This window comes from Chryseobacterium defluvii (assembly GCF_014204415.1).
In the GTDB taxonomy this organism is placed as follows: Bacteria; Bacteroidota; Bacteroidia; order Flavobacteriales; family Weeksellaceae; genus Chryseobacterium; species Chryseobacterium defluvii_A.
In genome coordinates, this window is the sequence record NZ_JACHLE010000001.1 from 461,370 (window position 1) to 922,742 (window position 461,373).

416 protein-coding genes, 4 tRNA genes and 3 pseudogenes (2 of these 423 running past the window's edge) are annotated in these 461,373 nt (G+C 38.0%); 231 read left to right on the forward strand and 192 right to left on the reverse strand.

Annotated elements, in window-relative coordinates; translation table 11 throughout:
- The 3 genes in view from gcvT to idi are tightly spaced (at most 9 nt apart) and all read right to left on the reverse strand, a layout consistent with a single transcriptional unit that may run on beyond the window.
- Positions 1-341, reverse strand: the start of a protein-coding gene (gcvT, locus tag HNP38_RS02030) for a glycine cleavage system aminomethyltransferase GcvT (protein WP_184183659.1). 736 nt of this gene lie to the left of the window's left edge; only the first 341 of its 1,077 coding nucleotides appear in the window; the start codon lies at positions 339-341; its stop codon lies off the left edge, out of view.
- A 9-nt stretch (positions 342-350) separates the two neighbouring features.
- Complete coding sequence (locus tag HNP38_RS02035; RefSeq protein ID WP_184183661.1) at positions 351-830, reverse strand: hypothetical protein; 480 nt, start codon at positions 828-830, stop codon at positions 351-353.
- A 5-nt stretch (positions 831-835) separates the two neighbouring features.
- On the reverse strand, positions 836-1,345 hold the full coding sequence (idi, locus tag HNP38_RS02040) for an isopentenyl-diphosphate Delta-isomerase (RefSeq protein WP_184183664.1): 510 nt from the start codon (positions 1,343-1,345) through the stop codon (positions 836-838).
- A gap of 535 nt (positions 1,346-1,880) precedes the next feature.
- Between idi and HNP38_RS02045 the strand changes: the two genes are divergently transcribed.
- Positions 1,881-2,282, forward strand: a complete 402-nt coding sequence (locus HNP38_RS02045; protein WP_184187512.1) for a phosphoheptose isomerase — start codon at positions 1,881-1,883, stop codon at positions 2,280-2,282.
- 48 nt (positions 2,283-2,330) lie between these two features.
- Entirely contained in the window at positions 2,331-3,290 is a 960-nt protein-coding gene (locus HNP38_RS02050) for a D-2-hydroxyacid dehydrogenase (RefSeq protein WP_184183666.1), read from the forward strand.
- An 80-nt stretch (positions 3,291-3,370) separates the two neighbouring features.
- Here the strand turns inward: HNP38_RS02050 and mscL are convergent, their stop codons facing one another.
- Positions 3,371-3,748 carry a large conductance mechanosensitive channel protein MscL gene (gene mscL, locus HNP38_RS02055; RefSeq protein ID WP_184183669.1) on the reverse strand — a complete coding sequence of 126 codons (378 nt, stop codon included), beginning with the start codon at positions 3,746-3,748 and terminating at the stop codon, positions 3,371-3,373.
- A 136-nt stretch (positions 3,749-3,884) separates the two neighbouring features.
- Here mscL and HNP38_RS02060 point away from each other — a divergent pair, with 136 nt between their 5' ends.
- Complete coding sequence (locus HNP38_RS02060) at positions 3,885-5,402, forward strand: NAD(P)H-hydrate dehydratase (protein WP_184183672.1); 1,518 nt, start codon at positions 3,885-3,887, stop codon at positions 5,400-5,402.
- Positions 5,403-5,471: 69 nt separating this feature from the next.
- Here the strand turns inward: HNP38_RS02060 and lgt are convergent, their stop codons facing one another.
- Complete coding sequence (gene lgt, locus HNP38_RS02065; protein WP_228460989.1) at positions 5,472-6,338, reverse strand: prolipoprotein diacylglyceryl transferase; 867 nt, start codon at positions 6,336-6,338, stop codon at positions 5,472-5,474.
- Positions 6,339-6,746: 408 nt separating this feature from the next.
- Positions 6,747-7,013: a membrane protein insertion efficiency factor YidD gene (gene yidD, locus HNP38_RS02070; protein WP_228460907.1), complete on the reverse strand. Its 267-nt coding sequence runs from the start codon at positions 7,011-7,013 to the stop codon at positions 6,747-6,749.
- A gap of 100 nt (positions 7,014-7,113) precedes the next feature.
- Here yidD and HNP38_RS02075 point away from each other — a divergent pair, with 100 nt between their 5' ends.
- Positions 7,114-8,391 carry a replication-associated recombination protein A gene (locus HNP38_RS02075; protein WP_184183681.1) on the forward strand — a complete coding sequence of 426 codons (1,278 nt, stop codon included), beginning with the start codon at positions 7,114-7,116 and terminating at the stop codon, positions 8,389-8,391.
- 49 nt (positions 8,392-8,440) lie between these two features.
- Here the strand turns inward: HNP38_RS02075 and HNP38_RS02080 are convergent, their stop codons facing one another.
- From HNP38_RS02080 to HNP38_RS02095, 4 genes are all read right to left on the reverse strand, one after another.
- Positions 8,441-8,884, reverse strand: coding sequence for a hypothetical protein (locus HNP38_RS02080; protein ID WP_184183684.1), 444 nt, complete (start codon positions 8,882-8,884; stop codon positions 8,441-8,443).
- Between the two features lie 244 nt (positions 8,885-9,128).
- Positions 9,129-9,845, reverse strand: coding sequence for a hypothetical protein (locus HNP38_RS02085; protein ID WP_184183687.1), 717 nt, complete (start codon positions 9,843-9,845; stop codon positions 9,129-9,131).
- 250 nt (positions 9,846-10,095) lie between these two features.
- On the reverse strand, positions 10,096-10,944 hold the full coding sequence (gene pheA, locus HNP38_RS02090; RefSeq protein WP_184183690.1) for a prephenate dehydratase: 849 nt from the start codon (positions 10,942-10,944) through the stop codon (positions 10,096-10,098).
- Between the two features lie 12 nt (positions 10,945-10,956).
- Positions 10,957-11,370, reverse strand: coding sequence for an acyl-CoA thioesterase (locus HNP38_RS02095; RefSeq protein ID WP_184183694.1), 414 nt, complete (start codon positions 11,368-11,370; stop codon positions 10,957-10,959).
- Positions 11,371-11,507: 137 nt separating this feature from the next.
- Between HNP38_RS02095 and dnaA the strand changes: the two genes are divergently transcribed.
- The 3 genes from dnaA (at position 11,508) to HNP38_RS02110 (ending at position 14,230) form a co-directional block, all read left to right on the forward strand.
- Positions 11,508-12,962, forward strand: coding sequence for a chromosomal replication initiator protein DnaA (gene dnaA / locus HNP38_RS02100; protein WP_184183697.1), 1,455 nt, complete (start codon positions 11,508-11,510; stop codon positions 12,960-12,962).
- Between the two features lie 82 nt (positions 12,963-13,044).
- A complete protein-coding gene (locus tag HNP38_RS02105) occupies positions 13,045-13,509 on the forward strand; it encodes a low molecular weight protein-tyrosine-phosphatase (protein WP_184183700.1) in 465 nt (154 codons plus the stop codon).
- Between the two features lie 22 nt (positions 13,510-13,531).
- Positions 13,532-14,230 (forward strand): SAM-dependent methyltransferase, encoded by a 699-nt coding sequence (locus HNP38_RS02110; protein WP_184183703.1) that lies wholly within the window; start codon positions 13,532-13,534, stop codon positions 14,228-14,230.
- 123 nt (positions 14,231-14,353) lie between these two features.
- Here HNP38_RS02110 and HNP38_RS02115 read toward each other — a convergent pair whose 3' ends face one another.
- On the reverse strand, positions 14,354-14,731 hold the full coding sequence (locus tag HNP38_RS02115; protein ID WP_184183706.1) for a GxxExxY protein: 378 nt from the start codon (positions 14,729-14,731) through the stop codon (positions 14,354-14,356).
- Positions 14,732-14,799: 68 nt separating this feature from the next.
- Entirely contained in the window at positions 14,800-15,687 is an 888-nt protein-coding gene (locus tag HNP38_RS02120; protein ID WP_184183709.1) for a DUF4349 domain-containing protein, read from the reverse strand.
- A 104-nt stretch (positions 15,688-15,791) separates the two neighbouring features.
- Between HNP38_RS02120 and HNP38_RS02125 the strand changes: the two genes are divergently transcribed.
- Positions 15,792-16,859, forward strand: coding sequence for a DUF2891 domain-containing protein (locus tag HNP38_RS02125; RefSeq protein ID WP_184183712.1), 1,068 nt, complete (start codon positions 15,792-15,794; stop codon positions 16,857-16,859).
- On the opposite strand, the gene HNP38_RS02130 is transcribed toward HNP38_RS02125, so the two are convergent.
- Positions 16,856-17,329 carry a DUF962 domain-containing protein gene (locus HNP38_RS02130; RefSeq protein WP_184183716.1) on the reverse strand — a complete coding sequence of 158 codons (474 nt, stop codon included), beginning with the start codon at positions 17,327-17,329 and terminating at the stop codon, positions 16,856-16,858. The two genes, HNP38_RS02125 and HNP38_RS02130, sit on opposite strands and share 4 nt — an antisense overlap.
- Positions 17,330-17,397: 68 nt before the next feature.
- Between HNP38_RS02130 and HNP38_RS02135 the strand changes: the two genes are divergently transcribed.
- The 5 genes from HNP38_RS02135 (at position 17,398) to HNP38_RS02155 (ending at position 23,274) form a co-directional block, all read left to right on the forward strand.
- Positions 17,398-18,243 carry a helix-turn-helix domain-containing protein gene (locus tag HNP38_RS02135; protein ID WP_184183719.1) on the forward strand — a complete coding sequence of 282 codons (846 nt, stop codon included), beginning with the start codon at positions 17,398-17,400 and terminating at the stop codon, positions 18,241-18,243.
- A gap of 89 nt (positions 18,244-18,332) precedes the next feature.
- Positions 18,333-19,643: a TolC family protein gene (locus HNP38_RS02140; protein WP_184183722.1), complete on the forward strand. Its 1,311-nt coding sequence runs from the start codon at positions 18,333-18,335 to the stop codon at positions 19,641-19,643.
- 27 nt (positions 19,644-19,670) lie between these two features.
- Entirely contained in the window at positions 19,671-20,777 is a 1,107-nt protein-coding gene (locus HNP38_RS02145) for an HlyD family secretion protein (protein WP_184183724.1), read from the forward strand.
- Positions 20,778-20,865: 88 nt separating this feature from the next.
- Positions 20,866-22,458 (forward strand): MFS transporter, encoded by a 1,593-nt coding sequence (locus HNP38_RS02150; protein WP_184183727.1) that lies wholly within the window; start codon positions 20,866-20,868, stop codon positions 22,456-22,458.
- A gap of 111 nt (positions 22,459-22,569) precedes the next feature.
- Complete coding sequence (locus tag HNP38_RS02155) at positions 22,570-23,274, forward strand: class I SAM-dependent methyltransferase (protein WP_184183730.1); 705 nt, start codon at positions 22,570-22,572, stop codon at positions 23,272-23,274.
- 151 nt (positions 23,275-23,425) lie between these two features.
- Here HNP38_RS02155 and metG read toward each other — a convergent pair whose 3' ends face one another.
- The gene (gene metG, locus HNP38_RS02160; RefSeq protein WP_184183733.1) at positions 23,426-25,462 is read right to left on the reverse strand and encodes a methionine--tRNA ligase; all 2,037 of its coding nucleotides are present in this window, start codon (positions 25,460-25,462) and stop codon (positions 23,426-23,428) included.
- Between the two features lie 331 nt (positions 25,463-25,793).
- Between metG and HNP38_RS02165 the strand changes: the two genes are divergently transcribed.
- The 15 genes from HNP38_RS02165 (at position 25,794) to HNP38_RS02235 (ending at position 46,618) form a co-directional block, all read left to right on the forward strand.
- Positions 25,794-28,673 carry a SusC/RagA family TonB-linked outer membrane protein gene (locus HNP38_RS02165; protein WP_184183736.1) on the forward strand — a complete coding sequence of 960 codons (2,880 nt, stop codon included), beginning with the start codon at positions 25,794-25,796 and terminating at the stop codon, positions 28,671-28,673.
- A gap of 11 nt (positions 28,674-28,684) precedes the next feature.
- Complete coding sequence (locus HNP38_RS02170) at positions 28,685-30,238, forward strand: RagB/SusD family nutrient uptake outer membrane protein (RefSeq protein WP_184183739.1); 1,554 nt, start codon at positions 28,685-28,687, stop codon at positions 30,236-30,238.
- An 18-nt stretch (positions 30,239-30,256) separates the two neighbouring features.
- Entirely contained in the window at positions 30,257-31,369 is a 1,113-nt protein-coding gene (locus HNP38_RS02175; protein WP_184183742.1) for a SusE domain-containing protein, read from the forward strand.
- Between the two features lie 79 nt (positions 31,370-31,448).
- A complete protein-coding gene (locus HNP38_RS02180; protein ID WP_184183746.1) occupies positions 31,449-33,605 on the forward strand; it encodes a glycoside hydrolase family 97 protein in 2,157 nt (718 codons plus the stop codon).
- A gap of 72 nt (positions 33,606-33,677) precedes the next feature.
- Positions 33,678-35,525: a glycoside hydrolase family 13 protein gene (locus tag HNP38_RS02185; protein ID WP_184183749.1), complete on the forward strand. Its 1,848-nt coding sequence runs from the start codon at positions 33,678-33,680 to the stop codon at positions 35,523-35,525.
- A 20-nt stretch (positions 35,526-35,545) separates the two neighbouring features.
- On the forward strand, positions 35,546-36,073 hold the full coding sequence (locus tag HNP38_RS02190) for a nuclear transport factor 2 family protein (protein WP_184183752.1): 528 nt from the start codon (positions 35,546-35,548) through the stop codon (positions 36,071-36,073).
- Positions 36,070-37,473 (forward strand): MFS transporter, encoded by a 1,404-nt coding sequence (locus tag HNP38_RS02195; protein WP_184183755.1) that lies wholly within the window; start codon positions 36,070-36,072, stop codon positions 37,471-37,473. The genes HNP38_RS02190 and HNP38_RS02195 overlap by 4 nt, the downstream gene beginning before the upstream one ends.
- Positions 37,474-37,855: 382 nt before the next feature.
- Positions 37,856-38,584: a pirin family protein gene (locus HNP38_RS02200; protein ID WP_184183758.1), complete on the forward strand. Its 729-nt coding sequence runs from the start codon at positions 37,856-37,858 to the stop codon at positions 38,582-38,584.
- A 130-nt stretch (positions 38,585-38,714) separates the two neighbouring features.
- The gene (locus HNP38_RS02205; RefSeq protein WP_184183761.1) at positions 38,715-39,266 is read left to right on the forward strand and encodes an NADPH-dependent FMN reductase; all 552 of its coding nucleotides are present in this window, start codon (positions 38,715-38,717) and stop codon (positions 39,264-39,266) included.
- A 210-nt stretch (positions 39,267-39,476) separates the two neighbouring features.
- Entirely contained in the window at positions 39,477-40,469 is a 993-nt protein-coding gene (purM, locus tag HNP38_RS02210) for a phosphoribosylformylglycinamidine cyclo-ligase (protein ID WP_184183764.1), read from the forward strand.
- A 76-nt stretch (positions 40,470-40,545) separates the two neighbouring features.
- Entirely contained in the window at positions 40,546-41,112 is a 567-nt protein-coding gene (purN, locus tag HNP38_RS02215) for a phosphoribosylglycinamide formyltransferase (protein WP_184183766.1), read from the forward strand.
- 303 nt (positions 41,113-41,415) lie between these two features.
- Positions 41,416-42,930 carry a bifunctional phosphoribosylaminoimidazolecarboxamide formyltransferase/IMP cyclohydrolase gene (gene purH, locus HNP38_RS02220; protein ID WP_184183769.1) on the forward strand — a complete coding sequence of 505 codons (1,515 nt, stop codon included), beginning with the start codon at positions 41,416-41,418 and terminating at the stop codon, positions 42,928-42,930.
- Between the two features lie 87 nt (positions 42,931-43,017).
- Entirely contained in the window at positions 43,018-44,256 is a 1,239-nt protein-coding gene (gene purD / locus HNP38_RS02225) for a phosphoribosylamine--glycine ligase (protein ID WP_184183772.1), read from the forward strand.
- Positions 44,257-44,539: 283 nt separating this feature from the next.
- Positions 44,540-46,069 carry a glutamine-hydrolyzing GMP synthase gene (gene guaA / locus HNP38_RS02230; protein WP_184183775.1) on the forward strand — a complete coding sequence of 510 codons (1,530 nt, stop codon included), beginning with the start codon at positions 44,540-44,542 and terminating at the stop codon, positions 46,067-46,069.
- A 336-nt stretch (positions 46,070-46,405) separates the two neighbouring features.
- The gene (locus HNP38_RS02235) at positions 46,406-46,618 is read left to right on the forward strand and encodes a hypothetical protein (protein ID WP_184183778.1); all 213 of its coding nucleotides are present in this window, start codon (positions 46,406-46,408) and stop codon (positions 46,616-46,618) included.
- A 159-nt stretch (positions 46,619-46,777) separates the two neighbouring features.
- Here the strand turns inward: HNP38_RS02235 and HNP38_RS02240 are convergent, their stop codons facing one another.
- On the reverse strand, positions 46,778-50,557 hold the full coding sequence (locus HNP38_RS02240) for a fibronectin type III domain-containing protein (protein WP_184183781.1): 3,780 nt from the start codon (positions 50,555-50,557) through the stop codon (positions 46,778-46,780).
- Positions 50,558-50,812: 255 nt separating this feature from the next.
- Here HNP38_RS02240 and HNP38_RS02245 point away from each other — a divergent pair, with 255 nt between their 5' ends.
- From HNP38_RS02245 to HNP38_RS02255, 3 genes are all read left to right on the forward strand, one after another.
- Positions 50,813-52,456 carry an ABC1 kinase family protein gene (locus HNP38_RS02245; RefSeq protein WP_184183784.1) on the forward strand — a complete coding sequence of 548 codons (1,644 nt, stop codon included), beginning with the start codon at positions 50,813-50,815 and terminating at the stop codon, positions 52,454-52,456.
- Positions 52,457-52,463: 7 nt separating this feature from the next.
- On the forward strand, positions 52,464-52,973 hold the full coding sequence (locus HNP38_RS02250; RefSeq protein ID WP_184183787.1) for a hypothetical protein: 510 nt from the start codon (positions 52,464-52,466) through the stop codon (positions 52,971-52,973).
- 118 nt (positions 52,974-53,091) lie between these two features.
- The gene (locus tag HNP38_RS02255; RefSeq protein ID WP_184183790.1) at positions 53,092-54,444 is read left to right on the forward strand and encodes a DEAD/DEAH box helicase; all 1,353 of its coding nucleotides are present in this window, start codon (positions 53,092-53,094) and stop codon (positions 54,442-54,444) included.
- 48 nt (positions 54,445-54,492) lie between these two features.
- Here HNP38_RS02255 and HNP38_RS02260 read toward each other — a convergent pair whose 3' ends face one another.
- The 6 genes from HNP38_RS02260 to HNP38_RS02285 form a co-directional block, all read right to left on the reverse strand.
- On the reverse strand, positions 54,493-55,149 hold the full coding sequence (locus HNP38_RS02260) for a GDSL-type esterase/lipase family protein (RefSeq protein WP_184183793.1): 657 nt from the start codon (positions 55,147-55,149) through the stop codon (positions 54,493-54,495).
- Between the two features lie 67 nt (positions 55,150-55,216).
- Positions 55,217-55,678 carry a lipocalin family protein gene (locus tag HNP38_RS02265; protein ID WP_184183797.1) on the reverse strand — a complete coding sequence of 154 codons (462 nt, stop codon included), beginning with the start codon at positions 55,676-55,678 and terminating at the stop codon, positions 55,217-55,219.
- Positions 55,679-55,883: 205 nt separating this feature from the next.
- The gene (locus HNP38_RS02270; protein WP_184183800.1) at positions 55,884-57,047 is read right to left on the reverse strand and encodes an iron-containing alcohol dehydrogenase; all 1,164 of its coding nucleotides are present in this window, start codon (positions 57,045-57,047) and stop codon (positions 55,884-55,886) included.
- Between the two features lie 288 nt (positions 57,048-57,335).
- Positions 57,336-57,953, reverse strand: a complete 618-nt coding sequence (locus HNP38_RS02275) for a hypothetical protein (RefSeq protein WP_184183803.1) — start codon at positions 57,951-57,953, stop codon at positions 57,336-57,338.
- Positions 57,954-58,001: 48 nt separating this feature from the next.
- Complete coding sequence (locus HNP38_RS02280; protein ID WP_184183806.1) at positions 58,002-59,315, reverse strand: hypothetical protein; 1,314 nt, start codon at positions 59,313-59,315, stop codon at positions 58,002-58,004.
- A 67-nt stretch (positions 59,316-59,382) separates the two neighbouring features.
- Positions 59,383-59,700 (reverse strand): hypothetical protein, encoded by a 318-nt coding sequence (locus HNP38_RS02285; RefSeq protein WP_184183809.1) that lies wholly within the window; start codon positions 59,698-59,700, stop codon positions 59,383-59,385.
- A gap of 95 nt (positions 59,701-59,795) precedes the next feature.
- On the opposite strand from HNP38_RS02285, the gene HNP38_RS02290 reads away from it, so the two are divergent.
- Positions 59,796-62,330: a phosphoenolpyruvate carboxylase gene (locus HNP38_RS02290; RefSeq protein WP_184183812.1), complete on the forward strand. Its 2,535-nt coding sequence runs from the start codon at positions 59,796-59,798 to the stop codon at positions 62,328-62,330.
- 46 nt (positions 62,331-62,376) lie between these two features.
- Here the strand turns inward: HNP38_RS02290 and HNP38_RS02295 are convergent, their stop codons facing one another.
- Complete coding sequence (locus HNP38_RS02295; RefSeq protein ID WP_184183815.1) at positions 62,377-63,978, reverse strand: S8 family serine peptidase; 1,602 nt, start codon at positions 63,976-63,978, stop codon at positions 62,377-62,379.
- Positions 63,979-64,064: 86 nt separating this feature from the next.
- Here HNP38_RS02295 and HNP38_RS02300 point away from each other — a divergent pair, with 86 nt between their 5' ends.
- From HNP38_RS02300 to HNP38_RS02320, 5 genes are read left to right on the forward strand one after another with little or no spacing between them, the layout of a single operon-like run.
- On the forward strand, positions 64,065-65,189 hold the full coding sequence (locus tag HNP38_RS02300) for a DegT/DnrJ/EryC1/StrS family aminotransferase (protein ID WP_184183818.1): 1,125 nt from the start codon (positions 64,065-64,067) through the stop codon (positions 65,187-65,189).
- 4 nt (positions 65,190-65,193) lie between these two features.
- Positions 65,194-65,613 (forward strand): hypothetical protein, encoded by a 420-nt coding sequence (locus HNP38_RS02305; protein ID WP_184183821.1) that lies wholly within the window; start codon positions 65,194-65,196, stop codon positions 65,611-65,613.
- A gap of 18 nt (positions 65,614-65,631) precedes the next feature.
- Positions 65,632-66,654, forward strand: coding sequence for a UDP-glucose 4-epimerase GalE (gene galE, locus HNP38_RS02310; RefSeq protein WP_184183823.1), 1,023 nt, complete (start codon positions 65,632-65,634; stop codon positions 66,652-66,654).
- 22 nt (positions 66,655-66,676) lie between these two features.
- Positions 66,677-67,456, forward strand: coding sequence for a methyltransferase domain-containing protein (locus tag HNP38_RS02315; protein WP_184183826.1), 780 nt, complete (start codon positions 66,677-66,679; stop codon positions 67,454-67,456).
- Entirely contained in the window at positions 67,453-67,902 is a 450-nt protein-coding gene (locus HNP38_RS02320; RefSeq protein ID WP_184183830.1) for an adenylyltransferase/cytidyltransferase family protein, read from the forward strand. The genes HNP38_RS02315 and HNP38_RS02320 overlap by 4 nt, the downstream gene beginning before the upstream one ends.
- Positions 67,903-67,937: 35 nt before the next feature.
- Here HNP38_RS02320 and HNP38_RS02325 read toward each other — a convergent pair whose 3' ends face one another.
- The 5 genes from HNP38_RS02325 to pnuC form a co-directional block, all read right to left on the reverse strand.
- Positions 67,938-70,532 (reverse strand): TonB-dependent receptor, encoded by a 2,595-nt coding sequence (locus HNP38_RS02325; RefSeq protein WP_184183833.1) that lies wholly within the window; start codon positions 70,530-70,532, stop codon positions 67,938-67,940.
- A 170-nt stretch (positions 70,533-70,702) separates the two neighbouring features.
- Positions 70,703-71,728, reverse strand: coding sequence for an endolytic transglycosylase MltG (gene mltG / locus HNP38_RS02330; protein ID WP_184183836.1), 1,026 nt, complete (start codon positions 71,726-71,728; stop codon positions 70,703-70,705).
- A 30-nt stretch (positions 71,729-71,758) separates the two neighbouring features.
- Positions 71,759-72,526: a diaminopimelate epimerase gene (gene dapF / locus HNP38_RS02335; protein WP_184183839.1), complete on the reverse strand. Its 768-nt coding sequence runs from the start codon at positions 72,524-72,526 to the stop codon at positions 71,759-71,761.
- 92 nt (positions 72,527-72,618) lie between these two features.
- On the reverse strand, positions 72,619-73,257 hold the full coding sequence (locus HNP38_RS02340) for a hypothetical protein (protein WP_184183843.1): 639 nt from the start codon (positions 73,255-73,257) through the stop codon (positions 72,619-72,621).
- Between the two features lie 5 nt (positions 73,258-73,262).
- On the reverse strand, positions 73,263-73,934 hold the full coding sequence (gene pnuC, locus HNP38_RS02345; protein ID WP_184183846.1) for a nicotinamide riboside transporter PnuC: 672 nt from the start codon (positions 73,932-73,934) through the stop codon (positions 73,263-73,265).
- 164 nt (positions 73,935-74,098) lie between these two features.
- Between pnuC and HNP38_RS02350 the strand changes: the two genes are divergently transcribed.
- From HNP38_RS02350 to HNP38_RS02365, 4 genes are all read left to right on the forward strand, one after another.
- On the forward strand, positions 74,099-75,628 hold the full coding sequence (locus HNP38_RS02350; protein WP_184183849.1) for an APC family permease: 1,530 nt from the start codon (positions 74,099-74,101) through the stop codon (positions 75,626-75,628).
- 57 nt (positions 75,629-75,685) lie between these two features.
- A complete protein-coding gene (locus tag HNP38_RS02355; protein WP_184183851.1) occupies positions 75,686-76,702 on the forward strand; it encodes a WD40/YVTN/BNR-like repeat-containing protein in 1,017 nt (338 codons plus the stop codon).
- A 90-nt stretch (positions 76,703-76,792) separates the two neighbouring features.
- Positions 76,793-77,083 (forward strand): hypothetical protein, encoded by a 291-nt coding sequence (locus HNP38_RS02360; protein WP_184183854.1) that lies wholly within the window; start codon positions 76,793-76,795, stop codon positions 77,081-77,083.
- Positions 77,084-77,086: 3 nt separating this feature from the next.
- On the forward strand, positions 77,087-79,600 hold the full coding sequence (locus HNP38_RS02365; RefSeq protein WP_184183857.1) for an Hsp70 family protein: 2,514 nt from the start codon (positions 77,087-77,089) through the stop codon (positions 79,598-79,600).
- A 138-nt stretch (positions 79,601-79,738) separates the two neighbouring features.
- Here the strand turns inward: HNP38_RS02365 and HNP38_RS02370 are convergent, their stop codons facing one another.
- Entirely contained in the window at positions 79,739-80,929 is a 1,191-nt protein-coding gene (locus HNP38_RS02370) for a hypothetical protein (protein WP_184183859.1), read from the reverse strand.
- A 5-nt stretch (positions 80,930-80,934) separates the two neighbouring features.
- Positions 80,935-82,113: a hypothetical protein gene (locus tag HNP38_RS02375; protein ID WP_184183861.1), complete on the reverse strand. Its 1,179-nt coding sequence runs from the start codon at positions 82,111-82,113 to the stop codon at positions 80,935-80,937.
- Positions 82,114-82,430: 317 nt separating this feature from the next.
- On the opposite strand from HNP38_RS02375, the gene hemN reads away from it, so the two are divergent.
- Positions 82,431-83,789, forward strand: a complete 1,359-nt coding sequence (gene hemN / locus HNP38_RS02380; protein WP_184183863.1) for an oxygen-independent coproporphyrinogen III oxidase — start codon at positions 82,431-82,433, stop codon at positions 83,787-83,789.
- A gap of 223 nt (positions 83,790-84,012) precedes the next feature.
- Here the strand turns inward: hemN and HNP38_RS02385 are convergent, their stop codons facing one another.
- On the reverse strand, positions 84,013-85,380 hold the full coding sequence (locus tag HNP38_RS02385; RefSeq protein ID WP_184183865.1) for a PQQ-dependent sugar dehydrogenase: 1,368 nt from the start codon (positions 85,378-85,380) through the stop codon (positions 84,013-84,015).
- A gap of 215 nt (positions 85,381-85,595) precedes the next feature.
- Here HNP38_RS02385 and secD point away from each other — a divergent pair, with 215 nt between their 5' ends.
- Both secD and HNP38_RS02395 read left to right on the forward strand, forming a co-directional pair.
- Positions 85,596-88,505, forward strand: coding sequence for a protein translocase subunit SecD (gene secD / locus HNP38_RS02390; protein WP_184183868.1), 2,910 nt, complete (start codon positions 85,596-85,598; stop codon positions 88,503-88,505).
- A gap of 120 nt (positions 88,506-88,625) precedes the next feature.
- Positions 88,626-89,849, forward strand: a complete 1,224-nt coding sequence (locus HNP38_RS02395; protein ID WP_184183870.1) for a TCR/Tet family MFS transporter — start codon at positions 88,626-88,628, stop codon at positions 89,847-89,849.
- Between the two features lie 82 nt (positions 89,850-89,931).
- On the opposite strand, the gene HNP38_RS02400 is transcribed toward HNP38_RS02395, so the two are convergent.
- A complete protein-coding gene (locus HNP38_RS02400) occupies positions 89,932-91,335 on the reverse strand; it encodes a T9SS type A sorting domain-containing protein (RefSeq protein ID WP_184183872.1) in 1,404 nt (467 codons plus the stop codon).
- Between the two features lie 367 nt (positions 91,336-91,702).
- Here HNP38_RS02400 and HNP38_RS02405 point away from each other — a divergent pair, with 367 nt between their 5' ends.
- The 6 genes from HNP38_RS02405 to HNP38_RS02430 all read left to right on the forward strand — a co-directional run bounded on the left by HNP38_RS02405 (position 91,703) and on the right by HNP38_RS02430 (position 95,428).
- Positions 91,703-92,470 (forward strand): YHYH protein, encoded by a 768-nt coding sequence (locus tag HNP38_RS02405; RefSeq protein ID WP_184183876.1) that lies wholly within the window; start codon positions 91,703-91,705, stop codon positions 92,468-92,470.
- The gene (locus HNP38_RS02410; RefSeq protein ID WP_184183880.1) at positions 92,433-93,008 is read left to right on the forward strand and encodes a toxin-antitoxin system YwqK family antitoxin; all 576 of its coding nucleotides are present in this window, start codon (positions 92,433-92,435) and stop codon (positions 93,006-93,008) included. Before HNP38_RS02405 ends, HNP38_RS02410 begins: the two co-directional genes overlap by 38 nt.
- Positions 92,980-93,633 carry an SCO family protein gene (locus HNP38_RS02415; protein ID WP_184183883.1) on the forward strand — a complete coding sequence of 218 codons (654 nt, stop codon included), beginning with the start codon at positions 92,980-92,982 and terminating at the stop codon, positions 93,631-93,633. Before HNP38_RS02410 ends, HNP38_RS02415 begins: the two co-directional genes overlap by 29 nt.
- Positions 93,634-93,707: 74 nt before the next feature.
- Complete coding sequence (locus tag HNP38_RS02420) at positions 93,708-94,043, forward strand: twin-arginine translocase TatA/TatE family subunit (RefSeq protein ID WP_184183886.1); 336 nt, start codon at positions 93,708-93,710, stop codon at positions 94,041-94,043.
- 3 nt (positions 94,044-94,046) lie between these two features.
- Positions 94,047-94,613, forward strand: coding sequence for a phosphatase PAP2 family protein (locus HNP38_RS02425; protein WP_184183889.1), 567 nt, complete (start codon positions 94,047-94,049; stop codon positions 94,611-94,613).
- Positions 94,610-95,428, forward strand: a complete 819-nt coding sequence (locus HNP38_RS02430) for a tetratricopeptide repeat protein (RefSeq protein ID WP_184183892.1) — start codon at positions 94,610-94,612, stop codon at positions 95,426-95,428. The genes HNP38_RS02425 and HNP38_RS02430 overlap by 4 nt, the downstream gene beginning before the upstream one ends.
- A gap of 68 nt (positions 95,429-95,496) precedes the next feature.
- Here HNP38_RS02430 and HNP38_RS02435 read toward each other — a convergent pair whose 3' ends face one another.
- The gene (locus HNP38_RS02435) at positions 95,497-95,970 is read right to left on the reverse strand and encodes a 23S rRNA (pseudouridine(1915)-N(3))-methyltransferase RlmH (RefSeq protein WP_184183895.1); all 474 of its coding nucleotides are present in this window, start codon (positions 95,968-95,970) and stop codon (positions 95,497-95,499) included.
- 86 nt (positions 95,971-96,056) lie between these two features.
- Here HNP38_RS02435 and HNP38_RS02440 point away from each other — a divergent pair, with 86 nt between their 5' ends.
- Both HNP38_RS02440 and HNP38_RS02445 read left to right on the forward strand, forming a co-directional pair.
- Positions 96,057-97,070 carry a YihY/virulence factor BrkB family protein gene (locus tag HNP38_RS02440; RefSeq protein WP_184183898.1) on the forward strand — a complete coding sequence of 338 codons (1,014 nt, stop codon included), beginning with the start codon at positions 96,057-96,059 and terminating at the stop codon, positions 97,068-97,070.
- The gene (locus HNP38_RS02445; protein ID WP_184183902.1) at positions 97,067-97,450 is read left to right on the forward strand and encodes a hypothetical protein; all 384 of its coding nucleotides are present in this window, start codon (positions 97,067-97,069) and stop codon (positions 97,448-97,450) included. Before HNP38_RS02440 ends, HNP38_RS02445 begins: the two co-directional genes overlap by 4 nt.
- Before the next feature lie 8 nt (positions 97,451-97,458).
- On the opposite strand, the gene nhaA is transcribed toward HNP38_RS02445, so the two are convergent.
- The 13 genes from nhaA to HNP38_RS02510 form a co-directional block, all read right to left on the reverse strand.
- Positions 97,459-98,640 (reverse strand): Na+/H+ antiporter NhaA, encoded by a 1,182-nt coding sequence (gene nhaA, locus HNP38_RS02450; protein ID WP_184183905.1) that lies wholly within the window; start codon positions 98,638-98,640, stop codon positions 97,459-97,461.
- 8 nt (positions 98,641-98,648) lie between these two features.
- Entirely contained in the window at positions 98,649-100,853 is a 2,205-nt protein-coding gene (locus tag HNP38_RS02455; protein ID WP_184183908.1) for a RelA/SpoT family protein, read from the reverse strand.
- A 112-nt stretch (positions 100,854-100,965) separates the two neighbouring features.
- Positions 100,966-101,331: a hypothetical protein gene (locus tag HNP38_RS02460; protein ID WP_184183911.1), complete on the reverse strand. Its 366-nt coding sequence runs from the start codon at positions 101,329-101,331 to the stop codon at positions 100,966-100,968.
- Between the two features lie 405 nt (positions 101,332-101,736).
- The gene (acs, locus tag HNP38_RS02465) at positions 101,737-103,647 is read right to left on the reverse strand and encodes an acetate--CoA ligase (protein ID WP_194299322.1); all 1,911 of its coding nucleotides are present in this window, start codon (positions 103,645-103,647) and stop codon (positions 101,737-101,739) included.
- 50 nt (positions 103,648-103,697) lie between these two features.
- A complete protein-coding gene (locus HNP38_RS02470) occupies positions 103,698-105,584 on the reverse strand; it encodes an acetate--CoA ligase (RefSeq protein ID WP_184183914.1) in 1,887 nt (628 codons plus the stop codon).
- A gap of 219 nt (positions 105,585-105,803) precedes the next feature.
- The gene (locus HNP38_RS02475) at positions 105,804-106,166 is read right to left on the reverse strand and encodes a response regulator transcription factor (protein ID WP_184183917.1); all 363 of its coding nucleotides are present in this window, start codon (positions 106,164-106,166) and stop codon (positions 105,804-105,806) included.
- A gap of 11 nt (positions 106,167-106,177) precedes the next feature.
- Positions 106,178-108,874 carry an ATP-binding protein gene (locus HNP38_RS02480; protein ID WP_184187518.1) on the reverse strand — a complete coding sequence of 899 codons (2,697 nt, stop codon included), beginning with the start codon at positions 108,872-108,874 and terminating at the stop codon, positions 106,178-106,180.
- Complete coding sequence (locus tag HNP38_RS02485; RefSeq protein WP_184183920.1) at positions 108,867-109,061, reverse strand: hypothetical protein; 195 nt, start codon at positions 109,059-109,061, stop codon at positions 108,867-108,869. The genes HNP38_RS02480 and HNP38_RS02485 overlap by 8 nt, the downstream gene beginning before the upstream one ends.
- 83 nt (positions 109,062-109,144) lie before the next feature.
- Positions 109,145-109,372, reverse strand: a complete 228-nt coding sequence (locus HNP38_RS02490) for a DUF6814 family protein (protein ID WP_184183923.1) — start codon at positions 109,370-109,372, stop codon at positions 109,145-109,147.
- Positions 109,373-109,416: 44 nt separating this feature from the next.
- Complete coding sequence (locus HNP38_RS02495) at positions 109,417-110,997, reverse strand: MFS transporter (protein WP_184183925.1); 1,581 nt, start codon at positions 110,995-110,997, stop codon at positions 109,417-109,419.
- Between the two features lie 55 nt (positions 110,998-111,052).
- The gene (locus HNP38_RS02500) at positions 111,053-112,432 is read right to left on the reverse strand and encodes a porin (protein WP_184183928.1); all 1,380 of its coding nucleotides are present in this window, start codon (positions 112,430-112,432) and stop codon (positions 111,053-111,055) included.
- A 215-nt stretch (positions 112,433-112,647) separates the two neighbouring features.
- Entirely contained in the window at positions 112,648-113,064 is a 417-nt protein-coding gene (locus HNP38_RS02505) for a helix-turn-helix domain-containing protein (RefSeq protein WP_184183931.1), read from the reverse strand.
- A gap of 167 nt (positions 113,065-113,231) precedes the next feature.
- Positions 113,232-113,693 carry an Lrp/AsnC family transcriptional regulator gene (locus HNP38_RS02510; protein WP_184183934.1) on the reverse strand — a complete coding sequence of 154 codons (462 nt, stop codon included), beginning with the start codon at positions 113,691-113,693 and terminating at the stop codon, positions 113,232-113,234.
- A gap of 242 nt (positions 113,694-113,935) precedes the next feature.
- Between HNP38_RS02510 and HNP38_RS02515 the strand changes: the two genes are divergently transcribed.
- From HNP38_RS02515 to HNP38_RS02595, 17 genes are all read left to right on the forward strand, one after another.
- Entirely contained in the window at positions 113,936-114,826 is an 891-nt protein-coding gene (locus HNP38_RS02515) for an aspartate carbamoyltransferase catalytic subunit (protein WP_184183937.1), read from the forward strand.
- Between the two features lie 94 nt (positions 114,827-114,920).
- Positions 114,921-115,994, forward strand: coding sequence for a carbamoyl phosphate synthase small subunit (locus HNP38_RS02520; protein ID WP_184183940.1), 1,074 nt, complete (start codon positions 114,921-114,923; stop codon positions 115,992-115,994).
- Positions 115,995-116,035: 41 nt separating this feature from the next.
- The gene (locus HNP38_RS02525; RefSeq protein WP_184183943.1) at positions 116,036-116,416 is read left to right on the forward strand and encodes a four helix bundle protein; all 381 of its coding nucleotides are present in this window, start codon (positions 116,036-116,038) and stop codon (positions 116,414-116,416) included.
- Between the two features lie 26 nt (positions 116,417-116,442).
- A complete protein-coding gene (locus HNP38_RS02530) occupies positions 116,443-116,913 on the forward strand; it encodes a DinB family protein (protein WP_184183946.1) in 471 nt (156 codons plus the stop codon).
- Positions 116,914-116,968: 55 nt separating this feature from the next.
- Positions 116,969-120,151, forward strand: a complete 3,183-nt coding sequence (carB, locus tag HNP38_RS02535) for a carbamoyl-phosphate synthase large subunit (protein WP_184183949.1) — start codon at positions 116,969-116,971, stop codon at positions 120,149-120,151.
- Between the two features lie 214 nt (positions 120,152-120,365).
- Positions 120,366-120,866 carry a hypothetical protein gene (locus tag HNP38_RS02540; protein WP_184183952.1) on the forward strand — a complete coding sequence of 167 codons (501 nt, stop codon included), beginning with the start codon at positions 120,366-120,368 and terminating at the stop codon, positions 120,864-120,866.
- A gap of 134 nt (positions 120,867-121,000) precedes the next feature.
- On the forward strand, positions 121,001-121,459 hold the full coding sequence (locus tag HNP38_RS02545; RefSeq protein WP_184183955.1) for a DUF1801 domain-containing protein: 459 nt from the start codon (positions 121,001-121,003) through the stop codon (positions 121,457-121,459).
- 93 nt (positions 121,460-121,552) lie between these two features.
- Positions 121,553-122,056 (forward strand): hypothetical protein, encoded by a 504-nt coding sequence (locus tag HNP38_RS02550; RefSeq protein WP_184183958.1) that lies wholly within the window; start codon positions 121,553-121,555, stop codon positions 122,054-122,056.
- Between the two features lie 99 nt (positions 122,057-122,155).
- Complete coding sequence (locus tag HNP38_RS02555) at positions 122,156-122,545, forward strand: DUF6000 family protein (protein WP_184183961.1); 390 nt, start codon at positions 122,156-122,158, stop codon at positions 122,543-122,545.
- 23 nt (positions 122,546-122,568) lie between these two features.
- Positions 122,569-122,979 (forward strand): VOC family protein, encoded by a 411-nt coding sequence (locus tag HNP38_RS02560; RefSeq protein ID WP_184183964.1) that lies wholly within the window; start codon positions 122,569-122,571, stop codon positions 122,977-122,979.
- A gap of 95 nt (positions 122,980-123,074) precedes the next feature.
- A complete protein-coding gene (locus tag HNP38_RS02565; RefSeq protein ID WP_184183967.1) occupies positions 123,075-123,608 on the forward strand; it encodes a Crp/Fnr family transcriptional regulator in 534 nt (177 codons plus the stop codon).
- Between the two features lie 52 nt (positions 123,609-123,660).
- Positions 123,661-124,209, forward strand: a complete 549-nt coding sequence (locus HNP38_RS02570) for a DinB family protein (protein WP_184183970.1) — start codon at positions 123,661-123,663, stop codon at positions 124,207-124,209.
- A 43-nt stretch (positions 124,210-124,252) separates the two neighbouring features.
- Positions 124,253-124,765: a methylated-DNA--[protein]-cysteine S-methyltransferase gene (locus tag HNP38_RS02575; protein ID WP_184183973.1), complete on the forward strand. Its 513-nt coding sequence runs from the start codon at positions 124,253-124,255 to the stop codon at positions 124,763-124,765.
- A gap of 28 nt (positions 124,766-124,793) precedes the next feature.
- Positions 124,794-125,399, forward strand: coding sequence for a DUF2911 domain-containing protein (locus tag HNP38_RS02580; RefSeq protein WP_184183976.1), 606 nt, complete (start codon positions 124,794-124,796; stop codon positions 125,397-125,399).
- Positions 125,400-125,500: 101 nt separating this feature from the next.
- On the forward strand, positions 125,501-126,373 hold the full coding sequence (locus HNP38_RS02585; protein ID WP_184183979.1) for a hypothetical protein: 873 nt from the start codon (positions 125,501-125,503) through the stop codon (positions 126,371-126,373).
- A 65-nt stretch (positions 126,374-126,438) separates the two neighbouring features.
- Positions 126,439-126,972, forward strand: a complete 534-nt coding sequence (locus HNP38_RS02590) for a GNAT family N-acetyltransferase (protein ID WP_184183982.1) — start codon at positions 126,439-126,441, stop codon at positions 126,970-126,972.
- Positions 126,969-127,337 (forward strand): cupin domain-containing protein, encoded by a 369-nt coding sequence (locus HNP38_RS02595; RefSeq protein WP_184183985.1) that lies wholly within the window; start codon positions 126,969-126,971, stop codon positions 127,335-127,337. The genes HNP38_RS02590 and HNP38_RS02595 overlap by 4 nt, the downstream gene beginning before the upstream one ends.
- A gap of 145 nt (positions 127,338-127,482) precedes the next feature.
- On the opposite strand, the gene HNP38_RS02600 is transcribed toward HNP38_RS02595, so the two are convergent.
- From HNP38_RS02600 to HNP38_RS02610, 3 genes are all read right to left on the reverse strand, one after another.
- Positions 127,483-128,220, reverse strand: a complete 738-nt coding sequence (locus HNP38_RS02600; protein ID WP_184183988.1) for a dienelactone hydrolase family protein — start codon at positions 128,218-128,220, stop codon at positions 127,483-127,485.
- A 152-nt stretch (positions 128,221-128,372) separates the two neighbouring features.
- Complete coding sequence (locus HNP38_RS02605; RefSeq protein WP_184184005.1) at positions 128,373-128,987, reverse strand: HAD family hydrolase; 615 nt, start codon at positions 128,985-128,987, stop codon at positions 128,373-128,375.
- A gap of 314 nt (positions 128,988-129,301) precedes the next feature.
- Complete coding sequence (locus HNP38_RS02610) at positions 129,302-129,733, reverse strand: type I restriction enzyme HsdR N-terminal domain-containing protein (protein ID WP_184184008.1); 432 nt, start codon at positions 129,731-129,733, stop codon at positions 129,302-129,304.
- A 7-nt stretch (positions 129,734-129,740) separates the two neighbouring features.
- Between HNP38_RS02610 and holA the strand changes: the two genes are divergently transcribed.
- The 5 genes from holA to crcB all read left to right on the forward strand — a co-directional run bounded on the left by holA (position 129,741) and on the right by crcB (position 133,781).
- Entirely contained in the window at positions 129,741-130,778 is a 1,038-nt protein-coding gene (gene holA, locus HNP38_RS02615) for a DNA polymerase III subunit delta (protein WP_184184011.1), read from the forward strand.
- Positions 130,779-130,792: 14 nt separating this feature from the next.
- Positions 130,793-131,353 carry a Crp/Fnr family transcriptional regulator gene (locus HNP38_RS02620; protein WP_184184014.1) on the forward strand — a complete coding sequence of 187 codons (561 nt, stop codon included), beginning with the start codon at positions 130,793-130,795 and terminating at the stop codon, positions 131,351-131,353.
- Positions 131,354-131,426: 73 nt separating this feature from the next.
- Complete coding sequence (locus HNP38_RS02625) at positions 131,427-132,278, forward strand: N-acyl homoserine lactonase family protein (RefSeq protein ID WP_184184017.1); 852 nt, start codon at positions 131,427-131,429, stop codon at positions 132,276-132,278.
- Between the two features lie 139 nt (positions 132,279-132,417).
- Positions 132,418-133,359 carry a thioredoxin-disulfide reductase gene (gene trxB, locus HNP38_RS02630; protein ID WP_184184020.1) on the forward strand — a complete coding sequence of 314 codons (942 nt, stop codon included), beginning with the start codon at positions 132,418-132,420 and terminating at the stop codon, positions 133,357-133,359.
- 50 nt (positions 133,360-133,409) lie between these two features.
- Positions 133,410-133,781, forward strand: coding sequence for a fluoride efflux transporter CrcB (crcB, locus tag HNP38_RS02635; RefSeq protein WP_184184023.1), 372 nt, complete (start codon positions 133,410-133,412; stop codon positions 133,779-133,781).
- Between the two features lie 74 nt (positions 133,782-133,855).
- On the opposite strand, the gene HNP38_RS02640 is transcribed toward crcB, so the two are convergent.
- Positions 133,856-134,089: a hypothetical protein gene (locus tag HNP38_RS02640; RefSeq protein ID WP_184184026.1), complete on the reverse strand. Its 234-nt coding sequence runs from the start codon at positions 134,087-134,089 to the stop codon at positions 133,856-133,858.
- A gap of 197 nt (positions 134,090-134,286) precedes the next feature.
- On the opposite strand from HNP38_RS02640, the gene HNP38_RS02645 reads away from it, so the two are divergent.
- Positions 134,287-134,371: transfer RNA gene (locus HNP38_RS02645), tRNA-Ser, on the forward strand.
- A 136-nt stretch (positions 134,372-134,507) separates the two neighbouring features.
- Here the strand turns inward: HNP38_RS02645 and HNP38_RS02650 are convergent.
- Positions 134,508-135,344: a hypothetical protein gene (locus HNP38_RS02650; protein ID WP_184184029.1), complete on the reverse strand. Its 837-nt coding sequence runs from the start codon at positions 135,342-135,344 to the stop codon at positions 134,508-134,510.
- Between the two features lie 709 nt (positions 135,345-136,053).
- Between HNP38_RS02650 and HNP38_RS02655 the strand changes: the two genes are divergently transcribed.
- Entirely contained in the window at positions 136,054-137,472 is a 1,419-nt protein-coding gene (locus HNP38_RS02655) for a DUF2971 domain-containing protein (RefSeq protein WP_184184031.1), read from the forward strand.
- A gap of 73 nt (positions 137,473-137,545) precedes the next feature.
- Here HNP38_RS02655 and HNP38_RS02660 read toward each other — a convergent pair whose 3' ends face one another.
- Positions 137,546-137,941, reverse strand: coding sequence for a VOC family protein (locus tag HNP38_RS02660; RefSeq protein WP_184184034.1), 396 nt, complete (start codon positions 137,939-137,941; stop codon positions 137,546-137,548).
- Positions 137,942-138,250: 309 nt separating this feature from the next.
- Between HNP38_RS02660 and HNP38_RS02665 the strand changes: the two genes are divergently transcribed.
- The 12 genes from HNP38_RS02665 (at position 138,251) to HNP38_RS02720 (ending at position 150,953) form a co-directional block, all read left to right on the forward strand.
- On the forward strand, positions 138,251-139,993 hold the full coding sequence (locus HNP38_RS02665; RefSeq protein ID WP_184184037.1) for a sensor histidine kinase: 1,743 nt from the start codon (positions 138,251-138,253) through the stop codon (positions 139,991-139,993).
- The gene (locus tag HNP38_RS02670) at positions 139,977-140,630 is read left to right on the forward strand and encodes a response regulator transcription factor (RefSeq protein WP_184184040.1); all 654 of its coding nucleotides are present in this window, start codon (positions 139,977-139,979) and stop codon (positions 140,628-140,630) included. The genes HNP38_RS02665 and HNP38_RS02670 overlap by 17 nt, the downstream gene beginning before the upstream one ends.
- Before the next feature lie 1,913 nt (positions 140,631-142,543).
- Positions 142,544-143,989, forward strand: coding sequence for a lamin tail domain-containing protein (locus tag HNP38_RS02675; protein ID WP_184184043.1), 1,446 nt, complete (start codon positions 142,544-142,546; stop codon positions 143,987-143,989).
- A gap of 11 nt (positions 143,990-144,000) precedes the next feature.
- Positions 144,001-144,522: a UTP--glucose-1-phosphate uridylyltransferase gene (locus HNP38_RS02680; RefSeq protein ID WP_228460909.1), complete on the forward strand. Its 522-nt coding sequence runs from the start codon at positions 144,001-144,003 to the stop codon at positions 144,520-144,522.
- 400 nt (positions 144,523-144,922) lie between these two features.
- Positions 144,923-145,246 (forward strand): helix-turn-helix domain-containing protein, encoded by a 324-nt coding sequence (locus HNP38_RS02685; protein WP_184184046.1) that lies wholly within the window; start codon positions 144,923-144,925, stop codon positions 145,244-145,246.
- 176 nt (positions 145,247-145,422) lie between these two features.
- On the forward strand, positions 145,423-146,178 hold the full coding sequence (locus HNP38_RS02690) for an SDR family oxidoreductase (protein WP_184184049.1): 756 nt from the start codon (positions 145,423-145,425) through the stop codon (positions 146,176-146,178).
- 91 nt (positions 146,179-146,269) lie between these two features.
- Positions 146,270-146,620: a DoxX family protein gene (locus HNP38_RS02695; protein WP_184184052.1), complete on the forward strand. Its 351-nt coding sequence runs from the start codon at positions 146,270-146,272 to the stop codon at positions 146,618-146,620.
- 2 nt (positions 146,621-146,622) lie between these two features.
- Entirely contained in the window at positions 146,623-147,048 is a 426-nt protein-coding gene (locus HNP38_RS02700) for a hypothetical protein (RefSeq protein ID WP_228460911.1), read from the forward strand.
- An 18-nt stretch (positions 147,049-147,066) separates the two neighbouring features.
- Positions 147,067-148,440 (forward strand): aldehyde dehydrogenase family protein, encoded by a 1,374-nt coding sequence (locus HNP38_RS02705; protein WP_184184055.1) that lies wholly within the window; start codon positions 147,067-147,069, stop codon positions 148,438-148,440.
- 39 nt (positions 148,441-148,479) lie between these two features.
- The gene (locus HNP38_RS02710) at positions 148,480-149,136 is read left to right on the forward strand and encodes a potassium channel family protein (RefSeq protein WP_184184058.1); all 657 of its coding nucleotides are present in this window, start codon (positions 148,480-148,482) and stop codon (positions 149,134-149,136) included.
- An 8-nt stretch (positions 149,137-149,144) separates the two neighbouring features.
- A complete protein-coding gene (locus tag HNP38_RS02715) occupies positions 149,145-150,161 on the forward strand; it encodes a bestrophin family protein (protein WP_184184061.1) in 1,017 nt (338 codons plus the stop codon).
- Positions 150,162-150,206: 45 nt separating this feature from the next.
- On the forward strand, positions 150,207-150,953 hold the full coding sequence (locus HNP38_RS02720) for a hypothetical protein (RefSeq protein ID WP_184184064.1): 747 nt from the start codon (positions 150,207-150,209) through the stop codon (positions 150,951-150,953).
- A 72-nt stretch (positions 150,954-151,025) separates the two neighbouring features.
- On the opposite strand, the gene HNP38_RS02725 is transcribed toward HNP38_RS02720, so the two are convergent.
- Positions 151,026-152,327 carry a T9SS type A sorting domain-containing protein gene (locus HNP38_RS02725; protein ID WP_184184069.1) on the reverse strand — a complete coding sequence of 434 codons (1,302 nt, stop codon included), beginning with the start codon at positions 152,325-152,327 and terminating at the stop codon, positions 151,026-151,028.
- A 90-nt stretch (positions 152,328-152,417) separates the two neighbouring features.
- Positions 152,418-154,016: a helix-turn-helix transcriptional regulator gene (locus HNP38_RS02730; protein WP_184184072.1), complete on the reverse strand. Its 1,599-nt coding sequence runs from the start codon at positions 154,014-154,016 to the stop codon at positions 152,418-152,420.
- A 921-nt stretch (positions 154,017-154,937) separates the two neighbouring features.
- Here HNP38_RS02730 and HNP38_RS02735 point away from each other — a divergent pair.
- From HNP38_RS02735 to HNP38_RS02790, 12 genes are all read left to right on the forward strand, one after another.
- Positions 154,938-155,360, forward strand: coding sequence for a transposase (locus tag HNP38_RS02735; RefSeq protein WP_228460914.1), 423 nt, complete (start codon positions 154,938-154,940; stop codon positions 155,358-155,360).
- A gap of 271 nt (positions 155,361-155,631) precedes the next feature.
- On the forward strand, positions 155,632-156,741 hold the full coding sequence (locus tag HNP38_RS02740) for an epoxide hydrolase family protein (protein ID WP_184184078.1): 1,110 nt from the start codon (positions 155,632-155,634) through the stop codon (positions 156,739-156,741).
- Positions 156,742-157,024: 283 nt separating this feature from the next.
- Positions 157,025-157,109 (forward strand) — tRNA-Ser (locus HNP38_RS02745).
- 155 nt (positions 157,110-157,264) lie between these two features.
- Positions 157,265-157,543 (forward strand): hypothetical protein, encoded by a 279-nt coding sequence (locus HNP38_RS02750; RefSeq protein ID WP_184184081.1) that lies wholly within the window; start codon positions 157,265-157,267, stop codon positions 157,541-157,543.
- A 356-nt stretch (positions 157,544-157,899) separates the two neighbouring features.
- Positions 157,900-158,289, forward strand: a complete 390-nt coding sequence (locus HNP38_RS02755; RefSeq protein ID WP_184184084.1) for a helix-turn-helix domain-containing protein — start codon at positions 157,900-157,902, stop codon at positions 158,287-158,289.
- Between the two features lie 281 nt (positions 158,290-158,570).
- On the forward strand, positions 158,571-159,827 hold the full coding sequence (locus HNP38_RS02760; protein ID WP_184184087.1) for an aminotransferase class I/II-fold pyridoxal phosphate-dependent enzyme: 1,257 nt from the start codon (positions 158,571-158,573) through the stop codon (positions 159,825-159,827).
- 2 nt (positions 159,828-159,829) lie between these two features.
- A complete protein-coding gene (locus tag HNP38_RS02765; protein WP_184184090.1) occupies positions 159,830-160,468 on the forward strand; it encodes a TetR/AcrR family transcriptional regulator in 639 nt (212 codons plus the stop codon).
- A gap of 88 nt (positions 160,469-160,556) precedes the next feature.
- Positions 160,557-161,642 carry a DNA polymerase III subunit gamma/tau gene (gene dnaX, locus HNP38_RS02770; protein WP_184184093.1) on the forward strand — a complete coding sequence of 362 codons (1,086 nt, stop codon included), beginning with the start codon at positions 160,557-160,559 and terminating at the stop codon, positions 161,640-161,642.
- 224 nt (positions 161,643-161,866) lie between these two features.
- The gene (locus tag HNP38_RS02775) at positions 161,867-162,256 is read left to right on the forward strand and encodes a hypothetical protein (protein ID WP_317166693.1); all 390 of its coding nucleotides are present in this window, start codon (positions 161,867-161,869) and stop codon (positions 162,254-162,256) included.
- A gap of 393 nt (positions 162,257-162,649) precedes the next feature.
- Positions 162,650-163,732 carry a chorismate mutase gene (locus HNP38_RS02780; RefSeq protein WP_184184096.1) on the forward strand — a complete coding sequence of 361 codons (1,083 nt, stop codon included), beginning with the start codon at positions 162,650-162,652 and terminating at the stop codon, positions 163,730-163,732.
- A gap of 107 nt (positions 163,733-163,839) precedes the next feature.
- Positions 163,840-164,766, forward strand: a complete 927-nt coding sequence (gene rsgA, locus HNP38_RS02785) for a ribosome small subunit-dependent GTPase A (protein WP_184184099.1) — start codon at positions 163,840-163,842, stop codon at positions 164,764-164,766.
- A 444-nt stretch (positions 164,767-165,210) separates the two neighbouring features.
- Entirely contained in the window at positions 165,211-165,627 is a 417-nt protein-coding gene (locus tag HNP38_RS02790; protein WP_184184102.1) for a nucleoside-diphosphate kinase, read from the forward strand.
- 54 nt (positions 165,628-165,681) lie between these two features.
- Here the strand turns inward: HNP38_RS02790 and HNP38_RS02795 are convergent, their stop codons facing one another.
- Positions 165,682-167,523 (reverse strand): alpha-L-fucosidase, encoded by a 1,842-nt coding sequence (locus HNP38_RS02795; RefSeq protein ID WP_184184105.1) that lies wholly within the window; start codon positions 167,521-167,523, stop codon positions 165,682-165,684.
- Between the two features lie 126 nt (positions 167,524-167,649).
- Here HNP38_RS02795 and HNP38_RS02800 point away from each other — a divergent pair, with 126 nt between their 5' ends.
- A complete protein-coding gene (locus HNP38_RS02800) occupies positions 167,650-168,138 on the forward strand; it encodes a DUF1772 domain-containing protein (RefSeq protein ID WP_184184107.1) in 489 nt (162 codons plus the stop codon).
- A gap of 226 nt (positions 168,139-168,364) precedes the next feature.
- On the opposite strand, the gene rpe is transcribed toward HNP38_RS02800, so the two are convergent.
- Both rpe and HNP38_RS02810 read right to left on the reverse strand, forming a co-directional pair.
- Positions 168,365-169,015 carry a ribulose-phosphate 3-epimerase gene (gene rpe, locus HNP38_RS02805; protein WP_184184110.1) on the reverse strand — a complete coding sequence of 217 codons (651 nt, stop codon included), beginning with the start codon at positions 169,013-169,015 and terminating at the stop codon, positions 168,365-168,367.
- Between the two features lie 106 nt (positions 169,016-169,121).
- Positions 169,122-170,195: a M28 family peptidase gene (locus HNP38_RS02810; RefSeq protein WP_184184113.1), complete on the reverse strand. Its 1,074-nt coding sequence runs from the start codon at positions 170,193-170,195 to the stop codon at positions 169,122-169,124.
- A 51-nt stretch (positions 170,196-170,246) separates the two neighbouring features.
- Here HNP38_RS02810 and HNP38_RS02815 point away from each other — a divergent pair, with 51 nt between their 5' ends.
- Positions 170,247-170,954: a DUF4294 domain-containing protein gene (locus HNP38_RS02815; protein ID WP_184184116.1), complete on the forward strand. Its 708-nt coding sequence runs from the start codon at positions 170,247-170,249 to the stop codon at positions 170,952-170,954.
- Between the two features lie 26 nt (positions 170,955-170,980).
- On the opposite strand, the gene HNP38_RS02820 is transcribed toward HNP38_RS02815, so the two are convergent.
- Positions 170,981-171,397 (reverse strand): NUDIX domain-containing protein, encoded by a 417-nt coding sequence (locus tag HNP38_RS02820; RefSeq protein ID WP_184184119.1) that lies wholly within the window; start codon positions 171,395-171,397, stop codon positions 170,981-170,983.
- A 189-nt stretch (positions 171,398-171,586) separates the two neighbouring features.
- Positions 171,587-172,261: a tRNA (5-methylaminomethyl-2-thiouridine)(34)-methyltransferase MnmD gene (mnmD, locus tag HNP38_RS02825; protein WP_184184122.1), complete on the reverse strand. Its 675-nt coding sequence runs from the start codon at positions 172,259-172,261 to the stop codon at positions 171,587-171,589.
- A gap of 83 nt (positions 172,262-172,344) precedes the next feature.
- Here mnmD and HNP38_RS02830 point away from each other — a divergent pair, with 83 nt between their 5' ends.
- The 5 genes from HNP38_RS02830 (at position 172,345) to HNP38_RS02850 (ending at position 176,780) form a co-directional block, all read left to right on the forward strand.
- Positions 172,345-173,418, forward strand: coding sequence for a branched-chain amino acid aminotransferase (locus HNP38_RS02830; protein ID WP_184184125.1), 1,074 nt, complete (start codon positions 172,345-172,347; stop codon positions 173,416-173,418).
- A 94-nt stretch (positions 173,419-173,512) separates the two neighbouring features.
- Entirely contained in the window at positions 173,513-174,022 is a 510-nt protein-coding gene (locus HNP38_RS02835; RefSeq protein ID WP_184184128.1) for an FKBP-type peptidyl-prolyl cis-trans isomerase, read from the forward strand.
- A gap of 78 nt (positions 174,023-174,100) precedes the next feature.
- Positions 174,101-175,138: a peptidylprolyl isomerase gene (locus HNP38_RS02840; RefSeq protein WP_228460993.1), complete on the forward strand. Its 1,038-nt coding sequence runs from the start codon at positions 174,101-174,103 to the stop codon at positions 175,136-175,138.
- A 133-nt stretch (positions 175,139-175,271) separates the two neighbouring features.
- Positions 175,272-176,435 carry a retropepsin-like aspartic protease gene (locus HNP38_RS02845; protein ID WP_184184131.1) on the forward strand — a complete coding sequence of 388 codons (1,164 nt, stop codon included), beginning with the start codon at positions 175,272-175,274 and terminating at the stop codon, positions 176,433-176,435.
- Between the two features lie 21 nt (positions 176,436-176,456).
- Positions 176,457-176,780 carry a hypothetical protein gene (locus tag HNP38_RS02850; RefSeq protein WP_184184134.1) on the forward strand — a complete coding sequence of 108 codons (324 nt, stop codon included), beginning with the start codon at positions 176,457-176,459 and terminating at the stop codon, positions 176,778-176,780.
- A 103-nt stretch (positions 176,781-176,883) separates the two neighbouring features.
- Here HNP38_RS02850 and HNP38_RS02855 read toward each other — a convergent pair whose 3' ends face one another.
- The 6 genes from HNP38_RS02855 to HNP38_RS02880 all read right to left on the reverse strand — a co-directional run bounded on the left by HNP38_RS02855 (position 176,884) and on the right by HNP38_RS02880 (position 183,554).
- The gene (locus HNP38_RS02855; protein ID WP_184184137.1) at positions 176,884-178,242 is read right to left on the reverse strand and encodes a M28 family peptidase; all 1,359 of its coding nucleotides are present in this window, start codon (positions 178,240-178,242) and stop codon (positions 176,884-176,886) included.
- 3 nt (positions 178,243-178,245) lie between these two features.
- Positions 178,246-179,649 carry a M28 family peptidase gene (locus tag HNP38_RS02860; RefSeq protein WP_184184139.1) on the reverse strand — a complete coding sequence of 468 codons (1,404 nt, stop codon included), beginning with the start codon at positions 179,647-179,649 and terminating at the stop codon, positions 178,246-178,248.
- 55 nt (positions 179,650-179,704) lie between these two features.
- Positions 179,705-180,949 (reverse strand): DUF1015 domain-containing protein, encoded by a 1,245-nt coding sequence (locus HNP38_RS02865; RefSeq protein WP_184184142.1) that lies wholly within the window; start codon positions 180,947-180,949, stop codon positions 179,705-179,707.
- 2 nt (positions 180,950-180,951) lie between these two features.
- Complete coding sequence (locus tag HNP38_RS02870; protein ID WP_184184145.1) at positions 180,952-181,917, reverse strand: D-2-hydroxyacid dehydrogenase; 966 nt, start codon at positions 181,915-181,917, stop codon at positions 180,952-180,954.
- A 112-nt stretch (positions 181,918-182,029) separates the two neighbouring features.
- Positions 182,030-183,094, reverse strand: a complete 1,065-nt coding sequence (serC, locus tag HNP38_RS02875) for a 3-phosphoserine/phosphohydroxythreonine transaminase (RefSeq protein ID WP_184184148.1) — start codon at positions 183,092-183,094, stop codon at positions 182,030-182,032.
- Between the two features lie 109 nt (positions 183,095-183,203).
- The gene (locus HNP38_RS02880; protein ID WP_184184151.1) at positions 183,204-183,554 is read right to left on the reverse strand and encodes a 4Fe-4S binding protein; all 351 of its coding nucleotides are present in this window, start codon (positions 183,552-183,554) and stop codon (positions 183,204-183,206) included.
- A 59-nt stretch (positions 183,555-183,613) separates the two neighbouring features.
- Between HNP38_RS02880 and HNP38_RS02885 the strand changes: the two genes are divergently transcribed.
- From HNP38_RS02885 to HNP38_RS02895, 3 genes are read left to right on the forward strand one after another with little or no spacing between them, the layout of a single operon-like run.
- Positions 183,614-184,648, forward strand: coding sequence for an acyl-CoA reductase (locus HNP38_RS02885; RefSeq protein WP_184184154.1), 1,035 nt, complete (start codon positions 183,614-183,616; stop codon positions 184,646-184,648).
- 45 nt (positions 184,649-184,693) lie between these two features.
- The gene (locus HNP38_RS02890; protein WP_184184157.1) at positions 184,694-185,146 is read left to right on the forward strand and encodes a peptidylprolyl isomerase; all 453 of its coding nucleotides are present in this window, start codon (positions 184,694-184,696) and stop codon (positions 185,144-185,146) included.
- A 17-nt stretch (positions 185,147-185,163) separates the two neighbouring features.
- Positions 185,164-185,850, forward strand: coding sequence for a Bax inhibitor-1 family protein (locus HNP38_RS02895; RefSeq protein ID WP_184184160.1), 687 nt, complete (start codon positions 185,164-185,166; stop codon positions 185,848-185,850).
- A gap of 113 nt (positions 185,851-185,963) precedes the next feature.
- Here HNP38_RS02895 and HNP38_RS02900 read toward each other — a convergent pair.
- The 5 genes and pseudogenes from HNP38_RS02900 to HNP38_RS02920 form a co-directional block, all read right to left on the reverse strand.
- Positions 185,964-186,214, reverse strand: a pseudogene (locus tag HNP38_RS02900) (DUF6952 family protein).
- The gene (locus HNP38_RS02905) at positions 186,214-186,522 is read right to left on the reverse strand and encodes a thioredoxin family protein (protein WP_184184163.1); all 309 of its coding nucleotides are present in this window, start codon (positions 186,520-186,522) and stop codon (positions 186,214-186,216) included. Before HNP38_RS02905 ends, HNP38_RS02900 begins: the two are co-directional and overlap by 1 nt.
- A 119-nt stretch (positions 186,523-186,641) precedes the next feature.
- Positions 186,642-187,274 carry a peroxiredoxin gene (locus HNP38_RS02910; RefSeq protein ID WP_184184166.1) on the reverse strand — a complete coding sequence of 211 codons (633 nt, stop codon included), beginning with the start codon at positions 187,272-187,274 and terminating at the stop codon, positions 186,642-186,644.
- A 151-nt stretch (positions 187,275-187,425) separates the two neighbouring features.
- Entirely contained in the window at positions 187,426-190,365 is a 2,940-nt protein-coding gene (locus tag HNP38_RS02915; protein WP_184184169.1) for a M16 family metallopeptidase, read from the reverse strand.
- A gap of 16 nt (positions 190,366-190,381) precedes the next feature.
- Entirely contained in the window at positions 190,382-191,575 is a 1,194-nt protein-coding gene (locus tag HNP38_RS02920; protein WP_184184172.1) for a pyridoxal phosphate-dependent aminotransferase, read from the reverse strand.
- Positions 191,576-191,666: 91 nt separating this feature from the next.
- Between HNP38_RS02920 and rsmG the strand changes: the two genes are divergently transcribed.
- Entirely contained in the window at positions 191,667-192,302 is a 636-nt protein-coding gene (gene rsmG / locus HNP38_RS02925; RefSeq protein WP_184184175.1) for a 16S rRNA (guanine(527)-N(7))-methyltransferase RsmG, read from the forward strand.
- 173 nt (positions 192,303-192,475) lie between these two features.
- On the opposite strand, the gene HNP38_RS02930 is transcribed toward rsmG, so the two are convergent.
- The 4 genes from HNP38_RS02930 to HNP38_RS02945 are packed head-to-tail and all read right to left on the reverse strand — an operon-like array spanning position 192,476 to position 196,952.
- The gene (locus tag HNP38_RS02930; RefSeq protein WP_184184178.1) at positions 192,476-193,390 is read right to left on the reverse strand and encodes a hypothetical protein; all 915 of its coding nucleotides are present in this window, start codon (positions 193,388-193,390) and stop codon (positions 192,476-192,478) included.
- Positions 193,391-193,401: 11 nt separating this feature from the next.
- Complete coding sequence (locus HNP38_RS02935) at positions 193,402-194,253, reverse strand: hypothetical protein (RefSeq protein WP_184184181.1); 852 nt, start codon at positions 194,251-194,253, stop codon at positions 193,402-193,404.
- Positions 194,254-194,263: 10 nt separating this feature from the next.
- On the reverse strand, positions 194,264-195,178 hold the full coding sequence (locus tag HNP38_RS02940) for a hypothetical protein (RefSeq protein WP_184184184.1): 915 nt from the start codon (positions 195,176-195,178) through the stop codon (positions 194,264-194,266).
- Between the two features lie 16 nt (positions 195,179-195,194).
- Positions 195,195-196,952 (reverse strand): hypothetical protein, encoded by a 1,758-nt coding sequence (locus tag HNP38_RS02945; RefSeq protein ID WP_184184187.1) that lies wholly within the window; start codon positions 196,950-196,952, stop codon positions 195,195-195,197.
- Positions 196,953-197,787: 835 nt separating this feature from the next.
- Here HNP38_RS02945 and HNP38_RS02950 point away from each other — a divergent pair.
- The 3 genes from HNP38_RS02950 to HNP38_RS02960 are packed head-to-tail and all read left to right on the forward strand — an operon-like array spanning position 197,788 to position 201,428.
- A complete protein-coding gene (locus tag HNP38_RS02950) occupies positions 197,788-198,195 on the forward strand; it encodes a hypothetical protein (RefSeq protein WP_184184190.1) in 408 nt (135 codons plus the stop codon).
- A complete protein-coding gene (locus HNP38_RS02955) occupies positions 198,196-198,732 on the forward strand; it encodes a DUF922 domain-containing protein (protein WP_184184193.1) in 537 nt (178 codons plus the stop codon).
- Positions 198,729-201,428 (forward strand): PD-(D/E)XK nuclease family protein, encoded by a 2,700-nt coding sequence (locus tag HNP38_RS02960; RefSeq protein WP_184184196.1) that lies wholly within the window; start codon positions 198,729-198,731, stop codon positions 201,426-201,428. Before HNP38_RS02955 ends, HNP38_RS02960 begins: the two co-directional genes overlap by 4 nt.
- Positions 201,429-201,492: 64 nt before the next feature.
- Here HNP38_RS02960 and HNP38_RS02965 read toward each other — a convergent pair whose 3' ends face one another.
- From HNP38_RS02965 to HNP38_RS02980, 4 genes are all read right to left on the reverse strand, one after another.
- On the reverse strand, positions 201,493-203,436 hold the full coding sequence (locus tag HNP38_RS02965; protein WP_184184199.1) for a T9SS type A sorting domain-containing protein: 1,944 nt from the start codon (positions 203,434-203,436) through the stop codon (positions 201,493-201,495).
- 159 nt (positions 203,437-203,595) lie between these two features.
- Complete coding sequence (locus tag HNP38_RS02970) at positions 203,596-204,774, reverse strand: acyl-CoA dehydrogenase family protein (RefSeq protein ID WP_184184202.1); 1,179 nt, start codon at positions 204,772-204,774, stop codon at positions 203,596-203,598.
- 82 nt (positions 204,775-204,856) lie between these two features.
- Positions 204,857-205,645 (reverse strand): NUDIX hydrolase, encoded by a 789-nt coding sequence (locus HNP38_RS02975; RefSeq protein WP_184184205.1) that lies wholly within the window; start codon positions 205,643-205,645, stop codon positions 204,857-204,859.
- Positions 205,646-205,668: 23 nt separating this feature from the next.
- Positions 205,669-206,856 carry an MFS transporter gene (locus HNP38_RS02980; protein WP_184184208.1) on the reverse strand — a complete coding sequence of 396 codons (1,188 nt, stop codon included), beginning with the start codon at positions 206,854-206,856 and terminating at the stop codon, positions 205,669-205,671.
- A gap of 176 nt (positions 206,857-207,032) precedes the next feature.
- Here HNP38_RS02980 and HNP38_RS02985 point away from each other — a divergent pair, with 176 nt between their 5' ends.
- The 6 genes from HNP38_RS02985 (at position 207,033) to HNP38_RS03010 (ending at position 217,439) form a co-directional block, all read left to right on the forward strand.
- Positions 207,033-209,804, forward strand: coding sequence for a SusC/RagA family TonB-linked outer membrane protein (locus HNP38_RS02985; protein WP_184184212.1), 2,772 nt, complete (start codon positions 207,033-207,035; stop codon positions 209,802-209,804).
- Between the two features lie 11 nt (positions 209,805-209,815).
- A complete protein-coding gene (locus HNP38_RS02990; RefSeq protein WP_184184215.1) occupies positions 209,816-211,264 on the forward strand; it encodes a RagB/SusD family nutrient uptake outer membrane protein in 1,449 nt (482 codons plus the stop codon).
- Between the two features lie 5 nt (positions 211,265-211,269).
- Positions 211,270-212,697 (forward strand): glycoside hydrolase family 30 protein, encoded by a 1,428-nt coding sequence (locus HNP38_RS02995; RefSeq protein ID WP_184184219.1) that lies wholly within the window; start codon positions 211,270-211,272, stop codon positions 212,695-212,697.
- Positions 212,698-212,706: 9 nt separating this feature from the next.
- Positions 212,707-214,929, forward strand: a complete 2,223-nt coding sequence (gene bglX / locus HNP38_RS03000) for a beta-glucosidase BglX (RefSeq protein ID WP_184184222.1) — start codon at positions 212,707-212,709, stop codon at positions 214,927-214,929.
- An 83-nt stretch (positions 214,930-215,012) separates the two neighbouring features.
- Positions 215,013-215,837, forward strand: coding sequence for a family 16 glycosylhydrolase (locus HNP38_RS03005; protein ID WP_184184225.1), 825 nt, complete (start codon positions 215,013-215,015; stop codon positions 215,835-215,837).
- A gap of 123 nt (positions 215,838-215,960) precedes the next feature.
- Positions 215,961-217,439: a glycoside hydrolase family 30 protein gene (locus HNP38_RS03010; protein ID WP_184184228.1), complete on the forward strand. Its 1,479-nt coding sequence runs from the start codon at positions 215,961-215,963 to the stop codon at positions 217,437-217,439.
- Positions 217,440-217,521: 82 nt separating this feature from the next.
- Here the strand turns inward: HNP38_RS03010 and HNP38_RS03015 are convergent, their stop codons facing one another.
- Both HNP38_RS03015 and HNP38_RS03020 read right to left on the reverse strand, forming a co-directional pair.
- Positions 217,522-218,334, reverse strand: coding sequence for an enoyl-ACP reductase (locus HNP38_RS03015; protein WP_184184231.1), 813 nt, complete (start codon positions 218,332-218,334; stop codon positions 217,522-217,524).
- Positions 218,335-218,453: 119 nt separating this feature from the next.
- A complete protein-coding gene (locus tag HNP38_RS03020) occupies positions 218,454-218,753 on the reverse strand; it encodes a hypothetical protein (protein ID WP_184184233.1) in 300 nt (99 codons plus the stop codon).
- A gap of 132 nt (positions 218,754-218,885) precedes the next feature.
- Here HNP38_RS03020 and HNP38_RS03025 point away from each other — a divergent pair, with 132 nt between their 5' ends.
- Together HNP38_RS03025 and HNP38_RS03030 are read left to right on the forward strand one after the other, a co-directional pair.
- The gene (locus HNP38_RS03025) at positions 218,886-219,443 is read left to right on the forward strand and encodes a DNA-3-methyladenine glycosylase I (protein ID WP_184184236.1); all 558 of its coding nucleotides are present in this window, start codon (positions 218,886-218,888) and stop codon (positions 219,441-219,443) included.
- Between the two features lie 223 nt (positions 219,444-219,666).
- The gene (locus HNP38_RS03030; RefSeq protein WP_184184239.1) at positions 219,667-220,869 is read left to right on the forward strand and encodes a hypothetical protein; all 1,203 of its coding nucleotides are present in this window, start codon (positions 219,667-219,669) and stop codon (positions 220,867-220,869) included.
- Between the two features lie 67 nt (positions 220,870-220,936).
- Here HNP38_RS03030 and HNP38_RS03035 read toward each other — a convergent pair whose 3' ends face one another.
- Positions 220,937-221,791 (reverse strand): nucleoside phosphorylase, encoded by an 855-nt coding sequence (locus HNP38_RS03035; RefSeq protein WP_184184242.1) that lies wholly within the window; start codon positions 221,789-221,791, stop codon positions 220,937-220,939.
- An 11-nt stretch (positions 221,792-221,802) separates the two neighbouring features.
- A complete protein-coding gene (locus HNP38_RS03040; RefSeq protein ID WP_184184246.1) occupies positions 221,803-222,255 on the reverse strand; it encodes a hypothetical protein in 453 nt (150 codons plus the stop codon).
- Positions 222,256-222,444: 189 nt separating this feature from the next.
- Here HNP38_RS03040 and HNP38_RS03045 point away from each other — a divergent pair, with 189 nt between their 5' ends.
- The 3 genes from HNP38_RS03045 (at position 222,445) to HNP38_RS03055 (ending at position 227,075) form a co-directional block, all read left to right on the forward strand.
- Entirely contained in the window at positions 222,445-224,277 is a 1,833-nt protein-coding gene (locus HNP38_RS03045; RefSeq protein ID WP_184184249.1) for a cytochrome-c peroxidase, read from the forward strand.
- A gap of 193 nt (positions 224,278-224,470) precedes the next feature.
- Positions 224,471-226,117, forward strand: a complete 1,647-nt coding sequence (locus HNP38_RS03050; protein WP_228460916.1) for an alkaline phosphatase PhoX — start codon at positions 224,471-224,473, stop codon at positions 226,115-226,117.
- A 58-nt stretch (positions 226,118-226,175) separates the two neighbouring features.
- Entirely contained in the window at positions 226,176-227,075 is a 900-nt protein-coding gene (locus HNP38_RS03055; protein ID WP_184184252.1) for a leucine-rich repeat domain-containing protein, read from the forward strand.
- Here HNP38_RS03055 and HNP38_RS03060 read toward each other — a convergent pair whose 3' ends face one another.
- The gene (locus HNP38_RS03060) at positions 227,076-227,399 is read right to left on the reverse strand and encodes a translation initiation factor (RefSeq protein ID WP_184184255.1); all 324 of its coding nucleotides are present in this window, start codon (positions 227,397-227,399) and stop codon (positions 227,076-227,078) included. It abuts the gene before it with no gap.
- A 100-nt stretch (positions 227,400-227,499) separates the two neighbouring features.
- Here HNP38_RS03060 and HNP38_RS03065 point away from each other — a divergent pair, with 100 nt between their 5' ends.
- From HNP38_RS03065 to HNP38_RS03095, 7 genes are all read left to right on the forward strand, one after another.
- Positions 227,500-228,738 carry a DUF2268 domain-containing putative Zn-dependent protease gene (locus HNP38_RS03065; RefSeq protein WP_184184258.1) on the forward strand — a complete coding sequence of 413 codons (1,239 nt, stop codon included), beginning with the start codon at positions 227,500-227,502 and terminating at the stop codon, positions 228,736-228,738.
- Positions 228,739-228,862: 124 nt separating this feature from the next.
- Positions 228,863-230,404, forward strand: coding sequence for a 2,3-bisphosphoglycerate-independent phosphoglycerate mutase (gene gpmI, locus HNP38_RS03070; protein WP_184184262.1), 1,542 nt, complete (start codon positions 228,863-228,865; stop codon positions 230,402-230,404).
- A 139-nt stretch (positions 230,405-230,543) separates the two neighbouring features.
- Positions 230,544-231,524 (forward strand): acyl-ACP desaturase, encoded by a 981-nt coding sequence (locus HNP38_RS03075; protein WP_184184265.1) that lies wholly within the window; start codon positions 230,544-230,546, stop codon positions 231,522-231,524.
- A 148-nt stretch (positions 231,525-231,672) separates the two neighbouring features.
- Positions 231,673-232,500, forward strand: coding sequence for a GLPGLI family protein (locus tag HNP38_RS03080; protein ID WP_184184268.1), 828 nt, complete (start codon positions 231,673-231,675; stop codon positions 232,498-232,500).
- Positions 232,501-232,617: 117 nt separating this feature from the next.
- Positions 232,618-233,049, forward strand: a complete 432-nt coding sequence (locus tag HNP38_RS03085) for a BT0820 family HAD-type phosphatase (protein WP_184184270.1) — start codon at positions 232,618-232,620, stop codon at positions 233,047-233,049.
- An 85-nt stretch (positions 233,050-233,134) separates the two neighbouring features.
- Positions 233,135-233,944: a type I methionyl aminopeptidase gene (map, locus tag HNP38_RS03090; RefSeq protein WP_184184273.1), complete on the forward strand. Its 810-nt coding sequence runs from the start codon at positions 233,135-233,137 to the stop codon at positions 233,942-233,944.
- The gene (locus tag HNP38_RS03095; RefSeq protein WP_184184276.1) at positions 233,944-234,711 is read left to right on the forward strand and encodes a class I SAM-dependent methyltransferase; all 768 of its coding nucleotides are present in this window, start codon (positions 233,944-233,946) and stop codon (positions 234,709-234,711) included. Before map ends, HNP38_RS03095 begins: the two co-directional genes overlap by 1 nt.
- A gap of 38 nt (positions 234,712-234,749) precedes the next feature.
- On the opposite strand, the gene HNP38_RS03100 is transcribed toward HNP38_RS03095, so the two are convergent.
- Both HNP38_RS03100 and HNP38_RS03105 read right to left on the reverse strand, forming a co-directional pair.
- The gene (locus tag HNP38_RS03100; RefSeq protein ID WP_184184279.1) at positions 234,750-235,439 is read right to left on the reverse strand and encodes a T9SS type A sorting domain-containing protein; all 690 of its coding nucleotides are present in this window, start codon (positions 235,437-235,439) and stop codon (positions 234,750-234,752) included.
- 42 nt (positions 235,440-235,481) lie between these two features.
- Positions 235,482-235,808 (reverse strand): DMT family transporter, encoded by a 327-nt coding sequence (locus HNP38_RS03105; RefSeq protein WP_184184282.1) that lies wholly within the window; start codon positions 235,806-235,808, stop codon positions 235,482-235,484.
- A 234-nt stretch (positions 235,809-236,042) separates the two neighbouring features.
- On the opposite strand from HNP38_RS03105, the gene era reads away from it, so the two are divergent.
- The 4 genes from era to HNP38_RS03125 all read left to right on the forward strand — a co-directional run bounded on the left by era (position 236,043) and on the right by HNP38_RS03125 (position 240,763).
- Positions 236,043-236,918, forward strand: a complete 876-nt coding sequence (gene era, locus HNP38_RS03110) for a GTPase Era (protein WP_184184285.1) — start codon at positions 236,043-236,045, stop codon at positions 236,916-236,918.
- A 67-nt stretch (positions 236,919-236,985) separates the two neighbouring features.
- Entirely contained in the window at positions 236,986-237,414 is a 429-nt protein-coding gene (locus HNP38_RS03115) for a DoxX family protein (protein ID WP_184184288.1), read from the forward strand.
- 152 nt (positions 237,415-237,566) lie between these two features.
- The gene (locus HNP38_RS03120; protein WP_184184291.1) at positions 237,567-239,969 is read left to right on the forward strand and encodes an alpha/beta hydrolase family protein; all 2,403 of its coding nucleotides are present in this window, start codon (positions 237,567-237,569) and stop codon (positions 239,967-239,969) included.
- 74 nt (positions 239,970-240,043) lie between these two features.
- Positions 240,044-240,763, forward strand: a complete 720-nt coding sequence (locus HNP38_RS03125) for a hypothetical protein (RefSeq protein ID WP_184184294.1) — start codon at positions 240,044-240,046, stop codon at positions 240,761-240,763.
- Positions 240,764-240,925: 162 nt separating this feature from the next.
- Here the strand turns inward: HNP38_RS03125 and HNP38_RS03130 are convergent, their stop codons facing one another.
- From HNP38_RS03130 to HNP38_RS03165, 8 genes are all read right to left on the reverse strand, one after another.
- On the reverse strand, positions 240,926-242,287 hold the full coding sequence (locus tag HNP38_RS03130) for an MATE family efflux transporter (RefSeq protein WP_184184297.1): 1,362 nt from the start codon (positions 242,285-242,287) through the stop codon (positions 240,926-240,928).
- A gap of 70 nt (positions 242,288-242,357) precedes the next feature.
- Positions 242,358-243,542, reverse strand: a complete 1,185-nt coding sequence (locus HNP38_RS03135) for a sigma-54-dependent transcriptional regulator (protein ID WP_184184300.1) — start codon at positions 243,540-243,542, stop codon at positions 242,358-242,360.
- 62 nt (positions 243,543-243,604) lie between these two features.
- Positions 243,605-244,258, reverse strand: coding sequence for a YggS family pyridoxal phosphate-dependent enzyme (locus HNP38_RS03140; RefSeq protein WP_184184303.1), 654 nt, complete (start codon positions 244,256-244,258; stop codon positions 243,605-243,607).
- A 214-nt stretch (positions 244,259-244,472) separates the two neighbouring features.
- A complete protein-coding gene (locus tag HNP38_RS03145; RefSeq protein WP_184184306.1) occupies positions 244,473-245,339 on the reverse strand; it encodes a polysaccharide deacetylase family protein in 867 nt (288 codons plus the stop codon).
- A 464-nt stretch (positions 245,340-245,803) separates the two neighbouring features.
- Positions 245,804-248,635: a heavy metal translocating P-type ATPase gene (locus HNP38_RS03150; protein WP_184184309.1), complete on the reverse strand. Its 2,832-nt coding sequence runs from the start codon at positions 248,633-248,635 to the stop codon at positions 245,804-245,806.
- 210 nt (positions 248,636-248,845) lie between these two features.
- Positions 248,846-249,406 carry a helix-turn-helix domain-containing protein gene (locus tag HNP38_RS03155; RefSeq protein ID WP_184184312.1) on the reverse strand — a complete coding sequence of 187 codons (561 nt, stop codon included), beginning with the start codon at positions 249,404-249,406 and terminating at the stop codon, positions 248,846-248,848.
- Complete coding sequence (locus tag HNP38_RS03160; protein WP_184184315.1) at positions 249,403-249,798, reverse strand: acyl-CoA thioesterase; 396 nt, start codon at positions 249,796-249,798, stop codon at positions 249,403-249,405. The genes HNP38_RS03155 and HNP38_RS03160 overlap by 4 nt, the downstream gene beginning before the upstream one ends.
- Positions 249,799-249,904: 106 nt before the next feature.
- The gene (locus tag HNP38_RS03165; RefSeq protein ID WP_184184318.1) at positions 249,905-250,624 is read right to left on the reverse strand and encodes a phosphodiester glycosidase family protein; all 720 of its coding nucleotides are present in this window, start codon (positions 250,622-250,624) and stop codon (positions 249,905-249,907) included.
- Between the two features lie 357 nt (positions 250,625-250,981).
- On the opposite strand from HNP38_RS03165, the gene HNP38_RS03170 reads away from it, so the two are divergent.
- Entirely contained in the window at positions 250,982-251,329 is a 348-nt protein-coding gene (locus HNP38_RS03170; RefSeq protein WP_184184321.1) for an RNA recognition motif domain-containing protein, read from the forward strand.
- Between the two features lie 38 nt (positions 251,330-251,367).
- Here the strand turns inward: HNP38_RS03170 and HNP38_RS03175 are convergent, their stop codons facing one another.
- Genes HNP38_RS03175 through HNP38_RS03185 form a run of 3 tightly spaced genes read right to left on the reverse strand, consistent with a single transcriptional unit; the run spans position 251,368 to position 254,175 of the window.
- The gene (locus HNP38_RS03175) at positions 251,368-253,149 is read right to left on the reverse strand and encodes a DUF4153 domain-containing protein (RefSeq protein WP_184184324.1); all 1,782 of its coding nucleotides are present in this window, start codon (positions 253,147-253,149) and stop codon (positions 251,368-251,370) included.
- A 22-nt stretch (positions 253,150-253,171) separates the two neighbouring features.
- Positions 253,172-253,651 carry a BlaI/MecI/CopY family transcriptional regulator gene (locus HNP38_RS03180; RefSeq protein ID WP_184184326.1) on the reverse strand — a complete coding sequence of 160 codons (480 nt, stop codon included), beginning with the start codon at positions 253,649-253,651 and terminating at the stop codon, positions 253,172-253,174.
- A gap of 17 nt (positions 253,652-253,668) precedes the next feature.
- Entirely contained in the window at positions 253,669-254,175 is a 507-nt protein-coding gene (locus HNP38_RS03185) for an ABC transporter permease (RefSeq protein WP_228460918.1), read from the reverse strand.
- Positions 254,176-254,396: 221 nt separating this feature from the next.
- On the opposite strand from HNP38_RS03185, the gene pdhA reads away from it, so the two are divergent.
- On the forward strand, positions 254,397-255,398 hold the full coding sequence (gene pdhA, locus HNP38_RS03190; RefSeq protein WP_184184332.1) for a pyruvate dehydrogenase (acetyl-transferring) E1 component subunit alpha: 1,002 nt from the start codon (positions 254,397-254,399) through the stop codon (positions 255,396-255,398).
- Between the two features lie 109 nt (positions 255,399-255,507).
- On the forward strand, positions 255,508-257,124 hold the full coding sequence (locus HNP38_RS03195; RefSeq protein WP_184184336.1) for a pyruvate dehydrogenase complex dihydrolipoamide acetyltransferase: 1,617 nt from the start codon (positions 255,508-255,510) through the stop codon (positions 257,122-257,124).
- A 72-nt stretch (positions 257,125-257,196) separates the two neighbouring features.
- On the opposite strand, the gene HNP38_RS03200 is transcribed toward HNP38_RS03195, so the two are convergent.
- Positions 257,197-257,850, reverse strand: a complete 654-nt coding sequence (locus HNP38_RS03200; RefSeq protein WP_184184339.1) for a DUF6261 family protein — start codon at positions 257,848-257,850, stop codon at positions 257,197-257,199.
- A 254-nt stretch (positions 257,851-258,104) separates the two neighbouring features.
- The gene (locus HNP38_RS03205; protein ID WP_184184342.1) at positions 258,105-258,482 is read right to left on the reverse strand and encodes a helix-turn-helix domain-containing protein; all 378 of its coding nucleotides are present in this window, start codon (positions 258,480-258,482) and stop codon (positions 258,105-258,107) included.
- A gap of 256 nt (positions 258,483-258,738) precedes the next feature.
- Here HNP38_RS03205 and HNP38_RS03210 point away from each other — a divergent pair, with 256 nt between their 5' ends.
- From HNP38_RS03210 to HNP38_RS03255, 10 genes are all read left to right on the forward strand, one after another.
- Positions 258,739-260,331 (forward strand): hypothetical protein, encoded by a 1,593-nt coding sequence (locus HNP38_RS03210; protein WP_184184345.1) that lies wholly within the window; start codon positions 258,739-258,741, stop codon positions 260,329-260,331.
- Positions 260,332-260,342: 11 nt separating this feature from the next.
- Positions 260,343-260,912 carry a DUF6705 family protein gene (locus HNP38_RS03215; protein WP_184184348.1) on the forward strand — a complete coding sequence of 190 codons (570 nt, stop codon included), beginning with the start codon at positions 260,343-260,345 and terminating at the stop codon, positions 260,910-260,912.
- A complete protein-coding gene (locus tag HNP38_RS03220) occupies positions 260,913-261,476 on the forward strand; it encodes a DUF6705 family protein (protein WP_184184351.1) in 564 nt (187 codons plus the stop codon).
- 84 nt (positions 261,477-261,560) lie between these two features.
- Positions 261,561-262,040, forward strand: a complete 480-nt coding sequence (locus HNP38_RS03225) for a DUF6705 family protein (RefSeq protein ID WP_317166715.1) — start codon at positions 261,561-261,563, stop codon at positions 262,038-262,040.
- Between the two features lie 147 nt (positions 262,041-262,187).
- Positions 262,188-262,484, forward strand: coding sequence for a hypothetical protein (locus tag HNP38_RS03230; protein WP_184184357.1), 297 nt, complete (start codon positions 262,188-262,190; stop codon positions 262,482-262,484).
- A gap of 412 nt (positions 262,485-262,896) precedes the next feature.
- A complete protein-coding gene (locus HNP38_RS03235) occupies positions 262,897-263,127 on the forward strand; it encodes a hypothetical protein (protein WP_228460920.1) in 231 nt (76 codons plus the stop codon).
- 353 nt (positions 263,128-263,480) lie between these two features.
- Positions 263,481-264,149 carry an ABC transporter ATP-binding protein gene (locus HNP38_RS03240; RefSeq protein ID WP_184184362.1) on the forward strand — a complete coding sequence of 223 codons (669 nt, stop codon included), beginning with the start codon at positions 263,481-263,483 and terminating at the stop codon, positions 264,147-264,149.
- A gap of 13 nt (positions 264,150-264,162) precedes the next feature.
- A complete protein-coding gene (locus tag HNP38_RS03245; protein WP_184184365.1) occupies positions 264,163-264,738 on the forward strand; it encodes a murein L,D-transpeptidase catalytic domain-containing protein in 576 nt (191 codons plus the stop codon).
- A gap of 26 nt (positions 264,739-264,764) precedes the next feature.
- The gene (gene radC, locus HNP38_RS03250) at positions 264,765-265,442 is read left to right on the forward strand and encodes a RadC family protein (RefSeq protein WP_184184368.1); all 678 of its coding nucleotides are present in this window, start codon (positions 264,765-264,767) and stop codon (positions 265,440-265,442) included.
- Positions 265,439-266,332, forward strand: coding sequence for a hypothetical protein (locus HNP38_RS03255; protein WP_184184371.1), 894 nt, complete (start codon positions 265,439-265,441; stop codon positions 266,330-266,332). Before radC ends, HNP38_RS03255 begins: the two co-directional genes overlap by 4 nt.
- Before the next feature lie 4 nt (positions 266,333-266,336).
- Here the strand turns inward: HNP38_RS03255 and HNP38_RS03260 are convergent, their stop codons facing one another.
- Positions 266,337-267,119, reverse strand: a complete 783-nt coding sequence (locus HNP38_RS03260; protein WP_184184374.1) for an FkbM family methyltransferase — start codon at positions 267,117-267,119, stop codon at positions 266,337-266,339.
- 172 nt (positions 267,120-267,291) lie between these two features.
- Between HNP38_RS03260 and HNP38_RS03265 the strand changes: the two genes are divergently transcribed.
- The 3 genes from HNP38_RS03265 to HNP38_RS03275 all read left to right on the forward strand — a co-directional run bounded on the left by HNP38_RS03265 (position 267,292) and on the right by HNP38_RS03275 (position 271,337).
- On the forward strand, positions 267,292-267,804 hold the full coding sequence (locus tag HNP38_RS03265; protein WP_184184377.1) for a hypothetical protein: 513 nt from the start codon (positions 267,292-267,294) through the stop codon (positions 267,802-267,804).
- Positions 267,805-267,827: 23 nt separating this feature from the next.
- On the forward strand, positions 267,828-268,439 hold the full coding sequence (locus HNP38_RS03270) for an inorganic pyrophosphatase (protein WP_184184380.1): 612 nt from the start codon (positions 267,828-267,830) through the stop codon (positions 268,437-268,439).
- Between the two features lie 168 nt (positions 268,440-268,607).
- Positions 268,608-271,337, forward strand: a complete 2,730-nt coding sequence (locus HNP38_RS03275; protein WP_184184384.1) for a sodium-translocating pyrophosphatase — start codon at positions 268,608-268,610, stop codon at positions 271,335-271,337.
- A 436-nt stretch (positions 271,338-271,773) separates the two neighbouring features.
- On the opposite strand, the gene HNP38_RS03280 is transcribed toward HNP38_RS03275, so the two are convergent.
- Positions 271,774-272,913 carry an aminotransferase class I/II-fold pyridoxal phosphate-dependent enzyme gene (locus HNP38_RS03280; protein WP_184184387.1) on the reverse strand — a complete coding sequence of 380 codons (1,140 nt, stop codon included), beginning with the start codon at positions 272,911-272,913 and terminating at the stop codon, positions 271,774-271,776.
- A gap of 89 nt (positions 272,914-273,002) precedes the next feature.
- On the opposite strand from HNP38_RS03280, the gene HNP38_RS03285 reads away from it, so the two are divergent.
- The 11 genes from HNP38_RS03285 (at position 273,003) to HNP38_RS03335 (ending at position 283,362) form a co-directional block, all read left to right on the forward strand.
- Positions 273,003-274,055 (forward strand): M28 family metallopeptidase, encoded by a 1,053-nt coding sequence (locus tag HNP38_RS03285; protein WP_184184392.1) that lies wholly within the window; start codon positions 273,003-273,005, stop codon positions 274,053-274,055.
- Positions 274,056-274,124: 69 nt separating this feature from the next.
- Positions 274,125-274,682, forward strand: a complete 558-nt coding sequence (locus HNP38_RS03290; protein ID WP_317166694.1) for a TetR/AcrR family transcriptional regulator — start codon at positions 274,125-274,127, stop codon at positions 274,680-274,682.
- Positions 274,683-274,750: 68 nt separating this feature from the next.
- A complete protein-coding gene (locus tag HNP38_RS03295; protein WP_184184397.1) occupies positions 274,751-275,560 on the forward strand; it encodes an SDR family oxidoreductase in 810 nt (269 codons plus the stop codon).
- 89 nt (positions 275,561-275,649) lie between these two features.
- Positions 275,650-276,093, forward strand: coding sequence for a GNAT family N-acetyltransferase (locus HNP38_RS03300; RefSeq protein WP_184184400.1), 444 nt, complete (start codon positions 275,650-275,652; stop codon positions 276,091-276,093).
- Positions 276,090-276,452 carry a glyoxalase gene (locus HNP38_RS03305; protein WP_184184403.1) on the forward strand — a complete coding sequence of 121 codons (363 nt, stop codon included), beginning with the start codon at positions 276,090-276,092 and terminating at the stop codon, positions 276,450-276,452. The genes HNP38_RS03300 and HNP38_RS03305 overlap by 4 nt, the downstream gene beginning before the upstream one ends.
- 80 nt (positions 276,453-276,532) lie before the next feature.
- Positions 276,533-277,684: an ankyrin repeat domain-containing protein gene (locus HNP38_RS03310; protein WP_184184406.1), complete on the forward strand. Its 1,152-nt coding sequence runs from the start codon at positions 276,533-276,535 to the stop codon at positions 277,682-277,684.
- The gene (locus HNP38_RS03315; RefSeq protein ID WP_184184409.1) at positions 277,684-279,048 is read left to right on the forward strand and encodes an ankyrin repeat domain-containing protein; all 1,365 of its coding nucleotides are present in this window, start codon (positions 277,684-277,686) and stop codon (positions 279,046-279,048) included. Before HNP38_RS03310 ends, HNP38_RS03315 begins: the two co-directional genes overlap by 1 nt.
- Before the next feature lie 60 nt (positions 279,049-279,108).
- Positions 279,109-279,609, forward strand: a complete 501-nt coding sequence (locus HNP38_RS03320; RefSeq protein ID WP_184184412.1) for an endonuclease V — start codon at positions 279,109-279,111, stop codon at positions 279,607-279,609.
- Positions 279,610-279,710: 101 nt separating this feature from the next.
- Positions 279,711-281,006 carry a GEVED domain-containing protein gene (locus tag HNP38_RS03325; RefSeq protein ID WP_184184415.1) on the forward strand — a complete coding sequence of 432 codons (1,296 nt, stop codon included), beginning with the start codon at positions 279,711-279,713 and terminating at the stop codon, positions 281,004-281,006.
- A 164-nt stretch (positions 281,007-281,170) separates the two neighbouring features.
- On the forward strand, positions 281,171-282,199 hold the full coding sequence (locus HNP38_RS03330) for a bestrophin family protein (protein WP_184184418.1): 1,029 nt from the start codon (positions 281,171-281,173) through the stop codon (positions 282,197-282,199).
- Between the two features lie 32 nt (positions 282,200-282,231).
- Complete coding sequence (locus HNP38_RS03335; protein WP_194299324.1) at positions 282,232-283,362, forward strand: MBL fold metallo-hydrolase; 1,131 nt, start codon at positions 282,232-282,234, stop codon at positions 283,360-283,362.
- Between the two features lie 77 nt (positions 283,363-283,439).
- Here the strand turns inward: HNP38_RS03335 and HNP38_RS03340 are convergent, their stop codons facing one another.
- The 15 genes from HNP38_RS03340 to uvrA form a co-directional block, all read right to left on the reverse strand.
- Complete coding sequence (locus HNP38_RS03340) at positions 283,440-283,706, reverse strand: hypothetical protein (protein WP_228460923.1); 267 nt, start codon at positions 283,704-283,706, stop codon at positions 283,440-283,442.
- 396 nt (positions 283,707-284,102) lie between these two features.
- A complete protein-coding gene (locus HNP38_RS03345) occupies positions 284,103-284,864 on the reverse strand; it encodes a phosphatase PAP2 family protein (RefSeq protein WP_228460925.1) in 762 nt (253 codons plus the stop codon).
- Between the two features lie 31 nt (positions 284,865-284,895).
- Positions 284,896-285,480, reverse strand: a complete 585-nt coding sequence (locus HNP38_RS03350; RefSeq protein ID WP_184184427.1) for an HD domain-containing protein — start codon at positions 285,478-285,480, stop codon at positions 284,896-284,898.
- Between the two features lie 27 nt (positions 285,481-285,507).
- Positions 285,508-287,922 carry a TonB-dependent receptor domain-containing protein gene (locus tag HNP38_RS03355; protein WP_184184430.1) on the reverse strand — a complete coding sequence of 805 codons (2,415 nt, stop codon included), beginning with the start codon at positions 287,920-287,922 and terminating at the stop codon, positions 285,508-285,510.
- A 124-nt stretch (positions 287,923-288,046) separates the two neighbouring features.
- Positions 288,047-290,023, reverse strand: coding sequence for an LTA synthase family protein (locus HNP38_RS03360; RefSeq protein ID WP_184184433.1), 1,977 nt, complete (start codon positions 290,021-290,023; stop codon positions 288,047-288,049).
- Between the two features lie 112 nt (positions 290,024-290,135).
- A complete protein-coding gene (locus tag HNP38_RS03365) occupies positions 290,136-291,422 on the reverse strand; it encodes a sensor histidine kinase (protein WP_184184436.1) in 1,287 nt (428 codons plus the stop codon).
- Positions 291,423-291,433: 11 nt separating this feature from the next.
- Positions 291,434-292,111 (reverse strand): response regulator transcription factor, encoded by a 678-nt coding sequence (locus HNP38_RS03370; RefSeq protein WP_184184439.1) that lies wholly within the window; start codon positions 292,109-292,111, stop codon positions 291,434-291,436.
- Between the two features lie 50 nt (positions 292,112-292,161).
- Positions 292,162-292,812 (reverse strand): ankyrin repeat domain-containing protein, encoded by a 651-nt coding sequence (locus tag HNP38_RS03375; RefSeq protein WP_184184442.1) that lies wholly within the window; start codon positions 292,810-292,812, stop codon positions 292,162-292,164.
- 16 nt (positions 292,813-292,828) lie between these two features.
- Positions 292,829-293,224: a VOC family protein gene (locus HNP38_RS03380; protein ID WP_184184445.1), complete on the reverse strand. Its 396-nt coding sequence runs from the start codon at positions 293,222-293,224 to the stop codon at positions 292,829-292,831.
- 31 nt (positions 293,225-293,255) lie between these two features.
- Positions 293,256-293,753, reverse strand: a complete 498-nt coding sequence (locus HNP38_RS03385) for a hypothetical protein (protein ID WP_184184449.1) — start codon at positions 293,751-293,753, stop codon at positions 293,256-293,258.
- 155 nt (positions 293,754-293,908) lie between these two features.
- On the reverse strand, positions 293,909-294,307 hold the full coding sequence (locus HNP38_RS03390; protein ID WP_184184452.1) for a GNAT family N-acetyltransferase: 399 nt from the start codon (positions 294,305-294,307) through the stop codon (positions 293,909-293,911).
- 219 nt (positions 294,308-294,526) lie between these two features.
- Complete coding sequence (locus tag HNP38_RS03395; RefSeq protein ID WP_184184455.1) at positions 294,527-295,315, reverse strand: DUF3667 domain-containing protein; 789 nt, start codon at positions 295,313-295,315, stop codon at positions 294,527-294,529.
- Between the two features lie 333 nt (positions 295,316-295,648).
- A tRNA-Arg gene (locus tag HNP38_RS03400) sits at positions 295,649-295,720 on the reverse strand.
- A gap of 378 nt (positions 295,721-296,098) precedes the next feature.
- A complete protein-coding gene (locus tag HNP38_RS03405) occupies positions 296,099-297,094 on the reverse strand; it encodes a YheT family hydrolase (protein WP_184184458.1) in 996 nt (331 codons plus the stop codon).
- A gap of 2 nt (positions 297,095-297,096) precedes the next feature.
- Entirely contained in the window at positions 297,097-299,886 is a 2,790-nt protein-coding gene (gene uvrA / locus HNP38_RS03410) for an excinuclease ABC subunit UvrA (RefSeq protein ID WP_184187535.1), read from the reverse strand.
- A 456-nt stretch (positions 299,887-300,342) separates the two neighbouring features.
- Between uvrA and HNP38_RS03415 the strand changes: the two genes are divergently transcribed.
- Together HNP38_RS03415 and HNP38_RS03420 are read left to right on the forward strand one after the other, a co-directional pair.
- Positions 300,343-302,154 (forward strand): TonB-dependent receptor plug domain-containing protein, encoded by a 1,812-nt coding sequence (locus HNP38_RS03415; protein ID WP_184184461.1) that lies wholly within the window; start codon positions 300,343-300,345, stop codon positions 302,152-302,154.
- A 49-nt stretch (positions 302,155-302,203) separates the two neighbouring features.
- Complete coding sequence (locus HNP38_RS03420; protein ID WP_184184464.1) at positions 302,204-302,920, forward strand: DUF2490 domain-containing protein; 717 nt, start codon at positions 302,204-302,206, stop codon at positions 302,918-302,920.
- Here HNP38_RS03420 and HNP38_RS03425 read toward each other — a convergent pair.
- The 14 genes from HNP38_RS03425 to HNP38_RS03490 all read right to left on the reverse strand — a co-directional run bounded on the left by HNP38_RS03425 (position 302,917) and on the right by HNP38_RS03490 (position 316,360).
- On the reverse strand, positions 302,917-304,965 hold the full coding sequence (locus HNP38_RS03425; protein WP_184184467.1) for a M48 family metallopeptidase: 2,049 nt from the start codon (positions 304,963-304,965) through the stop codon (positions 302,917-302,919). The two genes, HNP38_RS03420 and HNP38_RS03425, sit on opposite strands and share 4 nt — an antisense overlap.
- A gap of 8 nt (positions 304,966-304,973) precedes the next feature.
- On the reverse strand, positions 304,974-305,420 hold the full coding sequence (locus HNP38_RS03430) for a phosphohydrolase (protein ID WP_184184470.1): 447 nt from the start codon (positions 305,418-305,420) through the stop codon (positions 304,974-304,976).
- A 78-nt stretch (positions 305,421-305,498) separates the two neighbouring features.
- Positions 305,499-305,834: a YegP family protein gene (locus HNP38_RS03435; protein WP_184184473.1), complete on the reverse strand. Its 336-nt coding sequence runs from the start codon at positions 305,832-305,834 to the stop codon at positions 305,499-305,501.
- A gap of 45 nt (positions 305,835-305,879) precedes the next feature.
- Entirely contained in the window at positions 305,880-306,182 is a 303-nt protein-coding gene (locus tag HNP38_RS03440; RefSeq protein WP_184184476.1) for a hypothetical protein, read from the reverse strand.
- 94 nt (positions 306,183-306,276) lie between these two features.
- Positions 306,277-308,067: an acyl-CoA dehydrogenase family protein gene (locus HNP38_RS03445; protein WP_184184479.1), complete on the reverse strand. Its 1,791-nt coding sequence runs from the start codon at positions 308,065-308,067 to the stop codon at positions 306,277-306,279.
- A gap of 48 nt (positions 308,068-308,115) precedes the next feature.
- Positions 308,116-308,550: a four helix bundle protein gene (locus HNP38_RS03450; RefSeq protein WP_317166695.1), complete on the reverse strand. Its 435-nt coding sequence runs from the start codon at positions 308,548-308,550 to the stop codon at positions 308,116-308,118.
- Positions 308,504-309,682, reverse strand: coding sequence for an acetyl-CoA C-acyltransferase (locus HNP38_RS03455; protein WP_184184483.1), 1,179 nt, complete (start codon positions 309,680-309,682; stop codon positions 308,504-308,506). Before HNP38_RS03455 ends, HNP38_RS03450 begins: the two co-directional genes overlap by 47 nt.
- Positions 309,683-309,731: 49 nt before the next feature.
- Complete coding sequence (locus tag HNP38_RS03460) at positions 309,732-310,094, reverse strand: four helix bundle protein (protein ID WP_184184486.1); 363 nt, start codon at positions 310,092-310,094, stop codon at positions 309,732-309,734.
- Positions 310,095-310,143: 49 nt separating this feature from the next.
- On the reverse strand, positions 310,144-312,549 hold the full coding sequence (locus HNP38_RS03465; protein ID WP_184184490.1) for a 3-hydroxyacyl-CoA dehydrogenase/enoyl-CoA hydratase family protein: 2,406 nt from the start codon (positions 312,547-312,549) through the stop codon (positions 310,144-310,146).
- 56 nt (positions 312,550-312,605) lie between these two features.
- Positions 312,606-313,055, reverse strand: coding sequence for a MarR family winged helix-turn-helix transcriptional regulator (locus HNP38_RS03470; protein WP_184184493.1), 450 nt, complete (start codon positions 313,053-313,055; stop codon positions 312,606-312,608).
- Between the two features lie 162 nt (positions 313,056-313,217).
- The gene (locus tag HNP38_RS03475; protein WP_184184496.1) at positions 313,218-314,141 is read right to left on the reverse strand and encodes an ABC transporter ATP-binding protein; all 924 of its coding nucleotides are present in this window, start codon (positions 314,139-314,141) and stop codon (positions 313,218-313,220) included.
- A gap of 113 nt (positions 314,142-314,254) precedes the next feature.
- Positions 314,255-314,632 carry a GxxExxY protein gene (locus HNP38_RS03480; RefSeq protein ID WP_184184499.1) on the reverse strand — a complete coding sequence of 126 codons (378 nt, stop codon included), beginning with the start codon at positions 314,630-314,632 and terminating at the stop codon, positions 314,255-314,257.
- A gap of 186 nt (positions 314,633-314,818) precedes the next feature.
- Positions 314,819-315,787 (reverse strand): FecCD family ABC transporter permease, encoded by a 969-nt coding sequence (locus HNP38_RS03485; protein WP_184184502.1) that lies wholly within the window; start codon positions 315,785-315,787, stop codon positions 314,819-314,821.
- A gap of 18 nt (positions 315,788-315,805) precedes the next feature.
- Positions 315,806-316,360 (reverse strand): TlpA family protein disulfide reductase, encoded by a 555-nt coding sequence (locus HNP38_RS03490; RefSeq protein WP_184184505.1) that lies wholly within the window; start codon positions 316,358-316,360, stop codon positions 315,806-315,808.
- Positions 316,361-316,392: 32 nt separating this feature from the next.
- Between HNP38_RS03490 and HNP38_RS03495 the strand changes: the two genes are divergently transcribed.
- Positions 316,393-317,517: a ferredoxin--NADP reductase gene (locus tag HNP38_RS03495; RefSeq protein WP_184184509.1), complete on the forward strand. Its 1,125-nt coding sequence runs from the start codon at positions 316,393-316,395 to the stop codon at positions 317,515-317,517.
- Positions 317,514-318,131, forward strand: a complete 618-nt coding sequence (locus HNP38_RS03500) for an ElyC/SanA/YdcF family protein (RefSeq protein ID WP_184184512.1) — start codon at positions 317,514-317,516, stop codon at positions 318,129-318,131. Before HNP38_RS03495 ends, HNP38_RS03500 begins: the two co-directional genes overlap by 4 nt.
- On the opposite strand, the gene HNP38_RS03505 is transcribed toward HNP38_RS03500, so the two are convergent.
- The gene (locus HNP38_RS03505) at positions 318,128-320,728 is read right to left on the reverse strand and encodes a BamA/TamA family outer membrane protein (protein ID WP_184184515.1); all 2,601 of its coding nucleotides are present in this window, start codon (positions 320,726-320,728) and stop codon (positions 318,128-318,130) included. The genes HNP38_RS03500 and HNP38_RS03505 overlap by 4 nt on opposite strands.
- Here HNP38_RS03505 and HNP38_RS03510 point away from each other — a divergent pair.
- Positions 320,714-321,439: a TrmH family RNA methyltransferase gene (locus HNP38_RS03510; protein ID WP_184184518.1), complete on the forward strand. Its 726-nt coding sequence runs from the start codon at positions 320,714-320,716 to the stop codon at positions 321,437-321,439. The genes HNP38_RS03505 and HNP38_RS03510 overlap by 15 nt on opposite strands.
- Before the next feature lie 77 nt (positions 321,440-321,516).
- On the opposite strand, the gene HNP38_RS03515 is transcribed toward HNP38_RS03510, so the two are convergent.
- The 5 genes from HNP38_RS03515 to porQ form a co-directional block, all read right to left on the reverse strand.
- Positions 321,517-322,014: a phosphoribosyl-ATP pyrophosphatase gene (locus HNP38_RS03515; RefSeq protein WP_184184520.1), complete on the reverse strand. Its 498-nt coding sequence runs from the start codon at positions 322,012-322,014 to the stop codon at positions 321,517-321,519.
- Between the two features lie 3 nt (positions 322,015-322,017).
- Complete coding sequence (locus HNP38_RS03520) at positions 322,018-322,326, reverse strand: phage holin family protein (RefSeq protein WP_184184523.1); 309 nt, start codon at positions 322,324-322,326, stop codon at positions 322,018-322,020.
- 77 nt (positions 322,327-322,403) lie between these two features.
- Positions 322,404-322,754, reverse strand: a complete 351-nt coding sequence (locus tag HNP38_RS03525) for a YtxH domain-containing protein (RefSeq protein WP_184184526.1) — start codon at positions 322,752-322,754, stop codon at positions 322,404-322,406.
- A gap of 94 nt (positions 322,755-322,848) precedes the next feature.
- Entirely contained in the window at positions 322,849-323,523 is a 675-nt protein-coding gene (gene cmk / locus HNP38_RS03530) for a (d)CMP kinase (protein WP_184184529.1), read from the reverse strand.
- A gap of 300 nt (positions 323,524-323,823) precedes the next feature.
- Positions 323,824-324,816, reverse strand: coding sequence for a type IX secretion system protein PorQ (gene porQ / locus HNP38_RS03535; protein ID WP_184184532.1), 993 nt, complete (start codon positions 324,814-324,816; stop codon positions 323,824-323,826).
- 167 nt (positions 324,817-324,983) lie between these two features.
- On the opposite strand from porQ, the gene pyrH reads away from it, so the two are divergent.
- Together pyrH and frr are read left to right on the forward strand one after the other, a co-directional pair.
- On the forward strand, positions 324,984-325,691 hold the full coding sequence (gene pyrH, locus HNP38_RS03540; RefSeq protein ID WP_184184535.1) for a UMP kinase: 708 nt from the start codon (positions 324,984-324,986) through the stop codon (positions 325,689-325,691).
- A 107-nt stretch (positions 325,692-325,798) separates the two neighbouring features.
- Complete coding sequence (gene frr / locus HNP38_RS03545) at positions 325,799-326,353, forward strand: ribosome recycling factor (protein ID WP_184184538.1); 555 nt, start codon at positions 325,799-325,801, stop codon at positions 326,351-326,353.
- Positions 326,354-326,585: 232 nt separating this feature from the next.
- Here the strand turns inward: frr and HNP38_RS03550 are convergent, their stop codons facing one another.
- The 3 genes from HNP38_RS03550 to HNP38_RS03560 all read right to left on the reverse strand — a co-directional run bounded on the left by HNP38_RS03550 (position 326,586) and on the right by HNP38_RS03560 (position 331,404).
- Positions 326,586-328,037, reverse strand: a complete 1,452-nt coding sequence (locus HNP38_RS03550; RefSeq protein ID WP_184184541.1) for an LptF/LptG family permease — start codon at positions 328,035-328,037, stop codon at positions 326,586-326,588.
- A 117-nt stretch (positions 328,038-328,154) separates the two neighbouring features.
- A complete protein-coding gene (locus HNP38_RS03555; protein WP_184184544.1) occupies positions 328,155-328,802 on the reverse strand; it encodes a LolA family protein in 648 nt (215 codons plus the stop codon).
- A 79-nt stretch (positions 328,803-328,881) separates the two neighbouring features.
- Complete coding sequence (locus tag HNP38_RS03560; RefSeq protein ID WP_184184547.1) at positions 328,882-331,404, reverse strand: FtsK/SpoIIIE family DNA translocase; 2,523 nt, start codon at positions 331,402-331,404, stop codon at positions 328,882-328,884.
- A gap of 228 nt (positions 331,405-331,632) precedes the next feature.
- Here HNP38_RS03560 and ccsA point away from each other — a divergent pair, with 228 nt between their 5' ends.
- The 3 genes from ccsA to HNP38_RS03575 all read left to right on the forward strand — a co-directional run bounded on the left by ccsA (position 331,633) and on the right by HNP38_RS03575 (position 336,320).
- A complete protein-coding gene (gene ccsA, locus HNP38_RS03565) occupies positions 331,633-334,911 on the forward strand; it encodes a cytochrome c biogenesis protein CcsA (protein ID WP_184184562.1) in 3,279 nt (1,092 codons plus the stop codon).
- Between the two features lie 279 nt (positions 334,912-335,190).
- On the forward strand, positions 335,191-336,057 hold the full coding sequence (locus HNP38_RS03570) for an SPFH domain-containing protein (protein ID WP_184184565.1): 867 nt from the start codon (positions 335,191-335,193) through the stop codon (positions 336,055-336,057).
- Positions 336,058-336,125: 68 nt separating this feature from the next.
- Positions 336,126-336,320, forward strand: a complete 195-nt coding sequence (locus HNP38_RS03575; RefSeq protein ID WP_184184569.1) for an Arc family DNA binding domain-containing protein — start codon at positions 336,126-336,128, stop codon at positions 336,318-336,320.
- Between the two features lie 216 nt (positions 336,321-336,536).
- Here HNP38_RS03575 and HNP38_RS03580 read toward each other — a convergent pair whose 3' ends face one another.
- Entirely contained in the window at positions 336,537-336,686 is a 150-nt protein-coding gene (locus HNP38_RS03580; RefSeq protein ID WP_184184572.1) for a hypothetical protein, read from the reverse strand.
- Positions 336,687-336,818: 132 nt separating this feature from the next.
- On the opposite strand from HNP38_RS03580, the gene HNP38_RS03585 reads away from it, so the two are divergent.
- The 10 genes from HNP38_RS03585 to HNP38_RS03630 all read left to right on the forward strand — a co-directional run bounded on the left by HNP38_RS03585 (position 336,819) and on the right by HNP38_RS03630 (position 347,896).
- Positions 336,819-338,369: an aldehyde dehydrogenase family protein gene (locus HNP38_RS03585; protein WP_184184576.1), complete on the forward strand. Its 1,551-nt coding sequence runs from the start codon at positions 336,819-336,821 to the stop codon at positions 338,367-338,369.
- An 89-nt stretch (positions 338,370-338,458) separates the two neighbouring features.
- Positions 338,459-339,784 (forward strand): L-lysine 6-transaminase, encoded by a 1,326-nt coding sequence (gene lat / locus HNP38_RS03590; RefSeq protein WP_184184578.1) that lies wholly within the window; start codon positions 338,459-338,461, stop codon positions 339,782-339,784.
- Between the two features lie 62 nt (positions 339,785-339,846).
- Complete coding sequence (locus tag HNP38_RS03595; RefSeq protein ID WP_184184581.1) at positions 339,847-340,077, forward strand: DUF2007 domain-containing protein; 231 nt, start codon at positions 339,847-339,849, stop codon at positions 340,075-340,077.
- 176 nt (positions 340,078-340,253) lie between these two features.
- Positions 340,254-340,769, forward strand: a complete 516-nt coding sequence (locus HNP38_RS03600) for a GNAT family N-acetyltransferase (protein WP_184184585.1) — start codon at positions 340,254-340,256, stop codon at positions 340,767-340,769.
- Positions 340,770-340,893: 124 nt separating this feature from the next.
- Positions 340,894-341,349, forward strand: a complete 456-nt coding sequence (locus HNP38_RS03605; RefSeq protein WP_184184588.1) for a transcriptional regulator — start codon at positions 340,894-340,896, stop codon at positions 341,347-341,349.
- Position 341,350: 1 nt separating this feature from the next.
- Complete coding sequence (locus HNP38_RS03610) at positions 341,351-342,535, forward strand: efflux RND transporter periplasmic adaptor subunit (RefSeq protein WP_184184591.1); 1,185 nt, start codon at positions 341,351-341,353, stop codon at positions 342,533-342,535.
- Positions 342,535-345,681, forward strand: a complete 3,147-nt coding sequence (locus tag HNP38_RS03615) for an efflux RND transporter permease subunit (RefSeq protein ID WP_184184594.1) — start codon at positions 342,535-342,537, stop codon at positions 345,679-345,681. The genes HNP38_RS03610 and HNP38_RS03615 overlap by 1 nt, the downstream gene beginning before the upstream one ends.
- Before the next feature lie 89 nt (positions 345,682-345,770).
- On the forward strand, positions 345,771-347,186 hold the full coding sequence (locus HNP38_RS03620) for a TolC family protein (RefSeq protein WP_184184597.1): 1,416 nt from the start codon (positions 345,771-345,773) through the stop codon (positions 347,184-347,186).
- A 236-nt stretch (positions 347,187-347,422) separates the two neighbouring features.
- A tRNA-Ala gene (locus HNP38_RS03625) sits at positions 347,423-347,496 on the forward strand.
- Positions 347,497-347,524: 28 nt separating this feature from the next.
- Positions 347,525-347,896 carry a hypothetical protein gene (locus tag HNP38_RS03630; RefSeq protein ID WP_184184600.1) on the forward strand — a complete coding sequence of 124 codons (372 nt, stop codon included), beginning with the start codon at positions 347,525-347,527 and terminating at the stop codon, positions 347,894-347,896.
- Between the two features lie 53 nt (positions 347,897-347,949).
- On the opposite strand, the gene HNP38_RS03635 is transcribed toward HNP38_RS03630, so the two are convergent.
- On the reverse strand, positions 347,950-348,600 hold the full coding sequence (locus HNP38_RS03635; RefSeq protein ID WP_184184603.1) for a hypothetical protein: 651 nt from the start codon (positions 348,598-348,600) through the stop codon (positions 347,950-347,952).
- A 152-nt stretch (positions 348,601-348,752) separates the two neighbouring features.
- Between HNP38_RS03635 and HNP38_RS03640 the strand changes: the two genes are divergently transcribed.
- The 6 genes from HNP38_RS03640 (at position 348,753) to HNP38_RS03665 (ending at position 354,283) form a co-directional block, all read left to right on the forward strand.
- Positions 348,753-349,328: a C40 family peptidase gene (locus tag HNP38_RS03640; RefSeq protein ID WP_184184606.1), complete on the forward strand. Its 576-nt coding sequence runs from the start codon at positions 348,753-348,755 to the stop codon at positions 349,326-349,328.
- Between the two features lie 129 nt (positions 349,329-349,457).
- Entirely contained in the window at positions 349,458-350,270 is an 813-nt protein-coding gene (locus HNP38_RS03645) for a 2,3,4,5-tetrahydropyridine-2,6-dicarboxylate N-succinyltransferase (RefSeq protein WP_184184609.1), read from the forward strand.
- A 29-nt stretch (positions 350,271-350,299) separates the two neighbouring features.
- Entirely contained in the window at positions 350,300-351,469 is a 1,170-nt protein-coding gene (locus HNP38_RS03650; protein ID WP_184184612.1) for a glycosyltransferase family 87 protein, read from the forward strand.
- A 3-nt stretch (positions 351,470-351,472) separates the two neighbouring features.
- Positions 351,473-352,402, forward strand: coding sequence for a glycosyltransferase family 2 protein (locus tag HNP38_RS03655; RefSeq protein WP_184184615.1), 930 nt, complete (start codon positions 351,473-351,475; stop codon positions 352,400-352,402).
- A gap of 1 nt (position 352,403) precedes the next feature.
- Complete coding sequence (locus HNP38_RS03660) at positions 352,404-353,180, forward strand: polysaccharide deacetylase family protein (RefSeq protein WP_184184619.1); 777 nt, start codon at positions 352,404-352,406, stop codon at positions 353,178-353,180.
- Complete coding sequence (locus tag HNP38_RS03665; RefSeq protein WP_184184622.1) at positions 353,177-354,283, forward strand: glycosyltransferase family 4 protein; 1,107 nt, start codon at positions 353,177-353,179, stop codon at positions 354,281-354,283. The genes HNP38_RS03660 and HNP38_RS03665 overlap by 4 nt, the downstream gene beginning before the upstream one ends.
- Positions 354,284-354,531: 248 nt before the next feature.
- Here the strand turns inward: HNP38_RS03665 and HNP38_RS03670 are convergent, their stop codons facing one another.
- Together HNP38_RS03670 and HNP38_RS03675 are read right to left on the reverse strand one after the other, a co-directional pair.
- Positions 354,532-355,716 carry a M28 family peptidase gene (locus HNP38_RS03670; protein WP_184184625.1) on the reverse strand — a complete coding sequence of 395 codons (1,185 nt, stop codon included), beginning with the start codon at positions 355,714-355,716 and terminating at the stop codon, positions 354,532-354,534.
- A gap of 110 nt (positions 355,717-355,826) precedes the next feature.
- Entirely contained in the window at positions 355,827-356,996 is a 1,170-nt protein-coding gene (locus tag HNP38_RS03675; protein WP_184187541.1) for a M28 family peptidase, read from the reverse strand.
- Between the two features lie 236 nt (positions 356,997-357,232).
- Here HNP38_RS03675 and HNP38_RS03680 point away from each other — a divergent pair, with 236 nt between their 5' ends.
- A complete protein-coding gene (locus HNP38_RS03680; RefSeq protein WP_184184628.1) occupies positions 357,233-358,039 on the forward strand; it encodes a hypothetical protein in 807 nt (268 codons plus the stop codon).
- A 124-nt stretch (positions 358,040-358,163) separates the two neighbouring features.
- On the opposite strand, the gene rplT is transcribed toward HNP38_RS03680, so the two are convergent.
- From rplT to thrS, 5 genes are all read right to left on the reverse strand, one after another.
- A complete protein-coding gene (gene rplT, locus HNP38_RS03685) occupies positions 358,164-358,508 on the reverse strand; it encodes a 50S ribosomal protein L20 (protein WP_122547227.1) in 345 nt (114 codons plus the stop codon).
- A 124-nt stretch (positions 358,509-358,632) separates the two neighbouring features.
- On the reverse strand, positions 358,633-358,830 hold the full coding sequence (rpmI, locus tag HNP38_RS03690) for a 50S ribosomal protein L35 (protein ID WP_184184631.1): 198 nt from the start codon (positions 358,828-358,830) through the stop codon (positions 358,633-358,635).
- A gap of 143 nt (positions 358,831-358,973) precedes the next feature.
- The gene (locus HNP38_RS03695; protein ID WP_184184634.1) at positions 358,974-359,795 is read right to left on the reverse strand and encodes an alpha/beta fold hydrolase; all 822 of its coding nucleotides are present in this window, start codon (positions 359,793-359,795) and stop codon (positions 358,974-358,976) included.
- Between the two features lie 327 nt (positions 359,796-360,122).
- Entirely contained in the window at positions 360,123-360,623 is a 501-nt protein-coding gene (gene infC, locus HNP38_RS03700; protein WP_184184637.1) for a translation initiation factor IF-3, read from the reverse strand.
- A gap of 163 nt (positions 360,624-360,786) precedes the next feature.
- Positions 360,787-362,706 carry a threonine--tRNA ligase gene (gene thrS, locus HNP38_RS03705; RefSeq protein ID WP_184184640.1) on the reverse strand — a complete coding sequence of 640 codons (1,920 nt, stop codon included), beginning with the start codon at positions 362,704-362,706 and terminating at the stop codon, positions 360,787-360,789.
- 116 nt (positions 362,707-362,822) lie between these two features.
- On the opposite strand from thrS, the gene HNP38_RS03710 reads away from it, so the two are divergent.
- Together HNP38_RS03710 and HNP38_RS03715 are read left to right on the forward strand one after the other, a co-directional pair.
- Positions 362,823-363,797, forward strand: coding sequence for a dipeptidase (locus tag HNP38_RS03710; protein WP_184184643.1), 975 nt, complete (start codon positions 362,823-362,825; stop codon positions 363,795-363,797).
- A 233-nt stretch (positions 363,798-364,030) separates the two neighbouring features.
- On the forward strand, positions 364,031-364,474 hold the full coding sequence (locus HNP38_RS03715) for a GNAT family N-acetyltransferase (protein ID WP_184184646.1): 444 nt from the start codon (positions 364,031-364,033) through the stop codon (positions 364,472-364,474).
- Positions 364,475-364,489: 15 nt separating this feature from the next.
- Here HNP38_RS03715 and HNP38_RS03720 read toward each other — a convergent pair whose 3' ends face one another.
- The 7 genes from HNP38_RS03720 to HNP38_RS03750 form a co-directional block, all read right to left on the reverse strand.
- Positions 364,490-364,672, reverse strand: a complete 183-nt coding sequence (locus HNP38_RS03720) for a hypothetical protein (protein ID WP_184184649.1) — start codon at positions 364,670-364,672, stop codon at positions 364,490-364,492.
- Positions 364,673-364,684: 12 nt separating this feature from the next.
- Positions 364,685-365,290 (reverse strand): DUF4230 domain-containing protein, encoded by a 606-nt coding sequence (locus tag HNP38_RS03725; protein ID WP_184184652.1) that lies wholly within the window; start codon positions 365,288-365,290, stop codon positions 364,685-364,687.
- Positions 365,291-365,292: 2 nt separating this feature from the next.
- Positions 365,293-365,856, reverse strand: coding sequence for a TlpA family protein disulfide reductase (locus HNP38_RS03730; protein ID WP_184184655.1), 564 nt, complete (start codon positions 365,854-365,856; stop codon positions 365,293-365,295).
- Position 365,857: 1 nt separating this feature from the next.
- Positions 365,858-366,325, reverse strand: coding sequence for a nucleoside triphosphate pyrophosphohydrolase family protein (locus tag HNP38_RS03735; RefSeq protein WP_184184658.1), 468 nt, complete (start codon positions 366,323-366,325; stop codon positions 365,858-365,860).
- A 160-nt stretch (positions 366,326-366,485) separates the two neighbouring features.
- Positions 366,486-369,416, reverse strand: coding sequence for a reprolysin-like metallopeptidase (locus tag HNP38_RS03740; protein WP_184184661.1), 2,931 nt, complete (start codon positions 369,414-369,416; stop codon positions 366,486-366,488).
- Between the two features lie 199 nt (positions 369,417-369,615).
- On the reverse strand, positions 369,616-370,113 hold the full coding sequence (locus tag HNP38_RS03745) for a DinB family protein (protein WP_184184664.1): 498 nt from the start codon (positions 370,111-370,113) through the stop codon (positions 369,616-369,618).
- Positions 370,114-370,137: 24 nt separating this feature from the next.
- Positions 370,138-371,277, reverse strand: coding sequence for an acyl-CoA dehydrogenase family protein (locus tag HNP38_RS03750; RefSeq protein ID WP_184184668.1), 1,140 nt, complete (start codon positions 371,275-371,277; stop codon positions 370,138-370,140).
- Between the two features lie 190 nt (positions 371,278-371,467).
- Here HNP38_RS03750 and HNP38_RS03755 point away from each other — a divergent pair, with 190 nt between their 5' ends.
- From HNP38_RS03755 to purF, 6 genes are all read left to right on the forward strand, one after another.
- The gene (locus tag HNP38_RS03755; protein WP_184184670.1) at positions 371,468-373,363 is read left to right on the forward strand and encodes an endonuclease; all 1,896 of its coding nucleotides are present in this window, start codon (positions 371,468-371,470) and stop codon (positions 373,361-373,363) included.
- A 132-nt stretch (positions 373,364-373,495) separates the two neighbouring features.
- The gene (locus tag HNP38_RS03760) at positions 373,496-374,101 is read left to right on the forward strand and encodes a SatD family protein (protein ID WP_184184672.1); all 606 of its coding nucleotides are present in this window, start codon (positions 373,496-373,498) and stop codon (positions 374,099-374,101) included.
- Positions 374,102-374,103: 2 nt separating this feature from the next.
- Positions 374,104-374,799, forward strand: coding sequence for a DUF3307 domain-containing protein (locus HNP38_RS03765; RefSeq protein WP_184184674.1), 696 nt, complete (start codon positions 374,104-374,106; stop codon positions 374,797-374,799).
- A 28-nt stretch (positions 374,800-374,827) separates the two neighbouring features.
- Complete coding sequence (purC, locus tag HNP38_RS03770; protein ID WP_184184676.1) at positions 374,828-375,547, forward strand: phosphoribosylaminoimidazolesuccinocarboxamide synthase; 720 nt, start codon at positions 374,828-374,830, stop codon at positions 375,545-375,547.
- Positions 375,548-375,584: 37 nt separating this feature from the next.
- Entirely contained in the window at positions 375,585-375,944 is a 360-nt protein-coding gene (locus HNP38_RS03775; protein ID WP_184184678.1) for a four helix bundle protein, read from the forward strand.
- Between the two features lie 70 nt (positions 375,945-376,014).
- Positions 376,015-377,514 carry an amidophosphoribosyltransferase gene (purF, locus tag HNP38_RS03780; RefSeq protein ID WP_184184680.1) on the forward strand — a complete coding sequence of 500 codons (1,500 nt, stop codon included), beginning with the start codon at positions 376,015-376,017 and terminating at the stop codon, positions 377,512-377,514.
- Between the two features lie 84 nt (positions 377,515-377,598).
- Here the strand turns inward: purF and HNP38_RS03785 are convergent, their stop codons facing one another.
- The 3 genes from HNP38_RS03785 to aroB form a co-directional block, all read right to left on the reverse strand.
- Positions 377,599-378,156, reverse strand: coding sequence for a porin family protein (locus tag HNP38_RS03785; protein WP_184184683.1), 558 nt, complete (start codon positions 378,154-378,156; stop codon positions 377,599-377,601).
- Positions 378,157-378,315: 159 nt separating this feature from the next.
- Positions 378,316-378,948 (reverse strand): porin family protein, encoded by a 633-nt coding sequence (locus HNP38_RS03790; RefSeq protein ID WP_184184686.1) that lies wholly within the window; start codon positions 378,946-378,948, stop codon positions 378,316-378,318.
- A 272-nt stretch (positions 378,949-379,220) separates the two neighbouring features.
- Positions 379,221-380,267: a 3-dehydroquinate synthase gene (aroB, locus tag HNP38_RS03795; RefSeq protein ID WP_184184689.1), complete on the reverse strand. Its 1,047-nt coding sequence runs from the start codon at positions 380,265-380,267 to the stop codon at positions 379,221-379,223.
- A 102-nt stretch (positions 380,268-380,369) separates the two neighbouring features.
- Here aroB and HNP38_RS03800 point away from each other — a divergent pair, with 102 nt between their 5' ends.
- Positions 380,370-381,533, forward strand: a complete 1,164-nt coding sequence (locus HNP38_RS03800) for a pseudouridine synthase (protein ID WP_228460927.1) — start codon at positions 380,370-380,372, stop codon at positions 381,531-381,533.
- A 170-nt stretch (positions 381,534-381,703) separates the two neighbouring features.
- On the opposite strand, the gene pncA is transcribed toward HNP38_RS03800, so the two are convergent.
- On the reverse strand, positions 381,704-382,309 hold the full coding sequence (pncA, locus tag HNP38_RS03805) for a bifunctional nicotinamidase/pyrazinamidase (protein WP_184184692.1): 606 nt from the start codon (positions 382,307-382,309) through the stop codon (positions 381,704-381,706).
- Positions 382,310-382,417: 108 nt separating this feature from the next.
- Here pncA and HNP38_RS03810 point away from each other — a divergent pair, with 108 nt between their 5' ends.
- From HNP38_RS03810 to HNP38_RS03835, 6 genes are all read left to right on the forward strand, one after another.
- Positions 382,418-382,954 carry a YfiT family bacillithiol transferase gene (locus HNP38_RS03810; RefSeq protein ID WP_184184695.1) on the forward strand — a complete coding sequence of 179 codons (537 nt, stop codon included), beginning with the start codon at positions 382,418-382,420 and terminating at the stop codon, positions 382,952-382,954.
- Positions 382,948-383,409: a DUF1569 domain-containing protein gene (locus tag HNP38_RS03815; RefSeq protein WP_194299325.1), complete on the forward strand. Its 462-nt coding sequence runs from the start codon at positions 382,948-382,950 to the stop codon at positions 383,407-383,409. The genes HNP38_RS03810 and HNP38_RS03815 overlap by 7 nt, the downstream gene beginning before the upstream one ends.
- A complete protein-coding gene (gene ytxJ / locus HNP38_RS03820) occupies positions 383,406-383,783 on the forward strand; it encodes a bacillithiol system redox-active protein YtxJ (RefSeq protein ID WP_184184698.1) in 378 nt (125 codons plus the stop codon). Before HNP38_RS03815 ends, ytxJ begins: the two co-directional genes overlap by 4 nt.
- The gene (locus HNP38_RS03825; RefSeq protein ID WP_184184701.1) at positions 383,783-384,376 is read left to right on the forward strand and encodes a Crp/Fnr family transcriptional regulator; all 594 of its coding nucleotides are present in this window, start codon (positions 383,783-383,785) and stop codon (positions 384,374-384,376) included. Before ytxJ ends, HNP38_RS03825 begins: the two co-directional genes overlap by 1 nt.
- A 469-nt stretch (positions 384,377-384,845) precedes the next feature.
- On the forward strand, positions 384,846-385,442 hold the full coding sequence (locus HNP38_RS03830; RefSeq protein WP_184184704.1) for a Crp/Fnr family transcriptional regulator: 597 nt from the start codon (positions 384,846-384,848) through the stop codon (positions 385,440-385,442).
- Between the two features lie 70 nt (positions 385,443-385,512).
- Positions 385,513-385,899, forward strand: a complete 387-nt coding sequence (locus tag HNP38_RS03835) for a hypothetical protein (RefSeq protein ID WP_184184707.1) — start codon at positions 385,513-385,515, stop codon at positions 385,897-385,899.
- Between the two features lie 18 nt (positions 385,900-385,917).
- Here the strand turns inward: HNP38_RS03835 and HNP38_RS03840 are convergent, their stop codons facing one another.
- A complete protein-coding gene (locus HNP38_RS03840; protein WP_184184710.1) occupies positions 385,918-387,405 on the reverse strand; it encodes a PLP-dependent aminotransferase family protein in 1,488 nt (495 codons plus the stop codon).
- 66 nt (positions 387,406-387,471) lie between these two features.
- On the opposite strand from HNP38_RS03840, the gene HNP38_RS03845 reads away from it, so the two are divergent.
- From HNP38_RS03845 to bioA, 5 genes and pseudogenes are all read left to right on the forward strand, one after another.
- Entirely contained in the window at positions 387,472-388,077 is a 606-nt protein-coding gene (locus tag HNP38_RS03845; protein ID WP_184184713.1) for a hypothetical protein, read from the forward strand.
- Positions 388,078-388,083: 6 nt separating this feature from the next.
- Positions 388,084-389,190: an aminotransferase class I/II-fold pyridoxal phosphate-dependent enzyme gene (locus HNP38_RS03850; protein ID WP_184184716.1), complete on the forward strand. Its 1,107-nt coding sequence runs from the start codon at positions 388,084-388,086 to the stop codon at positions 389,188-389,190.
- Positions 389,191-389,193: 3 nt separating this feature from the next.
- Complete coding sequence (gene bioD, locus HNP38_RS03855; protein ID WP_194299326.1) at positions 389,194-389,844, forward strand: dethiobiotin synthase; 651 nt, start codon at positions 389,194-389,196, stop codon at positions 389,842-389,844.
- A 160-nt stretch (positions 389,845-390,004) separates the two neighbouring features.
- The gene (bioB, locus tag HNP38_RS03860) at positions 390,005-391,003 is read left to right on the forward strand and encodes a biotin synthase BioB (RefSeq protein ID WP_184184719.1); all 999 of its coding nucleotides are present in this window, start codon (positions 390,005-390,007) and stop codon (positions 391,001-391,003) included.
- Positions 390,988-392,235, forward strand: a pseudogene (bioA, locus tag HNP38_RS03865) (adenosylmethionine--8-amino-7-oxononanoate transaminase); the annotation flags it as partial. The gene bioB and the pseudogene bioA, both read left to right, overlap by 16 nt.
- Here bioA and HNP38_RS18165 read toward each other — a convergent pair.
- A pseudogene (locus HNP38_RS18165) lies at positions 392,188-392,307 on the reverse strand (hypothetical protein); the annotation flags it as partial. The pseudogenes bioA and HNP38_RS18165 overlap by 48 nt on opposite strands.
- Before the next feature lie 48 nt (positions 392,308-392,355).
- Positions 392,356-393,087 carry an MBL fold metallo-hydrolase gene (locus HNP38_RS03870; protein ID WP_184184725.1) on the reverse strand — a complete coding sequence of 244 codons (732 nt, stop codon included), beginning with the start codon at positions 393,085-393,087 and terminating at the stop codon, positions 392,356-392,358.
- A 207-nt stretch (positions 393,088-393,294) separates the two neighbouring features.
- Here HNP38_RS03870 and HNP38_RS03875 point away from each other — a divergent pair, with 207 nt between their 5' ends.
- Positions 393,295-393,993: a DsbA family protein gene (locus tag HNP38_RS03875; RefSeq protein WP_184184728.1), complete on the forward strand. Its 699-nt coding sequence runs from the start codon at positions 393,295-393,297 to the stop codon at positions 393,991-393,993.
- A 12-nt stretch (positions 393,994-394,005) separates the two neighbouring features.
- Positions 394,006-394,587, forward strand: coding sequence for a nucleosidase (locus HNP38_RS03880; RefSeq protein WP_184184731.1), 582 nt, complete (start codon positions 394,006-394,008; stop codon positions 394,585-394,587).
- Positions 394,588-394,763: 176 nt separating this feature from the next.
- Here the strand turns inward: HNP38_RS03880 and HNP38_RS03885 are convergent, their stop codons facing one another.
- From HNP38_RS03885 to HNP38_RS03905, 5 genes are all read right to left on the reverse strand, one after another.
- Entirely contained in the window at positions 394,764-396,110 is a 1,347-nt protein-coding gene (locus HNP38_RS03885; protein WP_184184734.1) for an MATE family efflux transporter, read from the reverse strand.
- Positions 396,086-397,399, reverse strand: a complete 1,314-nt coding sequence (locus HNP38_RS03890; RefSeq protein WP_184184737.1) for a lysine N(6)-hydroxylase/L-ornithine N(5)-oxygenase family protein — start codon at positions 397,397-397,399, stop codon at positions 396,086-396,088. The genes HNP38_RS03885 and HNP38_RS03890 overlap by 25 nt, the downstream gene beginning before the upstream one ends.
- Before the next feature lie 192 nt (positions 397,400-397,591).
- Positions 397,592-400,009 (reverse strand): GNAT family N-acetyltransferase, encoded by a 2,418-nt coding sequence (locus HNP38_RS03895; protein ID WP_184184740.1) that lies wholly within the window; start codon positions 400,007-400,009, stop codon positions 397,592-397,594.
- Positions 399,987-401,504: a pyridoxal phosphate-dependent decarboxylase family protein gene (locus HNP38_RS03900; protein WP_184184743.1), complete on the reverse strand. Its 1,518-nt coding sequence runs from the start codon at positions 401,502-401,504 to the stop codon at positions 399,987-399,989. Before HNP38_RS03900 ends, HNP38_RS03895 begins: the two co-directional genes overlap by 23 nt.
- A gap of 104 nt (positions 401,505-401,608) precedes the next feature.
- A complete protein-coding gene (locus HNP38_RS03905; RefSeq protein WP_184184746.1) occupies positions 401,609-403,837 on the reverse strand; it encodes a TonB-dependent receptor in 2,229 nt (742 codons plus the stop codon).
- A gap of 1,019 nt (positions 403,838-404,856) precedes the next feature.
- Here HNP38_RS03905 and HNP38_RS03910 point away from each other — a divergent pair.
- The 11 genes from HNP38_RS03910 to HNP38_RS03960 all read left to right on the forward strand — a co-directional run bounded on the left by HNP38_RS03910 (position 404,857) and on the right by HNP38_RS03960 (position 417,568).
- The gene (locus HNP38_RS03910; protein ID WP_184184749.1) at positions 404,857-405,078 is read left to right on the forward strand and encodes a hypothetical protein; all 222 of its coding nucleotides are present in this window, start codon (positions 404,857-404,859) and stop codon (positions 405,076-405,078) included.
- A 76-nt stretch (positions 405,079-405,154) separates the two neighbouring features.
- On the forward strand, positions 405,155-406,594 hold the full coding sequence (locus HNP38_RS03915) for a transcriptional regulator (protein ID WP_184184752.1): 1,440 nt from the start codon (positions 405,155-405,157) through the stop codon (positions 406,592-406,594).
- 105 nt (positions 406,595-406,699) lie between these two features.
- Positions 406,700-407,422, forward strand: a complete 723-nt coding sequence (locus HNP38_RS03920; protein ID WP_184184755.1) for a hypothetical protein — start codon at positions 406,700-406,702, stop codon at positions 407,420-407,422.
- A gap of 105 nt (positions 407,423-407,527) precedes the next feature.
- Positions 407,528-408,250 (forward strand): hypothetical protein, encoded by a 723-nt coding sequence (locus HNP38_RS03925; protein WP_184184758.1) that lies wholly within the window; start codon positions 407,528-407,530, stop codon positions 408,248-408,250.
- Positions 408,251-408,461: 211 nt separating this feature from the next.
- Positions 408,462-409,472: a phosphotransferase gene (locus HNP38_RS03930; protein ID WP_184184761.1), complete on the forward strand. Its 1,011-nt coding sequence runs from the start codon at positions 408,462-408,464 to the stop codon at positions 409,470-409,472.
- A 173-nt stretch (positions 409,473-409,645) separates the two neighbouring features.
- Positions 409,646-409,969, forward strand: coding sequence for an ArsR/SmtB family transcription factor (locus tag HNP38_RS03935; RefSeq protein WP_184184764.1), 324 nt, complete (start codon positions 409,646-409,648; stop codon positions 409,967-409,969).
- 5 nt (positions 409,970-409,974) lie between these two features.
- Positions 409,975-410,442 (forward strand): SRPBCC domain-containing protein, encoded by a 468-nt coding sequence (locus tag HNP38_RS03940; RefSeq protein WP_184184767.1) that lies wholly within the window; start codon positions 409,975-409,977, stop codon positions 410,440-410,442.
- A 5-nt stretch (positions 410,443-410,447) separates the two neighbouring features.
- A complete protein-coding gene (locus tag HNP38_RS03945; protein ID WP_184184770.1) occupies positions 410,448-411,026 on the forward strand; it encodes a YdeI/OmpD-associated family protein in 579 nt (192 codons plus the stop codon).
- A gap of 100 nt (positions 411,027-411,126) precedes the next feature.
- Complete coding sequence (locus HNP38_RS03950; protein ID WP_184184772.1) at positions 411,127-411,684, forward strand: DUF4256 domain-containing protein; 558 nt, start codon at positions 411,127-411,129, stop codon at positions 411,682-411,684.
- Positions 411,685-411,910: 226 nt separating this feature from the next.
- Complete coding sequence (locus HNP38_RS03955) at positions 411,911-412,411, forward strand: hypothetical protein (RefSeq protein ID WP_184184775.1); 501 nt, start codon at positions 411,911-411,913, stop codon at positions 412,409-412,411.
- A gap of 264 nt (positions 412,412-412,675) precedes the next feature.
- The gene (locus HNP38_RS03960) at positions 412,676-417,568 is read left to right on the forward strand and encodes a PKD domain-containing protein (RefSeq protein ID WP_184184778.1); all 4,893 of its coding nucleotides are present in this window, start codon (positions 412,676-412,678) and stop codon (positions 417,566-417,568) included.
- A gap of 91 nt (positions 417,569-417,659) precedes the next feature.
- Here the strand turns inward: HNP38_RS03960 and HNP38_RS03965 are convergent, their stop codons facing one another.
- Positions 417,660-418,691: a threonine aldolase family protein gene (locus HNP38_RS03965; protein ID WP_184184781.1), complete on the reverse strand. Its 1,032-nt coding sequence runs from the start codon at positions 418,689-418,691 to the stop codon at positions 417,660-417,662.
- 85 nt (positions 418,692-418,776) lie between these two features.
- Here HNP38_RS03965 and HNP38_RS03970 point away from each other — a divergent pair, with 85 nt between their 5' ends.
- The 5 genes from HNP38_RS03970 (at position 418,777) to HNP38_RS03990 (ending at position 423,465) form a co-directional block, all read left to right on the forward strand.
- Positions 418,777-419,430, forward strand: coding sequence for a metal-dependent transcriptional regulator (locus HNP38_RS03970; protein ID WP_184184784.1), 654 nt, complete (start codon positions 418,777-418,779; stop codon positions 419,428-419,430).
- Positions 419,431-419,715: 285 nt separating this feature from the next.
- Entirely contained in the window at positions 419,716-420,507 is a 792-nt protein-coding gene (locus HNP38_RS03975) for a S1/P1 nuclease (RefSeq protein ID WP_184184787.1), read from the forward strand.
- A 190-nt stretch (positions 420,508-420,697) separates the two neighbouring features.
- The gene (locus HNP38_RS03980) at positions 420,698-421,564 is read left to right on the forward strand and encodes an RNA polymerase sigma factor RpoD/SigA (protein ID WP_002979276.1); all 867 of its coding nucleotides are present in this window, start codon (positions 420,698-420,700) and stop codon (positions 421,562-421,564) included.
- Positions 421,565-421,766: 202 nt separating this feature from the next.
- On the forward strand, positions 421,767-422,345 hold the full coding sequence (locus tag HNP38_RS03985) for a hypothetical protein (protein ID WP_184184790.1): 579 nt from the start codon (positions 421,767-421,769) through the stop codon (positions 422,343-422,345).
- Between the two features lies 1 nt (position 422,346).
- Positions 422,347-423,465 (forward strand): FAD-dependent monooxygenase, encoded by a 1,119-nt coding sequence (locus HNP38_RS03990; RefSeq protein ID WP_184184793.1) that lies wholly within the window; start codon positions 422,347-422,349, stop codon positions 423,463-423,465.
- A 182-nt stretch (positions 423,466-423,647) separates the two neighbouring features.
- Here the strand turns inward: HNP38_RS03990 and HNP38_RS03995 are convergent, their stop codons facing one another.
- The 9 genes from HNP38_RS03995 to HNP38_RS04035 form a co-directional block, all read right to left on the reverse strand.
- Positions 423,648-426,425, reverse strand: coding sequence for a multicopper oxidase domain-containing protein (locus HNP38_RS03995; protein ID WP_184187564.1), 2,778 nt, complete (start codon positions 426,423-426,425; stop codon positions 423,648-423,650).
- Positions 426,426-426,540: 115 nt separating this feature from the next.
- Positions 426,541-427,014 (reverse strand): DUF3347 domain-containing protein, encoded by a 474-nt coding sequence (locus HNP38_RS04000; RefSeq protein ID WP_184184796.1) that lies wholly within the window; start codon positions 427,012-427,014, stop codon positions 426,541-426,543.
- Positions 427,015-427,095: 81 nt separating this feature from the next.
- Positions 427,096-427,473, reverse strand: coding sequence for an HYC_CC_PP family protein (locus HNP38_RS04005; RefSeq protein WP_184184799.1), 378 nt, complete (start codon positions 427,471-427,473; stop codon positions 427,096-427,098).
- A gap of 140 nt (positions 427,474-427,613) precedes the next feature.
- Entirely contained in the window at positions 427,614-428,078 is a 465-nt protein-coding gene (locus HNP38_RS04010) for a hypothetical protein (RefSeq protein ID WP_184184802.1), read from the reverse strand.
- A gap of 52 nt (positions 428,079-428,130) precedes the next feature.
- Positions 428,131-430,335, reverse strand: coding sequence for a TonB-dependent receptor plug domain-containing protein (locus HNP38_RS04015; RefSeq protein ID WP_184184804.1), 2,205 nt, complete (start codon positions 430,333-430,335; stop codon positions 428,131-428,133).
- A gap of 44 nt (positions 430,336-430,379) precedes the next feature.
- The gene (kdsA, locus tag HNP38_RS04020; RefSeq protein ID WP_184184807.1) at positions 430,380-431,189 is read right to left on the reverse strand and encodes a 3-deoxy-8-phosphooctulonate synthase; all 810 of its coding nucleotides are present in this window, start codon (positions 431,187-431,189) and stop codon (positions 430,380-430,382) included.
- A gap of 222 nt (positions 431,190-431,411) precedes the next feature.
- Positions 431,412-431,939, reverse strand: coding sequence for a DUF1697 domain-containing protein (locus HNP38_RS04025; protein WP_184184810.1), 528 nt, complete (start codon positions 431,937-431,939; stop codon positions 431,412-431,414).
- A 12-nt stretch (positions 431,940-431,951) separates the two neighbouring features.
- Positions 431,952-433,301 (reverse strand): hypothetical protein, encoded by a 1,350-nt coding sequence (locus HNP38_RS04030; RefSeq protein WP_184184813.1) that lies wholly within the window; start codon positions 433,299-433,301, stop codon positions 431,952-431,954.
- A gap of 19 nt (positions 433,302-433,320) precedes the next feature.
- On the reverse strand, positions 433,321-436,806 hold the full coding sequence (locus HNP38_RS04035) for a DUF2723 domain-containing protein (RefSeq protein WP_184184816.1): 3,486 nt from the start codon (positions 436,804-436,806) through the stop codon (positions 433,321-433,323).
- 222 nt (positions 436,807-437,028) lie between these two features.
- Here HNP38_RS04035 and HNP38_RS04040 point away from each other — a divergent pair, with 222 nt between their 5' ends.
- Both HNP38_RS04040 and HNP38_RS04045 read left to right on the forward strand, forming a co-directional pair.
- Positions 437,029-438,066, forward strand: a complete 1,038-nt coding sequence (locus HNP38_RS04040; RefSeq protein ID WP_184184820.1) for a PLP-dependent cysteine synthase family protein — start codon at positions 437,029-437,031, stop codon at positions 438,064-438,066.
- 78 nt (positions 438,067-438,144) lie between these two features.
- The gene (locus HNP38_RS04045; protein ID WP_184187567.1) at positions 438,145-439,416 is read left to right on the forward strand and encodes an aminotransferase class I/II-fold pyridoxal phosphate-dependent enzyme; all 1,272 of its coding nucleotides are present in this window, start codon (positions 438,145-438,147) and stop codon (positions 439,414-439,416) included.
- 38 nt (positions 439,417-439,454) lie between these two features.
- On the opposite strand, the gene HNP38_RS04050 is transcribed toward HNP38_RS04045, so the two are convergent.
- The 10 genes from HNP38_RS04050 to HNP38_RS04095 all read right to left on the reverse strand — a co-directional run bounded on the left by HNP38_RS04050 (position 439,455) and on the right by HNP38_RS04095 (position 451,659).
- Positions 439,455-439,766 (reverse strand): helix-turn-helix domain-containing protein, encoded by a 312-nt coding sequence (locus HNP38_RS04050; protein ID WP_184184822.1) that lies wholly within the window; start codon positions 439,764-439,766, stop codon positions 439,455-439,457.
- A gap of 12 nt (positions 439,767-439,778) precedes the next feature.
- Positions 439,779-440,198, reverse strand: a complete 420-nt coding sequence (locus HNP38_RS04055; RefSeq protein ID WP_184184825.1) for a transposase — start codon at positions 440,196-440,198, stop codon at positions 439,779-439,781.
- 198 nt (positions 440,199-440,396) lie between these two features.
- A complete protein-coding gene (locus HNP38_RS04060; protein WP_184184827.1) occupies positions 440,397-441,368 on the reverse strand; it encodes a hypothetical protein in 972 nt (323 codons plus the stop codon).
- A 49-nt stretch (positions 441,369-441,417) separates the two neighbouring features.
- Positions 441,418-441,936 (reverse strand): hypothetical protein, encoded by a 519-nt coding sequence (locus HNP38_RS04065; RefSeq protein WP_184184830.1) that lies wholly within the window; start codon positions 441,934-441,936, stop codon positions 441,418-441,420.
- A 28-nt stretch (positions 441,937-441,964) separates the two neighbouring features.
- On the reverse strand, positions 441,965-445,288 hold the full coding sequence (locus HNP38_RS04070) for a hypothetical protein (protein WP_184184833.1): 3,324 nt from the start codon (positions 445,286-445,288) through the stop codon (positions 441,965-441,967).
- Between the two features lie 131 nt (positions 445,289-445,419).
- Positions 445,420-446,907 (reverse strand): hypothetical protein, encoded by a 1,488-nt coding sequence (locus HNP38_RS04075; protein ID WP_184184836.1) that lies wholly within the window; start codon positions 446,905-446,907, stop codon positions 445,420-445,422.
- Positions 446,908-446,947: 40 nt separating this feature from the next.
- Positions 446,948-447,526: a hypothetical protein gene (locus HNP38_RS04080; RefSeq protein ID WP_184184839.1), complete on the reverse strand. Its 579-nt coding sequence runs from the start codon at positions 447,524-447,526 to the stop codon at positions 446,948-446,950.
- A 355-nt stretch (positions 447,527-447,881) separates the two neighbouring features.
- Positions 447,882-448,337: a helix-turn-helix transcriptional regulator gene (locus HNP38_RS04085; RefSeq protein WP_184184842.1), complete on the reverse strand. Its 456-nt coding sequence runs from the start codon at positions 448,335-448,337 to the stop codon at positions 447,882-447,884.
- Between the two features lie 267 nt (positions 448,338-448,604).
- A complete protein-coding gene (locus HNP38_RS04090) occupies positions 448,605-450,119 on the reverse strand; it encodes a tetratricopeptide repeat protein (RefSeq protein WP_184184845.1) in 1,515 nt (504 codons plus the stop codon).
- A gap of 46 nt (positions 450,120-450,165) precedes the next feature.
- Positions 450,166-451,659: a tetratricopeptide repeat protein gene (locus tag HNP38_RS04095; RefSeq protein ID WP_184184848.1), complete on the reverse strand. Its 1,494-nt coding sequence runs from the start codon at positions 451,657-451,659 to the stop codon at positions 450,166-450,168.
- Positions 451,660-451,800: 141 nt separating this feature from the next.
- Here HNP38_RS04095 and HNP38_RS04100 point away from each other — a divergent pair, with 141 nt between their 5' ends.
- The gene (locus tag HNP38_RS04100; RefSeq protein ID WP_184184851.1) at positions 451,801-453,993 is read left to right on the forward strand and encodes a B12-binding domain-containing radical SAM protein; all 2,193 of its coding nucleotides are present in this window, start codon (positions 451,801-451,803) and stop codon (positions 453,991-453,993) included.
- Between the two features lie 379 nt (positions 453,994-454,372).
- On the opposite strand, the gene HNP38_RS04105 is transcribed toward HNP38_RS04100, so the two are convergent.
- From HNP38_RS04105 to atpD, 7 genes are all read right to left on the reverse strand, one after another.
- Positions 454,373-454,657, reverse strand: a complete 285-nt coding sequence (locus tag HNP38_RS04105) for a helix-turn-helix domain-containing protein (protein ID WP_184184854.1) — start codon at positions 454,655-454,657, stop codon at positions 454,373-454,375.
- The gene (locus HNP38_RS04110; protein WP_184184857.1) at positions 454,626-455,096 is read right to left on the reverse strand and encodes a helix-turn-helix domain-containing protein; all 471 of its coding nucleotides are present in this window, start codon (positions 455,094-455,096) and stop codon (positions 454,626-454,628) included. The genes HNP38_RS04105 and HNP38_RS04110 overlap by 32 nt, the downstream gene beginning before the upstream one ends.
- Before the next feature lie 54 nt (positions 455,097-455,150).
- Positions 455,151-456,695, reverse strand: a complete 1,545-nt coding sequence (locus HNP38_RS04115; protein WP_184184860.1) for a beta strand repeat-containing protein — start codon at positions 456,693-456,695, stop codon at positions 455,151-455,153.
- Between the two features lie 530 nt (positions 456,696-457,225).
- A complete protein-coding gene (locus HNP38_RS04120; RefSeq protein WP_184184862.1) occupies positions 457,226-458,668 on the reverse strand; it encodes a hypothetical protein in 1,443 nt (480 codons plus the stop codon).
- Between the two features lie 74 nt (positions 458,669-458,742).
- The gene (locus HNP38_RS04125) at positions 458,743-459,516 is read right to left on the reverse strand and encodes a hypothetical protein (RefSeq protein ID WP_184184865.1); all 774 of its coding nucleotides are present in this window, start codon (positions 459,514-459,516) and stop codon (positions 458,743-458,745) included.
- Between the two features lie 82 nt (positions 459,517-459,598).
- Positions 459,599-459,880, reverse strand: coding sequence for a FoF1 ATP synthase subunit delta/epsilon (locus tag HNP38_RS04130; RefSeq protein ID WP_184184869.1), 282 nt, complete (start codon positions 459,878-459,880; stop codon positions 459,599-459,601).
- An 85-nt stretch (positions 459,881-459,965) separates the two neighbouring features.
- Positions 459,966-461,373 carry the 3' portion of a F0F1 ATP synthase subunit beta gene (atpD, locus tag HNP38_RS04135; RefSeq protein WP_184184872.1) on the reverse strand. The gene runs 101 nt beyond the window's last position, so only the last 1,408 of its 1,509 coding nucleotides appear in the window; its start codon lies beyond the right edge, outside the window — the gene reads right to left on this strand; the stop codon is at positions 459,966-459,968.

The window sequence follows — 461,373 nt, forward strand, 5'->3', positions numbered from 1 at the left end:
GAAGCATTTACAACCACAAAATATTTGTCATCTTCCATTTTATAAACGATAAGATCATCCACAATTCCTCCGTTTTCGTTGGGAAGGCAGGAGTATTGAGCTTTACCGTTCTCCAGAGCATCTACATTATTGGTGGTTACCAGTTGCAAAAGATCTTTTGAGCCGGAACCTTCAATAAAAAATTGTCCCATATGGGAAACATCGAATAATCCCGCTTTTTCCCTTACTGCAAAATGTTCTTCCGTAACCCCGGAATATTGTACAGGCATTTCATAACCTGCAAAAGGTACTATTTTCGCTCCCAAAGAAACGTGTTTGTCGTACAAGGCTGTTTTCTTCATGTTTATTTTTTATTTCTTTATTTTAAAACTGTCAAAGGTTTCATTGAAAAGTTTCATATAATTTCCGTTCCAGTATTTTTGCCCGCAATTGATGGTGATCAGATACAGGTCTTTTTCTTTCTGGAAAACTTTAGTGATCCAGAAAAGCTTTTCCTTCTCATCAAAATATTCATAATTATATTCGGTATATCCTTTTTTACTGCTTTTGCTCTTTATTTTGTTCTCTTCGTCGGAAGATTTATACAAAGCAAGGATAAATTTTTTAGTTTCCGTTTTGGGAAGTTCCAGGTCGTGATACTCTGAGATTGTAATAGCGCCTACCTGACTGTCGGGGAATATGTTGACAATATTCTCATTGTCCATTACTTTCCATACATCAGGTAATGTAATGGAGTAATTAGGGCTGTCATGTACTTTAGTGGTTGTTTTTTGGGCAAAAGAAAAATAACCTGACAGAAAAATAAATAACAGGGCTGTTTTTTTCATCATAATTGTTAAAAATGGTGTTTGTATTCTTCAAGGATTATTTTGAACCACTCCGTAAAATGTTCCGGATTTTCAGACATTTCTTTATCCAGATCTTTCATAGAAATATATCTTACGGCGTCCACTTCATCTTTATTCAGATTGAAACCTTCTTCATACATTCCGGTAAATACATGATCAAGTTCATGTTCCCAAAGGCCATCACCTACATCAGCCTTATAAATAAAACTGAATTTTTCAGAAAGGCCGGTTTCTATTCCCAATTCTTCTTTCAAACGTCTTTGTGCTCCTTCCAGGTATGTTTCCCCGTTTCTGGGGTGTGAGCATACCGCATTCGTCCATTGGCCGGGAGAATGGTATTTCGTGGCGGCTCTTTTCTGTAAAAGCATTTCGCCTTTCCCGTTAAATAAAAAAATGGAAAAAGCCCGGTGCAACAGACCATTCACGTGAGCCTGCTGCTTTTCCATCAAACCTAAAACTTCATCTTCAGGGTTTACTAAAACTACATATTCTTCCATTCCTACAAATGTAAGTGTAATAAATGTATTTTGGAAATTTTTGATGAAACATCATATCGGGGGATTGGTAAAAAGGCAAAATCGTAGAGTCGTAAAATGTTTAATATTAATTTCAATTTATCAGATTTCAAAAAGCCTTCATCAGCATCTGTGGAATAAATATCCACAATCATCTGCATGATCTGCTCAATCAGCGGGAGAAAACTATCCCGGAAATTTTTAATAAAGCATTATATTTTGAGATGAGTGAAAAGGCAAAATTGCAAAAAGCATAATGTTAATTTCAATTTGTCAGATTTCAAAGAAATATTCACAATCATCTGCATGATCTGCTCAATCTACTAGAGAAAAACCATCTTACAATCGATAACAAGAAGCAATGAAAAAGAAAAATTTTAATCAAAAATATAATAAGTATAGAATAAAATTAATTTTATTAATCAAAAATGTATTTTTAAAGTAAAATTTCAACAGAAGTAAGTTTAACGGTTCTTTTTGGTATAAAAACCGTAACTTTGCCATTCAAAAATTAATGATGGAATTAGAATACATAGAACATATAAGCCCGATTCTTAAAGATGGGGTAAAAAATTACTTAATTGATATTGACGGAACCATTACGGATGATGTTCCCAATGAAGAGCCGGAAAGAATGAAAACCTGTGTTCCGTATCTTGATGCCTTGGAAACTATTAACAAATGGTATGATGAAGGCCATCAGATTTGCTTTTTTACTTCCAGAACAGAAGATTTAAAGCAGATTACAATAGAATGGCTGGATAAATACGGCTTTAAATACCATAGTGTATTATGCGGAAAACCGAGAGGAGGAAACTATCACTGGATAGATAACCATTTGGTGAAAGCAACAAGATATAAGGGGAAATTTACTGATATGGTAGAAAAGCAGGTTACCATTGAAGTCTTTAAAGATTAAAGAAATAATTTTTTCGATCTTTCAATTTTAAACGCTTACAAATTATATATGAAAGTTTTAGCAAATGACGGTCTGGATCAATCGGGGATTGATGCATTAACGGAGAAAGGGTTTGAGGTGATTACTACAAAAGTTCCTCAGGAATTTTTGGTAGATTATATTAATGAGCACAAGGTTCGCAGTCTGTTGGTGCGAAGTGCAACACAGGTAAGAAAAGATATTATTGATAACTGTCCGTCACTTGAAATTATTGGAAGAGGAGGAGTAGGAATGGATAATATTGATGTAGACTATGCAAGGGAAAAAGGCATCCATGTGATCAATACACCTTCCGCATCCTCAGAATCCGTTGCCGAACTTGTTTTTGCCCACTTATTTTCCGGGGCGAGATTCTTACAGGATTCAAACCGAAAAATGCCTCTGGTAGGCGATACAGAATTTGCAGGTCTTAAAAAAGCATACACTGCCGGAATTGAGCTCAGAGGAAAAACGATCGGGATCGTTGGAATGGGAAGGATAGGGCAGGAAGTGGCCAGGATCGCTTTAGGTCTTGGAATGAGGGTGATTGCGGCTGATAATAATGTAGGAAAAGCAAGCATTAAAGTAAAATTCTATAACAACCAGTTCATTAATGTGGATATTGAGACTGAGCCTTTGCAGGATGTCCTGAAACACTCGGATTTTATTACCCTTCATGTACCGGCGCAAAAAGAAGGCTATATGATCGGAAAGAATGAATTTGAAATCATGAAGGACGGTGTTGCTGTTATTAACTGTTCAAGAGGAGGAGTAATAGATGAAGAGGCATTAATAGAAGCTCTGGATTCAGGGAAAGTGAAATTTGCCGGATTGGATGTTTTCATTAATGAACCTACACCTTCTAAGGCCATCCTAAATCATCCTAAGATCTCTTTAACGCCTCATACAGGGGCTTCCACTTTAGAGGCTCAGGACAGGATAGGGCTTTCTTTGGCAGAACAGATCTCAAGTATTTTGCAGATTCATTAACCTGGATATATAAAATAAAAATACCCCCAATAAAGTGTCTAACTTTTTGGGGGCAGTGCAAAACTGAGGTGTTTTTTTATTTATGCATTTTTGCTTTTTAGCAGGTCTCTTATCTCAGTAAGTAATTTCTGGTCTTCCGTAGGCCCTGCAGCGGCAGGTTCATCTTTTTTATTGATCTTATTGATTCCTTTGATCATAAGAAAAAGTACTAAAGCGATACAGAAGAAGTTGATTATTGCAGATAGAAAATTACCGTAAGTAACTCCGTTCCATGCCAGCTCCTTAATATTGTCCGCACCGGCAGCCTTCATGGCCGGGGTAAGAAGCAAAGGCGTGATCACGTCCTCCACGAATGAAGAAACAATTTTTCCAAAAGCACCACCAATGATAACACCGATTGCCAGGTCAATTACATTCCCTTTAACAGCAAACTCTTTAAATTCTTTTACAAATCCCATAATTTATATTTTTTAATGTTTTTTCAAGACAAAAATAGGTTTTAAAAATCTAAACATCAATATTTCCTTTAATTTTTAAGCTTAAATTCTGTTTGTATTGATATTATTATGGTTAAATTTAATAAAATTACCTGATATGAAAATATTTACAGCAGAACAGATCCGGGAATGTGACCGGTATACTATTCATAATGAGCCTGTATCGTCCATTCAGCTGATGGAGAAAGCAGCTCAGGCCTGTTCCGATTGGATATCAGAGAACTGTAAGAATCATAGAAAAGTAATTGTTTTCTGTGGGAGTGGAAATAACGGAGGAGACGGACTGGCCATTGGCCGTATACTTTACCTGAAAGGATTTAATGTTGATGTATTTGTAAATGCTTTGAATCAGAAGTTTTCTGATGATGCTTCCGTGAATTTTAAAAGGCTGAAAGATTTTTCCGGAATAGATGTGAAAACTTTTCAGGAAATAGACCAATATCATTTCGATCATAAGACCATTATTATTGATGCCCTTTTCGGAACAGGATTGTCAAGGAACCTGGAAGGAGAATATAAAATGCTGATTGATAAGCTGAATGAAAAAGAAAATACCAAAATCTCTATAGATATCCCGTCAGGATTGTTTGCAGATGTAATCACCGGGACTGATTCAACGGTTTTTAAAGCTGATTATACCTTAAGTTTCCAGTTCTGGAAAAAAAGCTTTCTGCATCCGGAAACAGGAAAGCATACCGGAAAAGTCATCATTCTGGATATCGATCTGAGTAAAGAATATATTTCCGATACAAAAACCTCTGATTTTGTTATTGATGATACACTTGTTGAGAATATCTTTAAGCCCAAGCAGGAGTTTTCCCATAAAGGAACATATGGCAGGGTGACAATAGTTGGAGGAAGCTATGGAAAAATAGGAGCAGAAGTACTTGCTACAAAATCTGCTTTAAGAACGGGTGCGGGCTTAACTTTCACTCTGGCTCCGAAATGCGGATATGAGATCCTTCAGACCTCATGTCCTGAAGCGATGTTTAAAGAAGGAGGAACCGAATATATAGAGAAGTTTGATATAGAGGAGAATTCGGTATGTGGTATTGGGTCCGGTTTGGGCACTCATACTGATACAGCAGAGGCTTTTCTTCGGTTTTTAAAACAATATTCAAAACCTATGGTTCTGGATGCTGATGCCTTAAATATTATTTCCCGGGACAACAAAAATATAAAACTAGTTCCGGAAAAGTCGATTATAACTCCTCATCCTAAAGAATTTGAAAGACTGTTTGGAAGTACTGCGGATTCTTTTGAAAGAGTAGAATTAGCCCGTAGAAAAGCCGTAGAATATAAGATTTATATTGTTTTAAAAGACCATCATACTCAGATCATTACCCCCGAAGGAAAGGTGTATTATAACATTACCGGGAATGCAGGTCTGGCAAAAGGAGGGAGTGGGGATATCCTTACCGGAGTCTTGGCTTCACTTCTGGCGCAGGGATATACAGAAGAAGAAACAGCAGTTTTTGGAGTCTGGTTTCATGGAAGAGCTGCGGATTTTGCTGCTGCAAATTACTCCAAAGAGGCGATGTTGCCCACAGATGTTATCAATGAATTTGGAAATATTTTTGAAGAGATCAACAAAAAAGCCACAAATAAATTGTGACTTTAAGTTTTATTTTCTGTTTTAAAACGTTTCGACTTCGCTCAGTATATGATAGAGATTTCAGATAAATTATTCCGGTTTTTCGTTTTCCGCCTGTGTAATTCTGAATTTTTTAGAAATTATCATGATCACAACACCCGCGATCATAAACGGAATAGAAAGGATCTGTCCCGTATTAAGGCCTCCAAATTCGATAAATTCATCACCCTGCGGCTCTTTCAGGAATTCAACAAAGAATCTGATCGCCCAAAGAATGATAAAGAATAGCCCGAACAGCCACCCCTGCTGGTATTTCTTGTTGGTGGTCCTGTATAGGATCCATAATAGGATAAATAAGCAAACATACCCGAATGCCTCAAATAATTGAGTAGGGTAGCGGGGAACCGTAACGCCGTATTCACTGCTTTGCTGTGGGAAAAGCAGGGCAAAAGGCGAAGAAGGATCAACCGGTTTTCCGATGATCTCCGAATTGAAAAAATTCCCCATTCTTACAAAGGCACCCCCCAAAGCAACTACAATTCCTAATCGGTCATAGACCCAGAAAGGGTTTTTCTTGATGATCTTAAATGAATAATATAGAGTAGTCAGTATTAATGCAATGGTAGCCCCGTGGCTGGCTAAACCTGAAAAGCCCGTAAATTTTAAACCGTTTTTGGTGCTTATCGGTAAAAAGACGCTCCAAAAATCCTCCTTAAACAATTCAGGCTGATAGAAAATAACATGACCCAGTCTTGCTCCTAAAATGGTCCCGACCAAGGTCCAGGTGAAAAGAGGTTCAAGGTATTTCTGGTTAATGTTGTCAATTTTAAAGATCCGGGTCATCAGGACATAACCGAACCCAAACGCAAAAATGAACATTAAGCTATAGAAATGCAACGTAATAGGCCCTAAATGGATTCCGGTAGAAGGATCCCAGATCTTGAACGGAGTTTCCAGCTGAACACTATCAGCAGCCGAGATCGGTTTTTCTGATTTTACAGCATACTTAAAAGTTGTAATATTATCGGGAGTAGCTCCTGTATCAATTAATTTGAAGTTTTTATCAAAAAACTGGTATTTTGCATTTTTGTACTTGCTCAGAGTAAGGGTGCTGAAATTATAATCGGAAGGTTCAAAATTTGATTTATTCAAGATGACCAGTACGTTTTCAGGAGTTTTTCTGTCCACAAAATCATTCAGGTCACCGAGTTCCGTTGTAGAATAGATCTTTACGGGGATCCCGGCAGAATTTACTTTTAAAGTACCGTCAGATAAACCATCCGGATAGCTCTGTGCAAAAAGACATTGGGCAATGAATGCAAGTAACAGGAAGTAAACTCTGAAAAAAATATTACTCATTTCTATTTATTTAATAGTTTGTTTATGAATAGTGTTTTTGGGTGGAACAGGATCATACCCGCTTCCTCCCCAAGGATGGCATCTTGAAATTCTTTTTAATCCCAGCCAGAACCCCTTGAATATACCATGAACCTGCAGTGCTTTTACCATATAATGGGAACAGGTAGGTTCATAACGGCAGTTTTTAGGGAGTAAAGGCGAAATAAACCATTGGTAAATTCTGATTAAAATTACCAAAGGAAAAGTAATGATTTTATTGAATGTAAGTTTCAAAACAATGCAAAAATAGGGTAAAAAAATGAAAATTAGTTTAAATTTGTTAGAACATTCAGAGGCATAACATCTGAATGTTATCATAAAAAAATAAAATATCTTGAGCCAAAATACTCCATTAGCAGAAAAATTAAGACCTAAAATCCTAGATGAAGTTCTTGGGCAGGAACATCTTACCGGGGAAAAAGGTACGATCAGAAAAATGATCGAGAACGATGCCCTGAATTCATTGATATTTTGGGGGCCGCCGGGAACAGGGAAGACCACATTGGCGGAGATCATTTCTGAGAAATCCGGCAGGAAATTTTTTAAGCTCTCGGCAGTTTCTTCCGGCGTGAAAGATGTCCGGGATGTTATTGATGAAGCTAAAAAGCAAAACCTGTTTTCAGGAAAATCACCTATTCTGTTTATTGATGAGATCCACCGTTTTAATAAATCCCAGCAGGATTCGCTTCTTCATGCTGTAGAGAAAGGCTGGATCGTACTCATAGGTGCTACAACTGAAAATCCGAGCTTTGAAGTGGTTTCGGCTTTACTTTCCAGAAGCCAGGTCTATGTTCTGAAAGCACTTAGTTATGAAAAGCTGGAAGAGCTTATCGAAATTGCTTCCGGAAGATATAATAAGGATGAGAAAACTGATTTTAAAATAGAGGAAAAAGAAGCTTTTATCCAATATTCAGGCGGAGATGCACGAAAGCTGATCAATTCTGTGGAGCTTGTCCTGAACCAGTATAAGAATTCCGGGAAAATGGAGATCTCAAATGAAGATGTACTTTCCGTTCTGCAGGAAACCATGGCACTGTATGATAAAAATGGAGAGCAGCATTATGATATCATTTCTGCCTTCATCAAATCTATGAGGGGCAGTGATCCTAACGGAGCGGTGTATTGGCTGGCCAGGATGATCGCAGGAGGAGAGGATATTAAATTCATTGCCAGAAGGATGCTTATTCTGGCGGCTGAAGATATCGGGCTGGCTAATCCGAATGCCCTTGTTATAGCCAATAACTGTTTTCAGGCGGTAAATGTGATCGGGAATCCGGAAGCAAGGATTATTTTAAGTGAAACAGCAGTATATCTGGCGGTTTCTCCCAAAAGCAATTCCACTTATATGGCGATTAATGAAGCTTTGGTATTGGTGAAAAAAACAGGGAACCTTCCCGTGCCGCTTCATCTCAGAAATGCCCCTACAAAACTTATGAAGGATATGGATTATGGGAAAGATTATAAATATGCCCATTCTTATGAAGGCAGTTTTGTAGATATGGATTTTTTGCCTGAAGAGATCAGAGATGTAAAATTGTATGATCCCGGAAATAATGCCACCGAAAAGAAGATCTATGAAGAACTGAAAAAAAAGTGGAATGATAAGTATTAAATAAAAAAGACACTCAAATGAGAGTGTCCTTTTTATTCTATCTGAACAATTATTTTTGTATAGATTTAACCTGTGTAGAAATAAACAGGGATTTTTTACCGTTATAGTCTTTAACTTCTATATGATTCAGCATATCTCCATATACTTTGGTTTCAGTATCGGTAAATTCATAACCGTCTATGAAAACCGGAGTATTTTTAGCCAGACTTTGCTGTTCATTTAGCTGGGCCAGAGATATTCTGTCCAGAACTTCCCCTTTTTTGATTTTAAATTCTGTAATTCCGTTTTCAGCCAGATAACTGAACTTTTTAAGGTTTTGGGGTAAGTTGGCCGCCTTATACAAGCTCATACTTTGTATAATATCCTTTTTGCCTTTAAACATATCCACAGTCCCAACTACATTATCGGCGACTGCAAACTTGGTAGCAGGGTTCTTCTGTGCAAATAAACTTGCAGAAGCAAATATTAAAAAAGAGTAGAGTAATTTTTTCATAATCTATAAGAATAAGTAACTATTAAAAACGTGATAAATATAGTTATTTTTTACAAAATGTGAACAAAATTTCGTAATAATTTGAAAAATATCCAGAAATAAATATTTTTATTAGAATTCTTAATCCTTATTTACGATAAACCTGTTCTGAAATGTTTTCCGGCTTGTAATACACTGTGCATAAAAAACAAACCATCGCATATTCCATGCGATGGTTTTGTTTGTGTAGAGTAATTAAATTTTTTTAATTAGAGACCTTATAAATGTAAAAAGAAGCATTACTTGAACTCAATACTGTGCCTCCTAAAACGCCGGTATTGGTAAGTCCGAAATAAAGCTTGTCACCAGCCTGTAAATTATAAAGAGAATTGATGCTGGCTTCAGAAATGGTAAGTGCCCCAAGCCCCAGGTTAAGACCGCTGAATTCCCTTATATCCAGCGGAGTGAAGGTTCCACTGGTATTCTTAATGATTCCGATTCCGGGGCCGCCCGTCAGTAAAGAAGCCTGAAGACCGGAGCCATACCGGAAATAAAAGCCTATTGCATACACACCGGTGGAGGGTACAGTATAGGAATAGTCTGTATTTGAAAATAAAGACGCAGAACCAGTAGTTCTGTCAGTTGTAAGAAAATTAATTTGTTTCCATGTTGAGAATAATGTAACACTCAACAGGCTGATGCCTCCTGTTTTCTGGGCAGAGTAAACGGTAGTATTGGTGTTGGCGGCATTAGCTGCAGCATCTATAATTATTTGTGGGTCTACCTTGGCTACCTGGAAGCTTCCCAAGTTAACCGCCATAATCTGATAACCGGGCAGTGCTGTAACTATTGGGGTTTCCCTTACTTTCAATGTGCCATTTATATCCAAAGTGGCTGTTGGAGTAGGAGTATTGATCCCTACCTGAGAAAAAATAAAGGCAGAGAATAATACTAAAATTAAATTATAAATCTTAGTTTTCATGAGTGGATTGTTTAATTAGTTTTCTATTTAAATACAGCAAAAATTATGCCTTATGAGTAATAATTTTACAACATAAATAATGTATGAATTAAAATATTTTAATTTAATTTTAAATATGTGTTTATATTGGTTGTGTTGGTTTAATATTGTTGCTTATTTGTGAAATTTAAAATCGTTTTTTGATTAATTTTATAAAATAGCAATGCTGTCAGGTCTCTGACAGCATTGCTATTTTGGAGAATGACAAAATTTAACTTTGCAATAAGAATTCCTTATAACTTCCCAGAAAATCAATTCCAGCATTAATTGATTTTAGCTCTTCAATAGCATTTTCATGAAGGACACTGTCCCATTTCCCAACCACATTAATGAAGAAAAAGTAATTCCCAAGACCGGTCTTTAGAGTTCTTGACTCTATTTTGCTCAGATTCATCTTTCTCCATGCAAAGACCGATAAAACCTGATGCAGCCCTCCGGCATGATCCTCAGGAAGTGTGATAAGCAGTCCAGATTTCTCACCTAATACCTCCAGTTTATTATTGTTATAAGGGTTTTGTATCTTGGAAATGACTATAAACCTCGTATGATTCTGCTCAAAGTCCTGAATATTATGATTGATGATCTTTAACCCATACAAATGGGCGGCAAACTGATTGGCTACTGCAGCCAGCGTTCTGTCCAGATTTTCCGAAATATATTTGGCAGCGGCAGCCGTAGAAGAAAAATCCTGCTTTTGAATGGATTTATAATGACTATCCAGAAAATGAAAACTCTGGGCCAATGCCTGCGGGTGTGAATATATTTTTTCAATGTTTTCAGAAAAATTGTCAGGATGGATCATTAAATGATGGGCTATAGGCATGACAGCTTCGGCTTCAATCTTTATAGAAGGGGTCTTATATAAATAATCAAGTGTCATAGAAACAGTTCCTTCAATTGAATTTTCAAGCGGGACAACCGCTTTTTCCACTTCTCCGTTTTCCACTGCCGTAAAACAATCTAATATATTAGCTTGTGGTATAAGTTCCTCATTAGGGAAGAGTTGTGTGGCAGCCAATTGGGTAAAACTGGCTTGTGGGCCCAGGAATGCAATCTTCATATATTTATGTATTTATTCAGTTTTCCAGTTTACTTCGATAAGTTTCATCAGAGCGTCCGGACATTTAATGATTTTATTGGTTTTGGCTTCTAAAAAAAACAGGGTAGTGGAAGCTTCGGTGATCTTCATTTTCTGCTCATTGAAAATCTCATATTCGAACTCAATCCTTACTCCCGGAATTTTTTTAACATAAGTATGAATTTCTAATACCTGATCATACAAAGCTGGTTTTAAATACTTAATTTTATACTCTGAAACAGGAAGCCAAATCCCTTGGTTTTCAATTTCATCATATGACATTCCTATGCTTCGGAAAAGTTCAACTCTGCCAATCTCAAAATATTCTGCATAGTTGCCGTAGTATACGTATTTCATAGGGTCTGTTTCTCCGTAACGTACTCGTATTGAGTGGATTGTATGTATCATTTTAAGTGAATAATTATACATACAAATATATTTTTAAATAATCAATACCTGCAAAATTTTTTTTTGAAAATAAAAAATTAGACCTTTGTCTTCCTTCTAAAAAAAGTACTAACTCTAAGAATCAATCGGGGCATAAAATGGATGAAAATTTAGTGATGATATGGCAGAAGTGCCTTCAGTTCATGCGGGATAACCTAAATGCTGCTGAAGATAATTCTGATTTGAAAAAACTCGAAAAATCTTTCGATTTGTTGTTCGATAAAGTTCAGCCAGTTTCATTGGTTGACAATAATCTTACGCTAATGGTTCCTAGTGATTTTTATAAGGAATATATTGAGGACAACTATTTATCATTACTTTCTGCTGCCCTGAAGAAAAATATAGGTAAAGGAGTGAAACTTTGGTATTCTGTGATGGAAAATAAGCCTAATGGTGTAGAAAAACCCGTTACGCTGAATATGAAAGGGAAAAGTATCCCTACCCCCAAGGTTCAGGAGACCATGCCTCAGGGATTCTCATCCAATATCGTCAATCCTTTTGTAGTACCGGGAATCAAAAAAGTAAATATAGACTCCAATCTAAAGTCTGATTTCTCTTTTGATAATTATGTGGAAGGGGAAAGCAATAAATTTGCTGCCACGGTAGCGAAATCTATTGCAAAAAGACCTGGCGCAACTGCTTTCAACCCATTATTCCTATATGGAGGATACGGAGTTGGAAAAACGCATTTAGGACAAGCGGTAGGTCTGGAAGTAAAAAATCAGTTTCCGGATAAGGTAGTACTGTATTTATCATCTGAAAAATTTATACAGCAGTTTATTTCCGCTGCAAAAGCTCATAAACAGACCGAATTTGCCAATTTCTATCAGATGGTGGATGTACTGATTATCGATGATATCCAGTTCCTTTCAGGAAAATCGGCAACACAGGACAGTTTCTTCCATATTTTTGATTATCTGCATCAGAATGGTAAGCAGATTATCCTGACCTCAGATAAGGCTCCGGCAGATATTATGGATATTCAGGATAGGATTGTTTCCCGTTTCAAATGGGGGCTTTCTGCAGAGATCAAATCTCCTGACTATGATACCCGCAGGAAAATCATCATTGACAAATTAAGCCGTGACGGAATTGTCCTTACGGATGATATGCTTGATTTCCTTGCATCAGAAGCAAAAACCAATGTAAGAGAACTTATTGGGGTGATCAATTCCGTTATTGCTTATTCCACTATCTATAAATCGGATTTAAGCCTTGAATTATTGAAAGAGACCATCAATAAGATCGCGGCCAATCAGAAAAAAATCATCAATATTCCCTATATTCAGGAAATTGTGTGTGAGTATTTCGGGATTAAAAGAGAACAGCTCTTATCTAAAACCAGAAAAAGAGAAATTGCACTTCCGAGACAGCTGGCTATGTATTTTGCCAAAGAATTTACCAATGCCACCTTTACCAAGATCGGGGAAGAAATGGGTGGAAAAGATCATTCAACCGTAATGTATGCCTGCGAGACTATAAAAGACATCTCAAAAATTGATAAAGAGGTGAAAAAATATGTAAAGGAACTAACGGAAAGAATCAAGCATTAATATACACAACATAAAAAAATAAAAATGGAGAATAATTTATTCTTCATTTTTTATTTAGTTTTGTTTAAATACATTTGATACTATGAAATTACTGATGGTCTGCCTGGGGAACATTTGCAGAAGCCCTTTGGCAGAAGGAATAATGAAAACGAAACTTCCGGGACATTTTTTTGTAGATTCAGCCGGAACCATTTTCCTGCATGAAGGGGAACATCCTGATAAAAGAGCCATTAAAACGGCTGCCAATCATGGTATAGATATCTCAAAGCAGGTTTCGAGACCGGTTATCAATGCTGATTTTGATCATTTTGACAAGATCTACTGTATGGATATCGATGTCTATGAAGATGTAATTTCAAAGGCCAGAAATGAGGAACAGCGCCGGAAAATTTCCTTATTTCTTGCATCGGCAGGAAATCACGAGAATGCTGAAGTCCCTGATCCATATTGGGGAGATACGAAAGATTTTGAGAATGTATTTCAGCTTTTAGATAAAGCTTGTGATCAGATTGCCATTCAGCTGAGATCAATAGCTCATAATTCATAACTTATAACTCATAACTTCCGCAATGTTATTCTTACTTCCAGCCTATTTATCTGAAAATACCCCTGTTAGCCATTTTTCCCCTGTTTTGAAAGACTACATCATGCAGACGGACCACTTTTTTGTGGAAAATGAAAAAACAGCCAGAAAAGTTATTAAGTTTTTTGCTCCTGAAAAGAAACAGGCAGATCTGAAATTGTTTCTATTAGACAAATACACCGAGAATACAGACATCAGAGAAGCTCAGGAACTGATGCTGAAAGGGCAGGACTTTGGATTGCTTTCGGAAGCCGGCCTTCCCTGTATTGCCGATCCGGGGAATATTATTGTGAAATGGTGTCATGAGAAAAATATCAGGGTTATTCCTGTTTCGGGACCTTCTTCTATTATCCTGGCATTAATTTCTAGTGGATTTAATGGTCAGGAATTCTCTTTTCATGGATATTTGCCGATCGATAAGGGTGAAAAGAAAAAGCAGATCCTGCATTTGGAAGATCTGGTGCAGAAGACAGGTTATTCCCAGATTTTTATGGAAACTCCTTACAGGAATAATCAGCTTTTTGAAGATCTGTGTAAATTCTTATCTCCCAATACGAAGCTGTGTATTGCGGCTGATATCAACGATCCAGAACATGAATTTATTCAGACCAAAACCATTAACAATTGGAAAAAAGCAAACCCCGCACTCCATAAGATTCCAGCGGTATTTGTTTTGGGGAAATAATTTTTCTCCCGCAGATTTGGCAGATTATGCAGATGATCACGCTTAAAATATTAATGGTTAAATAAATACATCAGAAAAAAGATCTGCCAAATCTGCGGGCGTTTTCTAAACATTTTGCCAAACCTACAAATTATTAACTACTCTCTTCACTCCGTCCAGAATGTTAGTAGTATTAAAATTCACCAGTAATCCCAGCTTTTTATCAGATAGTTTTAAATAAGTTTTCAGCTGTTTGTAATGAATATCTTCCAGGCTTCTTACAGATTTGAGTTCCAGGATTACTTTGTCTTCAACAAGCAGATCAATCCTAAAGTTGGTATCAAATTTTTTATTGTCATAAGTAACGGGAAGCCATAATTCCGATTGTACATCAAGACCGTTTTCCTCCAATTCATATAACAAAATTTTCTGGTATACGGATTCCAATAAGCCGGGGCCCAGCTCATTATATACATTAAAGATACATTTTCTTGCGAGGTAAGAAATTTCATTTTCATTCATTTGGTTTTTATTGCAATTTACTGATTTAACAGATTGCTAAATGGTACTTTTGTAGGTAATTAGGTTTTTTAAGACTTATTTTTTCTTCGTAATCTCCATTTTTTCCAAAAGAAAATGATAATCGGTATGATCAGTAAGAATGGCCAGAGAGAAACCAACCCAAGAAGAAAGCTTACGAAACTATTCCAGCCTTCGGTAAGAGAATCTGCAAAACGGTTTCCAAAACCTATCTTTGAAGTGGCAGAACTTCTTGCTTTTTCCTTGTATAAGCTTAAATTTAAGGTACTGTAATTCACTCGGTCATCAATGAAGCGCAATTTACCTTCTGCAACATCAATCTCATCTTCCAAACCTCGTATCTTTTCCTGAATGTCAAGCATATCTTTTGTTGAACCTGCCTTTTTAAGCAGATCACGGTATTTTTCAAGATATATCTTCTTATTGGACAGCTTTATAGAAACATCCGTATATTCTTCTGTTACATCATCGGAAGAGATGCTTTTAGATTGTACGGAGCCTATACCGTCAGAAAAAGAATTGATCAGAGCATCGAAATTTTTATGAGGAACACGGATGATAAGGCCCAGGTTTTCATCGGTATCCGTATTCTGGAAATTTTCGTTCTGAGTATAAGCATTGTATTTTTTTATCGTTTCATTAATCTGAATATGGGCTTTTTTCAAGTCTCCAACCTGGATAGTCATGTTACCGTTCTTAATGATCTTCTTGGAAATCGTATCAGTTTTTTTCGAAGAGGTTTGCTCATTAGGAGAGGATGGAGGCGGAGGAGGCATTTCTATATTTGTCGTGGCAACCACTTTGTCTTCAGATATTAATTTTTCAGACATTTCATTGGGTGGTTGTATTTGTAAAGCAGAAGCTTCACCAGCTATACTTTCGGATTTATTACAATGAATAAGAATAAGGCAAAATAGAGGTAAGATTAAATTTTTCATGAAAAGGTTTTGATAATTATATCAAAAAGCATGCTTAAAACTGAAAACATATAATTATTAATAAGCCAGATATTAAAATTCAAATTATTTCCTATTTTTAATGAATGAAAAACAGTCTTTTAGCATTCATATTCTCTCCATTTCTGATCTGTGCACAGGAAATTCCGAAGCTTACTGATGAGATGGCCGTAAAATTATCTGAGAAACCACTGCATTGTATCAATCAGGAGTATCCGAATAAAACAGCACATATCATTAATAACGGAAAAGAGGTTGCATTATCTCCAAAAGACCTGCATCCCAGCTTTTATGGCTGTTTTGACTGGCATAGCTCTGTGCACGGGCACTGGATGCTCGTAAGACTGCTGAAGACAAAACCCGGCCTGTCCCATGCAAAAGACATTGAAAATATTCTAAGCAATTCATTTCAGAAAGAAAACCTGCAATCAGAGGCGGATTACTTTACCAAATATCAATTGACCACTACATTTGAGAGAACTTATGGTTGGGCCTGGCTGCTGAAAATGGATGAAGAACTGGCAACCTGGGACGATCCGAGGGCAAAAGCCTGGCACCAAAACCTGAAACCACTAACGGATCAGATCTTACAGTCCTGGAAGGTCTACCTGCCTAAACAGACCTATCCTAACAGAACCGGAGTACACCCTAATACAGCCTTTGCTATGGCTTTTGCGATCGATTGGGCAAGAGCAAATAAAGACAGGGGTTTTGAGAATCAGCTTATAGAAAAAGCTAAATATTTCTACCTGAATGACCAGAAAACACCCGCTTACCTGGAACCTGATGGCTCGGATTTCTTCTCTCCGAGTTTAGAAATTGCAGACCTGATGAGAAGGGTTCTTCCACAGAAAGAATATGTAAAATGGCTAAATAATTTCTATGAAAAACGAAGTCTTGAGAATATTGAAAAGATCCCGGTGGTAAGCGATTTGAGTGATTATCAGACCGTTCATCTGGTGGGACTGTCTTTTTCAAAAGCATGGTGCATGAAGGGAATTGCTCAATCGCTTCCTGAAAACCATCCGCTGAAAAAAGATTTCAGGAAAACGGCGGATAAATTCCTGGCCAATGGTTTACCATTGCTGTTTCAGGGAAATTATGGAGGAGATCACTGGCTGGCAAGTTTTGCAGTATATGCTTTGGAAGATTAATATTTAATACCCAGTTTTGTTAAGATAAAGCTTAAAAGCCAGATCGGGCCTATCAGCAGGAATTGAAGATCTTTTAAGAAAGAAGGCTTTTTACCTTCAATTTTATGTCCTACAAACTGCAAGATCCATGTGATCACGAAAACCCCAAGATAAACGATCCATGCTCTTTTTCCGAAATGTATGTTTACGGTGTAAGCAAAATGCTCCATCAGCAGAATGATGCAGATCATGATGAAGCCGATCACAAATGAAAGTCTCATATAAAATATGGTGACCAGAATAATTACCACAATGCTCACAAGGCTGATGCATCCGAAATAAGACGCACAAAGATGCGGTGAAGGAATAAAGGAGATAAACCCTACGATCGTCCAGAAGATCAGAGGAACACAGATCCAATGAATGAGCTTATTGGTTGCATTCCTGTGGCTTTCACCATATTCCGCTAAAAGTAGATCGATCTTTCTCATGCTCTAATTGTAAGTCACTAAATTAATAAAATTTTGTGACAGCCTGATATATTGGTTACATTTGTAATATGTCTGTTTTAGAAAAATTTGGGGTTGAGATCTTCACACAACATAATATTTTCGATAGAATTTCTGTTGATAAACCTTTCCGTCCGGAAAATCCTGCCTTTGTTTTTGTGAAAACAGGGAACATAAAACTGCGTCAGCATTTCAATGATCTTGAGCTTTCTGCCAATATGTTCATGGTGACCGACCCGCAGACAGTATATGAAATGATCTCCGTAAGTGACGATTTCCAGTCAAGGATGGTTTCTTATAAAAGGGAATTTATCTCTGCACTGTCACTAAAATTCAACAGGCTGATCGCTTACCGTTATTTCAGGCAGCAGATGAACAGAGGTGTGCCCTTTCAGGAAGACGAGATGGAAGTGGTTTGGAAAAGTGTGAATTTCCTTAAATATATTCTGGATTCCGAAACAGAAATGATGTACAAAAAAGAAATGACAGAACATTTGTTCTCTGTGTTTTGTTATCAGATGGCCGGAATTATTTCAAAAGAAGATAATAGTTCACTAAGCAGGATGTCCAGACAGGAAGAAATCGTTTTTAATTTTTTAAGAGACCTTTCCACCTATTATCATACGGAAAGAACGGTAGAATTTTATGCAGAACGTCAGTCCATTACAACCAGACATCTCTCAGCTGTTGTTAAGTCCATTACAGGGAAGTCTGCGAGCCAGATCATTGCTTTGATTGTGCTTAATGAAGCAAAAGTACTGCTGAACTCATCAGAAAAACCGGTATCAGAAGTTTCTTCATTGCTGGGTTTTAGTGACCAATACTCATTTTCCCATTTTTTTAAAAAACATCTCGAACTTAGCCCAACCCAATACCGGAATCAATTCAAAAAGTAAAATCTTACATTTGAACATCTTTTTCCAGAAATCAAACATTTGTTTGGATTTATAGCTGCCATAACTTTGCATCTATAAAACAAGGTAAAATGATAAAGAATGTAAAAACAGCACTATCGCTTGTGATGGCCGTTATTCCTACGCTCTTTTTTTCACAGGAAATAAAGCAGATGACTGCGGGAGAGGTTGCCGAACTTGCAGTGCAAAATCATCGGCAATTAAAGCTTTCGGCACAGAATATAGACATTGCTAAACAACAAACTGATATTGCCAGACTTCAGAAGCTTCCAAGCCTAACGACTTCTACAAGCCAGTTCTACTTAGGAGATGCCGTGGCGATAGACAAAGATTTTTCCAATTCTACACATATTCCAATGCCTCATTACGGAAGTTCTTACGCTGTACAGGCTACCCAGTTGATATTTAAAGGAGGTCTTGTGAATAAATCCATTGAACTGGCCGGGCTTCGTGAACAGTTATCACAATTGGATCTGGAAAAGAACATACAGGATGTTAAATTATTGGTGATCTCCAATTATCTGGATATCTATAAGATACTGAATCAGGAAGAAGTTTTTCAAAACAATAAAAAACTGGCTCAGGAACGTCTGAAAAATGTTCAGAAGTTCTACCAACAGGGGATGGTCACAAGAAATGAAGTGATCCGCGGAGAATTGGCTATTAAGAATCTGGACCAGGGAATGCTTACCTTATCCAACAACAGAAAGATCCTGAACTATAACCTGAATATGGCCCTGGGGCTGTCTTCCGATACAGAGATACTTCCCGTTGAAGACTTAACAGGTAAAGAATCCGGGATGGGTTTGGAGTATTATATGGGGCTGGCTCACAACAATAATCCGCAATTAAGATCTGCACAAACCAATATTGATATGGCGGATAAAAATATAGAGATCATTAAAACGGATAAAATGCCGACAGTGGCAGGGTTTGGGGGCTATACCCTGCAACGTCCGGTTACTAACAGAAATCCTGTTCTGGATATGTATTCCGGGGGGTGGCAGGCAGGGATTTCTTTAAGCTATAATATTGATAACCTTTATAAGACAAAGAAAAGAACCCAGTTGGGAGAATTACAAAAAATACAGGCCGCAGACGCAATGATTTTGGTGCAGCAGAATATGGACATAGCCGTGAATGCTGCTTATGTAAAGTATCAGGAAGCCGTTCAGCAGGCTGATATCCTGAATGATGCCAAAAGATTAGCCGAAGAGAACTACAAGATCACTGAGTCCAAATATCTGAACCAACTTGCGGTTCAGGCAGAAATGATTGATGCTCAGAACCAGAAACTGCAGTCGGAACTTGATTATGCCAATGCAGAGATCAATGTACTGTATCAATATTACAACCTTTTGAAATCTACGGGAACCCTTTAATTTTTTTTAACAGCAAATCAAAAAACAATGGAAAACAGTGAACAAACTCAAAATACAACCGCTCCGGTAGCATCAGGCGGAGAAGTTAAGAAAAAGGAAACCAAAAAAAATAAGATCAGGGCCATTATTTCGAATATTGTCTTTTTCCTGATAATCGGTTTCGGATTATTCTGGCTGGTCCGCGAATATTTCCACATCGGGGATAAAAGCTATACGGAAGCAGCCCAGGTGGAAGAATTTATCAATCCGGTCAATACAAGGGTTTCGGCTTACATCAAAGAGATCAGATTCATTGAGCATCAGCATGTGAAAAAAGGAGATACTCTTGTGGTTTTGGATAACCGTGAAATCCTGACCCAGTTAGGCCAGGCGGAAGCAGCATATCAGAATGCTTTGGCGCAGCGTTCGGCAACAAGCTCGTCTGTAAATACGGTTTCCAATAATATCAATGTAATGCAGTCTAATATTTCAGGCGCAAAAGCCAGGCTTTGGAATGCCGAACAGAATTTAAACCGGTATAAAAATCTTTTGGAAGCAGAAGCAGTAACTAGACAGCAATATGATCAGGTGAAAACCGAGTATGATGCGCAAAAAGCTGCTTATGAAACTTTAATTAATCAAAAACAGTCTGCTAATCTTTCTACGACAGAAGTGAAAAGCAGGCTGGGAATTAATGATGCTGAGATCAAAAGAACTAAAGCGGCTTTGGATATGGCGAAGATCAATCTTTCTTATACAGTGATCACAGCACCGTATGACGGCGTGATGGGAAGGAGGACTCTTTCTGAAGGACAGCTGATACAGCCGGGACAGCAAGTCGCTACCATTGTCCTAAACGGACAAAAATGGGTAACTGCCAATTTCCTTGAAAGTCAAATGCCCGGCATTAAGATCGGGGAAAAGATGATGATGTCCGCAGATGCTTTGGGAGGGCAGAAGTTTGAAGGGATCGTTACCGCAATTTCCGCTGCTACAGGTTCCAGATACTCCAATGTTCCTACAGACAATTCTACGGGCAATTTTATCAAAGTGCAACAGAGAATTCCGGTAAGAATTGAATTTACGGCGTCCAATAAAAAAGAAGATATCGACAAACTGCGTGCAGGAATGAATTTGAATGTAAATATTCATTAAAAAGATTAAAAAATTAGATGTGGATTATGCAATTTTCAAGGTCTGATTTCTGGATTCTGATGTCTAACTTCTAATAACAAATTACTCAATGTACAATAAAGGACTTTTCCATGACTGGGTACCAAAGCCCATCCAGCTTCTGCTGATCGTGTTGCTGCTGATCGTTGTGATGCCGCTTGGCGGAGTGTATACAGGGAATATCAGCTTTATGGCAGGCGGCACGGGTGCACTTTCTGAAGATTTTATACTAGCCAATTATGCCACAACGATTGGAATGGGGGCTGCGATGCCTCTGGTGCTCAGGATAAAATTAAGATTTAAGGTTCGGGACAAACTCACTGTGCTATTTATCCTTTTGGGATTTCTGAGCTTTGTGAATGCAACGACTTTACAGCCTGCAGTCATCGTAGCCACCTCATTATTCATAGGCTTTTTCAAAATGATAGTTGCTATTGAGCTTTTCCTGCCATTGATGATGATCATGGGGAACAGGGGAGTATTTTACGGGGTTTTCTATACATTCGTTCTGACTTTAAACCAGGTTTCAAACTATTATGCGGTAGAAGTTTCCATTCTTTATAACTGGCATCAGTTTTTTATTATAATTTCACTGATATGTTTCGCCATGGCAATGGTATGCCGTGCCTTTATGCATGATAAATATTTTGCCCTCAAGGTTCCGCTGTACTATATAGATTGGCTGAGCATTATACTTTTTGTTTCAACATTCATATTTTCAGCATATGTATTTTCATTTGGAAAACAGCAGGACTGGTTGAACTCCGGCAAGATCATCAATGCAGGTATAGGTGCATTTATAAACTTTGCTTTACTATCAGTCCGTCAAATGACATTAAAGAGGCCCTATCTGTCATTCAAAATATTTAAAAAAAGTAATGTACTGCACGGTTTGTTTATGCTGTTCTGGCTGGGAATGTTCTTAGGGACGACCTCTATTCAGAATACTTTTGCCATTGGTGTATTGGGGTATGACCAGCTGACGAATGCAAAACTGAATGTTTTAATGCTTCCCGGGATCATATTGGCCGGAATTGTGGCTGTGTTTTGGTTTAAAAAAGAGCAGCCTTTGAAAATGTATATTTTTTCAGGATTCTCCGCAATGGTGGGATATGCAGTGGTGATGTATTTTTCAATGGTATTGGAGTTCAGTTATGAAGGATGGTATCTGCCCATGTTTTTAAAAGGCTATGGGATGTGTTCCTTATTTATTTCTGTGTGGTTCTATACGCTGGATAAGCTGGAAATAGATGATATGCTTGCTGCCATCGGGCTTGTGCTGGTTTGGCGTACTTTTCTTGCGGTAGGCATTTTCTCAGCATTATATTCCTGGTTCCTGTATCATTTTCAGGTAGCCGGAGTAGGAGATTTAGCAGCATATATGGATGGAATGACGATTACTCCGCAAAATGTTGCTGTCTATATGAAGACTATTCAGCTGAATGCCATGATCATAGCGGGTAAAAAATTATTCGGATATGTTATTCTGGCAGGTTTTGGGGTGCTGATCTATATTTTAACCCATCATTTTGGAAGGGAACGCTTCCGATATTTAAGATTGATCAGAATGTTGGGCGGAAAAGCCATCATTGCCGGAAGAAGGCAGAGGGAACATAAAAAATTAATGGAAGAGATAAAAGACGCAGCAGGGCCTGCGATATAAAGATACCTTGTTTTTCATTTGTTTGTAAAGCTCTGTTTTAATTTTGAATGGAGCTTTACTTTTATAAAAGTTTTTTCAAAAACCTTTATCTTTGAGGCCTTAAAAATAGGTATGAAAGATTTAATGGGAAAAGCGATCCGGGATTATTATTACAATGAAAACCCTGAAGATCTGCAGACCGAAACTTCAATTTCCGAACTGGACGAGCTTCCTGTAGCGTATCTTTTCAGGGATTTTGAAGAAATGAACAATATTGAACAAGAGGCACTTCACTTAGCTACCGGCAAAATACTGGATATCGGGGCGGGTGCAGGTTCGCACAGTTTATACCTTCAGAATGATAAAGGTCTTGATGTTTTGGCTTTGGACATATCTCCTAAATCTATTGAAGTTTGTCAATTGCGGGGTGTAAGAAATGCTGTATCACAGGATATACTGGATTTTTCCGGGGAAACTTTCGATACCATTTTGTTACTGATGAATGGCACTGGTATTTTTGAAAATCTTGACAAAATTGATACTTATCTCCAGAAACTATATTCTTTATTAAATGATAATGGACAAATTCTGATTGACAGTACGGATATCCTTTATATGTTTGATAGGGATGAGGATGGCGGGGTTTATATTCCGGCCGATGGATATTATGGCGAACTGGACTATATTGTTCATTATAAAGGGGAATCAGAAGAACCTATCCAATGGCTGTATCTGGATTTTGAAACCCTAAAAAATGCTGCGGAAAATAACGGCTTTAGAGTGGAAAAAGTACTGCAAAGTGAAGATTCTTATCTGGCAAAGCTTATTAAAAAATAATATGCATAATATTCTCCCGCAGATTTAGCAGATTACACAGATGATTGCGCTTAAAGAATGAATCATTAAAAAATCTGTGTAATCTGCTAAATCTGCGGGAGAAAAAAAGACCGCAAAACTGCAGTCTCTTTTTTATTTATCTGGTTGGAAATTATCCAATTTCAATACCGTTTTCTACATCGTCATCTGGTGTTACAAAAGATAATTTGCCATCAGGTTTTGTAGTTAAAAGCAACATTCCCTGAGATTCAATTCCCCTGATCTTCCTCGGAGCAAGGTTGAGAAGGATCATCACCTGCTTACCAATCACTTCCTCAGGAGTGAAGCTTTCTGCAATCCCGGAAACTACCGTTCTTACATCCACACCGGTATCAACGGTCAATTTCAGAAGTTTGTCGGCTTTTTCCACTTTTTCAGCTTCTGTAATGGTAGCCGTTCTCAGATCGATTTTAGTGAAATCATCAAAAACGATTTGTTCTTTCATAGAGTTTGCATTAGGGTTGGTTTTCTTGTTATTCTGTTTGGTTTGTTCCAATTTCTGGATCTGAGCTTCAATTACTTCATCTTCAATCTTTGAATAGATTAAAGGTGCCTTTTCGACAATTTTATGACCTGCTTTAATTAAAACTTTTGATCTTTCAACGGTATTCCAGTCCAGTTGTTCAACATTAAAGATATCGTAAATTTTTTGAGCTGTAAAAGGAAGGAATGGTTCTGATAAATTTCCTAATGCAACTGCGATCTGAGCTCCAATAAATAACGTGTTTTTAGTTTTTTCCAGATCATTTTCAAATGTTTTCCAAGGTTCTTCATTTTGAAGATATCCGTTTCCAAATCTTGCCAAATTCATGAAAGCTGTTAAAGCATTTCTGAATTCGTAATTGTCCAGATAGTTCTTTATTTCAATAGCGCTTTTTTTAATTTGATCAAGTTCAGGAGCATTAATATCGCCCTCAGGAACAATCCCATCAAAGAATTTATTTGTAAGAACTGCAACTCTATTGATGAAATTTCCAAAGATATTTACCAATTCAGAATTATTCTTCGTCTGGAAATCTTTCCAAGTAAAGTTATTATCCTTTGTTTCAGGAGCTGAAGAAAGCAAAGCATACCTTAAAACATCCTGCTGTCCCGGGAAGTCCTCCACATATTCATGAGCCCAGACCGCCCAGTTTCTTGAAGTTGAGATCTTATCATTCTCAAGGTTCAGGAATTCGAATGCCGGAACATTTTTCGGCATAATATAATCTCCGTGAGCTTTCATCATCGAAGGGAAAATAATACAGTGGAAAACAATATTATCTTTTCCGATGAAATGAACCAGATCACTTTCTTCATTTTGCCAGTAATCTTTCCAGTCCTTGCCGTTTTTCTCTGCCCATTCTTTTGTGAACGAGATATACCCGATCGGGGCATCAAACCAAACATAGAGTACTTTTCCATTTGCATCAGGAAGCGGAACCGGAACTCCCCAGTTCAGGTCCCTGGTCATTGCACGCGGTTTTAATCCGTCATTCAGCCATGATTTTACCTGACCGTATACATTAGGCTTCCAGTCATCCTTATGGCCTTCAATGATCCATTCGTTCAGGAAGCTTTCATATTCATTCAGGGGAAGGTACCAATTTTTGGTTGCTTTTAGAACAGGGACATTTCCGCTTAACATGGATTTTGGATTGATAAGCTCGGAAGGAGAGAGCGTAGTACCGCATTTTTCACACTGGTCTCCATAAGCATTCTCATTTCCACAGTTGGGGCACGTTCCCACAATATACCGGTCTGCAAGGAATTCTCCTGCCTGTTCATCAAAATACTGTTCGGAAACTTCTTCTGTGAATTTACCTTTTTCATACAGGGTTTTGAAGAAATCCTGGCTGGTCTCATAATGTTTTTTGGAAGTCGTTCTTGAATATTCATCAAACGAGATCCCCAGATCCGAAAAAGATTTTTTAATGATCTCATGATATTTATCTACAATATCCTGAGGCATAACTCCTTCTTTTTTAGCTCTGATGGTAATGGGAATCCCATGCTCGTCCGAACCACAGATGAAAGCTACATCTTTTCCCAGTCTTCTTTGAAATCTTGTGTAAACATCCGCAGGAATATATACACCCGCCAAATGTCCTATATGAACCGGTCCGTTTGCATAAGGCAAAGCTGCCGTAATCATCTTTCTGTTTGACATTTTATAGTAAAGTTTTAGCTGCAAAGGTAAGAATTATCTGAGGAAATATTGTGCCTGTTTTTTTAACGGATTTTTAACAACTAGAGAAGCGCAATATTACATTTAGCTAAACAAATGTTTAACTTTTTGTTAAAACATTTGTGTTGTTATGTTTTGCATAATTTGATGTAAATTGATGAAAAACAATTAATTAATTAAAATATGAACAGATAATATACATAAATTTATCAAAATTTTTAATAAATTTAAGATAATTATATTTTTTTTATAAATTGCGAGACTGGCTTTTTGCAAACTATTATTAAAACGAAACTATATAAAAAACGATATTGTGAAAAATTTTACAACAGTATTAAAAATTGCGCCTGCATTCTTATTGGCAAGTACCATGATTCATGCGCAGACACAAGATACTATAACTAAGGAAAAAAAAATTGAAGAGATTGTTCTCGTAGGGTATGGGGCTAAGAAGAAGTCTGATCTTACGGGTTCTGTTACCTCTGTGACTGAAAAGGACTTTAACAAAGGAGCAATTGTTTCTGCAGATCAGTTGATCCAAGGGAAGGCTCCGGGAGTTAGAATAACCAATGGAGGAGGATCGCCGGACTCTGCCCCTAACATCAGGATTCGTGGAGGATCTTCTATTAGTGCATCCAACAACCCGTTAATTGTTATTGATGGAATTCCTTTGGATTCTACCAATCCGGCCGGGATTCAGAACCCGCTGGCTTTGGTCAATCCAAATGATATTGAGTCATTCTCTATCTTGAAAGATGCTTCAGCTACAGCAATCTATGGAGCCAGAGCATCCAATGGAGTTATCCTGATTAAAACAAAATCCGGAGGAGGAAGATTGAAAATGAACTTTAGTACGAATGTCTCTTTAGGGGAGGTTACTAAATATATTGATGTCATGAATTCCAGTCAGTACATTGATTTTGTTCAAACGTATTTCCCGAATGATGTATGGAAACTGGGAACGGGGGGAAGCCCTGCAAATCCTAAGGTAATGGGGACAATTTACGATACCAATTGGCAGGATGTAGTATACAGAACATCAGTCTCTACAGACAATAATTTCAGTGCTTCGGGAAATCTGTTTAAAACCCTTCCTGTAAGACTATCCTTAGGTTATAATAAGACTGAGGGAGTAGTGAGAAATGATGATTTGGAAAGATTTTCTGCTGCTTTACGTGTAACTCCCACTTTTTTTGACAAACATTTGAAAATTGATATTAATGCAAAAGGGTACAGGGTTGATAAAAATACAGTTGATGCAGGAGGCGCAATTGGTTCGGCTCTGACAAGAAACCCTACATTACCTGTTTACAGCAGTGATGTTTTTGGATTGAATCAGGGGCAGAATTATTTTGGAGGATATTATCAGAACTTCTATCAGGCTAATGGCGTATATAATTTGACATATGATTCGAACCCATTAGGACTATTGATGCAAAGACACCGTCCGGAAAACACGTATAGATTCTTAGGAAACGTTGAAGTAGATTATAAATTCCACTTCCTTCCCGATTTAAGAGCTGTAGTGAATATGGGGATTGAATCATCAAGAACCAAAATTCGTGAGACTTATGATGAGAATGCAAGAAACTCTATTATCAACATCACTGCTAACTCTCTACAGGATCTGATATACAATCCGGGGTTGGCGTATGCTGAAAATCAGTTTACCAACAACAGGAATTTAGATGCCTATTTGGTTTATAACAGAAAGATCAATGATTTTATTACCAACTTTTTGATCCAGGGAGGTTATACTTATCAGGATTTCAGATATGACGGAAATAAAGAACAATTCTATTCGGATCCGTCAGGAAGCGGTGTCCGTCTTCCACAGCCAAACCGGGCTAATCCTACTTTCGGGTATTTCAATCATTTAAATCTTCAGTCTTTCTTTGCCAGAACAAATATTGATATTAAAAATAAATATCTATTCACGGCTTCTTTCAGAGCTGATGCTTCATCGTTATTTAATGGGTTTGACAATCAGTGGGGATATTTCCCATCTGCAGCATTTGCGTGGAAAATACAAGAGGAATCCTTCCTTAAGAATTCTTCAGTGGTAAAAGAATTGAAGCTGAGAATTGGCTGGGGACAGACAGGACAGCAGGATATCACTCAGATCGCAGGAGGTTTTTATCCTTCAAGGCCTTTATTTGCATTAGGAGTGGAAAATGCGCAATATCTTCCGGGATATAATATTTATTCAGCATTAGGGTTTAACCAAAATCTGAAATGGGAGACAACAACGAGCTGGAACGTAGGTTTTGATTTTAGCTTGTTTAAAGGAAACCTGTTATCAGGAAGCATTGATTTCTATGACAGAAAATCTACAGACCTTTTACTAAAAGCACCAGTTCCTCCAGGACAGGGATTAACCAATGAATTCTCGGATAACGTAGGGTCTTTGAGAAACAGAGGGGTAGAAATGAATTTAAATATCAACCCGGTTAAAACAGAAAATCTAAACTGGAATATATTTGGTAACATGTCCTATAATAAAGGAGAGATCTTAGAACTGAAATATTATGACAGAATTTCAGCAGGAGGTGATCTTCCGGTAGGAACAGGGGTAAAGATCGCCTACCATGTAGTAGGCCTTCAGCCTTATTCTGCATGGATGTTCCAGCAAGTTTATGATGCTAGTGGAAATCCTATTGCCGATACTTTTGTAGATAGAAACGGAGATGGCCAAATTACGAATGATGACCGTTATGATGCTCAAATAATTCCGAACTTTACGTATGGCTTTGGAACAAGTTTAAACTATAAAAATTGGGATTTCACAGCTAACTTCAGAGGACAGATCGGAGGAAAAATATATGACGGAAGACATGTTGCCCAAGGGTTTGTTAATCAGGCAAAAACTGCGAACTCAGAACACCTAAGCAATGTGCTTGACTTCTATAACGGAAGATCATCATTCAATTTAATTCAGCCGACGGATAATATGTATTTTTCGGATTATTTCTTACATGATGCATCTTTCTTAAGACTTGACAATGTTACATTAGGATATAACATTGAAAAAATTTTTGGAAATAAGCTTGATCTAAGAGTATATGGATCCGTTAATAATGCATTTATCCTGACAAAATATAAAGGACAGGATCCTGAAAACTTTGGCGGTGTTGATAATAACTTCTATCCGAGACCAAGAATTTATACTATCGGTTTCAACTTTAATTTTTAATCCGAACAATAATGAAACGAACAAAAATATATAGTTTATTAGCAATTGCAGGTTTGTTTTTTGCTTCTTGTACTAACGATCTGGAAACAGAACCGAAATATGAGCTTACGCTTGAAGAACTTTTAATCAGAGACCCTAATGCAATGGAGGGGCTTCTTTCAAGAATGTATTCTACATTTGCACTTTCGAGTGTTAGCGGTCCCGGTGATTCTGATATTGCCGGAGCCAATGCCGGAGAATCTCCATTCATCAGAGGGTTAGTAAACCTTAATGATTTTACTGCTGATGGAATGAAGAACAGATGGGGAGATAATGGACTGGATCAATTGACAACTACTTCCGGCTGGAACTCAAACAATAAATTCTTTAAATATGTTTATGACAGGATTTATTATACCATTCCTCAGACGACTAACCTGATCCTGATTCTGGAAGACAGAGTAGATGTTCCTAATGAAGATCAATATGTAAGTGAGCTAAGGTTTTTACGGGCACTGTCTTACTATTATCTGATTGATTTCTTTGGAAAAGGCCCATTGGTAAACGATGATACATATGGTTCAGCTACACCGCTTCCTGAAGCAACAAGAGCTGAATTATTTGCTTTTGTTGAGAGTGAGCTGAAAGATATTGAGTCAAAAATAGCTCCATCAAATACTTACGGAAGAGCCAATCAAGCTGTTGTACAGATGCTGCTGGCTAAGTTATATCTGAACGCTGAAGTATACACTGGAACTGCAAGATATAACGATGCCGGAACATATGCTTCCAAGGTTATTGCAAGCGGAAACTATCAGCTGGAAACTAATTTTGCCAAAAATTTCAGAGCAGATAATAATACTTCAAAAGAAGTGATTTTTCCACTAATTGCAGACGCTACTTCTTCCCAGAGTTATGGGAATACAACGTATATTGTTAACGGAAGTCTAAACTCTACCACAATGAATTTAGCTACATATGGAGCTGCTGAAGGATGGGGAGGACATCGTGCAACAAAAGCCTGGTATGGTCTTTTCGGAGCTAATGCTGCTGATCTGGCTGCAAGTACAGATACAAGATCTAAACTATTCTGGCTTACAGGACATACATTTGAAATGACTGACTATAAAGAATGGACGAACGGATATCCTTCCGTTAAGTTTAGTAATAGAAATACAGATGGAACAGGCAGCGTAACAGCATTCTCTTCTACTGATTTCCCATTATTCAGACTGGCAGATACTTATCTTATTTATGCAGAATGTGCACTTAGAGGAGCATCTACAGCTACTGTACCACAGGCACTTACTTATGTGAACCTGATTCGGACAAGAGCCAATGCTGCTTCGCTAGGAAGTATTACATTGCAGACTGTTTTAGATGAAAGAGGTAGAGAGCTAGGTTTAGAAGGAGTTAGAAGACAGGATTTGATCCGTTATGGAAGATTTTCAGGCGGAACATACTTATGGCCATGGAAAGGAGGAGTTGCCAATGGTACTTCTATTTCCAGCAACTATAATGTATTTCCAATTCCTGAGTCTGCGTTGCAGGCTAACCCTAATTTGACTCAAAATACAGGTTATTAAAAACTTAAATGATTAAGAATGAAAAACATATTTAAAATATTTCTAATAGGAGTAATAGGTTCTCTTATTGTTTCATGCGAAGGAGATGATGAAAAACTGGTTCTTAGCAATACATCAAAAGGGAGCTTATCTTCAGATAAGGCTTCAGTAGTTTTAAATGAAACTATTGCAGACCAGGCTGCGGTAACATTCACTTATACAAATCCTACCTTTAGCCCGAATGTGGCCTTTACCAATTCTGTTGAATTAGCGGTTGCAGGCTCAGATTTTAAGCCAAGTGTTATTCAGGATGTTCCAATGGATCAGAATACATTTTCACTGACACACCTTCAGCTGAATAATATTCTGGCTTCTTTAAATGTAGCTCCTAATACTGCAAAACCTATTGAAGTGAGATTGAAATCAAGCCTAAATAGTGCCACATTTTATTACTCTAATGTAATTACAGTTAATATCACAGGATATACTCCGAATCCGGATCTCATCTATCCTAAAATAAATGTTCCGGGAGGATATGCGGGAGCAGCAGGATACGCAGACTGGGACCCTGGAAATTCGCCAAACTTATTCTCTCCGGGTAAGAATGATAAATACAGAGGATTTATTTATGTGACCAGTCCTAATAGTGAATATAAATTCACAATTAATCAGGATTGGGCAGGAGATAAAGGTGATGACGGAACCTTTACCGGGAAATTAGTAGAAAGCGGAGAGCAAAATATCAAAGCTGTAACAGGCGGAACATATTACATCAATGTGGATTGGGCTGCCAATACCTACTCTTCAATTATAGCCAACTTCGGGATTATAGGAGATGCCACGCCTACAGGTTGGGCATCAGATACTGATTTCGTTTATAATCCTGCTACAAAAACTTTTGTGATCAATTCAATTGCGTTAAGTTCTTCAGGGATATTCAAGTTCAGGGCCAACGATGACTGGGGCATGAAATTCCAGCCGGCCAGTGCTGATGAGACACTTGTTTCAGGAACGGCAATTCAGACCTACTTAAGCAGTGAAGGAACCGTATCAGGCGATCCAAACTATAAAGTTGGTGTTCCAGGTAATTATAAGATCGAATTGGATTTGCATAATTCAGCTTATTACAAGTTAACCCTTACAAAATTGTAAAACAGACCTAAATTTATATGAATAAAGTGTTGCTTTTTAGCAGCACTTTATTTATTTTTAAAGTTTATAAATAGTCAATATGAAGAAAACTACAATGGGGGCTTTATTGTTCTCAATGATGTTCGCGGGTGCGAATGCACAATCTTTAAAATCACCGGACGGCAAATTTGAAATGAATTTTCAGTTGAAGCAGGGAGTACCTTATTATAACCTGAAATATAATGGGGCTTTAGTCGTAGAAGATTCTAAATTAGGATTGAGATTATTTAAAGACACTTCCATAAAATTCGCTTCTGAAATTGCAAAACCGGAAGATTCGAAATTCGACCTTAATAATGGCTTTACCAAAACAGATGAAAAGAGGGACTCCAAAAATGAAACCTGGCAGCCTGTACTTGGCGAAAAGAAAAACTATCTCAATCATTACAACGAATTGGCGGTTACCCTTAACCAGGCCTCTACAAACAGAAGTATTGTAGTAAAGTTCAGGTTATTTAATGACGGACTTGGATTCAGGTATGAGTTTCCGCAGCAAAAAAATCTTAACTACTTTGTGATCCGGGAAGAAGATACTGAAATAGATTTTCCAACGGACATGAAAGCTTGGTGGATTGTTGCAGATTATGACTCTCAGGAATACCAATACCAGACTACAAAAATTTCAGAAATTCCGGGTAGATGGGATAAGGCTTTTGACTCCAATGCCTCCCAGACTCTGATCAAAAATGCCGTTCAGTCTCCGCTAATGCTGAAAAAAGAAGGAAAAGATCCTCTTTATATGAATGTTGCCGAAGCTGCAGTTTTGGATTATCCGGCTTCACACCTGGAAGTGGATGCTCAGAATTTTAAATTCAAAACACATCTTACGGCTGACAGGCAGGGTGCAAAAGGCTATATCCAAACGCCTTCCTCTACACCCTGGAGAACCATTATAGTCTCTCCTAAAGCAGAAGAGGTGATGGACTCCAAAATGCTCTTCAATCTTAACGAACCGACAAAATATACCGATACTTCCTATATTAAGCCAACAAAATATATGGGCGTATGGTGGGAAATGATCATCGGAAAATCTCAATGGGCCTATTCTACGGCAGAAAATGTTCATTTAGGTGAAACGGACTTTACCAAGCTCACACCTAACGGAAAACATGCAGCCAATAACGATAAAGTAAAAGAATACATCGATTTTGCAGCAGAAAACGGTTTCGGTGGATTATTGATCGAAGGTTGGAACACAGGTTGGGAAGACTGGTTTGGCCATTCAAAAGAATTCGTTTTTGATTTCATTACCCCATACCCGGATTTTGATATCAAAATGCTGAATGATTATGCCCATTCCAAAGGAATTAATCTGATCATGCACCATGAAACCTCAGGATCTGCTACCAATTACGAAAGATGGGCTGACAAAGCATTCCAACTAATGAATAAATACGGATATACCTCGGTAAAATCAGGATACGTAGGAGATATTATCCCAAGAGGAGAGCACCATTATTCCCAATGGACGATCAACCATTATTACAGGATCGCCGAAAAGGCCAATGAATATAAGATCATGGTAAATTCCCACGAATCCGTAAGGCCTACGGGAGAAAGCCGTACCTACCCGAATTATATCTCTGCAGAAGCTGCCCGTGGAACGGAATTCGAAGCTTTTGGCGGGAATAATCCTGATCATCAGACCATTTTACCGTTTACACGATGGATGGGAGGGCCTATGGACTATACACCGGGGATCTTCCAAACAAAATTAGACTATTACTTTCCGGGAGATCAGCGTTTTGTAAAAACCACTTTAGTGAAGCAATTGGCGCTGTATGTAGTAATGTATATGCCTCTTCAGATGGCTGCGGACCTGCCGGAGAACTATAAAAAACATATGGATGCCTTCCAGTTTATCAAAGATGTGGCAGCAGATTGGGATGATACTAAAATCTTATCTGCAGAACCGGGTGATTACATCATTACTGCCAGAAAAGCAAAAGGCACGGAAAACTGGTTTGTAGGAGGAATTACTGATGAGAATAAGCGGGATTACACCCTGGATTTCTCTTTCCTGGATAAAGATAAAAAATATGAGGCAACCATTTATGAAGATGGAAAAGATGCTGATTATATGAACAATCCTCAGAGCTATAATATCTACAAAAAACAGATCACAAGTAAATCTAAAATCAATTTCAAAATGGTAAGAAGCGGAGGTTTTGCCATCTCCATCAAGCCTGTAAATTAAATTTAAGATTGAAATGAATAATCAAAACCTTATGGGTGAAGAACCTGTAAGGTTTTTTAATCAAAATTCAATATGAGAAAATTATATATCATTGTTGCTCTTTCAGCAGCTTCTTTAGCATTTTCCCAAAAAGCTCTGGAAAAAGTGGAACCTGCTTTCTGGTGGAAAGGAATGAACAATCCGGAACTGCAAATACTGGTTTACGGTAAAGATATTGTAAAGAATGAGATAGAGCTTTCAGACGGAATTCAGGTAAAAAAAATTCAGAAAGTTGAAAACCCGAACTATGTTTTCATCACAATAAATACTAGTGAAATCAATGTTCCGAAGTTCAGGATTCACGTTAAGAACGGTAAAAAAAATATTGATTCTTATACTTATGAACTAAAACAGCGGGAACCCAATTCCATCAATCGGAATTCTTTCACATCAGCAGATGTCATGTACCTGATCATGCCGGACCGTTTTGCCAATGGAAACCCGTCCAACGACAATACCAAAGATACCGCTGAAAAATCAGACCGTAAAAATCATGGAGGCCGCCACGGAGGTGATATTGAAGGAATTATCAAAAACCTTGATTATCTGAAAGAACTGGGAGTTACTACAATCTGGAATACCCCATTACTGGAAGATAACGAACCTTCATACTCTTACCACGGATATGCGCAGAGTGATTATTATAAAATAGATCCGCGCTACGGAACTAATGAAGATTATAGAAGAATGGCTGATGAGCTCCATAAACGGGATATGAAGCTTATTATGGACTATGTGACCAATCACTGGGGATCACAAAGCTGGATCATTAAAGATCTTCCTGCAAAAGACTGGATCCATTATTGGAAGGAGGGGGAAAAAGGTTTCAAACGCAGCAATTACAGGATGACTACCCAATTTGATACTAATGCTGCAAAAATTGATACAGAAAATTGTATGGACGGTTGGTTTGATACCACTATGCCCGATATGAATCAAAGCAATCCGTTAGTCGTCAATTATATGGTTCAGAACGCCATCTGGTGGATAGAATATGCAGGCCTTGACGGGTTGCGTGTAGATACCTATTCCTATAACGATAAAAAAGGAATCGCAGAATGGACAAAGAGAATAACGGATGAATATCCTAATCTTAATATTGTCGGGGAAGTATGGATGCATGATCAGGCACAGATATCTTACTGGCAGAAAGACAGCAAAATTTCAGCAATAGAGAACTATAATTCCTACCTGCCTTCCGTTATGGATTTTACTCTTCATGATGCAATAGGACAGGTTTTCAGAGAAGACTCCGGCTGGGATTCCGGGATGCAGAGAGTGTATGACAATTTTGCCAATGACTTCCTTTACCCGGATGTTGATAATCTCTTAGTATTTGCTGAAAATCACGATACCCAGCGTTTTAATCAGTCTTATCCGAAAATTGAAGACTATAAACTGGCCATGTCCCTGATCCTGACCGTTCGGGGAATTCCTCAGCTATACTACGGCTCAGAGATCGGAATGTCAGGAGATAAAGGAAAAGGTGACGGGGATATCCGCCGTGATTTTCCCGGAGGCTGGAAAGAAGATTCCAATAATGCATTCACTCAATCAGGAAGAACCGATTCTCAGAACCAGTATTTTGACTTTACTAAAAAACTCCTGAACTGGCGCAAATCCAAAGAAGTGATCCATACGGGAAAAACCCTGCATTACGTTCCTGAAAATAATGTATATGTCTATTTCAGGTATAATGATAAAGAAAGGGTAATGGTGGTTATCAACAATAACACCAATGCACAGACCTTGAATCTGAAAAGATTCTCCGAAGGCCTTGAAAACTTTACCAGAGGAAAAGATATCATTTCAGGAAAAGAATTTTCTTTACAGAACAGCCTGAATGTGCCTGCCAAAACTTCCCTTATCATTGAACTGTAAAATCAATCCAATTAAAGCGAATGAAAAAACTAACAATTTTATACATATTGATCCTTCTCTTATCGAATGTCTCGGAATTGTCCGCTCAGTCAAAAGAAAGTAAATATGAGAAAGAAAAGAGGGATATCAGTACAATGCTTGAAGCCTTTAATGCCGATGCTGCAAGATCTGATTTCAAAGCCTATTTTGACCACTTTGCCGAAGAATCTACATTTATAGGAACCGATGCTACCGAAGTCTGGAACAAAAAAGAATTTATGGTTTGGGCAAAACCTTACTTTGATAAAAAAAGAACTTGGAATTTCACTTCACTTCAAAGAAATATCTATTTCAGTAAAGATGGAAAATTAGCATGGTTTGATGAATTGCTGGATACCCAGATGAAGATCTGCCGGGGTTCAGGAGTCGTTGAGAAGATCAATGGACAATGGAAGGTGAAACAGTATGTACTTTCGGTAACAGTACCTAATGACGTGGTGGATAAAGTAGTTTCTGAAAAAGCATCCATTGAAGACCTATTAATAAAACAACTAAAAACCCAAAAATGAAAACAGCAAACAGTACATCATCAAAAAAGATAAAACCAAACCTGTCCATGGCTCAGATTATCAATATGAGCATGGGATTCCTCGGAATCCAGATGGCTTTCGGTTTACAGAACGGGAATGCAAGCAGGATTTTGGCCAACTTAGGAGCCGATGTTCATGAATTATCGTGGTTTTGGCTGGTGGCTCCCATCACCGGATTGATCGTTCAGCCGATTATCGGGCATATGGGCGATAATACCTGGAGTCCGTTGGGAAGAAGAAAACCCTATTTTTTAATTGGGGCTGTTTTATGTGCCATTGGTCTGGTAATGCTTCCGAATGCAGCATCCGCTACTCAGATGATTGCAGCCAATGTACTTCTGTTGGCAGTGATTTTCCTCGCGATGATGGATGCCTCCATTAATGTTGCTATGGAGCCTTTCCGGGCATTGGTAGGAGATATGCTTCCGAAGCATCAGGGAACATTAGGATTCTCAGTTCAGACCATTTTGATAGGGATAGGAGCGGTAATAGGGTCTTATCTTCCCGATTGGCTGACCCGTCTGGGGATTTCCAATGACGCACCCGCCGGATTTGTGGCAGATAACGTAATTTTCTCTTTTTATGTAGGAGCCGGATTACTTTTGTTAACAATACTTTATACCATTTTCACTACCAAAGAATATTCCCCTCAGGAATTTGCAGAATTTGCCGATGGAAAAGAGATTGTTGAAGAACATTCCAAATTCTCAGATATTTTCAAGGATTTTGCCAATATTCCTGTTCAGATGAAAAAATTAGGAATCGTGCAGTTCTTTTCCTGGTTTGCCCTATTCACCATGTGGGTATTCACTACAAGCGCCCTGGCAACCCATCATTTTGGATTATCTCCGGATGATACCCATTCGAAAGCATTTAATAATGCAGGAGATCTAACGGGAAAATTATTTGGAATGTACAACTTCTGGGCAATTCCGTTTGCTTTTCTATTAACTCCTATTGCAAAAGCTATTGGCAAAAAACAGACCCATGCTTTAGCATTATTGTGTGGCGGATTGGGGCTTATATCCATGTATTTCATTAAAGATATCAACCTCCTTTGGATTTCTATGGTAGGATTAGGTTTTGCCTGGGCAAGTATTCTGGCAATGCCTTATGCCATGTTGATCGATGTCATTCCACAAAGGAAAATGGGGGTTTATATGGGGATATTCAATTTCTTTATTGTCATTCCACAGATCATTAACGGGCTTTTCGGAGGCCCGATCGTAAGCAATATATTTGGAAATTATGCTATTGATTATGTAGTGGTAGGAGGTGCATGTATGCTGATAGGGTCAATAGTTACCATGATCTTTATTAAATCCGAAGATGAAACTCCAAAGGAAATAGAAGAGGAAATTAAACAGGTACATTTTTAATAAAAGAATAAAGAATAAAGAATAAAGAATAAAGAATAAAGAATAAAGAATAAAGAATAAAGAATAAAGAATAAAGAATAAAGAATAAAGAATAAAGAGATCCTATAATTTTCAATACAATATTAAGATCAATAGTAGCGGGCTTAAGTCCGCTTTTTTATGAACTCTGTAAAGGCTTTAGCCAAACATACTACTTAATGTTCTTAACAACTTTACCCTCTTTAATGGTTTGAAATAGAAAGCAGTCCCCCAAGAAGAAATTTCGCCTTTTCACGGTTTTGCGATTTAGCGATTTTACTGTTTCTCCATCTTCCTTTCTTATCCTACGTCAACAATTCCGAAAGCACATCCGATGTACATTTGTACCCTAAATAATTCAGATATGAAAACAGTATATCATAAAGCAGATTCAAGAGGCCATGCAGATCATGGCTGGTTAAACAGCTACCATACATTCAGCTTTGCCGGTTATCAGAATTCTGAAAGAAACCATTTCGGAGTTTTAAGAGTTTTAAATGACGATACCGTTTCTCAGGGAATGGGTTTCGGGACACATCCACACAGGGATATGGAAATAATTTCCATTCCGTTGGAGGGAGACCTGGAGCATAAGGATTCTATGGGAACCGAAGCAGTGATCAGAAAAGGGGAGATCCAGGTAATGAGTGCAGGAACAGGCATCATGCACAGCGAATACAACAAAAACAAAGATGTACCGGTAAAATTCCTGCAGATATGGGTATTCCCGCGGGAATTGAATGTTACTCCAAGATACGACCAGAAAAACATTAAAGAAAATGAAAAAATAAATGATTTCCAACAGATCTTATCACCCGATAAGAATGATGAAGGTGTTTGGATCCACCAGGATGCATGGTTCAACTTGGCCAGTTTTACAAAAGGCAATGAGAAAAACTATATACTGAATAAAAAAGACAACGGAGTATATGCCTTTGTATTGAAAGGAAGCGCAAAAATAGGAGACAGAGTATTGAATGAAAGAGATGGTTTAGGAATTTGGGATACACAAAACTTCCACATAGAAGCCGTTGAAGATACCGAGATCCTATTGATGGAAGTTCCCATGGAATTACCTTCATACCTGAAATAATAAGTATTTAATAAGATAAAAATTCCCCTCCTTTGGAGGGGTGTCAAAAATTCTTTGAATTTTTGACGGGGTGGTTAAAAATCTTCACAAAAAACGCCCCAAACGTAAAAACAATATACATATAAAAACAATGAAAATTTTAGCCATAGCAGGAAGCAATTCCGAAGTTTCAATGAATAAGCAATTAGTAGCCTATGCTTCCACAATATTCGAAAATGCAGAAGTAGAAGTAATAGACTTAAACCCATATGAAATGCCCATCTACAAACATGAAAGAGAGCTTAAAAATGGTATTCCGCAGGAAGCAAAAGATTTTGCAGCCAAAATAGATGCAGCAGACCTGTTATTGATTTCCTTACCGGAGCATAACGGGACCTATTCCACCGCTTTTAAGAATGTCTTCGATTGGGTTTCCAGAATTAAGGATAGAACAGTATGGAACGAAATACCCATGCTTCTGATGTCCGCAGCACCGGGAGTAAGAGGCGGAACAGGAGTTTTGGAAGCCGCTGTAAAGCGCTTTCCCTTCCACGGCGGTAATATTGTAGAAACCTTTTCGCTGCCATTTTTTAACGATAATTTCGATAGAACAGTTCAGAAAATATCCAATGAAGAGAAAGACAACGAATTAAAAGAGAAAATCAAAAAGATTTCTGCCATCGAGACCATCCTTGAAAAATAGAATTTGAATATTCATTTAAAATTATTATTTTTGCAAAAAGAAAAAAATGAAAATTCAGACCACTTTTAAAGAATGTTTTCCAAAAAAAGGAAAAATTGTGGGCTCTGAAATTCTGAGATAAAATAACGGCCGATAATCTACCAAGATTGTCGGCTTTTTTATTGGATGATATTGATAAAAAGTTTGAAATAAAATTTCTGAAAAGTAAAAATGAGCAACACTTACAAATCTGCAGGAGTAGACAAAGAAGAAGGATATAAAACCGTAGATAAGATCAAGAAAGCGGTAGGTGAGACCCATAATTCCAATGTTCTGAATCATTTGGGAAGTTTTGGGGCGTTCTATGAAATAGGCGGATATAAAAATCCCGTATTGGTTTCCGGAACCGACGGAGTGGGAACCAAGCTAAAGGTCGCTTTGGACACTAAAAAATATGACTCCATTGGTGTCGACTGTTTTGCGATGTGTGCCAACGATATCCTTTGTCACGGGGCAAAACCCTTATTCTTTTTAGATTATCTGGCTTGTGGAAAGCTGGACTCCGATATCGCTGCCGAAATTGTCCTGGGGATGGTAGAAGCCTGCAAGGATAACAACTGTGCATTAATAGGTGGGGAAACTGCTGAAATGCCGGGAATGTACCAGCCGGGAGATTATGATGTGGCAGGATTTTGTGTAGGTATAGTAGAAAAAGACCAGATCATTGACGGTTCCAAGATCAAGCCGGGAAATAAGATCATTGCATTGCCAAGCTCGGGTTTCCATTCCAATGGATTCTCATTAGTACGAAAAGTATTTCCCGATTTTGAAGAAGAATTTGAAGGGAAGCCATTATACGAGACCCTTTTGGTCCCTACAAGATTATATTATAAAGATATTCATAAGCTTCTTGAAGAAGTAAAAGTGTGCGGAATTGCCCATATTACGGGCGGAGGTTTATATGAAAACGTTCCGAGGATCATCCCTGAAGGGCTGTGTGCTTCCATTGATGCATCAAAGATCAGGATCCCAAATATTATGCTGGAGCTGGAAAAAAGAGGCGGTGTAAGCCGTGAAGAAATGTTCGGAACATTTAATATGGGGGTTGGAATGATTGTAGTGATCGATGAAGAGCATGCGGAAAAAGTTTTACACCTCTTGGATGACGCTTACGAGATCGGAGAAATTACCGAAGGAAACGAAAAGATTAATTTATCAATATAACAATTGATCAATGTACCAGTGTGCGAATTAAAACCATTGTTATATTGCTAAACTGATGCATTGCTACATTCATAATATGAAAAACATCGTTGTACTCGTTTCAGGTTCCGGAACCAATCTTCAGAGGATCATAGATACCACTGAAAACGGAGAGATCCCGAATGCAAAAGTAACCTTGGTGGTTGCTGACCGTGAATGTTTCGGGCTTGAAAGAGCTAGAAACCATCATATCGACAATATACTCATTCCAAGAGGAAAGAATTTCAGTGCAGAATTGAGCAATATAATTCCTGAAAATACCGATCTGATCGTATTGGCAGGGTTCCTGTCGATCCTGAAACCGGAATTCTGTCAAAACTGGAACGGTAAAATAATCAATATCCATCCTGCATTGCTTCCAAAATTCGGAGGAAAAGGAATGTGGGGAATGAATGTCCATAATGCGGTTATTGAAGCCAAAGAAAAAATAAGCGGGGCATCCGTACATTTTGTGACCTCGGGAATCGATGAAGGAGAGATCATTCTGCAGCAGTCATTTGAAATTGATGAAAATGATACTCCGGATTCTCTGGCACAAAAAGTTCACCGGGTCGAATATGAGATCTTCCCGAAAGCGATCAACAAAGTGCTGGGGAGCAGATAAAAAAATTCCCCTCCTTTGGAGGGGTGTCAAAAATCCTTTGAATTTTTGACGGGGTGGTTTAAAAAAGCAGTCTCGACCCCACAAAAGCTAAAATACCAGGTTTGTCATTCCGTAGGAATCTAAACAGCAATAGAAAACTAAAGAATGAAACGAGATGAATGTTAAAACAGAAAACACACATTTAGATTTTGATCAGAATTATTTCGGAAAAATTGAAAAATCTAAGTAAAATAAAGTAAAACCGGAGGTGAAAGGCCGGAATACAGTTTGAAATAGCTGTAAAAAGTAAAAAATGAAAATCTTATGAGCAAAAGAGTTTTGATCAGCGTCTCTGACAAGAGCGGATTAATAGAATTCGCACGGTTTTTGGAAGCCCGGGATTATGAATTGATTTCTACGGGAGGAACTTTCAAACATTTGAAAGATGCTGGTTTAAATCCGATTCAGATTGATGAGGTTACCAGCTTTCCTGAAATGCTGGATGGAAGAGTGAAAACGTTACACCCGAAAGTCCATGGCGGGCTTTTAGCCGTACGTGCCAATGAAGAACATATGAAAACCGTTCAGGAACATGGAATTGGTTTGATAGACATGGTGATCGTAAACCTTTACCCTTTCTTTGAGAATGTGAACAAAGACATTTCTTTGCATGAAAAGGTAGAGTTTATTGACATTGGAGGCCCTTCAATGCTTCGTTCGGCGGCTAAGAACTTCGATTCCGTTACTGTAATTACCGATGTGGAAGATTATGCTTCGGTAAAGATCGAAATGGAGCAGAACGGCGATACCTATATCGAAACCCGTAAGAAACTTGCTGGGAAAGTATTTAACCTTACCTCTGCTTATGACGCTGCTATTTCAAGAATGCTTTTGGATGAAGAATATCCTGCCTACCTGAATGCATCCTACAAAAAAGTTTCAGACCTGAGATACGGGGAAAACCCTCACCAGACAGCAGCTTATTACGTTTCTACATTTGAGAAAGGAGCCATGAAAGATTTTGAGCAGCTTGGCGGTAAAGAGCTATCTTTCAATAACCTGCGTGATATGGACCTTTGCTGGAAAGTGGTGAATGAATTTAAAGAAGAAATGGCCTGTTGTGCCGTAAAACACTCTACACCATGTGGCGTTGCGATAGGAACTACGGCTTTGGAGACCTATCAGAAAACTTTCGAATGTGATCCGGTTTCCATTTTTGGCGGAATTGTAGCCATGAACTACAAGATCGATGCAGCTACAGCCGAAGAATTGAATAAAACCTTTCTTGAGATCGTAATGGCACCTGATTTTGATGAAGAGGCTCTGGAGATTTTAAGAAAGAAAAAGAATTTAAGAATTATAAAAATCGCAAACCCGGTTTCCGATAAGCAGACCTGGGTGAAAATTGACGGTGGAATGCTGGTTCAGGATAATGATACCCATTTCTCTGATGATATTAAAGTAGTTACAAACGTACAGCCTACCGAAGAACAGAAAAAGGCGTTGCTTTTCTCACAAAGAGTGGTAAAGTATGTAAAATCCAATGCCATTGTGGTTTCTAACGGGGTTCAGGCTTTCGGGATCGGAGGGGGACAGGTCAACAGGATCTGGGCTACCCAACAGGCTGTGGAAAGAGCAAAAGAAAAATTCACGGGAGATCTTGTTTTAGCTTCCGATGCATTTTTCCCATTCCGGGATGTGGTAGACTTCTGTGCTGTAGAAGGGATCAAAGCGATCATCCAGCCCGGAGGAAGTGTAAAAGATCAGGACAGCATCGAAGCAGCAGATGAACATGGCATTCCGATGATGTTTACAGGCATCAGACACTTTTTACACTAATTAAAATAGAATTAAAATTGATTTTGAGATTGTATTTATAGCATTCAAAATTATATATTTGTAAAATAGACAAGATAATTATAAAATATGAGAATATTAATCATAGGTGAAGGTGGAAGAGAATCTGCCTTAGCAGCAAAACTTCATAAAGACTCCAGAGTTACTAAAATGTTTTTTGCTAACGGAAATGCTACTACCGATGCAATAGGGAAAAATGTTCATTTAGCGGATATTAAAGAGATCAGGGATTTCGCCATCAAAGAAAAAGTAGATTTAACTATCGTAGGCCCGGAAGCCCCATTGGTAGCCGGCTTAAAAGATGAATTTAAAAAGCATGATCTTAAAGTTTTCGGTCCTGGCCAAAAAGTGGCCAGCCTTGAAGGAAGTAAGGCTTTCTCTAAGAAGTTTATGCAGACCTATGATATCAAGACAGCGAAAGCAGTAGTGTTTGATTCATATCCTGAAGCTAAAGAATACATTCAGACCCAGGCTTATCCTTTGGTGATCAAAGCAAGCGGTCTTGCCGGCGGAAAAGGAGTGGTGATCTGCGATACCTTAGAAGAGGCAGAAGCTACCATTCACGATTTCATGATCCGCAGGATCTATGGTGATGCCGGGATCCGTTTAGTTATCGAGGAATATTTACAGGGTTTTGAGGCATCTATCATTGCCTTCTCGAACGGCGACAAATTATTCCCTTGTATCCCCGTAAAAGATTATAAAAAAGCCGGTAACGGAGATAAAGGCCCAAATACAGGAGGAATGGGATCTGTGGCGCCAAGCCCGGAATTCACCCAGGAACATTATGCCGATTTCGAAAAGAATATCCTTGAGCCTACCATTAAGGGGCTTAAAGGAGAAGGATTCAGCTTTAAAGGGATCATTTTCTTCGGATTGATGGTAACCAAAAAGGGAACCTATCTTCTTGAGTATAACATGAGATTCGGAGATCCTGAAACACAGGTTTTGATGGCCCTCATGGAAAATAATCTGCTGGATGTGATCAATGACTGTATGAACGGTAAGGACATCGAGCTTAAATTTAAAAATGAAAAAGCAGTATGTCTGGTCATGTGTTCAGGAGGATATCCTAGAAATATTGAAACAGGCTTCGAGATTGTAGGAGCAGATAAAGTGAAACATAGCCAATTGTTTTACGCAGGTGCAATTAAAAGAGGAGACAAAGTGGTTTCCAATGGTGGAAGAGTACTTAACCTGGTGGCTACCGGTGCTACGTATGACGAGGCCCGTAAGAAAGTCTACGAAGATGCGCTTCCTGTCCACTTCGATTACAGTTTCTACAGAGAAGACATCGGAAAGTTTTAATAAAAATCAAAAAAGATTTGGATCATCTCCAAGTCTTTTTTTGTAAGATCAATGATATTGATATTCAATAAGAAAATCAATTCAGGAATGAAATAATTTGAGTGAATAATTATTAAAGGCAATTTGAGCTTCTTTTGCCATTCCGCACGACTCTCAACGGTCATGATAAACTTGAGGCTTTAGATTCATACAGAATGACAAAAGCACATTTTATAGTATGAAGCTCATTAAACTAAATAATTAAATAACTCATAACCTATAATTTATAACTCATAATTTAAAAATGCACAACGGTATTATCATATTAGATTTCGGATCCCAGTACAACCAGCTTATCGGAAGAAGAATCCGTGAAATGGGGGTTTATTCCGAGATCCTGCCTTACAATACACCCCTACAGGATATTTTGGAAAGAGAACCGAAAGGGATTATTCTTTCGGGAGGGCCAAGCTCTGTAAATGCGGAAAATGCTCATCTCGTAGAGAAAGAACTTTATGAACAGGGAATCCCTGTTCTGGGGATCTGTTATGGAATGCAGCTGACCGCTCATCTTCTGGGAGGTAAAGTGCATAAAGGAGTGAAAGGGGAATATGGCAAAGCTCATTTGGAAATTATTAAAGAAAATGATTTACTAAAAGGAGTCACTCAAAATTCCATCGTTTGGATGAGTCATTTTGATGAAGTAGGAGAATTGCCTGCCGGTTTCGAGTTAAATGCAAAATCAGGGGTAATGGCTTCTATTTCCAATCCTGAAAGAAAAATTTATTGTGTTCAGTTCCATCCGGAAGTTTCACATTCGGAAGAAGGTGGTAAAATGCTTGAAAATTTCGTTTTCGGGATATGCAATGCTGAGAAAAATTGGAAGCTTACCAATTATATAGAAAAAACGGTGGCTGATATTCGTGAGAAAGTAGGAGACAACAAAGTTATCCTTGGACTTTCGGGCGGTGTTGACTCTTCTGTAGCTGCTGTTCTGATCCATAAGGCGATCGGAGATCAGCTTACCTGTATCTTTGTAGATACCGGCTTATTGAGGAAGAATGAAGGTCAGAAAGTGATGGATAATTATGGAGAGCATTTCCATATGAACATTAAACTGGTGAATGCTTCCGAAAGATTTTTATCCAAATTAGAAGGAATTGATGATCCGGAACAGAAAAGAAAGATCATCGGGAATGAATTCATTCATGTTTTTGATGAAGAATCCCATAAAATTGAAGGCGCAAAGTTTTTAGCACAGGGAACGATCTATCCGGATGTTATTGAAAGCCAGTCTGTCAACGGGCCATCGGCGGTGATCAAGTCACACCATAATGTAGGCGGGCTGCCGGAAGATATGGAATTTGAGCTGCTGGAACCCTTAAGGGAACTATTCAAAGATGAAGTAAGAAAAGTGGGCGAAAAGCTTGGTATTCCGCATCATTTGGTATACAGGCACCCATTCCCGGGACCAGGTTTAGGGATCAGGGTTCTGGGAGCCGTAGATGCTGAAAAAGTAAGGATCCTTCAGGAAGCTGATGATATCTTCATTGAAGAACTATATAAAAATGATCTTTATGAGAAAGTTTCTCAGGCTTTTGTAGTCCTGCTTCCCGTGAAATCTGTGGGAGTAATGGGAGATGAGAGAACGTACGAATACACGGCTGTAGTTCGTTCTGCCAATACAATTGATTTTATGACGGCAACATGGAGCAAACTGCCTTATGAATTCCTTGAAACGATCTCTAACAGGATCATTAATGAAGTAAGAGGAATAAACAGGGTAGCGTACGATATTTCGAGCAAACCACCTGCAACAATAGAGTGGGAATAATGTTTTATAACCCCTGTATGAAAATTTTGTTTTTATGAGCTGGATCATAAAAAGGTAATTTTTTAAAGGATATCTTTGTAATAGAATTAAATAATTTCAAATAATTTTTTTTCATCATTTGTGTTTTTGCCTCCCGCAAGGGAGGTTTTTTTATACAGCTATTTATACTGTCAATTTCAATAGCTTTTTATATATACAGAATTACCCGGTTAAATTATAGGTTCCGGAACCTTGCCGGCTGTCTGAAGACTTTTTTAGGCAGTATGGCAGTATAAGTTCATTTCTTCAGACCCCATTATAAAGCATAATAAAATAAGAGGAAATGACAGTGATGTAATGCGATGGGGAATTCTTGTAGAAGGAAACCAGGAGCCGGGAGAAGATCAGCATGAAGACCTTGATCAGGCTACGTTTGAAATTGAGGATAACATCATCTTACATGCGCAATATGCAGATCTTAGATTTATGAATGATTTTGTGTCTTTAAGACGTCTTAGAAATAATTATAAAACAATCCAGGACAGCCCCGGAGAAACAGCCATAATATGAATGATCTGAATGCAGGATAAGAAATATTATATGTGATAGGAATTTATTTATTCAAAACCTGTTCACAATAATATTCAGTAAGTAACAGTAACAAGTTATTCAGGTAAAAAAATAAGCTCTCAGAAATGAGAGCTTATTCTATTTATGAATGTTAAAATACTATTCTTTGATGAATTTCTTCTGAGCAGATTTTTCACCGTCTTCAATATCTATTACATAGACACCGTTGATCAGTTTGCTTACATTGATCTGGTTATTCAGTAGAACTCCGTTAGAAATCAATTGCCCTGCTGTATTATATATCTTATAGTTTGCTTTTTTGCTGATATTCTTCACATGCAGTACCGTACTCACCGGGTTAGGATAGATCATAATATCATCCTGATTGATGGAGTTAGGAACAGGTACTTTGGAAATTCTTACCGTATAATCCTCTACTTCTCCATTCTGGAAGCTCATACAGTTCACAGGAATAGCGTCTTTCTGCATGGCAACTCTCATTAATACATACTTGTAATCAGAGCTTACAAATGCATTGGCCGGTACAGTAAATGTTCCTGAAACAGGAGTTGTAGTACTTGGTGCAGAAGCAAGGATTCTTTCACTTGGCTCAAAAGTACCGTTTCTGTCAAAATCTATCCATACGGCAATACCTGTATCGCTGCTGGCCCCTGACTTCTCAATAGAAAGCTCATTACCTGTAGAGCCCTGGATCAGTTCAATGAATTTTGCAGGAGTATTTGTGTAATCCGTGTAATTGGATGCTCCTGATGCATTTTCCATCGTAGGTTTTCCATTCGGCTTCACGGTAACTTTTGAGATATATTCTGTAGCCGAGCTGGCAGAAGACATCTGGCAGTATATTACCGTAGGTGTTGTGAAGAAATACGGAGGAGTGAAGTTACCCGGAGTACCATTACAAATATTTGCAACCTGCATTTCATACATCGTTAATTCAAGTAAATTCTGAATCGTATAAGTATTGGTTGGTACTGTAACATTCGTCCAGCTTGGAATACCTACCTTTCTATATCTCAGGATATAAGAAGTCGCACCGGCGAAAGGATCCCAAACCACTACAGCACTCGTAGGGGTAATGTTGGTGATCGTTAATCCCGGAGGAGGTATTTCGCAGGTTCTTTCCGTAGTAAATACTGCCGGAGTAGACCATGGGTTAAGAGCAGTCTCTCCATCACACTTATTAGCGATCTGAACTTCATAAGAAGTATACACATTTAAATTATTAAGCGGATACGTATTGGCAGGTGCAGCAGGTAAGTTAATGTTAGGGCTCCATCCTGTTGGTCCGCTACCTACAATTCTGTATCTCATCACATAAGTTGAGCTGGCCGCAAGCGGATTCCAGGTGATCAGAGCAGAAGTTGTAGTAATATTACTTACAGTAACATTCGGAGGAGTAGGATCACATCTTGTGGTAAACTCGTTGTGAGAGTATGCTCCCGTTGTCGTGTTACATACAGCAGCCACTTCCACCTCATATAATGTTGCAGGCAATAAGTTGGCTAAAGGATATGTATTGGTTGGTGTAGGGTAAGGTAAGCCGGGTACCGTTACTACCTGCCATGTAGTGGAACCAACAGGTCTGTATCTGATGGTATAAGAAGCTTCACCAGAATCCTGAGGCCATGTTAATGTAGCAGAATTATGCGTTACAGCACTAACGGTTACAACCGGAGTAGCCGTTTTACAGATAACCAGTTTTACGTTATCTATTGCTACAGGAGGCTGTGTACCACCAGAACCATCATTTCTCCATTCGTATACCAAACGCATGGTTGTTCCTGCAAAGCTGCTTAAATTTAAATTGGCATTAAGATAAGCCTGCCATGTAGGCTGTTGGTTGTAATTAGCTCCCAATTGTACCCTTCCGGTTCCTGCTGTGATCTGAGTGCCTGGTGTAGGCATAAAAGATCCCGGAACCAACCATACTCTTAAATAATCCCATGTGCTTTCACCGTCTGCTTTCCAGTCAAATGATAATTTGGCAATGGTAGTTCCTGCCGGTACGGCGATATCTCTGTATGCATGTACTACACTGGTTGAGTTAATCGTATAAGTGTTGGATGTTCCGTTGTCATTGGAGATATAAATAGAGTTTCCTGTATTTCCTGTAGCAGCACCATAATACCATTTATTGGTTTGTGTTCCGGTAGTAAATCCGAAATCATTAGGTGGTGTAGTGAAAGGCTGGTAATACGGAATTGTTGCCGGTATCTGTGTGGTAGTAAAGCTTGGCCCTGCAACCCAGATACTTCTGTCTGTCGAGCTGCAGACTGAACGTACCCACCAGTAATAAGTGGTATTTGGTGTTAAAGGAGTTAAAGGAGTTGTTGTACCTGCCACCGCGGTTCCTACAGTTGCTGCTGTAGGCGGAACACCTGTTGTATTATAGAAATACTGATATCCGTTAGCCGGTGCCGGAGTAGGAGCTGTCCAGCTTATTGTGGCAGAAGTCGCCAGTACATTGGTTACACCCATCGCAGTAGGTACAAAACATGTAGGAATGAATAGATGGATGTTATCCACGGCCATAGGAGGCTGTGTACCACCGGAACCGTCATTTCTCCATTCAAATACCAGACGCATTGTGTTTCCTGCAAAGCTGCTTAAGTTTACGGCAGTGTTAAGATAAGTCTGCCATGCAGCTTGCTGATTAAAGTTGGCACCTACCTGAATTCTTCCCCCTCCTGCAGTGATCTGAGCTCCCGGGGTTGGAGAGAATCCAGCCGGAACCAGCCATACTCTTAAATAATCCCAGGTAGTTTCTCCAAATCCTTTCCAGTCGAATGTCAGATAGGCAAGCGTAGTTCCCGTTGGTACGATAATATCTCTGTAGGCATGAACCACACTTGTTGTGTTAATGGTATAACCGTTGGTAACACCATTGTCATTGGAAATATAAATGGATTTTGCCGGGTTTCCAGTGGCAGTGCCATAGAACCATTTGTTGGTTTGGACTCCAGTGCCGGTAGAACCGGTAAATCCAAGATCATTGGTTGTAGTGAAATCCTGGAAATATGGAATCGTTGTTGGTATTTGTGTCGTAGTGAATGCAGGGCCAGCGATCCAGATACTGCTGTCTGTAGGGCTGCATACAGAACGTACCCACCAGTAATAAGTAGTATTTGGCGTTAAAGTAGCACCTAAATTTACAGAGGTTCCTGCAACAGGTGTTCCTACGGTTGCAGAGGTAGGAGGTGTGCTGGATGTACTGAGGTAATACTGGTATCCGTTGGCTGGTACCGGAGACGGAGGTGTCCAGCTCAGGGTAGCGGAAGTGGCGGTAATGGCAGAAGTTGCCATTGCTGAAGGCACAAGACATGTAGGAATAAACATGTTGATGTTGTCAATCGCTACAGCGGGCTGTGCGCCCAGGATACCGTCATTTCTCCATTCGAATACTAAACGCATATTGTTCCCTGCGTAAGCACTTACATTTAAAGTTGGAGACAGATAGGTCTGCCATGTATTTTGCAGGTTAAACTGCCCCACTTGGGTTCTTCCTGCTCCTGCAGTGATCTGAGCCCCTACAGTAGGAGTAAAGGAGGCCGGAACCAACCATACTCTTAAATAATCCCAGGTACTTTCTCCTCCCGCTTTCCAGTCGAATGAAAAGGTAGCAATGGTAGACCCCGCCGGAATTATAAGATCTCTGTAGGCTTGTACTACACTGGTAGAATTGACATTATAGCCATTAGTGACCCCATTGTCATTAGAGATAAAAAGTGAATTTCCGGGATTACCCGTTACAGAACCATGAAACCATTTGTTAGCCTGGGTCCCGTTATTAAGGGTAAAGTCGTTCCCGGCTGTAAAATCCTGGCTGTAAGGTAATGGTGCCTGACCGTGGACTTTTGGAATAAGACCCACATTCATCAAGCAGAGAAGAAGAATTAAAAAAGTAGAAAATTTCTTCATAAGCTAATATTTTATATTATAATGCAAATCTAAGGGTTTTTTGCTTTCATTCATTATGAATTTTAATGTTTTTTTGTAAAAAAATAAAATAATTAGTACCGATTTATTTATAATGTTAAGAATTTCTATATTAACAAACGTTCAGGACTCTATTTTATTGTACAATCTTCGGGATTATGCAGGATACATATCCAAAATAAAATATAAACAGGGGAATAATTTTTGGTGTTACTTTGCAGTAATTATTTTATAGATATGTTTGACAAGCAGCAAAGAAAATTGAAAAGATCTGCCAGGCTGATTTCCGTATTAAGTAAATATGGTTTTAAGGATATGCTGGCCAGAATGAACGGTGGAAATAAACAAGAAGAGGAGGGTTCTGATGAAATCATATCAAAAGGCACGGTTTATGAACGGATCAGGCTTGTTCTGGAAGAGTTGGGGCCCACTTTTGTAAAATTGGGACAGGCATTCAGTAACCGGGAAGATCTGCTCCCGCCGGAGCTCATTCAGGAGTTGCAGAAGCTTCAGGATAAGGTAGATACCATAGATATGAATATAAAGGAGATCCTGGAGCTTGAATTCAATATTTCAGCGGATGACCATTTCCGGGAGATAGAAAAAGAACCTTTGGCCACCGCTTCGATTGCGCAGGTTTATAAAGCAGTATTAGCGGACGGGAGCGAAGTCATTTTAAAAATCAAAAAACCAAATGTGCAGATGGTGATCGAAGATGATCTTCTTTTGCTTAAGGATATGGAAAAACTGATTTCCGCTTATTCGGAGATCGGAAACAAATTAAACCTGAAACAGGCCATTTCAACCTTTGAGAGATCCTTATTGGAAGAAGTTTCCTTAATTAATGAAAAAGAGAACATCCAGCAGTTTTCCAGGAATTTTAAAAATAACAAAGAGACCTATGTCCCGAAAGTCTATGAAGAATTTTCCAACAATAATGTCCTATGCATGGAGTTTATTGACGGGATCAAGGTAACAGATAAATCCATTCTTCTGGCTAACAGTATAGATCCGGTAAAAGTGTCTGAAGTGGGATTGCGGTTATTTGTATCCCAGATCCTGGATTACGGTTTCTTCCATGCTGACCCTCATGCCGGAAACATTCTGGTCAAAAAGAATGGGAAAATTGTTTTCATTGATTTTGGTGCGGTAGGAAAAATCCAGCCGAATGACAAGGAGATCCTCGAAAATTTAATTGTCAGCTTTGTGGCCAAAAATCCTCATAAAATTGTAAGGTATCTCAAAAAGATGGCGGTAAGCTATGAAATTCCGGATGAAAGAAGATTTGAAAACGATGTGGAAGACATCCTGAATTTTGTCCACAGCTCCTCTTTGCAGGAGATCAACGTTCAGGTGATCGTTAACAAGATGAAAGATATTCTTAAAGACAACAGGCTTTATATGCCCGATTATTTTTATCTTCTGTTTAAAGGGATCAGTCTCATAGAAGGAGTAGGAAGGAATATCAACCCAGATCTGGATATTGTCAAAAGCCTTCATCCCTACACAAAGAAAATTTTTGCCAGGAAGATCAGTCCCAAGAATCTTTTAAAAACGGGAATGGACCGGATGATGAATTTTACGGATAATGTAGATGAAATCCCGAAAGAGCTTCGTTCTGTTCTGCAAAAACTGGATGAAAACAAGTTTACCGTTTCCAGTGAGATCAAGAATATTGAGAAAACCAATCAGTTGATAAAATCAAGTGTGATCAATCTGATCCTTACCATGATCTTAGGGGCCAATATCATAGCAACAGCTATTGTTTTTGTATCGGAATCAGGGCCCAGGATCGGTGAGATGTCGTTGATGGCTGTTTTAGGATTTATCTTTTCTGCCCTCTTGGTTTTGATATTATTACTGAGAATAACCAGAAAATAAAATAATAATGAGAAAAATAATAGTCATGGTTTTTATATCCTGCAGTGCTTTTTTACCGGCGCAGACTTTCGGGAAAGATGGTGTTTTGGGTGATTATGACGGAAACGGGAAAAAAGAATATGCTTACACCAAAGAAAATGGCTGTAATGATGAATGTGACGGAAAATGTGAAACCATCATCTATTTCAGTGATAAAAAAATAAAACCGATTACTATTACACAGTCTAAAAACGGGTCTGTTTATAACCTGAAAGACCTGAACAATGACGGTAAAGATGAGCTGGGCTTTTATCCGGACTGGTGTACCAGCTGCTGGCATTCATTTTATACCTTTACTCTGGTCAAAAATAACTGGCAGCCTTTTATAGGTGCCATTCCTACTCACTGCATACAATGGGAAGACGGAAAATTTCCCATCAGAAAGGGTCCTAAGAAAAAAGGAAATGTGATCATCACCTCCAGCCAGTGGAAAGATGATGATATCAAAATAATAAGCCGGAGTGTGAAAGTGTTTTAAGTGTATGGTTTTAGGCTTTGCGTTTAAAGTTTAAGAATCCAGTCTTCAGAATTGGGAATATACTCCTGGCTTCTTACTTCCTTATTATCGCAAATAATTAATTGCCTATCTTTGCAGCATGGAAAAACTCACTTTTGCAGATTTTGACCTGCCGGTTAAAATTCTTGATGTTTTGGCAGACCTGGAATTATTCGAGCCTACCCCTATCCAGGAAAAAAGCCTGAAGCCGATCCTTTCCGGAAGAGATGTGATGGGAATTGCGCAGACCGGGACCGGAAAAACATTAGCTTATCTTTTGCCCGTTCTTAAAACCTGGAAATATAACAAGGCAGGAAATCCTACCGTATTAATTCTTGTTCCTACGAGAGAGCTGGTAGTGCAGGTGACGGAAATTCTTGAAAAGCTGACCGAAAATATCACGGCGAGGGTAATCGGTATATACGGAGGTAAAAACATCAATACGCAAAAGCTGCTGTTTAATGACGGTTGTGATATTCTGGTGGGAACTCCCGGAAGGGTAATGGATTTATCCATAGACAACGCCATTTCCCTGAAAGAAGTGCAGAAACTGATCATTGATGAGTTTGATGAGATGCTGAATCTGGGCTTCAGGCCACAGCTTACCCATATTTTTGAAATGATGAAAGAGAAGAGGCAGAACATTCTTTTCTCAGCCACCATGACGGAAGCTGTAGATGAGATGCTGGATGAATATTTTGCCAGCCCGGTTGAAATTTCATTGGCAAAATCAGGAACTCCGCTTGAAAAAATAGATCAGACAGCCTATAAAGTTGAAAACTTCAACACGAAGATCAACCTGCTTGAACATTTATTAAAAAATAACACGGATATGTCCAAAGTATTGATCTTTAATAACAATAAAAGACATGCAGACCTACTGTTCACTAAAATAGATGAGCTTTTCCCTGAACAGTTCGATGTTATTCACTCGAATAAATCCCAAAACTATAGGCTTAAGGCCATGAAAAGGTTTGAAGGGGAAGAGATCAGGGGGCTGATCACCACAGACGTTATGGCGAGAGGTTTGGATATTTCAGATATTACCCATGTGATCAATTTCGAGGTTCCGGAAGTTCCGGAACAGTACATCCACAGGATCGGAAGAACGGGTAGGGCAGACAAAGATGGTAAAGCCGTTACTTTTGTCACTAAAAAAGAAGAAACCCTTGCGCTGGATATTGAATTATTAATGGATAAAGAGCTTCAGTTCATCGATTTCCCGGAAGGAGTAAAAATCAATACGAAGAAGATTGCTTCCGAAGAAGAGCAGGTGGTGATGAAAAACCCTGTAAGAGTAAAATTAAATGAAGGCGGGGGAGCATTCCATGAGAAAAAAGATAAAAACAAGAAGGAAAACTGGGGCGGGCCGTCAAAAAGAAAAGCACCTAAGAAGTTTGGGGCAAACAGGGCTCAGCAGAAAACGATATCAAAATCCAAAAGAAAGAAATAAACAAAAGCTCCCGGCGATCGGGAGCTTTTTATTTGGATTGCTATTCTGTTATTTCATATAGGGTTTCATCACGGAAGTCCACAGTTTATAACCTTCCGGAGTCATGTGAAGCATATCTTTCAGAAAAAGATCTTTCCTTACGTTTCCATTACTGTCTTCCATAATTTTGGTGATATCAATAAATTTTGCATTTTTTTCCTTTTTCATGAAGCAGGCGATTTTTCTGTTGGCTTTTTTCATTTGTGGCCAAAGCTTTTCCCTGCTCGGAGAGTACTTTATTGACATATAATCTACCTCAATATCGGGAAATCTTTTGCGGATCTTATTGTAAAATGCTTTAAAACGATCTACGGCTTCCTTTGCTTTTAATTGGGGATTATCTGCAAAATCATTTTCTCCGCAGAAGATAATGATCTGCTTAGGCTGGTAAGGACTGAGAAGATCATCAGCATAATAGTTAAGATCACTCAGCTTAGAGCCTCCAAAACCTCGGTTGATAATGGTTTTATCAGGAAAATAATTACCAACATCCGTCCATCGGGTAAACGATGAGCTTCCGATCAGAAGGATGGCGTCTTTCGGAGGCGCATCTTTCCGATCCAGTTTTTTAAAGTTTTGAATATCCTGCCAGTATACAGGTTTTTTTCCCTGTGAAAAGAAAAATGAAAACGTGAGTAATAAAAATATAGATAAGATATTCTTCATGAAGTAATGATTTGCCGTTAATTCAATTTCAGTTCATAAAAAACTCCCGATTACCGGGAGCTTTGTTTTATCTTTTAAACGTAACATAATTGATGTCATTGACTGCATCACCATTTACGTCTACATTACCAAAAAGCTGCATGACTCTTAATTCAGTATTGGAAAGGATCACTACTCTATAGTTTTCAGGATCCTCGCCGTCGAAATGAATGGTAAGGTCTTTGGTTTCTTCACTGTAGTTGAATGTACCCTCATTCTTTCCGGCTATCTGGCAATCCGCACCAACTCCTGAATAATACGTATAGCTTGTATAATAATCGGTTCTGAAATGCAGGGTGTTCTTTTCATCGCATCCGGCCGGAGTACCACTGGATAGTACTGTTTTATTATCTTTTCCGGAAATAATCTCTGTTTTACTAACCTTCCAGTCTCCTTTTAACATATCCATTTCATACCCCTGCATATCATCATCTTCACAAGAAGTTAGCGCTATGGCTGAAAAGGCAAATAAAAGTAGCTTTTTTTTCATTTTCACAAATTTAAGAATATGCTAAAATATAAATAAATTTGAAATATTAATAATGAAATTGAGGTTTTTTAAACGAATGTTTATAAATAAACAGAATTTAGACAGGAACGGGAAGGAAGCCCGGGGAAAAACAATCAGGGAATCATCTTTACATTTGTCAGTCTTCCTGTTTCTGGCTCTTAGCTTCAAGCCTTCTACTGTTTTATTAGTAACTCATTTCCACAATTTTATAAGCATCCTGCGGGGTCAGTTTTTTGTATTCTCCCAAACCAAGCCAGTTCCGGTCTGTAAATACTTTTTCCACTTTCTCAGCAGTTCCCGGATATTCTTCAGTATATTCCGAAAGCTTAGTCTGTATATGCAGGCTGTGGAAAAACTCTTCTAATTTTCTGATACCAAGTTCCGCCTTTTCTTCCACTGTTCCGTCTTTTATTCCCCAGACCCTTTCTGCATACTGTGCGAGTTTCTCTTTTTTGGTTTCAAAATTATATCTGTAATGGGATGGAGCAATGATGGCCAGGGTTCTTGCATGGTCTATTCCGTAATAAGCCGTTAATTCGTGTCCCATGGCATGAACTGCCCAGTCGGTGATCACTCCTTTCTGGATCAGCCCGTTCAGAGCCATCGTGCAGCACCACATGAAATTTCCGGCAGCGTCATAATCAAAATCATCGGCCATTACTTTTGGAGCTGTTTCCTGTAAGCTTATCAGAATGCTTTCGGCAATTCTTTCCTGAAGGTCTGCCGGAGATGGTGCTGTCATATACTGTTCCAGAACGTGGGTGTATGCATCAGTAATTCCGTTGGCGATCTGGTTCTTTGGAATAGATCTCACGACTTCCGGATCCAGAACCGAGAACTGCGGAAAAAGCCCCGGGCCTCCTGACGCCAGTTTTTCGTTGGTCTCTCTTCTTGAAATGACATAGCCCGAATTCATCTCGGAACCTGTGGCAGGCAATGTTAAAATGCTTCCGAAAGGCATTCCTTCCCCTTCAAAAGTGCGGACTGGTTTTTTCAGGATCTCCCAGGGTTGTCCGGTGTAATTAGCAGCTGCAGAAAGGAATTTAGTCCCATCGATCACGGAACCGCCACCTACTGCCAAAAGATAAGTGATATTTTTTTCTTTGATGAACTGTAAAGCACTGACCAGTACTTCATATTCTGGATTGGCGGGAACTCCCCCGAATTCATGCAGCTCATGATCTTTTAAAGCTTCTTTTACCTGATCATAAACACCGTTGTTTTTAATACTTCCACCGCCGTAGATCATTAAAACCCTGGCATCCTGTGGGATTTCTTTTGAAATCTTAGCGATTTCTCCTTTTCCGAAAAGTATTTTAGTTGGATTCTTAAACTCGAAATTAAGCATTGTTCTAAATTTATTTTTATTCAAATTTAGGGAATGGAGAATGAAAAATGAGTTAAGGAAATTTTAAAATTTTTATGATGATGTTTTATTAAAACTATCGAATAAATGTGTTATTCCGTATTGTAAAGCTAAACCACAAAAGGCACAAAAGATTTTTGGACACTCAGCATCATTTAGATTCCTGTGAAATGACAAAGTGAGAATAATAAGCCTAAATATTCTAAAGCGTATTATTCCAAAGTATTATCAGACTTTTGTGGTAAAAAATAAAAATTTAAGCAGGTACTATTAATTCGAATTCAGACTATGAATGCAGTTATCACTTTTATAGTATATTCCATTGCTTCTGCTTTCCAGTTTTCCGGTTTTCCTGTCGATTTTTACCCAAAAAGATTCTTTCGTTTCAGGACAGTATTTTACTTTTGACAGATACATTAGGATATGGTCATTTTCAATTTTGTAGGAACCTCCGGATTTATCCTTTGAATCAACTAAAAAACCATACGTTTGAGCAATAAGAATCGCTTCAGGGATATTATCTACAACACCGATAAAATCTCTTAATTTTTTTTCAGTGGTGAAATATTCCGGACGGTTATCCTTACAGGCAATAATATATGAAAAACAGCCATTGGAAAAACATTTTTGAAAGAAACCTTTTGCAGGAGCAGGCTCGTTGATCGTCATGCTTTCAGGCATCTGGCTTTCATAGATGATCGCTTTTTCCTGGTCTTCTTCGTTGCTCAGCACTTTCCAGTATTCATATTGCTGATCCGGTTGTATGAAAGGGTAGAGGTATTCAACCTTATCCAGTATTTCAGGGATCTTCCGGTAATCGTCGGGAATGGTATGCTGAGAGGATAGCATACCGGAGAAAAGAATAAAGGCTGCAAAAACAATTTTCATAGCAATGAATGTATGACAAATTTATGAAAATGGAAGAAGATTTAAGATTTAATCGATCTCATAAGGATTTCCAGTTTTCCCCTTAAGCTTATCCATAGAAGATATTGCGATTTCCTCTTCTTTAAAAATACCCAATGAGGTAAGGATATCATGAGCCATCCACCTGATCTTCCAGTGATCGTCTTTAAGCATTTTTACTATTTTCTGAACAATGGGATCACTCTTTTGGAGGTTGGTACCATCCATCCATGAGCTGATATACCATAGTGCTTTTGATTTGGCTGTGTCTTTTGAGCTGTTGAGCTCATTGTAAAGATAATTGGCTACTCTTGGAGAATATCGTCTGTCATACTCACAGGTAATTTCATCCAGAACAGAATAAATTTCCTTATCGTTCGTGGTTTTGGCTTTTTCAAACAGTCTTATAAATTCCCCGGATAGGAAATCTCCCCAAACATCGGAGTTTTCAGATAAGGCAAAGTAAATAGTGCGGAGATTAGTGTTTTCGAAATCTAAAACATGTTCACAATATCCGGTGAGTTCCCGGGTGTTCTTTTCTGCAATATCTCCGATGTTCTTGATCTCTGTCTCAAATTCTTTTTCTGGCAGGGCAAATAATGCATCAATATTCATAATGTTTTCAAATGCTGATGCAGGTTTTTCTTCAGAATTGTCAGATGTGCTTATTTTATGATGCTGATTAAAACGGTTGCGGTATATTTTCAGGTATTGTTCCAGGGTATAGTCTGCAATATTCAAAACTTCGAGTTTTAATTCTACCTTTTTGCTTTTATGATATAAAGTAAGGTACTTTACCTCCGATTTGTACTTGGAATCCGAATATTCCATTCTTGTGATAATCTTTTCGTCTTTAATGTCGTTCCACATCATTTTTTGAGTGGAATTAAGGGTAATTCCTTGGTTACTGATGGCTAAAACACTTGGTAATGATATTTTTCTGATGATTTTGATAACTTTTGTAATGCTACCGATGATGAGAAACAAGCCTACAGCTATGCTCAGGTAGTCGCTTCTGTCATATTGCTCATATTTGAACCCGATGAGGCTGCATAAAAAAATCCCAAAAACTATAAGAATTATATATAATAATATGTTGGTTATACTTTCTGACAAAGAGTATTTTATGTTGGTTTCCGCAGGTACCTCTTTCTCATTGACCGGGATATCCTTATTTTTAGTATATACATATTCTTGGTATGAAAAAAATAAGCATAGGATAAAACCGATAAAGAAAATAGATGAAAAAAGAAGATCTCCTTTAGAGATAAAGAAATAAACGGCAATCCCTAAAGACAGAAGGGAAATAATAACAAAAAATAAAGTGCCTGAACTGAGTTTCATTTGTGTTTGTTTGAGTTGCCTGCGAAAATATGATTTAATCCTTATAATTCCCTGAAACAAAAAAAAATTAACTTTTTGGCGACGTATAAAAAATATGTCCGTTCCATTTATATAGTGGGCCTCTCCAAAGAGTTGCCTTTAAACAGATTAAGACCGCAAAGATAAAAAATACCGCTCCTAAAATGATATGAGCGGATATTCCCTTATTTCGGAGGCTTAAGGTCAGGCCAATATGAAAAATAGTAACCAAATACAGAATCCCGTATCCGAAAATATCCCCTAAGCCCAAGCCAAACGAAATATGTTTGTGGAATGTTCCTAATAAACAAATGGTAATCAGAAACATTAATACGATCAGATTCATAATTTTCCAGGCTCTTTTCATTCGTTATTGTTTTTCATCTCTAAAAGATGGTCAAAATTATATAATTCTAAAATAAATGACACTATAATAATCCCAAAATCCCTTACATTTGTTCTATGATACACGACCAGCGCGCAGAAAAATTCAGGCAGATCGTAGAGAATAAATACCAGATCTACAACTCATTATTCATGAGTCTGCCCTATGATAAAATGACCAATATAGGGATGCTGCTCCCATTTTTGTATGAAGAAAGCAAAACAGGCTATGAAGAAGGGAAAACACCCGAAAACATTATAGAAGAATTCTTTAAGAACCATACAGGCCTGCAGACGGAAGATCAGAAACTGGAACTGTTGTTTAAGATCATCCAGTATATCGAGAGACAGGTCGTTTTGTTTGACAGCATAGAAGATGCCGCATTTCCAGGACTCCACTCCGAGAGTGATAACGGAACGGTGACCAATCTGTATGAACGTTCCCTGCAGGATCATAAACTTGAAAAAGTACGTGAAAAACTGAAAGACTTTACGGTGAAAGTGGTTTTCACAGCGCACCCGACACAGTTTTATCCGAGTTCAGTCCAAAGGATCATTCATGACCTGAGAAGTGCTATCGCTACAGACTCCGTTACCAATATAGACATGCTGTTGCAGCAATTGGGGAAAACACCGTTTGTCAACAAAGAAAAACCCACCCCGATCGATGAGGCGCTCAGCATTATCTCTTATTTAAGATATGTATATTATGATACCATAGGAGAATTATTCACCAAGATCAAGAAAACCTTTGGTAACGGGCATTTCCATTTGCACGAAGATCTGATCCAGCTTGGTTTCTGGCCGGGCGGTGACCGGGATGGTAATCCGTTTGTGACGGCTGATGTCACCAAACGAGTGTCAGAAGAACTTCGTTCGGCCATATTGAAATCATATTACAGCCATCTTAAATTCATCAGGAGAAGATTAAGCTTCAGAGGAGTTTCCGAAATTCTGAGCCAGCTGAGTGATGAGCTGTATGGAGCTATTTTTAACAACCGGAAAATTACGGCCGAAGATATCCTTAAAAAAGCAGATGAGGCAGAATGTATCCTCATTAGCCAGCATAATTCATTGTTCTTAGACCTGATCGTGAATTTCAAAGACAGGGTAAAGATCTTCGGGACCCATTTTGCAACACTGGATATCCGCCAGGACAGCAGGATCCACCAGAAAGTGATCGATGAGGTATTTGCAAAGTTGTATGCAAATGAAGATGCTGACAGCAATGAGAAATTCAACATGTTAATTCAAAATTCGGATAAGGTAAATGCCGATGATTTTGAAGACATTGTGCAAGATACTTTGAAAACGGTGGGCCAGATCATGGAAATCCAGGATCTGAACGGATCAAGGGGTATGAACCGCTATATCATCTCCAATTCTGATGCGGTAAAGGATGTGATGAATGTCTATGCTTTTTTCAAGGTTTGCGGATACCAGGATGAACACATTCAAGTAGATATCGTCCCGCTTTTCGAAACCATGGAAGGCCTGGCTAATGCAGAAAATGTAATGAACGAGCTGTATGGAAATCCTGTCTATAAAAAACACCTTGAAAGAAGAGGAAATCAGCAGACGATCATGCTTGGCTTTTCCGATGGGACCAAAGATGGCGGTTATCTGAAAGCCAATTGGGAGATCTATAAGGCCAAGGAAGATCTGACAAAACTTTCTGAACAGAACGGAATAAAAGTAGTGTTCTTTGACGGCAGAGGAGGGCCGCCGGCCAGAGGTGGAGGCAAAACCCACGATTTCTATGCTTCACAGGGCAAAACCATTGCCAATAACAAGATCGAACTCACGATTCAAGGGCAGACGATCACCAGTATTTTTGGAAATAAAGAACAGGCCAAATACAATTTTGAGCAGCTTCTTACAGCAGGTGTTGAAAATGACGTTTTCAAGAATGCTAAAAAAGACCTGACAGAAAAGCAAAGAGAACTCATCATCGGGCTTGCAGACATCAGCTATAAAAAATATTCCGAGCTGAAAGCCCATCCGATGTTTGTTCCTTATCTTCAGGAAATGAGTACCCTGGACTATTACGGTAAAACCAATATCGGAAGCCGCCCGTCCAAAAGAGGAAATGGCAGTGAACTGAAATTTGAAGATTTAAGAGCCATTCCTTTTGTAGGTTCCTGGTCTCAATTAAAACAAAATGTGCCGGGATTCTTCGGATTCGGGTTTGCGATGAATGAAATGAAGAAAAAAGGAAGGTTTGATGAGGTGAAAGAGCTTTACAAAGGTTCTGATTTCTTTAAAACTTTGGTTCTGAACTCTATGATGAGCATGAACAAATCCTATTTTCCGCTTACTTATTATATTAAAAGCAATCCTAAATTCGGGGCATTCTGGAATATCCTTTTTGATGAATATAACCTTTCTAAGGAAATTATGCTTGAATTGACTGGCTTTACAATGCTTCAGGAAGAAGATCCTTTATCCAGAAAATCCGTAAAGATCCGCGAGAAGATCGTATTGCCGTTACTAAGCATCCAACAGTATGCTCTGATGAAGATCCAGAAAGGAGAGGGAAATAAGGAAGCCTATGAAAAACTGGTGACCCGTTCTCTGTTCGGTAATATTAATGCGAGCCGGAATTCTGCTTAATGGTTCAGCTTAAAATATAAAAGGCTCTCAATTTGAGAGCCTTTAGTTATTCTTTAATAAACTTTTCATAATAAGTCTTCTCTTTCGTCAGAATTTTCAGGTAGTAGGTCCCTTTCGGGAAATCTTCGACCTTTACAGATTTCTGGCCACTGACTTTTCTTATTGATCTGCCCAGGTGATCATAAACCTCTAATAATAAGACCTCACTATCAGTAGCCATATTTAAAATACTTCTGACAGGATTCGGAAAAATAGCGATCCTGTTCTTTTTTACCAGCTCTGAAGTATTCAGAACACTGTTATACAAGCTTCCGAAATTAAGGATCCCATATCCCATCTGATCAGTGGAGCCGGGATACAGGGAGGCGGTCTGTCTCAGTTTTGTGCGCATCAGGTCCCTGTTCATCGATGGAAAAGCCTGGATTAAACATGCTACACCTCCCGCTGCAATGGGTGTTGCTATGGAAGTTCCTGTTGCAGTGGTGGCAGTATTATTGTTCACCGTGGCAGCAGATGTTCCCCTTGTGCTTCCATCCGGTTTTAAGGCTCCCAAAGAATTGGGGCCATAAGATGAAAAGCCGGAAGAGCTTCCGGCAGCATCTACGGAACCAATCGTAAAGACTTTAACGTTATCTGCCGGTGTTCCGATATAATGCCAGGTCTGCTGTCCCCAGTTTCCGGCTGCAGTAAGAACCAAGATCCCTTTATTTGCAGCTATTTCTGCAGCCCTTGCAATAAAGGAGGTTGTACCATTCATTTGGGCATACGTATAGTTGTATTTCGGATCATCAAAGGTGGTATATCCTAATGATGTGGTAATGATGTGTACCCCTTTCCTGTCTGCTTCTTCGGCCGCTTCTATCCAGTAAAGCTCTTCTTCCGGAATTTCTGCACCGGCATTTTCGCTCCGGTAAAGATAAAAATCCGCATCCGGGGCAGATCCTACAAAAGAATCCTGGATATACCCTCCGATAGCACCCAGCACAACCGTGCCATGGGGATTGAGGGTTGTATTGTAAATATCAGTGCTTTTGGAAACAAAATCATAACCCCCTTTGATCAGGTTATTGGTCCATAACCTTGAGAAAGCAGAACCTGTATTCACGGTAGGGAATCCTGTATCAATAACGGCAATGGAAATTCCCGTTCCGGTATATCCTGCCAGATGAAGCTGCCTGAGGTTGATCTGATCGATCTGGGCAGACCCGGAACCATAATCAAATGTCGTTAAGATCTTATTGAGGTCAGTATCTTTCCATTTATTCTGTTTCGGAGGAGAGGTCACAGAAGATGAATTTTTTGCAAAACTTTCCACAGACTGTACATAAGGCTGGGACTGTAAAGTGGTGATTTGAGCTGGTGTAGCATTTACGGCAGCTCCATTAAGCCATTTGGAATAATCGGTTACGGTAAATCCCAGATTCTGAAGATTTTGAATATAAGACTGTTCAATAGGGGCATCCTGATCATTAAGGGCAATTCCTAATGCCGTACGTCTGTCAAGGGACTTTTGGGACAGCTCAGATAACGGATTGGCATAGAATGCGGCTTTATTAGGCTTATCCGTAAAATATACGAATACGAGCTCAGTTTGTGCGAAAGCCGCAGAATAACCTGTTAAAAGACAAAGTAGTAAAATTTTTTTCATAACCTTATTTTAGATAAAGATAAAACAAAATCAATAAAATTTTTGACAGGATTTTAAATTCCTTATTTTTACAGAAATATTTATTTATGAAAAAAATTCAGATGGTTGACTTACAAAGTCAGTATTACAAGATAAAAAATGAAGTAGATAATGCGGTTTTAAATGTAATGGATTCGGCGGCTTTTATCAATGGCCCGGAAGTAAAGTCTTTCCAGAATGAATTGGAATCTTATTTAGAAGTAAAACATGTGATCCCTTGCGCCAATGGGACAGATGCGCTGCAGATCGCTCTGATGGCCCTGGATCTGAAAGAAGGCGATGAAGTGATCACGGCAGATTTCACGTTTGCCGCCACAGTAGAGGTTATCCATCTGCTTAAGCTGAAATCTGTTCTGGTAGATGTGGATTACGATACTTTCACGATTTCGACGGAGGAGATCAAAAAAGCCATTACACCAAAGACGAAAGCGATCATTCCTGTACATTTGTTTGGTCAGTGCGCCAATATGGAAGAGATCTTGAAAATTGCCAGGGAACATAATTTATACGTGATCGAAGACAATGCACAGGCTATAGGTGCAGAATATACTTTTTCCGACGGAACAGTAAAAATGTCGGGAACTATGGGAACTATGGGAACCACCTCTTTCTTCCCTTCTAAGAACTTAGGGTGTTATGGAGATGGTGGAGCAATCTTTACCAATGATGATGAGCTGGCTCACCGTTTAAGGGGAATTGTAAATCACGGCATGTATGAAAGATATTATCACGATGAGGTGGGAGTGAATTCAAGATTAGACAGTATACAGGCTGCGGTTTTGAGAAAAAAACTTCCAAATCTTGATACTTATAACGAGGCAAGAAAAAAGGCTGCAGATTATTATGACGAGGCTTTTGCCGGTCATCCGGATATTCTGACTCCAAAAAGAGCTGAGAATTCCAGCCATGCATTTCATCAGTACACCTTAAGGATATTGAATGGAAAACGTAATGAACTTCAAAAATTCCTTGCGGAAAAAGATATCCCGGCCATGATCTATTATCCTGTAGCTTTAAGAAAACAGAAAGCCTATTTTCAGGATAGCAATGATGCAGATTTTGTGAATACGGATAAGCTTTTGGATCAGGTGATCTCTTTACCAATGCATACGGAATTGGATGAAGAGCAGTTGAAGTATATTACGGAGGCTGTACTGGAGTTTATGGGATAATTTAATGAAAGATAAAAAGTTATTTTCTAAAAAAATTGTATATGTTGTTAGCTTAATGTTGACCTTTTTTTCGGCAATGCTATATTTAATGGCGATTGTTGTCAGGATAAGTAATGAAATAAATTTTTTAGATTTAACTTTAATATTTCTTATTTTTAGTTTATCATTATTTCAGTCTTATTTTCTTATTATAAAAAATAGAAAGGGTATTTTACTTACCAACATTCATCTTGTATTGTTACTTTGTTTTATAGTCTTTGAACTGATCACTTATCTGATTGCTTACAGAACTTACGATCAAGGTACAAACGGAATGGTTACGGGAATTCTTTTTATATTAGCTTCACTTTTTATTGTTAATAAATTTAAAGTTCCAAAAGTGGAATATGAAGATTTAGAAAGAATAGGAACACACAATGACTAAAAAATATAATTTAAAAAAATGGCAATACTCGTTACGGGTGGTTTAGGATATATCGGTTCCCATACGGTTGTGGAACTTCTGAATAATGGCTATGAAGTGGTTATTATTGATGATCTGTCTAATTCGGAAAAATTTATTTTAAAGAATATTGAGGAAATAACAGGTAAAAAGCCTGTATTCTATCCTTTTGATCTGAAAAGGAGAGAGCTTCTTACCCAGGTTTTTGATGCCCACCAGATTGAAGGATGCATCAATTTTGCAGCCTATAAAGCGGTGGGAGAGAGCCAGGAAAAACCTGTGGATTATTATGAGAACAACCTGTTTTCCTTAATTCACATACTGCAGGAATTTAAAACGAGAAATATCTCTAATTTTATTTTCAGTTCTTCCTGCACGGTTTACGGGCAGGCAGATCAAATGCCGATCGATGAAAACACGCCGTTAAAAACGCCGGAAAGTGTCTACGGTAAAACCAAGCAGATGGGAGAAGAGATCCTTAAGGATTTTGCCAATGCCCATAAAAGAAAAATATCCTTATTGCGGTATTTTAACCCGATCGGGGCTCATCCATCAGCCAAATTAGGAGAATTGCCGATAGGAGTTCCCAGTAATCTTGTTCCTTATGTCATGCAGACAGCGGCAGGCATTCGTGAAAAGCTGAATATCTGGGGCAATGACTATGATACTGAGGATGGTACCCCCATAAGAGATTATATTTATGTAGTGGATATTGCCAAAGCTCATGTTGCTGCATTGAAAAAATTAATGAATGACCCATCCGGTGAGGCGGTTATCGATATTTATAACCTTGGAACAGGAAAGGGTTCCTCTGTTTTGGATGTGGTAAAAGCATTTGAAGCAGCCAATCATGTTGAGGTTCCTTACCAGATCTGTGAAAGGAGGGAAGGAGATATTACCGTTGCCTATGCCAACGCGGATAAAGCAGAAAAAGAACTCGGCTGGAGATCTGAGACTTCTTTGGAAGAAGCGCTGAGAACGGTTTGGGAATGGCAGAAATATTTAGACACCAAAAATCACTAAATACCTAAATTACATTATTAATATGGCCTGGAATCCCGAAGTATATGATCAGTTTAAAGCGGAGCGCTCCGCACCGTTTTTTGATCTGATGGACCTTGTAGAAGTAAAACCGGATCTATCGGTTATTGACTTAGGCTGCGGAACGGGTGAACTTACTTCAAAACTATTGGATTATCTGGAAAATTCTCAAATTATAGGAATTGATTCTTCGGAAGAAATGCTTGGGAAAGCTAAATATTTTGAGACAAGCAGACTGTCTTTTGTAAAAAGAAGCATTGAAGACCAGTTGAACCAGAACGATACTTTCGATCTGATTATTTCTAATGCCGCGATACAATGGTGTAGCAATCATCAGCAATTATTTCCAGGGATCATCAGTAAGATAAAAAATGGCGGACAACTGGCAGTACAGACCCCGTCCAATCACGAATTCATTGTTCACAGATTACTCAACAAATTGGCAGAAACGGAACCTTACAGAGCTTCCTACAATTCCTGGAAAAGAGAGTATTCTGTTTTGACGATCGAAGAGTACGCTGAAATATTGTTTAATAACGGTGGAAAGGAAATTGCCGTTTTTGAGAAAGTATTTCCCCATGTTCTTGACGATGCAGAAGCAGTTTATAACTGGGCTTCGGGAACAGCAATGATCCCGTATGTTGAGAGGCTTCCCGATGACCTGAAAGAACAATTTAAGAACGATTATAAAAAAGAACTACAAAACATATTCCCCACATCCCCGGTATTTTATCCGTTCAAAAGGACATTTATATCGGCTAAATTTTTAAAAAAATCTATATGAAAACACAAAAAATAGGTATTACATTTTCCTCTTTCGATCTGCTTCATGCAGGGCATATCAAAATGCTGGAAGAGGCAAAGACCGTTTGCGATTACCTGATCGTCGGGTTACAGATCGATCCCTCTCATGACCGCCCCAATAAAAATAAGCCTACACAGACCATTGTAGAGCGTTATATCCAGCTTAAAGCAGTGAATGCCGTGGATGAGATCATCCCTTATTATACGGAACAGGACCTGGAAGATATCCTGAAATCCTTTGTCATTGATGTAAGGATCATCGGGGATGATTACATGGATAAAGATTTCACGGGAAAAAAGTACTGTGAAGAAAAAGGAATAGAGATCTACTACAACAAAAGAGATCACCGGTTTTCTTCCAGCGACCTGAGACAAAGGATCTATGATGCTGAAAAGGCAAAATCTGAACAACTGGCAGTAAAATAAAAAAATCCCGAAATTATTTTCGGGATTTTTGTTTATTACATCGGGCCTTGCTGGTCGTCACCGTTGGTATCGTTCGCATTAATATCCTTTTTCTTCTTAGGCTGTTCTACCTTTTCACCCTGCTTGAATCTGTAGGTTAATGAAATAGAAAACTGTCTTGGCTGCCACTGCATATAATTGCGGCGTGTATAGTCACTGCTGAAAGTTAATATTTCCCTGCTTCTTGTATTGAAAATATCCTGAATGTTGAAAGAAATGGTTCCGTCCCCTTTCCAGATCGTTTTGGAGGCACCAAAATTTAATGCATACATATCCTCCGTATTCTGGTTGGCTGTTTTCTGACCTCCTCTGTAAAATCCTTGCAGCTGTACACTGAATGTTTTATCGATTTTAAATGTAGTATTTAAACGAACCCTTGACGAAAAACCATCCCCGGTAAAATCCATGGATTCCGTTTTCAATTCTCTGGTTTCAGCATCTCTTGTAGTATAGTAAGCAATCCCGGAAGTTTTATATCCGAAAAGATCCAGACTACCCATGATCTTTAACCAGCTTAAAGGATCATAAGTAAAGTTAAGATCCAATCCGTAACGGTCATCACTGCCCAAATTGATAGGCCTGGTATAGAATACGTTTTCACTTTCATCCGGCCTGTAAACCAGCATTTTGGTGTCATCGGTTGCGTGTCTGTAATAAAGGGTAGGGTTGATGGTGAACTTCTTTCTGGAGATATTATATCCCACTTCATAAGAATCTACATAAGACGGGTTAAGATCAATGTTTCCTTCAAAAATATTCTGGCTGTTGCTGTAGCTTGGGAAAGGAACCATAAAGAAAGATCTCGGCCGGTCTATTCTGCGGGAATAGTTCACCAGGATCTGATTGTCCTTAGATACATCATAGCTTAAGAATATACTCGGAAAGAGGTTATTGTAATTCTTTGTTTTATTGATAGGTGCGAAGTCCGGGGCAAGGTTATCATAATTGATCTTAACATTTGAAAGCTCATCCCTTACTCCCAACTGATATCCGAAACTTCCTATTTTACTTCTGAACTGCAGATAAAAAGCATTGAACATTTCCCTGTAATCCGTAGTATTGTTATAATTCGGAAGGAACGGATTGTCTGATGTACTGTCTACAAAATTATCATACTGGTTGTTGTTGATATCTAATCGGTATCCTGCCTCAATTTTGGATTTCTCTCCGATAGGAAGCTCATAATCAGCCTTCCCGATAAGGGTTTTGTTTACAGACTCTCTCTGGGTAATATCCTGCAGAACAGGAATCATATTTTCAGTTTCCAGGATGTCTGAGCCATTATTGTTTTTGCTTCTCTGTACGCTTAATGATATGGCTAAATTTTGTCCCTTATCATCAAACTTGTGGTCTAAACCAATATCTCCCTGAAATGCAAGATTATTGCTTTCTCCGTCAGAATCTCTCTGTACGAAGGACCCCATTTGGTTCCATCGGTTTAAATTCTGATCATACCTGTAGAAAGTATTGTAGGTATCTAAAATCTCATTGTTGTTTCCTTCAAAGGTTCTTACGACTCCGGATAAATTTAAAGAGGTTTTCTCGGAGATATCATATACAAAGCCCGCGCTTACATTATAGTTGTTGTTATAGGTTTTGTTTGTCGAATTTTGCAGTTGATGGCTTGGGATATCCCTTGGCTGTATAAAAGGATTGGCATTAGGATCCACAGTAGGCAAAACAATATTGTGATAAGTTGTTTCAGTATTGTTTTTATTCTGGCTTTCAGAATAGCCACCGCCACCGTTTAAGAACCACGTCCAGTTGTTCTTTCTCCAGCTTAAGTTGGCATTAAGGGCAGTTCTGGGAAAATACCCTAAAGTTCCGGTAACATTACCGTTGAATCCTACTTTCTTATTCTTTTTAAGGATGATATTTAAAATACCCGAAGTTCCGCTTGCCTCAAATTTGGAAGAAGGATTGGTGATCACTTCTATTCTTTCGATCTGATCGGCAGGGATGCTTTGCAGTGCGTTGGCACCATCATCAATTCCCAGTAAGGCAGAAGGCTTTCCATTGATCAGGAATTTAACATTGGTGCTTCCTCTCATGGAAACCGTTCCGTCCGTATCTACGGAAACAGAAGGTACGTTAGCAAGAACATCCTGAAGGTTACCTCCTTTGCTTACAATATCCTGGGAAGGATCGTATGTTTTTTTATCCAGTTCTACCTTATAGGGTTTGGTAGAAGCAGCGGTGATCACAACTCCCTGTATGTCCTGGGTTTTTATATTGGTAGCACTGGCTTCAGGTTCTATAGACAAAGCCCCGATATTGCCGGCTGCGGCAATTTGCTTATTGACTATACTTCTTTTATAATCGATGGCTTCTACCGTGATATCATAATTTCCCGGTGCAAGGTTCAGTTTATATTGTCCTCTCTCATCCGTTAGAGCAGCATCACTCAGCAGTTTGCTGGATTTGTTGCTGAAAGTTACGGAGGCATAAGGAACGGGTTGATTATTTTTATTGACAATGGTTCCGGAAATACTTACTTTTTCCTGTGCAAAAGCAAGAGCTGCCGCAGAAAGAACAAACGTAAGTCCTAAAGTTTTTTTTGTGAAAATGTTGATAATTTCCGTCTGGTTCATAAGGTATTCTTTTATGTAAAATCGTAAAAGCTTAATACTTAATATTGTGAGATTAATAAAAAGAAAAAACTTGAAAATATTACGGTTTACTTATTATTTGTAATAAAATAGTCGTGCTTTGATGCTGTATGTTAAATATTATATTGTTAAAATAAAGTTAAATAAGGTTTTTATTTTATATTCTTCGAATTGAGCCAGTCCTGGTATGCCTTGGCATTTACCGCATGCTGTTCAGCACTTGCTGTAAACTTATGATATCCGAATCTTGCCGGATCAGCGCACATAAATATATAGTTGTTTTTTTCAGCATTCAAAACGGCATCTACCGAGTTTTTATCCACAATACAGATAGGCCCTGGGGGGATTCCCGCATTGGCATAGGTATTATAAGGAGAAGGAGTGGTAAGATGTTTATATAAAACCCTTTTGATAGGTTCCTTAAAATTAGTCTGCTTATTGATCGCGTAAATAACCGTAGGGTCAGACTGCAGTTTCATTCCTTTCCTGTAGCGATTCAGGTATAATCCTGCGATGGTCTTCATTTCATCCTCTTTTCCCCCGGATTCTTTATAAACAATAGAGGCAAGAGCATAGATCTGATCCCTGCTTAGGCCCGACTGCTGTTCTTTAGCTTTTCTTTCACTGTTCCAGAAATCCTGATACTGGTCATCGAATTTTTTAAAAAACTCTTTTGGGGTTACGGTCCAGAAAAAATTATAAGTATCGATGAAGAAATATTTCTTAAGCTCTTCTACATTTTTATACCCTTTTTCAGCGGCAATAGTATTGAAATCAGTAACGAAACGTAAAGAATCCAGTTCTGTTTTTTTGGTTACCCTTCCTATCATCTGGTAAACATCCCCGAAATCCCCGATCCTGAAAGTATTTTCAGTCTGGTTTCCTGCTTTGATCATATTCACGAGGTCGCTGTTTCCTGTCCCTCTTTGGATACGATAGCGTCCGGCATTGAAATATTGACCAAGAGCTTTGTCCTTTGCTACTGCTTCGAAGGATTCTTTATTTTTTATGTAGGGGCTTATAGAGTCCATGATCTGTTTGAAACTTGCTTTATGAGGGATCAGAATGTATCCTTCTTTTTCCACGTTATTTCCATAATAGGTATTATAAAATCTCAAACCAAAAAATCCCGCAGCTAAAAAAATAAGCAGGACGATAATGAGAACAGCTTTTTTCATTATATAAAAATATAGATTAAAAGTTTTTATTTAAATAAGGTCTGTTTTACCTCTGAAAACCTGTTTTGCAGGACCTTCAAGCCAAATATTACGGAAAGAACCCCCATTTTTTTCGGCATATACCTTAAGATCTCCGCCCAGCGTTTTAACTTTTACAGAGATTAGATTGTTTTTTTGAAGAAAAGTTAAAGCCGAAGCCGTAACTCCGGTTCCACAGCTGTATGTTTCATCCTCAACGCCTCGTTCATAGGTTCTTACGAAGATTTCGTCGTCAGTAATTTTTTCAACAAAATTGACATTAATGCCTTTTTCCTTATAATTTTCAGAATTACGGATCTCGTTTCCTTTGGAAAAAACATTATAATGAACCAGATCTTCAACATATTTTACATAATGTGGAGAGCCGGTATTGAGAACCGCATCATTCCCATCATGGGAAACAGTATCCACATCGATCATCTTTAATTTGATAACCCCGTTATGGATCTCTGCTTCATGTTCCCCGTCAATAGCAACAAACCTGCATTTATCCTCAAAAATATCAAGGAAAAAAGCAAAGGCTACAAGACATCTTCCCCCGTTTCCGCACATCGTACTTTCGCCGCCGTCAGAATTATAATACACCATTTTGAAATCATACTTATCATCATTTTCCAATAAGATAAGTCCGTCTGCACCGATCCCGAAACGCCTGTCACATAGTTTTTCAATACTGTTTTTATCTTTAGGAAATTGAAGATCACGGTTATCGATCATTACAAAATCGTTTCCGGTGCCCTGATATTTATAAAACTCCATAAATTTCTTTCGTCTAAAATGAACTTACAAAACTACTATAATTAAAACGAAAAACGAACAGCGTCTGCTGTCCGTTTCCTTATTTAGAATCATTATCTTCTGAATCCGCTTCCCGATCTAGAAGAACCGGAATTGCTCTGACTACTCTGGTTGTTCTGGTTACTTTGTGAGCTGTTATTTCTGTACCCGCTTCCCGAATTACCGGAGGAATTGCTGTTTCTGAATCCTCCGCTGTTTTCCTGCCTTTGATTGCTCTGCTGCTGAGAATTTCTGTAACCGCTTCCCTGATTGTTTTGGTTTCTGTTCGAATTTGAGTTTGAATTTGTATTTCTGAAACCGCCGCTATTGTTTCTGTTGCTATTTCTGTTATTATAATTACTGTTATTGTAATTGCCGTTATTAGTAGGAGTATTTCGGAAGCCGTTAGCCGGTCTTTGTGAAACAACTTCCTTTCTTTCTACATACACCTTTCTTCTGTCATTCCCGTTACCATAATAGTAATAAGGAGCGCCATTATCATAATAATAATTGACATCATTCCTGTAATAATACCCGTCATTTCCCCAATATCCTCCGTTTCCGTAATATCCGGAAGGCGCATAATAATATCCGTTATTGTAATAAGGGTCCCCATAAGATGGCCCGCTTGCGTAGCCGTCTGTGTAGGCAATACAAGATGTTAAACCAGCTATGGCAAAAACACTGAACGCTATTTTAAATAAATTTTTCATGACTTTTATTGTACTTTTTTTTCTTTAACACTTTTTTTCCAATGAAGGTATCCGAGGATAGCCATTATGGTAAATACCAAATATTGCACCGAAGTGATGCCAAGCCCCTTAAAAATCATCATAGGCATGCAAATAAAATCGCCGATGATCCAGAAAATCCAGTTCTCAATGCGCTGTTTGGCCATCAGCCACATTCCTACTAAAAATATAGAAGTGGTGACAACATCCAGCCAGTTGGCCCAATCCAGATGGTATAATCCAAGGCTGGTACCCGCCATGGAAAATTGATTATCAATATAGGGTTTATAATAATAGATGATAGTAACCAAAATTAAGCTTATGATAAAAAGCAGGCCTGCAAATATCCATTCTTTCCTGGTAGCCCAGGACACCTCCACATGAATATGATCCTCTGAATTCTTTGCCCATAGTATCCATCCGTAAATACTCATTGCAGTATAATATACATTGATCATGCAATCTCCCAGCAATCCGAAATTGAAAAGAATATAGACATAGATCAGCGTAGAAATAATTCCGGTAGGGTAGACCCAGATATTTTTTTTGATAGAGAAATAAACGCTCAGTATCCCGAAGAACGTTCCTGTGGCTTCCAGCAGGATTTGTAAAGCAGTATAGCTTTCATACGGTTTTACGAAAAGATCGTATAGATTCATGTTCTCAAAAATAAACAAAAAATTACATCCCTGAAAATGATTTAAATAAGGTGTAAATCAGTTTTTTAAGTTTTTATTTTTAAATTAAATGATGAAATTTTATTAATAAATGTTAAGATCTCTAAAATTTTTATATTTTCGTAAATCTTTATAAAATAATAAATATGTCTAAAATTTGGGTTAAGAAACCAATGAGCGCCTATGAAGCTGACATCAAAAAAAGCCAGTTGAAACGCGTTTTAGGAAAGTGGAGCCTTACAGCTATTGGAATCGGGGCGATTATCGGAGGTGGTATTTTTGTACTTACGGGGACCGGTGCTTATTATAATGCAGGCCCTGCATTGGCCCTGTCATTTGTAATTGCGGGAATTGCGTGTGTATTTGCCGCCCTTTGTTATGCTGAATTTGCATCCATTCTTCCGGTAGAAGGTTCAGCATATGCCTATGCGTATGGAACAGTAGGGGAAATTTTTGCATGGATCATAGGCTGGGGACTGATCCTGGAGTACGCGATGGGATCTATGACGGTCGCCGTGTCCTGGTCGGGCTATTTCGGAAAGCTTCTTAAAATGTTCGGGCTTCATCTGCCCACATGGCTCACGACCGACCCGCAGACCTACTGGGCTGCAGGAAACGAAGGTTTCTCAATGAATTTACCTGCATTTCTGATCGTATTATTTGTAATTTCCATTCTGATAAGAGGAACAAAAGGGGCTGCAAAAGCTAATAATTTCATTGTAGTTCTTAAAGTTTCAGCCATTATTTTCGTAATTATTGCCGGAGCTTTCTTTATCAATGCAGATAATTGGTCACCTTTTATCCCTGAAGCAACTACTATCACTGAAAACGGGGTCTCCCATTCAGCATATGGTGTAGGCGGGGTTATAGCGGGAGCATCGGCCATCTTCTTTGCTTATGTAGGTTTTGATGCTGTTTCTACGCAGGCAGGAGAAGCCATTAATCCTAAAAAAGATGTTCCTTTTGCGATCATTGCTTCATTGGTAATCTGTACACTTTTATATATATTAGTTTCCCTTGTACTGACAGGGATGATGCATTATTCAGACTTTAATCCGCTTGGTAAATATCCTGATGCGATCAAAGCTCCTGTAGCTTATGCCTTTGATATTGCAGGGCAGGCCTGGGCAGGGTATATTATTACCATTGCTGCTACAGTTGGTCTGATCTCGGTATTGATGGTAATGATCATGGGACAGTCAAGGATTTTCTTAGGAATGTCTAAAGACGGGCTTATCCCTTCAACATTTGCCAAAGTAAACCCGACTACCGGTGTGCCTACAAAAAACCTGATCATTCTGGGAATTGTAATTTCTATTGTGGCTTCCCTTACACCGATCAATGATCTGGCTCACATGACAAGCTTCGGGACATTATTTGCATTTACAATGGTTTGTGTTGCCGTTTGGGTATTAAGAAATAAAGAACCGCACCTGCAGAGAAACTTCAAAGTTCCTGCGCTACCGGTAATAGCCTGTCTGGGTATCGCGATCAATATTTATCTGATCATCAATTTAAGTAAAGAGGCTCAGATGTATTCTCTTGCTTGGCTGGCAATCGGATTTGTTATATACTTCCTGTACAGTAAAAAGAACTCTAAACTTCAGAATGGAGGATACGGAGAAACTTTCAAAGCTGAACAGGAACCATTGGAAAAACCTGATTTAGATTTATAAAAAAATATAAGTTCAAAAAAATCCACAGAATTCTGTGGATTTTTTATTTTTGCTGATATGAAAAAGATTTTAGCCTCCTTATTTCTGTTTTCAGGAATATGGATATTTTCCCAGCAGGTAAGTATGGAAACCCTGTTTACGGACAAAGTAAGCATAAGAGCCGTTCAGGTCTGGGACCACAAAGTCTGGTATAGCGGTACGGACTCCAAATTTGGTTTTGTTGATATAAAGAATCCTAAAAAGAATAAGCAAATCACATTGTCGGACAAGAAACTCCAGTTCAGGACCCTGGCCCAGGATAAGAAATCTTTCTATGCGATCAATATTGAAAGCCCGGCTTATTTTTTTAAGATCGATAAAAAGAGCTTGAAATCTCAGGTCATTTACACAGATACCACTAAAACGGCCTTTTATGATGCGCTTTCTTTTGATGGAAACAATGGGGTTGCATTAGGTGATCCTTATGGGAAATGCATGAATATCCTGATTACGAAAAATAATGGTAATGACTGGGAAACCCTTCCATGTAAAAAAGAATATGAAATAGGGGAAGGAGAAGCCGCTTTTGCCGCAAGTAATTCCAATATTTACCTTCATGGTAATGAATTCTGGTTTGTAACGGGAGGTAAAAGATCAAGACAGTTCTATTCTTATCATATGGGGAATAAATTATTCGGGAAAGAAGTACCGTTTGTAAACGGAAGCTCATCTACAGGAATATATTCCATGGATATTGATCCCGAAACCCGCTTCGGAATTGCCGTTGGTGGAGATTACACCAAACAGAATGAAAACATTAACAATATTGCCACCACAAAAAATGGAGGAGAGAGCTGGCAGACCCAGGCTTCGGGACAGAATGCCGGGTATATGACCTGTGTAAAGATCAAACCGGGATCAAAGGGAAAAGAGATCATAGCCGTAGGTGACCAGCATATCAGCTATTCTGCAGATTACGGAAAAACATGGAAGAAGATCTCGGATGAAAAAAATCTGTATGTCTGCGAATGGATAGACCAGAATACGGTGATCTTCGCGGGAAAAGACAGGATTATAAAAATGAAAATAAATTAATTTTGAAAGTGTTTGAACTTATCAAAAAATAAAATTTAAACAGACTTTTATTAATAAAGAAATAATTAAATTGCCTTAAACAAATAATTCATGCTCAATATCATCAATCAGATTTTTGAAATAGAAAAAAAATCAAAAGACCAGAACCTGTCCATTTTTGAAAGAAACTTTGAAAGGATCCATCATGAGCTGGAAGATCTGGGATACACCATTAATAACCCGATCGGGAAAATCTATGACTCCCGCGATACCTCATTGGAAGTGAATCTGGTCGGGAATTCTTCCAGGCCGGTGATCACCAAGGTCTTAAAACCCGCTATTTTTCAGAAAGACGGTGGAGAAATGATATTATTGCAGAAAGGAATTGTAATTGCAGAATAAGATATGGGAAATATAAATTTTGGAATAGACCTGGGAACGACCAACTCCGGCATTTGCAGGTTTGTGGGCGGAAAAGTGGTTGTCTATAAAAACCCTGTTGGCTTTAGTGAAACATTGCCCTCCATTGTTGCCTACAAAAAGGGAAGGATCTTTATCGGGGACAAAGCAAGAGAGCTCCTGAAATCAGCAAGTATGGATGTTTTCTCCTCATTTAAAAGAAAGATGGGAACAGAACACCAGTATCAGGTTGTTGATACGGGTGAGCAGAAATCCCCTGTTGAGCTTTCATCAATGGTTTTAAAAGAGCTTCAGAGCTTTATTCCGGATGAAAAGCCTCAATCCATTGTAATTACCATTCCGGCATCATTTGATACCGTACAGTCCAATGCTACGAAAAAAGCGGGAATGATGGCGGGCTTTCAGCAGGTTGTGCTTTTGCAGGAACCTATTGCAGCATGTTTAGCTTACGCCAATTTTCAGAATATAGAGCATGCAGAGGAAAAAAACTGGCTGGTTTACGACTTTGGAGGCGGAACTTTCGATGTGGCTCTCGTAAAGATCAATGAAAGAGAGCTGAAGATCATCGATCACGAAGGGAATAACTTTTTAGGTGGGGTAGACCTGGATCATTTGGTGATCGAGCATTTATTCGTTCCTAAAATAGAAGAAACCCTTAATGAGACCTCACTGTTCAAAAAGCTGATGTCTAAAGAGGATAATTATTATTCAAAACTCTACTATGAGCTTTTGTACAAAGCAGAGGAAGTAAAAAAAGAGCTTTCCGTAAAAGAAATTGTTATTACAGAACTGGAACTCAATGATGGCGAGTATTATATCGATTTTGAAATCTCAAGAGCAGATTTTAATGATGTTATTGCCGGAAAAGTGGATGAAACAGTAACCCTGATCAAAAAATTGCTGGAAGAAAATCAAAAATCGTCCCATGATATCGAAAGGATCATTCTGGTTGGCGGAACTACCTATATTCCTTATATCCGGGAACATCTGAGAGAAGTTTTCGGGATTCTGGTGGACAATTCCATTGACCCGACAACGGCCGTAATGGTGGGAGCTGCCTATTTTGCCGGAACCAAAGAAGAGGATCCACAAATTGCAGGCTCTATTGATAATTCAGGTTCGCAGACACCAAAAAACCAGGATCAGAATACGGTAGATGTGAAGCTTATTTATGAGGTCAATACACAGGATGAGGAAGAATTGCTGGTGGGAATGGTAGAAGGCTATTTTGAAGGCTATTTCAGGATCACAAGGAAAGACGGAGGTTTTGATACCGGCCTGATGGGCTTTAAAAATAAATTTTCAGAGTTTATCAAAGTTTTACCCAAGCAGGCTAATAATTTTACGTTAACGGTTTTTGACAGTCATCAGAATCAGGTTTTTGAGCAGAATACGATATCCATTAATCATGGGATCTATAACATCTCGGGACAGCCGCTTCCCAATGATATATGCCTGGAGGTGGATGACAATTTCGGAAGTACCTTTCTGGAAAGGATCTTTAAGAAAAACGATATCCTGCCTCTGAGCAGGACCATTTATAAAACCACTTCCAAAAACTTTAATAAAGATAATGAGGACAAGCTTATCATTAATATTTTAGAAGGAAAATCGGGTACCCTTCCGGCAAGTAATATGAGCATCGGATATATTGAGATCAACAGCAAAGATATGCCGATCAACTTGTTGAAAGGGATGGATATCGAGCTGAAATTTAATATGAGCGAATCAAGAGACCTGTCCGTTTCCGTTTATATAAGCTCTATTGATTATGAAAAAAATGAGGTCTTTAATCCCCATACCAAATACATCAATAAAAAGAAATTCCAGGAAGATATCGATAAAGTGATCGATGATATAGAATATGAATTAAGCTTTGTAGATAATATTGACAATGCGGCTTCAGAAGATATTTCCGTTCTGATTCAATTTAAAAATATCAAAGACGAGCTTTTTAAAATAAAATTTGACTTGATAGAAGTGCAGGAAGATGATGCCACGGAAAGGATCTTCCAACTCGATGAAAGAAAAAGAAGAGCCTTGCAGGAATATGATAAACTGGTACGTTTCAGGGATGTGGTCGTTGAAATTGAAGAATATAAAACTTCCAGAACAGATGTGGAAAGTGTTTTGGAAGATGCTTCCCATAAGCAGAAAGAGCAGTTTCAGAAAATCATTAAAGATGAAAGGATATTTTTAGAGTCTAATGAAAAATCGATCATTAAAAGAAAATCCAAAGAACTGGATAAACTGTATGCGGATATCTATTACAAGAAAGATGAATCGTATGCCTCCCTGTATTATTACTACAAATATCGGGACAGTGATGAATATACCGATCAGAAGAAAGCGAAAAAGCTTATTGATGCGGGAGATAAAGCTATTGAAAGCGGAAACTTCAAAGAGGTGAAATATGTTATTCACAGCCTTTATGAGCTCTTAAAAGTGAAGCCCAAAGATCCGTTTGAAGATAAGGATGGAAATTTAGGGCTTAAATAAAAAATACAGAATATCAAATAGCGATTCTGTCTTACTTAAGCCTATAAGGTTTTAAAATCAAAGGCCGGCAAAATTTAATATTCTGTAAACCTATTTCAATTTGATATGTTTAAAAAATAAAGCACTCTACGGAATGCTTTATTTTTTATTCTTTACAAAAGCTCTTATAATCCACACAAGAATGATAATTCCTCCAAATCCCACACCTCCGGAAGCAATACCCAAAGCGATCACTCCACCAAGAATGGCGAGACAGGCCCCTATGATGGCAATATAAAACTGAAGCATGACCAGTTTGAACCCGAATTTTTTTGCCTTTCGCCGGAAAGAAATATCCTTTTTGCTCTCAGATTGCTCTTCAAATTGTTTGTTCAGGCTTCGGTTGGCCGCCAGAAATACGACCAACTCAGCCCCTATAACGAGACAGAATATGCCGACACCCCTTTGATAAAGAAAATAAAGACATACAAAAACGATCGTATAAAAAATAGAGATCAGGATCCATTCCGCAGTATTCCCGTGGTCTTTTTCAATATATTTTTTAGGGACGCTGGTTCTGGGCTTTGTAGCAAACTGTGATTCCTTTCCTGCCCAGCTTGCTCCGATCCTTGAGTTTTTGGCAAGAGTTTCCCGAAGATTCTCCGTATAGGCATCAAACCTGGCCAGGGCTATGAAGATTTTTCCTAAATGAACCATATAATATGTGTCCGTATACTGATATTGGGACAAGTCATTATTAATGTCAAGGATTTCCTCATTAAAATAATGGGAGTCTATATCCGACTGCAAGGCGTAAAAATGAGGGTCTATGGCATGCCTGTACTGGTTCAGGAAATAGTCATACTGCTCTTTATAAGGAAGCGTGGCTCTTACCAGATTGTTCTTATTCGTCAGAATATCGAGCAGCAGGTCTTTATTTTCAAAATTAATGACCGGAAAGTAGTTTTTATAAAAAATCCTGAGGTTTTCCCAGTTATGATTTTTAATATTGGCCTGGATATAATCTTTAATGCTTTCTGAAAAATCGTTTCCAAAATCCTCCTGTATGGCAGGCGGCTCAGAAAATATCCTGTTCCGGGAAGAATCTATTTTGAAATATTCCTTTTTTAAGATCCTGATCAGATTTTCATCACTGAATAACCGACCGTATTTATTTCCGTTTTCCCTGAAAAAGCCTATAAAATTCTCTATGTCATTCAACAGCAGGGCATCATCACTTTTCTGATGGGCTTTTAGAACTTTTTCGGCCTTAATGATATCAGAAGGGTTCCCGGGATCAAAACCGGGAATAGTTTCCTTGATAACGTCTAGTAATTGAAGATTGACCACCCTTATCAGTTCTTTTTATTGAATAAAAATTTTCCTGCCAGAATAGCAGCAGGCAATATAATATGAGTCGGGAACTTTCCGGCGGATAACGACTCGTAAATATAGAGCGAACCCCAGCCTACCAGAAGGATTAAGGGCCATCCAACGACCATGGTGATAAGAAGCGTTGCGGAAACCTTTCCGATAAGATCCGTCTTGTTTTTAAAATCAAAGCTGCTGAAATAATATCTGAAATTCCTGCGGGCCAGATAGATGACCAGGACATTGGCCAGAATATAAAACAGAAAAGCTGTCATCCCGAATGAGAAAACATACACGAAGCTTAATGCATACACCCCCAGAATAAGGCTCGAAAGGAATAATATAAGTCCCTCGTTCTGATTCTTTGAAAAGAACATGGCAATACGGTAAGCAATACCGCTGAAAAACCCGCTTTTCTGGCTTTTCCAGTTCTCAGCAGTACTTTGGTTGTTTCTTAAAACATCTCGGGTCGTATTATTGGAAGATGTGAAGGCACAAAGCGCAGAAAGGATCTCCCCAAGGACAATTTTATTGTCTATGCTGGTCATCTGGTTAGCTGCAACGGCATTATTGATCATAAGGATCTCCTCGTCAAACTCAAAATCATCGATCAGAGACTGAAGGTAATAATATTTTTTATCAATGGAAAACGGATAGCTGTCCCGGAATGAAAACAGGTTCTTATACTTTGAAATTCCGTCAATGATAATATAATTTTTATCATGAATGAGGTTTTTATAAAAATCCAGACTGTCTGCACTGAAAAAAGAAGGATAAAACTGCTGGAACCAGATCAGATCCTGCCATTTGTTATGCCGTACACTTACCGAAATGAATTCTTTAAGATAAGGGGTGAAAACTTCCCTGAACGCTTCGATCTCGTTTTCCGGAATACCTTTCAGATTAGGTTTTTGTTTGATATTCTCAGGATAAGAATCAGTATAAATACTTTTTATCACAGGGAGTTTCAGTATCCTGTCAAAATTTTCCTTCTGATTTTTAACATGGTCTAAAAATGCTTCAATTTCATTGATGGAAAAATTGTTGTTGAGCCTGCTTTCGGCTTTCAGCAGTTTTTCGGCTTTTATGACATCCTGGGGATTATCCGGGTTAAAATCCTGAATATTATCGTCTACAAAATCCCTCAGTCTGAAATTGATCATGATCTATGTTTTTTTTGCAAAATAAAAGAAATTAATAAAATATTTCAGAAAAATCTGATACTTTTCATCATAAAGAGCTAATAAAAAAGTATCTGAAGCCAGGTTTAGATCTATTGATGCCTTATTTCAGTATTATCTTTCAACATACACTTTGTCATAATACATAGTATGGAATTCCACTGTAAAAAGTAAGATCACTGGCTCCCAAATTTCGAAAACAAAGCCTAATATAATTCATGATTTAAAATTCAGAAGTTATGATTAATTTTGCAGTATGAAATTCTTCTGGAATTCCATTTGAACATTTAAATTTAGAAATGAACTCTTTAATCGATAAATATAATATTCCCGGACCGCGTTACACATCATATCCTACCGTTCCGTATTGGGATGAAAGCACTTTTTCTCCTGAACAATGGAAACAAAGTGTGATAAGATCCTTCCATGAAAGTAATGCGGAAGAAGGAATTTCCATCTATATCCATCTGCCTTTTTGTGAGGCATTGTGTACATTTTGTGCATGCCATAAGCGTATCACCAAACAGCATAGTGTAGAAATACCCTATCTGGAAAGCGTTTTAAAAGAATGGAAACTTTATCTTGAGCTTTTTGAGGAAAAGCCAAAATTAAAAGAGCTTCACCTGGGAGGAGGTACACCCACTTTTTTTTCTCCCGAAAATTTAAAGACATTACTGGAAGGGATCTTTTCTACAGTGGAAATTGTAGAACACCCGGAATTTTCTTTTGAAGGCCATCCTAATAATACCACGAAAAACCATCTTCAGACCCTTTATGATCTGGGTTTCAGGAGGGTGAGCTTTGGGGTTCAGGATTATGATCCAAAAGTTCAGAAAGCCATTAACAGGATCCAGCCCTTTGAAAAAGTAAAGGAGGTAACGGAATGGGCGAGAGAGATCGGTTACAGGGGAGTCAGCCATGACCTTGTTTTCGGGCTTCCGCATCAGCATTGGGATGCAATGGAATATACCATCCGCAAAACGCTGGAGCTGAAACCGGACAGGCTTGCGTTTTATTCCTATGCGCATGTTCCGTGGGTAAAAGGAGTAGGGCAGAGAGGTTTTGATGAGAACGACCTGCCGGGCGGAGAAGAAAAAAGGCGACTGTATGAAGATGGTAAAGAGCTGTTGCAGGAATTAGGATATATAGAAGTGGGGATGGATCATTTTTCTCTGGAGCATGATGACCTGTATCAGTCACAGATTCAGAAGAAGCTTCACAGGAATTTTATGGGGTATACGTCAAGCAAAACCCAGTTAATGGTAGGATTAGGAATGTCTTCCATCTCAGATTCATGGTATGCATTTGCCCAGAATGTAAAAACAGTGGAAGAATACCAGAAAATGGTAGAAGAAGGACATATCCCGGTAGTAAAAGGGCATATCATGAATAAAGAAGACCTGATGGTAAGAAGGCATATCTTAAACCTAATGTGCCAGCTTGAAACAACCTTTGATATTCATAATTCTTTCCCTGAACTGGAAAATGCCTTTGAAATGCTGAAAGAAATGGAAAGGGATGAGTTGGTAGAGATCAGTAATAACCAGATTAAAATTACCGAAAAAGGCAGAGCCTTTACGAGAAATGTCGCCATGGTCTTCGACCTCAGGATGATGAGGAACAAGCCGGAAACAAGAATTTTCTCGATGACAATATAAAAAGAATGAATCCGCCTCAATTTTGAGGCGGATTTTTTAATAAATGCTTAATTCGATTGGATTATATTGTTTTTGTGCTTCTTCTGCATTACTTCTCATATATTCAATATCTTAAATTTATACGGACTGAAAGAAAAGAGTATCTCTTTAGTGAACTGCGACTGTTCATCAGCGACATCACCAAAAGTATTATCAATTCTTACTTTTGGAATGCCTGGATCTCTTATTTGTTAATGATCAGCTTCTGGCTGTATGATTTATAATCTCCTGATTTTACAAGGATATAATACATTCCTGCAGGAATCCAGGAAATATTGATGCCATTGTCATGCTCTACCTTTGCATTTTCCATAATGATTCTTCCTTCTGTGGTGATGATATCAATGGTAGTATCATGATCCGTCAATCCATCAATGAAGACCCTTTCCGAAGCCGGATTAGGATATATCCTGATCGGATTTAAATTACCTGTTTCTTCTGTGGATAATGTGCTGGTCTTTATTTTATAAACTTTTCCGTTATTCACGGCTGCTACATACAGTTCCTTGAGATAATCCTGCCCGAATGTTGAAAAATTATCATCAGGATAAGGAGTGGTCCAGGTAATGGAATTATCCGGATTCATCATTCCGATCTGAGATGAGCAATAATCTGCGAAAAAGTATTTTCCCTGAAAAGCGGGATAAAGCGTTCCCCGATATACATATCCGCCTGTAATGGAACATCTTCCTCCGGAATGGGTATACACGGCAACGGGGAAGGTCATGGTACCAGCCGCCGCACAGCCGGTAGTATTATATGCGTTATTACCCTCATAGCAGCGCCATCCGTAGTTGATTCCGGCCTGGGTGATCGGCATCCTGTTGATCTCTTCGAACTGGTTTTGCCCTACATCTGCGATCATGGCATTTCCTGTAGTCAGGTCAAATGAATATTTCCAGGCATTTCTGAGCCCGTATGCCCACACTTCGTCTGCACCGTCAATTCCCACGAAAGGATTATCCGGTGGAATATTGTAGGGGCCGGTTGCATTGACATCGATTCTAAGCATTTTTCCCAATAAGGAGTTTTTGTTTTGGCCATTATTATTGGGATCTCCACCGCTTCCGCCATCTCCTGTGATGACCCATAAATTTCCATCAGGGGCAAAATGGATGCTTCCTCCGTTATGATTGGAAAAGGGCTTAGGGATGTTCAGTAAAATTTTCTCAGAAGCAGCATCGGCTACATCCGGATTGGAGGAGCTTACACTGTATCTGGCAACAATAATGTTTCCTGCCGTATTATTATAATAAACGAAAAAATATCCGTTGGTAGAGTATTGCGGATGGAAGGCTAGCCCCAGAAGCCCTCTTTCGCCGCCATAGACGATCTTGGTACTGATATTTAGAAAGTTAGTGGCATTCACAGCCCCGTTGGGCTGTACAATTCTAATGATCCCGTTTTGCTGTACAACAAATAATCGGTTGTCATTAGCATTTGTAATTTCGACCGGACTTGTAAATCCGCTGGCGAATTCTTCCAAAATAATGCTTTGAGAATTAAGGATTAAGGAAGAAAAAATCCCCATAGTAAGTAATAGTTTTTTCATAATAATTTGATAATTAATGTGTTGTTTTAAGAATGAAAATTTCATACCAATCAATATTTGGAAAAATGATAAAAATATTTTGTGAAAATTAAGAAATCTGGAATAGACTGGCAATACCGATATATCTGAAAATAAACCATTTCTGTTGTTAAAAATTCATAAAATAGAAAGAAATCATTATATTTGCCGACTTAATTTAACGTAGTTATAACAAAATGCAAGGAAAAGGACTTATTACAATTGTTGCTATTGTACTGGGGCTAATTTGCTTAAACGAGCTATTACCAACCTGGTACGCCAGCAAAATTGAAAAGCAGGCGACTGCTATCGCGGGAGATAATCCGGAGAAGTATCAGAAAGAAATTGCCAGACTTTCTAAGGATACTCTTAATTTAGGATTCACGAAACTTTATTACACTAAAGCGAAAGACAAGGAAATGAAGCTTGGTCTTGACCTGAAGGGAGGGATCAATGTTCTTTTGGAGATCAACCAAAGGGATCTGGTGAATGATTTAACCAATTATTCTACAAACCCTGTTCTTATTGAGGCTTTAAACAAAACAGATGAAGCTCAGAAGAACTCTACAAGATCTTACATCGATAACTTCTTTGTGCAGTTTGATGCTGTAAACAAGACAAAAGGAACTAACCTTAAACTTGCAGATCCTGAGATTTTCGGAAATACCAATCTTACAGAAATCAAGTATAATACTACTGACGAGCAGGTAAAAAGCATTGTTAAAAGAAGAATTGATGCTTCCGTAGGGACTGCTTTTGAGGTGATCAGAACAAGGATTGACAAGTTGGGGGCTATCCAGCCTAATGTTCAGAGAGTTCCTGGTACCGCAAGGATTTCAGTGGAAATGCCGGGTATGAAGGATATCGACAAGGTAAAGAAGATGCTTCAGACTTCTGCAAAATTACAGTTCTGGGAAGTACAGCAGGTTCCTGAAATGGCTCCTTATTTCCAGACCTTAACTGCTATGGTAGCTGCAAAAGGGGATTCTATGGGGGTTGCGAAAAATGTAAATTTCCTGAACCTTTTACATATTGACAAATTAAGAACAAATGGAGTTGCCAACGTAAAATTATCTGACACAGCTGTTGTAAATAAGATTTTGAACAGTAAAGTGGCTCAGTCTTTACGTCCGGCCAACATTAAATATACCCAGTTTATGTGGGGTTATAAGCCTGAGGCTACCGATGCTGAAAGTTTAGTATTGTATGCCATCAGAAGTAACATCAACCAAAAAGCTCCGGTAGACGGTGCTGTTGAAACTGCCAGCATCAGCTATGATGAATTGGGAAGAGTAGTGGTAGACATGCAGATGGATTCCAAAGGAGCTAAAGACTGGAAAACATTAACTGAGAAAAACGTTGGTAAGCCGGTTGCCGTAACATTGGATAACAGGGTATATACTGCCCCGAATGTTGTGAGTGCCATTCCTAACGGAAGAACCCAGATTTCAGGGAATTTCTCTCAGGAGGAAGCTAAAGAATTGGTAGACGTATTGGGAGCGGGTAAACTTCCTGCGGGAGCAAAAGTTGTTCAGGCTACCCAGGTAGGGCCATCTTTAGGACAGGAATCTATTGACGCAGGTTTAATGTCATTTATTATTGCTTTCCTTATCATTATCGTTTATATTATTTTCTATTACGGTGGTGCAGGAGTTTATGCGGTAATTGCAATGATCATCAACTTGTTTTATATTTTCGGTATCATGGATTCGGGAGACTTTACGCTCACGCTTCCTGGTATCGCGGGTATTGTTCTTACGATGGCGGTGGCAGTAGATACCAATGTGATCATCTATGAAAGGACCAAAGAAGAAATATTTGCAGGCAAAGGAATCTTAGAAGCTTATAAAGACGGTTTCAAGCATGCATTAAATGCTATTATTGACGGTCACAGTACAACGTTCCTTACCGCAGTTGTGTTGTTCTTCTTCGGAACCGGGCCTATCAAAGGTTTCGCATTAACGTTAATGATCGGTATCGCGATGACATTGTTCACCTCCGTATTGCTTTCAAGAGTAATGATCTTCAGCAGGCTGAACAAAGGTAAAGGTCTTTCTGTATGGACGCCTCCGACGAAGAACTTATTCAGAAATACATGGATCGACTTCATTGGTAAGAGAAAATATGCCTATATCATTTCCGTTATATTAACGCTGATCTGTATTGGGTCTATCTTTACCCACGGTTTCAAATACGGTATCGATTTTACGGGAGGTAGAAATTATGTGGTAAGATTTGATAAAGAAGTGAATGCAAATGATGTTGAAGAAAATTTAGTTAAACTGTTTAAGACGGAAGATGGTAAAAATTCATCCGTTGAAGCTAAGACTTTTGGAAATGACAAGCAATTAAAGATCTCTACGGATTACCTTATCGAAGATGAATCTTTGAAAGCTGACCAGACTATTGAACAAAAATTATACGAAGGGCTAAAATCAAACTTACCTGCAGGAATGACCTTGAAAGAGTTCAAATCCGCAGATAAAGACCACGCGGGGATCATTTCTTCTGAAAAAGTGGGACCTACGGTTGCCGACGATATTAAAACCCATGGTATCTTTGCAATTGTAGGGGCTTTAGGAATTATCTTCATCTATATCCTTATAAGATTTAGAAAATGGCAATTCTCTCTGGGTGCTGTTGCAGCATTATTCCATGATGCGGTTATTGTTTTGGGAGCTTATTCCTTACTTCACAAGTATATGCCGTTCAATATGGAGATCAATCAGGATTTCATTGCAGCGATCCTGACCGTATTAGGATATTCGATCAACGATACCGTTATTATCTTCGACAGGATCAGGGAATACCTTAGAGAGAAGAAGGCTATAACATTGGCCGGATTATTTGATGACTCTATCTCCAGTACTTTGGGTAGAACATTCAATACCTCATTCACTACTATTCTGGTGATCCTGGCGATCTTCATTTTCGGTGGAGATAACCTGAGAGGGTTTATGTTTGCGATGCTAATCGGTATCGGGTTTGGTACTTATTCATCCATATTCATTGCTTCCGCAATTGCTTATGATTTCCTGAAAAAAGGAAAAGAGGATGAAGTACATGGCAAGTCCACTACCAATAAAGAAGTTTTAGCTTCAAAATAATATTCAACTACGATAAATAAGAAAAGCCCTTCACAATGAAGGGCTTTTTGTATTATGCTTTCTTGATATAATGAAATTTAGACTCATTATTTTTTATGATTTCAGTATTTTTGCAGGATTATGGAAAACTCAAAGAAAAAAGCGGCCATAGGCTTTATATTTATTACGCTGTTAATTGATATTACAGGATGGGGGATCATCATTCCCGTTGTTCCGAAATTGATAGAAGAGCTTATTCACAGTGATATAAGTGAAGCAGCTAAATATGGAGGCTGGCTGGGTTTTGCCTATGCTTTTACGCAGTTTATCTTCTCGCCGGTAGTAGGAAACCTGAGTGATAAATATGGGAGAAGGCCCATTATCCTGATCTCGCTTTTCGGATTTGCAGTCGATTATATCTTCCTTGCCCTGGCACCTACGATCTGGTGGCTGTTTTTGGGTAGAGTGATCGCCGGGATTACCGGGGCAAGCGTCACAACAGCAAGTGCTTATATTGCGGATATTTCCACGGATGAAGACCGGGCCAAGAATTTTGGGCTTATTGGGGCGGCTTTTGGTTTAGGATTTATTATAGGGCCTGTTTTAGGTGGAGTATTGGGGCATTATGGAGCCAGAGTTCCTTTCTATGCCGCAGCCGGTTTATGCCTGCTAAACTTCCTGTACGGATATTTTATCCTGCCTGAAAGTTTAGATAAAGACAAGAGAAGGGAATTCGACTGGAAACGTGCCAATCCCATAGGTTCTTTCAAATTTTTAGGAAAGCATCCGGAGATTTCAGGACTTATTGTGGCGCTTATTTTAATATATATTGCTGGACATGCCGTACAAAGCAACTGGAGTTTCTTCACGATGTATGAATTCAGCTGGACGGAAAGAATGGTGGGAATCTCTTTGGGTGTTGTAGGATTATTGGTAGGGATAGTTCAGGGGCTTTTAATACGATGGACAACGCCAAGACTGGGAGAACAGAAAAGCATCTATTACGGGCTTGCCCTGTATGCGATAGGAATGCTGCTATTTGCTTTTGCCACACAGGGATGGATGATGTTTGCCTTCCTGGTGCCTTATTGTCTGGGAGGAATTTGCGGGCCGGCACTGCAATCCGTGATCACGAAAAGTGTTCCGTCCAATGAACAGGGAGAGCTTCAGGGGGCATTGACGAGTTTAATGAGTGCCACTTCCATTATAGGGCCGCCAATGATGACCAATCTGTTCTATTATTTCACGCATGATGAGGCACCGTTTAAATTTTCAGGAGCTCCTTTCTTCCTGGCATTTGTTTTAATGGCGATCAGTGTGGTGATAACCTACTATGCTTTTCAGAAGAAAGAAGTAAAAAAATAACTTATATATAAATAAAAAAACAGGGAATCAAAATTGGTTCCCTGTTTTATTTTAAATATTAATTTATGGCTAAAAAAACATTTTATCTTTTAATGATCTTAAATGTTTTGTTTTTACCATTCTGGAGATTAATCTTTATAATATAAATTCCGCCTATAAGATCTGAAACATTGTAAGAGTTATTAGTGAGTTGTTTCACCAGCATTCCGTTGGAAGAGTAAATATCAATAGTGTTGATCCTTTCTTTTGAGATAATGATTAATTTGTCTTTTACCGGATTTTCTATTTGTATTTCTCTGTTTTGGATAGATTCGTTAGCAGATAAAGTAGAGCTGTTAAGTAAATATTTGACAACCTCAAGAGGCCCATAATAGCTTGCTCCGCCATAGGTAATGATGCTGTTATCAAAAACCTTAATTCTGAATGCAGAATGGTTCTGTAAGTTAACATCATTATCTACAAAGTATCCAACTGAAGAGTCCAGAGTTCCGTTTTGATTAATCTTAGAGATAGAATTGCTATACGCTCCGCTGCTGTCGCTGATATTCCCGGCAGTATAATAATAGCCGCTCTTCTCATAAAGATCTAAAATCATAGCTCCTCCGACGGGTGGAGTATAATTGAATGTATTATCTATGGTTCCGTCTGAATTTATTCTTTTTAGTATACCAAAGCCACCGGATCCCGTGTCTGACATGTCTATACATGCTATTTTATTATTGCTGTCTATAAAGGCTTTACTTACGTTTAAAGGAGGATCGAATGCTGCTTCTCCATTATTGCCAAAACTGGTCATAAGTTGTCCGTTTGAATCGTATTTTATCATTTTATAAGGCTCGAAACAAATAATATTGGATTGATGATCTACTAAAATATAACCAGGAAAACTGGTAAATACAAGTTCTCCATTATTTCCAAAGCTGTTGTCCACAGTTCCGTCAGAATTTATTCTGAGCAGGCGGGTGGGTCCGGGAACAGGGGAATCCAGCTGCCCGAAGATAAGTATCTTATTACCCTGTTCAAATAGATCGGTAAATAATATAGTTGCGTCGAAAGTTTTAGTTCCTCCAATACCGAATGAGAGGTCCGGTTGACCATTGGGTAGTAATCTGATGATATCAAACTTAATAACAGCGTTTGTAATGGCGTCATGTTTTTTGAAAAGCAATGTCAGTTTGTTATCGGCGTGTCTCAAAAAGCTGATAAGATCATCAGTTTCATAGTTTAAAAAGATTTTTCCATTATTTCCAAAGGTATTATCCAAAGGGCCTGTGTAACTCGTTGCTTTAGAAATAACGAATTGATTGGTGTTGGAATCAAATGACCTATAGAAAACACTGCTGCCGGTATCGGCCAGGTCTCCTATTAAGAAGCTTCCTGCGGGTAAACTATATATTCCGTTTGAAGCAAATGAAATATCCTTGGAGAGCTGAGAATAGAGAACATTGACTGTAAATAATGTTAGTAACAAAATTGCCTTTTTCATTGAGTTTTTTTACGTGCAAACATAAACAAAATAAAGAATAAAAGAATATGTTAAGTAATTTATTATGAATGCTTTATGAATTTGTATAAATAGTAATAATTAAATGATAATTAGCTATTAATAATTTTTATTCATAGAAAAACTTTTTTCACTATATAGAGTAATATTAATTGTGAAAATATTTAAATAATTAATTAATGAAAATATTGAATTGGTTTAAAATCTGTACAAATTTTCTATTAAGCCTCAGATAGATTTTAAGAATTGATGAATTCATAATATTATGGGGTATTTTTTTTTAAATTTCAATTAAATTTAGGGGTTCTTTTGATGCTATTTTATATATTTGTGCAAAACAACACTATACATGAAAAAGAATCAACTGATTTCGAGCGTTATCATTATGACTGCTATCTTAAGCTGTAACAATAATGATGAAACAACAAGTACTGCTGAAAGTACAAATAATAACAATTCTACAGTTCCGGCTATTTACAGTAAAATTTACGGGGCTTCAAGCATTACTTCAGATGGGACGTATGTTTATATAAAGACAACGGGTACACCGGACCATAAAAGTGTATATTACCCTACAACCAACAGCTTATATGAAAACTTTTCAGGAACAACTTTCGGGGGCTATACCTTTTCAAAAAATCCTAATTCAATCTCTACGAAGAGTTACACCTTTAAAATTCCCATGAGCCCTGCGGTGGCTTCTACCCATAGCGCTACTCCTTTGGGACCGATCGGGGTGTCTATCAATGGTGTTCCGTTCTTCAACCAGTATGCAGGTCCCAATCAGCCTTTATCAGGCGAGATCGTTTCTTTCGATCAGTGGTGGGGGCATCCGGCTCAGGGAGGAGATTATCATTACCATGTGGAGCCTAAATACCTTACGACGGTGAAAGCCTCAAAATCTGCTTTACTGGGATTTTTACTGGACGGATTTCCTGTATATGGCCCCGAAGAAAACGGTTCGACAGTTGCTGATGCCTCTCTGGATGCATACCACGGACATGCTACTGCAACAGCGGATTATCCTAACGGTATTTATCATTATCATATTACCAGTACAGATCCTTATATCAATGGGAATGGCTTTTACGGGACTCCGGGGACTGTCAGCAATTAGTATCCTGCTACTTTTCCTATCCTGTCGGGATACCGGGAAGTTGAAATATTATAATATCAGCGAACTCAGCCTGAAAAATAAGAACGGATTGGCCATGAATCATCATTCACCTTTTACGGGTGCTGTTTATTCATTTTTCCCCAATACGAAAGACACGGCAGAAATAATCGGCTTTAACAAAGGGAGAGAACATGGCGAATGGAAGCAGTTTTTTCCCGGCGGTAAGCTAAGACAGCAGCGTTATTATGAAAATGGGGTGAAAGTTAAAACATTAAAAGAATGGTGGGATAACGGAAAGCTTAAGATATCCGGCTCTTTTCTTAAAGGAGAAAATCATGGTGTGTATAAAGAATGGAACCGGGAGGGAAGGCTGGTACAGGAAATGCACTATAAGTCAGGATACGAAGAGGGAAGTCAGAAACAATTCTATGACAACGGAAAAATACGGTCTAATTATGTTATGAAAAATGGTAAACGCTATGGTTTATTAGGAACAAAAAACTGCGTCAATGTTAAAGACAGTATTTTCAAAAAATAGACTGATATTATTGTCAGGATTAATATTCATATTTTCTTGTAAAAAGCAGGAAAATGGTTCTTTGCCCTATTATAATGCACCGGATTTCAGCCCTCATTTTGTCACAAAAACAGAAGCAGACAAACAGATCCCACACGTTATTGCTCCATTTTCTTTTACAGATCAGGACAATAAAATAATTACGGATAAAGCCATAGATCATAAAATACATGTGGCCAGCTTTATCTTTACATCATGTGGAAGCATATGCCCCGTGATGATCAGGAATCTGGATATTGTCAATAAAAAGTATCAGAAGGATGCGGATGTGGTGATGCTTTCTTTTTCGGTAACTCCCTGGATAGATACCCCGCAAAAGCTTAATGAATTTAAAGCTGCTAATAAGATCAGCAATCCGAACTGGCATTTTTTAACAGGAAATAAAGGAGAAATCTATAAGCTTGCACGCCAGTCTTATTTTGCCGAAGAAGACCTGGGATTTACCAAAGACAGCACAGAATTCCTTCATACGGAGCATATTATTTTAGCTGACCGGGATAAAAAAATAAGGGGAATATATAACGGAACTTTACAAACCGATATAGAGCAGCTGGTAAAGGATATTGATATCCTGAAAAAAGAATAATTCAAAAGCTTAATATTTTATTAAAACCGAATATTAAACTTACAGATTCATTTATCTTTTGTAATTTTGCACCTATGGAATTAAGCATTGGAGAAATGGCACTGATTGCCGTGGCAATCGTTGTATTATTCGGCCCGGATAAGCTGCCTCAGATAGCGCGCGATCTGGGTGCCGGCGTAAGAAAGATGCGTGGTGCCGTAGAAGATATTAAAACCGAGATCATGAAAGAGACTGATAATCCTGTCTCTGAGATCAAACGTGAGATCGAGAAGGTAAAGGATGCTGCCAAAGATTTTAATCCCATGAAAAATATCGAAAAAGATATTTTAAATGAACCTTCTGCATCTCCGGAACCGGCAAAACCAAAGCCGGCCGATGATGAAAACCATGAAGGGCCTGTAAGCAGATAACCTATGGAAGAGATCATTCAGGAGGATAAGAAAGTCTTTTTGTATCTCAATAACCTGGGAGACACCTCTTTCGATCAGTTCTGGATTATGGTTTCCAGTACCTGGCTGTGGATCCCGCTTTATATTATATTTTTCTATTTCCTCTATAAAAACTATAAGCTGAGATCTTTGATCTATATCCTTATATTCATAGCTATCGGGGTTACTGTTTCCGATCAGTTGGCCGGGATTTTCAAATATGGAATCGCCAGGCTCAGGCCCTGTCACGATCCGGCTTTGGAACATCATATGAGGGTCGTAAAATGTGGCGGACAGTTCGGATTTTACTCTGCCCATGCTTCCAATACATTCTTTTTGGCCAGCTATTTAAGTATTTTACTGAAAAAGAAGCTTAATTGGTTTCCTTATGTTATATTTGTATGGGCTATAGTGGTAGCTTACAGCCGTATATATTTAGGAGTGCATTTCCCGATAGATATTTTGATGGGGGCGTTTGTTGGATTTTTATTGGGAGGGCTGTTTGCCACACTCGCAAGAAAAGTGATCAACAAGCAAAATATAACTTCATGAAAAAACATTTATTATTTATCACCCTGGTTTTTACCTCGGCCAATTTCTACACACAGGATGCAAAAACTGCTGAAGAATGTTTCAAAAAAGCAGATTATAAGTGTGCGGAAGAGCAATACACCAAACTGGCTGAAAAAGAACAGATCCAAAAAATCCTGTCGGAATATTACAATAATCTTGGAACAGCACAAAGAAGGCTGGGGAAGACCGCTTTAGCATTCAAATCCTATGAATCCGCGCTAAGGGCCAATCCTATGTCGGCTCCTGTTTATGCTAATCTGGCTTCTTTGCACAGCCAGAGAGGAAGCAAAGCAAAAGCACTGGAATATATTGATAAAGGTTTGCAGATAGAACCGGAGAATGTGGATATGTATCTGACGCGTTCCAAGATCTATGACAGCCAGGGAAAAAAAGATCTGGCCGTAAAAGAACTGAATCAGATCCTGAGCTTTGCATCGGACAACTTATTTGCAAGAACAGGTTTAGCCAATCTGAAGAAAAACAACGGGGATCTGGATGGCGCTCTGAAAGATTACAACCAACTTATATCAGAAAAGCCGGAGTCGTTATTGTATAACGGAAGAGGTGATCTTTACCTGAAAATGAAAAAAACAAAAGAAGCGCTTGCAGATGTGAACAAGGCCATTTCTATTGATCCTAAATTTGCCCATTCTTATGTTACAAAGGCATTGATCTTATTTGAAACTCAAAAGCCCAAAGAAGCCTGTGCCAATCTGGATAAAGCCGTAAGTCTGGGATATGAAAAGCCTTTATTGTTGGAATATTATACGAAATGCCCTGTGGTTGCGAAATAGCACAATTACAGATTATAAATTTTAAATGTAAGATATATCAATATTGATCATTCATCACATATCATTTATCAATCATTATGATAAGGCTTTCCCTGTAGAATCTGATCTGCCCTGTATAACTGTTCCACTATAAATAAGCGGATCATCTGATGGGTGAATGTCATTTTAGATAAGGATATCTTCTCGTTGGTCCTGCTGTAGATCTCATCCGAAAAGCCATAGGCGCCGCCAATGAGAAAGTGGATCTTTTTCACGGAAGAACCCATCCAGTCGTCTATTTTTTTGGAAAACTCCCTGCTCGTATACTGTTTTCCTTTTTCGTCCAGAATAATGACCAGGTCATTTTTATCGATATGATTAAAAAATAATTTAGCTTCTTCTTTTTTCAGAAGATCAGGAGAAAGGTTTTTAGCATTCCTGATATCAGGAATTTCAATGATCTCAAAATTCCAGTGTTTGGGAAGCCGGTTAAGGTAATAGTTGATCAGGGAAAAAATCTCCTTATCATCTGTTTTACCGATACAAAGTAAGCTGATCCGCATTTGTTTTCAATAAAGAGTTCAAAGATATTCATTAATTAGAGATTTTTTTCATATTTTCATCATGTTTTTAATGCTATAATTAATAAATGAGTGTAAAGGTTCCTAAATTTATCTTGAAAATTCAAGAGTTCTTTGATGATATACATATTCCTGTTCTGGGAATATCGCTTTGGCAGATGTTCCAAATCTACATTTCAGGGATCTTCAAGGGAAAAATAGGGCGGAAGGCAGCAGCTATTTCCTGGAGCTTTACCATCAGTTTATTTCCTTTTATCCTGTTCTTATTATCGGTATTGCCCTATATGCCCCATTACGACAAACTTCAATTCTATATTTTCGAAGTATTGATCCATAATGTGTTTCCTTCCAATATGGAAACCGATGTAAGAGGATATATTGAAAAAAGTATTGTTCCCAATATGAGGGGAATCAGTAACCTGACCATTATTCTTGCACTGATCTTCGCTACTAACGGCACATTTTCGCTCATCAACGGATTTAATGAAAATAATGAAGAAAAGTTGAGTGATGTAAAGGAGTTTATCCTTTCGTTCTTTATTACGATAGGGTTTATCAGTATCGTGTTTTTGGCCCTTTTCGGGGTGTATTATGTAGAGGTTGTTATGAAGCTCTTTACCCCTTCTTATGATATTTCCTGGCTGGTTAATAATTTATCCAAAATCATAGGTTTTGTTTCTTTTCCTTTGTTCTATTTTATCCTCCTGGCCTTATTTTACTGGCTGGGAACCGTTAAGATCACAAGATTCAGGCAGGCTGTTCCCGGAGCTATTTTAACGACCGTTCTGTTTGTGGTTACCACTTATATTTTTGCCATCTATGTGAAAGATATTGCAAGATATAATGTTCTTTACGGATCTATCGGAAGTATGATCCTGCTGATGGTCTGGGTAAATATCAATGTGTATCTGCTTTTATTCGGGAATGAACTTAATATGGCGATCAGAAAACTGAGAATAGAAAAACTATTGTCGGATGAGCTTAAAAAAGAGACGTCCCATTTTCATACGGAAATTACAGAACCTGACTTGGAAGGAGATGAAGACCATATTCTGAAACTTAATGATAAAAATAAATCATGATTAAATCTGTCAAAAGCTTAATTATTCTTGCATCCTTTACTTTGTTTTCCTGTGATCATATCATTGATGAAATAGATCGTGAAAGAGAAGAGGAAAGCTATACTACGCCCTATATGGGAAAATGGACGGGAAATTTTAATGGAGATCAAAGCGGAACTTTAGTTTTGAATGTAGGTAAGAGCGGAACCATAGAAGGAGTAAGAGTGTCGGGTAGTTTTCAGGAAACCTTTTATACTTCACTTCTGGGAGGCGGAAGCGGAGCTATTAATGGTATTACAACTTCGGGTTCGGGATTTGTTCTGCATGGAAGCCTCGAATCCAAATCCGGAACCTGGACTATAGGAAATCTGAACGGAACATGGTCTGTAATAAAAAATTAATAAGGAGATTATTCTTCTGTTATAGTCCCGTTATTCTTCTTTGCCTCCATACTTAATGTGATAAATCCTAAAATTGCGGCTAAAAAAGAAGCTACTAAAATGGCAAATTTTGCCTCATTCTGTAGGGTAATCTGACCTTTAAATGAGAGCAATGCAATAAAAATAGACATTGTAAAGCCAATTCCGGCTAAAAAACCAACCCCCAGCATTTGCATCCATGAACTGTCCTGAGGCAGAGAACTCAGTTTAAGCCTGATAGCAATAAACGAGAAAAGATTGATGCCGATAAGTTTTCCCAGAACCAACCCGCCAATAACTCCTATTCCCAAGGTGCTGGTCAATCCCCCAAGCATCTCATTGCTGAATGTAATATTGGTATTGGCTAAGGCAAAGACGGGCATGATAAGGAAATTGACCGGAAAATGGAGCTTGTGTTCCAGCTTTTCCAAAGGTGATGGTTCCACATCGGAAGTATTGGTAGGAATGGAAAAAGCCAGCAATACCCCGGCAATAGTGGCATGCACCCCTGAATGATGCAGGAAGTACCATAAGAATGCTCCGGGGATTAAATAGAAGATCATTTTTTTAACCTTTAAAAAATTCAAAAGGAATAATAAAGCAGTTATCCCGAAAGATAACAACAGGTAGGTCCAGTGTATCTGTTCGGTATAAAAAACGGCAATGACCAATATGGCCCCCAAGTCATCTACGATGGCCAAAGCAGCGAGGAAGATCTTTATGGAATTAGGAACCCTGTTTCCCAGCATGGAAACGATAGCCAGAGAGAACGCAATATCTGTTGCCATGGGAATTCCCCAACCGTTACCGTATTGAGTCCCAAAGTTAAAAATACTGAAAATAAGGGCAGGAATCAGCATTCCACCTATAGCGGCTACTATGGGGAGTGAGGCATTTTTAAAAGAAGAAAGTTCGCCTTCTACAAGTTCCCGCTTGATCTCCAGGCCTACCAGAAGGAAGAATATGGCCATCAAACCATCATTGATCCATATGCTGACAGGATAACTCAGATGAAAAAGGTTAATTCCTGCCTCCTTATCCAGAAACTTCTGAAAGCTTCCCGCTGAAGCTGAATTAGCAATGAAAAGCGATATTAATACACATACAATAAGTATGATCCCTGAAGACTGGCTGCTGTTAAAAAACTTTTTAAAATAAAGCGATAAATTCATTGATAAGGTTATACCCGCCTCACCCTCGAGACTCCGTTAATGGTTTTAAGTTTCTTGAATGATTCTTCCAGCTGGCTCTTATTCTTTACCTCAAGAGTAATATTTCCGGTAAATATTCCGTCATTGGATTCAATGGACATACTTTTCATATCCATTCCCATAGAGTTGCTAATGACTGCTGTAATATCATTGATCATTCCCATTCTGTCAAGCCCTTCGATCTCAATTTTCACACGGTTTTTAAAGCTCTCGGCATTCACCCATTTTGCAGGGATCACCCTGTAATCATACTGGGCTCTGAGGTTGATCGCATTAGGGCAGTTGTCATTATGAACCTTTATCCCGTCTGAAATTGTAATGAAACCGAAAATTTTATCCCCAGGAATAACCGTACAACATTTCGCATAGCTATAGTTCAGCTTTTCCTCGTCTTTTCCAAAGACGATCATGTCCAGATTGGTCTCTTTCGGTTCTTCAAATTCCTGGTTTTTAGCAGGTGATTTCCTGAATCGGGAAAGTAAATTGTTGAATACGTTCTTACTTTCAATATATTTTCTTAAACTGCTTGCGTCCAGATCATTACTCTGGAATTTCAGGTATAATTCCTGTGATGTTTTCAGATTGAAGAATTTCTGAAGTTTATTGACTTCTTCATCATTAAAATTGATCTTGGCATGACGAAGCTTTCTCTGCAGAATCTCTTTTCCTTCATCTACCAATTGGTTTTTTTGGGAGTTCAGGAAGCCTTTGATTTTTGATTTGGCCTTGGAAGTCACTACAAATTCCAGCCAGTCGGTTTTTGGCTTTTGATTCTGGGATGAAAGAATGTCTATCTGATCACCATTCTGAAGAACATAAGAAATAGGAACCAGCTTTCCGTTGATTTTAGCGCCTAAACATTTCATTCCCAGATCAGAGTGAACGGCAAAAGCAAAATCAAGGGCTGTGGCATTGGTAGGCAGGATCTTGATTTCTCCTTTCGGGGTAAATACGAAAACCTCTTTTGAGTATAAATTAAGCTTGATATTATCTAAAAGCTCGGAAGTTGAAAGATTCTGCTGCTGTTCGAGGACTTCACGGATCTCGGTGACCCATTTTTCAAAATTCCGGTCATCTGAACTTTGTTTATATCCTTCTTTGTATTTATAGTGGGCTGCAACTCCTTTCTCGGCAATTTCATCCATCCTTTCGGAGCGGATCTGCACTTCGATCCATTTTCTGTCAGGGCCCAGAACCGTTAAATGTAAGCTTTCATATCCTGTGGAACGGGGCTGGGTGATCCAGTCACGCATTCTGGAAGGATTGGTATGGTAAACATCAGTAACGATAGAGTAGATCTTCCAGGCCAGGAACTTTTCATTTTTAGCATCGGATCTGTAAATAATCCTGATGGCATAATTATCAAATACTTCTTCAAAAGGTACTCCCTGTTTCAGCATTTTCCTGTAAATGGAAGAAATGGCTTTGGCGCGGCCTTTTATTTTAAAATTCAATCCTTCTTCATTGAGCCTTTCGGAAACTTCTTTCTTGAATTCTTCAATATACCTTTCACGGCTTTCTTTGGCTAATTCAAGCTTTTCTGTGATCTCATTATAAATTTCGGGATTATTATATTTTAAAGAAAGGTCTTCTAGTTCTGATTTAATATTATACAGGCCTAAACGGTGAGCCAACGGAGCATAAATATACACCGTTTCAGAAGCGATCTTCTTCTGCTTATCCGGTGCCATGCTCTCCAGGGTACGCATATTATGAAGGCGGTCTGCAATTTTGATCAGGATCACCCTGAAATCTTCAGACAATGTCAGCAGAAGCTTCCGGTAGTTTTCTGACTGTACGGAAATATTCTGGTGATTCATAATGGATATCTTGGTCAACCCATTTACGATATTGGCAATTTTTGCCCCGAAAATTTTCTTAAGGTCTTCGTAAGTGTAATCGGAGTCCTCTATAACATCATGCAGTAATGCACAGGCAATAGAAGTGGCTCCCAATCCTATTTCCGTAGCAACAATTTTAGCAACGGCGATTGGGTGATAGATATAAGGTTCCCCTGTTTTTCTCCTCTGGTCTTTATGGGCATCCAGCGCAATATCGAAAGCCTTTCGGATCAGTTTGTTATTTTCTTCATCCAGACCTCTGTAAGTGTTAGAAATCAGGTCCTTATATCTTGCAAGTATCTCTTTATTCTCTAATTCTAAATCGTAACTCATTTGTGTGAAAAGCCTATATTTAGACGAAAATACGAAATTTTTTCTATTTTTCCAACCATAAAAAATCCGAAGAGGATTCTACGGATTTCGGTTATTAGAATTTATGTTATTGTCAGAACTTCACTTCGGAGTCGATGCCGTTGCTTGAAGCTTTTATCTTTACTTCGGGGCTGTCATGAATTTCAGCTTTGCTTCTGGCATCAATGAATTTTTTAACGTTATGGTAATGAGCCTGCTCAATACTCATGTTTTCAATGAAATAGGTCTTCAGGACAGAGTTGAGACCGAAAACGCTCCGGGCATTATCCGCCTGGCTTTGATCTTTAACTGCCACACTCGCCAGGTACTGGGAGTTATGATGGTTGTCATCAAGATATACAATGTAATCTGAATTTTCGAAACCAGAACTTTCTAAATCGGTTTCAAGTTTTTTGTAGTCGCTGTGATGCCCAAATAATCCAGCTAATATATTTGACATAGCACTAGTTTTAAAATTTGTACTTAAAGATAATAAATAATTTTCAATTATGTTGAAAATATTTTAATAAAATTAGTTATTTTTTATTTCATCTATAATGTTATAGGGTGTGTTCGAAATTATCTATTAATTACTTTTTAGCATTGAATAATTTATATTCTCGCAGATTTGGCAGATGACACAAATGATGATATTAATAAAAAGTCTGTTTAAATGCGACTTAAGGCGCTGGAATTTTTTTACCATTAAGGAATTAAGCTTACTAATCTGCTTATGAATTGTTTAAGAAATCAATATATGGATTTCAAAAACATTTAAAATATCTTAATTCCTTAATAGTATATAAATTTTTCAAAAAGATCTGCGTAATCTGCTAAATCTGAGAGAAATTAAAAAGAACAAAGCTTAGCTCAGTCTTTCGTTTTTAATTTCCTCCACAATTTCCGGATTCAATAAAGTAGAAATATCCCCGAAATTACTGAAATCCCCTTCCGCGATCTTTCTCAGGATCCTGCGCATGATCTTTCCGGAACGGGTCTTCGGAAGCCCTGATACAAACTGTATCTTATCGAGCTTGGCAATAGGCCCGATCTGTTCAGAGATCAGCTGATTGATTTCTTTTCTCAGATTCTCCTTATCACGGCCTTCTCCGGTTTCTTTTAAAATGACAAAACCATATAATGCATTCCCTTTGATATCATGAGGGTAGCCTACAATGGCAGATTCCGCAACGGCCGGATGCTCATTGATGCTGTCTTCAATAGGGGCAGTCCCCAGATTATGACCGGAAACAATGATCACATCATCTACACGGCCTGTAATTCTGTAATAGCCCACTTCATCTCTTAAAGCACCGTCACCCGTAAAGTATTTTCCCGGAAAGGCTGTAAAATAGGTCTCTTTATATCTTTGATGATCGCCCCAGATCGTCCTTGCGATTCCCGGCCATGGAAAGCGGATGCATAGATTGCCTGTAACCTGGTTTCCTGTGATCTCGTTACGTTTGTCATCCATCAGGACAGGCTGTATTCCAGGTAATGGCAGTGTGGCATAGGTGGGTTTTGTAGGAGTGACGAATGGGATAGGAGAGATCATGATCCCGCCGGTCTCAGTTTGCCACCAGGTATCTACGATCGGGCATTTTTTTCCTCCTACATGATCATTGAACCAATGCCAGGCTTCATCATTAATAGGTTCTCCAACGGATCCTATTACTTTTAATGTGCTCAGATCATGTTTGTCCACCCATTCTGCACTTTCTTTGGCTAAAGAACGGATGGCTGTAGGTGCTGTATAGAATTGGGTGACTTTATGCTTCTCAATCACTTCCCAAAAACGATCCGGCTTGGGGTATGTGGGGATTCCTTCGAAAATGATGGTTGTAGCTCCGTTGCATAAAGGCCCGTAAAGAATATAGGAATGTCCTGTGATCCAGCCAATATCGGCAGTACACCAGTAAATATCATTTTCCTGATAATTGAAAATATTTTTAAAGGTATACGCAGTATATACCATATATCCGGCGCAGGTATGGAGCATTCCTTTAGGTTTACCCGTAGAGCCGGAAGTATAAAGGATGAAAAGGGGATCTTCCGCATCCATAATCACGGTAACAAAATCTGCAGAAGCTTTTTCATACAGATCTGCCATCCAGGAGTCCCGGCCTTCTTTCATCCTGATCTCGTTATGAGTTCTTTTCACCACCAGGACTTTCTCTACGCTAGGGGTCTTTTCTAAAGCCTCGTCTACAATGCTTTTCAGGTCAAGGACTTTGTTTCCTCTATAGCTTCCGTCCGAAGTAATGACCATTTTGGCTTCACAGTCATTGATCCTTGAAGCTACTGCCGAAGCGGAGAAGCCTGCAAAAATTACAGAGTGTACCGCACCCAGCTTTGCACAGGCCAGCATGGCAACTGCCAGTTCAGGGATCATCGGAAGGTAAATGCAGACACGGTCTCCCTTCTGAATTCCCATGTCTCTTAGCACGTTGGCTGTTTTATTGACCCGGGTGTATAATTCATTATAAGTAATATGCTGGGCTGCTTCTTTTGGATCATTAGGTTCCCATATGATGGCTGCTTTGTCGCCTCTTTCTGCCAGATGCCTGTCCAGGCAGTTTTTGGTAATATTCAGCTTGGCATTCTTGAACCATGAGATTTTGGCCTCATGCATATCATAATCAACGACTTTACTCCAGCGCTGGTACCAGACAAAGTTTTTATCAGCAATATTATCCCAGAATTTCTTGGGGTTTTTAATAGACTTTTTATATTGTTTAAAATAATCAGGCAGGTCTTCGATCTGGTAATTTCTCATATCCTTTTGTTTGAATTTAGATTGTATGTTATAGTTGGTATTTTTAGCCTTTAAGCTCTGTATTCTTTGATTTTTTCCCGGATCTCATCAATGATCTTTTCATCATCAATAGTTGACGGGATCTGGAAGTCTTTTCCGTCCAGTAATGTTCTGATCAATTTTCTTAAGATCTTCCCGGAGCGTGTCTTTGGCAGGCGTTTAACAGTCATTACATTTTTCAGGCATGCGACGGCTCCTATTTTTTCACGAACGGCCTGTACGATTTCTTTTTCCACCTTATCTTCTGAAATGCCTGAACCGTTTTTTAAGACAACGGCCGCAAACGGGATCTGACCTTTTAATTCATCATCAATTCCCACTACGGCACATTCGGCAACTTCAGGATGGGAGGAAACGATTTCTTCCATTTCCGAGGTAGAAAGCCTGTGTCCGGCAACATTGATCACATCATCCACTCTCCCCGTGATGAAAATATAGCCGTCTTCATCTTTGATGGCGCCATCTCCGGAGAAATAATATCCTTTATATTGTGACAGATAGCTGTTCTGAAAACGTTCCTGATCTTTCCATATTCCCAGAAGGGCACCCGGCGGAAGCGGAAGCCTGATGACAAGGTAGCCTTCATGATGCGGGGCCAGTTCGTATCCGTTTTCATCAAAGATTTTAATATCATATCCCGGAACAGGTTTTCCGGCAGAAGCCCGTTTAATGGTATAGGTATTATCAAAAGTGAGCAATCCGAGCATGGGCCAGCCGGATTCTGTCTGCCACCAATGATCTATCGCGGGGACTCCTATGTGCTCGGCAAACCAGTCTAGGGTAGCTACATCACAGCGTTCCCCGGCCAGAAACTGTTTCCTGAAATGGGAAAGGTCATATTTTTTGACCAACTCTCCATTGGGATCTTCTTTTTTAATAGCTCTTATAGCAGTAGGAGCGGTAAACATCACAGAAACTTTATATTCCGAAATGATCCGCCAGAAAGTTCCTGCATCAGGGGTCATGATAGGTTTTCCCTCAAAAATTATGGTTGTATTTCTGTTGATCAGGGGACCGTATACCGTATAGCTGTGGCCAACAGCCCAGCCAAAATCCGAAGCGGCCCAGTACGTTTCTCCCGGCTCAATGCCATAGATGTATTTCATGGAAAATTTCAGAGCTGTGGCATAACCTCCTGTATCACGGGCAATTCCTTTTGGCTTCCCTGTAGTTCCGGAAGTGTAAAGCAAATAAAGTGGGTGTGTGGATTCTACGGAAACGCAGTCAGCAGGTTCTGATTTTTCAGTTAATTCTTCATAATCTATCAGATCCTCAAACATCTCGTGCTGGTTATCTACCAGTTTGCGGTTGTAAACAATAATATGATCCACTTTGTCCTGAGCCAGTTCAATGGCTTTTTCAACTAATGGAAGGTAGGGGATTCTTTTGGCAATTTCCATCCCTGCAGTTGCGGTGATGAGAGCTTTTGGTTTGCAGTCATCAATTCTCACTACAAGCTCATGCGGTGCAAAACCTCCGAAAACCACATTGTGGATCACCCCGATCCTTGCGCAGGCCAGCATGGCAAACAACGTCTGAGGGATCATAGGCATATAAATAATGGCTGTATCACCTTTTGTTAAGCCTAGGGAAGTAAGTCCGCCGGCGAATTTTGAAATTTCTTCTTTGGCCTGATTGAAGGTATAGGTTTTCTTCTTGCCGGTAACAGGGGAATCATAAATAATGGCAACCTGTTCTCCAAAACTGTCTTCAATATGCTTGTCTATACATAAATAGCACATATTAAGCTTCCCGTCTGCAAACCATTGGGTATAACGGGCCTCATCCTGCGAAAGGATTTGTATCGGAAACTCAAACCATTGGATCTCCCGGGCCTGTTCTTTCCAGAAACTTTCTTTGTCTTCTATACTTTTTTTAAATAGATCATCTGCATTCATATCAATAAAGTGTTTTTATGCTCATTATGTTGATCAAATATTGTTTTGTGAACAGAAATTTATCTGTTTTAATAGTCTTTATTTCTAAACCATTAAGATTGGATTAAGCTTTTAAGAATATTAAGCATTACTTAAAGTTGAGATTCTTCATTCCGCTTTCGCTTCATTCAGAATGACAAAATGGGTTTAAGTCCATTGTCTTTATTCTTTTCTCCTTACCTACTCAAACATTTCCTCAATCTGCTGGATCAGTTTTTTGATGGAATAAGGTTTTGTTACATAGGCATCTGCTCCCATTTCAAGACCTCTTTCAATATCTTTAGGATTGTTTTTGGCACTCAGAAAAATAACTTTGGTATCCTTTAATTTTTCATCCTGCTTAATGATCTCTAAAGTGCTGTATCCGTCAAGGTTGGGCATCATGATATCGAGGAGGATCACATCCGGAATCATTGTTTTCAGGAAGTCCAGCACTTCGGTACCATCCCTTGCAATGTAGACGTCATAACCGTTTTTCTTAAAGCTGTATTCCAGCGACATTAATATTTTATGCTCATCATCCGCAATGATTATCTTTTTCATAAATTTTGGTTTTATTCAACATCATTTTTAGTCTCTTTTGTTGTTTTCTGAGGAAGGCTGATCGTGAAAGTCACTCCCAATCCGCTGTTTTCAGCTTTTATTGCACCGTGGTGGGCTTCTGTGATCTTTTTTGAGATGGCTAAACCAAGACCGCTTCCCGTAGGTTTTAAAATATTCTGATTTCTGGACTGGTAGAATTTATCAAAGATCATTTCCAAATCTTCTTCAGGGATGTGTTTGCCCGTATTGAAAAGGGTGATGATCAGGTAGTCTTCTTTCTGAAAGAGTTTAGTCTGTATTGTTCCCTGCTCATCCGTAAACTTTAAAGCATTTCCCAGAATATTCTGGAAGAGCTGGATCATCCTTGCCTCATCATATTCAAATATATATTGATTTAAAAGATTGACCTCGCTTAAGTGAATATTTTTCTGCTGCATGAGGTGAAGCAGCGGATTGACTGCTTTTTTATAGGTTTCAATGATGTTGTTCTGCTGAATGTGCAGGGCAATTTCGCCATGCTCTAATTTATCCAGATAAAGGATGTCATTGATGATCTCGCTTAACCTGTCAGATTCCGTAATGATATTGTTTAAAAACTCTTTTTTGATGTCTAAAGGAATATCGTCATCATCCGCCAAAATCTCCCCTGCGGAACGAATGGCTGTAATAGGGGTTCTCAGTTCATGGGCAACGGAATCCAGAAAATCGTCTTTTTGACGGTCTTTGATAATCAGGCTTTCATTGGCTGTCCTTAGTTCATCGGAAAGCTGTTTCAGTTCTTCCGACTGCTCCGTAAGTTTTTTATTGAGGGTGATGTTTTCTTTGGATTCTTCTAAAATATTCAGGACTTCCTTTAGAGATATTTTATCTTCTTTGGTAACGCCTTCGATCAGGATCTTTGCGGAAGCAGTTCCTATTCTTCCTGCCAAAAGGTTTTCGGAGAATTTGATGAATCTTGAATCGGCGGTTTCCATTTGAGAATCGATATTATATTTCAGATTGAAGATCCGTAAAGCCTGCTCTGTTTTATTCTTGCCTAAAAAGCGTTCCAGAATATTTTTAATATCCGAAACATAGGCAGTGCCGCGCCAGATAAAAGCATTTTCATGATTCAGGATGTATTTGTCGATATCTACATACAGCTCTGCAAAATTCCTCTCGCGGTAATTTCCTTTTGTACTTACTGAAATGATGGTAAATAAGCCTGTATTGATAAGCAGAGACCAAAAGAATACTTGTGGTATCCTGTTTAAATAGGGAATGCTGAAAAAATCAAAAACATCATACATATCCCTCAGGATCCCTTTGATTTCCTGATTATAGGAGAAATAGTACTGGGGAATGATCAGCCCGAAATAGCAGATGGCCAATCCGGCAATAAGCCCGGCAACAGCCCCTTTATAACTTCCTCTTCTCCAGAATAACGCCCCGAAAAATGCAGGTGCCAGCTGGGAAATGATGACAAATGAAATGAGTCCCACCGAATCCAAGGAGGTTTTCAGAATGAAGTACTTATAAAAGACAAAAGCCATGATGATCAGGGCAAAAATGCTTATTTTCCTGATATTCGTAATATTGCGGGTATTTTGAACCTCGTTTTCAGATTTGAATTTCCCCAGCAATCCGTAAGGAATGATGAGGTTATTGGAAAGCATGATGGATAAAGTGATCGCTGAAATAATGATCATTGAAATGCATGAGCTCAATCCGCCTAAGAAAACCAGAACGGTGATCAGGGTATTATCAAAATGCTGTGGGATCAGGATAGAATAGAACTCAGGATTTACATTCTGCCCGTCGAAGATCAGTCTTCCGCCCCATGCGATCGGAAAAATAAAAATGGTAAAGATCAGGAGATACATTGGGAAAAACCAGATCGCTGTTTTGATGTGTTTTTCCTGCCTGTTTTCAATAATAGCGGTGTGAAACTGCCTCGGAAGGATACAGATTGCTGTGGCGGAGATCATACAAAGGATCATCCAGTTGAGAGCGCCTTCGATCCCGTTGAATGTGTTTTTTTCCTTGAAATCCTCAAATTTGCTGGCCTTTTCATAAATATCGGAAAATCCGTCAAAAGCAAAATAAATGACAAATAACCCTAAAATAATGATAAAGAAAAGTTTTAAGAAACTTTCCAGTGCAATGGCGGAAATAATCCCGAGACGCTTCTCTGAGGCATCTACATACCTTGTTCCGTAATACGAGGAAAACAGAGCGATGAGAACGACAACAAAAGTAGCATTATCCGTAAGAATATTTTTCGACATTGATGTTTCCGTCACCAAATGAAAGGTTTCGGAAATAGCTTTGATCTGCAGCCCGATATAAGGAACAATGGCAAGGAGACATACTACCGTAATGATCGCACTGAAACTCCTGCTGTTTCCATATCGTAAGGAAATAAAATCAGCAAGGCTGCTGATCTTGTTGACCCGTGAAATTCTTACGATCCGGGTATTGATATAGATCCATGCAGGGATGATCATTACCGGCCCGATATAGATCGGGAGATAATTCAGCCCGCTTGTGGCAGCGACACCAATGCTTCCATAGTAGGTCCAGGCCGTACAATATACTGCCAGAGATAATGCGTAGATATAAGGATTATTGATCCAGCGTTTACCTTTTTTCTTCTCTGCCAAATGAGCAACCAAGAACAAAAGCGCCAGATAGATCAATACAACAATAAATAACGCAATACTACTCATCATATTTTTTTACGATTACAAAAGAGACAATGATAGAAACCATCCATACTGCGAAGAGATAAATCAGGATCAAAGGATAGCCAAAAACCTCCCTTTCGCTGTTAAAAAGCAGGGAAATAGGAATACTGAAAGCAATCATCAGTGCGATGCTCAGGATCACCAGTTTTTGTTCGTGTCTCTTTTTCATAAATGATAGATTATAAAAAGATAATTGATGAACAGATGATGTGATTATCAGTTATTCATCAATTATCATTCATCTTTTATGGTTTAAACTTTATCGTCAGAATACTCTCCAGTTAAAGAATAGTAGCCGAAAACAGCCATTCCGCCGGAGATGATCGGCATCAGTACAAACAGGATGATGATCCCGAATACAAGGTCTTCCTGCTTTCCGGAAGAGATCTTTGGAATTCCCAGTACGGTTATCCCAAAATATCCCACCACCAATGCAATCAAAATCCAGAGAATGCCTAATATTTTTTTTAGTCCGTTCATTTTAGTAGTTTTAAAATTAATAAAAAATTAAGTGACAGGTGTGTTTAATCGTGAATATTATTGTTCTTATTCTTAAGATATACCAATCCGATGATGAGACATATTCCCGCAACTCCTATCGGGTACCAGAGCCCTTCAAGATACCATGTGGCATGTCCGGCGTCTTTTGCTGTAGTTACCAGATAAGTGGCAACAGCCGGGAGAAGCCCGCCAAACACTCCGTTCCCGATATGATAAGGTAAAGACATCGATGTATAACGGATCCTTACCGGGAACATTTCAACAAGGAAGGCTGCAATAGGGCCGTAGACCATAGTTACGAAGATCACCTGAATGAACACTAAAAAGATCAGATACCACTTTGTATTATCACTTAGCTTAACGCTTTGAGATATTTTTGCCTCTTCGGGTTTGCCATCTTTTATAACCGGGCCTTTGGCAGACCAGTGTACTGTACTGTCCTTTTTGACCAGAGTGCCGTCTGTGAACAGGGTCTCTTTGTGAAAGGTAACCAAACTGTCTGCTGCAGTTTCAGGATGGATTTTTGCTGTTCTTTTTTCTGTGATTCCATTAGAAGCAACTGTTTTGCTTTCGAGGTTTACACTTTTATACATGCTGTCATAGATCGGCCGGTACGCTAAAATGGCAATCAGCATCCCGGTCATCATGATCGCTTTTCTTCCTATCTTGTCAGAAAGCCATCCGAATACCACGAAAAATGGGGTTCCCAGGAATAGAGCGGTGGCCATCAGTGAGTCTACCTGAGCAGATTCTATATTCATTACCTTTTGAAGAAAGCTCATGGCATAGAATTGTCCCGTGTACCAGATTACTCCCTGTCCCATAGCCGCTCCGAATAATGCCAGCAGAACAAATTTAAAATTATATTTATTTCCAAAGCTCTCTTTCAAAGGGTTCTTAGAAGTTTTCCCTTCACTTTTGGCCTTTGAGAATAAAGGAGATTCCTTCATATTCTTTCGGATGATATAGGAAACCCCTACCATCAATATGGAGATCCAGAAAGGAACCCTCCATCCCCAGCCATCAAATTCCTCTGCCGAAAGAGTGGTTTTGGTCACTAAAATAACGATCAGTGAAATGAAAAGCCCTGCAGTTGCTGTGGTCTGTATCCATGAGGTCCAGTATCCTCTCCGGTGAGGCTGGGCATATTCAGCCACATAAGTGGCAGCGCCGCCGTATTCCCCTCCTAAAGCCAATCCCTGCAATAATCTTAAGATTAAAACTAAGACAGGAGCCAGAAACCCGATGGTTTCATAGCTTGGGATACATCCGATAAGGAATGTTGAAAACCCCATGATCAGCAAGGTAACCAAAAAAGTATATTTTCTTCCTATAAGGTCTCCCAGCCTCCCGAAGAATAAAGCTCCGAAAGGCCTTACTACAAACCCTGCAGCAAAAGTAGCCAGCGTAGATAAAAAGGCTGCAGTGGGATTATCGGAAGGGAAAAATTTTGTAGATAAGACGATGGCTAAGCTTCCGAAAATATAGAAGTCATACCATTCTATCAATGTGCCGAGTGATGAGGCGGTGATAACGCTCCAGATGGTGCGGTTTTTCTGCCTTTCGGTCATATTCTCGTAGTTTTCGTGGTGATGTTCGCTCATATTGCTGGTTTTTTGATGTTAATGAAATGAGTAGAAGGGATAGAGCATCCTGATTTTACAGATAAATTTGGAACTGAACAATAAATTCTCCTTTAGATTTTGGGCTTTCCGTCGGGATAGTATATACCGGCCTTGTGGAATATTGAGTGGTTATTTTGGCATGATGCCCGTCTATGAACCAATTGGCTCCAATATCAAACTGTGAGGAAGACTTATCAAAAGCCTCGAAGTTTTTATGGGTATAGGCTGCAAAAGGCTGGATCCTGATCTTTGGTTTTTCAGCCTGGCTTGGCAGCAGTAAACCGGCCTGTGCATAAATAATATTACCGGTTCCGATAGTTGGTTGCAGGTTTCCCGCACCGGCTATGGCTCTTTCTCCGGTAAAATTAGTGTCATTGGCGGCAATATTCATAATTCCCAGATTCCTTACATAATTAGGCCCGAACTGATAGTTATAATAGCCTGCATAGGCAGAAACAGCCATCTTGTTTTTAGCATTTCCGAGAGGAATATCGGCAAAAGCATCTATTGCAAAAAGTGTGATGTCATGCTTTTCTATGTTGGAATTTACGGAAGTTCTGGTTCCGTCTGCCTGATGATAAAATCCGGCGCCCACATTGAAAACCTTTTTCGTTCCAAGATAAGATCCGACTTTAAAAGGCAGTGTATTGGATTCTTCTTCAAGGAACTGGTATTCCACATATCCGGCTTTTGAAAAGTTCGGATTTCCGTTATTGTCAACTGCTACGGCTTTTGCAGGGTCTGTTACGTTAGCCGGAGCCAAATCAGTGGCAAAAGGCTTATTTAAGCTTAGGCGGTATTCCAGTTTCCCGTATTTACCTTTAGCGAACATTCCCAGCTGTCTTGCAAACTGGTCTGAATTGTCGATCAGTGGCCATGTGAAAATAGGGGAGTCTACCGTAAGGAAATTCAGTGTAGAGGCCATTGTCATACGGGAAAGTCCCATATAATAATGAAGCCCGGCTCCCAAAGATAAGCTGAATTTTCCTGCTTCTCCGGGTAAGATTACTGCATACTCATTCCAGGCATCATGGAAAAACATCTGAGGCTTTTTACCGTTTCCATAGCCACCCGTTCCTGAGGTCCCGGATCCTCCGCCATTGATGAAGGTCTGATTGTTGATCCCGAAATGAGCCAGGATCATATATCTTTTAGAGACCTGTGCATAAGCCAAAGCACGTAACCTTCGGTTTCCGACGTTCCATGAATTGTCCGCAGGTTCTCCGCCTACCATGCTTCCCGGGTTCATTTGTGTATTTCTGAGCCAGAACTGGTCCCATAGGATAAACCTAACATATTTATCACCCTGCTGATTCAGGTTTACCTTCAACCCGCTTCCATAATCAGGAGATCCTTGTGAGTATAAAGAACTGCTGATTAAGGTTAATCCAATAAATGTGAATATTTTCTTCATAAATTATCAATTTTTTGGCGTTAATTTTGTGAAAGCCAAATTGGAATTAATAATTTAATTATAAAAATTTAATATATATATATGGTAAGTATATAGTTGCTAGTTATCAGTTAAAAGTTATGAGTTATAAATTATGAGTTGGGCAATGTGGAGTATACTTATCAAAACCTTTATAAAATTCTACTAACTAACTCATAACTTATAACTCCCAAAGCCTATTTTTTGAACCTTTCCCATTTAATCAGCATATACTTATCTGCGAACTGGGTGATGATGATCCCGGAGTTTTTGATGTTTTCTTCCTGGGCGATATATTCTATAAGCTCATTCTGTTTTAAAATTTTATATACAGGATGGAATTCGGAATGGGGTGGCCTTGTAATATTATACTTCTTGATCCATGAGCTGATCGTTACATGAGAGACCCCTATGATCCTTTCTATCTCACGATAGCTTAAGCCTTCAAGGTAAAGCTGAAGGGCTTTGGTGACATAGTAATCATCTATCTGCTTACCCAGTTTTTTTACAGTGAAATAATAGTTACAGTCCTTGCAGAGGAATCTCTGTTTTTCGTTGATGATTCCGCTTTTTACAATTTTAATACTATTGCATTTGGGACATATATTCTCCATATATATTATTTTAGCAAATATATAATAACTTAGCAAAATAATATTTTTATTAATAGATAAATTTGCTTTTGAAATCAAAGAATTAAACCATACTCATCAGGAAGTATGGAAAATCTTTGTCTGGATAAAATAGAATAGTTCAGTAAACTGAAAAGTAAATTGTTAAATTAGCCCAAATCAATTTTGAATTTAGTGGTTTTTTTAACCTCATGCAGCACAATAGAACTATGATACTGCCCTATATTAGGAATATTTGAAATTACATTTACGGTGAAGTCATTATAAGAATTAATATCTTTTGCGATAATTTTCAGCATATAATCATATTCACCGGAAAGACTGATCACTTCCTGCACTTCATCATACTTGGTAATGTGCTTTTCAAAAGAGGCTAGTACTTTTTGAGACTGTTCTTTCAAACGTACATTACAGTATACCACAATATTCAATCCGAGTTTTTCGCGATTCAGAAGACCTACATATTTCTCAATGACCCCTTGTTTTTCCAAATGCTTGATGCGCTCATAGGTTGGAGTAAAGGTAAGACCAATCCTTTCTGAAATTTCCTTAACAGACAAATTAGAGTCTTCCTGAATGATATTAAGAATCATTAAGTCTTTTGCATCCATAGAATAATTTGAGTTTTTAACAAAAATATTAAGAAAAAATGAAAATATAAGACATTCATAATTTTAAAATTTATTTGAAACTTTGGTTTTGCTATCTGGGTGAAAATTTGTATCTTTGCACCTAATGAATAAAAGAGTATTTATATCATTAAATTTACCAGGCGAGAGCGCCCTTTACGATATTTATTATTAGTAAGCGAAGATTTGGTCTTCGCTTTTTTTTATATAAAAATTGAGATATTATGTTTACGATTGCAGAATTAAGCACTGAGAAAATCAACACTATATTGAAAGAAGCACTCGCTTTTGCCGAAGGTAAAACCGCTAAAATTGAAGGTGAGGTTTTTTGTTCCAACCTTTTCTTTGAAGACAGTACAAGAACCAAAACAAGTTTTGATATCGCCGAAAGAAAATTAGGATTACAGGTAGTTCCTTTCGATGCATCCCATAGTTCTGTAAACAAAGGAGAAAGCTTATATGATACCGTAAAAACTATAGAGAGTTTAGGAGTGAACTTAGTTGTTATAAGAGATAAAAAAGACCGTTATTATGAAGATCTGAAGAATATACATATTCCGGTTATCAATGGTGGGGACGGAACAGGAAATCACCCTTCGCAGTGTATGCTGGATTTGATGACGATCTATCAGGAATTTGGAAAATTTGAAGGGCTGAAGATAGGGATTATAGGCGATGTAAAGCACAGCCGTGTTGCCAATTCAAATGCAGAAGCATTAAGGCGGTTGGGAGCCAGAGTCTATTTCTCGGGACCGGAGCAGTGGTTTGATGAAGGAGCCCTGATCAACGGAACTTACTTAGCCGTTGACGAATTAATTGCAGAAGTGGATGTATTAATGCTATTAAGGATCCAGCACGAAAGACATGATTCCAAAATGAACTTCTCAGCTTCGGAATACCACAGGAAATATGGTTTGACCAAAGAGAGAGAGAGAGCAATGAAAAAAGATGCCGTGATCATGCATCCGGCACCCATCAACAGAGGAGTTGAGATAGATACAGACCTGGTGGAATGTGAACGTTCAAGGATCTTTAAACAAATGCAGAACGGAGTGTTTGCCAGAATGGCTATCATTAAAAACGCCCTGGAAGAAAAAGGATTTACATTTAAATAACAAAGAAAATTCCCCTCCAATGGAGGGGTGGCAAAAATAGAATATTTTTGACGGGGTGGTTAAAAAAATAAAAATCTAATATTTAATTATAAAAATGAAGAAAAAATTAATACTGGAGTCCGGTGAAGTATTTCATGGAGAAGGTTTCGGGACAGAATTGGAAACGGCGGGAGAAGTGGTTTTCAATACCGGAATGACCGGATATCAGGAGTTGATTTCCGACCCGTCTTATTGTGGTCAGATTGTTTGTATGACTTACCCGCTTATCGGGAATTATGGGATCAATCGGGATGATTATGAGAGCATTGAACCGGCGATCAAAGGTCTTATTGTAAAAGAGCTTTGCGATTTCCCCTCAAACTTCCGTACACAGATTACCTTAGATGAGCTGTTCAAAAAGAAAAACCTTTCAGGAATTTCAGGAATTGATACAAGGAAACTGACGAGGATTCTTCGTAATCATGGAGTAGTGAAAGGAAAAATTGTAAACGAAGATGCAGATGAAAATGCAATAATTGCAGAACTGAAATCCACCGATTTTCCAACCAATCAGGTAGAAACCGTTTCTACAAAAACTTCCTATGCAAACCCCGGGAGAGGATTTAAAGTGGTACTTGTAGATTTTGGTTCCAAATTGGGAATTATCAGGGAATTATCTCAGAGAAACTGTGACATTATAGTTGTTTCACAGAATACCACGGCAGAAGAGATCTTGCTCATGAATCCGGATGGGATCATGCTTTCAAATGGTCCCGGCGACCCGGAAGACAACCCGCATGCATTGGAAATGATCCGTGGTCTATTAGGCAAAGTTCCGATTTTCGGGATCTGTTTAGGACACCAGTTGATCGGTTTGGCTTGTGGAGCTAAAACATTTAAATTAAAATTCGGGCACAGGGGAGGAAACCATCCTGTATTGGATTTAGAGAAAAATAGAGTAGCCATTACTTCTCAAAATCACGGCTATGCAGTAGATCAGGAAAGCCTTAAAGGAACAGATTTGATTGAAACCCATATTGCATTGAATGACAGGACAAATGAAGGACTAAGGCATAAGGTGCATCCGTGCTTCTCCGTACAATATCACCCTGAAGCGAGTCCGGGTCCTGAGGATGCAAACTACCTGTTTGATGATTTTATCCACTTAATGGAAGACTTTAAAAAATAATTTAGATTTCAGATATTAGACATCAGATAAAAGACAATAGTATGCATAATTTTGAGAAATTGATTTTCTGGAAAAAATCCATAGAGCTTGCAAAAGATATGTACATTCTTTGTGCAGAATTGCCGAAAGATGAAAAATTTGGTTTGATTTCTCAGATAAAAAGATCAGTGATTTCAATTCCCTCTAATATTGCAGAAGGAGCAGGAAGAAATAATGATGGAGAATTCTATCATTTTCTTGGAATTGCCAATGCTTCGTCTTTTGAGTTGCAGACACAACTCATATTGATAAAAGAATTGGGTTTAGTTAATATAGAAAAAATTGATACTCTAATATCAGCACTGAATGAAATACAACGGATGATTTATACATTCAAAAACAATTTGAAATTAAAACAGAATATTGAAAAGTCTGATATCTGATATCTTGAATCTAAAATCTGAATAAAATGGAAACTTCTTTACAGCTAGCCAATCGTTTTCGTGAAATTTTTTTGAATGGAGAATGGGTTGTATGTACGAACTTTAAAGCCCAGCTTTCAGAAATCCGCAGGGAAATTTTAATAAAGAAAGTTGAAGACTTGAATACAATCGAAGCCATAGCTTTTCATATCCATTACTATATACACGGAGTTCTGAATGTGTTCGAAGGCGGAACCCTGAATATCAGTGATAAATACAGCTTTGATTTTCCTCCGACGAAATCAGAAGAAGAGTGGAAGAGTTTCCTGACAAAATTCGTCAATGACTGCGAAAAGTTTGCAAATATTATTGAAAAAATGTCAGATGAAGAGCTGGATGGAGATTTTTCTGAGAATAAATACGGAAGTAAAAGAAAAAATATAAATGCCCTGATCGAACATGGATACTACCACTTGGGGCAGATCATTTTAATTAAAAACCTGGTAAATAAAAAATAGTTAGAAGAATAAACTAAAATCTGATATCTAACTTCTAACCTCTAATAAAAAGAAAATGGCAAAACGTACAGATATAAAAACAATTTTAGTGATCGGAAGCGGTCCTATCATCATCGGGCAGGCAGCAGAATTCGATTACGCAGGAACACAGGCCTGCTTATCCTTAAAAGAAGAGGGATACAGGGTTATTCTGATCAACTCCAATCCTGCAACCATCATGACGGATGTTGAGATTGCAGATAAAGTATATATAGAACCTATTTCCCTTCAGTTTGTAAGTCATATCATCAGAAAAGAACGTCCGGATGCACTTTTACCTACCCTTGGAGGCCAGACAGGTCTGAATATGGCTGTAGAATTGGAAAAATCGGGAATCCTGGATGAATGTAAAGTGGAAGTACTGGGAACAAAGCTTTCAGCGATCAACAGGGCGGAAGACAGAGATCTTTTCCGTGAACTGATGCGCGAACTGAACGAGCCGGTTCCGGAGTCCGATATTGTAAACACTGTAGCAGGAGCCCTTGCTTTTGCAGATAGGATCGGTTATCCTGTAATTGTACGTCCTGCCTTTACGATGGGTGGCACGGGAGGTGGTATTGCTTCTAACGAAACAGAATTAAAAGAGATCGCCGAATTGGGACTGAAACACAGTCCGGTTACCCAATGCCTGATTGAAAAGTCAATTGCCGGTTTCAAAGAAATAGAATACGAAGTAATGCGTGATGCCAACGACAACGCGATTGTGGTTTGTAACATGGAGAATATAGACCCTGTGGGAGTTCATACCGGTGACTCTATCGTAGTTGCGCCTTCCCAGACGCTTTCAGACAGAGAATACCAATTATTGAGAAATGCTTCCCTAAAAATTATCAGAGCATTGGGAATCGAAGGAGGCTGTAACGTGCAGCTGGCTTTAGACCCACACTCATTCAATTACTATGTGATCGAGGTAAACCCTAGGGTTTCCCGTTCATCAGCACTGGCCAGTAAGGCAACCGGATATCCGATCGCGAAAATTGCTGCTAAAATTGCCGTAGGACTAACGTTGGATGAGATCATGAATCCGGTGACAGGTAAAACCTATGCCTGCTTTGAGCCCGCGTTAGATTATGTAGTAACTAAATTTCCGAGATTCCCGTTTGATAAATTCGAAACAGCAGACAGAAGGCTTTCCACCCAAATGAAAGCAACGGGAGAAGTAATGGCGATCGGAAGAAGCTTCGAGGAATCTTTACAGAAAGCGATCAGGTCTTTAGAGACCGGGATCAGGCATTTGGGATTAAAAACCAAACAGGCCTTAGCACTCACAGATGAAGAAATAGAAAGAAGGATCAGGATTTGCGATGATGAAAGACTATTCATCATAGGCGATGCTTTAAGAAGAGGATATGATTGGGAACAAATCGTAGAATGGAGTACAATTGATAAATTCTTTATCTGGAAGCTGAAGAAATTAATTGATTTCGAAAAAACTATTACTGAAAATAAATTCGATAAAGGAACTTTGATCCAGGCTAAAAAATTAGGATTTGGAGATATCAATATTGCAGTTCTGTGGGAAGTAACTGAGCGGGAAGTTTTCAATTTCAGAAAAGAAAACGGAATAATGCCGGTTTATAAAATGGTAGACACTTGTGCGGCAGAATTTGAAAGTGAAACTCCATATTTTTACGGAACCTATGAAGAAGAAAATGAAAGCATGGTTTCAGACAAGGAAAAGATCATCGTTTTAGGCTCCGGGCCCATCAGGATCGGGCAGGGAGTTGAATTCGACTATGCCACGGTTCATTCGGTTTGGGCGATCAAAGAAATGGGTTATGAAGCAATCATTATCAACAATAACCCCGAAACTGTTTCCACAGACTTCTCGATCTCTGATAAATTATACTTCGAACCATTGACGGAGGAAGATGTAATGAACATTATCGAGCTTGAAAAGCCGAAAGGAGTAGTTGTTCAGTTCGGAGGACAGACGGCTATCAACTTAGCAGATAAATTAGCATCCCATGGTGTTCAGATCTTAGGGACTTCACTGGAAGACCTGGACAGGGCTGAGAACAGGGATAAATTTGAAAAAGCCCTTCAGGAACTTGGAATTCCTCAACCGAAAGGAAAAACATCCACCTCCAAAGAGGAAGCGATAAAAATTGCCAATGAGATCGGGTATCCGGTTTTGGTACGTCCGAGCTACGTTTTAGGAGGAAGAGCCATGGAAATTGTCTACACGGAAACAGAACTGGCCCACTACATGGAAAATGCAGTGGAAGCAAGCCCGGAACATCCTGTACTGGTGGATAAATATATGGTGGGAAAAGAAGTGGAGATCGACGCCATCTGTGACGGGGAAACAGTAGTGATTCCGGGAATTATGGAGCACATCGAAAGAGCAGGGGTTCACTCCGGAGACTCTATTGCCGTATATCCGCCACAGAATATCTCACAAAAAGAGATCGAAACATTAGTTGAATATACCAAAAGACTGGCACAAGGCCTGAAAGTGATCGGGTTGATGAATATCCAATACGTCCTTTTTGAAGGCAATGTGTATGTGATCGAAGTCAATCCGCGTTCATCGAGAACCGTACCTTTCTTATCCAAAATTACAAATGTCCCGATGGCCAATCTGGCAACAAAAGCCATTCTGGGACAAAAACTGAAAGATCTGGGCTATGAGAACGGATTGGTACCTAATAAAGAAGGTGTATTTGTAAAAGTTCCAGTATTCTCATTCTCAAAACTTACGAAGGTTGATATCTCTCTGGGGCCTGAAATGAAATCTACAGGTGAGGTAATGGGGAAAGATACCACTCTGGAAAAAGCATTATATAAAGGGCTGATAGCAGCAGGAAGAAAAGTTCCGATGCACGGTTCTATTTTGTTTACGGTTGCCGATAAACATAAGCAGGAAGCGGCTGATCTGGCATCAAGATTTCATGAAGTAGGCTTCAGGATCTGGGCAACGGAAGGAACAGCCAAATTCTTTGAAAGTAAAGGAATTCCCTGTAAAATAGGATATAAGATCGGAGAGGAGGATGTAAACCTGATCGATCTTATCCAGAAAGGAAAAGTTCAGTATGTAGTTAATACGACTACAAAAGGAAAGCAGGCGGAAAGAGACGGTTTCCAGATTAGAAGGATGAGTGTGGAGAACGGAGTTCCTTGTTTAACGTCAATGGATACGGTGGAAGCGATCCTGAAAGTGATTGAAAGCATGAGCTTTAAAATGGAAACGATGTAAATTACATAATGTATATGATTTAAACCCTCGTAAGACAGCTTGCGGGGTTTTTTATTTATACTGCTTTTTAGTTTGTGTAAAATTGTATAAATTAGAATGAACTTTTGTACACTGTTGTAAAAATGTCTTATGATTAGATATGTTGTCATTTTGATTTACGATAAAGTTGATGACAAATGAGAAAAGAAAATTATTCCCCGAAATAAAACACTAAATGAAAATAAAAATTATCAACAAATTTCTTTCTTTTCTTGTAATAGTTCTTTCATTAAGTTTTTGTACAAGATTAACATCCCAGAGTATTGATTTTGATAGTGTAGAGTTTTATAAAGTTAAAGCTCACAAACCAAAATATAATTCTGCCAATACATTTAAGTTAAAAACAATCTTCGGACAGACTTCTCAGGGAGACCTTAATGATGACTTTCCAAAAAGAATAAGAAAAATTGGCTATAAAAGGCGAGTTTTGGATTCTGAAACTTCAGATCAGATTTTAAAAATCATAGAAAGGACACAGCCGGGTAAATACTATACTACTGTCTGCAGACAGATATACAGAGATATACTGATATATAGAAAAAACGGAAAAGTTGTTAAGATTCTTAAAATATGCACCAGCTGTTTTGCCAATCAACTGATAACGGTAAATGATGACACAGAATTACTGTTAATAATTTCTGAATATGAAAATCTCCGCAAATTATTGGAAAATTAATATCAGAACAGGATATTTAGAAAATGAGAAATAAAAAACACGATTGAACATCTTTCGACTTTTTGTTGCTTATACTTTCCAATTCCTTAAAGAATTTGTAATTTTATTTTTATTGAAAACATAAACCAGTCCACATGGCCAAAACAAATAAAACAGCATGGACAGAAGCTGACGTAAGCGGGTTCGTAAACTCATACGTAGAAAATATTGAAAAGAAAGCAGATAGCTTCCGGCTGATTGAACTGATGAGCGAATGGTCGGGATTTGAACCCAAAATGTGGGGACCAAGTATTATCGGGTTTGGAAGCTATCATTACAAATATGCAAGCGGACATGAAGGAGATGCGCCTGTTATTGGCTTTTCACCCCGTAAAGCAGAATTTTCCCTTTATATTTATTCGCCGACTGAAGAGAGTGAACAGATATTGAGCAGTTTGGGGAAGTTCAAAATGAGTAAGGCATGTATTTATATAAAAAAGCTTTCGGATATTGATATTCCCATTTTAGAACGCCTTTGTAGAGAATCTATTGCCTATGTGAATGAACATCATGAGTGTGCATGCCATGATCAATCCGTTAAAGATAAACCATAATATATGTTCAGAATGTGTTTTACGGGCTGGTACAGATTACTCTAAGTCCATTCGAAACAAAGCTCTAAAATATAAAAATAATTCATAATAACTATGACAGAATATCAGGCAAAATCAGCCAATTATTTATCCTTTGAGGTAACAAAAGACGACAAACTCATTGGAAAACTCACTTATAAAAACTGGTTTAAGCTCAATGCTTTAATAGAACTTGCTGATAACTCAGGCTACCAGATCGAGCCAAAAGGTTTTTGGGGAACAACAATTGAGCTGAAGGAGAGGGAAAAAACACTTCTTAAATTCAAAATGAACTGGAACGGAGAGATTATTGTACAGACTTTTTTCAGCGGAATTGAAAAAGACTATATTTTTAAATCCAGAGGGATTTTTAGAGACTCTTTCATCCTTACAGACGAAAAAGGCACCGAACTTTTAGCAGTGAAACCGCACCTGAAATGGAATCTGATGAATTACGAATACCAGATCACAGCATCAGAAATTTTTGAGACTTTTTCTCATAAAGAAATTTTGCTGTTAAGCTCACTGCACTTTGCCAATTATTATATGTCTATGATGACGGCTGCTGTGGGAGTGTAAAATAAGTTAATAATGAAGTATGGATGATCACACTTAAATGAACAAATTCGGCTGCATTCAGCAGGAGCAATTGTCAGGCATCAATCTGATTTTAATAAATTGGAATCTTACAATAATGAAAAAACAGTTCAATACCTTATAGATTATCTGGAATATTATTTAAGAAAGCCTGAATTATATTTTGATCAGGAACAGGTATTAGAAAGTGTCGTATTCTTGGATAAAGTAAACGGAACAAAAAATAAAGAAAAATATTTGGAGATATGGAACGAATTCCAATTAGGCAGGAAAGAAGTTTCTAAAATTAATGCTATTAATACGGCAAAACTTTTAGAAAAACAGGAAGGAAGTAAAATTGCAGATGATTATTTAAAAGCTATGGAGCTAACAACTAATAAAACTTTTGAAGAAGACATTGATACTGAATATATTGAACAACATATAAAAATCTTAAATGATTTAAAGAATTGTATTGCAGACCAAAAATAATTTATAATACTTAAAAAGACAATATGGAAGATACAAACAAAACAGAAAATACAGACATTACCCCAAAAGTAACCGGTATCGGGGGAATCTTCTTCTTCTCAGACAACCCGAAGGAAACAAGAGAATGGTATGCCCAAAATTTAGGGCTTGATGTCAATGAATGGGGTTCAACCTTCGAATCCAGGGACAAAGATAACCCTGAAGAGATAACCCAGCTTCAATGGTCTCCTTTTAAGACCGGAAGCGAATATTTTGCCCCGTCTAAAAAAGAATTTATGATCAATTACAGGGTTCAGAATATGGAAGCATTTGTAGAAAGGCTGAGAGAAAACGGAGTGACTATCGTGGATGACATTCAGACGTATGAATACGGAAAATTCATTCATATTATGGATGCGGACGGAAATAAAATAGAACTTTGGGAGCCGGCTTAGCATCTTAAAATGCTGAATAAATAAGTGTAAACTATAATTTTGTATAAATTTAAACCCTGCAAGGAAAACTTACGGGGTTTGTTAGTTTTAGTGAAATGAGTACAGTGAATATGATCCAAACATTGATTGATGCCGGTCTTTTTCAAACCGAAAAGACGATTCAGCGGTATCAGTTCCTGAAAGTTAAAGACGAAACACATACCGATATCTATTTTATAGAAAAGGGCAGTGTTCGAATCTTTATCATGGATCAAGATGAAGAAAGGATCATCAGGTTCGGATATACGGGGAATATCATTGTGTCCCTGGATTCATTTCTGTCAGGAAAACCTTCCGGTTTTTATATTCAGGCCATTAAAAAGACCAAAGTAAGAATAGCTTCCAAAAAAGATTTCTACTCATTTATCCAGTCAGAAGATGAAAATAGGAAACTATGGACCTTTATTCTTGAAGACCTCGTATTACAGCAGATCGAAAGAGAAAAAGATTTGCTTACCAGCTCTCCCAAAGAAAGGTTTGAGCGGGTTTTAAAGAGAAGCCCCCAACTGTTTCAGGAGATCCCGGATAAATACATCGCCAATTACCTCCGCATGAGCCCGGAAACATTATCCAGGCTTAAAAAATCTTGAGCTCAGTCAAGATTTAAAAACTTTTGAATATTGAAATTTGTATAAAAAAACAATGAAAATTTCTTCCCTACAACTGATTTCAGAGTTGAAAAGTACGGTTCAGGAACATATCCGGTATGCCGAAACACTGCAGCAGAAAACAGAAAGAGAACTTAATTTCAGGGTTTCAGAGGACAGCTGGAGTGTTCTGGAATGCATCGAGCATCTCAACCGCTACGGAGAATTCTATATTCCTGAGATCAGCAGCAGGATATCGGCTTCCCAATCATCTCCGAAAGCAACATTTTCACCGGGCATTTTGGGAAATTATTTTGCGAAAAGCATGCTTCCCAAAACAAAGCTCAATAAGATGAAAACCTTCAAAAGTATGAATCCCATTCACAGTCAATTGGATAAAAAGGTTTTAGATACATTCATTCTTCAGCAGGATCAGTTACTGGAATTATTGCAAAAAGCAGAACATATCAATATAGGTAAAACAAGAACCAGTATCAGTATTTCAAAGCTGATCAGGCTGAAATTAGGGGATACTTTCCGCTTTGTAATCTATCATAATATAAGACACCTGGAACAGGCAAAAAGAGTTTTGGCAGCAGTTTAAATTTCATGATGCAGATCCGTTGGAAATTGTTAATTTTAAATCAATGGAAACCATACACCTTAAAATACTCAAAACCCCGCTTGGAGATATGATTGCCTGCGCCGTAGATCAGGGCATCTGCCTGCTTGAGTTCACCGACCGGAAGAATAAAGAAAAGCAATTCACCTCCTTATCAAAAACTTTAAATGCAGAGATCGTTGAAAAAGAACACCCGCATTTCAAACAGCTTGAAGAAGAACTGAATGAATATTTTGAAGGGAAAAGACATCAGTTTGAGGTCCCTTTGTTTGTTACCGGAACAGAATTTCAGAAAAAAGTCTGGCAGCTCCTGCGGGAGATCCCGATGGGAGAGACCAGATCCTATAAACAACAGTCAGAATTTTTGGGAAACCCTAAAGCTATCCGTGCAGTAGGAACGGCAAACGGCATCAATAAAATAGCTATTCTGATCCCGTGTCACCGGGTAATTGGTTCTAACGGTGATCTGGTAGGCTATGCGGGCGGGATCTGGAGAAAACAAAAATTATTGGAATTGGAAGGGGCTATCTTGTTTTGATTTTGTAATTTTAAACAAAAATTTACACGTGAAAAAGTTAGTATTTGCACTTTGCGTATCAGCTTCAGTTTTCAGTTTTGCACAGGATTATTCAGTACCGGCATTAAGTCCGCGCCAGAAAGTAGAACAGCAGTTTTCCATGTCTAAAATCACCGTTGATTACGGAAGACCGGGAGTTAAGGGACGTAAGATCTTTGGGGAGCTCGTGCCTTATGGCCAGGTTTGGAGAGCAGGAGCCAATTCCTCTACAAAAGTGACATTCGGGCAGGCTGTGAATTTTGGCGGAAAAGTGGTTCCGGCAGGAACTTACGGTTTATTTATCGTTCCCACTGAAAAAGAATGGAAAGTGATCCTGAATAAAGATTTCCAGCAATGGGGAGCCTATACTTATGATCCGGCACAGGATATTGTGGATGTAACAGTACCTGTCAACAAACTGGCAGACAAACAGGAGTGGTTCGAGATCACTTTGAACCCTATTGATGAAAATGCAGCCAATTTAGTATTGAAATGGGATTTTTCACAGGCAGAAGTACCTTTGAAACCTGCAAAACCAGATGCCGTGAACAAAATTACAGACAAGCTGAAAGAAATCAAGAAAATAGAGTCTGATGCTAATAAAACCAAAAGCTGATCAGCAATATGAATACATCCTCTTCACCAGAAGGGGATTTTTTTTAAAGCCAGATGGATATTAGACATAATTTTAATAATTTTGTCACTCAATTTAATAACATGATGAAATCTAATTTAACCTTTCAAAAATTTTTTTATTTACTATTCTTTGCTTTTTTAGTTTCCTGCTCAGGAGATGAAGAAGCTGTTGCAACAAATCCGGTACAAACAGCTCCTTCCAACAGGATCTTAAAGTTTTATGGTGCAGATCCTTCTTTAACATCCCCGATTGTTCAGAACCAGAGGTTTACCATTGCCGGCGGAAAAGTTACTCATTATGACTTTGGGGCTTGGGCGGGTCAGGGAGATATTGCCTATTCAGGGGACAAGATCGCAAAAATTACCACCAATTATCTTTCTCCGGTTTATTCAAAAGTTGAATTCTTTTTTGAGTATGACAATAACGTTCTGAAGAGTATAAAAGGAGTTTATACAGGAGGAACGGTGGGTAAAATAAATATTCTCCGGGTATTTTATGCGAATAATAAAGTAAGCAGGCTGATAGACAGTAACTATTTCGATGAAAATGATATCATCAATGATGATGGGGCTGCTTCCAGGCAGTATGCTTTTACTTATTCAGGAGAAAATGTTACGGAAGTGGTACATAGTTTGGGTAACTATAGCGGGGCATCAGGTTTTGTGAGCAGCACTCACAATCCTACCGTACATACTTATGAAGGCTACACTGACCAGAAAAACCCGTTCTCCACATTTCCCTTTGAATTCAGAATATTTTTATCTTCGGTTTTATCGTCAAATTATCAGCTGAATTCTAAAAACTTCCCTCAAAAAGTAATCATAAAAAATCCGAATTCTGATATTACAACTATGGAGGCTGTCTTTAAAAGTGATTCCGAAGGCTGGATCACTGCACAGCATGAGCCTAATAATCCTGTGGCTAAAGCGGTCTGTCTTTATGAAACTTACTAACGGTAAATTTTTTGCCACACTCAGAAATTGTATTTAAATTAGGTAAATAACTATTGTGTTCTTATATGAAAACATTCTCTATACAGCCTATACTGGAAAATGAAAACCTGAAGCTCCTTCCGTTAGCAGGAGATGATTTTGAGTGCTTATATGATGTAGCCTCCGATCCCAAAGTATGGGAGCAGCACCCAAATAAAGACCGCTATAGAAAGGAAGTTTTCGAGAACTTTTTCAAAGGGGCAATGGAAAGTAAAGGAGCTTTTAAGATCATAGAAAAATCTTCGGGAGACGTATTGGGGAGCAGCCGTTACTACGATTTTGATGAAAATAGGAACAGTATTTTCGTAGGCTACACTTTTTATGGGACAAAATCCTGGGGAAAAGGAATTAACCCGCAGGTTAAGAAACTGATGCTGGATTATGTTTTCCAATATGTGGATAAAGTGTATTTCCATATCGGGAAGCAGAATCTTCGTTCCCAAATTGCATTGGAAAGATTGGGCGGGAAAAAGATTGCAGAAGAAGAGGTCGCTTATTTCGGGGAACCTGCCCGAACCAATTTTGTATATGAAATCAAAAAAGAAAACTGGACACAATGAAAAAATATAAAATCCAAAAATCCCCTTTTGTAGTTCCGACTACAGACGGTAAACTGATTGAAGAACACTGGGGAAATTCTACACAAAACCCTAATGTTTCCATAGCTCATATGGTAGCACCTCCGGATTGGAGCGAACCGCATCAGACCCCGGAATTTGATGAGTTTACCTATATTATTTCCGGCAAAAAACAATTTGAGATTGATGGAGAAACTGTTGTCCTTGAAAAAGGACAGAGCATTCTGGTGGAAAAAGGGGCAAGGGTACGTTATAGCAATCCGTTTTCAGAATCCTGTGAATATATAGCCATTTGTCTTCCTGCCTTTTCTATGGAGCTTGTGAACAGGGAAGAAGGAATAGATTGAAAAAGGATAAAAGGTAAAATCGCAGAATCGTAAAATCGTAAAATGATAAGTCTGGAAAAGCTGAAACTAGCCAGCCTGCCTGTCATTCTGAGCACAAAACAAAGTTTTGCGAACATAGTTCACGAAGTATTCTTTAAGTATAAAACTACTTAAGAAGTTCCCTTAAAAACAATAAAGTGTGGTTCCAGGCTCTTTTGGCCATAACTTCATTATAGTCTTTGGATTTGGGATCTGTAAAAGTATGTTTTGAATGGGCATAGGTAATGATCTGCCAGTCTGCATCCCCTTCATTCATCTCTTTCACAAGATTGTCATAATCCTGTTGGGTGACACCTTTGTCATCCGCTGGATTTTCTACAAGAATTTTGGGTGTGATTATCCCGTTTTTTCTGTTTTGGTCTTTAGCAAGGCTTCCATGAATAGAAACTACTCCTTCAACGGGTAAATTTCCTCTTGCTGCCTCTAACGCTCCGGCTCCCCCGAAACAATATCCGATCACAACGACTTTACCGGCACCATTCTTCTTTAGCTGTTCCAAAGCCAGGGAAATCCGTTTCTGATAAACATCATAATTTTGTTTGTAGTATCCGGAACTTTTGGCTGCGGCGGTATTATCTGCCGGAATATTACCTTCGCCGTAAATATCAGCAATAAAAGCAATATATCCCTGTTTTTCCAGTTCAGCTGCTGCCGTCTTAGATTCGTCATCTATACCCTTCCATGCAGGTAAGATCAGAACTCCCGGAAGCTTTTTCCCGGCATTGGAAGTGATCATGCCATTCAGCTTCTGGTTCTCGTCCTGATAGGATACTGTCGAGAGTTTCTGACTGAATACAATTCCTGGACTCATTAAAAGTACGGTGAATAAAATTGAACGTATCATATTTTGTAATTTAAATAAACATTAAACTGCCTGTTTGTCATTCTGGGCACAAAACGAAGAATGACAAACCAATTGAAATTCATAATAAAGTCCCCATCTAAATTACTAAATAACTTATCATGAGGATTATTAAATTGTTATAAAACTCAATTTTACCTGAATTCTACGCCCAGATTTACCAGCTCATATTCCAGATCTGTTTCAGGGTGAATATGAATGGTTTTAAACCCTATAGATCGTGCAATTTCAATATTTTTAGGATTATCATCAATAAAAACAGATTCACCAGCCTGAATATTATATCTTTCCAGAAGGACATACCAGATCTTCGGATCCGGCTTGATCAGCTTTTCCGTTCCTGAAACTACAATTTTCCCGTCAAAAAGCCGGAAGAAATCATAATTTTCCAAAGCATAGGGAAAAGTTTCCGCAGACCAGTTGGTCAGACCGAAAAGCCCATACTCTGTATTCCCAAGTTTCCTTAAAATTTCTACATTCTGAGGAATATCACTTTTCAGCATTACCGTCCAGTTGTCATAATAAGCTCTGATCTCCTTTTCCCATTCCGGGAACTTATTCACCTGAATGTTAGTGCCTTCCGAAAGGCTTCTTCCTCTGTCCTGTTCCTCGTTCCATTCCTGTTGGGCAATGTGGGTGAGGAAGTATTCCATTTTTTCATCGTCATTGAAGTAATCTTTGAAAAAATATCTTGGATTCCAGTCCATTAAAACGCCTCCGAAATCGAATACGATGTTTTTGATTTTCATACAATATTTTAATTTTAGTATTTTACTTTCACCACAAAAGTCATAAAAGTTTTTTATTTAAACACGTTAGAACACGTAAGTTTTTAAAAGTTTAACATCTTTAAAATAAAACGTTCATATAAGAAAGAAAATCAAAGATTTTCTAAAAGGCTAAAGCGTTTTTCTTTGCAATAAAATTTTACTTTATATAGACTTGTGTTTAATATTTTATAGCAGCATTTTTGTCATTCTGAAAGGATCTAAACTGTGCAATCTCTCGAATGGCAACAAGTTGCTTTAAAGGTTAAAAAACGTATAGCTTTAGTGGTTATCAATTATTCTGACCTGTAAAACTGATATTGTCCATCCTCAAAATATGCATGGATATGCTGTAGTCCATTAGTTAAAATAATTTCCTTTGCTCCGATGATGGAATTATACCTTGCCGTCTGCTCAAAAGTTTTTTCCGTAAGCTTCACACCGGGAGCTTTGCATTCGATCAATATTTTAGGTTGGGCTTTCTCAGTGACCAAAAGATCAATTCTCTTCGTTAAACCATTCAGAACTATCTTTTTTTCCGTGACCAATGCAGATGTGGAGTAGGATTTCACCGTCAGGTAATAATGGATCCAGTGCTGTCTTACCCATTCTTCGGGGGTAAGCAAAAGGTAAGTTTTACGGACCAAGTCATAAATAAAAAACTTATCTTTGTCTTTCTTGAATTTAAAATCAAAAGTTTCCTGAAAATTCAGTTTTGGAAGTTCCATTTAAAAGATGAAAGAATTAGATTTAATCCTCAAAAATATTAAAAATAAAGAAGTTTTACCTATTTATTTTTTCCACGGAGAAGAACCTTACTTCATTGATGTAGCTGTAAAAGCTCTTGAACACGATTTTCTGGAAGAGGATGAAAAGGCTTTCAACCAGACCGTAGTGTACGGAAAAGATACTTCTTACCCGGAGATCCTTTCATTGGCAAGGCAGTTTCCGATGATGGGGGATAAGCAGGTCATTATCATAAAAGAAGCACAGGATCTGAAACTGAATGAAGAGGAAAACAGGATACTGGAAGCATATGTAGACAATCCTGTTCCTTCTACGGTGTTGGTCTTTGCTCACAAGCACAAAAAATTAGACAGCCGGAAAAAGGCAACGAAAGCACTGGATAAGGCGAAGGCACTTTTCCTGAGCGAAGCTGTAAAAGAAAATAACCTTCCGAAATGGATCGCTGACGAATGCGTCAGACTGAACATCAAAACAGCCCCGAATATTTCCCATCTTCTGGCAGAATATCTCGGTAATGATCTTTCGAGGATCGCCAATGAGCTGAATAAATTGAAGATCATCCTCAAAGAAGGTGAAATTCTTGACGGAAATATCATCGAAACCCATATCGGGATCAGTAAGGAATATAATGTGTTTGAGCTTCAGAAAGCTTTAGGAACCAAGAATGCCAATGTGGCTTTCAAAATTGCCCATTTTATGGGTAAGAATCCCAAGAATAATCCGTTTGTAATGATGCTGGCCAGCCTGTACAACTATTTTTCCAACGTTATCGTGTACCAGACGATGATGGGGCAGCCACCGCAAACTATTGCTTCACAGATGGGGATCAATCCTTATTTTATTAAAGATTATGCTGAAACAGCCAGATTATATCCTTTAAAGCATGCCACAAGAGTAATCTCCATCCTGAGAGAATTTGACATGAAAGGAAAAGGGCTCGGAGCAGTCAATATGAGCGAGGCGGAACTTATCAAGGAATTGGTATATAAGATCATTAATGTGGACAAAATTAAAATGAAAGTTTAAATAGTTTTTCTATTATGGATGTCTTTCAATATTTTAGCTCACAGGTCAGATTATCAGATAAGGAGACTGAATTATTGTCACATTCGGTAAGGAGGAAAAAATTTCAAAAAAAAGACCTTATCCTCCCCGTTGAAAACAATTCAAAAAACATTTACTTTATAGAGGAAGGTATTGCCCGCGTTTTCTATGCTCAAAAAGACAAAGATATTACACTCTATTTTTTAAGCGAAAATAATATAGGTTTGCCTGTAGACAGTATTTTTTACAATCAGATCTGTAAATTCGGGATAGAATCTTTAACGGAAACAACCGTTGCTGTTATTCCGTATAGCAGCTGGGAAAAGCTGGCTGAGCATAATGCCGGATTGCAGAAATTTTCACAGAAACTGATGGTCAATTACATTAAAAACGCCACAGACCGAATTTATAACCTGAAATTCCAGACGCCAAAAGAGAGATTTGAAACATTACTCTCAGAATTTCCCTCTATTTTTCTGAAAGCACCTTTAGGGCATATTGCTTCCTATCTGGGAATTACCCAGGAAACCTTAAGCAGGCTAAGAGCTGGAAAATGATTTGTTTTTTTGATTTCAGTCAAAAATTTATCTTCATAATTGACAGAAATTTGCAGTACAAATTCAAATGAATATGATAAAAGTTACTGCGATCGAAACGGGAAAAGCTGTCTGTAAAACAGCACAGGTAACAGCACACGAAGGGCGTTCTGCCATCGGAAGAAAAATTGATATTTTCCGTGATCCGGATTTTGTGAAGCCATTACCCATTCTGGCTTTCCTGATCGAGCATCCGGAAGGTTTGTATCTGGTAGATACGGGAGATACGGCAAGAAATTCTGATCCGGGATATTTACCGGGCTGGAATCCGTTTTTTACCAAAATGGTCTCCATAAAAGTGGCTCCTGCAGAGGAAATTGGGTTTAAGTTGAAAGAATTGGGGGTGGATCCCGCAGATCTTGAAGCTGTCATTCTTACCCATTTTCATCATGACCACGCAGGCGGGCTCCATCATTTTCCACATACAAGGATCATCGGAAGCCGGGAGAACTGGAATGAGTGTCAGAGCATGAAAGGAAGGATTGCCGGATACCTTCCCCAAAGAATGCCGGTATGGCTGAAGCCCGAGCTGATTGATTTTACAGGCGGTCCTGTCGGGGCTTTTCCTGCTTCTTATCCTGTTACAAGGGATGGCAGAATTTTGCTGGTGCCTACGCCGGGGCACTGCACAGGGCATATGTCTGTAGTTGTACGTGGTGAAGATATAACTTATTTTTTGGCAGGTGATGCTTCTTATAATATAGAGAATATCAGAAACGAAAAAACGGACGGGGTGACTTTTCAGCCTCAGACTGCTTTGAAGACCTTACAGAATATCAAAAACTTTGCCCTGCATGAGCCTACCGTTATTTTACCCTGTCATGACCCGAATAGTGCATCCCGTCTTATGAATAGAGAAATTTTTGACTTGATAAAGGCTTCATGACATGATTTAAAGAGAGGCTGGCCCGTTATTGTTTAAGCTAATATTTATTATTGACAAGTATCATTAAATTCATTTCATTAAATAGCTAAAAATTACGAAATTAGCGGACTTGAATTTTAATCTTTTTTGAAAAGTAATTATGGAGCAAAACATTTTAGACTGTGTGATCATAGGTTCCGGGCCTTCCGGTTTTACAGCTGCGATTTATGCGGCAAGAGCAGACTTAAAACCTGAACTGTATACTGGTCTGGAGCCGGGCGGGCAATTAACCACTACCACGGAAGTAGATAACTTCCCGGGATATCCAGCAGGCGTTACAGGCCCTGAAATGATGATGGATCTGCAGAAACAGGCAGAAAGGTTTGATACCAAAGTTCATTATGAGATGATCACCAAAGTGGAGTTGTCTAAAGAGGTTGGAGGTGTTCATAAATTATATGCAGGAAACAAAGATATCTTTGCTAAAACAGTGATTATTTCTACAGGAGCCACTGCGAAATATCTTGGGCTTGATGATGAGAAAAAATATGCAGGCGGAGGAGTTTCTGCATGTGCTACATGTGACGGCTTCTTTTATAAAGGGAAAGATGTAGTGGTTGTTGGGGCTGGGGATACGGCAGCAGAGGAAGCTACCTATCTTGCCAAGCTGTGTAAAAAAGTGACCATGCTGGTGAGAAAAGATGTTTTCAGGGCTTCAAAAGCGATGATCCACAGAGTGGAAAACACTCCGAATATTGAAGTGAAATTCCATCATGAATTAATCGGAATAGAAGGGGAGAACAGCTTAGTGGAAAGGGCTGTGGTGATCAATAACCAGACTGAGGAAACTTCTACTATTGATGTTGACGGAATTTTCATTGCAATAGGCCACAAACCGAACACAGATATTTTTGCAGGGCAGATCGACCTGGATGAGAACGGATATATCCTGACTGAAAAAGGGTCTACAAGAACCAACCTTCCGGGAGTTTTTGCGGCAGGGGATGTTCAGGACCATATCTACAGACAGGCGATTACGGCTGCGGGAAGTGGTTGCATGTCGGCAATGGATGCTGAGAAATATTTAGCGGAATTGCATTAGTATTCAAACTTAAAATATAAAGCGCACCTTTGGGTGCGTTTGTTTTTACCATGAGAAATTTATTGTATGTATTTATCGGAGGCGGAATTGGAAGCATTGCGAGATATCTCATTTCCAACTATACCCAGAAGCTCTGGAACATAAGTTCATTTCCGATGGGGACTTTTGTGGTGAATATAACAGGCTGTTTCCTGATCGGTTTTCTGACTTCGTATTTTATGAAGAATGATAATTCTTTGAAGTTTCTTTTAATAACCGGACTTTGTGGGGGATATACTACTTTTTCTACCTTTTCTGCAGAAAATTATTCTTTATGGCAGAATCAGCAATATGGGATGCTATTTCTGTATATTGCTTTGAGTGTGGTTTTGGGATTGGGAGCTGTGATTGTGGGAATGAAGCTTCAAAGTGTATTATTTTGATAAAAGGCTGCGGCGCAAACGAAGTTTGCGCCGCAGCCTTTTATCATTTTCTGTTTCGTTGAGATACGAGCGGGTTATTGCCCGGATCTTAATTTCTCGTTTTCTGCTTTTAAAATTTCTATCTCTTTTTTTAGCAGGTTGATATAATCCTGTTGGTTTTCTAATAGATAATCAGGAATGTTATAAATGTTATAGTGGTATTGATTATAATTTCCAGATTGACTATTGGAACTGTTATCATTAAATGTCAAATTCTGAACAACGCCGGTAGGTCTTTCTTCTTTAATTTCTTCTACAGGAACATCCAAAGTTGCTGCCAGTTTTTCCTATTCGTCGCCATATATCCTTATCTCATCATTTTCTTTTCTACTATAATAATGAAATAATTAACCTGATTTTTAGCTCCTTATTAAGCAGTGTTAAAATTTCTTTCAGAAATGTTTTGCCAGAAATGAAAAACGTTCTATATTTGCACCACCGAAAACGACAGCAATGTTGAAGTTTAGGAGAGTTGGCAGAGTGGTCGATTGCGGCAGTCTTGAAAACTGTTGACTGTAACAGGTCCGGGGGTTCGAATCCCTCACTCTCCGCGAAGTAAAAGCCTTTAAATCTTAAGATTTAAAGGCTTTTTTTGTTATTTTGAGTTATTAAAATATAGCATATCAATATTTTGAATTTTTATCAGAAAAAATAGGGATAATGCACTATTGATTATTGGTGGGTACTTTATTCTGCCTTTGCAAATACCTGGGCCGTCATTGATCCGTAGCCCCAGTTAAAGTTTGGGCTGCCAATATTATCCCACATATTGAATACAATATTTGTAGAGGTGAAACCACCGCCTCCCAGTTCTATGTAACCATTCAAATCATAGGTAACCGTGGTAACTACACTCGTATTATTTGTTTCTGTTCCTATATAGGTGGCTCCTGAGCTTACCATACCTGAAGTAGCACCGGGGCCACCAGGAAGGATTGTATATTTTCGGGAACCTGCAGGATCTTCAGTGCCATTTCTTAAAAACCGTATGCCATAATACCCAAAACCACTTGCAGTAGCAGGTACCGTACTATAAGTTCCTACAGGAACAGAGTAAGTGACAATCACTCGACAAGTACTGTGAGGGGGGATATTGATAGTCAGAGACAATCCCAAAGGTACATTATTAATAGTAGTTACAAGTCCTAGTCCGGTCCTTCTTACAGGAGCGGTAGCTACAACGCTGTAGGTATCATCCAGTACATACTGCGCAGGTGTCCATTGCTGGTAGGTTCTCCACAATGGGAGGGCAGGAGTGCCGTAATTTACATAGAAGCCATCACCTGTTGTGATGGTGCCTCCGGTGCTGTATACCATAAGCCCTGTGGCAGGAGAGGCAATGGTAGTTCCATCTGTACTGTTTATCAGGGAAACTCTGGGGATCAATATGCCTCCCTTTTTAGTAGCATTAGATTCCACATCCAATATAGCAGAAGGGTCAGGATTAGCTGTATTGATGCCTATTTGAGCGAATACCATAGCGGACACTATGGTTGTCAAAAGTGTAAAAAGGTTTTTTTTCATTTTTCTTAGTGTTTTAAATTATTTTAAACGTAAATCTTCATCAATTTTATTTTAAGAACTAATAAGCCGTTTAAATGCTTATTTCTGCTGTACTTCAAATTAAACGATATATAAAAATCTTTCACTTCTAATAAAGATATTTTGTATGATCGGGCGACAGAATTATTTACAATAAGGTGCTTTCTGTAATTATTGTACTTATTCCTACCTGAACATTAAAAATGCAGTAAACGATGATGCTTTAAAAAAATAATGTTTTCTCCCATTAAAATATTTTTTATGTTTTTAGAAATTGAATATTTGAATACAAATTTGATGAGTAATTTGTTATCAGATTATTATGCTTAATTATATAAGTACGAGACAAAGACGTTTGTAAAAAATGAATCTAATATTATTAAAATATTCAATTCAAAATAAATATCTGATACAATATTTTTATTTTTTAATTTTAAATAATTAATTTTTTATTTTAATTTAAACAATAAAGTGTATTCAAATTTTTACTTCAAATTTATGTTAAATAAAACAAAAATTCACACTGTATTCACACTGCAGAATATAATGTATTCATTTTCAATTATTTAAATAAATGTTGTTTAATAGGGTTCTAGTTTTTTAATCTTTAATTTTAATGATCCGATTTTATTAGTCAAAGTTGAGGATTTTAGAAAAGTTAGCTATATTTATATAGTTAACCCATCAATCAATGATCTATAGATTCAGAACGGCAGAAGCTCTGCTGGACCGCTTTCATGAGCTGGATAATCAGGAAATATATTTTGCATCTCCCAAAGAACTTAATGATCCTATGGAAGGCTTTAAAGATCTCTTCTGGAAAGGTGATGAAATTGTCTGGAAAAATTTCCTGATCAATTACGTAAAAAGCCTGGAAGCTTTCTTTTCCCTAACGGTACTTACTGCTGAAACAGTTAAGCTGAAAGATGAAGATATAAAAGTATTGTCACACAGGTCTGCCATGCATCCTCCTGAGCATAAAAAACTGATGGACGATATCATTAAAGAAATCTTTGCTTATAAATACATCAGCACAATCCCGAAATCTCTTGCGAACAGAGCTAGCCCTGTGAGGAGGGAAGAATTGCTCTCATACCTGAATTTCTTTCACCAATATGTCATTAATGCGATCAGTAAGCTGTATTTTGAAAAAGGATATACGGATCAAAAGTATTTTTATAATTCGTCTGAAGAATTTGATGAGCTTCAGAGTAGTGTAGGAAATATGGTAGAACTCATCAACGCTATTGAAAGCGAAAACGGGAAGTCAGTAGTTGATACCCTATTCACGGTTACTATTCAGATGATGACTCAAGTGAAGCTCAGAGGAAAGAAAAGTATAGGAGAAAAAGAGCTGAATACCAACAGTTTTTTACTGGTATCGGAATTTCCTGAAAAATATTTATCCCGTCTCGAAGAATCCATCTATCCTGAGTGGTATACAGCCTCATTCTTAACAGATAATACAAACTCTGCGATCTGGGGGCATTATGGTGATAATCATAAAGGAATCTGTCTTATTTTCAAAACCCAAACAGATGAAAATAATAAAGAGTTTTTAAGTCTGGATACAGAATCTGGATATGGTTCCGGAGGGCCGGTAAGAGCAATACGCCCCCATCGGTTCCACAAAATAGAGTACACCCGTAAGCATATAGAAATAGATTTTTTCAGGTCAATGGGAAGGCTGTCCAAAGAAGAGCTGAATGCAATGTGGTACAGTGATGAAAATGGTAATATGAGTATTTGCGGTGAGCACCTCAATAAGGTTGACGACAATAAAGAATGGAAAGATGGATATTGGGACAATTTTTATAAAAGTATTACCACAAAACTTGATGAATGGGCCTATGAGAAAGAATTCAGAATTATCCTGAATGATGGTTTTTATCAGTATAATGACAAGAAAGACAGGAAGCTGAAATATGATTTTAATGATCTGGAAGGAATTATTTTTGGGATCAAAACGGATATTGCCGATAAGCTGAAGGCCATCAGGATCATTGAAAGGAAATGTAAAGAAAACGGCAGAAAAGATTTCAATATTTATCAGGCCTATTACTCCAAAGAAACAGGTAAAATAGAAAAATTTAAAATAGATGTGTTCTAACTGTCACTAAATACCCTATAAGGTATAATCGATACGTTTTTTGTATTGATAATTTTCTAAAAAAAGAATTTTATCACATTCCTACCTCTATCAAAAGGATATTGAATTGATGACCGTCGGGATCTGCAAAGGCAAAACCACAGTAATTGGTTTCTTCTCTGTTCAGTTCATTAAAAATACGTCCTCCGGCCTGTTTTACTTTATCTTTCCATTCTCTTACCTCTGCTTCTGTTTCTGCAGAAAGGGTAAATATAATTTCACCGGTTTCCGGTCCGGGTGGTAAGTAGTCATCTATTTGGGTGCCGTGTTCAAAAAAATGAATCACAAAATCATCACCACCAAAAAGAAAACTGGCCAGCTTAGGATCTTTGTTTAGCTTCTTAGGTGTGAACCCCAGCTGTGTATAAAACTCATGGGTACGCCTTGCGTCTTTTACACTGAAATTAGCCCAGATTTTTTTTGATTTCATGTTGTTGAATTTAAAAACAATATTAGTAAAAAAAATTATGCAGCCATATAGTTATAGCAGGCTTTACTTGTTGATTAGTAGGGTTTTAATCGTTATGTGTAATAATTAATTTGTTTTGTAGTTATAAAAACATGCATGAACAGAGTAAAATCTGGATTTACTATTATAAAAAAGACAAAAATTACTTTAACTTTGCCAATAGAATGATATATGCTGATTGTTAAATTTTTGATAATAATAATATATTGTTGTAAAATTAATACTAAATTACTAAATTAACTGATAAATTAGTTTAGCGAATAAATAGATATGGAAAATAAGTTCTTAAATTTTAAGTTGAGGAAGATTGTTCATTATTCATTGATCGCTTGTATCCTGCTGATACAGGTTATTATAGCCATATTTTTTTATAATGAATTTACCAATAAGAAGAAACTGAAGTTTATTGAGAATCAGCTGGAGGAAAGCCGGGCATTGGAAGGCCTGACCGATAGTTCGAGGAAAGATTTTATGGATGCGCAGAATTACCTTCAAAAATACATGATAAGCCAGAATCCCAAAGATCTGGATTTATACTTTCAGTCTCTCAGGAAGCTAAATAATAATTTTGATAAAATAAATGATTATGGAGATACGGCTCCAAAACTTAAAAATAATCTGGATCGGCAAAAAAAAGATACCCTGAAGATTGTAAAATTGGAAACTATCATAGATTCTGTACATCAATACTCTCTGAACCCGCCTGCAAAAAACCAGGATCAGCATTTTGAGCTGAAAAAATACAAGAATAATGATAATTTTGATGACCTGAATATCAATATACAAACCCAGACCTACTCTGATACGGTCAAGAAGAAAGGGCTGATGGGGCGCTTAAAAGATGCCATATCCGGAAAAGTGGAAGTACAAAAAGAAAGTACCGTTATTACGCTGACCAATAATAAAAAAGCAGAGATTTCTGAAAAGGTAAAATCAAGGATGGACAGTCTGGTAGGGCTAATGAATAAGTACTATATGACTGAAGTCAAGAAGATTCAATTATCAACAGTCAAAAATGAAAAGGACAATAAACAGTTTTACGGAAATTTCAGTAAATTGTTGATCTATAGCAACGGACTGATCAATGTATATGAAAATGCGATTAAAGACTTTAAATCAGAACTGGAAAAAGAGCACGAAAAACAAAATTCAAGAAATAACAGGATCAGGACCTGGCTGGTACTGGGGCTAATGAGCCTGATGTTTATTGTATCAATTCTCATTATGTATTTTACGAGAGTCGCATTCATCTACGAATGGAAACTTAATGCCGCAAACAAGGAGATCAAGAACAACCTTAATTTCAAAAACAGGATATTGGGAATGCTGAGCCACGAATTAAGGTCTCCCTTAAAGATCATAAATATTTTTATTGATAAGATCAGCAGAACTACCAAAGATGAAACCATAAAAGATTACCTTAAATCCATCAAGTTTACCAATAGTACCCTGCTTATACAATCTAATCAGATCTTGGAATATACGAAAAACCAGGAAGCGGATAAAAAGCTTATACCAACGGTCTTTAATCTTAAAGATGAGGTCAACGCTATTGTGACGGCTATTACACCTTACATAGAAACCAGAAATAATAAGTTTGTGGTAAGAGACATGATTCCTGCGGATACGGTAGTGCATTCGGACAATATAAAAATGAACCAGATATTTATGAACATTCTGGGAAATGCCAATAAGTTCACGGAAAACGGGCAGATAGCCCTTACCATGACTACCGAACAAAAAGGCAAGAATATAATTTCCCTTACCACTACAGTGGAGGACACCGGAGTGGGAATATCCGAGTCTGACCTGAAGAAAATTTTTGAGCCGTATTATCAGGGATTGGTTTCCGACGAGATTGATAACGTGGGTGCCGGTCTGGGGCTTAACTTATGTAAGGAAATTGTAGAACTTTTTGATGGCATTATATCAGTTTCGAGCAAGCTGCACAAAGGGACAAAAGTGACATTCAGTATCAATTTAAATATCAGTAATAATGGAACTACCAATTGAAAATAGAGAGATTACATTTCTTTTAGCGGATGATCACAGCATGGTACGGCAGGGAATGGCGATCACTGTCAGTGAAGTCGTTCCCGATGCCAGGATCTATCATACTTCATCCTTACAGCAGGTAGTAGAGATGGTGAGGTCAAATGGAGTAGAGATCGTTATCATTGATGCGCATTTTCCGGACGGAAACAGTTTGCATATTTTACCACAGATCAAAAGTGTGAATCCCGATATTAAAATTTTAATTTTCTCAGGACTGGAAGAGCATCTGCACGCACTCAAATATATCAATGCCGGTGCCAATGGATATCTGAGCAAGCTGAGTGAAGAAGAGGAGGTAAGGCAGGCTGTTTCAGACATCATCCATAAGGGAGAGTATATTTCTGCCGTTTCGCGGAGCTTATTGGTGCAGTTTGCCTACGATCCGAACTCAATCAACCCTCTTAATTATTTGACCAAAAGAGAGCTGCAGATCGCGGAAATGTATGCGGAAGGATACGGGAACCTGGAAATTGCAAATCATTTGGATATAAAGCAGAATACGGTAAGTACAATCAAAAAAAACATCTTTGAAAAATTAAAGATAGAAAACCTTGTTGAGCTGATTGACCTTATCAAAACCCATCACAAAATATAGGCTTTCCGGAGCTCGTTCCTGATCTATTCATTTTCTATACTGCCGCATCGATAAATATCTACGTTTTTATCGATATATATCTATGTGGATTTCTCAAAATTCTATTTCAGATGTTGTTACTTTGCACCAACAAAATTTACCGATAAAAAACACAAATGAATTGAAAATGCTTCTTAGCTTTTTAGTTTCCAAATAAATAAGGTAAATGATGTTTGGCTATAAATTATAGCTATTTTAAACAAGTGATGAAAATTTATATCGAGGTGTATGTAATAATCTTTAACCGGCTTCTTAAAAACTGATTTATTAAAAAACACAAATATACATAAAGAAGTGAAATTGGTCTTTTCAGGTTATTTTAAAAACACAGAAAAAAATCCACAACTACAAAAGGTTGTGGATTTTTATTTAGAAGTTTGCCGATAAATATCTAGGCTTCTATCGATATATATCTGTGCGGATTTCTCAAAATTCCACTTTGGATGTTGTTACTTTGTACCAACAAAATTTACCATTCAAAAAACACAAATGAATTGAAAATGTCTACGGCTTTTTAGTTTTATAATAAAAAAGGTAAATAATGTCAGGCTCTGCTTATAACTGCTTTAAACAAATGATGAAAAATTTATATTAAGGTGTATGTCTAACCATTAACCTGCTTCTTGAAAGCTAAAAAAATACAAAACTGTAAAGAAGTAAAATTGGTTTTAGGTTATTTTAAAAACACAGAAAAAAAATCCACAGCTCAAAAGGCTGTGGATTTTTACTTAACAGTTATCTAGATAAATATCTACGCTTTGATCGATATATATCTATGCGGATTTTTCAAAATTCCACTTTGGATGTTGTTACTTTGTACCAACAAAATTTACCATTCAAAAAACACGAATGAATTGAAAATGTCTTAATGGCTTTTTAGTTTTATAAAGAAGGTAAATAGTGCTAGGCTATAATTATAGCTGCTTTAAACAAGTGATGAAAATTTATATCGAGGTGTATGTTTAACCATTAACCGGCTTCTTGAAAGCTAAAAAAACACAAAAACTATATAAAGAAGTAAAATTGGTTTTTTAGGTTATTTTAAAACACAGAAAAAAAATCCACAGCTCAAAAGGTTGTGGATTTTACTTAGTAGTTATATCGATAAATATCTACGTTTTGATCGATATATATCTATGTGGATTTCTCAAAATTCCATTTTGGATGTTGTTACTTTGTACTAACAAAATTTACCATTCAAAAAACACAAATGAATTGAAAATGTCTTATGGCTTTTTAGTTTTATAAAAAAGGTAAATGATGCCAGGCTATGATTATAGCTGCTTTAAACAAGTGATGAAAATTTATATCGAGGTGTATGTTTAACCATTAACCAGCTTCTTGAAAGCTAAAAAAACACAAAAACTATATAAAGAAGTAAAATTGGTTTTTAGGTTATTTTAAAACACAGAAAAAAATCCATAACTCAAAAGGTTATGGATTTTTACTTTATAATAACCCACTAACTATATTATAAATTGTATAATTTATTTTTTTCATCTTGTAATTAATTCTGCAAGTATCACCAACATAGATATAGCTTGTTATCTTTTGACTTGTAGCGTATTATGATGCAGCTTGGTAATTCACATTATGGTAAACACATTGCTGTAATGCTCAAATAGGAATTTGTATTTTTTTTTATTCATTTTTCTATAAATGTTATATATTTGCCTGAAAATTAATGAAAATACTTTCTGAAGTTAAAAAAATCAATTGAAAATAATTTTAATAAGGAATATGTTAAAATAATTATCAGACAGTATTTATTAATAAGAACACAACAGGAAAAAGCGTTTTACTAAGAAACCACATTAAATAAGGTATTCTTTGTTAATACTGCAGCAAACACTAAGAATTGAAAAACATGTATAATGAAGAAATTATTTCTCACCGTATTCCTGCTTTTGCAGGCGTACATCTATGGCCAATGCGGCCCTCCATGTCAACTTAACGGTATTGGGCTTTATATGTGGTTGGGCGATGGAGATTCCCAAACCATTGGAGATTCAACTACCGATGACGAAGACAATGATGACTTTATTGCTTTTAAAAACTATGGCACGTCCCCTATAAATATTTCAGGATGGCAGCTATATGCAGATCAGAGTGGTGCGGCAACACCGGTATTTACCTTTCCTTCCGGTACTATACTACAACCTAGTCAATATGTTTTGATTGTGGCTGACTGGAATCCGGGCCCGGCACTTCCTAATTTATGGTTTGATGCCAACTTTGCTTCCGGGGAGGGAATGTTTGAAGAAACCTCTAATAATGTTTCATGGGCGATCCTTCGGAATCCTGTTTCCAACCAATATATCACTATTCACCAGCAGGGAGGGGCTTCACAGGGACAGTCGCTTTCGGCGGCATTGGGTACTAAGGTTTGCAATACCAATGTTACAAGTTTTATTCCTACAGATTTCGACGGTTGCGAATCTGTTTACTATAATCAGAATACCTGCACTTTTCAGGAGCTGACAGATTGCTCATTGCCATTGCTAAATTCCGCATGTGGGCAGTTAAGCAACATGAGTCCTTCTTTAAGTTCATCTGCTGTAAGCTTTTCCTGTCCGGCAAGAAGCTATAACCTAAATTCCCTGCATACGGGAACTGCGCCTGCTAATACTTCTTTGGTATGGTTTACCAACGCTACACACACTGGTACTGCCTATAGTACTCCGGCAGCAGCGCAGCCAGGTACTTACTATGCCTTTTATTATAATTCCTCATCCAACTGCTACAGTGCAGCAAGTACATCTGTTACAGTTACCGAAACACTGGTGAATGCACCAACACTGAGTTCGACCGCCCTCAGGAATGTCTGTCCGGCTCTTACGGCAAATCTGAACAGCCTGCATACGGGAACGGCTCCTCTGGGAATGATGCTGGTATGGTTTACTAATAATACCCATACGGGAACAGCTGTAGGCAACCCGGCTGCAGTAACAGCAGGAACCTACTATGCGTTCTATTATAGCATAAGTGGGGATTGCTACAGTAATCCCGGTAATGCAGTAACCGTTACCATTATTGATGATTGTTATTGTACACAGCCTTTTGCGGCGGGTACTCCGGATAGCTTTACCTTGATTGGTATCACCTCACAGGCCAAGCAGCTAAACTGGCCTGAAACAGTTCCGAACAGTTTTATTTCCATGGAGTCCAAAAACAAAGGCTTTGTCATCACGAGAGTGGCAAGCCAGGCTTCCATCACTGATCCTAAAGAGGGAATGGTGATCTACGATATTTCTGCCGGTTGTATAAAAATATATAACGGAACGATCTGGAAATGTATTCAGAGAAGGTGTAACAATTAAGATCTAAGATTATGAAAAAAAATAAATTAATATACGGTGTATTATTCTGTCTGGCTGTTTCGTTGACAAATGCCCAGATAGCAGTGGGTAAAGCCAATGTAAACGGAGTGAGTACGATACTGGATTTTGCGAATGAAGCAGGCAATACAAAAGGGATCGTGGTACCAGCAGTGGATAATTTACCGTCCGGGCCTACCGGCAGTGATAACGGGATGTTTTTATTTGACAGGTCTGACAGGAAATTTAAAGTATTTGAGAATAACATTTGGAAAGACCTGTCTGATCCGGGCAATGCATCTTCACTGGCGGTTAACCCGACAGCTGAAACAGGACAGAAGGTAATCATAGGAAGTGCTTCTACTTCAGCCAACGGAGTCGTGGTTTTAGAATCTGCAGATAAGGCAATGATACTTCCTTTTATTTCAAATCCTCACCAGATTGTTAAAAGTCCGTATCCGGGAATGATGTGTTATGACCCTGTAAGCAAAGCTTTAGCGGTTTTTGACGGAAATGTCTGGAGCTATTGGAAATAATGCGAGGTATCGACAGATAAAAATTTTTACAAGAGATATCCGGGCAGAAAAAAGAGTTGCAAGGAATTAGATAATTATTCTTCAGGGAAAGAAAATACAGAGGGCTTCATATTGAAGCCCTCTGTATTTTGAAGATATGTTTTACATAGATCCAAGGTAAGATAAAACTTTGTAAAAGTACATTGTTATAACACTATTAAAAGATGTGCTATATTCGGAATTACTTATATATACTTATAGGTAAGGAAAAGAATATTGTTTTAATTTTGAACCAAATCTGATAGGGTATAATCTTTATCCACGACTATTTTCTTATTCAATAATACAATTCTCGTCTGATAAGATCTACAAAATTATATTTCAGATATTTTAACTAAATCATCTCTTAAACTTAGTCCATATGAAAATGATCCCTGACTATAAAAAGATTTATCAGGACATCATCGCAGAGAAACGTCCTGAAAAAGCGGCGTCCTGTGAGATCTTCCTGAAAAAAGAAAACCTTACCATGCTGGATGTGATAGCCATGAATAATATTATTTTCGGTACATCTGATGAGGATGCTGCTGTTTTTAATCAGAAGCATCGTTCCTACAATGAGCAGACCATACTGCATATACTGAATTTTCAAAAGGAAAATAATCTGAATAATATCCAGTTAGCATCAAAGTTTAAGCTTAGCAGAAATACTGTGGCTAAATGGAAAAAAAAGTTTCTGAATTAGCCTTCATGCATTCAGCTTACACTCACTGATATTTTAGGTAAAAAGAATCTGTATATTAAAAGGATAGATAGAAGAAATTCCGAATATAGTACAACTTCCGAAAAGTTCACCATGATTTGAAATCATTTAGACTTTATATTTGTGATTAGATTAAAAAACAAATAAAAAGCATTCTTATGTCAAAAAATGATTTAAACGGTAAAGTAGTACTTATAGCAGGAGGAGGAAAAAACCTGGGTGGATTATTAAGCAGAGATTTTGCATCAAAAGGGGCAAAGTTGGCCATTCATTACAACAGTGAAAGCTCAAGAGAGGAAAGTGAAAAAACACTGGCTGAGGTAAAAGCTCTGGGAGCGGAAGCATTTCTGTTCCAGGGAGACCTTACCAAAATAGAGAACATTACCAGGCTTTTTGATGAGACGGTAAAAGCTTTCGGAGGTATTGATATTGCAATCAATACAGTAGGAATGGTACTTAAAAAACCTTTCGTAGAAACTACTGAGGCGGAATATGACACCATGTTCAATATCAACTCAAAAGTTGCTTACTTCTTTATCCAGGAAGCAGGCAAAAAACTGAATGAGCATGGGAAGATCTGTACCATCGTGACTTCTTTGCTGGCAGCATACACGGGACTGTATTCAACATACGCAGGCGCAAAAGCACCGGTGGAACATTTCACAAGAATGGCTTCCAAAGAATTCGGAAACAGAGGCATCTCCGTAACCGCAGTAGCTCCGGGGCCTATGGATACACCATTCTTTTACGGGCAGGAAAATGCGGATGCTGTAGCTTACCATAAATCAGCGGCAGCATTGGGCGGATTGACTGATATTAAAGATATAGCTCCTTTGGTAGAATTTTTAGTAACCGATGGTTGGTGGATCACCGGGCAAACTATTTTTGCGAACGGAGGTTATACGACAAGATAAATTCAATTAATTCAGAAGTACTTTAGAAAATGGGTAATTGGGATGATAAGCACAATCCGGTTATCCATTTTCATTTTAAAAATATGACATCATGATACTGCGAATAATTAATTCAATACTAATCCTCATAGCCGTATTTATGGGGCTTAAACAGGGCTATGCCATGTTTTCCGGAAAACATGAAATGACGGAAATGTTTGGCAAATGGGGATTTAACAGGGTAGCATTGGCAATAAACGGAGCTTTTACCATAGCTGCCGCTCTGCTGATCCTGTTTCCTAAAACCTTCGTTTGGGGAAACTTTTTAATGGCTGCCGGAATCCTTTTGATCATTTGCCTGCACCTTATGGATAAAGATCTTAAAGGAGTGTTGATAGAGTTGCCGTTTTTATTGCTGAATCTGATCATCATTTACCTTCAGCACCCCTTAAAAAATGTATAACCATGAAAAACATAATCCTTACGGTGATGATAGGCTTGGCCGGCTTTACGGCCTGTGGCCAGCAGGCACCTTCTTCAAGTAACAAAACCGAACAAAAGAATAATAAAATGAATACAGATCAATTAACAAACAGTACTGTAAAAGAAGCTTTCGAAGCATGGCAGAAAGGAGACAGCCAGACATTTTTATCTTTCTTCACAGTAGATGCGGAATTGTATGATGACGGAAATCCGAGAAACTTTCAAAAATTTGTAAAAGAGGCATGCGGGCATGAACGCTTTACCTCCATTGATAAAGTAGAGAATAACGGACAGAGTATTTATGGGAATTTCCATACCGAAAGCTGGGGAGATTTCAGAACCTATTTTAAGTTCTATCTTAACTCCGATGGAAAGATTACACGTCTTGACATAGGACAGGCCAATTAAAACTAAAAACTGTAGATTATGAATACCTATCAATCTGCTTTTGACGCACAAAAAGAATTTTTCTATACAGATGTCACCAAAACCTATGAGTGGCGTATAGACCAGCTGAACAGGCTGGAGAAAATGCTGGTCGAAAATCAGGAAATATTCTGCCAGGCTTTAAAAACAGACTTTAATAAACCGCCTTTCGAGCAGCTTTTTGAGATCACCGTACCGTTAGGCAATATAAAATATTACAAAGAAAACCTTCAGAAACTCATGGCTCCTGAGCAGGTTGCCATACCTAAAGGACTGGAAGAAACAGGAAATAAGGGGATCATTTATAAAGAACCTTTTGGAGTAACGCTGGTCGTAGGGCCTTTTAATGCGCCAATCTTATTGCTTTTGGATCCGGCAATTGCAGCGTTGGCCGCCGGTAACCCTGTTATTTTGAAGCCTGCCAATACAACCCCCACCGTAGCGAAGCTGTTTGAAGAGCTTATTCCTAAATATTTTGACCCGGAAGCCGTCAATGTAGTAACCGGAGGCCGGGAAGAAATTACCGAACTCCTGAAACTGCCTTTTGATTTTATATTTTTTACAGGAAGCTCTGCAGTAGGGAAGGTGATCATGCGTGCCGCAGCAGAAAATCTTACCCCGGTTATCCTGGAATTGGGGGGTCAGAATCCTACTATTGTGGATGAAACTGCCAATCTGGATATTGCTGCAGACAGAATTGCATGGGGGCACAATGCCATTTCAGGCCAGTGGTGCATTGCGCCGGGCTATGTATATGTGCATGAAAGCATAGCAGAAGTATTTATTGATAAACTAAAGAAATCAGTTATAAAAATGTATGGTGAGGACCCGCAGCAGAGCCCTGATTTTGCAAGAATGATCAGTGAGCATGATGCAGAAAGGGTAGCGTCTTATATCATCCCTGAAAAGGTTGTTTTAGGTGGAAGATATGATATAAAAAACAGATATGTGGAGCCTACCATCCTGTACCCAAGTACATGGGACGATCCCGCATTACAGCAGGAGATCTTTGGCCCGGTACTGCCTGTAATGGCCTACTCCGATTTTAAGGAAACTGTGGGTATCATTAAAAGAAAATCGAAATCGCTTGCTGCTTACATTTTCAGTAAAAAACAGGAGAATATTGACTATTTCCTGAACTCAGTTTCATTTGGAGGCGGATGTGTCAATCAGACTAATCTTCACTGCTGGATAGACAGTCTACCGTTTGGAGGAGTGGGATATTCCGGAATGGGCAAATATTATGGAAAAGCCGGTTTTGATGCCTTAAGCAACACTAAAGCTATGCTTATCGGAAATCCTGACCTTGAGCTTGATGTTTTTCCACCTTATGCCGATAAGGATATTGCTAAAAACCTGAGTGTTTTCGGATAGTCCGGTAACCAATCTTTAAATTATAGTATTAAATAATACATGATCAGTCAGTTACAGGAAAGAAAATATGAGATCCTTTTAGTAGCTCTGTTACAGCATTTGTTTGCAGGCATATTCCTTACGGATATGGATTTCTATACCCGGGTGGTGTGGCCAGTCAATATGCTGGTATTAGGATTAGGATCTATTTTCTTGTTTACAGGAAAACACAGCTGGAGGCATTGGTTCAGGAACCTGCACTTCATGGTGGTTTTATTACTGCCCGTGGGAATTCCTTTTTTTAAAGATCTCTCATGGTATTTCACTTTTTTGAATATCAATTATGTAGTTTTTTTCTGCTTTCTTTTCATGGAAGTCCTCAGATTTCTCATAAAGCCTGGCTATATCAATACAGATATTATTTCTGCTTCCATCTGCGGGTATATGCTGCTGATAGAGATTTCGGTTTTTGCCCTGCAGTTTTTCCAGTACCGTGATCCTGCCTCTTTTAAAGGGGTTGATATTTCATCGCCTGCACTTACGTTTATTGACTTGGTCTATTTTTGCTCCATCACTTTTACAAGCATCGGATTTGGGGATATTACGCCTAATACTCATGTTACAAAACTTATTACTGCTTTTGTGGGGATAGCCGGCCAGTTCTATACCGTAGTGTTGGTGGGGATCCTCATCAGTAAATTTTCCTCAAAAAATTAATTTAAATTATGAATACAGGCTCACATTATAAGCTTTATCATTTCCTTCCATGGACGAGAAGAAAAATCTATAAAATGGTTGTTTTAAGCATTGTTCCTACAGGATTGTTCTATTTTTTAGGATGGAAATGGCTTGCGATTCCATGGGTTCCGGTAGCATTGCTCGGGACTGCTGCGGCATTCATTTCAGGATTCAAAAATACACAGACCTATAACAGAAGCTGGGAAGCCCGGCAGATCTACGGGGCGATCATTAATAACAGCCGGAGTTTTGGTATTATGGTGAAAGATTTCATAAGAACAGACGACCATTCACAGGAAAAAGCAGTGCATCAGCAGATCATTTACCGTCATTTTGCATGGCTTACTGCCTTAAGGTTTCAGCTGAGGGAAACTAAAATCTGGGAGCATATAAAAACAAAAAGCTATAATGTAGAATATTTAAAATATTACAAAGTTCCCGAATGGGAAAGTAATATTCAAGATGAGCTCGAAGCTTTTTTAAGTGAAGAAGAGCTGGAATACGTGCTTTCTACGAAGAACAGGGCAACACAGATCATTTCTGTTCAATCATCTGAGTTGAGGAAACTGAATGAGGAAGGTAAAATTTCAGATTATAATTATACCGCTCTGGAAAATCAGCTTAAAGACTTGTATGATCAGCAGGGAAAGTGTGAACGGATCAAAAACTTTCCTTATCCGCGGCAGTTTTCAAGCATTAACCTCTATTTTACAAATGCTTTATGCATTTTACTCCCTTTAGGATTTATAGGAGAACTTTCCAAAATGATCGAAAAATCGGGAGAAAATATAGTCTGGCTTACTGTTCCGTTCAGTATCCTCTTAGGATGGGTATTCCTGGTATTAGAACAGATTGGGGAAAGTACTGAGAATCCGTTTGAAGGAAATGCCAATGATATTCCCATTACCCAGATCAGCAGGAATATAGAAATCGACCTGCGTGAAATGCTTGGCGAGAAAGAATTGCCACCTGCAATACAGCCTGTAAATAATATTGTCATGTAAAAAACAAAGATGTATTTTTAATGCATCAGGATTAAAAAATAAGATATGAGTATAGAATCTGTAAGAAAATGGTATCCAAAGGCTTTAACGTCTGTAGATACCGTCAATCGGTTACTGGACACAGTTGAAAAACATTTAAAACTAAAACCTAATCAGCTGATGCATGCTGACAGTATGTGCTGTGATGATGTCAACGCCATACAATACCCGCCAAGGGCTTATGAAATGCTGGGGCCGTTTCACATGGGCGGATTGGATGGTTTTCCTTTTGCAGGGCTTACCGGAATGGGGGCTTTTGCACATCACGTTCCGGAAGACGGAGCTGTGATCATCTTTTATGCCCCGCATATCGGGATCACCAAAGATGGACAGATAGGAGAAATAAGCAGGATAGGGCAGAGCAGCAATTCAGCCTGTTGCGGAGCTGCGAAAGGCGCCTTGGGAAAACTTGCGGCAGGGCAGATCATAGAAGGTAATATCACTTCACTGGATTTTCAGATGAATACCATTGAACAGATCTTTCTGCACAGCAAAGACAGGATCCTGAATGCGGAAAATCAGATTTTCGAGGCTACCGAGGTTATGTATGAAGCAATAGATGAACGTATTGAGGTGCTGATAAAAGGCACAGACTATCCTTGTAAATATGTGATCCTAGTAGGCGGTATTTTTATTAATGGTGATAAAGAGATGGGATCGTTCTGCCAGTATAAAAAGTTCGAATATATCAATCTGGAAACGAAGGAAAGAAAAAGCCTGATGCAAGAATATTACGAAAACGATATATTGTAATCATTCTCTAAAAAGAAAACGGCTTGCAGAATACTATTTCTGCAAACCGTTTAAAAAAAGGAGAAGATTATTTTATTTTTTTAAGACCTTAAAGGTTTCCATATTTCCATTATCTAAGGTGATAACGGCCAGGTAATTCCCGGTTCTTAATTCGGAGAGATCAACTTTAGCTTCTTTATTATTGATGGTTATATTATTAATGATCAGTCTTCCATCCGCAGAATATACAGATACCGACCTGATCTTTTTCTCGCTGGAAATATGAAGGAAATCATTGACGGGATTAGGATAGATGCTTATTTTGTCATGCATTTTTATCTCGCTTGTTCCCAGCACTGTATCACCCAGCTTTACTACCCATCCTTCAGCAAAGAGAGGAGGAATGGTATTATCAAATCCGCAGATGTATTTACCGTCGGCAGATACCCCCATTCCTGTGCCTAGTTTTCCGTCGAATGTACTTACGGTAACACTTTGTGAGGCCAAAAGGCTGGTAAGAAGAACAGGAGCAGCTCCTAATGAAGGGTGGTAAATAATTACTTCCCTGTCTCCAATCATTCCGCAATATCCTACGGCAACTCCATTTTCTGAGATAGATACGAAGACCGCATCTGTATATCCCGCGGGAGCATCAAATGACTGATACGTATTGGTGCTTATATTATGAATAAATGCTTTGCTGCCTTTATATCCGACAACCTGGCCCGCGTTATTCACATCATTAGCTTCACCATATTCAGGAATACTGAAATCAATGTAATGAAGGGTGGCATCAGAGTCAAAATAGGCAGGTACACGGAATGTCCCCATATTGAAGATATCCGTTCGGTCAACCCAGCCGGCTACAATCCCGTTATCATTTACGGCAGCACCTCGTCCATTGATATACAAAAGATCTCCCGTAAGCTTTGTGAGGGTGCCGGATACGGTATTATATATAAAAGGGTAGCTGCTTCCCGCATTGGATGAGGTCATTTGTCCAGCTACATATATACTATTTTCGGATATTCCTTTGGCATCTCCAAACCAACTGTTACCCGGTATATCTCCCGGAAAATACCCGATAGCCGTCCAAGTACCGTTTTTTCTATAGGCAGCCTGACTAAGGTTTGAGCCGTCCGTGGCTGTAAAAGGCATGTTTCCTGCAATATTTCCTGCATTATTGAGCCTGTTGGTGGCACTGGCTACGGGCTCTATGGGAGTACTTGTACCGGTACTATGATCATAATATCCGCCTGAGTGTACACCATTGCCGGAACTGTTAATGTCATATAATCTTGTTCCCCAACCGGAAAGTAATGTAAATCCGGTCTGTGCATTTAAAACAAGGCTGCTTAAAAGCAAGCAGGCTGAAATAAGGCGATTTTTTCTCATATAACAAAAATTTATTGAGTGAAGTTCTTTTCTTTTCCCATAGGATACAAACTTTTATAGTGAGAATATCTGAATTAATCACATGGGATTTTATTCCGTATAATCCTTTTTCAGGTTATTGATAAAGTAAGATGGGGTAACGCCTGTTTCCTTTTTAAAGATGACAGCAAAGACTTCTCTGGAAGAAAATCCGCAGTCTTCTGCCAGATAGCTGATCTTGTATTCCCTATAAACCGGGTTTTCATATAGTTTAGCTATAATATAGTTGATCCTCAGACTGTTGATGTAGTTATTGTAATTCTTTCCTTTGTGCTGTTTGATGATTTCAGAAAGATACCGGGTATTGGTATTCAGTTCATTAGCCAGAGAAGTCAGGCTCAGTTCCTTTCTCGTGAATTTTTGAGATTTCTCGAACTTATCCAGTTTAGATATTATTAAATTGGCCGTATCATCAGTAATATTGATAGTGGCATTTTTTTCAGCCGAAAAAGTATCTGTTGCTGACAAGGGGTCAGGAGCTATAGTTTTTTCTGCTTTTTTAAGATTTTCAATAATGGCTTCATATTTAGCATGTAGTTTTCTTTGATTTTTTTTCCAAAAAAACCACCCGATAGCAAATAGAGCAATAGCAATAAGGCATACAGCAACTAAAATGTTCCGGATATTGCTGGTGTGTAGGGTATCTTTTTCAGACAGAATTTGCTTTACAGGAGTATTAATGGTTCTTTTTTCAGCGTTTATGATACTGTCATTTAAAGTAGAAAATAATCTCATATATGCCGAAGACTTTTCTTTCTCGCCTTTTTCTACATAACTTTTAAATAATACTTCAAATATATCCCTGCGTATATAAGGGAAGCTTATTTGTTTTTCCAGTTGTTCAGCCTGTTTTGCATAATCTATTACTTTATCATATTCTTTCTGGTCATAGTAAAGCCAGGCAAATTCATTTAAGACGAGAATATGAGTTCTGACATTAACAAGATATCTGTCATCCCTACAGATATTTAAAGACTGGGTAAAATATTTCTCAGCTGCTGCAGGATTGTTTTTGGCAACACTCGTCATTCCCAGGTTCATGTAATCCAGAGCAAGTACATGATATTTCTTATTAAGGTAATGTGGGTTGTCGCTTATTTTCAAAGCACTTCCCAGGCTTTTTTTCTGGTAGTGTATGACAGAATCAATAGGAGCATTGGTATGAGCCATATAAACACCAAAGCCGGTAAATATAAGAGATTGATTATAGTGTTTTGAATCCTCAAAAGGAATATCTTTAGATATTTCAAAGGCTTTTTTAAAATCTTTCAGGCTTTCATCATTAAATCCCAATTCGGTATAAGCAGAACCTCTTAACCTATATACATTGGATAATGCTTCAATATCCTTATTTTCGTCGGCAAGTTGTTCAGTTTCTTTACTTAGATTCAGGACTTCCCTGAAATTGCCCGTATCATAATATTGTGCCATCCGGGCCTTATTGCTTTCCAGCATTCCTTTTCTGTAGGAGAGTTGTTTGGACTGAAAATAGGTTTCTTTTAAGATTTCGAGGGATTTTTTTGGATCATTTACAGAGAATTTTCTTGCTTCATCAATTTTCTTATCTATTACTTGTTGTGTAAGGAGGTCTTCCTGAGAAAATACAAAATTAGAAACAATACATAGAAGTAAAAGAATGATTTTTTTCATAATTGTTTTTACAATTTGCAAATTAACTGCTAATTTAGGGATTTGTACTTAAATATAATGTTATATTTTCGGAATTTATATTATTTTTTAATGATTAATATGCTTATAAATGGTCTTTAATAGGTATATTTTGCCTTCTTTCACCTGATCAGCAAAAAGGACTTGTTTTAGTGAATTAAGTATGCTTTTCATAAGATTATTTTCAGAAATTATTGTATGTTCTATTTTTTTATTCCGATAGTAAGTTTTAAAATTGTTAGTTAATGTTGTAAACAATTTCATTATGAAGTATAATGAAATAATGCAAATCACACTCGGTAGTTTAAAGGCTTTTTTCAAATCATAACCAGATTCAATAATTCGTCAGAAAAAGTAAGATCATTATCAGAATGGATGTAAAAATAAGCTGTAATTTATTGATAATCATTTTTTTACTCAATATTTATTCGGAAAATATTACATATAGTATTTTTATTTATATTAATAAACTCGTTTCTTTGTAGAAGAAATATCTAGGATAGATTTAGTTCAAGTTCCCAACTAAGCAGAAATTTATCCAAAATCAGGTGGCTCATGTGCATTCTAAAAACACAAATGATGGAGAATAATATTACAGCTGAGATTTTTAATATCCCTTATCAGGGGGTAATGTCATATTTCTTTTTGTTTTCAATTATTCTTTTTTCAGAACTGAATGAAAAAGCCGGAAGGTTTTTGGCTTTCATGTAGCTGTATATCTAATAAATTTAAAGATAATGATGAAACAAATACAGACAATTCAATTGTTGGTGTCTTTGTTCAGTCCTTACTCATGTAGGCAGGTTGATAATGGGGATAATAGTTGGTAACAACTTCCTGTCAATATAAAAACCGTAGTTTTTAATACAATTTATCTAAAAAATGGATTTAAAAAATATTAACATGGGATTACTCATTGAAAAAAGCGTAACTGAAAATGAGATAGAAATGTCCCGCATATGTAACTTTTTCAATTCCAGGGAAGAAGACATCCTGCAAATGTATCAGTCTAAAGGATTGGATACAGAAGTATTGCTGAGATGGTGTAAATTACTGGAATATGATTTTTTCAGGTTGTACTCCCAGCATTTGATTCTATATGCACCTCCTTCTTCCAGGGATTATAATCAGCAGGTTGAGGATAAGAAAAAAAAGTCAACTTTACCCCGGTTTCGTAAAAGCTTGTATACTAAGGAAATGATAGATTTTATATTGGAAAAGATCAAAAAAGAAGAAATGACAAGAGCTCAGGTGATGGGTGAATATAACATACCTAAGACAACTCTCTACAAATGGCTTAGAAAATACGGGAATTCTAAAGTATAGGATATTTGAAGCAATTCGGTAAAATATAAAACGCAAAATTGAATTGCCGTAAATTCATATTTTCATAAAAATGATTGATAATGGAAAGCGGAAAGAAATCTAAATAGGTCTCTTTCCGCTTTTTTTGTGAGAAGAAGCCGTAATCTGAAGATCTTATAAGCTTGATAATTAAAGCAAAATAACCTGATATTGAAGACTGTTTGATTTGTTAAATCTTTGTTGCGTTATATAATTATGTTAAATTTGTTTACCAAATCCAAAATATCATCATATGAAACCATTTACCGTAAACATTCCCGGGAGTGTTATTAATGACCTCAAAAACCGTATTCAGAACACCCGGTGGCCGGGAGAAGCTGAAAATGCAGGCTGGAATTTCGGAACCAGTGAAAAATACCTTAAAGAGCTTACCAGCTATTGGATGAATGAGTATGACTGGAAAAAGCATGAGGAAGAATTAAATCAGTATCCTCAGTTCATTACTGAAATAGATGAGATACAGATTCATTTCCAGCACATAAAAGGTAAAGGCAGCAACCCAAAGCCATTGGTGTTAACGCATGGCTGGCCGGACAGCTATTACCGCTTTCATAAGATCATCCCGCTTCTTACCGATGAGGAACAAAGTTTTGACCTTATTATTCCATCTATTCCCGGATTTGGCTTTTCTGATAAGGTAGCCATAAGCAGTGAGACAGTAGCAGACCTTTGGGTAAAATTAATGACAGGAACATTGGGATACAAAAAATTTTATGCTGCAGGTGGTGATGTAGGGATGGGCGTTACCAAAGCCTTGGCTTCAAAATATGCAGACAGGGTAGAAGCGGTTCATTTTACCGATGTCGGTTATCCTATGGGACAGGAAGATCCGGGCACCATGAGTGAAGAAGAACAGCAGTTTGCACAGTTTGTACAGCAATGGTGGTATAGTGAAGGAGCTTATGCCATGCTTCATGCCACAAAGCCGCAGTCATTAGCCTATGCACTGAATGATTCACCGGTAGGATTGGCTGCCTGGATAGTAAGTTTTGGGAATGCAGGTGCTCCGCCGGAACTTATTGAAGCTGCATTTGGCGGGAAAAACGAATTGCTGACCAATATAATGATCTACTGGATTACCGGGACAATAGGTTCATCCATGAGAATGTATAAGGCGGATGCCATGGCACAATGGGGTGGTTCACAGCCATTGCAGAAAAGTAATGTGCCTGCGGGTGTTGCCGTATTTCCGAGGGAGGTCCAGTTTCCACGTGAATGGGCGGAACGTTTCGTTAATGTTAAGCACTTTAAAAAGATGGAAGAAGGGGGGCATTTTGCAGCATTGGAGGTTCCTCAGATTTTTGCGGATGAATTAAGGGCATTCTTTTATTCTCTAGATTGATGGTAAAAATGTCCGCGCTTAAAATAAAAAAGATAAATAAAATTATGTATTATAAATAAAGCAGACCGGTTGGTTTGCTTTTCTGTTTAGCATTCGGTCTGTGTATATGGTAATCAATCTTGGAGATCCTTATTCGGCAGCTATCCTGTAAAAAAGAAAATTGCCGGTCTCTATAAGATATAGCAAGTTATTCAGGCGGAGCATCGTAAAAACAAAATGTTTTGCCGGAAACAAAAAACACTTTATATTTGCACACTGAAAACGGTAATAAAGCCGAAATTCAGGAGAGTTGGCAGAGTGGTCGATTGCGGCAGTCTTGAAAACTGTTGACTGTAACAGGTCCGGGGGTTCGAATCCCTCACTCTCCGCAGAGCGGGGCAAATCAAACGATTTGCCCCGTTTTTTGTTTATAAAAGATTGGCGTAAATTCTTTTTCTTAGGTTAATGACAGCATTTTTTACTATAAATGCTTTATATGAGATCTTTACTAAAGCTTCATCAAGAATAATGAATCAAAAAATATATGAAAAAGCTGTTCTTAATTTTAATATTGCTTTTATTTGCCGGAAAGACCTTTTCCCGGTCACAAGGTCAAATGAACAGAAGGCTGAAGGAAGAATCTGTTCCTAAGGATATTTTAAGTGATAATTATATACTGGTGGTGAAAATACCTTATGATAAGAAGGTCTGGATCAATAAGTATACAATAATCATGACGGAACATTATAAAGGAAAATTTGAAATTGTTCCCTTTTCAAAATCAATTGAAGGGAATTTACTCTCGCAATTGTTGATTTTTTAATAAAAAGAATAATAAACATTTATAGGTTGATGAAAAATCCACAACCTTTACGCTGTGGATTTTTACTAAATAATATATTATAATTAAGATTCGGTTTTCGGTAATCTGTAAGAAAACGACTGTTTTTAAAGTGAGTGAATTTGGTGAAAACATTTGCAAATATTATGCCTTGTTTGGTAAACTTGTTAATTATATACTGATTATGTTGTTTATTATTTAATAATTGGCTCATTTTCAGTGGAAATATTTTTATTTTAAATAGAATTCATAAAAATGTTTGTAACAGAAAAGTTCACCATGCAGGTTTCATTAAACCTTTGTAAATTTATATGATAATTAAATCAGGCTTATAGATCATGGAAAACGAGAAATCGATATTGAAAAGAAGTGAAGAAATTACCGGCAGGTATTTCCTGTTGCTGGATCAGCATATTCAGGATGTGATCTCGGGAAATGCCTTGGAATTTATGGAACTTAATGAAATTGCAGACAAGCTTGCGGTTTCTCACAAGCATCTGACAGATACCATAAAAAAAGAAAAAGGAAACCATCCGTGTCATTTCTATGATGCCAAAATTATAGAACAGATCGAGAAAATGCTTTCTGAATCAGATCTGTCTATTGCCGAGATTGCCAGAATCTTTACCTACGATCCCTCAAATTTTTCCAAATTTTTTAAAAAATGGACAGGTTATACGCCCGGAATATTCAGGAAAAAGATTAAAAAGTCAAAAGACCAGGTATAGTTGCAGACTTTGAAGACGGGGAATATATAAAGCGATTCTTTTAATGAATCGCTTTTTCTGTTTCGATAAGTTGCTTGTATTTTTTTACAAAATTTAGTCAATAAGTGAGAGGCAGAAATTCGTAATTTTTAGTGAATGAAAGTAAAAAAATATGAAATAATCTGATATTTAATAACAAAATTGAGAAAACATCAGGAATAATAAATTTTTAGATGGAAATTGAAAGCTCGATTGTAAAATAGTCTATATTTGTTTCTATAAACAGCTAAATTTGATTAAGGATGAAAATAGATTTTACAACAGCTACATTTAAGGATTTTGAAAATATCCAGGGTTATGATATGATGCAACGTGCCGATATTTATTACGACTTTTTAGATTATATGAAGTCTAACGGACATAATTACAGGTTGAGAAACAATTCAGCCTGTGGCTCTGTGATCAATGTCAGTGCTGAAAAAGCAACCAAAGATTATATAAGCTATGTAACCAGTGATTATCTGGGCTTTACCCAGCACCCTAAGGTAAAACAGGCTGCTATAGAAGGGATAGAAAAATACGGGACGGGAACAGCAGCTACTCCGCTTATTGGGGGATATTACTTATTTCACAATGATCTGGAAAAAACAATAGCGTCTTTCTTTGGCAGAAGCCAGGAAGAAGCTGTGGTCTTTACTACAGGATATACTGCAAATAGTGCTACATTGCAGATCCTTTTGCAAAAAGAAGATATTGCGATTGTGGATATGGCAGTACACGCGAGCGTATATGAGGGATGTATTCTTACCAACAGAAAAACATTCCCACATAATAATCTGGAAGCCCTGGAAACTATTTTAAAAGCTTCGGAACATCAGTATCGTACCAAGCTTGTGATCATAGACGGGGTATATTCTCAAGATGGAGATGTTGCACCTGTAAAAGAAATTCATGATTTGGTAAGAAAATACAATGCTTACCTGATGGTGGATGATGTGCATGGAGTGGGGATTTTAGGGAAAACAGGGAGAGGAACTCTGGAAGATCCCGGACTGCTGGATAAAGTAGATATCATTACCGGGACATTCAGTAAAACTTTCGGAAATCTGGGAGGATATGTGATCACGGATAAGAAGCTGGCTACCTTTATCAGGTTTCAGTCACGCCAGCAGATATTTTCTGCAACAGCGCCTCCTTCCTCTACAGGAATTATAAAAGCGATTGAATTAATAGACGAAGAACCCCAGTGGCGTACCAAACTGTGGGACAATATAAACTATTTCAAAAAAGGGTTGAATGATTTGGGGCTGGAAACAGGAACTAGCTGTTCTGCAGTCATTCCGGTAAAAATTGGAGATCCCCATGTAACAGGTGATGTAGGAAAACTACTTATAGAAAAAGGGATTTATACCAACCCGATCATATATCCTGCGGTAGCAAGAAAAGATGCACGCATCAGGATGTCTATAATGGCAACCCATGAAAAAGAACATCTTGATAAAACGTTAAATGCATTTGAAGATATCAATAATAAATTGCATATTGCAAAAAAATATTAACAATGCCAAGAAAAGTTGTACAAGGTCCCATAAGGGATAAAGAAAAAACCAAGCAAAAACTGCTGGCGGCGGTTGGAAAAATTTTAAGAACAAAAGGGTATTCAGGGCTGAAGGTAAGTAAAATAGCTGCAGTAGCAGGCTTTGATAAAAAACTGATCTATGAATACTTCGGTAGTACGGAGAAGCTGATTGATGAATATATTAAATCCCAGGATTACTGGAGCAAAGTCAATCAGGATAATGTGGAAGTTGACATTTCCGACGGAGGCAAAGAACTTTCCAAAGTTGCCATTCTTAACCAATTTGATAACTTAAAGAAAAACAAGGAACTTCAGAAGATCATCCTTTGGGGGCTTTCTGAGAACAGGCCTATCCTGAAAAAGATTGCAGATGAAAGAGAGGAAATAGGAGAGATGCTGTTCACCAATATCATTGATCCTTACTTTAAGGAAGATGCTGTAAGGTATCGTGCCATTGCAGCGCTTCTTGTTTCAGGGGCATACTACCTGAACATGTATACAGGATACAATGCAAGCAAATTCTGCGGTATAGATCTGAAAACCGATGAAGGGCGAAAAGAGATTGAAAAAGCCATTGTGGAAATAATTGATTTCGCTTATAGCAAGCACTCCGGTGATTAAGATCATATAAAAAGAAAAATATAAAATATATAAGGTTTTTTGAAAATTAATATTTTCAGATTAAACTATAATTCCTTACTTTTGGGCAATGGAAAATTTTATAGTATCTGCTAGAAAATACCGTCCACAAGAGTTTGAAACTGTTGTCGGGCAATCTCACATTACAGATACTTTAGAACATGCGATTGGAGAGAACCAGTTGGCCCAGGCATTACTCTTCTGTGGGCCCCGTGGTGTTGGTAAAACTACCTGTGCCCGGATCCTGGCAAGAAAAATCAATGAAAAAGACGGCTCCGTTTCAGAAGACGGGTTTGCTTACAATATCTATGAATTAGATGCCGCATCCAACAACTCTGTGGATGATATCCGTGAATTGATAGACCAGGTGCGTTTTGCTCCCCAGGTAGGTAAGTATAAAGTATATATCATAGATGAGGTTCATATGCTTTCTTCCGCTGCTTTCAATGCTTTCCTTAAAACATTGGAAGAACCGCCTGCCCATGCTATCTTCATTCTGGCAACAACGGAAAAGCATAAAATCATTCCTACGATCTTATCCCGATGTCAGATCTATGATTTCAAAAGAATTACCATTGAAGATATTCAGGGACATCTAAGAAAAATTGCCGAAAAAGAAGCCATTCAGTATGAAGATGATGCTTTATACCTGATCGCTCAGAAGGCGGATGGAGCCTTAAGGGATGCCCTTTCCATATTTGACAGGCTTTCCACATTTTCCCAGAAGAATATTACCCTGACAAAAGCCGCTGAAGTACTTAATATTCTGGATTATGACCAGTATCTTAATATTGTGGATCTGGCCAAAGAAAATAAAATTCCCGAAGTGCTCTTTGCATTCAATGAAATTGTAAAAAGAGGCTTTGATTCCCATATCTTTATTGCAGGACTGGGAAATCATTTCAGGGACCTGATGATGGCTCAGAATACATCTACTATTGATCTCATAGAAGTAGGAGAGAAAACAAAGGTCAGGTTTGTTGAGCAGGGCCAGAAATGGGCTCCTCAGCAGCTGATAGATGCCGTAGAGATTTGCAATCATGCCGATATCAATTACAAAAACTCGAAGAATCCAAGGCTTACCGTAGAAATTGCTTTAATGCAACTGGCTTCTCTGACTATCGGTTCAGACATTTCTAAAAAAAAAAGTTTATAATATTAGCTCCTTTCCTTCATGAAAAAATTGAAGTAAAACCAGCGGCAAAACCCCTGGAAAAAAAAACGGAGACTATTGAAAAAACTGCTGCTCCGGAAAATACTCCCGAGGAAATTACCATAAAAAAAGTTTCCAAACCGTTATCAAAGCAGGGTATTCCTTCAGGTTTCAGCATTCAGTCCTTTCTCAACAGGGAGGATAAGCAGGAAGAAGAAGAAAATCCGGTGGCCAGAACCGAAAACCTTCCCCAGCATCATTTCACCGAGACCGACCTTCAGATGGAATGGAATTTGCTCCTGAAACAACTTCAGTCCAAAGATGTATTCGTCTATAATGCCATTAAAGCATTTAAGTTGGTTAAAGCTGATGAAAATGTCATCAGGGTTTTATATCCTTCAGACTCTGCCAAAGTGGAGTTTGATAAGATAAGCGGAGATTTCTTTAATCATTTCAGAAGAAAAGTCCATAATCATGCTATAGAAATAGAATACAAGAAAGACCACGAAAACCTGAAGATAGAGATCATGACCAAAAAGAAAGTATTTGAAAAACTCGTTGAGAAAAATCCGTTATTGAAAGATCTTGACGATTTAATGAAGTTTGATTTGACATAATTTTTCTATATTTGTCAGATCATTTGTAGGGAAATAATTTTTTACGGATCATAATTTAAAATTAAACCACAAAGGCTCAGAAAGATATCAACGTGGAGAAACTATTTATTCCATATCTGTATAACTTTAAAGCTGCTTATTCTATAAGCGGTTATTTTAGCTTTTGGGGTGCTTCTTATAGAAATTTCAGAAACTATTATCGATTTTATTGGTATTGCTAACTGAATTTCTTTCTCAAAAAATACAGGAAAAATAAGTTTTCTCTTTAAATTCCTGAATCCATTAAAAGACTTAAACGGCATTTTTTGAAAAGAATTATAAAAACAATTTTATAATGAGATAACTATTGGCATACAATTTTTAAAATAAAAAACAACGAACAAAAATAATAAGATGAATTTAAAAGATTTGAAAAATGAGTGGATCAACGAATTTTCGCAGCCGCTGATGATTGCCGGGCCATGCAGTGCGGAAAGTGAAGCTCAGATGTTGGAGACGGCGAAAAGAATAAAAGAAACCCATGCACAGGTACCTATCTTCCGTGCCGGGATATGGAAACCCCGTACAAAGCCGAACGGTTTTGAAGGAGTAGGAGTGATCGGGCTGAACTGGCTGAAAAAAGTAAAAGAAGAATATGGTTTTAAAACAGCAACAGAAGTGGCCAATGCCCATCACGTTTTTGCAGCATTGGAAGCAGATGTGGATATCCTTTGGATTGGGGCACGGTCTACAGTGAATCCGTTCACGGTTCAGGAGATTGCAATGGCGCTGAGAGGGACAGACAAACCCGTTTTAGTAAAAAACCCTGTAAATCCGGATCTTGCCCTATGGATCGGAGCATTGGAAAGATTACTGGGACAGGGGATTACCAATCTTGGAGTAATCCACAGAGGATTTTCCACTTATCAGAAAACAAAATACAGAAACAACCCGAACTGGCAGATCGTACTGGATTTTAAGAGTCAGTTTCCCAATATTCCCATGCTGATCGATCCTTCTCATATCTGTGGAAACAGGACGGGACTGGCAGATATTACCCAGGAAGCTATGAACGTAGGCTACCAGGGAGCGATCATAGAAAGCCACTGTAATCCCGATGAAGCATGGAGTGACGCTTCGCAGCAGATAACGCCTGAAGTATTAGCTGAATTAATAAGCAATCTGAAAGTAAGGAACTCAGGGCTGGCTGGTTTTGATGGTGAAATGGGAAGGCACAGGACCCTGATCTCCGATATCGACTTCCAGTTGATCGAATTGCTTTCCCAAAGGATGAAAATCTCCGAAAAGATAGGTAAGCTTAAAAAAGAGAATGATATTGCCATTTTCCAGCCCGAGCGTTGGAAAGTGATCACGGAATATGCTATCCAGAAAGCCACAGAAACCGGGATGTCCCAGGAATTTATCGAGAAAGTTTTCAAAGCGATCCACGAAGAATCTATTGAAGTACAAAATAATATAATGATCGACAGACTGTAGTATAGATAACAGGTAACAGGTAAAAGGTAGCAGGTTAGGATTTTTCACAATCCCTGATTCCTTTTACCTGCCACCTATTACCTATTTTACTATATTTGTATCCGAGTATGAAAGGAAAAATCATTAAATCTACCGGAAGCTGGTATCAGGTTTTGGATTTGGAAACCGATAAGATTTTCGAAGCCAGAATCCGTGGTAAATTCAAATTAATAAAGACCAGGCTTACCAATCCGCTTGCTGTAGGTGATTATGTGGAATTTCAGCTCGAGAAGGATGATATTGCGTGGATCACGAAGATAGAGCCGCGCAGGAATTATCTCATCAGAAAATCTGTGAACCTTTCAAAAGAAGCACACATCATAGCATCCAATATTGACTTGGCATGCTTTATTTTTACCCTTAAACATCCCGAAACATCATTGGGTTTTTTAGACCGGTTTCTGGCATGCTGTGAAGCCTATAATATCACTCCGCTTATCCTTTTCAACAAGATGGATGTCCTTAATGGGGAAGAAACGGAAATAGTAAAAGACATCGAATTCCTTTATCAGGAAATAGGATATGACACCTTACAGATCTCATCCTATTCCAAACTTAATCTGAATGATCTGAAAAGCGTTCTGAAAGATCGGACCTCCGTATTTTTCGGGCACTCAGGTTGCGGGAAATCAACTTTGGTGAATGCCTTGCAGCCGGGTTTAAATCTTAAAACATCTGAAATTTCCGATACCCATTTAAAAGGAAAGCATACCACTACTTTTGCACAAATGCATTTTTGGGATTTTGGCGGAAATGTGATCGATACACCCGGAGTACGTGAGTTTGCCATGATCGATATTCAAAAAGAAGAAGTACAGCACTATTTTCCCGAGATCTTCAAAAAAAGGGAAGAATGCAAATTCCATAACTGCCTTCATATCAATGAACCCAAATGCGCTGTCGCTGACGCCCTTGAAACCGGAGAGATCCAGCATTCCCGGTATTCTACTTATATTAAACTGATGGAAGAGGCAGAAGAAGCTGCCCAGAAATAGTTTTCAATTCAAATACACAGATGCTTCGAGAATTACATTCGTAAACTTTCAGCTTTATGTTCAGCATGAGAAAAATAATGGATAAACTATTTTCCTCTAAAATCTATAATTCCTCTGTGGTGCTGAGGGAAGTCGAAGTATCTGATTATTCTATAAACAAAAAATAATACAAAACTAGATCAACAGGCTCTATTAATATTCTATTTACATGAAGTAGGACAAGATGGTGGATATTGTAAAACAAAAAACCCAGCCGAAGCTGGGTAAAAACTAATAACCATGAAAACTCAAATTAAACATGAGAATCGCAAAAGAATAAACAATTACTGTGCCAAAAATTAATTCACACTTTCTTAATAAAAGTTATTTTTATGTTAAAAAACTTTTAAAATAAAACTGAAAGATATTTTTTGTAATTTTGCACCATTAAAAAAATAAACATTTATGTCCAACATTACATTTACTATGATTAAGCCGGATGCTGTTGCAGACGGACATATCGGCGCTATATTAGGAAAAATTGCAGAGGCCGGATTCAAATTAAAAGCAATGAAGCTTACCCAGCTTACCGTTGCTGATGCCAAAAAATTCTATGAAGTACATGCCAAAAGACCATTTTATGGAGAATTGGTAGACTTTATGAGTTCTGGTCCTATCGTAGCGGCCGTTTTGGAAAAAGAAAATGCAGTTGAAGATTTCAGAAAACTAATCGGTGCTACCAATCCTGCAGAAGCTGCTGAAGGAACGATCAGAAAAATGTTTGCAAGAAGCGTAGGGGAAAATGCAGTTCACGGGTCAGATTCTGATGAGAATGCATTAATTGAGGCTCAGTTCCATTTTTCAGGAAGAGAAATTTTCTAATCAAAGATTTGCTTAAAAATAAAAAATCCAGAGAATCTTTCTCTGGATTTTGTTTTATAGATTACTTTCGATAGCTCCCACTTTTTCACGGTACAGTTCTATCGGTTTATCAAGGAGTACTGCAATTACAGTCATATTTTTATCCAGTCGTTCTTTGGGTACATCAATATAAATAATGCCGGGCCTGTCGCTCCAGTATAATTTATTATAGATATCATGGCTGATCATCGAACCTTCTCCAACGATCCTGATCCGGGAGATTCCGTTTTTAATTCCTTTCAGAGCGATAGGGCCTGTGAGAGCTCCTTCCACAAAAAGATAAAGGGTCTGCCGGTCTTTTGAAAGGGTACTTCTGCCGGAATAATGTCCGTCCGGCAAACCTTTCCCTGTTTCGTAAAGAGCTTCCGCATGTTTACTGATCCAATTGATAATTTCAGGATTCGTTTTTGATGTGGTTTTTATTTTCATTTCCATCCCGTCGCTGGTCAATCCGGAATGATCAAACAGATTGTTTCCGTCATGCAATGCGTTGGCCATATCATAGATGGCCGGTTTGGCATCCTTATTTTCCATAAGCTGATCTAAAGAATGCTTTTCTTTTGGAAAATTGCTCAGCAATACAGGCGGATCATCAAATTTCAATTGTACCACCGTAACATCCTGATCAAATTTTACATTGGAAAAATGTAAGGACAAGGTAGTATCATTAAGCTCAAAATTCACCTGGGCATTATCATTTCCGAGGATTTTTGCGGAAACAGGAGGAGATAGTATTCCATAGATCTTATCAAAATCCTTAGCTTCTTCCAGATAGAGAAATACCGATTTGTTGGTTCCGGATATGGCTGATTTTCCTTTATAATTCTCAAAAGGCAGTCCACGGCGGGTTCCGTACACCGCTTCCTGGTGCTTAGAAGTCCATCTTCCCAAACTCTTTAAGATCTGAATTTGCTCATCGGGGATGGTTCCGTCTGCCTTAGGCCCGATATCCAACAATAAATTTCCACCCATACTGATCACATCTGCCAATGTTCTTATAATCATATTGGACGTTTTATAATGGTTATCAAAAGGCTGGTACCCCCATGAATCATTCATCGTATAGCAAAGCTCCCAGTATTTGCTTTGGGGTCGAACAACGGGGATTCCCTGTTCGGGGGTTTCATAATCCCCATGATGATTCAGTCTGGAATTAATAATGATATCGGGATTGGATTTCTTTAAATTTTCCAAAGTCTGCGGAGCCTGCCATTCTTTGGAAGTATGTTCCCAGTCACCATCGAACCATACAAGATCCGGTTTGTATTGATTGGAGAGCTCATTTAATTGGTTTTGATAATAAGTGATATAGTTTTTCCAGCGTTCAGGATCGTTTCTGATCTCGTATCTTTTTTTAGTTCGGGTGTTGATATCATAATAAGGATGGCTCCAGTCCGGAAGAGAATAATAAAGGCCGGTTTTCAATCCGTATTTTTTCAGTTCAGTTATAAAAGGAGTTAAAACATCTTTTTTCGCTGCAGAATTCATGGGAATGGTAATGGCATTTTCAGCTTTGGAATCCCATAAAGATACCCCGTCATGATGTTTTGTGGTGATCACGGCATATTTAGCGCCGGATTCCTTTATTAGCTTTACCCAGTCTTCAGGTTTGTAATGTGGGGCAGAGAAACCATTCAACTGCTTCATGTAATTTTCATGACTGATGTAATTATTAAAAAAAGACCAGGATTCTGAGATTCCTTCTACAGAATAGATTCCCCAATGAATAAATATTCCCAGTTTGGCCTGATCAAACCATTCCATTTTTTTATCACCGGATGCCTCATGTTGTGCATGGAGAGAATTTAAAGATAGAAGACAGCCTGCTATAAAAATACTGGTCAACTTACTTTTCATGGATTTTTTTATTGCTAAAATAAACAAAAGCTATTTATCATTGCATAAAATACCAATATTTGCCAATACAAATAAAAATCTGCTTGTAAAATATTAATTTTAGATTCTAAACCTTAAAAATAGTATATGAAAATGTCAACATTCCTTCTTATCATTACAGCAACCCTGACTGCCCTCATCGGCGGGCTTTTTTATGCTTATTCCTGTTCCGTTATTCTGGGATTGGGGAAACTGTCAGATATAGAATACCTGAAATCTATGCAGTCTATTAACAGAGAGATCCTTAATCCGGTATTTTTTATGAGTTTTATGGGAACTGCTGCTCTGCTTCCTGTTACTATGTTTGTTTTCAGGGGGCAGAGTCCCGCTTTTATGTTCCTTCTGTTGGCTTCGCTGGTTTATCTGATCGGCGTTTTTGGAGTTACTATATTCGGAAATGTGCCTTTAAATAACCAGTTAGAACAGTTCGATATAGTGAACTCCTCTGTAGAAGCTGCGAAAAAAATGCGTACCATTTTTGAAGACAGATGGAATTTTCTCAATCATATCAGAAGTATCAGTTCAGCGATAAGTATAATTCTTGTGATCTGTGCCTGTATTTGGAATAAAATATAGGATATTTTTTATCCAATCATAAAATTCAGGGAAAATACGTAGTGAAATTCCGTGTTTTTACGGATGCTTTGTATGTGTTTTTATGCTGATCTTTACACCAGCATTAGAACCAAAAGGGAAATTTAAGCATTAAAGTCTCTAAACTAATAACCATTGACGCTCAAATTTCAGAAAGAAGAATGGCAGCTTGTAAAAGCTGCCTCTTTCATTTGTACTAAATAAAGATTTAAATTTTTAATAACTCGATCGTTCTTTCCGGACTTTCGGATGAGAACACCGCGTTGCCCGCAACCAGAACATCAGCTCCGGCATCAAACAGCTTGGAAGCATTATCCAGATTAACACCACCATCTATTTCTATAAGAGCCGTAGAATTATTGCTCAAGATCAGGTCTTTGGTTTCGGCGATCTTTTTATAAGTATTTTCAATAAATTTTTGTCCTCCAAATCCAGGATTTACACTCATCAGCAATACCAGATCTACATCGGCAATGATGTCTTCAAGCATTAAGACTGGTGTCGAAGGGTTTAAGACCACTCCGGCTTTTGCCCCTTTGCTCTGAATAAGATGAATGGTTCTGTGGAGATGGACGCATGCTTCATAATGAACGGAGACCAGATCAGCACCATGATCTATGAACTCTTCAACATACTTTTCAGGTTCCACGATCATTAAATGGACATCCACAAATTTTTTAGCATGCTGCTGAATGGTCTTCATTACAGGAAATCCGAATGAAATATTAGGAACAAACCTCCCGTCCATTACGTCAATATGGAACCAGTCGGCCTGTGAATTGTTCAGCATTTCAATATCTCTTTGCAGGTTCCCGAAATCTGCGGATAAAAGGGATGGAGCAATAAGCTTCGTTTTCATTTTTACTTTTTAGACTTTTATTAGATGACAGATATAAGATTTCAGATGCCGGATAATAGCATGACTTTTTAGTCTAAAATCTAGCATCTGAAATCTTATGTCTTAATTAATGATATTTCAATTTCATTTCCGGTTGTATCCTTAAAACGGTTTCATAGATCAGCTCGATCACATTTCTTACATCCTCTTTGGAAACCATTTCCACGGTGGTATGCATATAGCGCAAAGGTAAGGAAATCAGAGCACTTGGAACCCCACCGTTGGAGTGGGCAAATGCATCGGTATCCGTGCCGGTAGCCCGGCTTGCTGCTGCTCGCTGATAGGGAATTTCTTTCGCTTTGGCGGTATCTATGATCAGCTCTCTTATGGTATGATGAACACTTGGGGCAAAGAAAACCACAGGCCCTTCACCACATTTCTGGTCGCCTTCTTTTTTCTTTTCGATCATTGGGGTAGTGGTGTCATGGGTAACATCCGTGACGATAGCAATATTAGGTTTGATAGTATCTGCGATCATATCAGCTCCATACAATCCTACCTCTTCCTGTACGGAATTGGTAATATAAAGGCCAAACGGAATACTCTTTTTATTTTCTTTTAAAAGCCTTGCTACTTCAGCGATCATAAAGCCTCCGATCCTGTTGTCCAATGCCCTGCAGACAAAATAACGGTTGTTCATTTCAAAGAACTCATCCGGATAAGTGATCATACATCCTACAAAGATTCCTAATTCTTCAACCTCTTTTTTGGTAGTGGCTCCACAATCGATAAAGATATTTTCGATCTTAGGCACCGGCTCATTCTGATTGGTTCTGGTATGAATGGCCGGCCATCCGAAAACCCCTTTTACAATTCCTTTTTCACCATGAATATGAACGATCTTTGACGGGGCAATGGCCTGATCCGAACCCCCGTTTCGGATCACATAGATCAATCCGTCATCAGTAATATAATTCACATACCATGAGATTTCATCAGCATGGGCCTCGATCACTACCTTGAATTCTGCCTCCGGATTAATGATCCCATAACACGTTCCGTAATGGTCTACTTCGACCTTATCCACATATGGTCGGATGTAGTCCATCCAGACTTCCTGGCCTTTGTGTTCGTAACCTGTAGGTGATGAAGTGTTTAAATATTTTTCTAAAAATTTTAAAGATTTCTTTTCAAATTTCATAAAAAGGAATGATTTTTGCGTTCAATTTTTGTTCTAATACGCGTAAAAATAATGAATTTTAGTAAGATTGTCTGCGTTTTTCTTCTCTTTTTTGGCGTGAGTGTTTTTGGTCAGAATGACTCCCTGATGATCGCAAAACCTTTAAGCCAATATCCTCAGGAAGAACTAAGAACGGATGAATTTGGGAATAAGTACTATTATGATGAAGGGCAGAAAGCCAGAATCTATGAAATAAATGGAGAGACGGTGGTGGTAATGGATGAGCTTGTATTGCTTAATAAGCCCAGATTCAACAATCAACTAGACCGGAATTATTATTATTTCCTTAACAAGAAACTCTACAGGGTGTACCCGTTGTTTCTGGCCGCCTTGCAGCAATATAGGGATATCCATGAGGAAATGAACAAGATGGATAGCAAAGCGAAAAGGAAGTATATAAGAGACCGGCAGAACATGCTGGCCGACCAATATGAAAAGCAATTGAGAGATCTTACCACAACAGAAGGGCAGGTTTTTGCAAAGCTGATGAACAGGGCAACCGGAAAAAATGTCTATGAGATTATAAAAGAACTGAGAGGTGGTTTTGTGGCGTTCTTTTGGAACTTAAAAGGTAAAATGGCAGATATTGAGCTAAAAGACCAATATAATCCTCATAAGAACAGAACAGATGAATTTCTGGAATCTTTGCTGCAATCCAACTGGAACTCGGGGTATTTACAGCCTTATCCCGGTGCTGGCAATTTTAAAGTAAGAAAATAAGATCAAAAAAATTCCTGTAGAGAAGCCTACAGGAATTTTTCTTTTAATTTATCAAATACAATCTGGTCTATTGGCAGAGGGAATGGATTATCCGGCCTGTCGATTTCCACCCATTCTGTTTTTTCGATGCATGGGTCAAGGATCAGGAAGTCTTCTTCATTAACGATATTTACTATATAATATATGGTAAGCAGCTGTTCATTTTCCCTGAAACGAGAAACCAGGAAATTTTCCTGGGTATAAAGATGCTCTATAACTTCTATCTTTACATTCAGTTCTTCATCGAACTCACGGTGTAAGCATTCTATAAGCCCTTCTCCGTATTCCAATCCACCTCCGGGAAATTTCATTAAAGGTTCCCCTGCATATTCTTCAAATAAGGTCAGGACTTTTTTATCCTTTATAGAGCAGGCATACACCCTGATGTTGATCTTATCTATCATACATTATATTTTGTATAGCTAAAATAAGGAAAATTATGAGAAGTCAGAAGTAGAGATATGAGTTAAAAGTTATGAATTATGAGTTAAATATAAGTAGTAAACATGAAAAATTTAAATGTATATTGAAATAGAGATGAGTTTAAAATTATTCTCTATAAACTATATGCTAAACTCATAATTCATAACTTTTTAAAGCTTTACTGCATTGATCATCTCTCTTTTTCCCGGCGGGCCCTGTTTTTTCTCTACCCTGAAGTTGAGCTCCTGAAGTATTCGCCTTACACTTCCTTTGGAGGAATAGGTGGTTAATAATCCATTAATGTCCATTTTATCGGAAACCATTTCAAAAAGCGGTTTTTCCCAGAGATCCGGCTGCACTCTGGCCCCGAAACAGTCGTAATAAACCAGGTTGATCTTTGGTAAGTCTATGTCTTTCAGATCAAGAAAATCGCATTGTATCTTTTTCAGGGTAAAACCTTTACTGATTTCTGCCGGTTTTTCCCATTCCGTCTGATGAATTTTCTGATAAATATTTTTTAATTCAGGGTTACTGAAATGTTCAAAATAGGCCAAATCCTGAACTTCGGATTCATTTATGGGATATTTTTCCAGAGAAAAATAATTGATCATATGATTTTTGTCAGTTTTTAAATATTCATTAATTGTTACCAAAACGTTTAAACCTGTTCCAAAACCGAGTTCTAAAATATTAATTTCGCAATTATTTATTAAGTTTAATCCGTTTTTGATAAACACGTGTTCCGCCTCCTGAAGTGCTCCGTGGTGCGAATGGTAGTTTTCATTTAATTCATTGATATACAATGTTTTACTGCCGTCATTTGTAGTTCTTATCTCTCTTTTCAAGCTTTTTTTGTCAAATTTACTCCAAAATTTTTATATTTAGAAAATTATGTTAAATTTGTAGAACATCATAAAAAATTTTAGAAATGATAATTCAAAAGACTGAGAATTCCCGAATTTCTACATTCGATCCCAACAATTTTTCATTCGGAAATACTTTTATTGATCATATGATCATCTGCGAGTATGAAAATGGAAAATGGGGCGATGTAAAATTGGTTCCTTATGGTCCGCTGGCATTTACGCCTGCCATGATGGGAGTAAATTACGGACAAGCTTGTTTTGAAGGCATGAAAGCCTACAAAGACAAAGACGGGCAGGTTTTTCTATTTAGGCCTGAAAAGAATTTTGAACGTATCAACAAATCAGCTAAACGTCTGGCAATGCCGGAAATAACGGAAGAAATGTTTTTGGATGGCTTAAAAGCGTTGGTTGATATGGATAGGGAATGGATCCCTTATGGAGAAGGTCTGTCATTATATATAAGACCTTTAATCTTTGCAACGGAGGAAGCTTTAAAAGCCAGAATAGCCGACAAATATATGTTCGCGATTGTGGCAACTCCTGCCAAAAGCTATTACAGCGAGCCGGTTTCTGTGAAAATTTCCGATCATTATTCAAGGGCGGCAAACGGGGGAGTAGGTTTTGCCAAAGCAGCAGGAAACTATGCCGCATCTTTCTATCCGACCCAGTTGGCAATAGAAGAAGGGTATGAGCAGATCATATGGACGGATGACGCCACCCACGAATATTTTGAGGAAAGTGGTACAATGAACATTTTTGTGAGAATCAATGATACAATCTATACACCGCCAACTTCTGAAAAGATCCTTGATGGGGTTACCAGAGATAGTTTTATTCAATTAGCCAGAAGAAGAGGAATTGAGGTAAAAGTTGAACCAATCGCGGTAAAAGCAGTTATAGAAGCTCAGAAGAATGGAACTCTGAAAGAAGTATGGGGGGTGGGAACAGCTGTGGTTACTACAGTATTCCAGGCATTAGGATATGCGGGAGATAAACTGGAGCTACCTAAACTTTCTGATGAAGAAAGCTATGCGGTAACTCTTAAGAATGACCTGGTAGATTTACAGAGCAACCTTTCGGAAGATCCTTTCGGATGGAGAGTACTGGTAGAGAGAAATGTTCTTGAAACCGTTTAACTTAGTATATAGAAAATTTATATAGGAAGCCGGAATATTTCCCGGCTTTTTTTATTTTTTATATCCTTTGAAATGCGTATTTTCGCAAAAGTTTATGAAAAAAATAATCTTCATATCTGTATTAGGGTTGCTGGGCTGTAACAGGAATACACAGATCCATCCTCCTGTAGGCGGTGTTTTGAGCCAAAAAGATCTTGATGTATCCAGGGAAAGGATGAAGAATTTGAATGGTCTGGAAAGACAGCAGATCCAGGACTGGATCAATACTCAGCAGGTGAAATACTATTCTACACAGCTTAATTACTGGGTAAATGCGGAAGGGTATGACAAAAGGGAAAGGAGACAGGACAATACGCTGATTTCTTATTCGTATGAACTGTACGATTTTGACCAGACCAAGATCTATGACCAGTCCATTGAAAGAAGGGATGCCCGATTCGGACACTTTGAAGAATTGAAGGCTGTGGAAAATGCTCTGCGTTTTATACGGAATGGAGAGGAAGTTACTCTTCTGGTACCTTCTTCACTGGCTTACGGAACCTATGGAGACGAAAAGAAAATAGACAACGATATACCTTTGATCATAAAATTAAAAGCTCTATAAATGAAATTGTTTAACAAAAATATAATTCTGGCAGCGGCAAGTATCTCGCTGATGAGTTGTACACCAATTTATAAAAAAATGAACGTAGACAAAGAAACTTACGAAGGTCTTAATGACGGACTTTATGCCAATCTTCAAACCACGAAAGGAAATTTGATCGTGAAATTTGAAGACAAGAAGGCACCGGTAACTGTAGCCAACTTTATCGGTCTTGCAGAAGGGAAAATTGATAACAAAGCCAAAGCTAAGGGAACTCCTTTTTATGATGGGACGATCTTCCACAGGGTGATCAAGGATTTTATGATCCAGGGAGGCGATCCCCAGGGAACAGGAGCAGGAGATCCCGGCTATAAATTCGATGATGAAAGAAATGATCTGAAGCATACCGGAAAAGGGATTTTATCTATGGCGAATTCAGGGCCGAATACCAATGGCTCCCAGTTCTTCATCACTGAGGTAGCGACTCCTTGGTTAGACGGAAGACATACTATCTTCGGTAAAGTGGTAAAGGGGGATGATGTGATCGATGCGATCGCCAATGTGGAAAAAGGTGCCCAGGATAAGCCTAAAACGGATATTGTTTTACAGAAGGTTTCCGTTTTTGGTAAAGGGGATGGATACAAGAACTACGATGCTGCCAAAACTTTCAATGAAGGAAAGTCTAAAATTGCAGAGAACAATAAAGCATTCTTAGCGAAAGAAGAAGCTGAAAGAAAAAGAAAAGAAGAAGAATTCAAAGCCAATCAGCTGAAAATGGTTGAAGATCTGAAAGCGGGAATGCAGAAAACAGAATCCGGATTATACTATAAGATCACCAAAACCACTGGCGGAAAAGCTCCGAAAGTAGGAGATAATGTATCTGTACATTATGCTGGTAAATTAGTGGACGGAACGGAGTTCGATTCTTCTTTCAAAAGAAACGAGCCGATCGAAATTCCTATCGGAATGGGAAGAGTGATCAAAGGATGGGATGAAGGGATCCTTTTATTAAAAGAAGGTGAAACGGCTACATTACTGATCCCGCCGGCAATGGGTTATGGAGAAAGAGGAGCAGGAGGGGTGATCCCACCAAATGCCTGGTTAGTTTTCGATGTTGAGCTTGTAAAAGTGCAGTAATTGACACTGAAATATAATTTTGAACCGTCCTTTGGACGGTTTTTTTTGTTTTATTCCGTTTTAACTATATTGAAATTCATGCTTATTGGATTTAGTATAATTAGAAAACATTATTTTAGCATAAAATAAACTCATGAAGAAAATTCTACACTTATTTTTTGCTTTTTATGTAATTACTATATCGGCACAGGGGAAAAGGTTTTTTGAAGACGGGGAAGTACAGCTTATCCATCCTGTAGAGAAAATCAATCTGCAATATGTGCATAACCTGCCTTTTGTAAAGGCCACGATTAACGGGAAGCTGTACAATTTCCTTTTTGATTCCGGGGCTCCGACGGTGATTTCTACCGCTATCTATGAGGAATTGAAACTGGAGAAAAAGCATAAAGCTAAAGTGAAGGATTCCCAGAAAAATAAACAGGAGCAGATTTTTACCCAGCTTCCGGAAATGACCATTGATCAAGTGGTTTTCAAAAACTTCGGGGTAGTTGTGATGGACCTGACTAAATCGGAATTGGGATGCTTCAAGATTGATGGTATTATCGGAGCCAATCAGATGGCCAAGCTGTTCTGGAAGGTGAATTATTCTGAAAACTCACTGGAGGCCACAAAAAACCTTTCCGCCTTTTCATTGACCGGTTATGATACGGTGATCCCGTTTGATCCGAAAACCCAGAAAACACCTGTGGTGGAAACCACGATTTCAGGCAAAAAGATTGATCTTACTTTTGATACAGGGTTTACGGGAAGATTCAGGGTCTCTGATGGTAATTATGACCCTAAAAATCTTAACAATAGTGTTGAAACATATGGTGTGAATGCGGTGGGAGCTTTTGGCACAGGAAAGCCGGAAACTGGCTATATATTTAAAACAGATGAGCTTCCGTTGGGAAATACCCGATTCAACAACGAAATTATAATGACAGGGAATTCCAACCTGGTCGGAAATGAATTTTTTGAGAATTTTTCTTTCATCATGGACTGGAAGGATAACAAGATTTATATGAAACGTATTAAGAATATCCCTGCAAAGCTGGAGTCTTTTGGTTTTGGGTATCGTTTTATTGAAGCAAAACCTGTGGTTTCCTTCGTCTTCAAAGAAGAAAATCTTCCGGTTCAGATCGATGATACCATTATCAGCATCAATGATACGGCTTTTGATAATCTTGATAAAGAGTCTGCATGCCATTATTTTATCAACAGGATAGAAAAGAACCTGAAAACAATTCATATAAAGCTGAAAAGAAACGGAACTGTTCTAGATCTCAATATGGATAAGAAAGAATATTTGAAGTAGGATTTATTACAGAATACAGATATGAAAAAGTTATTTCCGGTTTTATTCCTGATCTTTAGTCTAATGGTATCTGGCCAGAAAACGAAATCTTCTGCCGGAAAAAATTATGTAAGCTTTGTGACGTTACTTGACATTAAAAGCCCTACAAAAGATGAAGGCTATCCCATCAACGGGTATATGGTGAATTTAGATTATGAGAAAATCAAAAAGCTTAACGGCAGGAAAGTAAGGATCTCCGGAAAAGTGATTACTGTTAAAGGACTTACTAAAGAAGGAGGATTACAGCAGGGGAGATATGAGGATACCCGGCATATCCTGAATCCTAAAATAAAAGTTTTAAACTGATCCGGTAGTCAATAAAAGAGGTTATCTAAGGAATCAGCAATTGTCATTCTGAGCCTGTCGAAGAATCTCTAAAGTGAATCGTTTGAGACAATCTTGCTGCATTTTACCAGTTTTTATCGATCATATAAATGAGCTGTGTCATCACCACAGCACCCAGGAGCAGTTCTCTTCGGTTTACTTTTTCGAAAGTATCTTCTTCAGTGTGATGGATATCGAAATACCTCTGGGAATCAGGGACAAGCCCTGCGGCAGGAACCCCCATGTCATGAAGCGGGTAAAGATCTGTGCCGGAATGCCTTCTTTCAAAATGATAAACTCCATAAGGAAAGAATAAGCCTGCCCAGCTTTTGATCTGGTTTCTTTTGTTATCATCCATTTCCAGGGAGATCCCTCTTGGGGTAAATCCTCCGGCGTCGGATTCTATGGCAAAAAGATGCTTTTCTCCATTCTCTTTTACAGTTTTCCCATATTGTATTCCGCCTTTTACCCCGTTTTCCTCATTGGCAAAACATACTACCCGGATGGTATGGTTATTGGGTATCCCTAGTTTTTTGAAAGTCCTTAAAACCTCAATGCTCTGCACAATTCCGGCGCCGTCATCATGGGCACCTTCACCCACATCCCACGAATCCAGATGCCCACCAACTACAATAACGTTCCGGTCTTTTTTACCTGCGATTTCCCCGATAACAGAGTGGGTGGGCTTTTCGCCTTTCATTCCGCAATTGGAGTTCAGTTTTGCGGTAACTTTTTGAGATCTTAATAGCTTTTCAAGCTCATCAGCTGTTGTATTTCCTATGGCTACCGCCGGAATTTTTGTAATGCTTTCTTCATACCGCATGGATCCGGTATGTGGAACATCATCAAATGCGGAAGAAAGTGACCGGATAATAGCAAATTTGCCTCCTTTCTTTGCCGTCAGTGAAGCGGCAGTCGCTCTGTATATAGCAGCATCTCCATATCCTCTGAATGTTTCTACATAAGACTGGCTGAAAGGGTAGTTGAAAAAAATGATCTTATCTTTTACGTTTTCAGCATGAAGCTTTTCATATTCTTCCAAAGATCTCACCATAATAATCTCTCCGGAAACATCTTTTCCACCGGTACCTTCAGAATTTCCCAGGGAAAGCATTTTCAGGCTTTTCCATGATCCGCCGGAAGTCCTGATATGCAGGGATTCTTTTCCTCTTTCCCATAACGGAACTATTACTTCCTGAAGCCATACTTTATCAGCACCGGCCTCACGAAGTTTCTGAGCAGACCATTGTACCGATTTTTCGTAGCCTTGAGATCCGCTCAGGCGATGGCCTATATTTTTGGTCAGATCTTTAAGCTCCGTATATGCTTTTCCATTATTTAATATTTCTGTTGAAATGTTACTAAATTGTATAGAATCTTCTTTAGACTGGCTAAAGGCAGCTATGCTTAAAAGTAGTAATGAAGTTCCTAGTATCTTTTTCATTCTTTACCAGTTTTTATCAATCATGAAGATCATCTGTGTCATGGCAACTGCACCTAATAAAAGTTCCCGTTTATTTACTTTATCGAAGGTATCTTCAACAGAATGATGATGGTCAAAATATCTTTGGGTATCCACTACCAGCTCTGCCAGAGGAATATCAAGTTTTTTTAAAGGAGAAACGTCCTGTGTAGCATTCAATTGGTCGAAGTCATAAACACCATAAGGCTGAAAATAGTTTTTCCATTCGAATACGAGCCTTCTTCTCTGAGGAGGCATATCTAAAGAAAAGCCTCTCGGAGAATATCCTCCTGCGTCTGTACCCAGTGCGAAAACATGTTTTTCTTCTTTCTTTTTCACATATTCTGCATAAGTATCCCTTCCGTTCCCTCCGTTCTCACTGTTAGCGAAAAGAACTACTCTTATCGTATGATTATTGGTTATTCCTAAGCTTTTAAGTGTTCTCAGTACTTCAAGACATTGCACCACACCTGCACCATCGTCATGGGCCCCTTCTACAAAATCCCAGGAATCCAGTTGAGCACCCAGAAGAATAATCTTACTATCTTTATTTCCCGGGATTTCACCAATAATATTATGGTTAACAGTTTCACCTTTTAGCTCGGCGGTCATATTCAGTTTGGCTTTTACAGACTGTTTTTTCAGTAATCTTTCAAGCTCATCAGCAGACTTTACCCCGATGGTTACGGCGGGAATCCTTGTTTTGTCATCAGCTTCATAATAGATCTGCTTGGCATGGGGGGTATCATCGGAGTCTGTAGTTAAAGATCGGATAATTAAACCCCTGGCTCCTTTTTTTCCGATAACGGAAGCTGATAACAGTCGTGATTTGGCAGCTATTAAATAGGCATTTACGGTATTAACTATGGTCTGATCTATCGGGTAGTTGACAAATATGATTTTGTCCTTGACCTGGGGATAAGTTAATGCATTAAGCTCAGTGACATCTTGTACAAGAAGGATATCTGCGACAAGGTCTTTTCCGCCTGTACCTTCAGAATTTCCAAAGGAAAGCATTCTGATGTTTTTCCATTCCCCGTTTTCCGTTTTTATTTGCAGGGATTCTTTTCCTCTGACCCATATAGGAACTTTTACATTCTGTTTCCATATGGTTTCTGCGCCGGCTTCTTTCAGTTTTCTTTCCGCCCATTCGGTAGCTTTGGTGTAGCCTGCAGTTCCGCTGAATCGGGATCCGATCCCTTTTGTAAGCTCTGCAAGATTGTCGTAAGCTGTCCCATGAGTTAAGATCTCATCTGATATTTTTTTGAATTCTTCATGGTAATTGAACTTGGCAACCGGGCTTTTAGCTATTTTTTTTTGTGGTTTTTTTTGAGAAAATAAAAATCCACCCAAAAAGAGTGGAAGTATGAGAATGAATATTTTTTTCATTTTTTATTTACCTTTTCTTTTCCGTGTATAAAAGTAGGGAAAAATTAGTAATATATTAAGATTTCATATCATACATTAGCAGTGCGGTAACCAATTTCGGCTCAATGAACGTACATTTTGGAGGCATGCTTAATTTCTGGTCGGAAATCCTGATCATATCATTAAAGCTTACGGGATAAATTCCGAAACCTACCTTTCCTTCGCCACTATCAATTCTTTCTTTTAGAATATTAATTCCTTCAATATTGGAAGTTCCTTTGATATAGGAGATCTTATCTGAACTGTCAGGATCTTCTATTTTCAGGATACTTTTAAATATATATTTATCTAAAAGATGGTGATCCAGATTGTCCAGAGACATTTCCTGAGACCGAAGGTCGTGTTTTACATGAAGAGAATAAAATTTCCCTCCCAGATACATGGAAATATGAAATTTCTGCGAAGGATAATAGGGAGTGTGGCCTTTTTCGTGAATTAAAAAATAGTGTTCAAGCCCTTTCAGGAATTCTTCATTGGATTGCCCATTCAGATCACTCAGGATCCTGTTGTAATCGTGGATCTTGATAGACTGGTTGGAAACTATAAAACTGTAGACGAAATTGTAAGGTTCTGTGCCATTATGCCTTTTGTTCTTTTCTTTCTGATGCACGGCATTCAAAGCGGTAGAGCCTATCCTGTGGTGGCCGTCTGCAATATAGAAAGAGTCGATCTGATCGATCACTTCCTTAAATTGCTGCAACTTTAAACGATTGTCTATTCTCCAGATCTTATGCCTGATCCCCTTTGAGTCCACATGATTAAAAATAGGAACGTTCTTCTCCTCATGATTCATCAGAAGCTCGATCTTTGAATTGGCAGGATAGGTAAGAAGTACAGGTTCTGCCTGCAAATTTACTTTTTCCAGGTAGTGGGCCAGTTTTTCTTTTTTCTGGGGAATGGTACTTTCATGCCTTTTGATCTTTCCGTTCTGGAAATCTTCTATACTCGCCAAGCCGAGAAGTCCCCGGAAGACCTGTTTACCGGGATAGATCTGCTCATAAAGATAATACGCCGAATTGTCCTGGACCAGCTTTTTCTCATCCAGGAGTTCTTCAAATGTAGATCGGATCTTTCTCAGGTTCCGGTCTATATCTTTGGATTTACTTACTACATATGGTTTTATCATATGGATATAAGTGTCTTCAACTTGGGCTTTTTCCGCAATTTCTTCCTGGGTGAAATTATCCAGGGGATGGGTAGGGAAACTGCTCTCAAGGTCTTTATGAGGCCGTATTCCGCGAAAAGGTTTAAAAACAGGCATATTTAATTTATAGTTTCTTTTTTTAGCTTAATGATTTGTTCCGCAAGTTCAATTCCTATTTTTTCCTGCGCATCTATTGTATTTCCACCTACATGCGGGGAAAGGGACAGCGCCGGATTCATAAGTAACGGCAGCTCGGGATTGGGTTCACTTTCAAAAACATCAAGGGCCGCTCCTGCCACTTTACCAGACTCAATAAAATCGAGCAAGGTGACTTCGTTAATGACTCCTCCTCTTGCCGTATTCACGATATAAACACCATCTTTCATTTTTTCAAACTGGGGAGTATCTATAATGTATTCAGTGGTTTTTGGCGTATTGATGCTGATGAAATCCGTATCTTTAAGGAAGGCATCGGTATCATTGGTGGATGTAATTTCAAAATTAACGGTCTGACCGTCAAAAAAATCCAGCGTAAGGGCTTCGGTTCGGGGTTTTCTGGTCAATACTTTAACTTTCATACCCAATGCGATCCCCATTTTCACTACTTCCTGTCCTATGCTTCCGAAACCGATAACTCCCAGTGTTTTTCCTGAAAGCTCGTAGGCATTGCTGAACGATTTCTTCAATGCATTGAAATGGGTTTCTCCTTCCAGCGGCATCAGCCTGTTGGCCTCATGAAGGAATCTTGCCAGTGAGAAAAAATGGCCAAAAACCAACTCAGCTACAGATTTTGAAGACGCCGTAGGGGTATTGATCACCTTTATGCCTTTGCTTCTTGCGTATTCCACATCAATATTATCCATACCTATACCGCCTCTCCCGATAATTCTGAGAGTAGGGCAGGCATCAATAACGTCTTGTTTTACTTTGGTCGCACTTCTTACAAGAAGAACATCCACATTATTCTCATTAATGAAATTAATAACATGGTCCTGGGCAACACGGTTGTCCAGAAGTTCAATTCCTGATTCTTTTAGAGCCAGTTCCCCGGCTTTCGAAATGCCATCGTTAGCTAAGACTTTCATAGTTTTATTTTAATTCAAAACTTAAAGATTTAAAGGTTTTAAACTGGCGCAAAATAATAAAATTATATATAATGGCAATAATTCTTTAAGTTGTTGATTTTTAATATTTTAATTACTTTATCGATCTCATCACATCTACCAAAACCTGAACGCTTTCGATAGGTAAGGCATTGTATAAACTTGCCCTGTATCCGCCTAAGCTTCTGTGCCCGTTCAGTCCGTTGATTCTTGCTGCTTTCCAGGCCGTGTCAAATGCCTCTTTTTTACTCTCATCCAGCAACTTGAAAGAAACATTCATCAATGAACGGTCTTCCTTTACACAGAAAGTTTCAAATAAAGGGTTGCTGTCGATCTCATCATATAAAAGTTGTGCTTTTGCTTCATTTCTCTGCTCGGCTGCTGCTATTCCTCCATTATTTTCCAGATGCTGAAGGGTAAGCAGAGAGGCATATACAGGGAAAACAGGTGGTGTATTGTACATGGATTCCTTTGCAATATGCTGGGAATAATCTAACATGGACAGCATATTTTCTCTTCCCGTTTTACCCAGGATCTCTTTTTTTACCACCACTAGTGTAACTCCCGCAGGTCCCATATTTTTCTGGGCACCGGCATAGATCAGGTCGAATTTTGAGAAGTCCAGTTGTCTTGAGAAAATATCTGAGCTCATATCACACACCATCAGGGTATCCACTTCCGGGAAAGACTTCATTTGAGTTCCATAGATCGTATTATTTGAAGTGCAATGAAAATAATCATAATCTGAAGATACCGTATAGCCTTTCGGAATGAAAGAGTAGTTCTCTTCCTTTGAAGAGCCTACAACGTCTACATTGCCTAATTTTTTAGCTTCCTTGATTGCTCCTGCAGCCCAAGTTCCTGTATCCAGGTAAGCCGCTTTTCCACCTACTTTCAGAAGGTTGTAAGGTACCATGGCAAACTGGAGGCTGGCCCCACCGCCTAAATATAAAACTTCATAATCATCACCCAGATTCATCAGCCTCTTTACTATGGCACGCGCTTCATCCATTACGGGAACAAAATCCTTGCTTCTGTGGGAAATCTCAAGGATGGATAAACCGATACCGTTAAAATCTAAGATAGCTTCTGCTGATTTTTGAAATACCTCCTGCGGTAGTATGCATGGTCCTGCGCTGAAATTGTGCTTTTTGCTCATATTTTTATTTTGTTTTACAGGACTGGCTGTCCTGTGGTTTCATTTTTATTTTTGATCAGATTTTATATTAAAATTAAAAACCGTCTCATATTGGATGAGACGGAGCTTTTTATTCACCGTGTAAGAATGCTTTTTTATTAAGTAAAGCATCTTCGGATTCTACATGGTCCTCATCCGGAACGCAGCAGTCTACAGGGCAAACGGCGGCACACTGTGGCTCTTCATGAAATCCTTTACATTCCGTACATTTATCGGTTACAATGAAGTAAACGTCATCATTTACGGGCTCCTGCGGGGCATCAGCATCCACAGTTAAACCTGAAGGCAACGTCACAGTACCGTTCAGTGCAGTACCATCGGAAGCTTTCCAGTCTACGGCTCCTTCATATATTGCATTATTGGGACATTCCGGTTCACAGGCTCCGCAATTGATGCATTCATCAGTTATTTTAATAGCCATCGCTAATTTTTTTTAAATTTGCACAAAATTACAAAATATTCCCCAATTTTAAAGCAATTATGAGTATTGAAAATCGTGTTTTAGGACTTGCTAAATTAAGTGTTTATATCAAAGGGTTTTTAGCAAAAAATCAGGAAGATTATAATAAAAGTGATCTTAATTTTGAGTTATTGTTAAAGAAATCTGAAATAGAAAATCCGTGGTTTACTGTTGATAATCAGAAATTTGCTTTACAGCAATGGTGTGATCTGCTGACTGAGGAAAATATAAAAAAATGGCTTAAAGATTATGCAATCTCTAAAATAACAAAAAGGGTAGGACTCATCCTGGCAGGGAACATTCCTTTGGTAGGGCTGCATGATATCATTTCCGTTATTTTAAGCAATCATATCCCGGTGATCAAACTGTCTTCGAAGGATAAATACCTGGTTCCTTTTCTCCTGAAACAATGGAAAGAGTTTTCCGGTAATGAAATTGAATATGAGTTTGTGGAAAAACTGGAGAATTTTGATGCGGTAATTGCAACGGGGAGCAATAATACGGCGAGGTATCTGGAGTATTACTTTAAAAACCAGCTGAGCATCATCCGTAAGAACAGAACCTCTATTGCGGTTTTAAAAGGCGATGAGACTGATGAAGAACTGCAGCTTCTGGCTCATGATATTTTCAGGTATTTCGGACTGGGGTGCAGGAATGTGACTAGGATTTTTATCCCGCAGGATTTTGTCCTTGACAGATTATTTGAGAACTTTCTGGATTTCCAGGATATTATCCATCATAATAAATATGCCAATAATTATGATTACAACAGGGCGGTATACCTTTTGAATCAGGAGAAATTCTGGGATAATAATTTTGTAATGCTGAAAGAAGATGCTCAATTGTTCAGTCCGCTTTCTGTGATCAATTTCAGCAGATATGCTTCTTTGGAAGATGTGAAAGGCTTCATTGCCGAAAATGAAGAGAATATCCAGTGTGTGGTTGCTAAAGAAGGGCTAGGATTTAATTCGATCCGGTTTGGAGAGGCACAAAATCCGGGATTGAATACCTATGCGGATAATGTGGATACCATGAAGTTTTTGGAAGTTATTTAATTCTTTGTATATTTCCGTATTATCATTCTAAAATCCCCAAAGGTTATGAAAAGTATTTTTTTAGTCTTTTCCGTTCTGGTCGTACAGTTTTGCTTTTCGCAGAAGGTTAAAAATGTTCAAAAGAAAGAGAGTAAAAATACTCAGCAAAAATTTTCATTGGATAAAGGACAGATCGCTCTCTTTGATGGCCAGTTTGTGAAATTCATTGCTGCATTACAATCTTCTGACCGGAAAGCAATGGAAAATTTGCTTTCTCCTAAAGCAAAACAAGCTATTACGGATAATGTTTACAAAAAACTGTCCACAGATATTAACTTTAATAAAAAGCTTGTGATATTTAAAACAGGCTACAAATCGATGATAGGCGGAGGAAATTATCCGATGATCCAGTATAAATATTCTGATGATGTATCTGAGTTTCCAAAGGAAATTATTACTGCAGTTTTTGAAGAAAACGGAAAGATTTTAGGAATTAAACCATATAAACAGGAAAAGTAATTAAAAATATAAAAACTATGATGACAGATGTTTTAGTGGCCCATTCTACAGAAGTGGAAAGAGCAGAATTTTATAAAAAAACGTATTTGCATGTTGCTTTATCGATCCTTGCTTTTATCGGGGTCGAAACTATTTTGCTGAAAACAGTGCCAGTAGAGATCATTAACCTGATGTTTGCCCAGAATTATACCTGGTTATTGATCATAGGGGTGTTCTGGCTGGCTTCCATGCTGGCGAGCAGATGGTCTTTATCACAAAGCAAATCGACCCAATATTTCGGATTGGGGTTTTACATCCTGCTTGAAGCTGTGATTTTCTTACCTCTGATCTATATGGCAGCAGGTACGGCCGGAGGTGCGGTGATCTATCAGGCAGCGATGCTCACTATTGCTATGTTTGCAGGGATTTCTGCTATAGCCTATACTTCGAAAAGAGATTTTTCTTTTTTGAGGAATATCATTATCATCGGAGGTTTTCTTTCGATCGGGCTGATCGTTGCAGGGGCCATTTTCGGATTTAATCTAGGATTATGGTTTTCCGTGGGAATGGTGATCTTGGCTTCTGCAAGTATTTTATATGAGACCAGCAAGCTTAAGGATACTTATACGACCGGACAGTATGTGGGGGCTTCTTTGCAGCTTTTTGCTTCTATTATGCTGTTGTTCTGGTATGTTCTGAGAATTTTGATGAGCAGAAGAAGCTGAGAAATCTGATAAGCTATAAAAATAAAAAAATCCCGATGAAACATCAGGATTTTTTTATTTTTAAGAAGAGTAGATATTAGGAATTTTTCAAGCTTTTAATAGCTTATAAGTGACTATTTGTCAATAGATCCTAAAACCTTCTGGGCAAAAGAATTTAAAGCATCTTTCTCACTCATTCCGTTCTGAACGCTGGCATGAACTTCCAAAGCTCCACAGATATTTGTGATCAGCTCTCCGGCAACATTCAGGTCTTCTTCACTGGTTCCCCTGAATTCACAGAAGCTTTCCAGAACTTCTAAAGTCTTTTCAAGGTTCTCTCAGGAGTCTGATTCTGATAAAACTGTCTTATGATGGGTAATTTCATTACTTTAATTCGTTAAATAAGTTGATTAGACTTTCAGTCTGGTTAGACTGAACCTGATTAACCAGTTCTCCATTCTGAAAGATCGCAAAAGTAGGTAAGTTATCTACTTTAGCCAGTTTTCGGCTTTCAGGCAGTTTTTCTGCATCTACATATAAAAATGGAATATTTTCGTTTTCAGATGCCAGTTTTTTGAATTTAGGCTTCATGATCCTGCAATTCCCGCACCATGTTGCCCCGTACTGAACCACTACTTTTTCATTGTCGCTTACAATATTTTGCAGCGTATCTTCTGTTAATTCCGTATACATAAGTTAAATTTTAACTTGTAAAATTTAACAATGTAGCAATTAAATAATTTAACAATTAAGATTCTTGAGACATCCTATTGTTACACTGATATATTGCTACATTGTTACATTATTTTAAATTAGTTCTTTGCTAAATATTCTGCTGTTGAACTTCTGTCCGCTTTCATGGCTTCTTTCCCTTCTTCCCAGTTTGCAGGACAAACTTCTCCATGCTTCTGAACGTGAGTATAAGCATCGATCAGCCTTAAATATTCTTTTACATTTCTTCCAAGAGGCATATCGTTTACGGACTCATGGAAAATTTTTCCGGTTTCGTCGATTAAATAAGTTGCTCTGTAGGTTACATTTGAACCTGTGAAAGTTTCGTTTCCGTCTTCATCATATTCGAAATCCTGATCTACAATTCCTAAAATGTTGGCCAATTGTCTGTGAGTATCAGCTAGAAGCGGATAAGTTACTCCTTCGATACCTCCGTTTTCTTTTGCAGTATTTAACCAGGCAAAGTGTACTTCATTAGTATCACAAGAAGCTCCGATCACTTTGGTGTTTCTTTTTTCGAACTCACCTAAAGCATCCTGGAAAGCATGAAGCTCAGTCGGGCATACAAAAGTGAAATCTTTCGGGTACCAGAATAAAAGAACTTTCTGCTGGTTGGCTGTTGTTTCTTCAAAGATGTTGATTCTAAGATCATCACCCATTTCAGACATCGCATCGATGGTTACATTCGGGAATTTTTTTCCTACTAAAGACATAATTTTCTTATTTTTTTATATTTAAATTTTCTGGTGCAAATATAAAAATAGTTCATCTATCAAACAAATGTATTTTGATAAATAAAATCTATAATTATTTTTGCGATCTGTCCAAATAAAAAAGCCCTGATTTCAGGGCTTTTAGTTTATTTTAGTAACCAAAAATTTCATTGAGGTTGAGTTTCTTCACTTCTCCTAATTTCTGCATATCGGTTTCTTTTACTTTGTCTTGAGAAGCCACTAAACAATACGTGTAGTTTTTGCCTTTCATTTCCTTATCATGGAAGTTATTGATATCCGTAAAAGTCAGTTTTGGAGCCTGTTCGTAGACATTCTTTCTCATATCGAAATTATTTCCAAGCTTCTGGGCTCTCAGATAGGAGAAAATAATTCCGTCCTGAGTCACTCTTTCGGAAGCAATGGATTTCTTTAATCCGCTTTTCGCCGTTTCAAATAACTGCTCGGATTTTGGAAGGGTAGTCAGAAGTTCGTTCATTGCAGTGGTAGACTCATTGAACTTGTCCGCCTGTGTTCCTACATAAGCCGTAACCATATCTTTATCCTGCTTTTTGCCCGGAAGGGAGAAATAGGAATAGGTGGAATAGGCTAATGCTTTAGATTCTCTGATGGTCTGGAATACAATAGAGCCCATACCGCCCCCGAAATAGTTATTAAATAAGTTTACGGTAGGGGTAATACCCGGATTATACTGTTCACCATTCCTTACCCAGAAGACTTCGGCCTGAACCATATCATAGTGCGCAAATAATACTTTATTCTTATCTGTAGGGATTTGTGCAAAGGTTTTAGACTTCGGCATTTCCTTTAATGTTGCCGGAAGCTTGTGAACCGGAGTCAAAGAGGCAACTACCTCACTTCCTGATTTCGGACCGTAGTACAATACTTTATGCTTATGATTGAAAAGATCATGAAGAATATTCACCAGGTCTTCTGCTTTTAAAGCATCAAGCTCAGCATCGCTTAAAACATTGTTGAACGGGTTTTGAGGGCCGTATTGCGCGTAGCTTCTTAATCCGGACATGATAGCTCCTTTGTTCTGTTTGGCATTGGCTCTGGATTTTTTCAGTCTTGCTTTATAGGCTTCCAATGCTTTCTCGTCCGGCTGACAGTTTTTGATAAGGTCCTCAAATAAGGCGATGGTTTTATCGTAATTTTCGTTCATACCTTCCAGTGTAACGGATGTTTCCTCGTTTCCGGCATTTACGCTGAAGCTGGAAGCAAGTTTATAAAATTCTTTACTGAGGGTTTCTGAAGATTTGTTTTTCGTTCCCAGATACTGAAGGTATTCTGCTGCCAAAGGAAGCATCTTGTTATTCCATTTTCCGGAATCAAAATGATAATAATGCCTGAATAATGAATTGTCGGTATTTTTCACTGAAAGTACCTCAATACCATCCAATTTATTTTTAGCAATATCTTTATCAAAATTCAGCCATACCGGAGAAATTGCCGCCTCAGGCATTTTTTCTATATTCTTCAGGAATTCAGACTGGTCTTCTCTGTTGACGGAAACAGGAGTGATGGTAGGCTTTTCGACTTTTACAATATTCTTGTCCTCACCTTTTCTTTTATAGACCGCAACATAATTGTTGTCCTGAAGATATTTTGAAACGAAATCCATAATATCTTTTTTGGTAAGATTTGAAATTTCGTCCACATATTCCAGAGTTGTTTTATGGTCAACCTCAGAAGTGAATTCATCCATCAGGGATTCGGCTCTTGAAGTATATTTTTCATTTTTCTGGATGATATTTTTCTTTTCATTATTAACGATAGACTGGATCAGGTCATCTGAAAATTCCCCTTTTCTCAATTTATCGATCTCCTGAAGTAACAGGCTCTTCACTTCATCCAGAGACTGTCCTTCCGTAGGATTTCCCTGTAATAAAAGAACGGAATAATCTTTCAAAACATAAGGGAAAGCATAAGCACCCAATAATTTTTGTTTTTTTACCAGATCCAGGTCAATAAGGCCAGCCTGTCCGTTCGTCAGCATACTTCCGATAAGACTCAGCAGCCTTGCGTCTTTGGTGGTAGCTCCCGGAAATCTGAATCCTATGGTAATGTTTTCAGGGTTTGGTCCGTATACTTCCCTTACAATAGGAGCTGTGATCGGTTTTTCCTGTTCCACTTTATATTCAGGGACAGGTTTGGATTTCATGTAGGAGAAAGCCTTGTCGATCTTAGCGATCATTTCATCGGGATTAAAGTCTCCGGACATAATCACGCCCATATTATTCGGAACGTAGTAATTGTTGAAATATTCCCTGATCGCTTTTAAAGAAGGGTTCTTTAAATGTTCAACAGTTCCGATGGTGGTTTGTTTTCCGTAATTATTGTTCGGGAAAATAGCTGAAAACATAGCTTCGTAGACTTTTCTGGGATCATTATCCAGCCCTCTGTTCTTCTCCTCATAAACGGCTTCCAGCTCTGTATGGAAAAGCCTTAAAACAGGTTCTCTGAATCTTTCTGCCTGAACAGCAAGGAATTTATCAGCCACGTTTGCAGGAATATCTTCAGTATATACAGTCTGTTCAAATGATGTGAAAGCGTTGGTTCCGTCAGCACCCATTCCGGACATCATTTTGTCATATTCGTTGGCAATGGCAAACTTTGAAGCTTCACCGGAAACTTTATCGATTTCTTTATAGATCTCTTTTCTTTTATCCTCATCCTTAGTCTGGTTGTATTGTTCATACAGTGCATCGATCTGGTCTAAAAGGGGTTTCTCTTTCGCCCAGTCTTTGGAACCGTATTTATCTGTTCCTTTGAAAAGCATATGCTCTAAGTAGTGGGCGAGGCCGGTATGATCTGAAGGGTCAGTTTTACTTCCTGCTTTTGTAGCAATGAAAGTCTGAATTCTGGGATCTTTTTTAGTGGGACTCAAAATAACGGTAAGTCCGTTTTTTAATGTATAGTATCTCGCTGATGTAGGGTCATTGGTCACATATTTATACGCATAGCCATTAGACTTAGCCTCTTTCCACTGAAAATCCTGTCCGTAAGCGTAGCCTGTAAAGCTTGCCGCTGCAATGCTTGTAACAATTGTGATTCTTTTTAAAAAGTTCATTGTAATCTTATGTTTATTAATTAAATTTTATCAGTAATTCCTTGATTCTTCTCATGGATTCTCTCAGATCTTCCTCGGATGCCGCATAAGAAAACCTTATACATTCAGGGCTTCCGAAGGAAACACCGCCTACACAGCCTACATGGGCACGATCCAGCAAGAACATGGCAAAGTCATCAGAATCCTTGATTTCGGTTCCGTCCAGTGTTTTTCCAATGTAGTAGGAAACATCAGGGAAAAAATAGAATGCGGCTTTAGGTAATACGACCTTAAATCCGGGAATCTCTTTGATCAGCTCATAAACAAGGTCTCTTCTTTTTTCGAAAGCATCGATCATATATCTATATTCCGAAGGGTCAGTTTTTAAGGCGGTTATTGAAGCTCTCTGCGCCATTGTATTGGCACCGCTGGTCATTTGCCCCTGAACTTTCTCACAGGCTTTAGCCAGCCATTCCGGACACGCTGAGTAGCCAATTCTCCATCCTGTCATGGCATAGGCCTTGGACATTCCGTTGATCACGGCAGTCTGTTCATAAATTTCCGGGAACTGGGCAATAGAGGTAGTTTGGGTTTCGTAATTGATGAATTCATAGATTTCATCGGAAATAACGGTAATATGAGGATATTTGGCAATAACTTTAGCCAGAGACTGCAGTTCATCATAGGTATAATAACCGCCTGAAGGATTGCATGGTGAGCTGAAAAGTATGGCTTTGGTTTTATCGGTAATTGCTTCCTGCAGCTGTTCTGCAGTAATTTTGAAATCGGTTACGTAAGAGGTGGGAAGCATTACAGAGGTTCCGCCCATCATTTTTACCATTTCGTCATAACTTACCCAATACGGGGCGGGAAGCAATACCTCGTCACCGTCGTTGATAATAGCTGCCAGAACGTTTAAAATAGCCTGTTTGGCACCGTTTGAGACACAAATCTGAGAAGGTTTGTAATCAAGGTTATTATCTCTTTTCAATTTGTAGGCAACGGCTTCACGAAGCTCTAAAAATCCCGGAACAGGGGAGTAGTGGCTGTAATTTTGATTGATGGCGTCAAAAGCTGCCTGCTTTATGTTATCCGGAACATCGAAATCCGGTTCACCGAGAGTTAAACTGATAACGTCTATTCCGCTGGCTTTCATTTCCCTTACCTTATTAGACATTACAAAAGTTTGTGAGTAACCTAGTCTTTTTACCCTATCTGAAAGTTTGTCCATGTATTTTTTTGAATTTTAACAAATATATAATAAAAACTAATTTGAATAAAATGTGAAATAAAACTTATTTTTGCTGATTATAATAATTGGCATGTCTATATCATTACTACTAAAATACTTTCCGGATCTTACAGAAAATCAGGCAGAACAGTTCACAAAGCTGGAAAAGCTTTATGAGGAATGGAATGAAAAAATCAACGTGATTTCCCGAAAAGATATGGAATCTTTGTATGAAAAGCACATCCTGCATTCACTGGGAATTGCTAAAGTGATGGAGTTTACGCCTGGAACAAAGGTTTTAGATATTGGAACCGGTGGCGGTTTTCCGGGTATTCCCTTAGCAATTCTGTTCCCGGAATCTGAGTTTACATTAATAGATTCCATAGGTAAGAAAATAAGTGTGGTGAATGCGGTGGCGGAAGGGATCGGGCTGAAAAATGTAACGGCTATCCACGGCAGGGCAGAGAAGCTGAAGGAAAAATTCCATTTTGTAGTAAGCAGAGCGGTTACACAGATGCCGGAATTCCTGAGATGGCTGAAAGGAAAGTTTGAAAAAGAACAGTTCAACCTGAAACACAACGGAGTCTTATATTTAAAAGGCGGAGACCTTGCTGAAGAGCTTGCAGGGCTTAAATGTGAGATCTATGCCCTTAAAAACTATTTTGATGAAGAATTTTTTGAGACCAAAAAAGTAGTGTATCTCTCAAAGGGTAATTTTAATTCTTAATTTAATATAGAAATTGTTTTAAAGTAATCTATAGTTCCGATAGTTTTAAATAGTACTTTTGTCTGGCAGGCTTTAAAGGCTTTATCTCAAATCAAATTTATCGATTGTATTATATTTCGTAATGTAAAAGCTGATCCCGGTAAATAATGCATACTTATCTTCTCAATTAAGGTTTATTGTTCTACAATAGTAAGCGCATTATAAGCCCCACTATCAAAAGTATTGAACTGGCTCAATGTGGTGTCAACAAATGCTACCGTGATCCAGGTAAAAGGCCTCAATTTATCTCCTTTGTTCATATAAACACTTACAGTGCACGCAGAGCCTACCGGAACGGCATTTGGACTGGCGCCGGTATCTGAGGAATAGCCATTGTTGGTTTTTACTCTTTGGGTAATTGTCCCACTTGAATTTCTAACTTCCCAAATAGCTTCTGTCTGGTTATTGCTTCCGGTGTTTACCTGGCTGGATGCCAGTGCAAAAGTAAAAGTAGCAAAATATACCCCCGTCCTTGGTGCTACAAACTCACCCGTGGCCGGATCAAAATTATCTGTTGGTACTCCCGAGTCTGAATCTAGTTTTTGTGTCCAATTGGTCAGGTAGGAAGACCGCCTCTGCATAATCCCTGCTTTGGGCCCTATTTCAGAAGGCGTACCGCTCTCGAACACATAGGTATCTTGGGTAGTTTTAACCGCCATTACTACAATTCTGGGCTTTCCTTTGGGATAGATCCCTACCCAGTTTGTACCATCAGAGAACTCCAGATAGCCTTTTACCCCAATAGCCGGACTGGCCACATAACGCACAGCTCCGGCTCCGGCAGCAGAAGCAGTTTTATCAGTATACCCTATGCCTACCGAACCATTGGTGCCATTTCGCAGATCTATGGCCATTTTGGGAATGGCAACTCCAACACCAATCTTGCCAGTCTTATCCACTATGAATTTTTCTGTTGCGGCTACTTCTACAGCATTGTTGCTGTCCGGGTTAAGAGTGCCTACACCCATTTGCGCGTTGATATGGGCTGTCAAGAATAAAGCAAGGCCAAAAGCCCCGGTCTTTTTTATTTTATGATGTGAAAGTCTCATTATCTTACTTTTTATAATTCGCTGATGCTTATATTATTTAAGGCCCCGTTATTTAAAACATTTCTTCCGCTGCTTATATTATGCTTAACCGTAAACCTTATCGTATTAGTCGCTTTAAGATTAAAAATGGCATTGCAGTTTCCACTGATGTAGTTACTTACAGATCCTGCCTGAAACGCAGGGTAAGAATTTACCGTTTTGAAGACCGGAATATTATCGCTGCCACTTCCAATTGCTTCTATTGCTGTTTCTATAAAGGTATTATTCGGTATGGTACCAGTTGCCAGGGTAATGCTGAAAGATACTAAATAGAATCCGTCCCGTGGTGCCGTAAAAATACCGCTAGACGCATTAAAATCACCACTGTTCCCTATAATAGTATCTGCGGTTTCAGTCCATCCGGTAATAATGGTTACGGTATTGTTGGAAATAGACTGGGACGAGCTTTTGTATGCATTAACAAGAGCTTTGGCGGGTGCCGTAATAACCAGGGGAATCCATTGTTCACCATCAGAATATTCCAAAAGTGCAGTGGCGGTGTTATAGCGTATAGCCCCACCTCCTGCGGCAGAGGCTGCCTGTGAAGCATTAGCCCCTATGCCTATAATACCTTTCTGATCAGATGACCGCAGATCAACCTTTGTTACAGGAGCTACCACACCGACCCCGAAATTTCCTGCCGAACTTACTACAACATCGTTGGTGGCTTTGGTCGTTGAAGTACTACCATTGTCTTTAGCAGCATCTACATGAAAAGGATTTGCCGGGTCCAATGTTAAAACTCCGGTCTGGGCGGTAAGATTACCCGTGTAAAAAAATAGAATATAAGCAGACAGCCGGTATATAATAAATTTCTTTTTCATGATCTGTTTTTTAATGTTCTATGATGGTCAGATTATTAAATCCGTCATTAGGATTCGCAGGGTCTAAAGAATTGCTTGTTACTCTAAGCGAAAGCGTACCACTTGAAATAAGAGTATGAAATAATCTGACTACCACTCTTGTACCTGCTGTTAATGTAAGTGTAACAGTACTTGAGCCGCCTGCCTGGGTAGACCGTGTCTGATTTGCATCATCAGAAACTCCGGTCATGGACTGCCCAAATGTTTTATATACACTTGCCAGAACAGTACTGGTTCCAACATTATAAAACTGTGATTCTACTCTGGAGCCGTCAATGATGGTAGTACCATTAAAATTAAAAGTCAGTAAAAATGTGTAAGTTCCATTGCGGGGAACGAGGAACTCGCCTGAATTAAAATCAAAACTGTTGCTCATGTCACGCACCTCATACCAGTTGATAATATTAGTTGCTGTATTGGGAGCTATTGACTGACCTGAAATTTTACGTGCTACCACTACCGCTTTTTGAGGTGCAACATATATTTTGTTCCATACAGCACCGTCTGATACCTGGAGCTTTGCTCCTGTGGGTATGTTAGTTACATCATAACGTACAGCCCCTGCCGCTGCCGCTGATGCCGTCATAGTAGTGGTATCTAATCCCAACGCATTTTCTGTACCGGAAGACCGCATATCCAGCTTTACGGTTGGAGCTAAAACGCCCACGCCTACGAACCCTGCATTTGTAACTACAACATCATTCGCCAGCTGTGCGGTGGTAGGTGCGGCAGGAGCAGTAGCATCATTATCCTTTGCTCCGTCGATATGTAAAGCAGCCTTAGGGTTTCTGGTGCCTATGCCGGTTTGGGCATAAGCAAAACCGGTAGAATAATATAATGCAGAGATCATCAGCATTGTATATATTCCTTGACATTTATTTTTCATTTTAAAGCAATTAGGATTATTTATAATCGGTTTCTTTCAACAGAAGCTTTTCCAATTTTTCCATACGGGATTTTAAATAATCGATCTCTGACTTTTGTCTGGCAATCTCCTGCTGTTGCTCAATAGTGTGCAGATACAATTCTTCTATTTTCTCCAATTGCTGCATGGATAATTCTGACAGGTTAACAGTATAGCCGTTTTTTGTTTTTATAATATCATTAATAGAGGTAACCCCCGGCAGGTGCTTGTGGGTTTTGATATATTCTGCGACTTCCTTTAATGATTTGAATTTATAGTCTTCGTTTATTTTTGAAATTCCGTCAAAATAATCCTCGAACACATAGTCGGCATATTTAGCTGTACCTGTGTAGAAAGCTCCTGTAGTTGCAATATCACCTGTTACGGATAATTTGGGGGTAATGGTAGATCCATTGGATGAGAACGGAGCAATAGGTGTAGAAGATCCTATAGAAACATTACCTGTCTGATAAATATTCTGTGCATTGGTTGTAGCAGCTGTAGAACCACCTTGTACCTGCCAGGGCTCTGTCGGTATGGCAGCAGGAGTTTGCCAGCTTGCATTGCCATTAGCATCAGAAGTAAGCACTTTGCCTGCACCCTGAGAAGTGTCTTGTAAATTAAAACCTGTACCCGCTGCTGCTGAAACAACTTGCAATTTTGTAGAAGGTGTAGTAGTTCCTATTCCCACATTGCCCTTGAAATAATTCGGGAGACTGTTGTCACTATAGAAAGACCACTTGTTGGTGCTGCTTACAAAAGTGTCTATTTGGGAGCCTGCATAGAAAGCATAGAAATTATCAACCGTAAACTGTGCAAGAACATCAGATGTTATCCCTTTGTATGTCCCAAAGGTGTTAGAGGCATTTCCTCTTACCTCATTCAGTATCCCGTATACTGTTGGCTGCTTAGCGGTGCTAAAAAGATCCAGACGATTATGTAAACCATATAAATTGGTAACAGTGGCACTTCCGCCAGGCATAAAAGTATAGTTTTGGATGCCTTTCATGGTGGGCACTGTAGTTGCCGCTGCGGATGACTTACTTACACTGCTGTACAGGCCGTATATGGCTCCGTTAGGGCTTGCTGTATAGTTGGAATTAGAGGTGTCCAATGCCTGTATTCTGACACCCATTACAGAATCCGCAAAGTTAGTTGATGAACTATTGGCTATTTCTACATTGAGGTCTGCTCCTCTGTAAGATCTGGCTGCATTAGCTCCCAAACTGACAGTCTGATATCCATAAATATTGGGCCATTTGGTGGTATTTTCTACTGTAACGGTTTCTGCAACATTTAGTCTTCCTGCGGGAGTGGCAGTTCCTATTCCTACGTTTCCCATCTGGTAGATATTCTGTGTGTTAGAGGATGCAGGAGCGTTGGTAGCGACATTATTCCATGGTTCTATCGCCTGTCCTGTTATTTTCTGCCAGATGCTGCCATCAAAGTAGTAGTACCCTTCTGCTGTAATGTTGATGGTTTTTGTGTTGATAACACCTGCATCAGAACTGGCACTGGTGGCATAGATAATAGCACCTTTTTGTGGCGTATCATAAAGTGCATCTTTGTCTTTGATCTGATTGCCGGTTAATCTTGGGGCAATTATACCTTCTGCATTATCTGTAGGATTGTTCCCTGTGAAGGTTTTGGCTGTAATATCAAAAGTTGCCTTTGGCTCGGAATTATTAATCCCTATTTGCGCTAAAGCAAAACCGGAGAATGCCAGCATTGAAATACTTAATAATTTTTTATTCATAAGCTTGACTTGTTTAAGGCTGAATTTGTATACAAACTATTATTTGAGTGTTGTTGAAATGAAAAAACAGCTTGGTGCTGTTTATTTATTTCACAGGTCAGAAATAAACTGAACCTTTAATTAAAAATAGTTTATGCTGGAATCTTTAATGTTTATTCAGCAAAGCAACGATAAAAAATTATTAGGGAGCAAGAATTATCTAAATGAAATTCCGAAAACCTATCACAAAATTCCGAATTTTGTGAATGCCTTTGTGGATTTTTAAATCAAATCTAAAACTGCTGTATTACAAATTTGAATTGAATAAAGACAGCTACAATGTGTGAGTATATGAGCATGCAAAGCCATTGCCAGTGCAGGGGATGGAAAAAAGCACATTATTACTATAGAAATATAGTAGTACATATAGAAAACTACAACTATACTTCTATGATGCGATTTTTATGGTGAGAATATCCGAATTAATTACATCGGGTTTGGTTTTGTGTGGTCTTTCTCAGATTATTGATAGCGGTAGGATGAGATAACATTTGTTTTCTTTTTTTTAAATAACAGTAAAATTTACCCTGAAAGAAAGCTATCTTGTATTCCTGATAAACCGGATTTTTATACCGTTTACAACAATAAAAAAACCAAATAATAGTTTATATAGTATTACTTTTATCAACTTTATTTAGAATCAACAGGTTATTTCTTAATTCTGATATATAATTTGCATTAATTAAGAGTATAATATCTTATGGCTACTTATTTTATACTCAATAAAATAAATAAATTCATAATTAAGGAATAATTTTTGCTGAATATTTAAATAATAATCTAAATTTGTGTGGTTATGAAAACACTTCTAAATATCGGGGTTTCTGCAGCAATTTTGGGATTATTTGTTATTTCCTGTGATGATAATGATGACTACCAGACGATAGAGACTGTAGATAAAATTAAGATAGATAGTGTGAAGATCGTGAATGATACGATGGATGTCTACACCGTACAAAGCATTAAAACCTATTCAACCTATTCGTCCCATTGCGAGGGTTTTTACGGATATGATTATGTTCACAGCGATAACCTTACAAGAACGGTTACCGCTTATAAATATATTACCAACGGGCCTTGTGCACAGGGCAACTATACTGCGGCCGGCCAAATCAATTTCAGCCCGCAGCATACGGGAACTTATACTTTTAAATTCTGGAATGGTGATAATAACTGGATCACAAAGACAATTGTAGTAGAATAAATGAAATGGATTTTTTTAGTTAGTTTTTTGATAACCAATTTTTTATTTGCTCAGCGGATCGTTTGGAAAGAAGATGTAAAGCTTAATTGGGATAACTTTAAAAGTAAAATAAACAACCAGCGGGGAAGCAATGTGATTGCCTATACCAATTGTGGCTGGGTGTACTCCGTAGTGAAATCCACCAATCCGAAATCTCCGGTAAAAATTAAGATCGAAACTGTTTTTAATGAAGATAAATCCTGGAAAGATGATCAACGCACCAGTGACTATGTTCTGAATCATGAGCAAAAGCACTTTGATATTGCTGAAATATATGCAAGAAAACTCCGTAAGGAAGTAGGGGAAAAGATCAGGACTTCCGGGGATTTCAACAAAAAATTTCAGGGTATCTATAACAGGATCCTCAGTGATTATAAGAGTTTTCAGTCCACTTATGACAAAGAGACTCAGCACGGGATGGATCCGGAAAAACAAACCGAATATAATCGTATTATTGCTGAAGAATTGGAAAACCTAAAAAGCTATAAAGCCTCTTGAAATTCCTCAATAAGATCATTCATGAATTATTGTCCCAAAACACGGATCTTTCCGTGTTCAATATCGTTCTGCCCGGAAAGCGGCCTATTGTTTTTATCAGGCAGATCCTAGAGGAAAATAATTATTCAGGATTTCTTCCCAATTTTTTTACCATAGAGGAATTAATCGACCGGATAGCTGATAAACAGGCTGTTCAGGGAATTGCGCTGTGGCTTTTTGCATTCGATGTGTATAAAGGCCTCCACCTTATTCCTGATGATGATTTTGCCGGTTTTCTGAAATGGTTTCCTACTCTGCAAAAGGATTGGGACGATATTCTTAAATTTTCAGAAAGCGATCATGCTGTTTTGCAGTATATGTTTGATGAGGAAAGAATAAAGGACTGGGCGCAGAATTTGGGGAAAGAAGAGGAGGTTCCGAGGAAAAAATTCCTTAATTTCTGGAAAAATATGAACATTTTTCTTCCCGAATTAAAGAAAAAGCTACAGGAGAAAGACTGGGCTACCTCGGGAATGATCCATGAAACGGCCAAAGCCCGGATAGAAGCATATGCTAAAAATACCTCCGAGCAATTCGTTTTTTGCGGTTTCAATGCCTTTACACCCGTAGAGGAGAAGCTGGTAAGAAGCCTTTTACAGTGGGATAAGGCACAATGCTTTTTTCAGGCAGACCGGTATTATTTCGATGATGAAAGACAGGAAGCCGGGAAATTTCTCAGGAATCATAAAACATGGAAAGAATTTAATGACAGCAGGGCTTTTCAATGGATAGAAGATGATTTTAACCAGCCTAAAAACATAAAGGTCTATGAAGTTTCGGGGAACGTGACCCAAACCAAGATCCTGCCTGAAATTTTCAAAGAAATAGATAATAAGACCTATTCCGATACTGCTGTGGTGCTGTTGGATGAAAACCTGCTGCCTGCCAGTCTGGATGTAATGCATAGTGTTGAAAATCTGAATATTACTATGGGTTTTCCTTTGAAGAATTTATCCTTTTCCAATGCGGTAAAGCAGCTGTTCTACCTTCAGAAGCAGCTTGAAAAGAATAAAACGTCCTATTACTATAAAGATGTATTCCCTATCCTTGAAGAGCTTCCTAAATCAGCTGAAGATGAGCAGATTATCAACGAATTTAAAACAAAAATAGAGGAGAGGAATATTGTTTACATTTCCTGGAAACTATTCGAAGAGCTTTTGGGAGAAATTACCTATTTTAACCTTCTTCAGAAAGCAGAATCTGTAAATGTATATCTGGATATGCTCATTACATTCTGCAGGCAGGTAAAATGGCTGGATATAGATGATATCCAGTACGAAAATGTTTCTCATTTTGAAAATGCGTTCAGGGTCATAAAAAATCAGTTGAGCCCTTATGATTTTGAGATCAAAATGGAAACGCTGGAAATTCTGATCAATCAGTATGTGAATTCAGAAAGTATTGATTTTCAGGGTGAGCCTTTGAGAGGCCTGCAGATCATGGGACTTTTGGAGACCAGGCTTTTAAATTTCGACAATGTGATTATGCTATCTGTGAATGAAGGGAAGCTTCCTTTGGGAAATTCGCAGAATACTTATATTCCTTTTGATATCAGGAAATATTTTGACCTCCATACCTTTCTTGAAAATGACAGCATTTATGCCTATCATTTTTACAGGCTGATCCAGGATTCAAAAAATGTTCATTTGCTGTATAATGCATTAAGTTCCGGAGTAAATACAGGAGAAAAAAGCAGGTTTATCACCCAGATAGAAATGGAAAGTGATCACCCTATCGAACATCTCATCATTGAGAATTCTTCAGAACCTATCATGAGTCAGCCCATAGAGATTCCTAAAACCGATATTGTTCTCGAAAGACTTGAAAAATGGAAGGAAAAAGTGTCGGCTTCCCATCTCACGAGCTACCTTTATAATCCTATTGATTTTTACCTTTCAAAGATCCTGAATACTTCTGAAACGGATGAGATCGAAGAGGAACTTTCCGTGAAAAATTACGGAAACCTTGTTCATTATTCACTTCAAGAAATATATGAAGTACTTAAAGGTAAAATATTAAAAGAAAGCGATTTAGAAAAATCAATTAAAGCAATAGATCAATATATAAATATCGCTATAGAAAAGCTGAAACATCAGCCTGAGTTCTATGAAAAAGGGATGAACTATATTCATAAAGCGATCGCAAAAAAGGTGATAGAAAATATATTGAGACACGATCTTGAACTGGTAAAGAAAGGAAATAAACTGGAGATTCTGGCTATAGAAAGAAGGTTTGAAAATGTGGATTTTTATCTTGATGACAACAATACGGATAAAATTTCTTTCTTTGGTTTTATTGACAGGATAGACCGCCTGAACGGAACGTTGAGGATCATTGACTATAAAACGGCCAAGATCAAAAACCTCACGGTAAAGATTGATGAGGAGAATATAGCCGAATACTTTCATAATAATGACAGAAAGCAGGCACTTCAGTTGTGTATTTATCATTATATCATCCAAAATTTGCCTGAATTCTGGGGCTTTCCCATAGAAACAGGCATCTGGAGCTTTGCGGAATCCAAAAAAGGGGTAGTACCACTTCAGTTTGAAAGAGGAAATATTGATGATGCAATGAGATCTGTCAGAAACCTGATCTTAGAGATTTTAAACCCCGATATCAGCTTTATTGAGAAGAGTAAAACCTACTCCAATTAAAAATGCACTCCATTGCTGAAATGCATTTCAATTTGATAATAAGAATTGTTATTGAGAAGGTTAGCTATTCGATTTTTATTTTTTTGGTTACGGTTTTTCCATTGTTGTGTGCGATCTTTACCACATAAATTCCCGGTTCAAGGCTATTGGACTCAAACTGATCTTTATTCATATCTTCATTCTGAACCAAAGCCCCGGAAATATGATAAATACTTATATTTTTCATGACATCCCTGCTTCTGGCAATGATCTTTTGGTTCTGGGTATATAGTTCAGCAGTATTGTTTCCGCCAATACTTCTGATCTGTTTATTGAATTGCAGGTTGTAATATTGTGTAACTACTTCAAAGGTATAGGTTTGCCCGCCAATATCATTTAAACTGATGCCTCCATCCTCATGATACTGTTCCTGAGAAACAGATCTTATCAGGTTTTGATCCTGATCAAAAATATTGACGGCAATTAATTCATCCTGACCGATTTTTAAGCTTAAAATATTATTATTCACGGATTTTACAATATCATTTTCAGATACTGTTTCCGGAGTATCTTTTACATAAGGAATAAGGCTTCCTGTATTATCAGCTGTTTTCAGCAGGTAAACCCCGTCTTTCAATGAAACCAGACTATTCGCTGATGCTGCTTTACGTTCAGTTTTTTCCTGGTTAAAATCTATGATCTCGATCAGTTCTTTTCCCTGTAAGTCAGGTTTTATCTGAGACGTGTAAGTGTAATTATTTTTTGGACTGTTTTCAGCCTGTTTTGAAGTCAGCATCGCCCATTCATTAAAAATTCCCCCGCTTCTTAACGTATTGAATTTGGCATTGGATGCCAGAACGAAAGGGACAATTCCTCCTATATGTCCCAAAGGCCCCCAATAAAAGGATTCTAATTTGTATTTGTTAAGGTCCCACCACGGGTAATAGCCTCGCTGGACATCTATTGTCTTTGAAGTGTTATCCGGATGAATGGCCAGATCTACGGTAGAATGCCCTAAAGTCATAGGGGTTTTATTATACCAGTCATAAACATCGTTTGCCCTGAGACATTGTCTTAATTTACTGTTGGGATTATTAGTTACTTCATTTACAAAATTGGTGGTAAACAGCTTTCTCCATAGTAAAGGCCCCCATAGCAGTCCTCCGTTTTCCTGGATCACATGATGGTTATACTTATCGAGATATTCTGTGGAGATAACCTCTGAAATGTTATTGGTATATGTTTTATATCCTGTATTATTACAGGTATTGACAACATTTGCAATAAATGAGGTGAAAGGATATACATCCTTTTCCAATACTCCTTTCTGAAGGGTAACTCCGGAAAAGTCATAAGGGCCGTCACCCATATAGGCATATTTGAATTTCAGGTTGCCGGGATTGGAAATGCTCAGTTTCTTTAATGTGGACATGGCAGCATGGGCACCCTGGGAATAGCCTGTCAGGAAATATTCATTGTAACGTTTAACTCCCTGCTGGATTAAAACCTTATTCGCTGCTGTTACAAAATCAATGGTTGCACCGGCTTCGGTAGGATAGTGTACATAAGGGTGAGTTCCTTCTCCGGATCCCATTCCCACATAATCCGGCGCCATCAGGATATAACCATTCAATACGTAAGATAATTCAACTACAAATCCGGCATACATTACTCCTTTTAAGTTGGAAGGGACATTATCTCTGCTGTCTGTAGTTCCATGATCTGAAACCACGGTTGAGAGCTTATAATTGGCATTAGGATACATAAGCAGCCCTGTAGCTTTCACCAGATTATTATTTTCGTTTCTGGTATAGTAGGTGATCTTGTAAGCTTTCAGCCCGACATTAAAGCTGTTAAGATAACTGACAAAGTCGGGAGCATTCTGATCTCCAAGATTATTGGCAATAAAACTGATAACTCCCTGTGGCGTCAGGTCAAGTTTTTGTTCTACACTTACAACATCTCCTGCCTGCTGGGCAAAATAGAACGGAGCGGTGAAATTTAGCAAAAGGGTAGTGATTTTTTTCATATTGATATTTTAAGCTTTGATCAAGTTAATTACTTTCAATAAACCGGACAAAATATTAAAGCATCAATAATTATTCAGTGAATATAAATTCCCCGTAATGGGACCAAAAAAGTGGTGTCCGGCTGAAGGCCGGACACCGCATAATATATTTTTACTTTCTTAAAAAGCGTTGATCCCTGTAATATCAAGACCGGTGATCAATAAATGCACATCATGTGTACCTTCATAAGTGATCACAGATTCTAGGTTGGCAGCATGCCTCATCATCGGGAATTCACCCATGATACCCATTCCGCCCAGGATTTGTCTGGATTCCCTTGCAATGTCAATTGCCATTTTCACATTATTTCTTTTAGCCATTGAAATTTGGGCAGGAGAAGCTTTGTGAGCATTTTTAAGGTTTCCTAATTGCAGGCAAAGCAATTGTGCTTTGGTGATCTCAGTTAAAAATTCAGCCAGTTTTTTCTGCTGGAGCTGATAAGAACCAATAGGTTTCCCAAATTGTTTTCTTTCCTTGGAATACTGCACAGCAGTACAGTAGCAATCGATGGCAGCACCAATTACTCCCCATGAAATTCCATATCTGGCAGAATTCAGGCAGGATAAAGGCCCTTTCAAACCTGTAACTCCCGGAAGAAGGTTCTCCTTCGGAACTTTTACATCATTGAATACCAGTTCCCCAGTTTTGGATGCTCTTAAGCTCCATTTATTATGGGTTTCAGGAGTAGTGAAACCTTCCATGCCTCTTTCCACGACCAATCCCTGTACTTTCCCTTCCTCATTTTTAGCCCAAACCACAGCAATATCGCACAAAGGAGAATTGGTGATCCACATTTTGGCACCATTCAGTAGGTAATGGTCACCCATATCCTTGAAGTTGGTTTCCATTGAGCTTGGATCAGATCCGTGATTAGGTTCGGTAAGACCAAAAGACCCGATCATTTCTCCGGAAGCTAATTTTGGCAAATATTTTCTTTTCTGTTCTTCAGAACCATATTCATTGATGGGGAACATGACTAGGGAGCTTTGTACGGAAGCAGCAGAACGTACTGCGGAATCTCCTCTCTCCAGCTCCTGCATGATAAGGCCGTAAGAGATTTGGTCCAGCCCGGAACCTCCGTATTCTACCGGAATATAAGGGCCAAGGGCTCCAATTTTCCCCAATTCTTTCATTAATCCGGGTAAATCAGTATGATTTTGTGCGGCATGATCGATCTGCGGCATGACAAAACTTTCCACCCAGTCTCTTATAGACTGACGGATCAGCTTGTGTTCTTCAGTAAGTAAAGCATCAATTCCATAGTAATCAGGGATGCTTGTAAGGGGATAATATGACATGTTTTTTAATTTTTCTAAAAATAATACTTTTCAGGACTTCCGGAAAGTTTTTTTTAATGTTTGAATAATGCATCTGGTGTTATCAGCTTTCCTCTTCGTTGGAAATAGGATATTGCCCACTATAATTATGTACCTTATTTTTGAATTTATACAGATAAGGAGCCTTATTGGCAGAACCATCATACAGTTTTTCCAGCCTGTCTAGGATGTTCAGGCTTAATATTTTACGCTGGAAATTATTTCTCCGGAATTTTTGGCCTAAAATGGTCTCATAAAGGCTTTGCAGGTCTTTCATGGTAAACTTTTCCGGAAGGAGGTTGCTTGCCGCAGCCTCGGTATTAATATTCATTTGAAGGTATTCCAGTCCCGTTTCTATGATCCTGTCATGATCGAAGGCCATTTTTGGAAGTTTATTCACTTCAAACCATTCGCAGGTCTCATTAAAGGCATCGGGAAAGGTATTTGCAATGGAAAAATCAATAAGGCTGCAGTATCCTACCGTGATGAATCTCTGGAAGATCCAGTGGTCTTTAGGAACTTCAATTCCTTTGTTTTTAAGCAAGATCCGATGGACGTTGTTTTCCGTACGGTCTATTCTTCCGAAGGTATGAAATTGTTTTAGAAAAATATCCTTAAGGTGTGTCCTTTCATACAAAACACGTTCGGCAGCTTCTCTCAGATCTTCATCATTAAAGACAAAACCGCCGGGAAGCGACCACAGATCCAGATCATGATACTTTAAAAGAAGGACTTTCAGGATATTATTATGAAAGCCAAATATGGTACAGTCCACAGATAAATGAGCTACAAAATCTTTTGTATCAATAAGTTCCTGAAGACTGGTTTTGTTTTTTTGGCTGTTGATTTTCATGAGCGTAAAAATAAAATTATTTTCTATATTTTCTTCTTAGCAAGATTAAAATATATTAAACTTATAAGCAAGAGTATGACAACAAAAAATAAAATATATAAAGGATAAAAGTTTAGTAGCTGATAACCAAACAATAACGACATGATGATCGAACTCACAGAACTTCCCAGGGACGAAAAAATAACAATAAGGGATGTGAAAAGGTTAATTTTCTCTTTGTTCACCTGTGCGATCATCTTGGAATTGATGACAGGGTAGAGCGGAGATAAAAACAGGCCTATGACGGGGAATAGATAAAGAAGAGCCTTCGAATTTACTGAATCCGAGTATTGGATCAGTATAATGATGCATAAAACAGACATGATAGCCCCTAAACATGCGGTATAATACTTTGATAGTGAAAATCTCTGGATAATATAGGCAGTTGCGGTTCTCCCCAAATAAGAAAATAAAGCCATGAATGATGAAGCCTGCAGGGCAAAAAACGAGTTTACTTTCAGATGATTCCTGTAAAAAGAAGGCAGCCACGAATTAAAACTCTGTTCTATGAAAACAATGAAGAAGATTACGGCTAAAAATGCTGTTACCGGGATATTGACAATACCCGAAAGATCTGATATAAGTCCCTGATGCTCTGTTTTTTTTGATTCCGAGATCTTTATTCTTGAGAAAAGATACAGCGTGACCAGGCAAAGAAGCGAAATAAACAGGAAACCGAACTTCCAGAATTCAGAATATTTTCCCGAGATCAACCATCCAAAACCGATATTGACCACAAAAATACCGATCATGAATGATGCTTCTACGCTGTTCATGGTTTTGGCAAGTGATTTTTCGTCGGAAATATTATTCCGGATAATCCCGAATACACAGATCTTTCCGATGGCAAAACAGGCCCCTATAATGGCAAACCACAGTTTATAAAACCAGAAAACTTCTACAAAAGGTAAAATACAAGAACAGATCCCGACAATAGCCAGAGCAGACATTAATGCCTTTTTAGTTCCCATTTTACTGATGAAATTAACTGCAAATAGGGATATAAATGCGATGGGAAGATCCTTAAAAGACTCCAGGAACCCCAGTTTCTCATAGGTAATATTCGCTTCAGAAAGCTGTAAAATGACAATCCCCATACAATTCAGTACCATTGAAAAGATGAGAAAAGTAAGTTTTAGCGGAAGTGAAAAATGGGTCAGCTTGAGGCTCATTTTGGGGACGGTTTTTACTGGATTTTTATGGTTTTTGGCAAATTTTGATATAAAATATAAGGCTTTCAGGCCCCAAAAATAAACGAAAAATTAAAATATTTGTTAATATAATGTTAATTATTTGAAAAAAAATATATTTTTATTGTCTCACAATGAGAATTAAAAACTAAATGTATATGAATGTAAAAATATCAAGAAGTTTGGGAGTAATTGCCGTTCTTTATTTTACGGCAAACTTCAGTGCACAGAAGAAAGATACCGTACTCAAAGAGAAGAAGATTGAGGAAGTAGTATTGATAGGGTATGGATCAGTTAAGAAACAAAGCCTTACAAGTGCTGTATCCACTGTAAAGGCTGATGCTTTTCAGGACAGGCCTATTTCCAATGTGGCTCAGGCCTTGCAGGGTAATGCTGCCGGGGTGAATGTGGTGCAGCCATCGGGTAAACCCGGTGCCGTTCTGGATGTTAAGATCAGGGGAAATACCTCTATTTTATCAAACTCTACTCCTCTATACGTTATTGATGGTTTGCAAACCAACGACCTGAATGGGATTAATACGGATGATATTGTGGAAATGACCGTTCTGAAGGACGCAACTTCCACCGCTATTTATGGTATTAACGGTTCAAATGGTGTGGTTCTTATTACAACAAAAAGAGGTAAGCTGAATAAAAGCCAGCTTGGATTTAATGCTTTCTGGGGCTTCTCCAAGCAGGTGGATAATATAGATGTCCTCAATCTCGATCAGTACAAAACATTGATGGGGGAAGTCAATCCATCCTATCTTACAACAATTAATAACCCGATGTATGCGGGAATTAATACCAATTGGAGAGACGAGGTATACCAAAACGGGTTTGACCAGAATTATAACGTTAATTACTCATTCGGAAACGAAAATATTAAAGCTTACACTTCATTAGGATATCAGGGAATAGACGGTATCATTAAACCCGCAAGATTTGACAGGATCTCTGCCAAGTTTAATCTGGATGCCAATATTTTCAGATGGATGAAGTTCAATACAAGCTTAAGTTATATTAAAACAGATTTAAGCAATACGTCGGACAATTTAAGTACGGCAAGAGGGGGAGTCGTGCTTTCAGCCTTAAATACGCCAGGCTTTTTGCCTGTGTATGGTTCGGATGTGAAAATTATTCCTACGGATAGTAACGGCAATACCCAGCCGGGTTATTTGCCGGGGCAGTTTACCCCGAATCCGTTCCAGTCCTCATGGGAAAACCCGGTAGCTTATCAGTCGAAACTGGATAAGACATGGGATCATAGATTTATGAGTATTTTTGGGCTGGATATTACTTTAGCCAAGAACCTGACCTTCAAACCTACTATTTCATTAGATTTTGTAGATACGAAAAATACGAACTTCATTAATGCCTACGAAACCAGCTATGGAAGGGCTGAAAAAGGAACCGGAAGACTCAATTACAGTACCTGGCAGAATTTACTTTATGAAGGAACACTTAATTATACCATTAAGTCGAACAAGCACGATCTTGCCTTTTTATTGGGAGGAAATGTAAGGGATGGCAAATATATCCTTAACAGCAAATGGGGGTCAAGATTCCCTGAAGATGTAAGGACATTCATATATGATCAGGCAGAACAACAGCATTACAATTACAGGGCTACAGACCTGAGAGAAGTATCCGGCTTTTTAAGAGGGATCTATACTTTTGATAATAAGTACACCGTGATGGGGATCTTTAAGGCCCAGGCCTCTTCAGCTTTGGCAAAAGGAAATAAATGGGGGTATTTTCCGGGAGTTTCCGCAGCGTGGGTAATTTCCAATGAGGATTTCTTAAAAGATAATTCCTTCATCAATTATCTGAAACTGAGAGGAGGCTGGGGGAAAGCAGGAAATGCATCAGGACTTCCATCTCCGTACGTTTCCTATTATTTAGAACGATATGATGAACTGGGGCCTGGTTTTGCTCCTAAGCCTATTCAATACTCCAACTCCGGTCTTTCGTGGGAAACAACAACAGATACCAATGTTGGTCTGGATCTGAATGTATTGAATAACAGGATCAGATTTTCTGTAGATGCCTATAAACGAAAAACGGATGACGTAATTGCAGCAATTACTTTCTTAACAGATTATCCATACTATACCAATGCCGGTTCAATTGAGAATAAAGGGCTTGAATTTACTTTAAATACATCCAATATTAAAACAGGAGATTTCACTTGGGATACTTCATTCAATATTTCTTTTGTGAAGAATAAGATCTTAGGGATCAATTATGTGCCTGTTCATTATGCAGCATATAATGAGACCGTTGGAGAGAATATTGTCAGATTTTCCCCGGATCTTCCTGTAGGAGCATTTTACGGATATGTGACCAATGGGGTGAACCCGGCAAACGGAAGCCAGCAATATAAAGACCTTAATGGCAATGGTTATTTTGATACGGGAGACAGAACCATTCTTGGAAATCCTAATCCTGATTATACCTTTGGGTTCTCAAACAGTTTCAAATATAAGGGGGCTTATCTGGATGTTTTAATCACAGGTTCTCAGGGGAATGAAATTTTTAATGCTTCCAGACTTGACCTTGAGTTGATGAATGATTTCAAGAATCAATCGACAGCAGTGCTTAACAGATGGACTACACCGGGGCAAATTACAGATGTTCCTAAAGCCAATGATCCTGAATCTTTACATATTTCCGACAGATTTGTAGAGGATGGGTCTTATGTAAGACTAAAAGCTGTTACACTAGGATATAACTTTAAGAATCTTTTCAAAGGGGTTTCCAATGTGAATTTCTATATCACCGGACAAAACCTTTATACCTGGACAAATTACACGGGATTTGACCCTGAAGTGAATGCTTTTACAACGACTCCGGGAGTTTCCGGCATTGATTATGGAACATATCCACAGGTAAGGACCTTTATTTTTGGTATCAAAACAACTTTCTAAATTATTTCAAAATGAAACTTAAAAGATATACATATATAGCTTCATTAACAGCAGCAGCCTTTTTTACCCTGACCTCCTGTTCACAATATCTGGATACAGAACCTATTTCTGATCTTGCGACCAATCCGGCATATCCAATTAAAGACGCTGCAGATGCTGAAGCTAAGATGGTAACAATATATTCTGATTTCGGAAATGAATACTGGCAGCTTGATTATTTCTTTAATGGCGACGCTCAGACAGATATTTCATATGCCGGAGCAGATAATGTCCAGAACTTTCAAATGGATGAGTACAGAATTCTGGCATCTAATACTAATGTAAACCGGGATTGGGTTTATTTAAATACCTTTATTGATCATTGTAATAAGATCTTGAACTATGTGGATGGGGTTTCAGATCCCGCTCTTACTTCTTCAAGAAAAAATGAAATGAAGGCGGAAGCTGCCATTTTCAGATCCATGTACTGGCTCCAGATGGCTCAGATATGGGGTGATAGTCCTTTGGTAACCTTAGCTGTTATTGATGTTAATGCCGATAACTTTAACGAAGTATATTCTCAACTATATCCTTCAAGAAAACCTATTGCAGAAGTTTACAACAGGATTATTGCAGATCTTGAAGGAGCAGTAGCCAACGCTCCCGCTTCCTCTCAAAAATTTAAAGCTAATAAAGGAGCGGCGTATACACTTTTAGCTAAAGCCTATGCAACAAAACCGAATCCGGACTGGACCAAAGTAAAGCAGAATTGTGATCTGGCGATGGGACAGGGGTATTCATTACTTCCTGTATATGATAATTTGTTCGATGGAGCTCATGAAGGAAATGCTGAATCTATTTGGGAAGTTAATGGAGATCCAGGAACCTTTTATGCTTGGGGAACATTCATGTTCACAGGAACAGACTGGAAAAAATTTAACGTTCCTTCCAATGATCTGGTAAAAACCTTTAACGATGCAGGTGATACCCAGCGATTGAACAGTACCGTTTCATTTTCATCGGTAACATGGGCAGATACGTACTGGCCAAGCAATAATTATCCGTTCATGAAAAAAATGCGTTTGACAGACGGAAACCAGAACTTTTATCTCCTGAGATATGCAGACCTGTTATTGCTTAAAGCAGAAGCGAATGTGCAAACCGGGGATCTTTCAGGAGCGGCTGCACTTGTTAATCAGGTAAGGGCTAGAGTGGGATTATCTCCTGTAAGCATCGCATCTGCAGAAGACGGGATCAATAAAATATTACTCGAAAGAAAAATGGAATTAGCCTTTGAAGGGCACAGATGGTTCGATCTGAAAAGGACGGGAAAAGCCGTTTCAATTCTTTCACAGCAGAAGAACGGAAGCGGAACCATTTTACCATATGCTGCAAATATCAATCAAAACAGGTTGTTGTGGCCAATTCCACAGGCGCAGATGGATAAAAACTCTAACCTTACTCAAAATCCAGGTTATTAAAAAATATGAAGTTTCACAACTTATATAGTTTCTTTTTTAAAAGTACCACACTTTGTGGTGTGGTGCTTTTATCCTTATCATCTTGCGGGTCTCAACAGTCCGGTAAAGGGAATGAGGTTAAGGTTTGGCTCACTAAAGGTGATGAAAGCATAAAGTTGCAGCAGCAGGCATCTGCCGGTTTTGTAAATAATTCAGATAACATTCAGAATATTGAAATAGATGAGACCCAAAAATTTCAATATGTTGACGGTTTCGGATATACACTTACTGGTGGGAGCGTTGAAGTGATCAACAGGCTTTCTGCGGCAAAAAGAAAAGCTTTACTCAATGAACTTTTCGGGAATGATAAGAATTCTATTTCTGTAAGCTATCTGAGGTTGAGCGTAGGTGCTTCCGATCTTGATGGTGAGGTTTTTTCATATGATGACCTTCCGGCAGGGCAGACGGATCCTTCACTTTCCAAATTTAGTCTGGCACGGGATAAAGACCTGATTGCCATGTTAAAAGAAATTCTGGCTATCAATCCTGAAATTAAGATCATTGCAGCGCCATGGTCAGCCCCTGTGTGGATGAAAGACAACGGGAAATCGATAGGAGGTAGTTTAAAACCTGAATTTTATGGAACATATGCCAATTATTTCGTGAAATATATTCAGGGAATGAAAAAAGAAGGTATTACCATAGATGCCATCACCCCTCAGAATGAACCTTTACACCCTGGAAACAATCCAAGTTTGTATATGCCTTCCGACCAGCAGAGAGACTTTATCAAAAATCATATGGGACCGGCATTTAAGGCAAACGGGATCAAGACGAAAATCGTAGTCTATGATCACAATTGCAATAAACCGGAATATGCCACCAATATCCTGAGTGATCCAGAAGCCAACAAATATGTGGATGGTTCCGCTTTCCATTTATATGAAGGAGACATATCTGCTCTAAGCACTGTTCACAATGTTTTTCCCGATAAGAATCTGTATTTTACAGAGCAATGGACCGGAGCTAAGGGTACCTTTAACGAAGACCTGAACTGGCACACCAAAAATGTGATCATCGGTTCTATGAGGAACTGGAGTAAGATCGCATTAGAATGGAATGTAGCCAATGATCCGCAATACAGGCCACATACCGATGGCGGCTGTACGGAATGTAAAGGGGCCATTACCGTTTCAGATTCTGAAAATTTTACCAGAAATGTTTCTTACTACATTATCGCGCATGCTTCCAAATTCATTCCCGCAAATTCACAGAGAATAGGATCTACACAGACGGAAAACCTTTCGACAGGAGCATTTAGGACTCCTGCGGGGAAGATTGTGCTGATTATACAGAATGGGGCTCAAAACGAAGAAAAATTCAATATTAAATATAAAGAAAAAACAGCAAGGGTAAGCATTCCGGGAAATTCTGTTGCCACTTACGTTTTTTAACCATATAGTATGAAGAAAAGATATCTTTTATTACTGTTTGCAATATTCGGGATCAGTGCTTCCGGACAGAAAACAACCGATCAGAAGGTCACTGAGCTTCTGTCTAAAATGACATTGGAGGAAAAAATTGGCCAGCTGGTTCAGTATAGTGGTTTTGAATATGCCACAGGTCCTCAGAACTCCAATTCTGCAACAGTTTTAGAAGAAATAAAAAAAGGAAAAGTAGGTTCCATGCTCAATGTAACAGGTGTGGAGGAGACCACTGCTTTTCAGAAGCTGGCTTTGCAGTCCAGATTAAAAATCCCGTTACTCTTTGGTCAGGATGTTATTCATGGGTACAGAACCACATTTCCGGTAAATCTGGGGCAGGCCGCAAGCTGGGATCTGGGTTTAATTGAGAAGTCTGAAAGAATTGCCGCCACGGAAGCCTCTGCATATGGAATCCACTGGACGTTTGCTCCTATGGTAGACGTAGCAAGAGATCCGAGATGGGGCAGAGTGATGGAAGGTTCCGGAGAAGATACTTATCTGGGAACACAGATCGCTTTAGCGAGAATCAGGGGTTTTCAGGGAAAAGGTCTTGGAAACCTGGATGCCATAATGGCCTGTGCAAAACATTTTGCAGCGTATGGAGCGGCAGTCGGCGGAAGAGATTATAATTCCGTGGATATGAGTTTAAGGCAACTGAATGAGACCTATCTGCCTCCGTTCAAAGCAGCAGCGGAAGCAGGAGTAGCCACCTTTATGAATTCTTTCAATGATATCAACGGAATTCCTGCGACCGCCAATCAATATATTTTAAGAGATCTGTTGAAAGGCAAGTGGAACTATAAAGGTTTTGTAGTTTCAGATTGGGGGAGCATCGGGGAAATGGTTCCTCATGGCTATGCAAAAGATAATAAAGAAGCTGCGGAAAGAGCCATTCTGGCCGGAAGCGATATGGATATGGAAAGCCGTTCTTATATGGCTGAGCTTCCGAAACTGGTACAGGAAGGGAAAGTGAATGTAAAATTCATTGATGATGCGGCAAGAAGGATCTTAACCAAGAAATTTGAAATGGGGTTGTTTGATGATCCTTTTAGATTCAGCAACGAGAACAGGCAGAAAGAACAGCTTAATAATCCCGAGCACAGGAAATTCGGCAGGGAATTCGGATCAAAAAGTATGGTTTTATTAAAAAATCAGAACACTATCCTTCCGCTTTCGAGATCCACTAAAACAGTGGCCTTAATTGGCCCTTTTGGTAAGGAAACTGCTGCTAATCATGGATTTTGGTCTATAGCGTTCAAAGATGATGATCAGAGAATTATAACCCAGTTTGACGGAATTAAAAATCAGCTGGATAAAACTTCTACTTTACTTTATGCAAAAGGCTGCAATGTGGATGATCAGGACAGATCTATGTTTGCTGAAGCCATAGAGACGGCTAAAAAGGCAGATGTAGTGATCATGACCTTAGGAGAAGGGCATGCGATGAGCGGTGAGGCAAAAAGCAGAAGCAATATTCATTTTTCTGGAGTTCAGGAAGACCTGTTGAAAGAAATTGCCAAAACAGGAAAGCCTATTGTATTGATGATAAATGCCGGAAGGCCCCTTGTTTTTGACTGGGCATCGGATCATATTCCTGCTATTCTGTATAGCTGGTGGCTGGGAACAGAAGCCGGGAATTCCATTGCTGATGTGCTTTTCGGGACTGTGAATCCGGGCGGGAAATTACCGATGAGTTTTCCGAGAACGGAAGGGCAGATCCCGGTATATTATAATTACTACAACACGGGGAGACCCGCAAAGAATAATACGGACAGGAATTATGTTTCGGCCTATATAGACCTGGATAATGATCCGAAATTCCCTTTCGGATATGGCTTAAGCTATACTCAATTCAAATATTCCGATATGATTTTGAGCTCAACAAGCCTTAAAGGCAGCCAGACTTTAACTATTACGGTGAATGTCTCAAATACGGGAAACCATGATGGAGAAGAGGTAGTACAGCTTTATATCAGGGATGTATTCGGAAAAGTAGTAAGACCGGTAAAAGAACTGAAAGGCTTTCAGAAAATATTTATAAAAAAAAGAGAAAGCAAAACGGTAAATTTTAAGATCACCCCTGAAAACTTAAAATTCTATGATAATGACCTGAATTATGACTGGGAAAGTGGTGAATTTGATATTATGATAGGCACCAGCTCTCAGGATGTTCAGACCAAAAGAATTAATTGGGTGAAATAAATTATAAGTTATAAATGATGAGTTATGAGTTATTTTTTATCCTGTAAATGGAAACTCTAAACAAAGAACTTTAAACTATAGCTATGAAAATCAGATCACAACATATTATTCATTTGTTTGTAGGAGCAGTATTTGCTTTTTCTGTGCTCAACTGTGGATCAGTTAAACCGGATACCAATAAAAAACTGATATGGAGTGATGAATTTAATTACAAAGGATTACCCGAACCTTCAAAATGGAACTATGACGTAGGCGGGGACGGATATGGAAACAATGAAGCCCAGTTTTATACCAAAGACCGCCTTGATAATGCAAGGGTTGAAAATGGAAATCTCGTTATTGAAGCTAAAAAAGAGAACTGGGAAAATAATAAATACACCTCCGCAAGGCTTTTAACCAAAGGTAAATTTTCATTTCAATACGGAACAATAGAAGTGAGGGCCAAACTTCCAAAAGGAAGGGGAACCTGGCCTGCCATCTGGATGATGAGCGAAAATATGAAAGAATGGCCGGATGACGGCGAACTTGATATCATGGAACATGTAGGTTTCAATCAGGGATATATCCATGCATCCGTCCATACAAAGAAATACAACCATATCCAGGGAACACAGAAAACAGATACCATCATCGTAAATGATGCAAGCGAAAAGTTTCATGTATATAAAGCAGACTGGACGCCTGAAAAAATTGATGTATATGTAGATGATAAAAAATATTTCACCTATGAAAATAAGGAGAAAACCTACGAAGCGTGGCCGTTCGATCAGCCGTATTATATTATTCTGAATCTGGCTGTAGGTGGATTTTGGGGTGGAAAAGAAGGAATAGATGACAGTATCTTTCCTCAAAAGTATTATATAGATTACGTAAGGGTATATCAAAATTTAAAAGATAATACCAAATAAAAAGTAAAAAGAAATAAAAATTCCCCTCCTCCGGAGGGGTGGCAAAAATTTGAAAAAATTTTTGCCGGGGTGGTTCCTAAGAAGCATCACTCCTATGACTTTAACTAAAAAAAGCAGGAAAATATGAAATGTAAGAATCGCAAACACCATAAGAACGGCATTGGCCCAAAACTCATTACAGGTTGTTTTCTTATCGGAATTGCTTTTAATGCTAATGCTCAGAATTATTGGAAAAAGAATACGGGAAGAACAGCCAAAGTAATTCTTACCAATTCTAAGACCAGCGAAAAGATGGCTGATAAAGGGACTGTAACCTTTGAAAAATTTGGTCAGCCTAAAGAAACGGATGCCTGTATTTTTGTAGATCCGGATTTCAAATATCAGAAACTCATAGGGATCGGAGGAGCCATTACAGATGCTTCAGCCGAAACTTTCTATAAACTGCCGAAAAATAAGCAGAAAGAGATCATTGAAGCCTATTATGGGAAAAACGGTCTGGGATATACCGTTGTCCGCACCAATATGAATTCCTGTGACTTTTCAAGTGATTCATATACCTATGTAACTGAAAATGATACCTCATTGAAGTCCTTTAATGTAGCTCATGATGAGAAATATAAAATTCCGATGATCAAAGAAGCACAAAGGGCAATTGGGAACTCGTTCACCTTCTATTTTTCACCCTGGAGTCCGCCAGCTTGGATGAAATCCAACAAAAATATGCTGAAAGGCGGAAGATTGGAAAACCGGTATTACCAGACCTGGGCAGATTATTATATCAGGTTCATTAAAGAATATGAAAAAAGAGGTATCAATGTCTGGGGACTGACTGTTCAGAACGAACCGATGGCCACGCAGACCTGGGAGTCATGCATTTACACGGCTGAAGAAGAAGGAGAGTTCCTTAAGAATAACTTAGGGCCGACACTCTGGAAAAACGAATATAAAGAAAAAAAAGTAATGATCTGGGATCATAACAGGGACCTGATCTATCAGAGAGCTACCACAACCTTAAGCGATCCTGAAACGTCAAAGTACGCTTCAGGGATAGGTTACCACTGGTATGAAACGTGGAATAACAAAACCCAGCTTTTTGACAACCTCTCGGAAACACAAAGAGCTTTTCCGGATAAATTCTTAGCTTTTACCGAAGGCTGTAAAGAAAAGTTCGATATGTCCAGGATCTATGATGTAAGCCTTGGCGAGCTGTACGGGAGAAATATGATCAATGATTTTAATAAAGGAACCGCTTTATGGACAGACTGGAATGTGCTTCTGGATGAAACGGGTGGTCCGAACCACGTTGGGAATTTTTGTTTTGCCCCTATTATTGCCGATACGAAAACAGGAGAAGTTCATTATACTTATGAATACTATTATGTAGGCCATGTTTCCAGGTATATCAAACCTAATGCACAGAGAATAGGAAGCTCATCCAACAGAGCAGATTTGATTGCTACTTCATTTATGAATACAAACGGACAGCTGGTAACTGTTATCATGAACGAATCCGACAATGATATCGATACCAATCTGTGGATCGAAGGAATGTCTGCAAAAATTTCCGCTCCGGCGCACTCTATACAGACCGTAATTTTATAAACTTCATATTAACGTAATTTTTCATTAAAATCGGCGGCCTCTTTGAGGCCGCCGATTCATTTATTTTCAAAGCAAAAAGGATTTACTCTGTAATATCATATTTATCAACCACCTTCTGGGTTACTCCCGTATTGCTGAATCCTCCGTCATGGAATAAATTCTGCATAGTAACCTTTCTGGTAAGATCAGAGAACATGCTTACACAATAGTTGGCACAGTCAAGGGCTGTAGCATTTCCCAGCGGGGACATATCTTCAGCATACCCCAGGAATCCACCGAAACCTTTTACGCCGCTTCCGGCCGTAGTAGGAGTAGGAGACTGGGAAATCGTGTTGACACGTACCTTTCTTTCACCCCAGTAATTTCCGAAAGATCGTGTGATGCTTTCCAGATAGGCTTTATTATCGGCCATGTCATTATAATCAGGGAATGTTCTCTGAGCAGCAATATAGGTAAGGGCAATAATGCTTCCCCACTCATTCACACAGTCTTTTTCCCACGCCACACGCATTACCTTGTGGAAAGAAACGGCAGAAACATCCCAGCCTTTTTCCAGCCAGTCGTAGTTCATCTCAGTATAATGTTTTCCTTTTCTTACATTAACGGACATTCCTATAGAGTGAAGGATAAAGTCTATTTTACCATATTTTGCTATGGCAGCGTCAAAAAGTTTTTCAAGGTCTTCAATGGAGGTAGCGTCTGCGCCTATCACATCAGAACCTGTTTTTTCCGCCAGAGCATTTAATTCTCCCATTCTCATGGCAATAGGGGCATTGGATAAGATAAATTCAGCACCTTCTTCATGGCATCTTTCAGCAACTTTCCATGCAATAGATTGTTCATTAAGGGCTCCAAAAATAATTCCCTTTTTGCCTTTAAGTAAACCGTATGACATAATTTTTTAATGTTTATTGAATACAAATGTAACAATAATTTGTGTTTACCGCATAATAAAAAACGGAGCCTTACCAAAAAGACTCCGTTTTTCTTGAAAATATTTATATGACTGAATTTTTAATTCGTTTTTTTATTCCATTCCGCTTTTACATCCTCTGCTGCATCCTTTGTTTTCTCCCATGCTTCATTAGCTTTATCCTTAATGTCATCCCAGGTTTCAGAAACATTGGCCTTCACTTTATCCAGCCAGTCTTCCTGATTAAATTCCTGGTCATTGGCTCTTTTTTCGTTAATGTAGTCTCTGGCTTTATCAGCCAGTTCATTAATTTTCCATTTGGCTTTGTCTGCAGCATTCTGTAAAGAGTTTTCAGTATTGTTCACTGCATTTTCTGCTTTGTTATATTCTGAATTGTTCATAATATTGATATTTTGTGTGTTGTAGTAGTTTGAACAATAATTATTCCTAAAAAGCTGTGTTTTTGTTAAACTTTTCATAATCTATGTTATAATTTCTCTAAATCGGGATTATATTTGTTGAAAATATGATACATGGAAAAAATACGTTGTGGCTGGTGCGAAAAAGATGACCTGTACAAAAAATATCATGACGAAGAATGGGGAAAACCTGTTTACGATGATGAAACCATTTTTGAATTTTTAGTTCTTGAAAGCTTTCAGTCCGGATTGAGCTGGTACACTATTCTGACAAAAAGAGAAAATTTCAGGAAAGCATTTGATAACTTTAATTATGAGAAGATCGCAGAATATTCTGATGAAAAAGTTGAAGAATTGTTACAAAATCCAGGGATCATCAGAAACAGGCTTAAAGTATTGGCCACCATTACCAATGCGCAGAAATTTCAGGAAATCCAAAAAGAATTCGGAAGCTTTTCAAAATATATCTGGGAATTTGTTAATGGAAAACCTATATATAATAGACCAAAGACATTGAAAGATGTCCCTGCAACTACAGAGATCTCCGATGCGCTGGCAAAGGACCTGAAAAAAAGAGGGTTTAAATTTATGGGCTCTACAGTGGTCTATGCCCACATGCAGGCCACAGGAATGGTGAATGATCATATTGAAGATTGCTTTGTTAATAGATAGCTTACACTAACTTAGTAAAATATATTTAAAGACCGGTGATTACATTCATCGGTCTTTTTTAATTGCAAAGTTTTAATATTGATTATTTATCATTAAATGGTGACTTATATTTTTATTTATTCTATCTATTGGTGTATTTTGTATTAAAAATTTAATAAAATGCTGATTTTATTTTAAAGTTGATATATTTGTATTGCAATGATAAAAAACTATTAAATCAAAAATGAAAATTAATTATTTCGGAAAGCTGTTATCAGTATTATTAACGCTGATATTATATAATCATTCTTATTCCCAGGTCGGAATAGGTACGTCAAGCCCGGACCCATCGGCTATTTTAGAAGTCAATTCCACTACCAAAGGATTGCTTTTACCGAGAGTGGCCTTAAATTCTTTAACGGACGCCACTACCATACCTTCTCCGGCAACGGGGCTGCTGGTCTGGAACAATGGAGCGGGAAGCTTATCTGCTCAGGGATTCTACTTTTGGAATAATTCCCAATGGAATCTGCTCTCTGTAAATAACGGTTCGACTCCCGGCAGTGTAATTACTAACGGCTGGGTCACAACAGGTAACAATGCCGGAAACTATGGAGGTTCAGGTACCAATCTGTCATTTGGAACAGGCACATCCGATGACCTGATTTTTAAGGTTAACTCTTCTACATCCGGGAGATTAGGGGTCAATAATTCCGTAAGCTTCGGAAATGCGTCTAATGCTGCTCAAAACGGAATAGCCATAGGAATGTCTTCTTCATCCGCCTATCAGGCAACAGCCGTAGGAAATAATGCAAAAGCAAACTCCAATGACGCCGCCGCTTTCGGAAGTAATGCTGTGGCAGGAGGCTACCAATCAATTGCCATGGGGTATAATGCCCATACAAATTCCAATGGAGAAACAGCTTTGGGGATCAACTCGCAAACCAATAATCAGAATTCAACGGCTTTAGGATCCGGAACTGCGGCTACAGGACAGAACTCAACGGCAATAGGCTACGGTGCATCTACTTCTCAGGCCAATGCAATTGTTTTGGGGAATAGTAATGCAGCCGTTGGAATCGGAACTGCGACGCCAAATACAACTGCAAAACTGGACGTTAACGGACAATATAAATTAGGAGAAAAGGGAAATGTGCATAAAAACCAGATAAGCTTTGAAGTATGGCCAATGGTTTCCATTGCCAATTTACAGTCGGGCCGTACGGCTACCATAGATATTGCGATTCCTGCCGCTTTACAGCCGACATCTACCCGTGCCTCCATCATAGTATCACCGGCTAATGATTTTGCGGGGAACTCAGATTTTGGGCTTTCTAATCCGAGAATGCCATCCACCTCAACCATTGCCGTAAATGTGACCAATATTTCAAATGGTACGGCGAGCCTGTATTCAGGACATTTTTATGTAACGATCAATGAATTTTAGCTATTGATAATGGTTATCAAAATAACAAAAGGATCTCAACACCGAGATCCTTTTGCTTTTTCGTATACTATTGTATAATTCTTTCCAGAACCCATTCGATAAGTTTCTTCTCAGAAGTATGGTGATCGGCTGAGAATTCTCCGCGTCTTCTGTTGGCGATCACATTGTTTACCGTAATGGCTTTATGACCTAATAGTTTTGAAAGCGCATAGATCGCGGAAGTTTCCATTTCGAAATTGGTCACTCCAAGATCATTCAGTGTTTCCAGGAACTTGTCATCAACTGCTTTTAAACGAAGCTGTCTTCCCTGCGGGGCATAGAACCCCGGAAAAGTAGCCGTATTCCCGTGATACTTTGCATCTTTGTATAATTCTCCCAAATCTTCTGCCCAGTCTGCAAAATAAAGCATCGGTTTTATCTTTGGATAAGGGAATTTTTCTAAGAAACTTCTGGAAAATTCATTTTCAAAATCATAATCCTGATAGAAATGCATTAAGCCATCCAATCCTACAACATTTTGTGTTACCAGCATATTGTCTACCTGTACACCAGGATTTACGCTTCCACAGGTTCCCATACGAAACAGTTTCAGGGCTTTATGCTCAGTTTTGAATTCTTTATTCTTAAGATCAATATTGACCAGAGCATCCAGCTCATTCATCACAATATCAATATTTTCTGTCCCGATTCCTGTGGACATTACAGAGATCCTTTCGCCACGCAAAGTTCCGGTATGAGTGTAGAATTCCCTTTTATTTTTCCGCATCTCTATTTTGTCAAAGTATTTGGAAACCTTCGGTACCCTGTCCGGGTCGCCCACAAGAATGATCTTATCAGCAATATCTTCCGGTAAAAGATTTAAGTGATACACACTTCCGTCGTCATTCAGAACCAATTCTGAAGCAGCTAGTTTATTCAGCATAGATTAAATTTTTAATTGATAAAAATGGCCTCCTGATAAGGAGTACCGAATAGTTCATAAAGCGAACCGTATTCTTCTACGATCCTTTTTTGCCCTTTATATACCTCATATACCGTAATGATAGTTTTTTCTATATTTTTAGGGTCTTTTCTCTGAGAAGTAATTTCATAAAAATGATCTGCTTTCTTTAATATGGAAACCAGTTCCTCTTTGGTGGAATGGTTGGCTTCCATCATTCCCGGAAAATCCATTACGATATCTTTAAGATCATTATAGTTCTTATAAAGCTTTGTTATCCCGTTAGAATGTACATATACTTTAGGAAGGGACTGGTCTTTTACCAGGCGTACAAGATAATAGTCGTTATCTTTTTTCTCTGCATATACAGCCATTTCCTTAGCTTGCTGAGAAAACAGGTTCAGTGAAAAAAGGCTTATGATCAGAGTTAATAAGAATGTTTTCATACTTAATATTTTGTTTTTGGACCAGTAAAAATTTAAAATTCTTATATTAAAGATCATTATCGATAAAGAATTTTAAATATTGGGGAGGGTAAAATTAATAAAAAATCCTATATACAAAATATAAACATTATTTAATCCGTATTTAAAATTAGGATAATATGAGGCCTTTAGCTTTGCCCCTAAAAATTCATGAAATTCTACTCACTACTTATTGCTGCCGCATTGACCGCTTTTACCATTATGTCTTTTAATCCTGTATACAAAGGTATTGGGAAAGAAAGCAATATGATTAATAAAGGTATGGATGATTTTAAAAGCAGGCTCGAACAGCTGAAATCCAACGTTTATCTGTTTGCAGAAGATAAGATCACTGTTAAGGAGCTTCAAGGATCACTAAGGAATACCCGGAATTCATACAAAGAAGTCGAGTTTTATATAGCTTACCACTATCCTGAATTTGCAAAAACACACCTGAATGCAGCCCCGTTATTTCATATAGAAGCGGCAGGAACTTCTGCTTATACATTGCCTCCGGAAGGTCTTCAGGTGCTGGATGAACTGGTGTTTTCTGAAGAAGCTTCCCAACAAAAAGAAAAAATAAAAGAAATCACAGACTTCCTGTATAATCAGTATGCTAAATTTTATGCAAGCACCGTTAAAAACGGATTGAGCCGGGGAAATAATAAAACGCTTCCGCTGCGCCTGGAACTCATCAGGATCTATACATTGGGAGTGACAGGTTTTGATACACCGGGTTCACTGAATATTTCAGAAGAAGCTGCTCATGCGCTTTTGGGAATTAAAGAATATATTCATGATGATCCTTATTTTAAAAATTATAACATTCAGAAGGCAGATTATATACTATCCGAAGGTATTAGTTATCTTTCAAGGAACAAAGATTTTGAAACTTTTGACCGGATAGAGTTCTATAAAAAATACATTCAGCCTCTTTATGAAGAACTTGGAAGCTGGGATGGACGGCCTGATGACCTGAAAGAATTTTCGGGCTGGAATGTAAGCAGTAAAAACCTTTTCAGCAGTGATTTTCTGGATCCGTATTTTTATACATTGCTGAAACCTGCAGAAGATAATCCTGAACTGAGAAACTTGGGGAAAGATATTTTCTATGACCGGAACCTGAGCAGTAATGGTAAAATGAGCTGTGCAAGCTGCCATTTGCCTGAAAATGCTTTTACAGACCTGAAAATGAAATCTCAAAGCAATGCCGAAGGACAAACGGTGCTGAGAAATTCCCCGTCTTTATATAACGCTGTTTTTGCAAAAAGGTTTTTCTATGATATGCGTGCATTCTATCTGGAACAGCAGGCTGAACATGTCATTTACAATGAGCATGAGTTCAATACCAGCTATGAAAGTATCATTAATAAGCTAAGGACAAAACCTGAATATAAAAAAGCTTTTCGCACAGTCTTTAAAGACGGAAAGGTCAATAAACAGAATTTTTCTAAGGCATTAAGTTCTTATGTTGCTTCCCTGTATTCTTTCGAGAGTGATTTCGACCGTTTTATGAGAAATGAAAAAGAGATCTCAGAAGATGCAAAAAAAGGGTTTAACCTGTTCATGGGGAAAGCCAATTGTGCTACCTGCCATTTTGCGCCGCATTTTTCCGGTCTTGTTCCCCCATTTTATAATGAAAATGAGTCTGAAGTGCTTGGTATAACTAAAAAGCCCGTAAGTTATGCCCCGGCAGAACTGGATTCAGACAGAGGAAGAGTAGACAGCCCTGTGAAGAAAGAAAATTCATGGATCTATGAAAACTCTTTCAAAACAATGACCGTAAGAAATATTACGCTTACCAGGCCGTATTTTCATAACGGGGCTTTCAATACACTGGAAGAAGTGATAGACTTTTATAATGAAGGAGGTGGAGAAGGAATGGGATTGCCTATGAAAAATCAAACCCTTCCTCCTTATAAATTAAACCTTACCCCAACAGAAATAAAACAGCTCGTCGCTTTCCTGAATACTCTCACAGATATCAGCAAAACAAAAAAATAATCATCGGCAGAAAAAATTCACGATCACTAATCATTCATAACTCATAATTTATATTCACCCTTAATATTCCCGTAACCCCCTTAATATTGGGTTTTAGATTTTTTAATATTTGCAAATGCTTATTTAAAGTACTATTAATAAAGGGTTCCTGATTAAAAAATAGCTTTGCAGTGTCTAATAAATCAAAATTAAAATGAACAAAAAACTACTAGCAGTTGCAGCTCTTGCGTTAGTAACAGGGTCTGTAATGAAAGCGCAGACCACCTGTACGGGAACCCAGATCAGTTGTTTTACATCCATCGTTCCGACGGCCCAGACCAATAAATTAATTATCCCTGCGGAACACAGATATCAGCTTATTCTGAAAGAAGGGGATAATTATACGGAAGGCGGAGGATTTGTAGGAGGACAAAATGACTTTACCGGATATATTCCGAAGACCGGAAGCAGTACCAACGGGTATCTTTCAGTAAATCATGAAACAAACCCGGGCGGTGTTACTATGGCTGAGATCAATTATAATACTTCTACAAAACTATGGCAGCTGACGAGATCCAGGGCCGTAAGCTTTTCAGATGCGAGCCTGGTACAAACGATCAGAAACTGTTCAGGCGGAGTTACTCCCTGGGGAACTGTAGTAACGGCGGAAGAATCTGTGACATCTAATGATACCAATAGTGATGGGTATAAAGATTACGGCTGGCTGGTGGAAATAGATCCTGCTACAGCACAGGTAATTTCTCAAAATACAGACGGCTCCAAAGGGAAGCTATGGCAAATGGGAATCATGAACCACGAAAACGTAGTGGTAAACAACGCAGGAACAGTAGCCTATTACGGAGAAGACGGCGGAACCAATAAAGTCTATAAATATGTAATGGATACTCCCAACAATCTTTCCTCAGGAAATTTATATGTTTTAAAACTGGACCAGGGACTAAGTAATGGCGATCCCATAGGCACAACAGCAACCTGGGTACAGGTTCCGAACAAAACAAAAGCAGACCAGAATAATACCGCTTCTCTGGCACAGTCATTGGGCGGTACGTCTTTCAATGGAGTGGAGGATGTAGAGATCAGCCCTATAGACGGTAAGATCTATTTTACGGCTAAAGGACTAAACAAAGTGTATCGCCTGCAGGATGACGGAACTACGGCTTCACAGGTTGAGACCTTTGTGGGCGGACTTTCCACAACATACTCGTTCACTACGCCTCAGGGGACAAAAACTGAAGCCTGGGGGGATGGAAATGATAACCTTACTTTTGATGAACTTGGAAATCTCTGGGTACTTCAGGATGGCGGTAAAAATTACATTTGGGTAATAGCTCCGGACCATACCCAAGCCAATCCTAAAGTAAGGCTTTTTGCTTCTATGCCGGCAGGATCAGAACCAACAGGGCTTACCTTTACCCCTGATTACAAATTCGGTTTTTTCTCGATCCAGCATCCGGATTCTACAATTTCCACAGATGTTGATGCAACAGGAAATACCATTGATTACAGGGGGAAATCAGCTACGATTGTAATTGCTCTTAAAGAAAACCTGGGAGCTACAGGATCATTGGGAACCGTTGATCAGCCTACTGAAAATTCAGTTACCGTCTCTCCGAATCCTACATCAGGAATCGTAAAGATCAATGCTCCGAAAGGGCTGAAGAATATTTCGGTAACAGCTTACAGCATAGACGGAAAATTGGTTTACAGCAATAAATTTGCGGGTTCAAATACCTCATTGGAACTTGATTTCACTTCACAGCTTGATGCTTCCCGTATTCTGATCTTAAATATAGAAGCAGACGGAGGATTCCGGAAAATGGTGAAAGTCCTGAAAAAATAATTAATAATAACTCAATCAGTTGCCGGGGATTACTATTTACCGGCAGCTTTCTCAATCTATGAAAAAACTGTTTCTATTAATTGTTGCACTGTTCATCTCCAAGATCAATGCACAGATCGATCCTGTAAAATATCCTACCTATACAGGCATTGATGATGCCCTGCAAAGTAAAGCACCCGTTTACAGTATCAGTTTCAGGGACAAAGGACTGTTTAATGTTCCGCCGGATATCAAAAAACTGGATGCCTTATTCTTCCTGAACATGATGGGCAATAAGCTGGAAAAAATGGATATGGAAATATTTCAGTTAAAAGAACTGGAGATCCTGAATGTCAATCAGAACAGCATTAAATATATCCCAGATGAAATAGGAGAGTTGAAAAAACTGAAGACCTTTTCAATGAATATGAACAACCTGACATCCATCAATCCTAATGTATCAAAACTTCAAAATTTAAAGGCAATCCACCTTGACGCCAACAATCTGAGCGTTTTCCCCGAAGCCCTGGCTCAGATTCCGGCATTAGAAGAGATTAATCTTCAGGGTAACCAGATCAGCTTCATTACGGAAAATATAACGAGAATTAAAAATTTGAAATTCTTAAACCTTTCGGCAAACCAGATCAATGATCTTGGAAATGTGGAGTTTCCTGAAAATTTAAAATATCTTGAGCTGCAGGAAAATACCATCACAAGTGTGTCGGATCAATTATTCCGTTTGAAGAAATTGGAATTTCTGAATGTGAGCCAGAACAGCCTCAAAGAGATTTCATCTAAGATAAAAGGATTGAAAAATATAATAAGCCTGAATTTAGCCCATAATAAATTAACAGATCTTCCGGAGGAAATCAAAGAACTGAAGAAACTGAAAACACTGATTCTTACAGGAAATCCAATGGAAAAATCTAAGATAGGGAAATTAAAAGCCTTATTGCCGGATACGCAGATCTATTTCTGATCATCCTCCGACCCTTTTGGTTGTGTAGCCCATTTCTTTCAGGATCTCCATGATCTTATCCCGGTTGTCTCCCTGAATGATAATCGTTCCGTCTTTTTCAGAACCCCCGATCCCTAATGTGGTTTTGATTTTTTTAGAGATCTTTTTCAGGTCTTCATCATTCCCTTCCCAACCTTCAATAATGGTGACGGGCTTTCCGTTTCTTCCTTTCTTTTCAAACTTGCATACCAAAGGCTCCTTCTGCTTAAAGGCTTCTTCAGGCATTTCAAAATCCTGCTCTTCATGATCAGGAAAAAGGTTCTTAAGTTGATCTCGTAAATCCATAAAACAAAATTAAAAATAATAATTAATATCTGCGATATTGAGCCCGGCAATGTAATATTTTATCATTTTAAATGTTTATTTAAGATAGAATACTATAATCATGAAAATAAGAACCTGTTTTATTTTTACAGCATGTCTTTTTGCTCTTGGGATAATGAAAGCCCAGACAGTCTTTTCTTCCGATCCCCTGAATGCTGTTTTTGAAACAAAAGATGTCAATAATTTCTGGAAGGCATTCGATGCTATGGAAAACTCTGTAAGTAACCCTTTTGAAGCTTATCTGAAAGAAGGCTCGCCCGGGGTGAAAGGTTTTACTGAATTTAGAATTATCAATGCCGATTCTTTGTATTCAACAGTAAAGAAAAGAAAGGAAGATTATATAAAGAGTAGAAATGTGCTGGCAGATGTCAGGTCTAAAGAAAAAAGGATAAAAGCGATATACAGCGCATTAAAATACTGGTATCCTGAGGCTAAGTTTCCACCGGTATATTTTGTTTATGGCCGTTTTAATTCCGGGGGCACGGTTTCCGGGGACGGTATTATTATAGGAACTGAAATGCTTAAAGACCTTGATGGCATTACCGGGCTCATTGCCCATGAGCTGATCCATTTCCAGCAGAATAATAAAGGCAACAATTCCCTATTGAAGCAGTCCCTAGTAGAAGGCAGTGCGGATTTTGTCTCAGAGCTGGCATCCGGTGAAAATATCAGCAACCCCCATTTTCAATACGGAGAAACCCATGCTGAAAAGCTCTACAGGGAATTTACATCCCGATTAAAAAATGATGATTATCAGGACTGGCTTTATGGTACAAGCGGTAAAGACGACAGGCCGAACGATCTTGGATACTGGATGGGATACAAAATCGCAGAGGCATACTTTAATAAGCAGGCCGATAAGCATAAAGCTGTTCACGATATTCTTAATATTGAAAATCCATTGCTGTTTCTCAAAGAAAGCGGCTTTCTGGATCCATATATTAGAGAGTATACCAAGAATAATAAAATAAAATTTGAAGACTTTTTTAAGGAATATTCAGATGAGACCTACGAAGTAACATTTGTGGTAAACGTTCCTGATAAAAATGACGAAATTTACATTACCGGAAATCAGCCCGAACTGGGAAGCTGGGATCCATCGGCATTAAAGCTTGAAAAAAAGTCAAACAGAGAGAGACGTATTACTTTAAAAATCCATCTTCCAGCCCAGCTGAAATTCACAAAAGGAAGTTGGGATAAAGAAGCTGAAGTTTCCGGGACCGGCAGAGGGGAAAATATCAAAATAGGATCTTTACCTTCAAAGACGATTCATTACGATATAAAAGGCTTTAAAAACTGATTATCTGTAAAAATCGGAAAAACCGTGTTCTGTAGAAAGTAAATTTTTTTAATCGAAAATTAAGTCTTTCAAATGCCTCAATTCGTCCGAAAATAGATAAATTTGTATGTTTAAATCATACATAATGTCGAAAAAAGCAATATTGGCAATCCTTGATGGATGGGGATTGGGGATGAATCCGGATGTTTCTGCAATAGATAAAGCAGATACACCGTTTATGGACAGCTGTTATAAAAAATTTCCGCACACCACACTGGAGGCAAGCGGTTTAGCAGTTGGGCTTCCGGCCGGGCAGATGGGGAATTCCGAAGTAGGACACATGAACTTAGGAGCAGGGAGAGTGGTTTACCAGAACCTTGTTAAACTTAATATGGCAGTTGAGAATGGAACCCTGGGCCAGGAAAAAGTCATTCAGGATGCTTTTGAATACGCTAAAAAAGAAAATAAAAAAGTACACTTTATAGGTCTTGTGTCTAATGGAGGAGTACATTCCCATATCAATCATCTAAAAGGCTTATTAACTGCCGCTAAAGACTTCGGGCTCAATGACAATGTCTTTGTACATGCTTTTACCGACGGCCGGGACTGTGATCCGCATTCAGGATTAGGTTTCATTGAAGAAATTCAGAAGCACATGGAGGTTACTACCGGAAAGCTGGCAACCGTAACGGGAAGATATTACGCGATGGACAGAGATAAAAGATGGGAGCGTGTAAAACTGGCTTATGATGCTTTAACAGAAGGAGTTGGAATTCAAACAACAGATGCTTTAGCAGCCATTAAAGATTCATATGACAATAGTGTCTCTGATGAATTCCTAAAGCCAATTATCCTTGTGAATACAACTGCTACCGGAAACGTTGTCCCTGTTGCTAAAATTATAGATAATGATGTGGTGATATGCTTCAATTTCCGTACTGACAGAGGGCGGGAAATTACAGAAGTGCTTTGTCAGCAGGATTTCCCGGATTATTCTATGTCCAAATTAAATCTGTATTATGTTACCCTTACCAATTATGATAAGACATTCCGGAATGTACATGTGGTATTTGATGAAAACGTATTGCAGGATACGATGGGAGAAGTATTGGAAAGAAACGGAAAAACCCAGATCAGAATTGCAGAAACAGAGAAATATCCTCACGTTACCTTTTTCTTTTCAGGAGGCCGGGAAAAAGAATTCGTTGGAGAAAGAAGATTGCTTTGTCCGAGTCCGAAAGACGTTCCTACCTATGATCTGAAACCCGAAATGTCTGCTTATGATATCACCAATGCTATTATTCCCGAGTTGGAAAATGAAACAGCCGATTTTATCTGCCTGAATTTTGCCAATACCGATATGGTAGGGCATACAGGTGTTTTTTCAGCTGCCGTAAAAGCTGCAGAAACAGTAGATAAATGTATAGAGAAAGTGGCAACTGCTGCTTATGAGCATGGCTATGCCGTATTTATTCTTGCAGATCACGGGAACTCTGACGTAATGATAAACCCTGATGGGACACCCAACACCCAGCATTCAACCAATCTGGTTCCATTGATTGTGATGGATAAAGACCATACCTGGAATCTGAAACCCGGAAAGCTGGGCGATATGGCTCCCACCATTTTAAAAGTAATGGGAGTGGAAATACCGGAAATAATGACAGGAAATGTATTAGTAAGCTGAAATTAAATAATATTGATAAAAAATTGCCGTTATGATTTATATACCGGCAATTTTTATGATTTATATCAGGATTGGAAATTGCTATGCTTTAAATAATAAATAAATCATATCTTTGTATATTAAAATCTAAATAGTAAGAATGTATCAAAAGCTTGTTAGAAAAGAAGTAATGGGAATTCTGGGAAAAGAAGTAGGTTCTTTTCTGGATAAGTTTTTAACGCCGATAGAGAAGATATGGCAGCCTTCCGATTACCTTCCGGACCCTTCAAGTGCTGATTTTAAGTATGATCTGGAAGAGATCCAGACATTTGCCCGCGAAATGCCTTACGATCTTTTTGTTACCCTGATAGGAGACTGTATCACAGAAGAAGCCTTACCTTCTTATGAATCGTGGCTGATGGGAGTTGAGGGTATCGATCAGGAAGAAAAAGAACTGGGCTGGAGCTACTGGGTAAGAGCATGGACTGCAGAAGAAAACAGACACGGAGATCTTTTGAATAAATATCTTTATCTGTGCGGAAGGGTAAACATGCGGGAAGTTGAAATTACAACCCAATATTTAATCAATGATGGTTTCGATCTGGGAACCACTATGGATCCTTACAGAAATTTTGTTTACACAAGCTTTCAGGAAACAGCGACCAATATCTCACATAGAAGAGTGGGTACGTTGGCAAAACAGTCCGGGAATGGAAAATTAGCCAAGATGTGCGGGGTAATTGCAGCTGATGAAGCAAGGCATGCAAAAGCGTACAAGCATTTCGTGACAAAGATCCTTGAAATTGATCCGTCAGAAATGATCCTTGCTTTTGAAGATATGATGCGTAAGAAGATCGTAATGCCTGCACATATGATGAGACAGTCCGGGCAGAAAGCAGGAGAGCTTTGGGAGCATTTTTCAGATGCCGCACAAAGATGTATGGTGTATACAGGACAGGATTATATCAATATTTTAAAAGACCTGCTGGATGAATGGAAGATAGAACATGTGAGCGGCCTTACCGAAAAAGCAGAAAAGGCCCAGGAATACCTGATGAAATTGCCTTCCAGATTACAGAAGATCACAGACAGGATTTCTACTCCTGATTTACAATTTCAGTTTAATTGGGTGAAAAGCTAGTTTCATATTTTTTTAAATTATATAAGAGAGTATCCGATATTTTGGATGCTCTTTTTTATTTACAGGCTTCCAATGCAATAAATGTTAATGTATAGTAATTTGTATTGCATAGTTCTAAATATTTTATACCTTTATATAAAAATTGATCATGAAAATTATTTATTACCTGTTCTTGTTTCTAATTGGGATGATGAAAGGGCAGACGTACCGCTTTATTTATGAAGTAAACAGTAAAAAAGACTCTACTGAGAATATAATGACTAAGGAATACTTCCATTTGGATATCAATCAGGATGAAATTTTATATTATGGGAGGGATTTTTTCATTTCGGACTCCATAAAGAAGCTTAACCTTCCTCATGGTTTTCCGGCTCCCAAGCTTAATGATTTTTTTGTTCATAAGACAGGTAGTAAAACCTATGACGGATACGAATTCCTTGGCTGGGATATCATCAAACGAAACTCTCAACCTGAACAACGATGGGAATTGTTGCCGGAAAAGAAAGAATTTCAGAATTTTTCTCTTCAGAAAGCGACAACTGTTTTTGGAGGCAGAAGCTGGACCGCATGGTTCACCTCAGAGATCCCCTTTCAGGAAGGTCCGCACAAATTTTACGGTCTGCCCGGACTGATCGTGGAACTTTCGGATGATAAGGGAAATTTTAAGTTCAAATTAGTGAAATCTCAATATTATAAGGTGACTAATCAGATAGATCTTTTGAGCAGAATGTTTAAAAAGAATTTATATTTGGACGACAAAAGCTATCTGAAATATAAGCTTACACACTATGAAGACCCGTTTGCATATTTGAAAAACGGAAGAGTAGACTGGTCAGAGACCGAAGAAATTCTTCTTGATAACGGAACCAGGCTGACTAAAGAAAATATACGGTCATCTACAGATATACAACGCAGACTGATAAAAAAGTACAACAACCCGGTGGAATTAGATAACATCATCCATTATCCTAAATAAAAATTGTCCGTTACAGTATTTTACAGCCTGGTGAAGCCAAAGAAGAACCTGTGAAGAGCGTATTGTTTTCAGGATACTCTTTTTATTTCTTATCTTTGCACAGCTAAAATAAACAAAATGTTGAATAATAAAAAAATTGCTGTCGATTTTGACGGAACTATTGTGGATGATGCATATCCGGCAATAGGCAAACCCAAGATCTTCGCTTTTGAAACACTGAAAAAATTACAATCTCAGGGATACAGACTGATACTTTGGACATACAGGCACGGAAAAACACTGGAAGAAGCCGTAGAGTTCTGCAAAAGTAACGGAATTGAATTCTATTCCGTTAACTCCAGCTTTGAAGGAGAGGTTTTTGACTCCGAAACCCAATCCAGGAAGATAGATGCCGACTGGTTTATTGACGACAGGAATCTGGGCGGATTTCCGGGATGGGGAGAGATCTATAACATCATCAATGAAAGAATAGAATTCCGTGTAGAAGGAAAAGAAGTTTTGGCTTATTCCAAACTTAAAAAAGAAAAGAAAAAAGGTTTATTCTGGTAAAATAGGCCTGACAATATAGCAATGGAACAATTTACAGTATTTTAGATTGTTACATTGTTAAATTTTTAAATTGTTACATTAATACATGATTCAGTTAAAAACGATAGACGAGCTTCGTCTCATGAAGCAAAGTGCACGATTAGTTTCCAAAACACTGGGAATGCTGGCTAAAGAAATTAAGCCGGGAATCACTACACTGCATTTGGATAAATTAGCCCATGAATTCATTAAAGACCACGGAGCCGAGCCTGCCTTTTTGGGATATGGCGGTTTTCCGTACTCTTTATGCATCTCTCCAAACGAACAGGTAGTTCATGGCTTCCCGAACAATGATATTGTAAAAGAAGGAGATGTACTTTCCGTGGATTGCGGGGTTATTTTAAATGGCTTTGTAGGAGATCATGCCTATACCTTTGAAATCGGGGAAGTAAATCCCGAAACCAGAAAACTGCTTCAGGTGACCAAGGAATCCCTTTACAAAGGAATCGGGCAATGCATCAGGGGAAAGAGGATAGGAGACATTTCTCATGCTATACAGGCTCATTGTGAGAAAGAAGGTTATGGAGTAGTGCGTGAGCTGGTAGGACATGGAGTAGGCAGGAAAATGCATGAAGATCCGCAGGTTCCCAACTATGGAAGGCAGGGAAGCGGAAAAGTGATCAAAGACGGGCTTACGATAGCTATCGAACCCATGATCAACCTCGGCACTGAAAAAGTGAGATTTCATAGTGACGGCTGGACGGTTACCACTTTAGACAATCAGCCTTCCGCCCATTTTGAACATGATGTGGCCGTAATCAACGGAAAACCAGTTCTGCTATCCACATTCCAGTATATTTATGAAGCATTAGGTATAGAGAGTGATGAGGAAAAGCCTTTCCAAATGGATTTTTAATGAAAAAAATCACCAAGCTTTTATTAAATAAAATTCCGCGCCCGATGCTTATTCAAATGAGTATCTGGGCAAGGCCTGTGATCTATCAGTTTTTCAAAGGAAATAATTTCTATGATCCTATAGATGGCAGATCTTACCGGAAATTCCTTCCTTACGGATATGGCAGCCAGAGAGAGAATGCATTGTCTCCGGGAACCTTAAGCCTTGAAAGGCACCGCCAGATGTGGCTATATCTGCAGAATGAGACCGATTTTTTTATTAAGAACCATAAAGTACTGCATATTGCTCCCGAACAGGAATTTTTAAGGAAATTCAAAAGGATGAAAAACCTAGATTATATTTCCGCCGACCTGTTTTCCCCGATCGTAGACGTGAAAGCGGATGTCCTGGATCTTCCTTTTGCCAATGAAAGCTTTGATATTATCTTTTGTAATCACGTATTGGAACATATTGAAGATGATGCAAAAGCCATCAGCGAATTATACAGAGTAATGAAACCCGGAGGATGGGGAATATTCCAGGTTCCTATGAGAAATTCACTGGAGAAAACGTACGAAGATTTCACCATTAAAGATCCCAAAGAACGCCAGAAGCATTTCGGGCAGTATGATCATGTACGCTGGTATGGAATGGACTATTTTGACAGGCTGAGAAGAGCAGGCTTTGAAACAGAACCTAATTTCTATTCTCAGAATTTTTCAGAAGAAGAGATCAGAAAATATGGTTTAAGGCGTAATGAAATTTTACCGGTGGTATTCAAAAGATAGAAAAGGGCTTCAAAATGGAAAGCCCTTTTTTATTGAAATCATTCTCTGATGAAAGTATACGGCTTATAATCTCCGATCAGTAGAATGTATTGGCCTTTCTGAAGAATGCGTATGTCAATTTTCATTGTCGTATGGTCACTGGTATCCTTATAGACCAATTTTCCTGTCATGTCATAGATCTTTACAGCAAGATTCCGGTCAATATTCTTAATATTTAAATATTCCTTTGCCGGATTAGGATATACTGAAAAAGATTTTTTTACAGCATCGTCCTGAGTACTCAGGAAAGAATTGTTGTAATAGACTTTATCTCCTGTGGTAGTATCGGTAATAATTAATGTTTTCGTACTTCCCGCAGAATTGATCTCATAATTAAAAACATTCCCGATAACGGAATTCATATAGAAATTACAGTTTTTCATATCATAGTCCTGTACGGCGGCATAATTGGTTCCCAAATAATCAGCAAGAGAACAAACGGTTGAGTTTTTTGTGAAGCTGTCGGAAGTACCGGAAAAGGTAATATTAGAGTTTGCGTAATTATAATAAATAGAATAAAACCCGTCTGCCGTAAACGAAGAAGGAGGCAAAACCGCATCCATTGCCGGAGTTGTGGTAGTCTGCCCGTTGATTACCATTTTAGAAATATACCAGCTGTTGGAAAACAGTTCAGGATTTTGTGCGGATAAAAAACTGTATACGAATAAAAAAAATAAAACTTTTTTCATATAGATATTTTTACTTAAATATATGAAAAAATAAGCTTTTATTTAATGGGAAACAGATTTTAATCCAACAATAGAGGCAATTAAAGTAAAAATAAAGAATATTCTCCAAAAACTTACAGGGTCTTTAAAAAAGAAGATCCCCATCAATACGGTTCCTACTGCCCCGATCCCCGTCCATACCGCATAAGCCGTCCCGATAGGTAAAGTCTGTGTAGCTTTGATCAGTAGAAGCATGCTTATGGTTAAAGAGACCAGAAATCCTGCAAACCAGCAATACATTTCAGTTCCTGATGTTTCTTTCACTTTTCCCAGGCAGGAAGCAAAGGCAACCTCAAATAATCCGGCAATAATTAAGATGATCCAGCTCATTGTATACTATTTTACTACATTCTGCTGCAAAGATACCGTTATTGAAAGACTTACTAAAATCTGGGAACAATTAACCCCGCTTTTTTAATAGTCTCTTTTCAATTTTTTCCACTTCTGCAGGTGCAGCCATGTATGGACAATATCTAAAGTGTTGAAAAACTTATATGACTTTTGTGGTTTATTGAAAATTTAGATAGTTTCTTAGTACCTTTGCAGATCATAATATAATTTGATATGCACAAAGCAGGATTTGTAAATATAGTTGGAAAACCAAACGCAGGAAAATCTACTTTACTGAATCAGTTGATGGGAGAGAAACTGGCTATTGTAACACAAAAGGCCCAGACAACCCGTCACAGGATTTTTGGAATTTATAATGAAGAGGATTTACAGATCGTATTTTCAGATACTCCCGGGGTTTTGGATCCTAAATACGGGCTTCAGGAAAAAATGATGGATTTTGTAAAAGATTCATTACAGGATGCTGATGTTTTTCTGTTCATCGTGGATGTTACGGATAAAGCAGAACCTTCAGAATTTTTAATAGAAAAACTGAATAAGATTCCCGTACCTGTGCTGCTTTTATTGAATAAAGTGGACCAGACCAATCAGGAAGGCCTGGAAAAGCTGGTGGAAGAGTGGCATGAGAGAATTCCAAAAGCTGAGATTTTGCCTATTTCTGCATTAAATGCATTTAATACAGAGATCATTTTACCTAAGATCAAATCTTTGCTTCCTGAAAACCCGCCATATTATGACAAAGACCAGTTTACAGATAAGCCGGAAAGATTCTTTGTGAATGAGACCATTCGTGAAAAAATACTTCTGAATTATGATAAGGAGATTCCGTATTCTGTAGAAGTGGTGACCGAACAATTCAAGGAAAAAGAAGGCATTATCTTTATAGATTCCATCATTTATGTAGAAAGAGACACCCAAAAAGGCATTCTGATCGGGCATAAAGGGGAGGCGATCAAAAAAGTGGGAACAGAATCAAGGCTGGATCTTGAAAAGTTTTTCGCTAAGAAAATTCATTTGAATTTATTTGTGAAAGTAAAAAAGGATTGGAGAAAGAACGACAGAGATTTAAAAAATTTCGGCTACAGGTAGACTAAAACACGGTATTTTCTCGTTGTATTGAAAGATTTTTATTATCTTTAATGTAAATTTTCATTGAATGTACTATCCGAACTCAAATTTCAGCTCTCTGTATAAAGATATTATTTTGTTGATAGTGAGAGTTTTTATAGGTTTTGCCATGCTTTCTCATGGTTTTCCGAAACTTCAGATGCTGCTGGACGGAGGAAAAATTGAATTCTATGATTTTTTAGGGATGGGGACACAGTTTTCTCTTATCCTGACTGTATTTGCTGAATTTGTATGTTCTATACTTCTTATTTTGGGGTTATTTACGAGGGTAGCATTAGGATTTCTGATCTTTACAATGATCATTGCCGGGTTTGTGGTTCATGGAGCAGATCCTTTTGAGAAAAGGGAAATGAGCCTGATATATTTAGCCGTTTATCTTCTGTTAATGACCTTTGGAGCTGGTAAGATCTCTGTGGATCATCTGATCGAAAGGCGTAAAAGAGCTTCAGACTGGTAATGATATATACAATATAATATAAAAATAGAAAGAGCATTCAAATAATGCTCTTTTTTATTGGTTAAAATAGGATCTATACCAGCATAAATAAATTTTCAAACGTCATAAAGAGTTTTCATTAAATTCATTAATTTCGTAAAAAATGAAATATAATGAAGCTAAAGTTAACCATTTGCCTTCTGGCCTTTCTTAATTTCTACGAAGCTCAAGAAAATATTACGTACCAGAAACCTTCTGCAGAAATTCTTAAACTTGCAGATTATGAAAGACCTCCAAGTGTCTCTATCAATAATAAAAAAGACTGGATTGTTTTTTCTTATCGCCCTACATACAAAACTTTAGAAGATCTCAGCCAGCAGGAAATGAAGCTGGGAGGGTTAAGGATCAATCCTGTGACCAATATATCCAGTACGGTAACCTATTCTAACAATCTTAAGGTAAGAAAGCTGAATGATAAAAGTGAAGTTCAGGTAAAAGGACTGCCTGCCAACCCAAGAATTACCAATATGTCTTTTTCTCCTGATGAAAAGAAACTGGCATTCACCAATACAACAGGCAAAGGAGTAGAGTTGTGGATCGTAGACCTGGAAACCGCCTTTGCAAAAAAGCTTACCGGAGATAACCTGAATGCTAATTTGGGTAATCCATATGTCTGGTATAAAGACTCTCAAAATCTATTGATAAAAATTCTTCCTCAGAACAGGCCTGCTCTGATCGATGTAGGAAAGGATCTGCCAACAGGGCCTATTGTATCAACGGCTGACGGAAAAGTTTCCCAAAACAGGACTTATCAGGACCTGCTTAAAAACCCGCAGGATGAGAAGAATTTTGAAATTCTTACCGCTTCCGAACTTTATAACGTTGACCTGAATGGAAATCTAAAGAAAGTAAAAGAGCAGGATATATATGCTGGGGTAAGCTTTTCCCCTGACGGAAATTATCTCATGGTGACCACAATCAAGAAACCATTCTCATACATTGTCCCTTTAAACAGGTTCCCGATGACCTCCACGGTATATGATATGCAGGGAAATACTATAAAAGTCGTTAACGAAGTTCCCCTGAATGAAATAATGCCGAAAGGATTTTCATCTGTAAGAACGGGAAAAAGAGATATGGGATGGAGAAGTGATATGCCTGCAACCCTCGTATATGCCGAAGCATTGGATAGCGGCGACCAGTATAAAAATGCCGAGTACAGGGATGAAGTATTTACGTGGGAAGCTCCTTTTAATGCTTCGCCTAAATCTTTCTTTAAGACCAAACAAAGATATTCCGGAACAAGCTGGACCAATGATCATTATGCTATTGTAAATGAGAGCTGGTACGATACCCGGAATACAAAATCTTTCCTGATAGACCTGAATAACGGAGAATCTAAGGTGCTCGAGGATAGGAACTATCAGGATGTCTACAGTGATCCTGGAAATTTCAATACCACTAAAAACCAGTTCGGAAGAACCGTTGTAGATATGAAAAGCAATAAAGCCTATCTTATCGGGGAAGGCTTTACGAAAGAAGGGCAGCATCCTTTCATTGACGAGATGGATATAAAGACCTTAAAGAAAAAAAGGCTGTATACCTCCAATCTGAAAAATGCTAAAGAAGATATCATCGATATTATAGATCCGGCAAAAGGGGAGGTGCTAACTATCCAGCAGTCGGCAAGCCAGTATCCTAATTATTTTAAGAAGAATATCAAATCGGATAAGGTTGAGACGGTGACCAATTTTGCCAACCCTTTTGAAAGCATCAAGGATGTGTATAAGGAAGTAATCACTTATAAAAGGAATGACGGGGTTACTTTGACCGGAACGCTTTACCTGCCGGCGAACTATGACAGAAAAGCAAAAAAGGAGAAACTTCCGTTACTGATCTGGGCATACCCGGCAGAATATAAAGATAAGAATACGGCAGGACAGAACACCCAGAATCCGAATGACTTCACTTTCCCGAATTACGGATCTTTCGTGTACTGGGCAGCTAAAGGATATGCCATATTGGACGATGCCGCTTTCCCGATCATTGGTGAGGGAAAAACAGAGCCTAATGATTCTTTTGTTCCACAGTTGGTTGCTAATGCAGAAGCGGCAATTAATGCAGTAGATCAGCTGGGGTATATCGACAAAAATAAAGTGGCTGTAGGAGGGCATTCTTACGGAGCATTCATGACAGCCAACCTTTTGACCCATTCCAAGCTTTTTGCCTGCGGAATTGCCCGAAGCGGGGCTTATAACAGAACACTGACACCGTTCGGTTTCCAGAGTGAGCAGAGAAATTACTGGGATGTTCCTGAAGTTTATAATACCATGTCTCCATTCATGAATGCAGACAAAATGAAAACTCCTTTACTTCTGATCCATGGGGATGCAGACAATAACCCGGGTACTTTTACCTTACAGACGGAAAGGTATTTCCAGGCCCTGAAAAATCTTGGAGCCCCCGTAAAAATGGTTCTTCTGCCGAAAGAAGCTCACGGGTATATGGCTAAGGAAAATATCATGCATCTTCTCTGGGAACAGGATCAGTTCTTAGAGAAATGTTTGAAGAAATAATAATTTAATAAAAATCTCGTTCACTTTGGACGAGTTTTTTATTTTATAAGCTTAAAAACAATAACCATTATTAAATGAGAATATTATTTTTTGTATCATTTATCCCTTTCTTTAGTTTCGGGCAATTATCTCCAAAAGTAGATAAACTTTATCAACAGCTATCCAAGAGTGAAAGGGCTGAAGGTAAAAATATAAGTATGGATGGGCATGAAAGTGAATTGTATAAACTCCATTTAGAACTTGGAAAAATTGCTACAGATAAAGAAGCCGAATACATTGCATTTAATGGAAAGCCTGTTGCAAAATATTATGCTGCTAATATTCTTTTTGATAGAAAATCAGAGTCTTTAGAAAAGTTATTTAAATATTATTTGAGAAATAGAGATTCTGTGCGTGTTTTAGAAGGATGTATTAGCGGGGTTTCTGGTTTGGGCGATGAAATTTATTTAAATGTAATTTCAGAAAAACAAATAATAGATCAGGCAGAATGGGAAAAGAAGTGGAAGGATAGCATGATTGCTAATAAAAAACAAAATACTCCTGAATATTTAAATCTCGTAGATATGCTCGATACAGAAACAAATTGGACTCATAAGGAAATTGATTCATTAGTTTACAAGTTTGATCAAACTATTTTGGATAATCAGGAATCTTCACAAAGTATTGTTGAGCTTATTGCGGGATTCAATGAATATGAAAAAATCAAACTTCCATACTACCAAAAGTTAATTTATTTTGAGAAAAAATATAATTCTAAGGTTATTAGAAAATATATTGAATATTGTAGTAATTAAAATATTATTCTGATGAATTTTAAAAATACTTGTGGTTTATTACTCTGTACAAAAAAATCAAACATTAAAAAACCAATATACAACTTAGAAGGATTGATAGTATCGAATTTGAAAAAATGTATGATAAAATAAATGCGGGATAATTTTATCCCGCATTTATTTTTATTTATTCCCTATAATCCTTCTGGCAGACATATTCAAAAACCGTATCACAAGAAATACCGCAGAAACCGTCAATCCCAATCCCAGCGCAATCCACATCCCTAAAGCTCCCATTTTCAAAGTAACACAAAGGAAATAACCTAAAGGTATGGTAATGACCCAATAGGCAATAAAAGTATAAATAGACGGGATCTTAACATCCTGTAACCCTCTTAAAGTTCCTAATGCCGTTACCTGAATGCCATCCGATAGTTGGAACAAGGCAGCGATGATCAGTAATTTCGAAGCTAAAGCAATAACTTCTATCTCTTCTTTTTTGGTAAAAAAGGTCGGAAGGATATTTCGTCCTAAAATAAATACGATCCCGCAGATCGTCATAAAAATAAAAGCGATCTTCAGGTTATTGATTCCCACTTTTCTAAGCTCTACAAAATTCTGTTCACCCAGCTTTCTTCCGATCATGACTGTAGATGCCACACTGAACCCGATGCATAAGTTAAACGTAAAGGAAGCCATACTTAAAGCAATCTGGTGGGACGCAATATCATGAGCAGAAATCAGTCCGCAGATAAAAGCCGCAGCAGCAAAGGCCGTTACCTCAAAAAACATCTGCAAGGCAGTAGGAAAACCTAATTTCAGCATTTTGCTGAACATCTCCTTTGAAAATGCCTGTACTTTCAGGGAAAAATCGTTGATATACTGCCGGGTCTTTTTTTCATGCAAAAGGACAAAATAAAGGAAAACCACCATAAAGATCCGGGCAATTAAACTCGCTAGTGCAGAACCTTTTACTCCCATCGGCGGAATTCCGAAAAGCCCTTTGATAAAAACATAATTTAAAACCACATTAATTACGTTGGCAATAATAGTGGCTTTTGTCACCCCGATAGTATAAGATAATCCCTCAGAAACTTCCCTGAGTGTTTGAAATGCCATAAAAGGAACAATACTTATTGCCATGATTCCAAGAAAATCGGCCGTATCGGGAATAATTTTGGCAGGCTGTCCGGAATGATAGAGCAGAGGCATCCCTAAAAAGAGGAGTCCCATCAGGATAATCCCTACAGACATATTGATCACAAATCCATGACTGAAAACAGAATTGATGGTAGAGTGGTCTCCTTTGGAATGCGCCTCAGAAACCAAAGGCGGTATGGCAAAGGAAAACCCCAGTGCCAGCACAAACATTGAGAAAAATACGGCATTTCCCAAAGAAACAGAAGCCAGGGCATCGGCACCCAATAGCTTTCCAACGATAATATTGTCGAATAAATTGACCGAAACCTGTCCCACCTGGGTAATCATTACCGGAAGAGCCAGTTTCAGGCATTCGTTCGTATAGTTTTTATTTAAAAAGTTCATAATAGTTCAAAAAAAAATTTGCAGCCTACGCACTGCAAATTTTTTGTAATTTATTTTAATTAATACTTAATTATTTTCTTACAAAACTTGCAACATCTTCTTCAGAAACAGTATTTCCACCAAGAATGATCAGTCTTTCCACAACGTTTCTTAATTCCCTGATATTTCCTGTCCATGAAAGAGCTTTTAATGCATCAATAGCCTTATCATCAAATTTTTTCACGGCAGTCCCATGTTCATCGGCTATCATGCCTGAGAAATGTTCTACCAGCAATCTGATATCTTCCTTTCTCTCATCCAGAGGCGGGACATAGATCTCAATTACGGAAAGCCTGTGGTAAAGATCCTCCCTGAATTTTCCTTCTTCAATTTCCTTCTGCATGTTTTTATTGGTGGCGGCAAGTACCCTTACATCCACTTTGATTTCTTTATCGCTTCCTACCGGAGAGACTTTGCTTTCCTGTAAAGCTCTTAATACTTTAGCCTGGGCGATAAGGCTCATATCTCCGATCTCATCCAGGAAGATTGTACCACCCGTAGCTTGCTCAAATTTCCCCTGCTTATCCTTAATAGCTCCTGTAAAAGAACCTTTCACATGCCCGAAAAGCTCAGACTCAATAAGTTCCGAGGGGATCGCCGCGCAGTTTACTTCTATCATAGGTCCTCTTGCCCTTTCACTTTGATTATGGATGGCGTGGGCTACCAGTTCTTTCCCGGCACCATTAGGCCCTGTGATAAGAACCCTTGCATCGGAAACGGCAACCTTATCGATCATTTCCTGAATTTTTTTCAAGGCAGCAGACTCACCGATCATCTGGTATTTCTTGCTTACCTTTTTTTTCAGCGTTTTGTTCTCTGTCTGAAGGTTTTTATTCTCCTTTTTCAAAGATTCCTTAGCTAAAGCATTTTTTACACTTGTGATCAGCCTGTTGATATCGATAGGCTTGGAAATGAAATCATAAGCGCCCTCTTTTAAGCAGGAAACTGCAGAGTCTATATCTGCATGTCCGGAGATCATAATGAAAGTTGTTTCAGGTTTCAGTGCCAGGCTTTGTTTTAAAAGCTCGGTTCCCGAAAGTTTAGGCATTTTGATATCGGAGATCACTAATGCAAAATCTTCTTTTTCTATATACTTATAGCCTTCAAGGCCATCTTCCGCGATTATAAATTCGTAATTGGTAAGCTCGTCCGAAAGAATACTGTGAAGTACTCCAGAGATTGCTTTTTCATCTTCTACAATAAGGATTTTTTGCATAGGTGCAAATTTAGAATTTTTGATTGAATTATTAACAAAAACCGTACCTAAATACTTTATTTTTAATAGTCTCTTCTCCCGAAAATAGCAGAACCCACCCTCACCGAATTGGCCCCACACTCAATGGCAACAGGGAAATCATCACTCATTCCCATAGATAAGGTACTTAGCTTTTTTAACTGGTCTAATTCATCAAAAACTGCTTTCAATTTTAAAAACTCATTCCGGACCTGGTTTTCATTGTCCGTAAAAGTAGCCATTCCCATCAAACCCGTGATTTCAATATTGGGAAAGCCTCCGTCCATGTATTTTTGGAATAGTTCCAGTACTTCTGTAACCTCCAGTCCGGATTTACTTACCTCCCGGGCAATTTTTACCTGTAACAGGACTTTGATCTTACGATTATGTTTTCCGGCTTCCTTATTGATCTCTGAGAGAAGTTTTTCAGAATCCACACTTTGAATGGTATCAATAAATCCGGCGATATATTTTACTTTATTGGTCTGTAAATGCCCAATCAGATGCCATTGAATATCTTTTGGAAGGAGAGGGGATTTTTCCATCAGTTCCTGGACTTTATTTTCTCCGAAAATCCTCTGTCCCATATCGTATACCTCCCGGATAGCAGAAACGGGATGTGTTTTGGACACTGCTACCAGCTGAACATTTTCAGGAAGCTGCTTTTTTATATGGCTGTAATTTTCTTGAATACTCATAATTGCAAATTTCTGAATTTTAAAAGCAAAAAACTAATGAATTGATAAAATTTTATATTTGAGGCTTGTGCGCTTATTTTTTTATAATTAAAGACGCTTCAGCTCTGCTTAGCGTGACATAGGCAATACTATTGTTTCATCAATTATCGAATGATTTTATAGTTAGTTGTCACGCTGAGCAGAGTCGAAGCGTCTTTAGTAATGGATGCAAATATTAATTCAGGATCTCATTGATCTTAGGATATTCAGATATTTTCCTGAATACAAACCTGTTACTTTTCTGCAGCTTTTCAATAAATAGATCCAGTTCGTTGATGGAATCAGCATCCGTTAAATATTGATCATGGGTAAGAAAAACCAGGTGTCTTGAAGTCTTTTCCAAATCATTAAAGAATATACTATCCACTTTTTTCAGCATGGCTTCATGATTTCCTTTTAAAGCCATTTTATGAGTCGGTTTCCATTCCAGATCCCAGCCGATAACTTTGTAGCCTGCTTTTTTCAGGCCGTTTGCGGCATCGGTGGAACTCTTGATATCGGTGACATTGATGTTATTTAATCTCCAGATATTTCTTCCCGGTGTTCTTGCGATTTTATCGTAAAGCTTTAAGCTGTCTTTAGCAACGTCAAAGTCATGGATCACTTCATCCGTATTCTTATAAAAATCTGTATATTTATTATGTGCGTGGGTAAAACTGTGGTTAGCCAGCTCCACTAAAGGGTCTTTTCTCAATAGTTCCAGATCTTCCTTCTGTTTTTTACTTCCATAAGCATGCTTTCCCACCAGAAAAGCGGTTGCACATACATTTCTCTTGCGTAAAATTTTCATGAGATTTTCGGTTCCCTGATTAGGGCCGTCATCGAAGGTAAGGTAAATAACTCTTTTATCAGACGGGACTTCTTCTTCCTGGATTTTGGGGACTGTTTTTGCGACGGGATGTTCTTTCGGGATCATCTTTTCAGGGATTTTCTGATCTTGTTTCCGGTTACAGCTATTGAATAAAATTGAAGTTGCACTCACCAATGCAAGCATCCCAAGAAAAGTCCCATTTTTAGACTTTTCTGCAAAAATTTTTCTCATAAAATTAAGAGGAATTTAAATTGTTAAAAATTGTTAATTTTTCTAAATTATTCTTAACAAAATATATGCCAGATTTTCTTATTTTTTACTTTTTTAAGGTAATTTTAATAAAACCCTATTTATCCTCATGTTTATCTATGATCTTGCAGGATTTATAAATTTATACATCTTGTTTGTCATGCTGTAAGCATCTCTACAAAAATAGTTTAGATTGACTTCGTCGAACCACGTCGTTAGGAATAACAAACTCTATGGTAATGGTTTTTATATAACAATTAATAGGATATCTGATAATTTTAGCAGAGTTATTATGCTTTTCACAGGAACAACAACTTAAATATCTTTTTGAAAAGTGAAAATCGTGTTAAGGTTTACTATTTTTCTCCCGCAGATTATGCTGATCTCGCAGATGTTTGTGTTAAAAAATACTTATGAAATTAACCAACAGAGGGAGACTTTTACTATTATTTAATCTCCATATTCACAGAATTCAGACGCAATGAATTTAAAATGACTGATAAAGAACTGACACTCATTGCCGCAGCAGCGATCATCGGGGATAATAAGATTCCAAAGAATGGATACAATAATCCTGCTGCAACTGGCACTCCCAGAACATTATAGATAAAGGCGAAGAAAAGGTTTTCCTTAATGTTCCTCAGTAGTTTTTCGCTTAATAATTTTGCTTTTGCCACACCCAGAATATCTCCTTTTAATAGGGTGATCTCTGCACTTTCAATGGCTATATCTGTTCCGGTTCCCATAGCAATTCCGATGTCGGACTGTGCCAGAGCAGGGGAGTCATTGATCCCGTCTCCGGTCATGGCTACTATTTTTCCCTGCTCCTGAAGTTTTCTGACTTCATTCAGTTTGTCCTCAGGAAGGCAGTTGGCTTTAAAATGGATGATGCCTAATTCATCAGCAACCGCTTTTGCTGTATGTTCATTGTCGCCGGTCATCATAATGATGTTAATACCTTCTCTCATCAAGTGTTCCACCGCTTTTTTGGAACTTTCTTTGATCTTATCGGTAAAGCTGATAAAGCCTAAAACAGTATTATTATCGGCAACATAAGAAATAGTATGCGCCTGGGACTGTATTCCGAGGGCTTTTTGTTTTAAGCTTTCAGGAATAGCAATTCCATATGAGATCAATAAACTTTCATTTCCCAGATAGGTAATTTCTCCATTGATTTTTCCTTTAACACCTTTACCGGAAATATTTTCGAACTGTTCCACTTTTTCGGAAGAGATGTTTTCTTCTTTAGCCTTTTTGATCACTGCATCAGATAAAGGATGCCCCGAATTCTGATTTAATGAGTAAGCCAACTTTAAGACCTGATTCCTGTCTTCATGTATTGCCTCAATGTGTTCTATGGAAGGTCTGCCTTCTGTTAAGGTTCCTGTTTTATCGGTAATCAGGACGTTTACTTTATTCATTTGTTCAAGAGCTTCAGCGTTCTTAATTAAGATGCCATTTTTAGCCCCTTTTCCTATTCCTACCATTAAAGACATCGGGGTTGCCAGGCCGAGGGCACAGGGACAGGCTACAATTAAAACAGCAACTGCATTTACGAAAGCAAATAAGGTGCTTTTACCTTCCGGGCCAAAAAACTGCCATAAAATAAAGGTAAGAACTGCAATAAGAATAACAGCAGGGACGAAAACTTTGGAAACTTTATCCGTTAGTTTCTGGATGGGAGCTTTACTCCGGCTGGCTTCGTTGACCATTTTGATGATCTGGGAAAGGAGTGTTTCATCACCTACTTTTTCTGCTCTCATAATGAAGACCTGATTACCGTTGATGGTTCCGGAGGAAACTTTATCATTGATACTTTTTTCAACCGGAATGGGTTCTCCCGTGATCATACTTTCATCAATGACGGTATTTCCTTCTGTAATTTTTCCGTCCACAGGAATCTTTTCGCCGGGTTTTACCTTTAATAGATCCCCGATTCTCACCTGAGATAAAGGGACTCTTTTTTCTTCACCATTCATCATAAGATTGGCTTCATCGGGGGAAAGATTCATCAGTTCTCGGATGGCGTTCCCTGTCTTTTTATGGGCAGAGGCTTCCATCAGCTGGCCTAAAATAACAAGGGTTAAAATAACGCAGACCGCTTCAAAATACAATGGAACTCCATGATCATGCCCTCTGATCTCATGAGGAAGAATACCCGGAAAAACGAGTGCAATGATGCTGAAAATAAATGCGGCTGCAACACCCAAGGCAATGAGGCTGAACATATTCAAGTTCCATGTTTTAAACGAAACCCAGCCTCTTTTCATCAGAAACCAGCCGGCATAGAACAATATAGGAAGTGTCAACATCAACTCTATGATTCCCTGAGCCGGATGTGAAAAAGGAAAGCTAATGAACATTCCCCCCATAGAAAGAATGAAAACAGGAATGGTGAATACTAAAGCAATAATAAATTTTCTTTTCAGAAGGGTATAAGTTTCATCTTCATCGTTATCATCTGTGTCAGGCATCTTTACCAGATCCATCCCGCATATGGGGCAGTTTCCCGGCTCATCCCGGATGATCTCAGGGTGCATGGGACAGGTATATTTTGCTGTTTTTTTCTCAGGATATTTTACAAGATCCATTCCGCACACCAGGCATCCTATATTGGTATCATAGGTTTTGTCTCCTTCACAGTACATCGGGCAGTAATATCTTCCGGCCATCTCATCAGTGATTTTAGGAGCTTCGTGGCTATGAGAATGATGATGTTGTTGTACACCTGAATTTTTAACAAGGTCTTCGGTGATTTTCTCCAAATGCATATAACAAACCAGGCAGTCTCCTTTTTCATGATAAACCCTGTCTCCTTCACAGAACATGGGACAGTAATATTTACCTATGCTGTTTTTGAAATTTTCAGGAAGATTGGTAGAGGAATAGGCAGGCTTATAATTGGGATCTTTTGCCTGTTTTTCCTCGATAGGAACTAAGTACATATTGCAGACAAGACATCTCTGGCCTTGTTTGAAATATACTTTTTCTCCTTCGCACTCCATGGGGCAATAATAAACGGATGAGGAGGAAACCCTATCCTGAGGCCTGATGAAAGTTTTTTCAGGATGGTCCGGATCTTCCAGCCTGTAGTTTCCAATTTCTTCTAAGGCTTTATTTAAAATCGGAAGCACGATGTCGTTATCGGAATTGATGGTTGCAATGTTACTTTCCAGATCAATATCTATTTTTATGCCTTGAATGCTATTGAGTTTTTCTGAGATCTTTTTCTGACAGCCGGAGCAGGTCATTCCTAGTATTTTATATTGCTGTTGCATGATCCTTAATTTTATAGTACAAATTTCTGAATTGTAATGGGAAGGCTGTTATAATTTTAAGGATAATAGTTATAGAATTCCTGAATTGTAGTTAGGGGTGTGTGGTGTTTTTTGGCTCCCGCAGATTTGGCAGATTGTGCAGATGCTTGTGCTTAAAATAATCTCATAATAAAAAAGATCTGCACAATCTGCCAAATCTGCGGGAGAAATCTATAAGCTGTCTAAAGGTTTTCTGTTATGGATTTTCAGCTTTTTGAATTCGGTGGGGGTGAAACCTGTACTGTTCCTGAACTGGGTGGATAAATGCTGAACACTTTTATAGCCTAATTTCCCGGCAATTTCTGTAAGTGTGAACTCATCGTATAGAAGCAGTTCTTTTACCTTTTCTATTTTTTGGAGAATGAAAAACTGTTCCAGGGTAATATTTTCATTCTGTGAGAATACTTTTGATACTGAACTATAATCTTTATGAAGTTCTGAGCTCAGGAATTCGGACAAGAGGAAGTTTTCATCAATATCAAGTTCTCCTATTTTGATAATGATCAGGCTTTTGATTTTCTCAACGAGTCTGTGGGCAGAGTCTTTAATTCTTTCAAAACCTGTTTCTTCTAACCGTTTTTCAACGATATGCAAATCCTGATCTGAAATTTCGGATATTGTTTCCACTTCTCCCAGGTTTATGGATCGGACAGAGATATCAGCTTCATTAAAAATACTTTTAACTGCAGAAATACACCTGCCGCAAACCATATTTTTTATGAAAATCTTCATATCGGGTTATTTAATCTGTCTTTTACAAATTCAACTCTGGTTTTGCCGTGTGGAGCGGGATTACCGTTTTCATCCAAATTGACCATAACAATCTTATCTACAGTAATAATGGTTTGCCGGGTCATTTTGTTTCTTACGTCACATTTGAGTGTAATTGAAGTGGCGCCAAATTTCAGCACCTCGATACCGATTTCGATGATATCTCCCTGTTTGGCAGAGCTTACAAAATTGATCTCGGAAATAAACTTGGTAACAATTCTCGTATTTTCCAGCTGAATAATGGTATAAAGTGCCGCTTCCTCATCGATCCATTGCAATAGTCTTCCCCCGAAAAGTGAATGATTAGGGTTTAAATCTTCCGGTTTTACCCATTTTCTGGTGTGGTAGTTCATATGTAAATAATTTGCAGTACAAATTTAATGTTTATAACCTGTTTTATCGATCATTTGATATTTAGTTATCTGAAAAGTATTATTTATTTTCTCAATCAACTGCTTACTATTTTCTTCTGGTTATTCCTATAATTACTCCAAAATTTCCATCTTCCTGAATCCAATTTTGCTGCGGTAAATAAGTTCTTGATACGAAGCCATCAAGATACAATGCGTTTTTACAATCCATGCTTTGAAAAAATGCAGCAAAATCATAGAAATTGATCTCTTTTTTAGACATAGCAAAAATCATTTTTCCATTTTCCGAAATCCCGACACCGTTTCTTATATTCAGATTTTTAGAGTTTTTTTGAAAAAGCGGGTTGATTTTTCCGCTAATAATTAACATGGGGCCGGATTGGGTTGCAAATTTTGAATTAATGCAATATTTGTTATAATTTTTTGTTGTGGCAATGCCAGCTTCATTATTTTCATTGATATAAAAGACGCCATTTGGATTCATATAAAAGTTGCCTTCACCGGACAATGTGTCAAGTTCAGTGATTATTTTATAATTCTGTATAAATATGCCTTTAGGGTGATTGTCCGGTGTAAACATTCCTCCATTCATTGCGAATATAAGCTCCTTATTTTCTTCGTTTACATACTTTTTCAGATTACCGATGCTTTTTAAGATCTGGCTTTTATCATCTTTCCAATAGAATTCTAAATTTTCATTTTTTATATCTGATTGATAAATGACAAAATTCTTATTCTCTTCATTTGCATTTTTACATGAAAAGACCAGTAAAGTAATAAGGGATAATATTTTCAATTGTTTTAACATTGCTAATAGAGAGATTTTTCAAATAAAAATTATTTATACTCCGGAATATCCCCCGGCTGGCAATCCAATGCTTTGCTGAAGAATGGTATAGGTATTTGTCTTCATGTTAAATAATTTTTAAATTTATATCCATTTATCAGTAAAATTTTATTAATAAATGATAAATATTTATTGTTTTTTAATGGTTTTCATTTTGCAATTAAACATAATATATGAAAAAATATAAAAAAAGGCTTTATTTTGAAATTTTTAATTGTATATTGCAAACGTTTATATTTGGAATCAATATTTGTTCATTAATTTATGTTGTTTTTCTTTTATATCCAATTTTTTTATTAATTTTTTAATTTATTCAAAATGAACATTTTTGTTTCAAACATCAATTACGCAACTAAAGAGTATGAGTTGCAGGATCTATTTGCAGAGTTCGGAGAAGTATCTTCTGCTAAAATTGTAACGGACAGAGAGACCGGTCGTTCAAGAGGTTTTGGTTTTATCGAAATGGAAGATGAAGAAGGAAGACAAGCTATTGAAGCTCTTAACCAGAAAGAATTTAACGGGAAAATATTAAACGTTTCTGAAGCTAAGCCAAGAGAAGAGAAGCCAAGAAGAAGTTTTGATAACAACAGAGGCGGTGGTTATGGAAACAACAGAGGCGGAGGTTACGGAGGTAACAACCGTGGCGGCGGTGGAAATCGTTGGTAAAAAATACAAGCGGCTTAAAAGCCGCTTTTTTTATGTCTTTATTTTTCTTTTATAAGGAGTACCGCATCATTATAATAAATGTTTCCTGATTTGTTATAGGGGTTACTATCTTTTGTAATGCTGGTAAAAATTATTTTTAAATGATATTTACCAAGGTCACTTTCCATTGATATTTCAGGGAGCCTTACCATTCCTGTTTTATTCTTATTAGCCTCCATAAGCTTATGAATGGCCGGGGTAAAATCGGCTTCTTCTTTTGAATTCAGAATGATTTTCAGGATAGTATCGTCCGACTTTTCTATGATGCTGATCTCATCACCATTGACCTTTCTGATGCCGTTATTGTATCTGTTCAGGTTGATCAGATATTGATAGTTCCCGATATTGAAAGCATCATTCTCCGAAGTCAGGGTCAACCTTTCATACTCTTTTGAGGAGGAAGTCTGATTTTTATTAGGGAAACTGTTTCTGATATTGTCTGCTACAGCCCAGAAATCAACAGACTCTATGTCTTTTGACAGTTGTTTCTGATCTTTGTTGGGAACCAGGCCAACAAGGAAATCTTTTTGCTTCCTTTTTGCCAGAAATTCAAATTTATTGGCAATTTCATTAACGACGGTATCAGCGACTTTCTTTTGAAAACTGATCTTATCATTTTCTAAAAGTTTATTTTCTTCCAAAAGCTTCATCAGTTCGCTTTTCTGGCTTCTTTTTGCTGTACTGAACGCGTTGAAGTAAGGAAATATCAAAGCAAAAGCGCCAAATAAAAATAAGCTGACAGGAATGAACTTAATGGTTGAACGTTTACTGAAAATAAAATAGATCACCACACTCAATAACCACAAAGCCAGCAACAAAACAAAGTATCTCGGCTCTGTATATCCGTATTCCAGAATCCTTGTAAATATGGCCGTAAAAAGCAGGATGATCAAAGGAATAATGGTAAAGTAAAAGAGTTTTGAGAAAATCCTTACCCATGATTTAGTATGGTCTTCTTTTAAAGGATATACCAGCAATAAAGCCAAAACTCCAACAATACTATAGGCCAGTACAAGATAGGAAACCCAACCTCTCGGGAGTTCCCAGTTGATCAGTATTTTAATGGAATAGAAATAAAGAATGATCAGATAAATAAGAAGGAGAGGGATTAATATAAACTGGGCGAAAAACTTCAGAATAACAGGGTATTTCCCGTCTTTTTCGAGGTGTTTCAATCCTTTTTCGTTAAAAAGCAGGAATATAAAGCAGCTTCCGAAGATGGCTAAAACATAGAAAGTATCTGTATAAAGCTTATCATCAAAATTAAAATCAAATAGCTTATCAACCGCCAGAATAGCCAGTTCTATACCTCCTGTAAGTACTCCTGTGAATACGGCTGTAAGAAATATATTAATGAAAAGATTCTTATTATACTGCCAAAAGCCAAGTTCCTTATCTTTATTTAAAAATGCCGCAAACGAAACCAAAAGATGAGATAATAAAGCTGTTACGGCAATGATATAACCATAGACTTCGGTGAACTCTTTTTCCTTTTTTGGCAGGATGAAATAAAACCCTATAAGAAAAAACGTTCCGGCCAGTTCCAGCAAAAAAGCTTTGCCAATTCTTTGAGAAAGCATCTTTATGGCAAACATAAGTGAAATTCCCAAGCAGCAGCATATGGTAAATTTTGAGAATACGAAAAACAGCTCCCTTTCACGGTTATATTCGAACATACAAATCGCTCCGATGGAAGCCAGAAGGGCCATCACTAAAACCATAGGATAGCGGAAGATCACATCATCCGCCTTCCTGATTATTTCCAGAAATTTTGTTTTCATAATTCAGGTTTTTATTTTGTGCTTAATTTTTTTTCTTCTTTTTCTTTTTGCCTTTCTCCTTCTCCTTTCCTTTTTTATTTTTCTTCGGATTTAGGATTTCATTGGCGATTTCCAGTTTTGGCTCACTTATTTTGGTAGGTTTCATTTCAATTTTCAGATCAAAGTAATCCCTTAGGTCATTTTGTGAAATTAACTTTTCGTTAAATAAAAACTCCAGGATTTCTTTTCCGGAATCATTGAAAAAGTTGTGTGAAAGCTCTTTTAACAGGAATTTTTTATACTCCTCAAAAGGAACCATCACCGTATATCTGAATATTCTTCCTTCTTTTTCAGTGGATAGATATCCTTTCTCGACTAATATTTTAAGGTAAGTGGAAACAGTATTCTGATGTGGTTTTGGTTCCGGGTGCTGTTCCATGATATCCTTTAAATAAAAAGAGTTGAGCTTCCAGAAAAGCTTCATCAGATTTTCTTCTGCCGAAGTAAGGTGATTGATTTTCATATAATATTCCTGATTTCTTAATGTTGAAACTGTATGTTGCAATAAAGATAAATAAAAGATACCACACACGCTATTCCGGCACCCATAAATACTTCTTTTACCGTATGCCTTTTTAAAATAACCCGGGTAATACCTACCAAAGCGGCAATTCCAAACCAGATAATTCCCATTTTCCAGTCTAGGACAAAGAACAGTGACGCTACGAACACATTGAAAGCAGTATGCATTGAACTTTTAATAAAGAAATTACTGATCTGCAGGGCAAAAAGAAGCACAAGGATAAAAAGCATTACAAAATCTAAAGAGCCGTTTCTGATATAGTAAAATATAAGATAAGCTATTACACAGGTCGCGATAAAAATATACAGCGTTTTTCTCTGTACCCGGTTGGAAACATCCATATTGGTATACCTTCCGGTTTTTACGTTCCAGACCAGCCAGATGATCACGGGAACAATGATCATTAATAAGATAGGAAGGAAATGTGCTATGGCATCTTTTAATGAGTATTCCCGGACACTCATATAAATGAAAAATATAAATAAAGATACTAGAGGATTAAAAAAATCGGAGATGATTCTTGATAAGGTATGTATCAACGAAGGCTGTTTTTCTTCCATGTTCAGATTTAAAATTCAAATATAAGATTATAACCAAAAAACAATTGACAAGGTATACAATAAAAACAAAGTTTTTTTTATAATTTTGCTCAACTATTTCATAATAAATAAGCAAGAGCTAACACATGAAAGAATTTTCGAAAGAGGTATACCTGAAGTGGTATGAAGATATGACAATGTGGAGAAGGTTTGAAGACAAATGCCGTTCTCTCTATCTAAAACAAAAAATCAGAGGTTTTTTACATTTGTATAACGGTCAGGAGGCTATCCCAGCAGGTTTTACCCACGCAATGGATCTAACCAAGGATAGCATGATTACAGCTTACAGATGCCACATACATCCAATGGCAATGGGGGTAGATCCTAAGAGAATCATGGCGGAACTTTGTGGAAAAGCAACAGGAACGTCAGGGGGTATGGGTGGTTCCATGCATATTTTCAGTAAAGAGCACCGTTTCTATGGAGGACACGGTATTGTTGGCGGACAGATCCCTTTAGGAGCCGGTATTGCTTTTGCAGATAAATATTTTGACAGAAAAGCGGTGAATGTTTGTTTCTTTGGAGACGGAGCGGCAAGACAGGGGTCACTTCATGAAACATTCAATATGGCGATGAACTGGAAGCTTCCTGTAGTATTTGTTGTGGAAAACAACCAGTATGCCATGGGAACATCTGTAAAAAGAACAGCCAATCATGAAGATATCTATAAATTAGGATTAGGGTATGAAATGCCTTGTCTTCCTGTGGACGCCATGGATCCTGAAAAAGTGGCGGAAGCTGCTTATGAAGCTATTGAAAGAGCAAGAAGAGGAGACGGGCCAACTTTTATTGAAGCAAGAACTTACCGTTACAGAGGACATTCCATGTCTGATGCGGAGCCTTACAGAACCAAGGAAGAAGTAGCACTTCATAAAAATGATGACCCTATTGAATTGGTAAAGCAAAGAATTTTAGCAAACAGCTGGGCTACCGAAGAGGAGCTGGAGGCTATTGACAATAAATCAAGAGATTTTGTTGAAGAATGTATAGAATTTATGGAAAACTCTCCATATCCTACGGCAGAAAAGATCTATGAATATGTATATACTCAGGAAAACTATCCGTTCTTAGACAAATTAGAAAACTAAAGATAATGAGTCAATTTGAAAATTTGAGAATTTGAGAAATGAGATAATAATATATCCTTTTTTGATTTTCAAATTTTTAAATTACTGAATTTTCAAATTAAAAAAAATTATGGCAGAAGTAATTACCATGCCTCGTCTTTCCGACACTATGACGGAAGGGAAAGTGGCAAAATGGCATAAAAAAACAGGAGACAAAGTAAAAGAAGGAGATATATTAGCTGAAATTGAAACGGATAAAGCAGTTCAGGATTTTGAATCTGAAATAGAAGGTACTCTTTTATATGTAGGTGTTGAAGAAGGAGGATCGGCTGCAGTGGATTCGGTTTTAGCAATTATTGGAAATGAAGGAGAAGATATTTCAGCATTGAAAGGAGGGAGTGCTCCTGCCGCTGATACCTCTTCTGAAGAGAAAAAAATTGAAGAAGAATCCAAAACAGAAGGTAACGGAACCAGCGTTGAACAAACAGCAGCAGAAGTTCCTGCCGGTGTGGAAGTGATTACCATGCCTCGTCTTTCCGATACTATGACGGAAGGTAAAGTAGCTAAATGGCATAAAAATGTAGGAGATACTGTGAAAGAAGGAGATCTTCTTGCTGAAATCGAAACGGATAAAGCAGTTCAGGATTTCGAATCTGAATTCAATGGAGTGCTATTGAAGCAGGGTGTAGAAGAAGGAGGTGCTGCCCCGGTAGATTCTGTATTAGCTATTATTGGACCTGCAGGAACAGATATTTCAGGAGTAGGTGCCGCTAAACCAGCTGCACAGTCTTCAGAAAAACCTGTTGAACCAAAAGCAGAAGCTAAAACCGAAGAGAAACCGGCTGCACAAGTGGCAAATTCATCTTCTGACAGAGTGGCAATTTCTCCACTGGCTAAAAAAATGGCTCAGGAAAAAGGAGTTGATATTCAAAGCGTTCAGGGATCTGGAGAAAATGGAAGAATCGTTAAAAAAGATATTGAAAACTATCAGCCTTCCCAGTCACAGTCGACAGCACCTGCTCCGGCAGTAAGCGCTGCAGCTCAGGTGGCACTGAACTTCGTTCAGGGAGAAGATACTGAAACTCCAAACTCTCAGGTAAGGAATATTATTGCAAAACGTCTTTCCGAAAGCAAATTCTCTGCTCCTCACTATTATCTGATGGTAGAGATCAATATGGATAAGGCCATTGAAGCAAGAAAAGAGATCAATTCTTTATCGGATACCAAAATTTCTTTCAATGATATGATCATTAAAGCAACTGCTATTGCCTTAAGAAAACATCCACAGGTAAACTCAAGCTGGGCAGGGGATAAGATCATTCACAGAGGAAATATCAACATTGGTGTGGCGGTTGCCATTCCTGATGGACTGGTAGTTCCTGTTCTCAAAAATACAGACCAGATGAACTATACCCAGATCTCAGCTACTGTAAAAGATATGGCATCAAGGGCGAAATCCAAAGGACTTAAAGCGAATGAAATGGAAGGCTCCACATTCTCAATTTCTAATCTGGGAATGTTCGGGATTGAAACTTTTACAAGTATCATTAATCAGCCAAATTCAGCAATCCTTTCCGTAGGAGCAATCATTGAAAAACCTATCGTTAAAGATGGCCAGATCGTTATTGGAAACATCATGAAGCTTTCATTGGCTTGTGATCACAGAGTAGTAGACGGAGCCACCGGCTCAGAATTTTTACAGACTCTTAAAACATACCTTGAAAGCCCTTTAACTTTGCTGCTGTAATTTATTGAAATACATCATATTAAAACCTCTCACTTCGAGAGGTTTTTTGTTTGTGATTTAATTTAATTTTTTTTAAGTTGCAGAGATAGGTAAAGTACCATCTGTTTCGTCTGTAGAAACATTTTGCCTGTTTACAAGCAAAATATTGTACTGATCTGTAAGAGCATTTAGCTGATTGATTACGGTATCATAAGGAGAAGGAGGGGCTTCTGCCAAAAGATGCAGAGCATCTATTCTGTCACGAAGTGCATAATAAGTAGTATTGGTTTCTTCCCTTTTCGTCTTGATGGTTTCCGGATTAGCATCCCCATACTCTTGTGTACGGGAGATGTATTTTTCATTGAAGAGGCTATTGGCATTTTTCAGCTCATTCACCCATGAAGAAAGATTGAAAGCAGTAATGGCATCTGCCAGATCGGTTTTCAGTTCCCAGTCGCGCAGCATATTGTTGAGTGTAGCAGTTTCTGCCTGATAATTAAGCCTGGCAATACCACTGCCATACAGCGCCATATTTTCCAAAAGAAGCTGAGCTTTTTGTTTCTTATCTGCATCATAGTGATAGGTATAGGACAATAAAAAGTAATAAATAACATTAATGGCACTATCCCTTTTCTCATCCAACTGCAAAATCTCTTTGGTGATCTCACTTGCCAGCGCTTTTTTGAATAAGGCTTCCAGTTCGGCAGTTTTATTGATAAAAGCTGCGAGTTTTGCATCTATCTGCAAACCTGAGGGATTATAAGATTGATGATGCCTGCAAAATCCTTCATATACTGAAGATACTCTGCATTGCGGAGTTTAGGTAAATCAATTGTTTTCATACATTTGAATATTATAAATTAAACATTATTTCAAAACAAGTTTTAATTTTATTGTTTTGCACTTCCGAAAGCTGGCAACAGGACAGTGTGGGATTTTCGGAAGACCAGGAAAGTTTATAGCAGGGGTGCAGGAGGTTTTCGGAGGGAAAGGAAAACCTTTTACAGCTCTTCTGCTTTGTTTTTCCAGTAGTTTACCTGTTCTTTTAGTTCCTGTATGCGTTCTTCATATTGTTCTATCAGTTTTTCTGAAAGAGAATTGATGGTATTGATAGTTCCTACAAACTGAAAAGCCATTCCACCTTTTTGATCTGTATTTTCTTGTTCTAAATTATTAGTTTCATCTGTCAAAAAGTTTTCGGGCTTCATTTCAAAGATCTCACTCAGCTTTTCTATATAGGCAGCCCAGGAGTGGCTTTCTCCGCTTTCTATCCTTGCATAGGCAGATTGGGAAATGTTCAGCTTTTCGGCCATATCTTCCTGTGAGTATCCTTTGGATTTTCGTAATCTCTTTATTTTCTCTGCAACGTTATTGGTCATTGTATATGATAATTTATAAACAAATATAAAAATAATAAGATTATTGGTGGATGATATGGACAATTTATTTTGTACCCTCTTTTGTTATTCTGATGAAGGAAGAATCTCAACTTTATCTATTTCGTTCGCGGATCTTCTTACCCGATTTTCGGGTAATTTTATGCAAAAACAGGTTTGGAGGTATCTGCCGTTTTTCACATATTTGTAGAGTTATTAAAAAAATAATTATATTTAACTTCTAAAAACACAATATGTTATGAGGAAAAAGAATACCTTATGGCTGTCTTTAGGGATGGCTTTTATACTTGCCCTCCAATCCTGCCGGAATGATTATTTCCCCGAACAGGAGAGGTATAACAACAGCAGCGAGTTCAAACTCACCTCCAAAAGGATCTCCCTTGATCAGAGTAAGCACAAAGCCGGACTTCTTCCAGGGCTGGAAAAAGCAAAGGATAAGATGGGGTTTGAGGGTAAGAGGATGGGAGAGAAAATGAATGCTTCCGGAAAAACGGTTCACTATAGTGATGGTGTTTCCATTAATACAAATGATGTGATCTATATTGAAAACGGACCGGATTTTTATACCTATACTTTCAAAATAGAAAGAGAGAATGCCCCTGCCAATGCTCCTGTAGAAAATCTGGTACTAAGCCCTCTTTCGGATGGAAGCTGGAGAGAAATGCTGATCACCTATAACCTTACCGATCAGGAAAAGCAAACCATGAATGCCAGAGGATCTGTAGATCTCACCGGAAAGGTAGAATATACTCCATTGGAAAGCGGAACCTATTCCTCTGCTATGAAGCAGGATTTGGTCTGTTACTATAAAACCGTTTCTTATTATACTTCCTGTAGTGAAAACGCCCATCATCATGGGGAAGCTTCTGATGAAGACGGTGGCCCCTGCAAGGCAGATGTACAGTCTGTACTGGTGATTACGGTAACCCGTGTATGCACTATGGTAGGCGGTGGCGGTACAGAGACAGAAACCACACCGGGAGTAACCTACCCGGAGACAGGAGGCGGAAACCCTACAAACCCCAATAACGGAACCAACCCGAATAATCCCTGTGGAGGAAACGGCATCATTACCCAGCCACAAGACCCCAACTCTACATTAGGAACTCAAGAAGGCTGTAATACTGGAACACCGACGCTTCCTAATCTAGTAGAACTCCCTAAACCTTTAAATCCCTGTACAAAAATAAAAGCTAAATTTGCTGATGCGAAGTTCAAAGCAAAATATCAGGAATTAAATACTCCAGCCATGTTTGCGATGAATCATGAAAAAGGATATTATGAAAGACTTCCACCGGTGGGGACTACAGGGGTAGAACCAAGTTTTGTGGTTGAAAATGCGATACCTTGTAGTCATGGAATGGATTTACCCCAAAATAAAAACGGTATTGTAGGACTTATCCATATTCATAATGATGAAGATTGTAATGGCGATATACCTATAAAAGCACCATCTCCAGCAGATGTACGGACATTTTTGTGCAGACTGATGAAACAGTCTAAAGACTATACAGGAAGTTACAACAGTGCTTATTCTGTGGTAGTCACCTCACTGGGAAGCTACATGCTTCAGTATAATGGTGAAGCAGAGATTCCTTCTAATACATGGGATAAAATTGGTGAATGGAGAGATTGGTATACAAATGAATATAATAAATTAATTTTAGAAAACAAATTAACCCAAGAAAACACAGAAAAAGTATTTGCACAGTTTTTGAAAGAAAAAGTAAAAATAAATGGATTGGAAGTATATAGAGTTACAGAAACTTCATCTACCAAACTGGAATATGATCCTATAACAAAAAAAATAATTTTAACATTATGCCCTTAAAATCTAACATTATGAAACCAGTACTTTCTTTAATAATACTTTTCTTATGTATTTGCTGTAAATCTCAAATTTATCCTTTGAAAACTTATGATATAGAAGAATTCCCAAAAGATTCTTATGTAAAGGACACCAATAATGAGCTTCATGATTATGAAGGAACTTGGAAAGGCACTTGGAACGGTAAAACTATTTTAATTACTCTTAAAAAGATAAAATTTTACAAAATATTTTTAGAGAATAGAGCTTATTATAATGATATTCTTATAGGAAAATTTATTGTAAAAGATTCTAACGGATTAATTCTTTTTGATAATAATGCTCTAGCTGACGATAATGCTAAAATAAAAGGAAGTGGATTTATAAAGAATACAACAAGCTATTTGTTTGGTTACAATGATCCAGATCTTTGTCATATGAATGGAAGAGGAAGATTTAAATTCACAGATAGTACCAAAACAAAACTGGAATGGAAATATTCAGAGAGTGAAAACTGGATAGATACAGATTGTTTTTATTATGGCTGGGCGCAAGCAGATCGCCCACAACCTCTTCCTAATACTATTATTTTGACAAAACAATAAATGAAAAAAGCATTTTTATTTATATTATTAATTATTATAACTGCTTGTAAAGCACAACAAATCTATCCTTTAAGACCTGTACCAATTGACCTTCCTGAAAATTCGTATGAAAAAGACACGAATAATGAGCTCCAAGATTATGAAGGAACTTGGAAAGGCACTTGGAATGGTAAAACTATTTGGATCACATTAAAGAAAATAACATATAAATATGAAACTGCACTTAAATATTATCGAGATTATCTTATCGGGAAATTTGTTGTAAAAGATGCCAATGGATTAATTCTTTTTGATAATACTAATCTTCCTGATGGCAATGCTAAAATTAAAGGTATTAACTTTAGAAAGTATGGAGACAAATATTCTTTTATCTATATAGACATGGATTTATGTGCTATGAATGGAAGTGGAAGATTTAACTTCACAGATTCCACTAAAACAAAGCTGGAATGGAAATATTCTGAAGACGAAAACATTATAGATACAGATTGTTTTTATTATGGCTGGGCACAAGCAGACCGTCCACAACCCTTACCTAATAATATTATTTTGACAAAACAATAAATGAAAAAAGCATTTTTATTAATACTGTCAACAATTATAATTTCTTGTAAAGCTTAACAAATTTATCCATTAAGACCAATAACCATTGATCTTCCAGAAAATTCTTATGAAAAAGATACAAACAATGAATTACAGGATTATGTGGGAATATGGAAAGGAACATGGAATGGTAAAACTATTTTGATTACTTTAACAAAAGTCACTAATAAATATGATAATGTCTACAAATATTATAGAGATTATCTTATCGGAAAATTTGTTGTAAAGGATGCCAATGGATTAATTCTTTTTGATAATACTAATCTTCCTGATGAAAATGCTAAAATTATAGGTATAGGTTTTAGAAAAATAGATGACAAATATTCTTTTATTTATAACGATCCAGATTTATGTTCTATGGGTGGATACGGAAGGTTTAATTTCACAGATTCTACAAAAACAAAGCTGGAATGGAAGTATTCAGAAGATGAAAACATTCTAGATACAGATTGTTTTTATTATGGCTGGGCACAAGACCAAAGACCACAACCATTGCCCAATAATACTATATTAATAAAACAATAATGACTAAGTATATTTTAAGTCTGTTGTTTTCTATTGTTTTCTCAATAACTTTTAGTCAGGAAGTAAAATTAGGCTATATTACTTTAGAAAATTCAAACTCAATTGTAATAGGGTCTCATGTTAAAATTGAAATTTTCAAACCTATCTATGATCTCGGTAAAAGAGAAAAAAGAACTCATCGAGAAATATGCCTTACCGGAAAATGAATATATTGAAATTGTAAATGCCATTTTAAAAATTAAGCCTATTGACTTAATGAATGACTTTCAAACAGTAATTGATGGAGATTATACAACATTGAAGTTTGGCAGTATAGATGCGTCTGTGGAATATAGTATTTATGGATTAAGTAAAGGAGATAAAGATACTCCTTACAAAGATTTTTTAATTGCAGTTCAGTCAATTTTAAAATCAGCAAAAGTTAAAATTTATGGAATTAATTAGTTTCACAAATTCTATCTAAGCAAAACTCAATTGGAGATTTGTAAATACTACAGATATTATTACACCTGATTGCCCGTATTATGATGCTGACCCTTTTCCGGAGCCACTACCTGGAGAAATAGTTCTTATTAAACAGTAAGTAAAACCTCCAAAAGGAGGTTTTACTTCATGAAAACAGACTATGAAAAGGTTAATTTTTATAATTATTTCGACACTTTCAATATCTTGTCAGTCTCAAACAATTTCTTTAGAAGCTGCTGCCCAGTGCTCAATAAATCCAAACTGTTCTGATTACAATTATGAAAAAGACATAAATAATTCTCTGGATAAATATATCGATACATAGAAAGGAATATATAATGGGAAAATATACGAATTAAAATTCAACAAAAATTTATATGATGAAATGGGAATGAAAAGAGATCGAATAAAAGGTAGAATTCGGATTAGTATAACCGATAATTTACCTTTAATTATTTTTGATAATCTTAATGAACCTGATGATTCAAATACTAAATTTTCTGGTTTAGGATTTCAGCCTGATTTAAAAGCATCTATGATATATTTCGTAGGACCATCACCAAAAGGATGCATAAATTATGGAACTGTATATTTATATATGAAACCAAATACACCAAACTAAATGAACATATTTTATTGGTCTGAGCATGACATTGTTGTTGGAGAATGTCCAAGTACTTTTGTACAAACCTTTCCTGAAAAGCAAGTTATAACCTTACAAAGCAATAACTGAAAATGTAATTTGTATAAAATACAGGCCAATTAATCATACAGATATTATTACTCCAGATTGCCAGTATCATGATGTTAATCCCACTACCGGACTTACTAAACAGTAAATATTTTGCTTATAATAATGATATTAATATATTTTTTTAATTTCAAAACATATATTAAAAAGAAAAAAATATTATATAGCCAAAACCATCTTCTAAAGATGGTTTTTTATTTCAAACAAATTACTATTTTTGGATTATGATTAAAGCAAGGAATATTCATAAATCTTATGGAGATTTAGAAGTATTGAAAGGGGTAGATATCCATATAAAAATAGGAGAGGTAGTTTCTATTGTAGGAGAATCAGGGGCAGGGAAATCTACACTTTTACAAATTTTAGGAACTCTGGATCAGCCTAGCAGTTCCAAGCAGCATGATACTGAAATAACAATAGCCGGAGAGTCTTTTATCAATATGAATGATAAACAGCTTTCCAAATTCAGAAATCAGAATATTGGATTTGTTTTCCAGTTCCATCAATTGCTTCCGGAGTTTACTGCTTTGGAAAATGTTTTACTTCCTACAAAGATAGCAGGTGCCAATGAAAAAGAAGCTGTTGAAAAAGCCTATGCTTTGTTTGAAGACCTGAGGATTGAGCAAAGGCTTCATCATAAACCCAACCAGCTGTCCGGAGGAGAGGCACAAAGAGTGGCAGTGGCAAGAGCTTTGATCAATTCTCCCAAGATCATTTTTGCAGATGAGCCCACAGGGAATCTTGATTCCAAGAATGCGGATGATCTGCACAGACTATTCTTTGATCTCAGGGATAAATATGATCAGACATTTGTGATTGTGACCCATAACCCACACCTTGCTGAAATTACAGATAGAAAATTAGTGATGAAAGATGGAATGATTATAGAATAAAACACATACACCAATGATGAAACAATTTATTTTCCTATTCCTATTACTCATTCCCTGTTCCAAGATTGAGTCACAAGAAACTGCTATCCACCTGCCGAAATCCAAAATTCTGGAGATCAAAAACTATGTAAAAGGTAAGAAATATAACCAAGATCTGGCCGTTTTCATCAATTTTAAAATTCATTCAGGGAAATACCGTTACTTCGTATATGATTTAAAAAATGATAAGGTTTTACAGCAGGCGGTTGTTGCTCATGGCTCAGGCTCTGTAGTACAAAATTCGAATACGCTTGCATTCAGCAATATTGAAGGTTCATATCAATCTTCTCTGGGAAAATATGAGATCCGAGAAAGTTATGTAGGGAAATTTGGTAAATCTTATCGCCTGCAAGGGCTTGACAGTACAAACAGTAATGCCATGCAGAGGGCTATCGTTTTACATTCTTATTATTGTATCCCGGATAAAGAAAGTGAGCAGCCAGCCTGTTTAAGTTTAGGATGTCCTATGCTTTCAGCAAATGCTTTTAAACAGTCCGCTCAATATATTGATCATTCAGGAAAGCCTATTATCCTGTATGCGTTTTATTAATTCTTAACCTATAATTTCATCCAATCATGTCCATAAAAATTCTTGCAATAGACGACAGACCCAGAGAAAAGTTTTTACTGAAAGGTAGAAATTCAGTATCTGATTCTGAATTATTAGCCATTATTATGGGAAGTGGAAGTAAACAGGAAACCGCTGTGGAATTGGCCCGGAAAATTTTAGCTTCGGTCGATCATAATTGGCATCAGTTAAGCTTACTTTCTGTAAAAGATCTGATGAAATTTAAAGGTGTGGGAGAAGTAAAAGCAATCTCTATTGCAACAGCTTTAGAAATTGGAAGGAGAAGATCCGGACAGGAAGTTTCCGAGAAAACTATAGTTTCTAATAGTGATGATGCTTATCAGGTTTTTAAAAATCAATTATCAGATTTACGGGCAGAAGAATTCTGGGCGATTTTTCTTAATCAGAGCAATAAAGTAGTTCATATTTCAAAATTAACACAAGGAGGAATCAGCCAATCTGTCGTAGATGTAAGAATTTTATTCAAAACAGCTCTGGATCATTATTCAACAGGAATCATTATTGCGCATAATCATCCTTCTGGGAGTTTGAAACCAAGCCGGGAAGATATCAATATAACACAGAAAATACAGGAAGCCGGAAAATTTTTAAATGTTCAGCTTCTGGATCACCTGATCATCACACAAAACGCCTATTTTAGTTTTTCAGATGAAGGATTATTATGATTAGAAGATTAAAATACCATGAAATTGATTTCGAAAAATATACTGATTGTGTAGAAAACTCCGAACAGAGAAAATATTCTGCATCCAAAGACTTTCTGAATATCACTTCAGGAAAACAATGGGAAGTTTTGGTATATAACGATTATGAAGCTGTGATGCCTGTTCCTTTTTCAAGAAAGATGGGCTTCAAAATTGTCATCAATCCTAAATTGTGCCAGCAACTGGGGGTCTTTTCAAAAGAGGACAGTACTAAAATCAATGATCAGTTTCTAAGCTTTTTTGAAGAAAAATATATGATCTGGTATTATGCATTCAATGATGCCAATACATTTACCAGAACACTGAAAGAAAGACAGAATTTTCTCATCTATCCGGACAACTATGAAACAGTAAGACAAAGATACTCTCCCAAAAGAAAACGGAAACTGAGGCTTGATGAAGAAGTAAAACAAAATACAGAAATTCGGGAAGTCCATATAAAAGAGATCTGGAATTTTGTTTCTGAAAATGCAATAGGGGCAAAAAACGAAAAGGATAAGAATGAATTTTTACAGGCTTTTCTGGATTTTGAAAGTGCAGGCCATCTGAAAATAACCGCTTTTTATTATAATGAGTCTGTTATTAATGCCATTGCCATATATTATGATGAAAAGACAGCAGTACTTTTAGGGACATTTAATAATAAGGACCTTATCAAGCTTTCCGGGGCTTCAGTTATTATAGATCATGTGATCTCAGAAAATATAGAAAATAAGATTTTTGATTTTGAAGGAAGCGAGGTGCCTTCTGTTGAAGAATTTTTCAGAGGTTTCCGTCCTGAACTGAAGAAATATCCCGTCATTATGAATTCAAAGAAAGACCTTATTAAAAAGTTTATAAAATTTCTATGATCTTCTACTTCTTGGCAGCAAATAATACGCTGTCCTTTTCAGACTTTATCTCAAAGCCATATGGCTGGATATCATCACGTAAATCAGAAGGAGTATAAGGTGTATGGATCTCGATAATGGTATGATCCACAAGCTTAAGCCATGAATTATTTCTGGATAACAATTCCGTTTCTCCGCCTTCAATATCAATTTTGATCAGGTCTATATGCGAAAGATCATGAGTTCTCATCAGTGTTTCTATCGATAAAGCTTTTACCGGATCACCGTTTTCAGAGATCATCTGATTATAGGAAAGTTCATTGTTACCAAAATTAATCATTCCGTCTTCAAAATAAGCTGCTGCATGAATGCAGGTAATGTTTTTAAAAGCTTCCGTATTGACTTTTAACAGTTCGAAGTTCTCTGAAGAAGCTTCTATAGCATAGATCTTAGAATGAGGGTATTTCAAAGCCAGGTATACAGAGGTCATCCCGATATGAGCACCCAGATCAACAATGATTACAGGTTCTTTTTTCAGAAAAGAAAGATGCCTGTCATAAGTCTTTCTCCAGAATACCTCATAAAAAATATCAATATCCCCTTTAAATGTCCTTAAATAGAACTTAAATTTATTTTTCCCGCTCTTTAAATGATAGACAAAAGTTTCATTATTGTTTAGATCCAGAGTGTTTTTCTTAAACCTTGAACTATATCTTTTAGAATTGATGATAAGGGCCGTAAATGTTTTAAAGCTGTTGCTTATCCCATTACAGAAGACCAGCTTCGAGATATAATTTTTAAAAGACATTTTTAGTTGTTCAGTGATTAAGACTGCAAAATTAATGTAATTATCAAATTTTAAACGAATAACTTCTATTAATTCACTTTTTCATTCGAAGGAGTAAAGAAATATAAGCAAATTAAAAAGCTGAAAATAATGAGAAATAGCTAAAATATTAGTAATTTTGCCTCCTCAAATTATGACAAGTTTTTCAGGATATCTGCCGTATGCTTTTGCATTGATTGTTGCAATACCGTTTCTGGTTTTGCTGAGACAGTTTGTACATACTTATATCAAATTAAAAAACCAGGAAATAAAATTGCTTTCCGTAAAATCAAACTCCGAAAACAAAACCCATTCTTATGAAAGAATGACCCTTTTTCTGGAAAGAATGAAGCCTTCCAATCTCGTTCAGAGGTTTGATAAAGGCCTTGCCGTTCATGAATTTATTTTTCTGACGGAAAAAACCATTAATGAAGAATTTGAGTATAACTCCTCACAACAGCTATATTTAACAAAAAGTTCATGGCAGAATATTGTGAATTCTAAAAATGCAGTGATAGATTTGCTTCACAAAACTTATGAAAGCTTAAATAACAATCCTGATTTGGATGAATTTAAAACCGTTTTCATTATGAACTATATAAATGGTGAAGATTATATCGCAGCCACAATGGAAGATATGAGAAGAGAAATTTTAATAATAGCTTAATTAAAAAATAAAACAGATAAATAATGATTCCAAATTTTAAAGCACATCCATGGCACGGGATTTCTGCGGGGGAAGATGCGCCCAATGTTGTAAATGTATTTGTGGAAATTGTTCCTTCGGATACTATTAAATATGAAGTAGACAAGGAAACCGGATATTTAAAGGTTGACAGACCTCAGAAATTCTCTAATATCATTCCGGCATTATATGGATTTGTTCCAAGAACTTACTGCCACGACGAAGTAAAAGAACTCGCTGTTGAAATGGGTGCAGATGATGTAACCATGGGTGATCATGACCCATTGGATATCTGTGTACTGAGCTCACACAATATTCATGCAGGAGGAATGCTGATGGAAGCTATTCCAATTGGTGGTTTCAAAATGATTGACGGCGGAGAGGCTGATGATAAGATCGTAGCGGTAATGGTAGGTGACCATGCTTTCGGACATTTCAGGGATGTCGCCGAATTGCCTGAAGCAGAAGTAAGAAGACTGATGCACTATTTCCTTACCTATAAAAACCTTCCGGATGAGCCTGCAAAATGTAGAATCCAGGAAGTATATGGTGCAGAACATGCCAGAAAAGTGATTAGGGCAGCACAGACAGATTACGCCAATAAATTCGGAGGATAAAATTTCTTTCGATAAAAATATAAAGGGTAAATGAGGTTTCATTTATCCTTTTTTGTTTATAGAATGGGTCTATTATAATATAAATTATATATAGGTGTAATATTTTTGGTATTTTCATGAGAATTATTTATTATATTTAATTCTTTATTACTAAAAAAAAGTTAAACTATGGATCTATTTGTGTTAGTACCAATTTTTGGTGTGATTGCTTTACTCTATACTTTTATTCAGAGTAACTGGGTAACCAAGCAAAATGCCGGAAATGAAAAAATGAAAATTATCAGCGGACATATCGCTGACGGTGCCATGGCCTTTCTGAAAGCCGAGTACAAGATTTTGACCTATTTCGTAGTAATTGTAGCTGTTTTATTGGGCGTAATGGGAATGAGCAATGCCAATTCACACTGGAGTATCGGGATTGCTTTTGTTGTCGGGGCAGTATTTTCAGCATTGGCAGGCTTCATTGGAATGAAGATCGCTACGAAAGCCAATGTGCGAACTGCAGAAGCTGCAAAAACATCTCTTTCCAAAGCCCTTAAAGTGTCCTTTACAGGAGGTTCTGTAATGGGAATGGGAGTTGCCGGGCTGGCTGTTTTGGGATTGGGAGCTCTTTTCCTGATCATTAAGCAGATCTTTGCACCCGATGCACCAACAGACTCACATGAAATGGAAAGAGCCATTGAAATTCTTACAGGATTTTCCTTAGGGGCAGAATCCATTGCACTGTTTGCAAGAGTTGGAGGCGGTATTTACACAAAAGCTGCAGACGTAGGAGCTGACCTGGTAGGTAAGGTGGAAGCCGGAATTCCGGAAGATGACCCGCGAAACCCTGCTACTATTGCAGATAACGTGGGAGATAATGTAGGTGATGTTGCAGGAATGGGAGCTGACTTATTCGGGTCTTATGTAGCAACGGTTCTGGCAACAATGGTACTGGGACGTGAAACCATTTCTGAAGACGCCTTTGGTGGTTTTGCACCTATCTTATTGCCTATGATGATTGCTGGGACAGGAATTATTTTCTCTATAATAGGCACCTTGTTTGTGAGGATCAATGACAATGAAGGAGCATCTACTTCCAATGTTCAGAATGCCCTTAATCTTGGAAACTGGGGAAGTATAGTGATCACGGCCATAGCTTCCTACTTTTTAGTAAACTATATATTGCCGGAAACCATGGTACTGAGAGGTCATGAATTTACAAAAATGGGAGTGTTCGGGGCTATTATGGTAGGACTGGTCGTAGGAACTTTAATGAGTATTATTACGGAATATTATACGGCGATGGGTAAAAAGCCTGTCTCAAGTATCGTAAGACAATCTTCAACAGGACATGCCACCAATATTATCGGCGGACTTTCTGTAGGGATGGAATCTACTTTGCTTCCTATTATAGTATTAGCCGGAGGAATTTACGGTTCCTATCTATGTGCAGGCCTTTACGGGGTTGCCATTGCAGCAGCTGGAATGATGGCAACTACAGCCATGCAGCTGGCTATTGATGCTTTCGGGCCAATTGCGGATAATGCCGGGGGAATTGCCGAAATGAGTGAGCTTCCGAAAGAAGTACGAGAAAAAACAGATATACTGGATGCCGTAGGTAATACAACGGCAGCAACCGGAAAAGGATTTGCAATTGCTTCAGCAGCTTTAACGGCTTTGGCCTTATTTGCAGCGTTTGTAGGAATTGCAGGAATCGATGGAATTGATATTTACAGGGCAGACGTTTTAGCCGGTTTGTTTGTAGGAGGTATGATTCCTTTTATCTTCTCATCTCTGGCGATCACCGCGGTAGGTAAAGCTGCTATGGCAATGGTAGAGGAAGTAAGAAGACAGTTCCGTGAGATTCCCGGAATTTTGGAAGGAAAAGCCGAGCCTGAATATGAAAAATGTGTAGCCATTTCTACAGATGCATCCATTAAAAAGATGTTGCTTCCGGGAGCTATAGCCATTATTTCTCCACTTTTGGTAGGATTTATTTTCGGGCCTGAGGTTTTAGGAGGATTTTTAGCGGGAGCTACCGTAAGCGGTGTTCTAATGGGAATGTTCCAGAATAATGCCGGTGGTGCCTGGGATAATGCCAAAAAATCCTTTGAAAAAGGAGTTGATATCAACGGACAGACTTATTATAAAGGATCTGAGCCTCATAAAGCATCCGTAACGGGAGATACAGTAGGAGATCCGTTCAAAGATACCTCCGGGCCTTCTATGAACATTCTTATCAAATTAATGTCCATAGTCTCATTGGTGATTGCACCTACTTTGGCAAGTCTTCATAAGGATAAGATTGAAGCCAACAGAAAGGCAAAAATTGAAAGCCTTATAGGAATATCAGGTGTCTATTCTGATACTGCAGAAGGAGTAAAAGCAGCTTTGGCTTCAACTGATATCAAAGGTCATTTGAATGAAAGCGGAGATTTCGTGTACGAAACCGGAAATATTCAGGAAGTTGAATTAAAAGGAGGCAATAAGATATCCCTTGGTGAAAACAGCCGTTTATATCAGATGTATAATGCTGTTAAACAAAAAGATCAGGCTGTCCTGGATCCCAACAACTGGTATACTATTGAAAATCTTTATTTTGAAACCGGATCAAGTGATCTGAAACCCGGTTCCGAAACTCAGCTGCTTAATCTGGCTGAAATTTTAAATGCTTATCCTGAATTAAAAGTTAAATTAGGCGGATACACAGACAATACCGGTAATGAAGAAAGCAATCAGAAGCTCTCTAACTTAAGAGCCCAAACTGCCAAACTTAAATTACTGGAATTGGGAATTGTATCGGACAGGGTGGAAGCAGAAGGTTATGGTTCTCAGCATCCGGTTTGCGAAGCCAATGATACAGATGAATGTAAAGCTAAGAACAGGAGAATAGACGTACGGGTCCTTTCTTTGTAAAAAGTTTAATATAAAAAAATAAAACACACCGCAATTTGTGGTGTGTTTTATTTTTATGCCAGATACATTTAAACATGACCTTTAAAAATTAACAAATCAGATTCTTACAGAATGACAAACTATGTAAAAATACCATAAGTAAGATAAATAAATCCCGCTAAGTACCAATTAAATAATTAAACATAATCTTTGTCATTCCGGAGGAATCTAAACATGATCTTTAAAAATTAGCAGATTAAATTTTTGCAGAATGACAAACTGTGTGAGTAAATACCATAAGAAAGATAAATAATTCCTACTGACTGCAAATTAAATAGTCAAGCATAATATTTATCATTCCGAAGGAAGCCAACGAAGTGGTTTTACAAAGTCAATCCAAACAATCCGTCTCAAACCCCGTGAAATTTTCACAAAATAACTAGTATTAAAAATAGGGCTACAAATTCTTTTTCAGGTGTTCCAATGCCTGAATGATCACTTCATCCCTTTTAGCAAAGCTAAATCGTATATAATCAGAATCATGCCTCGAATTATAAAAAGCCGAGAGTGGAAGACACGCCACCTTCTTTTCTACCGTCAGCCATTTTGAGAATTCCACATCCGTCATGGTTTTAGACACATTTCTGAAATTGACTATCTGAAAAACACTTCCCTCCGCTTTCTGCTCAACATATAAAGGAGTTTCCTTAACCAGTTCGTTAAAAATATCCCGCTTTCTCTGCATGGTACCCTGATTCGCGGAAGGGTCAAAAATTTCAAGATATTTTGCCAAAGCATACTGTGCAGGAGCGTTGGCACTGTATGAGATATATTGCTGATGGCATCTGAACCTGTGGGTCAATTCCTCAGAAGCCAGTAAATAGCTTACTTTCCAACCGGTAGAATGAAACATTTTACCAAAAGAAAAAATACAGAAAGTCCTTTTCCTGAGATTCGGGTGAATGAATGAACTGTAATGTTCAGTCCCGTCATAACAGTAAGTATCATAAATTTCCTCCGAGATCAGATAGATTTCCTTGTCTTTGATCAGCTCATAAAGCTGGTTCCAGTCATCCTGGCTTAAAATTTTTCCGGTCGGGTTTTGTGGAGAATTGACAATAATGGCTTTAGTTTTTTGTGAAATATATTGTTGAAACTTTTCCCAGTTAATAACAAAATCATTGTCAAGATCATAATATACCGGAGTACCGCCGTTAAGGACTATAGAAGGACCATAAGTATAATAGGAAGGCTGAATAACAATCACTTCATCTCCCTGGTTTAAAACGGATTTAAGAGATGTATATAAAGCAAAGGTGGCACAGGGAACAATACTTATTTCTTCTTTTTTGAGTTGCAGGTCATTTTTGCGTTTACTGTTAAACTTAATGATATTTTCAATTAATACAGGATTGCCGGCTAAGGGTTCATAATTATGGTTGTCAAGATCTGCTGACTCTTTCAGGTAGTATTTTAGGCGTTCATCAATGTCAAAATCAGGCAATCCTAATGAAAGGTCAAAACTTTGGTGGCGGGAAGCCAGTTCGGACATCTCGGTGAAAAAAGAGTAATGAGTAAATCCATAAATATTTTCCATCTATTTTGCATTTATATCAAATATAAGAAAAATAGGAATTCTATATAAATTAAATAAATTTTGCTATTTTTAGGCAAATTATCTTTAAAATGAAAAAAATACTTATTCCGCTATTTTCTGTTGCCTTGATGGTAAGCTGTGGAACATCCAAAGTTTCCAATACTACCGAAAAACCTGTTCAAACAGCCAATTCAGGTTTAAAAGGAGACAAAGCATTCCAATCTGCTTATAAAACCATTAAAGCCGATGATTTAAAGAAAAATCTGTATGTAATTGCTTCCGACGAAATGGGAGGAAGAGATACCGGAAGCCCGGGACAGAAAAAGGCCGGAGAGTATATGATCAGCTACTATAAAGGATTGGGAATTTCCTATCCGAAGGCATTAGGCTCCTTTTACCAGAAAGTGCCGTCTGATTTTATGAAAAAAAGAGGCGGTGGAAACCTGCCTGATTCTGAAAACATTTTAGCCTTTATTGAAGGAACCGAGAAACCGGAAGAAATTGTAGTGATCTCTGCCCATTACGATCATGTGGGGACACAAAACGGTGTGGTTTACAACGGTGCAGACGACGACGGAAGCGGAACTGTTGCCGTGATGGAAATCGCCAAAGCATTTCAGAATGCTAAAAATGCAGGAAACGGGCCTAAAAGATCAATTTTGTTCCTTCACGTAACAGGAGAGGAGCATGGTTTGTTCGGATCAGAATATTATACGGATAATCCGGTATTTCCGCTTGCCAATACCGTCGTAGATCTTAATATCGATATGATCGGGCGGGATGATGCTGAAAACAGAGGAAAAAGTTATGTATATGTGATCGGTTCCGAAATGCTGAGCTCTGAACTGAAAGTGATCAATGAAGCAGCCAATAAAAAGACAAATAATCTGGAGCTGAATTATAAATATGATGACCCGAAAGATCCCCAAAGATTATACTACAGGTCTGATCATTATAATTTTGCAAAAAATAATATTCCGGTTGCTTTCTATTTTGACGGGATCCATGAAGATTATCATAAGCCGACAGATGATGTGGAGAAAATAGATTATTCAATGCTGGAGAAAAGAACACAGCTTATTTTTACAACTGCATGGGATATAGCCAACAGAGCAGACCGAATTGTTGTAGACAGAAAGTAAAATTACATTTAAGAATAATTTAACAAACAAAAGTTGGAATGATCATTCCAGCTTTTGTATTTTTGCATCGTGGATAAGAGAGAACAAATAATTAACGCAGCAATGAAGCTGCTGACGGAGAAAGGAGTACAAGCTACCCCAATGTCGGCTATTGCAAAAGCTGCAGGAACCGGAATGGGGACTATCTATAATTATTTCGCCACAAAAGAGGAGCTTATTAATGCTATATATCTGTACATTAAAAGCTTGGAAATTCAGTTCATTACGCAGAGGACCCATGATGAATCTTCATTGAAAATTAAATTTTTAGAATACTATAAGGCATTTGTTGATTTCAACATCCACTATCCGGAATGTTTTGCTTTTATGGATCAGCTGCAAAATTCACCCATCATTTCAGAATGTACAAAGGATGAAGGTAAGACAGAGTTTTTACCGGTTTTGGAATTAATCAGGAAAGGTCAGGAGGATGGAATAATTAAAAAAATGAGCATGGATGCCATTTTACAATTCCTGGCCGGAACACTTACCACATACGTCCGATGGATGCTGAGCATTGAGGAAAATGATAGAGATCAGTACCTGGATCAGCAGATGAGAATGGTATGGGATGCGCTAAAGGAATAAAAAATTTTAAATCAAAAATGGAATGAACATTCATTCCAAAATTATAAATACAAAAAATATTGAACACAATGAACACAATTTTTATGACCGGAACTTCCACCGGATTAGGAAAAGCAGCCGTTAAACTTTTTGCCGCAAAAGGCTGGAATGTAATTGCCACCATGCGCAAGCCGGAAAATGAAACAGAACTGAATGAGCTTCCGAATGTAACCTTGATGGCATTGGACGTAACAGATAAAGAACAGGTACGCCGCGTAATTTCTGAAGTAGTTTCTAAATATAATGTAGATGTGGTTTTTAACAATGCAGGGTATGGTTTAGCAGGACCATTTGAAGGAGCAGATGAAGACCAGATATTCAGGAACATTAATACCAACTTGTTAGGAGTAATGAGAGTTACACAGGCATTCCTTCCTCATTTCCGTGAAAAAGGCAAAGGAATGTTTATTTCCACAACTTCCATCGGAGGATCTGTTACTTTTCCGATGAATTCCGTTTATCATGCCACTAAATTTGCCTTAGAAGGATGGAGCGAGAGTTTAACTTATGAGCTGGAACCGTTTGGAATTACGGTAAAAACAGTTGCTCCCGGAGGAATTGCCACCGATTTTGCAGGCCGAAGCCTCGATCTGTGTAAACATGATGCTTATGAAGAGATATTCTCAAAAGTATTCAATGCATTTACCAATCCCGAAAGACGCGCTGCTTACTCCAGTGCCGAACAGATTGCAGAAGTGGTATATGAAGCAGCTACAGATAGAAATCAACAGTTGAAATATATTGCCGGAAATGATGCCAAAGAATTATTTGAATTAAGAAATGCAGCAGGACAGGAAAACTTCCGGAAAGAAGTAAAGAAGATCTTCCTTGAAATATAATTTTTCCTATATAAAATGTAAAGCCTGTAACTCAGTTATAGGCTTTTTTATTGGATTTTAAATATATTTACTGTTCTTAAAAAACAATAATGATTATTCGGGAAGCTAGGATGGAGGATATACCTCAGATCCAGATTGTAAGAAATTCAGTCAAAGAAAATACATTATCGGATCCCGGCCTTGTAACAGATGAAGACTGTAAAGAATTCCTTTTCGAAAGAGGAAAAGGCTGGGTTTGCGAGATCAATAGCCGGATTGTTGGTTTTTCAATTATAGATATGAAAGAGCATAATGTCTGGGCTTTATTTCTACATCCGGATTTCGAGAAGCAGGGAATAGGGAGAAAGCTCCATGATGTAATGCTGGACTGGTATTTTGAACAGACTAAAGAAAACCTCTGGCTTGGAACTTCCCCGGATACAAGAGCAGAAATATTTTACAGAAAATCCGGTTGGAAGGAGACCGGAACCCACGGAAAAAGAGAGATCAAATTTGAAATGACTTATCATCACTGGAAAAACAAAAAAATATGAAACATACATTAAAATCTATCCGCCCGTTTATTGGTGCAGAAAACTTTGAAATCAGCAGGTCATTTTATTCTGATCTTGGATTTGAAGAAGTCATTTTAGAACCAAGTCTGTCATTGTTTAAAAATCAATCTATTGCTTTCTATCTTCAGAACACTTATGTAAAAGACTGGGTAGAAAATACCATGATCTTCGTAGAAGTTGAAAGTGCAGACGAATACTGGCAGGAGCTTGTAACCCTTAACCTGACTGAAAAGTATGAAGAAGTAAAGCTTACACCCGTGAGAACCATGCCTTGGGGAAAAGAATGCTTTGTGCATGATCCTTCAGGAATTTTATGGCATTTCGGTGAGTTTTTTTAATTACACTTATATCCGGGGCACAATGATCATAATACCGGAATAAATTTTTATTTTAACTCAAACTAATAAACAAAATTCTGATGAACGAGATCAATGAGGCCATTATGAAACAGGATTTCACATTGGCAGCAGCTTTATTGAAAAATGGCGGACAGTGGGATATACAGCCTTTCATGGCTGCACAGGCTTACCAGAGAATAATTGAAGCAAATGCATTTGAGCTTTTAGAATTATTTATAGAAAAAGAACATATCTCACTGGATGTTTTCGAATACGAAAAATTTGAATATACTATTTTCAGTATGTTTTCCAAAGCACCTGCTACAGAAGAGTTACTGGAATTTATGGATAAGCTTTTGCCTCAGATTGAAAACATAGATGATGAACTCATGGGAGTTACATGGCTGGCTTATTCTGTAGAAAACAGAAGTGCTTTGCCTTTCATTCAAAAACTCATAGATCATGGCTGTGATGTCAGCCGGATAAGTTCAAGAGGCGAGAATCTGCTTTTTTATACACAGGATATTCAGATTATCCGGTTTCTTCTGGACGAAGGATTAAATGTAAATGCACAGAATGCCGGAGGAAATACAGTGATGTTTGAGGCGATCGCCAGGAAAAACACAGAGCTTGTTGAGCTTTATCTCCAATATGGAGCAGAACTAAACATTCAGAACAAAAATGGAGAAACTCCTTATCATAAAGCATTCTTTACCGCTATGGATACGGATCTGGTTGAATTGTTATTTAATCATGAGCCTATCCGCCTGGACCTGAAAAATAAGAACGGCCAGACTTTTTTCTTTGAATTTGCAGATTACAGTCCTCTTTCCTGGGATACAGAAATTAAACTGATGCAAAAGCTGCTGGAAGCAGGAGCTGATATATTTCAGGCAGAAAGAAATGCCTATTATGAAGAAAAAACACCGGCACAGATCATTGCTTTAAAAAGCTTAGCCGGACTTGAGCTGGTCGCCGGCCAAGACGATTTTGATGCCAACAGGCAGGATAATGCAGGAAACAGCTGGCTGCATTATGTATGCTCAGAGAACCTTAATTATGAGCAGCATAAGGCGCAGGAGATGTACAAAAAAGTAAAGCTCCTGCTTGAGAGAGGAGCCAGCCCAGGCCTTGTGAACGATCAGGATAAAACCCCTGTCGATATGGCTCAGGATGACGATCTGAAATCTAAAACACTTTCTTTGTTACTAAAACATTTAAGCACGAAATAATGTCATTATCATTTATACAGGCCTGTGAAGCCGGGAAAAGAAAAATTGCGGAATTATTATTGGATCAGGAACAGGTAGCCCCTGGCTATACCGACGAAAAGGGCAGAACGGCATTACATTATGCGGCCCATCACGGGTTTACGGATATCTGTGAGAAACTTCTGGAAAAAGGTGCCGATAAGAATTATGAAGATCATAATGGAGAAACCCCGCTGTATTTTGCTTTCCTCCAAAATCAGACAACTACGGCAACTCTGCTTATAGAAAAAGGAGCTAATATTAATGTAAAAGACTATCAGGGAAACAGCCTGCTTCACCTGGCTGCACGGATCGGGCAGATAAAATTAACTAAAATCCTGATCGATCAGGGAATAGAAGCGGACATCGAAAATAATGATGGAGAAACTCCGTTAATAATAGCTTTTTACCATCTCAAAAAACCGGTTGTCGATCTTTTGATTGAGAACGGAGCCGATCCTTTCCAAACCACCAAGACAGGGGATACCTTACTGCATCTGGCGGTAAAACTAAAGAATTTCCCGCTTGTAAAATGGTGCCTGGAATTAGGTCTGGATAAAGATGCAGTGAATAATAAAGGCGAAACCCCTTTGCTGATCTCCTGTTATGATGCACAACGCCTGATCATCAAAGAACTGCTGAATGCAGGTGCTGATGTTTTTGTAACCAGTAAAGAAGGGCTGTCCCCAATATATGAAGCTTGTGGAAATAACCAGAAAGAGATCGTACAGATGTTTTTGGAGCGCGGATTAGATGTTAACTATCAGTTACCCGTACAAGGATATGAAAGCTATATGGACAGCTACCTGGAATATGTGGAAACAGCAACCAGCCTTTCCATGACGAGTACTTATACTCTGTATGGACGCTATACTTATGGAGGAGAGAGCCTGCTGCATCTGGCAGTAAAGAACGGGCATATTTTTATGGTTAAACTGCTGCTGGAAAACGGAGCCCATGCGGATATCCGTGACGGTTCGGAGAATACGCCATTGCATTATGCTACTGCAAATGGGAAGAAAGATATTGTAGCCCTGCTGCTAGACCATAAAGCCGATACGGAGATAAGCAATGTAAAAGAGCAGAAAGCCATAGATTATGCAAGTATAAAAGGTTTTAACGAGATTGTGCAAATGATCTTAGCCTATAATACCCAAAACGGGATCAACACATCTTTAAAGCCTGTAGAAAATAATCCTGCGAATACTCCTTCTTCTGCAGAAATTGGTATCACCAGGGAAGATGTGATGAAAAACCTGAAAGAGATCAAAGAATTACTGGATATGGGAGTGCTTACCCAGGAAGAATTTGATGCGAAAAAACAGGAATACCTTAAATTTTTATAAACCCCAAAATCCCGGAATCACAAACCTAAGAATCTCTGGGATGCTGATAATCGACAGATTATGATCTACGCTTTTGATACCTATTATTATGAAGATTATGCCAATACTATATGTATTGCTTTTGAAGACTGGAATTCTGAAAAAGAAAGTGATATTTTCAGAGAAGAAACAAGCATCACTTCCAATTATGAAAGCGGGGCCTTCTATAAAAGAGAACTCCCTTGTATATTAAGTCTGCTGAAGAAAATAGAGCTTAAAGAAGGGGATATCATCATTGTAGACGGCTATGTCACTTTAAATGAGGAAGGCAAAATTGGTTTAGGAGGCTATCTTTTTGACGCTTTGGAGCAAAAATTTCTTGTGATCGGAATTGCCAAAAACGAGTTTACCTCGCCGGATCCTTTAAGAAGAATCATTTACAGAGGCGAAAGCAAGACCCCGCTTTTTCTTACCGCAAAAGGAGCAGACGTAGATATATTAGTTTCTAAAATAGAGCAGATGCATGGCCCTTACAGAATTCCGACCCTTCTAAAGAAGCTCGATCAATTAACGAGAGAATAAGATTTTAGAGGAAAATTGCGATAGCTGATAAATGTCAGCATGAATATTATTTTTATTAAGTCTAAATAAATATAAATTTGTCTTAATAAATTTTATGACTCATGAAGAAGACATTTATCATTTCTGCTGTCCTGTTGTATCCAGCAGTATCTGCACAGTATTGCCAACCCGTTTTTCAGTACGGATCGGACAGTAATATGATAACCCGGGTTACATTTGGGAACATTAATCAAAACTCTCCATTCCAATCCGGAACCACGCCGGTATATGAAGATTTCACTTCATTGTCTACCGACGTTCAGGCGGGAGGGAACTATACTATCTCCGTAAAAGGCCCATCCAGCACATTTCCCAGCGATGCAGTTGCTTTTATTGACTTTAATCAAAATGGAAGTTTCAATGATGCCGGAGAAAGTTTCTATATCGGGCGCCTGTCAGCTGCCAACCCGGCAAATGCTTTCACGGTGACCAATACCATTACAATTCCGGCCAATGCCTCATTGGGAACCACAAGAATGAGGATCCTTAAAAACAGCAATACAGCAGCATATTCTGACCCCAATGCCCCGAGTTCCATTACTACAGCCTGTGATGCTTCTCTTCGGGCCGGGCAGGCAGAGGATTATTCAGTTAATATCACAGGGAGCAATTCCGTTTTTCCCGCTCCTTATTGTGGGGATCAGAACATTACAACCCTTACCGTAAGCGAAATAAGCAATGTGGAATTTGCAGGAGTTACCCGGAGCAGTACTATTGACGGCAGTTCGGCGACGATGGAAGATTTTACATCGACCATTTTTAATGTAAATAAGGAAAATTCATATCCGATCTCAGTAACCGGAGGAACACACGGGCAAACAACGGTTTCTGCTTATGCTTATATAGATTTTAATCATAATAATGCTTTTGAAGCTGAAGAAACATTTAATGTAGGATACCTGGACAATTCCAATCCTGTTTCCGGAACAGATTCGGGGACCGCTGCAGGGATCATCACCATTCCGGCAACGGCGTTATCCGGGCAAACCCGCTTCAGGCTGGTGAAAGCATATGAATCCAGTTCCTGGATGGGTACACTGGAAAATCTTCCCTGTCCTTCCGGCTGGTTTATTGGCCAGGTGGAGGACTATACTATCAATATCCTTCCTGCCGGCCTTTCAACACAGGAAGTTTTGAAGGAAAGCTTAAAAATATATCCTAACCCCACAACAGGGATTGTACATATCAAAACACCGGATCGTTTACGCAAAGTTGAAGTATTCAGTTTATCCGGCCAGAAGCTTTCAGAAGGGAATTCTGATATGATCGATATAAATCGGCTGGTTCCGGGAACCTACCTGATGAAGGTGGAAACGGAAAATCAAAAGACAACAGTCCATAAGATCATAAAGCGATAAAACACATATCTAATCATATCCATATCAATTTTTTGTTTTTTCGGACCGGCGAGGCTATGCCTCGCCGGTTTTTCGTTTTGAATATTATATGGACTTTTGACTACTTTAGTGATACAGAAAATACTAATTTCTATATTTGCAGGTCAAACAAAACAGATTAAATAATGATTGTAAGAAAAACCCTTAGTTTAGGTGCAGTTTTACGGTTTGCAGGGCATCATTTATGGTGGCTGACCTCTTATATGCTGATCGTTTCGGTTTTATATGGAGTCGTGGGATGGCAGTGGATCTCCATACCCTGGCTTCCTGTATCTTTGATTGGTACTGCACTGGCTTTCTATATTGGTTTCAAAAATAATCAGTCTTATGACAGGGTCTGGGAGGCCCGAAAAATATGGGGAGCTATAGTCAACAGCAGCAGAAGCTGGGGAGTGATGGTTAATTCTTTTGTACGCAACAGCCAGGATACACAGCTCACAGAGCGGGAGCTTCTACACATAAAGCAGACTTTGATCTACCGCCATATAGCTTGGCTTTATATTTTAAGAGACCAGTTACTTGTCCCAACGCAATGGGAACATGCAAGCCTTAGGGGCCTTTTCGGTAAGATGGGGCGCAGAAGGCAGGAATATGGAGGAATAGGATTGTTTAAGGATTATTTAAATGCGAAACAAAGAGAAAAATATTTTTCTGATGAAGCCGATTGGAAATCTGCTGCCAATAAGGCAACACAAATTATCAACCTTCAATCGCTGAAACTTGCAGAGCTGGAAGAAAAGGATATCCTGCATATGAGAAGGCAGCTCGATATGCAGAAAGTGCTTTCTGATTTCTACGACCATCAGGGAAGGGCCGAGCGGATAAAAAAATTCCCGCTGCCCCGTCAGTATGCTAACCTGAGCTTCATTTTCAACTGTATTTTTATTTTCCTGCTGCCATTGGGTATTGTTGCAGAATTTGCCAAGCTGGGTGAAGCAGGAGTCTGGCTGATGATCCCGTTCGGGACTGTTGTAGGCTGGATCTATGTGGTTATGGAGCTTATCGGCGACTATTCCGAGAATCCGTTTGAAGGATTTGGTACCGATGTTCCCATGCTTTCCATTTGCAGAACCATTGAAATAGATCTTCTGCATATCCTGGGTGAAACAGATATCCCGAAACCTATACAGCCTGTGAATGATATATTGATGTAATTCATCTTTTTTCAAAAAAACATAAGTAAAAAATGAAGAAGCTTTTAAAAGTATTAAAGAGAATATTAATAGCCCTCCTTTTACTGATTATAGTATTGCTGGCAGTCACCTATCTTTATGTAAAGCAGCCCCAATTCGGGGCGCTGCCGGAAGGAGCAAGGCTGGAATTTGTGAAGAGGTCGCCCAACTACAGGGATGGTAAATTCAGGAATCTTATAGAAAAACCGATCATTACTAAGGGATATAGTGTCTTAGGCGAGCTGAAGAAAACGGTTTTTGAAGAGTTTCCACATCGTGAACCTGTAGATTCCCTGCCATCCATAAAAACAAACCTAAAGGTTATTCCGGCAGACCAAAATGTAATGGTGTGGTTCGGACATTCCTCCTTCTTCCTGCAACTGGATGGAGTAAGGATATTGGTGGATCCTGTTTTTTCCGGTAAAGCCAGTCCATTACCGTGGGGCGTAAAATCCTATAAAGGCAGTGACATCTATACTGCCGAGGATATGCCGGAAATTGATTATATGCTTCTTTCCCACGACCATTATGACCATTTGGATTACGAAACGGTAAAAGCATTGCAGCCTAAAGTAAAATATGTGATCTGCGGCCTTGGAGCCGGAGCCCATTATGAAAGATGGGGATATTCCTCTAAGCAGATCCTGGAAAAGGACTGGGGAGATGAAGTGAAAGTGAAAACCGGTTTCAGTATTTTCGCAGAAACCACACATCACAGTTCCGGCAGAGGTTTTAAGTCAGAACAAAGCCTCTGGCTGTCATTTTTCATCAAGTCACCGGCTTTAAATATCTATTATAGCGGCGATGGCGGTTATAGTGAAAGATTTAAAAAGATGGTTGAAAAATACCCAGCCATAGACTGGGCAGTTATGGAATGCGGACAGTATAACAAAGCCTGGCAATCGGTGCACGAGCTGCCTGAAGAAGTAGCGCAGGCAACTACGGAGCTCAAAGCAAAGAATATGCTTCCGGTGCATCACTCCAAATTCACACTGGCACAGCATCCCTGGGATGAACCATTGAAAAGGATTTCGGCCCTGTCGCAGGCAAAACCATACCGTCTGGCAACTCCTATGATAGGTGAACTGATCAGGCTGGATGATCCGTCACAGGTGTTTCAGCAATGGTGGAAACATGTAAAATAAAGAAAATTTCACTAGTTCATAAAAACATGAAACAGTTGATATAAAAGCGTAAACCTTCTGCTCAGGCCGAAGGTTTTTTAATTTAATTGTTTATTATAATGGCAGACTGCATTGGAAACAATGGAACTGATCATATTAAAATCATACTGATCCCTATGAAAACCATATATTCCGAATTCTACCATAAGTTTTCTGTGAAAAACACTCAAAAAATCAATGTCATATAATACCTGTATCACATTGCCGGCCATAAACTCTTTATATTCTGATGAGGAGTAATAAGAAAGATGATTGTTAAATCTTTTAAGCTCCTCCAGTTGTGATTGTGTGATTTGCTTAGCCATCATTATTTTTTTTAAAGATACAAAATCCGAATATCTTTTATACCCAGAGAATTGAAAATCTGATTATAAGTTGGTATTAAAATTTGATATTCAGATATTAAACTCCTGTATATAAGAGTCTCCAGCTATTGGACAGAACTTTGAAACAGTAAATATTTGAAGATTTATTAATCAATATTTAATAATTATTTAACGGGTAAGGGTAGGGGTATTGTTTAGTTTTGTGGCATGAAAACTTAATTAGTTTTTTCATATAATTATTTGTATCAATTTTAGCTGAGAGCTATCCTGTTTCAGGATAGCTTTTATATTCAGTTCTCTCTCCAAATCATTCACAGAGCAAAAAATACTCTTTTGTGCCAATTTCTTAGCAGTGAATACTATCAAAGGATCCACTTAAAAACTTTTTACCAGGCCAATACCGATACTTTTATCCTGATAAAAGGGAATGATCGCTGTTGAAGTTTTTTTATTTTTACCCCCAAATAATGAATTTATTTTAGGGTATAACCAATAAGCCAGTTCTGTTGACAGAATACCAAATCCGGCACCAGCGATAACATCACCCACCCAATGCTTATCATTTAACGTTCTGTAAACCCCAGTAAACACAGCTAAAGAATACCCGGAAATACTTAACCAAAAATGGGTGTCCTTATATTCCCTGAACATGAAATGTGCCGAGGAAAAAGCGGTTGCCGTATGACCGGACGGAAAAGAAAGATTATTGGATTGGTCCGGCCTTTCCTCTTTCACAATATGCTTTAGCGGAACAACCATTGAAGCGGATATCAGTTGTGAAGTAGCATAGATGATGGTCCTGTCCCTGAAATTGTGCTTTCCTTTTATACCTGCTGCATTTAATTCATATACCAATACGGCAGGTGCATACTGTGTATAATTATCTAACCGTATGTGGTCAGGCTGGTGCTCACTGATTTCGTGCCGGGTGGAAGAATTAAGCTGTTTCAATTCGTCTACTTTGAGGCTGGCTACTCCGTAACCAATAAAAACAGCCGGCACGATGAGGCTTTTATAATTTAACGATTTCTTTTGGGGATCAGAAATCATTACGCTGTCCTGCCTGGGTTTTGGGACCGTATCATTAGTCTGAGCGGCTAATTTTGTGTAAACTGATAATAAAATAACAATGAACATTATTATTTTTTTGTAATGTGCTGACATTGCTTTAAATTCTTTCATTGATGAGTTGAATATTCACTTTCTTGAACTTTGTCAGAATTTTTTTGCCATAATCCGTATGATAGTGATGGTGGGTAAGGACATGATAATTTTCTGCCGACCATTCCTGATCAGTATAGTACCTGCCAAGACAGGTCTCAAACTCAAGCCGGATTGCCTTTTCATATTCCGGATAATTAATCCGGGCAAAGTGGTACAGATCGGCATCACATAAGACTTTTTCTTCAATAGAGCCTGGGTTTTGCGGAAATCTGGTGGCATCAATACACTTTAAAACGGTTTCGATGAAGCTGTTGCGGCATCCGAGTTTTTCCAAAAATTCTGCAGCTATTCTTTTGCTTTCCTGTTCATGCCCTATATATTTTTTTGTATATCCGCAATCATGAAACCAGGCTGCCGTTTCTACAGTAAGCATTTCTTCTTCCGTAAGATTACTTTGCCTGCCGATTTCTATTGCTGCTTCCACAGCTTCGATCGTGTGGCTGACTGTATGAAAATGAAGATTATCCGGGAGATGATGGGTGAGAAATGCTATCGCATACTCCTTCACTTGTTCGATCAAATTTTCCATAGTGTTATTAACTTTAGTTTTTCATATTCAGAATTTATAGCTGTAGCCTAAACGAACGACCTGAGTTTCGTAATAGTCATCACTGGTATATCTAAAGTCCATACCCCGGATCTGTTTTTTAGTAACCAGTGTGTTCAATAAATCAGTAGCATTTAAGAAAATCTCTCCTTTACCTTTCTGAATTGCCTTTTTCAGACCTGCATCTACTGAAAATCTTGAAAGTATTTTCCCTTGTGGTATGATGTCCGGAGCCAGATATACTGCTGTCAACTGACCGTCCCATCCCTTTGCAAAATGAAAAACATTATTCAGCTTAATATTTCCGGATAAGGCTGTCTGCTTATTGGCAGAAAATATATTGGGTTGCGGATACAAATTTTCTACGGTAAAAGCATTGATCTGATTTCTATACAGGTTTCCGTTGATATTAAAGGAATACAAGCCTGAAACTTTTTGATTTAATATAGCTTCTAAACCCGTATTGTAGCTTTTTCCCGCATTTTGAAATACAGCATACACCAATGTACTTCCCGGAACAATACTTGAAATTCTAGTGATCGTGCCCTCAGAAAAACGATGATACAGGGCACTGTATAAATATCCGCTGTTCCAATTATGCTTATACCCTAATTCTATGGAATTGGTAAACTGCGGACGCAGAGTGGGATTTCCTACTTTTATGATTTCTGCATCATCATATTTTGGGAAAATACGGATGTCTACTTCATTGGGCCTGTCCACCCTGCGGTTATAAAACAGGGACAATTTATTGTTTTCATTGAATTTATAAGCTAATCTGAAATTAGGGAAGGGTTGTGTATAATGATAGCCGTCACTTTTATAGGTCGGATGATCAGGGTTTACGTCATACTGAATATTTACATACTCTAATCGCAGTCCTAATTCTGCTTCCCATGTTGAATTTTCAAAAACATAATTACCATATAAAGCAGGGATTATTTCTTTATAAGTTGCCCAGCCTCCCGCACTGGCATCTAAAACAGAATGGGCTCCGGGAATAAAGTTCATATTGGTCGGAATGCTCCTGTTTCTGAATTTGAAGCCGGTTTCTATACGTCCGTATTTTAGAGGCTTGATATAATCTATATTAAAATCATATACTTTTTCATCCGATAATAGTTTGAAGGCATCTGTTCCCGTAGTGTCAGGTAAGTAATTATCATAAAAATACTGTTCATTTTCACGGTGAAATGTGTAATTGAATCCTATATTGAGCAAATGTCCCGGCTCCTGAAATTTATGTTGGTAGCCGGCTGTAGCCATTACTGTAGTTTTGATCTCATCTTCCAGAAATTGCCAGAGACGTAATCGCTGTGACAAATCACCATTGAAGAAAGGCTGGTCGCCTCTGTCAATAATTTTTTCATTGCCATACATCCCTGAAATGGTAAGTGTATTTTGCTCGTTCATGGTCCAGTCTATGCCGGCTTTTGTGGTAAGGAAGTTGGTATTCCTGTTTCTTTTTAATTGGGAGTTGATCACAGTTCCATCATCATAGTTGCGAGTTACAAATTCATTTTTGTTCAGCGTTTGTGTATAGAGATTATCGGCCTGTAGAAAGATATTTACTTTGTCTTTTCTGTAATTAAGTGACAGAGAGGGATTGATCTTCGGAGTGAAAGTATATTGTGGTCTTATCGTTGGAAGGTTTTCTTTCCGTACCCACAGCGAACCTGTTCCATAAGTAAATCCTGCTTTGCCATTAAAACCGTTCTGCTTATTTTTCTTCATGATAATATTGATGATACCGGCATTCCCATTGGCATCATACTTTGAAGAAGGATTATTAATGATCTCAATTTTATCAATGGCAGACGAAGGAATGTTATCTAATCCTGTCTGGCTGCCAAAGCCGGTTAAAGCCGTTTGTTTACCATCAATTAATACCGTTACTTTATCATTGCCTCTTAATTGTACTTTTCCTTCCTGTACAGTGATGCCGGGAAGATTTTGCATACTCTGCAACACAGACCCGCCACTTTGACTGATATTGTCTGCTACTGAAAATGTTTTTTTATCCATTTTATGATCAATAGTGTTTCGCTTACCTGTAACCACTACCTCTTGTATGGAAGCCACTTTTTCCTGCATTTCAATAGAAGGAACCTCCAGATATTCTGAAAGGCTGCCTATAAAAAGCGGTTGCGTTTTAGTCTCATAACCGGAAAAAGAGATCTGTAAATTATAATTTCCCGGTTTTATATTATTAAAAGTAAATCTGCCTTTGTCATTGGTTACCGTACCGGATATAAATGCCTCATCCTTACTGCTTGTTAAAATTGCATTGGCATAAGGAATGATGGTTTTATCTGAAAATGTTTTTACCTCTCCTGAAATGGTTACAGAAGTGATCTGCGCAAAAGAACAGGTAAAAGATTGGAGAAAAAGGATGAATAAAAAAATGAAATTCTTTTTTTGCATGAAATTGTATCTTAAAATTTTATGATACAAAACTGCGAACTGATTTAGAAGAAATTTTGAACAGTGATTGTTATACATTTTATCTGTTTAAAGATAGTACAGTACTAAAGAGGTTCACTACTTATTATTCTTTCATTTTTCCGTTTTTAAACCTTTCACTTGCAGTCTGATAATAAGAAATAGTCTGAGAAACCAGAATTTTATTCTGATCCTTCACTTCAGACATTGATTTTTCTTTTTCAGAAACCATGAATTGCTTTATCCGCTTACGGTCATCTATTTGAGTAAACTGATTGCCTTTTAGCATTCCTAATGTTCTGTAATTTCCAATGAATGCCCGTTCATCTCCTGCTTTCATCAGGTTAACATCCTTGCCATATAAAGCGGTATTATAATTCCATCCCAAATATCCGAGCAATGTAGGCACAAGATCTATTTGAGAGGTTAGCCTGTTTATTTTTTCAGGTTTGTGAGGCAGATTATAAATGATAGCAGGAATATGGTGTTTATCAATATTGATCTCCCATTTTCCGGCACTGCTTGCACAGTGATCAGCTACGATCAAAAACACCGTATTGCGGAACCACGACTTTTCTTTAGCATTCATTATGAACTTGCCTAGTGCATAGTCAGTATATTTTACGGCAGCATTCCTGTTGCCTTGAGGAAGGTCAATGGTTTTAGCAGGAAAAGTATAAGGTTTATGATTAGAAGTAGTCATAATGAACTGAAAGAATGGAGTGCTGGTTGTTGCGCTTTTATCCGCATATTGAATTGCCTGTTTGTATAGATCCTCATCACAAATTCCCCATGCATTTTCAAAACTCACTTCATGATCCGGGATTTTATAACGATGGGTTGCTATTTTATCTGATAAAGGATTTCCCCTGTCCCTGTCCACAATATCAAATCCCTGTCCGCCGAAAAAGTTATTCATATTGTCAAAATAGCCGTCACCACCATAAATAAAGTATGGATGATAGTTTTTCTGCCTTAATACTGTTGCTATGGAAAACAGGTTTTGATTATCCGGTCTTCTTACAATACTATTTCCCGGGGTAGGAGGAACACACAAAGTAAGGGCTTCCATGCCTCTTACCGTTCTTGTTCCGGTAGCATACAGATTAGTGAAGAAAATACTTTTTTTAGCTAAATTGTCATAATTGGGAGTAAGATTTTCCTTATTTCCAAATGCCGACAGGAAATCTGCGCTGAAACTTTCAATGGCAATAAGTATAATATTAGGATGAGCTTCATTATTACCCGCTATATATCGGGTTATATTGTCCCACTGACTGGAAGTATATCGTTCGTTTTCCTGTAACAGGTCCTTTTTTACAATAGAGTAGGCTTCCTTTTCAGGAAGTTTGGGATAGAAAGTTCCATAATCAAGCTCATTAGACCTGAAAGCAGCAAAAAATGAATACACTCCATTTTTCCCAAGCTCATTAACGACCAGGTTATTACTGAACTCGGCCTGTTTATTTTTTGTGACAGATGATAACAAGAAGGTAATAAATAACAGGGGAATTGCATAGACAGCCCGGATTTTAACAGGCTTTTGATCCGAAAACGTACTTGCAAAAGCTCCGGTTCTGTATAATAGGAAGAAAGTAAGAGCAACTAAACTCAGCAATACTCCAATAATTAATGGTAACGGATAAGATTCATTGATATTGGAAACTACTTCGTAAGTGTATATTAAATAATCTACAGCAATAAAATTAAACCTTGCACCAAATTCATCCCAAAAAGGAATTTCGGCCATTAGACTGAAATAGATAATGATAAGAGCTATTGCAAGATAAGTGTAAGTAAAAATCTTATCAAATAGCGTTCCTGTCCATTTTTTTGGAAATACCAGAAGGTAAACAGCATAAAGCGTTAAAAAAAACAATCCTGTTGCCAGATCAAAAACAAATCCTGTGAAAAATGTCCTCACCAGCGATATGAAATTAAAGTCCACATCTTTAAAAGACCAGATAAAAAATGTGACCCTTATCAAAAATGAAAGGAGAATGTATAGCCCTAAAACAGTGAAAAATGCTGAAAATCTGCTCTTAAAGATCTTTCCTTTCAGAGATCTTGTCTTTGTACTCATATCTTACTCGTTAGAAACGGGTAAAATGCGGGCTCAATTTTGAAGAAATTTTGAATTGCGAATCAATCACAAATTCCTTTATCAAAAATTAGTAAATTTTTGGGCGTAATTTTTACAGGTATACTGAAAAAATGTGATGATCATTCTCAAACTTATAGCTGATCGTCCAATGATGAAAGCTGCTTATTTCCTTAATGATAGCCAATCCCAGACCACTTCCACTATTATCCTCGGATGCCCTTGAAAACCGTTTGAAAAGAGACTCAGTATTTAATTCTTTCTCCCCGAAATTAGCAACCTCAAACGTCGAATTAGTCAATGTGACCAAAACAGAATTATTAGGTAAAGTATGACGAATGGCATTGATCAATAAATTGTTGATTAGGATCTCTGTTAAGCTGCTATTACCATTTATTTTTATATCAGGAGAAATTTGAGTTTTAACAGTAATGCTTTTTTGCTCAAAATGTTCATGCAATACATCCAAGCTTTGCCGTAATAAGCTGTCGAATCCTATGACCTCAGAATTATCAAACTGGCTGTTATCAATTTTTGCCAGTAGCAGAAGGTTTTTATTGATGCGTGAACTTCTCGTTAAAGCTTTATTCATGTCTTCGGCAATATCATATTGCTTTTCTGTCAGATCATCATCCTGTAATAAAATATCCAGTTTGTTTTTTAAGATTGCCAGTGGCGTCTGTAATTCGTGGGATGCATTTTCTGTGAATTCTTTTTGGGTTTTATATACGGATACACTATGTTCTATCAATTTGTTCAGTGATTGATTAAGCTCTTCAAATTCGGTTGTATCGGTTGTATCAAATTGAATATGGCTTTGAGTATTTAGATTAAATGTTTTGAGCTTGCCCAAGGTATCTTGAAATGGTTTCCAGACCGAAGCTGAAAGTTTCCTGTTTAAAAACAATAAACCGGCTACAATAAGTATAAAGAAAAAAACAGTGGTAACGGCAATGGCGGCAATAGTTTCCTGTGACTCTTCAATATTGGTTTCAACGGTAAAGCGAAAAGGCCTATTACGCAGGTGAATGATGGTGGAAAGACATCTGAAGCGGTCAATATTAGAGTCGGTGGAATAAGATTTTTGTTTTAAGATGGTAAAAACACTGTCCTTTAGGTGGTCTCCGTTTTTTATATTCTGGATATTGGTTCCCGGCTGAATATGATTCCAGAGTGCAATACTCTGATCGAGCTGTTCATCTGACAGCTTTAGTCGGTTCAAGGCATATGATGTTTTGTCCACAACAATTCTGTTGTGCTCATCCAGTTCATTCTTCCAAATGGTATCCACCACAAAGTAATACACCGGAATACTTATGATAAGTATAATAAGCACATAGATTAGAAATGGCCTGGTTGCCTTACTTAATAACGGTTTCATCTTTCCGTTTGTTAGTTGTTTTCCCATTTATATCCTGTTCCGTATACTGTTTTTAAATATTGGTCACAACCTGCTTCATGCAATTTCTTTTTCAGGTTTTTTACATGGGCGTAAACAAAATCATGATTATCCAGCATATCCGCAAAATCGCCGGAAAGATGTTCTGCCAATGTACTTTTTGAAATAACCCGGTTTTTATTCCCGATAAAATAGATAAGCAAATCGAATTCCTTTTTGGTAAGGGTGATGGATGTATCGTTTACAGATACTGTTTTTGCCAGCAAATCGATCTGCAGTTCATTTTGCCTGATGATATTGGAGCTGCTGAACTGTTTTCTGCGGATAATAGAGTAGATGCGGGCCGTAAGCTCAGAAAGATGGAAAGGCTTGGTAAGATAATCATCTGCCCCGACCTTAAGGCCTCTAATTTTATCATCCAAAGCATTTTTTGCCGAAATAATAATAACACCGTCTTGTTTGCCCTGGCTTTTCAATTCTTCCAGAATTTTTAAACCATTCCCATCGGGCAGCATAATATCCAGTAAGATACAGTCATACTGATACGCTTCTATTCTGTTGATCGCCTCACCAAATGTGGTGGCAAATTCACATAAATAGTTTTCCTTTGAAAGATATTCAGCAATACTTTTAGCCAGCTCTTCTTCGTCTTCTATGATCAGGATTTTCATGCTGCAAATGTAAAAATTCAATTTAGAAGAAATTTTGAAGAAAGATGTACTTATCTGATACGGGGTACATTACCATACAACAATAATTTCAGTATCTCAGCATCTCTCAAATGCCAGCTTCCCCAGGAAATTGGGGTATCGCCATAAGCATCTTTCACGGATGGATCTGCTCCGGCATCCAAAAGTATTTTAATCAGCTCCGCATTTCCATAAGCTGCTGCCCGATGGAGAGGTGTTTCGCCTTTTAAGAAAGCATCTCTCATAAAGCAAAGCGTTTCCTCACCGTCAATTGTTTTCTTGTTGACGTCTGTGCCTGCATTCACCAATAATTTTACAATTTCTGTTCTCTGCTCCGGTTCGCTTGTCTTGCATATAGTATAATGCAGTGCATTTTCGCCGGTATCTGCAAAACTAAAGTTTGGATTGGCTCCTTTTTCCAACAGCCATCTCACCGAAGCGGCCTGGCCATTGAACGCGGCATTACAGAGAGGGTTATTGCTCTTTTCCCAGTCAATTAAAGCACCTAAGCTGTGGTATAACTCCAATGCCGGAATATTGCCTTCCCATGCTGCGGAAAACACGGCGCAGTTTCCTCCGGCTTCCGTATAGTTGATATCTGCTCCCTGAGAGACAAACTTTTTTACAGCTTCTAAATTACCTTCTACAGCTGCATCCAGTAATTGTTGATTTAAGTTTTCCATTATTAAGAATATTTATTTAACTGATATGATGCCCGAAAACCAATTCATAACCGTTATTGTCCAGAATAGAAAAATCCCGCATCAGGTACTCACGATCGGCAATCGATGATTGTATGGTAACTTTGTCCCTTATGTCTTCCCAAAGTGCATCCACATTTTGAGAAAAAATATAAATGCTTCCTGTCATAAGCGGCTTCGGAAAGAATGATTCCCTGTCATCCGCATTTTCACAATCATCAGGTCCGGCAATAGGAACAATTATCATAATTTTGATATCATCTCTTGATAATGAAGCGAAATTGGGAAAATTGCTTTGGCTCCTGAACCCGAGAATGTTTACATAAAATGCAATCGTTTTCTCCAGGTCCTTAGTCCATAAAATTGGGCTGAGCGTCTTTAATACTGTTTCCATAGATACGAATTATAAAATAATGTCTTCAATATTATCTCTCTGCCAGCCGGGCCCATTCTGCTTCCAGATCAAGATATACTTCTTTCTTATTATCGCGGTTCACATAAACAATCAGGTCTTTTTCGGGAGTAATAAGGTTATAGTAAAGAGGGTCGATACATTCTTTGTAACTGGCCGGAAATTGTTCTCCTATATCAGTTGTTATCCGTAACTGTAAGATCACTTGTGGAATATTGTTTAGGCTCATACCGGTTCGTTGCATGCCAAGCACACGGGCCTTTCCCTTTATACCGGTTGTTTTCAGATCGTTTATTTTATTGGCTTTTCGGGTGAAGAAAAACGTAATGATTATCATCGATACTATCGGTAAAAGAATAAAGGAACCACCCATGAAGTAAAAAAAGTAATTGAGCGGATACCCATCATCAGTAAGAGAACCGGGCTCTGCATTGTATCCTGCAATCAGCATACCCATGCCTACAATAAAGAAGACGGCAGGGCCTAAATAGAAAATCAGATTTTTTTTCATATTTTATATAAGGTTAATTGGCTATTTTCTGTTACTTATCATGATCAGGATTTCATGTTTTATTTAGGTAATTATCTATGCCGATAGTTGATAAAAGGTAAGGCTTACCTTTGTGTTAATCAGAGTTCTTCCTTATCCGGGTAGAACTGTTATTTCTATTCTGCCCGGTTAATGATGAAACTGCTTTCCTGTTTTGTAAAGCCCACTTTGGGATAATATTCCATTGCCGTCGGAACTGATAAAAGTAAAACCATCGATTGGTCACCGACTTTTTCCTTCGTTAATGCGATCAGGTGTTTGCCAATACCTTCTTTTTTATACTCATGCCTCACGGCAAGATCTGAAAGATAACAAGCCCAGACCCAATCTGTAATGGATCGGGAAACACCAACCAATAATTCGTTGTGCCAGGCAGTAACAATGAGGTTTGAATTATCAAACATCTTTTGTATCCGCTCTTTGTCATTTGTTGGTCTTGGTAAACCTGAATTATTATAAAGTTCGATGATCTGGTCGGCAGTTGGTCTCTTATCAAAACTATATTCTATGTTCATACTGTATTTATTGAGTAATATTATTTGACATAATTAATATTTATATACCAATTCAAATGTACTAATATGAAATGAAGTTTAAAACAGAGGGGATATACAAAGTGATATTAAAGAAATACCGGATGCCGTTAATAATTCATTAACCTGATAGAACCTATTAAAATAAACTACCCTGACAGAGCCCCGAATAGATCTTTTTAAATTTTTTATAAACTATTATTAGCCAAAAGGTGAAAGGGTAACAGGTCCCATTTTCCAATGAGTCATAAATCCGATGAGGATATAAGTCAAAATAATTGTTTCCAAACCAAGCAACATAAAAAATAATACAATCCTGTAACTAATTCCTAATTTTGAATAATCATTGTTGAAAGCATTATAATAACCATACCCGACATAGAAAAAGAGGCCAACAGTCGCAATAAAGCTCGCTACTGAATTACTGAGACCCACTAAATGATTAAAATTAAAATATATATTTATGAATGTTTGCAGTAATAATATCCCAAGTAGTATCATTCCTGATATTATTGCATGTTCGCTTAGATTGAGTTTTTTTCTTCTGAATAAAATAAAACTGTTTAATGCACCTAACGGAACAAAGAGGAAAATTATGAATTTGTTATTTTGGGCAATAAATTCATTTATTTTTTTACTGGCTTCGTTTATGTAGGTTTTGTTTGCGGTTTCAGAAACCCTGCCATATATTAATTCATCTACATGACGAAAAAATATCATTACACCTATTATTATCAAAGTCAAGTAAAATATATTGTAATACCTGATTCGTTTTCCTGAAATATAGTCAAGTGCGGCTTTTCCCGGACGAATTAATGCCTGTTTTGCAGTAAATAATATTCCTTTGTCAATATGAAATGTACCGTGTAATAAATCATGCAAAATAAAATGCCTGAAAGAAATGCGGTGCGTATCGGCTTTTTGTCCGCAGCCTGCACAAAATTTATCAGTTAATTCTTTTTCGCAGTTAAGACAGTTTTTATTTGTCATCTACTTTTAAGCTGGGATAAGTTTTAATCATTGACTATATTATCCAAATTTACGTATTACGTTAATATTGAGTATATAGTGTTGCGTATATCAATTTTATGATATATAAACTGATGGTAAATTAATAAATTATTTTTTATTTCGTTAAAATCAGTATGCTAATATATAAATAAATATTTTCAGAAACTCATCTAAAAAAGAAGTTTGAAAATAAACACTTCTAAGTTTTATTTTCTCATACATGTATTTGTGGGCTCAAAAAACTCGGCAGAACAATTCCCGGAATACAATAAAAAAAGGACTTATTTAAAAGTCCTTTTTTTGATCAGATTGTAGCCTCACCAAGAATCGAACTTGGATCTAAAGTTTAGGAAACTTCTATTCTATCCGTTGAACTATGAGGCCATGTGAAAGAAGTGCCAAAGGTATTTAATAAAAAAAGAAAAAACAAACTGAAATGATAAAGAGATGAAAGAATCCGTTCTTTAGGAACGGATCCAGTAGATAAAACATCTCATTTTTTTAATTAGACAACAATAAAAAGCACAGCCGACAATGCTGTGCTTAAATTTTTATTTCAAATTTAATTGCAATTTCAAAGTTGAAAAAAGCAAAAAATGTTTCCACCTTCAATTATATTACATAGTAAATGTACTTATATTTTTAATACGAAACATCAATTAAATGTTAAAATTCACAACTTATCCACATTTTTTTGTGGATAACTATGCAATCGCCTTTTACAACTCATTTTTAGAGCCCGTCTGTTCCGGCTATTCATCCTCAAATTTTGATTTTTGCTGAATGTCGGATACTGAGGATATGTTCAATAAATTTCAAAGCCCTCGTTTCATTGTAATAAATATTATTTTTATCTACAAACCCCACATGGCCGCCATGATCTGTCATTTCCAAGAATACATTCTTGCTTTTCTCAGCAATTTCCTTTGGATAACAACTGTCTGAAAGGAAACTGTCATTCTTTGCATTGATTAGCAGAGCAGGGATTTTGATATTAGGGAGAAACTGTAATGCACTGCTTCGGGTATAATAATCCAGGGCATTTTTAAAACCATTGGCTTTGGAAGTATAGAAGTCATCATATTCTTTCAGGGTCCTGATCTTATTAATGTCATGTTTTGTAAGCTTCCCCGGAAACATTATTTCTTTTTCCTTCAGCTTGTTTTTCAACGTAAGCAGGAAGTCAGTTGAATACAGGAAATTTCTGGGAGCCTGCAAAGATCGCATACATCCTTCAAGATCCACAGGAGTGGATACCGCTATTATTCCCCTTAATTCTTCAGGCAGGTTTTCACTTTCGCCGGCAAATTTTAAAGCCAGATTTCCGCCCAGGCTGAACCCTTTGATATAAATATGACGATAGATCCCTTTTTCGAGGATATACTCCAAAACCGCTTTTATATCCTCAGTTCTTCCCGAATGATAAGAGGAAAACAGCCGGTTAGGTTCTCCGGAACAGCTTCTGTAATTTACGGCACAACAATCAATTCCGCTTTCATTAAAGATCTTTGCGGTTCCCAGAACATAGGGACGTTGTGCATTTCCTTCCAGACCATGTAAAACAATGATACAGCTATCTGATTTATTTGATGCGTAGCTCCATTCCAGGTCCATAAAATCCCCGTCAGGAAGTTCCAGCCTTTCCCTGAGCTGTGCCACGCCATTCACTTTTCTTATAAGCGCAGAATATAATGTGGAAACGTCTCCGTTTCTGAAGATCCGCTTTGGAGGTGAATAAGAGGATGGAACAATAGGCATTTTTATTCCAGCTTTTCTTTGATATATTTTGCAGTGTGAGAGCTTTTATTCTTTACCAGATCCTCAGGAGTTCCTGCAAATATAACTTCGCCACCATATTTTCCAGCCTCAGGCCCGATGTCAATAATATGATCGGCACATTTGATGATATCAGGCTGATGCTCGATCACTATTACAGAATGCCCCAGATCGATCAAAGCCTGTAAAGATTTCAACAGTTTCTGGATATCATGGAAATGAAGCCCTGTGGAAGGTTCATCAAAGACAAATAATGTTTTATCCGTAGTTACCCCTTTTACTAAGAATGATGCCAGTTTCACACGCTGGGCTTCCCCACCTGAAAGGGTAGAAGAGCTTTGTCCCAGTTGCAGGTATCCTAAGCCAACATCCTGCAAAGGAGTGAGTTTCGTTGCAATTTTATCTTCATGATTTTCCCTGAAGAACTCAAGAGCTTCATCAACGGTCATATGAAGAATATCTGAAATATTCTTTTCATCATACCTGACGTCCAGGATTTCACTTTTAAACCGGGTTCCTTTGCATACCTCGCATTCCAGCTCGATATCTGCCATGAACTGCATGGAAACATTGATCACGCCTTCTCCCTTACATTCATCACATCTTCCGCCGTCTACATTGAAGGAGAAATGCTTGGGTTTATATCCCATCATCTTAGCAGTTTTCTGCTTGGCAAACAGGTCACGGATATCATCATAAGCTTTCAGATAGGTCACGGGGTTTGAACGAGATGATTTGCCGATTGGATTCTGATCGATCAGTTCAATATTTTTGATCAGTTTTTTAGGAAATTCCACCGAATCATAATCTCCTTTTTTTCCGCCCATTCCTAATTGAATCTGGATATCATTGGTCAGGATCTCTTTCATCAGGGTAGATTTTCCGCTTCCCGAAACTCCTGAAATGACAACCAGGCTTTCCAGAGGAATATCTACATCTATATTTTTAAGATTGTTTTGGCGTGCCCCTTTGATATAGATCCATTCCTTTGCTTTTCTTCGTTTTTTAGGAACTTCTATCTCCAGTCTTCCGGTAAGGTATTTTGAAGTGAGCGTATCTGCATTTTTCAGATCATTATAATCACCGGCAAAAACCAATTCCCCGCCAAGATATCCTGCCTCAGGGCCAATATCTATAATGTAATCCGCCGCTTTCATCACATCTTCATCATGTTCCACGACAATAACTGTATTTCCAAGATCACGAAGGTTTTTTAAAACCCCGATCAAATTTTCAGTATCCCGGGAATGTAATCCGATGGACGGTTCATCCAATATATAAATAGATCCTACCAGAGAGCTTCCTAAGCTCGTTGCGAGGTTGATCCTCTGGCTTTCTCCTCCGGACAGGGTATTGGAAGTTCTGTTTAATGTTAAATATCCAAGCCCTACCTTTAACAGGAATTCAAGGCGTGTGGTTATCTCATAAAGCAGCCTTTTGGCTACCTCCTGATCATGCTCCGAAAGCTTTAATGCTTTAATTAACGGGGACAGTTCATCCAAAGGAAGCTCGATCATCGACTGGATATTATGCCCGTCGACTTTTACCCAGCTTGTTTCCTCGCGCAAACGCAGTCCCTCACAGGTAGGGCATACTGTTTTCCCCCTATAACGGGACAGCATGACACGGTACTGGATCTTATATAAGTTTTCTTCAAGCATTTTGAAGAAATTGTTGATTGACGGGAAACTACTGCTTCCGTCACCTTTCCACAAAAAGCTCTTTTGCTCTTTGGTCAGCTGATGGTAAGGTTTGTGAATAGGGAAGTCACCCGCTTTTTTGATGAATGACTTCTTCCACTCGCTCATGCTTTCACCTTTCCATGAAACCACAGCATCTTCATAGATGGACAGTACCTTATTGGGAATGACCAAGTCTTCATCTATTCCGATTACTTTTCCATATCCTTCACAGGTAGGACATGCTCCATAAGGATTGTTAAAACTGAAAAAATGAACATTTGGTTCAAGGAATTCTATGCCATCGAGTTCAAATTTATTGGAGAATTCCCTGACTTTTCCTGTTTCTATATTTTTAAGGGAACAGTAACCGTGTCCTTCATAAAAAGCCATTTGTATGGAATCTGCCAGCCTTTGAAGAAAGCTTTCATCCTCCTCATAAGAAAAACGGTCGATCACCAGATTGATCATCATTCCCTTTTCCGGAGTGAATCCGAAGCTCTCCAGATCTTCAATCCCGGCCAGATTTCCATTGATCTCAAGCCTTGTAAAGCCGGCCAGCTTTAAAATATTGAGTGTCTCACTGAAAGCCGTAATATCATACTCCAAAGGTGTGGTCAGTAAAAAAGACTCATTTTTTCCGGAATTCTTAATAAAATCTACTACATCAGAAACAGAATCTTTCTTCACTTCTTCCCCGGAAACCGGTGAAAAGGTTTTTCCTATCCTTGCAAACAGAAGTTTCAGGTAATCATAAATTTCCGTTGATGTTCCGACCGTAGAACGGGGATTGGACGAGATTACTTTCTGCTGGATGGCAATGGAAGGAGCCAGTCCTTTGATATCATCAACTTTTGGTTTTTCGAGTTTGCCAAGGAACTGGCGGGCATAGGAGCTTAAGCTCTCCACGTATCTTCTTTGTCCCTCTGCATAAATGGTATCAAAGGCCAGGGAAGATTTTCCGCTTCCTGAAACGCCCGTAATAACGATGAGTTTATTTTTAGGGATAAGTACATCGATGTGTTTCAGGTTGTTAAGATGTGCGTTTTTAACAAAAACCTGTTTTTTTATATCTATTTCTGTAGTTGAGGCCATAGTAAAATTAAGACTCACAAAATTACGAATTTTCAACGGAAATTTTTAACCTGAAAAGGGGATAATATTGTTAAATATTAAAGCAGATAATTACAAATTTTGATGAAGTATTCCATGAGCAGAAGCCATATCGATAGTATATTATTCATTTCAAATGTTAAATTTTATATTTTCATGATCTTTTTTAATTTTCCTATTGTTTTTTATTTTAAAATTATTTAAAATTGTATTCATAAATATGTAATATAGAATGAGAAAATTAATCAGAGATCTAGTTACACATTTAATGAGAAAAAGGTAGAACTATTAATTTCCCACAAACATAAGATGCAGATCAACTGCATCTTTTTTTTATGATAACTATCATTTTTTTGTCTTAGCTAAGTCCATTACTTTTGATTTCTGTAAAAACTCATTTTTCCGGATGCCGTTTCCGGAGTGTAAAACAGATAAGATATGCTCAAAAAAATTGGAAGTATAGTTTTTCTCGGATTTTTATTTTTCATTAATGCCCAGGAGAAAACAACTGATATAGAAACCATAGAAATTCAGGGAAAATTTATTTCCACACCTTATAAAAGTGCCAACCAGAATATTTCCGTTATTACAAAAGAAGAGATTGCCCATTCACCGGCAAAAAGCATTGATGAAATTCTCCAGCAAATTCCGGGAATGGATATCAGGAGGAGAGGAGCCAACGGGGTGCAGAGTGATGTGGGCTTCCGTGGAAGTTCTTTCGAGCAGGTACTTCTTCTCCTGAACGGGATCAGGATGAATGATTCCCAAACAGGACATAATTCTCTGAATCTGCCGCTCGACCTAGAGGATGTGGAAAGGATAGAGATCATCAAAGGGCCTGCTGCAAGGAGATTTGGCCAGAACGCCTATGCGGGAGTGATTAATATCATTACAAAAACCTATCCCGGGAAAAGAGTAAAGATCAGTGCGGAAGGAGGGGATTATGAAACTTATGGTTATGGGTTTAATGCCCATTTGGGTAATGAAAAATTCTCAAATTCACTTCAGGCCAATTCCAATACTTCACAGGGATATATGCACAATACGGATTATGAGATCCGCAACGTCTTTTATCAGAGTAAGATGAATATAAATAACGGAAACCTGAGCCTGCAGGCTGGCTTTTCTGAAAAGAAATTCGGAGCGAACGGATTTTATTCTTCACCAAAGGCTACGGAGCAGTATGAGGAAGTACAGGCATCTGTTGTCAGTCTGGCTCATCAGCAGACTTTTGAAAATTTAAGACTCAATTCGAATATATATTGGAGAAGGGGGCAGGATATGTACCTTTATAACAGGGAAAAACCTGAGATCTACAGGAATATGCATATTGGAAATAATGTGGGCGGAGAGATCAATTCCAGCTATGTCTGGGGATTGGGAACTACAGGTTTAGGAGTTGAGCTCAGGAAAGAGTTTCTGGCGAGTAATAACCTGGGAGACAGAAACCGTTTTGTATCACAGGTTTTCTTTGAACATCATTTTTCACTGCTCGATAATAAGCTTAATATTTCACCGGGAATTTCGTGGGCCAATTATTCTAAGGAAGGCAACTTTTTCTATCCCGGTCTGGATGTAGGGTATAATCTCACCCCGGCTCACAAGGTTTATGGAAATATAGCCACAGTACACCGGGTTCCCACATTTACCGATCTTTATTATGTAAGTAAAACGGAGCAGGGAAATCCTGACCTGATCCCGGAAAATGCAGTATATGCAGAAGCCGGATACCAGTTTCAGAACAACAGGATCTTGGCTAAAATCAGTGGATTTATGAGAAATTCTGACAATTCGATCGACTGGATCAAAAAATCGCTGGAAGATCCTGTATGGTATGCACAGAATGTAGGTAAAATTGATACGAAAGGGGTAGAAGTGGAACTCAATCACAAAGTGTTAAAGTGGCTGAAATATTCAGCGGGATATACCTATTTGGATAACAGGCTAAAAGCATCAGATAATTTTGTTTCGAGATATGTAGTTGATAATCTAAAGCATCAGTTCATTGGAAAGCTGGAAATCCGATTCCTGAAATATTTTACCAATGAGTTCGTCTACAGGTATAATGAGAGGATGAATTCAGGCAGCTATAATCTCCTTGATCAGAAGGTAAGTTTTGCTAAAGATAATTTTACAGTATATGCTTTGATCAATAACATCACTGATACAAAATACACTGAGACATTTGGAGTTCAGATGCCTGACAGATGGTTTCATATAGGGGTTTCATACAATATTAATATTAAGTAAACTTAACATTACCCAATTGTTAAATGCTATATTTTTGCAAAAATTTTTTATGAAACTTTTTTTAGGCCTGAGTTTATTTTTCTCCATTACTTTTTTTAAGGCGCAGGAACATATTTCCAGCTTCAATGCACTCACGCTCACCTATAAGTTTCATCCCAAGTTTTTCCTGTATGCAGAAGGGCAGTTAAGAGGGAATGAGGAATTCAGTTATCCTGATTATTATGAAATAAAAGGGGGATTGGGATACAATCTTACCAAAAATCATAAACCTTTTATCGGTCTTGGAAGGTATGTGAGCTATAAAAATCATTCCTTAAGCAGAGAGGAGTTCAGGGTCTGGCTGCAGGATGTGATCGACATCAAAAAAGGAGTCGTAAAATTTGAAAACCGTTTCCGTGCCGAGCAGAGTTGGTTTTATGAGCCTAAAACAGATAGAAATTCTACAAGAAACCGTTTCCGTTACCGTTTGAACATCACCGTTCCTTTGAATGCCAAAAGCGTAAAGCCGGGAACTGTTTTTGCCAACGTATATGATGAGCTTTTCTTTGTAACGCCTATGAAGCCTACATTTGCCAGAAACAGGGTATATGGAGGATTCGGTTATCAGATAGATGATAACTTCGGGCTGGCAGCAGGGTATCTCTGGCAAAGGGAATTCGAAGCTTCAGGAAATAAAAACCTACATTTTCTTTACCTTGCCATCAATATCAATATTGACGGAACAAAACCTGAAACAAAATCTTATGATTTCCCGGGTGCGGATTAAGGAACTTTTTTCAAACCTGCCTGGAAATTTAATAATTCTTCTTTGAAATCCAGATAAATTTTGTTGAGTATTGTCTGATATTCATTCACTAAAGTAAATACTGCATTGACCTCTTTTTGGATATAGTGGTCATTATTAAAATAAATATACTCAGAATCTATGAATTGTTTCAGCACATTCTGATGCTGTTCTGTTAATAGATCCTTATAACTGGAAATCTCTAGAAATTCATTGAGTTTCTTTTTAAAAGGTTTTTCCTGGTTGAGTAATACCGCTCTGTACTTCCGTATCTGATCAAAAGGTAATTGAGTGGTCATGAATTGTATATGCTTTATAAATTCATTGATTGAGCCATGAAATTCATCATACTCCCTGTCTATAATCGCAAATTTCCTGTATTTATCTGCTAAGACCGTTTTATTTTGAGTATCGGCATTACTGTAAAAATATAAGAATATCTGTCTGTCATTTTCAGCCAGGATGGCTTTCACGTTTTCAAGATTTTGAGAGAGTTCCGGGATTAAATTTTCCGAATCCTTTGTTTTATAAAGAGCTCCGTTATATTTGAAAGTTTTAATTACTTTGGGATTGGCTATAAGGTAGTTTAAGGTATTCAAATCATTTTCAATTCCTATTTTTTCGTGGACTAATGAAACATTTTTATCACTAAAAAAGCCATCGGCTTTAATATGTTGATCAGTAGTATTAATTATCGCGTCAATATTTTCCAAAACAGGATGATGCCTTTCATAATATCCATTAAAATGGGTATTCATGGTCTGATATGGGTACTTTTCAAGATACAGGCTTACGAATTCCTTATCATCAATCACTTTACCGACATTTTTAATGTGGTATAAGGTCAGATACTTATTAGTCAGTATCTTACATATATTATCAAATCCGTGAACAATATTTTTAGCGAGGTCATTATTTTCAAGGCAGTTTTTAGTATTGTTTTTCCAGATCTTCTCGATCCTTTTATCAATATCAGGGTGAGATGCCCATTGATCCTCGATCTCTATTTTCGTTTTATTATAGCGTTTTATATCTTCTGCATCCACCTTTGGTAAGCCGTTCTCATAAGAATGATTATTTTTTTCGCTAATAATCTTCATTAATGAGCTTTGATTTTCATAAAGATTTTCAGGAAGGTATTTTTGCTCGCTATTTGTGTAGAATAATAATGAATTATCCAATGCCGACTGGCTTAGCTCAAGTCTTAATAAACAAGACACCTGCTCCTTAGGATTGGTAATATAAGTCGAAATAGCATCGGCATGATATTCCATTTCTCTCTGTAATGAAGCATGATTTTTAAATAAGAAGTTTGAAACGCTTTTTAGAATAAACTGAAATACACTGATAAAGCCTATAGAAATAAGTCCGAAGAATTTAAAAGCCGCATATCCGGACCCTTCCAAAATAAAGGCTTCATAATTCTTATTGTTATACACTGTTTCAAAAATAATTTTCTCTGCCTGATTGACATATCCTCCCACTTTCATACTCTTTTGGGAAAAATGGCCGAACTCGTGGGCCAGGATCGTTTTTAATTCACCTACACTTGTGGAATTGATAAGCCCTATACCGATGGTCAGATTCTTCTTTGCCGGTAAGAACATACTCCAGAAAATGGAATCATAGCTTACACTCGCATTTACATCCGGAGAAAGAAAAACTTTTTTAGGTGCTTGAACATTGGTTTCCAGTACGATCCCATCAATAACTGCAAAAAGCTCGGGCTGGTGATTACGTGTAATTTCGATCAGGTGGCTTTTATCGTAATGCGGATTAGAAAAAATAAATCTTATCAGGAAGTAAAACACAAAAAGACCGATACTAAACAGTCCTATTGCCGCAATGATAGTGAAGGTGTTTATATCAAAAGCCAAGATCTTAACAGCTCCGTAACCTAATAAGAAAATTAAAAGGAGTGAAATTAAAATTAAAACAAAATAGAGGGTGAAAAATATCAAAACTGATACAATTGCGGAAGCCAGCTTACTCTTGTAAACCGAAGAAATTTTAGGGAGGTTATTCATTTGGATTTTTAGTATTTCTCTGTCAAATATCGGTATGCCTTTAAATATTTATTGAGTCTTTTGATATCTTTAGGAGTAAGCTCGCGGTTTACCCTTCTCAGATCCATATTATCACGGAGATCGTTCAACTTTACGGCTACAGCCAAAGGGGATCTTTCCGTTCTCCTGATAAAGTCATCATAGTCTTCATCGGGATCAAATTTGGTGAGACAGCTGACTGCGAACAGGATGTACTCCGGAAAGCCCTCACTTCTTAAATAATCGAGGCTAAATTCAGCAGGATGATCTTCAACAACATCGTGAAGAACTCCGACAATTTTTTCGTCCATCGTTTTACCATACTCCATTACACGCATTACATGGGCAATATAAGGGGCATCATATTTATCGGTCTGCCCTTTATGGGCTCTGTCAGCAATTTTTATGGCTTTATATAGTAAGTCTTCTTTTGTCATTCCAATGGAAATAGATTACAAAAATAAAAAATGCCTCAGGATTGTGAAGCATTTTTGTATTAATTATTTTACATGATCTTATCGGCCGGTCTCGTCTTCCACCACGGCTCCCGGAGCATTGGTTTTTACAGATTCTATCCCGTTTTCCATCCCGTTCTCCGATTCGTACATCTGGCTGGTTCCTATGACCTGGCCATTGCCTGCTTTTAAATTGAAATAACATCTGTCATCTGATGCGGTTTTTCTTTCAAAGTTTGAATCACTTCCGGAATTGGTTCTCACCGATTCAATGCCGTTTTCACAGGCAGATCTGGATCCATATCCCTGGCTGGTTAGGATAACCTGTCCGTTTCCAGCCTTTAAATTGAATTGAAAATCGTCGTTGGTTCTTTTGGAGATAATAAATTTTCCCATAGTTTGATATTTTAAAATTTTTGGTTATAGCTTAGTTTTGATTAATTATTTTTTTGGTTCATTTTCAGGCTTTTCAGGAGGAGTTGAATTCAGAATTTTATATTCCGAATGATCTTTTTGAGGCTCATTTAAACCTGAATATACGAAATCATTCTTTGGCTTAGCAACAGGCATTTCATATTCTTTTTTCTGTTGACGCTCTAAAGAACTTTTATTTTGTAGTTTCATCAGATCATTATATTCATAGATCTTTATGGGACCTGTTTTCGGTGATGGCAGCACTTTTTCTTTTTTCTGGGCAGAAACCAACACTGAAACTAGGATAAAAGGAATTAATATTGTTTTCATCAATTGAATTTTCAATAAAATTAAAGAAAATTTATTAAAAACAAAAAAACGCCTCCAAAAGAGACGTTTAAAATCAAATTATCTGGTTTAAAGACTAATAATGTCCTTTTTCAATATAGTGTGCAGCAATCTTTTCAGTTAATGCCACTACATTCGGCTGATTGGTATATTTGGTAAACCTTCTCAATCCTGAAAGCATCATTCTCTGCTCATCTCCTTCGGCAAAAGAAACAATTCCTTCTTTGGCGGCAGCGATGATCTTTTCAACTGCTTTATAAAGATTCAGCTGAGCCATTGCTGCTTCCACAGAGTCAGGGGAGAAGTGCTTTTCTACTCTTAATATAGTAGATTCCGCCATGTAGATCTGGTTAAGGATCTCTGAGGCATTCAATAATAAATGCTGCTGCTTTTCAATTTCGGTCATATATTTCTGAAGGGCAGCACCAGAAACCATTAAAAATACTTTCTTAAGATTGGCCACAATGGCTTTTTCTTCACTCATGAATGCAGAATAATCAGGCACTTCAAATGAAGGGATACCCATTAATTCTTTGCTGATAGCCATTGCAGGGGATAACAGATCCAATTCTCCTTTCATTGCTCTCTTGATGAGCATTCCTACAGATAAAAGCCTGTTGATCTCATTGGTTCCTTCATAGATCCTTGAAATCCTTGAATCTCTCCATGCTGCTTCCATCGGAGTATCTTCGGAGAATCCCATCCCACCATATACCTGGATTCCTTCATCAGCGGTAAGCTGGGCAAGATCGGAAACGAAAACTTTAAGGATAGAGCATTCTACCGCAAATTCTTCCACACCTTTCAATTCTGCTGCCTGATGGTCTAATCCGCCTGCAACCAGCTCATCAATTTTATCCTGAACATTTTTAGCCGCTCTGTATGATCCTGATTCGCTTACGAAGGTTCCCGCAGCCATTTCAGCAATCTTCTTTCTGATCGCACCGAAAGTTGAAATAGAAACCCCGAATTGTTTTCTTTCATTAGAATACTGGATAGAATGATTCAAAATCCTTCTTTGAGCATCAAGGCAGGCTGCTGCCAATTTGATACGGCCTACATTCAATGCATTAAGAGCGATTTTGAACCCGTTATTTCTTTCACCCAAAAGGTTCTCAACAGGAATTTTCATATCATTAAAGAAAACCTGACGGGTAGAGGAGGCACGGATCCCTAATTTATGTTCTTCTTCACCAAAAGTAAGGCTTCCCGGATTTTCGAGCTCGGAACGGTTGATCACAAAGCCCGTAATGTTCTTATCATCATCTATTTTAGCAAATAAAGTGAATGTATCTGCAAACCCTGCATTGGAAATCCACATTTTCTGCCCGTTGATGATATAATGTTTTCCATCTTCAGAAAGTTTTGCTTTCGTTTTTCCTGAATTGGCATCAGAACCTGCATCCGGTTCCGTAAGGCAGTATGCCCCGAATTTTGTACCTGCTGCCAGATCCGGAAGGTATTTTTTCTTTAACTCTTCTGAACCGTAAAGCAGGATAGGAAGTGTCCCGATTCCGGTATGTGCCCCATAAGCTGTTGCCAATGAACCTGTAACTCCTGAAATGTAATCACATGCCAGCATAGTCGTCACAAAGCCCATTCCAAGACCTCCATATTCTTCAGGAACCGCAATTCCCAATAATCCCATTTCTCCAAGCTTACGCATTACCTCTTCAGTGAATGCATAATCTTTCTTTTCAAAACGTTCTTTTTGCGGAACCACGTCTCTGTCAATAAATTCCTTTGCGGAATCACGAAGCATTTTTTGTTCTTCTGAAAGCTCCTCCAAAGAAAAGATCTCATTAGCAGGAATTTCTCTGATCAGGAACTCACCGCCTTTTAATGTTTTATTAAGTGTATCGCTCATTATTTTAAATTTTTTAGATTAAAAGAATAAAGAGAAAAGAATAAAGACTTACAATTTTAAGTTTTTTTGAAAGCCGGAAATCATTTTCTGTAATTCTGTGATTTTATTTTCTATATTTTCAAGTTTGGACAGATCAAAATAATTTCTGTTCGAAGAGATTATAATTTGAGTTTGTAATTCATAAAGAGAACCGAGACTAATTTCTAAAAACCTATTAAAATCTTTATTAGAACTCCTGCTTGAGCCTTCTGCAATATTTGAAGCGACAGAAACGGAACATCTTCTGATTTGAGATTTTAATCCAAATTCCTCACTTTTTGGAAAACTATCCGTAAGAATATAAATCTCATCTGTCAGTTCTATAGAAAATCTCCAAATATTCAGATTCTTAAAATTGTAAGTCTTTATTCTTTTCTCTTTATTCTTTGTCTTTTGTCTAAAGCAACTCAAAGATTGAAGCAGCACCCTGTCCTGTTCCCACACACATAGAAACCATTCCGTACTTGTTGCCGCGTTTTCTCATTTCATCCAGCAACTGCACGGTAAGCTTGGTTCCTGTACATCCCAGCGGGTGACCAAGTGCGATGGCGCCTCCGTTTACATTTAAAATGTCAGGATTTAATCCTAATTCTTTTTTGATGGCAACGGACTGTGATGCAAATGCTTCATTCAATTCGATCAATTCGATATCCTTTAATTCTAAACCTGCCTGTTTTAAAGCTTTTGGAATAGCATAAATCGGTCCCATACCCATAATCCTTGGCTCAAGTCCGGCTGCCGCATAAGCTGCCAGTCTTGCTTCAGGCTGTAGTCCTAATTCTTTTACCATTTCTTCGCTCATCACGATCACGAAAGCCGCCCCGTCGCTCATTTGTGAAGAGTTTCCGGCGGTTACGCTTCCTCCGTTGGCAAAAACAGGCTTTAGTTTTGTCAAACCTTCTAATGAAGTATCTTTTCTGGGACCTTCATCTACAGAAAAATCAAATTTCTTTGTCTGCATTTTCTGATTTTCATCCAGGAAGTTATATTCAACAGGAATAGATACAATCTGGCTGGCAAATTTATTTTCAGTGATTGCCTTTAATGCTTTCTGATGGGATTCAAAAGCAAACTGATCCTGTTCTTCTCTTGTGATCTTATATTGTTTGGCTACTTCTTCCGCAGTGTAGCCCATTCCCCAGTAGTAATCAGGGTTAGTTTTTGCAATATCCGTCTCAGGGACAGGCTTGTAGCCACCCATCGGGATATATGACATGGATTCCGTACCTCCTGCGATGATACAGTCTGCCATTCCTGCCTGAATTTTGGCTGAAGCAATAGCGATAGCCTCACTTCCTGATGCACAATACCTGTTCACAGTAACTCCCGGAACTTTGTCTGTATTCAATCCCATTAAGGAAATCAAACGGGCTACGTTTAATCCCTGCTCAGCTTCAGGCATTGCATTTCCTACAATAAGGTCATCAATCCTGTTTTTATCCAATTGCGGAACATCTGCCATCAGTTTTTCGATAACTGTTGCCGCCATTACATCGGGTCTTGTAAATCTTAAACTTCCTTTTGGAGCTTTTCCAACGGCAGTTCTGTAACCCTTTACTATATATGCTGTCTTCATTTTAGATTAGAGATTTTGAGACAAGAGATCTGAGACTCTTGTCTGTTTTTTATATAACTTTTTTATTAATATTTTCTTTAAAAGCATAAATCATTTTCTGAACTTCATCAAGCTTATTGAGTAAAGGTTGATTTATTTCTTCTGAAATAAAATTCAATTTTTCACAAATTATTAGCTGAGTTTGAAGTTCATAAGAAGAACCATATGCAATACTCAAAAAATAATAAAATTCCTTTTCTCTTTCTCTTCCGGCACCTTCTGCTATATTGGAAGAAATTGAGACAGCAGCTCTTTTAATTTGTGAAGAAAGTCCATACTTTTCATCATTTGGCAAATTTGCTAATGCTTTATAGACGGCAACACACAAATCAATTGAGTCACTCCAGATTTTTAATTTTTTAATGTTATGCATGTCAGATCCTGCTTTTTATCTCTTAGTCTCAAGTCTTAAAGTCTCAAGTCTAATTTCTCAATGGTTTTCCATTCTGTAACATATACTGTATTCTCTCCAATGTTTTTCTTTCACCGCAAAGCTGAAGGAAAGCTTCTCTTTCAAGATTCAATAAGTATTGTTCGTTGACCACAGTTGGTTCGGAAAGGTTTCCTCCGACCATTACATACGCTAATTTGTCTGCAATTTTCTTATCGTGTTCAGAAATGTAGTTTCCGGTCAGCATCTGATCAGTTCCTACGTAGAACATTCCTAATGCATCTTTCCCTAAAACTTTTACCGATTGCTGGATTGGCTGGGTATATCCCTGTTCGGCCAATAGTCTTGCTACTCTTTTAGCCTCAGCAATTTGTCTGTTTTTATTTACAACAACAATATCTTTTCCTTTTTCAAGGATACCCATATCATATGCTTCATAGGCGGAAGTGGCTACTTTACCCATAGCGATATTCATGAAGGCATCACGAAGCCTGTTGTTTTTTACGTCATCACTGTGAAATTCTCTGGAAGTCCTTAAAGTAAGTTCCTTAGTTCCACCACCTCCCGGAATTACTCCAACACCGGTTTCTACCAGTCCGATATAAGTTTCCGCAGCAGCAACTACACGGTCTGCATGCATGGTCATTTCACAACCACCACCTAAAGTCATTCCGTGAGGTGCGACTACAACCGGAACAGAAGAGTAGCGTACTCTCATCATAGATTTCTGGAAGTAAGCAATTGCCATGTTCAGATCATCCCAATCCTGCTCAATAGCCATCATGAGGATCATGGCCAGATTAGCTCCTACAGAGAAATTTGTTCCCTGGTTTCCTACAACTAAACCATCATATTCTTTTTCAGCTAAGTCAATGGCTCTGTTCAGTCCGTCAAGAACCTCGCCTCCCAGAGAGTTCATTTTTGAACGGATCTCGAAGTTGATGATTCCGTCACCCAAATCTTCAATAGCAGAACCTGAATTGCTCCAAAGTGTTTTGTTCTTCCTGATGTTATCTAAAATGATGAAGGCATCCTGTCCCGGAATATTATTGTAATTTCCTGAGTTCTTGTCATAATAGATGCTTTGGCCCTCATCATTCACTTTGTAGAAGGTTTCACCTTTTTCGGCAAGTGATTTTGCCCAGTCAGAAACTTCATAGCCTGCATCTTTTGCCAGCTCAACACCTTTTGCAATTCCTACGGCATCCCATATCTCGAACGGACCGTTTTCCCATCCGAAACCGGCTCTCATGGCATCATCAATTTTGTAGATGTCATCAGAAATTTCAGGAACTTTATGGGAAACATACGCGAATAATGATCCTAAGGATTTTCTGTACAATTCTCCGGCTTTATCTTTCCCGCCGATCAGAACTTTAAATCTGTCGATCGGTTTATCTATGGTTTTTGTTAATTCTAAAGTAGGAAAAGAAGATTTACCCTGAAGCTCGTATTCCAGTGTATCAAGATTTAATCCGTGAATTTCGGATTTTCCTTCTGCATTTTTTACTTTTTTATAGAATCCCTGCTCGGTTTTAGAGCCCAGCCACTTATTGTCTACCATCTTCTGGATATAATCCGGAAGGGTGAATACATTATTAAAGTCATTAGACTCGGCACCGCTTTGGCGAACTCCATTGGCTACATGTACTAATGTATCAAGACCTACCACATCTGCTGTTCTGAACGTTGCAGACTTAGGACGCCCGATCACGGGACCTGTCAATTTATCCACCTCAGAAACGGTTAATCCCAGTTTTTTAACATTGTGAAGCAGGTCCATCATTGAAAATACTCCGACCCTGTTTGCAATAAACGCAGGGGTATCTTTTGCCAGAACGGTTGTTTTTCCTAAGAATTTAGCTCCGTAATTCATATAGAAATCTACGATCTCAGGAGCTGTATCCTGGGTAGGAATAATCTCTAAAAGCGGAAGGTATCTTACAGGATTAAAGAAATGCGTTCCTGCGAAATATTTTTTAAAATCATCGCTTCTCCCTTCTGTCAGCAAATGAATAGGGATCCCGGATGTATTGGAGGAAATTAATGTTCCCGGTTTTCTGAACTGTTCAATTTTTTCGTAAACGGCTTTCTTGATGTCCAGCCTTTCAACCACTACTTCAATAATCCAGTCGGTGTCTTTTATTTTTGATAAATCATCATCAAAATTTCCGATCCTGATCCTGTCTGCAAATTTTGGAGAATAGAGCAGGGCAGGGCTTGCTTTTTTCAACTTTTCAAAGTTTTCAGCAGCAATTCTGTTTCTTACCACTTTATCATCTCTGGTCAAACCTTTTTTTTGTTCAGCTTCAGTCAGTTCAAAAGGAACGATATCCAGCAGCAATACTTCCACGCCAATATTGGCAAAGTGAGCTGCGATACCGCTTCCCATAATTCCTGAACCGAGAACCGTCACATGTTTGATTCTTCTTTTCATTTGATTATATTTATTTGATTATTTGGTCAAATGTAACCTTACGGTTTCATTTTAATTTATTTTCTGTTGTTTAGATCGTTAGCGATTTTCATGATTTCAATCATTACTTCTTTAAAAACTTCCATTTTTTCAAGAGGAATTCTTTCCATCACTTTTTTGTTGAAGTTAACGACAACTTCTTTTGAAAGGTTTCTGGAGTTCAATCCTTTTTCTGTAAGTTTTATAATGACCTCTCTTTTGTCGGTGGTCGTTTTTTCCTTATAGATATATCCGTTATCTTCTAAAAGCTTGATGATTCGGGTAAGGGAAGTAGGTTCTATGGCCATTTTAGGTCCCAGATTTGTACTCCTTGTTCCTTCCTTCGGGTCTATTTTAAGAAGAGTAAGAGCCTGAACTGCCGTAGAATCATGTTCCTGAGCCAGTTCGGAATACATTTTAGAAACAGCTAACCACGTCTGTTTTAAAATTAAATCTACATTTTCTATTTTATCTTTATTATCCATCATTTTTGTGGTAATGGGTTTATCCAAATTTAGCAAATATTATGCATGCATAGTATTTATTTGCATTAAATTTTATTAATACATTGATAATAAGGTTATTAAATTATATGACAAGCATAATACTATGCATGCATAGTATATGAAATAAACAACAGAAATGGCGTATTAATGAATGTTTCTGATTAATTTCACAATTTCTTCGAAAGATTTACATTGGTGTTCTAAATTACCTTCAGAAATAGTCCAAAAGTTATTGTGAAATTCAAATCTGAGGGAAGAGAGATCTTTTTGAAAGTTTTTTTGAAGTAATGAATACAGCATTTCCTTATGAAAATCCGGCGCAGAAATTTTGGGGGCAATAAAGCTTTCATGAATATGAAACAGGGAAGCATTTGTTAATTCCTCATGCTGAAGAAGGACATCTTCAACAATTCCTGAATACAGATGATTGTTTTTCACATACCATATTTTATCAGCAAATTCTTTGGCCAATCGCCAGTCATGTGAGGAAAACAGAATGAGTTTATTCTGTTCCCTGGCCAATTTCCGCAAGGTTTTAAGAATGATGATTTTATTTTTCTCATCCAGATGGGTGGTTGGTTCATCCAGGATAATAACGGGAGAGTTCTGAGTAAGAGCCCTGCCAATAAAGGCTTTCTGAAGGTTACCATCCGAAAGGTTTTTTAGCAGTGTATGCTTGTATTGCGTTAGTTCGAGTTCTTCAATAATATCTGAGACCTCTTCTCTGTCCTGTTTCTTTAATTCAAAATAAAAAGGATAATAAATATATTTCCCCAATGAAATAAGGTCTTCAACAGTATAATTCTGAGGGATAACCGATTTTGAAAAAACAACCACAATATTTTCTGCTATTTCTTTAACGGAGAGACTTTTTACATTCTTATTATTGATCAGAATATCTCCGCTTAATAAAGAAACCTGATGCAGTATAGATTTTATAAGGGTGGTTTTCCCCACACCATTATTCCCGATCAAAAGGCAAACCTCTCCCAAATTCAAATCCGCATTGGCATTTGAAATCAGGGAAGTATTATAACCGATACTTGCTCGTTTGATCTGTAGGTGCATAATTATTTGTTAATCGCGAAGACGCTATTTTATTAATTTTAAAGAATTGTTTTTTTAAGACGCAGAGAATTTGACTTTGTCAAATTTAAAATTCTCCTATTTCTATATTAACTTTATAACCCGTTTACAACTCTTGTTACTCCATTTTTGAAAATATCAGATTGAAAATTTATCAATAGTCCTAATTTACAGTTAGTCATTTTAAGATAGGTTAAAAGCTGAGCTTTGTGAATGGGATTTATATATTCAACCGCTTTTATTTCTAATATTAACTTATTCTCAACAATCATATCCAATCTGAATGCATTTTGAATTGTCAGGTCTTCATAAACAATAGATAGAACTTTTTGTTTCTCTACAAGCACCCCGGATTTATTAAGTTCATGAAACATACATTCTTCATAAACATTTTCAAATAAACCAGGTCCAAGCTTTTTATGGATCTTTAATCCTGCTTCAAAAACAATTTTTGATAATTCATTTTCTGTCATTTGTGTTTTTTATTTTTGTTGCTCAATCGTTGATGTCATTCCTAGGGGATAAGAAAATCAAATATTTTTAGCAAACATTATATAATATTTCAGTATTCTTTACTCTTTTTATCGAAGATAAAGCCTTTGCGCCTTAAAAACTATTCTTTAAAATTAATAAAATAGCGTCATTGCGATTAACTATATTTAAGTCTTATTCTCTTTTAACAGCATCATCAATATCACAGGTATTCCAAATACGGAGCTTATCACATTCAGGGGGATAAGGGTTTTCTCCGCAACAATTGAAAATATCAGCATAATCAGCATTCCTAAGCCCATATTAAGGATCCATTGCTGCCAGAGCTTTGCCGGATTATAGATGAGCCTGCAAAAATGCGGAACAATGATCCCTATAAATAAAACAGGGCCCAAAAATGCCGTAACAGAAGCGGAGAGTAAGGAAGAACATGCTATAACCAATAGTTTCAGCTGCTGTAAATTAACCCCGAGACTCTGTGCATAGGAGCTTCCCAGTGAGTTGCCTATTAAAGGCTTTATTGTTTTGAAACAGATAAACAATCCTATGAATATCAATATGGATAAAACAATGATCTGGTTCCCCGTTACCATATTATTAGCACCAAAAGACCATAGAATATAGTTTTTCAGGCTTTGATTTTCAGCATAAAACTGAAGCAGGGAAACAATAGCTCCGGCAAAAGCGGAAACAAGGAACCCGAAAATAATAAGATAGGATTTATCTTGAAATCTTTTGGACATGGATATTAAAACCAACATAAGAAGTAAACCTCCTATGATTGCTGATAAACTAAGCAAACTGTTCTGCAAAAACTCAGGTAATGGGATTTGGTATGAAAAGAATATGTAAAAGGCTACCGATAAGCTTGCTACTGAGGTAATTCCTAAAATATCAGGTCCGGCTAAAGGATTCTGAAAATATTCCTGCATTAAAAATCCTGAAGTAGGAATTGAGATCCCGGCTAAAAGCATGGCCAGCACACGGTTAATGCGGATCTCAGCGATCTGGCTGTTGGCAGATTCCTGAAAAAAATCCTGAAGGTGTAAACTTAAAAATCCTGTGTTCAGATTAATGACCGCAGCAAGGATAATAGCGGTAAAGAATACCAGACACAGGATTTTGAATTTTTTCATTATTTAAGTAAGAGATTATTATTTTTTCAGTCTCTCAATTTCTTTCTCAAGCATACTTTGGTCAATCATTCCCACGAATTCCTGTGTTTTATCTCCCTTTTTCATGAAGGTAAAAGGAATCGAGCTGCCATCCCAAGTCTTAAAATTAGAGGTAAAGAAGTTTTCATCAAGCATGCTGCCGTCAAGCAAAACCGTATTGCTACGAATTCCCTGTTCATCTGCAAAGCTGGAAACCTTAGTTGCCCAATCTTCCTTACTGTCAAGACTAATGAAGGTAAATTTTACAGGCTGGTTTTTTAATTCCTCCATTTTTTCTTTAAAATGCGGGATCTCTCTTACACATGGCCCACACCAGGTGGCAAAGAAATTAGTGACATATAAGGTGTCATTCTTAGTCTTCAGAAATTCAGAAGTCTTCTGGGGTGTAAATTCGTTTAATGCTACTGGGGCTGGAGATGGTTCCTGTGTAGAAACAGAATCTGAGAATACCACGGTATCATCAGTTTTCGTGCTTTCTTTTTTACAGCCGGAAAGAGCAGCCATTATCAACATTGATAAAATTATCTTCTTCATAATTATTTTTTATCTATTTTTGAATTGAAGTTATGGAACAACAAATCTATAAGGGGAAACTGACGCAGTTTCATGAGCTAAAAATAACGAAAAAGGGAGAACTGACCAAAAATACTTTTTCTCTGGAATTTGAAATTCCCGAGGATCTGCAGGACAATTTCAGGTTTGAGGCAGGCCAGTATGTGAGCGTTAAATTTCATGCTCATGGTAAGGAAGTGATCAATGACTATTCAATGACTACGGCTCCCTATGAAAAAAAAATAGGTTTGGGAATAAAGGTGAATTCTCCTGACGGATCCACAGCACAGCTATTCAGGAACTATAATGAAGGCGACAGGATACTGGTAAGCGAACCCGGTGGAAGATTTACGCTGGTTTCCAAACCGAATGAGTTCAGGACCATTGTTGCTTTTGCAGCAGGAATTGGGATTACTCCCATTTTAAGCCATTTTAAGAATATTCTTCATCATGAGCCCAGAACAAGATTATTCCTGTTTTTTGGGAACAGGAATTCGGAAGAACTGATTTATAGAGAATTGCTGGATACTCTTGCCCGGCAATGTGGTGAAAGATTACAGATCTTTTACTTCTTTTCGCAGGAGAAAACAGCTGATCAATTCTTTTACGGAAGATTGGATGAGAAAAAGCTGAATTTAATTATCAACCAGATCCTTCATTTAGATGATACAGATGAAGAATCTACGATCTGGGATGCCGTGGATGAAGTCCTGATCTGCGGAAAAGGGGAGATGATCAAAACTCTGGCGAATGCATGCTATCATCATGGAATTCCTAAAAAGAATATTCATTTTGAACTTTTTGAAGAATATAATGACGATATTTATCCTATTGAGAAGGAATTTCCTCTGATTGAAGATATAAATGTTGCATTCAAAATGTTAGGAAAGGAATACCTGGCTGTGCTTCCTGATAACAGAGATAAAATTCTGCAACAATTACTGATTCAGAAGTTTCCGGTTCCTTATTCATGTAAATCCGGAATATGCGGAAGCTGTGAATGCATTTTGGAAGAGGGTGAAGTGGAACTGCTGGAAAATGAATATCTAACCGAAAAAGAAGAGGCACAGGGACATATCTTAGCATGCATGTCTATAGCAAAAAGTAAAAAAATAAAGCTTAACTTCGATCTTACTTGAGAATCATAAAAAACATATTTAACCTCACTTTTATATCGGCTGAAATTGGAATTTTGCTGATATGTCTTGCCAATGTCTGGGTTTTTGCACTTACCAATGGCCGGACATATACCAAGATCTCTAAAATCCCTCCCCGTGAAGTAGCATTGGTCTTAGGAACTTCACCCAAAACGAGATCCGGAGCCTCCAATCCTTATTTTACCAAAAGAATGGATGCTGCCGCTTTACTTTATCATCACGGAAAGATCAGAAAAATTATTGTAAGCGGAGAAAAAAGCAAAGGCTACAATGAGCCTGCTGCCATGAAAAAATACCTGATCTATCAGGAAGGGGTTCCTGAGGACATCATCGTAGAGGATCCTAAAGGCTTTAACACCTATAAAAGTATCTTGCGCTGTAAAGATGTTTATAAAAAAGATAATGTAATTATTGTTTCACAGGGGTTTCATAATCTCCGGGCCTTATTTTTTGCCAGAAATAATAATATGAACGCCCTGGGTTTCGATGCCCGGGATGTTACCAAACCGGAAAGCTACTACAGAAACCAGGCTAGGGAAATACTGGCAAGAGTGATTGCTGTAGTTTATTTTATATTGGGTATTTCTCCTGATTAGAAAGGATATCCGAATGCAATATTGAGGGTAGGTTTGAAGGGCTGGAAGTATTTGAATCTCCATTTTTCCCCATCTGGTTTGTTCGGATCATAAATTTTATATGCAAGATCCAGCCTTAACGTGATATAGGCTACATTTACCCTTAACCCGAATCCGCTTCCTATCCCCACCTGTCTTAAGAACTTGTTGAATTTGAATTCATCACCATAACCATCATTATAATTTCTAAGGCTCCATGTATTCCCGATATCGGTAAAAAGGGCTCCTTCATACATTTCATTAAAAGGGACCCTGTATTCTATATTAGTAGTGAGCTTCAGGTTATCGGTCATATACGTACGTACTCTTTCATCTACCTGGGAATCGGCCGGGCCTAATCCTCCAAAAGCAACCCATGCTCTTATATCGTTGGATCCTCCATTGAAATAAGACCTGATCACCGGCATGGAAGAAGAATTTCCGTAAGGGATTCCTGCTCCTATGAACTGGCGCAATACCAAAGTCTGGTTAGTATTAAACTTAAAATATTTTCTTACATCGATATCAAATTTCACAAACTGTGCATAAGGTATTCCAAAGATCGTTCTCTGCGGGCTGGTAACCACACCACCATCATCTCTTTTCTGGTTGAAAATACTTAAAATATTACCCGCCAGTTCTACTTTACCATTAAAATAGAAAGCGTTGGGGTAATCTTTTTTTCCGATCTCGTTATACACAAAATTATAAATCATGGAAGATATGATCACATCCTGTGTCTGCCTGTCCTTATTGATCAGGGTTCCAGCGAAGGCAGTAAAGAGGTCTGCTCCCTGCTGGTCTAAATTGCTCAGATACTTTGTATCCTCCACAATCTGCTGAGATACTTCATCAATAGTAATCTGCCCGGCTTCAAATGCCGCACCTGCATCAGTATTATAAGCAAAATAATTAGCGAACATATCACGTCTTACTGCATCATCATTAACAAAATAAGAATAATAAGCATCTTTATTTTTGGTTAAACTCAACTGCGTATTGAAGAGGGTGAGCCTGTGAGATACCTTATCATTTACAGTAGCCATATAATTTAGCCCTGTATTAAAATTTACTCTTCCCAGGCCAATATTATTTTGCGAAGAAACTCCCAGAACAATGGATGAAGTAGGGCTGTAGCGCTTAGGAAGCAATTTGTAATAATCAAAAGGCAAAAGCAATCTTGGGAAATTCAATGAAGCCTGGGCTGAGATCTCATAGGCAAGAACTCTTTTATCGATATCTTTTGTACTCCTGATAGACCCGAAAGTACCCGCAAGACTTGTGGAAAGGTTTTCGGCACCACCAAAGATATTTCTTGTCGTTAGGTCAACTGAAGGGGAAATCCCGAGATTTAACAGCTGGGAATAATTGATATCAGTCCCTACCTTAAGCTCATACTTGGGAAGGGGTTTCAGGATATAAGTCACGTCAATGATACTGTCATTAGGAGCTATATCACCACCTCTTCGCAGGGAATCCCTTGCTTTCAGGATGCTGAAATTATTCATAGACAGAAGATTCCTTTTGGTCAGATCCAGTTTCTTCTGGTCATATACCTGTTTAGGCCCCACGGTAATGGCTCTCCATAATGCCCGTGTTTTATATTGCTCGTCCACTTTATGGAATCTTATGCCTCTTAAACTGTCTTTAACGGTATTTTTAGAAAAATCACTCATTTCATCTACTACGGCAACATCTATATTTCCTATGGTAGCAATTTTATACGGACTATCGGCAGAGTCTTTGTGAATCTCCAGCGTGAGAGGAACCTGCTTTCTGCTTTTCAGTGAATCCGCAACGAAATAGATATCCTCATTAGAACTGTTAAACCGATAATATCCTTTCTCCCGCATCAGCTCATTGATCCTTGCCACTTCTTTTTCCAGCACGGTCTGGTCAAGAATCTGTCCGGATTTTATAAGGCTTTCATGAATCTGCTGACGGTAGATCTCTTTAATTTTCAGATCCGGGATATTATAATAATAATCTTTAATATAGGTTGGATCATTATGGGTGATATAGTAGGTTACGGCAGCTTTTTTAGCTGCAGAATCCAGCTCATGTTTAAATTTTACCTCTCCGTCCCAATAGCCTCTGTAGGTAAGCCTTTTATCAATAGATTCAGCTCCTTTTCCCGTTCTTGTCTGGTCTAAAATGACCGGCGGAGATCCCCAGCTGTGAAACAGCCGATCCCAAAACAGGTTTTTACCTATGTTGCTTTTCATATTGTATTTCAGGAAAAGAGAATCCCTCAGCTTCTGATTCCTCATTTCGCCGGGATAGGTCATGTATTCGTTAAGAATAGTATCGTACTTGGGATTGGCCATATTGTAAAACACTAAACCCAGCGGTACAAAAAGTAACTGCTTCTTATTGGGCTTCTGCTGAACATAGCTTTTCAGTTCTTCATCAAAAAATTCTTTCTTATCTTCAAATTCAAATTTATTCTTGGTAAGCAAATATTCCCCGTCTGGAACTTTCTTAGTAGTGCTGCAAGCGTAAAGGAGACCAACAAATGTTGCAAATGAGATAATTTTATAATATTTTTGAGGAGAATTCTTATAATGCTTACAGCTCATACAATAAAAGTTTTACAGTCTTTGGATAAAAAGAAGTTCAGACAAAAATACAATTTGTTTTTGGTTGAAGGTAATAAAACCATTAATGAACTTTTTCATTCCAACTTTAAAATTAAAGAAATATTATCTACTGATCCGCAAAAATTAGACCGTACAGATATTCCGGTGACCCATATCTCTGAAAATGAGCTTAAAAAAATCAGTTTTCTTAAAACCCCTAAAGATTCTGTAGCCGTTTGTTATATAAATCCGGAAGAAAAACTGGAAGATAAAAGTGTACAACTGATATTGGACGGAATTCAGGATCCGGGAAACTTAGGAACCATTATCCGCCTTGCAGACTGGTTCGGGATTGAACAGATCATTTGCAGCAACGACACTGTGGATTTTTACAACCCGAAAGTGATACAGGCAAGTATGGGGTCTTTTACAAGGGTCAATATGGTGTATTGTGATCTTGCAAGGTATCTCTCGGAAACCCAAAATATTAATATAGGAACGGACATGGAGGGGGAGAACCTATACACTTTCCAAAGACCTGAAAAAATCAACCTGATCCTTGGAAATGAAGGGAACGGAATGCGCCCCGAAACCGAAAAGTTACTTCATAAAAAAATCAGTATCCCACGATTTGGAAAGTCACAATCTACGGAAAGCCTGAATGTTTCTATGGCAGCAGGGATTATATTGGGACAATTGTTTTCTAAATAGAGATATTAGAGGTTATTGATTTCAAAATTTAAATTCCGCTGAATTTCAGCTAACTTCTAACCTCTAATATCTAACTTCTATATAAGCTGTTCCATACTGGAAACGCTTTTGTTTTTCTGATAGTTTTCTAATTTTTTCCTTACAAATTTTAAGGCTACCGGTGCCAGATAGATCATGGCTGCACCCAAAAGTTTCTTTTTCCAGTTGGGGCTACTCATATTTTTTTTGGCATAATTTCCTATTAAAGCAGTAATTCCAAGTTTGATAACAGCATCCATGGCATTTCCCTTAAAAGCCGAATTGGCAATTCCCATTGCCGTATTTTTGCTGATCAGTACATCTTTGATCTCAGAGGTAATCTGCTTGGCAATAACGTCTTTTCTCAAAACTATTTTCTCTTCACCGTCCTCATCCGTTTTTTCCTGCAGGTACTGGTCTGTTAAACCATTGGTGAATGCACTTAAGCTTTCTTTGGTATTTTTGAAGGTGAGAAGATTTTCCAGGTCATTGATCTCGTTTTTCAATAATTTTTTCTTCCTTCTTAATTCATTTAAGCTCTCATAGTTTCTGCCCATAGTTTAATGATTTAAAAATTTAATAACCTGATCAGCTACAGAATTTACAATAGTCCTTTTAAAAGCAATGATAAGAAGCATCACCGTGAAGTAAAAAGCGGCGACAATTAAAAAACCATAAGAATTATTGTCTAATGCCTTACCGATAAGAAATGCTATCCCGAAATTGAAAAGAATGATAAAAAAAGCAAAAGCTACCAACAGTACAACAAGGTAAGTAATGATCCCTGCAGAAAGCGAAGATTTTTCCGTAGCTTCAATCTTCAGCAGATCTATTCTTTTCGATGTGTACTCTTTTATAGTCTCTATCATTGTTTTTTTTTAAAGTTACAAAAAAAGGAACCTGAATGCACAAAGTTCCTTTCACAATTTAAAAATTAATTGAGGTTTTATTTTTTAAGATCATTTAATTCCGCTTCCACATCTTTTACTACATCAGTAGTTTTGGAAACGATCTGATCTTTGTATTTATCATACCCGTCTTTTACGGTATGAGCCACATTGTTCGCTGTTTCTTTAAAAGTGGAAGAGATGTTGCTATACTGATCTTTTACTTTTTCAGAAACTTCTCCGTATTTGTTTTTTGCCTGATCTTTAAGATCATTTGCCTTATCCTTTATTTTTTTTCTAGTTTCTTTACCTTCTTCCGGAGCATAAAGCATTCCTAATACTACCCCTGCAGCAGCGCCTGCAAGAAGTCCCGCTAATATACCCGCTGTATTGTTTCCTTTTCTAGACATTTTTTGTTTTTTAATAGTTAATAAATTAGTTTTTTACAGTAATAGTAATTACAATTAATATACCAAATGAACAGTTTTGTCTTATTAAAATTTGTTAAATCTTATGAATGTAAGATAAAATACTTTCAATGGTTTCTCTCTTTGTCATATGAGTATTATCTATAACAATAGCGTCATCAGCCTGCTTCAATGGGGCAATTTCCCTCTCACTGTCTATTTTGTCCCTTTCGATAAGGTTTTCTTTCACCTGCTGTTCATCTGCTTCAATTCCCAGGCTCAAAAGCTCATTATATCTTCTTTTCGTCCTTTCATCTATGCTTGCCGTAAGGAAGAACTTGAAGTCAGCATTTGGCAGAACTACTGTCCCTATGTCACGCCCATCCATAATAATGCCGCCTTTTTCTGCCAGATTGCGTTGAGATTGAAGTAAAAAATCCCTTACTTCCTTCTGTTTTGCCACCAGACTTACGTTGTCGGAAACTTCATTGGTACGGATCTCTTTAGAAATATCCTTATGATTGAGATAGAGGACCAGTTCTCCTTCATCATTTTTAAATTCAAGCTGAATTTTTTCTAAGGAAGAAAAAAGCTGATTCAGGTCTATGGTTCCGTTCTCATCTTTACAGGTTTGCAGGGCAAACCAGGTGACCCCCCTGTAAAGGGCTCCCGTATCCAGATGAATGAGTCCAAGTTTATCAGCAATGACCTTTGATATTGAACTTTTTCCGGTAGATGAGTACCCATCTATAGCGATTACAGGTTTTTTCATACCGCAAATTTCAAGATTTTTTTTTTAAAACCAAGGGTTTTCTTAGAAACTGTCTAAATTTTCAATAAACTAAAAAGTCACAATAGTTTTTCAACACTTTAGGACACATAAGTATGTTTAAGTTTAAGTTTTTGAGAATGAGCAAAGCTCATATCAGATGAAAATCATTGATTTTCATGAAAACTAATGTGTTCTCATTTTACTATGACAGAACCACTTAATCTTAAGTGTTATAAAGAATTGTGCTTAAAATTAAATTCTGCAATTTTTAAATATTCTGAGATGTTTTTAAGGCTGGCTTTAATATCCTCTGTTGCTGCTGAGATCTACGGAAACTCCTATCTGGTTAACATTGGAAGAGTTGTGGTATCTTACATGGGCATAGTCTATGCGGAATCTTGAAAGCTTGATCCCGAATCCGGCGGAAAGCCCTGAGAAATTTCTCTGATCGGCTACAGCAAGCTCATTTCCTCTTTTTACATTGTACCCTAACCGTATATTGAAGCCTTTTTCAGGAAATAATTCGGCGCCCAAAGAAAAATGGTCTGCAATTTTTCTACCCAGATTCACTTCCTGTCCGTTCACATTATATTCGGAGGAAATGTCAAATTTTTGAAGGTCATGGGCTGTAATAGTAATGGCTACAGGAAAGACCTTTAAAATTTTAGTATAGCCCAGATCTACCCTGAAGGGAAGGTTTTCTCTTTCTCCGTTGAAAGATTTGAACTGATATCCGAAATTTCTGCAAACCAGAGAGAGCACTTCTTTGCTTTTTTTATTGTGATAGGTTATCCCTGCATTTCCGGCAATAGCGGAAGAAGTGTAATTATCAATTTTTGAAGTAATGAAATTGAGGCCCCCGCCAATCGTCCAGTCTTCTTCAAACTGATAGGCATAGCCGGCTCCGATTGCAACATCGGATGCGGAAAATTCTCCATTTTCAAAACCACTGTCATCTGTCCTCGGAATATTTCCATAGCTCATGTATCTGGCATTAATAGTCGCCATGTGCCCGTTGTCAAAATCCTTGGCAAAAGCAATGGTGCCGTATTTTGAGTCTGCAAGATAAGCTGTTGCATTTACAGAAAGCTGCTTGTCCGAATCCTTATTCAATAGAGCAGGATTGGCAATGGCAAAAGAGACATCATGATCCCTGATAGAGATTACATCGCCCCCCAATGCAGCCTGCCTGGCAGATACAGGGATATTTAAGAAAGGATAAACATGGGTTCCCATTTGTGCTTGGGAAACCATTCCTGACAGAAGTAATGAAAAAACGATAATTTTCTTCAAATCAATTTATAATTAATGCAAAAATAATCCTTTTTCGTACTTTTCAAAATATTTCTAACATTATTTGCACGTAAATATTTTTCTTTTTCCAATATTTTTAATGATTATATTTGCAAAGTCAAATTTTAAAGAAGTTTGCCAACCGGAAATTATAATAAAAATTAAAGATGAAATATAAAAGAATCCTTTTGAAACTTAGTGGTGAGGCCTTAATGGGGAACAGACAATATGGTATTGATAATGAAAGGCTGCAGGAATATGCAATGGAGATCAAGAAAGTAGTGGATAAAGGCTGTGAAGTGGCCATTGTAATAGGAGGTGGAAATATTTTCCGCGGAGTGGCAGGAGCTGCAAAAGGAATGGACAGGGTACAGGGAGATTATATGGGAATGCTGGCAACGGTGATCAACGGGATGGCTTTACAGGGTGCTTTGGAAGATGCAGGAATTAAAACCAGACTTCAGTCTGCGATCGAAATGGATAAAGTGGCTGAACCTTTTATTAAAAGACGTGCGGTACGACATCTGGAAAAGGGCAGGGTAGTGATCTTCGGGGCAGGAACCGGTAATCCTTATTTTACTACTGATACTGCTGCCACTCTAAGGGCTATCGAGATCGGGGCTGATGTGATCTTAAAAGGAACAAGGGTAGACGGGATCTACGACAGTGATCCTGAAAAGAATGCCGATGCCATAAAATATAATTCTTTATCTTTCGATGAAGTTTTTGAAAAGAATCTTAAAGTAATGGATATGACGGCATTTACTTTAAGTCACGAAAATAAATTGCCTATTATTGTTTTTGATATGAACAAGGACGGGAATTTGGAAAAAATTGTAGACGGAGAGAATGTTGGGACTTTAGTTGATTTATAAACAGCGCTTAGGCGGCAGGAATTATTACTCATTACCTATTGCTTATTGCTCATCAATTTATCAATCATCATTATAAAATGTGTAACCTATCAAATTTTAATTATATAATGGAAGAATTAGATCTTATATTAGAATCTGTAAAACAGGACATGGACGCAGCTATTAAGCATTTGGACCACGCATTTCAAAAGATCAGGGCAGGACGTGCTTCTACGGCAATGGTTCAGGATGTTATGGTAGAATATTATGGAGCTCCGACTCCCATCAACCAGGTTGCCAACGTTTCTGTACCGGATGCCATGACGATTTCTATTCAACCTTGGGACAAAACAGCCATCAATGCTATAGAAAAAGCGATCATCAACTCTAATTTAGGTTTCGCTCCTTCTAACAACGGGGAGAATATTATCCTTAATGTTCCGCCTTTGACAGAGGAAAGGAGAAGAGATCTGGCAAAGCAGGCTAAAGCGGAAACGGAACAAACAAAAATAGTGATAAGAAATGCGAGACAGGACGGCTTAAAAGAGCTTAAAAGGCTGGAAGGTGTTTCCGAAGATGTCGTTAAAGGTGTAGAAGAAGATATTCAGGCTCTTACGGATAAATATGTGAAAGTTTGTGACGATCACCTTAAGATAAAAGATGCGGAAATTATGAAAGTATAATTTTTCAGTTCTGAAAATATAAAAAAGAGGTTCCAAAAAATGGAACCTCTTTTTTATATAATCCACTATTAAGCTGGTAGTCTTCGAACTAAGTTCGCAAGTAAAATGAAGAGTTTAAATGCTGTGATTGAGATTCTTCCTTCGTCAGAATGACAAATATTTGTTGTAGACAAAAAAAGATCCGGAATTTCCGAATCTTTCAATCTTTTAATGCTTCAATTTTTCAATGAGCTTACTGATACCTCTTATGCTCTTTATTCCTGGAGAATCTTTGGGTGATCGGTTTGAATAATGCCTTATACTTTTCAGCATCAAACAGCTGCGAATCCGTAAGCGCCTTATAGGTCATCCATACTCCGAAAGGCAAAAGGATCAGGTTAGGAAGCCATGCCGCAAGATAAGGATTCATTTTTCCGCTCCATGCAATATTCTCTATTCCCAGATTCATGACATAGAAAATAATGAAGATAACAATGGCAATAATAACGGGAACTCCCATACCTCCTTTCCTGATAATGGATCCCAGGCTGGCCCCGATGAGGAAGAAAATAATACAGGTAACAGAATAGGAAATGATCCTTTGCTGGTAAATGATCACCTTGCTGAAATATTTCACATTCGGCCTGATGTCGTTGCTTTTCCCTTCCAGTGTCGACTTCAGGTTATCCAGCCGGCTATAGGCACTATAAAGGACCTCCAGCTTCTTATCCGTTTTTAAAGTATCCAGTTTGATCTGGGATTTTACGGGGGCCTTGGCTTTATTTTTATCCATGTAAGCTACCACCGTATTGGTCTGGCTGATCACATCATTATTGAGGGTAGTAAAAAACTTATCATTTTCTTTCTTGGCCTTCTGAATGGTTTCATCAAGCTGCCCATAGGTCTGGAAACGGTAATCATCGGTGATCTGTTCCTTTTCGATGGCTTTATTAATGATCTGGCTTATATCAAAGTGGGAGACAAGGGTATCGAATTTGATAGCCTGATCCGGCTGTTTCATCCTTACATTGTCTGATTTCCCGGCAAAATTATCTTCAAATACATATCCGTTGTACAGCACCAGCTTAAGATAATTGCTATTGGCAGCAGGGACAAACTTTCCTTTTTGGGCAACAATGGTCTGCTGATTTTCAAACGTGCTTGCTTTTCTATGAACAAAAACGCCTTCAATATCATCACCGGTATCGTTCATTATATCAAACTTTACCATATATCCCGGGATCTGATCGATAAACTGTCCCGGAGTAAAATTAAGAGCCGGTTTTGTCTGTGCTATATTAAAAAGCATGTTCTTTGCCTTCCTCTGAAAATCGGGAATGATATTATTGGAAAATAAGAACAGTAAAACGGCAAGGCCTACCGACACCCCCAAAAGCGGCATCATTACCCTAGTCAAGGAAATTCCGGCAGCCTTCATGGCAGCAAGCTCATACCTTTCCCCAAACTCCCCGAATGACATGATGCTTGCCAAAAGGATCGTAAGCGGCATTACCATACTGATAACACTTACCCCGAGGTAAAAAAGAAGTTTAAGGATCTGCCAGTAGCTTAATCCTTTCCCCATAAACTGACCCAACTGAACCCAGATAATGTTTACAATAAAGATGAAAAACAATACACTGAATATAAAGAAAAAAGGCCCGAAGAAGGTTTTTATGATATATCGGTCTAGTATTTTAAACATTCGCCAAAATTAATCAAAAAGCCACAAACTTTACTTGTGGCTTTTTATATTTTATGATTTTTTATAATTAAGTAAAAAGGCAGAAGGGTAAAACTGCTTATTTGCCTTTTTGCGGTTTTACAATTCCGTTATGATGTAATTTTTAAATTTATTCTTATCAAAAACAAACATATTCGGATTCAGCTCCTGATTTTCCTTGTATTCTTTAATGGCAATTACGGCAACATCCTTATTGGTTCCGTGCTGCTCCAGTTTTACCATCTGTTTTTTTGCTGAATCTACAAACAGATAAACGTATTTCAATCCGTTGGATTTTACAGGAGTAAGTTTAATAAAATCCGTATTCACACCGTTCACCTTTTTTTTACCACCATAGGTTACATTATATTCGTTCCTGTACGTTGTAAGGTAATTGATAGGGGAGAACATGATGCTGCTTCCGTTAGGTTTTGCAATCGTTACTTCCATATCTTCGGTATTGATATTGTAGATCTTGTTGCCATCAAAGATCTGCTCCGTCTCCATGATTTTCAGTTTATACTTATCTCCTGCAGAATAATAGATTCCGGGTTCTGTTTTAGTTACCTGCCCGTTAATACCACTTCCGAAAGAGAACTTAAAATAGGAATTCTTTTTAGAATTGTAGTTCGATGTGATATCGTCTAATATTTTCTTAGCTTTTGCATCAATCTTCTGTGCATTGGCCAATCCGACTGCTCCTACAACAAAACTCCCCAATATGATCTTTGATATTATATTTTTCATTTTTTTTACTAATTAAATAATCTTTTAAGCTTTAGACATTTTCTGATCTCAAAAGTTAAATACAATAATGTTTTTCCTTTTAATTACGCAGATCTTCCAAAAACTGTTCCAAAGAATGAAGGTCACTGATCAAAACCTCTCTTGCTTTAGCTCCGTTAAATCCTCCTACAATACCGCTTGCTTCCAGCTGATCCATAATTCTGCCTGCTCTGTTGTACCCCAGTTTTAACTGTCTCTGAAGCATAGAAGTAGAACCTTGCTGGGTAGAAACGATAATTCTTGCTGCTTCTTCAAATAAAGCATCCTTCTCGTTTGGATCAAATGCGCCTACAGTACTTGAAGAGTCTTCGGAAACATATTCAGGAAGCATAAATGCAGAAGCATATCCTTTTTGCTCTCCAATGTATTCCGCAATTCTTTCCACTTCCGGAGTATCAACAAAAGCACACTGAAGCCTTAGGATCTCGTTTCCGTTAAAATAAAGCATGTCTCCCTTACCAATCAACTGATCTGCTCCCGGCGAATCAAGGATCGTTCTTGAATCTACACTGGATATTACCCTGAAAGCAGCTCTTGCAGGGAAGTTAGCTTTGATCATCCCCGTAATTACGTTTACGGAAGGCCTTTGGGTAGCAACAATCAGGTGAATACCTACAGCTCTTGCCAGCTGAGCCAGTCTTGCAATAGGCAATTCAACTTCTTTTCCGGCAGTCATAATTAAATCTGCAAATTCATCAACTACCAGAACTATATAAGGTAAATAACGGTGTCCGTTCTCAGGATTCAATTTTCTCTCGCTGAATTTTTTATTGTATTCCTTTAAATTCTTACAGAAAGCATTCTTAAGAAGATCATATCGGGTATCCATCTCAATACATAGAGAATTCAGTGTATTGATCACTTTATTGGTATCTGTAATAATGGCTTCATCCGTATCTGGGAGTTTGGCAAGATAATGTCTTTCAATTTTTGAATATAAAGAAAGTTCCACCTTTTTAGGGTCTACCATCACGAACTTCAACTCACTCGGATGTTTTTTATAGAGTAGGGAAGTAAGGATAGCATTGATCCCAACCGATTTACCCTGACCAGTTGCCCCCGCCATCAGTAAGTGAGGCATTTTAGACAGGTCTGCCATGAAAATTTCATTGGAGATCGTCTTCCCGAATACTACAGGCAGATCCATATCCGTATTTTGGAATTTCTGTGAGGCAATCACAGAACGCATGGAAACCATAGTAGGATTTTTTCTCGGAACCTCGATCCCAATCGTTCCTTTTCCGGGCATTGGTGCAATAATCCTGATCCCTAATGCAGAAAGATTCAAGGCGATATCATCCTGCAGTTTTTTAATCGCTGCCACTCTGATCCCTGCTTCCGGCACGATCTCATATAAGGTAACAGTAGGCCCGATCGTGGCTTTAATTTCAGCAATTCCTACATTAAAGTTCTTTAAAAGGCCTACGATCTTATTCTTATTTTCTTCTAATTCTTCTTTATTAATGGAAATTTCTTCACTTCCGTAATCCTTCAGTAGATCTACCGAAGGCATGTGGAAATTAGCCAGATCCAGCTTCTGGTCATACAAACCGTGCTTTTCAACAAGTTCCTGGGATTTCCTTTCTGAATCATCCAAAATATCCACTACAGGAGCTACTTCAACATTAAACTTAATGTCTTCTTTTTGTGCCGTTGAAGTTTTAGCCTCAAAAGCCTGCTCCGGAGTGGAAATAGGTGCTGTAGGTTTTGTATTAAGGTTCAGGTTGACAGATTGTGAAAAATCTTTTTGATCTTCTTCCTCGAAAGAAGTCTGGTTAGGAGTTACTATCGGTTCAAAATTAGTTGAAACCGGTACTTCCGGAAAACCTTTCGGAACACTTACAGGTTCCTGTACCTTACTGTTATCTGTAGTATCCGTTACTGAAACATTCAATGGTGCATCCTTCATCTCTTCTTCAAGCTCGTTGTCCGCTTCGAAGTTCTCATCAGAATTCGGCATCATGGATTTTACCCTTCCTATCGTATTCTCATTAATTTCTTCTAACCTGGCTTTAATAGAGCCTGGACGAAGATTGAACTCCAGAATGAAGTACAAAATGATACTTGCTGCCAATACCAGCCAAAGCCCCACAGTTCCTATAATAGCCTTAAGGGAATCCATAACCTGGTAACCGTATACTCCGCCTAAAACGCCCTGCCCTTTGGTAACAGCTCCCATAAAGATGGGAAGCCAGCAGATAAAAAACAAAGAATGCCCAACCGTTTTCCAAGGTTTGAAAATCTTCTTTTTCAGGATCAGCGTTCCAAAAACAAAAAATAAAAATGCAATGATAAAAGAGGCAACCCCAATACTTTCGAATATAAAGATATTTCCCAGCCAGTCACCCACCTTTCCGAAAATATTCGAAGATTGTATACTTTTATCCAGCATGGTCCCCGCCTGGCTCTGATCCGCCTTCCAGTTCATCAGATAAGAAATGAACGAAAAGGTAAGCACCACAGAAAAAAGTATAAAGGTAAGCCCGAAAAATATCCGTGGCTTAGATAAAATTCTGCCTTTTTCAGGCGATTCCGCTTGTTTGTTTTGTGTCTTTCTATCCATAATATCAATGTGGGCAAATTTAATGTTTTTTCGAGATTAAAAGAATCTTTTTTCCCTGAAAAATATATTCGGCTGAAAAGCAGAATTTCCTGATATTCTGCTTAAAAACCAACCTTATTAAGAATGAATCAAAATAAGGATCAACAGGCTTTAAAATGACAAATAACAGTTTTTTTTATCGACCTTTTAATTAATCATCCTTATTTTTGCATGTCAAGTAAAAAAATCATGAAGAAGCTCCAGGATATTCTTATTTCAACCAGAACAATGGCTGTGTTATTGCTGGTTTATGCATTTGCGATGGCTTATGCTACATTCTTAGAAAATGACTACGGAACCCCAACTGCAAAAGCATTAATTTATGAAGCCAAATGGTTTGAACTGATCATGTTCCTGCTTATTTTGAATTTCATCGGAAATATCGGAAGATACAGGCTCTGGAGGAGAGAAAAATGGCCTGTTCTGGTATTTCACCTTGCCTTCGTGCTTATTTTTATTGGCGGAGCTATTACAAGATACATCAGTTTTGAAGGAACCATGCACATCAGGGAAGGAGAAACCTCCAATGAGATTGTGACCGACAGAAATTTCTTTAAAATCCAGATCGAAGAAAAAGGCGATGTTCTCAACTATCAGGATATTCCTTATTTAATGTCTCCTTTACATAAGGATTTTAAAGCAACTTATGATTTCCACGGAAAAAAGGTCAAGATTTTTGCCAAAGACTATGTCCAGAGAAAAAAAGACAGCCTGATCGCAGACCCTAATGGTGCCGAATACCTTCATTTAGTATCTACAGGACAGACCGGAAGACAGAATATCTATATTAAACAGGGAGAAACCAAGTCGATCAACGGGACATTGGTAACGTTCAACAGAGCTATTGAAGGCGCAGTTGAATTTAAAAATGAGGGCGGAAAATTATTTATTAAAACCCCTGTGGATGCAACCTATATGACGATGGCAACCCAGGCTACGGGAAATACCAGAAAAAATGAATTCCAGCCTTTGGCACTGAGAAGCTTGTATAGCATTAATGAACTGAAGCTGGTAGTGCCTGAGGGCCTTAGAAAAGGAAAACTATTAGCTTTTGAAGGCGACAGGAAGAAAGACGTGAATGTTCCGGATATGCTTACCGTAGAAATCCAGGGCCCTAAGACCAAGCAATTGGTTGACCTTTCAGTTGAAAAAGGAAACCCGAATGCTTATAAGCAGGTGACTATGGACGGATTTAACATTATGGTCGGATTTGGCCCTAAGGTTTACAATACACCTTTTGCCCTGAAACTGGATGATTTCGTGATGGAGACTTATCCGGGAAGCTCATCGCCGAGTGCTTATGAAAGCCATGTTAAAATTATTGACCAAGGGAAACAGATCCCTTATAAAATTTATATGAATCACGTCTTAAATCATGGCGGATACCGTTTCTTCCAGGCCAGTTTTGATCCTGACAGGATGGGAACCGTACTATCCGTAAACCATGATTACTGGGGGACTCTGATCTCTTATATCGGATATACATTTTTATTTTTAGGAATGTTCCTGATTTTTTTCTGGAAAGGATCTCATTTCTGGAAACTTAATAAAATGTTGACAGATGTGAACAAGAAAAGAGCAGTAACTATAGTTTTACTATTATTAAGCTTAGGTTTAAATGCTCAGAAAATTGAAACCCACGGAACAACCGATGGAAGCAGGGAACATATCCACGTAGAAGGAGACGGGCATAATCACACACCTGCTCCATCTGCACAACCGCTTGATGGTGCTGTCCCAAAGCAGAACTCTCTGGCAACACCAATGAGCAAAATGAGAATGATCTCTCCTGATGAGATCATCGGCAGAAATAAGATCAGTCAAGAGCATGCTGATAAATTCGGGTATCTTCTGGTGCAGAATTTTGAAGGAAGAATTGTTCCGATCAATACAGAAGCTTTGGATATTTTAAGAAAGCTGTATAAAAAGGATGAGTTTAAAGGAACAGACGGAAAATCCCTTACTGCCAATCAATGGTTCTTATCCATCAATACCGACACTCCAAGCTGGACTATGGTTCCTATTATTAAAATCGGGACAAAAGGAGGGGATGAGCTGAAAAAGAAGACAAAAGCCAATGATGATGGATATACTTCCTTAATGAACCTTTTCCCGGCGGATGCTAACGGAAATCTTACATATATTCTTGAACATGATTATAATGCAGCATTCCGTAAAAAGCCTGCTGAACAAACCAATTATGACAAAGAGGTTATTTCGGTTAATGAAAGGGTACAGATCTTTAATGAATTTTTCAGCGGACAGTTCATGAGAATTGTTCCCGTAAAAAATGACCCAAACCACACATGGCATTCATGGCTGGACCAGAAATTCGAACCGGATATGGAGTCACAGCAGGTGATGGGGCCATACTTTGCGGAAGTGCTTGCAGCACAGCAGTCCGGAAACTGGAGCAAGGCAGATACGGAGCTGGCAAAGCTTTCAGAATATCAGCAGAAATGGGGCAAAAGTGTTGTTCCTGCGAAATCCAAAGTTGACCTGGAAGTTTTCATGAATAAAGTGAATATCAACTTCAAATTATTGATTTTCTATACTTTAATTGGTGGATTGCTTTTGATCTTAGGATTTATTGAATTGTTCAAACCGAATAGAATTTTAAACAGGATTATTAAAGGTATTATCGCCCTTGGTTTACTAGGCTATCTTTTGCATTTCTTAGGATTGGTGGCAAGATGGTATATTTCAGGACACGCACCGTGGAGTAATGGGTATGAAGCCATTATCTTCATTTCCTGGGTAGGGATTTCGGCGGGATTGCTGCTTTACAGAAACTCAAATGCCCTGATCCCGGCAGCAGGATTTATGGTGGCCGTTATTATGATGGGATTTGCGCATGGAGGTTCTGCACTTGATCCACAGATCACTCCGCTTGTTCCTGTATTGAAATCTTACTGGCTCATCGTTCACGTAGCCATTATCACATCAAGTTACGGTTTCTTTGCCCTTTCAATGATCATAGCTGTGATCTGTCTGGTATTTTACATTATTTCAGGCAGAAATACGCACCAGATCCATCATGATACTACCTTAAAGGAATTGACTATTGTTTCTGAAATGTCATTGACCATCGGATTATTTGCTTTAACGGTAGGAAACTTTTTAGGAGGGATCTGGGCTAATGAATCCTGGGGAAGATACTGGAGCTGGGACCCGAAGGAAACCTGGGCCTTCATTTCCATCATGGTGTATGCTTTTGTACTGCATATGAGACTTGTTCCGGGATTGAGAAGCAGATGGGCATTCCATGTAGCAGCCATGTTTGCTTTTTGTTCAATGGTTATGACGTATTTCGGAGTCAATTATTATTTGAGCGGATTGCATTCCTACGCAGCAGGAGATCCGGTTCCGGTTCCGGCATGGGTTTATATTGGAATTTCCACTATGATTGCCCTGTCAGCTATATCTTATTTTAAGTTTAAAGCGTTGACAAAAACTTTGAAAAAATAATTCAAAATTTAAATACGATAGAATCCCGGAATTTTTTTCGGGATTTTTTTATCCAAAAAAATAAGTGTTAAAAAATTAAGCAGATGCTTCGACTCCGCTCAGCATGACATGGTAACAAATTCACCTTAAAAACTTGTTAGTATTATGAAGTCATACCGAGCCGAGTTGAAGCATCTGGAATATTAAAACAGAAAAAACTTAAAATTCATAACTCATAATTCAAAACTTATATATATCTTTATGATATCAAAATAATATCAATTTTTTAAAATTACAATCATGGAAAAAATTCTAAAACCTATGTCCGGTTACTTAACATTGGTGATCTGTTTAGTATTATTTGCCGCCTCCATCTATTTATTCATAATGGGAGTAGAACAGAATATCACTTTTGTCATTTTATCCATCGTCTGCTTTCTGCTTTCCTGCTTCTTCCTGAAAGGCTTAATGATCATTCAGCCCAATCATTCAAGAGTATTGAACTTCTTCGGAAAATATGTGGGAACGGCAAAAGATAACGGGTTATTTTTTATCAATCCTTTGTATTCATCACAAAAGATCAGTCTCCGTTCCGAGAATTTACAGGGACAGACCCTGAAAGTAAATGATAAAATGGGTAACCCTATTGAGATCGCAGCCGTAATTGTTTGGAAAGTAGGAGATACCTACAAAGCAGCTTATGAAGTGGAAAGATATACGGATTATGTGAAAATGCAGAGTGAGGCGGCGGTAAGACATTTGGCCGTAAGTTTTCCATATGATAACCTCGAAGATGAACATGCAGCACTTACCCTCCGAGATGGAGGAGACCAGGTAAATAAAATTCTTGAGCAGGAATTATTAGAAAGGCTGTCGCCTGCAGGCATTGTTATCCAGGAGGCGAGAATTACCCATTTGGCCTATGCATCGGAAATAGCAGGAGCCATGCTTCAGAGACAGCAGGCTACGGCAATCGTAGCTGCCAGAACCAAAATTGTGGAAGGAGCCGTGGGTATGGTGGATTTAGCTTTAAAAAAGCTGTCTGCTGAAAATATCGTAGAACTTGATGATGAAAGAAAAGCAGCAATGGTAAGCAATTTAATGGTTGTTCTTTGCGGAGAAAAAGCAGCAACACCTATCCTGAATGCAGGAACTCTGTATAATTAATAATGAAAAGCCAATAATTAATCCGTATTAAAAACTTAACGCTCTGTGCGTTTAAAAATTTTAAATCAATGAAACCCGAAAAAGCTCAAAACTCTTCCGAAAATACACAGAAAGGTAAAAAATCTTTCGTGATCAGGATAGATGAGTCCACCTACAAACTTCTGGAGAAATGGGCCAATGATGAATTCAGGAGCGTGAACGGACAGATTGAGTATTTGCTTCATCAGAGCCTGGTGAATGCCGGAAGAAAGAAAAAAGAATAGTTACCTAAGGCTAAAAAAGGCAGAACAGATTAAACAATTCATTAACCTTAAAATGAAGCATAATCTTTGTCATTCTGTAAGAATCTAAAGTATCCTGTGAATAGAGATTCCTCATTACACTGCGTTTCATTCAGAATGACAGATATTGGAAGGAAAGGATGACAATTTAATTAACCTTAACCAATGAAAAAGCAGAGAAAATTTCTCTGCTTTTGTTTATTTTATACAGCTCTGAAGCGTATCTGCGCCGAAGTAGAATATGACCAGCCAGACCAAGCCTTTAATGGTGAAAAAAGCAAGCCCCGCCCAACCGACACGCTTGAACCATTTTTTGAACTTTGAATTATTTTCCTGAGGATTTTCCATTACTGAAATTAAAAATTATGGGGCAAAGATACGATATTTAGAATGAGTCCAAATAAGAAACCTGTTAAAAAAATTAAATTTTGGGATTCGTATATTATTTTTATCTTTATAGGAAACGAAAAGTAACATTTTATGTCTAAAAAAGTCAAAGATTTCGGAATCGAAAAAACACTCAAAAATCTAGGTATTAAAGAAGAAAATAAGGGAACATCAGTAGGCGGAAAATATTTTGCAGCAGGAAAAACAATAGAAAGTTTTTCACCCGTTGATGGTAAATTGATCGCAAAGGTAAAGACTTCCGGAGAAAGTGATTATGATAAAGTAATTGAATCCGCTCAAAAAGCATTTCAGGAATTCAGATTGATTCCGGCTCCTAAAAGAGGAGAAATTGTAAGACAACTAGGACAAAAACTAAGAACATATAAAGATGACCTTGGAAAGCTTGTTTCTTATGAAATGGGTAAATCTTTGCAGGAAGGGCTGGGAGAAGTGCAGGAAATGATCGACATCTGTGATTTCGCAGTTGGGGTTTCACGGCAGCTTCACGGGTACACGATGCATTCAGAAAGGCCGGGGCACAGAATGTATGAACAGTATCATCCTTTGGGAATTATAGGAATTATTACAGCCTTTAATTTCCCGGTTGCCGTTTGGGCATGGAATACTGCTTTAGCATGGATCTGCGGAAATGTCACCATCTGGAAGCCTTCTGAAAAAACCCCGCTGTGTGCCATTGCATGCCAGAATATCATGGCTGAAGTTTTGAAAGAAAATAAGCTTTCGGAAGGAATTTCAAGCGTATTGGTAGCTGATCATGAGATCGGTCAGAAATTGGTGGATGACAAACGTGTTGCCCTTATTTCTTTCACAGGTTCTACAAGAGTGGGAAGAATGGTTTCTTCAAGAGTAGCCGAAAGATTCGGAAAATCTATCCTTGAATTAGGAGGAAACAATGCCATCATCATTTCTAAAGATGCTGACCTGGATATGTCTATCATTGGAGCGGTTTTCGGAGCGGTAGGAACAGCAGGACAAAGATGTACAACCACCAGAAGGCTGATCATTCACGAAAGTGTTTATGACGAGGTAAAGAAAAGACTGGTAAAAGCTTATGGGCAGTTAAAAATAGGAAATCCTCTGGATGAAAACAACCACGTAGGCCCATTGATCGACATTGATGCAGCCAACCAGTATGAGGAATCCATTAAAAAATGTAAAAAAGAAGGCGGCAAATTCATTGTTGAAGGAGAAGTTCTGAAAGGAAAAGGATATGAATCCGGATGTTACGTAAAGCCGTGCATCGCCGAAGTAAAGAACTCGTACGAGATCGTTCAGCATGAAACATTTGCCCCTATTCTGTATTTGATAAAATATAAGACATTGGATGAAGCCATCGCGATTCAGAATGATGTTCCACAGGGATTGTCATCAGCCATTATGACCCAAAACCTCAGAGAAGCGGAATTATTCCTTTCCCATGCCGGATCAGACTGCGGAATTGCCAATGTAAACATCGGAACTTCCGGAGCTGAGATTGGTGGAGCCTTCGGAGGTGAAAAAGAAACAGGAGGCGGAAGAGAGTCCGGCTCAGACGTTTGGAAATACTATATGAGAAGACAAACCAATACAATAAATTATACAGCACAGCTTCCTTTAGCACAGGGAATTAAATTTGACTTATAAATAAATTAAAAAATTGAGAGATGTAGAGATCCGGAAATTATTTATCATGTATTTTTTCCGAATTCCTTAATCATTAAATTTTAAATTATATGGAACATACAATTGAAATAAAAGCAAATAAAGTAAAAGAAACAGTAGGTAAACACGTTTTGGCAGACGGTTTTGATTTTGTAATGGATATCGAAAGATCCCACGGATCATGGCTGTATGATAAACTTACCGATAAAGAATATCTGGATATGTTCTCCATGTTCGCTTCAGCATCCATCGGGTATAACCACCCTTATCTTCTTGAAAGATCAGAATGGCTGGGGAAAATGGCAATCAATAAGCCTACTTTGGCAGACGTATATTCAGAAGAATATGCCCACTTTTTAGAGGTTTTTGAAAGAGTGGTGCTGCCGGAAGAACTACAGTATGCTTTTTTCATCGAAGGCGGAACTTTAGGCGTGGAAAATGCGATGAAAGCCTGCTTCGACTGGAAAACCCGTAAGAATTTCGAAAAAGGGCTTCAGACAGAAGCCGGGATCTGTATTCATTTCAGGCAGGCTTTCCACGGAAGAAGCGGATATACTTTAAGCTTAACCAATACCTCAGACCCGAGAAAGCACCAATATTTCCCTAAATTCGACTGGCCAAGGATCCTGAATCCAAAACTGACTTTCCCGATTACTGAGGAAAATTTAGAAGAAACCATTAAAAATGAAAGACTGGCATTGCTTCATATCGAAGAAGCCATACTTTCCAATCCGGATAAAGTAGCTTGCGTTATCATCGAGCCTATTCAGGCAGAAGGCGGGGATAATCATTTCAGAGACGAATTCTTCGTTGAATTAAGAAAACTTTGTGATGATAATGAAGTTCTGCTGATATTCGATGAAGTACAGACCGGGATCGGGATCACAGGGAAAATGTGGGCATTCCAGCATTTCAGTGCAAAGCCGGATATCATCTCTTTCGGTAAAAAAGCCCAGGTTTGCGGAGTTTTGGCCAATAAAGAAAAATTTGACGAGATCCCTGATAATGTGTTCAGAGAAAGTTCAAGAATCAATTCTACCTTCGGAGGAAACTTTATCGATATGCTTCGTTTCCAGTTGGTAATGGAAGTGATTGAAAAAGAAAACCTGGTTGAGAACGCAAGAGTTGTAGGGGATTACTTACTAGAAGGCTTGAAAAACTTAGCCAATAAATATCCGGATAAAATTTCCAATGCAAGAGGAAGAGGATTAATGTGTGCTATTGACCTGCCAACCCAGGAGCAAAGAGATCTTTTAAGAAACGAACTTTTCAAAGATGGTTTATTTATTCTTGCCTGTGGTGACCAGTCACTTCGTTTCCGTCCGCATTTGAATGTTACCCAGGAAGAAATTCAGATTGCCCTGGATAAAATTGAAAATAATATTAACAAAATTTAAAGCTAAACATTTGTAATTTAGGAAAAAACATTGTACTTTTAAATACTGAAAAAGGGGAGAATATGGAAAGAAATACGAGAGTATCAGTTTTTGAGAGTGACAATCCTTCAGAAATACAATTGATCAGATCAAAACTGGAAGAAGCCAGAATTACCAATGCAGTGGAGAACAATTACCTTACTTTTACAACAACGCCCACAGCGACTTCATTAAAGGTTATGGTAGATCTGGAAAACGAGAAGAAAGCATTTGAAATTATAGATGCCTATCTTCAACAAAGTGAAAATCAATAAAAACAATTTCATAATTTTAAATTTTACTACTTCGAACCGAAAATTAATCTGATTAGTTTTCGGTTTTTTAATTCAAAAATTTAATAAAACCGGGAGTAAGCAATTTATCAATAGAGACAGGTTTTAATCCGTAATCGAACCGGCTTTACCCAAATCTTAAAATATAAATATACATTATGAGTTCAGCAGAAATTATCCTGAGAAAAGCCAATCCTGAAGACGTGAATATCATTTGGGGAATCTTGCTGCAGGCTATCGAAAGAAGAAGAAAAGACGGAAGTGCCCAATGGCAGAACGGATATCCTAACCTTGGAACTGTTGAAAATGATATTACAAAAGGAGTAGGGTATGTTCTTATGGTAAATGGTGAAATTGCCGTTTACAGTGCTTTAATACTGAATGATGAACCGGCTTATGACACTATCGACGGGGCATGGTTAAGTACCGGGGATTTTGTAGTCGTGCACAGGGTAGCTGTTGATGAAAAGTTTGCAGGACAGGGATTGGCCAAAAAACTTTTTGACCATATAGAAGATTTTGCCAGATCCCAAAACATCTCTAGTATAAAAGTGGATACCAATTTTGATAATACGGCTATGCTGAAAATCCTTGAAAGCAAAGAATATTCCTACTGTGGTGAAGTATACTTAAGCGGAGGCATCAGGAAAGCCTTCGAAAAGATAGTGATGTAAAAAAAAAGAGAAAGGTTAAATCTACTTTCATTGAATTTTTAAAACAAGCTGTATTGAGAAACTCTATCAGCTTTGTTCGTTTAGTTCTGAACTAATTTATAATTTTGCTTCAAATTTTTATATTATGAATAGAAGTATAGAAATTGATGAAAAAATTTTCCAGGATGCTGTTAAATTCTACGGCACCATTTTCAATATCCCGCCTTTAGCTTCAAAGATCTATGCCTATCTTATTTTCGATTTTGAGAAAGCAGGCATACCATTCGATGAATTTGTGGAAGTATTTTCTGCAAGCAAAAGCTCCGTTTCTACAAGCATTTCATGGCTGCTTAATGCAGAGCTTATTACAGACCATAATAAGATGGATGAGAGAAAACGTTATTTTTTCATTAATGACGGATACAAGAAAATAAGATTCGAAAAAATAGTCCAGAAAATGAAGGACGAACTAAAATTAATAGATGATTTAAATAATTTCAGGAAAGTACACGATGAAGATGACAACGCGAAAATGGAAATTTATAAATCCCTTTTAAACAGAAACATCAAAAATATTCAGGAATCACTTAATAAGCTGTAAAATGACAAATAAATTCATAATACTCTCTGTGGCAGCATTTTCACTGGCTGCATGCAAAAAAGAAGCTCCAAAGCAGGATGGCCCGAAGCCTTATCCGGTGGTATCGGTGGAATCTAAAAATGTGGTAGGATATCAGACATTTCCGGCTACCATTCAGGGACGGGTAAATAATGATGTAAGGGCTAAGATCCAGGGATATATTACCCAGGTACTTGTAGATGAAGGACAGTATGTTACAAAAGGGCAGCCTTTATTCCGTTTGGAAACCAATATTTTAAATGAAAATGCCGCAGCAGCAAAAGCAGGGATAGGAGCAGCACAATCCAATATAGCTGCTGCACAAGCCGCAGTAAATGCTGCTCAGGTAGAAGTGAATAAACTGAAGCCCCTTGTTGCTAAAAATATCATCAGCAACGTACAGCTTCAGACCGCTCAGGCAGATCTCGCAAGAGCACAGGCACAGCTTCAACAGGCTGTTGCAGCAAAACAGCAGGCTTCTGCCAACTATAAAGGAGTAGAAGCCAATATTGAGTATTCTGTGATCAGAGCACCTATTTCAGGAGTTATAGGAAAGCTTCCTTTAAAAGTGGGCAGTTTGGTCGGGCCAACAGATCAGATCCCATTAACAACCATCTCGGATACCTCAGGGATCTATGCCTATTTTTCAATGAACGAAAAAGAATATTTTGATTTCCTTGAAAAATCGATAGGAGCTTCCGTGCCTGAAAAGATTAAAAATCTTCCGATGGTTGAGCTGCAATTGGCCAACGGAAGCCTTTACCCTGAAAAAGGAAGAATAGAAGCCATTACAGGGCAGATTGATCCTACAACCGGAACCATCCAGTTCAGAGTGGCATTCTCAAACGCTCAAAAATTGTTAAGTAACGGCAATAGCGGAACCATCAGGTTTCCTCAAAGATATGATAATGTATTGGTAATTCCGGAAAGTGCTACTTATGAACAGCAGGGCATTGTCTATGTATATAAAGTAGAAAAAGATACGGCCAAAAATGTAGTGGTAGATGTTATCGAAAGAATTGATAATATGGCTTTAATAAAATCAGGCGTCAACAAAGGAGAAACAGTCATTGCAGCAGGGATCGGAGGCCTAAAGCCGGGAACTGCAGTAAAACCGAAGCCTATAAAAATGGATAGCCTTGTTCAATCTATAAAACCGAAATTCTAATGATAAAGAACTTTATTAACAGGCCGGTTTTATCTACCGTAATATCAATTCTGATTGTTATCCTCGGTATTTTAGGGCTTATTTCCCTTCCGGTTACGCAGTATCCCGACATTGCCCCGCCCACAGTGAGTGTGACCACAAACTACACCGGAGCCAATGCGGAAACTGTGATGAAAAGTGTGGTAGTACCTTTGGAAGAACAGATCAACGGGGTGGAAGGAATGGATTACATTACTTCTTCTGCAGGAAATGACGGTTCTGCCAATATTCAGATCTTCTTCAAGCAGGGGATTAATCCGGACATTGCAGCGGTAAACGTTCAGAACCGTGTAGCCAGAGCAACTCCCTTGCTTCCGAGTGAAGTAACACGTTCCGGGGTAGTCACCCAGAAGCAGCAGACCAGCGCCCTGATGTATATGTCTTTCTATTCTGAAAATAAGGACTTGGATGATGTGTATCTTCAGAACTTCCTTAATATTAATATCATTCCCAATCTAAAAAGAATCAATGGGGTAGGTGATGCCAACGTTTTCGGGGGTAAAAACTATTCCATGAGGATCTGGCTGGATCCGGCAAAAATGGCTGCTTATGGAATTACCCCAACCGATGTTACCAATGCAATTAACGAGCAGAGCAGGGAAGCTGCTGCGGGTTCCATAGGTCAGAACAGCGGAAGTTCCTTTGAATATATCATCAAGTATGTAGGAAAATTCAACGATAAAGAGCAGTACGATAATATTATCATTAAATCCCTTGGAGACGGCCAGAACCTAATGCTGAAAGATGTAGCAAAAGTTGAACTGGCCGGCCAGTCTTATACCGGCGTGGGTGAAAATGGGAACTATCCATCCATCAGTATGGGGCTCTTTCAGACTCCGGGATCCAATGCCCAGGAGATCATTAAAAATATCAAGGAATATCTTAAATCAGCAGAAAATACATTTCCGGAGGGAATTAAATATACATATAACTTCGACACCAATGAGTTCCTGGATGCGTCCATTGAAAAGGTTGTCCATACCCTCATTGAAGCATTTATTCTCGTATTCATCGTAGTATATATTTTCCTTCAGGATTTCAGATCTACACTCATACCGGCTATTGCTGTTCCGGTATCCATTGTGGGAGCATTCTTCTTCCTCAATCTATTCGGATATTCATTAAACTTACTGACGCTATTCGCGTTGGTGCTTGCCATTGGTATTGTGGTTGATGATGCTATCGTCGTCGTCGAGGCAGTCCATGCCAAGATGGAGCATGGGATCTCTGATGCTAAAAAAGCAACGGTGGAAGCCATGGATGAGATCACGGGAGCTATTATCTCAATTACTTTGGTAATGGCATCCGTATTTATTCCGGTAACATTTATTACAGGGCCTACAGGGGTATTCTACCAACAGTTTGGGGTAACTCTGATCGTAGCGATCATTATCTCGGCAATTAATGCATTAACATTAAGCCCGGTATTATGCTCATTATTCCTGAAGCCCCATGCTGAGCATCATGAAAACTACAAGAACCTGAATTTTATACAGAAATTCTTCTATAAGTTCAATATTGCATTCAAAACTGCAACTGAACGGTACGGAAGAGGATTTGTATTCCTTTTAAAGCACAAATGGGTTACCCTGGTCATTTTTGCAGTCACAGGAGGTATCTTATACTGGACAAGTTCTACGATGAAAAAAGGTTTTGTGCCTACAGAAGACAGGGGAATTATCTTTACAGACGTACAGCTGCCTCCGGGAGCTTCTATGGAAAGAACCTATAATGTATTGAAAACATTACAGGCAAATGCTTTAAAAGTTCCGGGAGTACAAAACGTGACCATATCTACAGGAAGAGGCTTCTTATCAGGAAATGGGAGTAACAACGGTCTTGCTTTCGTTAAATTAAAACCTTTCGATGAAAGGAAAAAAGACGGCCAGACTTCCGAGGAAATTACCAAAAAACTATTCGGGATCGCAGGAAAAGTTCCCGATGCAAAAGTAGTGTTCTTCCAGCCTCCGAGTGTACCCGGTTTTGGTAACAGTGCCGGTTTTGAAATGGTTCTGCTGGATAAGGCTGGCGGAGATTATGCACAGTTGGACACTAAAACCAATGAACTCATAGGTAAATTAATGGAAAGGCCCGAAATTGATTTTGCTCAGACATCATTCAATACCAGATATCCGCAGTATCAGATGGAGATCAATGTTCCGTTGGCCAAGCAGCTCGGAGTTTCCGTAAATGATATTTTAAGTACGATGCAGGGCTATATCGGAGGAATTTATACCGCCGATTTTACCAAATACGGAAAACAGTTCAGGGTAATGGTTCAGGCTCTTCCTGATAACAGAAAAAGCATAGATAACCTTAATGAGCTTTATGTAAGAACAGGCTCCGGAGCCATGTCACCTATTTCCCAGTTTGTTACTCTTGAAAAAACATATGGCCCGCAATCAGTGAGCCGTTATAACCTGTTTACGTCTGTGAAGATCACAGGAGCCAATTCCCAGGGATTCAGTACAGGAGATGCCATTGGGGCCGTACAGCAGGTTGCCAAAGAAATCTTAGGGCCTAATTATGATGTTGAGTTCACAGGATTATCAAGAGAAGAATTAAATTCAGGATCCCAGACCCTATTGATCTTTGCATTGAGCCTTATTTTTGTATACTTCATCCTTTCGGCTCAATATGAAAGTTATATCCTTCCTCTGGTTGTTGTGATTTCACTTCCTTTAGGGGTAATGGGCGCCTATTTTGGGCAGAAGGTTATGGGACTGGAGAATAACATTTATTTCCAGATCGCTCTCATCATGCTGGTCGGTTTATTGGCAAAGAATGCCATCCTGATCGTGGAATTTGCGGTTCAGAGAAGATATCATGGGGAAACCATCATTATGTCTGCGATCAATGCGGCAAAAGCCAGACTAAGGCCGATCCTGATGACCTCATTTGCTTTCATCTTCGGATTATTACCATTGGTACTGGCAAGCGGGATCGGGGCTGTAGGAAACAGATCGATCGCTACGGGGGCAGCCATAGGATTATTGATAGGGACTATTTTAGGCCTTTTCGTAATACCGGTGCTGTATGTGGTTTTCCAAACCCTGCAGGAGAAAATAAAACCGATAAAAAGAGAAGACATCAAATTAGCAGAATAAAAATTAATTGGAGAAGTGAGATGCCGGACCTTAGAAATGAGTATAAAACCGGAATCTAGCTTCTAACCTCTAATTTCTAATTAAAAAAAATGAAGAGTTTGTTAAACATCATAAAAGGAATAACTTTTTCAGTGCTTGTTCTGGGTGCAGTTTCGTCCTGTACCATAAGAAAAGAATATGAAAGGCCGAACACCATAGCAGACGAAAAACTATTCCGTACAGATATGCTTCCGAAGGACAGCACAAATATTGCCAATGTATCCTGGAAAGAGATTTTCACGGATCCTATACTTCAGGGGTATATTTCCAAAGCTTTGGATAATAATTTAGACATAAGGATTGCCCTGCAGAGCATTACCTCTGCCGAAGCTTATCTGAAACAAAGCAAGGCAGCCTATCAGCCTACACTTTCCGTAGGTCCCAATTATACCTTTCAGACCCAGTCACTGAATACCCAGTTCGGGCAGATCATTGGAGAAAGACGTTATATCAATCAGTATGATATTACCGCCAGCTTAGGTTGGGAAGCCGATATCTGGGGTAAACTGAAAGCCCAGGAAAAAGCTCAGCTTGCCACGTATTTGGGAACCGTTGCAGCTCATAAAGCGGTAAAAAGTGACCTTGTGGCTTCCATTGCATCCGCTTATTATCAGCTGCTTACTTTTGATGCGCAGAAAAGAATTATCAGGGAAACCATTACTCTTCGTGAGAAGAATCTGGAAACCACGAAAGCTCTGAAAGAGGCAGGAACTCTTACGGAAGTAGCCGTTCAGCAAAGTGAGGCTCTGGTATATAATGCAAAATCCCTCTTGATTGATATCGATACTCAGATACAATTATTAGAGAACACTATGAGCCTGTTGATGGGCGAGCCGTCACATGCTATAGAAAGATCAGCATTGGAAAGCCAGAAGCTTCCGGCCTATATAGATCTCGGATATCCTGCCCAATTACTGGCCAACCGCCCGGATGTAATGAGAGCAGAATACAGCCTGATGAATGCTTTTGAATTGACCAATGCTGCGAAAGCTCAGTTTTATCCTACCTTAAGGATCACAGGAAGCGGGGGCGTGCAGTCGGTAGATATTGATCATTTATTCAGTGTGAATTCATTATTTGCAAATGTAGTCGCCGGATTGGCACAACCCATTCTGAACAGGAGACAGATCAAAACCAATTATGAGGTAAGCCTTGCCAATCAGGAATCCGCTTATTTGAACTTCAGGAAAACCGTACTCACTGCCGGGAAAGAGGTTTCAGATGCCATCAGGGTTTTCTCGGTACAGGATTCTTTCATTGAACTGAAAAGAAAAGAGCTTGAGGCTTATAAAAAATCTGTGAATTACTCCCAGGAGCTTGTCAATTACGGAATGGCCAATTATCTGGAAGTATTGAATGCCAGCGTAAATTCCCTGAATGCAGAGCTCAATATCGCCAACGCTGAATACAATAAAATGAAAGCTGCCGTAGAGCTGTATCAGGCTTTGGGCGGCGGATGGAAATAAATCTTGTTAAATATATATTAAAGGTGTGTATTCTATAATGCATGCCTTTTTATGTGATAAATTAAAGATCAATTAGTTATAAAATCTTTCCTGTTTAAAAATGATTTTATCTCTTGCTTAAAAAATGAACATTATATAATTAATTAACAGTCTTATTAAATAAAATTTAACAAAATGTTTGTATATCTGGTATAAATACTTACTTTTGTAGCGCTTCAGGAAATGAAGATTGAAATGGGGGATTAGCTCATCTGGCTAGAGCGTTAGACTGGCAGTCTAAAGGTGACGGGTTCGATCCCCGTATCCTCCACAAGGATAATTAATTCGGTTATAAAACTATGAAGAAACTTTTTTTACTTTTATTAATTGCGTTTTCATTCATTGGTTGTGATTCTTCAGAAGAAGAAAATATCTATGATTATATCGGAACCTGGTCCGGTACTTATGATGGCAGTGAAAAAGGAACATGGAGTTTTGTGGTAGCCAGCGATGGCAAAATAACAGGAACCATGCATTCTGAACCTACTAACGAAAACTATAATATTTCGGGTAATTTAGATACTTCAGGACAATTGAATGCCGTAATAGGATTACCATCAGACGGGGAATTCACAGGAACTCTGACGATCGATAAAAAAGGGAACGGAACCTGGAGAAATTCAGTACCTACTCCGGACAGATCTGGTTCATGGACGGGAGAAAAAGAATAAAGAATAATTTTCAATATATAAGCCTGTAAACTGAGTTTACAGGCTTTTTTATTTTACACGAATCCCATATTAATAATCCTGCCATCTTTTCTCAGCACGATAAAATGCAGCAAAGGATCATCATCTGAGAAATGTTTTTCAAAAACAACTTCAGTCTGCTGTGGCTTCACTGGTATTCTTTCCACTTTGTGCTCCGTCAGATAATTCTCAAAATCTATCTTTAACGTGAGAATTTCAGTTTCATCTGCTGAAAAACCTTTATTCAGATGCAGACTTTTATTCCATAAGCCTAATGAGATGGAGGCTTCTCCACCTAAATTGAGGATTTTTCCAAACTGAAATTTTTTAAGAGCTGATTTCCCGATATCGGTGGCCAGACCATTCGGTATGGTTCTTTTTCCTCTTTCAGAAATCAAATCATAATCTTTGATCTCTGTCATCACCTTCGCAAATTTTTGATAGAGTAGTGGATCCTCCGCCTCTCTGATATAAGGGTCAAGAGCCTGTCTTATTATTTTCCCGGTTTTGGAACAATGCCCGAATTCAGAACTGTTCTGCCGTACTTTCTCATAAGCAGGATTCTTTTTGAAGGCAGTTTTACTGAAACCGCTTTTCTTCCGGACTACATTTTTCCCATTAAGAGTATAGAAAACCAGATCTCCGACAGAGCCTTTAAGCTTTATAAAACTTTCATATGTAGCCATAACAGTAAATTGAAGTCAAATATAATGATATTTAATGAAATACAAAATTTTAACATATATTTATAGTATAGTTATAGTATAGTTTATATATAATTAAAATATAAGTAGTATATTTGTAAAAATAATTATTACACTCTTAAAATCAGATAGATATGGAACCTGGTTTGATTCTAAAAAATATAGGAATAGGACGATTATCCGCTTTACTGATAGCATCCTCAATTGCCTTTTCATGCGGGAGCTCTAAAAACGTATCAGAGAAGAAAAGCCATACTACAACAAAATCAGTAGCCAAATCTGAAAACCTCAGAAAGCTTGATTCAGGTTTCAGCGGAAATATTTCAGGTTCTGTAAAGGATATTTTAAAAGATGCTGAAAAATATATGGGAGCTCCGTATAAATTCGGAGGAAATACTTCTTCAGGATTCGATTGTTCTGGTTTTACGGTAAAAGTATTTGAAGAAAACGATTTAAAACTACCCAGAAGATCATCTGATCAGGCAGAAACAGGCAAAAAGATTGATATCAGGGACGTAAAACCGGGTGATCTGTTATTCTTTGCCACTGCTGGTGGAAGCCGGGTATCTCATGTAGGTATTGTTCATGATATCGGAGATGACGGCGAGATCAAATTTATTCATGCATCCACTTCAAAAGGGGTAATTATTTCCTCACTCAACGAAAAGTACTGGAATAAGGCTTATCTTCATGCCCAAAGAGTTCTATAAAAAATATCAGAAATAAGAATTAAAAAATCTGTGTACATCTGCCAAATCTGCGGGATTTCATCTTGGAAGTAAATAAAGTTTTGCTTAAGTTTTTTGTATCTTTGGCACACATAATTTTAAACAAGAAACATGTCATTACAGCAAACTATTGAAAATATTTGGGATAACAGAGACTTATTGCAAAATGAAGACAGCCAGAAAGCCATCAGGGAGGTGGTATCTTTACTGGATTCAGGAGAACTTCGTGTAGCAGAGCCAACAGAAAATGGATGGCAGGTAAATGAGTGGGTGAAGAAAGCAGTGGTGATGTATTTCCCGATCCAGAAGATGGAAACCATTGAAGTAGGCCCATTTGAATTTCATGACAAAATTCCTTTAAAAAGAAATTATGCGGAAAAAGGAGTAAGAGTTGTACCTCATGCTATTGCAAGAGAAGGCTCTTTCGTGGCTTCGGGAGTGATCATGATGCCTTCTTATGTCAACATTGGAGCGTATGTGGATTCAGGGACTATGGTTGATACATGGGCAACTGTTGGAAGCTGTGCACAGATCGGTAAAAATGTTCACTTAAGCGGTGGTGTAGGGATCGGCGGTGTATTGGAGCCTTTACAGGCTGCTCCGGTGATCATTGAAGACGATTGTTTCATCGGTTCAAGATGCATTGTGGTAGAAGGTGTACATGTGGAAAAAGAAGCTGTACTGGGAGCAAATGTTGTACTGACCGCCTCTACAAAAATCATTGATGTTACAGGAAACGAACCGGTAGAGATCAAAGGAAGAGTACCTGCCCGCTCGGTAGTTATTCCGGGAAGTTACACTAAACAATATCCGGCAGGGGAGTATCAGGTTCCTTGTGCCCTGATCATCGGGAAGAGAAAGGAGTCTACGGACAAGAAGACCTCCCTGAATGATGCACTAAGGGAAAACAATGTAGCAGTTTAAATCAAGCTAAAACTAATACCCACACCGTTTTGAAAGAGAAATTCTTAAAATTCATATTAAACCCTAAATACATATTTGGGGTTTATCTTATTATATCCGTTGTTACTGCGGTTTCCAAATATCTCAGGGGAGACTACGCCATTAATAATTATCTGATCTTTAAAAATGTATTTTTCAATACCATCCATCAGAAAAACTTATTCATCCATTACCCGGATCTCTATTTTGACCTGAATCATTACGGGATCTTCTTCAGTGTACTTATCGCTCCGTTTGCGGTGATGCCCGACTGGATGGGGATCTCCCTTTGGAATTTAGCCAATACTTTCCTCTTTGTGTATGCTATTTATAAACTGCCCTTTTCAGATGGTAAAAAGGCTCTCTTCGGATTATTTTGTTTACAGGAATATATTACGGCAGCTTTAAGTTTACAGTTCAATGTGGCTTTAACAGGGCTTTTACTGCTTTCAGCGGTTTATATTTATGAAAGGAAAGAAGTAAAATCAGTAACGGCAATATTAGTAGGGATATTTGTGAAGATTTATGGAATAGTGGGGTTTACCCAGTTTTTTTTCATTCAGAATAAAAAGAAATTCATTCTTTCAGGGATTGCCATTGCGGTATTATTTTTTGTAATTCCTATGATGTATTCCGGGCCTCAGTTTGTATTGCAGAGCTATGCGGACTGGTATCATTCCATTATCGAGAAGAATAATGAGAACCAAGTATTGGGCAATATGCAGGATATTTCATTGATGGGTTTTTTCAGGAGGATTTTAGGAGATGCTTCTATTTCCAATCTGGTTTTTCTTGCTGTGGGATTACCTTTATTTGCTTTACCTTATATCAGGATAAAACAATATAAAAACTATGCATTCCAGCTTATGATCCTGGCTTCAACTTTATTATTTTTAGTATTATTCAGTTCAAGTTCAGAGTCGCCTACTTACATTATTGCGGTTGTAGGAGTAATGATCTGGTTTTTCCTGCAAAAGCAAAGAAATCCGCTCATCATAGGGTTGCTTATTTTCGTGATTATTTTTACATGCTTCTCAACATCAGACCTGTTCCCGAAATGGGTAAAACACGATTACATCATTAAGTATTCCTTAAAAGCCGTACCTTGCATTGTAGTTTGGCTAAGAGTGGTCTATGAACTATTAACCAAAGATTTTGAAAAAGATTACAGTTTGAATTAATATATGAAGAAAATTTCCATTGTCATTCCTGCCCATAACGAAGAAGGAAACGTTGCTCTGGTTCATGAAAAAATAAAAGAAGTTTTTTCAGGATTAAGCAATTATGATTTTGAGATTATCTTCGTGAATGACGGAAGCAGGGATAATACCCAGCAGAAGCTGGAAGAACTCTCCGAAAAATTTGATGAAGTAAAGTTCATTGAATTTTCAAGGAATTTCGGACACCAGCCTGCCGTGAAAGCCGGTATGGATCATGCCCACGGAAATGCAGTGATCTCAATGGACGGCGACCTGCAGCATCCGCCGGAACTTATCCCCGAAATGATCAGAAAGTGGGAAGAAGGCTACGATGTGGTCTATACAGTAAGAACCTATCCTAAGGAAATATCTTATTTCAAAAGAAAAACTTCGGACTTTTTTTATAAACTCTTATCCAGCCTTTCCGATGTAAACCTTACCAAAGGAGGCGGTTCGGATTTCAGGCTGCTAGATGCCAACGCTGTGGAAGTGATGAGAAACTTCAACGAAGATGACCTGTTTTTGAGGGGTCTTACCAGCTGGATGGGCTTTAAACAGACGGGTATTGATTTTACCGCAGCAGAAAGAATGTCAGGAGAAAGCAGCTATAACCTGAAAAAAATGATCCGGTTTGCTTTTACGGGAATTACGGCTTTCAGTGTAAAGCCTTTATATATTGCAGCATATCTGGGATTTTTATTCTCAGGGATCTCAGTGGTAGGATATGCGCTGTATGTCATTTATGCATTCATGGCTAAAACGGAAATATCCGGTTGGGCTTCACTGATCATGACCATCGTATTTTTCGGGGGATTACAGCTGATCATCCTTGGAATTATAGGAATTTATTTAGGAAAGATCTTTAAGCAGGTAAAAGAAAGACCTAACTATATCATCAAAAATAAAAGCTTTTAAAATGGTATTATTGAGTTTTGATATTGAGGAGTTTGATATGCCATTGGAATATAAAGGCGAAATATCCTTTGAAAAACAGATCTCCATCTCACAGCATGGATTGGAGAATATTTTAGATATCTTAAAAAAGCATCAGGTAAAAGCTACTTTTTTCTCAACAGTGGTTTTTGCTGAAAACAGCAGACATTTGATAGAAAGATTATTGAATGAAGGGCATGAACTGGCTTCCCATACTTGGTTTCACTCTGAATTTGAAGAAAAACATTTAAAAGAATCAAGGGAAAGACTAGAAGAAGTATTCTCTACAAAAGTAACGGGATTAAGGATGCCCAGAATGATGCCCGTTAACGAAAAAGCCGTTGAAACAGCAGGCTATTCCTATAACTCATCCATCAACCCGACTTTTCTTCCGGGAAGGTATAATAACCTAAAAGTACCAAGAACTTACTATGACGAAGGAAACGTAAGACAGATCCCGGCTTCGGTTTCTCCCAATTTCAGGATTCCGCTGTTCTGGCTGAGCTTTCATAATTTTCCTTTGTCTTTCTATAAAAAACTGGCTTCGGACGTTTTGAAGAAAGATAAGTATCTCAATATCTACTTCCATCCGTGGGAATTTTCAGAAATAAAGGATGAAGCATTCAGGCTTCCCGGCTTTACTACAAAAAATACGGGTAAGGAAATGGTAGAAAGATTTGATGAGTTTGTAGGCTGGCTTAAAAGTAAAAATTATACTTTCGGAACCTTCCAGGAATTTCAAAAACAATTGGAATCATGAAAATTGCTTTTGACGCAAAACGATTTTTTCACAATACTTCGGGTTTGGGTAATTATTCCCGGGACCTGGTAAGGATCCTGGCGAAATATTTTCCTGAAAACGAATATATGCTTCTCAATAAAAACCAATCGGAAAGAGGCAAGGATATTCTCGAAAATCAGAATATCCGTTTTTTAGAAACATCCAAAGGAAGCATGTCGCGCCAGTTTAAAATGGGAAAAGATGCCCAGAAAGCAAAAGCAGATATTTTCCACGGATTGTCCGGTGAGCTGCCTCTGAAATGGAACAAAACACCCATCAAAAAAGTAGTAACCATCCACGATCTGATCTTTGTGAGATATCCGCAGTACTATTCTTTCTTTGACCGGAAAATCCATTTCTGGAAATTCAGAAAAGCGGCTCAGAATGCTGATAAGATCATTGCCATTTCAGAACAGACCAAAAAAGATATCATCCATTACCTGAGAGTTCCGGAAAGTAAAATAGAGGTCATTTATCAAGGATGCCATCAGGCTTTTAAAGAACAGCAGAGCGAAGAATTTATTCAGCAGGTCCGGCAGAAATTTAACCTTCCTGAAAGATTCATTCTAAATGTCGGAACCATTGAAGACCGCAAAAATCTCCTGAACATCGTAAAAGCTGTTAAAGAAACAGATATTCCATTAGTTGTTGTAGGTAAGAAAACAAAATATTATAAAAAAGTAGAGACATTCATCAGGAAGAATAATCTGGAAAAGCAAATCAGTTTCCTTGAAAATGTTTCAATGAATGAGCTGGCCGTTATCTATAAACTGGCTGATATTTTTGTTTATCCAAGTTTTTTTGAAGGTTTCGGGATTCCGGTAATAGAAGCCCTTTTCTCAAAAACAGTTGCCATTACCAGCAATACAGGCTGTCTGCCCGAAGCGGGAGGGAAAGATTCTGTTTATATAGATCCTCATAATTATCTTGATATCCGGTCAAAAATAAAATTCCTGTGGAATAATGAAGCCGAAAGAAAGCGCCGAGCGGATAAAGGTTTCGAGTTTGTTCAAAAATTTAATGACGAAGTTATTGCGACAGAATTGATGAATTTTTATCAAAGGATTTTTTTGGAGAAATAAAGGTTCTTAAACGCAAAGATTTAACTTGTTAATCCTTATTTTGAGTTAGCAAAGATTAAATCAATTTCCAATTGACTTAAATTAAGCACGTGCATTGCAGTCAGCTTAGTCAGCAACTTTATTGCGTTCTTTTTGCATTCCTAGAATTAAAAAGCTCTAAAAAAATCTTTGCGTTATTTCCAAATTCAGATTATTTTAATAACAGTACCATTATAAAGATTAAGCCCCGCTTCCGCGGGGCTTAATTTTTATTTCTCAATCAAAACTTTTCTCACCATAGTCTGATCACCAGACTTTATCTTTAAGATATAAGCTCCTTTTTCAAGACCGGAGACATTAATTTTGGTTTCATTGTCTCTCTTAAGCAGAGAATGACCGACCAAATCTGTGATCTCCGTACTAAAATTCTTTACATTTTCCGGCAATTCAATGTTCAGAGTGTCCTTAGCCGGATTAGGATATATCTTAACAGATTCCAGATTACTAAGCTTTTTTTCTTCTGTCCCCAGCAGAGTAGTTGAAGCTACAGCAAAATGCTGAAGAGCACCGACCGCGCCTTTTCCTACATTGAAAATATAGGTAGGGTCTGTATTGGCAAAAGTATCATTGGCAGTATGGGGATAATTGCTTCTTATTTTTTCAAAATATCCCGTTATTACTTCACCTTTGGATTCAAAAGGGATATAATCTGTATCTTCAGCTTCATCTATATCGGTCAGTAACGGAGAGTATAAAGTGGTACAGGTAACCAGTTCCTGGGTTGCGGCAACCGAAGCTGCCGTATTATTAGGATTTCCGCCCATATCTTCATCACAATAAATAGTATTATTGTTGTTTCCCATTTTACCGCCTACCTGATCCAGGTTGAATACCAGCTTTATATCCAGCACGCGGGTGCTTCCCTGATAAGCTACTGTATTCGCATAATGGGCACTTCCTCTCAACCCTTGTTCTTCACCCGAAAAATGGATGAATTTAATAGAATATTCGGTGGGAATATCTTTTAAGATTCTTGCCGCTTCCAGGATAATAGAAGTACCGCTGCCATTATCATTCACTCCCGGGCCGTTAATAGTGTCAAAATGCCCACAAATGATCACATACTTATTAGGATATAGTGTTCCTGTTTTTGTAATAACCAGGTTCTTAGAGTTTATCGTGTTTCCTAAAGAAGTAAACGAGAAAGGGTCTTCTACGATCTGGCTTGCAGCATAGCCATATGACAGATACTTATTTTTAAGCCATGTCAGAGCATTGGCATTGTTTGCAGATCCTGTGGTTTTTACACCTAAACTGGAAAATTCCTGCAGATTGGTTGTAATATTGGTTTGTGAAACCAAATTCACCCTGTTCTGATAAGCCTGGATGAAAGCCTGGGCCTGTAAAGCATATGCTCCCAGAGAAAAGAGTAGAAGAGTGGTTATTTTTTTCATTTAGACAGAAATATTTAATGATCTTTATGATTTTAACAAAATTTCAGCAAATGTAGTAATAAAAAAGTCCTGAGCAAAACCCAGGACCTGATTTACTATAATTGACCAAATTATTTTTCTATAATGATTTTTCTGGTAACACTTTCGTCATTTAGCCTTATAATGCACATATAAGTACCATTGGCCAAACCTGAAATATCAATTTTTTCCTGATTTTCAACATTCAACAAGGAACGTCCGCTCATATCCGTAATCTCTATATTGAAATCTTTACTCCTTTCAGGAATCTCTACATTAAGAATATCTTTGGCAGGATTAGGATATACTTTTATGGATTCCAGCTTATTTGATGTGATATCTTTAGTATCCAAAATGCTTGTGGCAGCCACAGCAAAATGCTGAAGAGCTCCTACAGCCGCTTTTCCTACATTGAACACATAAGTGGGGTCTACATTGGCAAAAGTATCACTTGAGGTGTGGGGGTGTGGACTTTGGACATTCTCGTAAAATCCTGTGATGATCTCATTTTTATTTTCAAACGGCATATAATCAGATGAATAAGCAGATGTTATTGCAGTCTGTAATGGTGAATATAAAGTAGTACATGTAGCCAGCTGCTGTGTCATTGTATTGGATGTAGCATTATTTCCCGTTTGCCCTCCGTTATCACGCTCACATTTGATCGTATTATTGGTATTCCCCAGTTTACCACCCACCTGGTCCAAATTGAATACAAGTCTTATATCCAGCATACGGGTACTTCCCTGATAAGCTACATTATTGGCATAATGACTGCTTCCTACAAGGCCTTGCTCTTCTCCCGAAAAATGGATGAATTTGATAGAGTATTCCGTAGGAACATCTTTTAAGATCCTTGCAGCTTCCAAAATGATAGAAGTTCCGCTTCCATTATCGTTAACACCGGGACCGTTGATCGTATCATAATGTCCACAGATAATTACGTAGGTATTAGGATATACCGTACCCGTTTTGGTAATAATCAGATTTTTGGATGTTGTGCTATTATAAGTGAAAGGATCTTCCACCATCTGGCCGGCAGAATATCCGTAAGAAAGGTATTTATCCTTGATCCAGTTTAAGGCACTGGTATTATTCGCCGAACCTGTAGTTTTAATCCCCAGATTTCCAAAATCCTGCAAATTGGCAGTGATGTTTGTCTGCAATATCTGGTCAGCTCTGTTTTGATAGGCTTGGATAAATGTTTGCGCAAATGTAAGATTGGCTAATGATATTACAGAAAGTATAAAAATTTTTCTCATCATGAAAATGTTATGACTGTTTAGAATAAGTTACCAAATTTAAATAAAAAATTCATAAAAACATTTATTCTTAGTTGTTATTAGGAATTTATAATAATATAATTTTTCTCTTCAAAAAAAATTATATAGCTGAATATTTTTAAGATAACTGTTAAAAAAAATATTTATACCTAAATTTTATAAAAAAATACAGATTATAATATTTTTTTATTTTTACACTTTAAATAAAATTACATATGATAAAGAAATCTATTTCTATTATTTCTGTGCTTTCCGCTTCGTTATTTTTTGCACAAGATATTAAAACCAAAAAGGATAAAATCACTTTAAACGATAAAGAAATTGCAAAATTTACTGAAACTAAGAAAGTTTATACCATTTATGATCTCGATGGCAAAGAGTTGGTAAAAATTAAGCCCAATCTTCATGTTTTCAATGAAAATAGAAGAACTATATATTATGAGGTTACTTCTCCTGATAATTCCCAATCTGTATCCTTGTATAATAAAGGAGAGAAAGGGTCTATTTCTTTAGAGAAAAAATTCCTTTACGACTTTACTTTGGGAGAATATAAATTATTTACTGAATCTGGAGTAGATCAGTCAGTTATTGATACAATGCTGGCCTCCAATTTAAATGTGAAAGCAGAACTTGAAGGAAAAGCTGAAGAATTGAGAGGTGAGGAAGACAAAATGTTTGATTTACTGAAAGCTTCTAAAATTGACTTTAATGATAAAGGGGAAATTTTAGTTAACAGAAGTAAAAAAATTGGTTCAATCGTTAGAAAGAAAAATCAGAATGGAATAAGTTTAATTTATGAAATTTATAATAAGAATGGTGATCTGATTGGGAAATGGTATGAATTAGAATCCAATGTTTTATTTAACGGGCAAAAATACCCCTCTGTAAATAACGAGCTATTGCTTACGAATGGGAAGAATTATTCAATTTCAAAATCGCGTTCAAATGCAGGAATGTCGTTATCAATGGATAAACTCGCCCAGCTAATTACGGCCTATGCATTTAATGAACAGCTATTGTAAGATGAGATATTTACCCTAAATTTCTGTCTATGGTTTTTTAGATAATACATTTAAATAAAAACAAAAAATAAATCCCGGAAAAAACTCCCGGGATTTATTTATATTGATAACAAAAAATTCTACATTATTTTACTTGATCTACAACAGCTTTGAAAGCTTCAGGATGATTCATTGCTAAATCTGCTAAAACTTTTCTGTTAAGCTCTACGTTGTTCTTTTTAAGAGCTCCCATAAACTGAGAGTAAGACATTCCGTGTTCTCTGGTTCCCGCGTTGATACGAGTGATCCAAAGGGCTCTGAAGTTTCTCTTTTTCTCTTTTCTACCACGGTAAGCATATTGCATTGCTTTTTCTACCGCGTTTTTAGCTACTGTCCAAACGTTCTTTCTTCTTCCGAAATAACCTTTAGCCTGCTTAAAAATTTTCTTTCTGCGAGCTCTTGAAGCTACGGCATTTACTGATCTTGGCATAATTTAAATTGTTTTTTTGAAAAGGGCGGTAAACTGTTTCATTACACTTATCTGCTCCGTTTCAGGGTTAAAAATTCTGAATTTGTTTTTAATTCTTATAAACCGGATTATAGATTTATAAAAACTACTTAATGGCTAATTGACGTTTAACACTTTTCTCGTCCACAGCAGCAACATAAGAAGTTTGCGTAAGATTTCTCTTTTGCTTAGTTTCTTTCTTTGTCAAGATGTGGCTTTTGAAAGCATTTTTTCTTTTGATCTTACCAGATCCGGTAAGAGCAAAACGCTTTTTAGCACCTGATTTAGTTTTTAATTTTGGCATTGTTTTGCTTTTTTTGTTTTTGTTATCAATATTTAAGCATGCAAAGATAAGAAAAATCTCAATAGGATCATTTAATTTGAAGAGCAATTATTTATATAATATTCAATGAACAGCGCAGGTTATATGGAAAACTATTTCCTATTTTAAGATTTGAAAAATTCCAACAGATCTTTATTGATCGTTTCAGCTTCTGTAGTAGGCATACCATGAGGAAAACCCGGGTAAGAAATTAATTTCCCGTTCTTAAGCAGGGTAGCAGCCACTTTCCCGGTAGTTTCAAACGGAACGATCTGGTCATCTTCACCATGCATGACCAGTACAGGGATGTCCACACTTTTAAGATCTTCTGTAAAATCGGTTTCCGAAAAAGCTTTAATACAATCATAATGGGCTTTAACAGATCCCATCATTCCCTGCCGCCACCAGTTTCTCTGAATCCCTTCCGAAACATTTGCACCCTCTCTGTTGTAACCATAAAAAGGAAAGGTAATATCTATGAAAAACTGCTGCCTGTTTTTAGCTGTATTGTTGCGAATATCATCAAAAACAGATATCGGGACACCATTGGGATTATTCTCGTTTTGAACCATAATTGGGGTTACCGCACTTATCAAAACCGCTTTTGCCACTCTTCCTTTACCATGCTTTGCCACATATCTTATCACTTCACCACCGCCTGTAGAATGCCCGACGTGAATTGCATCTTTTAAATCCAACGCCTCAACTATTTCTGCAACGTCCGATGCGTAAGTATCCATATTATGCCCTTCAGCCACCTGGGAAGATCTTCCGTGTCCTCTTCTGTCATGGGCGATTACTCTGTAACCCTGTTCCAAGAAAAAAAACATTTGTGCATCCCAGTCATCACCTGATAATGGCCATCCGTGATGAAAAAACACAGGTTGCCCTTTTCCCCAGTCTTTGTAGTAAATCTCTGTTCCGTCTTTTAATGTAATTGTGCTCATTTTTTTTGTTTTTAGTGTTATTAATAATGAAATATTGATCACTTTTTCTGAAACAAAGGTAGAGCTAAACTTTGAAGGGGATCTTAACCTAAGTTAAATTTTGGTTATTATAATTAAACACAAAGATAAAAAGGTTAACAGTGGATGTTGAGGAACAAAGATTTGCGGCTTTGCCGATGATTAAGCTTGATGGATATTATTTTGCTGACTTAAAAATGTTGTGTTTAAAGATCAATCTTTGCGTTCCAATAAATTCACTGTATAAATAAAAAAACCTCAAATTGCTTTGAGGTTTATTATACGTTTGCAGAATTGAATCTGCATCAATTATTTTGCTGCCTTTTTAGGACTCATCATCATGATCATTCTTTTGCCTTCCAGCTTAGGTAACTGATCTACTTTTCCTACATGCTCCAGTTCCTGGGCCAGTTTTAAAAGCAGGATCTCACCCTGATCCTTAAAGATAATCGAACGCCCTTTAAAAAATACGTAGGTTTTTAATTTTGAACCTTCTTCAAGGAATTTTTCAGCATGCTTTTTCTTGAACTCATAATCGTGGTCATCGGTCTGAGGCCCGAAACGGATCTCCTTCACCACTACTTTTACCTGCTTAGCTTTAAGTTCCTTCTGTTTTTTCTTTTGCTCATACAAGAACTTTTTATAGTCCAGTATTCTTGCAATAAAAGGTTCTGCTTTGTCGGAAATTACCACCAGATCCAATTCCTGGTCTGTCGCAATCTGTCTTGCTTTATCAATCGGATAAACTCCCGGCTCTACGTTATCGCCCACCAAACGAACTTCCCTTACTCGGATTTTATCGTTGATCATGTGTGCGTCCTCCTGTACCGGACGTCTCTGTGGGCCCCTGTTGTTAAATCTTTGTGCTATTGTTTTATAATTTTATTGGTTAACTTTCTATTTATTAAAATATTCAAAAATTAAAAGATCAAATAGTTTTTTAATTCTTAAATCCTTTAATCTTTTAATGAATTTAAATCGCTGCCTCTTTTTTGAAATAAGAAACAAAATCCTCCATATTCATCACTCCAAGGTCTCCTTCGCCTCGTCTTCTTACAGAAATTGTGCCATCTTTCTCTTCATTTTCCCCTACTACCAGCATGAAAGGGATTTTGTTCAATTCCGCATCACGGATCTTTTTCCCTGTCTTCTCGTTTCTGTCATCAATCTGACCGCTAATATCGTGATTTTCCAAAAATTGTGAAACTTTTTTTGCATAATCTACATACTTTTCACTGATTGGGAGGATAATATACTGATCAGGGCTTAACCATAATGGGAAATCACCTGCAGTATTTTCCAGCAAAATAGCGATAAAACGCTCCATAGAACCAAACGGCGCTCTGTGGATCATTACCGGCCTGTGCTTTTCATTATCGCTTCCTATGTAATGAAGATCAAATCTTTCCGGCAGGTTATAATCTACCTGAATGGTTCCCAGCTGCCATCTTCTTCCCAATGCGTCCTTCACCATGAAGTCAAGTTTCGGGCCGTAGAATGCTGCTTCACCATATTCTATGACAGTTTTCAATCCTTTATTTTTGGCAGCAGTAATGATCGCATTTTCTGCTTTCTCCCAGTTTTCATCAGAACCGATATATTTTTCTCTGTTTTCGGGATCTCTTAAAGAAACCTGAGTCACAAAATCCTCGAAGCCTAAAGATCTGAAAACGTATAATACAAGATCAATAACAGCTTCAAATTCTCCTAAAAGCTGGTCCGGAGTACAGAAAAGATGGGCATCATCCTGAGTAAATCCACGAACTCTTGTCAATCCGTGAAGCTCTCCGCTCTGCTCATATCTGTACACAGTTCCGAATTCTGCGTATCTTTTCGGTAAATCCCTGTAGCTCCATTGTGAAGTTTTATAAATTTCACAGTGGTGAGGACAGTTCATCGGCTTCAGCATGAATTCTTCTCCTTCATTTGGAGTTTTGATCGGCTGGAAACTGTCTGCCCCATATTTGTCCCAGTGTCCGGAAGTTACATACAGTTCTTTGGCACCGATGTGAGGAGACATTACGAATTCATAACCTCCTTTTTTCTGAGCGTCTGAAAGGAAATTCTCTAATTTTCTTCTTAAGGCGGTTCCTTTTGGCAGCCATAAAGGAAGACCTGCACCTACTTTTTCAGAGAATGCAAAAATCCCAAGCTCTTTACCTAATTTTCTGTGGTCTCTTCTTTTGGCTTCTTCCAGTCTTTCAAGATATTCTGTCAAATCTTTTTGTTTAGGGAAAGAAATACCATATACTCTCGTCAGCTGTGGGTTCTTCTCATTTCCTCTCCAGTAAGCTCCTGCTGCATTTAGTATTTTAACAGCTTTCACTATTCCGGTATTTGGAATGTGTCCTCCACGGCAGAGATCCGTAAAATTATCATGAGTCACAAAAGTGATTTCGCCGTCATTAAGATTGGAGATAAGTTCTACTTTATAAGGGTTATCGGCATAAACTTTTAATGCTTCTTCTTTAGAAACAGGGTATAACGAGAAGGTAGAGCCTTTCTTTGCATTTTCCAGCACCTTCTTTTCAATCTTCTCAAAATCCTTTTCAGACAGGCTTTCTTCCCCGAAATCCACATCATAATAGAATCCGCTTTCAATAGCAGGCCCGATTGTCAGCTTAGCATCAGGATAAAATTCAAGGATCGCCTGCGCCAGAAGGTGGGCAGAAGAATGCCAGAAGGCTTTCTTTCCAAGATCGTCATTCCAGGTCAGCAATTGTACCGTTGAATCTGTTGTAATAGGCGTGGTGATCTCTACTTGTCTGTCATTCACAACTGCGGAAATGGTATTTCTGGCCAATCCCTCGCTTATAGATTTTGCCACATCCAAAGGAGTAACTTCTCCTTCAAATTCTCTGACACTATTGTCTGGAAGTGTAATTTTTATCATTGTTTACTAAGAAATTTTAAGAGGCAAAAATACGGAAATTTATTTAAAATATTATAATTGGCGTGTATTTTGAAGCGGGAATTAGCACAAAAATTTTAATTTTTCCTAAATTAATTATGAATGAAATAAATATTGATCTGCATTGTGATTTACTGTGTTATCTATTGAGATCAAATGTGAGAATTGATGATAAGGAAATTGGCTGTTCATTACCTTACTTAAAAGAGGGGAATGTAAAGCTGCAGGTAATGGCTATTTTTACTCCAACGATGAAAGACAGCATACATTTTGGATTGAAGCAGAGCAGGATATTTACCGATCTTTTGGGGAACAAAGAGTTTTTCCTGTTCAATGGTTCAAATTATGATGAGATTGAAAATTCAGGGCAGATAGGAGTTGTTGCTTCTGTTGAAAATGCTTCATCCTTTTGTGAAGAAGACACTGACCTTGAAGCCGGGTTTAAAAATCTGGAAACCATTATCCGCAATACTCATAAGGTACTGTATATCGGGATCACCCACCATACTGAAAACCGCTTTGGCGGAGGAAACAACTCTGAAGCAGGTTTAAAAAACGATGGGAAAGTTTTAATTGATTATCTTGCTGACAAGAAAATTGCAATTGATCTAGCCCATACAAGTGATCAGTTAGCATATGATATATTAAATTATCTCGACCAGAGAAATTATAAAATCCCCGTTCTGACCAGTCACTCCAATTACAGGAATGTTTATGAAAATCCCCGAAATCTTCCTGATGAACTGGTAAAAGAACTTATTAAAAGGGAAGGGCTGATCGGGATTAATTTTATTAAAGATTATATTGATCTTAAGGATCCGGACAGGCTTTATGAGCATATCAGGTATGGTTTAGATTCAGGGGCGGAAGATGTTATGGCTTACGGCGGTGATTTTTTCTTTGATAAAGACCATCCGGACAGGTCCCGTTATCCTTTTTTCTTTGATGAGTTTAACAATGCTTCGGCTTACAACTCAATCAATAAAAGAATTACTGAAGAGTTCTCGAGTAATTTCATGGAGAAGATCAGTCATAAAAATGCACTGAACTTTATCCGGAAATTATGGAATTAAAAGAATTGAACCACAAAAGTTACAAAAGCTTTTAAACCTTAATTTATTATAAGATAACATGTAAATGCACATTAGTTTTTTTTTGAAAATCTTTGATTTTCTTCTTATGTGAACTTTTTACAGAATTGACTTGGAACTTATGTAACTAAAGTGTTTGAAAAAACTTTTGTGACTTTTGTGGTTTAATTTAATAAAAAACCCTAGCTTTCGTTAAAACAAGTCAGAAAAAATATATGACAGACTTAATTCTACATAAAGACCAGTTTTGCATTTCTACAGATAAAGCGAAATTGGATATTGATTCTATTCATCAATTCCTGTCAACACAGGCCTATTGGTGCCTGAATATCCCGAAAGATAAAGTGGAAACCTCCATACAAAATTCGCTATGCTTTGGTGTTTATGAAAATGAAAAGCAAATAGGGTTTGCACGGATCATTTCTGATTTTTCGACTATTGCTTATTTGGGAGATGTTTATATTTTGGAAGAATACAGGGGAAACGGACTTTCTAAATGGCTCATGGAAATCATCATGAATCATCCGGATTTACAGAATTTAAGAAGATGGATCTTACTTACGGGTGATGCACACGGATTATATCGTCAGTTTGGGTGGACAGACATTGGAGATCCTTCGAAATGGATGGAACTTCATAATAAAAATGTTTATTCATAAAAAAATACTAAGCTTTCACTTAGTATTATCTGTTTTTCCTGATTTGTTCTTAGAAGATTTCTGAATGTCTTCTTTGCTGATATCAGGTGGATTGGTCTTTTTGGATGAGGCAGGAATATCAGGAAAATCCTGATTCTGCTTTTTTGATTCTGCCGAGTTGGCAGGTTCTTTCTTTTTATTTTTTTCTTTTGGATCCATAGCTTTACTTTTTTAGAGTCCCAAGATACCCAGCTGACCCGTTTTATCTTCTATGGTATAATTCAAAGCTTTTGCCAAAACGAAAATCTGATTAAAATTTTCCATTAATTGTTTACGTCCTTCGTTTCTCAGCTTATTCTGATCAATGGATTTTATGGCTGTTTCTTTGGCCTTTTGCGTTACATTTTTGATGTCTTTTTCAGAGATCCTGTTGAAAAAAGAGTCATCCAGGGATTGTATCTCTACGCTTGGAGTGATCCTTATATCGGCAGCAGGCAGTTCGGTAATGATGAGTTTTTTATTTACCGAATCCACTTCCATTTTCATTTTATTGAGATCATAAGAAACCTGAGCATTCGTTTTGGTGTAGGTGATAATGTTATTACTGGTCATTTCACTTCCCAGGAATTCATAGCTCATTTTTGTTTTCTGCATACTGGAGATATTTTGCTCCAGTACGACCATCTTATTCATTCTGGAGATCTGGTTGGTCAGAATATAATAATCCGATTTCTCATTTTTTCCTCCAAAATTAAAACAGGATTTCAAACCAAAAAACAGGAGAATCATAAAGAGAACTCCGGCTAAAAATGGCAGTATTGCTTTATAATTTCTCAAATCTATTTAAATATTTCCCTGATTACAGAGTGGTCATCTTTTTTCAGCATTTCAACAAGATCTCTTTCTATATATCCCGTTGTAGGCATCTCAATAATTCTTCCTACTTCCTTGCCATATCTTTCCACAATAATAGTGGGTACTTTCTGGATATTATAACGCGCCTCATCACCGTTAGGAGATTCTTTTTTACGGTTTACCGCAATGATCGTTAATTTATTATCCGGATATTTAATTGCTTCCAGTATTTTCATTAATCTGGGAATATCTCTGTGGCTGTCTTCACACCAGGTTCCCATGAAAACCGTAATATTGTAGGAGTTTATCTTATCCTTTTTAAGCTGGTCTACAGCTTTCTGGTCAATAACATATTCATCATGTTCCTTTACATACCAGTCTGCATAGGGTGCTTTTAGGAACTGATCTTTTAACTGATGTCCCAAAAGCATTTTGCCGTCATTCTGGCTTTCAACTTCGCGGTTTACGACAACTTTTTGAGCATTATACTGCTGGGCAGCAAAAAACAGACTGGAAACAGCTATAACATTTGTGATAATTTTTTTCATATTAGTTCTCAATAATTGATTTCAGATCAGCAGGAGAATAGTATTTGTTTTTCAGGACTTTATGGTCTGCCTGCCTGTAAACGTTAAACTTTTCTCCGGACTTCTCATAAAAAGATTCAACTTCTTTTTCTTTATAAAATTCAACTGTTTCCCGGGCCTGCTCTTCATCTTCACAGGCTTTAGACATATTGGAACGCTGAACTTCGTTGAATAACTCTACAAATTTGCTGCCAAGTCCGAATTCAAGTACCGCACCGCTTAATACATACTGCAGATCACATAGCGCATCGGCAATCTCTACTATATTATTGTCCGCTATAGCTTGTTTTAATTCGTTTAATTCTTCCTGTAAAAGCTCAATTCTCAAGTTACATCTTTCCGGGGAAGGAATTTGTGGTGTTTCTAATACAGGAGCTTTAAAAGTAGTATGGAATTCTGCTACCTGGTTCAGACTATCTATTTTATCCATGAAATTTTTAATTTACAGCAAATATATAAAATAGAAGCCAGAACTTGAAAGTCAGAGAAAGGTTGTTATCTAAATAAAAGGCTTTCTTTTGATTACTCATTGCGTATTATAAAAAAGGCTGCCCATTACGGACAGCCTCTTCATAGTTTAATTTAAATAACTAATTTTTAATAAATCTCTTTGTGTTTTCACCAAGCTGAATCATATAGGCACCTTTTACAAGATGGCTCACGTTTACGGCGCCTCTTTCAAGTTTTCCTGAGCTGATTAGTTTTCCACCCATGTCAAAAATCTTATATTCGTCTGTTATGGTATTTGAAACATAAAGAATATCTTTTACAGGATTCGGATATAATCTGATATCTGTAATTAGATCTTTGGTATCTGAAATCTCTCCTTTTCCTGAAGAAACTATATTTAATGTATAATCTTCCACCTGTCCATATGTATAGGTTCCGCAAGATGAAGTAGGAAGACTGCTGTATTTCATCATCACTCTCATTCTTGTAGTTCCTGTGGCAGCCGTTGCAGGAATAGTAATGCTTCCTGTTGCCGGAGTAGTGGTAGAGCCTGCTTTAGACCATGCTAATTCCCCGCTGTCTGTAAAGTCCCCATCTCTGTTGTAGTCAATATAAACTGCGTAAGCTTCACTGTAAACAGTTGAAGTCCAGGTTGGAGTCACAGAAATTGTATAGGCACTGCCTTTGGTTACATTTGTTGAAATTGAAGTAAAGTTTTCGTAACCGGCTGTTCCAGTGGAAGTATTGTTAATTGTTCCGAATTTCACATTTCCGATTCTTTCATCAGCCGTATTGGTTGCAGATGCAGTACAATAGGTAACTGTAGTTCCAGCCAATGTAGTAACGCTTACAGAATTACTTGAAGTGGAAACATTTCCTGCAGCATCTTTTGCCCTGACAGTGAAGCTGTAAGTGGTTGATGGGCTTAAGCTGGTTACCGCATAAGAAGTGGAAGCCGTAGAACCGATTAATGAAGCTCCCTGATAAACGTCATAGCCTGTAACTCCTACGTTATCCGTAGCTCCGCTCCATGAAAGGTTTGTGCTGGTAGAAGTAGTGCCGGATGCTGAAAGGGTAGGTGGCGTAGGGGCAACAGTATCTGTTCCGCCGGAACCCGCATTTACTGTAATATTGGCGTTGTTAACGTCAAAGAAAATATGATTGGAACCTTTCACCATGATTCTTCCTGTAGTAGTGGAAGCGTTTGGAATGGTCACTGCCTGGGAACCGTCATTCGGAGTTCCTGCTAACAGAGTAATCCATGTATTTCCGCTGTCTGTAGTCCAAAGGATATCTACATTGGCTGCATTTACTCCGTTTGCCGTCGTTCCTGCAACGTTCCAGGTTACCGTTTGTGAGCTGCCTCCTGCATAGGTTGTAGCAGAACTCTGAGAAGTTATCGCAAAAGGACCTGCCGTTGCATTCACTGTAACTCTTGCATCATCTGAATTGTTTCCAGAACCGCCAGCCCTGTTATCACGAACCGTAAATCTGAAGTTTAAGGTTCTTGCAACAGAAGAAAGAGCTTCAACCGTAATTTCTGACCCTGCCGTAGTGGTAGCACCAGCCAGAACAGAAGCCATTCGAGGGAAATATCTTACCGGTGAGGCCGTTGGAGTCCAGGATCTGAAAGTAGGGCCGGTAGCCTTGGTTGCACTTGCAGCGGAGCTGGCACCTGTTTGGGAAGAAGATGCATTGTCGATCTGCTCCCAGATATAGGTCAGCGAATCACCGTTGGAATCTGTTCCTGTTCCCGTCAGCATAAATGGTGTACTTTTCGGGATCGTATAGTCTAAACCTGCATTGGCCGTTGGAATTGAATTTCCGGTCGATGTATTAACTGAACAGGTCTTAGCCTTAATATTATTGGTAATCTGCTGAATACTTATAGCATGGAAGAAAGCATCGGAGTGTGGCTGGACATCCTGAGCGGTAATTCCTGCATATCCCATGATCGTAGATCCTGAACCCGGCTCCATATTAACACCTGTTCCCTCATTTCCATGGGAGAACGTATGGTTTCCGCCAAACTGGTGCCCTAATTCATGAGCTACATAGTCAATATCAAAATTATCTCCTGACGGAATACCATCTGCCGGTGAAGTGTACCCGCTTCCTTTGGATCCGTTTACACAGATACAGCCTATACAGCCTGCATTTCCGCCACCTCCGGTAGCTCCGAACAAGTGTCCTACATCATAGTTGGCTTCTCCGATCACTGAGGTAAGGGTAGACTGCAGCTGTGAGTTCCAGTTGCTCATCTGTGAAGCCGGAGAGTAAGGGTCTGTAGAAGAACTGGTATAGATCACGGCATCATTATTGGCAATAAGAACCATTCTGGCAGCAAAATCTTTCTCAAAAACCCCGTTCACTCGGGTCATGGTATTATTCATTGCTGCTAATGCCTGTGCTTTGGTTCCTCCGAAATAGGCCGTATATTCTCCTGTGCTGGAAAGGGCGAGCCTGAAGGTTCTTAAAGTAGCATCATCGGCATTAGGTCTTGCCATGACGTTCATGTTGGCAATTCCTTTATTGGCTACATCTATAACCGTACATTCGAATTTATTGAGATTATCTTTTTTGTCTGACTTTTTGTAAACGATATAAGTAGAAAGATCCTTAGTATAAGGCTCAATAAAAACTGCTGATTTATCCCCGTAAATTTCCATGGAAGACAATCCTAATGGAGAAATACTGAAATATACTGTAGAATTCGGGTCCTCAAGACCTTCTCCTACATAGGATTTGATGTCAGGGTATTTTGCGGCAAGCTGGGGGTCGAAGTTGGAGTTTTCCTTAATTTTAAAATTCTCCATTCTTCCTTCCGAGTTCGGAAAAGAAATAATGACTTCCGATTTTTCTCCCGCAGCTAATCTTTTAGGAGCTTTTGATAAAGCGTTTTTGAGTCCATTAATATCCAGTGTGTAGATCTTCGGATTATTAATGTTTGTTTTGTTTTCGAAGATTTCTGAAGAAGCTTTTTGTGAACCTTCAGACCAAAGACGATCCGTCTGCGCGAAAGAAATGCCCGTTATAAGAAGCATCCCGATCATGGATAATTGTTTTTTCATATAAATAATGGTTTGATTATGGAATATCAAATGTAATAAAATATTTATAACGAAAAACAAAATTTTTTAAGATTTTTTTTGAATATCAATTTAACATATTATGCAATACATTAAATTATACTCAATTTCTATTGTATCAAAAAAAGAAAATAGCACACGTAAAATACGTATGCTATTTATATTTTTAGGAAAAACCGAATCACATATTGTCATCCGCAGTAGGACCATATAGTCCCGGAACTTTATTTCCTGTTGATCTCAGGTACACGATCAATTCTCCTCTGTGATGATATAAATGATTATACAGGAATCCGCGGATCACCTGGATTTTCGGCATTGCAGGGAAAATTACGTTTCCGTACATCTCCATTCTCCACTCGTTAAAATAAGCACTCTCATCAGAGTTTTCCAATACTTCCTTTGCTTTAGCCACATTGTCTTCAAACTTGGCCACAATGTTTTCAGCTTTTGAAATATCTCCTTTATCATACTGATAGGCTCCCATGTCAAAAACATCCTGATTAAAGGTAGATTCATACCAGTTATACACTTCCGCAATATGAGAAGCCAGTTGTGCCGTTGTCCAGTTTTTCTCAGATGGTTTCCAGTCCAGGGCACTATCCGGGATGGCTTTTAAAAGTTTTCTGGTGTTTTCCGCTTCATGCAAAAATTCACCAAGGAGTGCTTGTTTAATCATTTGTATTTATTTTAAAGATTAATATTATTTCGTGATATCTCTTCCGATCACCAGTCTCTGGATCTCAGAGGTTCCTTCTCCAATGGTACAAAGTTTGGAATCCCTGTAATATTTTTCAGCAGGGAAGTCTTTCGTATATCCATATCCTCCGAAGATCTGCACGGCATTGTTTGAAATTCTTACACAGGCTTCAGAAGCATATAATTTGGCCATAGCTCCCTCTCTGGTCATCTTCTGCTTGGCATTCTTCAATGTAGATGCTCTTTGGATCAAAAGCTCGGCAGCATCAATTTCTGTTGCCATATCAGCCAGCATAAAGTTCACAGCCTGGAAATCAGAAATAGGTTTTCCGAACTGATGTCTTTCTTTAGCATATTTTAAAGCTGCTTTATAAGCCCCTCTTGCTGTACCTAAACTTAATGCGGCGATGGAAATTCTTCCACCGTCCAGAATTTTCATAGCCTGCTTGAAACCTTCGCCCACTTCGCCCAAACGGTGGGAATCCGGTACACGAACATTATCAAAGATAAGCTCTGCTGTTTCGGAAGCACGCATTCCCAGCTTATTTTCTTTTTTACCGGAAGTAAAGCCCGGCATTCCTTTTTCCAACACAAATGCTGTTGAATTATTTTTTGCCCCTATTTCCCCGGTTCTGGTCATTACAACGGCAATGTCTCCTGAAATGGCATGGGTGATAAAGTTTTTAGCCCCGCTGATGATCCATTCATCACCATCTTTTACGGCAGTAGTAGACATACCCCCTGAATCCGAACCTGTATTATGCTCAGTCAGCCCCCATGCTCCAATAACTCTTCCGCTGGCTAACTGGGGAAGCCATCTGTTTCTCTGCTCTTCATTCCCGAACTCATAGATATGATTAGTACAAAGTGAGTTATGTGCCGCTACAGAAAGGCCGATGGATGGGTCTACCTGAGAAATCTCGTCCAGAATAGCAACATACTCATGATAACCAAGGCCGGAACCCCCATACTCCTCAGGAATAACGATTCCCATAAAGCCCATTTCGCCTAACTGATGAAAAAGATCTTTAGGAAAAGTCTGGCTTTCATCCCACTCCATAATATGTGGCCTTATATTTTTTTCAGCAAACTCTCTTGCTGTTTCCGCTATCATTTTAATGTTGTCAATAGTCTCTGTATTCATATAGATAATAGTTAATTCCCAAAGATAACTAAATTGCTGAAATGCCAAAAAAAATTATTCCGTCCATAGCGTTTTATTCACAAGAATTTAAATATCAATTTTTTATATATTGAAAATTAATTATTTTTTAATAAATTTTTCTGAACTTTGACTATAATAATTTACTATTTTAGCCTCCCAATTTTAACGCATGAAAAAAATTTTATTTCCTATTATTTTATTTTCCGCTTATGCTTCTGCACAAATTCCTGCAGGGTATTATGACGGAACATCCGGGCTTACAGGGTACGCCTTGAAATCGAAGGTTCATGATATCATCTCAACAAAGAGTATCAACTGGCATTATGGGGACCTGCCGGATTATTATAATCAGACAGACCTGGAAAAGTATTACGATCACAATGCCTCCAACACTACCATATTGCTGGATATTTACTCTGAAATTCCCGCCGGACCAGATGCTTATGAATATACGGCATCCAATCTTACAGGAACGGCATCTGCTGAAGGAATGGGGTGGAACAGAGAGCATATGATACCGCAAAGTACATTCAGTACCAATAGTGATATCAGTAACTATCCCATGTTTTCTGACCTGAATTTTATTATTCCGGCAGATGCAAGGATCAATCAGTTAAGGAATAATTTTCCTTATGGAATAGGGGGAACAACCACTTTCTACAATTTTACCAATGGTTCCAAAATCGGAAACGCGGTAATCCCAGGTTATCCCTATACCGGTAGGGTATATGAGCCTATTGATGAATTCAAAGGGGATGTGGCAAGAACACTTTTATATTTCGCAGTACGGTATGAGGGAAAGCTGAATTCCTTTAATTATGCGCTCAGCAGTTCATCAACGGTAACTCCGGCTAACGATCTTTGCCCACTTGACGGAACTGAAGAAAGAGCTTTTGATACGGCATATATAAACATGCTCAAGCAATGGAATACGCTGGATCCTGTTTCTCAACGAGAAATTGACAGGAATAATGCAGTATATACCATCCAGAAAAACAGGAATCCTTTTATTGACCATCCGGAATGGGTGGATCTGATTTGGTCGGAAACTCCTGATGCAATACCTCCTCTGACTCCGGGGTCATTAGTTTCAACACAGCAGAATGCTTATTTTATCAACCTAAGCTGGACCCCCACAACAGATACGGATATTTTGGGATATAAGATCTATGTGAACGGCTCTTCAACTCCTGCTGCGGTAACGAAAAATACCTCCGTAAGTATTGATCACCTTTCTCCGTCCACCACTTATAATTTCACCGTAAAAGCCTTTGATAAAGGTTACCTTGAATCTCCAAACAGTAATACAGTTACAGCAACTACATTAGCTTCAGATTCCTATGCCAAGGATCTTATGATTGTAAAATATATAGAAGGCACTGGAAATAACAAAGCGCTGGAAATCGTCAATAAAACAGGGCATGAGGTTAACTTAAATAACTATAGGCTCAACATGCAATCCTATAGCGGTGGAAATTATTACTACAGCGATACGTATGAGCTGGAAGGGAAAATAGGGAACAATGAAAGCTTTGTTATTTTAAACCCAAATGCTTCATTACCCTGCTATACCAATAATCAGGCAAAATTTGTAACGGCTTCCGACCCGATGACTTTCTCAGGAGGTCAATATATAGAACTGGCATACAATGAATTTACCCCTGCAGATGTCATTGGGGTAAAGAATACGGTAAACGCAAACGGGAATACTTCTTTGTACAGAAAAAGCAGCATTACCCAGCCGAATACGGATTTCAGCATCAGTGAATGGGATTCTTATGCCAGTAATTACTGCCTAAATCTGGGAGTATTATCAACTTCCGATATCATTTTTGCAGAAAATAAGGAATTCAGGATCTATCCGAACCCTGTGCACGAAAATATTTTTGTAGCCGGAGAAACTGAGGATGTGAAGTCTGCTGAAATTTTAGATTATGCAGGAAGGCTGATTTATACCGAAAAATCTCCTTTTAAAAGTAAGAAGAATATAGGAGTGCCAAATATACCGTCGGGGACCTATTTGTTAAAATTGGATAATCACATTTACCCGTTCATTAAGAAATAATCTCTTGAATTAAACCGTATAAAACCTTACGAATAAGCATCATCGATATAAGCAGATTCACTAATATTCATTATCTATAAGTGTTTCTGCTTATATCTTTTATTTATAAGTATTTATGCTTATATTTGCAAAATGATAGCGGTTATTACCGGTGATATTATAAATTCGCAGCATGCAGATACAGAGGTTTGGATCACCAGACTCAAAAATCTTCTGGAAAAATGGGGAAGCTCACCGCTGGCATGGGAAATTTACAGAGGTGATGAATTTCAGTTCAAATGTTCTATTGATGATGTATTCTGGCGTTTTTTAGCTATAAAGTCCCTTATCAAAAGCCAGGAAAATCTTGATGTCAGGATGGCAATCGGTATCGGTGAAGAGAGTTTTTCGTCTGAAAAAATCACGGAATCCAACGGAACTGCTTATGTAAATTCCGGAAGGTTACTGAATGATCTTAAAAATGACGGGCATACCGTTTCCATTAAAACCACTAACGATACTGTAGACAGAGACCTCAATATCCTCCTGAAGTGGTCTTCCAAAGATTTTGATAACTGGACGATGGCCACAGCGGAGATCATTCATGAAATGATCATGAATAAAGATATTACACAGGAAGATCTGGCCAAAAAATTTACTATTTCACAATCATCGGTAAGCCAGAGACTGAAACGGGCAAATTATGACCTTATCGTAGAGACCAATCAATATTTCAGAAAGAAAATTTCAGAACTGTAAGCATGATTTTCACAAAACTCATATTGGCACATCTACTCGGAGATTTTATACTTCAGCCAAATTCATGGGTTGCCGATAAAGAAAACCGGAAACTGAAAAGTAAATACCTGTATTTCCATGTGCTGATTCACACTATTTTAAGCTTTATATTCCTTTGGGAAGTGAAGCTTTGGTGGGTTGCCGTGCTTATCGGCATTACCCATTTTATTATTGATGCTCTGAAATTAAGCTTTCAAAACATCAAAACTAAAAAAAGATGGTTTTTTATTGATCAGCTTCTTCATATTTCGGCAATTGCCGGAATATCATTTTACTTCAAAGAGTTCAATATAAGTTTCTTACAGAACACTGAATTTTTAAAAATTTTCGTGGCGGCATTGTTCTTAACAACTCCGGCTTCCATCGTCATTAAGATATTATTGTCCTCATGGACTCCGGTTTCGGAAGAACTCAACAGATTGCAGACCGAGTCTTTAACCAGTGCCGGAAAATATATCGGAATCTTGGAACGTTTACTGGTTTTTACTTTTATTCTGGTGAATCACTGGGAAGGAGTAGGCTTTATGGTCGCTGCAAAGTCTGTTTTCAGGTTCAGTGACCTGGCACAGGCCAAACAGAGAAAGCTGACAGAGTATGTACTCATCGGTACGCTTTTAAGCTTCGGGATGGCCGTTTTAACAGGAATTTTAATTAAATAATCATATAAATCTAATAATAAAGAAAAGAATGGAAAAGAAAGAAATGTTGTACGAAGGTAAGGCAAAACAGGTATTTGCTACCGATAATCCTGATGAAGTGGTGGTACGTTTCAAAGACGATGCTACCGCATTCAATGCACAGAAAAAAGGGCAGGTTGATCTGAAAGGTGAAATGAATAATGCCATTACCACCCTGATCTTTGAATACTTAAATCAAAAAGGGATTAAAACTCATTTCATCAAACAACTGAACGAAAGAGAACAGTTGGTAAGAAAAGTATCCATTATCCCTCTGGAGATGGTGGTAAGAAATTACTCTGCCGGAAGTATGGCACAAAGGTTAGGTGTAGAAGAAGGGATCAAGTCTCCCGTGACCATATTTGATATCTGTTATAAAAAAGACGAATTGGGAGACCCGCTCATCAATGATCATCATGCTGTTTTCTTAGGTGCTGCCACTTATGAAGAGCTTGATGATATGTATGAATTGACATCAGATATCAATGATATCCTGATCGATTTATTTGATAAGATCAACATCATCCTGGTAGATTTCAAAATTGAATTGGGTAAAACTTCAGACGGAGAGATCATTCTTGCCGATGAGATTTCGCCGGATACCTGCAGACTGTGGGATAAAGATACGATGAAGAAGCTGGATAAAGACCGCTTCCGAAGAGATCTGGGAGAAGTAACCGAAGCCTATGTTGAAATTTATAACCGACTGAAAAATTTACTTCAGAAATAAGATTTTAGATATTAGAAGCTAGAAGTTAGAGATTAGTATGAAATCACATCGTATCGAAGATTTAAAAGTCTGGAATAAGTCAATGATTTTAGTAAAAGAAGTGTATTTGATTTCTTCTGAATTACCCAATGAGGAAAAATTTGGTTTACAATCTCAAATCAGAAGGTGTGCTGTTTCGATACCGTCTAATATTGCTGAAGGGGCAGGAAGAAATAATAAAAATGAATTCTATCAGTTTTTAGGAATTGCATTTGGTTCTACTTATGAACTACAAACTCAATTACAGTTATTAACAGACTTGAATTTTATTTCTGAAGACAAAATAATCCCCTTGAAAGAACTTTTAGCTGAAATTCAAAAAATGATTTACTCCTTAAAAGTAAGTTTGAAATTGTAAACTGAAATTAGTTTTATAACTAAATTCTAATATCTAACTTCTAACCTCTAAATAATTAGAAAAAATAGAAATGAAAAGTTTAGACATTCATAAAAGTGAATATTTAAAACAGTTTAAAGACCAATCATACGGCAGAAACCTTTTCAGGACACAGGAAGAAGAAAGACTGGATGCTCCTAATGAAGAATGCGGTATTTTCGGAATGTATTCTGATAATGATCTGGATACATTTTCCCTTTCACAGTTCGGGCTTTTTGCATTGCAGCACAGGGGCCAGGAAGCCTGCGGTATTTCTGTCTTAAAAAACGGAAAGATCGCCAATCTGAAAGACGAAGGATTGGTATTGGACGTATATAAAGATATCCAGGATCCTGAAACTTTTATGGGTAACTCGGCTATCGGGCACACCCGCTACACCACTGCAGGAGATAAAAAGAAATATAATTTCCAGCCGTTTTTTGCAAAGAATGAATATGACCAGATCATACTCTCCATAGCACATAACGGTAACCTGACCAATGCAAAGGAATTGAAGGCCGAACTGGAAGCGGAAGGCGTAGTTTTCAGGGCTACTTCCGACTCAGAGGTCATCCTGAGACTCATCCAGAAGAATCTCGATTTAGGACTTCGCGGAGCTATTAAAGCAACGATGGAAAAAATCGAGGGAGCTTATTCCGTGGTAGGAATGACCCGGAATAAATTCTTTGCGTTCAGGGATTTCAACGGGATCCGCCCTTTAGTATTGGGCGCCATCGATGAAAAAACATATGTTGTGGCTTCCGAATCTGTAGCACTGGATGCCGTAGGAGCACAATATGTGCGCGATATTTTGCCGGGAGAGATCATTTATACCAATGAAAATGAGCCCGGAAAGCTTCATTCCTATATGGTGGATGAAGAGAAAGGCAGACAGAGGATATGCTCTTTCGAATATATTTATTTTGCCAGGCCGGATTCTACCTTAGAAAACATCAATGTCTATGAGATCAGGGAAAAATCAGGAGAAAAAATATGGCATCAGGCACCTGTAGAGGCTGATTTGGTCATTGGAGTTCCGGATTCCGGGGTCCCTGCTGCCATCGGCTTTTCAAAAGCTTCGGGAATTCCTTTCCGGCCGGTTCTTATCAAGAACAGGTATATCGGAAGAAGCTTCATTGTACCTACTCAGGAAATGAGAGAAAGGGTAGTGAATCTTAAGCTTAATCCTATTATTTCCGAGATCAAAGACAAAAGAGTAGTGATCATAGACGATTCCATCGTTCGGGGAACCACGTCCAAAAGACTGGTCAAGATCCTGAAGGATGCCGGTGTGAAAGAAATTCACTTCAGAAGTGTTTCTCCACCTATCATAGCTCCCTGTTATTTAGGAATTGATACTCCTTCCAAAGATGATCTTATTTCTGCAAACATGTCAACGGAAGAGCTTAGAAAATATCTGGGTGTGGATTCTTTAGAATTCTTAAGTACGGATAACCTGAAAGCGATCCTGGGATCATCCAACCACTGTTTCGGATGCTTTACAGAAGAATATCCCGTAGGAAAAGGAGAGGAGGTAGAATTATTTAATTAAAATATATATAATAATTAAATATAAAAATTGAAAAAGCCAGGCTTTACATAAAAACCTGGCCTTTTCTATTGAAATCAAAATTTGTTACTTGAACTTATAGGCTACTCCAACCTGGAATACATTATTTTTTCCTTCCGGCTGAATACCCTGTACTTCCTTACCAATATCGGTAATACCCGCAACATATCTTGCCGTAACCCCGATGTTAGGTGTAAAATAGTATCCTGCACCAAGACCGATACCAAAATCAAATCCTTTGATATAGTCGTTACCATCTACAGATACAGACTGATACTTGAACTTGGAATCAATCAGGAAGCTGAACTGTGGCCCTGCTTCAAGATAAAGGGCAGGAGTCGCATTATATTGGAACATCACCGGAACAGAGATATAGCTTAAATTAACCTTTAAATTGTCTATCCCGTCAGCTTTCGCTCCTACACCATTATACAAAACTTCCGGCTGAACACTGAAATCCTTAGCCACAGGCACATTCACAAAAGCACCTCCGTAGAAGCCTGCCTTAGCTTCAGACTCCCCATCGGAAATTGTAGAAACGTTAAGTCCTCCCTTCACCCCAAATTTCTGGGCAAATGTCATAGAACCTGCTACCAAAGCTAAGCCTAATAATACTTTTTTCATAGCTTAATTTTTTTTTTAGATTATTAATTGAATTTATTTGATGTGATATTCGTCGCAAATTTCTTGCCAAACCCTTAAAAGAATATAAAATATTAAAAGCCGGGTTTATGGCCCGGCTTTATGCTAATTATTAATTTACAGTTTTCTTCGGAATTCTTATTAGAATTTAAACGCCATTCCAACCTGGAATACATTATTCTTTACTGCATCAGATCCGCTCGGTCTGTCTTTCGCCACGTCGGTTAGACCGGCAACATATCTTGCGGTAAGGCCGATGTTAGGAGTGAAGTAATACCCGGCCCCTAAACCGATACCAAAGTTAAAGGTATTTAAACCATCCTTATAATCATCTGACGTAGATGATGCACCGGTAGTTTCATTTTTAATTTTATTTTTAGCACTCATCATAAATCCAAACTCCGGACCTGCTTCTAAATATAAGTTAGGAAGCGCATTATACTGAAGCATTACAGGTACTGTAAGATAATCTAAGTTGCTGGAAGCGGAGTATCTGTCTCCCAATAAAGTATATTCGGCCTTGCTGCCGTACTGGGAATACAATAATTCCGGCTGAACACTGAATGAGCTGGCAACAGGGATGTTAGCAAAAACACCCGCGTTAAACCCTATTTTAGATTTCTGATCATCCAATCCCTCATCTTTAGAAAGTGAAGAAACATTCATCCCTGCTTTCACACCGAATGCTACCGGAGATGATGAAGATGTCTTTGCTGTTTGTGCAAATGCGAATGAACCTGCAGCTATCGCTACTCCTAAAATTAACTTTTTCATAACTTAATTTTTAATATTTTACTATTTCTAATTTTAAATTTTACTACTGTCAAATTTTATTTTGACGGGTACAATATTTCAAATTGTTTGCCAAAGTGGAGATTGGTACCAATAACGGATATAAAATTCACTCGGAAAAGCAAATGAATTAATAGTATTATATTGAAAATCAATTATATAAAAATTAAATAAACATTTGTTTAGAAATAATCTAAATTGAGATTCAGAATTAAAATTAATCTATTTTTAAAGCCGGAATAATAAAGAAATCTTTAAGAATCGATTAGTTTTCTATAAAAATCTAAAGCAGTAATGATATTATCCTGACTGCAATGATGATCAAATATACATGTTCCAATTTCTGAAAGTAATGAAAAATTGATCCTGCTGTCTGCATTTTTCTTGTCATTCAGCAATAAGGCAAAAATATCGTCATTGCTGAAATCGCTTACATCCAGATAGGGATAGTATCTGCGGATGTTCTCAATTATATGTTCAGAGTCTTCTTTAGAAAGTAATTCTTCGAGATAAGACAGGTGGGTTTCGCATATCATTCCGGCAGCAACCGCTTCCCCATGAAGGATCGGGTTTCCTTGTTCCAGGCATAAGCTTTCTATGGCATGGCCAATGGTATGCCCGAAATTCAATGTCTTTCTGATATTCTTCTCATGGAAATCTTTTTCCACCACATCCTGCTTTATATTCATTGACGTCCGGATATGGGAGATCACTGCCTCTACATCCAGCTTATGGATCTGAATAAGATGATCCCAATGGGTTTTGTCGGCAATAAGGCCATGCTTCAGCATTTCAGCGAAACCGCTTCTCAACTCCTTAAAAGGAAGTGTTTCTAAAAATTTGGGATAAATAAAGATCTGTTCAGGGAGTGCAAAGGTACCTACCATATTTTTATAATGCATCAGATCGATCCCCGTTTTGCCGCCTATAGAAGCATCGCACATGGATAACAGGGTAGTAGGGATATTAATGAATGAGAGCCCTCTTTTGTAAGTAGAAGCAACAAATCCGCCCATATCGGTGATAACACCTCCTCCGAGGTTGATGATAAGAGCCTTTCTGTCTGCCTGCATTTCCGTTAAGATTTCCCAAAGCTGATTCGCTGTCTGAATGTTCTTCATTTCTTCACCGGCTTCGATCTCCAGAATTTCAAATCCCAGATCAGTTTCCATATTCCCCAATAGGGTAGGAAGACAATATTCATGTGTATTTTCATCTGCCAAAATGAAAATTTTACTGAATGATCCTTCATGCAAAAAGTTATTTAGCTGGGAAAAGTTATCGTTTAATAGTGTTATCATTTTCAGAATTTCTATAAGATGAGTTATCAACTGTACGGCAAAGTTATGATTCTTAATTTTTAACTCGTAACTAAATTACCTATCTTTGCAGAAATATTTAGAATGAGCAGAGATAACAATAATTCAGAAAGACCAAAAAGACCAAGAATTTCCACTAAAAAAAATTCTGATGCTTCTCGTGCTTCTAAATCCGGAAATTCTTCGGGATCTAAGCCTTTTAAGAAATCTTTTCCAAAAGCAGGGGAAAGAAATCTTGACCATAAAGGAACCAATTCGAAGTTTGAAAAGAAACCATTCAAAAGAAATGAAGGGAGTTTCGACAGACAAGATGATGAGCGTAATCCGAAATCTGAGAAAAAACCTTATATCACCAATAAAAGCGAAGAAAGAAGATCCGCTCCTAAAAGAGGAGGCAGAGATTTTGATACCCGCGATAAGTATGAAAGAGGCAGCCTGAAATACGGACGCCGTCCGTCCGGTGGAGAGGAAAGAGATGACAGGGCAAGATCATTTGTTCAAAAACGAAGGTTTAATAAGATTGATAAAGACCTACATAAAGATACGATCCGTCTTAATAAATACATTGCCAATTCCGGGATATGCAGCAGGAGAGAGGCAGATGAGCTGATCACTCAGGGTTTGGTGGAAGTTAACGGAAAAGTGGTTACTGAAATGGGATACCAGGTTGAAAAGACAGATAAAGTGGTTTTTGACGGACAAAGTATTACTCCCGAAAAGCCTGTTTATGTACTTCTTAATAAACCGAAAGGCTATATTTCCACCACAAAAGACGATAAAGCCAGAAAAACAGTAATGGATCTGGTAGCCAACGCTTCTCCTTACCGAGTTTTTCCTGTAGGAAGACTGGACCGTTCCACAACAGGGGTTATTCTTCTGACTAATGACGGGCACATGACAAAAAAACTAACCCATCCTTCTTTCGAGGCGAGGAAGATCTATCACGTAACGCTGGATAAAAAACTGACTCATGAAGATATGAAACTGATCGCAGAAGGCATCCGTCTGGATGAAGGAGTCGCCAAAGTAGATCAGATCTCCTTCATTGAAGGGAAAACCAAAAATGAGGTGGGTATTGAAATCCATATCGGATGGAACCGTGTGATCAGAAGAATTTTCCAGAGATTAGGATATGAGGTGGAAGCTTTAGACAGAGTGATGTTTGCAGGACTTACCAAGAAAAATATCAAACGCGGACACTGGAGGATCCTTACGGAACTGGAGGTGAATAATCTGAAAATGCTATAATAGTTAGTAGTTATAAGTTAAGAGTGATGAGTTTTTGCTTATCATTTTAAAATAAGAAAGCGTGGAAAATTCCACGCTTTTATTATTTAGTATTAATTTAATTAAGTTCAAAATACCTCAAATCTTTATAGCTTATAACTCTTAACTTATAATTCATAACTCTCTTTACTTTATCCCAAAACCGTCACGCCCTTTTGGATCATTTCATAGATAGCATCTCTTCCGTTATCGGGTTTCACGTTTACGGCTTTTGTCCCGTTAAAATGCAGGCAGGTAACATAATCATTGGCAAGGGCATCCAGGCAGGTGAATTTTACGCAGTAGTCCAGAGCCAGCCCTACAATTTCCAACAATTGGATATCATGGTATTTCAGAAAATCATCCAAACCGGTTTTCATAAAGTGGTTGTTATCCTGGAAACCGCTGTAGCTGTCAATTTCAGGATTTTTACCTTTCTGGACAATATGGGTAACTTTCTCCCTATTCAGATCCTTATGAAATTCTGCCCCGAAAGTGCCCTGTATACAATGATCCGGCCACATAAACTGCGGAACACCGTTTAAAATGATGCTTTCCCCCACATTTTTACCATTATTGCTGGCAAAGCTTTTATGGTCGGCAGGATGCCAGTCCTGGGTCAGAACAATCTGGTCATACTCATTCTCTTCCATCAGAAGGTTGATATACGGAATAACTTCGTTGGCTCCCGGAACGGCCAATGCGCCGCCTTCACAGAAATCATTCTGCACATCTACTATTATTAACGCTTTTTTCATATTCAGATTTCTCGAATTTTTGATAAATTTACAAAACTAACTACTCAAAAAATTGTCCAAACCTTAATTATCGGACAAAACGGCATCAAAAAAAATGAATACAACAGTATGAGCGATTTAGAAAAAAAGAAATTCCCGATCGGACAGTTTGAGTTCCCAGAACATATTTCCGATATTGAACTGACTGAACATATCAGGGTTATCAAAGACTTTCCCGGAAGGCTTAAAAACCTGATTGAGAACTTTACAGACGACCAGCTGGATACGCAGTACAGGGAAGAGGGCTGGACGGTGAGGCAACTCATCAATCATATTGCCGATAGCCATGCCAACAGTTTTATCCGTTTCAAACTCGCCCTTACGGAAGATAACCCTACCATAAAACCTTATAATGAAGCCAAATGGGCCGAGCTTCAGGACAGCAGGAATATGCCTGTAAAACCAGCCATGCGTATCATCAAAGGTACCCATCAGAGATGGACGGTTTTGCTTAAATCCCTTACCAATAAACAGTTTGAAAGAACCTTTCGCCATCCTGAGCAGCATACAGACCATAACTTGAGGAACTATCTCGCATTTTACGTATGGCATTGTAACCATCATTTCGCTCATATTGAAAACCTGAAGAAAGAAAAAGGTTGGTAAGGAAAAGTATTCACAACCGGGTATTTTTTGAAGAAATTATCAGCCGTATCTCCGGACTTTCTGAAGATTCCCCGGCAATATGGGGGAAAATGAATGTATGCCAGATGCTCAGGCATTGTGATCTCGTGTTACAGATCGCCCTGAATAAAACAGAAATTCCGGATGTTCATTTCTTTTTGAGATGGATCGGGATATTCACAAAAAAAGAAATGTATATATTTAATAACGGAATTCCCCGAAATATGCCTACTTTTCGAAAAGTAATCGTTAATTTTGAGTATAATTTCAATGATGCCCAAAGTGGACTTATAAAGACCTTGAACGAGTATTGGACAGCATTTGAAACTAACCAATTACCCGACAGTCATGTGCTTTTTGGAAAAATGACGCAAAAGGACTGGGGGTTTTTAGAATATAAGCATCTTAATCATCATCTTAATCAATTCAGTGTATGAGTTTTTTTGGGAAAATATTCGGAGAGAAAGAGAATAATCCGGAAAAGAAATCTTTCTGGAGGTCAATTACATCCGAAAGTGATCTGGCAGAGGCTGTTGAAAATTCATATGAAAATACCATAGTGATTTTTAAGCACTCTACCAGCTGCTATATCAGTAAGACCATATTGAAAAATTTTGAAAAAGAAATAGAAAACTTAGATCAGAAAATAAGTTTTTATTACTTAGATTTGTTAGCCCATAGATCTGTTTCTAATAAAATAGCTGCCGACTTCGGAATCCGTCATGAAAGTCCCCAGTTAATAGTAATAGAGGACGGAAAAGCCGTGAATAATGCTTCTCATCAAGACATATCCATAAGCCTGATCAGATAATGAAGAATATTAATAATTATTTAGCAAAAGTTCTGAATATTCCTCTTGAAAAAGTGAATACATGCAGCCTGCACTATGAAGTAAAGAAAATTCCGAAAAACCAGTTTCTCCTGCAATATGGTGAGATCTGCAGGCATACATTCTTTGTAGAAAAAGGACTTCTGAAAATGTACTCCATTGATAAAAACGGCAAAGAGCACATCATACAGTTCGCGCCTGAAAGCTGGCTGATCTCTGACAGAAGCAGCCTGTATTTCAACGAAAAATCAATTTATTACATAGAAACCGTAGAAGATTCTGAAATATTGCTGCTGCCTCCGGATTTTTTCAATAATATCCTGGAACAATTTCCTAACAGCATCCGCAAGAATGATTTCTTATTGCAGAAACATATAAGAGGCCTTCAGAACAGGATCAATTCTTTATTAGGAGAAACTGCTGAAGAACGGTATATGAAATTCATTAAAATGTACCCGGATCTGCTTTTGAGAGTTCCTCAATGGATGATTGCCTCTTATCTGGGAATTACCCCTGAAAGCTTAAGCCGCGTAAGAAAGGAACTGGCCAGAAAGAATTTCGTGCCGGACAGATAGGGATTTATCTTATTTTAGCAGACTTTCCTGCCTGTATCATTTGTTGGAGCCATTCTTGAGATTGACTTTAGATTACTTATTTTTTATGAAAAATTAAATATCAGAATGCCAGGGGTGACTATCCTATTGGTGTTATTTTCTATATGGCAGGCACTAAAAATTTTACCAAATACACTTAACCCGTGGAATAAAAAATGAAAATGAAACATCTTAAATTTTTCAATCTGAACCTGGATACGCGATAATTACCAAATTAAAAAAAATAACATATAATAACAAATCATATAACATCAATAAATAAAATATGAGATAAATAATATAAAATTTAACCTTAATTAACGTTTAAAAAGTAATACCAGGCTTAATATTTGCATTCAGTAATAGCATTCAGCTATATAAGGTTGTTCACTAACACCTCTTCTAACTGCGGAAGTTATGCTTACATTAATAACATTAAAAATCAAATATTATGGTAATTAGTGAAGACATTCTCTATTCGATGGGTGCAAGCCTTAAAGATTACGGACCTTCCGAATTCATTTTCAGTGAAGGAGAAATGCCCAACTATTATTATCAGATTGTGAAAGGGCAGATAAAGCTGAATAATTATAGCGAAGACGGCAAAGAATTTATCCAGAATATTCTGTCTGAGGGGCAAAGCTGTGGGGAATCTATCCTTTTTATCGACAAGCCCTATCCCCTGAATGCTGAAACACTTACAAATTGCAGCCTTCTGAAGCTTGAGAAATCCAAATTTTTTAATTTACTGGATCAATCTCCTGAGCTGTGCATGGAAATCAGTAGCTTTCTTTCTCAACGCTTGTATTATAAATTTGTTATGATGCAGAATATCTCTTCCCAAAATCCTGCTGTAAGGCTTAAAGGTCTTATGGATTATCTTAAAAGCTTTCAGGATGACGAAAATCCCTATTCTTTCATCATCCCATTTACACGAAAGCAAATGGCCAGCCTTACCGGTCTTTGCGTAGAGACCGCAATAAGAACCATAAAAATGATGGAAAGAGATCAGATCGTTAAAATTCAGGATCGTAAAATTTTATATTAAATATTTATTATATTAAAGGGCATGAACATTGAAAACATTCAGGTATTAACTAAAAAAAAATTTTAAGACTATGATTTTTGAAACCGATGCTTTAAAATATTCCGACCTGAATGATAAAAATAATGTGATCGAAAACGAATCCCTGTTCCCCAGCGTGATCAATTCCTATGGGGTTACGGCATTCCTGATCAAATCTTTGGAAAAAATAAAAAGGAATGCACAGTGTGAGATCTTAAAAAAGGTAATAGATACGTATGTTCAGGAATACATTTTACATATAAACGAATATCATTGCGTAAATTCGGAGCCGGTCATTTATACTGATCCCGAACTCAGAATGGAAGATTCATCTTTTACCCTGTATGCTAAAACGGCTTATTATAAAGTTTTAAAAGAAGAAGAATACCTCAATAAGCTTTTAAATACCCTCAACATAGAAGACAGATACACTATATAGAAGCAATCCGACAAATATTTAACCGATTAATGCCCTGGTACTTTCTGAAAGGATCCGAATACTGCTTTCCATTTCATCAAAATTAAGATTACCATACCCCAAACGCATAGCAGTAAGTTCCTTATTCTGATAAAGTAGCGTTCTCGGCAGAAAAAGGTTATTTTGAGAACAATAGCGGCTAAGCTGCATCAGATTGACAGTGGTTTTCCATTCAGCCCATACCGCAAGGCCGCCTGAAGGCTTATTAAAACTAACATGGTCCCCCAAATATTCATTCAATAAATCTATAAAACGGTCTCTTCTTTCCTGATATACCTTCAATGACTTCTTGAGATACCTATGAATTTCCCCTTCAGCAATCATCTCACCCAAAACCTGTTCCATCAGGATATCACCCTGCCTGTCAATAATCCCTAAATATTTCCGCATTTCTTTCATTAAATTCTCAGGTGCCACAATAAACCCCGTCCGGAAGCCCGGTGCCAGAGATTTCCCGAAAGAACCTATATAGATCACCATCCCATTGGTATCTGCACTGGCTAAGGGAAGAATAGGACTCTTATCGTAATGAAAATCATAATCATAATCATCTTCCAGGATCGCAAATCCATACTCATTGGCAAGGTTCAGCAATTCCAGCCTGCGTTGCGCGCTTAACGTTACAGTAGTAGGGTAGTGATGATGAGGAGTAAGATACAGCATCCTTATTTTCTGTTTTTTACAGATTTCCCGTACCCCTTCCACACTCAGCCCTTCATGATCAACAGGAACGGAGACTATTCGAACGCCCGCTTTCTGAAAGATCATATTCACGGAAAAGTAGCTTAAGTCACCCACCAATACAGTGTCTCCTTCTGAAAGCAGGATTTCCGATACGATATAAATGCTCATTTCCGTACTTCTGGTGATCAGGAGATTATTGCTGGAAATGGATAATCCACGGGACAGATTCAGATAGTTGGACAGGTTTTTCTTGAAGAATTCGCTTCCGTCATGATTATAATGTCCTAATACTTTGTGGGCTTTACGTTTCATTATAGAACTATAGATCCGGGAATGTTGATCGATCTGGGTCAGCCTTATATCCGGAACGCCGTCATTGAACATATATTCACACTCAGAATGTTCAAAAGGATTATCTAAAATATTGGTGGTTTTAAAAGAAAAACCCGTTATCTGAGGATAAAGCCTGAGATTACTCTTATCGAAGTTTTTAATTTTTAATGGTTTTTCCTCATTCTTACCGATAACAAATGTTCCCTTATTCGGCAAACTTTCCACCCATCCCTGTGCGAATAATTCATCATAAGCGGACACAACAGTATTCCTGTGAACCTCCAGAATATTACTTAAGGTCCGGGTCCCCGGAAGTTTAGCACCTAAAGGAAGCGATCCTCTTTGTATGGCGTTGATCAGTTGATGAGCTATCTGCATATAGATGGCAGTATCTGATTTTCTGTCAATTTTTATAAAACTCTGATAAGGAATTTCAACCGGACTATCCATAAATTAAAAACTGGCACCATGGAACCATCCGGCAATATACTACATTTGACCCAAAATAAAAAAATAATGACATTCCATCTTCTATTGCAGAAAATAGTGCAGGATAATACAACCCACGCCAAATGGCTGAATACCCTTTCCTTCATGGAAAATGCAGGAGCCCGGAAAATTTCAGCATGTGAGCATCATTCGCAGGTAAACCTTATCCAGCTGAAGCATGCCGCAGAAGAGCACCGGCACGCCTATTATCTGAAAAAACAGATCGGGAAAATAGATCCGGATCTTTGCAATACCTATGAAAGGGAAGAACTTTTAGCCTCTAATGCCACCAGACAATACCTGCATTCCTTAGATATTCAAACCTGCCGCTATCTTCAGAATACTTTCCAGCTCAGCCGGGAAGAACTGAAATATGCAGCCTACCTGTTTGTAACCTATGCCATAGAAGTACGTGCAGACGAATTATATCCCGTTTATCAGGAAATATTAACCCAAAAGTCTTCTAAAATTATGGTAAAATCCATCATTCTGGAAGAAGAAGGGCATCTGGAGGAAATGATTAGCCAGCTTGATGATTTTTCACCGGACTGGAAATCACACGCTGAAAACATATTAAAAATAGAAAAGAAATTACATGACCAATGGATAGCAGCCATTGCTCAGGAAGTATAAACCAATATGAACCAAGGTCATCATCATCTTCGAGAAGCTCTGGAAAAAAGGAGAATAGAAGGGACTTTAAGATCTTTACGTCCCCGATCCGAAGGAATAGATTTTTATTCCAATGACTATCTTGGGCTGGCTAGAAATGCAGAATTACAACATTTATTACTGAAGCAAATTAATGACCAGCCACATTTGCTATCAGGCAGTACCGGATCAAGGCTCATCAGCGGTAATAGCTCTGAGGTCATAGCAGTGGAAGAATCTATAGCCGGACATCATCAGTATCCTTCTGCTTTGCTTTTTCCATCAGGATATAATGCCAATTTAGCATTGCTTTCCACGTTGCCTGCCCGCCATGATACTATTATCACGGACGAACTGGTGCATCGTTCCATACATGATGGCTGCAAACTGTCCAATGCCCGGAAATTAAAATTCAGGCATAATGATCTTAAAAGTTTGGAAGACAAATTAAGAAAACAGGATGGACACTGCTATATTGCCATAGAAAGCCTGTATTCTATGGATGGGGATCTGGCTCCGCTCAGAGAAATTGCCGAAATAGCAGAAAAATACTCCGCATCTCTTTTAGTGGATGAAGCCCATGCTTTAGGGGTATTTGGAAATGGGCTTGTAGCAGAATATCAACTGCAGGAAAAGGTCTTAACCACTGTGGTCACTTACGGAAAGGCGTTTGGGGCTCATGGAGCAGCAATTTTGTGTAATGAATTAATCAAGGCCTATCTTATTAATTTTGCTTCGCCTTTTATCTACAGTACCTCATCACAGGATCTGCAGTGGAGAGCCATAAAAACAAGTTATGACTACCTGAAAAATAATGATCTCTCATCCAGATTGATGGAAAACATCAGGATCTTCAGGAAGCAGGGACTACCAACCCCTTCAGCAGAAAACAGTCCTGTACAGGCCATTATTATACCGGATCATCATAGGTTGAAAGAACTTCAAAACACTTTATTTGAAGAAGGCTTTCTTACCTATGCAGTCTACAGCCCGGCAGTAAAGGCGGGAACTGAAAGGCTCCGTATCTGTTTGCATAGTTTCAATACTGAAGAAGAGATCACAAAACTTACCCAAATCATTCAACATTATACCTAACAAATGATCAGAGAGAAATTATTCGTAACGGGAATAGGGACGGGAGTAGGCAAAACCGTCTGCTCCGCTGTCCTGGCCAGGTATTTTGAGGCAGATTACTGGAAACCCGTACAGTCCGGAGATTTACATTATACGGATAGTATGACAATTAAAGATTTAACAGGAAATGATGTTTTTTGCCATCGTGAAACGTATCGTCTGAAATTAGCGGCTTCTCCTCATCAATCAGGAGCAGAAGAAGGGATATGTATCAACACAGATGATTTTAGCCTGCCCGAAACTCAAAGATCCCTTATTGTGGAAGGAGCGGGAGGACTTATGGTTCCCCTTTCTGACAGGGAGCTTATCATTGATCTTATCGAAAAACTCGATCTGGCTGTTGCTTTGGTGGTAAAAAACTATCTGGGTTGTATTAATCACAGCTTACTTTCCATAATGGCGATCAACCAAAGAGAACTGCAGTTAAAATATTTAATCCTCAACGGAGATTTTCCTGAGGATACGGAGCGGGTCATCTGCAGCTACGTAAGCATAGAAACCACAATCATCAGAATACCTGATCTTGATCCGCCTACAAAAGAAAATATAGAAAAGACAGCTCTTGACTTATTTAACAAATATAAACCACAAAGACACAAAAGTTTCCTGCCGTAAAAACACCTTAGTACAATTATAATTTTCAAGAATTAATATGTGTATTTATTATACCTCATACGAAATGTGAAATTTAAATAACAAATCTTTTGTGTTTTTTGTGGTTAAAATAAAAGCTTAAGCAAGTTCAATAATTAGAAAATATAGAAACGTATCAATAATGAACAAAAAAACAGAAATCAGGAATGACTGGACCAAGGAAGAAATAGAAGAAATCTACCATTTACCCTTAATGGAGCTTGTCTATAAAGCAGCCACTGTTCACCGGGAATGGCATAATGCTTCAGAAGTACAGATCTGCACCTTATTATCCATCAAAACAGGAGGCTGCCCGGAAGACTGCTCCTACTGCGGACAGGCGGCACGTTATCATACCAATATCAAGGTACAGGCTCTTTTACCTACCGAAACCGTTATAAATCATGCCCGGAAAGCTAAAGAAAGCGGTTCATCACGTTTCTGCATGGCAGCTGCATGGCGAGAAGTTCGTAACAACAGGGATTTTGACCGGGTGATTGATATGGTAAAAGGAGTAAATGATCTGGGACTGGAGGTCTGCTGTACCTTAGGAATGCTAACGGAAGAACAAGCTTTACGCTTACAGGAGGCCGGATTACATGCCTATAACCATAATCTTGACACCTCGGAACAATATTATGAAGAGATCATCTCCACGCGTACTTTCGATAACAGGATCAATACCATCAATAATGTAAGAAAAGCCGGGATCACAGTATGCTCAGGAGGAATCATCGGTCTTGGGGAAACCCACCGAGACAGGATCTCTATGCTTCTTACACTGGCTACAATGCCCAAGCATCCTGAATCTGTTCCCGTGAATGCCCTCGCAAGGGTAGAAGGCACTCCGCTTGAAGATCATCCTAAAGTTGATACCTGGGAAATGGTAAGGATGATCGCTACGGCAAGGATTGTAATGCCTTCTTCGGTGATACGCCTGAGTGCAGGACGGATAGAAATGGACGAAACAGAGCAGGCATGGTGCTTTATGGCAGGAGCTAACTCCATATTTACGGGAGAAAGAGAAACTCTGCTGGTAACCCCGAACCCGGGCGTATCAGAAGATATGCAGATGCTTAATAACCTGGGATTAAAACCAATGATCAAAGAAAGCGTAAAAACAACATGTACAACGAGCTAAAAGAGAGGGATAAGGCAGTTAACTGGCATCCGTATACCCAAATGAAGACGGCAGGAGATGCCATACCCATTACCCACGGCAAAGGAGTTTACCTTTATGATAATGAAGGGAATAAATATATTGATGCTGTATCCTCATGGTGGGTAACCCTTCACGGGCATGCTCATCCTTACATTGCCCGGCGGGTATTTGAACAGCTGAATACACTGGAACAGGTGATCTTTGCCGGTTTTACCCACGAGCCGGCAATAAAGCTTTCAGAAAACCTGCTGCAATTGCTTCCCGATAACCAGAAAAAAGTTTTTTACTCTGATAACGGCTCAAGTGCAGTGGAAGTGGCATTAAAGATGTGCATACAATATGCATACAATCAGGGAAAGTCAAAAACAAAAATAATAGCATTCAAGGATGCCTATCATGGGGATACTTTTGGAGCTATGTCTGTCAGCGGAAGGAGTGTCTGGACCAATCCCTTTAAGAATATGTTGTTTGAAGTTATTTTCATTGATACTCCCAATCATGAAAATATTAAAGACTTAAAAAAGCAGATCAGCAACATAGCGGCTGAGACCGCCTGTTTCATTTATGAACCATTAGTACAAGGATCAGCAGGCATGGTAATGCATCAGGCAGAAGATTTGAGTGAACTTATGAAGTTTTGCAGGCAGCAGGAAATACTGATGATACAAGATGAAGTCTTTACGGGATTTGGACGAACGGGAAAATTATTTGCAGCAGATCATCTGTCGGAAAAGCCCGATATCATGTGCTTTTCAAAAGGATTGACAGGTGGAACAATGCCTATGGGGATCACTACCTGTTCGGATGAGATCTATAATGCGTTTTTATCTGATGATAAGCATAAAACCCTTTTCCACGGGCATTCCTTCACAGCCAACCCTTTGGCCTGCACGGCGGCTCTGGCCAGCATGGAGCTTTTATTACAGAAGACTACACTCTCGGATATTCATCGGATATCTGAACAGCACCGCCAGTTTACAGATATCCTTAAAAATCATCCCCAAGCTGATAAAGTCCGCCAGACAGGAACCATCCTTGCCTGGGAGTATAAAACCCATCAGAAAACCTCTTATTTTAATGAAATTGGGAAGATACTGCATCAGGAATTCCTTCAAAAGGGAGTGCTTATCCGTCCGTTGGGAAATGTAATATACCTTGTTCCTCCTTACTGCATTACTTCTGAAGAACTGGATTTTGTTTATAATACGATTATACAGATTATAGATAGGAAACGGATCTGAATCTGAATACTTTATAAATTCATATGCATCCCAAAAATCAATTCAGAATCGTAAAAAACAGGGTGAGAAAAATGATTCAATAATGGTTTATTAAAACCTTAACACGGCTTTATCAAGATCATGATACAGAAGAATCTGCCAGTGCTTTTCTTCAGCCTCTTTTTGCCATTTTTGCCTTAGTTCCATAGCTTTTCTGCCATCATGGTCACTTTTATAGGCAACATGATATTTTAAATAAGATTCCTGGGGAAGATTATCTGCACCGTAGAAAGCAATCTCCCCATTTTCACTGATCCAAAAGACCTGCATATAAGGAGTATGACCACCCACCACTTCAAAAGATACCTCATCTGTTATTTGCCCCTCATCCTCATTCATCCATATAATATTGGTAAGCCCGGCAATTTTTTCCAGAATATCAAGGTCAAATTGCTGATTACCTTCATTTTCTCTTGCCAATTCCAGCTCACGCTTCTGGATATATATTTCAGCATTGGGAAAAACAGGTTCAAAACCTTGATCTGTAGACCGTATAGCCCCGTCAATATGATCTTTATGAAGATGTGAGAACAGGATTTTGGTGACCTGATCGGGATGAATGTTTTCTTTTTCTAAAATTTCCAAAACAACCGTTTTCCCGTTCTTATTTTTCCACCCAATACCTGTATCCAGAAGAATATGATCTTTTTCAGTAATGATCAGGAAAGGCTGTACCGACATTCTGATTCCTTTAGCTTCATTAAAGTTCTCTATTGTCAAAGGGGTAAATTCTTTGTTTTTACTGACCGAAAAATTTCCCTCCTTTAATGGTATGATCTTCATGCAGCAAATTTCCTCATTATTTCTTAAACAATAAAATGTTTTCTTCGATACAGATTATCATCAAAACCGATCGTCTCATGAATTTCAGAATCCGTATACATAGAATTTTCCATCTTTGGGAGTTTTTTGGGGATCCTGTTTCTTAAATTTCACCCTAAATTTAGGTAATTTGCAGTATATCAATTAACTTTGAAAAAACTAATTACAATGAAAATAGAAATCTGGTCAGACGTTATGTGCCCGTTCTGTTATATCGGAAAACATAATTTCGAAAAGGCCCTTCAAAACCTATCTTTCGAAGATAAGGTGGATGTGGAATGGAAAAGTTTCCAGCTGGACCCATCATTGAAGCCTTCGGAAATTCAGGATACCCTCAGCTATTTTAAAGATAAAAAAGGATTTCCCGAAAACCGTTCCGTTCAAATGATCAATCATGTCACCCAATTGGGCAAGCAGGCCGGGATTGATTTTGACTTTGAAAATGCTCTGATCACCAATACATTTTCGGCTCATCAATTACTTCATCTATCCAAGATCTACCATCTATCTTCTGAAACAGAAGAAGCATTATTCAAAGCTCATTTTGTTGATGGAGAAAATATTGCCGATATTGGATTCCTCATATCTCTTGCAGAAAAACTGGGGATTGACGGAGAAGAAGCAAAACAGGTATTAACTTCTGACAGATTTCATGAAGAGGTGAAACAGGATATTTCAGAAGCCACTAATAATGAGATCACGGGAGTTCCTTTTTTTGTACTGGACGGTAAATATGCTGTTTCAGGGGCACAGCCTGTTGAAGTTTTTGAAAATGCCCTTCAGCAAGCCTATAAGGAAACCGTTACCATGAAAGACCTTTCCGATGATGATAGTAACTCCTGTGATACGGATGAATGTAAAATATAATTTCAAAATTCAATGATAAAGATAAACGACGATCTTCATTTCCCTATCTCTGAAACGCTTTTTGTTTTTGCCCTAGATTCTGAGGCGGGAAAAGAATTTAATGATAAAAATAAACTCATCACAGGCATCGGAAAAGTAAATGCCGCCATAGAGCTTACCCGACAAATTCATTTCAGAAGGCCTAAACTGATTGTCAACCTAGGATCGGCCGGAAGCAAAGGATTCGGTAAGGGTGATGTAGTATGCTGCACAAAATTCATTCAAAGGGATATGGATGTAAGAGGGCTTGGTTTTAGCTTATATGAAACTCCTTTATCTGGAATTCCTCCTGTTTTGGAATATGGGCTTAAAATGAACGGCCTGAAGGAAGGAATTTGCGGAAGTGGTGACAGCTTTGAGATGAACCATGCAGAAACGGATTACAACATTGTGGATATGGAAGCATATCCTTTAGCTTTAATTGCCAAAAAAGAAAATATCCCGTTTTTATGCTTAAAGTATATTTCTGATGATGCGGGAAGCGATGCGGCGGATGATTGGTCTGTACAGGTACATTTGGCAGCGGAAGCTTTTAAGAAGATATTATTTAGCTAAAATTTCTTTTTATTAATTCTCCCGCAGATTTAGCAGATCACGCAGATGTTTGTGTTATATTCTTTTGAACAGTTTATTATATCATAGGTATCTGTATCTGTTGGAGAAAACATTTTGGATTACAAGATATATTTAAAAAATCTGCGTGATCTGCTAAATCTGCGGGAGTTTAAATTTTAGTTCAAAGAAACTTCCACCTTTTTTCTCTGATAATTTTTCAATAAAAACAAAGTAACCAATCCAACGATTACTTCAATCAAAGCACTTCCCCAATAGATACTTTTCACTCCAAAATAGTGTGGAAGAATAAGCATCAAAGGAATATAAAGGATAAGTTGTCTCAGAAACACCAGAAAACTGGCTTTTTTACTGTCATTCACCGCAGGATAATAAGATAGGGCTAAAACAGTAATCGGTAACAATGGAAGAACAGAGAAAAACAATCTGAAATCCATGATCTGATTACTATTTACCGAATACCCAGGAAGCATTAAGCTTATCAATTGCTCAGGAAACAGGAGAGAGATAAAAAAGAAAGGAAACAATATAGCTACTCCCGCTACAATATAAGTTTTTAAAAATTTTCTTGCTCTTCCGAACTGACCAGCTCCGAAATTAATTCCCACAACGGGCTGTAATCCTCTCATTAATCCGAATAAAGGCGTTAATAAAAATAAAAAGAACCTATTCAGAACCGTGAAGAAAGAAATATCACTTTCCGTTCCATAAGCAGCAATAGCATTGAAAATAATGATACTTTGTACAACTCCCATCACAGAAAGGATCATTTCCGGAAGTCCTAATTTTAATATTTTTCTTCCGATCGAATGATCAAAAGAAACGGATTTCCAATTCATTTTAAATGAACTTTTTCCTTTTGCATAATAGTAAATTCCAAGAACAGAATAAATGATCATCCCGCAATTGGTTGCCCAAGCTGCACCGGCAACTCCCATTCCGAAAGTGGAAATAAAAATAGGTTTTAAGATAATATCAATGACTAAACCTACCGCGATCATTTTGGCAGCAGTTTTCATTTTTCCTTCTGCACGAATGAGCATGTTCAAGGCTAAACCATAGATCCAGAAAATAGTTCCGATGAGTGTTACCCGAAAATATTCAACAGCGATGGTTTGCAGATTTCCTTTGGCTCCCATCATTGCCAGTAATTCATGAGCGTAGATGTATGCAGGAATTGTACAAAGAAGTGAAAAGAAAATACAGAGAAAATTAAAGCTTCCGAAAAAATTATACAGTTTATCCTGTTTATTTTCTCCGATCCACATACTTACCGCTGCACCTGCTCCGGTTCCAACCAACCTTCCAAATCCCAAAACAATCTGAGACAAAGGATAAGCCATTCCCACCGCAGCCAGTGCTTGAGTATTGATCAGATAACCAACAAAAACTGCATCCAGAAAGTTATTGATCCCGTACAGAACAATCGCCGCAACGGCAGGCCATGAAGTTTCCCACATGACCTTTTTTACATCACCGGTTAAGATGAATGTTTTGCGGTCCATGTTTTTTCTGTATTAAATTGTTGAAAAGCAATTCGTTTTTCTACTTTGTACACTTCTTTTCCGGCAATAGCATTAATAATAATCGCATTTCTGTAAGCTCCCATTCCCAGATCCGGAGTTACAAAACCGTGCGTATGAAGTTCAGCATTTTGCACAAAAATACTTTCAGCGTTATCAATCGTGTAATGTCTGCTTACCTCAAATAATCCGTCATCTGTCCTGTTAATTACAGTTTCAATTCCTTGTAAGAATTTAGGTTCTTTGTATTTATATCCTGTTGCCAGAATGATGTAATCGGAAATATGTGAGAAGGAAACTTCATCTTGTACATGCGTAAAATTCAAAGCATAAGAGTTACCTTCCGGATAAACGCTGTCTAATTGACAGCTTGGTTTTAATTCTACATTTAAAGGTACGTTTCCAACACTCATTTCATAAAGGGTATCGAAAATATCATTGATCAGATCGAAATTAATTCCTTTGTAAAGCGGAGGTTGTTTTCCTAATAAATTTTTACGCTGTTGAGAAGGCATTTGATAAAAATGATCCACATATTCAGGAGAAGTCAACTCTAAGGTCAATTTTGAGTATTCCATTGGGAAGAAACGATCCGGTCTTGTAAACCAGCTCATGAATAAGCCGTTATTTGTTTCCGGAAGAAGATCCTGGAAAATCTCGGCTGCACTTTGTCCTGAACCGATAATAGAAACAGAATTGGCTTCTGCAATATTGACTTTATGCTCTAAATATTCTGAAGTATGGATTACATTCGGGTAGTTTTTACCTTCCATGAATTGAGGTAAATTGGGTTGAGTTCCCGTTCCCAATACCAATTTTTCAGCATAATAAGTGGTAACATCATTATTTTTTAAATCTAAAACATCAATAGCGTAAAGATTTTGAGTCTCATTAAAACTGATATTCTCTACTTTTTTACCGAAAAGGCAATTCGGCAACTGATTAACCACCCATTGACAATACAGGTTATATTCTTTCCTTAAAATAAAAAAATCTTCACGGATATAGAATTTATAGAGACGGTCTGTTTCTTTTAAAAAATTAAGGAAACTGTATTTGCTTTTCGGGTCTGCCATCGTTACAAGATCAGCCATGAAAGGGACCTGTAAAGTAGCGTTATCCAACATCAAACCGGGATGCCAGTCAAAACCTTCTGCCTGATCAAGAAAAAGGGCATTTACATGATCTACAGGCTCTAAAAGTGCTGCTAATCCAAGGTTAAAAGGACCAATTCCGATCCCGATGATATCATATTTTTGTTTATTTTCCAATTTTTTATTTTTTAAATTATTTTTTGAACCATTAAGATTTGAATTAAGTAGTTAAGAATATTAAGAGATTTCTCCTATCGTCGAAATGACAATCGCACTGTCATTCTGAATGTAGCGGAGCGAAATGAAGAATCTCACTTAATTACTTTAACTACTTAAAACAACTCTTAATGATAAAATTTTAAGTTTCAATTAAGCATTCTTTGCTTCCAGTCTGCTTTCAGGACATGCTTCCCAATAGTTTTCACGGGTACAGAAAGTAAGATAAGCTGTTTTGTGAGGCATTTCAATCACTCCTTCACGGGTGTAACCCAGTCTTGTAATGATGCGATCTGTAGGAACTGCATCTACGGAAGCTTCACCAATACATTTTCCAACTTCAGGAAGCGAGAAAATATAATCCAAAGCTACCTGAAAGGATTGAAAAGAAAACTTTTTATCTTTTTGAGTTTCCGCCACAAAAAAGTGAGTCCCGTAATCAGTTGGTAAAGCATCATAATAAGCTCCCACAATATCTCTCATGGGCCAATAAGGTTCAAAACTAAACTGCGGAACATCATTCACGTACCCAATAAAACTATGTTGTTCATCGCTCGGAAGGATCGTTCTGAACCAAAGTTCTAAGTCTCTTTTTGGTCCGTCCATTTTCCAGAAAGGTTTTGCGTGTTCCATATTGAACCACTCATGAACCATTTCAAAGTCTTTATCTATATCAAATGGTCTTATGCTGATATTTACATTTTCTTCCGGAAAATAGCGTGAATAAACGGTTTCTTTTGTTTCCGGTTTGATCAGTTTATTGGTGAAAAAGTATTTATTGAGAGGATTTGGAGTGTCTAAGAAAACAGCAGGATATTCTAAGGATTCGTCTGCTTCATTGATGTTTTGAAGGCTTGTGATCAGGTTTCCTTTGGTGTACCAGCTTCTTGTATTGATAATGTAGTTTACCAATCCTGTTTCATCTTCGTTTTCCAATTCTCTGAATGCTTTGTACACAAGATTGATCAGTTTTCTTTCTTCTGCTAATCTGTTGCATCCTAATGCATTCACAACTCCTAAAATATTGTTCGTTACTAAATAATAAGTGTATTTCGGAGCTAGAGATTCTTCATCTATGATAGACTGGCTTTCATCTGCAATTCCCGGAAGTGCTTTGGAAACCATTTCTTTTCTTCCTTCTCTGAAAAAGAACCCCTGATTGTCTCTGAAATAGATCTTCGCAGGGAAACCTTTTTTATCAAGCTCTATCATTACATTCTGCTGATGGAATTCACAAGCCAAACCGTAAGTATTTAAAATTCCTACAATAGGTCTTACACAGACATGAAGATACTGTTTGAACCAATCTAAAGCCACTTGTTCCACAGGTAAATCCAAGTCTTGAGCCGCTTGTTCAATAATATTCTGCAATCTTGAAGGCTGCCCGAAAATTCCGTCCTGACAAAGAGCCGCTAGTAGAGTTACATTTTTATCTTCTCCCTGAAAAGGGTTTCTTCTGATACTGATATTAAATCCATTGATCACTTTTCCGTTAAAAGTAACGGCAATGAAAGCCGGATCTACCATGAAATCTATTTCAGGATAGTCTTTTTGCAGGCTTTTTCCCCAATCTGTTTTCAGCAATCTGCTGATATCATGACCTCTGTGAAGTTCAGGATATAAGTTAATTCTTTCCGAATTGGTAATCTTTACATGTAAGGAGAATTTGTACATCCATTTATTAGTTTCACTATAAACGGTTCTTACGGAGGAAGTAGGAGTGAAGTATTCTCCATAATGTCCCAATGCAAAAATAATTCCCTGTTCCAGCATGATCTGAATATTTTCCTGGCTTAACAGATATTCCGCTTCCCAAGGATGCATCGGAACAATATGGTAATCCGGAAATTCATCCCATAATTGTTTGTGTTCTTTATCCAGAAGAGGATATATTTTTTCTCCTAATTCTTTGGTTATTGGTCTTCCGTCTGCATTTTTCTCAATGATATTTTCAGGATTGATCAGGAAGTAAAATAACTGGAATTTCCCTGATGTTTCCGGAGAATATTTTAACAGATCTTCAGGATTGAACCCTTGTTTTGATTTCGGAACTGGGTGAAGAATATGTCCTAAAATAAGGGATTGCTCCGCCTCAATGAAAGACATTTCAAATGCATTAACCTGTTTGTTATTTTCAGCAAGATGATTTAAATAAGTGGTAAGATTTTCAATGCTGTTATTCAACCTTTTTAAGATAGTAGAAGCATCAATATCCGGATAAATTCCTCTTGCATATTCCGCTGTAAGAGACATGAAACCATAAATATCCACTTCTGAAACTTCATCTGTTTCAAGGACTCTTCTCAGTACCGGAAAATCAAAAAGGTGTCTTCCGCTTTCTGAAAAGTAGTTTACCGGAACATAGACATCGCATCCGATGGACGAAAAATCAATTCTTATATGCAGATTGGTTGGTGTTTTTTGAAGGTGTTTTGCAATGGCTTCATCATATTTCGGAATTCCCAGGTAACGGCTCCAGTTGGTAAATTCCTTCATGTAGCAGTTGATGAATGCCGTGTAATTGATCTTTTCTGCGTATTCCGGTATATTAGTTAACTTCAATGTATTCATTTCCATATTGTTTTATTGTGGTTAGTATTGATTGGATGTCTTCAATGGTGGTTAAAGGATTCAGGATGGTGAATTTCAGGTAAAACTGTCCGTTCACTTTAGTTCCCGCTACAAGAGCATTCCCGTGTCTATAAAGCTGTGATTTGATGAAAGTATTGATCCTGCTAAGATCAAAAGTTTTAAATGGATCTGCGGAATAACGAAAAACCAAAGCAGATAGATCGGAACGGTTCAGTAATTCAAAATGAGGATCATTTTCCAAAAGAGTAGCCGCTTCATTGGCTGTATAAATGATTCGCTCGATATAATTTCCTAAACCTTCTTTACCTATAATTCTAAGGGTGAACCAAAGCTTCAAGGCATCAAATCTTCTGGTAGTTTGGATAGATTTATTAACCTGATTCGGGATCTCATTTTCATCATGGTCTTTCGGATTCAGATAATCTGCATAATGCGTGATCAGGTTGAAATAATTCCTGTCTTTTACCAAAAATCCGCTGCTGCTTACTGGCTGAAAGAAAGATTTATGATAATCTACTGTTACGGAGTCTGCATGCTCAATTCCTTGAATTAAATGACGGTATTTTTCAGTCAGAAGCAATGCACATCCGTAAGCCGCATCCACATGGAACCAAAGACTGTATCGTTTGGCAATTCTTGCGATATTCGTCAATGGATCAATGTTTCCGAAGTCCGTTGTTCCGGCTGTAGCAACTACTGCAATAGGAATATTTCCATTTTCAATCTCTTTTTGAATGGCATCTTCCAACAAAATACTATTCATTCTGAAAGAACGGTCGGTTTTAATTTTCACAACAGCCTGTTCGCCAAGTCCTAAAATGGAAGCACTTTTCTGTATGCTGAAATGTGCCGCTTCGGAAACAAAAACTCTGAAACGATGGGCATTTTCAGGCAATCCGTTTTTCTTGATGTTATGATTGAAATATTTAATGGAATAATAATCTCTTGCCAAAAGCATTCCCATTAGGTTACTTTGAGAACCGCCACTGGTGAAAATTCCGTCTGATGATCTTTCAAAACCGATCTCTTTACATGTCCACTCAATCAGCTTTTGCTCCATCAAAGTTCCGCCTGCACTTTGATCCCATGTATCAAGGGAAGAATTGATGGAACTTATAAGCATTTCCGCCGCAATCGCCGGTATCACTACCGGACAATTGAGATGGGCTACATATTTTGGATGGTGAAAGGCAATAGCATGTTGTGTATAAAGGGTTCTTACTTCTTCAAAAACCTCTTCATAACTTTGTGTAGGATCATTAAGATCAATGTTCTCAAACTGTTTTCTCAACTCTTTCGGGGATACTCCGCTGAAAGGTTTGTGAGCTTCTTCCAAAAACGAAACTACGCTCTCCTGAGCTTTGTACATTACGTTTTGGTATTCGTGAATGTTGATATCACAAAATAAATTCTCCAGATTTGGGAAAAGGAATTCCTTCTCCGAAACCGCCTGTTCGGTAATAGCTGTGTTCATAAAATACTGGATTTGGTGTTTCTTTTTATTAGGTTTAGATTGAGGTTAAGGTTAAGATTTTACATAAGCATTAAATCTAAATCTTAGCCTTACCCTCAAATGTTTTAATAATTAATTGTATATCCTACAGAGAATGTAGTTCCTCTTCCCTGATAAGCAAATGCTTTCTGAGGCGCTCCGTAGAAAAACACAGAACGTTGTCCCCATATCGTCGTATACTGTCTGTTAAAAATATTCTGAACTCCGAAATTGATGGTTCCTTTATTCAGTTTTACATCTCCAATAAAATCGAATAGGGTATAACCGTCTATTCTCATATCTGCAAGATCCGTGTAGTTCAGAGAATTCTGCATTTGAAGTCTTACTGAAAATCTTTTTGCATTCCAACCTGTGAAAACCATGAATTTTGATGGGTTTGTCGTATAAACGGATTGGTTTTGCCATCCTTTGTCAACAGTTTCCGTTTTGGATTCCATTAATAAGATGTTTCCTCCTAATTCCAGACCTTGAGCAAAACGGTATCCTAAAGCTCCTTCAAATCCATAGTTTCTTAATTTCTGATCTAATAATGAAATGGTAAAGGCTACATTATCAATTTTCAACGTTTTGTCAGAAAGTGCATAAAAGAATGATCCTTGTGCATATAAACCAGGTTCTGAACCATTATTTCTTCTGAAACCGAGCTCCATTTGATCGGTTTTTATTCCACTTAATGGCTGTTCTGCGATATTCATGCTGTTGATTAAATTCCAGTGATTGTTTGCCAGTTGATATTTCCCGAAACCATAGGATTTTGCTGCATCAGGAACGGCAAATCCCTGGGAAAAACTGAACCAAGTTTGCCAAGATGGCGTAATTCTGTATAATAAACTTGCATTAAGCAAGGTTACATCATAATTATTTTTACCACCTTTCACTACATCGGCAGAATTTCCATATCCGAAATGCATGTAAACCTGCTCTTTAAATCCTACAAAATCATCCAGTTTTACATTGATAAATTGCTGTCTAACACCTCCGGAAAGAGTAAGTTGTTTGGTAATATTCCAATCTGCCTGAATGAAACCTGATAGAGTAGAGGTTCTTGTATCCGGATATCTTCCTACAAAAGCATCTGTTTTATTCACTAAACCACCGGATTCACTGCTTTTTTGAGGATTGAATATCGCCTGATCTCCTTTGAAGCTTTCCAGATCACCATCAACTCCGTAAGTGAAATTGAAAGCGTTCCATTGTTTAGATAAAACTGCTTTTACTCCATAAACATTAGTATTTCCTCTTGCTGAAGAGAGAAATATCGGAAGGGTAATTCCTGCCGGTGGTTTTGGAACTTCCGCGAAAGATGCTCCGAAATCCACTTCTTCTTTTCTTCCATAAGCCTGTAAGATCAGGTTTTGCCCACCCAAAATATTTCTAAGGCTGTATTGTAAATTCCCCATAAAACGTTCTGTTCTGGGAACCACATCTGAGTCCGCTCCGTCAAGAACATTGATCAGATCAGGATTTTTTGTGGTAAATCCAACAAAATTCTGCCCAAATGAAAGCCATTTTTTGTTTCTTACTTTTGAATTATAATATTGTAAATCTAAGCTTAGATCCTGATTAGAACTCAACTTGGCTGTCATTCCTCCTAAAATATCTATGGATCTGTTATATTGAAAATCAGCTTGTTTTACGTCTGTAATAATCTGATCTCCATTAGCATCAAAAGCACCTTCATTTTGTGTAAATGCAGCTCCTAATCTGAATTTTACCGCGTCACTTCCTCCTGAAACGGACTGAGCAATTCTTTTATCCAGATCATTTTTATTGAAACCTGTTTTCAGCCCAACTGATGTTTCAAAGGCAAGGTTATTTGAGATCGGTTTTTTGGTAATGATATTGATAATCCCTCCTGTAGAGTCTCCTCCGTAAATAGCAGATGCTCCGGAAAGCACTTCAATTCTATCAATATTAAAAGGATCTACTGAGTCCAGTTGTCTGCTTGTAGCTCTTGTACTGTTCAATGAAACTCCATTGATCATCACCAGAACATTTCTACCTCTCATGTTCTGAGCATAATTGGTTCTTCCCTGATTTCCAAAATCAAATCCCGGGATCATATTTCCTAATACTTCTTTCAATCCTGCACCTCCTCTTATCTGGGTTTGAAGTTCTTTTTCTCCAATTACCCAAACTGTTCCGGGAATTTCGCTTATTTGCTTTGGAGCGCGGGAAGACACCATAATAACTTCCCTGATATCTTTTGTATTGATACTGTCCCGGGTTTGGGCAGATGTGCTTGCTACTAAAGCTGCTGATAGAAAGATTGAAAGTGTATATTGCTTTTTCATTTATTTAGAATAATTAAAAATAATGAAGCAAATATAAATTATTCACCTTCAAATACCGCAATGATATTTATCATAATTCAAAATAATGTGAATTCATTGTCTCATTGAGAGTGCATGAATACTGAATTATATGAATTTAGAAAGGTAAAACAAAAAAGGCCGCCCGAAGGCGACCCAAAAAACACAAATGATGAAAAAAAATTATTTCGAAGTACAAATATAGTAAAATAATTTTAAAAATTATGAAACATAATACATTATTAAAATAAATATTATTTTTCAGCTCATATTATAATTGATAACCAATTAAATAAAAATTCATCTGACTCAGAAGATATAGATTTATTACAGGCAATGGATAAAAGTCGTTCCTAAATAAATATACTACCATTTATACATTATCTCAGAAAATAAGAAAACCCTATTGCTCTTTTTATTTGGACAAAGTTACTTCTACTTACAATTAAATCTTCCGGGAAGGACAAAATGTAAAAGAAGGGAGTCTCTGGCGATAATCATATTCTACAGCTTCCCGACATATAATGTTTATTCATTTTTAATTAGGTTAAATCAATTTACTTCCATTTTAACTCATTATATTTCAAATGATTAAAATTTGTGATATCTGTGTGATAGACGAGTTTTTGGTTAGTTTTATCGTTTATTGCTTGATTTGCTAAATATTTCTGATAGTCTGAAAAATATCAATACACGATACTGGAAATCTGTAATTCTTCACTACCTGTCTAAATGAACACTTATGAAAAAATATACACTGAGAAAAAGAGAAAAAATAAAACACTAACTTAGTCATCTGAGAAATCCCATCACCGGAAAAAATTATGAAACATTATTGGTTTCATTCACCGGTTTCTATTTCGTCATCGATTTAAAGAGTAGGGTCTGAATGGTTTCATATATACTAAAAACGACTCTAATTCCAAATGATAAGCCAATGGATCTTCTATTGAAAGGATAAAGCTTATTCATGTTTACTGTAATTTATAAATTATAACACAATGAGAAAAATATTATTTTTATTAACAATTTATATCGGTATTCGCCTGTTATCCCAAGTAGGGATAAATACATTCTCATCGATCATTGCCTTGAATTCAGAAAACAGGGCTGGTCCTGAATCTCTTAATCTAGAGAGGGCAGAGGATGTTGCTCACATCATGGATGTGTCTGATGATGACAGAAAACAGAAAGACAAATCTTCCAGCATTGCCTTGGAGTAGTATTATTAATGAATAATCAGAAAATACACCTGTCACATTACTATACATCTCTTGAAGTTTACCTATTATTACTCTTATGAAACGTCAATACCGCATTTGGAGTACTTTAATATTCTTTCTGTCATTTGCAAATTTATTTTCTCAAAACTTTAATAAGAAAAAAGCAGATGCCCAATTATGGAATGAAAGCAATGAGCTTCTAAATACCGGACAATACGAAAAGCTCATCTTTCTAAATAAAAATTTAATCGATCTGTGTACCAGGAATGATTATGCAGCCGGTACTGCAATGGGCTATTATAATATAGGAAGTGCATTATGCCTGATGAATGAATATAAAGAAAGTCTGCTCTATCTCAAAAGAGCAGAAGCTGAAAATAAAAAAAATAATGACAAAAACAGCCGGGAAATAGAATGCCTGATATATGTGATCTATGGTAACAATTATCTGCAGATGGAGCTGTATTCTGTGGCCTTAAAGTATTATCAGAAAACGGCTCGTTTTGCCCAATACATTCCTCGAAAAAAAAGGCAATATTATCTTATTGATTTTTCCTACAATAATATTGCACAAATTTATGAGTTGACCCAGCAAAAAGATTCTGCATATCATTACAGGAGTAAAGCTTACCAGAAACTTAAGAATCCTTTAAATACTCTGCTGCTAGCCAATTATTTTATTGATTATAAAGAAAACGCCGACTCTTCGAAATATTACCTGCAGGAAGCAACGGGAAAATGGGGAAGCCAACCGGATAATTATTTGCACGAAAATTATATGCTGAATGAATATTGGGGAAAGTATTATGAAAAAAAAGGGGAGTATCTCAAAAGTGTGGAATACTATAAGAAATCGCTTTCCATTTCCTTTGAGATCAATATTTCAAGTTATACGATGGATGCTTATGACCATTTGTATAAAGTTTCCGCAAAAAATAATAGTCCGGAAGAAGCCAATAATTATCTGCTGAAGTATACACAAATTAAAGACAGTATCAATTCACAGCAAAAAAAATCATTGGATTTTTCAATACGGAAATTCCTTAATGAGAAAGATGATGAATATAAAAGCAAAGAACGTAAATTAATATATATTGTTATCATTATTTCGGTTATTATACTCATCCTCTTACTTATCTTTTTTTATAGTTACAGGGGGAAAAAAGAGAAAAAAAAGCACCAGGAAAAGGTTGAGGACAGAGAATATCAAAATCGGGTAAAAGATAATTTTGAAGAAGTGGCTTCGCTCGCCAGAAAAAATAATCCGGAGTTTATTACCCGCTTCATAGAATTGTACCCGGAGTTTTACCAGGCATTACTGAAAATTTATCCGGATATCAATACGGAAACCTTGAAGTTTTGTGCCTTGCTTAAGCTCAATTTTTCTACAAAAGATATTGCTGAATATACATTTATCACTCCCAGGGCAATCCAGATGCGAAAAAACAGACTGCGAAAAAAGCTGAATATCTCTTCTAAAGAAGACCTCTATCTGTGGATCAATAAACTGAGCTAAGTAAAAATTTGAATGAATGAAGCTTCTCAGCATAGCGGTACGCTGAATGCAACATTTATAGATTTTATCATCTGCTCTTAATAAAAATATCTTAATAAAAAAATTATGAAAACAAACATTATTTCTCTGGCATTTTTACTATTGCCATTTTTATCATTCTCTCAAGTGGGAATCAATACCAGCGCTCCTCAGGCTATTTTACATGTTGATGGAGGCAAAGATAATCCCGTAACAGGAGCCCCTTCCATTGCCCAGCAGGCCAATGATGTGGTGGTAACCTCTACCGGAAGGGTAGGAATTGGTACTATAACACCAACAGCCCAACTGCAGACTACCGGTAATATGATACTGGGAACCGCTGCCCTCACCAATGGAGCAACAGGATATAGCACTATTGTAAGAAACAATACAACGGGGGAACTAAGAACTGCATCTTCCAGCAGTGGAAATTCATTCATATTTAACTATGTAACTTATCAAGTAAATAATGTAAACGGAGATGCCATTAATAATTTCAATACTAATATTAATTCCGCTCAATATACGTTAATAATTACAGGAAGCAGTTTCATAACTTCAAATGGCGGCGGGCTTTCGAATTCAGTCACAGGAACTTTTTCTCCTAAAAATATATATGCTTATCAAAATGCCGGCACCTGGCGCTTACTCGCAGATTATAGAGGAGGAAGTACTGCTGACGGCCTCAACGGCTCCTGGACAATATACTGCCTCGTTATCAATAATACTTTCATGAATTCATTAGGAACGGTTACCTCAAACCTTGGTGGAAGCTCCAATGGTTCTGCAACAGCACCGGCAGGATTATAATGATCAGATTGGTTCATACATCTTCCAGCGATTGAATGTTCATTTTAAAACAATTATGATGCACATGTATGACAAATATAAATTATTACTTAAAATAAGAATAAAATGAAAAAAGATATTCTACTTTTATTAGTCTTTTTAGTTTCTTTTACTGCAAATTCACAGATTGGCATCAATACTACAAATCCACAGGCCATTCTGCATATTGATGGAGCAAAAGATAATCCAGCTACAGGAGCCCCCTCTGCCATACAGCAGTCCAATGATTTAGCTGTAACCTCTGCAGGAAGGGTAGGTATTGGTACTATAATACCTACCGCTCAACTTCAAACCACTGGCAATATGATTTTAGGAACTACAGAGTTGAGCGACGGAACACCCGGCTTTGGCATGATTGTAAGGAGTAATGCAACGGGAGAACTCAGGACAGCCTCTTCAAACAATGGAAACATTTTTATGTTCAACAGTATAACTTACCAGCTTAATAATGTATCAGGAGATTATGTAAACGATTTTAATACCAACATTAATTCTACACAATATACCTTAATAATTGTTGGAAACAGTTTTACTCCATCAGACGGAATAGGGCTTCAAAATTCAAATTCCGGAACTTTTTCTCCTGAAAATGTCTTTGCATTCCGGGCAGGAAATACATGGCATCTATCTTTGGATTACAGAGGCGCAAATATAACAAATTCAATTAACGGCTCATGGACCATACAATGCATTGTCATCAGCAATACTTTCGTGAATTCACTGGGAACCATTACTTCTAATGCGGGGGGTAGTGCCAACGGTTCTGCAGCATCTCCTGCCGGATTATAGTTGAATGCTGATTAATTATTAGATCATCAATTTCTGTAATAAAACCATTTTAGTTTATCGATCTCTCATCATATATGAGAGATTTTTATTTATGATCATATTTTGTTTAAAAGAAGTACTAGCTATTCCTGCTAAATCTGCAATTATGCAACTTAAATTAATATTTTTTTCGCAAATTTGTTAAAACTAAATAACTACGAACTAAGAATTGATGACAGAAAAATTTCCGACAATAAATAGTACACTTTCACCAAACAGACTTTGTAAACTTATTCAACGAAAATATGAACTAACCAACAAAGCGGAATGTAACATATTTCGACTTGCTATGAATCATTTATACATTGTTCATGATGACGAAAACAAATACGTTTTTAGAATTTACACACATAATTTGCGGACTAAATTAGAAATTGAAGAAGAATTAAGACTTTTAATTCATTTAAAAGAAGCAGACCGACAAGTTGCTTTTCCAATAGCTGATAAATCTAACAAAATTATTCAAGAAATTGAAGCTCCGGAAGGTACAAGATTTGGCGTTTTATTTTCGTATGCTAAAGGCATAAAGACAGCAAAATTTTCACCCCAAACAAGCTTTATGATTGGACAGGCATTAGCAAAAGTTCATCAGTCGACAGAAAATATCGAACTGAGGAGAATATCTTACAATGCTCAAAGCTTGCTCAAGAACCCTGTTTTAAAAGCAAAAGAATTCTATAATAAAAATATTAGTGAAATTGAATTTTTAGAAACCCTTTCTGCTTTTTTAACGCTAAAAATGGAAAATATTGACAAACAGAAAATGAGATATGGAGCTGTTCATCTTGATGTTTGGTTTGACAATTTGCATATTAACGATGAAAAAGAAATAACATTTTTTGATTTTGATTTTTGTGGTAATGGTTATTTATGCTTTGATATTTCTTACTTCCTCTTTCAGTTATTTGCAACCAATTTGAATGAAGAGGAATATCAAGTAAAAGCAGATAGCTTCATAAAAGGTTACGAGACTGTAACTAAAATTAGTAACGAAGAAAAAAAGTTTTTACCCTACGCATGTTTAGCAATTATGACGTATTACATAAGTGTTCAGTGCGAAAGATTTGAATATTGGACAAATATTTTCCTGAATGAAGATCATTTAAAAAGAATGGTTGGGAATCTCAAACGATGGATTGCTTATAATAAAATTGAGATTAATAACAAACTTTTAACAAATTAAAGATGTAAAAATTGAAGTTCAATAATTTATGCAAAGAATCATAATTTAACATAATATAAATTATAGGATTTTTATTATCCATTTCATTACTTTTCATTAAAAACTAAATTTCTATTCAAAAAATTTGCGTAGTTAAATAACTTCATATAATTTTGTAGCCAAATAACTACATAATGAATTTGAGAAGAGATGTATTTCAGGCTATCGCTGATCCTACCCGAAGATCAATTTTAATGCTTGTGGCAACACAATCCATGACCGCAGGTACTATTGCTTCTAATTTTAATACTGCGAGACCTACCGTTTCAAAACACCTGCAAATCTTAACCGAATGCGAATTGCTTAACCCGGAACAAAACGGCCGGGAGGTCATTTACCACCTAAATCCAAATAAAATGAAAGAAATAGCCGATTTCATCGAACCTTTCCGAAAAATGTGGGATGACAGATTCAATAAGCTGGAAAGTATTATGAAAGCCTATCAATCAAAAAAATAGAAAGTATGGACCCGAAAACAAAAATCCAAGCCGAAGACGGTAAACAGGAAATTTTCATTACCCGGGAATTTAACCTGCCTTTAGAATTGCTCTTCAAAGCATATACAGACTCCGAAATTATTGAGCAATGGATGAATACAAAAGTAATAAAGCTTGAAAACAAACAGCATGGAGGTTACCGGTTTGAAACTTCAAATCCCCAGGGAGATGTGGTTTTCAGTGCCAATGGAAGCATTCATGAGTACATTCCTGAACAGAGAATAGTGAGAACATTTCAGATGGAAAACACGCCTTTTCCTGTTCAGCTTGAATTCTTAGAGTTTGAAAAACTTACTGATGATACCAGTAAGATTACGATCCATATAATCTATAAATCTGCAGATTACAGAGATCAGATACTCAAACTCCCCTTTGCACAGGGAATTAATATGGCTCATAACCGTCTTCAGGAAATTGCAGGCAACCTAAAATAAAAATCATGAATCCAAAAGTTAATTTCTTCTTCGATAAAGCCGGACAATGGCAGAAAGAATTTGAAAAATTAAGAACCATCGCCCTACAGACCAGATTTGAGGAAGAATTAAAATGGGGATGTCCATGCTATACCTGGCAGGGTAAGAATATTGTCCTGATTCATGGATTTAAAGAATACTGTGCACTACTCTTCTTTAAAGGTGTTTTGCTGAATGACACCCATAAAGTCCTTATTCAGCAGACTGAAAACGTGCAGACAGCAAGACAAATGCGCTTTACAGGCCTTAAAGAAATTATTGACCTGGAAAAGATCATAAAAGCCTATATCTATGAAGCCGCTGAAGTTGAAAAAACCGGTTTAAAAGTCGAAATGAAAGAAACCCGGGAATTCGAAATAGCCGAGGAATTTCAAAAAAGACTGAATGAAAGTCCTGAATTAAAAAAAGCTTTCGAAACACTGACACCGGGCAGACAAAGGGCCTATCTACTCCACTTCTCCTCTGCCAAGCAATCCAAAACCCGCGAATCGCGGATAAAAAAATATATTCCAAAAATCCTTGACGGCAAGGGCTTAAATGACTAATCCCCAAATAATATGATAAAGCAAGATCATTTACTGGATATAATATTCCGTATTTCAGAATTGTTTGTAAATTGTAAAAACACTTAAATAGAGATAAATCATGAGTAAAAACAAACTTACCGCAGAACAGAGTGAAGCATTGCTAAAGATCTTACAAAAACGCTTTGAGAAAAATATGGATCGCCACAAGGATCTTGACTGGAATAAAATACAATCCAAACTGGAAGCCAGTCCTGAAAAGCTATGGTCATTAAATGAAATGGAAGAAACCGAAGGCGAACCTGATGTAGTAGCCTACGATAAGAAAAACAATGAATACATTTTCTTCGATTGTTCACCAGAAAGCCCTAAGCGCAGAAGCCTTTGCTACGATTACCAGGCATGGGAAGCAAGAAAAGCCCATAAACCGGAAAGCAATGCCATTGATAGAGCCAACGAAATGGGAATCGAAATCCTTTCAGAAGAACAGTATCGTGATCTGCAGAAGCTTGGAAAATTCGACCTGAAAACTTCAAGCTGGGTGAAAACTCCTGCCCATATCCGGGAACTGGGAGGTGCTATATTCTGTGACCGCCGTTACAATACCGTATTCATGTACCATAACGGTGCTGACTCCTACTATGCCGCACGAGGTTTCAGAGGAGCATTAAAGGTTTAAAAAATCTGCCAGATCTGCTCAATCTGTGGGAAGTACTAAAAATTAATACAAAGAATAAAACCCGTTAAAATAACTTTCAAAATTCTCTGTACAAGAAAAATATCCGGTAAATAATTTTAAGCCATTCTCATCGTTTAGAAAAAATGAGTTCTTTTTATTATTTAATGAATAATAATTATTATTAATTTAGCATATCGAAATTTGATTTAACATAATAAAAAAGATTATGAAAAAATTGATCTTATTAGGCTTATTCTCTGTTATCCTGATGAACTGTAATAAAAAAACAGAAACAGTACCCGCAAAAACGGAAACCGATACCACAGCAGCTACTGAAGCTATCATAGATACATTAGGGCCAAAATCATTTTGTTACATGAGTGTGACCGGAAAAGACACCGTTTTTGCCAGTATTGATGATAACTTAGGGACCATTACCGGGAAAATATCTTATAAAAACAACGAAAAAGACAGCTCTAAAGGTGATGTAACAGGCTTTAAATCAGGAGATACGCTGAAGCTTACTTATGAGTTCGAAGCCGAAGGAACAAAAAGCAAAAGAGATATTTTCTTCATTCAAAAAGGCAAAACGCTTATAGAAGGAATCGGGGCTCAAAAGGATGATAATGGCCAGATGAAATATGCCAACGAAAATAAGATCAACTACAAAGACGGATATACACTGGAAACTGCTGACTGTAAAGCTGTGACAAAAGCATTAAATTAGAAAACGGTTCAGAAGAAATAGTTAAATCTTACAAATGAAAAGCAATCAGAATCTGGTTGCTTTTTTTTGTATTTATAATTTCAATAAATTTTTTAGAGGTATAATTTGCAATTTCATCATTCAACCTTTCAAATGCATACCTATTATATTCATATTACAATCATACCGAAACTGTTTCAAATTTATAAATATGATAAGTTATTTCACAAGTGAGAGGAATATCCTTTATGAAATATTTTATATTTACGCTTTAAAGCAAAAACTATGAAAAAAATTATTTTCTTTTTAGGATTAATGTTGACAATACATATCTATGCACAAAGTCCATTATCCAAATTCAATGCAATAGCTACAGGCACAAATAATGTAAGCTTTTCAAACACAAGCAGCGGAAGCTCAAACTCGATCTCGTGGGAGTTTACAGGGGGAAACCCTTCCATATCCTCAGATCCGAACCCTAGTGTTTCTTATATGACACCCGGGGTTTACACTGCAAAACTTACCGTCAGTAATTCCTTCGGAAGTTCCATCTCAACAAGAACGGTCAAAGTAACTGCAGGAAACATTATTGATTTATGTTCAGGAAGAAATGATAATGGTTCGCAGATGGCCGATTCGGGAGTTTCAGATCCCGAATGGACATATACTGATCCCAACGGAGTAGTAAGTATTCCTATTACACGTCATGCATTAACGGGAAATGCAAATTCTGCGTGGTCTACTGCAACAACGGGAGGCATAGGAAATATTTCAAGATGGATTACAGGAAATAATATTATTTTTGGAGATCACTATTATGTAAGCAAAGAATTTATAATTCCTGAAGGGGTAAGCACTGCAGTATTAAATTTAAGAACTTTATCTTTCGTAAGAAACTGGACATATTTAGTAAAATATAATACAGATAATACCACAACTGAAACACAAATTACGGCAACGACATGGGCAAGTGACGGAGCAAAAGGCTGGCTGAACAGCCGTAGTCCGGAAGTGATTAATTACCCCCTGACTCCAGGAAAATATAGGATAAAAGTAAAAGTATATACCAATAATTCCGGCCAGAGACAGGCCACAGATGTAAATGCCAATGTAAATTTTGGTAATGGTTTTATATTTTCCCCTGTCGCGGAATTTTCTGCAACCCCTACATCTACTTATGTAGGAAGCAATTTACAGTTTACCAATCTTTCGGAAGGAACGCCAATATCTTCATTATGGAAATTTGATGATGGAGCTAATATCCTTACTTCCACTCAAAGCAATCCTGCTATAGCTTTTTCAACTGTTGGAAGTCATTATGCGGAACTGACCGCAGACTACGGAAATAGCCTGTCATCATCTTTGAAGATCAATAGCTATATCCAAACGATTCAGTTGGGAACTCCTGCAGTATCTGTGATACAGCCGGACTGCTCTGTTCAGACAGGTACCATTACGGTGACCTCCCCTACTTCTGGAGTTACGTATAGCTTTGATGATGGAATAACCTATCAATCCTCTAACAGTAAGTCAGGGTTAACAGCCGGAACATATTCAGTAAGAGTGAAAACTTCTGATGGCGCTATATCTGATGCCACGGGTATTACTGTAAATGCGGCACCGAGTGTTCCTGCAGCTCCCGTAGTTACTGTTACACAGCCTACATGCACAGTTTCTACAGGTGCCATTACAATTACTTCCCCGTCTACAGGAGTTGAATATAGTTTTGACGGAGGAGCAACCTATCAATCATCCAATACAAAAAGCGGTCTTGCTGTAGGCTCTTATACCTTAGTGGTAAAAAATACGGGTGGTTGTACATCTTCTATTACAGTCACTATTAATGCAATAGATTGCAGGGATTGGACTAAAGCTCCCAACAGCTATGTATTTGATCCGGGTCAAAACAATGACGGATTATATATTCCTGTTAAAAAAGCTTATACGATGTGGAGGAATCAGAACGGACTGTTAAATGATAGTTCGGTACTTACAGGAACAGTTCAGGCAGAGGTATACTGGGAAGATGTAGCAGGGCTCATCCGCTCAGCAAACTATATTTTGCCAACGGAAGGAACCGGAGAAGATGCAAAAATAAAAGTAGAAATAGACAAAGCTAAAGGCAAAGGAAATGCAGTCGTAGCACTGAGAATAGGAGCCAATATAATATGGAGCTGGCATGTTTGGGTAACAGATGACCCGTCTAACGGAGCAACCTACGGCCACGTGGCCGATGATGATGCCACTGTACCCGGCGTACAGGCTGCAAAATATATAGAGAACGGAGTCACAAAATCATTCACTCCGAAATGGATGGACAGAAACTTAGGGGCTACCAATAAAAACTTTATAGGGAACGATTGGAACAAATCCGGAGGGTTATCTTACCAATGGGGAAGAAAAGATCCATTCCCTCCGTTTGAATTCAAGGATTCTTCCATGTATGAAGTAAATGGTACAATAGGAACTAAAAAGCATTTGTATGATTATACCAATGCAGGAAGCACTGAAGCCGTTAAGCTCTCCCAAAGACCATATGATGATATTAACAGTAATGTGAAGTATGTTATCAACAATCCTTTGGAACTTATTTCTAATGATGTTATTGGAGGGCACGCCTGGTTTGCAAAAACGGTAGGTACGGATGCTGCTTCAAGACAATTAGTAGATTTATGGGGAGACAATTCTCAAAACTCTACCGCTACATCCGGTGGGACAGTGAATACCTATAAACCAAAAACTTCTTATGATCCGTGTCCTAATGGCTGGAGAATACCGTCTCATCTTAATAACACTCCGGCCACCACTAATCATTTTTCACCATGGGGAAGAAACAGATATAGATTTACCGGAACAAGCAGCGATGTTACAAGCGGTTACCAGAATATTAAGCCAACGGCAGTTCATCCACATTTAAACGGCATTAAAATATATGCTAACCTGGGAATGGACTTTACTAATACGACAACATCATATTCACAAGGACAGTTTTCCAGAAACATGGGAGTTTATCCTGGCAGTGGAAAATATATTATCCGATCAAATGGTCAGACATTCCACCAGGACCCTCACGAAATCCTGCTACATTCGGCAACTATTACCTCTTTGAGCGGAGCGCAGATGTATTTCTTCTATGCTTACGGAGATGCAGGCCAATTGGGTAGCAGTCCGGATTCTACCCTATATCCCGGAATGAAAGGAAGATATTATCTTCATCCTTTTGAGCTTACCGGAAGTTCAGCAACTATGGCTTGCCGCTGTATAGAAGACAAATATATGAGCACATATAACTTCCAGACAGAATTTTTCACCAATACTTCGGTGGCAGATTATAAAGAAGGTATCAGCAATCCTAACAGCTATGTAATAACAAAATCTGATGCTGAGCAGGAAGTACAAATCCCGATCAGCAAAGCATTTTCAGTGTATAACCAGTATTTATCAGACCATAGTATGCTGCCTTATAATAATCTGAAAGTAAATGTATATTGGACAGATAATACCTCATTAGTATCTAATGTAAAAATAATAAATGCTCCGGCAGGAACCCAGGATATAGCAAATTCTTATATCTCTGTAAAAATCCCGGCTCACCAGTCAGGAAATGCATTAGTATCATTGCATCAGGACAATGTTACCAATCCTGCATACTGGAGCTGGCATGTCTGGGTGTCTAATAATGGGATTGGAGAAGTTTCATACCAGACAGAGGATGTATTGTTACCGGCTAATGCCAATTATGTCAATTTTACCAATTCCGGTTCTCAGCCATTGAAGAATATCTTTATGGATAGAAACTTAGGAGCTATAGATGCATTTCCTACGGTAGCCAATCCGGATGCCGCTACCCCGGAAGAATTGGCTATGATCGTCAATTCAGGAGGATTACAATACCAATGGGGCAGAAAAGATCCGATACCAAGCTTCATTAAGCCAGGAGTAGTTGCCAGCAACGGACTTCAAAACACAGGAACATATAGTATTTGGAGATCTTCCGGGCCGGATTCCAATGGAAATATCTACCCTTCTTCCTATACGGAACTTACAGGAAACAGTTACGAAAACACCTATGTTAAACGTAGAGATGTCGATTATGGCACCATAGGAAACACCAAAACACAAAAAATTCAAAATAATTTGAGGTATTCTGTTGAAAACCCACTGGCATACATGATACCGAATCAGAAATATACTAACCGCAGTGAATACAATGTAGCTTATGGGCAGGACTGGCTGTATTCTACACCCAACCAAATGATGGAAAGATGGGGGCATGCGACAGCAAAATCTCCATTTGACCCATGTCCCGGAGGATGGAGAGTACCGGATATCTCCAACGGTGCAGTAGACAACCTGGGAAATGGTAATAAAGGATACTCTCCTTGGTATAATGGGTTTTATAAGCCAAATCCATCCGCAGATCCATACAGAATATTCAGTATGGGAGTACTTCAAAATGCCGGATATGAAATAAAGAGTCCTACAGATCCATACAATGGCGGAACTTCTTTCTACCAGGGAAGCATCGTTAAAAACTCCACTACTGCTTACGGATATATGTTCAATGGAACCGCAGATACCAGTAATCCGAACTCTAAATACAAAACAGGAAACTATCCGATTACAGGATATAGGGGATTTGCAAACTACGATGCTATTTCTGCATCCATGAAGTTAGGGCTTTCCGGAGTATGGACTGCAGCGCTGAGATCTGTAAACTCTTATGGAACAGGATTAAATTTAGCTTTCGAAACTTATAATCTGAGCACATCCAAAGTTATCGCTCTTAATGATGCCTATACCAATCACCCGATGAACGCAATGAATGTAAGGTGCGTGAGAGATGCCACCGTGTTTGGACAGCCTTTGGGAACGGCATCTAATAATGGAATAACTGTGACAAACGTCTCAGCAAAAACAAGATATACAAAAGCCATAAATGCAGATAATGCAGAAGCAAATATAGAAGTATATCCGAACCCTTTCAACAGCTATATATCTATAAAAGGGGAAGATCTTAAGTACTATGAATTATTTGATATCTCCGGAAAGCTGATCAGCCAGGGAGATCTGAAAGAAAAAACTTTAAATCTGACCCATTTGATAAAAGGACAGTATTTATTGAAAATAGTTTCTAAAGAAGGAAAAGTTACATTGAAAAAGATCATTAAAAATTAAATTGTAAAGACTGGCTGAATAAGCCGGTCTTTTTTATAAACTGGCTATAATTCCTACAAAAAAAGCAACCGAAATCCGGTTGCTTTTCTTATTATATTTTATTTTTGATCATTTCAATAAATTCATCTACTGCATCATCACCTGTATTCCAGGAAGTGATCAGCCGGACCGCAGAGAACTCATCATCGATCTTTTTCCAGACGTAAAATTCAAATTTTTCAGATAAAGTCTCGATCAGGTCATGACACAAAATCGGGAAAATTTGATTGGTATAGGTATCCGAAAGAAACCGTACTCCCCTCTCCTTCAATACGTTTTTGATCTTCATGGCCTGCCGGTTGGCATGTCTTGCCAGATCAAAATACAGATCATCCTTCATCAGCTCCAGAAACTGGATGCCCAGAAGCCTCCCCTTTGCCAGCAAAGCACCTTTTTGTTTGATATTAAAAGCAAAATCCTCTTGCAGAATTTGATTGCTGATTACAATAGCCTCCCCTATTAATGCTCCGTTCTTAGTTCCTCCCAAGTAAAAAATATCGGTCAGTTCTGCCACTTTCTCTAAGGTCAGGTCACTTATTTCTGAGGTCAGGCCCTGCCCCATTCTTGCTCCGTCCATAAAAAGATACAGGCTATTCTGCCTGCAGAAAAGGGAAAGCTCTTCCAATTCTCCACTCGTATATATTGTACCTAATTCTGTAGAATTTGAGATATACACCATCTTAGGCATCACCTGGTGCGGAATATTCCTGTGATTTCCCAAAACGGGAATGATATCCGATGATCTTAGTTTCCCATCTTCCGTTTCAATATTCAGGATCTTATGCCCGGTAGCTTCTATAGCACCTGTTTCATTATTAAGGATATGGCCTGTAGCAGCAGAAATTACACACTGATAAGGCTTCAGAATAGAAGAAATAACGATTAAATTAGCTTGGGTTCCCCCGGATACGAAAAATACTTCAGCATTCTGATGGTTGATCTTGTCTTTAATCAGCTTTTTGGCCTGCAAAGAATATTCATCTTCGCCATATCCCGCCTGCTGATCTGAATTATACTGTAAAAGTGCCTGAAGAATATTGGGATGGCACCCCTCCGAATAATCGTTTTTGAATGAAAATTTCATGAAGTAAAATTATAAAAAGTTGAAATAATGAGAACAGGATTTTCATAATATTTTGTTAGATTTGTATTGAAAATCATCTAACATTTTGAAAACGACATTAACAGAGGAAAATTATCTGAAAGCCTTGTTTCATCTAGTTGATAATGAAGGAAAGGTAACGATTAATGAGCTCAGCAAATTTTTAAACGTAAAAATGCCGAGCGTGAATAACATGATGAAGAAGTTCGCCGATAAAACCTGGGTGATTTACGAAACCTATAAACCACTTGTCGTAACCGAAAAAGGAAAAAGGGAGGCCGCTCTTGTCGTTCGTAAGCACAGGCTTACCGAAATGTTCCTGGTTAAAAGTATGAATTTCGGATGGGAAAATGTCCATGAAATTGCGGAACAGCTGGAACACGTTCATTCACAGATTTTCTTTGATAAAATGGATGAGATTCTCGATTATCCAAAATTTGATCCGCACGGAGAACCCATTCCTGATAAAGACGGAAATATTATTGCCCAGGATCTGCAAAAATTAAGCGACTGTAACGTAGGTGAAACCGTAATTTTCACTTCTGTCACATTATCAGATGATGCGTTGCTCAATTACCTGAACGAAAGGAAATTATTACTGAATACCAGAATCAAAATCCTCAAAATAGAAGACTTCGACAAATCCGTAACCATTGAAATAGAAGGCAAAAAAGAAGTGCTCAGTAGGAAAGCCACTGAAAAAATACTGGTGAAAAAGTAAAGAGTTATAAGGTATGGATTATGAGTTATAAGCTCCGTAAACATCATTCGTCAGTATATAATAAAAACCTTATGGGTAAATACTATGAATTTGGACTCTATTGAGGAATACGATTCTTCAAACCATATAGAAAAGCTGTAAAAGCACCAGGTTACTTTCTATTAGATGTACAGCTCAGAATTTTTACCTTTTATACTTATTTAAATATTCTCGCGAAGAATTTAGTTTAAATTAACATCTGTTCGGAATGGGTATACTATCTTTGCAGCCTGAAAATGTTTTACAATGAAAAGTATATATTCCAAAATTTTACTATTAATACTCATCTCTTCTTCTCTTTATTCTTATGCATGGGGATTAACGGGGCACAGGGTGATAGCAGAAATTGCACAAAACCATCTTTGCGGAAAAACAAAGCGGGAAATAAAAAAAATAATGGGCAAGGAGCGCCTTGCTTATTGGGCTAACTGGCCCGATTTTATCAAATCTGACACTACAGGTAACTGGAAACAGGCTTCTGCATGGCATTATATAAACATAGATCCTCAGGCGGATTTCAAAGCATTCGAGCAAAATTTAAAAGCCCAGGCCGGCCCAACCCTATATACTCAGATAAAAACATTATCTGCCCAGATAAAAGATAAAAGAACCTCCGAAAAAGACAGAAAAATTGCCCTGATTTTCCTTATCCACATGATGGGTGACCTCTCCCAGCCCTTACATGTAGGCAGAGCTGAAGACCTGGGCGGAAACAAAATTGATGTAACCTATTTTGGAGATAAAACCAATTTACATTCTGTCTGGGACGGAAAACTGGTAGATTCCCAAAAATACAGCTATACGGAATATGCACAGCTTCTGGATATCAGAACCAAAGACGAAGTGAAGCAGATCCAGTCCGGAACATTGGAAGACTGGCTGTATGACTCCCACAAAATTGCCAATAGAATTTATGCACAGACTCCCAATAATTCAAAACTTTCTTATGATTACCAGTATAAATTCAATGATACAATGGAAAGACAGCTTTTGTATGGAGGCCTACGACTGGCAAAACTCTTGAATGATCTGTTTTAAATGTAGAATAGTGAACAGTTAATTTTAAAAATTTAATTATTAATTATTCATTCTTAACTATAAAGGCGAGGCTCCGGTTTCGCTTTTTTTCATATTTACAGATTTGTTCAAAAAAAATTAAAACTGGTGTAACCTTTTTACATTCTCAAACGTATAATATAAGTAAACTCTTTTTTTGAGGATAAAATAAATGAGACAATTAAAAATTACCAAGCAGGTAACCAACAGGGAAACTGCTTCATTAGACAAGTATTTGCAGGAAATTGGTAAAGTGGAACTGATCACTGCGGATGAAGAAGTAGAATTGGCACAAAGAATACGTGCGGGCGACAGAGCAGCACTGGAGAAATTAATCAAAGCCAACCTTCGTTTCGTAGTTTCCGTTTCCAAACAATACCAAAATCAGGGCCTTTCTTTACCCGATCTTATTAATGAAGGTAACTTAGGACTTATGAAGGCTGCAAAAAGATATGATGAGACCAGAGGTTTCAAATTTATCTCTTATGCGGTTTGGTGGATTCGTCAGTCGATCTTGCAGGCTTTGGCAGAACAGTCAAGGATCGTAAGATTACCGTTAAACAAAATTGGTTCAATCAACAAAATTAATAAAGCATACGCTCACCTTGAACAGGAAAACGAAAGGCCTCCTTCTCCCGAAGAACTGGCTGAAGTTCTTGATATGAGCGAGGAAGATATTAAGGAATCCATGAAAAACTCCGGAAGACATTTGTCTATGGATGCCCCTTTGGTAGAGGGTGAAGATTCCAATTTGTATGACGTATTACGTTCGGGAGAATCTCCAAGTCCGGATAAAGATCTGATGCTGGAATCTCTTCAGATAGAGATCGAAAGGGCATTGAATACGCTGACTCCAAGGGAGGCTGATCTGGTAAGGTTATACTTCGGCCTGAACGGTAAACACCCGATGACCCTAGAGGAAATTGGTGAAACTTTTGATCTAACCAGAGAGAGAGTTCGTCAGATCAAGGAAAAAGCAATCAAAAGACTAAAACACAATACCAGAAGTAAGATCTTAAAATCTTATTTGGGTAAATAATTTTAGCGTAAACAATTATGAACGGAGTTTGATTTTTCAGGCTCCGTTTTTTTGTAATACTCTTTTAAGCATATTTCAATTGATTTTATGAATTAATGTATGCTTATCAGTAGTGAAGAAATCTTAATTCAAACTTCAAAAAGAGACTCCTGATTTCTTTGGAATAACAATTTGCTGTATATTTAAACACAATCAATACTCTATGAAAAAAATACTTCTTGTCTTATCAGTGCTTTCATGTACAGAAAATAAATCTGAAAATATTCCGGCTATGAATAATGCGGTAGAAAATGCAGAATCCAAAATATCATATACCAGATTTAGTAAAGGACAAAATATGCTTGATGCTATTTATCATGAGCAAATTAAAAATGATGAATATCTAAAAAGTTTGGACGAAAAAATTACTTCATTACAAAAAGAAGGTAATCAAATAAAAAATATGTATGACGAAATATTGAATAAATCTTCAGAATACTATTTAAATGCTGAAAGTGAAGCAAAAAGCATAAACGATTCGGTTTTAAGAAAAGAAATATTAAACTTGGTAAAAAGAAGCTCTGATAACAATGATTTAAAAGAGAAAAAATTAAGAGAACTCTTCTCTCAGGTTTATCATAACAATCAATCTATTTATAGTCAATATTCTGCTTTCAAAATTAAAAAAACACTCCCTGAAATTGAAAAATATCAGACAGCACACCCCTTAAACACAGACAGTTTAGATTATTTCATCAAAAAACAGAATGCATTGCTGAATGAATTGAAAAATTTAAAATAAGATGGATTCAATCTCTATAATCGGAGCAGGAATCGGAGGATTAACACTCGGAAGCATCCTGAAACGTCATGATCTTGATTTCACGATATATGAGTCAGCTCCGGAAATAAAACCTGTAGGCTCCGGAATTATGATGGCCGTGAATGCCATGCAGATCTTTGATCAGCTGGGATTGAAAGAGAAAATTGAAAGTAAGGGCAATAAAGTTCATGGAATTTCTATAACAGATGAATCGCTGCGGCCAATCTCCAAAACCGACATCCTGAACTTGGAAAAGAAGTACAATTCATGTAATGTAGCCATCCATCGGGCGGAACTGCAAAAAATTATGGCGGAGAATATAGGTTTTGAAAATATTCAATTGAATCATTCTTTACAGCAGATCAAAAAGAAAGAGAATTACATTTTAAGTTTTGAAAACGGAACTGAAAAAGAAAGCAGGATCGTTTTCGGAGCAGATGGAATAAGATCTCAAGTCCGTAACCAGATCCTTAAAACGGGAAACATCCGAAATGCAGGACAAAAATGCTGGCGAGGGTTAGCCGATTTTGATCTTCCTGAACAATTCCAAAATCAAGCCCTTGAAATGTGGGGAAAAGGAAAACGTTTCGGCTTCGTAAAAATTTCTGAGAGACAAGTATATTGGTACGCATTAGTTAACGAAAAGAAATTCAGAAATGACCTGGATCTTCTTACTGTTTTTGAGGACTTTACCCCTCTGATCTCAGAAATCTTACAGGCTACCTCCCAGGAAAAAATTATTCTGAATGATATTACCGACCTGTCTCCTATTCCGAAATGGTCTTCGGAAAACCTTTGCCTGATCGGAGATGCTTCCCATGCAACCACTCCGAATATGGGACAAGGCGCCTGCCAGGCTATCGAAGATGCTTATGTTATAGGGAAACTACTGGAAAATAATACAGACTTCAACATCATTTTTGAAGAATTTCAGAAGATCCGAAGAAAAAAGGTAGATTATATCGTTAATACAAGCTGGAAGATCGGCCAGCTCTCCCAATGGGAATATGGAAATTCTCTTCGCAATTTCTTCATGAGGATGCTTCCGGAAAGTACTAATCAAATGATGATTGAAAAGATATTGCAATTGGAAATGTAGTTTTTTAGCCTCGGATTGCATAGAGGTTTCTGTTTTTCTATAATTTTTGCATGGGTTTTGGTTATTTCCCGCAGATTTGCACAGATGTTTGCACTATTTTTTAGCAGTTTATTTTAATATATATAAATCTCGGTGCAATCCGTGGTCAATAAAAAAGAGACTGCAAAAACAGTCCCTTTTCATCAGTAAGTCAGGGTAATTCCGGCACCCCATCCCATTTCGTTATCATAATTTCCCGAAACCGACAGCCATTTTTGGAGAATATATCTCAGCCCTGTCGTAAACTCTCCATCAGAATTAATACTAAAATTCCCTCTTATCCTCCTAGAAACTGGAATATCTTCCCTGCTTATTTCCAAGAGTACTTTCCCATTCTGATCCACATTGGCATCAGCAGTCACCAGCATGGGTAAAAGATATTGAACCCCAGTAATAAATGTGTTTTTATTTTTAGGCGTTTTATTCTGTCCGAACCACGTCTTTTTATCGCCTTGCTCCATATGCATACCCTCCATCATCCTGCTTTCCATGATCTCATGGGAGTTTTGTATCCTGAATCCCACATACGGTAAGACCCACTGGAATTTTCCTAAAAATCTCCCCACTTTAAAGTTCCCGTCAAAATGATTGAAATCCCAATTCGAATGGAACTCATTCAGGCTGGCCCATCTCGGCCCAAACATTGTCATTGTTTCTGCATGAATCTTATTACTTGCCATATCCAGCATGGCCATTGAGCTTATCATCCGGTTATCTTTTATAAAATTCTTCCAGGCCAGTTTTCTGTTTGGGAGCTGTGGATTCGGTTTTGAATTCTCATGGCTGAAAACCCTTCCCATTCCCGCCATCATATGATAGAGAATATGGCAATGGAAAAACCAGTCTCCATCCTGATTGGCTGCAAACTCAATGGTGTTGGTTTCCATCGGCATAATATCCACAACATTTTTCAGGGGTGAGTATTCTCCTTTGGAGTTGATGAGCCTGAAATCATGTCCGTGAAGGTGCATAGGATGCCGCATCATAGAATTATTGTATAGGATAATTCTAAGGATTTCTCCTTTTTTGATGAGGATCTTGTCAGTCTCTGTTACGGTTTTATTATCCAGCGTCCATAAATAATGGTTCATGTTTCCTTCCAGGGTAAATTTCAGTTCTCTTGCATTTTCACCCGGAAGAATGGTCTTTTCAGGAGATTTTAGCATATTATATGAAAGCCTCTTTATAGATTTTCCTTCCTTCATATCCATCCCTGAATGCAGGGGATGATCTTCTTTTTCAGCATCTTTGGTCTTTATACCCATCATTTCATTCATGTGCTTCATCGTCATTTTCCGCTGGCTTTCGGGAAGCTCGGGATACATCACTTCGTTCATATCCATCATCTGGTTACCCATCGTCATATTCATCGGCTTCATATTACCGCTCATTTGCATCATTCCGTTCATCATTTTCATCCCTTCAAAAAGCATCAGCCTTGGCAAATCCGGTGCTTCCACTTTATCTCCGGAACCCAGCCAGAGTGAGGCATGCCCTATCCTGTCTTCAGATGTTGCCCTGAATTCAAAGCTTTTATTTTCAGGAATGGTGACTTCAATATCATAGGTTTCCGAAACCCCGACTATCAGCCTGTCAACTTCTACAGGAACTACATCGTTGCCATCATTAGCGATCACTTTTATCCTTCCGCCACCATAATTCAACCAGAAATAAGTAGAAGAGCCTCCGTTGGCCACCCTCAGCCTTACTTTGTCCCCTACTTTCACTTTGGAATAATTGGAACTTGGCAATCCGTTGATCAGGAATTTATCATAATACACGTCACTTACGTCCATGGCTTCCATCCTCTTCCATTCATTCAGCATTTTTGTTCCAAGGTTCCCGGATTTGACAGCTTCCCAATAGCTTTGAACCGTATTTTTCTTAACAGCATACCAATCTGTATTGGCCATATGCAGCCTTCTGGCGATCTGTGTAGGATTTTCATCACTCCAGTCTCCTAAAAGTACCGGAATCTCGGCATTATATTCTGTTTTCAGGTCGCCTTCTTTTTTCTTGAATATAAGGATCCCGTTCATTCCGAGCTGTTCCTGAAGTGCTTCATGTGAGTGGTACCAATAAGTTCCGTTCTGTGAAATTTTAAATTTATACAGATGGGTCTCACCAGGCTTTACAGGCTTGGTAGTTAAATAAGGTACTCCGTCATGCTCATTCGGTAAAATGACCCCATGCCAATGAAATCCCGTATTTTCTTTCAGCATATTGTGAAGATAAATTTCTGCCGTATCTCCTTCTGTGAAATATAAGGTCGGAGCTTGCAATTTTCCGTTAACAGCTATTGCACGGCGGTTTTTTCCTGTAAAGTTTACAATAGTGTCTTTTACATACAGGTCATAACGGATTGTTTTGCCTCCAAAAGTTATCTTCCCGTTCCCTGAATTTCTTTTTAAAGCTGAATATTTTTGATTCTCTTCTTCAGGAACCTGATGATCATGATTTTCTTTTTCAACCAGATCCATTCCGCATTTCGGGCATTTTCCCGGATGATCCGATATGATCTCAGGATGCATCGGACAGGTATACGTTGCTTGAGGTTGAGATTCAGGCTTAATTTTAGGCCTGGAGATAGCTTTTTTCTCTTCTTTATCTGTTTGTTGCCGGGCCTCTTTGGCTTTCGGTTTGGTTATTGTTTCGGGCTTTGTCTTTATCTTAGCCTTAATAGCAGCAGGCTTCTTTATGTTCTTTTCAACAGCTTTTATTTCCTGTTTAGGTATACGTTTTGCCTGTGGCTTCTGAACTGCCTTAGGTTTTAATGCTACCGTTTTTTTTACCAGGGTCATTCCACATTTCGGGCAGTCTCCGGGTTTTGAGGAAACAACTTCAGGGTGCATCGGACAGGTATAATATGATTTGGTGGCTTGAGCAAAACTTAAAACAGAGAACAAAAGCATCAGAAACATTATTAACTTTTTCATAATATTCCGAATTTTTTTGAAATTGTACAGTTAAAAATATATTTAAAGTTATTTCTAATTTATTCTATACAATTTATTATTTTACAGGATAATATAATGATTACTTAATCTCTGATTTTACAGTTCCGCAAGAAAGCATAGTACTTCCGTAATACGGATTTACGATCTGTTTTTCATCGCTTAACCAGCTCCCGTCCGCCATTGGGCAATACTGAATAAAAACGGGATTTTCAGAAAGTTTAAATTCTTTGGTCAGGGCGATCATATTATCCGAAAGGTTATAGAAAGTTTCTCTTTGATCGGTAATATTTCGAGCCTCTGAAATTGCTGTAGCATCTTTTCTCAGTATATTCAGATTACCTTCAGACACTACTTTATAATCAATGGCTGATGCCGTTTTAATAAATTCCGAAGCCGCTTTTGAGGCTTTATCCGCATCATCGGCAGCTAAGGCAGATTTTATGGCAATATAGTTTTGGTACAGTTTAGAAACCTGAGTATCAGTGTTAGTTTGTGCTGAAAGTGAAATAACTGAGAATATAGCGAATATCGCTGTAATGATATATTTTTTCATTGTTTTACAATTTTAGAATGAATGATTTTACAAGAATATTTGAAAGCCGTGTCATCTATATTTCGAAACGACTGACAAATCCTAAATTCTAAAATGGCAATGATAAATAAAAATGGGTAACGAATTGGTTTCAGGAGGGCCATTGATCCGAACCTGAGTAAATTTTGAGGAGGAAAAAGACTGGCCTAAAAAGAAAAAGTTGTATTTCTGAGGCTCAGAGACTTGTTTTAAAAGATCGATCTTCAGAAGGTCTGATTTTTGGGAATCATCTGTTTTTATAACTTTGATCTCAGTCTCACAGCAATCTTTTTTGGTTTTAATTCCGCATTTGTTACAAATTTCATCGATATTCTTACTTACGGCCACCAATTCCTTCATGCAATAATGAGCACTGAAAACTGCCCCGGAAGAGAATCCGAAGTAGAACACGGAGAACAGTATGGCAAGAATCTTTTTCATGTTACTGTGGCAAAGGTAAACATATACCAAGAACCGTTGTTATAAAATTCAGTATTGTTGTTATAGAATTCAGGAAAATTAAGCTATGATTTTAGCTGGATTATTTTTCTTGCAAATTTATATATTGATTACTCTTTTTTTCAGCCATTATAATCTATAAATTTCATACTTAAAAAATCAGGTATAAGTTCTTTGTATGGCTGTTTCCAGCTACTCATTACAAACTCTTCCAGAATATCCATCTGATTTTGATTAAGGTGAAAATTTATCTTTTCAAAGAATGCTCTTATAACAGTATATCCTACAACTGCCGGATTGGTGTAGGTAAAAGCACTCCCTTCAATTTTAAAAATGTTAACAACCCAAAAGTTATCAGTTTTTGAAAAAGCAAATTCCAAACCTTTCCGTGCCGCAATTTTCCAAGAATCATAGCCGGTTTCAGGAACTTCTTCTATATAGCCCTGCCCCACAAAACCTTTTCCTGAATAATGTTCATAAATTTCATTCTGATGACTAGTACTCTGGTCAACACTTAATGTTACTACAGCAACAGCCCCAACCCCATTTTTAAATTTTGCCCACCGGTATGAGTTTAATTCCGTCATGTCACAAATTCCTTTCAAAATGTTTTCAATGGGCTGCCCCAAAACCTAAATTTTATTTAATTTTAAACTCAAGCTTTACATTGAAGAAACGGCCTGTTAAACGTACCGGAACCGGATACATCAGATTGGTATTAGCGTCTGAGATCCATTGGTTAGCAATCGTATTATTGATGTTAAATGCATTGAATACCTGTACCCCTAATGTCAGTTCTTCAAAATTACCCCAGAAACCGTAAGGCCTGTTTTTGCTTTTCGGGTCAATAAACACCTTTGAAAGGCCTATATCCACTCTTTTATAAGAAGGCAATGTCTTCTGGTAGGCATATGGATTGGTGAAGACCGGTGCTCCGGTAGGCAATCCCATCGCATACACCAATGTAAGGTTTACCCTCATGGATGGAAACTTCGGCATATAATCCTGGTAGAACATCGAAAATTTGAGTCTCTGATCTGTCGGTCTCGGGATGTCTCCCTGCCCGTCTATATTTTCATATATCCTTGCATAACCTGCCGATAACCAGGAATCCACTCCCGGGACAAATTCCCCAAACAATCTTGTCTCCACTCCATAGGCATATCCTGAAGCATTATTCTTTCCTGAATAACGTATCCTCACATTGTCCATATAATATGGGATCAGGTTATCCATTTTCTTGTAATACGCTTCTGTGGTCAATTTAAATGGCCTTTCATACATCTCAAATTCATAGTCATTCGCTAAGATCGCCTGTATCGAGCGCTGGGATTTGATATCGGAATTAAAATTCCCATTCAGGTCTTTGATCTCTTTATAGAAAGGGGACTGGTAATACACCCCTCCTGATAACCTGAACAACATATCTGATTCCCATTCCGGCTTGATCGCAAACTGGACTCTTGGGGAAAAAATCGTCTCTTTATTAAAGCTCCAATGAGAAACCCTTGCTCCTGCATTCACGAATACTTTGCTCGAGCCCCAGAAAAATTTCTGGGAATATTGTGCATAGGCGGAAAGCCTCGTAGGCTCTATATGATTGTTTCCTGATATACTGTAAAAGAGGTCAAGGTCAGAAGGATCCCCGAATCTCGGATCATCAAGAGGCCTTGGCATACTGTATCCAGCTGAGTCCACCAGCTTCCATTCATTGGTAAGGTCTTTCAGGTTTTCTTTTTCATATTTGAATCCTAATTCAATATCCGTATTCACATTAGGCGAAAAACGGGTCCTGAACTGGGCACCATAGGTTCTTACAAAAAGGTCATTCCTTGCATGCTCTATCTGCCCGCCTACATCATAATTGGTAACCGGCGCTCCTGTAATAGGATCAAATGTCTGCAGAATGTAAGCTGAAGATATGGTATAATATTCTCTTTCCCTGTTCTGATAAGCAAAACTATCTAAGGTAAATTTCCATTTATCTGAAGGTTTATAGTTCATGGAAACGGTTCCCATCATATTCTTGTACTTGTCATCTTCTTTACCATTATAAAAAACGGTAAGATTCAGTGGCATCTGAACGGTTCCGAAATCTACACTACGTTCTCTTGGAATCATTTCATAGTCATTCCTGGAATAATATCCTATGAATGAAAGGGAAAACTTCGGACTGATATGATAATTGATATAAGACTGAAAATCCCAGTAGACAGGATTGAAATCCGTATCTTCTTTCAACGTATTAAGAACTAAATTGGTATTTCTGTATCTTCCGGAAAATAAAGCGGTCAATTTGTTATTCTTTGAAGCAAAACCGGTTGTTAATCTCCCGCCGATCAGACTTGGTTCCCCGGAAAGTTCAAATTTCTCCGGTTCACGGTAATAGACATTCAGAGCGGAAGACATCTTATCACCATATCTCGGTTCAAAACCTCCTGCAGAAAAGTTTACAATTGAAACCATATCAGGATTGATGATACTTAATCCTTCCTGTTGGGAATTCCTGATCAGAAAAGGCCTGTAGATCTCAATATCGTTGATGTAAATAAGGTTTTCGTCATAGTTTCCACCACGCACCATATATTGGGAAGAAAGCTCTGTATTGGTGTTTACCGAAGGTAACATTTTAATCACTCCTTCAACACCTCCGGAAATACTGGCTACCTGCTGGGCATCCTTCGCTGAGATTTTTACTGTAGTAAGGTCGGTTGTCTTTCCGGTTGCCTTTCTCTGGAAAACGACTTCCTCAATATCGGTTACCTTTGCAGTATCTCTCTTTTTGGTTTGAGAGAATACTAATACAGGAACCATAAGACTTAGTGGTAAAACTAGTTTTTTCAAAAGAAATATTTTAAGAATTTCTAAATTTAATTATTTTTTAACAATTACAAAATCGATTCCCTGATTCTGGTTAATTTTTTCAGCAGATCTTCCAACAGATCCAGCCTTAGCATATTGGCTCCGTCAGATAATGCTGTTTCCGGTGTCGGGTGGGTTTCAATGAAGATCCCGTCGGCTCCAACCGCAATTCCTGCTTTGGCAACGGTCTCTATCAGGTCCGGTCTTCCGCCGGTAACCCCCGAGCTTTGATTGGGCTGCTGTAAAGAGTGGGTAACATCCAGAATAACAGGCGCATATTGTCTCATGGTAGGAATTCCTCTGTAGTCAACAATAAGGTCTGTATATCCAAAAGAATTTCCTCTTTCGATGATCGCTACTTTCTGATTGTCAGAGTCTGTTATTTTCTGAACGGCAAATTTCATAGCCTCAGGGGAAAGAAACTGCCCTTTTTTTAATGTAACACATTTTCCCGTTTTCGCTGCGGCCACCAGTAAATCGGTCTGACGCACCAAAAATGCAGGAATCTGTAAAACATCCACATACTGAGCTGCCAATGCCGCATGCTCATTCTCATGAATATCCGTCGTAACAGGAATATTGAAAGTTTCCCCCACTTTTTTAAGGATCTCCAATGATTTTTCTTCGCCAATCGTGGTAAACGAATCTACCCTGCTCCTGTTGGCCTTTTTAAAGCTTCCTTTGAAAATATAGGGAATGTCATACTTATTGGTGATCTCTATTACTTTTTCGGCAATCCTTAATGCCATATCTTCGCCTTCAATGATGCAGGGCCCGGCAATAAGAAAAAAGTTGTTGGAATCTTTGTGTTGAATATTATCTAAATACTGGATCATTTTACATTTTGATTAAAAAGTTCAGTAAAAATACTCATAAAGTTCCGGAACAGGAAATTATTTCAAGGGGTATCTTATGTAAATTTAAACATACCCAGATGTTTCGACTACGCTCAGCATGACAGAGAAATTATAAATTATGGATTTTAAATTTTATATGAGAAATAGTTTACCATTCATCAACTACCTTTTATCACTTATTATTGAGTAAGACCAAAGTGTTTATTCCATTTTTTTCAGGACTTTCTCAAACGTATTGATATTTCTGCTCGTAAACTGATCTTTCAGGCTTTTTTTCCCCAGAATTTTTCCAAAGGTGGAATCCAGCGTATTTCCTTTCGGAACCTGCCAGTAAAAAATATCGTTAATGATTTCTGCTTTCTCATTTTCAGTTTTAGCAGCATTTTCAAATTCCTGCATCAGGATATTCTCTACATTTTCGTTTCCTACAAAAGCATAAATGTGCAGATCATCATTTTTTGTAAAAGGGTTACTGCTTCGGAAACGTTCTGTCTCTTCCTGTGACCTTACAAATAAAAATGCTTCATAGGAAAAATGATCAGACATTGCTTTTTCCAGTATCTTTTTCAGGTCTTCTGCCTTCTTATCCGATGAAAATACAATATTCCCGGAAGCCAGAACAGAGGTCACTTCTTTCATTCCGGCATCTTTGAACACCTGGCAGACATCCGCCATTTTCATGTTGGTTCCTTTCACATTCACTCCCCTGAGAAAAGCACAGTAATTCATGACCTTAATTTTTTACCAATAATAATTTCCTATAAGCTGCATCCCGAACGTCTGCAGTAAACAAAGAATATACAGTACGCTTAAACTGCTGCTTTTTAAATCCTTTAGAAATAACACAAAAAATGGTACAATAAATAGGCAGGCTCTGGCAGTTTCACCCGTTCCGTAAGCTCCGGTCAAAAACATCAGGCCCAAAGCTGCAATCCCTGAAAATGAAAAAATATTAATATTCTTATCAGTAAACAGGTTATAATCCTGGTTTTTAAAACTAAAGAAATAAGCTATATAAGCAAATGACAGGAAGAACAATATTTCTGCGATATCTTCCAGCCTTGTGAAAAAGTAGATCACCGGTGAATGCAGCAGCATAAAACCTTTCGGGTTCTCAGAATGACTGGCTTCCATAAAAGTAGTTAAATGACTGCTTCCCGTAAAATCATAACTCAGATAAAAGAAAGCTGCCGTTAAAACAATACACACCGCTGAAGCTATAAAAACCGAATACTGCTTTTTGTATAAGGTTACCAAAGATAAAATTCCCAGAAATGCAAGCATAAACAAACCTGAAAATGTGATCATATTAGTAATGATAAGCCCGGATAAGCTCATCAGTATGCCTAAAAAGCTTAGCTTATTCTGTAAGTAGATCTTTGAGATTCCGCAAAGGAATAATAGTGTGGAAGTAAGAATAATGGCATCAATGGTCACCAACAGGTAAATATTAATGGAAGGGATAACAGCAAATAATAACAATACTATTTTTCTTCTCGTTTTCTCAATGCCAAAGTTTTTCATCAGCACATTCATTAGCGGAAAACTAATAATGGAAATGGCAAAAAATGAAAGACTTAATCCTGCTATGCTTCCATTAAACAATTCCAGAAAAGCATAATGCAGTAAAGTTGTATATGGTGGATGGGTACGGGTATGAAGCTGGAACATTTCCAGATTATCATTAAAATTCATAAGCCACAATTTCCAGTCGGTAATATTAACAGCGTCTGTATAATACTGTCTTCCTTTAAGGTAAAACGACTGTAAAAATGCAATATCAAAATTTCCCTGCCCCATATTTCCCAATACAACCAACAAAATGCATACGAGATAAATGGCAAAAAAATTCAGTTTCTGGTAATAGCTGTAAGCCAGTAATCCCGTACCTAAAAATAATAGGCAGAACAAACTGCCTACTATTAAAAATGAGGATGGATAGATTACCGAGAACGGGAATAAGATATTGTTCCCGGTAAATACCACATATTTATTCAGAAAAAAAATTCCTGCCGCTAAAAATACCCATACAAAAATGGCTGTGAAAAAAACTTTTAAGGGAAAATTCGTTTTTTCAAAATATTTCATCATTCTTTAAATAAATTTCTAATTATTGAGTTGCTTTTATAATGGCTGTGGTGATCTGATTTTCTTTTTCTTTTGAATAAGTAGAGTCAAAGGGTTCCATAATATCAAAAAGGTATTGGTAGAATGGTGTGATCTTCTGTACATTCTCAGACTCGGTCATTGCTTTTTCCTTACCCATCTGCTGAAGATCCTTGATAAAGACATTAAACTTCTTATCAATCGGTTCTATCGCCTTCACAAGATAATCATAGGCTTTATCTTTCTGTCCTATCTTCGTATAAGCGTCTGTAACTGCTGCAACTACCAGAGAATATTCCATTGGTTTGGATCTCATTTTTCTTCTCAGATAATTCTGATCTGTCTGGTCAAGGCTTAAATAATACTCATATTCTTCAAAAATCCCCTTTTTAAGGATCTCTGCCAACTTCAATCCTTTCTGCTCCTGTCCTGCTACGATATACCCGTAAACCATAGAGCTTAAGGATCTCGGATCATTATATTTTTCAGCCGGAATTTCTTTTGCAGCCAGATCCAGAAGCTCGATCGCTTTAGCTTTCTGCCCGCTTAAAGAAAGTGCGGCAGCAGCACGGCTTGCGGAAGTTCTGTAGCTAATGATATTAGAAGTAGCCGTTTCATCAAAGTGAACGTTCAGGTCTTTGAAGTTCCCCCATCTGAAGTTTTTCACTACGTTATATAAAGAGTTGGCATCTACCCTTCCCATCTCGCCGTCAGTATTTGGTTCCGTATGTATAGGAACCAGCCTGTAGCTGAATCCGTCAAACTGAAGATATTCATCCAGGAAGAAAATGTTTTCACTGTCATAGATCCCTCCTGAAGAGAAATTGATCGGGCGTTTCCAGTCAAAATTCGCTAAGAGGTCAAGCATGATCAGGTTATTCTTATAAAGAGTATTTCCTTTATAGTTGATCAGGATCTGGTTTACCGCATTTGGAAGATCAGCCTGATTGATGATCCCTGAGTTCAGCGCATTGGCTTTATTCACCGGTAAAACAAATTTAGTTACCGGAAGGATATTATATTTTTCATACTTCTCTTCCCCGAAATACATTTTCAGAAGCTCATCTTTCTGAGGAGATTTCATTTTAATAAAGTTCATGGCTTCTTTCAACGTCATGGAATCCTGCGTAAGGTATTTTCTGAACTGCTGGAATTCCGTTTCAGGAGCTCCCTGTTCTTTAAGCATCCCGAATAATCCTTCCCAGTCTTCTTTCTTCATCAGATAGATCTGGTCATTCACTCCGTCCCTGTAATCTTCATGGGTCAACTGGCTCGGGATAGGTGCTGCGTTATATGTTTTTCTCTTGATCTGATCAATATTCCAAGGTGTGGATGCTAAGGTAAAGTTCACCACTTTCACATCGTCCCTCAGTCTTTCAGTCTCCTGGATCGCCCAAACCGGATAAGTATCGTTATCACCATAAACAAATAGAATATCGTTTTTCGGTAACGATTTCAATACTGAATAAGCATAATCGTAAGCCGTATATCTGTTGCTTCTGTCATGCACATTATAATTCTGGAAGCCCATCATAAAAGGTACTCCTAATAAAACAATACCGGCAACAATATTGGCCGCATTGGATTTTATTTTGGACTGCAGGAACCATAAAATAGCTCCGGCCCCCAATCCTATCCATATCGCAAAGGCATAAAAGGAGCCTACCATAGCGTAATCTCTTTCCCTCGGTTCAAAAGGTTTTACCCCGGTATAGAAAATAATACCCACACTGGTTAAAACAAATAGTGATAATAAAGCATAGAATCTTCCGAAATCCCTGTTTAACTGGAAGAAGAATCCTATTAATCCTAAAATAAGAGGTAAAAAGAAGAATTTAACCGTACTTTCATTTTTGAACTTGGCAGGCATCTTATCCTGACTTCCCCATAAAGCATCATCTATAAAAGAGATCCCCGAGATCCAGTTTCCATTGGTAATCTCCATATTACCCTCAAGATCATTCTGGCGGCCTACGAAGTTCCACATCAGGTATCTCACGAAGTAATACCCGTTCTGGAAAGTGATAAAATAATCCATATTCTGGGCAAGAGACGGCCTTTGAACATTGATAAGATTGTAAGGTTTCACCTTTAGGTAATCAGCAGCCGTAATAGATTTATCTTCATATTTCTGTCTGAGCTCATCAAAGATCTGTTTGGCTTCAGGGCTGTCTGCAATATCTTCATTATCATAATTGAATGAGAAATCCGGCGCCCCGTACATGGAGATGTAATTGGACATCACATCCTTATCTTCATTGAACATTCTTGGCATTAAGCTTACCTGAGATTTATTGAAAACATAATTGAACCGGTCTCCTGTTTTTCTGTAGGTTCCGGATTTTTCATCTTTTTCGTAAATATCGCCTGTTTTTACAGTCTTAAAACTTCCGTCTTCATTTTTTTCGATCCCGTTGGCATTAAGGAATGCCGTATAGTTCTGCCCGTAAATGGTAGGCCAGTCACCATATTGTTCCCTGTTATAGTAATCCAGCATCCCGATGGCCGTATCCGGATCATTAAGGTTCATCGGCGGATTGGCATTTGCCCTGATAGGGATCACCATCCAGCATGAGAAACCGATGATCATATAGACTACAGATAATGCAATCGTCTGATATACATTTCTCTTTGTTTTTCTTGCATATTTTATGATGAGGTAGCAGATAATTACCATAAGGACAAAAGCAGCAATGGTTCCCGAATGGAAAGGAAGGCCCAAACCATTCACAAAGAATATTTCAAGCTTTCCGAACATCGTCATGATCAGCGGGAAGATAAATTTGAATACAATGGCTAAAACGCCTAGTGTAATAGCGTTAGCCCAGATAAAGCTCTTCCAGCTGAATGTATAATTTCTCGTATAATATACCAGACACACTGCAGGAATAGCCAGCATACACATCATGTGTACCCCTACGGAAAGCCCTACAATAAAGAAAATAAGGATGATCCATCTTTCACTGTCCGGAGCAGTATATTCATTTTCCCATTTGGTGATCAGCCAGACTAATAGTGCAGTAAACATAGATGCCATAGAATATACCTCTCCTTCTACCGCAGAGAACCAGAAGGTATCTGAAAAAGTGAAACATAAAGCCCCTATCACTCCTGCAAACAGAATAGAGATCTCCTGATGTCTCGTTACTTCTTCAAAATCCTTATTCAGAAGCCTCCTTAAAAAATGAGTGATGGTCCAGAACAGGAACAGAATAGTAAATGCACTGAAGAGCGCAGACATCGCATTGATCACAATGGAATAATTTTCGCCTTTCCCCATTGCAAAAACAGCTGCAACGGCTCCTACGATCTGAAACAAAGCTGCTCCGGGAGCATGCGTTACTTCCAGTTTCACCGCTGAGGAGATATACTCTCCACAATCCCAAAAGCTAAAATTGGGTTCTATGGTCGATAAATATGTGAGAAATGCAATAATGAAAATTACCCACCCCAGAATGGTGTTCCACTGCCTAAAAGTCCAATTTTTCATAATAATAAATCAATTACGCGAAAATAAGGTTTTTAGATCATTTTAGGAGGATTTTAACAAAATTTAAAAAAATTGGCGCAGTTTTTGAGACACTACAAGCGCTAAGACTGCGGATGAAAAATAGTTTTTATGGAGAGTATATCGAGTAACTCAATAAAAATTTAAAGATTATTTATTTTTTTGTATTTTTGCGGTCAGATTTTTATTGAAAAATAACAAATAATGAGCAATGTTTACGATAATATCCTTGGCCTAATAGGAAATACTCCTATGGTAAAGCTAAATACGGTAACGAAAGATATTTCTGCAACTGTTTATGCCAAGCTAGAATCATATAATCCTGGACATTCCACCAAAGATAGAATCGCACTTCATATTATAGAAAACGCTGAGAAAAAAGGTTTATTGAATAAAGATTCCGTGGTTGTAGAAACTACATCCGGTAATACAGGATTTTCCCTTGCCATGGTTTGCATTATCAAAGGATATAAATGCATCCTTGCCGTAAGTGACAAAACCAAACCTGAAAAGATCTCCTATCTGAAAGCATTGGGTGCTACCGTATATGTGTGCCCTGCCAATGTGCCTGCTGATGATCCAAGGTCTTATTATGAAGTAGCCAAGAGAGTGGCTTCAGAAACGCCCAACTCTATTTACATCAACCAGTATTTTAACGAATTGAATATTGATGCCCATTATCAGACCACGGGACCTGAGATCTGGGAGCAGACGCAAGGTAAGATCACCCACCTGTTCGCTTGTACGGGAACCGGGGGAACTTTATCCGGTTCATCCAAATTCTTAAAAGAAAAAAATCCTGATATAAAGATCATTGGTGTGGACGCAGACGGCTCTATCCTGAAAAGCTACCATGAAACCGGTGAGATCCACAAAGAGGATGTACATCCTTACCAGATCGAGGGAATGGGGAAAAACCTGATCCCTTCCGCCCTTTTATTTGATAAAGTGGATGAATTTGTAAGGGTGAATGATGAAATGTCGGCATACAGAACCCGTGAGATTGCTTTAAAGGAGGCCATCATGGGCGGATATACCACCGGAGCTGTTACCCAGGCATTATTACAGTATGCACAGTCCCACGAATTTTCAAAGGATGATGTGATCGTTCTGATCTATCCGGATCACGGATCAAGGTATATTACCAAAGTATATAGTGACAAATGGATGGCTGAGCAGGGTTTTGTTAACAACTGTGTTCATAATTATGATGAAGTTTTCAAAACAGAGTTCATTAAATAAAAAATAAATTTACGATACAAATCAAGCCTTTTTTGTAGCACACAAAAGGCTTTTTTAATTAAAATCACTAATAAAATGTTGGATATTTTTGAAAGAATAAAAGAAAATCCGGGACCTCTCGGACAGTTCGCAGATTACGGAGAAGGATATTTTATTTTCCCGAGACTGGAAGGCCCTATCGGCCCGAGAATGCAGTTCCAGGGAAGAGAAGTTATTTTCTGGAGTGCCAATGATTATCTGGGAATGTGCAATCATCCTGAAGTATTGGAAGCTGACGCCAAAGCTGCTGCAGAATTCGGTATGTTCTACCCTATGGGAGCAAGGGCCATGTCCGGTGAAACAGAACAACATTTACAATTAGAAAAAGAGCTGGCGGAATTCGTTCAGAAAGAATCTGCTTATTTATTAAATTTCGGTTATCAGGGAATGGTTTCTACCATTGATGCTTTGGTAAGCAGAAATGATGTGATCGTTTATGATGTTGATTCTCATGCCTGTATTGTGGATGGAGTAAGGCTGCATGCCGGAAAAAGATTTACGTATAAGCATAACAACATTGAAAGCCTTGAAAAAAACCTTCAGAGAGCAACCAAAGTAGCCCAGGAAACCGGAGGCGGTATACTGGTCATTACGGAAGGGGTTTTCGGAATGAGAGGACAGCAAGGTAAACTGAAAGAAATTTGTGAATTAAAATCAAAATATAAGTTCAGGCTTTTGGTAGATGATGCCCACGGATTTGGTACACTGGGGAAAACAGGAGCCGGAGCCGGGGAAGAGCAGGGATGCCAGGACCAGATTGATGTGTATTTCTCTACTTTTGCAAAATCAATGGCAGGCTTTGGGGCTTTCCTTGCCGGTGATAAAGAGATCATCAGGTATCTGAAATTCAACCTGAGATCCCAGATCTTTGCGAAATCTTTAACGATGCCAATGGTGATCGGAGGTTTAAAAAGGCTGGAGCTTCTAAGAACAAGACCCGAAATCAAAGCTAAACTTTGGGAAAATACCAATAAATTACAGAATGGGCTTAAGGAAAGAGGATTTAACATTGGAGATACCAATACATGCGTAACTCCGGTAATGATGCAGGGAACTCCGGTAGAAGCTACTCTTTTGGTAAAAGACCTGAGAGAGATTTACGGGATATTTACTTCTGTAGTGGTATATCCGGTAATTCCTAAAGGAATGATCCTGCTAAGATTAATCCCTACTGCTTCCCATACAGACGCTGAGATCAATGAAACACTTGCTGCGTTTGAAGCTATTCATGATAAACTGAAAAGCGGATATTATAAGGAACAGGAACAAAAATTGTTACAGGAACAGGGTTTAAGTTTCAAACCCATCTAAATATAAAAAACCTCAGAAAATTTTCTGAGGTTTTTCATTTAAATCTTATACTGATAGATCTTTTTCCATTTTGCCACAGAATTCCTGCTGAGCTTAAACTCCAGGGCCAGTTGGGTATTATTGATGTTACACTTTTTCTGATAACGGAGGATTTCTAGTATTGACTCTTCATCATAAGATCTTGACTGCTGTGTGATCCCCGAATCTATCAGCCTTTCCTTTTTTGCAATTAAATTATTGAATCTGATGATTTCGATGCTTTTCTCCAGTTTTGGAACCGGAATGTACTCATCCAGGCCTTTAAATTTCAAAAGGTCCTGATAAATTTTCTGATAATTGGGTGTTTTCATCTTTGTAAGTATTTAGTGTTTTCTTAGCCATTTATAAATGGTGGTTCTGGGAATATTATATTCTTCCATGATTTGTGAGGCTGTCTTTTGATTGGAGGTAACCATACCTACCAGAAATTCTTTGATCTCGCGGGTATAAATATTCTTCCTGAAAAGAATTTTTTCGCCGGCCCGCCTTACTTCTTTGTTATTTTTAGTATGTGAGATCCCGTCATACAGCAAAAGATGGGTTACATACAGCCGGAAAAAATCATATTCCAGCAGCTTGCTCCATTTCAGAAGAAGGTCTGTATCTATGCTTTTATTTTCAAACATTCTGTTAATTTCTTCTTCACTTATTTTGAAGAAGTTGGCTATTCGTTCTATTGAAAATTCTTTTTGCTGTACCTGTTCTTTGATACAGCTTCCTATATGTATTGTTTTAAAGTCCATATCCATACTATTATTGGGTATCAGGTTTTTTAATACTTTTTCTTATTCGTCTGGATATAATCCACATATAAATAGTCATTTGAGGTATGCGACTCTCCCTGGAAACCTGTGCAACCGTTTTTTGTCCGGTATCTATTAATTCCAAAAGAAAGTTTCTTATTACTCTTTCATTCATGTTTACTGGATTATATAGATAATTTAGGGAGTAGACAACTGTTGCAGGGAAAAATTCCTGTTTTCTATCAGCGAATTAGGAGCTGTAATGTGTGCATCTGAAGTAGGCTTATTAAAAGCAGCCCAATTCATGGTAAGGTATATCCTGTCTCCTGCATTCAGATGGACAATACAATTGACATTGATAGGGGAATTGCCTGATGTTGCAGTGGCATTGTCAATATTTGCCCTGTTCCCTCCTATAATATTCGTTAAGGCTGTTCCGTTTTTAGTGATATTAAGATTAATACCTGTAAATGCCCCGCTCCCTGAAACTGCACCTCCGCTTCCAAAGTACGCATAGCCCTCTATTTTGTAAATACCAGACTCAAGGATTTGCCAGTAATCTCCCGCATCATTCCATACAGCCGAACCACCCTGATTCACAATAACATCACCTGCCGAAAAAGGAATGATCTGGGGAATACTGTTGTTGAAGTTAGTAAGGGCTGCTCCGGAATAGGTAACCGTATCAGATGCTCCCAATGCCGCAATTGTAGGTACAGGCTTATTAATTAAGATCCCTACTTCCCATGTAGTTCCGCTTGCCGTTCCTCTGCTGACCAACATAGCATATCCTCCGGGTGTTAAAACCACACTTGAAACTCCTGCTCCGGGCTGATTCTCTATAAGCTCGGAACCATTAGCCGCAATTGTGAGATTGCCTGTCCCTATATTTTTAATATAATAAACCCGGCCCAATATATTCCCTGCTGAAGGATATGCCGCAGTGGCAGCAGGCAGGATAAATGTTCCTGCACCGGTTCCGCTATACGCCGTATAGAAATCATTTGCTCCCAATGTTGCAGAAGCTGATACATTTTTGTACTGTCCTGCTATGGAACCGTTTACCGTAAGAGTACTGCCAGGTAAAGAAGTATTAATTCCTACATTTCCTGTCTGGGAATAAAAAGCATATGGTAGCAGCAGTACGGCTGCATATATTATTTTTTTCATAATGATATTTTTTTATATGATTTAATTTGGATTATAAAATATATCTACGTCAAGGCTTCCAGAAAGACCATACTGTTCCATTGAAAACAGCCAGCTGGTGCTTCACATTGTCGTAGGCAATCATTCCTGCTGAAGGATTGATGATGTTCAGATGCGGGCTATCTACTTTGGGCAGGACCATTGCCTTATCAGTGTCTGTAAGGACTAAGATCCCTGATGTGGCATCCGTACTGGCATTAGTACCTATTCCGGTCTTAGCAGAAGCCTGCTCTACAATCGGGTCCTGTAATGTAGTATCTACTGTTCCCGTAATATCCCTGCTCAGATCGAACCAACTTCCGTTTTTCCTGTATTTTACCTTTTTATCGGCAGTATCATAGATCATAGTGCCATCTACGGCACCTGTCACTCCTCCTTCAGAAGTTACCCAGGGTAACAAAAGTCCCCTATTCTCTGTTCCGAATTCCAGGGAAACAGATGTATTGGTCACTGAGCTTTTGCCTATTGCCACCTGTGAATAAACACAGGCGGAAATAGTAGCAAATAGTAATATGAATGTTTTTTTCATTTTTTAAGTTATTATCAGTTAAAAGGTTTTATTGATCTGGACATGCTGGTGTACTGAAACACTGCCAACCGAATGTGGCTCCGTTGTCTATAGTAGTATAGATTTTTAGGCAATCAGCTTCTTCATCGTAAACCATCATTCCTTCAACAGGATTGGCAATAGCATATACTTGCGTCGTGGTAGGGATCCTGTTCACTACAAATCCTTTGGTTTTAGCTTCCAGTGCAGCCCAGGCTCCTTTTCTCACCATCGGCCAGTTGCCACTGTCTGCTCCCGCCCTCCCCAGTGCCGTGATGCCATATTTGGTATCTAATGCTGTACCTGCAACGCTCGCCGGCTTATAACAGAAACACAGGTTTACTGCCGCATTTTGAGAATCTCCTACTCCCTGTCCCATAGCACCTACGATTATAGGAACGCCATTAACATTTACACATGAAGAGCCCGCACATAAATTTTGATTGGAAGCTGTAGATCCTGTTCCTACGGAAAGCCCGTTTGCTGCATTCACCAATTGATAAGTTGTGATATTGGCTGCCCCGTCTAAAGCATCCAAACATCCGTCATTATCAGAATCCAGGTCAAGTTGATCAGGAATACCGTCTCCATCAGTATCTATGGAAGTACATTGCTCAAAACCATTTAAAAATACATCGAAACCATACGCCCATACATCTGCTGCTATTCTCAAAGTACTGTTATTGATCGCTGAAGCTGACTGATTACTGATAAAGATAGTAGCATCCGGCAAAACGACTAGTTTCCTGTCTGCATCACGTATGAAAACTGCTTTACCATTAGCATCCACCATGGCAGTCTCATATGTTCTGGTTAAAGAAGCGATGGTCATTTGTACTGCTCCACTCTGGCTAAAAGTAGTTTCCGGCCAATACCCGTTGGTAAAAACAGCATCTCCGATAGGTCCGTAAGGAATATCTGCATTAGAATTATTGTTCGTGACCTGATATCCATAATCGGTGGCATTATTCTGAGATACAATTATTCCTTTGTCATGGTTATCTGCCCAGGATAATATTCTGGTATTCACTGCCGTTGAAAGCTTGTCTGAAGAGGTCTGGGCATCATTTGCAGAAGACCCGGCATAGAAAATGTCTATATTATCTGCTAATAACTGAGCCTCTGTAATAGCAGCTTCCGTAGCATACGGAACAAAGGTGATCCCGGGAATCTTATTATAAGTTCCTGAGGCACCAAAATTGACCGTATTGCTAAGCATATTGATCATTAATCCGTTTCTGCCTAATGTAGTATTCAGGTACCCTATCCTGAGATTCCTGCCCAATCCGCTGCAGGTATTACCTTCATTCGTATCCAAAATACCGTCATTATCATCATCCATATCTGAGGCATCCGGCAGGATATCTCCATCACTGTCTAAACACTTTCTGATAGTATTATCCAATGCTTGCGGATCATAGGTACTCAGATAATCCGGAATCCCGTTGGTATTGGTATCTACAACATCCGCCAATCCATCACTGTCTGTATCCGTTGATGTACCCGCCTGTGTGATAAAGGTAAAATTGGGTGTCAAGGAAGTAGTGGCTCCAGCTTCCAGAGCATCACTGCAACCATCTCCATCCGAGTCTAAATCCCTGTGATTAGGAGTTCCGTCTCCATCCGTATCCAATGTGGTGCATTGAGGGGCAACAAACCTATCAAAAAAATACGTCCAGGTATCTGCTATAGCCTTTTGGTCATTGGTAGTTGGCGTAATCATGCCGGATTCGGTATTGTATATAGTGGCATCCGGAAAGATCAGCAAATTATATTCTCTGTCTGTAATCACCACGGGTCTCAGATTGGCATCCGTCATCAGGATATCAAACTGCCTTGTGTTGGACTGAATGGTCATCTGTACTGTTCCTGATTGGTTTAAAGAAGAGGTTGGCCAATATCCGTTGGTGTAGGTATTGGTTCCTATAGTTCCTGAAGGAGTGTTAGGATTCGTATTATTACTGGTAATGATATACCCGTAATCAATAGCGTTATTCTGAAGGGCAAATATGGATTTGCCGTGGTTCTTTGCCCAGGTGATGAGTAAGGTATTGAGGGCTGTAGAGACTTTATCCGCACTGGTCGTAGCATCAGCTGATGAAGAGCCTACAAAAAATACATCAACATTATTGGCGAGCAAATTAGCTTCAGTGATACCGGCTTCAGTGGTAAAAGGAACCAGAGTGATCCCCGTGGTCTTATTATAGGTACCATAAGGACCAAAGTTATTCAGATTCAGCAGCATATTAGAAGCCAAACCATCATCTCCCACACCACCGGCTAAATACCCCACCCTGATGTTCCTGTTTATTCTGCCACAGAAATCTCCTTCAGTGGTATCCGGTACCCCGTCATTATCATCATCCAAGTCAATAGGATTGGGAACGCCGTCATTGTCTGTATCTGCGCACAGGTTCTGGTTATTATTAGTCGCATATCTGGCATAGGTGGATACATAAGATACCTGCCCGCTGTCTGCGCTGGTTTCTACGGAATTGGACAAACCATTGGTTCCGTAAGGTGCAGATAAAGTACTGACTGTTTTGTTGGAAGTAGCCCCTCCTTCATAAGCATCCGGGCATCCGTCGCCATCACTGTCCGTATCCAGATGATTAGGGGTTCCGTCACCATCAGTGTCTATATTACACGCCCCCGATTTCGGATGTGCGGAAGGATTATATACAGGAGTAGAAGCAACAATAGATGATACCTCATGTATGGCATTTGTTTCTGCTGCGCCGGTAGTCAGATTTCCCGTAGTTGTAGAACCTATATATCTTATCTGATAGTAAGGATACAGATTAGATGAAGTATTGGTAAATGTAATTGTATTGTTAGCAAGATTACTTGCCGTCGAAATCTCTGTATAAAGCACCCCGTCCGCAGAACCATATAATTTTGCATACCGGGTAAGGGTGGTAAGCCCTGAACCTGTAGTTACAGTAAGGGATCTTAAGACTAAGGGTGTAGGATAAGTAACCGTAAATACAGGCATTCCAGATACCATGATCTGAGCTGCTGCAAAATTATAGGCTGTAGCAACCGCACCATCATTAAAATTATCGTTATATAGTAATGGAATGTTACTTCCAGCAAGAGGGTCCCCCGTATCTCCGTTCAAAGCAGAGACTACTGATGTTATTCTATTCGCTTCATACACTGTGTAAAAGCAGTCCGGCGATTCTTCCGCATCCGGAATTCCGTCATTATCATCATCCAGATCACTGACATCTGTAATGCCGTCACTATCTGAATCCTGTGCTTTTACTATACCTGTTCCTGCTGACAGGGATAAGCATACCGCAAAGAAATTAATTAGAAATTTTTTTTTCATTATCCTTAGTTGTTGTGTGTGTTTATAGAGTATATCTTGTGACTGATGCCGATTTTCCTGTTCTATATTATATTGTAATTATGCTTTTTAAAGAGCCTGATCATAAAACCCGACTTTCCAAATAGTATTAGTTAGTTATTATGGAGTCGCTTTTCAAGCTGTTCATTCTTTTCCTTTAATGCCTTTATTTCTTTGTTCAATTCGAAGACATACAGATACAGTTCTTCTATCTTTTCAAGGTTTATTTCTGAGGCCCTGTTGACAAGGATACCTCCCTGAACCGCTATCTCAGATGCAGACGGAACGCCCGGAAGATGCTTATGAACACGGGTAAACTCTTCCACCTCATCCAACGCCATCATTTTATAGGATGGGTTCAATGTTGATACTCCTTCAAAATGTTTTTCAAATACATAATCCGGAGTTATTGTTCCCGAGGCAAGGATATTACCTATCACATGCAGCTTTTGAGAGGGACTGGTGGTTCCGATACCAAAATTGCCGTTGGTTGCCAGTATAGCTCTGTTAGTTGCTACTCCGAATACCAAAGGTCCGGATGACGTATTGGTCCCTATGAATAACTCTGAGCTTCCCGTAGACATTAATCTCGATGTCCCATTACTCAAAAGTTCCATATCAAGCATACGGCTTGAATTGATCAAAGCTCTGATCAGGGAATTGGAACTTGCTCTTGTGATAAGCCTTGTACTCCCTGGAACAGCCACATTAATATCAAATGCTATGTGATTGTTTTCATTGCTGACACCGTTTTGAAACCATAACATTTTATTATTGGTAGAAACCATCCTGTCACTATTGAGGGCTCCGTTTGAATTATAGATATTGGTTCCCTGCGGGAGGGTTATGGCCGAACTGCTAATGCCGTTGACTGTGGTGGTCAGGGTATTTCCTGAAACTGTATTGCTAACTGTCTTCACCGCTGTAGTGCTTGCTGCCACTCCGTTCACAGTGGAGGTAAGAGTATTGTTGCCCACTCCTCCGCTTATCAGTGTGTTGGTGGTACCCGAGGTAATAAGAGGAGCCAAATTTACGGTGGATGTTACTCCGTTCACGGTGCTGGTTAGGTTATTCCCTGATAAGGAAAGTGCATTGCTGTTGACTATGGGGGCTGAGGAGGATATTCCGTTCACCGTGGAGGTAGCGGTATTACCTGTACTGGTCAGTACATTGGTAATGGAGATGGTACCGGATGACGGAATAAACGGCTTCCACGTACCACCGTTGATGTCTCTCGATTTGTTATCATAATACCAGAAACCTGAGGTTAAGGTTCCTTCTGTTGTCCCTACTCCTGCTACTCCGCCTGTATTGGTATTGTACACGACAAATCCGTCATAATAGCTCGGGAAAGAGGTAGGAAGGCCTATCGGGGCTCCTCCGAAAGAAGTGAAAGTGGTAAGGTCTACTCTTGGGTATAATAAGCCTTTGCCTGTATTGGAAGAGCTATTGTAGGTAGCATTGGAGGAAGCATCTATAAAGGCTGAGCTGCCTGTGACTGCAAGATTGGTGGTGCTGTTGGCAATCCTTATCTGGGAGTGGGCTGCACTACCCCATACGATTGCACCGATCATCATGATCTGTCTGATCTCTTTTTTCATCTTTTCTTAAATTTAATGTATTGTGTTCTTTTGTTATTAGTTAATAGCCTGATATAATGGACCATGGGGAGGTGGCATCACCAGTGTACATCAATATGTTGGACTGCCCGCTGATCAGGTATTGGTTAGCTGTTTCTCTTGGAACAGGGGTGAGCAGAACATCTTCTGAACCAATAAGGGAAACATAGATCTTTTTGCCTACCGCTACTCCTGTGGTGGGAAGGGTGAGACGGGTTCCCACCGTGTTATTGGTGTACAGAATGATATCATCTGTAGGCAATGCGGTATAACTGCCATTCTGGTAGATAACATTAAGGGGAGGATTTGAAGCTGAGGATCCGCCGGCTCTTACCCATTTGGAACCGTCATTATAGTACAATCCGGGGGTAACATCTGAAACAGATGCCGTATTATAGACCATCATCCCCGCTACATGTGCACTTAAGGGAGAAGGACTGGAGGTAGAGCTTAAAGCAATACGGGTATTGAGAATACCTTTGGTATTGGATACCACATCCAAAGCGGCATCTGTATTGGGGGAAGAGGTATTGATTCCCACTTGAGCAAAGGATAAGAATGAGACAAAAATAGTCCCAAGAAGAATTAATCTTTTTTTCATTGTGTATTTATGTTTGTAGAATTGTGTACTTTAATCGGATGACTGAGAAGACAGAACCGAAAACATTATTTTTGTACCAGTGCCAACTTGTGAATTATTAGAAAATATATATCAGGTACAAATGGAGGTTGTTATATTATTTTTCATCTTGTGTGTTGTTTTTTTAATTTTGAAATCTTTGAAATTCTTAAAGAAGTAAGCCCTACATTTTAGCAGTAAAAAAAGTAATGGACAGAAATTTTTTCATCAATTGTGTTTTGTCCTGCAAATCACTAAAAATATTCCGATCAAAGCAAAAATTGCAGGTACCAACGAAGTACTTTAAAATATAAAACAATAAAAATCAATAACTTAATCATTCATCAAGATTTTTCCGTAACCATAACATTATATTATCTTTCACCGGAATAGAAAGCCTTTTTCTAAGATTATATTTCTTATTTTTAATAGTCTGCACAGCCTTAAAAGTATATTCCGCTATATCTTTTGTATTGAATCCTAAATAAATGTAAGCACACAAAATAAGCTCTGAAGCTTTAAGATCAGGATTGATTTCTAACAGTTTTTTTCGAAATGAGGGATACTTTTCCTGAAAATGTGCCCAAAATTCAGGGCTGTTACTTTTAGCCAGCTGAATAATTTCATCAAAAGCTTCCCCTGTTTTCTGTTCATACAATGAAGTTTTCAGGTTTTCTCTTTCTTTGTTTAGTATATAATACATCAATGAAATGATCGTTGTTGCGCTTCCAATGATGACAGAAGATATACTGAAACCTCTTTTATGTTTTTTTTGGTCTTTTTCTGATACCATACTGAAATAAGGATCTCTAATTAATTGTTAAAGACAGGAATAATAACGGTATTTACTGAATAGACACCTGTTATTAAATATGAATTGTATCTGATTGTCTGGTTTCCATACCTGATTACTCTCTTTTGGAGCAGCCATACGGAATTTTTATTTTTTTCATCCATATTTATTTTAAAACACAAAGCAAAAAAAGTCAGGGTTGAAATCAAAAAAAATAAGGTACCAATAAAGTACCTTATGATAACAAATGTATATTGACAGCTGTATTCAGCTATCTGTACGGTTCCTTATCCATAGTATAATATCGTCCTGCGGGGGGACATTTAAACGTTTTCTTAAGTTATACTTATTATTCTTTATGGTCTGAACAGCCTTAAAAGTATAGTCTGCGATATCTTTTGTATTGAATCCCAAATAAATATAAGCAGACAGTATAAGTTCCGAAGTCTTAAGGCCTGGATTAATTTCCAGCATTTTCTCACGAAATTCCGGATATATTTCCTGGAAGCGTCCCCAGAATTCAGGGCTGTTTTCTTTGGCTAGTTGTATTATTTCTTCAAAGGTCTCATTCACTTTCTGCTTCAGCTCTTCCATTTCTTTGTCCTTTTGTGAAATCATTATTTCATTTTCTGTAAGTAAGAATTCTTTCCTCTTATTTTTCCTGTAATAGAATATTCCCAATAAGGCAATACCTATACTGATCACAAAAATACCTCCGATAATATAATACAGCCTGTTTCGTCTTGACTCTTCTTCCCTTTCCTGCTCATTTAGAAAATGGACGACAAAGGTATCCATTGTGGGCTCTTTGATACTATTGAGGCTGTCTTTCAAAATTGTATGCCTTAATAAGTATTCTTTAGATTTTTGAGGCAGATTCAAACTGTCATACTCATTAGAAAAAAGTTTATATAGCCCTACTAAATCATTAGGTGTATTTAATTGTTTGAAAATATGCTCTGCTTTTTTATAATAGTCCAGGGCTTCCTCATGACGTTTTTGCTTGGCGGATAATGTACCATATCCCCAATAAAGGCATGCTTTCTGAAAAAGAAAGTCCTGACTATCCATTATGGGTCCAGAAGCTTTATCAAGAAAATATTTTGCGGAATCCAGCTTATTATGCCTCGAATACCAGTCTCCTATATTGGTTATTGTAATTAAGTTACGCCGTGGATCATCAGGAAGTGCCTCATATGCTTTTTTAAAATAATAAAGGGAAGAATCGGGAAATTTAGCCATATATCTGCAAACGGCCTTATGATTATACGCATAATGAAGCATAAATCCTTTATTTTGGGGATCCTTTATTTTAATTCCGAACCGTATGGCTTTATCAAGGGTTTCGCTTGCTTTTTTATGGAAACCCAATGCATCATAGTTATTCCCGTATTCTATGTATAGCCAGCTTTGCAGGTGATTCGAACTTTCCATGCCCTTGTGTTTTTCCGCCAGTTTCAGGAATCGCAGGCTTTCATCATATTTATAGATAAGAAAGAGGGCATTGGCAATATTCAGATAGCTTGTAATAACTCCTTTGGAATACTGTATTTTTTCCGATGCCTCGATCAATTGAGTACTTAATAAGAATAATTCTTTGAATCTTCTTTCATCCCTGAGATAGACAATCTCGTTATATTGAAGGCTGTCAATTTGTTTCGGAGTATACATTTTGTGACCGGAAAGTGGTTTCTCAATAATAATTCCTGCCTGGGAGAGAAAAAAATTTGAAATAAGGATAAAGGAAAGATTAAATAATAGTATTAACAATTTCCTTTTCATTCCTTGAGGTTTATAAAATTAAAGATACAAAATATTTACAGACTTTCTATTGCCGGGAGTTTTCCCTCATCCATAATATAATATCATCCTGCGGAGGAACGTTTAAGCGTTTCCTTAAGTTATATTTATTATTCTTTATGGTCTGAACAGCCTTAAAGGTATAGTCAGCAATATCTTTGGTATTGAATCCCAGATAAATATAAGCAGATAATATAAGCTCCGTGGTCTTAAGGCCGGGATTGATATCCAGCATTTTTTCACGGAATCCCGGATATACTTCCTGGAAGCGCCCCCAGAATTCGGGACTGTTTTCCTTGGCCAGTTGTATGATTTCTTCAAAAGTTTCATTCACCTTCTGCTTCAGCTCTTCCATTTCTTTATCCTTTTGTGAGATCGCTATTGTATTTTCAGTAAGTAAGAATTCTTTCCTCTTATTTTTCCTGTAATAGAATATTCCTAATAAGGCAATACCTATACTGACCACAATAATTCCGCCTATGGTATAATACAGGTTATACTTAACAGCCCTGCTTTCCTGTTCCTGCTCTTCGAGAAAATGAATGACAGACATATCAAGGGCCGGCTGCTTTATATTGTTCAGGCTATCTTTTAGCAGAGTATGCTTCAGAAAATATTCAGTTGATTTTTCAGGCATATCCAGGCTGTCGTATACTTTTGCTATAAGCTCATAAAGCCCTACAAGATCATTCGGCTGCTTTAATTGTTTAAAAATCGCCTCACTATTTTCAAAAGCTTCAAGAGCCTGTTTATATTTTTTTTGATTATTGTATAAGGTGCCATATCCCCAATCCAGGCAGGCTTTCTGATATACAAAATCAGGCCTGTCCCTGATGATTTCAAAGGCCTTTCCAAAGTAATACTCAGCAGAGTCTGTTTTATTGCTTTTCGCATACCAGTCCCCTACATTGATCGTGGATGTAGGTTCTTCAGGAAGTATATCAACAGATCTTTTAAAATAATAAAGCGAGGAATCCGGAATTCCGGCAATGTATTTACAGACCGCTTTACGGTTATATGCATAGGACAACATACGTTTCTTACTCAATGCATCCTCTATTTTCTTGCCATATTGTATGGCTTTACTGAAAGCCTGGCTGGCTTTTTCACTAAAGCCCAGAACGTCAAAATTGTTTCCGAACTCAATGTATAGCCAACTTGATATATAATGATCTTTTTTTTTATCATTTTCTTTTTCTGCCAGCTTCAAAAAGCGAAGGCTTTCATCATATTTGCCGGTAAGGAATAAAATATTGGCGATATGGATATATCCGCTTATAATTCCTCTGGAGTATTTTAAGTTTTTTGATCTCTGTATCAGCTGTTTGTTCAAAGAAACCACTTCCCGGAACTTTCCCTGACTTCTAAGGAACGGAGTGATACTATTCTGCAGGCTGTCTATCTCTTTCAGTGAATATGCCTGTACCCTGTTATGATTAATATATCCTGCCTGGGAGAAAAAAAAATCAGGTATGAGTATAAAGGAAAAAATAAACAATACTATTAATTGATTCCTTCTCATCGTTTGAATTTTGTCAATTAAAGGTACAAAATATAACCGAAAGTCAATATTAATAATTCACAAATGCTCTGCATCACCTCTTAATTTCCGAAATGTATAATGAGTCTGGAATTTTTAAAATAAATTTGTAAAAATTTTCTATTGAAAGATCTGCTTCTTATCACTCCGCCATTTACCCAACTGAACACTCCCTATCCAGCAACGGCATATATCAAAGGTTTCCTGAATACCAAAAATATTTCCGCCTGCCAGATGGATCTGGGGATCGAGGTTATACTGGGGATATTTTCAGCAGACGGTCTAAGAAAGGTTTTCAATAATGAAACCAGCCCGAGAAACCCATCTGAAAATTCCCAGAGGATTTTTGCGTTAAGGGAAGAATACCTTAAAACGATCGATCAGGTTATTCTTTTCCTGCAGGGTAAAAATCCTACATTGGCAAGGCAGATCTGCAGTATGAATTTTCTTCCGGAAGCATCCCGTTTCAATCAGCTGGATGATATGGAATTTGCATTCGGGAATATGGGTCTGCAGGATAAAGCCAAACATCTTGCTACCCTATACCTGGAGGATCTTTCAGATTATATTGTTGAAAATACAGATCCTGATTTCGGATTCAGCAGGTATGCAGAGCGTTTGGGGAAAAGTGCCAATTCTTTTGATGAGCTCTATTCAAAGCTTACTGATGAGCAATCATTTATTGATGATATCACTCTAAACATCCTTCGGGAAAAGCTGGATACCATAGAGCCCAAAATGGTGTGCTTTTCCATTCCATTCCCCGGAAACCTGTATTCCGGTTTCAGATGTGCAAAGTTCATCAAAGAAAATTATCCCCATATCAAAACCGTAATGGGTGGTGGCTTTCCGAATACCGAACTGAGAGAAGTGAAAGACATAAGGGTTTTTGAATTCTTTGACTTCATTACATTAGATGACGGCGAGTTACCTCTAGAGCTGCTTTGCGAAAACCTGAATGCAGAGTACAATCCTGAAACTGAGTATAAAAGAACTTTTTTAGCAGAAGACCAAACGGTTGTTTATAAAAACAATTCAAAAAGGCATGATTATAAACAGGCTGACATCGGTACACCGGATTATACAGATTTACTACTGGATCAGTACATTTCCGTTATCGAAATTGCCAACCCGATGCACAGCTTATGGAGTGACGGAAGATGGAATAAACTTACAATGGCTCACGGCTGCTATTGGGGTAAATGTACTTTTTGTGATATTTCGCTGGATTATATAAAAATTTATGAGCCTGTTTCTGCCAAAATCCTGGTAGACCGGATGGAAGAGCTTATACGAACTACCGGCGACACCGGGTTTCATTTTGTGGATGAGGCTGCACCGCCTGCCCTCATGAGAGAAGTGGCCTTAGAGATCCTGCGAAGAAATCTTGTAGTGACATGGTGGACTAATATCCGGTTTGAAAAAAGCTTTAGCCGGGATCTCTGCTATTTATTGAAGCTTTCAGGGTGTGTAGCTGTTTCGGGAGGATTAGAGGTGGCCAGTGACCGGTTGCTTCAATTGATTGACAAAGGAGTTTCTGTGGAGCAGGTTGCCCGGGTGACACGAAATTTTACGGAAGCAGGAATCATGGTGCATGCTTATCTGATGTATGGCTACCCTACCCAAACCGTCCAGGAAACCATAGATTCTTTGGAAATGGTAAGACAGATGTTTGAAATGGGAATCCTGCAAAGCGGTTTCTGGCACCAGTTTGCCATGACTGCACATTCACCGGTAGGTATGCACCCTGAAGAGTTTGGAGTGATACCAGTTAAGCAGGAAATCCTGTTTGCCAATAATGATGTGGATTTTAAAGATAAGACGGGAATTGATCATCATGCTTTTAGTTTTGGGCTGAGAAAGTCTCTTTTTAACTATATGCACGGGATTCATTTTGAAATTCCGCTCCAAGAATGGTTCGATTTTAAAATTCCAAAGACCACCATCCATCCAGATCATATCCATAACTGCCTGTTAGAAGAAGATCAGTTTATTTTTAAAGGAAATTCAAGAGTCCTTTTTCCGGCTAAAAACCCGATAATTGATCATTTTATCAAAACAAAAAAGAGGAACAGCTGGCCATACACCCGGCTATCTTTCCATATAAAAACCAACATCATAAAAGTTGATCTGGAACAGGAAAAAGCGGAATGGCTGGTAAAAATCCTTGAAGAAAATCCGATAGAAAGTTCGAAAAGGGTTACTCTTCAACAACTTAAGGCCCGGTTTGAAGAAAATTTTGAAGATTTTGAATTGTTCTGGTTCTCAAAGCCCATACAGCAGCTTAAGGAGAATGGTGCTATTCTGACCTTATAGAGCTTAAGCCAAGCGATATGGATGTTCTGCCACTTCCGGATATCATTTTATTATAACCGTTCCTTAGCCTTCTTGATTGCCAGATTTCATTACTTTCTTATTCAACCGTTTAATAAAGTAAACCGCGATAAGTCATTTTTCCCCGTGATTTGGCTTCTTGGCTGTCTTTTCGCTGTTCATGGCTGTTTTCTTTTTTTCATCATAAAATTCGTTTTATTAGACAGATGTCATTTTCTGTTTTTTAATTAAAATATCTTTTGGTTTTCAAAAGCCTGTTATACAATAAAAAACCACTCTCATATTTTCATATTGAAAGTGGTTGGGTATCATTATTTTTTATCCTGTTAAACTATATATGATTTAACTGATAAATCTGTTTTCATCTGGCAATAGTATTTCTGCTTAGCCTGAATATCCTCGCCAACTCTGAATTATTGAGCCGGTACTTCTTCTGATAAGTTAAAATCTCCAGAACAGACTCTTCATCATAAGCCCGGAAACGCTGATTTTCTTTATCAGCACCTTCATTATTTTTATCCGAAATCAGATTATCGAATCGGATAATATCCGTACTTTTCTCAAAACGTGGCACTTCTTTGGTTCCTTCAAGCCCTTTTGATCGTAACAGATCTTCATAAATCTTTTGGTAATTGGGTATTTTCATTGGTCAGTGTAATTTCATATTTTCTTATCCATTTATAAATAGTAGTTCTGGGAATATTATATTCCTGCATGACCTCTACTACAGTTTTTTGCTTTGATGCAACAAGCTTCACCAAAAATTCCCTGATCTCCCGGGTATAAATATTTTTTCTGAATACTATTTTGTCTCCCGTCTGTTTGGCCTTTCTGCTGTTTTTTGTATGCGAAATTCCGTCATACAACAAAAGGTGTGTTACATATATCCTGAAGAAATCATATTCTGCAAGCTTACTCCATCTGAGGAGGACATCAGTATCCAAACTTTTTTCTTCATACATCCTGAGAATCTCTTCTTCTTTGAGTTTGAAAAAATTACAGATTCTGTCTATAGAGATCTCCTCCTGCTCTATCTGCTTTTTGATATAGTTTCCTATATGGATATTTTTAAAATCTGCTTCCATAATCTAAAGACTATTAGTAGTTTGCGGTTAAGAAATTAAGACCAGTACCGATGTTTATTTCTGCTTCATTTTAAGTACTTTTATCTCTTCCTGAAGCTCTTTTATCATTTTGTTCTGTTCAATGGCATACAGATACAGTTCTTCTATCTTTTCCATATTGGTAATAGTATTTTTAGAAACATCTATGGTCATCTCTTTTTCCCGTATCTCTTCTATGGAAGCATAGCCCGGCAAATGTCCGTTCTCTTTAATAAATCCTTCAACATCTTCCAGTTTTTTGAATTTATACTGAGGATTGATTGCTGACTTTCCTTGATAATAGCCTTCAAATACATAATCCGGGTATGTTGTGGTATTGGAAATAAAGTTCGTGGCTTTTACAGATCCGGCTACTTCAAGTTTATTTGATGTAGGATTTGTACCTATTGCAACGTTGCCTGTAGTCCCACTTACCGTCATTCTACCCTGTCCTGCTGTTACCAATCTTAAACTTGTGGCTGAACCAGTGGCCGTTCCCACATCCATCCCGGAGATGGACCCTCCCGCTGTATACTGGGCAGCACTTGAAGCATCTACAAACATATCTGCAAAAGTATTTCCTGATGCTATAGCCCGGATATATCCCCTGGATGAACCTCCCACTGACAGCATTCCATTTCCTGCTGCTGTATTATTAATGGTAGTAGAGCTGGAGCCATTGACAAATGACAACAGAAAACTGGATGTATTTACAGTCCTTGCGCTGGTAAGGGTTCCATTTGCCGTATAAATATTGGGAACCGTAACATTGGGAGTAACCCCGTTCACATTGGATGTCAGTGTATTTCCTGATACCGATAAAGTATGGGTGGTTGCTGCGGTAACGGCAGGGGTAAGATCCAGTGAATTACTTGCAATACCATTGACTGTACCCGTTAAACTGGTTCCCGATAATGATAACGCATTGGTATTGATCATGGGTACCGTTGTACCTGCTATACCATTGACAGTCGTGGAAAGGGAATTACCGGTGGAAGTATTACTTACCGTTTTTACAGCAGTGGTATTTGCAGAAACTCCGTTCACTGTGGAAGTGATCGTATTATTTCCCGTACCGCCACTTACCAAGGTATTGGTAGTAGCAGCCGTTATGGCAGGCGTAAGATCCAGTGAATTACTTGCAATACCATTCACTGTACCCGTTAAACTGGTTCCTGATAATGATAATGAATTGGTATTAATTGCAGGCGCCGTTGAACTGATACCATTCACGTTAGAGGTAATGGTATTTCCTGATGTGGTCAGATTATTGGTGGTAGCGGCTGGTGTTCCTGCTCCGCCTAATACCCATTTTGTGCCGTCATTATAATACAATGCAGGTGTTACATCTCCTGCCGTAGCTGTATTATATACAATCATCCCGGCTACATGGGCAGTAAGTGGTGAAGCTGAAGAGGTAGAAGTAAGGGATACTCTGGGAGGAAGAAGTCCCTTGTCTGAAGATACTACATCTAATACTGCATTAGAGTCCGGGCTGGATGTATTAATCCCTACATTACCTGTTTGTGCTAAAAAAAAGGACCCTGATAATACAGCAATCGAAATACTTAATTTTCTCATAATTCTTAGTGTCTTTTATATATTTTAAATGTTATGTTATTTTAATTGAAAATAGCTCCACAAGATATTTGCTTATGCTTTTTGACATTGTCATTGGCCATCTTTCGTCATTTTTATCATTTAGCATATAACAAATCCCTATATGGGCAAAAATCATTTAAAAATTTTTCTGTTTTAAAATATTTGATAATATTAGCTAAATGCTTGGCAATATTAGTTCCGATTAAAAAAAAAACAAAAAAATGGATCTCTACAATATCACTCTCTATTCTTACATGATAAAAGCTCATTGTAGAATAAAACTATAAATAATTGATTATCATATATGTAAATTTGTAAATCCTTTTTTGAAATAATATTTCAAAAGTTTTGAGTTTTCAGAAAATTGAAGCAAAAAGTGGAGTTATTGATGGAATGTTTTCAGAAAAATAGAAAACTTATTTTTACTTAAGTCTTTTTTTAAGACTGGAAAAGTTGAAGAGATGTTGAATTGTGTACTACAATTATCAAAAAAGCAGCTAAAAAAATAATTACAAAGCTTGCAAAAACAGATACAGGTTTTTCTGATCTTCCAGATTAAGCCTTTTTCTGAGACGGTATTTTTTCATCTCTACAGATTTAGGAGTGATGTAAGTATAGGTTGCGATATCTTTTGAAGAGAAACCCAGCCATATCATCGCACAAAGGATAAGCTCAGAAGTATTCAGTTCGGGATTTACAGAAAGTAGCTTTTTGCAAAACTCCGGATACACTTCCTGAAAGCGTGTGATAAATGAGGGATCATTGGTTTTTGCTAATAACAGCATATTATCGAATGCTTCATTTACTTTTGTCTTCAAGCCATGTACCTCTTCGTTCTTTTGAGAAATAAGGTCTTTATTTTCTTTCAGGAGAAGATCTTGTTTCCGGTTTTTCCTGTAATATGAATAGCTGAACAGGGCTATAAGCACGCATAACAAAAATAATGTTCCTAAAATATAATATAATTTGTTTTTTGAATTTTGGTAGAGTTTCTTTTCGTCCTCAATAATTTTCTTTTCGGAAGTCTGCACGGCTACTTTACTATTTTCAGCCAGGCTGTCTTTAAGTTCGGTATATTTCAGCAGATATTCACCGGCTTTAGGAATATCATTTTGAAGCCTGTATATCTCAGCTATCTCTTTGTAATTATTCAGTATACTTTCAGGCCTTTTCATTTTAACGGCAACTCCAAGGGATCTTTCGTAGTATTCCAAAGATTTTTTATATTCTTTTTTACTTCCGTAATATTGCCCCGCGGCATAATAATACATCATATAATCAAATGTCTTCCCTGATGTTTTTAAAAGATCTTCCGCTCTATCAAGGTAATACTTTGCAGAGTCCTGATTTTTTTTTATCCTGAGAAAATAATCTGTAAGATTAGCCGCCTCCACTACTTTGGGAAAAGTTCTATATGCCTTATGGATATAAAAGTACAATGAATCGCTGTTCTGAACCTGATCAAAGTTGATGGCTTTATTCCCGTAAATAAAATGCAGAAGCCTTCTTTTTAATTTTGTATTCTTTATTTTGACAGCTTTATCAATTGCCTTGCTATAATTTTCATTTGATTTCTCAATGAATCCCAGCGCATGATAATTTTTCCCGTACCACACAAACAATGATGCCTGTAATACATCATCACTGTATACATCACTCAGGTTTTCCGCTTTCTGGAGGTACTGCATACCTTCATTGTATCTGCCAAGAGAATACAGAAAGCTGGCAATATTAATATATCCCCTTATCCTGCCTTTTGTATAATGGGTCTCCTCGCATAATTGAATGATCTTCTTATTGAATTCAATTCCTTCGGAAAACTGCCCTTTTTCATAATAACTGTCCTGTTTGTGTACCTGCAATGTATCTATTTCTGCAGGAGATAACTTCTGAGCCTGGGCCTGTATAATACAGGAGAAGAACATAATGAAAAACAATGCCGGACGGTACATGGTATTTACGGATGAGATCTAATGATATAATTTGAATCTGGCCATAAAGATAATAATAATTCCACTTTTATGATTTATCCTTTTATAAAATTAGGATCCATTAATACTACTCTTTCTATAAGAGACTGATAAGTCGGGAACTTCAAAATAGAAGCCCTTCCCGACATTTCCTTATAGAGGGTAAAACTTTTTCCGTTGGCTGTTTTGATCTGTTTCGTCGTAGTGATATATTTTCCGATGTATTTGTTGTTTACATCATAAATTTCAATATCGATGATGGTTTTTTCCGTAATGGTCTCTTCGGAGCCAAAACTAACGGGAAGATTGGTAAAATATCCCACCTTCACACCCTTGCTTAATATTTCACCTACGTTATTGACTTCCAGCTGAAGCTTGTCTATTTTATTCCTGATCGTATAAGCTTCTTTGGTCTTATTGTCTAATTTTCTTTTGGGAATATTGGAAAACAGCTCATCCAGGTTTTTAATATTAACTCCTTTATGATCAATAATTTTAAATGCTTTGATCGATGTGTACACGGCTGACCTTTCTTCTCCTGAAAATGCTGACGGTGAAACATAATCCAGATCGATGGTCTTTTCCCTGTTATATACCCTGTTGAGTTTTATATAGCTATCCCTGATAGAATCCACTATACTTTTATCAACGAATTCCATAGTGTATATGGGTGTTTCTTTCAGATCCATAAAGGTATACTCGCTGGATTTGCCGGAGATTTTTGCGACAGGTGCCCCGTCAATACTTATAACCCCTCTTTTGGTTTTGATATTCTGGGCATTGATGAATGTTACCAGAACTGTAAAGAATATGATTATACTTTTCTTCATAGAATCAGATTTTTACATGACATAAAAAAAGTGTAACCAAAGTTACACCTTTCTTGAAAAATATATTTAGCTTTTCATTGAATTACTCACAAAGGATAATTCCTTTATTATGATTAAATTCCACAACACCGCTTTTGATCTGGTAAGAAAAAACAGAGTCTTTCTCATTCTCTTTAGTAAAGCGCTTTGCATAGATTTCATTAACAGAATTCACATACAGCTTTACTTTACCTCCGATCAAAGAAGAAACAATACCTGCGTGGTTTTTCATGATGTGGAATTCACCATTTTTTCCCGGCAACAGTACAGAGTTTACTTCTCCTTCAAAAACTACGTATTCTGGTGTTAAAATTTTTATATTCATTTTAATTTAGATTAAAAGATTCCAGATTCCAGATTCCAGACATCCAAGTCTCATGTCTAAAGTCTGATATCTTGTGTCTAATTTCTTAAGCGTTATCAGCCAACATTTTTTGTCCGGCTTCAATAGCTTCTTCAATAGTTCCTTTCAGGTTGAAGGCAGCTTCCGGCAAGTGGTCTAATTCACCATTGATGATCATGTTGAATCCTTTGATCGTATCTTTAATGTCCACCAATGCACCAGGAATACCTGTAAACTGCTCTGCCACGTGGAATGGCTGAGAAAGGAATCTCTGAACTTTTCTTGCACGGTAAACAACAAGTTTATCTTCTTCGGAAAGTTCTTCCATCCCTAAGATCGCAATGATATCCTGTAACGCTTTATATCTCTGAAGAATTTCTTTTACTCTTTGAGCACAGTTATAATGCTCTTCCCCGATAATTTCAGGAGCTAAGATCCTTGAAGTAGAATCCAACGGGTCTACCGCAGGATAGATACCTAATGAAGCAATTTTTCTGGAAAGTACCGTAGTGGCATCCAAGTGGGCAAACGTAGTTGCAGGAGCCGGGTCAGTTAAGTCATCCGCAGGTACATATACTGCCTGTACTGAAGTAATGGAACCGTTTTTAGTGGAAGTAATTCTTTCCTGCATCGCACCCATTTCGGAAGCAAGTGTCGGCTGGTAACCTACTGCAGATGGCATACGCCCAAGAAGTGCAGATACCTCAGAACCTGCCTGTGTAAAACGGAAGATATTATCTACGAAGAAAAGTACGTCTCTACCTTGCCCGCTTTCTCCTCCATCTCTATAGTATTCAGCTAATGTAAGACCGGAAAGGGCTACTCTCGCTCTCGCACCCGGTGGCTCGTTCATCTGTCCGAAAACGAATGCTGCTTTAGAGTCTTTCATCACTTCCAGATCTACTTTGGAAAGATCCCAACCTCCGTTTTCCATAGAGTGCATGAAATCGTCACCATATTTGATAATTCCTGATTCAAGCATCTCTCTTAAAAGGTCATTTCCTTCTCTAGTTCTTTCACCTACTCCGGCGAATACGGAAAGACCTCCGTGCCCTTTTGCAATATTGTTGATCAATTCCTGGATCAATACGGTTTTACCTACACCGGCACCACCGAACAAACCAATCTTACCACCTTTTGCATAAGGCTCGATAAGGTCGATTACTTTAATCCCTGTATATAAAACTTCAGCAGAAGTTGAAAGCTGGTCAAACTTCGGAGCTTCTCTGTGGATTGGAAGTCCTCCTTCTTTGGAAATATTTTGAAGTCCGTCAATAGCATCCCCAACAACGTTGAATAGTCTTCCGTTCACTTCCTCACCGATCGGCATGGTAATAGGGTTTCCGTACCCGATTACATCCTGACCTCTCTGAAGACCGTCAGTTGCATCCATAGCGATACATCTTACTGTATCTTCACCGATATGTTGTTCTACTTCTAAGACTAATTTTTCACCGTTTCCTTTTGGAATTTCT

Bases quoted from the DNA above. Each gene is read 5' to 3' on its own strand.
- HNP38_RS02035 (WP_184183661.1), bottom strand. From the start codon at position 830: ATGATGAAAAAAACAGCCCTGTTATTTATTTTTCTGTCAGGTTATTTT.
- idi (WP_184183664.1), bottom strand. From the start codon at position 1,345: ATGGAAGAATATGTAGTTTTAGTAAACCCTGAAGATGAAGTTTTAGGT.
- HNP38_RS02045 (WP_184187512.1), top strand. From the start codon at position 1,881: ATGGAATTAGAATACATAGAACATATAAGCCCGATTCTTAAAGATGGG.
- HNP38_RS02050 (WP_184183666.1), top strand. From the start codon at position 2,331: ATGAAAGTTTTAGCAAATGACGGTCTGGATCAATCGGGGATTGATGCA.
- mscL (WP_184183669.1), bottom strand. From the start codon at position 3,748: ATGGGATTTGTAAAAGAATTTAAAGAGTTTGCTGTTAAAGGGAATGTA.
- HNP38_RS02060 (WP_184183672.1), top strand. From the start codon at position 3,885: ATGAAAATATTTACAGCAGAACAGATCCGGGAATGTGACCGGTATACT.
- HNP38_RS02080 (WP_184183684.1), bottom strand. From the start codon at position 8,884: ATGAAAAAATTACTCTACTCTTTTTTAATATTTGCTTCTGCAAGTTTA.
- HNP38_RS02085 (WP_184183687.1), bottom strand. From the start codon at position 9,845: ATGAAAACTAAGATTTATAATTTAATTTTAGTATTATTCTCTGCCTTT.
- pheA (WP_184183690.1), bottom strand. From the start codon at position 10,944: ATGAAGATTGCATTCCTGGGCCCACAAGCCAGTTTTACCCAATTGGCT.
- HNP38_RS02095 (WP_184183694.1), bottom strand. From the start codon at position 11,370: ATGATACATACAATCCACTCAATACGAGTACGTTACGGAGAAACAGAC.
- dnaA (WP_184183697.1), top strand. From the start codon at position 11,508: ATGGATGAAAATTTAGTGATGATATGGCAGAAGTGCCTTCAGTTCATG.
- HNP38_RS02105 (WP_184183700.1), top strand. From the start codon at position 13,045: ATGAAATTACTGATGGTCTGCCTGGGGAACATTTGCAGAAGCCCTTTG.
- HNP38_RS02110 (WP_184183703.1), top strand. From the start codon at position 13,532: ATGTTATTCTTACTTCCAGCCTATTTATCTGAAAATACCCCTGTTAGC.
- HNP38_RS02115 (WP_184183706.1), bottom strand. From the start codon at position 14,731: ATGAATGAAAATGAAATTTCTTACCTCGCAAGAAAATGTATCTTTAAT.
- HNP38_RS02120 (WP_184183709.1), bottom strand. From the start codon at position 15,687: ATGAAAAATTTAATCTTACCTCTATTTTGCCTTATTCTTATTCATTGT.
- HNP38_RS02125 (WP_184183712.1), top strand. From the start codon at position 15,792: ATGAAAAACAGTCTTTTAGCATTCATATTCTCTCCATTTCTGATCTGT.
- HNP38_RS02130 (WP_184183716.1), bottom strand. From the start codon at position 17,329: ATGAGAAAGATCGATCTACTTTTAGCGGAATATGGTGAAAGCCACAGG.
- HNP38_RS02135 (WP_184183719.1), top strand. From the start codon at position 17,398: ATGTCTGTTTTAGAAAAATTTGGGGTTGAGATCTTCACACAACATAAT.
- HNP38_RS02140 (WP_184183722.1), top strand. From the start codon at position 18,333: ATGATAAAGAATGTAAAAACAGCACTATCGCTTGTGATGGCCGTTATT.
- HNP38_RS02145 (WP_184183724.1), top strand. From the start codon at position 19,671: ATGGAAAACAGTGAACAAACTCAAAATACAACCGCTCCGGTAGCATCA.
- HNP38_RS02150 (WP_184183727.1), top strand. From the start codon at position 20,866: ATGTACAATAAAGGACTTTTCCATGACTGGGTACCAAAGCCCATCCAG.
- HNP38_RS02155 (WP_184183730.1), top strand. From the start codon at position 22,570: ATGAAAGATTTAATGGGAAAAGCGATCCGGGATTATTATTACAATGAA.
- metG (WP_184183733.1), bottom strand. From the start codon at position 25,462: ATGTCAAACAGAAAGATGATTACGGCAGCTTTGCCTTATGCAAACGGA.
- HNP38_RS02170 (WP_184183739.1), top strand. From the start codon at position 28,685: ATGAAACGAACAAAAATATATAGTTTATTAGCAATTGCAGGTTTGTTT.
- HNP38_RS02175 (WP_184183742.1), top strand. From the start codon at position 30,257: ATGAAAAACATATTTAAAATATTTCTAATAGGAGTAATAGGTTCTCTT.
- HNP38_RS02180 (WP_184183746.1), top strand. From the start codon at position 31,449: ATGAAGAAAACTACAATGGGGGCTTTATTGTTCTCAATGATGTTCGCG.
- HNP38_RS02185 (WP_184183749.1), top strand. From the start codon at position 33,678: ATGAGAAAATTATATATCATTGTTGCTCTTTCAGCAGCTTCTTTAGCA.
- HNP38_RS02190 (WP_184183752.1), top strand. From the start codon at position 35,546: ATGAAAAAACTAACAATTTTATACATATTGATCCTTCTCTTATCGAAT.
- HNP38_RS02195 (WP_184183755.1), top strand. From the start codon at position 36,070: ATGAAAACAGCAAACAGTACATCATCAAAAAAGATAAAACCAAACCTG.
- HNP38_RS02200 (WP_184183758.1), top strand. From the start codon at position 37,856: ATGAAAACAGTATATCATAAAGCAGATTCAAGAGGCCATGCAGATCAT.
- HNP38_RS02205 (WP_184183761.1), top strand. From the start codon at position 38,715: ATGAAAATTTTAGCCATAGCAGGAAGCAATTCCGAAGTTTCAATGAAT.
- purM (WP_184183764.1), top strand. From the start codon at position 39,477: ATGAGCAACACTTACAAATCTGCAGGAGTAGACAAAGAAGAAGGATAT.
- purN (WP_184183766.1), top strand. From the start codon at position 40,546: ATGAAAAACATCGTTGTACTCGTTTCAGGTTCCGGAACCAATCTTCAG.
- purH (WP_184183769.1), top strand. From the start codon at position 41,416: ATGAGCAAAAGAGTTTTGATCAGCGTCTCTGACAAGAGCGGATTAATA.
- purD (WP_184183772.1), top strand. From the start codon at position 43,018: ATGAGAATATTAATCATAGGTGAAGGTGGAAGAGAATCTGCCTTAGCA.
- guaA (WP_184183775.1), top strand. From the start codon at position 44,540: ATGCACAACGGTATTATCATATTAGATTTCGGATCCCAGTACAACCAG.
- HNP38_RS02235 (WP_184183778.1), top strand. From the start codon at position 46,406: ATGCGATGGGGAATTCTTGTAGAAGGAAACCAGGAGCCGGGAGAAGAT.
- HNP38_RS02240 (WP_184183781.1), bottom strand. From the start codon at position 50,557: ATGAAGAAATTTTCTACTTTTTTAATTCTTCTTCTCTGCTTGATGAAT.
- HNP38_RS02245 (WP_184183784.1), top strand. From the start codon at position 50,813: ATGTTTGACAAGCAGCAAAGAAAATTGAAAAGATCTGCCAGGCTGATT.
- HNP38_RS02250 (WP_184183787.1), top strand. From the start codon at position 52,464: ATGAGAAAAATAATAGTCATGGTTTTTATATCCTGCAGTGCTTTTTTA.
- HNP38_RS02255 (WP_184183790.1), top strand. From the start codon at position 53,092: ATGGAAAAACTCACTTTTGCAGATTTTGACCTGCCGGTTAAAATTCTT.
- HNP38_RS02260 (WP_184183793.1), bottom strand. From the start codon at position 55,149: ATGAAGAATATCTTATCTATATTTTTATTACTCACGTTTTCATTTTTC.
- HNP38_RS02265 (WP_184183797.1), bottom strand. From the start codon at position 55,678: ATGAAAAAAAAGCTACTTTTATTTGCCTTTTCAGCCATAGCGCTAACT.
- HNP38_RS02270 (WP_184183800.1), bottom strand. From the start codon at position 57,047: ATGCTTAATTTCGAGTTTAAGAATCCAACTAAAATACTTTTCGGAAAA.
- HNP38_RS02275 (WP_184183803.1), bottom strand. From the start codon at position 57,953: ATGAAAATTGTTTTTGCAGCCTTTATTCTTTTCTCCGGTATGCTATCC.
- HNP38_RS02280 (WP_184183806.1), bottom strand. From the start codon at position 59,315: ATGAAACTCAGTTCAGGCACTTTATTTTTTGTTATTATTTCCCTTCTG.
- HNP38_RS02285 (WP_184183809.1), bottom strand. From the start codon at position 59,700: ATGAAAAGAGCCTGGAAAATTATGAATCTGATCGTATTAATGTTTCTG.
- HNP38_RS02290 (WP_184183812.1), top strand. From the start codon at position 59,796: ATGATACACGACCAGCGCGCAGAAAAATTCAGGCAGATCGTAGAGAAT.
- HNP38_RS02295 (WP_184183815.1), bottom strand. From the start codon at position 63,978: ATGAAAAAAATTTTACTACTTTGTCTTTTAACAGGTTATTCTGCGGCT.
- HNP38_RS02300 (WP_184183818.1), top strand. From the start codon at position 64,065: ATGAAAAAAATTCAGATGGTTGACTTACAAAGTCAGTATTACAAGATA.
- HNP38_RS02305 (WP_184183821.1), top strand. From the start codon at position 65,194: ATGAAAGATAAAAAGTTATTTTCTAAAAAAATTGTATATGTTGTTAGC.
- galE (WP_184183823.1), top strand. From the start codon at position 65,632: ATGGCAATACTCGTTACGGGTGGTTTAGGATATATCGGTTCCCATACG.
- HNP38_RS02315 (WP_184183826.1), top strand. From the start codon at position 66,677: ATGGCCTGGAATCCCGAAGTATATGATCAGTTTAAAGCGGAGCGCTCC.
- HNP38_RS02320 (WP_184183830.1), top strand. From the start codon at position 67,453: ATGAAAACACAAAAAATAGGTATTACATTTTCCTCTTTCGATCTGCTT.
- HNP38_RS02325 (WP_184183833.1), bottom strand. From the start codon at position 70,532: ATGAACCAGACGGAAATTATCAACATTTTCACAAAAAAAACTTTAGGA.
- mltG (WP_184183836.1), bottom strand. From the start codon at position 71,728: ATGAAAAAAGCTGTTCTCATTATCGTCCTGCTTATTTTTTTAGCTGCG.
- dapF (WP_184183839.1), bottom strand. From the start codon at position 72,526: ATGGAGTTTTATAAATATCAGGGCACCGGAAACGATTTTGTAATGATC.
- HNP38_RS02340 (WP_184183843.1), bottom strand. From the start codon at position 73,257: ATGAAAAATTTATTTAAAATAGCGTTCAGTGTTTTTGCCATAGCTGGT.
- pnuC (WP_184183846.1), bottom strand. From the start codon at position 73,934: ATGAATCTATACGATCTTTTCGTAAAACCGTATGAAAGCTATACTGCT.
- HNP38_RS02350 (WP_184183849.1), top strand. From the start codon at position 74,099: ATGTCTAAAATTTGGGTTAAGAAACCAATGAGCGCCTATGAAGCTGAC.
- HNP38_RS02355 (WP_184183851.1), top strand. From the start codon at position 75,686: ATGAAAAAGATTTTAGCCTCCTTATTTCTGTTTTCAGGAATATGGATA.
- HNP38_RS02360 (WP_184183854.1), top strand. From the start codon at position 76,793: ATGCTCAATATCATCAATCAGATTTTTGAAATAGAAAAAAAATCAAAA.
- HNP38_RS02365 (WP_184183857.1), top strand. From the start codon at position 77,087: ATGGGAAATATAAATTTTGGAATAGACCTGGGAACGACCAACTCCGGC.
- HNP38_RS02375 (WP_184183861.1), bottom strand. From the start codon at position 82,113: ATGATCAATTTCAGACTGAGGGATTTTGTAGACGATAATATTCAGGAT.
- hemN (WP_184183863.1), top strand. From the start codon at position 82,431: ATGAACTCTTTAATCGATAAATATAATATTCCCGGACCGCGTTACACA.
- HNP38_RS02385 (WP_184183865.1), bottom strand. From the start codon at position 85,380: ATGAAAAAACTATTACTTACTATGGGGATTTTTTCTTCCTTAATCCTT.
- secD (WP_184183868.1), top strand. From the start codon at position 85,596: ATGCAAGGAAAAGGACTTATTACAATTGTTGCTATTGTACTGGGGCTA.
- HNP38_RS02395 (WP_184183870.1), top strand. From the start codon at position 88,626: ATGGAAAACTCAAAGAAAAAAGCGGCCATAGGCTTTATATTTATTACG.
- HNP38_RS02400 (WP_184183872.1), bottom strand. From the start codon at position 91,335: ATGAAAAAGGCAATTTTGTTACTAACATTATTTACAGTCAATGTTCTC.
- HNP38_RS02405 (WP_184183876.1), top strand. From the start codon at position 91,703: ATGAAAAAGAATCAACTGATTTCGAGCGTTATCATTATGACTGCTATC.
- HNP38_RS02410 (WP_184183880.1), top strand. From the start codon at position 92,433: ATGGCTTTTACGGGACTCCGGGGACTGTCAGCAATTAGTATCCTGCTA.
- HNP38_RS02415 (WP_184183883.1), top strand. From the start codon at position 92,980: ATGTTAAAGACAGTATTTTCAAAAAATAGACTGATATTATTGTCAGGA.
- HNP38_RS02420 (WP_184183886.1), top strand. From the start codon at position 93,708: ATGGAATTAAGCATTGGAGAAATGGCACTGATTGCCGTGGCAATCGTT.
- HNP38_RS02425 (WP_184183889.1), top strand. From the start codon at position 94,047: ATGGAAGAGATCATTCAGGAGGATAAGAAAGTCTTTTTGTATCTCAAT.
- HNP38_RS02430 (WP_184183892.1), top strand. From the start codon at position 94,610: ATGAAAAAACATTTATTATTTATCACCCTGGTTTTTACCTCGGCCAAT.
- HNP38_RS02435 (WP_184183895.1), bottom strand. From the start codon at position 95,970: ATGCGGATCAGCTTACTTTGTATCGGTAAAACAGATGATAAGGAGATT.
- HNP38_RS02440 (WP_184183898.1), top strand. From the start codon at position 96,057: ATGAGTGTAAAGGTTCCTAAATTTATCTTGAAAATTCAAGAGTTCTTT.
- HNP38_RS02445 (WP_184183902.1), top strand. From the start codon at position 97,067: ATGATTAAATCTGTCAAAAGCTTAATTATTCTTGCATCCTTTACTTTG.
- nhaA (WP_184183905.1), bottom strand. From the start codon at position 98,640: ATGAATTTATCGCTTTATTTTAAAAAGTTTTTTAACAGCAGCCAGTCT.
- HNP38_RS02455 (WP_184183908.1), bottom strand. From the start codon at position 100,853: ATGAGTTACGATTTAGAATTAGAGAATAAAGAGATACTTGCAAGATAT.
- HNP38_RS02460 (WP_184183911.1), bottom strand. From the start codon at position 101,331: ATGTCAAATATATTAGCTGGATTATTTGGGCATCACAGCGACTACAAA.
- acs (WP_194299322.1), bottom strand. From the start codon at position 103,647: ATGAGAAATTACCAGATCGAAGACCTGCCTGATTATTTTAAACAATAT.
- HNP38_RS02470 (WP_184183914.1), bottom strand. From the start codon at position 105,584: ATGAATGCAGATGATCTATTTAAAAAAAGTATAGAAGACAAAGAAAGT.
- HNP38_RS02475 (WP_184183917.1), bottom strand. From the start codon at position 106,166: ATGAAAAAGATAATCATTGCGGATGATGAGCATAAAATATTAATGTCG.
- HNP38_RS02480 (WP_184187518.1), bottom strand. From the start codon at position 108,874: ATGAGTAGTATTGCGTTATTTATTGTTGTATTGATCTATCTGGCGCTT.
- HNP38_RS02485 (WP_184183920.1), bottom strand. From the start codon at position 109,061: ATGAAAAAGAGACACGAACAAAAACTGGTGATCCTGAGCATCGCACTG.
- HNP38_RS02490 (WP_184183923.1), bottom strand. From the start codon at position 109,372: ATGAACGGACTAAAAAAAATATTAGGCATTCTCTGGATTTTGATTGCA.
- HNP38_RS02495 (WP_184183925.1), bottom strand. From the start codon at position 110,997: ATGAGCGAACATCACCACGAAAACTACGAGAATATGACCGAAAGGCAG.
- HNP38_RS02500 (WP_184183928.1), bottom strand. From the start codon at position 112,432: ATGAAGAAAATATTCACATTTATTGGATTAACCTTAATCAGCAGTTCT.
- HNP38_RS02505 (WP_184183931.1), bottom strand. From the start codon at position 113,064: ATGGAGAATATATGTCCCAAATGCAATAGTATTAAAATTGTAAAAAGC.
- HNP38_RS02510 (WP_184183934.1), bottom strand. From the start codon at position 113,693: ATGGATGCAAAAGACTTAATGATTCTTAATATCATTCAGGAAGACTCT.
- HNP38_RS02515 (WP_184183937.1), top strand. From the start codon at position 113,936: ATGTTTACGATTGCAGAATTAAGCACTGAGAAAATCAACACTATATTG.
- HNP38_RS02520 (WP_184183940.1), top strand. From the start codon at position 114,921: ATGAAGAAAAAATTAATACTGGAGTCCGGTGAAGTATTTCATGGAGAA.
- HNP38_RS02525 (WP_184183943.1), top strand. From the start codon at position 116,036: ATGCATAATTTTGAGAAATTGATTTTCTGGAAAAAATCCATAGAGCTT.
- HNP38_RS02530 (WP_184183946.1), top strand. From the start codon at position 116,443: ATGGAAACTTCTTTACAGCTAGCCAATCGTTTTCGTGAAATTTTTTTG.
- carB (WP_184183949.1), top strand. From the start codon at position 116,969: ATGGCAAAACGTACAGATATAAAAACAATTTTAGTGATCGGAAGCGGT.
- HNP38_RS02540 (WP_184183952.1), top strand. From the start codon at position 120,366: ATGAAAATAAAAATTATCAACAAATTTCTTTCTTTTCTTGTAATAGTT.
- HNP38_RS02545 (WP_184183955.1), top strand. From the start codon at position 121,001: ATGGCCAAAACAAATAAAACAGCATGGACAGAAGCTGACGTAAGCGGG.
- HNP38_RS02550 (WP_184183958.1), top strand. From the start codon at position 121,553: ATGACAGAATATCAGGCAAAATCAGCCAATTATTTATCCTTTGAGGTA.
- HNP38_RS02560 (WP_184183964.1), top strand. From the start codon at position 122,569: ATGGAAGATACAAACAAAACAGAAAATACAGACATTACCCCAAAAGTA.
- HNP38_RS02565 (WP_184183967.1), top strand. From the start codon at position 123,075: ATGAGTACAGTGAATATGATCCAAACATTGATTGATGCCGGTCTTTTT.
- HNP38_RS02570 (WP_184183970.1), top strand. From the start codon at position 123,661: ATGAAAATTTCTTCCCTACAACTGATTTCAGAGTTGAAAAGTACGGTT.
- HNP38_RS02575 (WP_184183973.1), top strand. From the start codon at position 124,253: ATGGAAACCATACACCTTAAAATACTCAAAACCCCGCTTGGAGATATG.
- HNP38_RS02585 (WP_184183979.1), top strand. From the start codon at position 125,501: ATGATGAAATCTAATTTAACCTTTCAAAAATTTTTTTATTTACTATTC.
- HNP38_RS02590 (WP_184183982.1), top strand. From the start codon at position 126,439: ATGAAAACATTCTCTATACAGCCTATACTGGAAAATGAAAACCTGAAG.
- HNP38_RS02595 (WP_184183985.1), top strand. From the start codon at position 126,969: ATGAAAAAATATAAAATCCAAAAATCCCCTTTTGTAGTTCCGACTACA.
- HNP38_RS02600 (WP_184183988.1), bottom strand. From the start codon at position 128,220: ATGATACGTTCAATTTTATTCACCGTACTTTTAATGAGTCCAGGAATT.
- HNP38_RS02605 (WP_184184005.1), bottom strand. From the start codon at position 128,987: ATGAAAATCAAAAACATCGTATTCGATTTCGGAGGCGTTTTAATGGAC.
- HNP38_RS02610 (WP_184184008.1), bottom strand. From the start codon at position 129,733: ATGGAACTTCCAAAACTGAATTTTCAGGAAACTTTTGATTTTAAATTC.
- holA (WP_184184011.1), top strand. From the start codon at position 129,741: ATGAAAGAATTAGATTTAATCCTCAAAAATATTAAAAATAAAGAAGTT.
- HNP38_RS02620 (WP_184184014.1), top strand. From the start codon at position 130,793: ATGGATGTCTTTCAATATTTTAGCTCACAGGTCAGATTATCAGATAAG.
- HNP38_RS02625 (WP_184184017.1), top strand. From the start codon at position 131,427: ATGATAAAAGTTACTGCGATCGAAACGGGAAAAGCTGTCTGTAAAACA.
- trxB (WP_184184020.1), top strand. From the start codon at position 132,418: ATGGAGCAAAACATTTTAGACTGTGTGATCATAGGTTCCGGGCCTTCC.
- crcB (WP_184184023.1), top strand. From the start codon at position 133,410: ATGAGAAATTTATTGTATGTATTTATCGGAGGCGGAATTGGAAGCATT.
- HNP38_RS02650 (WP_184184029.1), bottom strand. From the start codon at position 135,344: ATGAAAAAAAACCTTTTTACACTTTTGACAACCATAGTGTCCGCTATG.
- HNP38_RS02655 (WP_184184031.1), top strand. From the start codon at position 136,054: ATGATCTATAGATTCAGAACGGCAGAAGCTCTGCTGGACCGCTTTCAT.
- HNP38_RS02660 (WP_184184034.1), bottom strand. From the start codon at position 137,941: ATGAAATCAAAAAAAATCTGGGCTAATTTCAGTGTAAAAGACGCAAGG.
- HNP38_RS02665 (WP_184184037.1), top strand. From the start codon at position 138,251: ATGGAAAATAAGTTCTTAAATTTTAAGTTGAGGAAGATTGTTCATTAT.
- HNP38_RS02670 (WP_184184040.1), top strand. From the start codon at position 139,977: ATGGAACTACCAATTGAAAATAGAGAGATTACATTTCTTTTAGCGGAT.
- HNP38_RS02675 (WP_184184043.1), top strand. From the start codon at position 142,544: ATGAAGAAATTATTTCTCACCGTATTCCTGCTTTTGCAGGCGTACATC.
- HNP38_RS02680 (WP_228460909.1), top strand. From the start codon at position 144,001: ATGAAAAAAAATAAATTAATATACGGTGTATTATTCTGTCTGGCTGTT.
- HNP38_RS02685 (WP_184184046.1), top strand. From the start codon at position 144,923: ATGAAAATGATCCCTGACTATAAAAAGATTTATCAGGACATCATCGCA.
- HNP38_RS02690 (WP_184184049.1), top strand. From the start codon at position 145,423: ATGTCAAAAAATGATTTAAACGGTAAAGTAGTACTTATAGCAGGAGGA.
- HNP38_RS02695 (WP_184184052.1), top strand. From the start codon at position 146,270: ATGATACTGCGAATAATTAATTCAATACTAATCCTCATAGCCGTATTT.
- HNP38_RS02700 (WP_228460911.1), top strand. From the start codon at position 146,623: ATGAAAAACATAATCCTTACGGTGATGATAGGCTTGGCCGGCTTTACG.
- HNP38_RS02705 (WP_184184055.1), top strand. From the start codon at position 147,067: ATGAATACCTATCAATCTGCTTTTGACGCACAAAAAGAATTTTTCTAT.
- HNP38_RS02710 (WP_184184058.1), top strand. From the start codon at position 148,480: ATGATCAGTCAGTTACAGGAAAGAAAATATGAGATCCTTTTAGTAGCT.
- HNP38_RS02715 (WP_184184061.1), top strand. From the start codon at position 149,145: ATGAATACAGGCTCACATTATAAGCTTTATCATTTCCTTCCATGGACG.
- HNP38_RS02720 (WP_184184064.1), top strand. From the start codon at position 150,207: ATGAGTATAGAATCTGTAAGAAAATGGTATCCAAAGGCTTTAACGTCT.
- HNP38_RS02725 (WP_184184069.1), bottom strand. From the start codon at position 152,327: ATGAGAAAAAATCGCCTTATTTCAGCCTGCTTGCTTTTAAGCAGCCTT.
- HNP38_RS02730 (WP_184184072.1), bottom strand. From the start codon at position 154,016: ATGAAAAAAATCATTCTTTTACTTCTATGTATTGTTTCTAATTTTGTA.
- HNP38_RS02735 (WP_228460914.1), top strand. From the start codon at position 154,938: ATGGGATTACTCATTGAAAAAAGCGTAACTGAAAATGAGATAGAAATG.
- HNP38_RS02740 (WP_184184078.1), top strand. From the start codon at position 155,632: ATGAAACCATTTACCGTAAACATTCCCGGGAGTGTTATTAATGACCTC.
- HNP38_RS02750 (WP_184184081.1), top strand. From the start codon at position 157,265: ATGAAAAAGCTGTTCTTAATTTTAATATTGCTTTTATTTGCCGGAAAG.
- HNP38_RS02755 (WP_184184084.1), top strand. From the start codon at position 157,900: ATGGAAAACGAGAAATCGATATTGAAAAGAAGTGAAGAAATTACCGGC.
- HNP38_RS02760 (WP_184184087.1), top strand. From the start codon at position 158,571: ATGAAAATAGATTTTACAACAGCTACATTTAAGGATTTTGAAAATATC.
- HNP38_RS02765 (WP_184184090.1), top strand. From the start codon at position 159,830: ATGCCAAGAAAAGTTGTACAAGGTCCCATAAGGGATAAAGAAAAAACC.
- dnaX (WP_184184093.1), top strand. From the start codon at position 160,557: ATGGAAAATTTTATAGTATCTGCTAGAAAATACCGTCCACAAGAGTTT.
- HNP38_RS02780 (WP_184184096.1), top strand. From the start codon at position 162,650: ATGAATTTAAAAGATTTGAAAAATGAGTGGATCAACGAATTTTCGCAG.
- rsgA (WP_184184099.1), top strand. From the start codon at position 163,840: ATGAAAGGAAAAATCATTAAATCTACCGGAAGCTGGTATCAGGTTTTG.
- HNP38_RS02790 (WP_184184102.1), top strand. From the start codon at position 165,211: ATGTCCAACATTACATTTACTATGATTAAGCCGGATGCTGTTGCAGAC.
- HNP38_RS02795 (WP_184184105.1), bottom strand. From the start codon at position 167,523: ATGAAAAGTAAGTTGACCAGTATTTTTATAGCAGGCTGTCTTCTATCT.
- HNP38_RS02800 (WP_184184107.1), top strand. From the start codon at position 167,650: ATGAAAATGTCAACATTCCTTCTTATCATTACAGCAACCCTGACTGCC.
- rpe (WP_184184110.1), bottom strand. From the start codon at position 169,015: ATGAAAACGAAGCTTATTGCTCCATCCCTTTTATCCGCAGATTTCGGG.
- HNP38_RS02810 (WP_184184113.1), bottom strand. From the start codon at position 170,195: ATGAAATTTGAAAAGAAATCTTTAAAATTTTTAGAAAAATATTTAAAC.
- HNP38_RS02815 (WP_184184116.1), top strand. From the start codon at position 170,247: ATGAATTTTAGTAAGATTGTCTGCGTTTTTCTTCTCTTTTTTGGCGTG.
- HNP38_RS02820 (WP_184184119.1), bottom strand. From the start codon at position 171,397: ATGATAGATAAGATCAACATCAGGGTGTATGCCTGCTCTATAAAGGAT.
- HNP38_RS02830 (WP_184184125.1), top strand. From the start codon at position 172,345: ATGATAATTCAAAAGACTGAGAATTCCCGAATTTCTACATTCGATCCC.
- HNP38_RS02835 (WP_184184128.1), top strand. From the start codon at position 173,513: ATGAAAAAAATAATCTTCATATCTGTATTAGGGTTGCTGGGCTGTAAC.
- HNP38_RS02840 (WP_228460993.1), top strand. From the start codon at position 174,101: ATGAACGTAGACAAAGAAACTTACGAAGGTCTTAATGACGGACTTTAT.
- HNP38_RS02845 (WP_184184131.1), top strand. From the start codon at position 175,272: ATGAAGAAAATTCTACACTTATTTTTTGCTTTTTATGTAATTACTATA.
- HNP38_RS02850 (WP_184184134.1), top strand. From the start codon at position 176,457: ATGAAAAAGTTATTTCCGGTTTTATTCCTGATCTTTAGTCTAATGGTA.
- HNP38_RS02855 (WP_184184137.1), bottom strand. From the start codon at position 178,242: ATGAAAAAGATACTAGGAACTTCATTACTACTTTTAAGCATAGCTGCC.
- HNP38_RS02860 (WP_184184139.1), bottom strand. From the start codon at position 179,649: ATGAAAAAAATATTCATTCTCATACTTCCACTCTTTTTGGGTGGATTT.
- HNP38_RS02865 (WP_184184142.1), bottom strand. From the start codon at position 180,949: ATGCCTGTTTTTAAACCTTTTCGCGGAATACGGCCTCATAAAGACCTT.
- HNP38_RS02870 (WP_184184145.1), bottom strand. From the start codon at position 181,917: ATGAAAGTCTTAGCTAACGATGGCATTTCGAAAGCCGGGGAACTGGCT.
- serC (WP_184184148.1), bottom strand. From the start codon at position 183,094: ATGAGCAAAAAGCACAATTTCAGCGCAGGACCATGCATACTACCGCAG.
- HNP38_RS02880 (WP_184184151.1), bottom strand. From the start codon at position 183,554: ATGGCTATTAAAATAACTGATGAATGCATCAATTGCGGAGCCTGTGAA.
- HNP38_RS02885 (WP_184184154.1), top strand. From the start codon at position 183,614: ATGAGTATTGAAAATCGTGTTTTAGGACTTGCTAAATTAAGTGTTTAT.
- HNP38_RS02890 (WP_184184157.1), top strand. From the start codon at position 184,694: ATGAAAAGTATTTTTTTAGTCTTTTCCGTTCTGGTCGTACAGTTTTGC.
- HNP38_RS02895 (WP_184184160.1), top strand. From the start codon at position 185,164: ATGATGACAGATGTTTTAGTGGCCCATTCTACAGAAGTGGAAAGAGCA.
- HNP38_RS02905 (WP_184184163.1), bottom strand. From the start codon at position 186,522: ATGTATACGGAATTAACAGAAGATACGCTGCAAAATATTGTAAGCGAC.
- HNP38_RS02910 (WP_184184166.1), bottom strand. From the start codon at position 187,274: ATGTCTTTAGTAGGAAAAAAATTCCCGAATGTAACCATCGATGCGATG.
- HNP38_RS02915 (WP_184184169.1), bottom strand. From the start codon at position 190,365: ATGAACTTTTTAAAAAGAATCACAATTGTTACAAGCATTGCAGCGGCA.
- HNP38_RS02920 (WP_184184172.1), bottom strand. From the start codon at position 191,575: ATGGACAAACTTTCAGATAGGGTAAAAAGACTAGGTTACTCACAAACT.
- rsmG (WP_184184175.1), top strand. From the start codon at position 191,667: ATGTCTATATCATTACTACTAAAATACTTTCCGGATCTTACAGAAAAT.
- HNP38_RS02930 (WP_184184178.1), bottom strand. From the start codon at position 193,390: ATGAGACTTTCACATCATAAAATAAAAAAGACCGGGGCTTTTGGCCTT.
- HNP38_RS02935 (WP_184184181.1), bottom strand. From the start codon at position 194,253: ATGAAAAAGAAATTTATTATATACCGGCTGTCTGCTTATATTCTATTT.
- HNP38_RS02940 (WP_184184184.1), bottom strand. From the start codon at position 195,178: ATGAAAAATAAATGTCAAGGAATATATACAATGCTGATGATCTCTGCA.
- HNP38_RS02945 (WP_184184187.1), bottom strand. From the start codon at position 196,952: ATGAATAAAAAATTATTAAGTATTTCAATGCTGGCATTCTCCGGTTTT.
- HNP38_RS02950 (WP_184184190.1), top strand. From the start codon at position 197,788: ATGAAAACACTTCTAAATATCGGGGTTTCTGCAGCAATTTTGGGATTA.
- HNP38_RS02955 (WP_184184193.1), top strand. From the start codon at position 198,196: ATGAAATGGATTTTTTTAGTTAGTTTTTTGATAACCAATTTTTTATTT.
- HNP38_RS02965 (WP_184184199.1), bottom strand. From the start codon at position 203,436: ATGAAAAAAATCACTACCCTTTTGCTAAATTTCACCGCTCCGTTCTAT.
- HNP38_RS02970 (WP_184184202.1), bottom strand. From the start codon at position 204,774: ATGTCATATTATCCCCTTACAAGCATCCCTGATTACTATGGAATTGAT.
- HNP38_RS02975 (WP_184184205.1), bottom strand. From the start codon at position 205,645: ATGAAAATCAACAGCCAAAAAAACAAAACCAGTCTTCAGGAACTTATT.
- HNP38_RS02980 (WP_184184208.1), bottom strand. From the start codon at position 206,856: ATGAGCCTCAAGCTGACCCATTTTTCACTTCCGCTAAAACTTACTTTT.
- HNP38_RS02985 (WP_184184212.1), top strand. From the start codon at position 207,033: ATGAATGTAAAAATATCAAGAAGTTTGGGAGTAATTGCCGTTCTTTAT.
- HNP38_RS02990 (WP_184184215.1), top strand. From the start codon at position 209,816: ATGAAACTTAAAAGATATACATATATAGCTTCATTAACAGCAGCAGCC.
- HNP38_RS02995 (WP_184184219.1), top strand. From the start codon at position 211,270: ATGAAGTTTCACAACTTATATAGTTTCTTTTTTAAAAGTACCACACTT.
- bglX (WP_184184222.1), top strand. From the start codon at position 212,707: ATGAAGAAAAGATATCTTTTATTACTGTTTGCAATATTCGGGATCAGT.
- HNP38_RS03005 (WP_184184225.1), top strand. From the start codon at position 215,013: ATGAAAATCAGATCACAACATATTATTCATTTGTTTGTAGGAGCAGTA.
- HNP38_RS03010 (WP_184184228.1), top strand. From the start codon at position 215,961: ATGAAATGTAAGAATCGCAAACACCATAAGAACGGCATTGGCCCAAAA.
- HNP38_RS03015 (WP_184184231.1), bottom strand. From the start codon at position 218,334: ATGTCATACGGTTTACTTAAAGGCAAAAAGGGAATTATTTTTGGAGCC.
- HNP38_RS03020 (WP_184184233.1), bottom strand. From the start codon at position 218,753: ATGAACAATTCAGAATATAACAAAGCAGAAAATGCAGTGAACAATACT.
- HNP38_RS03025 (WP_184184236.1), top strand. From the start codon at position 218,886: ATGGAAAAAATACGTTGTGGCTGGTGCGAAAAAGATGACCTGTACAAA.
- HNP38_RS03030 (WP_184184239.1), top strand. From the start codon at position 219,667: ATGAAAATTAATTATTTCGGAAAGCTGTTATCAGTATTATTAACGCTG.
- HNP38_RS03035 (WP_184184242.1), bottom strand. From the start codon at position 221,791: ATGCTGAATAAACTAGCTGCTTCAGAATTGGTTCTGAATGACGACGGA.
- HNP38_RS03040 (WP_184184246.1), bottom strand. From the start codon at position 222,255: ATGAAAACATTCTTATTAACTCTGATCATAAGCCTTTTTTCACTGAAC.
- HNP38_RS03045 (WP_184184249.1), top strand. From the start codon at position 222,445: ATGAAATTCTACTCACTACTTATTGCTGCCGCATTGACCGCTTTTACC.
- HNP38_RS03050 (WP_228460916.1), top strand. From the start codon at position 224,471: ATGAACAAAAAACTACTAGCAGTTGCAGCTCTTGCGTTAGTAACAGGG.
- HNP38_RS03055 (WP_184184252.1), top strand. From the start codon at position 226,176: ATGAAAAAACTGTTTCTATTAATTGTTGCACTGTTCATCTCCAAGATC.
- HNP38_RS03060 (WP_184184255.1), bottom strand. From the start codon at position 227,399: ATGGATTTACGAGATCAACTTAAGAACCTTTTTCCTGATCATGAAGAG.
- HNP38_RS03065 (WP_184184258.1), top strand. From the start codon at position 227,500: ATGAAAATAAGAACCTGTTTTATTTTTACAGCATGTCTTTTTGCTCTT.
- gpmI (WP_184184262.1), top strand. From the start codon at position 228,863: ATGTCGAAAAAAGCAATATTGGCAATCCTTGATGGATGGGGATTGGGG.
- HNP38_RS03075 (WP_184184265.1), top strand. From the start codon at position 230,544: ATGTATCAAAAGCTTGTTAGAAAAGAAGTAATGGGAATTCTGGGAAAA.
- HNP38_RS03080 (WP_184184268.1), top strand. From the start codon at position 231,673: ATGAAAATTATTTATTACCTGTTCTTGTTTCTAATTGGGATGATGAAA.
- HNP38_RS03085 (WP_184184270.1), top strand. From the start codon at position 232,618: ATGTTGAATAATAAAAAAATTGCTGTCGATTTTGACGGAACTATTGTG.
- map (WP_184184273.1), top strand. From the start codon at position 233,135: ATGATTCAGTTAAAAACGATAGACGAGCTTCGTCTCATGAAGCAAAGT.
- HNP38_RS03095 (WP_184184276.1), top strand. From the start codon at position 233,944: ATGAAAAAAATCACCAAGCTTTTATTAAATAAAATTCCGCGCCCGATG.
- HNP38_RS03100 (WP_184184279.1), bottom strand. From the start codon at position 235,439: ATGAAAAAAGTTTTATTTTTTTTATTCGTATACAGTTTTTTATCCGCA.
- HNP38_RS03105 (WP_184184282.1), bottom strand. From the start codon at position 235,808: ATGAGCTGGATCATCTTAATTATTGCCGGATTATTTGAGGTTGCCTTT.
- era (WP_184184285.1), top strand. From the start codon at position 236,043: ATGCACAAAGCAGGATTTGTAAATATAGTTGGAAAACCAAACGCAGGA.
- HNP38_RS03115 (WP_184184288.1), top strand. From the start codon at position 236,986: ATGTACTATCCGAACTCAAATTTCAGCTCTCTGTATAAAGATATTATT.
- HNP38_RS03120 (WP_184184291.1), top strand. From the start codon at position 237,567: ATGAAGCTAAAGTTAACCATTTGCCTTCTGGCCTTTCTTAATTTCTAC.
- HNP38_RS03125 (WP_184184294.1), top strand. From the start codon at position 240,044: ATGAGAATATTATTTTTTGTATCATTTATCCCTTTCTTTAGTTTCGGG.
- HNP38_RS03130 (WP_184184297.1), bottom strand. From the start codon at position 242,287: ATGAACTTTTTAAATAAAAACTATACGAACGAATGCCTGAAACTGGCT.
- HNP38_RS03135 (WP_184184300.1), bottom strand. From the start codon at position 243,542: ATGCAAAAAATCCTTATTGTAGAAGATGAAAAAGCAATCTCTGGAGTA.
- HNP38_RS03140 (WP_184184303.1), bottom strand. From the start codon at position 244,258: ATGAGTATTCAAGAAAATTACAGCCATATAAAAAAGCAGCTTCCTGAA.
- HNP38_RS03145 (WP_184184306.1), bottom strand. From the start codon at position 245,339: ATGAGAAAAATTTTTGCAGAAAAGTCTAAAAATGGGACTTTTCTTGGG.
- HNP38_RS03150 (WP_184184309.1), bottom strand. From the start codon at position 248,635: ATGCAACAGCAATATAAAATACTAGGAATGACCTGCTCCGGCTGTCAG.
- HNP38_RS03155 (WP_184184312.1), bottom strand. From the start codon at position 249,406: ATGAAGATTTTCATAAAAAATATGGTTTGCGGCAGGTGTATTTCTGCA.
- HNP38_RS03160 (WP_184184315.1), bottom strand. From the start codon at position 249,798: ATGAACTACCACACCAGAAAATGGGTAAAACCGGAAGATTTAAACCCT.
- HNP38_RS03165 (WP_184184318.1), bottom strand. From the start codon at position 250,624: ATGTTAAAACAATTGAAAATATTATCCCTTATTACTTTACTGGTCTTT.
- HNP38_RS03170 (WP_184184321.1), top strand. From the start codon at position 250,982: ATGAACATTTTTGTTTCAAACATCAATTACGCAACTAAAGAGTATGAG.
- HNP38_RS03175 (WP_184184324.1), bottom strand. From the start codon at position 253,149: ATGAAAACAAAATTTCTGGAAATAATCAGGAAGGCGGATGATGTGATC.
- HNP38_RS03180 (WP_184184326.1), bottom strand. From the start codon at position 253,651: ATGAAAATCAATCACCTTACTTCGGCAGAAGAAAATCTGATGAAGCTT.
- HNP38_RS03185 (WP_228460918.1), bottom strand. From the start codon at position 254,175: ATGAGTGTCCGGGAATACTCATTAAAAGATGCCATAGCACATTTCCTT.
- pdhA (WP_184184332.1), top strand. From the start codon at position 254,397: ATGAAAGAATTTTCGAAAGAGGTATACCTGAAGTGGTATGAAGATATG.
- HNP38_RS03195 (WP_184184336.1), top strand. From the start codon at position 255,508: ATGGCAGAAGTAATTACCATGCCTCGTCTTTCCGACACTATGACGGAA.
- HNP38_RS03205 (WP_184184342.1), bottom strand. From the start codon at position 258,482: ATGACCAATAACGTTGCAGAGAAAATAAAGAGATTACGAAAATCCAAA.
- HNP38_RS03210 (WP_184184345.1), top strand. From the start codon at position 258,739: ATGAGGAAAAAGAATACCTTATGGCTGTCTTTAGGGATGGCTTTTATA.
- HNP38_RS03215 (WP_184184348.1), top strand. From the start codon at position 260,343: ATGAAACCAGTACTTTCTTTAATAATACTTTTCTTATGTATTTGCTGT.
- HNP38_RS03220 (WP_184184351.1), top strand. From the start codon at position 260,913: ATGAAAAAAGCATTTTTATTTATATTATTAATTATTATAACTGCTTGT.
- HNP38_RS03230 (WP_184184357.1), top strand. From the start codon at position 262,188: ATGATCTCGGTAAAAGAGAAAAAAGAACTCATCGAGAAATATGCCTTA.
- HNP38_RS03235 (WP_228460920.1), top strand. From the start codon at position 262,897: ATGAAAAGAGATCGAATAAAAGGTAGAATTCGGATTAGTATAACCGAT.
- HNP38_RS03240 (WP_184184362.1), top strand. From the start codon at position 263,481: ATGATTAAAGCAAGGAATATTCATAAATCTTATGGAGATTTAGAAGTA.
- HNP38_RS03245 (WP_184184365.1), top strand. From the start codon at position 264,163: ATGATGAAACAATTTATTTTCCTATTCCTATTACTCATTCCCTGTTCC.
- radC (WP_184184368.1), top strand. From the start codon at position 264,765: ATGTCCATAAAAATTCTTGCAATAGACGACAGACCCAGAGAAAAGTTT.
- HNP38_RS03255 (WP_184184371.1), top strand. From the start codon at position 265,439: ATGATTAGAAGATTAAAATACCATGAAATTGATTTCGAAAAATATACT.
- HNP38_RS03260 (WP_184184374.1), bottom strand. From the start codon at position 267,119: ATGTCTTTTAAAAATTATATCTCGAAGCTGGTCTTCTGTAATGGGATA.
- HNP38_RS03265 (WP_184184377.1), top strand. From the start codon at position 267,292: ATGACAAGTTTTTCAGGATATCTGCCGTATGCTTTTGCATTGATTGTT.
- HNP38_RS03270 (WP_184184380.1), top strand. From the start codon at position 267,828: ATGATTCCAAATTTTAAAGCACATCCATGGCACGGGATTTCTGCGGGG.
- HNP38_RS03275 (WP_184184384.1), top strand. From the start codon at position 268,608: ATGGATCTATTTGTGTTAGTACCAATTTTTGGTGTGATTGCTTTACTC.
- HNP38_RS03280 (WP_184184387.1), bottom strand. From the start codon at position 272,913: ATGGAAAATATTTATGGATTTACTCATTACTCTTTTTTCACCGAGATG.
- HNP38_RS03285 (WP_184184392.1), top strand. From the start codon at position 273,003: ATGAAAAAAATACTTATTCCGCTATTTTCTGTTGCCTTGATGGTAAGC.
- HNP38_RS03295 (WP_184184397.1), top strand. From the start codon at position 274,751: ATGAACACAATTTTTATGACCGGAACTTCCACCGGATTAGGAAAAGCA.
- HNP38_RS03300 (WP_184184400.1), top strand. From the start codon at position 275,650: ATGATTATTCGGGAAGCTAGGATGGAGGATATACCTCAGATCCAGATT.
- HNP38_RS03305 (WP_184184403.1), top strand. From the start codon at position 276,090: ATGAAACATACATTAAAATCTATCCGCCCGTTTATTGGTGCAGAAAAC.
- HNP38_RS03310 (WP_184184406.1), top strand. From the start codon at position 276,533: ATGAACGAGATCAATGAGGCCATTATGAAACAGGATTTCACATTGGCA.
- HNP38_RS03315 (WP_184184409.1), top strand. From the start codon at position 277,684: ATGTCATTATCATTTATACAGGCCTGTGAAGCCGGGAAAAGAAAAATT.
- HNP38_RS03320 (WP_184184412.1), top strand. From the start codon at position 279,109: ATGATCTACGCTTTTGATACCTATTATTATGAAGATTATGCCAATACT.
- HNP38_RS03325 (WP_184184415.1), top strand. From the start codon at position 279,711: ATGAAGAAGACATTTATCATTTCTGCTGTCCTGTTGTATCCAGCAGTA.
- HNP38_RS03330 (WP_184184418.1), top strand. From the start codon at position 281,171: ATGATTGTAAGAAAAACCCTTAGTTTAGGTGCAGTTTTACGGTTTGCA.
- HNP38_RS03335 (WP_194299324.1), top strand. From the start codon at position 282,232: ATGAAGAAGCTTTTAAAAGTATTAAAGAGAATATTAATAGCCCTCCTT.
- HNP38_RS03340 (WP_228460923.1), bottom strand. From the start codon at position 283,706: ATGGCTAAGCAAATCACACAATCACAACTGGAGGAGCTTAAAAGATTT.
- HNP38_RS03345 (WP_228460925.1), bottom strand. From the start codon at position 284,864: ATGTTCATTGTTATTTTATTATCAGTTTACACAAAATTAGCCGCTCAG.
- HNP38_RS03350 (WP_184184427.1), bottom strand. From the start codon at position 285,480: ATGGAAAATTTGATCGAACAAGTGAAGGAGTATGCGATAGCATTTCTC.
- HNP38_RS03355 (WP_184184430.1), bottom strand. From the start codon at position 287,922: ATGCAAAAAAAGAATTTCATTTTTTTATTCATCCTTTTTCTCCAATCT.
- HNP38_RS03360 (WP_184184433.1), bottom strand. From the start codon at position 290,023: ATGAGTACAAAGACAAGATCTCTGAAAGGAAAGATCTTTAAGAGCAGA.
- HNP38_RS03365 (WP_184184436.1), bottom strand. From the start codon at position 291,422: ATGAAACCGTTATTAAGTAAGGCAACCAGGCCATTTCTAATCTATGTG.
- HNP38_RS03370 (WP_184184439.1), bottom strand. From the start codon at position 292,111: ATGAAAATCCTGATCATAGAAGACGAAGAAGAGCTGGCTAAAAGTATT.
- HNP38_RS03375 (WP_184184442.1), bottom strand. From the start codon at position 292,812: ATGGAAAACTTAAATCAACAATTACTGGATGCAGCTGTAGAAGGTAAT.
- HNP38_RS03380 (WP_184184445.1), bottom strand. From the start codon at position 293,224: ATGGAAACAGTATTAAAGACGCTCAGCCCAATTTTATGGACTAAGGAC.
- HNP38_RS03385 (WP_184184449.1), bottom strand. From the start codon at position 293,753: ATGAAAAAAAATCTGATTTTCTATTTAGGCCCTGCCGTCTTCTTTATT.
- HNP38_RS03390 (WP_184184452.1), bottom strand. From the start codon at position 294,307: ATGAACATAGAATATAGTTTTGATAAGAGACCAACTGCCGACCAGATC.
- HNP38_RS03395 (WP_184184455.1), bottom strand. From the start codon at position 295,315: ATGACAAATAAAAACTGTCTTAACTGCGAAAAAGAATTAACTGATAAA.
- HNP38_RS03405 (WP_184184458.1), bottom strand. From the start codon at position 297,094: ATGCCTATTGTTCCATCCTCTTATTCACCTCCAAAGCGGATCTTCAGA.
- uvrA (WP_184187535.1), bottom strand. From the start codon at position 299,886: ATGGCCTCAACTACAGAAATAGATATAAAAAAACAGGTTTTTGTTAAA.
- HNP38_RS03415 (WP_184184461.1), top strand. From the start codon at position 300,343: ATGCTCAAAAAAATTGGAAGTATAGTTTTTCTCGGATTTTTATTTTTC.
- HNP38_RS03420 (WP_184184464.1), top strand. From the start codon at position 302,204: ATGAAACTTTTTTTAGGCCTGAGTTTATTTTTCTCCATTACTTTTTTT.
- HNP38_RS03425 (WP_184184467.1), bottom strand. From the start codon at position 304,965: ATGAATAACCTCCCTAAAATTTCTTCGGTTTACAAGAGTAAGCTGGCT.
- HNP38_RS03430 (WP_184184470.1), bottom strand. From the start codon at position 305,420: ATGACAAAAGAAGACTTACTATATAAAGCCATAAAAATTGCTGACAGA.
- HNP38_RS03435 (WP_184184473.1), bottom strand. From the start codon at position 305,834: ATGGGAAAATTTATTATCTCCAAAAGAACCAACGACGATTTTCAATTC.
- HNP38_RS03440 (WP_184184476.1), bottom strand. From the start codon at position 306,182: ATGAAAACAATATTAATTCCTTTTATCCTAGTTTCAGTGTTGGTTTCT.
- HNP38_RS03445 (WP_184184479.1), bottom strand. From the start codon at position 308,067: ATGAGCGATACACTTAATAAAACATTAAAAGGCGGTGAGTTCCTGATC.
- HNP38_RS03455 (WP_184184483.1), bottom strand. From the start codon at position 309,682: ATGAAGACAGCATATATAGTAAAGGGTTACAGAACTGCCGTTGGAAAA.
- HNP38_RS03460 (WP_184184486.1), bottom strand. From the start codon at position 310,094: ATGCATAACATTAAAAAATTAAAAATCTGGAGTGACTCAATTGATTTG.
- HNP38_RS03465 (WP_184184490.1), bottom strand. From the start codon at position 312,549: ATGAAAAGAAGAATCAAACATGTGACGGTTCTCGGTTCAGGAATTATG.
- HNP38_RS03470 (WP_184184493.1), bottom strand. From the start codon at position 313,055: ATGATGGATAATAAAGATAAAATAGAAAATGTAGATTTAATTTTAAAA.
- HNP38_RS03475 (WP_184184496.1), bottom strand. From the start codon at position 314,141: ATGCACCTACAGATCAAACGAGCAAGTATCGGTTATAATACTTCCCTG.
- HNP38_RS03480 (WP_184184499.1), bottom strand. From the start codon at position 314,632: ATGACAGAAAATGAATTATCAAAAATTGTTTTTGAAGCAGGATTAAAG.
- HNP38_RS03485 (WP_184184502.1), bottom strand. From the start codon at position 315,787: ATGAAAAAATTCAAAATCCTGTGTCTGGTATTCTTTACCGCTATTATC.
- HNP38_RS03490 (WP_184184505.1), bottom strand. From the start codon at position 316,360: ATGAAGAAGATAATTTTATCAATGTTGATAATGGCTGCTCTTTCCGGC.
- HNP38_RS03495 (WP_184184509.1), top strand. From the start codon at position 316,393: ATGGAACAACAAATCTATAAGGGGAAACTGACGCAGTTTCATGAGCTA.
- HNP38_RS03510 (WP_184184518.1), top strand. From the start codon at position 320,714: ATGCTTACAGCTCATACAATAAAAGTTTTACAGTCTTTGGATAAAAAG.
- HNP38_RS03505 (WP_184184515.1), bottom strand. From the start codon at position 320,728: ATGAGCTGTAAGCATTATAAGAATTCTCCTCAAAAATATTATAAAATT.
- HNP38_RS03515 (WP_184184520.1), bottom strand. From the start codon at position 322,014: ATGGGCAGAAACTATGAGAGCTTAAATGAATTAAGAAGGAAGAAAAAA.
- HNP38_RS03520 (WP_184184523.1), bottom strand. From the start codon at position 322,326: ATGATAGAGACTATAAAAGAGTACACATCGAAAAGAATAGATCTGCTG.
- HNP38_RS03525 (WP_184184526.1), bottom strand. From the start codon at position 322,754: ATGTCTAGAAAAGGAAACAATACAGCGGGTATATTAGCGGGACTTCTT.
- cmk (WP_184184529.1), bottom strand. From the start codon at position 323,523: ATGAAAAAACCTGTAATCGCTATAGATGGGTACTCATCTACCGGAAAA.
- pyrH (WP_184184535.1), top strand. From the start codon at position 324,984: ATGAAATATAAAAGAATCCTTTTGAAACTTAGTGGTGAGGCCTTAATG.
- frr (WP_184184538.1), top strand. From the start codon at position 325,799: ATGGAAGAATTAGATCTTATATTAGAATCTGTAAAACAGGACATGGAC.
- HNP38_RS03550 (WP_184184541.1), bottom strand. From the start codon at position 328,037: ATGTTTAAAATACTAGACCGATATATCATAAAAACCTTCTTCGGGCCT.
- HNP38_RS03555 (WP_184184544.1), bottom strand. From the start codon at position 328,802: ATGAAAAATATAATATCAAAGATCATATTGGGGAGTTTTGTTGTAGGA.
- HNP38_RS03560 (WP_184184547.1), bottom strand. From the start codon at position 331,404: ATGGATAGAAAGACACAAAACAAACAAGCGGAATCGCCTGAAAAAGGC.
- ccsA (WP_184184562.1), top strand. From the start codon at position 331,633: ATGAAGAAGCTCCAGGATATTCTTATTTCAACCAGAACAATGGCTGTG.
- HNP38_RS03570 (WP_184184565.1), top strand. From the start codon at position 335,191: ATGGAAAAAATTCTAAAACCTATGTCCGGTTACTTAACATTGGTGATC.
- HNP38_RS03575 (WP_184184569.1), top strand. From the start codon at position 336,126: ATGAAACCCGAAAAAGCTCAAAACTCTTCCGAAAATACACAGAAAGGT.
- HNP38_RS03580 (WP_184184572.1), bottom strand. From the start codon at position 336,686: ATGGAAAATCCTCAGGAAAATAATTCAAAGTTCAAAAAATGGTTCAAG.
- HNP38_RS03585 (WP_184184576.1), top strand. From the start codon at position 336,819: ATGTCTAAAAAAGTCAAAGATTTCGGAATCGAAAAAACACTCAAAAAT.
- lat (WP_184184578.1), top strand. From the start codon at position 338,459: ATGGAACATACAATTGAAATAAAAGCAAATAAAGTAAAAGAAACAGTA.
- HNP38_RS03595 (WP_184184581.1), top strand. From the start codon at position 339,847: ATGGAAAGAAATACGAGAGTATCAGTTTTTGAGAGTGACAATCCTTCA.
- HNP38_RS03600 (WP_184184585.1), top strand. From the start codon at position 340,254: ATGAGTTCAGCAGAAATTATCCTGAGAAAAGCCAATCCTGAAGACGTG.
- HNP38_RS03605 (WP_184184588.1), top strand. From the start codon at position 340,894: ATGAATAGAAGTATAGAAATTGATGAAAAAATTTTCCAGGATGCTGTT.
- HNP38_RS03610 (WP_184184591.1), top strand. From the start codon at position 341,351: ATGACAAATAAATTCATAATACTCTCTGTGGCAGCATTTTCACTGGCT.
- HNP38_RS03615 (WP_184184594.1), top strand. From the start codon at position 342,535: ATGATAAAGAACTTTATTAACAGGCCGGTTTTATCTACCGTAATATCA.
- HNP38_RS03620 (WP_184184597.1), top strand. From the start codon at position 345,771: ATGAAGAGTTTGTTAAACATCATAAAAGGAATAACTTTTTCAGTGCTT.
- HNP38_RS03630 (WP_184184600.1), top strand. From the start codon at position 347,525: ATGAAGAAACTTTTTTTACTTTTATTAATTGCGTTTTCATTCATTGGT.
- HNP38_RS03635 (WP_184184603.1), bottom strand. From the start codon at position 348,600: ATGGCTACATATGAAAGTTTTATAAAGCTTAAAGGCTCTGTCGGAGAT.
- HNP38_RS03640 (WP_184184606.1), top strand. From the start codon at position 348,753: ATGGAACCTGGTTTGATTCTAAAAAATATAGGAATAGGACGATTATCC.
- HNP38_RS03645 (WP_184184609.1), top strand. From the start codon at position 349,458: ATGTCATTACAGCAAACTATTGAAAATATTTGGGATAACAGAGACTTA.
- HNP38_RS03655 (WP_184184615.1), top strand. From the start codon at position 351,473: ATGAAGAAAATTTCCATTGTCATTCCTGCCCATAACGAAGAAGGAAAC.
- HNP38_RS03660 (WP_184184619.1), top strand. From the start codon at position 352,404: ATGGTATTATTGAGTTTTGATATTGAGGAGTTTGATATGCCATTGGAA.
- HNP38_RS03665 (WP_184184622.1), top strand. From the start codon at position 353,177: ATGAAAATTGCTTTTGACGCAAAACGATTTTTTCACAATACTTCGGGT.
- HNP38_RS03670 (WP_184184625.1), bottom strand. From the start codon at position 355,716: ATGAAAAAAATAACCACTCTTCTACTCTTTTCTCTGGGAGCATATGCT.
- HNP38_RS03675 (WP_184187541.1), bottom strand. From the start codon at position 356,996: ATGAGAAAAATTTTTATACTTTCTGTAATATCATTAGCCAATCTTACA.
- HNP38_RS03680 (WP_184184628.1), top strand. From the start codon at position 357,233: ATGATAAAGAAATCTATTTCTATTATTTCTGTGCTTTCCGCTTCGTTA.
- rplT (WP_122547227.1), bottom strand. From the start codon at position 358,508: ATGCCAAGATCAGTAAATGCCGTAGCTTCAAGAGCTCGCAGAAAGAAA.
- rpmI (WP_184184631.1), bottom strand. From the start codon at position 358,830: ATGCCAAAATTAAAAACTAAATCAGGTGCTAAAAAGCGTTTTGCTCTT.
- HNP38_RS03695 (WP_184184634.1), bottom strand. From the start codon at position 359,795: ATGAGCACAATTACATTAAAAGACGGAACAGAGATTTACTACAAAGAC.
- infC (WP_184184637.1), bottom strand. From the start codon at position 360,623: ATGATCAACGATAAAATCCGAGTAAGGGAAGTTCGTTTGGTGGGCGAT.
- thrS (WP_184184640.1), bottom strand. From the start codon at position 362,706: ATGATAAAAATTACACTTCCAGACAATAGTGTCAGAGAATTTGAAGGA.
- HNP38_RS03710 (WP_184184643.1), top strand. From the start codon at position 362,823: ATGAATGAAATAAATATTGATCTGCATTGTGATTTACTGTGTTATCTA.
- HNP38_RS03715 (WP_184184646.1), top strand. From the start codon at position 364,031: ATGACAGACTTAATTCTACATAAAGACCAGTTTTGCATTTCTACAGAT.
- HNP38_RS03720 (WP_184184649.1), bottom strand. From the start codon at position 364,672: ATGGATCCAAAAGAAAAAAATAAAAAGAAAGAACCTGCCAACTCGGCA.
- HNP38_RS03730 (WP_184184655.1), bottom strand. From the start codon at position 365,856: ATGAAAAAAATTATCACAAATGTTATAGCTGTTTCCAGTCTGTTTTTT.
- HNP38_RS03735 (WP_184184658.1), bottom strand. From the start codon at position 366,325: ATGGATAAAATAGATAGTCTGAACCAGGTAGCAGAATTCCATACTACT.
- HNP38_RS03740 (WP_184184661.1), bottom strand. From the start codon at position 369,416: ATGAAAAAACAATTATCCATGATCGGGATGCTTCTTATAACGGGCATT.
- HNP38_RS03745 (WP_184184664.1), bottom strand. From the start codon at position 370,113: ATGATTAAACAAGCACTCCTTGGTGAATTTTTGCATGAAGCGGAAAAC.
- HNP38_RS03750 (WP_184184668.1), bottom strand. From the start codon at position 371,277: ATGAATACAGAGACTATTGACAACATTAAAATGATAGCGGAAACAGCA.
- HNP38_RS03755 (WP_184184670.1), top strand. From the start codon at position 371,468: ATGAAAAAAATTTTATTTCCTATTATTTTATTTTCCGCTTATGCTTCT.
- HNP38_RS03760 (WP_184184672.1), top strand. From the start codon at position 373,496: ATGATAGCGGTTATTACCGGTGATATTATAAATTCGCAGCATGCAGAT.
- HNP38_RS03765 (WP_184184674.1), top strand. From the start codon at position 374,104: ATGATTTTCACAAAACTCATATTGGCACATCTACTCGGAGATTTTATA.
- purC (WP_184184676.1), top strand. From the start codon at position 374,828: ATGGAAAAGAAAGAAATGTTGTACGAAGGTAAGGCAAAACAGGTATTT.
- HNP38_RS03775 (WP_184184678.1), top strand. From the start codon at position 375,585: ATGAAATCACATCGTATCGAAGATTTAAAAGTCTGGAATAAGTCAATG.
- purF (WP_184184680.1), top strand. From the start codon at position 376,015: ATGAAAAGTTTAGACATTCATAAAAGTGAATATTTAAAACAGTTTAAA.
- HNP38_RS03785 (WP_184184683.1), bottom strand. From the start codon at position 378,156: ATGAAAAAAGTATTATTAGGCTTAGCTTTGGTAGCAGGTTCTATGACA.
- HNP38_RS03790 (WP_184184686.1), bottom strand. From the start codon at position 378,948: ATGAAAAAGTTAATTTTAGGAGTAGCGATAGCTGCAGGTTCATTCGCA.
- aroB (WP_184184689.1), bottom strand. From the start codon at position 380,267: ATGATAACACTATTAAACGATAACTTTTCCCAGCTAAATAACTTTTTG.
- HNP38_RS03800 (WP_228460927.1), top strand. From the start codon at position 380,370: ATGAGCAGAGATAACAATAATTCAGAAAGACCAAAAAGACCAAGAATT.
- pncA (WP_184184692.1), bottom strand. From the start codon at position 382,309: ATGAAAAAAGCGTTAATAATAGTAGATGTGCAGAATGATTTCTGTGAA.
- HNP38_RS03810 (WP_184184695.1), top strand. From the start codon at position 382,418: ATGAGCGATTTAGAAAAAAAGAAATTCCCGATCGGACAGTTTGAGTTC.
- ytxJ (WP_184184698.1), top strand. From the start codon at position 383,406: ATGAGTTTTTTTGGGAAAATATTCGGAGAGAAAGAGAATAATCCGGAA.
- HNP38_RS03825 (WP_184184701.1), top strand. From the start codon at position 383,783: ATGAAGAATATTAATAATTATTTAGCAAAAGTTCTGAATATTCCTCTT.
- HNP38_RS03830 (WP_184184704.1), top strand. From the start codon at position 384,846: ATGGTAATTAGTGAAGACATTCTCTATTCGATGGGTGCAAGCCTTAAA.
- HNP38_RS03835 (WP_184184707.1), top strand. From the start codon at position 385,513: ATGATTTTTGAAACCGATGCTTTAAAATATTCCGACCTGAATGATAAA.
- HNP38_RS03840 (WP_184184710.1), bottom strand. From the start codon at position 387,405: ATGGATAGTCCGGTTGAAATTCCTTATCAGAGTTTTATAAAAATTGAC.
- HNP38_RS03845 (WP_184184713.1), top strand. From the start codon at position 387,472: ATGACATTCCATCTTCTATTGCAGAAAATAGTGCAGGATAATACAACC.
- HNP38_RS03850 (WP_184184716.1), top strand. From the start codon at position 388,084: ATGAACCAAGGTCATCATCATCTTCGAGAAGCTCTGGAAAAAAGGAGA.
- bioD (WP_194299326.1), top strand. From the start codon at position 389,194: ATGATCAGAGAGAAATTATTCGTAACGGGAATAGGGACGGGAGTAGGC.
- bioB (WP_184184719.1), top strand. From the start codon at position 390,005: ATGAACAAAAAAACAGAAATCAGGAATGACTGGACCAAGGAAGAAATA.
- HNP38_RS03870 (WP_184184725.1), bottom strand. From the start codon at position 393,087: ATGAAGATCATACCATTAAAGGAGGGAAATTTTTCGGTCAGTAAAAAC.
- HNP38_RS03875 (WP_184184728.1), top strand. From the start codon at position 393,295: ATGAAAATAGAAATCTGGTCAGACGTTATGTGCCCGTTCTGTTATATC.
- HNP38_RS03880 (WP_184184731.1), top strand. From the start codon at position 394,006: ATGATAAAGATAAACGACGATCTTCATTTCCCTATCTCTGAAACGCTT.
- HNP38_RS03885 (WP_184184734.1), bottom strand. From the start codon at position 396,110: ATGGACCGCAAAACATTCATCTTAACCGGTGATGTAAAAAAGGTCATG.
- HNP38_RS03895 (WP_184184740.1), bottom strand. From the start codon at position 400,009: ATGAATACATTGAAGTTAACTAATATACCGGAATACGCAGAAAAGATC.
- HNP38_RS03900 (WP_184184743.1), bottom strand. From the start codon at position 401,504: ATGAACACAGCTATTACCGAACAGGCGGTTTCGGAGAAGGAATTCCTT.
- HNP38_RS03905 (WP_184184746.1), bottom strand. From the start codon at position 403,837: ATGAAAAAGCAATATACACTTTCAATCTTTCTATCAGCAGCTTTAGTA.
- HNP38_RS03910 (WP_184184749.1), top strand. From the start codon at position 404,857: ATGAGAAAAATATTATTTTTATTAACAATTTATATCGGTATTCGCCTG.
- HNP38_RS03915 (WP_184184752.1), top strand. From the start codon at position 405,155: ATGAAACGTCAATACCGCATTTGGAGTACTTTAATATTCTTTCTGTCA.
- HNP38_RS03920 (WP_184184755.1), top strand. From the start codon at position 406,700: ATGAAAACAAACATTATTTCTCTGGCATTTTTACTATTGCCATTTTTA.
- HNP38_RS03925 (WP_184184758.1), top strand. From the start codon at position 407,528: ATGAAAAAAGATATTCTACTTTTATTAGTCTTTTTAGTTTCTTTTACT.
- HNP38_RS03930 (WP_184184761.1), top strand. From the start codon at position 408,462: ATGACAGAAAAATTTCCGACAATAAATAGTACACTTTCACCAAACAGA.
- HNP38_RS03935 (WP_184184764.1), top strand. From the start codon at position 409,646: ATGAATTTGAGAAGAGATGTATTTCAGGCTATCGCTGATCCTACCCGA.
- HNP38_RS03940 (WP_184184767.1), top strand. From the start codon at position 409,975: ATGGACCCGAAAACAAAAATCCAAGCCGAAGACGGTAAACAGGAAATT.
- HNP38_RS03945 (WP_184184770.1), top strand. From the start codon at position 410,448: ATGAATCCAAAAGTTAATTTCTTCTTCGATAAAGCCGGACAATGGCAG.
- HNP38_RS03950 (WP_184184772.1), top strand. From the start codon at position 411,127: ATGAGTAAAAACAAACTTACCGCAGAACAGAGTGAAGCATTGCTAAAG.
- HNP38_RS03955 (WP_184184775.1), top strand. From the start codon at position 411,911: ATGAAAAAATTGATCTTATTAGGCTTATTCTCTGTTATCCTGATGAAC.
- HNP38_RS03960 (WP_184184778.1), top strand. From the start codon at position 412,676: ATGAAAAAAATTATTTTCTTTTTAGGATTAATGTTGACAATACATATC.
- HNP38_RS03965 (WP_184184781.1), bottom strand. From the start codon at position 418,691: ATGAAATTTTCATTCAAAAACGATTATTCGGAGGGGTGCCATCCCAAT.
- HNP38_RS03975 (WP_184184787.1), top strand. From the start codon at position 419,716: ATGAAAAGTATATATTCCAAAATTTTACTATTAATACTCATCTCTTCT.
- HNP38_RS03980 (WP_002979276.1), top strand. From the start codon at position 420,698: ATGAGACAATTAAAAATTACCAAGCAGGTAACCAACAGGGAAACTGCT.
- HNP38_RS03985 (WP_184184790.1), top strand. From the start codon at position 421,767: ATGAAAAAAATACTTCTTGTCTTATCAGTGCTTTCATGTACAGAAAAT.
- HNP38_RS03990 (WP_184184793.1), top strand. From the start codon at position 422,347: ATGGATTCAATCTCTATAATCGGAGCAGGAATCGGAGGATTAACACTC.
- HNP38_RS03995 (WP_184187564.1), bottom strand. From the start codon at position 426,425: ATGTTTCTGATGCTTTTGTTCTCTGTTTTAAGTTTTGCTCAAGCCACC.
- HNP38_RS04000 (WP_184184796.1), bottom strand. From the start codon at position 427,014: ATGAAAAAATATATCATTACAGCGATATTCGCTATATTCTCAGTTATT.
- HNP38_RS04005 (WP_184184799.1), bottom strand. From the start codon at position 427,473: ATGAAAAAGATTCTTGCCATACTGTTCTCCGTGTTCTACTTCGGATTC.
- HNP38_RS04010 (WP_184184802.1), bottom strand. From the start codon at position 428,078: ATGACGGAATTAAACTCATACCGGTGGGCAAAATTTAAAAATGGGGTT.
- kdsA (WP_184184807.1), bottom strand. From the start codon at position 431,189: ATGATCCAGTATTTAGATAATATTCAACACAAAGATTCCAACAACTTT.
- HNP38_RS04025 (WP_184184810.1), bottom strand. From the start codon at position 431,939: ATGAATTACTGTGCTTTTCTCAGGGGAGTGAATGTGAAAGGAACCAAC.
- HNP38_RS04030 (WP_184184813.1), bottom strand. From the start codon at position 433,301: ATGATGAAATATTTTGAAAAAACGAATTTTCCCTTAAAAGTTTTTTTC.
- HNP38_RS04035 (WP_184184816.1), bottom strand. From the start codon at position 436,806: ATGAAAAATTGGACTTTTAGGCAGTGGAACACCATTCTGGGGTGGGTA.
- HNP38_RS04040 (WP_184184820.1), top strand. From the start codon at position 437,029: ATGAGCAATGTTTACGATAATATCCTTGGCCTAATAGGAAATACTCCT.
- HNP38_RS04050 (WP_184184822.1), bottom strand. From the start codon at position 439,766: ATGAAAACACCCAATTATCAGAAAATTTATCAGGACCTTTTGAAATTT.
- HNP38_RS04055 (WP_184184825.1), bottom strand. From the start codon at position 440,198: ATGGACTTTAAAACAATACATATAGGAAGCTGTATCAAAGAACAGGTA.
- HNP38_RS04060 (WP_184184827.1), bottom strand. From the start codon at position 441,368: ATGAAAAAAATAATATATGCAGCCGTACTGCTGCTACCATATGCTTTT.
- HNP38_RS04065 (WP_184184830.1), bottom strand. From the start codon at position 441,936: ATGAAAAAAACATTCATATTACTATTTGCTACTATTTCCGCCTGTGTT.
- HNP38_RS04070 (WP_184184833.1), bottom strand. From the start codon at position 445,288: ATGAAAAAAAAATTTCTAATTAATTTCTTTGCGGTATGCTTATCCCTG.
- HNP38_RS04075 (WP_184184836.1), bottom strand. From the start codon at position 446,907: ATGAAAAAAGAGATCAGACAGATCATGATGATCGGTGCAATCGTATGG.
- HNP38_RS04080 (WP_184184839.1), bottom strand. From the start codon at position 447,526: ATGAAAAAAAGATTAATTCTTCTTGGGACTATTTTTGTCTCATTCTTA.
- HNP38_RS04085 (WP_184184842.1), bottom strand. From the start codon at position 448,337: ATGGTATCAGAAAAAGACCAAAAAAAACATAAAAGAGGTTTCAGTATA.
- HNP38_RS04090 (WP_184184845.1), bottom strand. From the start codon at position 450,119: ATGAAAAGGAAATTGTTAATACTATTATTTAATCTTTCCTTTATCCTT.
- HNP38_RS04095 (WP_184184848.1), bottom strand. From the start codon at position 451,659: ATGAGAAGGAATCAATTAATAGTATTGTTTATTTTTTCCTTTATACTC.
- HNP38_RS04105 (WP_184184854.1), bottom strand. From the start codon at position 454,657: ATGAAAATACCCAATTACCAAAAGATTTATGAAGATCTGTTACGATCA.
- HNP38_RS04110 (WP_184184857.1), bottom strand. From the start codon at position 455,096: ATGGAAGCAGATTTTAAAAATATCCATATAGGAAACTATATCAAAAAG.
- HNP38_RS04115 (WP_184184860.1), bottom strand. From the start codon at position 456,695: ATGAGAAAATTAAGTATTTCGATTGCTGTATTATCAGGGTCCTTTTTT.
- HNP38_RS04120 (WP_184184862.1), bottom strand. From the start codon at position 458,668: ATGTACCGTCCGGCATTGTTTTTCATTATGTTCTTCTCCTGTATTATA.
- HNP38_RS04125 (WP_184184865.1), bottom strand. From the start codon at position 459,516: ATGAAGAAAAGTATAATCATATTCTTTACAGTTCTGGTAACATTCATC.
- HNP38_RS04130 (WP_184184869.1), bottom strand. From the start codon at position 459,880: ATGAATATAAAAATTTTAACACCAGAATACGTAGTTTTTGAAGGAGAA.